The following is a 432,611-nucleotide window of genomic DNA, read 5'->3' as shown; positions in this document are numbered from 1 at the left end:
GCAGGGGAGAAGAACGGGAGCCCGCTGCACCCCGCCGAAAAACCCTATTTCGTCCCGTACATGCGGTCGCCGGCATCGCCGAGGCCCGGCAGGATATAGCCGTGCTCGTTCAGATGGCTGTCGATCGCGGCCGTCACCACCGGCACGTCGGGATGGGCGGCACGGAAGCGTTCCACGCCTTCGGGCGCGGCGAGCAGGCAGACGAAGCGGATGTCCTTCGCCCCGCGCTCTTTCAGGCGCTGGATCGCCGCGATCGCCGAATTTGCCGTCGCCAGCATCGGATCGACGGCGATGACGACACGCTCGTGCAGATCTTCCGGCGCCTTGAAGTAATATTCCACCGGCTGCAGCGTCTCCGGATCGCGGTAGAGCCCGACATGGGCGACGCGGGCCGCCGGCACCAGATCGAGCATGCCTTCCAGGAGGCCGTTGCCGGCGCGCAGGATGGAGGCGAAGACGAGCTTCTTGCCGGCCAGGGTCGGCGCCTCCATCGTGGCGAGCGGCGTCTCGATGGTCGTCGTCGTCAATTCCAGGTCGCGCGTCGCCTCATAGGTCAAAAGTGCTGCAATCTCGCGCAACAGGCGGCGGAAACTCGCCGTGGACGTGGCCTTGTCGCGCATGATCGTCAGCTTGTGCTGCACCATCGGATGATCGACGACGGTCACATCCCGTCTCGTTGAAGCGTCCACGCCCCTCTCCTTCTCGTCTCTTGTTCGTCGGCGGCTTCTGTCTCACCCTGGGTGAAATGGGTCACGGCATCGAGGTCAACCCGCCGCCTTGAACCGAAAGGCGATATTCACCGGCGAAATCGCCTCAGATCATGCTCGCACCCGCGGCAAGAGGCGGCAGGGCAAGATGCGCCGACAATGTCTGGCCGACATCGGCATAGGTCGAAAGCTCGCCCGCCGGACGCCCTTCGATGCCCGGACCGAAGGCCAGAACCGGCACGGTTTCACGTGTGTGGTCGGTGCCCACCCAGGTCGGGTCGTTGCCGTGATCGGCCGTCAGGATGACGAGGTCGCCCGGCTTCAACAGCGCAAAGAGCTCCGGCAGGCGGCGATCGAAGGCTTCGAGCGCCGCCGCATAGCCGGCCGGATCGCGGCGATGGCCGAAAATCTGGTCGAAATCGATGAAGTTGGTGACGATGAGGTCGCCGTCCTTCGCCGCCCGCGCCGCCTCCAGCGTCTTGTCGAACTGGCTCTCGTTCTCCGGCGCCTTCAGCGTCTGCGTCACGCCGTGACCTGCAAAAATGTCGGAGATTTTGCCGATCGCCCAGACGTCGCGCCCCGCCTCCTTCGCCTCGTCCAAAAGCGTGCGCGCCGGCGGCGGCACGGAAAAATCCCGCCGGTTGCCGGTGCGCGCGAAACTCTCCGCGCTGTCGCCCGTAAAGGGGCGCGCGATCACCCGGCCGATGCGGTACGGGTCGCAGAGCTTTCTCGCGATCCGACAGGTCTCATAAAGGCGTTCGAGCCCGAAAGCCTCCTCATGCGCGGCGATCTGAAAGACGCTGTCGGCCGAGGTGTAGCAGATCGGCTTGCCGGTCTTCACATGCTCCTCGCCGAGTTCGGCGATGATCGCCGTCCCCGACGCATGCGTGTTGCCGAGAATGCCCGGCAGTCCCGCTTCGGCGATCAGCGCTTCGGTCAGCTCGGCCGGAAAGGCCGGCTCTTCGGCCGGAAAATAACCCCAGGCCTCGCGCAACGGGCAGCCGGCGAGCTCCCAATGGCCGGTCGTCGTGTCCTTGCCGCGCGAGCGTTCGCGGGCAAAGCCCCAGATCGCCTCCGGTGCCTCGACACGCTCCAGCCCCGCCGGATAGGCGCCCGACGCCGCCTCCGCGGCCCGCCCGAGCCCGAGCCGGTTCATGTTCGGGATGGTGAGCGGTCCTTGCCGCAGCCCGGCGCGTTCGGCCTCGCCTTTGGCGCAGCGCTCGGCGATATGGCCGAGCGTGTTCGCGCCCTCGTCGCCGAATTCCGCCGCGTCCTTCGCCCCGCCGATGCCGACGGAATCCATCACCAGGAAGAAACCGCGCGCCATCATTGCAGCCTTTCGACAATCAGTGGATTGGCCGAAACGGGTGTCTCGGCGATGTGATAGGCCCGCCGGATCGCATGCGCGGCATCGGCGAACGCCTCCTCGTCGCGGGCATGGACGAGCGCCAGGGGATGCTCCGGGCCCACCTCGTCGCCGATCGCGGCAAGCTGCGTCACACCGACGGCATGATCGATCGTATCTTCCGCCCGGCGCCGGCCGCCACCGAGTGTCACCACGGCGACGCCGATCGCGCGTGTGTCGATCGCCTCGACATAGCCCGTACTGGCGGAGCCGACCGTGCGCGCAAACGGCGCTTTCGGCAGATGGCCTTCCGGGTTTTCGACGAAATCCGCGGGTCCGCCGAGCGCGCTCACCATCTTCTGGAAGCGCTCCGCCGCCTCGCCGTTCGCAAGCGCCGTCCGCGCCATCTCTTCGCCCGCCTCGGCGGAAGACGCGAGCGCGCCCAGCCTCAGCATCTCGCCGACGAGCGCGATGGTGACCTTTTCGAGCCGCCGATCGCGATGCCGGCCGGTCAGGAAATCGACGGCATTCTGCACCTCGACCGCATTGCCGGCGGCCGAAGCGAGCGGCTCGTTCATGTCGGTGATGAGCGCCGCCGCCGGAAGGCCCGCCCCCTTCGCGACCGTCACCAGGCTTTCGGCGAGACGATGCGCATCGGCCGGATCGGCCATGAAGGCGCCGGTGCCCGTCTTCACGTCGAGGACGAGGCCGGAAAGCCCGGCCGCGAGCTTCTTCGACAGGATCGACGCCGTGATCAGCGGCACCGATTCCACCGTCGCCGTCACGTCGCGGATGCCATAAAAACGCTTGTCGGCCGGGGCGAGATCGCCGGTCTGGCCGATGATGGCGCAGCCCGCCTCCGCCACCACCTTGCGGAAGGTGGCAAGATCCGGCTGCGTCTTATAACCCGGAATGGAACCGAGCTTGTCGAGCGTGCCGCCGGTATGGCCGAGCCCGCGCCCGGAAATCATCGGCACCAGCCCGCCGCAGGCCGCCACGATCGGGGCCAGCATCAACGAGACATTGTCGCCGATACCGCCGGTCGAATGCTTGTCGAGGATGGGCGCGTCCGCCTCCGGCCAGGTCAGAACGTCGCCGGAGCGCGTCATCGCCTGCGTCAGCGCCACGATCTCCGCCTCGTCCATGCCGCGGAAGAAAACGGCCATGGCAAGCGCCGCCACCTGTCCTTCGGTGACGCTGCCGTCCGTCAGCCCCTGCACGAAAAACGTGATCTCGTCGGCGCTCAGCGCCGTGCCGTCGCGCTTGTTGCGGATGATTTCCTGCGGCAGAAAACTCATCTCGCCCCCTCCCCGGAGAAATGCCGCATCAAAATCGCCTCCAGCTTCTCTCCCCCGAGCGGTGCCACGGTCTTCGTCTCCTCGTGCGAAAGCTCACGCCCGGTCATGCCGGCCGCATAATTGGTGATGACGGAAAAGGCCGCGACGCGAAGCCCGAGAAAGCGCGCCAGGATGACCTCCGGCACGGTCGACATGCCGATCGCATCGGCACCCAGAATGCGGGCGGCGCGGATTTCCGCCGGCGTTTCGAAGGACGGCCCGCTCACCCACATATAGACGCCCTCGGCGATCTCGCGCCGCGCCTCTTCGGCCGCGACCCGGAAATCGCCGATCAGCACCCGGTCATAGGCCTCCGTCATGCCGACGAAGCGCGCGTCGGAGGCCTCGCAGATCAAGGGATTGGCGCCGAGAAGGCTGATATGGTCGGTGATCTGCATCAGCGAGCCCGGCGGCATGTCCTCGCGCAGGCTGCCGGCGGCATTGGTCAAAATCAGCGTTTCGACGCCGAGAGCTTTGAGCGTCTCGAGCGCCGGGCGCATCACGTCGGCGCGGCCATGCTCATAAAAATGCGAGCGCCCGGCCATGAGCGCCACCGGCGTGCGCCCCAAAATCCCGAGCACCAGCTCACCGGCATGACCGGAGACGGAGGGCCGCGGAAAGCCGTCGAGCTCCGCATAGGGGATCGCCACGGCGTCCTGGAGCTTGCCCGTCAGGCCCGACAGGCCGGAGCCCAGAACGATCGCCGCCTTCGGCGCCATTCCGGCGCGGTCGGCGATGGTCTTTGCGGTTGTCTCGGCTCTCATCATTCCTCGTCCAGATCGAAAGCGAGCGGCAGGAGCGTGCCGAGCGACGCATAGGCGACGGGGCCCGTCGCATCGCAGAGATGCACGAGCGTCTCTTCGGTGCCGAATTCGCGCAGCCGCTGGCGGCAGCCGCCGCAGGGCGTGATGCGTGGCATCTTGGCGGCGAGAATGGCGATTTCGGCAATCTCCCGTTCGCCGGCCGCGACCATCGCCGCGATCGCCGAGGTCTCCGCGCACCAGCCTTCCGGAAAACTCGCATTCTCCACATTGGCGCCGACGAAAATCTTGCCGTTTGCGGTGCGCAGCGCCGCTCCGACGGGAAAATCCGAATAGGGGGCATGCGCGTTCAGCATCGCCTTCCGCGCCGCCTCGAAAAGATCGCGCGCCATTCTAGCGCTCCTTCACGTAAGGGATGCCGCCGGCCTTCGGCGGCACTGCGCGGCCGATGAAGCCTGCGAGCAGGATGACGGTCAAGATATACGGGAGCGCCTGCATGAACTGCACCGGCACCTCGCCGATCACCGGCACGTTGGCGCCCTGCAGGCGGATCGACACGGCATCGAGAAACCCAAAGAGGAAACAGGCGCCCATGGCCGGCCAGGGGCGCCATTTTGCGAAGATTAAGGCGGCGAGCGCGATATAGCCCTTGCCGGCCGACATGTTGACGATGAAGCCCGCCGATTGCGCGATCGCGAGATAGGCACCGGCGATTCCCGTCAGAATGCCGCAGATGATGACGGCCCGGTAGCGCAGGAAGGGGACGGAGACGCCCGCCGTATCGACCGCCGCCGGGTTCTGCCCGACGGCGCGCAGCCTCAGGCCGAAACGGGTGCGAAACAGCACCCACCAGGTGAGCGGCACCATCAGGAAGGCGACATAGACGATGAGATTGTGCCCGGAAATGAGCTCGTAATAGATCTCGCCCACGACGGGCACGTCCCGCAGCGCCTCTGCCCCCGGCAGGGTGATCGCGCCGAAGCGCGCATCGCCACCGAGCTGCGGCGTGCGCCCGCCCTGCGAAAACCAGGCCTGACCGAGAAGCGCCGTCATGCCGGCCGCGAGAAAGTTGATCGCGACGCCCGAGACGATCTGATTGCCGCGCTGGGTGATGGAGGCAAAACCATGCACCAGCGCCAGCACGATGGAGGCCGCGATTGCGGCGAGAAGCCCGAGCCAGGCGGAGCCCGTCCAATAGGCGGCGGCCGCCGCAAAGAAGGCGCCGGCCAGCATCTTGCCTTCCAGGCCGATGTCGAAAATGCCGGAACGTTCCGAATAAAGCCCGGCGAGACAGGCGAGAAGCAGCGGCGTTGCGAGCCGCACCGAAGAATCCAGGATGAGGACGATCGTGGTCAGATCCATCTTCGTCTCCCTCCGGCTCGCACTCTCCCCCGCCTCACGACCTCTCCTCCTCGGCCACGACGCGCTCGCGTTGGCTCGTCGACATCAGCGCAAACGCCCGCCCGATCCCTGGCCGGAACATGTGTTCGAGCGCGCCGGCAAAGAGAATGACGAGCGCCTGGATGACGACGATCATGTCGCGCGAGATCGTCGGCATGTCGAAGGCGAGCTCCGCGCCGCCCTGATAGAGCATGCCGAAGAGAAATGCCGCGAGCACCACGCCGACGGGATGCGCGCGGCCCATCAGAGCGACCGCGATGCCGACGAAGCCCGCGCCCTGAACGAAATCGATCTGCAGCCGCTGCTGGTCGCCCATCACCGGGTTCAAAGCCATCAGCCCGGCGAGCCCGCCGGAGACGAGCATCGTGACGATGGTGATCTTCACCGTCGAAATGCCGGCATAGACGGCAGCCGTCGGATTGAGGCCCGTGGCGCGGATCTCGTAGCCGATCTTCGTGCGCCAGATGAAATAATAGACGAAGACGCAGGCCGCGAGCGCGACGAAGATCGAGATATTGGCAGGGGCCGCCCCCATATCCGCGCCGAAGAGATGGAAGAGCCCACCGAGTTCCGGCAGCGTGCCACCCGCCTCGAAGGTGCGCGTTTCCGGCTGCATGGAGCCGACCGGCGACAGATGGTCGACGAGGAGCCAGACCATCAGCGAAGAGGCGATGAAGTTGAACATGATCGTCGTGATGACGATGTGGCTGCCGCGCTTTGCCTGCAGATAGGCCGGAATGAGCGCCCAGGCGGCGCCGAAGAGCGCGGCCAGGACCGTCGCGACCGGCAGTGTCACCCACCAAGGCACATAGCGGTCGAGCGCCAAGGCCGCGACGGCGACGCCGAGGCCGCCCAGATAGGCCTGGCCCTCGCCGCCGATATTGAAAAGGCCGGCATGGAAGGCGACGGCCACCGCGAGCCCCGTGAAGATGAAGTTCGTCGTATAAAAGAGCGTGAAGCCGACGCCCTCGCCGAAGCCGAGTGCCCCCCAGATCAGGATTTTTACCGCTTCCAGCGGGTTCTCGCCGATGAAGAGCACGACGAGGCCGGCGACCAGGAACGCCACGACGACATTGACGAGCGGGATGACGCCGACCTCGACCCATGTCGGCAGCTTTTCGAACGGCGCGCTCATGCTTTTGGCTCCGCTGCGCTCGCGCGGCCCATTTCGCCCTCCGCTTGAGCTTCCTCAGCGCTCTCCCCTTCACCCTCCTCCGGCGTCACGCCGGCCATCATCAGGCCGAGCTCGCCTTCCGAGGCCTGGGGCCCGCGCTCGCCGACGATCTTGCCGGCGAACATGACGAGGATGCGGTCCGACAGCGCGCGGATCTCGTCCAGCTCCACGGAGACGAGGAGGATCGCCTTGCCCGCATCGCGCATTGCCACGAGCTGGTGGTGGATGAACTCGATCGCGCCGATATCGACGCCTCTGGTCGGCTGGCCGACGAGGAGCACGTCCGGGTCGCGCTCCATCTCGCGGGCGAGCACGATCTTCTGCTGGTTGCCGCCGGAAAAATTCGCCGTCTTCAGCCGCGGGTCGGGCGGGCGGATGTCGTATTGCTGCATTTTTTCGCGCGCTTCCGCCTCGATCGCGCTCCGATCGAGAAAGGCACCGCGCCCATAGGCCTTGTCGCGGTGATAGCCCAAAATGGCGTTCTCGTTTTCCTCAAAGCCCATGACGAGGCCCATGCGGTGGCGATCCTCCGGCACATGCGCGAGTTTCGAACGCCGCCGCATCGCGGGATCGGCGCGACGGGCGAGATCCTCGCCATCTGAAAGCCGGATTTCGCCCGAGGTCGCGGGACGGATGCCCGACAGCGCCTCCAGAAGCTCCGACTGGCCGTTGCCCGAGACGCCGGCAATGCCGACGATTTCGCCGGCGCGCACCTCAAACGACACGTCCGACACCCGCGCCACGCCGTTGCCGTCGACGACGGAAAGGTTTTTCACCGTCAACAGCGGTGCCCCTGGCGCCGCCTCGCCCTTTTCCACGCGCAAGAGCACATGCCGGCCGACCATCAGCTCGGCGAGCTGTTCCGGCGTCGTCTCGGCGGTCGCAAGCGTCGCCACGATCTCGCCTCGGCGCATGATCGAGACATTGTCGGTGATCGCCATGATCTCGCGGAGCTTGTGGGTGATCAAAATCACCGTCTTTCCCTGGCTCTTCAGCTGGCGAAGGATGCGGAAGAGATGATCGGCCTCCGACGGCGTCAGAACACCCGTCGGCTCGTCGAGAATGAGCGTATCGGCGCCGCGAAACAGCGCCTTCAGGATCTCCACGCGCTGCTGCAGCCCGACCGGCAGATCGCCGACGACGGCGTCGGGATCGACCTGCAGTTCGTATTCGCGTTCGAGACGTTTCAATTCCGCGCGCGCCCGGCTCACGCCCGCCTTCAGAAGCGTACCGCCCTCCGCCCCGAGGATGACGTTTTCCAGAACCGTGAAATTGTCGACGAGCATGAAATGCTGATGCACCATGCCGATGCCGGCCTTGATGGCATCGTCCGGCGAGGTGATTTTTCGCTTCTCGCCGCGCACGAAAATGTCGCCGGAATCGGCCTCGTAGAACCCGTAGAGGATCGACATCAGCGTCGATTTGCCGGCCCCGTTCTCACCGACGATGCCGTGGATCGTGCCTTCCTCGACGACGAGGTCGATGTTGCGGTTGGCCTGGACCGCACCAAAACTCTTGCTGATGCCGGAAAGCGCGATCGCCGCGGGCGCCTGCATGTCGAGCTCGCCCGGCATCCGGCCCGGCACCTCATCACCGGACATCATCGGCCCCCGCCCCCAGATGCGTTGTGGGCCGTCTCATGGGCTGCCGGATTTCTGCCCTCGAGATCTCCGCCCGGGCAAGCCCTGGCTGCGTGGGTTCTTGCCACCAGGGTCGCCCCCGCGCGAACTCTCGTTGCCCGAACCTTGCCGGCCCGAACCCCCGTTGCACGGACCCTGCCGGCCCGCACCTTGCTCATCCGAACCGATGCGGCCTCATACCCGCCTTTCGGCCGGGCGGCCTTTGCTTGCCGATCGTCTGTGTCGGGTCGGTCCGTTGTCAAATTCATGCAAGGCAAAACGCGTGGCAGGCCGGAACATGGCCGGATGGGACGGCTTTCCGCCATCCTGGCACGCCCGGCCGCCGCTTGCACGCCGAAATCATCCTTCGCAAGCGCCCGAATCCCGGCTTTTTTGCCTGCCGCGGCGTCAGGTTTTTCGGCTGCCGCTACGTCAGGTTTTCGAGCACCACGGTCGATCTCCAAGCACGAGGCCACAGCAGACCTCCAAGCACAGGAGCCAGCGATGGGGTGTTCTTCCCCCGCCCCTGTGTGCCTGAGGGGAGAAAGTGGCGTCGAAGGCGTTCGATGAGGGTGACACCTCGATGCACTCAGGCGCCAGCGATGGGGCCTTCTTCTCCCCGCCCCTGTTCCTTGGGGGGAGAAGGTGGCGCCGAAGGCGCCGGATGAGGGGTGATCTCTCAATTCGCCTCAGAGGCCGCAGCAGCCGCCACCCCTCACCGCCCGCTGCGCGGGCACCTCTCCCCAGCGGGCGAGGAAAGGTGCTCGTGGTATCGGCGGGAGATCCGCGACCGAGCGAGATCGACGAAACCCCTACCGCATCGCCTGCCGCGGCTCCCGTTCCGTTCCCAAAATCAGCGCATAAAACCCGCCGGAGCGCGCGGTGGGGGCGACCGCGCCGGCGAAGCCGATCTCGGTCACATAAGGGTTGCGCAAATTCTTCTCGTGCCCCGGCGAGGCGACCCAGCCCTGGAATGCGGCGGCCTCGCTCTTGTAGCCACCACCGAGGTTTTCCGCGATCGCGCCCCAATCATAGCCGACGGCCGCCACCCGCTTCGGCAGTTTCCCGGCGACGGTATGGCTGATGTCGTTTTCCCGCGCCATCGCCAGCGCCTGGCGCTCGGCCACCACGTTCAGCCGCGGCGACACGGTGACCGGCCCGAGCCCGTGGCGCGCCCGATACTCCGTCACCATCGCCCGCATCGCCGCCTCGTCGACCGGCACATTGCGCGCCTCGAATTTTTCGGATGGCCCGGCACAGGCGGCGAGGAGAAGCGTGACAACGAGAATGAAGCTGCGCATTGGAAAACCTAGATATTCATTTATGTCCGAAGCTCAGGAGAGCGTCATCAGCTTCTTTGATTTGATCTCGTAGACGGATCGTCTCCTCCTGCGCGACGTCGTCAAATCGAAGAATCGCTGACGAAACTTCGGAGGCAAGTCCGTCCAACTCCTGCTCAGCGACATCCGCCCGATTTATGAGGTCATTCCATTCCTCATCGGAAAAACAATGATCTGGCCCGCTCTGATCCTCGCTTGCGGGAATATGAATAGCGCCCATTGTGTCAGCCAATCTTCTTAGCGCCTCTATAACCTCATCAATGGCCGCCTCCACTAGGGCTGGGTCGCGGTTGTCGGTCCTGTATGACTCAAGCTCGACGATGAGTCGTCGTGTTAGCTTCTCCTGATCAAAGGCCCAATGAGGATTTATCTCCTTATTATATTGGCGCGTCCATCCAATACCCGTTTTGACTTCATCGCTAAAGGATGTCAGCTTTTTCGACTCTCGCCTCCAGCGCGCCCTGAGGGTAGACTGACGCTCATCTAGAAACTCCCTGTGCATCAACGTAGTCTGCAATGACATACGGTCTAGCTGCCGCCACACCGGTCGCGCTGTAACATAAGCAGCAAACAAAGCGACCAAACCAGCCAGAAGCGCCTGATATTCATGTATTATCCATACACCCTCCTCAATAAAATTTCGGATATTCACTTTCTTAATGCTCCCTAATCAATTTTTCCAATTCTATTCTGACAGATACACTTTATAAAAATATTGCTTTGCGCCCCGAACCTTGGTCTGGGGCGCATCATCTCGTACCATCGCGCTCCGCACTCACTTCATCGCCGGGCAAGAATTGTCCGACATGTAATCATGCACCTTGATCTTGCCCGAGGTGATCTCTTTTGAGGCTTCTTCCACCTTGGTCTTCATCTCGTCGGTGATGAGGTCCTTGTTGGAGTCATCGAGCGCCCAGGCGACGCCGTTTTCGGCGAGGCCGAGATTCTGCACGCCGCCCCATTCGTCCATCGAGACGCCGTTTTGAACGTCCTCGAACGCCTGATAGACGGCGTTGTCGACGCGCTTCACCATCGAGGTCAGAACCGAGCCCGGATGCAGCATGTTCTGGTTGGAATCGACGCCAATGCCGAGCTTGCCGGCGTCAGCGGCCGCCTGCAGCACGCCGATGCCGGTGCCGCCGGCGGCGTGATAGACGACGTCGGCGCCGCGGTCGAACTGGCTCTTGGCAAGTTCGCCGCCCTTCACCGGATCGTTCCAGGCCGCGCCCGTCGTGCCGGTCATGTTGGCGTAGATCTCGATATCGGGGTTCACGGCTTTGGCGCCTTCGACATAGCCGCATTCGAACTTGCGGATGAGCGGAATATCCATGCCGCCGATGAAGCCGATCTTGCCGGTTTTCGAGGCCATCGCGGCCAGCATGCCGACGAGATAGGAGCCCTCATGCTCCTTGAAGACGATGGAGCGCACATTCGGTTCGTCGACGACGGCATCGATGATGGCGAATTTCGTCTCGGGATATTCCTCCGCCACCTTCTCGATCGCCTGGGCCTGCGAGAAGCCGATGCCGATGACCGGGTCGAAGCCGCGCTGGGCGAAGCGGCGAAGCGCCTGCTCGCGCTGCGAATCGTTCTGCAATTCGAAGTCGCGGTAGTCAGTCCCGGTCTCTTCCTTGAAGCGCTCCGCGCCGATATGCGCCGCCTCGTTGAAGCTCTTGTCGAATTTGCCGCCGAGATCATAGACGATCGCCGGCTTGAAATCCTGCGCCAGCGCCTGGCCGGCCGATATCGCCATGGCGCATGCTGCAAAAGCGCCGGTCGCGAACCGTATGAGACCCATTCCGTTCTCCCTTGAAGTCTTCGCTGGCGGCTTTGCCGCCCAGGTTGCCATGGGCCTCAGATTGACATGGGCTCATGTGCGTTGCACCTCCTTTATCAGGCTCATCCAGGTTCGATATGGCGTCTTCCCACAAGATCGAAACACTCGCCTTTCCCGTCCTTCTCGGTGATATCGGCGGCACCAATGCCCGCTTTGCGCTTCTTCCCGGCAGGGACGAGGAGGTGCTCCACTTCGCGCCGGTCCGGACGGGCGACTTTCCCAACATCGAAAGCGCTGTCCGTGCGGCGGTCCTCGCCCAGACCGACATCCGGCCGCGTTCGGCGCTCTTTGCGCTCGCCGGACCAATCGACGGCGACGAGGTCGATCTCACCAATGCCGAATGGATTATCCGCCCACGCGACGTGATGGCAGCGACCGGCATCGAAGACGTCGCGCTTCTCAACGATTTCGAGGCGCAGGCGCTGGCGATCTCCGCGCTCGACGATCCCGGCATGACGACCGAGGCGATCGGGCCGGAGCTCGCGCCGCAAGAGAATTGCCGCGTCGTTCTCGGCCCCGGCACCGGGCTCGGCGTCGCCGGCCTCGTCTATGCCTCCGGCCTGTGGACGCCGGTGCCGGGCGAAGGCGGGCATGTGGCGCTCGGGCCGGATGCCGACGACGAATTCCCGATCTGGCCGCATATCGAAAAGGAGGGCGGGCGCATCTCCGCCGAGGCGCTTTTGGCCGGGCGCGGCATTCCGCGCCTCTACCGGGCCGTGGCCGCCGCACGCGGGCTTGCCGCAAGCCTTTCAACACCGGCGGAGGTGACGAATGCGGCACTTGGCGGTCAGGATCCGCTCGCGCTTGCCACCATGACGCTCTATTGCCGCCTCCTCGGGCGCGTCGCGGGCGACCTTGCCCTCGTCTTCATGGCGACGGGCGGCGTCTTCATCGCCGGCGGCATCGCCCCGCGCATCGCGCTTCTCCTCAAAGAGGGCGAATTCCGCCACGCCTTCGAAGCAAAATATCCGCATGAAAACCTGATGCGCCAGATCCCGACGCGCCTCGTCACGGCCGAGCAGCCGGCACTCACCGGCCTTGCTGCCTTCGCACGCGCGCCTGAAAACTTCTCCGTGCCGCTCGACCGCCGCCGCTGGCGTTAAATCGGCTCAGCCCTTGCGCCGTTTCGCGCCGGTCGAGGGGGCGGCCGTCGCCGGGTCTTCCGGCCAGTCGTGTTTCAGATAGCGGCCGCGCATCTCCGCGCGCACGTCGCGCCACGAGCCGCGCCAGAAGCCGGGGAGATCCTGTGTCACCTGCATCGGCCGCCCGGCCGGGGATAGAAGCTCGAAGGTGAGCGGCAGGCGCCCGTCCAGAATCCTCGGATGTACATCGAGCGAAAAAAGATTCTGCGGGGTGATCGCGACCGTCGGCGTCTCTCCCGAATAATCGATCGCGACCTCGCGGCCGGATGGCGCGACGAACGTCGCCGGCGCCTTGCGATCGAGCTCTTTGAGCAGAGACCACGGAATCAGCGGTTGAGTCACCTCTTTCACCGAGTCTCGGCTGATTCCGCCGAGCGAGAGACTTGTCCCCGCCAAAGGCAGGAGCCATTCCTCGGCGCGTTCGGCCAGGGCTTCGTCGGAGAGGTCGGGCCAGGCGTCGCCTTCGTGCCGACGCAAAAAGGCAATGCGATCAAACATTTGCCGGGTTTCGTCGGGCCAGGGCAGCGCCTCCAGCCCACGCTTCAGCGCTGCCTCGGCGAGAAGCGCCGCGGCTTTCTCCGGATCAAATGATTTCAAAGGCTTAGCGGAAATCACGAGCGCCCCAAGCCGGCGCACACGCCGCGCATTGATGCGATCCGCCGCCGAATCATAAGAAAACTCATCGTCTTCTGAAATCTCGAAAACCGCCTCGATCTCGCCCCGGGTCAGCGGTGCGGCGAGCAGAATGCGCGCATCGGCGCCGCTGCCCTGGACCTCGGCGATCGCCAAAAACTCTTCTGCTGCACGGGGATCGTCCTCGTCGACATAGGCGCCGCGGCCGTTCGCCATCAAAAAGCGGCCGCCCGGCCCGCGCGATTTTGCGATCCTTTCCGGCCAGGCGGCGGCGAGATGAAGCCCCGCCGAGGTCGCCCCCTCTCGCGGCTTTCGCCCGACCGTCTCCTCCGCCAGCCGCGCCCACCGCGTCGCCGCCTCCCGCGCCTTCGCCCCCCGCCCCCCGCGCGCGCCGCGGACGATCGAGAGGCGGTGATGAAGGTCCGTCGAGCGCCCGCCAAGCCCTTGTTCTGACACGAGAACCGCGATCTCTGCGGCTTCCCGCGCCGCGCCGTTTTCGGCCGCCGCAAGGATCATATGGGCAAGCCGCGGGGCGAGCGGGAATGCCGCCAGTGCCTTTCCATGTTCGGAAATCAGGCCTGAGCGGTCGACCGCGCCGAGGCGGGAAAGGAGCTCCATCGCCTCCGAAAAGGCGGCCTTTGGCGGCGGATCGAGCCAGGCGAGCGCATCAGGCTCGCGCACCCCCCAGGAGAGAAGCGACAGCACGAAGGCGGAGAGCTCCGCCTCCAGGATTTCCGGTCGGTCGAAGGGCATGAGCCCGGCATTCTGCGGCTCGTCCCAGAGCCGCAAGCAAAGGCCCGGCTCCGTGCGCCCCGCCCGGCCACGCCGCTGATCGGCGGCCGCGCGCGACGCCCGCACCGTCTCGAGCCGCGTGAGGCCGGAGCCCGGGTCATAGCGCGGGCGCCGTGACAGCCCGCTGTCGACGACGATGCGCACGCCCTCGATCGTCAGCGACGTCTCGGCGATCGCGCTCGCCAGCACTACCTTGCGCCGCCCGGCAGGTGCGCAACGCACCGCTCTGTCCTGGTCTTTCAGGTCGAGTGCGCCGTAAAGCGGTGCAATCTCGACATTTTTCCCAACTTTGCCGGAAAGCCGGTCGGCAAGACGCAGGATTTCCCCCTGGCCGGGCAGAAAAGCGAGGACACTCCCCTCCTCCTCGCGCAGAGCCTGCAGGATTGCGGCTTCCACGCCGTCTTCGGTCCGCCTTTGCGGAGCCTGGCCGAGGTAGCGGGTCTCAACGGGAAAGAGCCGACCGGCGCTCTCAACCACCGGCGCATCATCGAAGAGCGCGGAAAAGCGCGCTCCGTCGACCGTCGCCGACATGGCGCAGAGCTTCACATCCGGGCGCAGCGCAGAGCGGGCATCGAGGGCCAGCGCCACACCGAGATCGGCATCGATCGAGCGCTCATGCACCTCGTCGAAGAGAATGGCGCCGATCCCCTCAAGGCCCGGATCATCAAGGATCATGCGCACGAAGACGCCGCCGGTGACGAGCTCGATGCGGGTTGCGCGGGAGATGCGACTTTCCATGCGCACGCGGTAGCCAACCGTCTCACCCACCTCTTCGCCGAGCATTTGTGCCATGCGAGAGGCGGCCGCACGCGCCGCAAGCCGGCGCGGTTCGACGACGATGATCCGGCCGCCCTCTGCCAGACCTTCCTCAAGCAGCGCAAGCGGTACGCGCGTCGTCTTGCCGGCGCCGGTCGGTGCGATGAGGACGGCAGCACCCGGCGCGCGCAAGGCTTCAAACAGCGCAGGAAGCGCCTCCTCGACCGGCAGACGCGAGGCGTTCATTCTCGGCTCGCTCCACCAAGCTCGATAACCGGCCCCCCGGCTGCCGCAGCGTCCTGGTGGTCATGCGTCACCAAAAGAACCGGGAGATTGCGCTTGCCGGCCTCGTCGAAGACGAGACGGCGCATCTGATCGCGAAGCGCCACATCGAGCTTCGAAAACGGCTCGTCGAGGAGAAGCGCGCGAGGGCGCGACAGGAGGGTGCGAAGAAGCGCGATGCGCGCTCTCTGGCCACCGGAGAGTGTCGCCGGGTCGCGGCCTTCCATGCCCTCAAGTCCGACCTCGGCAAGGGCTCCCGACACGGTTTCCTGACGCGCCTCACGAGAGGAGCCGGGCCGTAGGCCAAAGAGAAGATTGCCGGCCACTGACAGATGCGGGAAAAGCAGAGGATCCTGGAAGAGAAGGCCCATCTGGCGCGCTTCGGCCGGCCGGTCAGTCACGTCTTCGCCAGCCAAAAGCACGCGCCCCTCGACCGCAAAAATCGGATCGAGAAAACCGGCAGCAAACGCGAGAAGCGTCGATTTACCGGAGCCCGAAGGCCCCATCACGGTCAGGACCTCACCCGGTCGGATCGTCTTGTCGACGGACAGAAGGAGCCGGCCCGCGAGGCTGATCCTCACCTGCGAAAGGGTCAGGGCATCGGTTGCTTCGGGAGGTGAGATCATCCGCCCGCACGCATGGCCGCGCGGCGGCGAAAAAGCAAGGCGGGAACCAAGGCTGCAAGTCCGAAGCCAAGGAAGGGGAGAAAGGCTTGAACGAGCGCGGTCGCAGCCGTAATGCGCCGATCACCACCCGAGGACAGGGCCACAGCCTCGGTCGTCACCGTTGGCCAGCGCCCGGCACCGATCAGGAGCGTCGGCAGATAAAGCGAGATCGAAACGGCGAAACCAAGCGCCGTCGCGGTTGCGATCGCACGAGACAGCATCGGCAGCCGGATCTTCCAGAAGACGGCGTCCGCACTGCGCCCGAGACTCCGCGCGATCAAAGCGTAACGCGGATCGAGCGCATGCCAGGGCTGCGAGAGGGAAAGAAGCACATACGGGAAGACAAAGACGAGATGCGCGAGGATGACGGCCAAAAGCCAGCCGTCGAGGCGCAGCGACACGAGAAGCATGTCGAGGCCGAAGAGAAAGGCGATCTGCGGCACGAGAAGCGGCAGATAAAGCGCGACCAGCATCCGCGTGGTCGTCGTTCCGCCGGTGCGGGTCTCATATTCCAGCGCACCGAGAGCAAGGACGACGGCCAGTGCGGAGGAGAGCCCGGCAATCAAAAGAGCGTTGTCGAGAGGCCCGCCCAGCGTCGCCCCCACGCTGCGCCAGGTGTCGAAGGTCAGCGCATCCGGCCAAATGTCAGGGAAAGCCCAAAATCCAGCGATTGACCAAAGCGCCAGCGTGGCAAGACCGGCGAGAACGAGACCGCCGGCAAGGCTCATCGTCGCTCCCGCCAGATGGCGGACAAAACCGTCGCGGCGAAAGCGGTGACCCGACGCCATCAGCTTCGCTCCGACCCTGGCGACGAGCCATTCGAGAGCGAGCCACACGCAAATGGCAAAAAAGGCGAGCGCAAACTGAGCCAACGCGCCGGCAGCGGCGAGGCTCCGCAACGACAGGTCGGGATCCGACTGCCATTGCAGGATGCGCACGGCGAGTGGGGCCGGCGTCGTCGGCCCGAGAATCAAAGCAACATCGACGACGGAACAGGCGTAGGCGATGATGGCGAATATCGGCAGACGGAGCTGCGCGTAGAGCGCCGGCAGAACGGAAAAAAGGAAGGCCGCGACGCGCCCATAGCCGAGCGCTCGCGCCATTTTGAGGCGCGGCTCCGCCTCGACCTGAGGAAGGGCTGCGAGGGCCATCAGGAAGAGGAAGGGGATCTCTTTCACGACAAGGCCCGCCGTCATCGCAAGCCCAGTCGGATCATGCACGATCAGCCAGTCGGGTGGCCGCTCGAAACCGCTGGCCCAGGGCGACAACGCCCGCATCAGAAGGCCGGACGGTGCCATCAGGAAGGCAAGTCCGAAGGCCGCCGCCGCATGCGGGACAGAAAGGAGCGGCGCAATGAGGCGCCGAAAGACGCGAAAGACCCGCGTCCCATGCCAGGCGGCAACGAAGCCCATCACCACCAGAAAGGCGAGAATCGTCGTGCACAAACCCGCGCACAGGCTGAGGGCGAGGGAGACGCCAATGCCAGGCGCCCCGAGAAGCGCGATGAAGGACTTAAGCGAAAAATCCTCAAGCCCGAGAACAGGGAGATAGCCGAATGCCGGCAGCGCCGCACCGAGGAGGCCGGAGATCACCGGCAGCACCAGGAGCGCGAGGATCACAATTGGAAAGGCGACCAGCCGCGATTGCGGCCGCTCCAGTTTTTTTGGGGCTGATATTATTGGCCAGCTCCGTAGCGCCGCGCCCATTCTGTCTCCAGCCGCTCCATCCAGCTTGCATGCGGTTCGGGCAGGGCCTTGCCCAGTTCCTCCGGAGGCAAGGTCGCAACGCCAAGGTCGAGCGCGTCAAAGCGAGCGCGATCCGCCTTCGGCAGGCCAGCGACATCGAGCACCGTCGGATCGCCCCAGACATTCGGGTCCTGCTTGCGGGCCTGCGCCTCCGGCGACATGAGGAAATTCGCAACAACCATGGCGCCCGCCTTGGCATTGGCATTGAACGGGATCGCCAGGAAATGCGAATTGGCGATCGATCCCGCCTCCGGCACATAGCTTCTCACCGTGTCCGGCAATTCGTGGGCCGCAATGGCGCTCGAGGCATCTGCCGGATTGAAGGCAAAGGTGATGTCGACCTCGTTGTCGGCCAGAAGTCGGCGCAACGTCCCGTAGTTCTGCGGGAAGGCGCGTCCCTGCCGCCACAGAAGCGGATGGAGATCGTCGAGGAATGTGAAGAGCGGCTTTGTCTGACGGGCGAAGATCTCGTCATCGGCCGGCTGCATCAGAACTTGCGGATCGGGAGCGAGTTCGTAGAGCGCCTGTTTCAGAAAAGTGGAACCGAGAAAGTCGGGCGGCTGCGGATAGGTGAAGCGACCGGGATTGGCCCTCGCCCATTCCACGAGAGCCGGCATGGATTTCGGCGGATTTTCCAGGCGCGCCGTATCGTAGAAGAAGACAAGCTTCGCCATGCCCCATGGCGCTTCGAGCCCGTCGGTCGGCACGGTGAAATCGGTCTTGACCGTGGGCTTTCCCTCCTCATCCACGAAGCGGTAGTTCGGCAGCTTCGTCGCCCAGGGGCGGCCGAGAAGGAGACCTGCCTCTTTCAGAGAGACAAAGTTCTCACCATTGATCCAGACGAGATCGACGGCGCCATTCTCGTCGCGCCCAGCCGCCTTCTCCGCAACGATCTTGGAAACGACGTTCGCTGTGTCGGCAACCTTCACTTGCTTCAGCGTCACGCCGAAGCGCTCTTTAACCTCGCCGGCCGCCCAGGCGATGTAAGAATTGATGCGGGCCTCGCCGCCCCAGGCATGGAAATAGACGGTTTCGCCCTTCGCCTCGGCAACGACCGCGTCCCAGTTCTCCGGGGCGGGGGTCTCGGCGTGGGCCGTCGCGGCAAAGAGCAGCGCAAAGGCGGCGGCAAGAATTCTCAACATGGGCGTTCCATCTTTCTCCCGTGTCATCGCCTGCGGGTAGGGCTGAGCTGCACCTTGAGAGCGCGGCCGGAACGTAACGGGCAATGCAAAAAACGGTGAGCCAGGCTCACTGCCCGATCGCAATCCCTTCGCGGCGCGGATCGGCACCGCCGGAGAGCCCGTCTTCGCCAATGGCGATCGCATGGAGACCGGAATTGAGGTCGCGCGTCTCGACCTCGTAGCCGAGAGCTTCAAGTCCCTCCCGCAGATCCTCCGCGGACGTGCCCGCCTCCAGATCAAAAGTGCCGAAGCGATTGACGACATGCGGCAGGGCGGTGGCCTCCTGCACGTCCAGACCCCAGTCGAGAATGCCGATCAGAGCTTCGGCGACATAGCCGATGATGCGGCTACCGCCCGGTGAGCCGATCGCCAACACGGGTGCGCCATCACGAAAGACGATGGTCGGCGCCATCGACGACCGAGGCCGCTTTCCCGGCTCCACCCGGTTTGCCACCGGACGCCCGTCCTCCTGGCTTTTGAAGGAAAAATCCGTGAGTTCGTTGTTCAGGAGAAAGCCGCGCACCATGAGGCGCGAGCCGAAGCCATTCTCGATCGTCGTCGTCATGGAGACGACATTGCCGTCGCTGTCCACAATGACGAAATGGCTTGTGGACGGAAACTCGATCGCCTGATCGTCGGCGAAATTGAAGGCGTGATCCCATTGCGGCTCGCCGGGCTCGGCCGTCTTAAGACGCACCTCGCCTTCCAGCAGCTTCGCCCGTTCCTTCAGATAGGCTGGATCGAGAAGCCCCTTGATCGGCGCCGGCACGAAATCCGTATCGGCGAGATAGCGGCCGCGATCGGCGAAAGCGAGACGAGAGGCATCGCCAATCAGGCGCCAGGCGGCAACGCTTTCCGGCCCGAGGGCGACCAGATCGTACGGTGCCAGCAGGCCCAGGATCTGACCGACCGTTACGCCGCCGGAAGACGGCGGGCCCATGCCGCAAATATCGTAAACGCGATAGGCAACGCAGACCGGATCACGCGCTTTCACCTCGTAATTCTTGAGATCCTGCAGCCGCATGACACCGGGATTGGCGTCGAAGCGATGGATGGCGGCGACAATGTCTTCCGCCACAGGACCCTCATAGAAGGCGTCGGCGCCCTTCTCTGCGAGAAGTCTGAGCGTTGCGGCATAAGCCTCGTTCTTGAGACGGCCGTCGCCGGAGAGGGCCGCCTTGAGATCGTCGAGGAAATAGGCTTTCGCAGTCTCCTGACGGGCAAGGCTGTCGGTTTCTTCAGCAACGAGGCCGGCAAGGCGCGGTGAAACCGGAAAGCCGTCTTCGGCATGCCGGATCGCGGGCTGAAACAGGTCCGGCCACGAAAGCTTGCCCCAACGTTTATGCGCCTCTTCCAGCAGCCTGGGTGTGCCGGGTACGCCGACGGAACGCCCGCCGATGACCGCATCGAAGAATTCAAGCGGCTCGCCTTGATCGTCCAGGAAGAGTTCCGGCGTCGCGGCGGACGGCGCCGTTTCGCGGCCGTCGAGGGTTACAAGCTTCTTCGCAGCGGCATCCCAGTAAAGCAGGAAGGCACCGCCGCCGAGACCGGAAGATTGCGGCTCGACGAGGCCAAGCACGAGCTGCACCGCCACCATCGCGTCGATGGCACTGCCGCCCCTTTTTAGGATCTCAGCGCCGGCTTCTGCCGCGAGCGGGTTGGCTGCCGCCACCATCCAGTCGGCCGCGTGAACAGGAGCGGTCGCGGGTTCCGCCACCGGCGTCGCAAGCTCCGGCTGAATGCGATCCGAGACGTCCTGCGCCCCGGCGGCAGATGGCACGGTCAGACAGACACAGGCGACGAGTCCTACACGGGCGAGCCCGCGCAGGGTCGAGAACGGGGCAAGCATGGCGGGCCTAGAGATGCTGGCCACCGTCGATGTTGATCTCAGCCCCGATGACGTAGGAGGCGGCCTGCGAGCAGAGGAAATGCACGACTTCCGCCACTTCCTTCGGATCGCCGATGCGGCGCATGGGCACGTCGCGCTCCACCACCTCGTCGGTGCCCGGAGACAGGATCGAGGTCATGATCTCGCCCGGCGCGACGGCATTGACGCGGATACCGGAGGCGGCGAGCTCATGGGCGAGTTCACGGGTCAGCGCCGAAAGCGCAGCCTTCGAGGTCGCATAAGCGGCGCCAGCGAAGGGATGGATGCGGAAGCCGGCGATCGAAGTGATGTTGACGACAGCGCCATTGGCACGCCGCAACGGTTCGCGCAGCCCCTGCACCAGCACGGCCGGAGCGATGAAATTGACCATATGGACGTCGCGCCAGATTTCGAGCGGCGTCTCCGCGGCTCCAAGCCGGCCGCCTTCGGTGTTCTTGGGCGAGATGCCGGCATTGTTGACGAGCGCCGTCAGCCCCTTCTCTCCGACGCGTTCGCGCAGCTGGTCGATCGCGTACTGGATCGACTTCGGATCGGAGAGATCGACCTCAATGTGGCGGACATAGCCTTCCGCCCAAGGACAGACGCGCGAGAACGGCGTGCGGGAGAGGGTGTAGACCTCCCAGTTCTCGTCATAGAACTTGCGCACGATGGCGTGGCCGATGCCACGACTTGCGCCCGTGACGGCCACGATCGGGCGCAAGCCCTGATCGGCGGCAAGCGCGGTATGATCCACCGGGCATACGGCCGGGGCGTCCGCCGAGGGTTCGGCGGGCGCATCGTGAGCATGGGCCGGACAGCCTTCCGGAGGACGTGTCTCCGTGGGCGCGGCGTGTGCGGGGCACTCGCCCGGCTTGTCGATCGTCCTGTCGTCCATCACGGCCTCTCCTTCCGGGGGCCGTATGGCCCCCTCAGGCGAGCGTCGTTTCCACCGCCCGCCGGAATTTCTCAGCAAATTCGCCGACATGATCTTGCTCGATCACGAGCGGCGGCGAAACAGCAATAATGTCGCCCAAGGCACGGACCATCAAGCCTTCCTTCCAGCAGGTCTTGAAGATCGCCTGGCCCCGCTTGCCGGGTTTTTCACCCGGACGGAACTCCACCGCGCCGATGAAGCCGTAATGGCGGATATCGACGACTTCCGGCAGGTCGCGGAGGTTGAAGAGCGCATCGCCCAGAGCATCGCCAACCGGACCCGAGGCGCGGGTCAGAAGATTTTCGCGCTCATAAACATCGAGGCATGCGATCGAGGCCGCGCACGCCAGAGGATGCGCCGAATATGTGTAGCCATGCAGGAGCTCGACACCGCCTTCGGGGCCGCGCGCCATGATCTCGTCATGGACGAAGTCTGCGACGGCGACCGCGCCCATCGGGACCGTGGCGGCCGTCAGACCTTTTGCCATCGTCGTGATGTCGGGCTTCACGTCGAATTCCTGCGAGGCGAAGGGCGAACCGAGGCGGCCGAACCCTGTGATGACCTCGTCGAGGATGAGAAGGACGCCGGTCTGATCGCAGATCTCGCGCAGCCGCTTCAGATACCCCTTCGGCGGCAGATAGACACCGCCAGCGCCGATCACCGGCTCGACAACAACGGCGGCGACTGTGGAAGCGTCGTGGAAAGCGATCAGCTCGGCCAGCTCTTCAGCAAGCTCCACGCCGTGCTCGGGCAGGCCGCGGGTGAAAGCGTTTTTCTCCGGCAGATGCGTGTGGCGCAGATGATCGGCCGGCAGCCAGGAACCGAAGGCCGTACGGTTGGCGGTGATGCCGCCGGCGGAAAGACCGCCGAAGCCCACACCATGATAGCCTTTCTGGCGACCGATGATTTTCTTGCGGCCGCTCTGCCCGCGCGCATGGTGATAAGCATAAGCGACCTTGATCGCCGTATCGCAGGATTCAGAGCCGGAATTGGTGAAGAGGATATGGCCGAGACCATCCGGCAGGATCGCGGAGAGGCGGTCGGCGAGTTCGAAGGAGATCGTGTGGCCAAAGCCGAAACTCGGCGCGTAATCGAGGACCGGGAATTGCTCGGCAATGGCCTGGCCGATTTCCTTGCGTCCGTGGCCGAGATGCGAACACCACAGGGCGCCGCTCATGTCGAGGACGGGGCGGTCATCGGGCGTGTAGTAATACATGCCCTCGGCGCGCGCGATCAGACGCGGATCGGTCCGGAAATCGCGGTTAGGGGTGAAGGGAAGCCAATGGTGCTCGAGGCTGATTGGCCGATTGCGGGAGAAGTAGGTCGGTTGCTCGTTCATATACTATGGGTGCACCCGGCCCCAATCGGCGTCAACTCATCTTGTGAGCATGAGCCGCGACAGAATCTTGCAGAGCTCCCGCGTCCAAAAAAGCCGCCATCGCCCGCGCCCGGACCGCGTTCTTTGCCCCCTGTCGTGCATTCGCCTCCACGCCTATGATCATGTGCAGATGACACAACCAAGATCCGTCGTCCCGCGGGAAGGAAAATGAACAACGGTCTCATCGCCGTCCTGGCCGCGATTCTTTATATTGGTACGCTTTTCGCAATCGCCTCCTACGGGGATCGGCGCGTACAGCGGACCGGAGCGAGCGCGCGTCCGAACCTCTTCGCGCTCGCCCTTTCCGTCTATTGCACGTCATGGACGTTCTTCGGTTCGGTCGGCCTTGCCTCGCATTCCGGCCTCGGCTTTCTGCCGATCTATATCGGCCCGATCCTGATGTTCACCTTCGGCTTTCCGATCTTGCGGCGGATCGTGGCTCTGTCGAAGGAAGAGCGCATCACTTCCGTCGCCGACTTTCTGGGGGCCCGCTACGGCAAGAGCCAGGCGGTCGCCGTCGTCGCCACACTCATTTCCGTCATCGGGGTCATTCCCTACGTGGCACTGCAGTTGAAGGCGATCTCGTCGTCGATCTCGACCATGGTCCCGGAGCTCGGCGCCGATGCGGCTGAAGCGCTTCCCCTTCTGGGCGACACGGCCTTTATCATCGCCGTGGTGCTGGCGATCTTCGCCATCCTTTTCGGCACGCGCCACGCTGACGCGACGGAGCACCAGCACGGAATGATGCTGGCCGTGGCCTGGGAGGCGGTGGTCAAGCTCATCGCCTTTCTGATTGCCGGCATCTTCGTCGTCTTCTTTCTGTTCGGAGGACCATCTGAGCTTTACGCGCTCGCAGTCGAAAGCCGCGAGGTCCAGACAATGGTCTCGAACGGCCTCGTCGGCGGCGAATGGGTGGCGATGACGGCGATCGCCTTCACCGCGGCAATCCTGCTGCCGCGGCAATTCCACATCACCGTCGTGGAAAACAATTCCCTCGCCGAGCTTGAGCGAGCACGCTGGCTGTTTCCGGCCTATCTCGTCGCCATCAACATCTTCGTCGTCCCGATCGCGATCGCAGGTCTGATCGCTTTCGGCTCGTCCGTCGATGCCGATCTTTTCGTCCTGGAATTGCCGCATCGGGCGGATTTCCCGATCGTCGCGCTAATCGTCTTTCTCGGCGGTCTTTCCGCCGCAACGGCCATGGTCATCGTCGGCTGCGTGGCGCTTGCCATCATGGTCTCCAACGAGATCGTGCTTCCCGCCTATCTGAAGCGGCAGCAGACGCGCCAGCGTGATGACATGTCCCGCTTCATCCTGAGCGTGCGCCGCATCGCCATCACCGTCATCTTGTTGTGCAGCTACGCATATTACCGCGCGGCCGGCACGGCAGCGCTTGCCTCGATCGGCCTCCTCGCTTTCGCAGCCGTGGCACAGCTCGCGCCCGCCTTCTTCGGCGGACTTCTGTCACGCCGGATCACGGCCCGTGGCGCCATTGCCGGCATGACGTCGGGGCTCGCCATCTGGACCTATACGCTGCTCCTGCCAACTTTCGTCAAGGCGGGACTCATCGGTGAGGGATTTCTCAATCCAGGGCCATTCGGCATTGCATGGCTCCGGCCGCAGGCGATGTTCGGTCTCCACCTCGATCCCCTCTCGCACGGCGTCTTCTGGAGCATCAGCGTCAATTGCGCCTTGATGATCCTCGTTTCTCTGGCGCGCGCGCCGGAAGCGATCGAACGCCTGCAGGCGAAGATCTTCGTCCCCTCCGAGATGGGGCCGACACCGGCACTCAAGCCATTGCGCACGCATGTCACCTACGGCGACCTGAAGGAGACGGTCGCGAGATATCTCGGCCAGGAGCGTACATCGCGTTCATTCGCCAATATGGAACAGGCGACTGGCCGCTCGACCGACCTCAGCGAGCCGGTCGACCACCAGGCGGTTCGCTTTGCCGAGCAGCTTCTCGGATCCGCCATCGGCGCGGCCTCCTCCCGCCTCGTCATGTCGCTGCTTCTGAAGCGCAGCGATCCTTCGACACGCGAAGCCCACCAGCTCCTCGACGACGCTACGGAAGCGCTCCATTACAATCGCGACCTCCTGCAAAGCGTGCTCGACCATATGCGTCAGGGCATCGCCGTCTTCGACCGGGATCTGGCGCTCATCGCCTGGAACCGGCCTTTCCGTCAGATCATGCATCTGCCGATCGAGTTCGGTCAGGTCGGCGTCTCGCTCCGCGATGTTCTGCGCCATACCGCACGCATCGGCTTCCTCGGCGAGGGAGATCCGGACCGGCTCGCCGATCAGCGCATGCATGCGCTCGTCTCACGGCTGCAACCCTTCGTATCACGCCACCCAGCCACCGATAGCGTCATCCGCATCGAAACCCGCCGCATGTCCGATGGCGGCATTGCGCTCACCTTCTCCGATGTGACCGAAGAGGTGGAGAGCAAACGGGCGCTCGAAATGGCGAAATCCAATCTCGAGCGACGGGTGGAAGAACGCACCGCCGAGCTCACCCGCATCAACGAAGCTCTGAAGAAAGCGAGTGCGGCCGCGCAGGAAGCCAATATCTCCAAGACACGCTTCATTGCAGCAGCCGGCCACGACATTCTGCAGCCGCTCAATGCGGCGCGGCTTTACGCGACCGCGCTTTCAGACCGCACGAAAGATCTCCCGGCCGCCCCTCTTGTGCGCGACCTAGAAGCCTCGCTCGATTCCGTGGAGGAGATTTTCCGAGCAGTCCTCGATCTTTCGCGTCTCGACACCGGTGCGATCACGCCAGAGCTCAGACCCTTCAATCTGCGCAAATTGTTCGATCAGATCCGTGTCGAGTTCGAGCCCATGGCGCGCGAGAAAGGCCTTGAGTTCCGGATTTTGCCGACATCCTTGTCGGTGACGAGCGATCCGTCGCTGCTTGGACGTCTCTTGCGGAACCTCGTCTCCAACGCCATCAAATACTGCGCCTCCGGCCGGGTGGTCGTCGGCTGCCGGCGCAAGAACGCCATGGTCTCCATCGAGATCCTCGATACGGGCATCGGTATTCCCTTGTCCGATCAGGAAGTGATCTATCAGGAATTTCGGCGTCTCGATGCCGGCGCCAAGGTGGCTCACGGTCTCGGTCTCGGGCTTTCGATCGTGCAGCGGCTCGCACGGGTTTTGGGAGCTGAGGTGCGTCTGCAATCCGCCGTTGGAAAGGGAACGCATTTTTCCGTCACGGTGCCTCTGGCGATCGCCGTGCCGAAGGAAACGAGCGAAGGCGCTCCTCCCGCACCGCCACCGGGCTCGGTTTCCGGACTTACCGTGCTTTGCATCGACAATGACGAAAAGATCCTCTCCGGCATGGCGGCGCTCCTCGCCGGCTGGGGCTCGACCCCGCTGACGGCCAGCAATATGCGGGAGGGCATGGCGCTGTTGCACCAAGAGCGCACACTGCCCGATCTTATCCTCATCGACTATCATCTCGACGAGAGCGACGGGCTCAGCGTCGTCACGGACATGCGCTGGAAACTGAGCCGGACCGTGCCGGCGATCCTGATCACCGCAGACCGTTCTGAAGAAGTGCGGCAGGCCGCGATGAAGGCCGGCGTCAGGATCCTCAACAAGCCTCTGAAGCCCGCGGCACTGCGCGCCTTGATGGCGCAATGCAAACCCGCATCCGTGGCGGCAGAATAACGGCTTCTATTCTTCGATCGCGCCACGCCATTCGCCGGCTTCGATGCGGCCGGCAGCGAGCACCGCCTTGGTGCGGTTCTCCACACCGAGCTTTTGCAGGATCGCGGAGACATGCGCCTTGACGGTCGCCTCCGAGACGCCAAGCTCGTAAGCGATTTGTTTGTTGAGAAGTCCCTCGCCCAGCATCATCAAAACGCGGACCTGTTGCGGGGTGAGGCTGCGCAGACGCTCCAGAAGCTCGGCCGTTTCGCGATCGCTTTCGGCCCCGATGAGATCGTCCGGGATCCAGTGCTCGCCACGCAGGACCGTACGGATGGCTTCGGAAATCGTCTCCAGAGAAGCCGACTTGGAGATGAAGCCCGAGGCGCCGAGGCCGATCGCATTGCGAACCGTCGCCGGGTCATCCATCGCGGAAATGATGCAGATCGGCGCCGCCGGATACTGACCGCGCAGATACATGAGACCCGAGAAGCCGCGCGCGCCGGGCATCTTCAGATCGAAGAGCACGATGTCGGCTTCACCTATGCGATCGAGAGCTGCGGCGACTTCATCGAGAGTACCCGCCTCAATAATCTCAACATCGGCAAAAGCGGATTGGATCGCGCTCCGCAGAGCATTGCGGAACAACGGGTGATCGTCTGCAATCACAAAAACAGGACTATCGCTCAAACCGTCACCTAATTGGGGGACAGGGGCGCAGGGCGCCGTTTGGCCGGGACGAATGCCGTAAAAGCATTGCACAGAACCTTTTCATACCCTGTTATCGCACATGGTGAAGGACAAAAAGGGACATGGGAGATGCGCCGAATCTGGCTATCCTTCTCTTTCCGCAGACGGATCGGGTTCGCGCTGCAACGTTTCCAGCGTAGGATCAACAATCTCAGACATGCGTGGAATGCGAGAGAACCCGCGGGTTCGGCGGGCATTGGAGCCTCGTGAAGTGTCGAGAAAGGCGCGTATCGAAGCATGAGTAACCTCCCTTATTCGATCGATACTGACTTCTTCACGGCTTATGCCCGCACCATCTGGGGCTTCTTTGTCGCAGTTCTGGTGGGATCGATTCTCCTGCTTATGGCGCTCGATACACTCGGCCTGCCGCAAGCGGTGATCGGGATGGGCTGTCTGGCAGGATCGCTCATCGCCTTTGTCGGCATCGGGCTTGCTTCCGGCAGCACGCAGGCCAAGGGCTTCTTTCTCGCCGGCGGCAGCGTGCCGGCGGGCTACAATGGCATGGCAGCGGCCGCTGCCTATCTCTCGAGCGCATGGTTCCTGCTTCTCGGTGCGGCCTTCAGCTCCTGGGGCGCGGCCGCTTGGGCGATCGTCGCCGGAGCGCTCATCGGCCTTGCAGCGGGCGGCCATTACCTCGCCGCCCCCATGCGCCAGAGCGGCGCCACCAGCACGGCGGATTTTCTGGCGCGACGGCTTGCCAGCCCATCGGTTCGCCTTGCCGCCTCCCTCATCGTCATTGCCACGGGCTTCATGCTGCTTGCCGTGATCTTCAACACCGGCGGCCGCATCACAGAAAACCTCCTCGGCCTTCCCTTCGGATGGGGTGTCGGCACGATGGCCGCGATCGTCGCTCTGATGCTCATTCTCGGCGGCATGCGCAGCACGACATGGACGCAGACAGCACAATTCATCGTGATGTTCGCCGCCTTCCTCCTGCCGGTAACGATCGCGGCCGCCGACCGGTACGGCTGGCCGTTGCCGCAGCTCGCCTTGAGAGATGCGGCCTCTGCCGTGCGCACGATCGCGAGCGCGGATCCCCGGGCAATGCCGGAAGCTGCCAGCCTGTCCCTCTTCGGACATTTCCGGCCGGCCGATCTTGTCGGGCTGCTGGCATTTACGGCCTTGTGCAGCGTGGCTCTGCCGCATGTTCTTGAACGCTACCTGACGGCGCCTTCCGCCGCGAGCGCCAGGCGTAGTTCACGCTGGCTTCTCCTCTTCACTGGCCTGTTTCTGGTCACGACCCCGACCTATGCCGCACTCAGTCTGCTAGAGCTGCTGCGCGACGTGGTCGGCATGCCGCTGCAATCCTTGCCGGACTGGGTCTTTTCGCATGGTCAGGCGGGGAGCCTTGCGCTGTGCGGAGCGCCAGCCGTCTCGCCCGAAGCGATCAGAGCGGCGTGCGGCGCACGCGTCGACACGATCGGTCTTTCTCTCTCCGACATCAGGCTCGCCAGCGAGACGATGGTCATCAGCTTCGCGGAGCGTGAAGGGCTCTCTTTCGCTTTTTCGAGCCTTATCTTCGTGGGCGCCGTGGCCGCCGCATTGTCGAGCGCCAGTGGGTTGTTGATGACGATCGTCGGCACGGGCAGCCATGATATCCAGCACCGGCTTTTGATGCCCGATATGCCGATGGGCAAGCGGCTTCTGGCGGCGCGTCTGACGATGCTGTGCGCGATCGCGCTTGCCGCGATGTGGGCTCTCGAGCCGGACCGCGCGGTGATCGATCTCGGTTTCCTGGCGCTCGGCCTCCTCGCCGCGGGGCTGATGCCGGTCCTCATCGCGACGGCGCGCGCGCACCATGTGCGACCCTTGCCGGCGCTGCTCTCTATGCTCGCCGGGACGGCCACGCTTCTGACCCTGTTCATGCTGCAGCGATTCGGTTTCGACCTTAGTGCAGCAAGCGGTGACGAATGGCAGCCTCAGGCTTTTGCAGCTTTGGGCGAGGCCGGCATTCCTCTCGTCGCCTCGACCTTCATCGCCATCGCGGCATCGACGGCAACCCTCATTTTGGCCTCCGTGCTCATTCCCACCACAGCGTTGGCGGCACGGCGGGGCAGGCAACTCAAAGCACAAATCACGCAACCGGAGGAGCTCTTGAGGGCGGCTGCCGAGCGGATGCCTCAGCTGCCGAAATAAACGAGCTTCAGGCTGCGCCTGTGCGGGCGCGCGCGATGCTCGACAAGATAAACGCCCTGCCAGGTGCCGAGAGCGAAGCGCCCGTCCTCAACCGGTACGGTCAAGGAGACATCGGTCAGCATGGTGCGGATATGGGCGGGCATGTCGTCCGGTCCCTCCGTATCATGTACCCAGCCCGCGTTTTGCGGTGCCAGGCGGTCGAGAGCCGTCAGAAGGTCGGTCTGCACGGAAGGGTCCGCATTTTCCTGGATTGTGAGCGAAGCCGAGGTATGCCGCACGAAGATGCAGAGAAGTCCGCTCCGAGCTCCCGTCTCGCGCAGCCATTCCTGCAGCTCGTCCGTGATGTCGATGAAACTTTCACCGCGCGTCGGCAAGGAGAGGCCGCTCTGCACAAGCCGCGCGGCCGTCGTCTCGATCGTTTCGTCGAAGCTCACATCGCGTGCGCGTGATCTCAGCATAGCGTTCAGTCGTGCTCCCCGTGGCCCGCGTCAAAGCCTGTCGTCGTTGAAATCGCGTTTCAGATCTTCCACCATTCCGAAAAAACGGCGCATGACCTGATCGCCGAGGCTGAAAAAGCGATCGAGCTTCTCCTGCTCCTCAGACGTCATGCTCTCGTTGTCGCGCTCGGAGGCAGGGGGAGATGACGGTCTCGCGGTGAGGCTCTCAAGCTTCCCCTCGAGCCGATCGAGGCGTTGCGACAAAGCCTCGATCTCCTCCTGATAGGCGAGCCGCTCATCCGCGACGAGGCGGCAGACGGCGCCCTCGCCCATGGCTTCGCAGCGTGAGACCTCGCCCGTTTTCGTGTCGAGGCGCAACGCCCCCTTCTCGATCGGCACGAAGATATAGCGCTCGGTGGTCGGCCGGTCGACGACACCATTGGACGTGCGCGGCGGTTCGGCCGCACTTGCCGGCACCAAGGCCGAGAGGCCGGCGCCCATCAAGAAGACGACGGCAAGCGAAAGAGAACGCATGGCTCTGTCCTTTTTGATGTGCACAAATGCGCAGCGGCGACGGCACCGCTTTCGGCGGGGCGCAGCTTCGTTATCATGGCGGCTGCAATGCAGCATCTCATTTACAAGATAGCGCCAAAGCCCCTGTGGCGCGAGGCCGAGGCGGCCGGCGTTTTTCACGGAGCCCCTGTCGACCGCACCGACGGCTTCATCCATTTCTCCAGCGCCGAGCAGGTCGGTGAAACGGCGGCGAAGCATTTTGCCGGGCAGAGCGATTTGCTGATCGTCGCCGTTGATGCGGAACGGCTCGGGCCGTCGCTCACATGGGAGCCGTCGCGCGGCGGGTCTCTCTTCCCACACCTTTATGCACCCCTACCGCTTTCATCGGTGTTGTGGGTGAAAGACCTGCCCCTTGGCGAGGATGGCCGGCACCGTCTGCCGGAGGAGATCCGGGCGGAGGGCAACGCGTGAACCTAGATCAAATGGCAGCCGGGCTTATGCGGCTCCTGCCGCCGGAGCGCGCCCATGCACTCGCCTTCGCGATGCTCAAACGCTTCGGACGGACCAGCCGCGGGCGAGACGCGCACGGCAAGCTCGCCGTCAATCTTTTCGGTCTCTCCTTCGCCAATCCGGTCGGTCTTGCCGCGGGCTTCGACAAAAACGCGGAGGCCATCGACGGACTTCTCAATCTCGGCTTCGGATCGATCGAGGTCGGCACCGTCACGCCGCGCCCGCAAAGCGGCAATCCGCGCCCACGACTCTTCAGGTTGACTTCCGACCGCGCCATCATCAACCGCATGGGCTTCAACAATGACGGTCACGAGGCCGTCGCCCGGCGCCTCGAAGAGCGGCGCGGCCGCGGCGGGCTCGTCGGCGTCAATATCGGCGCCAATCGCGACCAGGAAGATCCGGCGGCCGATTACGTTGCGGGCATCCGCCGCTTCGCGCAGCTTGCGAGCTGGCTCACGATCAACATTTCCTCCCCCAATACACCGGGTCTGCGCGGCCTACAGGAGGCGGGCACCTTCGACCGACTGCTCGGCCGCTGTCTGGAGGCGCGCGAGGCTGTGCCGTCGCCCCGGCGCGTCCCGCTTCTCGTCAAGATTGCGCCAGATCTCACGGAAAAACAGCTCGCCTCGCTCATCGAGACAAGTGTCGATATGGGCGTCAGCGGGCTCATCATCTCCAACACCACCATTGCGCGCCCACCTCTCAAGGCGAAGCGACTGGCGGAAGAAAAAGGCGGCCTGTCGGGCCTCCCGCTTTTCAATCCGTCGACGGCCATGCTGGCCCGCGCCCGCCAGCTCGCCGGGCCAAAGCTGCCGCTGATCGGCGTCGGCGGCATCCATGACGCACATTCCGCCTGGGCGAAGCTGGTGGCGGGCGCCGATCTCGTTCAGGTTTATACGGGTTTCATCTTCGAAGGGCCGCGCTTCGCCGAGCGCATCAAATCCGGCCTTTCGAAAGAGCTCGCCAAGCGGAACTTCGACGCCATCAGCGATGCGCGCGGCATCGAGATGGCCCGTTGGGCGGCTGCCTGGCCACCGCAGGACTAGCTTTCAGAGCTGCGACCTCTGCAGGACCTCAGATCGCGGCGCTCTCCATGCCTTGCCGCTTGACGGGGAGCCGCCATGCGAGCGTCAGACCACGCAGCCCGAGGAAGACGAGCAGCGCGGCCCACAGGCCATGATTGCCGAAAGGTGGAACGAGCACAAAACAAAGAACGAAAAAGCTGGCGAGCGAGGCGAGCATCATATTGCGCATCTCCTTCGACCAGGTGGCCCCGATGAAGACGCCGTCCATCTGGAACGCGAGCACGCCGGCAAGCGGGGTGAGGCAGGCCCAGGGAAGGTAAAGCCGGGCCGCTTCGCGCACGTCCTGCGACGTCGTCATAATGTCGACGAGCGTCCTTCCGGCAAAAAAGTAGATCCCTGCAAGCGACAGCGCGAGCACGAAACCCCAGACGACCGTCAGACGCACGGCGCGGTCGAAGGCAGGTGGAAAGCGTGCCCCCACGGCCCGCCCGACGAGCTGTTCAGCTGCGTTCGCAAAGCCGTCGAGAAAATACCCGGCGACCAGGAAAAAATGCATCAGGACGGAATTGGCCGCGAGCGTGACCGCGCCGAGCGCTGCCCCCTGGCGGGTGAAAAAGGCAAAGGCGAAGAGCACAGAGAACGAGCGAATCATGATGTCGCGGTTGACGACGATGAGCCGCGCAAAGCCGGTCTTGTCGAAGATTCGTGTGAGGGACGGTCTCCGAGCACCGCTCACATGCGGGATAAGGACGGGCACGAAGGCGAAAAACGCCACCATCTCGGCAATGACCGAGGCTGCTGCGACACCGGTAATTCCCCAACCAAAATCCAGCACGAAGAGAAGCGACAGAACGATGTTGGTGAGCGTCAGAACTGTTTGCAGCGCCAGCACCAGTAAGGAGCGGCCTATGCCCAGAGCCCAACCGACCAAGGCGTAGTTCGCCAGCATGAAGGGCGCGGCCCAAATGCGCACCAAAAGATAATTGGAGGTCGCATCAGCGACCTCTGGTCCAACATCCATCGCCACGATGCCGAGACGTGTGACAGGCACCTGAAAAAGGATGATGACGAGGCCGGCAACGAGCGCGATCAGAAGCGCGCGCACGAGGATCGCCTGCTCCTCCTTGCGATCGCCCGCACCAAATGCCTGGGCGACGAGCCCCGTCGTGCCGGAGCGCAGAAAATTGAGCGTCGTGAAGATGACGTCAAGGATGATGGCGCCGACCGCAATGCCGCCAATGAGCGCCGCATCCCCGAGCTGACCGATCACGGCCGTATCCACCAACCCTGCGAGCGGCACCGAAAGATAGGCGAACGTCATCGGCACGGCGATGCCGAGGACCAGCCGATTGTTGACCAAGAAAGGCTTCGGCGCGGCGCCCATCTCCGGCTTTGTCGGGGTGCCTGCTTGTTCAGGCGATGGGACGGGGCTCGTTTCGCTCATCATCTAAGCCATACAGCAATCGGTCGGCCGCGAAACCACTACAGAAGTTCATAATATGTTCCAAGCGCCCTTCCTTATCGGCGACACGACCGCTGGCGTCAGTCCCGACGGCCGCCCATCACGGAAAACAAGCGCATGATGAGGAAGATCGGCACGACAATGAGGGCGCCAAAAAGGAAGTAGCCGAAGGCGTCAGAGAAGACGGCAAAACCCATGTGGTAGACGCGCATGACGAAGCGTTCGGCCCAATAATAGATGTCGAACGGATGCACGTTGAGCACCGACAACACCAGGCCGACGATCACCGACAGGACGATGAGACGAAGAAGAACCCGAAAAGGGGAATCGCCCAAAAAGCGTGTCATCCGGCCCGCCATTCTCGCGTCTCCTTTAGTGCGATCGGCTGAGAGCTAGGGTTTCGGAGACCGAATGGCAAGCCGATACATCGAGCCACCAAACATCGATTATACCTGCTGCGGCAGCAATTTTTCCAGGTCATCGAGGCGATCCGCCTCCGCTGCAGGCTTGTCCCATCTGATCCGGCTGATGCGTGGAAAGCGCATGGCGACCCCGGATTTGTGGCGAGTTGAACGAGCCAGCCCTTCAAAGGCCACCTCAAGAACGAGACCGGCGTCAGGCCCAGCCCGCACGGCCCGCACGGGGCCGAAACGATCGACCGTATTGTTGCGCACGAACCGGTCGAGCTCCTTCAGCTCCTCGTCCGTGAAGCCGAAATAGGCCTTGCCAACCGGGACAAGTTCTCCATCCTCGGCTTTCTCCGCGGTCCAGACGCCAAAGGTGTAATCGGAATAAAACGAGGAGCGGCGGCCGTGGCCGCGCTGGGCATACATGAGCACGGCATCGACCAGGAAGGGGTCACGCTTCCATTTGAACCAAGGGCCTTTCGGTCGCCCGGCCACATAGGCGGTGTCCCAGCGCTTCAGCATCAGGCCTTCGGCGATTTCATCGAGGCGGCCCTCGGCGGGCGGGTTGGCCCGAAGATGCGCAAGCTCGTCCCAATCGCCGAAGTCGACGAGGGGAGAAATATCGATGCGCGGCGAGGACAAACGAGCGATGAAATCCTCAAGCCGCCGCCGTCGTTCGGCGAAGGAAAGCGGGCGAAGATCTTCATCCCCGTCTTGAAGGAGATCGTAAGCCCGGATGAAGGCGGGATAATCCTTGAGCATCTTCGCCGTCACGCGCTTGCGGTTGAGGCGCTGCTGCAAATCCGAAAAGGGTGCGATGGCCATTCCCCCTTCCCCTTCGCGCGCCACCAGGAGCTCGCCGTCGATCGCGCCGTCGAATTCCATTTGCTCCAAAACGTCGGGAAATGCGCCGGAGATGTCATCGCCGGTGCGGGAATAAAGTCGGCGTTCTCCACCTGAAGCCGCTGCCTGGATGCGAATCCCGTCCCATTTCCACTCGGCCGCATAATCTGTCGGATCGAGCTTCGAGAAATCCTCATCCTGGATGGCACTCGCCAGCATGACCGGTCGGAAGGGCGCCTTCTGCTTCGATTGCGGCCTCTCTCCGTGCCCTTCCAGAAAGGCGAAGAGATCGACGTAGGGCGGCTTCAGGCCATGCCACATCTCCTCGATCTCGGTTGCCGGGCAGTCACCGAATTCCGCCAGGGCCTGGCGCGCGAGGCGGGCCGTCACGCCAATCCTGAGCCCGCCGGTGATGAGCTTCAAAAGCGCGTAACGCCCGCTCGGATCGAGTTCGTCGAGCCAGCCAGCGACGAGCTTCGGCCCTTCGAGACGAGATGCGACCCTGAGCCGCTCCACCACCTCGGCGAGATGCAACGCCGCGCCGACATCGTTTTCACCCGGCCAGATCAGCGAGACGGTCTCAGCCAGGTCGCCGACATAATCATAGGAAAGCGCAAAAAGGACGGGATCGACCCGCTCCTCCACCAGAGCGCGCACCATCGCCGGCTTGACCGAGACGATGTCGAGATCTCCGGTGATTGCCGCGATGGCGTAACCGCGGTCAGGATCTTTCACCTGGCGCAGATAATCGACCAGAAGCCTGATCTTGCCGTTGCGCTGCGGCGTCAGAGTGAGACGATCGAGGAGGGCGGCAAAGGCCTGCATGCCGTGAATATAGGCATCCAAGTGACGGTGACGAGCAAACCGCTGCGTCTTCGGGCCACGAAACGCCATTGTTGCAGCGCAATATTTGTGGGTTGTCGCAAGGCCTGCGACAGCTCGGCGCAGTAGCACGACTGTGCCGACACATCAGGCACTTGATGGACAATTGTGCTATGCAAAAACAATCGCGCTGCATTGCGAGAGAACGGGTTGGCAGGCGCTCAAAGCCACAGCATTTTAGGGGCGTTCGTCAGCTGCCGTTGCCGTCCCGATATGGCTCGGCTCCGTCTCCGGAAGGATCGCATCATGGCCCATGCCGCACACGGCTCTTTCAGCTTCGCCGGCCGGCTCCACGTGCCCGCTCGGTTTCGCCGCGCGTTGAATTGGATCATTTGGGCGCGCGAGGCGGAAGCCATCCGCCGCATCGAGCAGGAATCCGGTTTTCTCATCGGCCCGTCGCAGCTTCGCGAGATGAAGCGCCATCACCTCGCGCACCGGCCGCTTTGACGGCTTGCCTGGCTGAAGTCGCATGACGGCATACATCCGCAAGCTCTGGCCGTATGAGGCCGCGCTCTTCTCGGAGCATCTCTGCCGTCTCGGCCCCGAGGCGCGGCGTATGCGCTTTGCTGGCCCCGTCAACGACGCGCGCATCCAGAATTATGTTCGTGAAGCCTGGGATCTGGACACCACGATCCTCGGCTATTTCGTCAACGGCGTCATCCGCGGCTCGGCGGAACTGCACCCGCTCACCAAAGAATGGACGGGCAAAGCCGAGGCCGCCTTCGCCATCGAAGAGGCCTGGCAGGGGCGAGGCGTCGGTCGGGCGCTTCTTGCGCGCACTTTCACGCTCGCCCGCAATCGCGGCTTTCGCCAGCTGCATCTCTTCTGCCTGCAAGAGAACCGGCGCATGCTGAAGCTTGCGCGCGAGCTCGGCGCCCGTCTCACCTATGACGAAGGCGAGGTCGACGCGTTGCTTGAACCGCCGCTTGCCAATCCGTTCTCCTGGTACGGTGAAGCGCTCGACGATGCGGAAAGCGCGTTCCAGGCGACCTTGAGCCTGTTGCAGCCGAAGCCTGCCGGCGTGGCCGCCTGAGCCTCAATCGGGTTCGTCCTCGTAGCCTGCAAGATGCAGCGGGCGGGCAGCAACGCCGTTGAGCTCGCACCAGCGCAACAGCGCGTCGTCGCGGCCATGCGTGATCCACACTTCGCCGGGCGCAATTTCTCCAATCGTCTGCAAGAGCTCTCCCCAATCGCAATGGTCGGAAATGACGAGCGGCAGTTCCACCCCGCGCTGTCGGGCTCGCTGACGGATTATCATCCAGCCTGACGCGAAACAGGCGAGTGGATCGGGAAAGCGGCGCGCCCAGCGATCGGAAAACGCCGAGGGCGGGCAGACGACGATGGCACCGGCGAACTCGCCCTTGCGCGCATTGTCCACGGTTGCCGACGCGAGCGGACCGAGGTCGACCCCCTCCTCGCGATAGAGATCGCACAGCCCCTTCAAAGCACCGTGAATATAGATCGTGCGGTCGTATCCGGCCTCACGAAGCAGGCCGATGACGCGCTGCGCCTTGCCGAGCGCATAGGCGCCGACGAGATGCGTGCGCTCGGGGAAAATCTGCGTCGAGTGAATGAGCTTGGCGATCTCGCCGCGGTCGTCCGGATGGCAGAAGACCGGCAGAGCAAAGGTCGCCTCGGTGATGAAGACATCGCAGGCGACCGGCTCGAAGGCGGCACAGGTCGGATCCTTGCGGCGTTTGTAATCGCCCGAGGCGACGATGCGGAAGCCGTCCTTTTCCACCGCGATCTGCGCCGATCCGAGCACATGGCCGGCCGGATGAAAGCTGACGGAGGCGCCATTGATGGCGAGCGTTTCGCCAAGCTTCGCGTCCTGAGTGGAGGCCGCGAAGTCCGGCCCATATCGGGCGGCCATGATCTTCAACGTCTGCGACGTCGCCATCACGGCGCCGTGGCCGGCACGCGCATGGTCGGCATGGCCATGGGTGATGAGTGCGCGTGGCACCGGGCGCGTCGGATCAATGTAGAAATCGCCTGGCGGGCAATAAAGGCCTTTCGGCGTCGTGCACAGAAGTTCGGTCGGGCGCATCGTCCCGAGATAGTGGCACGGGCGGGCTTTTCCATGTCGCCGTTGCATGTCAACGGAACGCCCATGTCACCGGCACGCCGCGGCGGAGCTTTCGGGCCTTGCCTCTAAATCTCGCCGAGCCGCAGCCAGCGGTCGTCCTCGGGCCGCCGCACCTCCCAGATACGCCAGCCGTTGAGATTGACCTTCTTGCCGTCGCGGGTGCGCACATGCGCGATGAGCGCGGCGGAGGGAGAATTGTAGCTCGTGCCGTTCACGACCCAGTGGCCGTCGACGATGAGACCTTCCACCGTCTGGCCGGCATAGGCAGCTCTCAAGGTCGTCCCGTTCGGCAAAAACACCTCGTGACCGTGACGGCCGATCTTCGACCAGCCGCCCTCCTTGGCACCGCCGCCCTTGGCGCGGCGCGCACGTTCGCCGAGGCTTTCTTCCGCAGCCGCACCCCCTCCTCTGCGGCCGTCGAGGCCGAGCAGGCGACGGAGGATGGCGTTCTGCGTCTCCTCAAAATCTTCCCGTGCACCTTCGATCCGCTTGTGCACGTCCATGTCGACAGCAATCGTGGCGAGGTTCTCCTCGTCCTTCTTCTTGCTGCCCTTCTTCTTCTTGGCCATGCCTCCCCCCGGCAGCCGCATCTTGGCATTGTGAAACTTTTCGACGCCGCGGGGGACGCGACGCAACGTCAGGTCCGCTCGACTTGGCCGCAACCAAGCCTAAACTCATCGTCATGACGGCACCCGCTGCGATCCCCATTGGCGAAAACGGGCTCCTGCCGGAGCGTTTCCAGCAATGGTTCGCCGACCGGGGCTGGGCACCGCGCCCCCATCAGCTCAAGCTCATCGCCCAAGCTCGGGCGGGATCCTCGTCGCTTTTGATCGCTCCGACCGGCGCTGGCAAGACGCTCGCGGGCTTTCTGCCCTCACTCATCGAGCTTTCGCAAGCGCACGACAGGCGCAATTCATCACATTTCATCGGTCCGCACACCCTTTATGTCTCGCCTTTGAAGGCGCTCGCCGTCGACATCGAGCGCAATCTCGGCATGCCCGTCGCCGAGATGGGGCTACCCGTGACGGTCGAGACGCGCACCGGCGACACACCCACCCACAAGCGACAGCGGCAGAAACTCAGCCCTCCCGACATCCTTCTGACGACGCCGGAGCAGGTCGCGCTTTTGATCGCCTCACGCGATGCGGAGCGCTTCTTCGCACGCCTGTCGACGGTCGTCTTCGACGAATTACACTCTTTGACCCCATCAAAGCGCGGCGACCTTTTGGCGCTCGGGCTTGCACGGCTGCGCAGGCTCGCACCGGGCCTCAGAACGATCGGCCTCTCCGCCACCGTCGCCTTTCCCGACGATTTGCGTGCCTGGCTCGTCGAACAGCAATCCGAAGCGCGCCGAAATCTCGCCGAGATGGTCGTGGTCGGCGAAGGCGCGCCTCCGGAGATTTCGATCCTGCATTCTGACGCGCGCATCCCCTGGTCGGGACACACGGCGCGCTATGCGCTGCCTGAGGTTCTGGAGGCGATCCAAAGCCACCGCATGACGCTCGTCTTCGTCAACACGCGCTGGCAGGCGGAGATGCTGTTCTCCGAGCTCTGGCGCATCAACGAGGAGGCACTTCCAATCGCGCTGCATCACGGCTCGCTCGACCGCGGTCAACGCCGCAAGGTGGAGGCGGCGATGGCAGCAGGCTCTCTGCGTGCGGTCGTTGCCACCTCAACGCTCGATCTCGGCATCGATTGGGGCGATGTCGATCTCGTCATTCATGTCGGCGCGCCGAAAGGCGCGAGCCGTCTTGCCCAACGGATCGGCCGCGCCAACCACCGGATGGACGAGCCTTCGCGCGGTCTCCTCGTGCCGTCGAACCGCTTTGAGGTCATGGAATGCCAGGCGGCGCTCGAAGCCAATGAAGCCGGCATTCAGGATACACCGCCGCTCAGACCCGGCGCGCTCGACGTCTTATGCCAGCATATTCTCGGCATGGCCGTCGCCGCCCCGTTCGACCTTGAAAGCCTCTATGAGGAGGTTCGCTCAGCCGAAAGCTATCGTGGCCTCAGCTACGAGGACTTCGAACAGGCGGTCGATTTCGTCGCGACCGGCGGCTATGCGCTTCGAAGCTACGAGCGCTACGCCAAGATCCGCCGCCGCAAGGACGGACTGTGGGCGCTTTCACATCCGAAGCTCGCCCAGCAATACCGTCTCAATCTCGGCACCATCGTCGAAGCGCCGATGCTCAATGTGCGCCTCGCCTCCCGACGTGGCGGGAAGGACGGCCGCCCCGGCACCGTGCTGCGCGGGGGACGCGTCCTTGGCAAGATCGAAGAGTATTTTCTGGAACAGCTCGTTCCAGGCGACACGTTTCAGTTCGCCGGCCAGGTCCTCGCCTTCGTCGGCATTCACGAAAACGAGGCGCTCGTCACACGGGCCGAGGCCAACGACCCGGCGATCCCTTCCTATGCCGGCGGCAAATTCCCTTTGAGCACCTATCTCGCCGCCGGCGTGCGGGCGATGCTCGCCGATCCCGCCCATTGGGAGAAGCTGCCGGGGCAGGTGCGCGACTGGCTCGCCATCCAGCGCGAGGTCTCGGTGCTGCCGTCGAAAGACGCGCTTCTCGTGGAGACCTTTCCGCGCGAGACGAAATTCTACATGGTCGCCTATCCCTTCGAAGGGCGGCTCGCGCATCAGACGCTCGGCATGCTGTTGACGCGCCGGCTGGAGCGGGCGCGCGCTCGCCCGCTCGGCTTCGTCGCCAACGATTATGCGCTCGCGGTGTGGGGGCTGCGCGACATGGGCGCCCTCTTTGCCGCCGGCAAACCTTCGCTCGCAGGGCTCTTCGATGAAGACATGCTGGGCGACGATCTGGAGGAGTGGCTGGCAGAGAGTTATCTCCTCAAACGCAGCTTCCGCAATTGCGCCATCATCGCCGGGCTGATCGAGCGTCGGCATCCCGGCGAAGAGAAGAGCGGGCGACAGGTGACGATTTCCACCGACCTCATCTATGACGTGCTGCGCAGCCACGAGCCCGACCATATTCTTCTCAAGGCCACGCGTGCGGATGCCGCGACCGGGCTTCTCGACATTCGCCGGCTCGGCGAAATGCTGTCGCGCATCCAGGGGCGAATCGTGCATCAAAGGCTGGCGCATGTCTCACCGCTTGCCATCCCGGCCATGCTGGAAATCGGCCGGGAGCCGGTCTTCGGCGAGGCGCAGGAGGATCTTCTGGTCGAAGCCTCCGAGGAGCTGATGCGCGAGGCTATGGGCAGCGAGGCAGATTTTGGCGCTGGCGGAGACTTCTTACAGAGACGAGATCTTGCCTGAGACGCATATCGCGCTCTCGGGGCGAGAGCTGGTGCTCGATGTTTCCGGGGCGCTCTGGGACCCGGCCTCACGCATGCTGGTCGTCGCCGACCTGCATCTGGAAAAGGCGTCGTCCTTCGGTCGCAGGCGCACATTCCTGCCGCCATATGACAGCGCCGCTACCCTTGCCGCCCTTCACAACCTGATCCTGCGGCGCAAGCCAAAAACCGTCATCTGCCTCGGCGACAGTTTTCACGATGGCGGCGGGCCCGAGCGCCTCGCCGAGATCGACCGCGGCAAGATCGCAGCGCTGCAGACGGGACGCGACTGGATCTGGCTCGCCGGAAACCATGATCCGGCCCCTCCCCCCGGCCTTGGCGGCGAGTGTCTCGCGGAGCTTTCGATCAATGGCCTCACCTTCCGACACGAGCCGGAAGACGCGATGGCCCATGGGGAGATCGCTGGACATCTTCACCCATGCGGAAAAATTGCCCGGCGCGGACGCAGTGTGCGCCGGCGCGCGTTCGTCACAGACGGCACGCGGCTCATCCTGCCCTCGTTCGGCGCCCTAACCGGCGGGCTCAACGTCCTCGACCGCGCCTTTGCCGGCCTCTTCGCCAGGCGCGGTTTCATCGCCTTCCTGGTCGGAGCCGACCGGCTCTATCCCGTCGCGCCGGCGTCTCTCAGGCCAGATTGAGCAGGCTTTCTCGCTAGCCTCGGCAACCCTCAGCCCGAAGCACCGAGACACAGCTGCGACGATGCGTTCCGGGTCCGCCGGACCACGATAATGAACTTCATTCACATTCGCGTGTTCAGCACCCCGATTCAGGATCACAAGAGGATCAGGGGACAACTTATGAGACGCTTTTTCCCGCACGGCATACTCGGCTGGTTCGGTCCGATCGTGTCGACTGGCATCGCATTCGTCGTCGTTGCGGGCATCGTCGTCGTCACCGGAATGTACAACATCGCGGCGTCGATCCCCCATCCGCCCGGCTGGGCGCAGCTTCTGCATTTCAGCTTCGAACGCTCCGTCGCCCAGCATGCGAGCGAGCTTTCCCGACCTGACGATTTCGATACCGAATGGCGCGTCGTTCAGGGCGCCGGCCATTACGGTCACGCTTGCGCCGGCTGCCATGGAGCGCCGGGGCTCGGGCAGAACGTCATGGCGCTGCAGGAGCGGCCGCAGCCGCAATATCTGCCGGAGGTGGTCGGCGAATTTTCCGATAAAGAGCTCGCCTGGATCGTCCTTCACGGCGCGAAATACACCGGCATGCCCTCTTGGACCGACACCGATCGAGAGGATGAAGCGTGGTCCGTCGCGGCGTTCCTGCGGCGGCTGCCGGAGATGGATTACAAAACCTACCGCAAGCTCGCCTACGGCACGGAAGGCGAGATCACGAACCTGAGCCTTCCGGCGAAGTTCACCCAGTTTGAACCGACGCCCGAAAGCTCCAAGACAAAGATCCCCGATCCGAATACCCATCGCACAAGCGTACCCGCGACGGGCTTCACCGAGTTCGCCATGAACAACACGCTGATGTCGATGTGTGGACGCTGCCATGGCGCCGACGGGCTCGGACGAGGCATCGGAGCATTTCCCAATCTGACGCTGCAAAACCCAGAATATCTGCGCCGGACACTCGAAGCCTTTGCGCACGGTGACCGCCACAGCGGCTTCATGCGTTCCGTCGCCACCCAGCTCAGCGACAATCAGATCATGGCGCTTTCAGCCTATTATTCCCTGCTGCCGGAAACCCGCTCGCCAGGCTCCGAGGCGCTCGATGCGGCACTTATCGACGAAGGCCGATCGATCGCAGAGAACGGCGTGCCGGAACGCAACGTGCCCGCCTGTCTGTCGTGCCACGAGCAGACGAAGTTCACCTCGCGCCTGTTCCCGCACCTCAATGGCCAATACGTCAATTATATCGAAAGCCAGCTGAAGCTCTTCGCGAAAGGTGCGCGCGGCTACGCCGGGGATTACGGGCCGATGGACGAGCTCGCTCATCAGCTGGAGCCTGACGAGATGAAAGCCGTCGCCGCCTATTTCAACGCCCAGAAACCGACAAGGCCGGCCAATGCCCCCGGCTCGTCAAAGGATGCGGAAAGCGGACAAAGCGAGGCTGGTGCAGCTGCCGCGGGCGCCGAGACACCGGCGACGGCCGCACCGAATGGCGCGGCCAAGCCACGGCCTGAAACAAGCGTCGACGAGACGGATACGAGTGAGGCGGCGGGTTCACCCGCCTCAGACTCCCCTCCGGCCGCAGGGAACGCGGCGATAGAGGGGACAGCGGACGATAGCAGCGCTGCGTCCACTGAGAGAGGCGCAAACCCCGCTGTGCCCGTGCCGGCCCCGACCAGCAGCGAGGCGGATGAGGAAGAGGCTCCTGCGTCGGCCACACCTGCCGAATAGGGCCCGACAAGGCCAAGACGGTGGAGCGGCGCAAGATGCCTCGTCGCTCTCGCCGTTGCCGGCCCTTTCCCACCATCTGATATGGCTCCGGACCAGCCTTATACGGCTTCAAGGATACTCAGTTGCGGCGGAAGATGATGCCGGCCATCCAGCCCGTAAAGACGGCCACCATGACGGCGAAAAGACCGTAGAGCAGCGGCTGGTCCGTCGAAAAACGCGCGATACGGTCTGAAAAGCCGCTCTTCTCGACGAGCAGGCTTTGCACTTCCGCCGCCACCAGCTCTTCGTTGCGAAAGAGGAAGACGGAGACGTGGTAGGTGCCGACGGGGATCGCCGACGGCAAATGGAAGGTGGTGCGAAAGACATTGGGGGCAAGGAAGGTGACCGCATCGCCGCGCTTGACGAAGAGCTCCTTCTGTTTCTTCAGCTCCACCAGCGCTTTTGCGAAGGCCTCGTCCTGCGGGGTGTAACTTGCGTCGCGCGAGAAGCCGAGATCGGCGAAATCCAGCTTGTAGCGCGCCAAGAGCTGCTGGCTCGCAGCATCGTTCAAGTTCTCGCTCATATGGATGACGTAGAAACTCGGGACATTGTAGAATTCCCGAGAGGCCGTGTTGATCCAGATCCCGGCGACCTGACCCTTGCGTCGCACGACAAGCGGCATCTGCGGGCCCGCCACGACGATCGCCACCTCATAATCGCGCTCGCCGGAGGCCGATTTCGCGCCTTCCACCGCACCGAAGACGGTGATGTTGGAGCCTGTGAAGTTGGAGGTGATCTCGACGGCATCATCGGACAGGGTGGAGACGAGCTTCTCCGCCGAAGCCGGGCCGCAAACGAGGAGACCGGAAAAAAGGGCGAGAGCGAGCAGGAACCGCATCAGCCGATCCCCTGCAGAAGGGCGATCGAATAGAGGCTCGCAGGCGGCAGGAACAGGTTCAACAGGAAGCGGAGTGCCACCGCGAGCACCAGAAGCGCCAGGAAAAGACGCAGCTGGTCGCCGCGCATGGCCTGACCGATCTGAGCCCCGAACTGTGCACCGACGACACCGCCGACGATCAAGAGACAGGCCAGCATCAAATCGACGGCGCCGTTCTCCAACGAATGCAGCACCGTGGCGAGTGCCATCGTGAAGAGGATGTAGCCGAGAGAGGTGCCGATGACGACGTTGCTCGGCACACGCAGAAGGTAAATCAGCGCCGGCACCATGATGAAGCCGCCACCAATGCCGAGGACGGTGCCGAGAAAGCCGATCGACAGGCCAAGCAGGATCACCGGGATGACGCTCACATAGAGTTTGGAGCGGCGGAAGCGGACCTTGAACGGCAGGCCGAGCAGCCAGTTGTGATGGCGGCCACGGCGCAGATTGGGTGGACGGCCGCGCCGCGCGCGCAGAAAGGAGCGCAGCGCCTCGCGCAGCATGAGGCCGCCGATCAGCCCCAGAAAGGTGACATAGGACAGCGAGATAATGACATCGAGCTGACCCAGCGAGCGCAACATGGTGAAGACCCGCACGCCGAGCCATGAGCCGGTGACGCCGCCGACAATGAGAAACATCGTCATCTGCGGGTCGATCATCCGCCGACGCCAATAGGAGATCGCAGCCGACGTGGACGAGGCGACGATCTGAGGCGTCACGGTCGCCACGGCGACGGCGGGGCTGATGCCGGAAAAGATCAAAAGCGGCGTCAGCAGAAAGCCGCCGCCAACGCCGAACATGCCCGAAATGAAGCCGACCGCCGCTCCCATTCCGAGATAGACGAAGATGTTGACCGTCAGTTCAGCGATCGGGAGATAGAGCTGCACGCAGGACGGTCCTGTCGCTATCGGCGAAATTCGCTCGGTCTAGGCCGATCTCTTCAACACCGCCGCTTCACGAAGCGCAAGACGGTGGTTCAGATATCTTTTTCATCAAGCGCCTTAATGACGCCGGTATCGATTTTGCCGGTCACGGAAAGGCCGTTATCCTTTTGGAACGACGCAATTGCCTGGCGCGTCTTCTTGCCGAAGATGCCGTCGGCCGGTCCCGGATCGTAGCCCTTTTGGGCGAGAAGACCCTGGGTGTGCTTCACGAGGTCGGGGCCGCTGAGGCTCACGCTCTCGCTGGCTTGTCCGCCCCATCCGCTTTCGGGTGCGAAGACCATGTTGGCCTGCGGGTCGATCGGCAGGGCCTTGAAAGTCTCGGCGGCCTTCTTCGCCTCCGGCAGGAGATCTTGCGGCAGTGCACTGGCGATTTCCTGCTGTCGCTTTTTCGCCTGCTGGTCGCCCGAGCGGGCTGCCACGGCAAACCATTTGTAGGCGGCCACAAGGTCCTGTTTGACGCCGAGGCCCCGCGCAAAAAGAACTGCGATATTGAACTGGCTGTCGCGCACACCCCGCTCGGCGGCGCGCTCGAAGAGATCGGCCGCTTTTTCCAGATCCGGCGCGCCGTCCGCCCCCTCGGCGTAAAGAACGGCGAGATTGTGCATGGCTTTCACATTGCCGGCATCGGCCGCCTTGCCATACCAGCCGAGTGCCTTGTCGATGTCCTTGGGAACACCCCGTCCCTTCTCGTAAATCGAGCCGAGCCGATATTGCGCCGGGGCCAGCCCACCGCGGGCGGCGCGCTCATACCAGGAGACCGCGGTCGCCTGATCGCTCGTCACGCCGCGGCCTTCGGCATAACGGACGGCGACTTCGAACTGGGCCTCCGTCACGCCGGTCTCTGCAGCGCGCCGTAGTTTTTCGGAGCCAATCGACGCCGGCAGAGAGCCTGACGGATGTGAGATGGCCGGCTCTTGTGCCGTCGGCGCAAGCGTCCTGATGGGCTGGGATGGCGGCGGAGTAATCGAGGCCGTCTGCGACAGGGCTCCATCGTCGGCGAAGATTTCGTTCTCGTCAGGCTCCGCCGGGGCGGAGGACGCAGCGGCTTCCGGCATCTGACCGAGCGCCGTCTCGTGTTCGGCCTCAGGCTTCGGCAAGCTGGCGCGTGCGGGCGGCGTCAGCTCCTGGGCACTCAAGCCCGGCAGCGCGGAGAGACGGGTCGAAAAGGCTGTCTCCCGGTCGGGCCGTGGAAGGGGCGCGGCATTGCCGGATTCCATCACCGCGCCGCCCGACGCGGGGCTCGGCTGGATGATCGAGCTGCCATCGCCCGGAGCTTCGGTCTCCTTCGGAGCGGGCGCCGGTGTCTCGACCGCCGGGCGCGAATTCGCGGTCCGGGCCTCCTCGCCTCGCACCTTGACGAATTGCACCGCCGCGAACGCGACGGCGAGCGCGACAGCACCCGCCACGAGAAGACGGCGCCGGGCCTTGAAGAAATCGAGGATCTGCGACCCGCCTCGTCCCTTGGCGCGGCCAGCATCGCTTTCGGCGGCGGCAGCTTCCGCAGCGGCGGCACGGGCGGCGCGACGCGCGGCGCTCAGGAAGTCGCTCGAGGAGGTCTCTCTGTTGCGGCTTTGAGCCCTGAAATCCTCGTAAGCCGCAGCCAGCGCCTGCTCTGAACCGCTCGTCTCAGACGGCGGGTTCTTACGGGCCGCTGAAATGTAATGGCTTGCCGAACTCGGCGCATCCGCGAGGTCGGAATGCAAGGGACCGCCGCCTGGCTCCAAGAGGGAGTCGAGCGACACCTCCTCTTCCTGGCGGGGCACGAAGGATTCCGCCCTGCCGCCTGTCGCCCGCTTCAGCAATTGCGTGGCGGAGAGACGGCTCAGGAGGCCCGGGGCGGTGCTTTCTTCCACCCGCTTTTCCGGCTCCGGCGCGGGAGGCCGCGGCGACCATTGCACGGGACCCGCGCGGCCCGCGGGACCAGGCTTCGGGCCAGACGGCGCGGTCGATGAGGGAGACTTCCCAGACGGCCTGTCGTCATCGCCGGAAGGGGTGGCGCGCGGTGCCGGCGTTCTCGAACCGCCATTGTCGTCGCCTGAGAACGGCAGGTCGCGCTCGAGGAAAGCCATACGCTTGACGACGGCTTCCAGCGTTTCGTGCACCGCGTCGAGCGAGCTTCGCGTGCGTTCCTCGCTCGCCTCGGCGACGGATTTCAGTTCGCCGAGATCATGCTGGAGCGCGCTGGCAAGACGCGCCAGCGCTTCCGACCCTTCGGCAGTATCGACGCCGGCCGCATGCCAGGTTTCCGCGTCGTGGTGCAGCTCCTGACGATCCAGGCGTTCGCGGATATCCGCGAGCGCGTCTTCAAGGCGCGTCAGCACCTTCGATTCCGCTGCGGGGCGATCGAGCATCGCTGAGATGCGGCCGATCTGGGCTTCCAGCTCGCGGTTGAAGCGCGCCGGCTCCTCGGGCAGCCGGTCGAGACGCTCTTTGATTTCGCGGATGGCCGGCTGCAGCACGCGAACGCCAGCATCGGCGGTCGGCGGGCTGTTGCGGATATCGGCCCTGAGCTCGGCGATTTCCGAGCGGAGATCGACGATATCGTTCAAAAGACTGCTGTCGCTATCCGGCAGCTTTTGATCAAGGCCTTGTATGCGGGCCTCGAGCGCCGCAAAGCGCTCACCGATCGGGGCGCTGGTAACGGCGTCTTCCATGCGGGCGACGAGACCGGAAAGCTGATCGACATCGACCCGCTCATCGGCGAAGCGCGCATCGATTTCCGACAGGCGATCAAGGACGGGCTTGAGCGAGAAGCGTTCTTCGCTCTCGGTCAGAAAACCCGAAATTTCAGCCGCAAGACGGTCGAGACGCTGGGTGATTTCCTCGATATCGGACGAGTCGACACTGCGTTCATCGAGGCTCGTAGCGATGCGGCTCAGCTTGTCGTCAAGCGCGGTCAGCATCGAACGTGTGTCGGGCACGGCCTGAATACGCGCGGAAAGTTCGGAGAGAGGCCCCTCTATCGCTCCGAGATCGGAGCGGCTCTCACTGAGACCTTCAACACGCTCAGCCAGACGGTCGAGCTGCGCAGCAAGATCGTCGATGGCGCCGATTCGGCTGTCGCGGATCTCATCCATCGCGGCTGCGAGCGTGTCGAGTCGGCTTTCGATACGGGCGAAACTCTCGTGTTCGTCACCGCGATCGTGAGGTTGAGACATCGCATCGATGCGGCCAGCGAGTTCGCCGAGCCGGGCTTCGATCGCATCAAAGGCTTTGCCCTGCGGAAGCGCGGCAAGACCGATGCGGATGGCGGCGATTTCCTCCGCAAGCCCCTGCGGCTGGGCGACCGAGGCGACGCTGCGATGCAGCGCCTGAAGGCGCAGATCGACATCGCCCATGCGCTCCTGCAACGAGGCGAGCGCGCCGCGCGAGGGACGCACCTCGTCTTCCAGCGCATGCTGGAGCTTCTCGATCTGGCGCAGAACCTCGGCGTTCTTATCGGCCTGGACCGGCTTCTTCTCGCGGTCATCGGCGGGTTCGGCGCGCGAAGTCTCTGCTGGTGCCTCGCTCTTCGGCCGACGATTGGCGAGATCGCGGGCGAAATCAGCAAGTCCGCCAGCGAATGCGCGGCGCGGTTCGGCGGGCTTCTCCACTGGCTTTTCTGAAGGCGTGGACTTGCGAGCCGATGGTGCCTGGATGCTCGGCTCGGCAGGTGTCGCCCGACGCTCCGGTGCAGGCGCCTCTTCGAAGGCGGCTTTGCGCTTGCCAGCAGCGTCGGCGGCGCCGCCCCGGGAGAGCTCCTCCAGGTGCCTTTCAAAAGCGTCGAGACGCTTCAAGAGGTCATCGGCGGCATCCGATGTCTTGTCTGAGGATGGCGGGGTCGTCGTTGACGGCTCGTCGAACGTGCCGGGAGCCGGAGGGGCGATAGGCGCACGCCGGCTACGGGCCTGCGAGGTGCGGTCGGCCTCGCCGCGCTCTGCCTCTTCTATGCGTTTGGCCAGAGCTTCGACGGCCGCCTGCAGGTGTTCGGTGCTGATGTCGCCCTCGCCGGCATCTCCGGCAAGGCGCTCAGCTTCCGAATCGGCGTAGGCCGGCTCGTGAATGATGCGGCCTTCCGCATCGAAGCGCGCATTCAACAGAGCCCGCAGATCGGTTCCCTCCTGACCCGGGGCGGGCGGCGGCGATCCTGCTCTGCCTCTCCATGATGTGCGGGCTTTCATTGCGTCTCCTCGGACCAGAAGAGAAAAACTCGACCGTTCGCACGCCGACAGGTCGAAGCACTCTGATGGTTGGAAAAAGGTTAACGGCGCTCATGGTAAACATGACGTTAACTCTGCCATGTTTTGGACGATTTCTCATGTTGAGCAGCCGGGAAAGCAGCCTGACAAGGAACCGGGGCGGCAGACGCCCCGTTCACGTTTCATCGAAGCCCGTAGGCTGGACCTATAGGCTCATGATTGACGTGCGCTATTGTTCGGTCGAGAGACTGCGACCTCAATCAAAGTGAACGTACTCACGCCCGACCGGCGGAAAGCTGGCGCTTACGGCGGGTGCAGAAAGTGGACGTGAATGACTTACAGCATCGGTGAATTGTCGCGCGAATTCGGCGTGACGCTTCGAACCCTACGATTTTACGAAGACAAGGGCCTTCTCAACCCGCGTCGCGAGGGATTGAACCGCATCTATTCCCGGCGCGACCGGGCACGGCTGAAGCTCGTCCTGATGGGCAAGAAGGTCGGCTTCTCGCTGGTGGAAATCAAAGAAATCCTCGATCTCTACGACCTGAAGGACGGCGAAGTTCTGCAGATGCAGGTGGCTCTCGACAAGTTCGAGGGACAGGTTGCCATCCTGAAGCGGCAGAAAGAAGAGATCGAGCACGCGATCGACGAATTGTCTCAAACGATGGATTCAGTACGCCAGATCCTGACGCAGAAGCAGGACGAGCAGAAGCAGGCCGGAGAGGCCGCGTAAGTCTTAGAAGACGTTGCGTCATGCAAAGAAACCCGCACATTTCCGCGGGGCCAGGGGTGTGTCGGCGCTTGTCACTGACGAATTCAGACGATAATGGAAGGTCGACCTAGCTGACGTTTACGTAAGGGTAAGCTCTCCTATGCCGACCTATTCCGCTCCTGTTCGCGATACGCTTTTCGTCCTCAATGACGTGCTTGGAATTGGCCGTCTTTCGAACCTTCCCGGATTCGCCGATGCCAGCGGTGAAGTCATGGAAGCGGTTCTGGAAGAGGGTGGCAAATTCTGTCGCGAAGTGCTCGCACCCCTCAATCAGGTGGGCGACCGCGAAGGCTGCACCCGTCACGACGACGGCCGCGTCACGACGCCTTCCGGCTTCAAGGATGCCTACCGCCTTTATGCCGATGGCGGCTGGGTGGGACTGGCGGCAGATCCCGATTATGGCGGCCAGGGCCTGCCTTTCGTCATCGCCACGGCCGTCGGGGAATTTCAGGCCTCGGCCAATATGGCGTGGTCGATGTATCCGGGCCTTGCCCAGGGCGCCATCGCCGCCCTTTCCGCGCATGGCAGCGACAGCCAGAAGAGCGAGTATCTGCCGCGTCTGATCGCTGGCGAATGGCTTGCCACGATGAACCTGACGGAGCCACATTGCGGCACCGATCTCGGCCTCATCCGCACCAAGGCCGTGCCGCAGGACGACGGCAGCTACCGCTTGAGCGGCCAGAAGATCTTCATCTCCGGCGGTGAGCATGATCTCACGCCCAACATCGTGCACCTCGTTCTGGCGCGCATCGAAGGTGCCCCCGCCGGCGTCAAAGGCCTCTCGCTCTTCCTGGTGCCGAAGCGCCTGCCGGATGCGGACGGCGCACCCGGCGAGGCGAACGGCGTCACCTGCGGTGCAATCGAAGAAAAGATGGGCATTCACGGCAATGCCACCTGCGTCATGAATTATGACGCGGCCAAGGGCTGGCTGGTCGGCGAAGCCCATAAGGGCCTCAAAGCGATGTTCACGATGATGAACGAGGCGCGGCTCGGCGTCGGCCTGCAGGGACTGGCGCAGTCGGAAATCGCCTATCAGAATGCCGTCACCTATGCGCGCGACCGGCGCCAAGGGCGCGCCCTGTCGAAGAAGAACGGAGCCGCCGGCGAGCCCGCGTCGGCCGCCGACCCGATCATCGTGCATCCTGACATCCGCCGGATCCTGATGTCGGTGCGCGCCTTCAACGAGGCGGCGCGCGCCCTCATGCTCGACACCTCGCTCAAGTCCGATATCGCCACCCGCAGTCCCGATCCCGCCGCCCGGCAGGCGGCGGAAGATTGGCTCGCGCTCGTCACGCCGGTCATCAAGGGCGTCTTTACCGATCGCGGCTTTGAAAACGCCGTCGCCGCGCAGCAGGTCTATGGCGGCCATGGCTATATCGCGGAATGGGGCATGGAGCAGTTCGTGCGCGATGCGCGCATCGCCATGATCTACGAAGGTGCCAACGGCATCCAGGCGCTCGATCTCGTCGGGCGCAAGCTGCCCGCCGACAATGGGCGCGCCATCACAGCATTCCTGACCGAGATTGCGACCTTCCTCGCCGAGAACGCGGAGGACGCCACTCTTGCACCGCTCGTCCCTGCCCTGAAGGAGGGGCTCGACCACCTGCAAAAGGCGACGATGTGGCTCGCCAAGAACGGCATGCAGGACCCGGACAATGCGGGCGCCGGCTCCACCGATTACATGCACCTCTTCGGTCTTGTCGCGCTCGGCTATATGTGGGCGAAAATGGCGCAAGCGGCCGGCAGAGCGCTCGCCGCAGGCGCGACGGAGGATCAGAGCTTCTACGAAAACAAGCTTCTCTTCGCCCGCTATTACATGGAACGGGCGATGCCGGAGACCGGAACACGCCTCAGACGGATCGCCACGGGCGCCGAGACGACGATGGCGCTGCCGGCTGAAGCTTTTTGAGCTTTGGAGGCAGGAACTATGCAGCACACGCCTCAAGCTCTTCCTGCCTATTTAGGGAAAAACATTGCCCTAGTCTCAAGCGCACTTATACTAATAGGGACATCATCTTCGGTAATATTTCTGTACGGATACCTTATTCCATTTGACGCCAACTTAATTTGGCTCATATCGCCGTCTGACATAGCAAAACTTTCCCTAGTTGGCATTTCAGGAGTCGCGTCTCTTGGTGTTTTTTTAATGCTATCTATGTACTTATTGCACGAATTACACTTTTCTCCGAATAGGAGAAAAAGATATATCATCATAAGCGCCCCCATTTTATCTATTATTGTCCTGTTTATTTATTTTTCCCCGAAAACTAATATAGAAATATTTCTTTACGTTTTCAGCTGCATTGTGATTATATTGTTATTTTTGTTTATTTTTTCTATACATAAAGTCATATCATCTATAGAAAATTTATTATCGTTACTCCCCTCTGGCGATAACCTCTCTACTTATAGATACGATTTTGCGTTTAACATCATTATGTCAATATTTGCGTATATCGTCACGCTGATGTCATCTGGAGTTTATTTTGGAGTCAATAAGATATATTTATCTGACCTATCTATAAACATTATGTCTGAGGGAGTTCAGTATAATAATTATGGAATAATACTATTCACCAGCGATAGAATAATTATTTACAACAACAAAAACATCGTCGCGCTTCCGTCAGAGAGGATTCAGGTCGTAACGACACCTGGACACCTGTTTGTAGAAAAGAATCGCGACGCACCACAATGAGAGGAAAGTTCTCGCATGTCTGAAGCTTATATCTTTGACCATGTGCGCACGCCGCGCGGCCGCGGCAAGAAGGACGGAGCGCTGCACACCGTGCCAACGGTGCGGCTTGCGGCAACCGCACTTGAGGCCGTGCGCGAGCGCAATGGCCTCGACACGAGCCTCGTCGACGATGTGATCCTCGGCTGCGTCGATCCGGTCGGCGAAGCGGGCGGCAATATCGGGCGCGCCGCGGTTTTCGCCGCCGATTACCACCAGTCGGTTCCCGGCATGCAGATCAATCGCTTCTGTGCGTCCGGTCTCGACGCGGTCAACATGGCGGCGGGCCAGGTCGTCACCGGTCACCATGATCTCGTTGTCGCCGGCGGCGTGGAATCGATGTCACGTGTCGGGCTCGGCGCCTCCGGCGGCGCCTGGGCCGTCGATCCGCAGGTCGCCGTGCCCGCCTATTTCATGCCGCAAGGCGTCTCTGCCGACCTCATCGCGACCAAATACGGCTTCACCCGCGACGATTGCGATGCCTATGCGGTGGAAAGCCAGAAGCGCGCCCATGCCGCCTGGGAAGAAGGCCGTTTCAAGCGCTCGATCGCACCGGTCAAAGACCCGACCGGCCTGCCGCTGCTCGAACGCGACGAGCATCCGAGGCCTGAAACGGATATGCAGTCTCTCGGCTCCCTCAAACCGTCCTTTGCGGGCGTCGGGGAGATGGGCGGCTTCGATGCCGTCGCCATCCAGGCCCATCCGGAGGTCGAAAAGCTCCGCCACGTGCACCACGCCGGCAATTCCTCCGGCATCGTCGATGGCGCGGCCGCCGTCCTCATCGGCAATGAACAGGGCGGCAAGGCCGCCGGTCTCAAGCCGCGCGCAAAAATTCGCGCCTTCGCCAATATCGGTTCAGAACCCGCTTTGATGCTGACCGGGCCGGTCGATGTGACCGAAAAGCTCCTGAAGCGCTCCGGCATGCAGTTTTCCGACATCGATCTCGTGGAGATCAACGAAGCCTTCGCCTCCGTCGTGCTGCGCTACATCCAGGCCTTCGATCTCGATCCGCAAACGGTCAACGTCAATGGCGGAGCGATCGCCATGGGCCACCCGCTCGGCGCGACGGGTGCGATGATCCTCGGGACGGTACTCGACGAATTGGAGCGGCGCGATCTCAACACCGCCCTCGTCACGCTTTGCATCGGAGCCGGCATGGGCACCGCGACGATCATCGAAAGGGTCTGAGCCATGCCGAAAATCGACATCGATCAGATCCCCGATGTCAATTCCACCGGCTATCCGGCACCCTACGACACGCTGGTGGCCGGCCGCTTCCGCAAGCGCCTCGGCAATGCCGGCGGTCTCGACCAATTCGGCGTCAATCTCTGCCGTCTTCAAGCCGGCGCCGCCTCGTCCCAGCGCCACTGGCACACGGGGGAAGACGAATTCGTCTTCATCATCGAGGGTGAAGTGGTGCTCGTCGAAGACGGCGGAGAGACGATCCTGAAGGCGGGAGACGCCGCCACTTTCAAGGCGGGTGTTGCGAACGGCCATCATCTCATCAACCGCAGCGACAGAGACGCGCTCTTGCTGGAAGTCGGAACACGCTCCGGGGCCGACATCGTGACCTATCCCGACATCGATTTGCACTCCGTCACCGGCGAAGGTGCGCCCGGCTACACGCATAAGGACGGCACGCCTTACGAGCGCGCCTGAGCCTGGGGAGAAACAAACAATGACCTACGAGAATTTCACCTGCGAAACGGGTGACGACGGGATCGCTCTCGTCACCTGGAACATGCCGAACCGTTCCATGAACGTCTTCACGGAGACGGTGATGGAGGAGCTCGCCGCAATCGTGGACTGGGCGGTGGCCGAAGACGCTGTGAAGGGCGTCGTCATCACCTCGGCGAAAAAGGATTTCACCGGCGGCGCCGATATCAACATGCTCTCCGACCTGCTCGGCACGTTCGAAGCCAAGAAGGCGGAGAACCCGCAGGCGGCGACGGCCGAGCTGCTTGAGCGCGCCTCGCGCATGTCTCGCCTCTATCGCCGGATCGAGACCTGCGGCAAGCCGTTCGTCGCAGCCATTGCCGGCACCTGCATGGGCGGGGGGACCGAGTTGATGCTCGCCTGCCATGGCCGCGTCGTTGCTGAAAACGCCAAGATCGGGCTGCCGGAAGTCAAGATCGGTATCTTTCCGGGCGCCGGCGGCACGCAGCGCGTGATGCGCATGGCAGATACCGTCGCGGGCCTGCAATTTCTTCTGCGCGGCAACACCCTCAAGGCCGAGGCCGCCAGATCGATGGGTCTCGTCGAAAAGGTTGCGCCTGAAAACGAGCTCGTCGAGGCCGCCAAGGCCATGCTGAGCGCGGGCGTGTCGCCTGTGAAACCTTGGGATCAGGAAGGTTACAAGCCGCGTGGCGCGACCGCCGTTTGGACGCCGGGCGGCTTCCAGTTCTGGCCTGCCGCAAACGGCCTCTACCGCAAAGAAACCCAGAACAATTACCCTGGCGCCCGGGCGATCATGCAGGCCGTCTTCGAGGGCGTGCAACTGCCGATGGACCTCGCGCTTCAGGTCGAGAGCCGCTACTTCGCGAAGACGCTGCAGACCAAGGAAGCGCAGGCGATGATGCGCTCGCTCTTCGTCTCGCTGCAGGCGCTCAACAAGGGGGCCCGCCGTCCGGCCGACGTGCCGGCAAGCGAGCTGAAGCGCGTCGGCGTTCTCGGCGCCGGCTTCATGGGGGCGGGCATCGCCTATGTCACGGCGCGCGCCGGCATGGGGGTCGTCCTCATCGATCGCGACCAGGAGACGGCGGAGAAGGGAAAGCTGCATTGCGCCGGCCTTCTCGAAAAGGAAGTGGCGCGCGGGCGCATGAGCGAAGAAGCCGCTGCTGGCATTCTTGACCGCATCGTCGCAACGCCCGATTACGCCGCGCTCGCCGATACCAATCTCGTCATCGAGGCCGTCTTCGAAGACCGCAAGGTCAAGGCCGAGGTGACGGAGAAGGTGAAGGCGCATCTGCCGGAAGGCGCTGTCTTCGCCTCCAACACCTCGACGCTGCCGATCACCTCGCTTGCCAGGAACTGGCGCTCGGAAGAGGAGTTCGTCGGCATCCACTTCTTCTCCCCCGTCGACAAGATGCAGCTCGTCGAGGTGATCCTCGGCGAGAAAACCGGCGACAAGGCGCTCGCCGTCGCCCTCGATTATGTGCGGGCGATCCGCAAGACGCCGATCGTGGTCAACGATTCGCGCGGCTTCTACGCCAATCGCTGCGTCACCGCCTATCTCCTCGAAGGCCATCTCATGCTTCTGGAAGGCGTGCCGCCGGCGATGGTGGAAAACGCCGGCAAGATGGCAGGCATGCCCGTCGGGCCGTTGTCACTCACCGACGAGGTCGGCGTCGATCTCGCCTGGAAGATCGTCAAGGCGACGGAGGCCGATCTCGGCGAAGGCGCCGTCTCGGCCGAGCAGAAGCGCCTCTTGTCGGAGATGGTGGAAAGCCGCGAACGCTTCGGCCGCAAGAACGGCAAGGGCTTCTATGATTACGCCGGCAAGGACAAGCACCTGTGGCCGGGGCTTTCCGAGATCGTGACACCGAAATCGGCGGACGGCTTCGATTTCGCGGAGTTGAAGGAACGCCTTCTCGTCACGCAGGCGCTCGAAGCGGCCCGTACCGTCGAAGAAGGCGTGATCGAGGATCCGCGCGAGGCCGATCTCGGCTCGATCCTCGGCTTCGGCTTTGCACCCTTCACCGGCGGAACGCTCTCTTATATCGACTTCATGGGTCTCAAGGAGTTCGTCGCGAAGGCGGAGAGGCTCGCCGAGAGATACGGGCCACGCTTCAAACCGAACGCGCTTTTGAAAGAGATGGCGGAGAAGGGCGAGACGTTTTACGGCCGCTTCGGCAGGACGGACGAGCGCGAAAGGGCGGCCTAGGGTCGATGTCTAGCTGATGTATGTTTGGGGTAGACTTCTGAAGTTGGGGCTTTCGGGAACGAAGGCCCCTCTTCCCGTTCCGTTCGGTGTCTCGGAATTGTCGTTTCTCACCTGGCCGTGGGATTGCGACACCAATCTCCATATCACCAACGGTCGCTATCTGATGCTGGCCGATATCGGCCGCTTCGATCTCTTCCGCCGCTTTGGCCTGTGGGACGAGGCGATGAAACGCGGCTGGGCGCCGATGCTCGGCGGCGTCAACATCGTCTTTCGGCGCGAAATCCGTATGTGGCAGCGCTTTCAGCTCACCTCGCGCATCGTCACCTGGGAGGGAACGAGCGTCGTCGGCGAGCACCGTTTCGTGCTCGGCGAAAAGGGTGAGGGGCGGGTTGCCGCCCAGGCACTGACCTGGGGCGGCATCTATGACCGCAAGGGCAAACGCTTCGTACCGCCGGAGGAAATGTTCCAAATCCTCGGGATTACGGCCGAGCCGCCGGAGCCCGACGAGAACGTCGCCGCCTTCCTGGCCGCGCAGCGCACCCTGCGAGAGCGTGTCAAGGCTGGGTGAAAACGCTTTGCCAGCCGGAAGAAAGCCCGAGACACAAGAAAAACCCTCGTGCCGGCCGCCGGCACAGTTGTGCTTCTGCCCGATTAAGGACTATATTCCTTAATCACGCGCAGGGCGGGAGCGCCCCACGATCATGGTCTGGACACACGCCACCGTTTGGGGCGCCATCGATGCGCTCGCCAGCCGCCACGGTCTCACTGTGTCTGGGCTGGCGCGCAAGGCCGGCCTCGACCCGACGGCCTTCAACCGTTCCAAGAGATGCAGTGCCGATGGGCGGCCTCGCTGGCCCTCGACAGAATCTATCGCCAAAATTCTGACGGCGACCGGAGCCTCGCTCGAGGAATTCGTCGGCCTCGTAGAGACGCGCACGCGCTATGGCGGCCGGGCCGCTGACGTACGCTTGCCGGCCCCGGCGCAGGTGCCGCTTCTCGGCCTTGCCCAGGCCGGTGCGGGAGGCTTCTTCGACGATGGTGGTTTTCCCGTCGGCCAGGGCTGGGACGAGATCGACCTGCCGGTGGCCGACAGCGAAGGCTCTTATGCGCTCGAGGTCAGCGGCGATTCCATGCTGCCGCTTTACCGCAACGGCGATGTCATCATCGTCTCCCCGACCTCGCAATTGCGGCCGGGGGACCGGGTCGTGGTGAAGACGACGGAGGGCGAGGTGATGGCCAAGACCCTGCAACGGCAGACGACGGACGCCGTCGAATTGCATTCGCTCAATCCGGAGCACCCCGACCGGGTGGTGCCGCTGACCGAGATCGAGTGGATCGCACGCATCATCTGGGCGAGCCAATAAAATTCGGCCGCCCCAGATGCGCGCCCTGACCCTCGTTAGCCTTCTTCTCGTCGTCGGGCTCGTTTTCGGGCTTTTTGCGCTTCCCTCGCCTGCCCCCGACGAGGGCACCGAGGGATCACCAGCCGCACCGCAAGCGGCACCGCCGCCGGCGCTCCCCCAAGAGGTCGAGCCCGCGACGCGCAATGTCACTCCGCGCGGCATGACACTTGGTCCCAAGGTGAGCGGGCCGCTTCTGCGCGTGGAGCCGCCGGAGCCTGTACGCACCCGCGAAGACGAGCCGGAGGAGCAGGGGGAGCAGAAGACCGCGCCGACGGAAAGAACCGAGCGTCTCTTCCGCCCCGTCGTTGCCGGCCTCGGCAAGATCGAAAGCGGCGAACACAGCGTCAGGCTCGCGGGGATCGAGCCGCTTGCGCCCGATGCGAGCTGCGGCGAGCCGGTCTGGCCGTGCGGCATGATGGGACGCTCGGCGCTGCGGCGCCTCATCCGGGCGCGCGCCATCGACTGCACGATCCCGGCTGGCGCGGAGACGCTGCCGGAGGCGACGTTATGCCGGCTCGGCGATATCGATCTCGGCGAATGGCTGGTGAGCCAAGGCTGGGCGAAGGCCACCGCGGCCCGCTATCAAGACGCGGAAAAGGCGGCGAAACGCGACAAGCGGGGCCAGTGGAGCACGCAAAGACCAGGCTTCACACCCGACGCGGAGAAGACTGCGCCATTCTCCTCCGACCTCCCCTCAAGCTCACCTCTTTGACCGGGCGTCGGCCCGACAGGCGCGCCTCAGACGCGAAAATGCTTGGAGAGCTTGAGTGCCTGGCCCTGGTAATTTGAACCGAGCCCAGCGCCATAAAGCGCCTTGGGCAGCGCCGCCATGCGCTCATAGACGAGACGACCAACCGTCTGCCCGTGTTCCAGGATGAACGGCACCTCCCGGCTCCTCACTTCCAGCACTGCCCGGCTGCCGCGGCCGCCCGCCGTATCGTCGCCGAAGCCCGGATCGAAAAAGCCCGCGTAATGCACACGGAATTCGCCGACGAGCGGATCGAAAGGCACCATCTCCGCCGCCGTCTCCGCGGGCACATGCACGGCTTCGCGCGAGGCAAGAATATAGAACTGATCGGGATCGAGGATCAGGCCCGCTTTGTCGCTCGGCCGCAAGGGCTCCCAGAAATCGGCAACCTCATAGGCGTCCGGACGGTCGACATCGATGACGCCGGTGTGTCGCTTGCCGCGATAGCCGATGAGGCCATCCTCGCCGCCGGCGAGATCGACGGAGAGAATGAGGCCTTCGAAAAAGCGCGGGTCGCTCGACACGAAGGACGTCGTCTGCAGCGTGCCAAGCTCTTCGTCAGAAAGGCGCGCATGGCCGCGGCGGAAGCGGATCTGTGCCAAACGCGAGCCGGTGCGGACGAGAACCGGGAAGGTGCGCGGCGAGATCTCCAGATAAAGCGGTCCGCGGTAGCCCGCCGGGATCTGGTCGAACGCGTCGCCATTGTCGGCGATCACCCGCGTGAAGACGTCGAGCCGGCCGGTCGAGCTTTTCGGATTGGCGCTTGCGGCGACCTCTTGCGGCAAGGCCAGGGATTCCAGCAGCGGCACGATATAGACGCAGCCGGTTTCAAGTACGGCGCCGCCGGTGATGTCGAAGGCGTGCAGCTTGAAGCGGTCGAGTTTTTTCTCCACCGCGCAATCGCGCCCGGGCAGGAAACTCGCGCGCACACGATAGGCCGTCTCGCCGAGGCGGAGATCAAGGCTCGCCGGCTGCACCTGTCGAGCATCGGGGGGCGTGGCGAGATCGATTTCGCCTGCCGCGATCATCGCTTCGATCGCGCTGTCGGGCAAAATGCCGTCGCTGTTTTCTTTTGCGTTCATGCCCCTCGGTTAGCCGAAGCCAAGGGCCACGCCAAGTCGGCAGTTTCCGCCCCCGCTTCACTGTGGTTGCGCCTTTTGCCGCCGTCTGACGCATTCCAGCATCGCAGTCTTTCCTCAAGTGCAGCATTGACGCCGACCAAGTCGAAGAGTAATCGGCCCGAGGACTTCGTGGTGATTTGGCCGGCCGGCTTGCAGCCACGTAAAACAACTCGCTAAAAGGTCGGGGCGCATTCGACCCGGTCTGGCGGCGGCCCGGCCGGGTTTTCGTTTGCTTGAAGGCAGGAATGCGCTGTGACAGACAAAAAGTCTCTTCGCCCCGCCACGCAGCTCGTGCATGGCGGCACTACAAGATCTCAGTTTTCTGAAACCTCCGAGGCACTCTTCCTCACGCAGGGTTTCGTTTATCCGAGCGCGGAAGCCGCCGAAGCGCGCTTCAACGGCGACGATCCGGGTTACGTCTATTCGCGCTACGCGAATCCGACGGTTGCGATGTTCGAGGAGCGCATGGCGCTTCTGGAGGGCGCGGAAGCGGCGAAGGCAACGGCCTCCGGCATGGCCGCGGTCACGGCGGCACTCCTCGCCGACATCGAAGCCGGCGATCATGTGGTCGCCTCGCGCGCGCTTTTCGGCTCCTGTCTTTACATCGTGTCGCAGCTTCTGCCGCGTTTCGGCGTCACCTCAACACTCGTCGACGGCTCCAACCTCGATGAATGGCGGGCCGCGGTCACGCCCAAGACCAAGGCGCTGTTCCTCGAAAGCCCGGCCAATCCGACGATGGAGCTCGTCGATATCGCCGCCGTTGCGGAAATCGCCCGCAGCGTCGGTGCCCGTCTCGTCGTCGACAATGTCTTCGCGACGCCGATCTTCCAGAAGCCGCTCGAACTCGGCGCCCATACCGTCGTCTATTCCGCCACCAAGCATATCGACGGCCAGGGCCGCTGCCTGGGCGGCGTGGTTCTGTCGAATGCCGAATGGGTGGAGGAAAAGCTCCTGCCCTTCGTCAAGCATACCGGCCCGGCGCTCAGCCCGTTCAACGCCTGGGTGCTTCTGAAATCGCTCGAAACGCTGGAACTGCGTGTGCGGCGCCAGGCGGAAACTGCGGCAAAGCTCGCCGAGATCATCGGCGCGCATGCAGCCGTCGCCCGCGTTCTTTATCCCGGCCACCCGGACCATCCGCAGGCCGAGCTTGCCCGACGGCAGATGAGTGGCGGCGGCACGATGATCGCCATCGACATGAAGGGAGGCAAGGACGCGGCCTTCCGGCTCGCCAACGCACTGCAGATCGTCAGCCTCTCCAACAATCTCGGCGATGCCAAGAGCCTCATCACCCACCCGGCGACGACGACGCACCAGAACGTCGCGGAAGAGGTACGGCGCGAGCTCGGGATCACCGAGGGCATGCTGCGCTTTTCCGTCGGGCTCGAAGATCCCGAAGACCTCGCAGAAGATGTGGCCCAGGCGCTCGACGCAGCGCTCTGAACGGCTCTCGCATCAGAAGGTGCGCCAACCGAGCAGAATGCGTGAGGTCGTCGTCACGGCGCAAAGCGACGCAAACAGGTAGGCGAGAGGCGAAAAAAACGCAGGAAACAGGCAGAAGGCGAGGAAGAAGATCACCGTCTCCGCGCCTTCCATGAGCCCGGTCGTGAAATAAAGCGACTTCACGCCGCGCTGGTCGGTCGTGATTTTCTTCTTTTCCGCCATGACGGCGAAGGCGAGAAAGCTCGCGCCGTTGACGTAAAAGGCGAGAAGCAGGATCGCGGCCGCAAGTGCGTTGGCGTCCGGATCGGCGAGCGCGAAGGCGGCGGGGACGAGGCCGTAAAAGGCAAAATCGAGCGTGATGTCGAGAAAGCCGCCGCGATCGCTGAGCGCAGTCGCACGTGCCACGGCGCCGTCGAGCCCGTCGGCAAGGCGGCCCAAGAGAATGAGAACGAAGGCGAGTGCATAGGCCTCGACGACGATTGCACCAGCTGAGAGCAGGGCGAGACCGAACCCTGCCAACGTCACCTGATCGGCGGTGACACCGCGGCCGGCGAGCATCCGGCCGAGAGAGTTCAACCCGGGTTCAATCTGCGTGCGGATAAGCCCGTCGAGCATCTCCCGCCTCCTCGCGGTCTTGTTCGCTGACGCTCGCTCCTCTAGCGGTCCTGTCAGCAAGACACTATGAACGATTGCAAACGACCTCGTGATTGGCGCGCCGTCTTGCCGAGACTTTTCCTCTTTCTCGCGATCCTCTTCACCGCCGCGGCCGGCGCGGCGAAGGCCGAAGATCCGGTGATCCCCAATTTCTGGGATCCGCGATCCCGCATCGAACGGCCCAATATGGATGCGGTCGGCGCGATCCGCTTTCTCGTCACGGACGATTTCGCGCCGTTCTCGTTTCGCGACCGGCACGGAGACCTAGTCGGCTTCGACATCGATCTGATCCGGGCCATGTGCGAGGCGCTCGATGTCCAATGCGCGGTGCAATCGCGCCCTTATGAGACACTGGAGACAGCGCTTCGGGACAAGGAGGGCGATGCCATCATGGCGGGGCTTTCGCCAGACCCGGAAGGCGAGGATCCGCTTCTCGCCACCCGCCCCTATCTCAAGATACCGGCACGCTTCGTGACGCTGAAGGAGACGGAGTTCGAACCCGACAGCGACAGTGACGGCTTCGTCGGCGTCGTCTGCCACAGCGCGCATCAAGCCTTTCTGGAAGATTATTTCCCGACGGCGCGTGTCGCCTGCTACCAAAACCCGGCCGCCGCTCTGCAGTCCTTGCAGGAAAAGCGCCTGACCGCCGTCTTTGGGGATGCGCTCAGTCTCGCCTTCTGGCTGCACGGCGCGGGATCAAAAGATTGCTGCCGCTTCGCGGGCGGGCCTTATCTCAACGATGCCTATTTCGGCGACGGGCTGCAGATCGCCGTGCGGCCACAAGAGCACGAGCTCAAGAGCGCCCTCGATTACGCCCTGCGCGAGACCTATCGCAACGGCACCTATGCCGAACTCTATCTGCGTTATTTTCCCGTCGGTCTGTTCTGAGCCGGTGCCTCAGGCGCCGCGCCGGAAGGGATAGAGAAGCGACCAGAGGAAGCGCGCCGGCGCGCCATCCTGGTGCGGCTTGAGGCCCAGACGCATGCCAACCTGCCCGGCCTCTGGATCCTGCGTATAGACGCGGAAGAGCCGGTCCCAGACGGAAAAGTTGAAGCCGTAATTGCTGTCGGTTTCACGCCGCTCCACCGAATGGTGGATGCGGTGCATGTCCGGCGTCACGATCAGGAAGCGCAGCGCCCGGTCGACGCGGTCTGGCAGGCGGACGTTCGAATGATTGAACATCGCCGCGCCATTCAGAACGATCTCGAAAAGAAGAACCGACAGGACCGGCGCGCCTATGAGAACGACGAAGGCCGCCTTCAGGCACATGGAGACGAGGATCTCGATCGGATGAAAACGCAGCGCCGTCGTCACGTCGACATCGACGTCGGCGTGGTGCACGCGGTGGACGCGCCACAGGATCGGGATCTTGTGAAAGGCGACATGCTCCGCCCAGACGGTGAAATCGAGCAGAATGAACGCAATGACGCCGGCAAAAATCGGATCGAGGCCGAGCGTTCTAAACAGCCCAAAACCCTGCGCTTCGGCAAAGATGGCGGCGCCGACCGCCGCCATCGGAAAGATCACCCGGAGCACCGCGACATCGACGAGGAGGACCGCAAGGTTCGTCGCCCAGCGCCGGCTTTTGAGCGGATGCGCTTTACGACGCGGATAAGCGAGCTCAAATGCCGCCATCGCGCCGAAAATACCGAAGAAGGCGAAAAGCCGAATGCCGGCTTCGGAAAAGAGAAATCCGAAACTCATCACGCCTCGTCCGATGGCCCTGGCCGCTTCGCGGCCTTAAACGCGACGGTAGCGGGCCGTCGCCGAACGCTCCAGGGCCGCCGCCGTCAATTTGTCGATAGCGAGCCGGTCGCGCAGCAGGCTGAGAAAGCGCAACTCCTCCTGCGGCAAATCGAGATCGGCCACCGCCACTTCGACCACCATGGCGTAAAGCGTGTCGTAGAGCTTCTCAGGCACCGCGTCTTCAAGCAGCGACAGCATGTTTTCGAGCCCGTCCGCCCCGGCGAGGATTTCGGCCGCGGTGCGCGACACATCCGGTAGGCGGTCGCTGTCGAAGCCTGAAAAGACCGGCAGAGAGCGCGTCAGATTGCCGATCGTCATGAGTTCGGGATCGGCCATATGACCGTCCACGGCCGAGACCGTGACCATGGCGTAGACGAGGGCATCCTGGGTGGAAACCGTTTGCGGCATTCTGGGCTCCTTGGCCGGCTGATACTGCCGCGTAGCTATGTTCGCCCACGCCCCTTCGCAAGCTGGCCTGCGCCTCGACGCCACGCTTTCCTTGCGCTAGAGCTGCGCTCCCAGATTGCGGCACCGGCTCATGACGACCCGGCATCGGCCGCAATCGCTCAACCACCAGGATCGAAAATGTCTGCCCAATCTCTGCCCGAAGAATGGCTCGCCGCCGCCCAAGTCTCGAAGGCCTGGCCTTTCGAGGAAGCGCGCAAGCTGATCGATCGGCTGGAGAAACGTGGCGGAGACAAACGCGAAATCCTGTTTGAGACCGGCTACGGCCCCTCCGGCCTGCCGCATATCGGCACCTTTGGTGAGGTGGCGCGCACGACGATGGTGCGCCACGCCTTTCGCGTTCTGACCAAGGACAGCGTGCCGACCAGGCTTTTGTGCTTCTCCGACGACATGGACGGGCTCCGAAAGGTGCCGGAGAACGTGCCGAACCGGGAGATGATGCAGGCACATCTCGGCAAGCCGCTGACGGAGGTGCCCGACCCGTTCTCCAACGAGTACGACAGCTTCGGACGGGCGAACAATGCGCGGCTGCGCGCCTTTCTCGACAAGTTCGGATTCGAGTACGAATTCGCCTCGGCGACGGATTATTACAAGAGCGGCCGCTTCGACGAGACGCTCCTCAAGATGCTCGCCGTCTACGAAAAAGTGCGAGCGATCATCCTACCGACGCTCGGCGAGGAACGGCGCGCCACCTATTCGCCCTTCCTGCCGATCTGCCCGCGGACCGGCATCGTCCTGCAGGTGCCGACGATCGCGCGCGACCCTGAGGCCGGCACCATCACCTATCTCGATCCGGAGACGGACGAAGAGGTGACGGTCGGCGTCACCGGCGGCCAGGTGAAGTGCCAGTGGAAGGCCGACTGGGCGCTCCGCTGGACGGCGCTCGGCGTCGACTACGAGATGGCCGGCAAGGACCTCATCGATTCCGTCCGCCTCTCCTCGCAGATCTGCCGCGCGCTCGGCGGCAATCCGCCCGAGGGCTTCAATTACGAGCTCTTCCTCGACGAGAACGGCGAAAAAATCTCAAAGTCGCGCGGCAATGGGCTCACCATCGACGAGTGGCTCGCCTATGCCTCGCCGGAGAGCCTCGCGCTCTACATGTTCCAGAAGCCGCGCTCAGCGAAGCGGCTTTATTTCGACGTCATCCCGCGGGCGGTCGATGAATATTTCTCGCATCTTGCCGCTTATGACACGCAGGCGCCGGAGCAGAAGATCGTCAATCCGGTCTGGCACATCCATTCTGGAAAGCCGCCCGAAGTCGAGATGCCGGTTTCGTTCGCCATGCTCCTCAACCTCGTCTCGGCGTCGAATTCCGAAGATGCCCGTGTTCTCTGGGGCTTCATCTCCCGCTATGCCCCGGGGGCGAGCGCGGAAAGCCATCCGGCACTTAACGAACTCGTCGGCTACGCGATCCGCTACTACAACGATTTCGTCAAACCGACGAAGAGCTTCCGCGCACCGACGGATACCGAGAAGGCCGCTCTGGCCGATCTCGACCAGCGTCTTGCTGCCCTGCCGGATAATGCCAGCGGCGAGGAGATCCAGAACGAGGTTTATGCCGTCGGCAAGGCGCACGATTTCGGCAATCTCCGCGACTGGTTCCAGGCGCTCTACCAGGTGCTTCTCGGTCAGGACCAGGGACCGCGCTTCGGCTCCTTCGTGGCGCTTTACGGCATCGGCGAGACACGGGCGCTGATTGCAAAGGCGCTCGAAGGCAAACTCGCCGCATAAGCGGCTGGCCGGCGCGCGGCCTCTGGTCGTCTCGACCATAGCGGCGTACCGTGCCTCTTCAGAGAAAATGCGGCGGCCCTTCCGATCCCGCTTGACGGGAGGGCCGGCCGCGGCCAATTTGCGACCCGGCCGCGGGCGTAGTTCAGTGGTAGAACGTCAGCTTCCCAAGCTGAATGTCGTCGGTTCGATCCCGATCGCCCGCTCCAATCCTCCTCTCGCTTCCTGAGATCTCCGGACGCCTCACGGCTTGTTGAGGCCCGCGCCTTTGCGGGCCGGGGCGGTGACGCCAGATAGAGGTGATGGACGATCTCAGAACACCCTCCTTGAGCCGGCGCGCGCTTCTCTCCGGCGGCGCGGCACTCGCTCTCGCCTCCGCCCTGCCGGTCACGCCTTCACAGGCGCAGGTGGCTGAGCCCGTTAAGCGAAAAATCCCCTCCAGCGGCGAGATGATCCCGGCTGTTGGCCTTGGCACCTGGATCACCTTCAATGTCGGCAACGATCCGGTGCTTCTCGACCGCAGCGCGCAGGTGATGGAGGCCTTCTTCGACAGCGGCGGACGGGTGATCGATTCCTCGCCGATGTACGGCTCCTCGCAGGACACGCTCGGCTATGGCTTGTCGAAGCTCGGCCGACCGGAGGGACTTCTTGCGGCCGACAAGGTGTGGACATCCTCGGCGGAAGACGGCCCGGAGCAGATCGAACGATCGCGACGCAAATGGAACGTACCGCGCTTTTCGCTCATGCAGGTGCACAATCTGCGCGCCTGGGAGGCGCATCTGCCGATGCTTTTCGACAAGAAAGACCGCGGCGAGATCGACTATGTCGGCATCACCACGTCGGAAGGCCGGCGCCACGATCTCTTCGAGGAGGTGATGGCGAACCAGCCGCTCGACTTCGTGCAGATCAGCTACAACGTGCTCGACCGGGAGGTGGAGGAACGCATCCTGCCCTTGGCGCGCGAGCGCGGCATCGCTGTCATCGTCAACCGGCCGTTCCGCCAGGGTTCTCTGACACGCCGGCTCGAAGGCAGGCCATTGCCGGATTTCGCCGCGGAGATCGGCGCCTCGAGCTGGGCGCAGTTCATCCTGAAATTCATCCTCTCGCATCCGGCCGTCACCGTTGCAATCCCGGCGACGACCGTGCCGGAGCATGCGCGCGAGAACATGGCCGCCGCCTCCGGTCCTCTGCCCGAGCCTGAACTGCGCACAAGGATGTCGGCCCATGTGCGGGACATCCTGTGAGCACATGGTGGAGCTACCGGCCCGCCGATTTCCTGCTCTTTTCCGAAGAGGTTTATTGGCGGCTGTTTGAGCTGCAGAATGCGGCTTTGTGGCCCGCGCAGATCGTGGCGCTCGCCGGCGGCACCCTCATCCTCGTCCTGGCGCTTCGGCAACGCCCATGGTCCGGCCCGATCGCCGGCGTCCTGCTCGCCGCCGCGTGGGTCTCCGTCACCGCCTTGTTCCTCTGGCAACGCTATCAGCCGATCAACTGGGCGGCTCTCTATGCGATCCCGCCGTTCCTGGCCGAGGCGGCGATCCTTCTCTTCGCTTTCGCACGACGAGAGAGCGCTTTCGCAGGGTCACGCGGCCTCAGATCCGCGCTCGGAGCAGGCCTCTTCGTCTATGCGCTCGCGCTGCACCCTCTCCTGCCGCTTGCGACCGGCCGGCCCCTCGGCCAGGGCGAGATCTTTGCACTCGCCCCGGATCCAACCGCAATTGCCACGCTCGGCATTCTCCTTCTGGCGAGACGGCGCCCATTGATCTCCCTCGCCCTGCCGGTGCCGCTCGTGTGGTGTCTCGCGAGCTGGGCCACGCTTCAGACGATCGGCACTTTTGAAGCCTGGATCCCGTTTGCCGCCGCGCTTATCGCCATAATCGGCGCCTTTTTGTCGGAGCGGCGCCGCAAGCGCTGACTTTATCGCAAAGGCCGCTTGCAGACGAAAAAGGCGCGGTCCAGGACGCCGCGCCTTCCTGTTGTCGCTTTCGCTGTGTTCAGCCGGCACTCACTTTCGGCTCGCGATCCCAGACGCGCAGCTTGCCGAGGCTCTTCACGAAAGTCTTGGCCTCGCCGGCGTCGGAAAGAGTGACGCAGCCCGCATCCATGTCGGAGGCAATTCCCGCCTTCTCGAACAGCATCTTCGCCGCCTGCGAATAACCGATGAACTTGCAATGCACGAACGCGTCGGAGACGAAATCCTTCGCCGGCGGCAACTTGGCAAGCGCGGCGACCGCATCCTCGGACGTCAGGATCGCCACCGCGTCGTAAAGGACGGAAGGGCCGCCATCGATCTTCTCATCGGCCTCGATCCAGGTCCCGTCGGAGGCTTCGACGCCGCCCACCATCGGCGCCACGAATTCGATCATCGCACCCTCGGCCTCGACAGCCGCTTTCAGGGCTTTCACGAGATCGATGTCGACGCCGTCGGTAACGAGAACGCCGAGCTTGCGGCCGGCAAAGCTCTCCGGACCGTTCAAAACGATTGAGAGCTTGGGCGAAGCCTTGAGCTCCATCTTCGTCGGCATGGCCGCTTCGATCGGCTCCGGCATCTTCTTGAGACGCAGCCCGTCCGCTACCTTTTTCGCCAGTTCCTCATCGACATTCCTCAGATGAGCGACGATGCGGGCGCGGATTTCAGGCGTCTCCACCTTGGAAAGCTCGAACGTGAAGGCGGAGACGATGTGGCCTTTTTCCACATCGGTCTGCGACAGGTAAAATTGCCGGGCCTGGCTGTAATGGTCCGCAAAGGTTTCGGAGCGCACGCGGCCCTTCTCGCCCTCGACGGCCTCCGGATGTGAGGCAAAGCCCGTCTTCGGGTCCTCGGGCGGCCCGCCTTCCTCTCCGCTCCAGGAATTCGGCTCGTAGTTCGCCCGCCCCACCGGATTGTGGAACGCCATGTGGCCGTCCTGCTGGAAGTGATGGAAGGGGCAGCGCGGGGCGTTCACCGGCAGATGCGTGAAATTGGTGGAGCCGAGGCGCGACAGCTGCGTGTCGAGATAAGAGAAGTTGCGCCCCTGCAGGAGTGGGTCATTGGTGAAGTCGATGCCCGGCACGAGATTGCCGGTATGGAAAGCAACCTGCTCGGTCTCGGCGAAGAAATTGTCGACGCAACGGTTCAAGACCATGCGCCCGACCGGCTTCACCGGCACCTCTTCTTCCGGGATGATCTTCGTCGCATCGAGGACGTCGAAATCGAACTTCTCGGCGAAATCCTCGTCGAAGAGCTGCAGGCCGAGCTCCCATTCGGGGTAATCGCCCATCTTGATCGCATCCCACAGGTCGCGGCGATGGAAGTCCGGGTCGGCGCCGTTCAGCTTCAACGCCTCGTTCCAGACGACCGATTGCATGCCCTGCTTCGGCTTCCAGTGGAACTTGACGAAGGTCGATTTGCCCTCGGCGTTGACGAAACGGAAGGTGTGGACACCGAAACCTTCCATGAAACGGAAGGAGCGCGGGATCGTGCGATCCGACATGATCCACAGGGCCATGTTGATCGACTCCGGCGTCAGAGAAATGAAGTCCCAGAAATTGTCGTGCGCCGTCTGCGCCTGCGGGAAGCCGCGATCCGGCTCCTGCTTGGCGGAATGGATGAGGTCGGGAAACTTGATGGCGTCCTGGATGAAGAAGACCGGGATGTTGTTGCCGACGATGTCCCAGTTGCCTTCCTTCGTGTAGAATTTCACAGCGAAACCGCGCACGTCGCGGGCGAGATCGGCCGAGCCTTTGTTGCCGGCCACCGTGGAGAAGCGGACGAAGACATCCGTCTTCTCGCCCGGGCGCTGAAAGAGATCGGCCGCAGTGATATCTGACAGGCTCTCGTAGGTCTCGAAATAGCCATGCGCTCCGAAGCCTCTGGCATGCACGACGCGCTCCGGGATCCGCTCATGATCGAAATGGAAGATCTTCTCACGGAAGTGCTGATCTTCCAGAAGCGTCGGCCCGCGGCGCCCGGCTTTCAGTGAATTCTGATCGTCGGAGACGGGCGCACCCTGCGCCGTGGTCAGCGACGTTCTCTTGCCATTCGCGACCTGATGCACCTCGCCACCCGTGCCGCGCAGCACCTTCTGGTCGGCGAAGTCGACGGGTTTCATATCCTGCTCAGATCTTGCCATGAGACTGTCTCCTCGACGCGGGGCGCGGGATGGCCGATCGGCCATCCGGGGGCGCAACACGAGGCAGAGGCGAGCCGTTCCCTTCGAACAGCGGAGACTTTATTTAGCTGCGAAAGCGAAGCGGCAGGTCAGGCGGCGAGGTGTTCGCCGCCCGCCATATGTCTCATGTTCAGGTGCTCCCGATCAGGAGCCGACTGTTCAGGCTGCGGCAGCTCGGCCGTCAAGCGTCTCCGCCAGAACCCGCAGCCAATTGCGCACATGCGCGAAGACCAGGAACTCATTGTGGACGCGCTGCTGCGCGCTCAGGCCAAAGGCGTCGCGATGCTCCTGGTCGAGCAAGAGCTCGGTCAGCGTGCGGGCGATGTCGTCGGTGTCGTGGGCGTCCTTCACGAGGCGGCCATCGAGATCCGGCCGGATTTGCTGACGCAGGCCTGCGGCAGGCGATCCGACGATTGCCGCGCGCTTCCACATCGCTTCCGTCACCGTCAGGCCAAAACCCTCCCGAACCGAATTCTGCACGACGATATCGGAGCAGCGCTGCAGCGCGTTGACGATCAACGCGTTGTTCTTGGGCGAGGTCATCGGCAGGGAGATGACCGCGATCGCCTCCTGCAGGTCGGCATCGAGCGAGAGATAGGTGTCCATCACCTCTTGCAGCGCCTCCAGACCTTCCGGATCGTCGGTCACCGATTCCGGATCGGGACCGGCGAGCACCAGGCGCGCCAGTTCGAGCGGTCGGCGCTCCTCCTCGCTCAGCGTGTTCGCCTTCAAGGCTTGTTTCATTTTCACAAAACCCTGCATCAACGGCAGCCAGCCCTTGAGACGGTCCCATCGCGACACCTGCGTCACAATGGGACGGAAGAGAAGGCCGAGGTCTTCAGGCTCGGTCGCCGGAGCCCATTCTCCGTTCCTCTGCAGCCTTTGGGCACGCTCCTCGAAAGGCGGCGTCAGCGTCGGGCCAGTCGCCGTGATCAGACCGCCATTGGCAAGAATGCCGGCAAGCTTGTGCACCGGAAGATCCCGGTTCTTGTTGCTCAAAGGATCGATGGAGGGGTGGATGATGCTGGCCCGCCCGGCGAGGCAGTGCGGGATATATTCCGGCGCGGTGAAAACGGTGTGGTCGTATTTCACCGCCCATTGCTCGAGAAACTCCCAGGCCGCGATGGTTTCCGGCGTCTCCTCGTCGAGGCCGATATGACAGCGCCAGATCGCGGTAAGATCCATGCGCTCGCGCAGAAGCGCGCCGGCTGCAAGCGGCTGCGGATCGTGGATGACGAGAACGTCGTTCGGCTTCACAAATTCGGCGAGACGGGCCGCAACCGAATGGCTCACCTTCTCGTAAAGCGCCTGGGCGCCGTTGCCGAGGTCGGGGTCTCCCGCTCCATGGATGAGATTGTGGATCTGCTTGGTCAGACGGAAAAACTCATCCTCGTCGCTTTCCATGACAAGCCAGTTGGCGTCGACGCCGAGCTCGCGCAGCATGGTGATCAACGGCGGCAAAAGCTCCGCAACGCCGCCCCCATGGGCCGTCGAATTGACCATCCACACACGCCGTCCCTGCAATTTCGGCAGGAGCATTTCAGCTTCGTCGCGGAGGTCGCGCACATCGTTGCTGAGATGCGCGATGCGCTCGTAGTCCCTCAGCGAGGCGTGATGGTTGGAATCGATGAGTTGTGCCATGCTTGTTCTCAAATCCTCATGGGTTCAAAGCCGCAGATGCAAAACCTATGCCGGAGGCTCGATCGGTGAAGATCACACTTTGGCGGGGTGACTAACAAAAGTGCCAGGCGGAGCCTGCGAGCCGAATTTCGTTGACGAACGTCACAGTCGAACGACAGAAACCGTCAAAGAATGCTGGCCGCAGACAAAGCGGCCCTCTGGAGGAACGGAAGCTCAGCTTCCAGGGTGGACGGCTTTTCTAACCATAAGCCGCCTAAGGCTCAACCGGAGGCGAAAAGACCGCTCCACAGAACTTGCGCCTCAAGGCCCGGCTCCTTCGCATCAAGAAGCCGCAGGCGAAGGACGGCTGGAGGTCGCACAGCCTGTCGTTCCGCAAATCGCAGGCCCGGGCCGCCGGGGTCCAAACCATGCCCTTTTGCGCCACAACGCTCTGAACCGTGAAGTGCGGAGCCACCTCGCCGCGCCACTTTGGGCATCGGGCTTCATCCCGCGCGTCTTGGACAACCCGTGGGCCGTCTTCTCCCACAGAAACGGGCGGCGCAGCAGCTGGAAGAACGCCTGCCAGGAGGCAAGCGACATCGCCATCCAATAAAAGGGCAGAAGCGCAATCATCGGCACGAGGTCGGTCCGTCCGATCGATCGCAGGCCGCGGAAGGCCATGGTCGCCGAGGACAGGACGAGCACTGTCACATTGAGGAAATTCGCTGCAAAAAGGCTCCAGGAGAGCAGTCCGTCCGGCTCCGGCATGCCGCGAAAGGCCAACGCCGCAAGAAACCCGACAAGGCAGGCAGGCGCGTAGGCCAGCAGTCCGGCAACCCCCATCCCCAGGATGGCCAGAACCGCCAGGCGGTCCCTCGCAGTCAGACCTGGCGCAGACCCCTGCACCGGCCACATGGCGACGAGGAGAGACTGCATCCAGCCTTTCACCCAACGACGGCGCTGCCCCATCCATTGCGAACGCGAAACCGGCGCTTCCTCGAAGGTGCGCGAGGCGATCGTGATACTGCGATAATGGTAGCGGGCGAGCCTGATTCCGAGGTCGGCATCCTCGGTGACGTTGAAGGGATCCCAGGCGCCGATCCTCTTCAGGACGGCGAGCGGAAAATGATTGGATGTGCCGCCGAGCGGGAGCGGCATGCGCCAATGCGCGAGGGCCGGCAGGAAGACGTCGAAATTGGCCGCATATTCGAGCGCAAACAGCTTCGAGATGACGTTCTCGGTATTGTCGATGGTAAGCCGCGCCTGCACGCAACCGAGCGTCCGATCCTCCGCAAAGGCTGCCGCCGCCTTACGAAGCTGGTCAGGTTCAGGGCGATCCTCCGCATCGTAGACGACCACGAGGCGCCCCGTGGCGAAGGGCAGGCCGTAGACGAGAGCCTTCGGCTTTGTGCGCGGCTCCTGCGGTGGAACGGCGACGATCTGGTAACGCGGATGGCGCGCATGACGCCTCGCGGCGGCAAGCGTTTCTTCGTCATCGGCCTCGATCAACAGGAGGCATTGCAGCTTCGAGGAGGGATAATCGATGCAATCGAGATGGGAAATGAGGTCGGGTACGACCCCGGCCTCGCGGTAGAGCGGCACAAGGATCGTGTAACTCGGCAAATCCGCATCGCTCAAAGGCCGGGCAGGCCTTTCCGTCGTCTGCAGGAAGGCAATGGCCGATTTGAGAAGCATGGAAAGGAAGAAGAAGGCGCTCAGGAGGATCGCAACGATGCGGCCGAAAGGCAGGGGTGAAACGAGGATCAGAGCGATCAAGGTGAGCGGCGCAGCGCCGATTGCGAGCCGCCCTTTGCGCGAGCTGCAGAGAAGCGCCGAGAGTTGCGGCTTTGCGCGCGCCAGCCGGTGCGCGGCGCAATAGGCGAGGCCGGCATCGTTGCGCGCCAAAAGACACGCCTGGATCGTCGCCGGATCGGCGATGGCAAAGCGGCCTTTGACCTCCGGCCGCTGCATCAGAAGGCGCTGCAATTCCTCGACCCGGGCCGGCCCCTCCGGTGCGAGCACGAGCACGCGTGCGGCGCCCTTTTCAACGAGCATTCGCCTGGACCTGGCGATGGTTTCCGCAGCCGGCGGCAGGGCCTCAGGCAGGAGTGTCACCGGATCGCCCTCGGCGATGAAAGGCAGACCGAGATGCTCGGCAAGAAGCCGCCAGTAGAGGGCGCGCGAAAAGCCCGGCAGGGCCATCAATTCCTGACTGGCCGAGGTTCCCCGCTGTCTTGCGAGCTGTGCCGCAAGAGCGAGCATTCTCGGCGTGAGACCGCGCTCGGCGAGGAAAGCGATATCGGCCGGCAGAGCCGCTCTGCTCGCGCGCTGCAAATCGGCAGGAGATGGAAGCAGCGAGGAAGCGCGCGGCGAGCGAGAGACCGCCGGCAACACCCGTCTCGGCGGAACGGACACAGGCTGACGCGACCCGCCACCTGTGCGGCGGATACCCGGATTTTCCCCTTGCAAGCTCGCCCCCCTTCAAGCCCGCCAGAGACACAACTTTAGCACGAGGTTTACGGTAAACAAATTCTTAACGGCGTCCGCCACAGAGACGCAAAGAGCTTGCGCTGTGTGACCGCGTCACGCAAAAAGCGCCGCAGAGAATCGGATTGACCATGTACCGCGCCACCACCCGCAACATCACCGTCTCCGTCGCGCCGGAGTTTCTGGAAAAAGAATCCAATCGCGAGGCGGGGCGGTTCTTCTGGGCCTACACGATCGAAATCACCAATGAAGGCCAGGAGCGGGTGCAGCTTTTGCGGCGGCACTGGCAGATCACCGATGCTCTCGGGCGCACGGAAGAGGTTCATGGGCCGGGCGTCGTGGGCGAGCAGCCCGAAATCCCGCCGGGCGAGACTTTTCGCTATACGAGCGGTTGTCCGCTCAGCACGCCTTCAGGGATCATGGTGGGCAGCTACGACATGGTGAGCGAGACAGGCTCCGGCTTCTCGGTCGAAATCCCGGCTTTCTCGCTCGACTTGCCGGGACAAAAAGCGCTCCTTCATTAAGAACGAGCGCGCTGTCTCAAGACCTCGCGAAAGCCGAGACGCGCCGCCCCGCAGCAAAGCGGAAGAGGCGCGAGATATCCCCGCCAATACCGATCAGCGCCGGCACGAGGAAAAGCACGAGCCCGGTCGCAAAGCCCAGGCCGAACACCATGGTGATCGCCATGGGCAGCAGGAACTGTGCCTGCAGGCTCGTCTCCGTCAAAAGCGGCGCAAGCCCGGCGATGGTCGTCAGCGAGGTGAGAAGCACCGCGCGAAGGCGGTCCGTGCTCGCTCCGATCGCGGCCTCGGCCAGGTCGTCCCCATCCCGTAAGCGCTCCTCGAGCCGGTCCACGAGGATGATGGAATCGTTGACGAGGATGCCCGCCAGTCCAAGCAGACCGAAGAGCGACAGGATGGTGAGGTCGAAACCCATGAACAAATGGCCGAGCGTTGCGCCGACGAAGCCGAAGGGAATGATGAGCATCACCGCGATCGGTCGCAGATAGGAGGCGAACACCCAGGCGAGCAGGATGTAGATGACGGCGAGAGCGATCACCGCACCGAGCTTCAGGTCGGCGAAGGCGTCCTCACGCTCCTCCGCGCGTCCGGAAAAGCCCGTGTCGAGTCCATAGCGCGCGGCGATGCGGTCGATTGCGCCGGTCTGGCGCAGAGAGGCGAGAACCGCACCCGGATTGGTAACGGCGAGGTCGACATCGGCGGTAACCGCGACGCTCGATTTGCCATCGACACGCTGGATTGAGGCAAAGCCCTGTCGCTCGCTCAAGGTCGCGACTTCCTCAAGAGGCACGTAAAAGCCTGCCGGCGTGCGCAATTGCAGAGCGCGCAAGGCGGCCGTGCCCTCCCCGTCCAACTTGCGCTTGACCCGGATCGTCACCTCTTCGTCGCCATCGGCGAAGCGGCGTGGAACGGCGCCTTCCAGCCCATTGCGCACCTGGCGGCCGACGTCTTCGTTGGTCAGGCCGAGAGCAGCGCCCCGCGGCGTCAGGCGGATGACGAGTTCGGGCTTGCCGTAGGGCAGGTCGTCGGCCACGCCGGAAACGCCCGGAAAGCCTGAGAGAACCTCTGCCGCCTCCTCGGCGGCTTTCTTCAGATCGGCCGCATTGCCGCCGCGGAAGCGGATATCGACGTCGCGCCCCGGCGGCCCGCCGCGCATCTCGTAAACGGCAAAGCGCTTGATGCCGGCAAGGTCCGGCGCTTTTTCCTGCCAGGCGCGCACGATCGTCGGCGTGCGCACATCGCGCTCCTCGGAGGTGACGAGCTGCACCCGGAATTCGGCGAGATTGTCGCCTTCTGAGCGCCCCGCCGAACCGATGGTGGTGAAGGCGGCGACGATCAGCGGCTTGTCCGGAGAGAGTTCGTCGCTTGCCTGCCAGAGAGCGGATTCGAGCTTTCTGACCGTCTCCTCGACCTCTTCGCGCGGCGTGCCCGGATTGAATTCCACGCGGCCGCGGATCGTCTCCGCCTCCGGGGACGGAAAGAACACGAAGGCGACACGCCCTCCCTGCAGAAGGCCGATCGTGAAGATGAAGCTTGCAACCGCGAGCGCCACCGTCAGGTAGCGCCAATGATAAGTGAAGCGGACGAGCCGCAAGAACGGTCCGCTGCGCACCCATTCGAAGCCGTTGTCGAGGCCACGGCGCAGCGCTGTGCGGCGGCGTGTGCTGCGTTCGCGGCGATGCGAGAACATCGCAACCAGAGCCTCGATGAGCGCGCCGGCGGCCATGGCGAAGGCGACGGTGAGAAGAAGCTGCAAGGAGGACGGGCGCTCGGAAAACCAGTCACCGAGGGCGGAAAGCCAGGACAGTCCCAGAAGCTCGCCCGCGCCCGGCCGCAGCGCCAGGATGACGGTCGCCGCGACCGACAGCGAGGCAAACACCCAGCGCCACATCGACCAGCCGTAATGACGCACCCGCGTCAGCGAATGGGCGAGATGGCCGGGCAGAACCAGAAAGCACTCGATAAGGCTTGCGAGGATCACCGCGATGACGACGAGCGGCAAGGTCTGAATGAACTGGCCGATGCCGCCGCGCACGAGGAAGAGTGGCGCAAAGGCTGCGACCGTCGTCAGGCTCGCCGCGAAGACCGGCGTCATCATATGGCCAGCCCCGCGGATGGCCGCCGTCAGCCCGTCATCGCCCCTCGACGAACGTGTGGCAGTGTGCTCCCCCACGACGATCGCATCATCGACGATGACGCCCAGCATCATGATCAGCCCAAAGAGCGACATCATGTTGAGCGTCTGCCCGGTCACGTACATCACGCCGAGCGTCGTCATCATGGCGATGGGGATGCCGGCAGCGACCCAGAAGGCGATGCTGCCGTTCAAAAAGACGAACAGGATGATGATGACGAGGATAAGGCCCTGGAGGCCGTTGCGGACCAGAAGCATGATCCTGTCGGCCACCTGATCGGCATTCACGTCGTATTTCAGGATCTCGACATCTGGCGGCAATGTCGGCCGCACACGCTCCAGATAATCGTTCATCAGCCGCGCGCTGGCGAGCGTGTCGGCGCTGGCGGAGCGTTCGACGTAGAGCTCGATCGCTCGCTGTCCGCGCGCCAAACCTTCTTTGTCGTCCGGGTCGAAGCGCTCGTTGACGTCGGCGAAATCGCCGACGCGGATCCTCTCGCCCGAAGCGAAGCCCTTGACCTCGATCTCCTTGATCGCAGCCGGGTCTTTGGCATCGGAGAGCGCACGCACCTGACGCGACATGGAGGCGTCGAGTTCGCCCGACGGCAGGTCGCGACTGTTGCCGGCGATCGCCGTCGAGACGTCGCCGATGGTCAGGCCGAGCCGACGCAATTCCGCTTCTTCGGCGGTCACCACCAATTCGCGATCGCGAAAACCCGTATAGGTGACGGAATCGATACCGGCATCGATCAGCCCGTCATGGATTCGCTTGGCGATCGCGCGCAGCGCCGTCTCCGAATAAGGGCCGGTGACCGCCAATCTCGCGACGGCTTCGCGCCATTGTCTGAAGGAGACTTCCGGCTCTTCCGCATCCTCGGGCAGGTTGGTGATCGCTGCCACCGCCGCCTCGACATCCGACAAGGCCTTCTGCATGTCGGCGCCGTCTTCGAATTCGAGCGAGATCGTGGCGCTCCCCTCGCGGGCATAGGAACGCATCTCGTCGACGCCGTCGAGGAAGCGCACATCCGGCTCGATCACCTCCAGAATATTGGATTCCACGTCCTCCGCGCTCGCCCCCGGCCAGGAGACGGAAATGGAGATCGTGTCGGTTTCGAGCGAGGGAAAGAACTGCGTGTTGATCTTGAGAAGGGCGAAGATCCCAAACAGGATCATCAGCACCATCAAGAGGTTCGCGGCATTGGCGTGACGCGCAAAAAGCTCCACGATCGGGATGGCATCACGCCGCGGGCTCGACGAGGAAACGGGCGGCACCGCACTCACGAGCCGTGCCCCATCGACACCGCTGGAGAGATGCGCTTGTTCTCGCCGGGCTTCGCCACCTTGATGCCTTCGCGGGCATCGGCGATCTGCGTCGTCATCACCGTCTCGCCCTCCGACAGGCCGGAGGTGACGATGACGTCGGCCCCATCATAGGCGGCAACATCGACGGGGCGACGTTGAAGACGCCCATCCTCGACGACGAAGACGGCATTGCCGCCGTAAAGCGCGGTCTCCGGCAGCCGCACGGCGTTCTGCCACGTTCTGTCGGGCACGGAGACTTCGACGAAGGCGCCTGGGCGGAGATCGACTTCCGGCCCGTCTTTGACGTTGGCGAAAAGCTCCACGCCGCCACGGTCGGCCACGACCTCCGCACCGATGCGATCGATCGTGCCCTTATAGACGAGAGGCTTGCCGCCGACCGTCCAGGTGATGTCGACCTCGCGTCCGATGACACCTTCGGAATCCGAGAGAAGACGGCCGAACTGGCGATCGCTCACCACGAAACGGGCTTCCACGGAGCCTTCGCGGTAGAGCTCCACGAGAAGATCGCTGGCACTCACCTTGCGGCCAAGGCCGGCCGCTTCGCTCATGACCACGCCATCGAAGGGAGCTTTCAGGACCGTATCGGCGAGATTTCGCTCCGCCTCCTCGACGCGCCAGCGCAGCCGATCGTTCACCGCGCGCTGCTGCTCCAGCCGCGCACGGGCAACCTCAAGATTGCTCTGCCGTTCTTCGAGGGCCTGAGCACGCTGGCTCAAGATCAGCTGCCGCTCATCGAGGGATTGCTGTGTTCCGGTCCCGCGCGCACGCAATTGCTGGGCTCGTTCGAGATCCGTGCGGGCGAGATCCAACTGCTCTTTGGCGCGCGACACCGCAACCTCTTCGGCGCGCACGCTCGCCTGCCGTTCGGTGAGCGTCGCTTCCGCCTCACGAAAATTGGCCCGCGCTTCGGTAAGTGCGCCCCGATAGGGGAAATCATCGAGCGTGACGAGCGTGTCGCCCGCCTTCACGCGTCGCCCCACTTCCACATCGTCGGAGACGGATACGATCTCGCCGGCGACGAGAGCACGCAGCTCGACCGTCTTGCCCGCGATGGTCGTGCCAAAGACAGAAAAATCCGGCTGATGACTGCCGAACGCGACCGTCTGCGTTTCGACCGTGTAGACCTGCTCGCTCGGCGGGCGCTTCGGCCCTTCGGGCGCCGTGGCTGCCATGTAGCGCATGCCAGCGACCGCGGCAGCAAGCACCACGAAAACGAGCACGGTCTGAACGAGCCCACGCCAGAGAGGATGCGCGGTGTTGTGCCGCGTCTTTGAAGATTGCGAGCTCTTCTCCTCAGCCGGCCGGGCGGCGGGCTGCAGTTCGCCTTCTCCTGCGCCTTGTTTCGGCGCAGGAGGATCGACCAGCAGGAGCGGCGTCTTGGCCTTGTCGGTCAGAGCAACATCCTTTGCGATTCAACGGCATCAGATAGCCCGAAACCTTAGAGGTTCCAGGTGAACACCAGCTGAATGGTAAGGCATGCGGCGACTTGGCCGACAACTTAACGATCGGTCAGGCTTTGCCGGAATTCAGCTCTTCGGGCGTGAATCGATACTCTTTGCCGCAGAACTCGCAGCGGACCTCTACTGCGCCTTCGACTGCCGCCTCTTCCAGCTCATCGGCGGGAAGCTGCTCCAACACCTGCTCGATGCGTTCGCGCGAACAGGTGCAATGATCGCGCAGAACAGTCGGCTCGAAGACGCGCACGCCACGTTCATGGAAGAGGCGCACGAGAAGACGTTCGGCCGGAACGGCCGGGTCGATAAGTTCGAGATCCTCCACCGTATCGACGAGCGCCACGGCTTCCAGCCAGGCGTCGTCCTCGAGCGGCAGATCGGCCATATCGGCATCGTCCGGCGTATCGCCCGGATGGAGATCGCGGACTTTGATGCGCTCGCTCGATTCCGGCAAGAACTGCGCGATCAACCCGCCTGCGCGCCAGGCCTGCTGGGCCTCGCCGGCGCTGCCGCGATCGACGATTTCGGCGACGGCCAGGCGCACGCGCGTCGGGATCTGCTCCGACTGACGGAAATAGGAATGCGCCGCGTCTTCCAGGCCCTCGTTCTCCAACGGGACATAACCCTGGTAGCGACGCCCGGTCTTGCCCTGCTCGATCGTCATGGCGAGCGTGCCGCGGCCGAGGAGATCACCGCTCGCAGCGCGGCCGGAAACCGTCACCGCCTCCACGCGCTCGCGGTTGCACGTGGCCGTGGCGCGGATCTCGCCCGGGGTGCGGATATCGACGACGAGCATCGAGACCGGACCATCCGTTTCCGTTTGCAGGATGAAACGGCCCGTATCCTTCAAAGAGGTGGCAAGCAGCGAGGCGAGCGCCACGGCCTCGCCGAGAAGAACCTTGACGGGTCTCGGCAGATCGTGGCGCGCGAGAATGGCATCGATCGCCGGTCCGAGCGTGACGACGCGGCCACGCACGTCCAGCGGATCGACTTGAAAGGGCAGAGCGCGGTCGTCCGCGCGGGATTCAGTCTGTGTGACAGTCGTCTTGTTCACGAAGGCTCCGAAAGACACCAGGAAAGGATCGCCTTTTGCGCATGCAAGCGGTTTTCCGCTTCATCGAAGACGACCGATTGGGGGCCGTCGATCACGCTGGCAGTCACCTCCTCGCCGCGATGTGCGGGCAGGCAATGCATAAATATGGCGTCTTTCTTCGCATATTCCATCATGCGGTCGTTCACCTGGTATGGCTTCAAGAGATTGTGACGCCGCCCCCCTTCGTCGTCGCCCATCGAAACCCAGGTGTCGGTGATCAGGCAGTCGGCCTCGGCTGCGGCCTCTTCCGGCGCATCGAGAAAACGCACCTTCGCGCCATGCTCCTGCGCCCAGTCGCGGATCGCCTGGTCGGGGCCGAGCTCGGCCGGACTTGCGACATCGAGGCTAAAGCCGAAGCGCTCGGCCGCATGGACCCACGAATTCATGACGTTGTTGGCATCGCCCAGCCAGGCGAATTTGCGGCCTTCGAGGGCGCCCCTGTGCTCTTCGAAGGTCATCAGGTCGGCCATCAGCTGGCACGGATGCGAGCGGCGGGTCAGCCCATTGATAACGGGAACCGTGGCATGCTCGGCAAGGGCTGCGACCATGTCATGGTCGAGTGTGCGGATCATGATCGCATCGACATAACGCGACAGCACCTTGGCGGTATCGCTCACGCTCTCGCCGCGGCCAAGCTGCATCTCCTTGCCGGACAGGAGCATGGCGTCGCCGCCGAGCTGGCGCATGGCGACGTCGAAGGAAATGCGGGTGCGCGTCGAGGGCTGCTCGAAGATCATCGCAAGGATGCGGCCTTCGAGCGGCCGCTCGGCCACGGGACCGGAGCGGCGGGCAGCCTTCAGCTGCTTGCCGTCGTCAAGGATCAGCCGCAGCGTGTCGGACGGAATGTCGGCAAGGTCGAGGAAGTGACGCAGGCTCATGTTTTATTCTCCCTACGCGGCAGCGGACTTGTCGGCGGCGCGCAGCGCAGCTTCGATACGGTTCACGCCTTCATCCATCTCCGCCTCCGAGATGATCAGCGCCGGCAGGACACGCACCACATTGTGGCCCGCACCCACGGTGAGGACGCCATGTTTGCGCAGGCGGGCAACCATTTCCGCAGGTGCGCCCGCACAGACGAGACCCAGCATCAGCCCCTCGCCGCGCACATCTTTCAGCTGATCGGGATAGGCATCAACGAGGCGCGCAAGCTTCTGTTTTAGGAGGAGCCCCTTGCGGGAAACCTCCGTCAGGAAGCCATCTTGGAAAACGAGATCGAGAACCGCATTGCCGACGGCCATGGCGAGAGGGTTGCCGCCATAGGTGGAGCCATGCGAGCCGACGGCCATCGCTTCCGACGCCTCGCGTGTCGCCAGGCAGGCGCCGAGCGGGAAGCCGCCGCCGATCGCCTTGGCGATTGCCATCACGTCCGGCGTCACGCCGGCCCATTCATGCGCAAAGAGGCGGCCCGTCCGGCCCATGCCGCACTGGATCTCGTCCAGCACCATCAACAGGCCGTGCTCGTCGCAAAGCTCACGGATGAAGCGCAGAAATTCGTGCGGTACCGGGCGGATGCCACCCTCGCCCTGGATCGGCTCGATGAGAATGCCGGCTGTTTCCGGGCCGATCGCCGCTTTCAGTGCGTCACGGTCGGCAAAGGCGACCTGGTCGAAACCTTCGACGTTGGGCGCGAAACCTTCCAGATATTTCGCCTGACCGCCAGCGGCGATCGTGGCGAGCGTGCGGCCATGGAAGGCGCCCTCGAAGGTGATGATGCGGTTCTTCTGCGGCTGGCCCTTGGCGTGGTGGTAGCGCCTCACCGTCTTGATGGCACATTCCATCGCCTCGCCGCCGGAATTCGTAAAGAAGACGCGATCGGCAAAACTCGCCTCGCAGAGACGACGACCGAGTTCCACCTGCCCCGGAATCTCGAAAATGTTGGAGACGTGCCAGAGCTTTTCCGCCTGCCGCTTCAGAGCCTCGACCAGATAGGGATGCGCATGACCGAATGCGTTGACGGCGATGCCGCCCATCAGGTCGAGATATCGCTCTCCCGACGTCGTCTCCAGCCAGACACCCTCGCCGCGCTCGAAGGCGAGCTCAGCGCGGGCATAGGTCGCATACAAAGGAGAAGACAGAGGAGAGGCGGCCGACATGGGCGTGGTCCGATCCGATATGTGAGATTTTGTTGTTGAAATGCGAAAAGCCGCCCTACGGCGGCTGCGCTTCGTTTATCATGAGGCCGGCGAACCGCGCAATGCGCGGCTTTTGAGCATGCCTGTGTGGCATTGCGGACTCACTTTTGCCGTATCCAGGGGAAAAACATCAAATCGCCGGCGGGACTCTTGTCGAAGAGTCGACCGATCGGGTAGTTTCTAAATCGTTAAACACGACATCTCGTGTGGCGGACCGGATCCCCTACCAGTTATTGCGTTGGCGCAGGTTTTTTGCCCCTGCGACGCAGACGGATTCCGCCAATGACACAAACGCGGCAGCAAGGAGCCAAGACGCCCATGTCCTGGACCGATGAACGAGTCGATCTTCTCAAAAAGCTCTGGCAGGAAGGCCTCAGCGCCAGTCAGATTGCCGGAGAGCTCGGCGGCGTCACGCGCAATGCCGTCATCGGCAAGATTCACAGGCTCGGGCTTTCCGGACGCGGCCAGCCGACATCCACGATCAAGCGGGCGCGTCGACCGCGCAATTCCGCTCCCGTCCGGCAACAGCACCGGACCGTGACCGTCGGCGCCACGGCCCTTCAGGCCGAGGTAGAGGTAGAAATGGAAGTCGAGCAGGAAACGGAACTGCAGCCCGTGCACGCTCTCGTCATGCCGATCTCACGGCGCCTGACGATCGAGAAATTGACCGAGCGCACCTGCAAATGGCCGATCGGCGACCCGGGCGACGAGGATTTCCATTTCTGCGGGTGCGATTCCCTGGAGAGCTCGCCCTATTGCGAATACCATGCGGGCGTTGCCTATCAGACATCCGATCCGCGGCGGCGCATGAAGCGGGCCGCGAACGGCTGAGTTCAGCTTTCTCCCGAAGACTGGCGTAACAGACTGCGGAGCTTCGGCTCCGCTTTCTTTTTATGCGAATGTTTCAGGAAGATCGCGGGATCAGCGCAGCCGGCCCGTCTGCGATCAAACAGCCGTCGCTGGCGTCTGCGCCTCATCCGCCACGGCGCGATCCGCCGGCGCATCAGCAGCCGGCAGGCGCACGGTGAAGGTCGCACCAGCGCCCTGCTCGCTGTCGATATCGAGGCGGCCACGATGGCGCGTCAGGATATGCTTGACGATGGCCAGGCCGAGGCCTGTTCCCTGCTTCTCGCGGCTTGAGGCGACATCGACCCGGTAGAACCTCTCCGTGAGACGCGGCAGATGCTCCGGCGCAATCCCCGGCCCCCAGTCGCGCACGCTTGCCAGCACGACCGCTCCACCGTCCAGGTTCTGCCGCGCCAATCTCACGTCGAGACGTTTGCCGGCGCCTCCATATTTGAGGCCGTTCTCGGCCAGGTTCTCCAACACCTGATGGAGCTCGTCGGCATCACCCAGGACGAAGACAGGCTCGTCCGGAACATCGAGCGTCACCTCCACCTCCAGATGCTCGGCAAGCGGACGCAGACCGTCGACGACGCGGCGTGCGATCTGTGCAAGATCGATGTGCTCGCGCGGTTGTTGATGCACCCGCATCTCAAGCCGCGACAGGGAGAGAAGATCATCGAGAAGCCGGCGCATGCGCTCCGCCTGTTCGCGCATGATGGCCAGAAAGCGGTCCTGAGCTTGGGGATCGCTGCGGGCAGGCCCCTGGAGCGTGTCGATGAAGCCCGAGAGGGACGCAAGCGGCGTGCGCAGCTCGTGGCTCGCATTGGCGACGAAATCGGCGCGCATTCTGGCCGTCGCCAGGCGCTCGGTGACATCCTCAAAAAGCAGGAGAATGAAAGGCGCCGCGGCAGCGGCATGCAGCACCGGCTGAACAGTTACCACATAGACGGTCTCCGCCCCGCTGCGCTCGCGATACTCGAACCTGCTCGTCACCATACCCTGGGCTGCGGCCAGCGCATCTCGAAGACGCGGCGTGCGAATGCTCATGGAAAGCGGGTCGCCGGGACGAGCCTGCGGGAACGCAGCGGTTGCTGCCTCGTTGGAGAAGCGCGTGATACCGCGCTGATCGAGCAGGAAAGCGGGATGCGGCAGCGATGAGACGACGGCCTTCATCCCCGTGTCGGGCCACAGGATGCGGCTGTGGGCGGCCGCAGACGAAAACCGCTCAGAGCGCATGCGAGCAGGGGCTGCGGCCGTGACGACGAGGACGAAAACAAATCCCAGAACGGACCACAGGACCGGCACGGAGAAATTGACGGTCACGAAGGCCAGCACAAGCGCCGTCGCCAGAAGCGGCAAACGCGCCGCGGCGAGGCGCGCAAGCGGGCGGGCAGGATTCACCGACAGGTTGTTTTCCGTGTTCGTCTCCTCAATCACTTTTGCCGCTCTCGTAAAGCCATTCAGCGTTCTGTAGACTCGCTGCGTGACAAGTCTGAGTCAGAGAATCAACCTGCACATGAACAATCAGGACTTTTCCACCTTCGACCTCGATGCCCCCGAACTGCCGGCCTGGGTGCATGAGAACGCGCTGACCTCTGGTAACTTTCCTTATTCCAAGAAGCTCAAGCGCACAAAGTACGAAAACGAACTGCGCGATCTGCAGCGCGAGCTCGTGCAGGTTCTTGCCTGGGCCCAAAACGAGAACCAGCGCATCGTGCTGTTGTTCGAAGGGCGCGACGCGGCCGGCAAAGGCGGCTCGATCAAGGTCGTGCGGGAAAATCTCAACCCCCGTCACGCCCGCATCGTGGCGCTCGCCAGGCCGACGGAGCGCGAGCACGGGCAATGGTATTTCCAGCGCTATGTGGAAGAGCTTCCGAGCAATGGCGAAATGGTACTCTTCGACCGCTCCTGGTACAATCGTGGCGTCGTCGAACCCGTGATGGGCTTTTGCAGCGAGACCGAGGCCGCCGTGTTCCTGCGGGAGGCGCCGGATTTCGAGCGCATGCTGGTGCGCGACGGCGTGCACCTCTTCAAGTTCTGGCTCAATATCGGTCGCGAGATGCAGCTGAAGCGGTTCCACGACCGCCGGCACGACCCGCTGAAATCCTGGAAGATCTCGCCGGTCGACAAGGAAGCGATCAAACGCTGGCCGGCCTTCTCTGCCGCCCGCGACCGGATGCTTGCCGCGACGCATTCGCAGGAAGCCCCATGGTACGTGGTGCGCGCCAACGACAAGAGGCGTGCGCGACTCAATCTCATCCGCACCGTTCTTCTCTCGCTGCCCTATGACGGGAAAAATCGCGAGCGCATCGGTGAGCTGGACGAGGCGATCGTCTCACAGGGACCGGAATTTCTGAGCGAGGTCGAAGCGTCGCCAACGGGCTGAGCCGAAAAACGGCGGGCTGAGCCGGAAAGCAACGGGCTCAGGCGGCGTTCAAGGTCGCATCCATAGAGGGCCCGCCACGGCGCCTTGAAAGCGCCTCGTGGTAGAGGGCCTCATTCTCCTCTGCCATGCCGGAGAGGGAAAAGCGCTCGCGCACGAAGGCCCGCCTTGCGGCCGCCTCCTCGACAAGACGCTGAGGGTTTTCAAGCGCGGCTGTGAGCGCGGAGGCGAGCGCTCTCTCGTTACCGGGCTCGATCAGACGATCCTCCTCGCCTGAGAAAATTTCCGGAATACCGCCGACGCGCGTGGCGATCATCGGCGTGCCGGCGGCGGCGGCCTCCAACACCACGTAGGGCAGCGATTCCGCCAAAGACGGCACGACGATCATGCGCGCCTGCGCCAAAGCCTGGCGGGCAGGCATCGGGGCATGGAAGCGCACATCGAGATCCTTTTCCGCAGCAAAGGCCCGATAGCTTTCGATGTGCTCGCTGTTGCCTCCACCAACCACGCAAAGGCTCAGTCTGGCACCTTCTGCCTTGAGGATCTCAAGCGCCCGCAACAGCACGCCGACGCCCTTTAACGGGCGCAATTCTCCGAGGAACAGAAAGTCCGCAGGATTGTCGGCCTTCGCGACCGGCTCGAATTCTCCCGGCCGCAGCCCATTGTAGATGACATGCGCGGGGCAACGCGGCTCCCCCACTTTCTCGCGGTAGGTTTCCGCCTCGAAAGCGGAAACGTGGATAAGGGAGTCCGTTAGCCGCTCCAAAGACCGCTCCACGCCGAAATAGAGACGACCCCCCAGCGTGTGGCGGTCGTAGTTCAGGCTGCCGCCATGGAGCGTATAGAATGTCGCGACCACACGGCCGGAACGGCGCTCGCTCGCCGCGGTCAGGCGGCTAAAAACCCCACCCTTGGCGCCGTGACCATGGATGACGTCCGGGGCAATCGAATCCGCGTGGGCGCGCACGCGCAGAAATGCGCCAAGATCGACCGGCCGGATCGGGCGGCACATCGGCGTGCGCTTCAGACCGAGGGCAAGTCGGGTCTCCAGAACGGCCAGAAGGCCTGCTTCGAACGCCCCTCCCGTGGTGGAATCGCAGATCATGCCAACGTGGTGGCCGCGGTCGGCCTGCATTTCGATCAGGTCGCAGACATGGCGAAAAACGCCGCCGACCGGCGCACGCAGCACATGCAAAATCTTCAGGGGTTCGCCCGCACTCTGCATTTCTTCCTCCCGGCCCAAGCAAGCATTATCGGGGACCAGGGATAAGAGGTCGTTAATATCTGAGGCAGAGGGCTTGCTTCGGTCCAGCAGGCATCTCTACCTGTGCTGATGGAACGATTCGCGTACGTATCACCTCGACCACGAGGTTTTCGCATGATTCACCGCAGCCTGGCCTGCGGCGCCGTCAAGGCCGTGCTGGGGCTCGGAGCCAATCTCGGCGATCCGGCGGACACTTTTCGCAAGGCCGCGAAGGCCATCGCCAATGTGGACGGGGTCACCGTGACCGCCGCCGCTCCGCTTTATGTGAGCCGGCCATGGGGAAAGACCGACCAGCCCGATTTCACCAATTCGGCGCTTCTGATCGAAACGCAGCTGAGCCCACGGCGCCTGCTCGCGGCTCTTCTCGAGGTTGAGAAGGAGCTTGGCCGCATTCGTGCCGAACCTTGGGGGCCCCGCGTCATCGATATCGACATTCTGGTCTACGGCGAAGAGCTCCTCGCCGAGCCAGAGCTGTCGATCCCGCATCCGCACCTGACGGAACGAAGCTTCGCCCTCAAGCCGCTTGTCGATCTTTGGCCGACGGCGAAGATCGGCGAGCGTCCGGCAAGCGAGATTCTCGCGCGGCTCGATCTGTCGGACCTCACGCCGGCAGGCGCCGGCAACTGGCATCGCGAGCCCCTGCGGCGGAATTGATGCGGCACGACTGATGCGGCGCACCTGACCGGCCCCCGCGCCTGTCGCGCTTCAGCTGCGCGAAACAAAGGCTGCACGAAAAAAGGGCCGCACGAAAAAGGCCTCCCCCTCGGATGAGGGAGAGGCCGATCAAACTCAGCTGCGCCTCGGAGATTAGAGCCCGAGACCGCCGATGCAGACGTATTTGATCTCCAAATAATCGTCGATGCCGTATTTGGAGCCTTCACGGCCGAGGCCGGATTCCTTGACGCCACCGAAGGGAGCGACCTCCGTCGTGATGACGCCCTCGTTGACGCCGACGAGGCCATAATCGAGCCCTTCTGAGACGCGGAACGCACGGCCGAGATCCTGCGTGTAGAAATAGCAGGCGAGACCGTATTCCGTGTCATTGGCAAGCGCGACCGCCTCTTCCTCCGTCTCGAATTTGAAGAGCGGCGAAACCGGACCGAAGATCTCTTCCTTCGAGAAGCGCATGTCGGGCTTCGCATCGGCGATCACGGTCGGCTCGAAGAACGTCCCGCCGAGTTCGTGGCGCTTGCCGCCGGCAATGACCTTGCCGCCCTTGTCGACGGCATCGCCGATCAGCTCTTCGACCTTGGCGACCGCATTGTCGTCAATGAGCGGGCCCTGCTGCGTCCCCTCTTCGAGGCCGGAGCCGACTTTCAGGCCCTTGGCGGCTTCGGCGAACTTTTCGGCGAAACGGTCGTAAATTCCGGCCTGGACGTAGAAGCGGTTCGTGCAGACGCAGGTCTGGCCGGAATTCCTGAATTTCGCGGCAATGCCACCAGCGACCGCGCGGTCGATATCGGCATCATCGAAAACCAGGAACGGCGCGTTGCCGCCGAGCTCCATCGAAACCTTTTTCACGGTGTCGGCCGACTGGCGGATCAGAACCTTGCCGACATCGGTGGAGCCGGTGAAGGTGACTTTTCGAACCTTCGGGCTTTCCATGAGCGCCGCACCGATATCCTTGGCGGAGCCGGTGACGACGTTGACCACGCCTTTCGGAATGCCGACCTCTTCGCAGAGCGCACCCCAGGCAAGGCCCGAATAAGGCGTCTGCGTCGCCGGCTTGACGACGGCGGTGCAGCCTGCCGCGATCGCCGGACCGATCTTGCGCGACAGCATCGAGGACGGGAAGTTCCAAGGTGTGATGGCGCCGATGACGCCGACGGGCTGCTTCGTCACCATGATGCGGCGGTCTTTCCACGGAGACGGAATGAGATCCCCGTAGACGCGGCGCGCCTCTTCGGCGAACCACAGGACATAGGCCGCACTCATGCCGACCTCGCCTCGCGATTCCGTCAAAGGTTTGCCCTGCTCCAGAGTGAGGAGCTCGGCAAGCGCATCCTGACTGTCCATGATGGCGTCGTGCAGGGCGCGCAACAGCTTGGCGCGCTCGTCGGCGCTCGTCTTCTTGAAGCTCTCAAAGGCCTCAGCAGCGGCCTCGATGGCGCGCTCGGTCTCGGCCTTGCCGCATTTCGGGATGGTTCCGATCGTCTCGCCGGTCGCCGGATTGGTGACGTCGATCGTCTCGCCGGAATCGGCTCCAACCCATTCGCCGCCGATCAGATTAGCTTCACGTTTCCAGTAATGCGTCTTCTGCAGCATGCCTCACTCCCATTCCTGTCATTCGATGCCGGCGATCGTCCGAACCGCGGCGATCACCGCGTCATCCATTTCAATTCCCTTCTTTTCCGCCTCCGCCCGGAGCGCCTGGCGCCGCGCACCCGGCACACGGGCGGGAGGATCGGCCTCGATCATCGCTGCCAGGTCGCCGAAGCGGCCGATGGCGTCGGCGCCGAAGGCCGTGGGATCCATGGCGATGATGAGCTGACCGGTGTTCGGAGGGCCACCCTCGGCGTCGAAGAAGGAACTCGCCTCGCTCGCATAACTGGCGCCGTTGAGACCGGCGGCAAGCATTTCCACCATAAGAGCAAGCGCCGTCCCCTTGGCCCCGCCGAGCGGCGCCATCGTGCCGGCAAGCGCCTCGACCGGATCGGTGGTCGGCCTGCCCGCTTCGTCGAAGGCCCAGCCCTCCGGGATTTCCTCGCCCCTTTGCTTGGCCGCCATCACCTTGCCGCGGGCCACCTGCGACAGCGACAAGTCGACGACCACCGGAGCGGCATCCTTGCGGGGGGCCGCAAAAGCGATCGGATTGGTGCCGTAAAGACGGCTGCGCCCGCCCCAGGGGGCCATGGCGCCCGGCGCGTTGGCGAACATGAGAGCCACGAGCCCCGCTTCGGCGAAGGCTTCGACCGTCACGCCCATGGCGCCGCAATGGCTGGAGCGCTTGATCCCTGCCATCGCCACCCCCTGGAGGCGCGCAATGGGCGGCAGTTCGGCGAGAGCCAGATCGAGTGCTGGATAGGCGAAGCCGTGCGCCGCATCGACGGAGAGCGTGGCCGGTCGGACGACTTCGGCCGTCGGCACCGCAAAGCCGTCGATCTTGCTGGCGCGCGCTTGCGCGGAATAGGCCTCGACGCGGCGAAGGCCGTGGCTCGTCTGGCCGCAGGCTTCGGCGGCGACGAGCGCGCGGGCGACGGAGGCGGCGTTTTCCGGGCTGACCCGCGAGGCGGTCAAGGCGGCCTCCACGAGATGCCGCAATTCTCCAAGTCGCATATGGGTCACTTGCGGCCCTCGAGGTGATTGATGACCGCATCGGCGATGACCCGCCCGACGCGCAGGTTCGATTCTGCGGTGAGGCCCGCGATATGCGGCGTCAAAACCACATTCGGCAGATCCGCAAAGAGGGCCCCCGCTTCGGCCGTCAACGGCTCGACCTCAAAGACGTCGAGCGCGGCACCGCCCAGCCGACCCTCCTGCAGGGCCGCGACAAGCGCCGTCTCATCGACGATGCCGCCACGTGCGGCGTTGATCAGGATCGCGCCGGGCTTCATGCGGGCGAGCGCAGCCGCATCGATCAGATAGCGCGTCTCGTCCGTCAGCGGGACATGCAGGCTGACGACCTCGGCTTCGGCAAGAAGCGTCGGCAGGTCGGTGCGCGGCGCCTCGTTCCACGCCGCGTCGGAGGCTGGGATATGCGGGTCGGTGGCGATGACGTCGAGGCCGAGCGCCTCGGCACGACGCGCCGTTTCACGGCCACTCGCGCCGAAACCAACCAGACCGATCACCTTGCCGCTCGCTTCGCGACCGTGCATCAGCTCTCCACGCGGCCATTGCCCGGCGGCGACGGCAGGCGTGGAGAGATAGGCGCCGCGCAGAAGCAGAAGCGCAGTCGAGATCACATATTCGGCAACGGACAGAGCGTTCGCGGCAGCGGCCGGATAAACGGCGATGCCGCGCCGGGCGCAGCATTGCGTATCGATGTTGTCGACGCCGACGCCGAGCCTGCCGACGCATTCGAGCGCATCGGCCCCCTCGATCAGATCCGCCCGCACCTCGGTGCGGTTTCGGACGATCAATGCTCGCGCTTCTGTGAGCGCCGCCTTCAGTGCATCGGGCTTTTCGGCAAGATCGGGGGCGTAAAGAGTGGAGAAGCGAGCGGACAGGCGCGCAACGGCTGCCTCATCCATAAACTCGGAAATGACGATGTCGGACATTTTTCCTGAAACGACCGGGCCTTCGGGAGGAAACGGCAAGCCCATGGCAGAGGCGAGCGGCGGTGATAGTCACCACCGCCGCAGGGATAGATGACGAAGCGGCACCTTGTCCACGAATCTTGTCGAGAGGGCCGCTTCGCCGGGCATGCGCAGGCCTCGCGGCGCACCGAGAAAGGGGAGGCGCAAGGCGGCGTTCGCGGGGCTTCTCGGTTTGCCAAGCCGTTCAGATTGCAAAAGGACATGCCCGCGTGAGCGTCAAACCTTGCGGCGGTCGATTTCCTCTTTGACCTTGATCAAGGACGCCTTCGACGAAAGCACTAGAAATACCCAAATGGTTCCTGATCTCGTCCGCAAATACGCGGCGCCTGTGCCGCGTTACACCAGTTATCCGACGGCGCCCCACTTCAACGAAGAAGTGGACGGCAAGGTCGCGAAAGCCTGGCTGAAAGAGCTCAAGCCCAATACCAGGGCCTCGCTCTACTTCCACATCCCGTTCTGCGATACGCTGTGCTGGTTCTGCGGCTGCACCACCAGGCACGTGCTGCGCTACGATCCGGTGCTGCCGTATCTCAAGACGCTGAAGGACGAGCTGAAGCTCGTGGCCGAGCTTGCGCCGGACATCAACGTCGAGGGCGTGCATTGGGGCGGCGGCTCGCCGACCTTGCTGAAGCCGGACGACATCATCGAGCTCGCCTCGGCGATCCGCGAGGCCTTCCCGTCCGCGGCAGATGCGGAATTCGCGATCGAGATCGATCCTCGGGAATTCGACGATGCGCGTGTGGAAGCGCTCGCAAAAGCCGGCTTCACCCGCGCCTCGATCGGCGTGCAGGACTTCGACACGAAGGTGCAGGCCTCCATCAACCGTATGCAGAGCTTCGAGGAGACGGAATCGGCCGTCAATCGACTGCGTGCCGCCGGCATCCGCTCCATCAACGTCGATCTCGTCTACGGCCTGCCGTATCAGAGCCGGGACAAGCTCGTACACACGGTCGAACAGATCCTGACCCTCCGGCCGGACCGCGTGGCTCTCTTCGGCTACGCGCATGTGCCATCGGTCATCCCACGCCAGAAGATGATCCCGACGGACGAGCTGCCTGACGTTCTGGAGCGCTTTGCGCAGGCCAATCGTGCAGCGACGCTCTTCACCGGCGCCGGGTATCAGCGCATCGGCTTCGACCATTTCGCCGTGCCGGAAGATTCTCTTGCCGTGGCGGCTTGGGAAGGTCGTCTCCACCGCAATTTCCAGGGCTATACGACGGACGAGGCCGACGCCCTCATCGGTTTCGGCGCATCGTCCATCAGCAAGCTCCCGCAGGGCTATCTGCAGAACGAGAAGACGACCCGTCGCTACGCGGCCGAGATCGAAAAGGGTGAGCTTGCGACCGTTCGTGGTTTCGAGCTTTCTCAGGCCGACAGGGTTCGGGCCTTCGTGATCGAGCGGCTGTTGTGCGACTTCGCCTTCTCGGCCGGGACCTTGAAAGCGCATTTCGGTGCGCTGGCCGATCCCGTCATCAACGATGCGCGCTATTTCGCGGAATCGGACCCCGACGGGCTCTTCTCACGCGTCGGCGATCGCTTCGTCGTCACCGATCGGGGCAGGCCCTTCGTGCGCAGCGTTGCTGCTTCTTTCGACGCTTATCTCGGGACGCGTGCGGCCACGCATTCGACTGCCGTTTAGAGCCGACCTGGCACGGGCAGAGCCGCCGATGGCGGCTCCTGTTCCGGTGCCGTCGCCGGCAGTCGCGGCCGCTCGGGGGCGTGTTTCGGGGTGAGCGTCGAAAGAGCCTCATCCATCAGCCATAGATACGATGCGGGGTGCGATTCGAGCCGGCCGCATGATGGATGGTCTGAGTGAGCCGGACCAGATCGCAAAACCTGGGCGTCGCAAAGCAATCACGCGCCCGCATGACACAACTCAGCGCGAGCGGCATGCCCTCGTGAGAGCGGCGATCAGCGTGACATCGATATGATAGCCGGCGAGACGTCGGCGACGGTCAGCTAAAGCTCTGCGACCTCATCGGCCTCGTCAGGATCCTCGACGTCGTCGTCCATATCGGCGACAGGTGTCGGCACAGCCTTTTTCGCCTTCGACTTCTTCTTTGACGCTTTGACCTCATCGACCTCAGGGGGCGTGCCGGCGGCCTTGAGTGCGGCACTCTTTGTCGCTCGCGTCTTTGCGGTCTTTCGAGCACCTTTTTTGGGCGCGTTTTCCGCCGCGTCTTTCGCCAATCCGGCGTCGTCGGCCTCTTTGGCGAGGCGCTGAGCCCGCAGCCGCTCGGTCTTCTGGCGCGCTGCGTTCAGTTCGGCGTCGATCACAGCTTTCGCTGCGGCAGTGGTCGCATCGGCCTTGTCGCGGCGCAGCTTGACGCTGTCACCTTTGCCTTGTGTTTTTGTAGACATCGGCATCACCCTTGATTTGTGGGCGGCGTGGACTCGGCATCGTCGGCGTCAGATGGATTCGCGCCAGACGAGGAGAGTTCCGCCCCGGCCTCGTCGATGATGCGTTCGATGCGTGCGAGTTGGTCGTCGGTAAGCATGGTATGGGTTCCACGCTGATCGAGCCGCGCCTTCTGGCTTTCGAGAAATTCTCGCTGTGGGACGCTGACATTGTCGCTTGAAAGCGCATGCGCCATCCGAGCCTTGAGCTCGGCCACGTCCTTCACGCTCCTCGCCATAGCGTTCCCCTTTGCGGGCTTCCCCTGCGTCGACGGCTTCGTCGGCGTTCCCATTTTAGATTATCGCTTGGGCCTGAAGGAGCTGCCCTGTGTCGCACCCTCAGCGAGCGGGCGGAGCAGCATCATATGGCGGGTCGACAAGACGACATCCGGCAGCGTACCGGGTGCACCGAGTCTGACTTCTTTGGTAGCGAGAAAGTCGGTCTTCTCGAGCACCAGCCGCATCTCCTCGACAGATGCGATATCGTGCTCGATGAGGAGCTTGTCGCCGCTCGACATCGTGACTTCGAAGCGCGCCACAGATTATTTCTTCTGGCCGAGCTTGAGAGGCGTCCCACCGGAGCCCGAGGAGCCGAGCTCTGCCGTCTCCATATATTTCGGGGTGTGCTTGGCGCCCTTGTCTTTGTTCTTCGGCTTCTTGGCTTCCTTAGAACCGCGCACCTGCCCTTTTGCCATGAAATTCATCCTCTCCGAACCGGGTTGCACATCGTGCGCCGTTCAGGCTTTGAGCGGGAGCGGCAGACGCGGAAAGCCGGCCTTGGTTCGAAAGGACCGTCTCCGGGCCTGAGACATGCGCCATTAAAGGCGCGACAACTGACTTTCCTGGACGACGCGCTGCTGCGAACTCACCGTGCTTTGCACGCGGTACTGGCAATCGCCATGTTCCTCGGGCAGCAGAGCCAGGATTTTGTAGACGCCGGCGACACCCGGGCCGACGGTCTTCTGCGACAGGCGGACCGTCTGGCCCACCTTGAATGAATGGCTTGTCATATTCCCTCCGCCGTACGGCATGGGAAGAGAAGGCGCAGGGCGAGCCTGCGCCTTCTGAAAAATCAGGCGTGCTGCAGGTTCGTTGCAGCTTCCTTGCCGGAGCGGCGATCCGCCTCAACGTCGAAGGAGACGCGCTGGCCTTCAACGAGGCCGCGCATGCCGGCACGCTCGAGAGCCGTGGCATGGACGAACACGTCCTTGCCGCCGTCCTCCGGCTGGATGAAGCCATAACCCTTCTGGGAATTGTAGAATTTTACGGTACCAACCGCCATGGAATGTTCCTTTCGCAGAACGCGTATGGGTACACGCGACGCGATATGCGCACGTGTGTGAAAGTCGAGTTTTGGAGGAAGTCTGAACCCGCGCCCGGCGAAACGGGACTTAACGGCCAAAATGTCCGGCCAAAGATCGATGGTTGTTCTTGTAGACTGCAATTGCGGCATTAACAAGAAAAACTCCGCGCCAAACCCGACAAGCTCCGGAACTCTCGAAAATGCCGGTTGTTGGTAAGTGAGACTGCATGCCCACGGCACCGTCGCCAGCAGGCCTTGCAGCACGATCGCATGTTTCAAGAGGAGGCCCCATGGCCCGTCTCATCGCCGCCGGCGCAGCCACCGCCCTGATCGCCCTCACCGCTGCGGCCCCGGCCGCAGCCCAGGAGCGCTTCCCCGCCTGCCAGTCGCAGCAGAGCCTGCAACAGATCATCGGCAGCAACGGGGAATTGATGCCGTCCGACTGCCGCAATCTCACCATCACGCGCCTCAAGAGCGACAGCGGTTCGCTCTGTCTCATCGACTTTTCCAATGCCGGAGGCGGCGTCGTGCAGGCCTTACGCGATGCGGCGATGCCGGAGAAATGGTGGGTGCGCTGCGATCAGCTCAGCGATACGGGAGGCTGATCGATGTTCTTCGACAACTGGGGCGACCTCTTTCGGATCCTTATCATCGGCATCCTGGCCTATGGCGGGCTCGTCCTCCTGCTGCGAGCGACCGGCAAGCGCACGCTGTCGAAGATGAACGCCTTCGATTTCATCGTCACGGTGGCTCTTGGCTCGATACTGGCGACCGTGCTTCTGTCGAGCGAGGTTTCGTTGAGCGAAGGTCTGTTCGCCTTCGCCCTCCTGTGCCTTCTGCAATATGCTGTGGCTTACGCCTCGGTGCGCTCGGCGGGTTTCCAATCGCTTGTCAAAGCGGACCCAGCACTCCTGTTTTTTCGCGGCCGCTTCGTCCAGCCCATGCTCAAGAAAGAGCGGGTCACCGAGGAAGAGGTCTACGCGGCGATGCGGGCTGCGGGGATGGCCGACATCGACGCCGTCGCCGCCGTGGTTCTGGAAACGGACGGTTCGATCAGCGTCGTTCCGGCAGCAAACGAGCCCGAGGGCGAACCGGCCAAGGCTTCCACGCTGCGGCATGTTCAAGGCCGGCAGGGAGCTCGCGCCGAGGCAGGTCTGTCAGCCTGAGCGACCGGTCCGTTCCGGACATGCATCATCGAAGCGGCGACGGGCCTCCTCGACATGCACCTGGTTTTGCCGCGCCCATGCCGCCAATGCCGTCACCGGCACGAGGAGATCGCGGCCGAGCTCGGTGAGCTCATATTCGACCTTCGGCGGCACGGTCCCATAATCACGGCGCAGCACGAAACCATCGCGCTCCAAAGCCCGCAAAGTGGCCGTCAGCATTTTCTGGGAGATGCCGCCGATCTCGCGCTTCAACTCTCCAAAGCGCAGGGGCGCGTCGCCCAGCAAGGTGATGACGAGCACCGACCATTTGTCGCCGATGCGCGACAGGATCTCGCTCACAGGCCTGCAGTCGGACGGGAGGTGACAGATCTGCGGTTTCAAAAAAGTGCCTTCTTGTGGCCCCCGGCGGGGCTGCCCTATCTGACGGTCACCAATGGTAACCAGGAAAGGCCTTATGCGAAAGATAGCAGTTCTCGTAGGCAGCCTACGGCGCGCCTCCATCAACCGGACCCTCGCTCATGCGCTTGAGAAGCTCGGCAAGGATGAGTTCACCTTCATCTATCCGGACCTCAACCTGCCGCTTTACAACGACGACCTGTGGGAGAATCCGCCGGCTTCCGTGCTGGCACTGAAGCGCGATCTTGCCGACGCCGACGGCATTATCTTCGCCACGCCGGAATTCAACCGGTCGATCCCGGCTGTCCTCAAGAATGCCATCGACTGGGGGTCCCGCCCCTACGGCGAAAGCTCTTGGACCGGCAAGCCGATCTCCGTCATCGGCGCGTCTCCCGGCCGGATCGGAACCGCCGCCGCACAAGTCGGTCTGCGCAGCGTCCTCGTCACCCAGAACGCCTTTGTCATGGGCCAGCCGGAGGTTTACCTCGCCTTCCCGGAAGGGCTGATCGACGGGGATCTCACCGTCACCGACGAGACCACCCGCAACTTCCTCAAGGAGTATCTTACCCGCTTCGGCGAGTGGATCGACAAAATGCCGAAGCTCGACAAGTAGCTTCCGGTTCAAGCGTCAGAGTTCGCCTCAGACCTTTGTCTGAGGCGCATGGACCTTTTCCATTCAAGGACGGGACGCCCGTCCTTGTCTCTCGTCAGCATACGTCCCCAAGACGTCCCGAGCGAGCCGAGACCCGTGCGTTCCGAAGGCGGGCACAAACGCGCGGGCGACGGATGGCGGAAACCGCATTCAGACGTTATCTCGTGATGCGCGGCCGGCGGCTACCCGTTCCGTTTGGCGGCGCGTGGCCAGGGGGCATTTCACATGTCGGTCGGCAGAGCGTCAGAGGCGGTCTTCGTGCTCGACCGGGCTGCCGTTGCTGCGGTGATCCTCGGCGTCACCGCCTTTTCGGTCTCCCAGGGCCTCACCTATCCCCTCATTTCGCTTATCATGGCCCATCAGGGCGTGACCGATAGCGTCATCGGGCTCAATGCCGGCGTCTTCAGCCTCGGCCTTGCCGTCTCCACCCTCGCCATCGGGCCTTTGACGGCAAGGCTCGCCGGCGACAAGATCATCATCGTGGGCCTTGCCGGCTGCTCCCTCTGCCTTTTCGTCTTCGGCATCACGGATTCGCTGGCCGTCTGGTTCCTCGCCCGCTTCGTGCTCGGGATCTGCGTCAATCTCGTCTTCATGCTGAGCGAAGCCTGGCTCAATGCCGCCTGCCCGGATCATCTGAGAGGGCGGATTTCGGGACTTTACGGCGCCGGCATGTGCGCGGGATTTGCCGCCGGCCCCCTCGCCATTCCGTTTTTCGGCAGCGACAGCAGCTTTCCCTTCGCCATCCTCGCCGTCTATCTCGCCATCGTCGCGTTCGCGACCGCCGTTCTGAGCCGGCGCGCGCGCACACGGCCACAACCTTCGCCCCCCGGCGCGCTGGTCACATTCGTACGTTCCGCCCCGGCGCTCGTCATCATGGTGTTTGCTTTCGGCTTTGCCGATATCGCCGCGATCTCCGTCATGCCGGTCTATTTCGTGAAGACGGGACATTCGGAAGCCTTTGCGGCGATCGCGGTGACCATGGTCGCGCTGCCGACCGCGCTCGCGCAGCCCGTCGTCGGCCTGCTCCTCGACCGCCTGCCCCGCCACGGGGTCGCGATCGCCTGCGGCCTCGTTGCCGGCGCCACCTTCATCATCATTCCCTTTCTGGAATCGGAGCCCGCGATCCTCGCCGTCTTTGCCCTGATGGGGGCCGCGGAATTCGCCCTTTACACCTGCGCGCTCACGCTTCTCGGAGCGCGCTATACGGGCGGCCTTCTTGTCGCCGGCAGTGCCGTCTTCGGCCTCTCCTACGCGATCGGCAGCGCGGGAGGGTCCACCGCCACGGCCTCGGCAATGGACATTTTCTCGCCGGCCGGGGCACCGATCACCGCGGGGCTCGTTCTGTTCGTCCTCGTCGCCCTGATGTTGCGCTTGCAATCCGCCCGATGAACCGTTCGCCTTCTGGTGCATTCACGCAAGAGACGCCGGATCAACCGGCCGCAACCAAGGCAAGCCGCGTTTCATGCACCCGTTTCGCATCCATGTCGTCTTCAACGCCAATTCCGGGACAGCGGCCGGATTGACGCCGGCCTCGCTCGGCGAGCGTTTCGCTGCCGCCGGTTTCGATGCCACCATCGACAGCGATACGGACCGCCCGCTGCAGGAACGCGCCCAAGAGGCCGCATCTTCACAGGCCGATATTGTCGTCGCCGCCGGGGGTGACGGCACCGTCACGGCCGTCGCCTCGGCACTTCGAGGACGCGACAAGACCCTTGCCATCCTGCCGCTCGGCACCGCCAATCTTCTTGCCCGCGACCTTGCCGTACCTCTCGACGCCGAGGAGGCGATCGCAACGCTACGCGACATGCAGCCGAGAACGATCGATATCGGCGAGGTGAACGGGCGGGTGTTTCTGCACAAGGTCGTCATCGGCTTCGCACCTGCCGTGGCAGCCGGCCGCGAGCATCTGCGCGACAGTCCGGGTTTTGGAACGCGGCTCAGCTTCCTACGCTTCTTCTGGCGCCGCCTCACCCACCCCCAGGACCTGCGCGTCACGTTACAGAGGGACGGCGCCGACAACACGGAAACCTTGCGTGTCCGCTCAATCGCCGTTGCCAACAATGCCTACGACGAAGAGCTTGGCCGCTTCTTTTCCCGCCGCAGGCTCGATCGGGGGCTTCTAACGATCTACGCACTGCGCCATCTCGGCCTCCTCGATCTTCTCCGGCTCGTGACCGGCATGGCGGTCGGGCGCTGGCGCGATGACGAGGCGCTCATCATCCATGAGGCGCATGAGGTGCGGCTGTCGACGCAGCGTCGGCTGGTGCAGGCGATGATCGACGGGGAGGTCGAAAAAATCCGCCCGCCTCTCGACTTTCGCATTCACCCCCAGGCCCTCACCGTACTCGCCCCGGTCGCGCAGCCGGGCGAGACGGCAGAAGATTGTGCGATTGCCTCAGCACCTTTTCAGGAGCGGGCGTCGGCATGAGAATCGCACATCTATCCGATCTCCATTTCGGGCATCATGACCCTCGGCTGGCCACCTCTCTCCAGGAAGATCTCCTCGCCTCGCAGCCCGATCTCGTCGTGGTCAGCGGCGACTTCACCCAGCGCGGAGAGGCCGACGAGTTCGCCGAAGCCGGCGCCTTTCTCGACGCCTTGCCGATGCCGACCTTCTGCGTTCCGGGAAATCACGACGTGCCGGCCGTCAATCTCATCGACCGCTTCCTGACGCCCTACCGGCTCTACAAGAAACACATATCCCGTGATCTGGAGCCGTTCGTGGAGATGGACGGCGTTGCCATTGCCGGCCTCAAGACTTCGCGGCGCATGCGCCTCGGCCTCAATTGGGCGCACGGCTCTTTGAGCCATGACCAGCTCGATGCGCTTGGCTCCCGCTTCGAGGCTGCCGACCCCTCCGCCCTGCGTGTCGTGGTCGCCCACCATCCGCTGCTTCTGCCCGATCCACCGATCGACATGCGGCGGGTGAAGCGGGCCGACCTCGCGCTTGAGACCTTCGCAGAACTCGGCGTGCGGCTCGTGCTCTCAGGTCATTTCCATATGGCCTATGTCCGCAAGCATGGCGGCCCCGCGGAGGAAAAAGAGGGCGAGCCGATCGGCGGACGCGAGGCCGCACATGCGCCTATCCTGGTGGCCCAGGCCGCGACCTCGATCTCGACACGGTTGCGCGGTGAGCCGAACGCTTACAATTCCATCACCATCGAAGACGGATCGATCGATATCGCGGTTAGAGCTTGGGACGGCGAAACCTGGCACCAAAGGCCCGCCGATATCTTGCACAAAGACACTCCTGAGGCAGAATCGGAGATGCCGGAAGCGAAGCAGCTTCAATCCGCAGCGATCCGCTGAAGGATCGCGCCAACAAGGTTTGTGCGCCCGTCGTCGTGGTCAGCAACGGCGATGACCTCGTCGTCGGCATGGGCGCGGACCAGATCTTCGACGCGCGCATCGATTCTCAGCGCCTCTTCACCGCTCTCAAGCCGGCCGAAGGTCTCGTACTCCGCCTGCGGGCGGGCAATCAGAACGTCGAGGCGGCGGACGCTCTTGTGGCACCAGATGCAAAGCTCGTGGAAGGCCGTGGGATAATGGGGCGCAGCATAGACGCTCGCCAAAAGCACGCATCCATCGACCACAATCACATCGACCTTGCCGAGAAGCTCTTCGACGGGGGCCCATTGCTCGCCGAGAATGGTGATCTTGTTGGCGATCGCATGCGGTCGGCCTTCCCAGATGCGCCTCTTGGTCACCTCGGCCACGAGCTCGCAGGCGATATGACGCCGCTTCAGGTCGGAGAAGAGCCCCGCGGCGAATGTCGATTTGCCGACGCCCGGACCTCCCAGGATATTGACCACGAGGGTTTCGCGCGAAGCGGAGGCGTTCATTGCTCGACCTTTCACGACGGAGCGCTTCGTTCAATCAAGAGCCGACGCAACGCCATATGCGGCCGCCCCGGATTGCAGCGCAGAGGCAGGATGCGAGGCTCGAATGCTGAGATGGACGGCCTGCAAAACTCTGTCGCTTTGACCTGATCTCGGCGCATCCGATAGCCGATGGCGACTCCTGGCGCATCCCCCTGGCGACAGAGATCGGCCCATTGATCGGTCTATTGAAACGCACTGACCACGGGCGTTGGCCGGATCACGCATGAAAGGCGCGACTTTCGAGCGCGGCCCCCCTGGGATGGCATAAAGATGCATATGCGCGAGCCCCTAAAGATTGTAGGACCGTCATGCGATCATTACGAATGCTAGACACGTCTGCGTTGCTGAACAATAATCCTGACGTCTGCGGGATCCGAGCGGGTCGGTGAGCGGGCGGCGGAAGCGACCAGTCCGGCAAGGGGAAAAGCAGTGCCCGGAATGAATGAAACGAAGGTGAGGGACGAGGAATTCCGCGTTCCGCGCCCGGCGGCAACTTTGCGCCACAGCGTCACGGAAAGCATCCGTCAGGCCATTGCAGCCGGGCGGTTTCGCCCGGGCGAGCGCATGCCGGAGCGCGATTTGTGCGAGATGACCGGCGTCAGCCGAACGCTCGTGCGCGAAGCCCTCCGCCAGCTCGAATCGGAAGGCCTCATCGAGGTGATCGCCCATAAGGGACCGGTGGTCTCACGGATCACAGCGGCGCAGGCGATCGGCGTTTATCAGGTGCGCGAAGTGCTGGAAGGCCTGGCCGCCGAGCTCTTTGCCGAGCATGCGACGGATAACGACCGCGAGGCGCTGAAAGCCGCATTCGAGGAGGTCAAGAAGGCCGATATCGCCGCGACACGCATCGCGCTGAAGAACAAGTTCTACGATTGTCTGGTCACAGGCACCGGCAACGAAGCCTTGGGCAAGACGCTCTATATGCTCAACGCGCGCACCATGCTGTTGCGGGCGCAATCGCTGCAGGCCCCCAATCGCTGGCAGCAGAGTCTGAGCGAGCTGCAGAGCCTCCTCGACGCGCTCGACCGCCGCGACGCTGCTGGAGCGAAGGCGATCGCCACGGACCATGTGCGGCGTGCCGCGGCAGCGGCCATGCATACGTTTTCCATGGATACGCGCGACAAGAAGCGGCGCGCCTGAAGGCCCGCTTTTCGCGCCAGACAAGGCCCACCCGACCCTCCTCTTCGGCACCGCCTGCGACCCGCGGCTTCATGTTCTGCGTGCCTCAATCAGGACACGCAGGACGCGCGATCAACCACTAATAATATTGTATTACGGTATTAAGATCGATAAGGTGCCTCTGCTTGCGGGTTCCTGCGACGGCGTCGGATGAGGCCGCTGCAGGCAAAATCCTGCCATCGCAACGAATAATCGGCAGGCTGTCGAGCCGCCAATCGTGGAGGAATATCTTGAGCGACAAAATCGGCTTCATCGGTCTTGGAAATATGGGCGTCCCGATGGCCGGGCGCCTGTTGGACGCCGGCAACCCGCTCGTCGTTTATGATGCACGCGAAAGTGCAATCGCACCCTTCGTGGAGCGCGGCGCCAAGGCGGCAAATTCGGCGGCCGATCTCGCCTCTCAGGTCGACACTGTCTTCCTGTCGCTTCCGACACCGCCGATCGTGGAGGCCGTCGCCTTCGGCGATAACGGGCTCGCGGAAGGAAGCCAGGTAAAGCGGATCGTGGATCTGTCCACGACGGGTCCGCAAATGGCGGAAACGCTGGCGAAGAAGATGCAGGACAAGGGTGTGACCTGGCTCGATTCCCCGGTGAGCGGCGGCGTCGGCGGCGCCAAAGCCGGCACCCTCGCCGTCATGTTCTCCGGGCCGAAAGGCGACTACGACAACCTCCTGCCGCAGCTCAAGGCGATCGGCAAGCCGTTCTATGTGAGCGACAAGCCGGGCCTCGCCCAGACAATGAAGCTCGTCAACAATCTCTTGTCGGCGGCCGCCATGGCGCTGAGCTCCGAAGCCGTGGCGATGGGCGCCAAGGCCGGGCTGTCGCCGGATGTGATGATCGACGTCATCAATGCCGGCAGCGGTCGCAACACCGCGACGATGCAGAAATTCCCCCAGTCGATCCTGCCGGGCACCTTCGATTACGGCTTCTCCTCCGGGCTCATGTTCAAGGACGTCAAGCTCTTCAACGAGGTCGCCAAGTCGATGGGCCTCAGCCTGCCCGGCTGCGAAACGGTCTTTGACATCTGGCAGGAGGCCGTCGACAAGCTCGGCGCGGATTCCGATTTCACCAAGGTGGTGACGCTGACGGAGAAAGCCGCAGGCGTCAGCCTGCGCAGCGACGGCGCCGCCGGCTGAATTCCGGGAAGGCGCGGCGGCCGCACAAAGCAGCGTAGCGCTTCTCTATCTGCATAAAGTACAGATCTGCGACGGCAGCACGCGCGGAAAGCGCGGGCTGTCGCCTGCAAAATTGTTCTGAAATATTCTGATCATACAATCATATTGACTTGGCCTAAGGCCTATGATCAGCTCACTTCAGCTTCCGCCACTGAACGAGCGGGAAAAGTGATCACCAGGGAGGACACGATGAAAACTACCATTCTCACAGCTCTCGCAATGAGCCTTCTGGCCAGCACGGCCATGGCTCAATCGGAGTGCCAGTCCGGCGAAACGCTCATCAAATACAGCCATGTGAGCGCCCCGACCGGCAATCCGAAGGGCGAGATGGCCACCGCGCTCGCCAAGCGCGTCAACGAAGAGATGGACGGGCAGCTTTGCATCCAGGTCTATCCGAGCTCGCAGCTCTACAATGACGATGAAGTCATGGAAGCGCTGGCGATCGGCGACATCCAGCTCGCCTCTCCGGACATCGGCAAGCTCGGCGCCTATACGGCCAAACTCGACGTCTTCAACCTGCCGTTCCTGTTTGAGGACACCGACGCGGTTTCGCGCTTCACCCATAGCGAGACCGGCGACGAACTCCTGAAGTCCATGACGGACAACGGCTTCGTCGGCCTCGCCTATGTCTATAACGGTCTGCGTGCCTTTTCGGCGAACCGGCCCCTGATCGAGCCGTCCGACCTCAACGGGCTCAAGATCCGCGCGACCACCTCGGACGTGTCGATCGCCATGATCAAGGCCCTCGGTGCCAACCCGCAGCCCCTCGCCTGGAGCGAGGCCTTCGGCGCCTTGCAGACCGGCGTCGTCGACGGGCAGGAAAACACCTGGTCGAACATCTACACCGGCAAGCTCTACGAGGTGCAGGACGGGGTTACGGAGACCAACCACCAGTTCCTCACCTACATTCTCGTCACCTCGGAAGACTTCCTCGGCAGCCTGGATGACGAGGTGCGCGACAAGTTCCTCGGTATCGTCGGCGAGGTCAGCGACGAGTACAACGAGAAGGCCACGGCCATCAACGAAGAGAGCAAAAAGCGCATCCAGGAAGCGGGCGTCACCGTCCGCACGCTCTCTCCTGAACAGCGGCAGAAATGGGTCGATGCCGTGAAACCCGTCTGGGAAGAGTTTGAAGACGGGATCGGCAAGGATGTGATCGAGGCCGCAGTCGCGTCCAACAAGTCCTGAACGCAGGCTCTGCCGGGCCCACAAGCGCGGTGACGGCTGACATGCCGTCGCCGAACACGCCCCCCGTGCGCCCGGCCGGACCGCTCGCCATTGAGTTTCCCTTCGCCGCTTTCGGCGAAGGGCCGCGAGGATCCAACCCCTGAAGGATGGAAGATGAGCAGTTTCGGCCGACGCGTCGACCGCTTCGAGCGCAGCGTCATCGCGATCTTGATGGCCGCGATGACGATCACCTCCTTTACCCAGGTCATCGCCCGCTATGTGTTCAATACGGGCTGGCTCGGAGCGCTCGATTTCGCGCGCATCCTGTTCGCCTGGCTCATTCTCTTCGGCATGGCGTACGGCGCGAAGATCGGCTCGCATCTGGCGGTCGACACGCTGGTCCGCGCCTTGCCCAGGCACCTCTTCAAGGCGTTCGCGATCTTCGGCGCACTTTGCGGCATCGTCTACGCCGCAATCTTCTTCTGGGCCGACTGGCTTCAATTCGTCGGCATCGACGCCAAGGGCGGCGCCTTTCCTTACTGGCTGCGCACCTTTGAAACCGGCATCGGCCTCACCGAGATCCGCTATCCGGAATGGGCGCAGGAGATGTTCGACCTGCCCGCCCGGGTACATCGCTGGATCGCCTATCTCATCCTGCCCCTCGGCCTCTTCCTGTTCGGCTTCCGCTGCCTGCAGGCGCTGATCGAGATCGTCCAGGGCAAGCGGGAGATGATCACCACCGCCATCGAGACGACCGAGCTCATGGATCAGCATTCCGATCCCGACCACGAGAGCTACGCCGCCGCGCAGGAGCACGCCTCAGAGGCGCCGCACTGGTACGACGACAACAACTCCACAGACCGGAGGTAAATGATGGTCTCCGGCTTCCTTTTCATCACGGTTCTTGCGCTTCTCTTCGCCGGCGTCCCTGTCGCGCTCGCGCTCGGCCTGTCGAGCGTTCTGACGATCGTTCTCTTCTCCGGCGATTCCATGTCGTCGGTGGCGCTCAAGCTCTTTACGGCCTCGCAGAGCTACACGCTGCTCGCCATCCCGTTCTTCATTCTCGCCTCGTCCTTCATGTCGACCGGTGGCGTGGCGCGCCGCATCATCCGCTTCGCGGTCTCCGCCGTCGGCCATCTCCGCGGCGGCCTCGCGATCGCCTCGGTGATGTCGTGCATGCTGTTTGCCGCGCTTTCCGGCTCTTCGCCCGCGACCGTGGTTGCGATCGGCTCGATCGCCATCGCGAGCATGCGCGAGGTCGGCTACTCGAAGGAATTCGCCGCAGGCATCATCTGCAATGCCGGCACTCTCGGCATTCTCATTCCGCCGTCGATCGTCATGGTGGTCTACTGCGCCGCCACAGACGTTTCCGTCAGCCGCATGTTTCTCGCCGGCATCCTGCCGGGCACCGTTGCCGGGCTGATGCTGATGGTCGGGGTCTATCTCAATGCGCGCTTCCGCGGCATGCCGAAACTGCTGTTCGCGGGCTTTACGGCCGTACGCGACGCCTTTCTCGACGCGTCCTGGGGCCTCTTCCTCGTCATCGTCATCCTCGGCGGCATCTATGGCGGCATCTTCACGCCGACCGAGGCCGCGGCCGTCGCGGCGGTCTATTCCTTCCTCGTCGCAATCTTCATCTATCGCGATATGGGGCCGCTTCGCGGCGTGCCGTGGCGCCAGGACGGGGAATCGATCATCGGCGCCGTGCAGCGCAACGCCCTCCTCACGGTCACGCGCTTCGTGCCCGCCTGCTTCCATCGCGACACCGAGCATGTGCTGGTGGAGGCCGGCAAGGCGACGATCATGCTCATGTTCATCGTCGTCAACGCGATGCTCTTCGCCCATGTGCTGACGGTGGAACGGGTGCCGCAGACGATCACCGAATGGATGATCGGAGCCGGGTTCAACTGGTTCACCTTCCTGCTGGCGCTCAACATCCTGCTGCTCATCGGCGGCCAGTTCATGGAGCCCTCGGGCCTCCTCCTGATCGTCGTGCCGGTGGTGTTCCCGGTGGCGATGGAGCTCGGCGTCGATCCGATCCATCTCGGCATCATGATCGTCGTCAACATGGAGATCGGGCTGATCAGCCCGCCGATCGGCCTCAATCTCTTCGTCACGGCGAGCGTCGCCAAAATGAGCGTCGTGCAGGTAACGAAGGCTGCGGCCCCCTTCATCGGCATCATGCTCATCTTCCTCGTGATCGCGACCTACGTGCCGGGGCTTTCGACCATTCTGCCGTACTCGCTGATGGGCCCGGAGCCGAAGAGCTTCACGCATGGCCTCAAATGAGGCGTGCCGCCCCACCGCTCAACGAACGACCCGCCAAGGCGGGAGACCAGGCCGGACGAAACGGCCGACATCAAGGAGAGGAGAAATATGGAGATCAGACGTCTTGGAACTCTGCCGACCCGCAAGGCACCGGCAAAATCCTTCACGGGCAATGTCTGGCAGGACCCGATCATCGAAGCGCCTGAGCCGGCGCTTTTGAAGTCGAACGTGGTCATGTTCGAGCCGGGGTCCCGCACCGCCTGGCACACGCATCCGATGGGGCAGACGCTTTACGTCACCGCGGGCACCGGCCGCATCCAGAAATGGGACGGGCCGATCCAGGAGATCCGGGCCGGCGACGTCATCTGGATCCCACCCGGCGAGAAGCATTGGCATGGTGCGGGTCCCAACACGATGATGACCCACATCTCCATGCAGGAAGGCCATGACGGCGTTGTCGTCGAATGGCTGGAGCACGTCACCGACGAGCAATACGGCGCGTAAGGGAAAGCGGCGCGGCTCAGAAGAGTTCGCGCCGCCTTCTTATGCGCGAGGCTCCGACCTGGCGAGCCGGAGGCCCTGCCCCAGCCCGCCTTCGATGACAAGGATACCGAAATGGCTGAATTTCCCGACCCGGATTGGATGGCCGCCTTTGCCGACAGGGTCGCCTCAGACCGAGAGCTTGCCATCATCGGCGGCAAGTTCGACGTCGATATGGGCATCACCTTTGGCGAGCGCCGCTACGTCTTGCGGGTGCGCCAGGGCAAGATAGAGAAAATACTGCCGGCCCCCGGCTTCGACGTCCCTACGCAATTTGAGATCCGCGCCCCGATGGAGCTGTGGCAGCGCTTTTTGAGCGAGACGCCGCCGCCGCTCTACCACGACATCTTCGCCATGATCATGCGCGTGCCGGAATTCGTTCTCGAAGGCGACACACTCGTGGCGATGCAGAACGCGCGTGCCCTGCACCGCATGATGGGCTTGATGCAGAAGGTGGGGAAAGAGCATGCCTGAATTCGAACCGATCGTCGGCCGCTACCTCAATGTCGCGATCCAAGGCCGCAACCACCGCATCTATGTGGAAGAAGCCGGTGAGGGCATCCCCCTCCTCTGCCTGCATACCGCCGGAGCCGACAGCCGTCAGTTCCGGCATCTTCTCAACGACGAAGAGGTGACGCGGCGTTTTCGGGTCGTTTGCTTCGACATGCCCCGGCATGGCCGCTCCGACCCGCCGGACGAATGGTGGCTTGAATCCTACGAACTCAAGACGGAAGAGTATCTCGCGACCATCGAAGCCGTATGGAAGGGCCTCAAGCTCGACCGTCCCGTGGTCATGGGCTGCTCCATGGGCGGAGCCATCGTGCTCAGGGTCGCAAGCGACTTCCAGGACGAGATCCGTGGCATCATCGGGCTCGAAAGCGCCGCGCACGCGCCCGGCCGCTACAACGAATTCCTGCTGCATCCGGCCGTGCATGGCGGCGAACTCGTCGCCACCTACACGTTCGGCCTCAACGCGCCGCAAAGCCCCGACGAGGGCAAGCGCGACAATTGGTGGTACTACGCGCAGTCCGGCCCCGGCGTCTATCGCGGCGACGTCATGTTCTACAGCTTCGATTTCGATGCCCGCGAACATGTGAAGACGATCGACACCGCCAAGTGCAAGGTGAGCCTTCTCACCGGCAGCTACGATTATTCGTGCACGCCGGCGATGACGGAGAAAGTGGCCGCCGCCATTCCCGGCTGCCGCTACACCGAGATGGAAGGCATGGGCCACTTCCCGATGATCGAGAACTATGCCCTCTTCCGTCAGTATCTTCTGCCGGAACTTGAGGTGATGGAGGCCGGCTGACCGCCCTCACCCCGCCAAACGCGGTCACCCACGCACAGGAACCGGCCCGCGCCCCACCGAACAACAAGAGCGCGGCCGGTCGGAAGGGAGGAAAGATGACACCTGAACCTTATGAGGTCTACGCGGTCCGCTATGCGCACAATCCGGCCGCGACCGCCGCGCACAATTTCGTCGGCGGCGATCCGCATGACGTGCCGATGCCGCTCGACTATTTCGTCTGGGCGATCAAGGGCAACGGCCGCACCTTCATCGTCGATACCGGCTTCGATCAGGCGATGGCGGAAAAGCGCAAGCGGCAGTTCCTGCGCTCGCCCGGCGAGGGCCTGAAGACGATCGGCATCGATCCGGACGGGATCGAAGACGTCATCATCTCGCATATGCACTACGACCATTGCGGCAATTACGATCTCTTCCCGAATGCGCGCTACCACCTGCAGGACGCAGAGATGGCGTATTCGACCGGCCGCTGCATGTGCCACGGCGCGCTCAAGCTCCCCTTAGAGGAAGAGGATGTGGTGGCGATGGTGCGCAAGGTCTTTGCCGGCCGCGTCAAGTTCCACGACGGGGCCTCGGAGATCGCGCCCGGCATCAGCGTCCATCATGTCGGCGGCCATTCCAAAGGGCTGCAGGTGGTCCGGGTCTGGACGCGGCGCGGCTGGCTCGTCGTCGCCTCCGATGCCAGCCATTTCTACGCCAATATGAACGAGGGCCGCGCCTTTCCGGTGCTGCACAGCCTCGCCGAGACGCTCGAGGGCTATGACCGGCTGTGGGAGCTCGCGAGCGATCGCTCGAACGTCATTCCAGGGCACGACCCGATCATTCTCGACCGCTATCCGGCGCCGAGCTCGGGCCTTGAAGGCGTCGTCGTGCGCCTCGACGCCGATCCGAAAGAGCCGGCAGGGTAAGAGATCCTCCCCTCTTCCCGAACGGCAAACGGGCGCCCGCGGGCGCCCGTTTTTTGTCGGATTACGGTTAGCCCGTTCAGAGCCCGAGATAGGCCTCACGCACCTTCGGATCGTCGTGCAGCGCCTTGGCGGATTCGGCCAGAACGATCTCGCCCGATTCCAGCACATAGCCGCGCGAGGCGACCGAGAGGGCGAGCGAGGTGTTCTGCTCCACGAGCAGGATCGAGGTCCCCGCTTCGTGGATCTTGACGAGGGCATCGTGAACTTCGTCGACGACGATCGGCGCGAGACCATGGCTCGGCTCGTCGAGGATGAGAAGGCGCAGATTGAGCATCATGGCGCGGCCGAGGACGACCATCTGCTGCTCGCCGCCCGACAGCGTTCCGGCCCATTGCCGCCGCCGCTCCTTGAGGCGCGGAAAGAGTGTGAAGGCCTTTTCCAGGCGCTCCTTGTAAACGGGGTCCTGGCGCAGCGTGTAAGCTCCGAGCAGGAGGTTTTCCTCCACCGTCATGTCCGGAAAGACATGACGCCCCTCGGGCACATGGGCGATGCCGAGCTTCGGGATCTCATGCGCTTTCAGCGACATCAGATCCGTGCCGTCGAAGGTGATGCGCCCGCGCGACTTCGGCACGAGCCGCGAAATGGTGCGCAGAAGCGTGCTCTTGCCAGCCGTATTGGCACCGATGACGCAGACGAACTCGCCGGCATGCACGTCGAGGCTGACGCCGTGCAGAACATCTGAACCGTCATATCCCGCATGCACATCTTCGATCGACAGGAGAGTGGGTGTCGTGTCGCTCATTTTGCCGACCTCATTCATATTCCTGTCCGAGATAGGCCCGCACGACCTCCGGATGTCTCGCAATTTCTTCGGGTGAGCCTTCGGCGATCTTCTTGCCGAAGTTCAAAACGACGATGCGCTCGCACAGCGTCATGATGGCGTGCATGTGATGCTCGACGACGACGACGGCGAGACCGTCGCGGCTCAAGGAACGGATGAGATCCATGATCTCCTCCATCTCCACGCGGTTGAGCGCCGCCATCACCTCGTCGAGGAGAAGCCCCTTCGGCTTCGTCGCCAGAGCGCGCGCCACTTCCACCCGGGCACGTTCGGGAAAGGAAAGGTCGGCCGCCTTCTTGCCGGCGATGTCGGCAAGGCCCACCCGTGCGAGGCAGGTTTTTGCGAGCTCGCGCGCATCATGGACATTGGCCCGAAGAAGGCCGCCAATCAGGACATTGTCGAGCACCGTCGCCTCCATGAAGAGGGCGACATTCTGAAAGGTCTTCGTGAGACCGCGCGCAGCCACCTTGTGCGGCTTCAGACCGGTGATGTCCTCACCTTCGAGCCGGACCATGCCGTCCGTCGGCTTGTGGAGACCGACGAGCGTGCTGAAGAGCGTCGATTTTCCGGCGCCGTTTGGACCGATCAGACCGACGATCTCGCCGGGAGCGACATCGAAGGACACGCTGTCGAGGGCCGCCAGGCCCCCGAAATGCTTGCTGATGCCATCGACTTCGAGGATCGCCTGTCTCATGACGACTTCCTCCTGCGAAGGCGAGAGACGCCGTTGGTGATCAGAGCGAGGATGCCGCGGGGTTCGATCAGGATGATGGCGATCAGCATCACGCCGAAAGCGAGCTGCGACAGGCCGGCGCCGCGCGAGGAGAGGAGCACATTCGCCATTTCCTCCATCGGCACGATCAGGAAGGCGCCGATGATCGGCCCCACCACCGTTCCGGCACCGCCCAGAATGGCGATGATCGCCGCACGCACCGAGATCGGGATGATGCCGAACACCGCCTCCGGATCGAAGAAATAGGTGAACTGGGCATAGAGGGTGCCGAGGGTCGCCGTGAGCGCGGCGGAAATGACGGCCGCCGTGATCTTCACCTGCGTGGTGTTGACGCCGACCACTTCGGCGGCCTCAGGATTCTCCTTCAAGGCGCGCAGCCGGTAGCCGAGGCTGCTGTGGCGCACCCAAAGGAAGACGCCTGAGATGACGACGAGCGCGCCCAGCATGATGTAGTAATAGGGCATCGTGCTTTTGAACTGCAGAAGCCAGAAGCTGTCTGGAGAGAACGGCACGGAAAGACCGACAGGCCCGCCCGTCACCGATGTCCAGGAGCCCGCAATCACGCGCAGCACTTCGCTGAAGGCGAGTGTCGCAAGGGCGAAATAATGCCCACGCAGCTTCATCGTCGGGAAGCTCAGGAGATAGGCTGCAACCGCGGCGATCGCCGCGCCCGCCAGCATGCCGATCCACGGCGACAGGCCGAAATTGATCAGAAGGATCGTCGAGGTGTAGGCCCCGAGCCCGAAGAAGGCGGCGTGGCCGAGCGAGATCTGATTGGCGAGACCGCCAACGATGTTCCAGGCCTGACCGAGCGCCGCAAAGAGAAGGGCGAGCGTCAGGACGCGGATCGCATAACCGGTCGGATCGAGAAACGTCGGGACAATGGCGGCGGCCACGAGGACCACCGCACCGGCAATCCACCACTTCATCGTGCCGCTCCAATAAGTCCAGTCGGCCGCACCGCCAACACCGTCAGGAAGACGATGAACAGGACGAGGTTTTGCAGCTGGATCGGGAAGAACAGGGTGGAGACGGACTGGATCACGCCAACGGCGAAACCACCGACGACCGCACCCGCCACGCTGCCGAGCCCCCCGAGCACCACGACCGTGAACATGAGCACGACGAACTGGTGGCCGACGGTTGGATGCACGGTGAAGTAAGGCAGGATCACCGCGCCCCCAAAGGCCGTCATGCCGACGCCGAGGCCGAAGGCGATCTGGCGCATGCGATCGGCGTTGATGCCCATCAGGTTCGCCGCCATCGGATCCTGGGCGGTCGCACGCATCGCCCGCCCGTACCAGGTCTTGTTGGTGAAGAGCCAGAGAGCCGCCGCCGACAGAAGCGCCATCAGGAAGGCCGCGAGATAGGGAACACCGATGAACAGGGGCCCAAGCCGCAAGGTCGAGGTCTGATAGCTCGTCGTCACCGAATGGAAATCAGAGCCGAAGACGATCAGCGTCAGGTTCTCAATGACGATGAGCAGGCCGACCGTGACGAAGATCTGCGCCACCGGCGGGGCGTTCAGAACCCGTTGGATGAGCGTCATCTGGACGACGACACCGAGCCCGAAGATCACCACGAAGGATAGAAACGAGCCGATCAGAGGATCGAGCCCGAGAAACTTCCAGGCGAAATACGCGACGAACATGCCAAGGGTCAGAAACTCCGCCTGCGCGAAGTTGACGATGCCCATGACGCCGAAGACCAGGGTCAGCCCGATGGAGATGACGGCGTAAACGCCGCCGATCATCAGCCCATCGAGCACGGCTTGGATGAAGGCCATGCAGCTCTCTAGCGAAATGTTGAACGTTTGCGGTGGCGCCGGCTATTTGCCGGCCCACACAGCCTCTTTCGTGGCGACATCGTCCGGCCAGACCGTCACCAGATCCTCACCACGCCATTGCACGATGATCGGCTTGGCGAGGGTGTTGAGACCGGTTTCGTCGAAATCGACCCCACCGCCCGGGATGATGCCGGCCCATCCGCCTTCGAAGCGATTGTTGCGCAAGGCCTCGCGGAGCGCATCGGAATCGGTGTCGCCCGAGATCTCGAGGGCCTTCGCAAGCACGTCGAGGCAGACGGCGTGCTCGATCGCTTCATGCACCATGAAGTAGCCAAAGCGCTCCTTGAACGGGTCCGTCAGTTCGGGGGCGAGATCGTAATTGCTCGGCGCCACCGAGAAGACGTTTTCGGCATATTCGCCGAGTGCCGCCCGGAAGTCCGGGATGACATAGCCGCCGGCCCCGCCGATCACCGGCATGTCGATGCCCTGCTGGCGCATCGTGCGGATGATCTGCACACCGTCATTCAGATAGGAACAGGGGAAGACCGCGTCGGCATTCGTGCCGCGCAGCTGGTTGATCAGCGGCGTGACGTCGGTGATGCCGAGAGGATAAGCCTCATCCATCACCACCTCGATGCCGAGCTCGGCCGCGGTTTCGCGGAGGCCGCCGGCCTGCGACGTACCGAAGGCCGTGTCCTCATACATGATGGCGATCGACTTCAACGGCTTGCCGGCCTTTTCGGCCACCCCCGCCGGACCGCGCAACTGCGCCGCGCCCATCGTCGTCGCCTTGGAGATCACCTGGAAGACGTTCTTGAAGCCGCGGCCCGTGATCATGTCGGAGAACGACATGGTGAGAAGCGGCACGTCGCGCCGCTCCGTCGCTTCCGACAGTGCGAGCGACAGCGACGAGGCATAGGCGCCGAGGATCGCCACGACATTCTGCTGCGCGATCAAACGCTGACCGACGGTCGCCGCATTGGTCGGTGTCGACGTCGAATCCGCGATGATGAGATTGATCTTCGCGCCGCCGAGAGCCTTGATGCCGCCATTGTCGTTGATCTGGTCGGCAGCGAGCTGGATGCCGTTGCGCGAATTGACGCCGAACTGCGCATTGGCGCCCGACAGCGGCACCACCACGCCGACATTGACGTCGGAACCCTGGGCACGGGCGACCTTCGAAAGATAGGGCGTCGCGAGCGTCGCCGCGCCTGCGGCGAGGAAATGCCGCCGGTTGAGAGCCAAACGCGAAAGCCCCTTCGGCGTGCTGGCCGGGCTCTTGGTCTCGCCCTTCTTCGAAACGGAGTTCTCCTGCGATGCCGACCTTGCGTCGGCAAAGTCGGTCGGTCCCTTGCCTTTCCGGTGCATATTTTCCTCCCACTCTATGATTGTCTTATTGAATGAAGTGTTGCGGCATCAAACGCGCTCGTCAAGTGAAAACTGCTCATACAATCATACGTGGACGTCGAGATCGGTTTCTGCCAATTTCGCCCCAACGATCACACGACATGGGAGGTCAGGATGCAGCGCTACGGGCATTTCATCGGTGGGAGCTTTGTCGATCCCGCCGAAGGCGAATGGTTTGAGACGAAGAACCCCTATACGGGTGACGCCTGGGCGGAGATCGCTCGCGGGACGAAATCCGACATTGAAAAGGCCGTTGCCGCGGCCGAGGCCGGCTTCGAGGAATGGAGCGCGTTGACCCCGTCCGCACGCGGCAAAGCGCTTTGCCGCCTCGCCGAGCACATCGAGGCGGATGCGGAGCGGCTGGCGGAAATCGAGGTCCGCGACAACGGCAAGCTCTATGCGGAGATGTTCTCGCAGACGAAATATCTCGCCGAATGGTACCGCTATTACGGCGGGCTCGCCGACAAGATCGAAGGCGCCGTCATCCCGACCGACAAGGGCGGGATTTTCAATTTCACCCGCTACGAGCCGCTCGGTGTCGTCGGCATGATCACGCCGTGGAACTCACCGCTCCTGCTGCTCGCGTGGAAGCTCGCGGCCTCACTTGCCGCTGGCAATGCGGCGGTGATCAAGCCGTCGGAATTCACCTCCGCCTCGACGCTCGAATTCATGACGCTCTTTGAAAAGGCCGGTTTCCCGGCAGGCGTCGTCAACACGGTCACGGGCTTTGGCCTTGAAGCGGGCGCGCCGCTCGTGGAGCATCCGCGCGTCTCGAAAATCGCCTTCACCGGGTCCGATATCGGTGGGCAGAAGGTCTATGAGACGGCCGCGAAACAGATCAAACACGTCTCGCTCGAACTCGGCGGCAAATCGCCCAACGTCGTTTTCGAGGATGCGGAGATCGACGCCGCGGTGATGGGGGCAATTTCCGGTATTTTCGCTGCCACGGGCCAGACCTGCATCGCCGGTTCGAGGCTTCTTTTGCAGCGCTCGATCCACGATCGCTTCGTGGAGCGGCTCCTTGAGGTGGCCCGCGAGGCGAAGATCGGCGACCCGATGCTGGCAGACACCAATGTCGGCCCGGTCACGACCCCCGCGCAATATCGCAAGGTGCTGGACTATATCGAAATCGCCCGAGCCGAAGGGGCAAAATGCGTCCTTGGCGGCAAACCGGTCGAGGGTCAGCCGGGCGGGCAGTTCGTCGAGCCGACGGTCTTCACCGGCGTCAGCAACGAGATGCGCATCGCCCAGGAGGAGGTGTTCGGCCCGGTTCTCGCCGTCATCCCGTTCGAGGATGAAGAGGACGCAGTGCGGATTGCCAATGCCGTCGATTTCGGCCTCGCAGCCGGCGTGTGGACGAAGGATATGGGCCGGGCCCTGCGCATGTCGGAGCGGTTGCGCGCCGGCACCGTCTGGGTCAACACCTATCGTGCCATCAGCTACACCTCGCCCTTCGGCGGCTTCAAACGCAGCGGTATCGGCCGCGAAAGCGGCCTCGAAGCCATCAAGGAATATCTCCAGGTGAAGTCGGTGTGGATCGCGACCGAAACCGCCGTCGCCAATCCCTTCATCATCCGCTGAGGTCCGAAAATCGGCCGTTTGAATGCGGATCGATTTTCCGCGATTGACCCCATCAGTTATGATTGTATGATCATCATAATAAGAAAATGGACGCAGGCGCTCCGTGCGAGCGCCTGCGTCACCTCAAGGGGAGGAAAGATGGACCGTTCGGCGGCAGCCGCGCTGAAAGATGCGCAGCCCGGCTCGAGCCCGCGCGGCAGTGCCGCAAAGGCGCGAACCTTTCGGCCCGCGCAAGCCGGCGGAGCTGGCCGGCCGCATCCCTCCCACACATTAAAACCTGCCTTCACCCGCGGCTTGTGACGTCGCGGACGCTGAGGCGGGCTCACCACAGCCAAATCTGAAGAGAGCTCAGGAAAGAAGGGACCTTAAAGATGGATCAGAAGATGTTCGAGAAGGGGCTCGCCAAGCGCAAGGGAACGCTCGGTGCGGAATATGTGGAGCGCAACCTCGCCGCGGCCGACGAGTTCAGCCTGCCCTTTCAGGAGGCCATGACCGCCTGGTGCTGGGGCTTTGGCTGGGGCGATGAGGCCATCCCGCCGAAAACCCGCAGCCTCATGAATCTCGCCATGCTTGGCGCCCTCGGCCGCTGGCACGAATGGGAAACGCATTGCCGTGGCGCCCTGACGAACGGCGTCTCCAAGGAAGAGATCCGCGCCGCCGTCCATGTCGTGGCGATCTATGCCGGCGTGCCGTGCGGGGTGGAGTGCTTCCGCATCGCCCGCCGCGTCCTGGAAGAAGCCGGCGAACTCTAAGCCCAACATTGCGGGCCGCACCTGCCGTCATTGCGGGCCGAACCTGCCGTCAACAATCGGGTCGGGCGCGCCCACACCCGCCGCTACAAGCGTCCCAGACGACGATCAACGAGGCGATCCGTGACAGGGGCCGCCTCGTTTCGCGTTTTGTGGAGGTGTCAGCCCACGATCGGCGGGTCGAGGCGCGCAAAACCCTCCTGCCGGCGATAGGGGAAATGCGGATAGGGCGCGGTCACGGCGCTCGCCTCGTCCAGCGTCGCGATCTGCTCCCCCGTCAGGCTCCAGCCGACGGCACCGAGATTCTGACGAAGCTGTTCTTCGTTGCGTGCCCCGATGATCACAGAGGAAACGGTCGGGCGCTGCAGCAGCCAGTTGAGCGCGATCTGTGGCACCGTTCGGCCGGTCTCCTCGGCAATGGCGTCGAGGGCATCGACGACACGGTAGAGGTGTTCCTCCTCGACCGGCGGTCCGAAGCTGGCGGTTTCATGCAGGCGGCTTCCCTCCGGCAGCGGCGCTCCACGGCGGACCTTGCCGGTGAGCCGGCCCCAGCCGAGCGGGCTCCAGACCATCGCCCCGAGCCCCTGATCGAGGCCCAGCGGCATCAGATCCCATTCGTAATCGCGCCCGACAAGGGAGTAATACACCTGGTTGGCGACATAGCGGGGCCAGCCATGGCGGTCGGCGACGGCGAGCGATTTCATGATCTGCCAGCCGGCGAAGTTGGAGACGCCGACATAGCGGACTTTGCCGGCGCGAACGAGCGTATCGAGCGTCGACAGGACTTCCTCGACCGGGGTGCCGGCATCGAAGGCGTGAAGCTGCAGGAGATCGAGATAATCGGTCTTCAAGCGCTGTAGCGCATCCTCCACGGCCCGGATCAGCCGGAAGCGCGAGGATCCCGCATCATTTGGCCCCTCGCCCATGGGAAGGCCGGTCTTCGTCGAGATCAGCACCGCATCGCGCCGGCCCTTCAGCGCCTCGCCGAGCACGGTTTCCGACGCACCGTCGGAATAGACATCGGCCGTATCGAACAGGTTGACGCCCGCCTCCAGGCAGATGTCCACGAGGCGCCGGGCTTCGGTCGCGTCCGAGGTGCCCCAATTGCCGAAGAGTGGGCCGGTGCCGCCGAAGGTGCCTGCGCCGAAGCTGAGAACCGGCACCTTGAGGCCGGATTTGCCGAGGGGTCGATAATCCATGCGATTGATCCTTATTGAACGGAATTGCAGGAAGGCGTCAGAGCCGTGCTCTTGCTCGCCCTGACGGCGGTCAGCGCCGCAGCAATGGCGAGAAGAGGAAACAGCGCGGCCGTCATCGGCACCAGGCCAAGACCCGGGCCGTGTTCGATGACCATGCCGCCCGCCCAGGCGCCGATGGCGTTGCCGAGATTGAAGGCCCCGATATTGAAGCTCGAGGCGAGGCTCTGGCCGGCGCCTTCGGCCTTCGACAGCACCCACATCTGCAAGGGCGCGACCGTGGCAAAACCCGCCGCACCGAGGAGACCGGTGAAGACGATCGCCGCAATCCGGCTGTCGAGGGCGAAGGTCATCGCCGCCAGAACGACAGCAAGGGCCGCCAGCGTGGCAATCATGGCGCGGACCAGGTTGCTGTCGGCCAGCCGGCCGCCGAACAGGTTGCCGACGACCAGACCGCCGCCGAAGACCAACAGGATCGGCGAAACCGCGGCCTCATGGAAATCACCGATCTGCGTCAAGAGCGGCGCGATATAGGTGAAGACGGCGAAGACGCCGGCATAGCCGAGAACGGTCGTCAGCAGACCGAGCAGCACGGGACGGCGGGCGATGGCACGCAGATCGGAGCGCCAGTTGGAGATTTCCGGTCGCGCTCGGTCCTGCGGCACCAGGGCCGCAAGCACGACAAGCGCGACCAGACCCACAAGCGTCACCGCCCAGAAGGTCGCGCGCCAGCCATAATGCTGGCCGAGCCAGGTGCCGAAAGGGACACCGAGGACGGTTGCGACGGTCAGCCCCGTGAACATGATCGAAATGGCGGAAGCGCGCTTCTCCTCGGCCACCAGCCCGGTCGCGACCACGGCACCGACGCCGAAGAACGTGCCGTGCGTCAGCGCGGTCAATACGCGCGCGGCCATCAGCCATGCATAAGTCGGGGCGAGCGCGCAGGCGGCGTTGCCGAGAACGAAAATGACCATCAACCCGACGAGCACATGCTTGCGCGGCCAGCGCCCGGAAAGCGCAGTCAGGACCGGCGCGCCGATGGTCACGCCGAGGGCGTAGCCGGATATCAAGAGACCGCTGGTCGCAATCGTGACATCGAGCTCTCGGCCAATCTCCAGCAGAAGGCCCATGATGACGAATTCTGTGACGCCGATGCCGAAGGCTCCGACCGTCAGGGCGTGGAGGGCCAGCGGCATGACGCGATCTCCATCTTCATCCGCAACGATTTCCCGCAAGGTAGAGATTCACGGGTGGATGAAATAGGATGCGCCCCGGAACATAACTTGTGAGATGATTTCATCATGGGACGGCTGGACGTCAATCGGTCCGGGGAGATGGAGGTGTTCGTCCGCGTGGTCGAGCAAGGCGGCTTCTCGCCCGCTGCGCGCGCCGCAAGGATGACCCCTTCGGCGGTGAGCAAGCTCATGAGCCGCCTGGAAACCCGGCTCGGCACGAGATTGCTCAACCGCTCGACGCGACAGCTCCAGCTCACGCCGGAAGGCTGTGCTTTCTACGAACGAGCGACGCGCATCCTCGCCGACCTGGAGGATGCCGAAAGGGTGGCCGGTCTCGGCGAGCAGGCGGTCGGCCGGGTGCGCGTCAATACCAGCGCCTCCTACGCCAGTCACATCCTCGCGCCGCTCCTGCCGGCGTTCCTTCACCACTATCCGGGGGTGACGCTCGACATCGTCCAGACCGATGCGGTCATCGATCTGCTGGCCGAGCGCACCGATGTCGCAATCCGGGCCGGACCGATGAAAAGCTCCAGCCTGGTCGCGCGCAAGCTCGGCGAGACGCCGCTCACCATCGTCGCCGCACCCTCCTATCTGGAACGCTGCGGAGAGCCGCATTCGATCGCCGATCTCGACGCGCACACTTGCATCGACTTCGGCTATGCGCGCGCCGTCGATGGATGGTCATTGCGGGAGAACGGCAAAACCGTCGTGGTGCCGGCGACGGGCCGCGTGCAGGCCAGCGACGGCGAGGGCCTGCGCCGGCTCGCGCTGGCGGGCGTCGGCCTCGCGCGCCTCGCCGCATTCACCGTGCGCGAAGATATAAGCGCCGGCCGCCTCGTGCCGGTCCTCACCCATCTCGATGCGGGCGAGAAGGAAGCCTTCCACGCAGTCTATCTCGGCCAGGGCGGCCCGCTGCCATCGCGCGTGCGGGGGCTGCTCGACTTCCTGGCGGAACACGGCAGGGTGACATGAGTGGCGGCGACAAAGTCGCGAGATGGCCGTCACACGCAATGTCTGCGCGTTGCGGCAGACGGGAGCAAGGCACGCCGTGGCGATTTATGCCGGCGTGCCGTGCGGGGTGGAATGCTTCCGCATCGCCCGCCGCGTTCTGGAAGAAGCCGGCGAACTCTGAGAAGTCGCGGCCCGATCCTCGCTTTGAAATGGGAGGATCGGGCGCGCTTGCGGGCCTTTGACGCGAGCGATCGGGCAAGGGCCATTTTTGTCTCAGACCGGCTGGCTCGTCGGCCGGAACAAAATCTCATTCACATCGACTTCGGCCGGCTGGCTGACCGCAAAGGCGACCATGCGGGCGAAAGACAGCGCCGGAACCGCAATTTCGGCCACGTGCTCACGGACACCCTTGGCGATGTCCTCTTCGCTGATATGGTCGAGAAGCTCGGTCGCGACCGCCCCCGGCGAGATCACCGTCGTGCGGATGTCATAGGGCTTCACCTCTTGCCGCAGCCCCTCCGAAATTGCGCGCACAGCGTATTTCGTGCCGCAATAGACGGCCGCGCCGGGCGCAACCTTGTGTCCATAGACAGATGACACGTTGATGATGTGCCCGCTCTTCTGCCGCTTCATGTGAGGGAGCGCGGCAGCAATCCCGTAGAGCACGCCTTTCACATTGACGTCGACCATACGGTCCCATTCGTCGATCTTCAGACGTTCAAGCGGTGCCAGCGGCATCAAACCGGCATTGTTCAACATGACGTCGATACGGCCGAACGTCTCGACAGCCTTGTCGACGAGCGCCGCCACCTGATCGCGGCGGGTGACATCCGTGGTCACGGCGAGAGCCTTGTGGCCTTGATCCGTCAGTTCCTTGGCAATTGCGTCGATGCGCTCCGCTCGGCGCGCGCCGAGAACCACCGTCGCACCCTGCTCGGCGAGATGCCGCGCCGTCGCTTCGCCGAGACCGCTGCTGGCGCCGGTGATGACGATGACCTTGCCCTTGATGTTGTCACTCATTGGAAAACTCCTTGTTTGTTGGATCCACAGCCGAGGCGCGGAACGCTCTGACCACCTTCCGAACGCCACAGCTTCGGCGATGGAGCAGCCGGCGGTTCTCGCCTGCTCATTTGCGGTATTCCTCGTCCGTTACATGCTCCAGCCAATCGACCGGAGAGCCATTCAGCTTCTCCTGGATGGCGATATGCGTCATGGCGGTCGTGGGCGTCGCGCCATGCCAATGCTTCTCGCCGGGCTCAAACCAGACGACATCGCCCGGTCGGATCTCCTCAATCGGCCCACCCTGGCGCTGAACCCATCCGCAGCCCGCGGTGACGATCAGCGTCTGGCCCAAAGGATGCGTGTGCCAGGCCGTTCGCGCCCCAGCCTCGAAGGTGACACTCGCTCCGGCGACCCGCGCCGGGTCGGGCGGGCTCATAAGAGGATCGATGCGAACCGCGCCGGTGAAATAGTCTTCCGGCCCAGGGGCAGAGGGCTGGGAGCCGCTGCGTTTGATATCCATTCTGGCCTCCTTCTCGTCTGAGAATGCGTGGGCGCCTCCATCGGCGCCTTGGCCCCAGATATAATCACTCCCATTTGTCCAATTAGGCCATATTATCTGAACACACTTATTAGCCGGCCTAATCTATGCCCTCCGAAAACCTCAACGATCTCGCTGCCTTTCTGGCCGTTGCCCGGGCACGCAGCTTCACCAAGGCGGCGGCGAATCTCGGCGTCTCGCAATCTGCTCTCAGTCAGACGATCCGCAATCTGGAAAGCCGGCTCGGGCTGCGCCTGCTCTCGCGCACCACGCGCAGCGTGCAGACGACGGAAGCCGGCGAGCGCCTGGAGCTCGTGCTCGGACCACGTCTCGACGAGATCGACGCGGAATTGGCGGCCTTGAGCGAATTGCGCGAGAAACCTGCCGGCACGATCCGCATCACCGCCGATGAACATGCCGCAACGATGGTGCTGTGGCCGGCGCTTGAACGCTTCCTGCCGGACTATCCCGACATCAAGGTGGAGATCGTCATCGATTTCGGCCTGACCGACATCGTCGCCGAGCGCTACGATGCCGGGGTGCGCAGCATCGAAATGGTGGCGAAGGACATGATCGCCGTTCCCATCGGTCCCGACATGCGGATGGCCGTTGTGGCAAGCCCCAGCTATTTCGAGGCGAGGCCCCACCCGCAAACGCCACAGGATCTCACCGCGCACAATTGCATCAATCTGCGGCTGCCGACCCATGGCGGGCTTTACGCCTGGGAGTTTGAAAAGAACGGGCGGGAGCTGCGTGTGCGCGTCGACGGACAGCTTGTCTTCAACAGCGTCGCAATGCTCCTGAAGGCCGCGCTCGCAGGGCTCGGACTGGCCTATGTGCCCGAGGCGGAGGCCCGGCCGCATCTCGACGCCGGGCGCCTCGTCCGCGTGCTTACGGATTGGTGCGAGCCGTTCTCGGGATACCATCTCTACTACCCGAGCCGGCGCCAGCAATCTCCCGCCTTCGCCCTTCTCGTCGACGCGCTGCGCTACAAAAAGAGGTGAACGCCGCTGGCACAACAAAAAGCCTGCACGAGGCTCCACGTGCGCAGTCGCGCCTGGGGGGGACGAAATACGCGCACCGGGCGAAAGCAGAGCTATGTCTGCGCCATAGGCCTACTTCATGCCGAAGCCGATGACCCGGCGACGTGGATCCCGCTGAGGTGGATCACGGGGAAGCGGATCACTCGGCCGCCTTGGTGACCGCCCCCTGGTAAGGCTGCGCCGTCCATTGATAGCCGCTGCCGTTCTGCGTCAGATGGCCAAGGCCCGGAAAGCTGACATGCTCGGCGGCGATCAGTTCGTGCGTCTCAGCCAGCTCGGCAAGCGTGCGTTGGCGCGTCGCGCGAGCCTGCGCCGGATCGGCGTCGAAATCCGCCGTGACGTCGGGGTGTGAAAACTGCACTTCGGCGGCGTGGATGATGTCTCCCACCACCAGAACATGCTGCCCCTGGCTGGCGATCCGGTAAAAGCTGTGTCCCGGTGTGTGGCCCGGCGCAGGAATGGCGGTGATTTCGGGAAACAGCGCCGTCTCGCCGGTGAAGAAATGCAGCCTGCCGGCTGCCTCGTAAGGCGCCAAAGCCGCGCGCCCCTCGGCGAACATCTTCTTGTGGCTTTCGCCCGCCCGCGCGCGCTCGTCATCGCTCATCCAATAGTCATATTCGGCTTGCGAAAGGTAGATATCGGCATTGGGGAAGACGCGCTCGCCCGCGACCGTCAGGCCCCCGAATGATCGCCATGAACATGGGTGAGCAGAACGGCGTCGATCGTTTCGGCGGGATAGCCGGCCTGTTGGAGAACCGTGGGCAGGCGTCCGCAGCACGCACCGAACAATGCGCCGGCGCCCGCATCGATCAATATCCGCCTCGAGCCCGTATCGATCAGAAACGCGTTGATCGACGTGTCGCGTCGCGTCGTCTCGCCCACCTTCTCGAAGGTCGCCTGGATTTCCTCCGGCGACATCCCCTTCAGGATTTCATCCCAAGGTATTGCCGCGGTGCCATCGGACAGGACGGTGATGGTCAGCTCGCCCAGTTTGAACCTGTAATAGCCCGGCGCCTGCTGCTGTGCCGGGGACGTGACGGCAATCTCCACGTCGGATCCGGCGCTTTGCGGCGCGGCCACGGCCGAAGACAGAGAGCCAGCGGCCGCAAGAGCGAGGCCGGTGACGATCGATAGAAAGCGCATCGAAATTGCTCCAAGAGTGGATTGAAGCACGGCATCTAAGAAGGTACACCTGAATCTGGAAGTACCTACCTATTGGTAAGTGTTAAAATGTCTGATTTTCGAAATCTCGAATGCGACGTCATGAACCCGGATTGTCCGGCACGTGCAGTGCTTTCCCTGCTTGCAGAGAAATGGTCGCTGTTGACGTTGCATGCGCTGAGCGAAGGGACGATGCGAACGAGCGCCTTACGGCGCAGGATCGGCGGCATCTCCGAAAAGATGCTGATCCAGACCCTCAAACGGCTCGAAGGTGCGGGTCTGGTGACCCGATTCGCCTACCCTGAGGTGCCTCCGCGCGTCGAATACTCGCTGACCGAACGGGGAAGATCACTCAGCCCTCTTATCATCGCTTTCGACGAATGGATCGAAGACCATTCCTTGGAAATGGTCTGACAGGGGACATGGCCCGACAGCCTCGCGCGCCCGCCGACATGCGCTCGTTTTCGGAAAGCCTGCATCGCCTGCCTGGCGCAAACGAAGAAAACCCAGCAAGCGGGCTCAAGAGCCACTCGACAGAACGCGAGAGCGAAAATTCTGATTTTGAGGGGAAATGGCGCACCGGAGAGGATTCGAACCCCTGACCCCCAGATTCGTAGTCTGGTGCTCTATCCAGCTGAGCTACCGGTGCTTGCCGCTATCGTCGCAGGCCCATCGGCTGCGGCGCGGAGCGACACACCTAATCGCTCAGAAGACGGATTGCAAGCACCTCTCGCCGCCTCTTTCACGGCTTTTATGCTTTGCGGCGATCGCGCATATCAGCCAGCCGCGCCGGACGGTCGGGGATCTCGATCTGGAAGATGGTTCCGGCCCCAGCCCGCTCCAAAAGCTCTATTTCTCCGCCATGGGCAGCTACGATCTCCTGCGCTATCGCAAGACCAAGTCCGACACCGCCCGGCCGCGTGGAGCCCTGGAAGGGTTTGAAAAGCGCCTCGCGCGCCCGCTTCGGAAGACCCGGCCCCGTGTCACAAACACGCAGGTGCGCAACCGCGCCCGTGCGTTCCCCTTCGACCCAAAGGCGGCGGATGACGGATGCGTTTTCATCCGAGACGAGCGCCTCCTGCGCATTGCGGCAGAGGTTGAGCATAACGCGGAAGAACTGGTCAGGATCGGCGTCGATCTCCAGGTCGCCCGGGACTCTGTTTTCGAAAACGACGGTACCGTCCGGCGTCAGGCTCAGGATTTCCGCCACCTCCTCCACCAGCCTCCGGGCGGAGACGAGCCGGCGCACGGGCTCCGCCTCTTCGGCGCGGCCATAGGCGAGAACCGAGCGGGTGTAGCCGATCGCCCGATCGATCGTGCCCACAAGCTTCGGCGCGATGCGGCGCACGAGCGGGTCCTGCGCCTCGCCGAGATGGTCTGAGAAGAGCTGGGCGGAGGCCAGGATGTTTCTCAGGTCGTGATTGATCTTGGAGACCGCGAGACCGAGATTGGCGAGATGCCGGCGCTGATGCAACATGTCGCGCAAGGCCGCCTGCATTTCGGCGAAACGCTCCTCCGCCCGGCCGATCTCGTCATGGCGGCCGGTCGGCGTGACCTCGCAGCGCACATCCTCCGGATCGGCGGAAAAGTCCTGCATGCTGGCGGCGAGTTTCTGGATGGGCCGAACGATCATCCGCCTCAACGCCAGATAGACGAAGGAGGCGGTGATGACGGAAATCGCCATGGAGAGAAGCAGGATATTGCGTGAGTACCGCAGCATGGCCTGGCGCAGACCATCCTCGCGCAACACGATCTCGAACATCGCCATGCCGGCCGGAGGTTCGCCCGAAACGCGGATGAGCCGGTCCCCGCCCCCCGAAAAGAGCGTGCCGAAGGCCGCCGCGATCGCCTCGGCAGGACCCAGTTCGCGCAGATCCTGATGGACTGCCACTTCTTCCGGCATGTTGCCGGCCGCGATCAGGATATGCTGGCCGTTCTCCATCATCGCGATCGCTTCCATGCCGATCGCCTGCAAGAGACGCTTCTGCAGATCTTCCGGGAAAGGAGTGGCACCGGGGCTTGAGGCCGCAAGGGCCGCGATCGACGCCGCCTCGAGCTTCTCGTCGAGCCACATATTGCGGAAATTGGCGATGGAAGGCACGTAGATCAGCACTTCCGCGACCATGACGAAGGTGATCGTCAGCACGAGAAGCTTGCCCGACAGCCCTCGAACCGGCCACAGCTCGGCAAGCCGCGACTTTCTCGTCATGTTCTCCGGGGGCTTTTCCTCAAGCGCCACCAAGCACTCCTCAGACGTCTCGCGATCCTCGCGCGCGCCACATCACAAAAGGCCGCATTCACGCCTGCCTTTCAGCCGAAGCGGCGCAGAAAACGTGCGAGCGCCTTCGCCTTATTCGGGACCGGGAGATAGAAGCTCGTCGCCGCGCGCTTTCCCACCTCCGAAACAGTCGGATAAGGCAGGAGCATGCCCATCATATCGCGCACATTGAGACGTTTCGAGAGCGCCAGCGCATAGGGGGCAATCATCTCGCCCGCATTGCGGGCCACAATGTCGACCCCGAGAAGGCGACCCTGCCGCGTCGTGACGAGGCGGATCAGCCCCTCCGTTTGCCGTTCCGCCCGGGCGCGATCGTTCTCAGCGACGGGCCAGCGCAAAACCCGCACATGGCCATGGCGCCGCTCCGCCTCCTCAAGCGTCAAGCCGGCATGAGCGAGTTCCGGATCGGTGTAGGTGACCCAAGGCAGAAGGTCGCGCTGCGGCCGCGCGCCGATCCGAAACAGCAGCGGACGCAGCAAGAGCCCTGCCTCATAGCCGGCCCAATGGGTGAAATTCGGTCCGCCCGTCACGTCGCCGACGGCATAGACGCGACGGTTGCGGGTGCGCAGGTTCGCGCCCACCTTGATGCCGGGGTCGTCGAAATCGATCCCTGCCTTGTCGAGATCGAGCCTGCCGACATTCGGCCGCCGACCCGTTGCGACCAGGATCTGCGTCCCATCGACGGCTTCTTCGGCGCCGTCCGGCTTTTTTACATGAACGCGCACGCCGTATCGTCCGCGCCGGGCCACGCGCGAAATCTCCGTCTCTTCATGGATGGTGACGCCTTCGGCGACGAGACGGCGGCGAACGTGATCGGAAAGTTCCGGATCATCGTGAGAAAGGAGGCGGCCCCTCTCCAGGAGGCTGACCTCCGAGCCGAGGCGGCGAAACGCCTGCGCCATCTCCATACCCACCGGTCCGCCACCGATGACGATGAGATGGGTCGGCAGCTTCGTCAGATCGAAGAGGGTTTCGTTGGTGAGATAATCGAGACCGTCGAGCCCTTCGATGTCGGGCACCTGCGGCGACGAGCCTGTGGCGATGACGAAGCGACGTGCGCTGATGCGTGTCTCGCCGGCAATAATTGTGCGCCGATCCAGGAAAGACGCCCTTTCGCGAATGACGCGCACGCCGAGACCGGTGAAACGCTCCTGCGAATCGTTGGGGGCGATCGCCGCGATGACAGAGCGAATATGAGCGTGAACGGCCGCGAAATCGACGTCGGGGGCCCCAGCATTGACGCCGAAAGCCGGCGCCTCGCGCAGATGTGCCACGTGCCGCGCCGCCGCAATCAGGGCCTTCGAAGGAACGCAGCCATAGTTCAGGCAATCGCCGCCCATCCTGCCGTTCTCGACCAGAACTGTCGGAACGTCGAAAGCCGATGCGGCCGCCGCGAGCGTCAGGCCGGCGGAGCCCGCGCCGATCACGCAAATGTCGGTCTTGATCTCTTCTGTCACGTCAAACGGTCACGTCTTTTTGCCGACATTTCGGGCCCTCCAGCGCTTCAACATGATGGGAAGAAGAGCGGCAAGGGCAAGGACGACAAGCCCGAGAAGAAGCTGCGTCGAAACGACCGGCCCTTCTTCGTCGAGAGCCGTGCCCACACCCTCGCCGAAATAGGAATACGCGAAGGTGCCCGGAAGAATGCCGAGGAAGGTCGCAAGCGCATAGGCGCCGAGGCGCATGTCGAAAAGCGCCGGGGCGAGATTGATCACCCAGAACGGAAAGATCGGCGCGAGGCGCAAAAACAGAAGATAATGAAAGGCGTCTTCCTGGAAGCCTGCCCGCAGGCGTTTCAGGCGCGGGCCGGCACGGCGGGCGAGGACCGTGCCGAAGGAGGTGCGGGCAATGAGAAAGATGATGCAAGCGCCGATCGTGGCGCCCACGGCCGACAGGGCGCCACCCAGCGCCCAACCAAAGAGCAATCCCCCCGAGATCGTGACGATGCTCGCCCCCGGAAAGGAGACGGCGACGAGGGTGATATAGACAATGACATAGAGAAGCCCGGCAAGCGCGAGCCGATCGTCAACGAAGCCTTTGAGGGCTTCGCTCTCTTCTTGAAGAGCATTGAGAGAGAGAAACTCCTGAAAGCCCCCCGCATAGAGCAGGAGGAGAAGGAGCACGACAATCCCGACCGGAAGGAAACGCAGCCATAGCGCCCGCGGCGCTTCGCTGGAGGGATGCTCTTCTATGCCGTCCCCCATCGGGCCTTCGGTTTCGCCCCGCCCATCCGCTCTTCGTTCCCTGACTTTTGTCCCGACATTATTCTCGGCCATTCGCCTGCGATCCTTCGGCGCTGCCTCGCCACATGTTCCTCAGCCGCTCGATGCGATATTTGATGTCGCGCGCGAGAATGCCCTCTCAGCCCCAGGTAAGGCGTTCATGCCGGGAGACGGTGAGCTTCACTCGGAATTGAACATCACGCGATCATTCTCTTATGCGCACATGACCTTTGGAACGCGCGTTGACTTCGGCCAGGCATTGCCACTATATCGCGCACGCGAAAAGCACCGTGCCGCAATGGCGCACGGTCCGAATTCCGAACATCGAAGCAGCATTTCGGTCATAGGTGCCGGCTGACTTCCGTTCACCAGCTTGAGGGCTGCCGCAGGCGGCAGAACGATTATGAAACGGACTTTTCAACCGAGCCGCCTCGTGCGCAAGCGTCGCCATGGCTTCCGTGCTCGCATGGCCACCAAGAACGGCCGCAAGGTTCTCGCCCGCAGACGTGCGAAGGGACGCAAGCGCCTGTCTGCGTAAGCTTCGGCGCCATGCAGCGCCTCAAAAAACGAAGGGACTTCCTGGCAGCTCGCAAGGGCTTTCGCCGGGCGGGTCCCTATTTCGTTCTGGAAAGCCGTGATCGCGGCGATTCAGATGAGGGGCGCATCGGCTTTACGGTTTCCAAACGCGTGGCCCGCCAGGCGGTGGTGCGCAACCGTATCCGCAGGCGCCTGAAAGAGGCGGTAAGGGAGGCTGTCAGCGAACGACAGCAGACCGGGCGCGACCTCGTCGTCATCGCACGCTTGCCGGCACTTCGAGCCGATTTCGCCGATTTGGTCGGCGCACTCTCCACGGCGCTCACCGCTTCGAGCGAGACGGCTCACAACGATCATTCGAGCCGTTCGCGCAGAAAGCGCCGCGGCCCCCATAAAATTCCGCCCGAGCGCGGAGGACGGGACGCTGATGGACAACAACCGTAACGTCATTATCGCCATCGCCCTGTCGCTGGCGATCCTGCTCGGCTGGCAGTATTTCGTCGCCGGACCGCGCATCGAAGCGCAGCGCCAGCAACAGCAGGAAGAGGTGCAGAAGGCGACGGACCAGGAAACGTCTGTTGCCGGCACACCAGGCGCGACCGCGCCCGCAGGTGCCCCCGCGGGTGCCGATGCCCCGGCTGGCGCGGCGCCGCAAATTCCGCCTTCCGCGAGCGAGACGGCGCCTGCAACGGGCGGCACGGCCGAGCCCGCCGCCGATACGCCCCGGCTTGCCGTCGATACACCGGCACTTCAAGGCTCCATCAGCCTCGTCGGCGGACGCATCGACGAACTCGATCTGAAGCGCTACCACGCGACGCCCGATCCGAAGAGCCCGATGATCGAGCTTTTCTCGCCGATCGGCAGTGCCGACCCCTATTATGCCGATTTCGGCTGGGTGGCCTCTGCGGGCGGGCCGGCGGTTCCGGACGCCAATACGGTCTGGGAGGCCGACGCGGATACGCTGACACCGGAAAAGCCCGTCACCCTTACCTGGGACAACGGCCAGGGTCTCGTCTTCAAGCGCCAGATCGCCGTCGACGACAATTACATGTTCACGGTGTCGCAAAGCGTGGAGAATTCCTCCGGCGCGCCCGTAACGCTTTATCCTTATGGCCTGATCAGCCGGCACGGTACGCCGGGCGGTCGCAGCTTCTACATCCTGCATGAAGGCCCGATCGGCGTCTTCGGCGACGAAGGCCTCAAGGAAGTCAAATACAAGGATCTCGAGGACGAGTCCGTCACGCCCGCAAAGACGAATGACGGCTGGCTCGGCATCACCGACAAATACTGGGCGTCCGCCCTCATTCCGCGCGGCAAATCACCGTTCCAGGGCCGCTTCCTGCGGACCGAAGACGGAGCTGTGCCGACCTATCAGGCGGATTTTCTGGGCGATGCCGTCACCGTCGAGCCCGGCGCATCGGCCAATCACGAGACGCTGCTTTTCGCCGGCGCCAAGGTCGTCACGCTCCTGAAGCAGTACGAGCAGAGCTTCGACATCGACCGGCTCGACCTCCTGATCGACTGGGGCTGGTTCTATTTCCTGACGAAGCCGATGTTCTTCGTCATCGACTTCCTGTTCCGCTTCCTCGGCAATTTCGGCCTGGCGATCCTCGCCGTCACGGTCATCGTCAAAGCCATCTTCTTCCCGCTGGCGAACAAGTCGTACGCCTCGATGTCGAAGATGAAGAAGATGCAGCCGCAGATCAAAAAGCTGCAAGAGCGCTACAAAGACGACAAGCCGGCGATGCAGAAGGAGATGATGGAGCTCTACAGGCGGGAGAAGATCAATCCGCTTGCCGGCTGCTGGCCGGTGCTCATTCAGATCCCGGTGTTCTTCTCGCTCTACAAGGTGCTCTTCGTCACCATCGAAATGCGGCATGCGCCGTTCTTCGGCTGGATCAAAGACCTTTCGGCGCCCGATCCGACGAACATCTTCAACCTGTTCGGGCTGCTGCCGTTCGAGGCGAGCTTCCTGCATCTCGGCGTGTGGCCGCTCATCATGGGTCTCACGATGTTCGTGCAGATGCGCATGAACCCGCAGCCGCCCGACAAGACACAGGCGATGATCTTCAACTGGATGCCCTTGATCTTCATGTTCATGCTGGCGTCGTTCCCGGCCGGCCTCGTCATCTACTGGGCCTGGAACAACTTCCTGTCGGTGCTGCAGCAGGGCATCATCATGCGGCGCAACGGCGTGAAAATCGAGCTGTGGGACAATATGAAGGGCCTCTTCGGCCGCAAGTCCGACACGCCCGCCGAATAGGCGAAAGCGGCCGGCAAGGTGCCGGCCGCTCCCCGAACAGGTGAGATCAAGCCATGCCGCATGAGCCGCCTGAGGGCCAAAGTGACAGCGAGCGGAGCAGCCGGCAGGCCAATCCCTGGGGTTCTCCCTGGCGTTATGTCGCCTCCGCGCCCAACCTCGCGGCGCTTCCTCCAGAAGGCCCCGTCGAGATCGCCTTCGCCGGCCGCTCGAATGTCGGCAAGTCGAGCCTGATCAATGCGCTGACGCGCCAGAAGGACCTCGCCCGCACCTCCAAGACGCCGGGGCGCACGCAGGCGCTCAATTTCTTCGTCCCGGACCGTCCCGGCGACAGCGGCGAGGAGCCTCTCATCGCCCTCGTCGACATGCCCGGCTACGGCTTTGCCAAGGCGCCGAAGGACAAGGTCGAAGACTGGACGAAGCTCATCCACGACTACCTGAAGGGCCGGGCGACGCTCCGGCGCGTCTTTCTTCTCGTCGACGCTCGCCACGGGCTCAAAGCGGCCGACCTCACCGTGATGAAGGAACTCGATACGGCGGCCGTCACCTACCAGATCGTTCTGACGAAGGCCGACAAGCCGAAACCCGGCGAGCTCAAGCGCCTGATCGAGGCGACCGCCGAAGCGATCCGCAAGCGCCCCGCCGCTTTTCCGGAGATTCTGGCCACGTCGAGCTTCAAGGATAGCGGCCTTGAATCCGTCCGCACGGCCGCCGCCGCGCTCATTGATTGGCAAGGCGAGCGAGACTTGCTAGACACCGCGCCCTGAAGCGCCGGTTGCCGACGCCCTCCAGATCCTCTTCCTCGGCCACGCGTTATAGACGCCTTCCGGCCCTTGATCTTCGGAGCCATCGATGAGCGAAGCCACCAAGAGCGAAGCATACGATCAGGCGAGACTTCTTTCCGAGGCCCTGCCCTATATGCAGCGCTACGAGGGGCGGACGGTGGTCGTCAAATATGGCGGCCATGCCATGGGCGATCAGCATCTCGCCACGGCCTTCGCCCGCGATATCGCTCTCTTGAAGCAATCCGGGGTCAACCCGATCGTCGTCCATGGCGGCGGACCGCAAATCGGCGGCATGCTGGAAAAGATGGGCATCGTCTCGGAATTCAAAGGCGGCCTGCGGGTGACCGACCGCAAAACCGTCGAAGTGGTCGAGATGGTGCTGGCCGGGTCGATCAACAAAGAGATCGTCGCGCTCATCAACGCGCAGGGCGAATGGGCGATCGGGCTTTGCGGCAAGGACGGCAATATGGTCTTTGCCGAAAAGCTGAAGCGCACGGTCGTCGACCCCGATTCCAATATCGAGAAGGTGGTCGATCTCGGCTTCGTCGGTGAGCCGGTGGAGGTCGACCGGACACTGCTCGACCTTCTTGCGCGTTCTGAGATGATCCCGGTCATCGCGCCGGTGGCGCCCGGCCGCGACGGCGAGACCTACAACATCAACGCCGACACCTTTGCCGGCGCCATCGCCGGCGCGCTCGAGGCCAAGCGCCTCCTCTTCCTCACCGACGTCTCCGGCGTGCTCGACAAATCGGGAAAGCTGATCGACGAGCTCACCGTCGCCGAAGCGCGTGCCCTCATCGCCGACGGCACCATCAGCGGCGGCATGATCCCGAAGGTGGAAACCTGCATCGAGGCGGTGGAAAGGGGCGTCGAAAGCGTCGTGATCGTCGACGGCAAGGCGCCGCATTCGGTGCTCCTGGAGCTCTTCACAGTGCACGGCGCCGGAACGCGCATCCGCCCCGACGGAGCCCCGGAACGCACCGCCTGAGAGCGCGGAGGGCGGGCGCAGGGGACAAATAGAGCGACGGGAGAGACTGCCGCCCCGCGCCTGCGGCCGCATGCGATCACGCATATCGCAGACATCTCAGCCTCACCAAAGCAAGTCGTGCACATGTTTACGAAATCGCGTAAGCAGACCACATGAACGCACTTGCAGCAGAAGACATCGCACCCCACGCCCGTGAAGATCTCAGCGTCTTTGCGGAGGTGGAGGCATGGATATTCGACCTCGACAACACCCTCTATCCGCGTGATTCGAACCTGTTCGCACAGATCGACGAGCGCATCCGCAGCTATGTCGGCAATCTCTTGAATGTCGACGAGGCCGAAGCCCACCGCATTCAGAAAGAATTTTACGAGCGGCATGGCACATCGCTGCGCGGGCTGATGCTGGAGCACGACGTCGACGTCGACAGCTTTCTGGAATTCGTGCACGACATCGACCGCTCGGCGCTCGCCCCGGCCCCGGAACTCGCCGCCGCGATCGCCCGCCTGCCCGGCCGCAAATTCATCTTCACCAACGGCTCACGCGCGCATGCGGAGCAGACGGCGAGGCAACTCGGCCTCTCCGATCATTTCGAAGACATCTTCGACATCGTCGCCGCCGACCTCCTGCCGAAACCGCGCGAAGAGACCTATCGGCGCTTCATCGAGCGTTTCGATATCACCCCCGCCAGGGCGGCCATGTTCGAAGACCTGTCGCGCAACCTCGTCGTGCCGAAAGACTTCGGCATGCGCACCGTCCTCGTCGTGCCGTCTGGCACGCGCGAAGTCTTCCACGCCGAATGGGAGATGGAGGGTCATGACGGGGCGGAGCATGTCGATTTCGTCACCGACAACCTCGCGGCCTTCGTCTCGGAGATCGTCACGGCGCGCGGCGTTTAGCGGCCGCGCCTCCTGTCTTCCGCCTCGGACAAAGCGCCCCATCGCGCAAGTCGTGCGCTCCCCTTGCAGGCGCGGCGCAAAATCGTCATATAGGCGCCGGGAGGCTGGCGACGGGCGCGTCCTTCGCCAATCGGGTCAGGTCCGGAAGGAAGCAGCCCCAACGAATTCGACGCGGGTCGTCGTCCAGTCTCCTTCTTCCAATCAGGCCGCCACGCAAGGCGGCCTTTTCGTTGGCGCGGCATCAAAGGGAACATCGTTTGGAGCGCTTATTGCGTTCGGCATTCAACCCAAGCCGATCATGCTCTAAAAGAAGCCGATGAGCGCTGCGCCCGGCTACCAGGTTCTCGCCCGCAAATACCGCCCCTCCGGCTTCGATGATCTGATCGGCCAGGAGGCGATGGTGCGTACCCTGAAAAACGCTTTCAGGGCCGGGCGCATCCCGCATGCCTGGATGCTGACGGGTGTCAGAGGCATCGGCAAAACCACGACGGCGCGGATTCTCGCCCGCGGGCTCAACTACCAGCCCAAAGAGGGCGACGGCGCCCCGACGGTGGAGTTTTCCGAAGAGGGCGTGCATTGCCGCGCCATCATGGAAGGGCGCCATCCGGACGTCATGGAGATGGATGCGGCCTCCCATACCGGCATCGACGACATCCGCGACATCATCGATTCGGCACGCTACGCACCCACCTCGGCGCGTTACAAAGTCTACATCATCGACGAGGTCCACATGCTGTCGAAGGCGGCCTTCAACGGCCTCCTGAAGACGCTCGAAGAGCCGCCGCCGCATGTGAAGTTCATCTTTGCAACGACCGAAATTCGCAAAGTGCCGGTGACGGTGCTGTCACGCTGCCAGCGTTTCGACCTGAAGCGCGTCGATGCCGCGGAACTCATCACGCATCTCAATTCCATCGCCGGCAAGGAAGGCTTCGAGGTCGAGGCCGAGGCGCTCCGGATGGTGGCACGCGCAGCCGAAGGTTCTGTGCGCGATGCGCTTTCCATCCTCGACCAGGCGGTCGCCCATGGCGCCGGCCGGGTCGGCGCCGAGACGGTGCACGACATGCTGGGGCTGGCGGATCGTGCCCGCATTGTCGACCTTTTCGAAGAGGTGATGAAAGGCGACACTGCCTCGGCGCTCGCCGAATTGCGACTGCAGCACGAGCGCGGCGCCGACCCCGTCACCGTCCTCACCGATCTTGCGGAATTCTGCCATTACGTGACCGTCTCCAAGCTCGCGCCGGGGACGGCGCCTTCGAGCGCCATTTCCGAGACGGAGCGGGTGCGCGGGGAAGCGCTCGCGGGAACACTCTCGGTCTCGATCCTCTCGCGCGCCTGGCAAATCCTCCTGAAAGGCATCCAGGAAGCACAGCTTGCGGCCCATCCCGAACAGGCCGCCGACATGGTGATCGTGCGCCTCTGCCATGCCGCCAATCTGCCGACCCCGGAAGAGGCGCTCAAAGCGCTCGCCGACGAGCAGGACAGATCCGGCAGTGGCGCGGGGCGCCCCGATGGCGGCGGCGCCGCACCACCTCCCCCGCCGCAGGCGCGGCTCGTGCAGTCGGGCAATGGCGGGACGCGAACCCACCCGGAGCCACGTCACCAGCCGGCCGCGGCACCCCGTGCGGCGCAAAGCCAGGCCGGGCCGCGGCTGCAGAGTTTCGCTGACATCGTTGCCGAAGGCCGCGCCCGGCGCGATATCCGCCTCGTCAACGCGCTCGAACGCTTCGTGCGGCCGGTCAAGGTCGAAGACGGGCGGGTGGAGATCGCGCTCGACGAGGGCGCCCTTGCGGATCTGCCGCAACGGCTTTCGGCTGCCCTTTCAGAATGGACCAGCCAGCGCTGGGTCGTCATCGTCAGCCAGACAAGCGGCGCGCAAACTCTGCGCGAGGTGAAGCAGGCTGAAGATGCACGGCTGATGGCAGAGGCGGAAGCCGATCCGATCGTGCAGAAGGTTCTGGAACGCTTTCCGGGTGCAGAGATCGTCGCCGTACGCTCGCGCCCCGAAGACGACGACACTGATGACGACGAGGCGGGTGAGACGCCCGACCCATCAAGAGAGGATGACTGACACCATGCGCGATCTCATGGGCATGATGAAGCAAGCCAAAGAGCTTCAGGGAAAGATGCAGGAGCTGCAGGAGGAGGTGGCCGCGATGGAGGTCGCCGGCTCTTCCGGCGGCGGGCTCGTCTCCGTCGTGGTCGACGGCAAGGGCACGCTCAAATCCATCAAGATCGACCCCTCGCTCATGAAAGAGGAGGAGACGGAGATCCTGGAAGACCTCGTCGTCGCTGCCGTGGCCGACGCCCGCGGCAAGGCCGACCAGGCGACGCAGGAGAAAATGTCGGAGCTCACCTCCGGTCTGCCTCTGCCCCCGGGCATGAAGCTGCCGTTCTAGGATTCCGCGCGAGACATCATGGCCGCTTCCACTGTCGGGCCCGAGATCGAGAAACTGATCCAGGCCCTCTCGCGCCTGCCGGGGCTCGGGCCGCGTTCGGCCCGGCGCGCCGCGCTTGCGCTCATCAAAAAGAAAGAGACGCTGCTCGTGCCGCTCGCCAATGCGGCACGCGAGGCGGCGGAGGCCGCCAAGGTCTGCTCCGTTTGCGGCAATATCGACAGCCGTGACCCCTGTTCGGTCTGTTCCGATCCCTCGCGCGATCCTTCCACCATCGTGGTGGTGGAAGACGTCGGCGACCTTTGGGCGCTGGAACGCGCCGCCGCCACCAAGGCGCGCTACCATGTGCTCGGTGGCGTGCTCGCCCCGCTCGACGGGATCGGCCCGGACGATCTTGCCATCGACAGCCTTCTCGGCCGTGCGGCAGCGCCGGAAGTCACGGAGATCATCCTCGCCGTCAACGCCACGGTCGAGGGCCAGACGACGGCGCATTACCTCACCGACGGGCTCGCCTCCTGTCACGTCAAGGTGACGCGGCTCGCCCATGGCGTGCCGGTCGGCGGCGAGCTCGATTATCTCGACGACGGCACGCTCGCAGCCGCCATGCGGGCAAGGACGGCGTTTTAACCCCCTTTCCGGAAACCTCCTGCAGGAGCCACCATGACGCCTCCGTCCTCACGCACGCGTATCGCCGTCCTTTTCGGCGGCCGGTCGGCGGAACACGATGTTTCGATCATGTCGGCGACCAACGTCATGCGGGCACTCGCCCCCGAGACTTACGATCTCGTACCGATCTTCATTACGCGTGACGGACGCTGGCTTGAAAGCCGTTTCGAAGACGGCTGCCCGACGACACCCGAGACGGGGACAGAACTCGCCCTTCTTTCTGGCGGCAAAGGCCGCATGCTTGCGCTTTCGCCCGAAGGACAGGCGCGGGAGATCGCTCCGATCGATATCCTCTTTCCGGTCCTCCACGGCCTCTTCGGCGAAGACGGTTCCGTCCAGGGTCTCGCCGAGACAGCGGGCGTCGCCTTCGTCGGCTGTGGCATCCTGGGCTCAGCGACCGCCATCGACAAAGACATCGCCAAGCGTCTCCTCACGCAGGCCGAGCTGCCCGTCGCGCGTGCGGTCACGATCGCATTGGGTGAGGCGCCCTCCTTCGCCGAGATCGAAGGCGCGCTCGGCCTTCCTCTCTTCCTCAAGCCGGCGCGGCAGGGCTCGTCGGTCGGGGTGAGCAAAGTGACGAGCGAAGCAGGCTTTGCCGCGGCACTTGCGGAAGGCTTTCGCCACGACACGAGGCTTCTCGCCGAGGAATTCATCGCCGGCCGCGAGATCGAATGCGCCGTCCTTGAAGACCCGAAAGGCGCGCTTTTCGTCTCGCGTCCGGGCGAGATCGTGCCCGCGGAACGCCACGGCTTCTACAGCTATGACGCCAAATATATCGACGAGACCGGTGCGGCGTTGAAGGTCCCAGCGGATTTGCCGCCGCATCTCGAAGCCGAAATCCGCACCCTTGCCCAACAGGCGTTCCGGGCGCTCGGCTGCGACGGCATGGCCCGGGTCGACTTCTTCGTGACCGCGGAGGGTCGCATTCTCGTCAACGAGCTCAATACCATCCCGGGCTTCACAGATATCAGCATGTATTCCAAGGCAATGGCGGCAAGCGGCGTCGGCTACGCTGCGGTCATCGACCGGCTTGTGGAACACGGCCTCGCACGGGCCGCAGGCTGAAGAGCAGGGCGAGATTGAACCAGCCGATTCTATTGCTTATTAGCTCTGCTTGCGTTCAGAGGTGAGAACGGCCTTCTCACGCACCTGAAGTGCCTATGGCGCATCAGGTCAGTAGCCCGAAAGAGCGAAGAGATCCGGAATTTGGCGTCCGGCGATCGCAAACACGAGCCCCGCTTCGGCGGGGCTTTTATTTTGTGCGCGTGACAAAGCCTTTCCGCAGCCGGCGGTCGAGCTTGTTTCGGTCGATCGGATAAAAGGAACGGACGAGATAGCGGCCTCTTGCGTCCCGCTGCAGCCTGATCGCGATCAGCACGATCAGGTTGTTGTCTTCGACCTCGCCGATCAATTCGAAACCACTTTCGCGGTGATGTGGCGACTGTCCGATATAGTCGGGGCTTCGCACAATTTCGGAGAGAAATGGCAGACAGGCGGGGAAGGTTTCGATGCCGACGGAACGCATGCTGCTGTGCCGGAATGCTCAAATAGACGGGGCCGGACGGCAACACCAGGTTCGCCCTGCTGAGGGCACCAAGAGGCAGCCTCCCGAGAGTGAGGGGACGGAAACGTGGCTCATTGTCCGTTCGCTTTGCCGACAACCGCTCTGCCCTACCCCTCGCCGCCGGCCGCGACCTTTTCCTCCTCCGCTTCCTCGCCGAAGCCCAAGCCCTCGATCCGGGCACCGCGCTTTTGCAGTTTGTCGTTCGAAATCAGGATCTGTTCGATGTCGCGGCTCGTCTGGCCGAAATGCGTGGCGAGTTTCCTGACACGCTCGTCGAGGCGTCCGAGATCCTCCATCAAGGACATCACCTCTTCCTGGATGACATGCGCCTGCTCGCGCAGCCGCGCATCGCGCAGGACGGCCTGCATCACCTGGATCGACAGCATCAGAAGCGATGGCGAGACGATGACGACGCGCGCCCGGTAGGCGCGCTGCACGACCTCTTCGAAGCGTTCATGGATCTCAGCGAAGACCGTCTCGGAGGGCACGAACATGAAGGCCGTGTCCTGCGTCTCGCCGGGAGTGAGATACCGCTCCTGAATGTCGCGGATATGCTTCAGGAGATCCGTGCGGAACTGCGCCTGGGCCGCCTTCTTCGTCTCCGCCGTCTCCGCATCCTTGAGGGCATTGTAGCCTTCAAGCGGGAACTTGGCGTCGACGACGAGCGGCGGCACGCCGTTCGGCATGAAGACGAGGCAATCCGGCCGCGCGCCGGATTTCAGCGTCGCCTGGAACTGGTAGGCGCCCTTCGGCAGGCCGTCGGCGACGATCGCTTCCATGCGCGCCTGACCGAAGGCGCCGCGCGTCTGCTTGTTGCCGAGGATGTTCGACAGGGTCGTCACCTGACCGGCAAGCTCGGTGATATTCCTCTGCGCCCGGTCGAGCACGGCAAGCCGCTCATGCAGCTGGCGCAGATTTTCGCCGGTGTTCTGCGCAGCCTCGCCGACGGAGCGGTTGAGACGGTGGCCGATCCCATCGAGACGTTCCGAGAGATGCCGGTTGAGCTCCGACTGGCGGCTGCCGAAAATCTCCGCCATGGACTGCATGCGTCCCGACATTTCCGCCTGGGTCTTCAGGAGCGCCGAGAGCTCGCCGCGCATCTCCGCCGCCTGCGCGCTCGCCTCGGCAGCCAGACGACGGTTCTTCGCGCCGGCCCGCAGAGCGAGGATGAGCACGACGAGAAGCACGAGCCCACCGAAGCCGGCCGCCGACAGCACAAGCGGATCGGCGTCGGAAAGTCGGCCAAGCGCATCGGCAAAGACGGGCGACCATGAGTCCATTTCATGAACATAGCTGATTCGCCGCGTACACTCGGCCGTCACGCAACATTGACCGCAGGCCCCGGAAACCCTAAGTCGCGAGGGCCATGGCCAAACTCGACATCGTCACACTTCCCGATCCCGTCCTGCGCAAGCTCAGCGACCCCGTCGAGGGTATGAGCGAGCCGATCCAGAAGCTTCTCGACGACATGCTGGAGACGATGTACGAGGCGCCCGGCATCGGCCTTGCCGCCATCCAGGTCGGCGTGCCGAAGCGGATCATCACCATCGATGTCAGCCGCGAAGAGGACAAGCGCGAGCCTCTGTTTCTCGTCAATCCGCAGATCGTGTGGCGCTCCGACGATCCGAACGTGCACGAGGAAGGCTGTCTGTCGATCCCGGAGTATTTCGCCGATGTGGAACGCCCCGCCCGGGTGAAGGTGACGTATCGCGACTATGAGGGCAAGGAACAGGAGCTCGAAGCCGACGGTCTTCTCGCCACCTGCATCCAGCATGAGGTCGACCATCTGAACGGCGTCCTCTTTATCGATTATCTCTCGAAGCTGAAGCGCGACATGGTCATCCGCCGTTTCACCAAGGCGGCGCGCGAGAAAGAGCGCAGCGCCAGTTCGGCCATGTAGCCGTCCCCGGAAGGGGCAAAGGGACAGGCGATGACACTCAAAGTGATCTTCATGGGCACGCCGGATTTCGCCGTGCCGACCTTCCTCGAACTCGTCGGCCAGGGCCACGAGATCGCAGCCGTCTACACGCAACCGCCGCGCCCGGCCGGCCGCGGGATGGCGGAGCGAAAAAGCCCGGTGCATCTTCATGCCGAGCGCTTCGGCATTCCGGTGCGCACGCCGAAGAGCCTCAAGAACGAAGAGGCGCAGGCGGAATTTGCGGCACTTCAGGCCGACGTCGCCGTCGTCGTCGCCTATGGGCTCATTCTGCCGAAGCCGATCCTGGACGCACCGAGTGAAGGCTGTCTCAATCTCCACGGCTCGCTCCTGCCGCGCTGGCGCGGGGCGGCCCCGATCCAGCGCGCCGTCATGGCGGGCGATCCCGAAACTGGCGTCATGGTCATGCGCATGGACGAAGGTCTCGATACCGGCCCGGTCTGCCTTGCCGAAAAGACGCCGATCGGTCCCGACGAGACGACCGGGCAGCTGCACGACCGGCTCGCGCGTCTTGGCGCCGATTTGATGGTGCGGGCACTCGGCGCGTTGGAACGGGGGGCGCTGACGGCCACCCCTCAGGCCGAAGACGGCGTCACCTACGCCTCCAAGATCGACAAGAGTGAAGCGAAGATCGACTGGTCGCAGCCCGCCGGTGAGGTGCACAACCTCATCCGCGGCCTCTCGCCCTTCCCCGGCGCCTGGTTTGAGATCGACGCGGGCGGCAAGCGCGAACGCGTGAAAGTGCTGCGCTCGGAAAAAACCGAAGGCTCGGGCCAACCGGGTGAGCTTCTCGACAGAATGACGATCGCCTGCGGCGAAGGGGCCATCCGTCTCGTCGAGGTGCAGCGTGCTGGCAAGCAGGCGATGGAGGCCGAGGCGGCACTGCGTGGCCTGCCGGCCGATTTCCGCATCCTCGTCGCGTGAGACAGCACGCCCTGGCGCCCTTCGGCAGAGCCTCGTTATGCCCCGCTACCGCCTCCTGATCGAATATGACGGCGGCCCTTTCGTCGGCTGGCAACGGCAGACGACGGGCCCTTCCGTGCAGGCGGCGATCGAAGATGCGATCTTTGCCTTCACGGGCGAAGAGATCCGGATCCGGGGCGCCGGCCGCACCGATACGGGCGTGCATGCGCTCGGCCAGGTGGCGCATTGCGACCTGCAAAAAGACTGGCCGGACGACACGGTGCGTGACGCCCTCAACGCGCATCTGCGACCCGCGCCGGTCGCGATCCTCGCGGCAAGGCAAGTACCTGACGATTTGGATGCGCGGTTCTCGGCGGAAAAGCGGCATTATCTCTACCGCATCGTCAACCGGCGCCCGCCACTCGCTTTGGAGCGTGGCCGGGCGTGGCAGGTGCCGGTGCCGCTTGATGCCGATGCCATGCACGAGGCGGCGCAGACGCTCGTCGGGCGGCATGATTTCACCACCTTCCGGGCGGCCGAATGCCAGGCGAAGAGCCCGGTCAAAACCCTCGACCGGATCAGCGTGCGGCGCGAGCTCGATATGGTCGTGATCGAGACCTCCGCGCGCTCTTTCCTGCACAGCCAGGTGCGTTCCTTCGTCGGCACGCTGAAACTCGTCGGCGAGGGCAAATGGCGGGCGCGCGACGTCGCCGAGGCACTCGCCGCATGCGACCGCCGCCGCTGCGGACCCCTGGCACCGCCCGACGGGCTTTATCTGGCGAAGGTCGATTATCCAGAAGAGGACGCCTGAGCGACGCCGGCTACATCACCCCGACGAAAATGCGGTCGAGGCTCACCTCGATCAAAATCCCGATCAAGAGCTGCAGCAGAACGACGGGCACGGCCATCATCACCGGCACGGCGAGAGCGGTGCGGACCACCAGATAGGAAAAGCGCAAGGCGACCACGAAGAGCGCCAGCAGAAGGAAAGAGAGGACCGGAAGCGGCACGAAGCCGGTCGCGTGGAGCGCATGCGGCAACGCGAACATGCCGGCGATCACCACCGCGCTCCAATTGCGCGCCACGATGAAGGGCACATAATGCGTGGCAACCCCGAGCGGGCGGGCAACGAGCGCGAAGAAAATCGGAAATGCGACCCAATCGAGGGCGAGGCCGAAGAGCCGCAGGGAGACGAAGCTGCCGGCCAGAACCGTCACGGCGTGATCGGTCGCCGTCAGCGCAATCCTCTCCGATGAAATCGCAACGAGCGTGAACGGGATGATGAGGATCACCGCACCGAACGAGCGCCAGAACCCCTCCAATGTCAGATCGAGTTCCTGCAGCCCTTCGGCACGGCCGTTCATCACCTTCCATGCGCCGGTGACTTGTTGGATGCAGTAAGAGAAGATCATTTCGTGCGGGCGAAGATGCTGTCCAGGAAGGCTTCGTAGATGCGCGTCAGCTCTTCGAGATCGGCGGCCGGCACCCTCTCATCGGTCTGATGCATGGTGGCGCCGACGAGACCGAGCTCCACGACCGGGCAATAATCCTTGATGAAGCGCGCATCCGATGTTCCGCCGCCTGTCGACAGGCGCGGACGTGAGCCGACGATGGCGGAAACCGCCCCGCTCAAACTGCCGATCAGCGCCTCGTCCCGGGCGAGAAAGGAATCGCTCGGCGGCTGCCCCTCTTCCAGGCTCCATTGGATCTCGCCTTTGGCCGCCTCACTCAGCCGTCTCTCGATCTCGGCGCGCAGGCTCGTCCGCGTCCAGCAATCGTTGAAGCGGCTGTTGAAGCGCGCCCGCGCCTCTCCGGGAATGACGTTCCAGGCGCTGTTGCCGGTCGCGACATCGACGACCTCGAGCGTCGAAGGCTCGAAATGGGCGCTGCCTTCATCGAGAGGCGTCGCCGTCAGCCCCTCGAGCAGCGTCATCAAGCGCATCACCGCATTCTCGGCGAGATGCGGATAGGCGGCGTGGCCCTGCCGCCCGTGCGCCACAATGGTCGCCGAAAAGCTGCCGCGCCGGCCGATCTTGACCTGATCGCCAACCCAGTCTGCAGATGTCGGCTCGCCGACGAGCGCGCCGGAGAAATCGAACCCTCGGCCTTTCGCCCAGTCGAGAAGCTTGGCCGTGCCGTTGATGCCGGGCCCTTCTTCATCGCCCGTGATGAGGAACGAAAAACGGCCGGAAAAACCGCTGCGGCGCGCCTTGAAGCGCGAGAAGGCGGCGACCATCGCCGCGATTGCGCCCTTCATATCGACGGCGCCGCGCCCGTAGACGAGGTTCTCGTCGAGCGCTCCGGAAAACGGCGGATGCCGCCAGGCGGCTTCCTCTCCGGGTGGCACCACATCGACATGACCGGCGAAGGTGAGATGGTAATCGCCTTCACCGATGACGGCGAAGAGGTTCTCCACGTCCGGTGTACCGACCTCGGAGAAGACGGGCCGATCGACAGCGAAACCGAGCGGCTTCAGCGCCGCCTCGAGGACGTCGAGCGCCGGCGCCGCTTCGGGCGTCACCGAAGATGCGCGGATCAAATCGCGGGCGAGCTGGACGGGGTCGATCACAGTCACGGGATGAGACGCGTTTCCGGGGGCGGGCCCCAGCTGTTCGCGCCCTGGTCTCCCTCCAGGAGGCCGAGATCGACGATGGCCCAGATCGGTCCGATGACCGGGATCAGAATGATGAGCGCCCACCAGCCGGAGCGGCCGCGATCGTGAAAACGTTTCACGTGACAGGCGATGCCGGCCAAAAACAGAAAGACGGAAATCAGAAAGGCGATCAGCCCGTCATTGCCGAAAAGCAGCGTCGCGATGAGAGAAATGATGAAGAGGCCGATGACCCCGATCCACCAATCCTTGCGCGCGATGCGCCCTTCGAAGCTCGTATAGAGATATTTCCAGTCCATCCTCGGCCTCCCTCACCTCGGCGGCAGGTTCGGCGCCTCGCCAAACCGGTTCTTTCCGCCGGTGCCCCGCACGACACCGAAGGCGATGGTAGCGAAAATCGACAGAACGGGAACGAGTAGGATCGCCGCAAAGGCGCCCGTCGCGTTGAAATCGTGCAGCCGCTTCACGCCGATGGCGATGGAGCAGACCATTCCGACAATGAGAGCGAAGCTGGCGAGCGTCGGATTGTGGAAGGTCACATCCCCTGTCTGCGGGTGGACATCCGGCTGCAGCAGGAAGGCCAGCACCGCCACCACGCCGAAATTGGCGAGCCAGTAGACCTCGCGGCCAATGCGGCCATCAAAGCGGAAAAAAACCCAAAGCAGGCTGCGCGCCATCTTGCCTCCAAATGCTGGCGGGACGCGTCAGCTGCGCAAGAGCTCGTTGATCGAAGTCTTGGCGCGGGTGCGCTCGTCGACACGCTTGACGATGACGGCGCAATAAAGCTGCGGCCCCCAGTTTTCACCCGGCAGGTTCTTGCTGGGCATCGTGCCCGGCACGACCACAGAATATGGGGGCACTTCGCCGATAAACACCTCACCGGTGTTGCGATCGACGATTTTTGTCGAGGCGCCGAGATAGACCCCCATCGACAAGACCGAGCCCTGGCGCACGATCACACCTTCGGCGACTTCGGCACGCGCACCGATGAAGCAATCATCCTCGATGACGACCGGCCCGGCCTGCAAGGGCTCCAGCACACCGCCGATGCCCGCACCGCCCGAAAGATGCACGTTCTTGCCGATCTGCGCGCAGGAACCGACTGTCGCCCAGGTGTCGATCATCGCCCCCTCGCCGACATAGGCGCCGAGATTGACGAAGGACGGCATCAAAACCGCGCCCGGCGCGATGAAGGCGGAGCGGCGCACCACGCAATGCGGCACGGCTCGAAATCCTGCGCTCTCGAAATCCGAAGCGCCCCAGCCGGCAAACTTCGACGGCACCTTGTCCCACCACACGGCTCCGCCCGGACCGCCCTCGATCACCGACATCGGCGTCAGGCGGAAAGAAAGCAGCACCGCCTTCTTCAGCCATTGATTGACGTGCCAGTTGCCATCAGGTCCCGGCGCGGCCACACGCTCTTCACCGCTATCGAGAAGGTCGAGCGCCGCATCGACGGCATCGCGCACGGGTCCTTGCGTCTCCGGGCTGAGCTCGCCGCGCTTTTCGAAGGCCTCGTCGATGGTCGCCGCGAGTTCGGTGTGATCGGCCATTTTCGTCGTCTTCCCCTGCCGGTGAGTTTCTGCCGGTCTTGCCCATATAAATCCTGCGGTGGCGTAAGCCGGGGCGGGCGCCGCGTCAATTGCCACAGATCCTCCCTTCGCGCCGGCCCTGGCAGGTGTTAGAGCCTCACACAGGCTCTAGGTCACGAGGTCATGTCCGGCTTTTCTCTTCATCCCCGGCTCGCCGCCGATACGTTTCCGCTCACCGAATTCCCTCTCTGCCATGTTCGGTTGATGAACGACGCCACCTATCCATGGCTCATCCTGGTGCCGGCGCGGCCGGAGCTCGCCGAGATCATCGATCTCGATGTCGCGCAGCAAAGCGTTCTGATCAGTGAGATCGACGCGGCGGCGCGGTCCCTCCGGCAGGTGACTGGCTGCGACAAGCTCAATGTCGCCGCCCTCGGCAACGAGGTCCGCCAGCTTCACATCCACGTCATCGCCCGTTTCGTGGGCGACCCCGCCTGGCCGAAGCCCGTCTGGGGCGCGGTCCCTGCAAGGCCTTATGAAATCAAGGCGAAAGACACACTCATCCGCCTCCTGGAAGACGCTTTTGCCGCCGCTTCGGCCTGAACTCGTCATGTCCTCAAGCTTCCTAGATCGCCCTTTCCTCGAGGCGAGCGCCGCAAACGGCTTCGCGGGAAACAATTTCGACCGGCAGAGCGAGCATCGCGCGGAACATGCAGTCGAGATCGCGCTCGGTTCACCCGATGCGCGGATCCACCTCTTTTGCGAAGACCGTGCTCTCGTGAAGATCTCTCCGGAGCCGCAAGCCGCCTTTTCGGTGAACGAGGCCGAGGCCATCGGCTTCAATCCCGCCACCCTCATTCTTCTCGGATTTCTCGGCGCAGAGCCGCGGCTTGCCGCCATGGCGATCCCGCAGGCAGAGTGGCAGGAGCCGCTGCAGGCAATCGATCTTCGCTCCCTCGCGGTCCAGGGCCTTCTGTCGGCGGAAGATCTCGGCGGGCTCGCGCAGGCGCGGTCACTGCTTGCCTGGCATCAGAACCATCGTTTCTGCGCGAGATGCGGGAGCGAGACGGAGATGCGGGCAGGCGGCGTGAAGCGGCACTGCCCGTCCTGTGAGAGAGAGCATTTTCCGCGCACCGATCCGGTCGTCATCATGCTCGTCATCGACCCGGCGCAGAACCATGACGCCTGCCTTCTCGGCCGCCAGTATCGCTTTCAGCCCGGTATGTATTCCGCGCTTGCCGGGTTTCTGGAACCGGGGGAGACGATCGAAGCGGCGGTCAGGCGCGAGATCGCCGAGGAGGCGGGGATCCGGACGGAGCGTGTGCGCTACCATTCCAGCCAGCCCTGGCCTTTCGTCTCCTCGCTGATGATCGGCTGCCATGCGGAGGCTGCGTCCAACGACATCACCCGCGACGAGAGCGAGCTTGAGGATTGCCGCTGGTTCGCCCGCGACGAGGTGCGCCGCATGCTGGCCGGCACGCATCCGGACGGTTTGACGGCGCCGCCCGAAATGGCGATCGCGCACCGCCTCATTGCTGATTGGGCCGATTGGGCGGAGGCGAAATAACGAGCGCCGAGCGGCTCTCGCCTTTCCTCCTCCCGGTCCCTTAAGCCCGGCGCGAAGGCCGGAGCGCGCGGTTGGCTTCCGGCTCGGCCTGATGGGCGCGAAACGGATCGGCCGGATAGACGCCGACCACCCGGAACTCGGCGGAGAAGAATTGCAGCTCTTCGAGAGCAAGCGCCACCATCGGATCGTCCGGGTGGCCCTCGACATCGGCATAGAACTGCGTGGCGAAGAAGGTGCCGCCGAGCTGATAGCTCTCCAGCTTCGTCATGTTCACGCCGTTGGTCGCAAAGCCGCCCAGCGCCTTGTAGAGCGCGGCCGGAACGTTGCGGACGCGGAAGATGAAGGTGGTGACGGCCGGCCCCGCCTCGATCGCCGGCTGCTGCGGCTCGCGCGACAGGATGATGAAGCGTGTGGTGTTGTGCGCCTCATCCTCGATATCCTCGGCCAGAATGTCGAGGCCGTAGACTTCGGCTGCAAGCCGTGTCGCGATCGCCGCGCGGCTCTTGTCGCCGAGGTCCGCCACCTGATGGGCTGAACCCGCTGTGTCGGCAGCCACTTCCGCCCTCAACCCATTGGCGCGCAGGAATTTGCGGCACTGGCCGAGCGCCATGACATGGCTTTGCACTGTCTTCACATCCTCAAGGCGCGCACCTTTGAGGCCGAGAAGCTGGTGGCGGATCGGCAGGAAATATTCGCCGATGATGGAGAGCGTTGAGGACGGCAGGAGATGGTGGATATCCGCGACGCGGCCAGCGACGGAATTCTCGATCGGGATCATGCCGAGATCGGCCTCCCCCGTCTCGATCGCCTGAAAGCAATCCTCGAAGGTCGCGAGCGGCACCGCTTCGGCCGCCGGAAACACATCCTGGCAGGCGATGTGGGAGTTGGCGCCGGGCTCTCCCTGGAAGACGACGCGTCTCGCCTCGGCCATGTTCATTCCGCTTCTCCTGCAAGGATGGCGCGTGCGCGCTCCAGATCCGCCATCGTGTCGACGCCGAGCGGGACGGTTTCGACGATCATGGCGTCGATACGCATGCCGTTTTCGAGTGCCCGCAGCTGCTCAAGCTTTTCGCGACGCTCCAAAATGCCGGGCGGCAATGCGACGAAACGTTGCAGAGCGGCGCGCCGATAGACATAAAGTCCGATGTGATGAAACAGCGGTCCCTCCCCATACGGCGCCGTCGCGCGGGTGAAATAAAGCGCCCGCAGCCGGTCTGGCGCGACCGGCGTGCCGACGACTTTGACGACGTTGGGGTTCGTCCGCTCCCCTTCCTCCGAAATCTCCGCGGTGAGCGTGGTGATCGCCACCTCCGGATCTTCAAGGGGGCGGAGAGCCGCGGCGAGCGTGGCGGGATCGAAGGTCGGCAGATCGCCCTGCATATTGACGACGACATCGTGCCGGCCTTCCGGATCGAATGTCGCGAGCGCTTCGGCGATGCGGTCGGAGCCCGAAGGATGGTCGGCCCGCGTCATGATGGCGATCGCGCCGGCCGCTTCGGCGGCCTCGCCGATGCGCTTCTCGTCGGTCGCCACGACGACCGGACCAAGCCCGGCCTCGCGGCCGCGGTCTACGACATGGGCGATCATCGGACGGCCGGCGATATCGGCGAGCGGTTTTTCAGGCAGCCGCGTGGCGGCAAGCCGTGCCGGGATAACGATGAGCGGATTCATCGAAAATTCATCGAGATACATTGGAAAGGAACTTCGGCGGCGGGCTTATACGCCTGCGATGGAACCGTCAAACCGAGAGCTTCAGCGCTCTCAACCTTGCCTCCCGGGTGTGGTGCGCCCTATTTGCAGCCCGGCCAATAAAGCGGAGTAGAGATTTCAATGCATTCGCCCGCCTGGAACACCTACGCAATGGCGATCCTGGGGACGCTGCTGGTCGCCTTCGGCCTGTCTGTTCTCGGAGATATGCTGTTTGAATCGCCCGAGCTGGACGAGCCCGGCTACGTCATCGCAACTGCCGAAGAGGACAGCGGCAGCGACGCCGCCGCCGAGCCCGCGGGCCCGGAACCTCTGCCGGTTCGCCTTGCCAATGCCGACACGGATGCCGGACAGCGCACCGCCAAGCAATGCGTGGCTTGCCACAACTTCCAGAAGGGCGAAGGCAACAAGATCGGTCCGCTGCTCTGGAACGTCGTCGGACGTCCCGTCGCGTCGGAGGAAGGCTTCAGCTACACCGACGCCATGCAGGAATTCGCCAAGACCGAAGGCGAATGGACGTTTGAGCATCTCGACAATTACCTGACCGACCCGAAGGGTGTGGTGCCGGGAACGGCGATGAATTTCGCCGGCATCAAGGACGACCAGGACCGCGCCAACGTCATCGCGTATCTGCACACGCTTTCCGACGATCCTCTGCCTTTGCCCGAGCCGGAAGCCGCGCCGGCCGAAGGCGGCGATGAAGCCGCCGCGTCTGAAGGCGAAGCTGGAGGAGCGCAGGCCGAGGCAACGCCGGAAGAGACGCCGGCGCCTGCGACCGCAACAGGTGGCGGGACGGCAGCTCCCGAAGGCGAAGTGACGGAAGAAACCGCCCAATCGGCAACCGAACAGGGCGCGTCGGACGTGCCGGGCGGCGATGCCGGCCAAGAGCAGGCTCAAGGTGAGCAGGCCCAGGGTGAGCAATCAGGCCAGCAGGCAGCACCGCAGCCGGAGAACGCGCAACAGGCACCCGACCAGGCACAGCCGGCAAGCCCCGCAACGCCCGGGCCTTCGACGGCTCAGGGCCTCGCTTCGGGAACCACCGACGCCCAGCAGCCGCCGACGGGCAACCAGCCGGCCGCCGCAACGGCGGAAGGCGCGCAGACGGCCAAGGGCGCCGGCGAACAGGCCGCCGAGACCTCGCGCCATCAGGAAAGCCGCGATCTCGATGAGAACGCCGCTCAGCAGCAGGGGCAGGCGCAGCAACAGGCTCAGAACCAGCAGCCGGCCGAGGGTCAGCAGCAGGCCCAGGCGCCTGCCGGGAATCAGGAGCCGCCGAGCCCGACGGTCGCCATGATCGCCGATGCCTCGCCGGAGGCTGGCGAGAAGGTCGCCGCGCAGTGCCGCGCCTGCCATACCTTCGACAAGGGCGGCGCCAACCGGATCGGCCCGAACCTCTGGGAGATCGTCAACCGTCAGGCCGCGACGCATGAAGGCTTCAAGTACACCGATGCGATGAAGAAGCATGCGCAAGAGATCGGGACGTGGACCTACAACCACCTCGACACCTACCTCGCCGATCCGCGCGGCGTGGTGCCGGGAACGAAGATGATCTTCGCCGGCGTGAAGAAGGACGAGGACCGCGCAGCGCTTCTCGCCTATCTGCGCACGCTCTCGGACAATCCAGCGCCGTTGCCCGGGCAATGAGCCCTTGCAGCCGGACAAAATGACCCTGTTGACGCCGCGGCTTTGCCGCGGCGTTCTTTTGTCTGACGAAACAACGGGTTAAATTTTCGTCAGGTCGCGTCTCAGCGGGTGAAACGCGATCCTTCGGCGTTTATCATGATGTTTCGACACAGCGAGAACCGGCCTCTTTCATGACAGCACGCTTCCTCCAGCTTCCCCTCGTCTGCCTGCTCGCGTTCGGCGGCTTTGTGAACGCCCAGGCGCAGGATGCGGACCAGCCGCGCGACGAGAAGACCTGGCGCCATGCGACGTCGCTCATCCATGAGCCGAAATACGGGCCGGATTTCGCCCATTACGATTACGTCAATGTCGATGCGCCGAAGGGCGGTACGCTCAACCAGGTGGCGGTCGGCACCTTCGACAGCCTCAATCCCTTCATCATCCGCGGCACCGTCGCGGCGGGTCTCGGTCTCATCGTCAATGCGCGCGGCGGCATCGGCTACGACAGCCTGATGGAGCCGTCCGAGGAAGAACCGAGCACCAGCTACGCCCTCATCGCCGAGGCGATGAGCTATCCGGACGATTATTCCTCGGCGACCTTCCGGCTCAATCCAAAGGCGCGCTGGCATGACGGCGAGCCGATCACGGCCGAAGACGTGGTCTGGTCCTTCAATACACTCAAAGAGATCAACCCGCAGTACAATCAGTACTACCACAACGTCGTCAAAGCCGAGATCACTGGCGAGCGCGAGGTCACCTTCACCTTCGACCAGAAAGGCAATCGCGAGCTCCCCAACATCATGGGCGATCTCGTCATTGTGCCGAAGCATTGGTGGACGGGCACTGACAAGAACGGCAAGAAACGCGATATCACGCAGCCGACCTTGGAGCCGCCGCTCTCCTCGGGACCCTACCGGATCAAATCCTTCATCCCCGGCCGCAGCGTGGTGTGGGAGCGCGTGCCGGATTATTGGGGTAAAGACCATCCGCTGCGGGTCGGCCGCTACAATTTCGATGAGATCCGCTACGAGTATTTCCGCGATGCCAATGCGGTCTGGGAAGCTTTCACCAAGGGCGGCATCTACGACTTCCGAGCGGAAAACCGCGCCCAGCGCTGGGCTCAGGGCTACGATTTTCCCGCCGCGCAGCGCGGCTATGTCAAGAAGGAAGAGTTTCAGACGACATCGGGCGAGCCGATGCAGGCCTATGTACTCAATACCCGCCGCGACAAGTTCTCCGACCGGCGCGTGCGCCACGCCCTGACGCTCGCCTTCGATTTCGAAAGCCTCAACAAAAACCTCTTCTTCAACCTCTACACCCGCACCGACAGTTATTTCGAAGGCACAGAGCTCGAAGAGACCGGGCTGCCGGAAGGCAAGGAGCTCGAATACCTGGAAAAGGTGCGCGACAAGGTTCCGCCCGAGGTCTTCACCGAAGAGTTCAAACTTCCCGTCTTCGACAGCCGCGAGGCAATGCGCGACCATCTGCGCGAGGCAGTTAAGCTGCTGCGTGAGGCCGGCTGGGAGCAGCGCGATGGCGGTCTCTTCAACAAGGAGACGGGCGAGCGCTTCACCATCCAGTTTCTCGGCAACGATCCGAACGACGAGAAGATATTGTCGCCTTACGCCAACACGCTGCGCCGGCTCGGCATCGACACGTCGATCCGCATCGTCGATGCGGCCCAATACCAGGCGCTGACCGACGATTTCGATTACGACGTCATCGTGGGGTCGTTTCCCCAGTCGCAATCACCCGGCAACGAACAACGCGAGTTCTGGGGCTCCTATGCCGCCGATCAGCGCGGCAGCCGCAATGCGGCCGGGATCAAGAACGAGGCGGTCGACGAGCTCGTCAACGACATCATCTACGCGCCAGATCGCAAGAGCCTCGTCGCGGCGACCCGCGCCCTCGACCGCGTGCTCCTGTGGAACTACTACATGGTGCCGCAGTGGAATCTGCCGAAAATCTGGCTTGCCTACTGGAACAAGTTCGGCATCCCGGACAAGCAGCCCTCTTACGCGGGCGTCGACGTCTACTCCTGGTGGATCGACCCTGAAAAAGAAAAGAAATTGAGGATGGCAGAGTGATTTCGTTCACCCGCCGCGGCGCTCTTCTGGGTGCTGCATCGCTTGCAATCGCGCCGAAGCTGATCGGAACGCCAGAGCTCATTGGATCGGCCCATGCCGCGACGCCCGCTGGCCCCCGACACGGAATGTCGCTCTTCGGCGACCTCAAATACGGCGCCGATTTTGCGCATCTGGACTATGTCAATCCCGATGCACCACGCGGCGGGCGGCTCGTCATGGTGCCGAGCCAAGCCTACTACAATCAGAGCTTCCTCACCTTCAACACGCTCTCATCGTTCGTCATCCGCGGCGACGCGCCGCCACTGATGGAATTCACCTTCGACAGCCTTATGAAATGGGCCTCCGACGAACCGGACGCCTGTTACGGGCTCGTGGCGGAAAGCGTCGAGGTCTCCGACGACGGTCTCACTCTGCATTTCCGTCTTCGTCCGGAAGCCCGTTTCAACGATGGCACGCCGCTCGTCGCCGACGACGTCGTCTATTCGATGAATATCCTGAAGGAGAAGGGCCATCCGGACCTGCTTCTGCCGTTGAAGGAAATGGTGTCCGTCGAGGCGGACGGCGAGCACGATGTCGTCGTCACACTGTCGGGCAAGCATTCTCCCGAACTGAAGCTCGTCATCGCGCAGCTGCCGATCTTCTCGCGCGCCTGGTACCAAGGCCGCGAATTCGATGCGTCGACACTCGACGCGCCTCTCGGTTCCGGCCCCTATGAGGTGGGAGAGCTGCAGCAGGGCCGCTTTATCGAGTATCGGCGGGTGGAAGATTACTGGGCCAAGGATCTCCCCATCAATCGCGGCTTTCATAATTTCGACGTGATGCGGCTCGAATTTTTCCGCGACCGACAGGCAGGATTCGAGGCCTTCAAGAAGGGCGCCGTGACCTTCCGTGAGGAGTTCTCCTCCAAGAGCTGGGCGACCGAGTACGACTTTCCGGCCGTCGTGAGCGGCAAGGTGGCGACGGAATTGATGCCCGACGAAAGGCTTCCCGACTTCCAGGCCTGGTATTTCAACACCCGCCGCGGGAAATTCGCCGACCCGGCCACGCGCCAGGCGATCGGCCTCGCCTTCGATTTCGAATGGCTCAACACCAACCTCTTCTACGATTCCTATCGCCGCACGGCGTCGTGGTTTGAAAAATCCGTCTATGCCGCCGAAGACGAGCCTTCGGAGGCGGAACTTGCGCTCCTTGAACCTTTCCGGGACGAATTGCCGGAGGAGGCCTTCGGGCCCGCGGTGGTGCCGCCGACCTCGGATGGTTCAGGCGTCGATCGCGACAATCTCCGCAAGGCGGACGAGCTTCTCCGGCAGGCCGGCTGGAGCCGCAACGGCGGCCAGCTCATCAACAATCAGGGCGACGTCCTCTCGGTCGAATTCCTTATCCAGAACGACCCGGTGTCTGAACGCGTTCTCGGCAAATTCGTCGATTCGCTCCGCCGGCTTGGCATCGACGCCTCGATCCGCCCGGTCGATTCGGCGCAGTACCAGGCCCGCGCTTCGGAGTTCAATTTCGACGTTCTCGGACTGCGCTTGCGCTCTACCGCCACACCCCTGGAATCGCTGCGCGCATCCTACGGCAGCGCCTCAGCGGATCTGCCCGGTTCGCGCAATTATGCGGGCATTCACCTCAAGGCGGTCGACGCCCTCATCGATCAGGCGCTCGCCGCCAACGACCGCGACACCCACCGTAACATCCTGCGGGCGCTCGACCGGATCTTGCGCGCCCATTATTTTGTCGTGCCGCAATGGTACCAGGATGCGCATCGCGTGGCGCGCTGGGACATGTTCTCTCGCCCCGAGACAAAGCCGGACTACAATTTTCCTTTCGAGACCACCTGGTGGTACGACGAGGAGAAGGCCAAGCGAATCGGCATGGCCGGCTGAGCTGAGACCGACGAGCCGACGGAGACGGATTGGCAGCCTATATCCTGAGACGCCTCTTGCTGATGATCCCGACCATCCTCGGGATCATGGCGATCAGCTTCGTCGTCGTGCAGTTTGCGCCGGGCGGGCCCGTGGAACGGGTGATCGCGCAGATCCAGGGCACCGACGTCTCGGCGACGGCACGCATCGGTGGTTCGAGCGGCGGCGACTTCTCCGCCGCCGGCAACACCAATCAAAGCGGCTCGGATGCCGCCATCACCTCGAAATACCGCGGCGCCCAGGGGCTCGACCCGGAATTCATCCGCCAGCTCGAAAAGCAATTCGGTTTCGACAAACCACCCCTCACCCGCTTCGGGCTGATGCTGTGGAACTATGCCCGCTTCGATTTCGGAGAGAGCTATTTCCGCGACATCTCCGTCATCGACCTCATCAAGGAAAAGCTGCCCGTCTCCATCTCTCTCGGCCTTTGGATGACGCTTTTGTCGTACGCCATTTCCATCCCGCTCGGGATCCGCAAGGCCGTAAGCGACGGCTCGGTGTTCGATGTGTGGACTTCGGCCGTCGTCATCATCGCCTATGCGGTGCCAGGCTTCCTCTTCGCGATTTTTCTGATCGTGTTCTTCGCCGGCGGCTCCTTCTTCGACTGGTTCCCGCTGCGCGGCCTCTGGTCTGAGCAATATGCCCGCATGGGCTTCTGGGAATGGATCACCGATCCGGACGCGCTCGTCGACTATTTCTGGCACCTGGCGCTGCCGCTCATTTCGATGGCGCTTGCAGCCTTCGCCACGACGACGCTCCTCACCAAGAATTCTTTCCTCGACGAGATCCGCAAGCAATATGTGGTGACGGCACGGGCGAAAGGCCTGACGGAACGCCAGGTGCTCTATGGCCATGTCTTCCGCAACGCCATGCTCATCGTTATTTCGGGCTTTCCGGCGGCCTTCGTGTCGGCCTTTTTTGCTGGCTCGCTCCTGATCGAGACGATCTTCTCGCTCGACGGGCTTGGACTCCTCTCCTTCGAGAGCGTCATCAACCGCGATTATCCGGTCGTCTTCGCCACGCTCTATATCTTTTCGCTGATGGGCCTCATCGTGCAGCTCGTCTCCGACCTCACCTACACCTGGATCGATCCTCGGATCGATTTTGAGAGCCGGGAGGTCTGAGCGATGGAGGTCGAGACCGATCCGAAGAAGAAGACGGAGGGGCCGACGACGCCCGCCCCGCCGCATGCACCGGATCCCGGCACGCCCGAAGCGCCCGCGCCCCTGCCGGGGCAAGAGGCAGCGCTCGGCCGCCGGCTCTTCACCATGTCGCCGATCAACAAGCGGCGCTGGGAGAATTTCAAGAAGAACCGCCGTGGCTTCTGGTCCTTGTGGCTCTTCCTTCTCCTCTTCGGCCTGTCGCTGATCGCCGAAGTGCTCGTCAACGACAAGCCGATCGTGCTCTCCTACAAGGGCGAGCTCTATTACCCGATCCTCGTCGATTATCCGGAAGAGACCTTTGGCGGCTTCCTGGCGACGACGGATTACCGGGACCCGTTCATCTCCGACGAGATCAACGCCAATGGCTGGATGATCTGGCCGCCGATTCATTATTCCTATCGCACCGTCAATCGCGATTTCCCGACGGAAGAGCTGCGCGAGGCACTGGGTCGGCCGATCGGCTTTCCGGCGCCTCCGACCTGGCGGATCGCGGGCTCCGTCTGTCCGGGCGACACGGAGCAGCTTGAACGGTTCTGCGACAAGTCGAACTGGAACTGGCTCGGCACCGACGACCAGGGCCGCGATGTCGTCGCCCGCCTCGTCTACGGCTTCCGCATATCCGTGCTCTTTGGGCTCGTGCTCACCGTATTTTCATCGATCGTCGGCGTCGCGGCCGGTGCCGTGCAGGGCTATTTCGGCGGCCGCGTCGATCTCTTCTTCCAGCGCTTTATCGAGATCTGGACGGCGATCCCGGCGCTTTATCTCCTCCTCATCATATCCTCGATCCTGCCGCCGGGATTCTGGGTGCTCCTCGGCATCCTCCTGCTCTTTTCCTGGGTGGCGCTCGTCGGCGTGGTCAGGGCGGAGTTCCTCAGGGCGCGCAATTTCGAATATGTGAAGGCGGCGCGGGCGCTCGGAGTGTCGAACCTGACGATCATGTTCCGGCACCTCCTGCCGAATGCCATGGTGGCGACCTTGACCTTCATGCCGTTCATCCTGAACGGCTCGATCACGACGCTCACCTCGCTCGACTTCCTGGGCTTCGGCATGCCGCCCGGTTCGCCATCGCTCGGCGAACTCCTCGCTCAGGGCAAGGCTAATCTGCAGGCGCCCTGGCTCGGCATTACCGGCTTCATCGTCATCTCGCTGATGCTCTCGCTCTTGATTTTCATCGGCGAGGCGGTGCGCGACGCCTTCGACCCGCGCAAGACTTTTGCCTGAGTCTACGCAAAGGTATATATTTGACTTTCTCTACCCGGAGAGCGGCTATGGGACTGAACATCAAGAGCGACGAGGTTCACCGCCTGGCGCGCCAGCTTGCCCAGCGCACCGGCACGACGATGACCAAGGCGATCGAAGCGGCGCTGCGTGAAAAGATGGTGGCGCTTGATCGCGAGCAGGATGTGCAAGCGACGGTGTCACGCGTGATGACAATCGTGCGCGACCTCGGACCGCCTCCCGCGGGCGCGACGAGCGACCATTCCGACCTCTACGATGCCGAAGGGCTTCCCCATTGATCGTCGATGCCTCCGCGCTGCTAGCAATCCTCTTCGGCGAGCCGGAAGCGGAAGATTTCTCGATCGCCATCGGATCCGCATCCGCCAGGGCCATTTCAGCCGTCAACTACGTCGAGGCGGGAATAAGGGCGGACCGGACCGGCAGTACACGGCATGCCGGCGCGCTCGACGAGATCGTCGACGCCTTTCGGCTCGAGATTGCCAGCGTGACATCCGAACAGGGCATCCTCGCCCGTCAAGCTTACGGATTCTTCGGCAAGGGCCGCCACCCCGCCGGTCTCAATCTTGGCGATTGCTTCGCCTATGCTCTGGCCAAGACCCGCGCAGAACCCCTTCTCTTCAAGGGCAACGATTTCATCCACACAGACATCGAGCCCGCGCTTTGACGACACCCCGCCTCCTTTCGGTCCGTGATCTCTCGGTGGACTTCACGCAGGGCGGGCGCACGACGCATGCGGTGCGCCATGTCTCTTTCGACATTGCGGAGAAGGAGACCGTGGCGCTCGTGGGTGAATCGGGCTCCGGCAAATCGGTGACGGCGCTTTCCGTCTTGCGGCTTCTCACCTATCCGCCGGCGAGCCATCCCTCCGGTGAGATCTTCTTCCGCGACCGCGAACTTCTGAAAGCCGGCGATCGCACCCTTCGGGAGGTGCGCGGCAACAAGATCTCCATGGTCTTCCAGGAGCCGATGTCGTCGCTCAACCCGCTGCACACGGTGGAGCGGCAGGTCGGCGAGGTGCTCGACGTGCACCGCGGTATGAGCGGCAAGGCGGCGCGGGAAAGGGTTCTGGAGCTTCTCCACCAGGTCGGCATCCGCGAGCCGGAAAGCCGTCTCAGATCCTATCCGCATCAGCTCTCAGGCGGCCAGCGCCAGCGCGTGATGATCGCCATGGCGCTCGCCAACGAGCCCGATCTCCTGATCGCCGACGAGCCGACGACGGCGCTCGACGTCACCGTGCAGGCGCAGATCCTGGAGCTTCTCGCCCGCCTGAAGCACGAGCAGAACATGGCGCTCCTCTTCATCACCCACGATCTCGGCATCGTGCGCAAGGTGGCGGACCGGGTCTGCGTCATGACGGATGGCGAGATCGTCGAGCGCGGGCCGACGGAAGAGATTTTCACCAACCCGCAGCACAGCTATACGCGCCATCTTCTCGCCGCCGAACCCAAGGGCTCCGCGCCCGCCACCGATCGTGACGCACCGTTCGTCATGGAAGCCGACGACCTCAAGGTCTGGTTTCCGATCAAGCGCGGCTTCCTGCGTCGCACCGTCGGCCATATCAAGGCCGTCGACGGCATCGACGTCAAAGTGCGCGAAGGCGAGACGCTCGGCGTCGTCGGCGAATCGGGTTCCGGCAAGACGACGCTCGGGCTCGCCCTTCTCAGGCTGATTTCCTCCAACGGCCGCATCGCTTTTCTCGGGCGCGACATCCAGGCGGCACGGTTCAAGGACACGCGTGCACTTCGCGCCGATATGCAAATCGTCTTCCAGGATCCTTATGGCTCGCTGTCGCCGCGCATGATCATTCGCGACATCGTCGGCGAAGGTCTCGCCGTGCACGAACCCGATCTAAAGGCATCGGAGCGCGATCGCCGCGTCGTCAAAGCGCTCGCCGAAGTGGGCATCGATCCGGAGACGCGGTTTCGCTATCCGCATGAATTCTCCGGCGGCCAGCGCCAGCGCATCGCGATTGCCCGCGCCATGGTGCTGGAGCCGAAATTCGTCATGCTCGACGAGCCGACCTCGGCTCTCGACATGAGCGTGCAGGCACAGGTCGTCGACCTCCTGCGCGATCTGCAGAAGCGCCACGACCTCACCTATCTCTTCATCTCGCACGACCTCAAAGTGGTGCGCGCGCTCGCCAACGAAATCATCGTCATGCGCGACGGCAAGGTGGTGGAAGCCGGACCTGCCGCGCAGATCTTCGACCATCCGCAGACCGATTACACAAAAGCGCTGATGGCCGCCGCCTTCGATCTGGAAGTCGCCTACCGGGGAGCCATCAGCACGTGACCACTCTTCTTCTTTCCCTCGCCGATTGGGACCCCCGTCGCTGGCTTGAAAACCTGAAGGCCGCACTTCCCGAAGACGAGGTCGTCGCCACGACGCCAGAGGGCGGCTTTGCCGGCGATCCCGCAACTTTGGAGCGGGTGGAGTATCTTCTTACCTGGAAGCCCCGCCCCGAGCTTTTCGACAGCCTGCCCAATCTCAAGGCCATTCTGTCAGTCGGCGCGGGTGTCGATCATCTCGTCGATCTGCCCAACCTTCCGGATGTGCCGATCGCACGCATCGTCGATCCCGACCTCACCACGCGGATGACAGAATATGTGGTCTGGCAGGTGCTGCATCACGTGCGCCTCGGGCCCGATTATGCCGCGCTGCAGAAGGAAAAGCGCTGGCGACCGCTCGCCCAGCCGCCGGCCGGCAAGGTGACGGTCGGAATCATGGGGCTCGGCGTGCTCGGCACGGCGTCGGCGAAGATGCTCATGCAGCTTGGCTTCCGCGTGGTCGGATGGAGCCGACGTCCGAAGATCGTCGCGGGCGTCACCGCCTTTGCCGGCGAGGGTGAGCGCGATGCCTTTCTGGCGGGAACCGATATCCTCGTCTGCCTCCTGCCCGACACGCCACAGACGCGCGGGATCATCGACGGAGGGCTCATCTCAAGACTGCACAAGGATGGCCCGCTCGGCGGCCCGGTCCTCATCAATGCCGGGCGCGGACAGTCTCAAAACGAGGCGGATATTCTGTCAGCCTTGCGCGATGGCACGCTGCGCGGCGCGAGCCTCGACGTTTTCCGCACGGAGCCCCTGCCAGCCGACAGCCCGATGTGGAGCGCGCCCAATCTCGTGATCACGCCGCATATGGCCTCGATCTCCGATCCGCATGGCTTGTCGCCGCTGATCGCGCGACAGGTGCGCCGCGGCAAAGCCGGCAAGCCGCTTCAGTATGTGGTGGATCGGGACGCCGGATACTGAGGCACGACCGGCGTGAAGGCCATATTGGCGGCGACGATGGTGTTTTCGTCGGTGTGCTCGAGCATCTGAAATCCCATCACCTCCAAGGCACGCTCGACCTTGTCCCAGGCACCGGCGCGTCCATGCGCCGGGTTCATGTCGATGGCGAGAAGCCGCGTCCGCTTCAGGGTGCGCATGGCTCCGGCAAGAATTTCAGGCTCCACGCCTTCCGCATCGATTTTCATAAAGTCGATCGCAGGCAAGGCCGCGACAGCGGGCAGAGCATCGAGCGGCCAGGCTTCGACGGAGGCGAAGGCGCGCTTCTGCTCCGGGCGGCGGATGAGCGAACTCGACGCGCCATCTGGGGCGAGATGCAGTTTCAGAGCTTCGCGCCCTTTCCACATCGCACAGGAGACGAGGCGGACATTGTCGAGCCCCCTGACGTTTTGCGCGAGGCAGGCATAAGCGCGCGGATCCGGCTCGATCGCGATGACCGTCGCACCCGCATCGGCACACAGGATCGTCAACTCACCGACATTGGCACCGATATCGATGACGACATCGCTTTCGCGCGGGAAGTACAGCGTGCCGACAGCATATTTTTCGCCCGTCAGATGCAGCCGCGCCCCGATGCCGCTGCGATAGCGGGGGACGCGGTTGAGGCTTGGCAAAGCGAGGCGGCGCAGGCCGTCATCAATAATAACGCGTTCGGCATCAGGTATGATTTCGACGGGCCGTCCGCGGCCGTGCCGATGAGCCTGGAAGCTCAAATGCCACTGGTAGTACCGGCGCAGCAACGTCTGCGGGCACACCGAAAGAATCGCATTGCCGAATTGCCGAGCAGGCAGATGCATGGAGGAATACGCCACGGAAGTCGCCAATTCTTTGCCGACGAAGGGACACGTTTGATGGCGTCATTGCAAGCGTCGAATTGCGGTGATCTTGAGACCTTTGGCGGCAAAACGCGATCGTGCCGCAACCAGCGGCTCGCTCGCTGAACACATGTGGAAAGCGTTGGCGTGGAGAAGGGTTTCGCCGTCGCGCATAAGACCGACATGGCCCTCCCAGAAGATGAGATCGCCGCGGCGAAGCGGCGGCAGATCATCGCCAATTTCGAGCGCCTCGCCGATCTCGGCCGCCTGCATATCGGCATCTCTCGGCGCTTTCCTGCCGGCCATGTGTAGCGCGATCTGGACGAGGCCCGAGCAGTCAATGCCGACATCCGTTTTGCCGCCCCAGAGATAGGGGACTCCGAGAAAACTCTCTGCCACGGCAGTCCAGTCAGGCTCGCGGGGGGCCTCCACGGGCGACAGATGCTGCATGACGACGGCGCCGGCCGGTTCGACGAGGCCGTATCGGGCGTTCTTGTCCTGCGCCTCCCCCGTCACCGCCACTTCGGCGCCGAGAGGCAACGTCATGAGCGGCGGCAGTTTGATATCGGGGCCCGGAAACAGAAAGGTGCTTCGCGCGGCAACGCGATGGGTGGGTACCGTCACCTCTGCCCGCAGAGACGCGGTCGGCAGCCAGCCGACATAGCCGTCGCCTTCGAGCTGGCCCCAGGCCCAGCCCTCGCCGGTCTCTTCGAAGACGCGGACGATTTCGCCGCAAAGCGCTTGTGTCTCGAGCGCGCCCATCGGGTTCGGCTCGCGTCTCACCGGCGCCGTTCCATCGACCACCTGATAGAGACTGCCCTCGACGAAACGCGGCGCCTCCACGCGTCCCTTGAGACGCACATCCGCGAGATCGCGGCGGAAGGCGTTGCGGCGTGGATCGAGCTTCGTCATCGTGTCACATCCTCGGTCTTGGCAACGACGAGGTCCGCGAAGCGCTCCAGAAAGAGCGCGCCGTCTACCGTTCGCTGCACCAGAACATTGCGCATGTCTTTGGGATCGCGCTTGCGCGTCAGGAGCCCGTGCCGCCCGAGCGTGTCGAGCGCGCGCGTGATGACGGCCTTGGTGACGCCCAGTTTCGCGGCAAGCCCGCGGACCGTATGCGGCGGCGCCTCCAGATAGACGATCAAGAGGACCGTCATCTGGCGCGCCGTCAGATCCGGCTCTTCGGCACGCACCAGCGACAGCGTCACCTCGTGCCACAGACGCAGAGCCTGGCTCGACCGCAGGATCGTCATGAGAGGCCGAATTCGGGCACGTCAGCCCCGGCCGTAACGCTCGGCACAATAGGCGAAGAGCGCCCGGATCCCCTGCGCCTCGCCACCCTTGGGACCGAGCGCCCGCGCTTTCGGTGCCCAGCCGAAAATGTCGAAGTGCAGATAGGACGGGCTTTCGGTCACGAAACGCGACAGAAACAGCGCGGCCGTGGTCGCCCCGGCGAAGCTGTTGCTCGAAATATGGTTCACATCGGCGATTTCGGAGGAGAGCCACGCATCGTAGGGCTTCCACAAGGGCAGCCGCCAGACGGGATCGTGCTCGGCCTTGGAGGCAGCCTGAACGCCCTCCACGACGGCCTCGTCGTCGGTGAAGAAGGGAGCGATATCGGGTCCGACGGCGACACGCGCAGCGCCTGTCAGGGTCGCCATCGAGACGATGAGCTCCGGCTTTTCCTCGTCGGCCAAAGCCAGGGCATCGGCCAGAACCAGCCGTCCCTCCGCATCGGTGTTGCCGATCTCGACCGTCAGGCCCTTACGGCTCGGGAAGACATCGCCAGGGCGGAAGGCGCGACCGGAAATGGAGTTCTCGACGGCCGGGATGAGAACGCGCAAGCGTACCTTGAGACCGGCGAGCATGATCATTCGAGCAAGCCCCAAGACATTAGCCGCTCCGCCCATGTCCTTCTTCATCAGAAGCATCGAGGACGGCGGCTTGATGTCGAGGCCGCCGGTGTCGAATACGACGCCCTTGCCGACGAGCGTCAGCTTGGGATCGGCCTCGTCACCCCATTTCATATCGATCAGGCATGGCGCGCGGTCGCTGCCATGACCGACGGCATGAATGAGCGGATAGTTGCGCGCCAGTTCCTCGCCTTCGGTCAGCGTAAAATCGGCGCCCGTCTCTTCAGCCAGTTGCCGCGCCGCCGATGCAAGCTCAGACGGGCCGAAATCGTTCGCCGGCGTGTTGATGAGATCACGCGTGAGGCTGACGCTCTCCGCCGTCTGCCGCAGCGCTTCGATATCGAAATCATCCGGCAGCACGAGGCGCGGCCGTTCCATGTCCGCGTCGCCGTGATAGCGGGTGAAGCGGTAGCCGCCGAGCGCGAAGCCGAGGGCGGCGAGACGCAATTCGCCCAGCGCACCTTCGAGACGGTAATGTCCCTCCGGAAGCTTTTGCGCGAGCTTGCCGGTGAGAAACGGATTTCTCGCAAGGCCACCACGCCCGGCTCCGAAGAGCACGCGTTCGAGCCCCCCATCCACTCCCGGGAGGAGCGCGATGTCGCCGCTATGGGCGCAAAAGCCGCTGACATCCGCGAACTTGCGGTGTTGATCGCTGAGACCGGCGAGGGCTGCGTCGAGCCCCGCTTCCTCGATGACCGTGACGGGCGTCACGCCCATTTCGGCGCCGACTTCGCCGGCCCTGACGAAAACTGGATGATTGCTCAAGATATCCTCCGATCGGCCCACCCCTAGGCGCGAGCGTCAGCCATTGCAACGAGGACGATCCTTCAAGACGCACGACCTGCCGCATTTAGCGTTAACGAATGCTTAGCCAGTGAGGCCTACATCTTGGCGCATAACGTGCCAGAACGGGACAGCCTCCATGCGGATGCGGCCAAGTCAGAAATCAGGTGCGGCGCTTCTTCGAACCGCTGCCATTCTTTCGCTCGTGGCCTTTGCGGCGGGCTGTCAGAGCCGGCAGGCCGACGCGCCACGCACCACGGGTTCGATCGGCGCGACACAAACGCTCGAGGTTTCAAATCTCAGCCATGACCAGGCGTTGCGCGCCGTCCAGGCCTGGGGGGCGCGGTACAGCAACGACGAAAAGGACAGAGCCGCGGCACTCAATTATGCGGCGGCGCTGCGGGCCGCCGGCCAGCCGTCTCAGGCCGTGGCCGTTTTGCGCAAAGCCATCATCTTCCATCCGAAAGACCGGCAGGTGCTCGCCGCTTTCGGCAAGGCGCTTGCCGAGAACGGCGAATTCCAGGAAGCGCTGGCGACAGTGCAGCGGGCTCAGCATCGCGACAACCCAGATTGGCGCCTGCTTGCGACCGAAGGGGGTATTCTCGATTCCGTCGGCCAGAACGAACAGGCCCGTCAGGCCTACCGCCAGGCGCTCGTGCTCGCCCCCGGCGAACCGCAGATCCTCAACAATCTCGGCATGTCCTACACGCTGACCGGCGAGCTCGACGAGGCCGAGAAAGTGCTCAGGCAGGCGGTCGCCAATCCGAGCGCCTCGGCGAAGGTGCGTCAGAACCTGGCGCTCGTCCTTGGGCTTCAAGGAAACTTCCGTGAGGCCGAGGCGGTCGCCTCGCAAGATCTCTCACCCGAAGAGGCGAAGGCGAACATCGCCTATCTCCGGGCGATGCTCGCCCAGAAAGACACCTGGAAGGACATCAAGCAGGCGGGCTGAGGCGTGTTCCGGTACGCCGGCAATCCTGGATTTGCGGCCCTCCCGCATGGATCCAGCATCACACCGACCGGCCGCACCACGGCATCAATTCATCGACATGACTTGAATCGCCGCCGGCGTGATGATGACGGCGAACAGCACCGGCAGAAAGAACAGGATCATCGGAACGGTGAGTTTCGGCGGCAACGAAGCCGCCTTCTTTTCCGCCTCTGCCATGCGCATGTCTCGGTTTTCCTGAGCCAGAACGCGCAGCGAATGGCCGAGCGGCGTGCCATATTTTTCCGCCTGAACGAGGCTCGTTACGACTGCACGCACACCTTCCACACCGGTGCGCTTGCCGAGGTTCTCGTAGGCCTTGCGCCGATCCTGGAGATAGGAGAGCTCCGCCGTCGTCAGCGACAGCTCCTCCGCCAGTTCCACCGATTGATGGCCGATCTCCTCCGACACCTTTCGGAAGGCCGATTCGATGCCCATGCCCGATTCGACGCAGATGAGCAGGAGGTCGAGCGCGTCCGGCCAGGCCTGCTTGATGGCCGTCTGGCGCTTCGTCGTCCGGTTCTTCACGTAGAGCCCGGGCAGGTAATAGCCGAGATAGGCCGCGGCCACGACGATCACGAGCTTGATCATCGGCGGCTGGTCGATCGGATCGAGACCGAAGAGATAAAGCCCCGAAGCGATGAACATGCCGAGCGGCGCGAGAAGGCGAGCCGCGAGGAAGAAGAGAACCGGGTTCTGGCCGCGCAGGCCGGCCATTCTAAGCTTGTTGACGATATCCCCGTCTTCCGCCTGTTTCAAAAGGTTGAAACGGTCGACGAAGTTTTTGACCCAGCGCGTGGGCTCGGGCTTCAGTGTCGCCTGCTTCTTGGCGGCCTCCATCTTAGCCCGCTCGCGCGCGCGGATGCGCTCGCGTTCGCTCGACACCTGCTTCATGCGCGCGGAGAGATTGTCGCCGGCAAGGTAGGGCCAGGCCAGAACGACGATCGCCGAGAACACCGACAGCGCCGAGGCAAGGGCGATGAAAAGATCGGCGTTTTGCTGAATAAGGTCCATGGCTGCGCGCTAGAAATCGAAGTTGATCATTTTGCGCATCACGAGGATGCCCATCAGCATCCACATGGCAGACGCGGCAAGCACAATATGTCCGAGCGTCGTGGTAAATAGAAGAGAGATATAATCCGGGCTCGTCAGATAGACGATAGACCCTACAATGACCGGCAGACTGCCGATGATCATCGCCGAGGATTTCGCCTCAGAACTCATCGCCTTGATCTTTCCGGCCATCTTCTTGCGCTCGCGCAGGACCTTGGAGAGGTTCGACAGCGCCTCGGAGAGACTGCCGCCGGTGCGTGATTGGATGGCAATGACGATGGCGAAGAAATTCGCTTCCTGCAGGGGGATGCGCTCGGGCAGCTTGGAGACCGCCTCATCGAGCGGCATGCCGAGTGTCTGATCCTCGATGATCTCGCGGAATTCGGTGGAGACAGGCGGCGAGGCTTCTGCGGCGATAATCTTCATGCAATCGACCAAGGGCAGACCCGCCTTGACGCCGCGCACCACCACGTCGAGCGCGTTCGGAAATTCGGCCGTGAACTGCTTGAAGCGGCGCTTGCGCAGGAAATTTACATAGGCATAGGGCAGAAGAATGCCGAGGCCGACGCCGAAACCCACCGCCGGCACCAGGGGCAGGATGCCCGCAAGAACCAGGAGCAGGATCGCCAGAAGCGAGGTGACGGCACAAATCAGTGTGAAAGTCCTGGCCGACCAGGAAAGGCCGGCCTGGCGCATGCGCAACACCAGGGTCGGCTTACGGCTGCGCTTCGATTTCTGCTGTTCTTCGATCTCCCGCAGCGTCTCTTCCACACTCCGGCGCCGGCGGCCCTCTTCGCCACCTTTGCGCTCTGTGTTGAGCGGGCGAGCGGTGACCCCTTCGACGCGCTTCTGACTGCGCGAGCCGCCTCCGAGCGCCGACGAAAAGAGCGCGAAGATCACGCCCCCGACCGACAGGATTATGAGGCCGACGAGGGCGAGCTTGATCATCTCGGGCGTCAGCACGGCCGGCCCCTCTCAAGACACCGCCGATCATGGGCCCGAGCCTGTCTCATGCGCGCATCGGCTCGTCTGCCTCGGCAGCATCGAGAGCGGCGGCAAGGCGCTGTTCTTCGTTGAAATAACGCGCCCTATCCCAGAAGGCGGGGCGGCCGATGCCGGTCGAGCGATGGCGGCCGAGGACACGACCGCCGGGATCCTCGCCGAGGATGTCGTAGACGAAGAGATCCTGCGTGATGATGACGTCGCCTTCCATCCCCAGCACCTCGGTGATGTGGGTGATGCGGCGGGAGCCGTCGCGCAGACGAGCCGCCTGGACGATGACGTCGATCGACGAGACCATCATTTCGCGGATGGTGCGCGAGGGCAGCGCATAGCCGCCCATGGTGATCATCGATTCAATACGGCTCAGGGCCTCACGCGGGGAGTTGGCATGCAGGGTGCCCATGGAGCCGTCATGGCCCGTGTTCATGGCCTGCAGGAGGTCGAAGGCTTCCGGTCCGCGCACCTCGCCGACGATGATGCGTTCCGGGCGCATACGCAGACAGTTCTTGACGAGATCACGCATCGTCACCTCGCCCTCGCCTTCGAGGTTCGGGGGGCGGGTCTCGAGACGCACGACATGCGGCTGCTGCAATTGCAGTTCGGCCGCGTCCTCGCAGGTGACGATACGCTCGTCGTGATCGATATAGCGGGTCAGGCAGTTCAACAGCGTGGTCTTGCCCGAACCGGTGCCGCCGGACACCAGCACGTTGCAGCGAACCCGACCGATGATCTGCAGAATGGTCGCGCCTTCCGGCGTGATCGTGCCGAAGCGGACAAGCTGATCGAGGGTGAGCTTGTCCTTCTTGAACTTTCGGATGGTGAGGGCGGGCCCGTCGATCGACAAAGGCGGGGCGATGACGTTGACGCGCGATCCATCGGGCAGGCGCGCGTCGCAGATCGGGCTCGATTCGTCGACCCGGCGGCCGACCTGGCTGACGATGCGCTGGCAGATATTCAGAAGCTGCGCGTTGTCGCGGAAACGGATGTCTGTCTCCTCGACCTTGCCCAGAACTTCGATGAAGACCTGCTCGAAACCGTTGACCATGATGTCGGCGATGTCGTCGCGCGCCAGCAGCGGCTCGAGCGGCCCATAGCCGAGAACATCGTTGCAGATATCTTCAAGCAGCTCCTCCTGCTCAGAGATCGACATCACCAGGTTCTTCACCGTGATGATGTCGTTGACGATATCGCGGATTTCCTCGCGCGCCTGCTCGGCATCCATCTTGGCGAGCTGCGACAGGTCGATCGTGTCGATCAGCGCGCCGAAGATCTGCGTCTTGACGCGGTAATATTCTTCCGACTTGCGCGGCCGCGCAGCGATCTTCGCGGATTTCGCCGGCGCAGGCGGCGGTGTCAGGCTGGGAGCGGCCGGAGCCGCCGCCCTCACCGCACTCTCCGATACGGCTGGTTTCTTCTGCGCCTCGGCCGCGGGCTTCGGTCGTTGCGCCTGTTCCAGCTCGGTGACGCTGCGCTTGCCGAACATACACTCTTCCTTGGTTTAGGCGGCCCGCTTCGATTTGGGCTTCGACTTCAGCTTTTCGAGCAAAGGCCCCAAGAGGAGGCTCGTTTTGCGTCCGTGCTTGGTCTCCTTACGGCCGGTGACAACCTGCGCCAGGTCGGTGAATATCTCATTGATATTGGATTTCGCAGACGCTTCGGCGATCATCTGGCCGTTGTTGGCGGCCGTGCCAAAGAGAAGCGGATCGAAGGGGATCACGGCGCTCGTCGGCAATTGCAGCGCCGCGGCAAAATCATCTGCCTTGATTTCCGGCTGACGCGGCACGCCGACTTTGTTCAGGACGAGCCGTGGAGGCGCGTCGTTGGGCCTCGCCTGCTTGAGGAAATCGACGAGGTTTTTGGTGTTGCGCAGATTGGCGAGATCGGGCGTCGCGGTGATGACAATTTGGTCGGCCTCCAGCAGCGTCTTGCGCGCCCAGGCGGTCCAAAGGTGCGGCAGGTCGAGCACGACCGTCGGCACGTTCGACTGCACGAGGTCGAGGACGTGATCGAAGGCTTCCTCGTCGAAATCATAGGTCTTATCGAGCGTCGCGGGGGCAGCGAGCAAACTCAGATGCTCCTGGCACTTGGTCAGAAGGCGGTCGAGAAGTACCTCGTCGAGACGGTCGGAGCCGAAGACGGCCTCCGCCATGCCTTGCGGCGGATCCTCGTTAAAATCGAGGCCTGCTGTCCCGAATGCGAGGTCGAGATCGGCAAGGATAACGTCGGAAGCGAAGACGGACGCCATCGTCGAGGCAAGATTGTGAGCGATCGTCGAAGACCCCACGCCGCCTTTGGCACCGATGAAGGCGAAGACCTGTCCGAGCTTCGCGCTCCCTTCGTCGCCATAAATATCGGCGATCGCGCGGATCACGGCCATGACGTCGATCGGCGCGACGAGATATTCGCTGACGCCGCGCCTGATCAGTTCACGATAGGTCGCCACATCGTTGGAATGGCCGATAACGAGAACCTTCGTGCCGGCGTCGCAGACTTCCGCCAGCTCATCGAGGCGCGCCAGAAGATCTTCCTTCTCCAGGCGGCTTTCGACCACGATCAGATTGGGTGTCGGCGCGGAGCGATAGAACTCGCAGGCTGCGCCAAGACCGCCGGTATGCACCTTGCAATGCGCGCGCGCCATGCGCCGGTCGGAGCAGGCCATATCGAACGTCGCGGCCACTTCCGGCGTGTCGCAAAAGGCCTGGATGGTGACGCGCGGAACCGGCTTGATATCGGCCTTCTCCGTCGTCTCCGGCTCGGACACGTCCTCCGCAAAGGGGTCGTCGAAATCATTGCTGCTCATCGGGCCATCACTCTCCCAAGTCGCTGCTGATCAGGGTTACACCGGACTTGGTTTCGGAACCCGAAGCATAGTCCTGAAGAACCTTCGCGCGCCGTGTCGCGTTCGCCGGAGACATCTGGCGCGGCTGTAGCAGATCAGCAGGATTGGCCACCATAGCGGCGAGATTGTGCTGCGAAGCACAGCCGAAGTTGTAGTATTCGCGATTGTCCGTCGTGGCGGTCACGTCGTCCGGCCAGACACCGCATTTCGGTGTCACCGCCTTGACCTTCAAATAGGACAGACGCACGGGGGCCGCGCGGCTCGCATTGCTGCGATAGGGTGCAACGCGCACGAGTTCCGGCTCAACCCCCGCCTCCAAGACGGCTGCTCGGATGGCGCGCGAGGCCGCCGCGGCGGCGATGTCATTGCCGGAGCCGCTCGGCACCTGAACGGTCACGGAACCGATGCCTGTGTCACGGTAGCCGAGAGCGTAATCGTAAATCGCATCCTTGATCTCAGGCGACAGATGCCCGCCGCGCATCCCGATCGGGATGTCAAGCGTTTCAGCCTCTTCCGAAACCATAATGGGATGTCTCAGGCGATAATCCTGCCGCTCGAGTCCGGCTTGGTTAATATTTTGTGACTGGCAACCGCCCAGGAGCCAGGCAGAGAGGACGAGCGCGAACGCTGCTTTCGCTCCGCCCTTCCGGCGATGACATGCGTAGGATTGCATGAAGTCGTTCCCCTTATCCGATCAGTCGAACGAAAATCCGACCTGACCGGCGTAAACACCCGTCGGGCGGTCTCCCTGGGCGCCATAGCGCTTGACCAGACTGCCGAGAAAATAGGCCTCGGCATCATTGGCCATCGCCATATTGTCGTCGGGGCGGGCGAGTTTCTGTGGCGAAACCGGTTTGACGACGTAGGGCGTGATGATGACGACGAGCTCCGTTTGGGAGCGCAGGAAATCCTTGGAGGAAAACAGCGCCCCGAGAATCGGCAAGTGCTGCAGTCCCGGCAGACCGGAAACTGCACGGCGGGTTTCGTCCTGGATGAGGCCTGCAATGGCGAAAGCGCCGCCAGAGGGGAGTTCAACCGTCGTCTCGGCTCGGCGCACCGTAATCCCGGGAATGGTAATGCCGGCGGCCGTCGAAAAGGAGCCTTCGGTCGCGAGGTCGCTCACTTCGGTGCGCACTTTGAGGCTGATGCGGCCACCGTCGAGAACGACGGGCGTGAAAGCAAGATTGACGCCGAACTGCTTGAACGCCACCGAAATATTGCCGTCTTCGTCGACCGCAACCGGCACCGGAAATTCGCCGCCCACCAGAAAGTTCGCGGTCTCGCCGGAGACAGCCGTCAGGTTGGGCTCCGCGAGGTTGCGCAACATGCTCGCCTCTTCAAGGGCCTTGATGCTCGCCGAGAGCCTGTTGCCGTTGTTGTTCCAGGCGAAGCCACCCGAGGCGGGATCGGTGTTGGTGTTGATTGGAAAATTGAACGGCGAAAGGCTGCTCACCCCACTGACCGCACCATTGCTGATGGCGCCGAAGCCGAGATTGCCATCCTGCAGAACGGCCTGAGTGTTGATGCCGAGCTGTTTGACAATCTCGCGATTCACCTCCGCAATCGTAACGCGGAGATTGACCTGCTCCTGACCGGTGATCTTGAGAAGGTTGATGATGCCGGGGCCATCGTCGGAAGAGCCCCCGTTGCCGCCCGTATTGATGGTGATGGACCCGGCGCTCATGCCGCCGCCACTCGACGACTGGATCAGGCTTCTGGCGATCTGTTCGGCCTTCTGAGATGCGCTGGACGACGGGACATAGCCCGTCAGAACGATGGAGCCATTGATCACTTCGGCATTGATCTGGGCGTCGGGAATGGCCGTGCGAAGAAGCCGATTCAGCGGCGTCAGATCCGTTTCGACATAAAGATCGAGGCTGGCGATCTGCCGTCCGGCCGCATCGAAGAGAAAGACATTCGCCTGGCCGGTTTTGACGCCGATCAGATAAAGCCTGGTGGAGGTGCGCAACACCGCATCTGCGATCTCCGGGTTCGAGACGAGGACGTCACCCGCCGCGCGGGGAAGCTCCACGACCATGGATTTGTTGACGCCGAGACGCAGGGGCTGATTCTGTGCGGCACCGGTCGCGCTCAGCGTGACGGTGCGAGGAAAATCGGAGGCGGCCTTGCTAATTCCGGCCAATGGCAAGGAAAGCGCAACGAAAGTCAGCACCGCCAGCGCCCATATGCGCGCATGCCCAACCATCTTCACTCTCCTTCTGGGGATGCGACAGGCGTTCATTGGGTCTTCACCAGCTGCTCATCGCCGAAGCGGATCACCTTGACCGTGCTCGAGCGGTTGCGGTCGACGGCCGTATCCGTGCTGTCGGCGTCCGCCATGCTCCGAAGGGCGAGCGACAAGGTTCCGCTGCCTTCCGCCGCCGTCACGACTTCGGCTTCGCGCGGGCTCACTTCCAGCGTCGCCGTCTTGCCGATGACGACCGGCTCGCCCTCACGCTCCTGCACGGTCTGATCGATGGCCAGAACGCGAATGTTTCTCAGGATCGTGCGGGTGACCTGACTGCGGGATTCACCGCCTTCGTCGGAGGACGTCAGAAGAATATCGACGCGGTCATTGGGAAGGACGAAACCGCCGGCCGCGCTTTCGGCCGACACGCGAACGGCAACGGCGCGCTGACCTTCCGGCAGGATCGCCGACATGAAGCCCGAATCTGCGGTGGCGAGCTTGCCATCGCGGATCGGTTCTCCGTTCAAAAACTGGTTGCGCACGACGACGCCAGAGAGCTTTTCGATCGCATTCGGTCGCGCCGTCTTCTCGATGAAGGCCGAATTGATGCTGTCTTCGGGCCAGGGCTGCCAACGCATGTTCGAGCCGCTGAGCGTGGCGCCCTGCAGGAGATCGGCGGAGGCGACCAGGATGTCGCGCGTCGCGTCCTGTGGAGCCGGCGTGGGAGCGGGTTCGTTCGAGGGCCCAGTGTCGAGGTTGAGCGCCAGATAGGCGGCGGCACCTCCGGCAAGGAGGGCAACGACCAGGACGATCAATCGGATTGGGGCCATCGCGTGGAGAACCTCGGCTGACGCAATTTACGCCTAAGGGCGCTCAAGCCGGAGTTTCATCGGGAATGGTCAAGGTATGGTTAATGCGCCCGGCCATCTGTCCCTTTCCGGGACCCAACCAAAGATTGCACCTCCCTAGATCAAGCCTGACTCAGAAATTGAATTGGCCTTGATGATCATGTGAGCCGAGGGAGCCAGTCGGTCTGATGAAATAGAATCAAGGCTGCGGCAGCAAAAGCCACGCCATAGGGCACGCCGCTCTCTCCATCGCGGAACCGGCTGAGACAGTCAGGCCAATAATTGGGGAAGGGGATGCGGCCCATTCGCAGTTGCAGCACGACGAGGGTCAGCACGCCTCCCAGAACGGAGGCCAGGGCAAAATACGGGAGGACATCGGCCCAGCCGAACCACAAGGCGGCTACACTGGCAAGCTTGGCATCACCGCCACCAATCCATCCGGCAGCAAAAAACGCGAAGGTCGCGCAAAAGGTGGCGAGCCCGACAGCGAGGCTCAGCGCCATCTCATGCAGCGTAAAGCCGGCAAGCGGCGCAGCAATCAGCCACAAAATGAGGAGGAGTAGGACCAGGACGTTACGGATTTTGAACGTCAAAAGGTCCATGATCCCCGCATAGGTCATCAGCAGCGGGAAGAGAAACAGAACGCCGTATTTCAGGAGAGAGATTGCGGACACGCCATTCTCCCGGAGGTCATAGGCCCGACAATTCCTGATCGCTACGGTGCCAAAAAGAGAAACGGAGGGCGATAGCCCTCCGTTGCATTTACGCCCGATGCGAAGGCTAAATCTCGCTTTTAGCCCTCAGCTCGCGCCAAGCCCGCTCGCCACCGAGCTGAACGTGCTCGTCAGGTTGGTGCCCAGTGTCGTCAGTACGGCGATGATCACGACCGAAACCAGCGCGGCGATCAGGCCATATTCGATAGCGGTCGCACCGGACTCGTCTTTCACGAAGCGGTTCACAAGCTTCTTCATCTCTCTGCTCCTTCTGTCGTCACCCCGAACGCCCGCCGTTGCGGTCTTTGGTGCCCGGGAACTAGGGACAATGCCTAGCAACAATTGTTTGCGGCAATCTTAATTCAATCGTCCAGAGAGCCAGCGCGATGCTGCACAACGAACCTTGCGCGAAGCATGCGCCGAGATCTCCTCAAGATACGGAATTGGGCTAGGCCCGCCAAACTTTCAGAATTTTATATCGATAAATCATGCACTTACGAGACCTAATGTTTTCCAAACAAATTTGAACAACCCGGCGCGCGACGCGGAACAGCGAGGAGCCTTTGCACGAAGTTATTTGCACTTCGTTCACCCTTCTTACGTAGTGTGCTGATGAATTTGGTAAGGACGATCTCATGCAAGGCGTGCGCACCAGGACGAATCGAGCCGCTGCCGCTCGCATCCTGGCAGGGCTGCTGCCCCTTCTCCTTCTCGTCGCCACGAGCCTTCCCGCGCGTGCAGATACGATCGCGCTCACCATCGATTTCGCCAAGGTGATGAAGCTCGACAAACCGGTGTCAACAATCGTGATCGGCAATCCGGGAATCGCGGATGCGACGGTGGAGGATGAACAAACCCTCGTCCTCACGGGCAAGGCGGCCGGCACGACCAACTTGATCGCACTCGATCAAGATGGACACGAAGTCGCGAACGCGACATTACAGGTGGTGTCGAACGACCGGCAGCTCACGACCATCTTCTACGGCTCGGAACGCCAGACCCTGTCCTGCTCCCCGATTTGCGAGAAGGTGATCTCGGTCGGCGACGCGGCGACGAATTTCGAGCAGGCGAGCAGCCAGATCCAGCAGCGCCAGAGTTTCGCCCGCGGACGGTGAGGCTCGCCTCCCCTGCCTCGGGTCCCGAGGCGCGCGACGGAACGAGCTCTCGCGGTGGGCGCTCAAGGCCCGCGAAGCAATCGTCTCGGCCGCCCGCTGTATCCTTGACGCGATCGCTTCGCCCACGCCTTGCGCAGCAGCCCTCGTGCGGTTGCAACGATCGGGCCTAGTGGCGAAAGCTCCCAGAACGACCTCGAAGGACGTATAATGCTGAAGGAATTCCGTGAGTTCGCCCTCAAAGGCAATGTCCTCGATATGGCGGTGGGCATCATCATCGGCGCGGCCTTCGGGGCGATCGTGTCGTCTCTCGTCGATGACATTCTGATGCCGCCGATCGGCCTTCTTCTGGGCGGCGTGGATTTCTCCCAGTTCTTCCTCGTGCTGAAGGGTGACGGCACCTTCAACACCATCACGCAGGCGAAGCAGGCCGGCGCCGTCACGTGGAACATCGGTCTTTTCATCAATGCCCTCGTCAAATTCCTGATCGTCGCTTTTGCCGTCTTCCTGTTGGTCAAGGTCGTGAACCGGCTGATGCGCAAGCGTGAGGAAAAGCCGGCGGCGGCTCCCGAAGTGCCGGAAGACATCCGGCTGCTTCGCGAAATCCGCGATGCGCTGCAGGCGCGCACTCCCGCAGCGAAAGACAGGCATCCCACCATTTGAGCTCATCAAGGCGCTAGACGGGCTCGGTGAACGGGCGCTACAAATTGCGCATGAGCGCCCTTCCCTCCGATCTCTCCGAACCCGGAACGCAACTTCTTTCCACGCTCCGCCAGGAGGCGCTTGCCGCGCCTGATTCCGGCATCGTGGAGGTGATGAATTACGGCCGTGAAAGGCCGGGTATGATCCCGCTGTGGGCTGGAGAAGGCGACCTTCCGACACCGGATTTCATCTGCGAGGCAGCAGCGCGCTCGCTCGCCGCTGGCGAGACCTTCTATACGTGGCAGCGCGGCATCCCGCCTCTGCGGGAGGCGCTCGCGCGTTACCATCAGCGGCTTTACGGGCGAGATTTTTCAGCCGAGCGTTTCTTCGTGACGGGCTCCGGAATGCAGGCGATCCAGATCGCGATTGCAGCGGTTGCCGGGACCGGTGACGAGGTGGTGATCCCGACACCCGCGTGGCCGAATTGCGCGGCGGCCACCGGCCTTGCCGGTGCGACGGCCGTGCATGTGCCGATGCATTTCACCGACAATGCCGGCTGGCGTCTCGATATCGACGAGCTTCTTGCCGCCACGAACGAGAAGACGAAAGCGATCTTCCTCAATTCGCCGTCGAACCCGACCGGCTGGACCGCAACGCGGGAGGAATTGCAGGCGATTCTCGATTTCGCCCGCAGGCGCAAGCTCTGGATCATCGCCGACGAAGTCTATAACCGCTTCTTCTTCGCGGGTGATCGCGCGCCGTCTTTCTACGACATCGCACGGGACGACGACCCGATTCTTTTCGTCAACACGTTCTCGAAGAACTGGGCGATGACGGGGTGGCGCGTCGGCTGGATTGGGGCACCACCCGCGCTCGGCCGGGTGCTTGAGAACCTCATCCAATATTCGACTTCCGGTGTCGCCGTGTTCATGCAGCGCGCGGCGACCGTTGCCGTGGAAGAAGGCGAACCCTTCATTGTCGAGCAGGTGGAGCGCGCCCGCCAAAGCCGAAAGGTGATCTGCGAGGCGCTGCAAACCTCGCCGCGCACACGCTTCACCTGGCCCGACGGCGCCTTCTATCTCTTCTTCTCGATCAAAGGCGAAGAGGAGACGGGAAAGCTCGGTTTGCGTCTCGTTGACGAGGCAAATGTCGGCGTGGCGCCGGGCACAGCCTTCGGAGCGGCGGGCGAGGCTTTCATGCGGCTTTGCTTTGCGCGCAAGCCTGAGGACATGGCCGAAGCCGGGCGGCGGCTCGCAAGCTGGCTCGCGAGGTGAGTGGCGAGGCCGGCGGCTTTGTCCTTCCTTCTCGCGAAACCCTCGTTCGGGTCGCGGCCACGCTTGCCCTTTCGACGGCAGGTGGAGCTCTGTTTGCGCTGATCGGCCTACCCGCCGCGTGGATTTCCGGTGGCATGCTCTTCGTCGCCGCGTCCAGTCTCGGCGGCTTCCATACGGAGATCCCGAGCGGACTGCGCAATATCGTCTTCCTAGTACTCGGCGTGATTTCCGGAACGGGGGTGACGCCGGCAACGCTCAACGAAGTGTCGAGCTGGCCGGTCAGCTTTTTCGCCCTTGCGATCACTGTGATCCTGGTCACCGTCGGAAGCTACCTTCTCCTGGTGCGCATGTTCCGATGGGACCGCCACAGCGCACTTTTTGCAGCTCTGCCCGGGGCGCTCTCCTTCGTGCTGGCAGCTGCCGAGATGACCTCTGCCGATCTTCGACGCGTCGCCATCGCGCAGAGCCTTCGGCTCATCATCCTGCTCGAGGCGCTGCCGCTTGCCGCCTTCCTGGCTGGCGTTCATCCGAGTGCGGTTAGCGCCCGCGGCGTCGCCTCCGTCGATTGGGGCGAGCTTTTTCTGCTCTTCGCCGCCGGGGCCGTTTGCGGATTTCTTCTCTACAAGCTGCGCATTCCGGGCGGGCAGATGCTCGGCGGCCTCCTCGCGGCGGCCGTGCTTTGCGTCTCCGGCGTGGTCGAGACGACGATCCCGGCTTTCATCTTGATCCCGAGCCTTGTCGGCATCGGCGCCATCGCCGGCTGCAGGCTGAGACCCGAAGACCGACCGCTTTTGCCGAAGATCTTGGCGGCCGCAGGCGCTTCCTTCGCTATCGCCGTCGTCGTTTCCGCGATCGGCGCGGCGATCACGAGCATGATCCTCGACATTTCGCTGCTGCAGACCTTCATGGCCTTTGCGCCGGGCGCGCTCGAGGCGCTGACCATCCTCGCCTTCACCATGAATGTGGACCCGGCCTATGTCGCCGCCCATCACGTGGTGCGGTTCGCAGCCCTTGCGCTCGCAGTGCCTCTTCTTGCGCGCTGGCTGATGCGGCAGCAGGGGCACGCCGCCCCCGATCCCGAAGAACCCTGGGAACGCGGACGCAGCGAACGCGGGAAGAAGAAGTAGCCGCCGCGGAACCTCGGCGTACCGATCCGAAAAGAGGCGTGGCTTTAAGCCTGCAGCCATCCCAAACGAAAACGCGGGCCTCTCGGCCCGCGTTCTGATGCGACGTCTGGCGTCGCGCTATCTGTTGCAGTTGGAGGCCGCAGCCGGCCGCGGCACTCAGCCGCCCGAAGCCGCGAAGATCTGGGCGCGCGCCGGCGCCGTGTCTACCATGTCGGGTCGACTGAGCGGCAAATCGAGAGCCAGCCACGTCTCCACCAAGGCTTCGGCCAGTTGATCGATGAGCTGATCGTCGTGCATCGGGGTCGGCGTGATGCGGAGGCGCTCAGTCCCGCGCGGCACGGTCGGATAATTGATCGGCTGAATGTAGATGCGGTGCTTTTCCATCAGCCGGTCGCTCGCCGCCTTGCAGGCTTCCGGCTCGCCGACGAGAACGGGAACGATGTGCGTCTCGCTCGGCATGACCGGCAGGCCGGCCCTGCGCAGCACGTCCTTGGTGCGCGCAGCCTGGCGCTGCTGTCTGGCGCGTTCTTCCTGCGACGTCTTGAGATGGCGGATCGAGGCGCAGGCGGCCGCAGCGATCGCCGGCGGCAGAGCCGTCGTGAAGATGAAGCCCGGCGCGTAGGAGCGGACCGCATCCATGATCGCGGCAGGTCCGGTGACGTAACCGCCGAGCGTGCCGAAAGCCTTCGCCAGCGTGCCTTCGATGATATCGATACGGTCCATGACGCCGTCGCGCTCGCAAATGCCCGCGCCGCGTTCGCCGTACATGCCCACGGCATGCACTTCGTCGATATAGGTGAGCGCGCCATATTCGTCGGCGAGATCGGCGATCTTCTCGATCGGCGCGACGTCACCATCCATCGAATATACCGATTCAAAGACGATCAGCTTGGCGCGATCCTTGCCGGCAGCCTTCAGGAGCTCTTCCAGATGCGCAAGATCGTTGTGGCGCCAGATCTGTTTCTGCGTGCCAGCGTGCTTGACGCCTTCGATCATCGAGGCGTGATTGAGCTGGTCGGACAGGATGAGGCAGTCCGGCAGAAGCCGGGCGATCGTCGAGATCGCCGCCTCGTTGGAGACGAAGCCCGAGGTGAAGACGAGCGCCGATTCCTTGTGATGCAGATCGCAGAGCTCATTTTCGAGCTCGACCAGCGGCCGATTGGTGCCGGAAATGTTTCGCGTGCCACCAGCGCCTGCGCCCATCGTCAGTGCCGCATTGCGCATGGCCTCAACGACCTTGGGATGGTGCCCCATCGCCAGGTAATCGTTCGAACACCAGATGGCGACTTCCTCCGCCTGGCCGTCGCGTCGCCAGATGGCCCGCGGGAACCGCCCGACTTGCCGCTCCAGATCGGCGAAGACGCGGTAACGCCGCTCGTTGCGCAAGGCCGCGATGGCGGCTTCGAAATGAGAATGATAATCGAACATAGCGTTCCCCGGTCGATGCCGCTCGAACAATAATCAGCCCGAACCGTGCTTGGCTAGCGGCGCTTCGCCGCGTAACCGTCAAGCAGGCCTGACACTGACGATACGTCCATCAGATTGACATACCCGTGATCTGGATCAAAGAGCGGGCACTTTCCTGCGGCGAGTGGCCGCTTTTTTTGGCCACTCGCCTTTTTTAGCGGCAGCCCTAGAGCACACTCAGCGTCTGACGCAGAATGTCAACCATCTCATCGACATGGCTTTTTTCGGCAATCAGAGCGGGCGCGACGATCGCGGTATCGCCCGTGAACTTCACGTGCAGACCCTTCCAGAAAAGTTCTTTCTGCAGCCTGTTGCCGCGCACACCCGGCTTTCCGTCTTCCGGCCAGGCTTCCACGCCCGCCATCATTCCATAGCCACGGATGTCGCGAACGGCGGGAATGTCCTTCAGCGAGTAGATGGCGTCGAGGAAGTAGCCCGACAGATCGGCCGCCCGGTCAAACAACCCTTCGCGCTCGTAGATGTCGAGCGTCGCCAGCCCCGCGGCGCACGCCACCGGATGGGCGGAATAGGTGTAGCCGTGGAAGAACTCGATGGCGTTCTCTGGTGCGGAATTGGTGATCGTCTCATAGATCTCGTCACGTGCAGCGACGGCGCCCATTGGAATGGTGCCGTTGGTGATCGCTTTCGCCATCGTCATGATGTCGGGGGTGACGCCAAAGGCCTGAGCGGCAAAAGGCGCGCCGAGGCGGCCGAAACCGGTGATCACTTCGTCGAAGACCAGCAGAATGCCGTTCGCATCGCAGATCTCGCGCAGACGTTCCAGATAGCCCTTCGGCGGCACGAGCGTGCCGGTGGAACCTGCGACCGGCTCCACGAAAACCGCCGCGATGGTCGAAGCGCCGTACATGTCACAGAAGCGCTGCAGGTCGTCGGCGAGCTCGGCGCCTGTTTCCGCCTGTCCCCGCACGAAGGTGTTTTCAGAATCCCAGGTATGGCGCATCGCCACCACATTCGGGATCACGCCCGGAAAAGCCTCGCGGTTCTTCATCAGGCCCGAGAGCGACACACCGCCGATATTGACGCCGTGATAGGCCCGCTCGCGCGACACGAAGCGCAGACGCTGCCCCTCCCCGCGGGCACGGTGATAGGCCATGACGATCTTCAGTGCCGTATCGATCGCCTCCGAACCGGAATTCACGAAGAAGATGTGATTGAACGGTTCAGGAAGGATCTGCGAGAGCTTGGCGGACAGGGCGAAAGAGCCCGGATGGCCGAGCTGAAAATGCGGCGAGTAATCGTTCTGCAGCATCTGAGCGTGAACCGCCTCGATGATCTCCTTGCGGCCATGGCCCGCCGCCACGTTGAACAGCGCCGACGACCCGTCGATGATTTTGCCGCCCTTGTGGTCCCACAGATACATGCCCTCGCTCTTCACAACGAGGCGCGGCTCGGCCTTGAAATCGCGGCTTGCCGTAAACGGCAGCCAATGGCTCTCCAGCGAATTGGTGGCGAATTTCTGCAAAGGCTCGGCCAGCATGTTCATCGAGGCACCTCCAAGATTTGGCAACCGCCGGACACGGATGTTCATGACCGGCCCACGACTCCGTTCAGCGGACCATCGAGCTGAACGCTGTCTCAGATGCTTGTCATGGCGATTTGTCGAGAGATTGTCCATCGCGGCGATTTTCGTTCGATATGCCCCGCATAAACTTCGCTCTTTCGCTCAAAGCGTGAGCAACGCTCTTCGCTCTTCTACGTTTTGCGACAGTCACGAGGGCGGACCGCGGACAGCCCCCATCCCCCGCCCCTATCCAGGAGACCTCACCCATGGACATCGTCCTCATCCAGCCGGCGGTCGCTCTCATCGCCGGCATTCTCATCCTCGTCTTTCCGCAGATCCTGAATTACGTGATCGCCTTCTATCTGATCATCGTGGGACTCGTTGGGCTTTTCCCCCAGCTCGCCGGATGAGCCGAGCGATCGGGCAGCTGTCAGGACCGGCCGGGTCCCAAAGGGGCATCGCCACCACACAATCCAAGTGCGGCCCCCTCGACCCGAAGATCGCGATCGCCTAAGAGCTTCCCTCCAGCGTCTTTCTTTGCCAGGGCGCCTCGGCGCGCCCTGAAGCAAGGCTGGCGTGCGCTTGCACGCGCGGCCTACCTATCCTAGAGGCCTGTGGACTTTTCAGCTGAGGTATAGCCATGCGGGGGATCATTCTGGCGGGCGGCAGCGGCACGCGGCTTTATCCGCTCACCATTTCCGTCTCCAAGCAATTGCTGCCGATCTATGACAAGCCGATGATCTATTACCCGCTCGGCGTGCTCATGCTGGCGGGCATTCGCGACATCCTGATCATCACCACACCGCGCGATCTGCCGATGTTCCAGGAATGCCTGGGCGACGGCAGCGCTTTCGGCGTGTCCTTGTCTTATGCCGAACAGGCGCATCCGAACGGCCTTGCCGAAGCCTTCATCATCGGGCGCAATTTCGTCGGCAACGACCCTGCCGCCCTCATCCTCGGCGACAACATCTTTTATGGCGCCGGCCTTTCGGGCCTTCTCAAGAACGCGGCCAGCAAGGACACGGGCGCCACCGTCTTCGCCTATCACGTCGACGATCCGGAGCGGTACGGCGTCGTCTCCTTCGATCGCGAAACCGGCATGGCGCAGTCGATCGAGGAAAAGCCCACAAAGCCGAAATCTTCCTGGGCGGTGACCGGGCTTTATTTCTACGACAACGACGTCGTCGACATCGCAGCCGACGTGAAGCCATCCGCCCGTGGCGAACTCGAAATCACGGACGTCAACCGTGCCTATCTCGAACGTGGCGACCTTGAAGTCTCGCGGCTTGGACGCGGCTATGCCTGGCTCGACACCGGCACACATGACAGCCTCCACGAAGCCGCCGCTTTCGTGCGCACCATCGAACACCGGCAGGGAACCATGGTGATGTGCCCGGAAGAGATCGCCTTCGAGCTCGGCTATCTCGATGCGGCGGCCGTCACCGCCCGCGCCGAGAAGCTCGGCAAAACCCATTACGCGCAATATTTGATGCGCCGCATTCAGGAGCGCAGCCAATGATCGAGGTCAGGCCTCTCGGCCTCGAAGGCGTCGTCGAAATCGTCCCGAAAAAGTTCGGCGACGATCGCGGCTTCTTTTCCGAGACCTACAATGCCGACCGCTTCGCGGAAGCGGGTATCCCGCTCACCTTCGTGCAGGACAACCATTCCTATTCCAAGGCGGTCGGGGTTCTGCGCGGGCTGCATTATCAACTGCCGCCGCGGGCGCAAGACAAGCTGGTGCGCGTCACGCGCGGGCGCATCCTCGATGTCGCCGTCGACATCCGACGTTCTTCGCCGACCTTCCGGCAATGGGTCAGCCTCGAAGTCTCCGCTGCGAAATGGAACCAGATCCTGATCCCGGCCGGCTTCGCGCATGGATTTCTGACGCTCGAGCCGGATACGGAGGTCCTCTACAAGGTGACCGACGTCTATTCGCCCGAGCACGACCGCTCGCTGCGCTTCGACGATCCGGAGATCGGCGTCGACTGGCCGCTATCTGGCGATGCGCTCACGCTGTCGGCGAAGGATCAGGGAGCGCCCTTCCTCGCCGAAGCGGATATCTTCGATTAATCGGGCCGGAGGCCAAGAGATGAGAATACTCGTGACGGGCGGGGCGGGCTTTATCGGCTCTGCGGTCTGCCGCCATCTCGTGCAGGAGGGCGTGGAGCGCGTCGTCAACGTCGACAAGCTCACCTATGCCGGCAACCGGCAGTCTCTGCGCGCGATCGAGAATGCGCCCAACCACGTCTTCGTTCAGGCCGATATCTGCGACGACACGGCGCTCCTCGACGTCATGAAGGCGGAGCGCATCGACTCCGTCATGCATCTCGCCGCCGAAAGCCATGTCGACCGTTCCATCGACGGCCCGGCAGCCTTCGTGGAAACCAATGTCGTCGGCACCTTCCGGCTTCTCAACGCGACGCTCGCCTATTGGCGCGAGCTTTCGTCAGAGGCACAGGAAAAATTCCGTTTCCATCACGTCTCGACCGACGAGGTCTTCGGCGACCTGCCTTTCGACAGCGGCATCTTCACCGAGGAGACGCCCTACGCGCCCTCTTCGCCCTATTCGGCCTCGAAGGCGGCGTCCGACCATTTCGTGCGCGCCTGGCACGAAACCTACGGCCTGCCGGTCGTCCTCTCCAACTGTTCCAACAATTACGGGCCCTACCACTTCCCGGAAAAGCTCATCCCGCTTGTCATCCTGAACGCGCTCGACGAGAAAGAGCTGCCGGTCTACGGCCAGGGCGCCAATGTGCGCGACTGGCTCTACGTGGAGGACCATGCGCGGGCGCTCGCCCTCGTCGTCGGCAAGGGCGAGATCGGCGAGAGCTACAATATCGGCGGACGCGCGGAACGCACCAACCTGTCGGTCGTCGAGACGATCTGCGATCTCCTCGATGAGCGGCGGCCGCGCGACGGCAACAAGAGCTACCGCGACCTCATCACATTCGTCACCGACCGTCCGGGTCACGACCGGCGCTATGCGATCGATCCCTCAAAGATCGAGCGCGATCTCGGCTGGCGCGCCCAAGAGAGTTTCGAGACGGGTATCGCCCGCACCATCGACTGGTATCTCGAAAACGAATGGTGGTGGGGCCCGCTCCGCGCCGAGCGCTACAAGGGCGAACGTCTCGGCCATGCCCATCAGAAAGCGAAGGCCGGATGAGGATCGTCGTCACCGGCAAGGAGGGGCAGGTCGCACGCGCCCTGATCGCAGCGGGCACCCGATCTGATGCGACCGAAATCATCGCCGTCGGCCGCCCCGAGCTCGATCTGGCGCGGCCTGAGACGATCGCGCCGGCAATCGCCGCCGCTCGGCCGGATGTCGTCGTCTCCGCCGCCGCCTATACCGCGGTCGACCAGGCCGAGGACGAGCCGGACCAGGCCTTTCTCATCAACGAGAAAGGTGCAGGCGAAGTGGCGCGAGCCGCACGCGAGCTCGGTGTTCCGATCATCCATCTGTCGACGGATTACGTCTTTTCGGGCGAGGGCGCCGAGCCCTATGACGAGGCGATAGCGACGGGCCCGAAGGGCGTCTACGGCGCCAGCAAGCTTGCCGGCGAACAGGCGGTTGCCGCCGCCAATGCCAACCATCTCATCCTGCGTGTCGCCTGGGTCTACAGCCCCTACGGCAAGAACTTCGTCAAGACGATGCTCCGGCTTGCCGAAGGCCGCGATCAGCTTTCCGTCGTCGACGACCAGATCGGCAATCCGACCTCGGCCGAGGACATCGCCGACGCCGTTCTTGCAATCGCCCGGCACTGGCAGAAGGCCGGGGCCGCCCGCCCGAACGGGCTTTATCATTTTGCCGGCAGCGGCGAGACGAGCTGGTGCGGGTTCGCGCGAGAAATCTTCCGTGTGAGCGGAACGCTCTCCGGCCCAACGGCGGAGGTTGCGGCGATCACGACGGCGGAGTTTCCGACAAAGGCGGCGCGGCCCAAGAACTCCCGGCTCGACTGCCGCCGTTTCGCCACGGATTTCGGCCATGCGGCACCGCCCTGGCAGGAAAGCGTCGCCCGCGTGGTGAACACCCTCTTGCGCGACCGAGATGGCTCGCCGAACTGAGAGACGAGCAAGCGCCCCGGCATGAGACCGGACCGGCGCAAGATGATCAAAGCGAGGAACCGAAAAAGTGCGCGCTGTTGACCTTCGACAGGATTGTGCGGCGTGCGAATATGTGAACGTTTCGGGCGCTGACGGCGTCTACACTGCGACCTCCGACGACCCGCAGATCCGCTTTCGGCCGGTCCGTCCGTTCGAGCCCGGCTGGTATCATTGCGCCTTTGAAATCTCGGGCAATTCCGTCGTCACACCGCAGATCGTCATCGACACGGGCAAGGGTTTTCTCGCCACTTATCGGGTGAGCCTCAAAAGCGACCGGCGGCGAAACCGCTTCTCAGCCGATTTCTATCTGCCCGAGCCGGCGAACGAGCTTTGCCTCTACCCCGCGGACGGCGCCGGCAAATTCGAAATCGGCCGCCTCCGCATCAAGCGCCGCAACCGGGCGGAAACGCTTCTCTTCTTTGCCAGCCACGCACTCCAGATCCTCTGGCGAGATCCGATGCGCCTTGTGCGCCGGTTTCGGCAATACTGGCATTATCTGCGCCGCCCGCATTTCGTGGGCGTGCGCACACCGTCGCGGCTGAGCCCCGGTGGCGGCAGCTATCCCGATTGGATCAAGCGCTACGATTACCAGCCGGAGCGCGATCGCAAGAGGCTCGAGACGCAGATCAAGGCGCTCGAAAGGCGCCCCGTCATCAGCGTTTTGATGCCGGTCTACAACCCTCCGGCCGATCTTCTCGATGCCGCCATCCGCTCCGTCGTGGAACAGGTCTATCCGGATTGGGAATTGTGCATCGCCGACGATGCCTCGTCGGATCCGGAGATCGGTAGCCGCCTCGAGGCATGGGCGGAGCACGATACCCGCATCAAGGTCGTTCGACGAGAGATCAACGGGCACATCTCGGCCGCCACCAATTCCGCTTTGGCCGTCGCAATGGGCGACTGGATCGCCCTCCTCGACCATGACGATGTCCTGCGGGAAAACGCGCTCGGCGAAGTCGCCGTCGAAATCGGGCGCCATCCGGACGCTGAGATCGTCTATTCCGACGAGGACAAACTCGGCTCGGACGGGCTACGCTACGAGCCCTATTTCAAGCCGGACTATTCGCGCGAGCTTCTACGCTCACAGAATTATTTCAACCATCTGACCGTGCATCGGGCGGAAAATATCCGTCGCGTCGGCGGATGGCGCGTGGGTTTCGAGGGCAGTCAGGATTACGACCTCAATCTGCGCATCGCCGAGATCGTCGCTCCCGCGAAAATCCGGCACATCCCCAAAGTGCTTTATCACTGGCGCGCGGTGGAGGGCTCAACGGCCATGGCCGGCGGGGAGAAGAACTATGCCTATCTTGCCGGCCAGCGCGCCCTTGAGGATCATGTCACACGCACCGGACTGCCGGCGAAGGTCGAGCCGGCGCCGGGCGTGCCCTTCTACCGGCTGAAGCTCTCAGTGCCGGAGCCCCGCCCTCTCGTCAGCCTCATCATCCCGACGCGCGATCACGCAAAACTTCTGCGTGGCTGCATCGAATCGATCCTCACCAAGACCACTTACGACGCTTACGAGATCCTCATCGTCGACAACGGCTCCGTCGAACCTGAGACGCATCGCTATTTCGAGGAGCTGCGCGCAGATCCGAAAATCCGCGTCATCTCCTACGACAAGCCGTTCAACTACGCGGCAATCAACAATTTCGCCGCCGCCCAAGCGAACGGCGCCATTTTAGGCCTCGTCAACAACGACATCGAAGTAATCTCGCCCGATTGGCTCACGGAAATGGTGTCCTGGGCGGTTCAGCCGGATATCGGCTGCGTCGGCGCCAAACTCTACTATGCCGACGATACGATCCAGCATGCCGGCGTGATCCTCGGCATTGGCGGCGTTGCCGGCCATTCCCACAAATATTTCCCGCGCGAGGAGCCCGGCTATTTCGGGCGGCTCAAGATCCTGCAGAACGTTTCGGCGGTGACGGCGGCCTGCCTTATCGTGCGCAAGGAAGTCTATGAGGCTGTGGGCGGCCTCGACGAAGAGCATCTCGCCGTCGCCTTCAACGATGTCGATTTCTGCCTTGCCGTCCAAAAGCTCGGCTTTGCGAACGTCTTCACGCCCTATGCGGAGATGTACCACCTAGAAAGCATTTCGCGCGGACATGAGGACAATTCCGAGAAACAGGCCCGATTTTTCGAAGAATCGCTCTACATGCAGAAAAAATGGCAACGCCTGTTGGCGCGCGACCCCTTCTATTCTCCCAATTTGAGCCGGGAGCACGAAGATTTCTCACTTCGCAGTTGATTGAGCCGATGCGCAAGCTCCAGGACCTGAAGAACGCTCTTCCGCTCTCACGCAGCATCGTGACGAGCAGGAAAAGTAAGAATATCGACAAGATTTTCTTCCTGCATATTCCGAAAACGGCAGGTTCGGCCTTCAACCTCGCCTTCCAAAAAGCCGTCCCCGACGGACGGCATTTCGAGCACATGGAGAGCCAGCGAGAACTCTTCTATTCCGTCGTCAGCGACGGCCAACCTTTCTACGCGTCCGGACATTTCCCCTTTTCGAGAGTGCGCGACCTCGTGATGCGGCCCGACGTCTTCACCATCACGATCTTCCGCGAGCCGCTCAAGCAGCTCCTCTCGCATCTCAAATGGGTGAAGGCCTATGGACGGCCCGATGGTGAGGCCCGCCGTCGTCTCATTCCGGAAAACATCGCCGAACTGTCGCTCGCCCTTTGGGAGACGGATCTCAACGACGTCGCCAGGCTCGAACCGATCCTTGCCTCGCCGACCGCCATCTCCCTCTTCGACAACACGCAGACCCGCTACATGACCCGCTCCATCGGCGGACGCATCGGTGAGGAGCAGGGCCGCTTTTCGATGGGACATCTGAAACATTTCGACTTCTTCTTCGCCCTCGACGACATGGCGACGGCACACAAAAAGCTGACCAGGAAGATCCCCGGGCTCGGGTCAATTCCGCGCACCAACGAGGCGATGCTGTCGGAGACAATCGATCTGCAGGAAGGCGAAGTCCGGGATTTTTATGAGACCTTCGTACGTTTCGACCGGCAGCTTTACGACAATGCCCGGCGCCGCTCACGGCGTCGCTTTCTCGGCCTGGCCGAGGATGAAGCGCAGAATGTATGAGGCCTGAGGGCTTGAACGAAGTTCGCGCAAAAACGCATTCTAGGCGGGCGGCGTCGGCAGGGCGTGTTTCAAAAGGTTCTCACCCGCTGGCAGCATCCTTCAAACACGGGGGCGCGCCGAGAGGCTCCGGCGCGTCGATCCCGGCAAGATCAGGAGCCACGATTGCGATCGCTCGAAGACTATCTCCGGCAACCGAAGCTCGCGCGCTTTCCCTTCCTTTTCATCGTCACCTATGGCCGCTCGGGCTCGACCTTGCTGCAGGGATTGCTGAACGCGCTGCCGGGCTATCACATCCGTGGCGAGAACAACGCGGCCCTCGTCCCACTCTTCCGCACGCAAAGACGATTGCGGCACACGCGCTCTGAGTGGGGAAACGACGCGACCACGCCGGGGACCCCGTGGTATGGCGCCGAGCTCATCGAGCCCGACATGTTCGTGGCCGGTTGCGCGGATGCTTTCTTTCGCTCCGTTCTGAGACCTTCGGTCGGCGCAAGATGCTGCGGTTTCAAGGAAATTCGCTACGATAGAAGGACGCTGAGCGACGGGGACTTCGTGCCCTATCTCCGGTTTCTCCGGCGAGCTTTCCCCGGTGCCGCCTTCATTTTCAATTTCCGCAATGTCGAGGATACGCTGAAGAGCGGCTGGTGGCCGGATTACGAGCCAGGCGATGCGGAGCGGGCGATCTCGGTCATGCGAACGCGCATGGAAGATTATGCCCGGGACCACCCCGAACATTCTTTCTCCTTCGACTATGACACCGTCTGCCGCGATCATTCCTACTTCGCCGAATTGTGCGCCTTCCTCGGCGAGGAGTACGACCCAGAGATGGTCGAGCGGGTCATGAGCACCAGCCACAGTATCGGCGGGTCACGGTGACAGGCTTTCCCGCCTGGGACTCCTAAGATCGCGCTCGAAAGCGCGTCTTACCCCTGCCCCAGTCACGAAGCGGTCGCATTTGCGACCTTTCTTCGGGCCGTCTCATCAGGAAAGGAACGCCCATGTGCGCGTGGCATGGCCATCTCTCCGTCGCCTCATCAAGCCGTGCGATGCCCGCTTTGACCGCAGTGGGGCGGCTTCGCGCTCCGGCGCTCGCACTCGTCCTTCTTGCGCCGCTCACGGCATCGGCGGCCGCCTTCGAACTCGAACTGCCTCTCGCCTGCACGCCTGGGACCGATTGCTTCATCCAGCATTACGTCGACCGCGACGGCACCTCGGGTGCGCATGATTATCATTGCGGCAGCCTCACTTATGATGGCCATAAGGGAACGGATTTTCGCATTCCGACGCTTGAGGCGATGCGCGAGGGGGTCAACGTGCTGGCAGCGGCCCCCGGCAAAGTGCTGCGCGTGCGCGACAAGATGGATGATGTGTCCGTGCGCCGCATCGGGGTGGAGAACGTCAAAGGCTCCGAATGCGGCAATGGCCTCGTCATCGATCACGGCGACGGCTGGCAGACGCAGTATTGCCATATGCGCCTTGGCAGCATCGTGGTGCGGCCGGGCGAGCAGGTGGAAGCGGGCGCCGTTCTCGGCCAGGTGGGCCTGTCGGGACAGACAGAATTTCCGCATGTGCATCTTCAGCTGACGAAGGACGGGACGATCGTCGACCCGTTCAGCTACCAGCCGGATGTTGCCGCCATGGAAGGTGAGGCGGCCTGCAAGAACGAAATCGCCGGCACCTCGCTTTGGGCCAAGGACCTCCGGGCGAACCTCGCCTATACGGCCGGCAGCATCCTCAATGTCGGCTTCAGCGACCGCGCAGACCTCAAGATGGTCGATATCGAAGGCGGCATGCTGCACGATCCCGACACGAGCGCGCCCGTGCTTGTCGCCTATGGCCGCGCCATCGGCCTTCTGAAAGACGACATCCAGCACATGCGCATTACCGCGCCTGGAGGGCAGGTTCTGGTCGATCAGGCCGTCGACCCGCTCGAAGCCAACAAGGCCCAGGTCTTCGTCTTCGCCGGTCGCAAACGGCCGTCTCAGGGTTGGCCGGCCGGGCGCTACGAAGCCGTCTATAGTGTCGAGCGGGACGGGGAAACGATCCTTGAGAAACCCTTCTCGGCAACGCTCGAATAGGGTTCTCAAAAAGAGGTCCCAGATGACAGTGCATCTGGGACCTACGGAGTCGGTCTCTATCTGGAGATGCCCCAGTATGACCGGATGCAGCCGGTTATGCCAGAGACAGTCTGCGTCTTTTGCAGACACGCGTCTGCAAAAAGCCAGTCAAATACGACACGCTGACATGGGTTGCACAGAAAAATGCACCCTGGGAAGACGTTCGGGGCGGCTTCGGCGACTGGTTGCCGCGGCGGGCGAGTGCGGATAAGCCGACCACCGACGCTTATTCTGCAGCGTGAGGACAAGGAGCGAGAGATGCAGCCGGCCACGAGCCCGGAAATCGTCGAATGCCGGGGTGTCCGCCTCGACCTGTCGCATCCCCTTTTCACCGAAAAGCTGCGGCGGGCCGTCGAGCGCGGCTGGTATGAAGGCGCGGAGGCGCGGGCGAGCGAAATCATGGTGAGGCCGGGCGATCGCGTGGTCGAATTCGGCGGCGGCTGCGGCTTCATCTCGAGCTTCATGGCCCTTACCCATGCCGACATCACGATCGAGTGTGTGGAGGCCAATCCGGAGCTTCTCGCCCTCATCGAACACCATCACCGCCTGAACGGCGTGACCTGCGCGACCCTCCACCACGAGCTCGCCGCACGCGAGGACGGCACGGCGGACTTTTACGTGACCAGGGATTTCTGGGCCTCGTCGACACGGCCGGGAGCGGAGGCGCGTCGGGTGGAGGTCCCAGCACGTGCCATCTCCAAGCGTCTCGATGAGTGGGACCCGCAGGTCGTCGTCATGGATGTGGAAGGCGCCGAGCTTGAGCTTCTCGCAGACCCGTTGCCGTACAAGCTGCGCGCGCTCGTCCTTGAACTTCACCCGGACATTTATGGTCTTCCGGGCGTCAAAGCCGTCATGGACGGGCTGTCGAAACAAGGCTTCGCTTACGTACCGGAAGCCAGCGAGCATGCCGTCACCGCCTGGGCACGGGTCGACGCTCTTGCCTAGCTTGAGACGAGCGGCTTTCTGGCGCCTTTCCATCCTGCGTGTTGACAGCGCAGCCGCGCCCCCGCATTGCCTTCGTGCAGGGTTCGAAAACCCCGTTGCCGGCACGACGCCTGGCTTGCCAAGCACCTTTTCGGATTTTCCCGCCTCATGAAAATACTCTTCCTGCACAACAATTTTCCTGGCCAGTATCGACGTCTCATCAACTTCTTAAAGGATGACCCACTGGTCGAGGACATGATCGCGGTTACGCTGGAGACGAACCAGCAGAAGTTTCCTCTGAAAAAGGTCCTGTACAAACCGCATCGCCCGGTGACAAAGGGCATTCATCCTGCGGTCGTTTCTTTCGAGTCTGCCGTCATCAATGCGCAGAACGTGTTTCAGAAACTCGTCAGCGTGAAGCAATCGGGTTGGAAGCCCGATATCATCTGCGGCCATTCCGGCTGGGGTCCGACGATGTTCCTGCGCGAACTGTGGCCCGACACACGCATGCTCACCTATTACGAGTGGTGGTACAATTCGACGGGCGCTGATACCGACTTCCTGCGCCGCGAACCCGCCCCCTATGACGAGCGCGTGCGCATGCAGATGAAGAATGCGCCTTTCCTTGCCGATCTCTCGATCATGGATTGGGGGATTTGTCCGACGCGGTTTCAGCACAGCCAGTTTCCGGCCATGTTCCGCGACAAGATCGAGCTTCTGCACGACGGCGTCGATACGGATTTCATGTGTCCGGACCGCTCCGACACGCTCACGATCGGCGACAAGACGTTTCGGGCGGGAGACGAGATCGTCACCTATGCCACACGAGGCATGGAGCCCTACCGCGGCTTTCCGCAGTTCATGGAGGCGGTCGCCAAGCTGCAAAAGCGGCGCCCCAACATGCAGACGATCGTCGTCGGCAGAGACCGCGTCGCCTACGGCTCCAAACGCTCCGACGGCAAGACCTACAAGGAACATGCCCTGGAAACGCTCGATCTCGATCTGAGCCGCATCCACTTTCTCGATCTGGTGCCGTTGGAGAAGCTGCGTACGGTCTTCCGCATCTCCTCCGTGCACGTCTATCTCACCGTGCCCTTCGTGCTGTCATGGTCGATGATCGAGGCGATGAGCACCGGCGTCCTGCTGCTTGGTTCGGACACCGACCCCATCCGGGAGATGATCGAGGACGGCAAGAACGGCCTCCTCGTCGACTTCTTCGATTCCGACAAGATCGCCGCTCGGATGGAGGAGGCGCTCGCCGGGCAGCAGAAATTCGTGCCGTTGCGCGCGGCCGCACGTCGCACGGTCCTGGAGCGCTATGCCATGAAGCATCTTCTGCCCTGTCACCGGCAGCTCATGGTCGATGTCGCCTCTGGCGCCAAGACCTGTCGCTGAGCCGGTCGTCCTTTCGATTTGGCGCGACCTGTGCCATCCATCCGAGCCACACAGCCGCATCATGCCGGCCTGGCATTTCGTATTGCCCTGGGAGCGCGTTCGTGAACGCCACACTCAAGCGGACTTTGAAACGCTATCTGCTGCCCTTCACGGGATCGATGCGGCTCCTCAGGGCGCATCCGATCCTGATGAACGGGCAATGGTACCTTGAGAACAATCCGGATGTGGCGCGCGCCGAGATCGACCCGATCGAGCATTTTCATCGCATCGGCTGGAAAGAGGGGCGCAATCCGTCGGAGCATTTCGACGTCACCTATTATTTGACTGCCTACCCCGACATTCGGGCCGCGGAGATCAACCCTCTCATCCATTACCTTCAGGTCGGCTGCACCGAAGGCCGCAACCCCTCGCCCACCTTCGACGCCGCCGCCTATCTGCGCGACCACCCCGACCTCTCGCAAAAGAAGCTCACGGCCTACGAGCAGTTTCTCGTCGCCACCGGCCGTGCAGACGTCGAACGCGAGCCGATGACGATCCCGCGCGGCGCTTATGACGAGATTTCGGAAAGCGGGCTTCTGCACGAGACCTGGTATCGCGGGAAATATCCCGACGTCGTCGCCGTGCCCGATCCGCTTCGACATTACATCGACTGGGGCATCCGCGAAGGCCGCAGCCCAAATCCATATTTCGACCCGACCTGGTACACGAAGGAGCACCGCTACGCGCTGCGCGGCCTGCCTCCGATCCTGCACTATCTGCGCCATGGCTGGCAGAATGGCTGCGACCCGTCGGTGGCTTTCAGTCTCACGCATTACGGCGACCTCACCGGCTGGTCGCCACGCGATGGGGAGCCGATCGCGCGCTTCATGAAGGAGGGGCTGCCGCAGGCGCCCGCGCTCAGGCCGGTCGATCCCGCAAAGCCGGGCCATCGCATCAATCTCGGGCGGCGGGACGCGCATTGCTGCAAGGGAAGCTTTCTGCGTTACCCGCTGGATCACCGGCCCGCCGAGACCGCCGATGCGCATGGCAGTTTCATACCGAACCGTCTCGTCCTGCATTGGGTGATCCCGGATTTCGGCACCGGCGGCGGCGGCCATATGACCATCTTCCGGATGGTGCGTGCCCTCGGTCTGCGCGGTCACCGCCAGACGGTCTGGATCCATAACCGCGATCCGAAAGAGCCGCTCGACGGGACCTACGACGACGTCGTGCGCCATTATCAGACGATCGACGCGGACATCCGCCTCATCGACGAGGAGGGTTTCGTCGATGCTCAAGGCGATGCCGTCATCGCGACCGACTGGGCGTCGGTGTGGCCGGCCCGTTCGATGCAGCAGGTGAAGCGCTGCTTCTACTTCGTGCAGGATTACGAGCCGTTCTTCTTTGCCCGCGGCGCCGAAGCGCTTTTGGCGGAAACCACCTATCGAAGTGACGTCGATTGCCTGTGCGCGAGCCCGTGGCTGTCGCAAACGCTTGAGGAGAATTTCGGCCGCTGGACGCGCCATTTCCACCTCGCGGCCGATCGCGATGTTTATTATCCGGCAAGCCCGCGCTCGACGCCGGCCGCCAACGCGGACGCGCTTCCGCGGATCGCGCTTTACGCCCGCCGCTTCACCGCCAGGCGCGCTGTCGATCTCGGCCTTCTGGCGCTCGAGGTGCTGGCGCGGCGCGGACACGAATTCATCGTCGATTTCTTCGGTTCCGAAGAGCCGATCGAGACAGCGCCCTTCCCTTTCGTGCAGCATGGGACGCTGCCGCCGCAGGAGCTCAGCCGGCTCTACCGTTCCGCCACGATCGGCGTCGTCTTCTCGGCGACGAACTACTCGCTCGTTCCGCAGGAAATGATGGCCTGCGGCCTGCCGGTGGTCGAGCTCGATGTGGAAAGCACCAAGGCGATCTATCCCGAGGGCGTGGTGTCGCGCGCGGGCGCCAATCCCGACGCTCTCGCCGATGCCATCGAAGCGCTGCTCTTCGATAGCGAGCACCGCGCCACACAGGCGCGCAAGGCCCTCAACTGGGTCTCCCAGTTCAGCTGGGAACGCGCTGCCGACGTCATCGAAAAAGGCATCGTCGACCGGCTTCAGGAACTCGGGCACGCCCGGCTTGCGCCGGCAGTCCCGCGGGCCACACCGAAAGCCTCCGTCGTCATCCCGACCCTCAACGGCGGGCCGCTCCTCCTCGACGTCATCGAGCGGGTGAAGGCGCAGAAGCTGCACGAGCCGTTCGAGATCCTCGTCATCGACAGTGGCTCGAGCGACGGCACGATGGAGCGCATCGAGGCGGACGATTCGGTCATGCTGCACCGCATCGACAAATCGGAGTTCGGCCATGGCCGCACGCGCAATCTCGGCGTCGAGCTGACGAGCGGCGATTACATCGCCTTTCTCACCCAGGATGCGCTGCCGACGAACGAAGGCTGGCTCGCCAATCTCGTGATGATGCTCGACCATTATCCGGATGCCGCCGGCGCCTTCGGTCACCATCTCGCCTGGGAAGCCGCGACCGCCTTTACCAAGCGCGACATCGACCAGCATTTCCGGCAATTCTTCGAGATGCCGCTCGCCGTCTCCAAGGATCTCGATCCCGCACGCTACGCGGCGGGCGACATCCAATGGCGGCAGCAGCTGCATTATTACAGCGACAACAATTCCTGCCTGCGGCGTTCCGTTTGGGAGAAAATCCCTTATCGCGACGTTCCCTTCGGCGAAGACCAGCTCTACGCCGAGGACATCGTCGCGGCCGGCTACCAGAAAGTCTTCGCACCGAATGCCGTCGTCTATCATTCGCATGATTACGACGAAGCGGAGACCGAAGAGCGTTCGATGATCGAGGCGCGGTTCTTCTACGAGCATTTCGGCTACGTCCTCATGGAAGATGCCGCCACTCTCGAGAAGACGCTCGCCGCCCTCAATGCCGCCGACACCGCCTGGGGACGCACCCACGGGATCGCCGACGAGGAGATCGCGTATCGGCACAAGCTCAACAAAGCCCGTCTGAAAGGCTATCTCGCCGGGGGCCCAGAGGCTCAGGGCCATCTCGAGCGGTGGCGCAGAAAGAAGGTCGCCTGACGTGCCGGACCCGACCGCCTTTTCCAGCGGGATTTTCGTCGATCCCGACAGCGCCCAGCAGATCTTCGGAGCGTCGAGCCAGGTGTTCGTCTCCGAAAGCCTTGCCGAACGTCTCGGAGACCTGTCGCATCTTCCGACTTCCGTCACGCTGTTTGATCAGGATGGCCGGCTCAGATCCTCGGAATCGCATCCGGGCGCGGCCGCCCATGTCCTCATCGACGCCATCCCGCACGGCGTCTTCCTGATTGCCTGCGGCGACGGCGAACAGGAAATCGCGGCAAAGCTCGTCGGTTTCTTCAAGCGGCACGACGCGCGGCCCGTCCCCTCTCTTGCCGTCATCGACGCGACCGAGACCGATGCGGCGCTCTTACACTTCACCCATGCGCTCTTGCCGGCGATGAGCCATCGCCTCGCCATCCAGGAAGAGGTCCTCGGCCGGCGCGAGAGCGAGCTTGCCGAGATGCGCCAGCACGCCGAGTGGCAACAGCTGCAGCTTCGCCTCGGCCGCGAGATGGTCGAGGCGCTCGGCTATTCCACCCGCATGCTCGCCTATGAGGTGCCGGACGGCGATCACACGATCGGCCCTGGCGGCGACGTGGAGGCGACCTCGCTCGTCCAACGCCTGCCGGTCGATCTCGCGGGCATCAACGCCGTCAGTCTTTATGTCGTCACGCCCATGAAGACCTCCGGCCAGATCATCGTCACGCTCGGCCCCCCCGATCTGCGGCAGAGCCTCGCCCGGGCGGAGATTGCCGCTACGGATTTGAAGGCCGGCTGGAACGATATCGTTCTGGAAAAGGCCGTCGGTCCGATCCACGGCGATGGCGTCCTCACCGTCTCCTTCCTCCGAGACGCAAAGGTTGCCGCACCGCTCCTGTCGCTCACGGACGAGACGACCGACCGTTTCGGGCTGATCGATCCCGACGGCGCGGGTTCGCTCGCGCTCAAGGTCTGGAAGGGCCTTTCGCCCGAAGCGTTTCCGGCAGCGAACCGTGCGGCTTTGCGGATCTCCCGTGCCCCGCTCGATACGGCAGGGCTCTCTCGTCGGCTGCATTATATCTTCGGCGCCGCCGAAGAGGCGATCCTTCGGCAAACGAGCAAGGGCGGCCCGCTTTCGGCAACCGACAGCAATGGTCAGATCGGCCTGCGCACCCTTCCTGGAAAGATCGGCGGCTTCCGGCTCGCGAATGCGATCAAGCCCGGCACGCTCACCGTCTCCGTCGATCTCGCGCGCGCCGCCGACGATGTGGATGAAGAGATCGAAACCGCCATCCTTGCAATCCCGAGCCAGGATCTCCTTCTGCGCGATGCGGACGAGCTGCGTCAGGTCGTCGAAGCGATTTTCGCGCAGGATGCCGGCACGACAGCGAACCTGCCGGCCTCGCTCACCCGACGCCTGCCGAAGGCGACGCGCACGACATTGCGGCTGACATTCGCGGGACCGACCGAGCGGCCGATGGACGTCGTCCTGGCGCTCCGCAATTCCTCAGGCGTCGAGATCGCATTGAGCGCATCGCATATGGAGGTCGAAAAGATCGAGGCGCTGCGGAGCGAACTCGAACCGCCCTTTGCCCGGCGCATCCCCTTCGCGGAACTGAAAAGCCGGATGAGCTACATGTTCGGCGACAGCGAAGGTCGCCGCGCATCCGAAGGCCTCGGGTTTTCGGTTTTCGAGATCTCCGACGTCGAAAACTTCATGCAAACGCATCCTTTGCCCGACGGGCTTTCGGGGGCGCGCGGTGTCGGCATCCTGCCCGAGGGGCTAGTTCGTGTCGGCGCGCGGGTGATGACGAGCCACCGTCTGGGACCCGATGCGGAATACGGGTTGTTCCTTATCGAGCGCGGTGCGGGCGAGGAAGACCCCGCCGCCTTCGCCAGGGCGATGGAGCGCTTCGTCGAAGACGGCGACACCGCCCGGCCCGATTTCGTCATCGCATCCGCGAAGGTGAACACGAAGCCCAATGAGCGGCACGATTTTGCCATCGAGCTTCAGACGCCGCTCGCACAGCCTGCCGACCTTCTATGCACCATCCGCAGTCTTTCCGGACATATCAGCTTTGCCTGGTGCCGCTGGTATGGGCTCGATCTCACGGTCGCCGGCAAGGGCGCGCATCGCCTTGAGCTCACCGGCGGCAAGGCAAAGCCTCGTTCGGAGAAGTGATGCGGGGCCCGCTCCTCACCGGCAATGACGGGCCGTCCGGCTTTCGGCGGATCGGCGTCGTCGTGCCGGTCTACGGCCATTCGCGCTTTGCCGTCGAAGCGGTGAAAAGCGCCTGCGAGCAGATGCTTGCGACACCCCATGTGGTGGCCGTCGTCGACGACGGCTGTCCGAACCCGGAAACCCAGCATGCGCTGACGGCCTGTCGGGCGCGCTACCCGGGGCGGGTGATCAGCCTGCGCCAGAGAAATGGCGGCCTGTCGGCGGCCCGCAACACCGGCGTGCGCACGCTTCTTGGGCTCTTTCCGGATACCGACGCGATCTTCTTTCTCGATGCCGATAACAGGCTGGAGAATTACGCACTTGCCGCCTATGCGGCCGCCCTCGGCGCGGAGGACGGCGCCGGCTGGGCCTTTCCGGACGTGCACGCTTTCGGCCTGACGCCGATGGTCGACGGCGTCGACGTGCGCGAAACCACGCTCGCCGATTCCGCGCTCCGGCATCGTCGCGGCAATATCAGCGAGGCGGGCAGTCTGGTGCGGTCTGACGTTTTTCGCGCCGGCGTCTTCTACGACGAGACGATGAAATTCGGCCTCGAAGACTGGGATTTCTGGCTGTCGGCCCGCGAAGCCGGCTTTCACGGCGTGCGTGTCACCGATCCGGGCTTTCTCTATCGCGTGCGTCCGGAAAGCATGGTCGCGCAGTCGCGCCGCCAGACGGACGAGATCATGGCGGGGATGCAGCGCAAGCATTCCGATCTCTTCGCCCGCTCGGCGATCCTTGCCGACGAGCACGAGGAAGCGCCCTGTTTCCTGATGGCCGACCTTGAGACCGGCGAGATCCGGGCGACATCGGACCCGCTTTTGCCCGGCCGCACATTGAAGTTGCGGGAAGCGGCGACCCTCTTCGAAAAGCATCTCTCCGGTATTCACGAGCACGACGTTCCGCCGATTCTCGTTGCCCATCACGGGCGCGCCGCGGCCGACATGGAATGGCCGCAGCATCTGCGCAGCCTCTTCTTCGAAGCACTGGCAGAGCCCCTTTCCGGCCCGCACATCCTTTCCATTCGTGCCGCCGATCACGCGAGCCGCTTCGTCGGCGACACGCGGCGCGCGCGCAAGGACATCGAAGCCGCCGAGGCTCTCATCGCCCTCATCCCGCTCAACGAATTGTCGCGGCTTGCCTTCGAGAGACCGAAGCGGCCGGGTCTTGCCCTCCTGCGCGACGTGACGCGCGTCGAGCATTGGAGCCTTCCGACGCTCGAGCAGGTGCCGCCGTTTCAGGGCCATGTCGGGCACAAGCGGCGGATTGCGCGGCTTTCGGCCCTTCTGAGGCCATTCACACGCGTTTCGCAGGCGCGTCCCCTCCACCATGCGAGCCGGTTCTATCGCGGCCCGATCGTGAAGGATGTGCGCGAGTTGATGGCCGACGATCTCTGCGGCTACGCCCCCTTCAAGCCGTTCCCCTTCATCGCGAGAGGCCGGGAGCGCTGCCTCGTCGCCGTCGCCCCGGCGAGCTTAGCCGATGAGGCTCTGCAAGACGCATTCGGCCGCTTCTGCGAGCGCCTGTCGCGGGCGGGCCTGCGCCTGTCGCTCGCGCTCGACGGACAGACGGCAAACCCGGCCTTCGCGCGCGCCGCACGGGCGGCCGATTTCGAAAACATCCTTCTCGATCCGGTGCCTGCGCCGCCGCCGTCGGATTTCGGCTTCATGGGAAGCGACATCCCGGTCCAAGACCCTTCCAAGCATGCGCGCCTGATGGCGCTGGCGCGCGGCCATGACGCCCTCATCACTTTCGGCATCACGGATTTCCTGCCCTTTGCCGGCGAGGCCAAGGGCGACAAGATCTTCACCATCCTCGCCCTCGACGACATCCTAGTCGAACGCGATACCGTCCGGGGCCGGGATCCCGTCACCGTCGCGGCCGCCTATGAACACGCCCATCATGTGATCGCCGCCGGGGTGAAGGCGCGCAAGGCGCTCGCCAATTGCGGCGTGCCGTCGAGCCGCCTCGTGCCCACGGAAGCGCTCGCCTTCACGATCAAGAGCCGGCTCGCCCGTTGATGCGCCGGCCGTCCCATTCGCTGAACCCGCGGAGACCCCTATGACCGCCAGGCCCGACTTCGAGAAATTCATCGTCATCGTCACCTATGGCCGCTCGGGCTCCACGCTTTTGCAGACGGCCCTGCAGACGATCCGCGGAGCGATGATCCGGGGGGAAAACAACAACCTTCTCTATCCGCTCTTCCGGGCGTGGAAGCGGGCGCACAACACACGCTACAATCAGGGACAGGCGGCGATCCCGGCGCACGGACCGTGGTACGGCGCCGACGAGATCGTACCGCGCCGCTTCGGCGAGGAACTCGCCGGCCTCTTCGTGCGCGAGATCCTGAAGCCCACACCGCAGACGCGTGTCCTCGGTTTCAAGGAAATCCGCTTCCACGATGCGGAGCCCGGCGAGATGCCGGAATTTCTCGATTTCATCCGCGAGTTCTTCCCGCCCTGCCGACTCGTCTTCAACACGCGGCGCGCCGCCGATGTCGCGCGCTCCTCGTGGTGGAAAGATGTGGAAACCGAAAAAGTGATGGAGATGGTGGAGGATCTCGACCGGCAATACGCGGATTACGTCGCCGCGCATTCCGATACGAGCTTCCTCGTGCGCTACGACGATTACGTCAAAGACCGGGCGAGCCTGCGCGCCCTTTTCGACTTCCTCGGCGAAGCCTATGACGAGGCGGCGGTCGAGGCGGCCTTCGGCCACCGTCTGCCGCATTGAGGCACGAGCCGAAAAGCCACCCCTGATGCGCGAACTTCTTCTGCATATCGGCCACCCGAAGACCGGCTCGTCGACGCTCCAGGCGTTTCTCGCCCGGAATGCGGAGGAGCTTGCGCGCCGCGGTCTCTTTATCGCCGGCGGGGATCTCGGCTTCGATCCGCACAACAAGGTTTCCGGCAATCCGCTGCATTATTTCCGCGCCAATGCCGGGATCGCGCCCGAGGCTTTTGCGGACCATTTGCGCGCCAGGATGGCGGCGATTACGGCGCCCGACGCCCGCTTCGTTCTTTCCACCGAGATCCTTTTCAATCCCGGCCATGCGGCGCTCTTCGTCCCGCTTCTCGGCGAGATGTCGGTGCGCGTCGCCTATTACATCCGCCGGCAGGATCGCGTGCTTCTCGCCGCGTGGCGGCAATGGGGGCTGAAGCGCGGGCTGTCTCTGCCGGAATTCATCGCCTATCGGATGAACTCCGGGCTTCCCGATTATGAAACGACGATCGCCGAATGGAGCGAGATCGCGGGAGAAGGCGCGCTCCACCTGCGCTTTCTCGATCCGCGATTTCTGACGCGCGGCGATCTCTTCGCCGATTTCGCGGAGTTTCTCAAAACGCCGGCCGAGGGCCTCGCCCCGGTCGCCAATGAGAATGTCAGCCCGGACGCACGGCTGCTGCGCTTTCTCTCCCGCCATTCCGGCCTCTTCGAGAGCCTCGACGATGACCGGCCGATGGACGTCCTTGCGATGGGCCGCTCCGGCGGCGGCACGGAAAAGCTGAAGCTGCCGAAAAACCTCTTCGATCTCGTGCGCCGCCGCTACGAAGTGCGCAACCAGGAGATCCTCGCCCGCTTCATGCCGGACAGGACGGGGCTCGCCGTCATCGACGAGGCGGATGCGCCGATCGAGGAGACGCAAGCGTCCGCCGGAGCCGAGGCGCGCGACGCCGAACATGTGACGGCCCGGCTCGTCGATCTCGTCTCCCGCCAGGAGCGGACGTTGCAGGCCTTGCGGACACGCATCGAAAAGCTGGAGGCCGAGCGGGCAAAGGATCCGGACGGCAGCACACGTGGCTGAGGATGCCGCAGCCATCTTGCGCGGCCTTGCCGGGCGCGAGGTCGCGCCGGCACGCGGCCCGGATCTCTGGACGCGGCCCGACGCGTGGCATCCGCTCTCGCCGCGGCTGCGGGCCAAGGCCGTTGCGGGCGCTGCACCGCTCGGCGATGAGGGGCCGCGGCTTCCCCTCGGCGCGCCGCCCGAATCGGAGATCGAGCGCGAACCGCTTCAGGCGCGGCCGCGCTATGTGGTTGCGGGAAAGAACGTCCTCCTCGCCGGCCAGCGGGCGCTGATCGATCCGGGAGATCCGGACATCGCCGAGAGCGGCGCGGCAGAGCCTGTCCTCGTCAACGACGTTCTGCTTCTCCCCGCGCCCTTCTTCGATCATGCTCGCCCGCTGTCCGCTTTCCCGCACGAATTCCGCATGACGCACGGGGTGAGCCGCGCCGGCGAAAGGCTCGGCATCGCGGCCGACGCCCATCTTGCGCCGCCGATCGACACGCCGGTGGTCGCGCTCGGCTCGACCGAATCGCGCAATTACGGCTCCTGGCTCTTCCGCATCCTGCCAAAACTCCTGCTCCTCGATGAGATCCCCGAAGCGGCGGGGCGCGCGCTCCTCGTGCCGATGGAGGCGGAGTGGATGCGCGAGATCGTGGCGGCCGCGGCACCCGGACGGGACGTCATCGCGCAGGACGTGACGGCGGTCACAACCCTTGCCGATGGCCTCGCCCCTTCGCTCGCCGCCCCCGGCAACGTGTTTCCGTCCGAGCTGCGCCGGGCTCTCACCGCCTTCGCCGCGCGGCTGGCCGGCCCTGCATCCTCGCCGCGCGGCGCGGGGCGCCGGCTTTATATCTCGCGCCGAAGCTGGTCGAAGACGGCACCGCGGCGCATTCTTATGAACGAGGACGAGATCGTCACCCGCCTCGGCACCCTCGGCTTTGAAGAGATCCGGCCCGAGACCCTGCCGCTCGGCGCCCGCATCGCAGCCTTTCAGGAAGCCGAGATCGTCATCGGCCCGTCGGGCTCCGGCCTCTTCAACTGCGTCTTCTGCCGACCGGGCACGACGATCCTGGAGCTCGAGCCGCATGGCGGCTTCCGTCCCATGCATCAGAGCCTTTATCGCAGCCTCGGTCTCGCCCATGGCTTCCTGCGCGGTGAGATCGTGTCGCCGGGCCCGGCACCGGCCCACCCGAACTGGCGGATCGAGGTGGAAGCGGTCTTAAGAATCGCCGAGGCGTGCGCGCCGCGCTGAAAATGCCGCCGACAAGGCACCCGAAACGGCGGAAAAGCCGCCTGCGCCGGCCGCTTGACATGATGCAGACGGGCAACACTTCCGTGCCAACGCACCGACGAGATCTTGAGCCGCAGGCCGGCCTCAGGGATGGCTCACCGGAAGGCCGCACGGGCCGCCGCCCTTCGGGAGAGGGGCGCGCCGCGGTGCCGCCAGGCCATCGCTCCACAGGCTCTCAAGAGCCAGATCGCCGGATCGACAGGCCCTGCGACGCCCCGCCGCCTTGCATCAGCGACAGACCGGCGAAAGACGTGTCGCATCTGCCACACGCCGAGAACGGCGCTCCACACGTTTGTTTTCCAAGGACTTAGGGGAGCTCAGAGATGTCATTCGCGCGTCGAGCGACACCAACGGCGGCGAATGGGCGAAGGAAACCGTGGCGTACCACAACAGCTCTGCAAAGGCTGGCACAAAACCTGCCGCGCCGCACGAGAGGCGCCCGCAGACAGGCAAAGGCGCCGCCATTTTTTTCAGGTACTCTTAAGTTTCTTTAAAAGAAGCTTTCCCCAGCTGGCGTTTTCACTTAAGCCCTTTCTACGACGCGACAATTGCATTTTAGCAACCCCCGCGGAAATTTATCCGCCGCGGCTTTCGCAGGTTGACACCGATAGGGGCCTCCGCAATAAGCTGCGGTCCGCGTTACCCTCCGCCGCGGCGCAAACATGGCGTGGGGATGGGGATACAACACACGCGCGTGTTTTGAAGCTCTACTGGAGAAACACATGGCTGAAATTTTCGGAACGAACAGCGATGACACCCTGGTGGGTGGCGCTGCTGCGGATTCAATCTACGCAATGGCCGGCGACGACGTCGTGAGCGACGGCGGCGAGCACGACCTGGTCTTCCTGGGTGCCGGCAACGACGTCATGACGATGGCCCCCGATGGCCTTGGCGACACGGTCTTGGGCGGCGACGGCAACGACACCGTCGACCTGAACGCCGAATCGATCGCCTTTGGCGTGTCCGGCGAAGTCAATGAAATCTACCTCGGTGCCGGCGCGGATTCTGTCGGCGGTGCTGGCGTCGGCAACATGGTCAACATCATCGGCGGCGGTGACGGCGACGATACGATCGAGACGGGCGGCGGTGCCGACACGCTCTTCGGCGGTGCCGGTGCTGACTCCATCGATTCCGGTGCGGGCAACGACGTCGTCTTCCTGGCTGACGGCAACGACGCATTCGTGGCCGGCTCGGGCGATAACCTGGTGTACGGCGGCGAAGGCGTCGACGTTCTTGCCGGCGGCACGGGCGCTGATTCTCTCTTCGGCGGTGCCGGCGACGACATCATCACGGGTAGCGCCACGACGGACCTGATCGGCGGCGGTGCTGGCGATGATTCGATCACGGTGGCTGGCGACGAAGTCGTTTACGGCGGTGCCGGCAACGACGTCGTGACCGCTGGCGGTGCAGCCAACGAGATCTACGGCGGCGCCGGCATCGATTCGGTAGCTGCTGACGGCAACGACACCGTCTTCGGTGGTGGCGACGCTGACTCGATCACCGCCACGGGCGGCGGCAACGAGATCTATGCCGGCGACGGTAGCGACCTCATCACCGGCGGCGCGACGGGCGGCGACGTGCTCGGCGGCGGCGCTGGTGCCGATACGATCACAGTCAATGGTGCAGACTCTGTCTACGGCGGTGAAGGCGACGACTTCATCGACGGGTCGGCCGGTACCGGCGGCGCGTTCCTCTTCGGTGGTGCGGGTGCCGACACGATTGAGGTGGCCGACCTTGACGAAGTGACCGGCGGTGCCGGCGACGACGTCCTCGACTTCACGGGTCTGGACGATGGCGACACAGTGACCATCACCGACTTCGACGACGACGGCAACGACGTGATCGGTCTTGAGACCGGTGACACGGTGAACTTCACCTTCGACACGACCACCCAGCCGGGTGACGTGCTTGTCACATACACTGATGGTACCGACACGGTCACGATCGTCTTCGAAGACACCGACGCGTCTCAGATCTCGTCGGACGACTTCATCGTCATCTAATCGTTCCCCAGGAGCGAGAGAAAGGGGCGCTTCGGCGCCCCTTTTTTTGTCAGCCGTTTCCAATTGCGACCCACGTCGGCGCCCGTTCCAGAACGCACCGCAAAAATGTCTTCGCCTTTCTACACGCGCGACCATCTTGCCGACGTCATCGCGCGCCACGGCTTCGAAGTCGGTGAATTCACCTACGGCCGCCCCGCCATCCGCTGGTGGGGCGAGAAAGCCAGCCTGATCATCGGGCGATATACGTCGATCGCAGACGGCGTGACGATCTTTCTTGGCGGCAATCACAGAACCGACTGGGTGACGACCTACCCGTTTTCAGCGCTTGCGAAGAGATGGCCTGAAGCCCGGGGTATCGTCGGCCATCCCGCGACCAAAGGCGACGTCGTCATCGGCAACGATGTCTGGATCGGCGGCCAGGCCGTCATTCTCTCCGGCGTCACCATCGGTGATGGTGCGGTCATCGCGGCACGTGCCGTGGTGACGCGAAATGTCGAACCCTATTCAATCGTCGGCGGCAATCCGGCCCGACCGCTCGCCGAACGGTTTTCGCGCGAGCAGAAACAGAAGCTTCTCACAATCCGCTGGTGGGACTGGCCGGAAGACAAGCTCCGGCGCTTCATCCCCGCCCTTCTCTCACCGGATATCGATACGTTTATCCGCGAGGCCGAAGCGGAAGGCGACTAAGCCTTAGCAGGCGCAGCTTTCGCGTTCTTCGCCGCCATCGCCAGCTTCAAGCGGTTCGTCACGGCCCCGCCCAGGAAGGCGAACGTGCGGCGCACGGCGCTCGTCGCCTCCGGGTCGTGGCGCGCAGCACACAGCGCGGCGATCGCCTCGTTCCGCGGCTCGCCTTTGACGAGCACGCCGAGGCCAAAGCCATGCAAGAACTCGAACGCATGCGCCCCCTCGGCGATCTCCGCCCAATAGCGGTGCACGCCGAAATCGCCCCTGCGGACATTGGTGTCGTGAAAGAGGATGACGCCCCCCTCCTTCACCTTCGGCAGCCAGGTCTTGTGGTCGTGCGCGACGGCCTCATAGGTGTGAAGCCCGTCGATATGCAGAAGATCGATGGCGCCGTCGTCGAAATGGGCGAGCGCCTCGTCGAAACGGGCCCGGATCAGGGTCGCGAAGCTGCCGTAGCGATCCTCGTTGTAGCGCGCCAGCTCGTTGTAGATGTTGTCGCCGTAATAGCCGGCGTGCTGGTCGCCCTGCCAGGTGTCGACGGCATGGCAGGCGGTTGCCGTGCCGAGCTGCTTGATCGCCTGATTGAAGGCGCAGAACGAAATGCCGGTATGTGTACCGAGTTCGACGAGGCGCTCCGGGCGCAGCTTGTCGATGAGCCAGAAGGCGAAGGGCGTGTGCTCCAGCCAGCCTGAGGCTCCGATCCGCTCAGGCACCTGAAAGACGACCGGCGAATAAAGCCAGGAAAGATCTTCGGTCATAACGTCGTCCACCCTCTAGGCCGGCTCGGTTTGTGGCTCGCCCCAGGCCGGCTCATCGCTCAGGCGCGCGACGCGCTCGGCCTCGAGCGCTTCGTGATTTAGCAACAGGCCTGCGTACCATGCGGCCTCTCCGCTCGCGTGGTCAGTGCGCATGCGCCGTGACGCAACTTCGTCATAGGCCGCCCGGGCGATTTTTCCGCGCCGCTCGCGATCGTCGATCAGGGCCCGCAGATGCTCGCGGAGCTGTTTCGCCGATTTGTAGAGAAGCCCCGTCTCGCCATGGCGGACGACATCGCCATAAATCACCGGGCTCGCGACGACGGCGACGGAATAAGCACCGCACTCGATGAACTTCAGGTCGCTCTTGCAGCGGTTGAAGAGATTGTCTTCGAGCGGCAGCCAGGCGATATCCGCCTTCGACAGGAGCGCCTTGTATTCCCTGAACGGCAGGACCGGCTGGTAATGCTTGTCCTCCGCCTTCACCGCCTCGAAAAACGCACGGTCGAAGACGACGTCGACGCGAAGCCTGTCCGGTCCATAGCGGGAGACGACCTCGTTGACGGCATCGATATAGGGGGCCCAATCCTCTTTGCGGTTGAGCGCGGCAAAGAGAAGCCTGACCGGCCCCTGCCGGGACTCGACGGGCCGAAACGGCGGCAGAGCCTCGATCTGGTTGGGCGAGACGAAGACGTTCGGATTCCACTCGCGGATGATCTTGGCGAGCGTTTCCGTCGAGGTTCTGACGGCATGCGCGGAGCGGAAGGTGAGGTGGCCGTTTTCCGCGATCGCCGGCCAGCGCATCGGATTGTCGTCGAACTCCACCACGAGGAGCTTGTGGGTTTCGAGAATCTGTCTGTAGACGGGAAGCGATTCCTCGCGCGTCAGGATCGGCCGCTGCCAGACGAAGACATCGCGCGTCCCCTGGCTCGGGCGCCTGGGCGTGGGGCCGAGATCGTCGATCATGAACTCGGGCAGCGTGCCAAGCGCTGCAAGCGGCGCCTGCATACGGACGATTGCCATCGCATCGGGCTTTGAAGCGAGCGTCTTGCCGGTGAAGCGGATGATCCTGTCCGGCACTCGGCGCGGGCGCGTCTGGGCGGTGAAATGCGACGCCGCGAGCCGCCGGAGCGCGGTCTCGCCATCGACCTTCAGCGCGGCGCAGAGCGGCCGCACGGCCTTTGCCGTCTCTTCGCCGAGCCCTGGTCCCGCCTGGATCGCGACGATGCGTGCAAGCGGTGCGCCGGCGCGTTTCGCCATCTCCTGCAGCTCTTCGGGATCAAAACCGGCTCTGGCGCCATCGTTCTTGCCGGCGAGGAAGGCCTGCAACCGCGGCCAGAAAAACCGGTTGGGCACGAGCAGCGCGCAGACACCCCCGTCGCGCACGCGCGGCGCCAGCGCCTTCAGCGCGGCTTCCGCCTCATCGGGCGTGTCGGCGGCAAGTGTGGCGGCATCATAGGGGCCCGTCTCACAGCTGGAAGCATCGCCCGGCATGTCCGCAGCGGGCGTGGCGCTGTCCGCGCGGTCGATCTCGATTTTTGGGTTGCGGGCCCGCAGCAGCGCCTCGAGCCCCGGCACGGGCCGCCCGGCGAGGAGGACGCGGCGCGCCGTGATCGGCAGCTGCGCCGCAAGCCTGTCGGCCAGCATGCCCGGCGTCTCGCTCTCGCCCATTCTCTCCCCCCGGCCCCGCTCCGGTCGCCCGTCTTCAGGCTTCTTCTCGTGTCTGCGCGCGGCTCAGCCGACGAAGGCCTTGTCGCGCATGTCCTGATAGGGCTCGATCAGATATTCCAGGAAGGTCTTGTTTTCGAGCTCGAAATACACCTGCCCCACATTACCCGGCATGACCTTGCCGTACTCTTTCAGGCTCTCCGGGTCGACGGAGGCACGCACCTTGTAAAAATAGCGGCCGGTCTTTTCGTCCTGCTCGCTGTCCGGCGAAATGTAGCTCACCTCGCCGTCCAGAATCTGGATCGCCTTGGAGCGCTCGCGCGAGGGGAAGCGGATCGAGACGTGCTGACCCTGGCGCACGGAATCGATGTAATGAGGGTCGACCATCGCCTCGATGCTCATCGGCACGCCTTCCGGCAGGATCTCGAAGATCGGATCACCCGGCTTGATCACCTGGTCCTGCGTGTTGACGGCGACATTCACGATCGTGCCGGAAACCGGCGCACGCACTTCCGAACGCTTCGTCACATCCGAAAAATAGCGGATATTCGAGGAGAGCTCGAAGATGTTGGAGCGCAGATCCGTGATCTGCTGGGCGACTTCGTTGGCCCGCTGCGACAGGGCCCGGTTCAGCTGTTCCTGCGTCTCGTTGATGGTGGAGCGCTTGTCGTCCATCTGAATGAGCGTCTGGCGGACATTATCCTGGTCGGACGCGAGCTGGCGGTTGAGAGCGAAATTGCGATCGCGCGTCGTCAGGCCTTTGTCCAGAAGGTCGCTCGAAACGCGCACCTCTTCCTGCGTCGCCTCGACGCGCTCGCGCCGCTCCGTCAGCATCTCTTTCAGATTGTCGAGAAGCTGCTGATTGTTGTCGATGCGCTGGTTGAGGATCGTTTTCAGCGACGTCATCTCCGCCGTCTTGGCTTCGAATTCCTCGCGCTGCGAACTCGCCGTGTCGGCGAGCTCCGGCTCTTCGGCGATGCGCCGCTCCAGATCCGGCGGCAGGACGATCTCGTCGTCGCCCCGCTGCTCGGCGAGATAGCGGGCAAGCTTCACCCGGGCGACGTCGCGCTGCATCTGCGCGGTCGCAAGCTTCGCCTCCGCGCTCGTCACGTCGATGCGAGCCAGAAGATCGCCGGCCTTCACCTGCTCGCCTTCCTTCACCAGCACCTCGTTGACGATGCCGCCTTCCAGATGCTCCACGATGCGGTTCTTGCCCTGGGCCACCAGGCGGCCATCGGCCATGAAGGCGCCGTCGATCGGGGCGGAGACGGCCCAATAGGTGCCAAGCCCGACGAAGCAGAACATGGCGATGATGGCGAGCCGGTAGGCGCGCGTCAGCTTCAACGGCACTTCGTGGTGCCAGGCATGGTAGAAGGGCTCGTCGTCCTTGCGGGGCTTGCGGGCCGTTGGGGCCGGCTTGCCATACATGCCGATCGCCTGCAATTCCTTCACGATGCGGACCCTCCCGCGCCGGCCGCGACCTGGCCGTCCGTCTTGTCGTTCGCCTCCTCGGCGCCTTTCGGCTGCTGGATCTGGCGCACGGGCCGCCGTTCCACGCTCGCCGGCTTCACCACCTTGGGCAGAACTTCCTGGCGCGGCCCGTAATTCTCGATCGTGCCGTTCTTCATCAAGAGCACGCGGTCGACGACCTGCAGCAGCACCGGGCGCTGCGTCACGAGGATGATGGTGGCCCCACGCGCCTTGGCGCGGCTCACCGCGCCCAAGAGGATGTGGTCACCCTCCTGGTCGAGATTGGAATTGGGCTCGTCGAGGAAGATGAGCCGCGGATTGCGGTAAAGCGCGCGGGCGAGCGCAATCAGCTGCTTCTGGCCGCCCGACGGCTGCATCCCGCCCGTGCCAATGCGCGTGTCGTAACCGCGCGGGAAGCGCAGGATCATCTCGTGGATGCCCGCCTGCTGCGCCGCCTCGACGATATCGGTGTCCGACGCGTCGGGATCGAAACGGGCGATGTTCTCGCCGATCGTACCGGGGAAGAAATCAACCGCTTGCGGCACGTAGCCCATATATTCGCCGAGCTGGATGCGGTTCCAGTTGCGCATGTCGGCACCGTCCAGGCGCACATGGCCGGCATTCGGCATCAGACCGCCGGCAAGCAGGCGCAGAAGGGTCGATTTACCGGCGCCGCTCGGTCCGATGATGCCGATGGTCTCGCCGGCTTCGATGCCAAAGGAGATGCGCTTGATGATCGCCTCGTCGGAGCCGCGCACGCCGAAGACGAGCTTCTCGACCATGAAATTGCCTTTGGGCTCCGGCAGGGCCGTCCTTTCCGGCTCGACATAAAAGCCGATCAGCGCATCGCGGACGCGGTTATGAGCGGACCAGGCGTTCGTCAGCGCGCTCCACGAGCCGACGAGACCGTCGAGCGGCGCGAGGGCCCGGCCCCCGAGCATCATGCAGGCGAAGACGACCACCGCCGCGACATCGCCCTCGAGCGCCAGAAAGGCGCCGACACCGAGGATCGAGGCCTGCAGGCTGAAGCGCATGAAGCGGGAAAAGCCGCCGAAGAGCGCACCGACCGTCTGCAGGTTGACGAAAGCGGTGAGGCCGCGCGCATTGAGGCTGCCCCAGCGCGCGATCGCCGTCTTCTGCAGGCCGAGGACGCGCACCGTTTCGGATTGTTCGATATGCGATTGCAGGATCCGGTTGGCGCCGCGCTGGGCGTCGTTCTGCACTTCGATGCCACGCTTCATGGCGCGCTGCTGGAGGATGGCGACGACGACCATCACCACCATGCCGCAAGTGATCAAAATCCCGAGCGCAATGTCGACCATGAAGAGGACGGCGACGAAGATCGGGATGAACGGAGCCTCGGCCACCGCGGCCAGCGCGCGCGAGCCGATGAAAGTCTTCACCTGCCGCACATCCTGCATGAGCTCCATGCCGGAGGATGCATCGCGGCTGCCATCCAGGAAATGCGCGTAAACGACTGGCCCTGCGAGCATGGCTTCGTATCGCGCGGCCGCCCGCGCCAGGACCGCCATGCGCAAGGCCTCGAAAATGCCGTAGGTCGCAAAAGCGATGAAGGCGAGGATCGAAAGCGCAATCAGCGTTTCCTCGCTGCGGCTCGGCAGCACCCGCTGAAACACCTGCATCATGTAAAACGGCAGCGCCAGCATCAGAACGGAGGTGATCCCGCTCATGATGAACACGCCAATGAAGGCGCGGCGGACACTGGAGGTCGCGTGGTCAAGTTCTGTCATTGCGCTGCCGAACACCCGTTGCGGAAGCCGTCAGCGGCTTTCCGCAAGATGGAAAGGAGACTCCCGAAACCAAACCCGCGTCCCGGGTCGTTCCTGGCCGCCGGAAAGCGGCCACCGTCGCATGCCAGACCGCTTCTATTCAAACCCATGCCTGCAATAGCATCTGGGATAGATTATCAGCTAGCACATGCTAACGAAGTCTCACAAGCACAGCGTTTCGGACGATATTGCGGCGAAACGATGAGAGATTCGTGCCACACGCTGCCGACCTCAGTGAAGAGGATCGTCTCGCCTGGACAAGATCGTCACGCAACTCGTATAGGCGCCCCCATGATCCACCTCGACAGCCACCCAACTGCCGAGCTCTCGACGCCTTACGACGTGTTCGAGGGATGGGTTGCACATTCCTCCGGGGGACCCCTTGATCTCAGACTTGCCGGCGTGCCACTTGCGGTCAGCAAGGTGGTGCGCCCCGATCTCGGGCAAGGCGGGATCGGCTTTCGGGCCTATGTCGATCTCACGCGGCTCGACGCGAAAGCTCTGAACGCGCCATTGCCCCTCATTGCGGAAGTGGATGGCAATCCGGCCGGCGCGCTTGAGGTCACGATCGCGCCCGATCTTGCCGACACCGTCGCAGCGGCGCGTTCTGCCAAACTTCGCAAGCGGGACTGGCTCGTCGACCATCTGCGGCACTGGCAGAGCCGTGAAGCCGGGGTGGAGAAAGACGAAGCGCTTGTCTTTCCGCAGGCTGGCTTTTCCACGCCGCTTCCACCCTCCGGCGCCGTCAATATGCTCGATCCCGCTTATGGCTTCTCCGGAAAGCTTGCTGACAAGGCCGACGGGGTTTCCGACCATCCCTATCCGAGCCTTCTCGAAACCCAGCTTGCCGCGGCGCGGCACGAAAACTTCATGGCGCTCGATTTCGGCGCTGGCTTCAAGCGGATCGAGCGGCCCGACGTGATCTACATGGAGATCTTCGACTATCCGTCGACGGACCTCCTTACCGTCGGCCAGGCTCTTCCCTTCGCGGACAACACCTTCGACATGGTGCTGACGCTCGCCGTGCTCGAGCATGTCGATGATCCCTTCACTTGCGCAAAGGAAATCGTGCGTGTGCTGAAGCCGGGCGGATTGCTGTTTTCCGGCATCCCCTTCATGCAGCCCGAACACGGCTATCCGGACCATTATTTCAACATGACGCGCTCAGGTCATCGCCGGCTCTACGGAGCGGAAATCGAGGTCATAGAGCACATCGTCGACGACCACCAGCACCCGTTCCGCTCGCTGCAATGGATCTTGCGCTCCTATATGCAGGGGCTGCCGGAGGACGCGCGCCCGGAATTTGCCGAGATGAGTGTGCGCGACATTCTGACGAGCCGCTACTGGAAGGCGCGCCAGCAGCCTTTCGTCAAAGATTTGAGCGAGACGGCCCAGTTCGAACTCGCCTCGGCCACGACCTTGATCGGCCGCAAGCGCGGCTGACATGTTCGACCGCCTGCGGACCGCCCGCGACGAGAGCCAGCCTTGGCCAGGTCCCGCCCCCGTTCCCGCGCATATCCCGGCGCTCGACGGTCTGCGGGGCGTGGCGGCAGTCATCGTCATGCTCTCGCATGTGGCGAACGCCACGGGCATCGCGCAGGACTATTTTCAGCGCGGCGGCGGTCAGATCGGTGTCATGATCTTCTTTGCGCTGTCGGGCTTTCTGATGGCGCATATCTATTTCGAAACGCCGCCACGGCCGTCTGCGCTCTACAAATATCTTGTGGCCCGCGTCGCCCGTGTCGTGCCGCTTTTCCTCGCCGTGGTCTTTCTCTCCTACGCGGTGACGCGGTGGAAGAGTGGCGAATATCCCTTTGTCTATTCCATCGACGGCGCCGATCTCATCGACCACCTGCTTCTGCGACGTGGCGAAAACGTGCTTTGGACGATCCCGGTCGAGCTCCGCTTCTACGCGCTCTTCCCGCTCTTCTGGATCCTCTATCGCGTCTCGGGCAATCTCGCCCTCGTCGCCTGCCTGGCGATCGCGCTCGCCTATTATCTCCTGCCGCCCTTCTCCATGCCGGTCATGCATCTCGGGCATTACTTCGTCATCGGCATGGCCACGAAGCTTTTGTCCCAACGCATCCATTTCGCTCCGAAGCTCAACGATGCGGGCTTCCTCGGCTCCGCCGCTATGATCGCATTCCTCTTTCCGATGCCGTTCATCTGGCTGTTCGGACATACCCCACGCATGTGGTGGGAGCCGCAGATCGCTGTAGCCGTCTTCTTCCTCCTCTTCTTCACCCTGCGCAGCGATCTCGCCGCAGGTCTTCTCGGCACGCTCTGGCTGCGCAAACTCGGCGACATCTCTTATTCGCTCTACCTCACGCACATGCTGGCGATCGGCAATCTGCGCTACATCCTCGAACCGCAGACCCATCCCGTCCTTTTCGCGGTTTCGGCCATCACACTTGCCATCCTCCAATCCTTCGTGATCTTCACCGTCTTCGAGAGACCAGCGCGCCGTCTCATCCGACACCTTGCAGGACCGAGGCGCCGGCCTGCCATGCGCTCCGCGCCGAGCGCGCCGCGGAAGGGTTGACAGAGCGCGCGACGACGATGATGCCTTGGCCGCGACCGACCAAAGCCGCCCGTCGATCCCTTGATGCCTCAAAATCACCCTATTGCGCCGGACATGAGCCTCGTCGATTTTCAACCCAGGGTCAGCCGGCTTGCCAGTTCTGCCAGACGCTCCGCACTCCTTCGCATCGCGACGCTGCATCGACGCCTCGGGAGACGTCGCGAAGGTGACGTCTGTGAGGCAGGGGCGTGCCGCCTTCCGGCATCGCGGTTCGGCGCGATGAGCGCCATCTCAAAGCGGCACGGCACACGAATGCGAGCAGCGCCGGATTTTCACCAAAGCGGGGCGGCGTAGACGATGTCCTTGTCGCGAATTGAACCGGATGCGCCGCGGACCGCCGTCCTCCTGTCGGTCTACAACGGTGAGCGTTTCCTGCTGCCGCAAATCCAATCCCTGAAAAACCAGACCGTCACGCCCATCGACCTTTGGATCTCGGACGATGGTTCCTCCGATGGCTCCGACAAAATCCTGACGGAGACGGAACGGCAATGGGACAAGGGAGCCTGCCGTCGCCTGGCGGGGCCACGGAATGGCTTCGCGGCAAACTTCCGAGCGCTTCTCGCCAATCCCGATATCGAGGCCGATTACGTCGCCTTCTGCGACCAGGACGACCTGTGGGACGAGGACAAGCTCGCCGCTGCGCTCGCCTGGCTCGCGGGCGAGAACCCGAACACGCCGGCGCTCTACTGCACCCGCACGCGCCTCATCGCCGAGGACGGCAGTCTCCTTGGCTATTCACCGCTGTTCCCGCGCACACCGAGCTTCCAGAACGCCATCCTGCAGAGCATCGCAGGCGGCAACACCATGGTCATGAACAGGGCCGCCCACGAGCTGATGCGGGAAGCGTCCCGCCGCAGCGACTTCGTGAGCCACGATTGGTGGTGCTATATGATGGTGACGGGAGCCGGCGGACGGGTGCATTACTCGCCCGAAGCGCGCATCGGCTACCGTCAGCACGGCTGCAATCTCGTCGGCGCCAACTCCTCCTGGCCCGCCCGTCTGCGCCGGATCACCTTCCTCACCAAGGGCGGCTTTCAGGGATGGAACGCGCATAATCTCGCCGGTCTTCGGGCCTGCTGGGATCTCTTGACACCGGATGCGCGAAACGTCATCGAACGCATCGAACAAGCGCGCTCCGGCCCGTTGCCTCGACGGCTTTCCGCGCTTTGGAAATCCGGCGCTTATCGACAGACCGTCTACGGAGATATCGGCCTTTATGTCGGCTGCATCATCAATCGCCTATGACGCTGCCATCCTGTCGCGCCGACGCGCGCCCGAGGTCGCCCCGGCGCAGGGGCGTGCTCAGGCACTTCCGGCGGCACGGCGTTGCGTGAGGCAACGGCAATGCTGAAATGGCTGTGGGCCGCATTTGCGGATCTGCGCGAAGGGATCGCCTTCCGCCGCGCCTGGATGGCGCTCGCGGGCGAGGACATCACCGATCAGCACCGGCGCACGGCGCTCGGTCCGATCTGGCTTCTCATCAACTACCTCGCCTTCGTGGGCACGTTCATCGCCATCTTCGGGTATGCGCGCGGCGCCGGCTTTTCGGCCTATGTCGCGCTCGGCTTCTTCGTCTGGATGTATCTGTCGGAAGTGATCAACCAGAGCATCTCGCTCTTCGTGCGTGAGGAGAACTTCATCAAGGGCACGCGCCTGCCCCTCTCCGTCTACGTGTTCCGACTGACCATGCAGTCGCTCATTCGCGCCGGCTACGCCCTCATCGGCCTTCTCGGCCTGCTCTTCATTCTCGGAACGCCGATCACGGTGGCCTGGATATGGTCGCTTATCGGCATTCTTCTGATCATCGCGATCACCCCGGCCGCGATCACGGTCCTTGCCGTGGCCGGGGCCTTCTTCCCCGACCTGCAGTTCGTCGTCGGCAACATCATCCGGCTCGGTCTCTTTCTCACGCCGATCTTCTGGTATCCGGCCGAGGGCGCCATCCGCGGGCATTTCTATTTCTGGAACCCGTTCACCTATTTCCTCGAAATCGTGCGCGTTCCGATCACGGACGGCATCTTGCCGCTGCATGCCTTCTATGTCTGCGGCCTGATCGGCGCCGTTTCGTGGCTCCTGGCTCTCTGGAGCCTCGGCCGTTTCCGTCGGCAGATCATCTTCGTCCTGTGATGCCCTCCATTCATCTCGACAATGTCAGCCTCGTCTACCGCGTCCGGCACAAGCTGAGCTTTCGCCCAACGGACCGCAGGCTGAGCCCGCCCGGCGGCGTCATCGGCGGCCGCGGAACGAAACGCTTCGTCACCGCGCTCGATGGCGTCAGCCTCGATCTCAAGGCCGGCGACCGGCTCGGCCTTGCCGGTCCAAACGGAGCGGGCAAGACGACGCTGCTCAAGGTCATCTACGGCGTCTATGAGCCGAGCGGCGGCGTCGTAAAGATCGACGGGCGCGTCGATGCCCTCTTCAACATCACGCTCGGCTTTCGCGGCGAGGCGACCGGCCGGCGCAATGTCGAACTCCGCGGCCTCATCAACGGCTGGAGCAAGGAAGAGATCGCCGAGCGCATGCCCGAGATCATCGAGTTCAGCGAGCTCGGCGAATTCATCGACATGCCGCTGAAAGCCTACAGCCAGGGCATGGCGGCGCGCCTCGCCTTTTCGGTCGCGACGAGCTTCGAACCCGAAATCCTGGTCATGGACGAGTGGATCGGCGCCGGCGACAAGAGCTTTCAGGACAAGGCGGCGAGCCGCATGAACGCGCTTGCCGAAAAGGCCGGCATCATGATCCTCGCCAGCCACAATCCGACGCTCCTGAAGCGCACCTGCAACAAGATCCTGACGCTTGAAAAGGGAAAGATCAAATCCCTGGAGCCGACGGCGTCGACGGAGTGAAACGCGTTCTCCGGTCGTCCCGCAAAGCGCCCCTCCGGCGAATGGTGTAGCCGCGGCACTTTTTTGGAACTCTCACCAGGGTGACGAAATCCCCAGGCGAGGCCGGTCACGGCGATGCCGGCCTCGGGCCGCAATGACATCACTGTCTCGGATCCATTGGCTCCGGCCGACCGCTCCGTGAGGGCGCGCATGAGGATCATCGCTCAGGAGGAGTGAGACGTATCCTCAGCCGGGCGGATTCCCACCCGGTAGACATAGACGAGATGCCCTCCGGCCCAGCCCGTCACCAACAAGCCGACAGCCATGACCAATGTCAGCGTCAGCCCCCAGGGCAGAACGCCTGCCGCCGGATCAGCTGCGCGCATGTTCCAATTGAAAATCGCCAAGACCAAAGCCGCGGAATTTCCACCGGCGTGAAGCCATCCGACGCGGTTCTGCGCTGCCCTGATGCTCATCAGGTCGATGGCGCCGATCAAGGCTGCGGCGAGGCCGCCCAAAATACCGACGATGAGAAGCGTCACCGACGCCCGCGCCCAAAACGCATCTCCTGTTCCCAGGAAAACGAGATCGGAAACTACCAGCAGAAGAAATGCACCGATCGGAATCGGCACAAGCATGGGATGGACTGGATGGCCTTTGATGGCGGCGAAACTGCCCTTGGCAGCACGCGAGCCGGCGGGGAGGTCTGGACGGGTGTTTTCTGGCACGAAATTGCTCTTGCTGTAAGTGTTCGGTGCAGCTTCGAACACTGCGCAAATTTTCGGGTTCCCAGTTCAGCACGTCTCACCCCCCAGAAAATCTTTATCCGGCGTGATATTCTGGAAGTAGAAACGTATCTTTCGTGAGGATCTCACAGACACCAAGATTACCCTGCAGGCATTGTCCTCAGGCAATCGGACCGAGACACGCGGACGGTGAGTCGATGCGGAACACGAAAGAGCCCTTGATGCGGAGGGGTCTGCCAGTCCGCTTCTGAAAAGAGGACGTGTAGAAGGGCAAAGGGCGCGTCACTCCGCCGGTTCGATGACCGTCTGCCAATGGCGATGAAGGGCCGCGACGTCGCCGCTCGTCAGGATCGGCATGGCGTCCTTCAACGCCTCGTCGTCCCAATCCCACCAGCGGAGTTGGAGGAGCTGTGCGATGGCGGCGTCGTCAAATCGCTTGCGGATCACCTTGGCCGGGTTGCCGCCCACGATGGCGTAAGGTTCGACGTCCTTCGTGACCAACGCCCTGGTTCCGATGACAGCACCATCTCCGACCGTGACGCCCGGCATGATGATCGCCTCGGATCCGATCCACACATCGTTGCCGATCACCGTATCGCCGGCCGGCTGATACCCATTCTCGGATCCTTCGAAAGCGGGAACCTCGGGCATCCAATAGAACGGGAACGTGCTGATCCAATCGTTTCTGTGGCCCTGGTTGCCGGCCATGATGAAGGCCGCGCCCGAACCGATCGAACAGAACGAGCCGATGATGAGCCTGTCCACGCCTTCGTCCGGCAAGAGGAAGCGAGCGCATTCATCGAAGCCGTGGCCGTGATAATAGCCGGAATAATAGCTGTAGCGACCGACTTGGATGTTCGGGTTGGTGACGAGACGATCAAGAGTAATGCCCCTGAAGGGGCTTTCAAAGACATTTGCCATAGCAAGTACCGTGCGTTCGCAAGCCGCATATGCGGCAACGCTTCACCCGGAAATCTGCGGGCGAAGGTGAGCAAGCGATCTCCGGGATCACTTGCCAAACGCTTCTGACGTCAGAGACGCGGAAGCGGTATGCGGGTGGTACAGTCTGCGAACTTCATATCGTCGCCATGCGGCGCAAATCGGCGCACGAAAATGGCGGAGGGAGAGGGATTCGAACCCTCGAGACGGTTGCCCGCCTACACGCGTTCCAGGCGTGCGCCTTCGACCACTCGGCCATCCCTCCGGCGAGGCTCCCCTTTAGCGATGCCGCGCCCTGAGGGCAAGGCGGAGAGCACGAATTCGTCGCTGTTGCGGTCAGCGTCGTTTCGGCCTTCTGCGACGGGCGCCCAATCTTGCGATCGGGAGCGGCCGCGGCGGTCCCGCCAAGCCGTCCGGTCGGTGACCGGGCACCCAGACGAGGCCTGATGCGAAACGTCGAAGACCGAGCGTCGACGAAAAGCCGGAGCGCGATTGCACGCGAGCCGGCGCGGCCCTACCTAATGAGCCAGGAATGAAACCTCAAGTGCTGCGCAAGGCCAGATGATCCGCTTTCTTCTTCGTTTCCTGGCCATCTGGCTCGCTGCCGCAGGCCTCGTCATGGCCGTCATCGACGCGGCGAAATCGATTGCCGAATCACGCCTCGTTCTCACGCCCTTTGCCGAGACCTGGGCGAATTGGGCGGCCGCGAGCCTCGATGCCGCACATCATGCCGTTGCCGACAAGGTGCCGTGGCTCTGGGCGTTTCTCGAGAAGGTGGTGCTGACGGCACCGACCTTCGCCGTCTTGCTCGTCGTGGCCGCGCTCCTCTTCTGGCTCGGCCGGCCGCGGCGGCGTTTCACCTTCGCGCATGAGCGCGACCTTTAAACGGGGTGGTCTCCAGTCCCCGCCGAATTCACACAACGCGACCTCCAGAAAAGGATCCCCCCATGTTCCCCTTCGACCGGCTCGCCAAGAAGACCGATCTCCCGAAGCCCGAAGAGGCGTTGCCCGGCCGCACCGAGGCTTTGCCCACGGCCGAGACGCATTTCGTCAATGGCCGGGCTCTGAAAGGGCCCTACCCGGAGGGTCTCAAGACGGCGATCTTCGGTCTCGGCTGCTTCTGGGGGGCGGAGCGCGTCTTCTGGCAGGCAGACGGCGTCTATGTGACTGCGGTCGGCTATGCGGGCGGCGCCACGCCGAACCCGACCTACCGGGAAGTCTGCACCGGCCGCACCGGCCACAATGAGGTGGTGCTCGTCGTCTACGACCCGAATGTCATCAGCTACTCGAAGCTCCTCGCCCGCTTCTTCGAGGCGCATGATCCGACCCAGGGCATGCGCCAGGGCAACGATGTCGGCACGCAATACCGCTCAGGCATCTACGTCTTCGACGAGGAGCAGAGGCAAAAGGCCGAAACGGCCAAGGCGGCCTATGCAAAGGTTCTGCAAGAGAAAGGCTTCGGGCCGATCACGACGGAGATCGTCGATGCGCCCACCTTCTATTTCGCCGAGGATTACCACCAACAATATCTGGCGAAAAACCCTGGAGGCTATTGCGGCCTCGGCGGCACCGGCCTCTCCTGCCCCTCCGTGCCGGAGAATGCGGCCGCCTGATCAGACGAGATTGCGAATTCCGCCGTTCTGAGAACGGCGGAGCTCCTGCGTGTCCCCTCGTCGGAAGAGCTTCAGCGGATCACGGCCGGCCGCGCCTGCGGCAGGGTATGCGGCATCGACGGCGCACCGGGCGCTCCGACATCAGGACGAAGCGCAACGGCCTTGGCCGCCACGTCGGCCGGAACGTCGTCGCCATAGGCAGCAAGTGCCGTGATCGCGCCAGACTTGTCGCCCGCAGCCAGCACCTGGCGGCAGGCGTTGGGCAAATCGTCGAGCGTCGTTTCGCGCTTCTTCGCCGGCTTCTTGCTGGGCTTGGCCTGGCGATAGGGTTCCTTCGAGTACCACCAGGCGAGCGGTGCGCCGCAGCCGTCGTCCTTGCCCGTCGCGCGCTGCGGCTCGCAACCGGGCGAGCCTTCCGGGCAAAAGAGGCGCACATGGATGTGCTCGTTATGGCCCCAATAGGGACGCACCTTGGCAAGCCATGAGCGATCGCCCGTCGCCGTCTCGCAGAGCGTCTTCTTGATGCCGGGCGCCACGAAGATGCGCTGGACATCGGGATAGGACGCAGCGCGTTTGATGAGCCTTGCATGCGCGCCCGTCCAGCGTCGCGGATCGACCTCGTGCGGCCCGACTTCCACGACGGGAATCGCCGACATCGTCTCGCGTTCCTTCGCCGAGAGACGGCGCTGCGGCATTGGCTGCAGCCAGATGTCGATGTCGAGACCGACCTGATGCGAGGCATGACCTGACACCATCGGGCCACCGCGCGGCTGCGACATGTCACCGAGGAGAAGCCCCGGCCAGCCGTCCTTGGTGGCGGCCTCGCGCCCCAGCCACTCGATGAAATGAATGAGATTCGGATGGCCCCAGATGCGATTGCGCGACAGGCGCATCGCCTGCCAATAGGGGCCGTCGATGGTGATCGCCTCGCCTCCCGCCAGACATCCTTTGGAATAAAACCCGACCGCCGCGGCGCGCCCTTCGGAGGGAAGCTTGGCGGCCCCGAAATAGCGCTTGGCCGGAATCTGGTCCGCCAGACCCGCGGCCGGCCAGCCCGCCAGGAACAAGGCGCTGAAGGCAAAAACCAGTCTTGGGACGAATCGTAGCATTGTCCAATGCTATCATGCCGATGCCCTGATCCGAAGTCGGCGCCTTACTCTCCTTTAACGCTTTAGAAGCTATCTTTGGCTTGCGTTTGCGCGGCATTAAGGGGAAGCGTCGAAATGAGCGAGTTCACCGCCTGCGAGGGCCTCGGCGTCGCCGTGCTTCTGCCGTGCCGCAATCAGGCGGCCACCATCGAGAACGTGGTGCGCGGCTTCCGTGAAGCCTTGCCCGATGCACGCATCTATGTCTTCGACGAGAATTCCTCCGACGACACCGCCCGTCAGGCGCGAAAGGCCGGCGCACGCGTTCTGCGCGGTCCAAGCCATGCACCGAACCATGCGCCGAACCAGGCGGTGTGGCGCATGTTCGCCGACATCGACGCCGACATTTACCTCCTTGCCGCAGGCGACGGGTCCTGCGATCCGACCGATGCGAGTTCGCTGATCAATGCCCTTTTGACGGAACGCGTCGATATGGTGGTCGGCACCTCGGCGACCCTCGGCGGTTGCGACGCCGACGATCTGCGCCACGGCGCCGGCAGTGTCTTTGACCTCTACCGGCGCTTCTTCGGTACAGGCCTATCGGCGCGCACCTCCATCTACCGTGCTCTCAGCCGCCGCTTCGTCAAAAGCTTCCCCCCGGTCTCCGAAGGGCTTTCCCCGCAGACCGAATTGTCGCTGCATGCCAGCGAACTCATGGTGCCGGTCGCGAGACTGTCGCTCGATGGCGGTCAGAACACGAGTGAGCGCAAGCCGGCAGAGAATGTGCGGCACGCAATGGGCGAAGTCGCCACCTTCCTGCGTGTCATGCAGGTCGCACGACCGCTCCCCCTCTTCGGTGTCGCGGGCCTTCTTCTCGGCCTCTTCGGGTTCCTCGCCGCGCTTCCGGCGCTCTTCGATGGAGATTCTGTGCAGGCGGGCGCAGTTCTTTCGGCGAGCGCCTTCGTGCTTGCCGGGATTTCCCTCTCCTGCGGGCTCATTCTGGAGAGCCTGCGCCGGTCGCGGCTCGAGCAGAAGCGCATCTTGTTTCTGAGCGTGCCGGCACTCCCCATTCAGTAGCCGGGTCCGCCTTTCCGCCGTCGCCGCGGGTTATTGGCAGATGCGGTAGCCGTTGCTCCGCGCCTTCAGATCGAAATGGAAATGCGTGGCATGGGCGGCGTTGGCTCCGGGTCCAAGGACCGTGGTGAAATATTTGCAGGCGCCTTCGCGGATCCGCTTCTGAAAGCGGCTCGCGGCTGCATCCGCATCCTCCCGCTCCTTCACGGAAACTGGCGAACGGCTCTTGAAGGTGATGGCGCTGACGTCGATTGCATTGGCGAGCGCGTGCTCTGAGATCTTCGCGCCCGGGCGATTGTAGCGCGTGCGGCACACATAACCGGAGGCCTGGATCACGCCGCGCAATTCAGCGCCGTCGAGAAGTTCTTTGGCTGCTGGCTTCACCACCTCCTTCAGCCAGGTGGCGAGGGCCTCCGTCGCCGCGCAATTGAGCGTGACGGGAGGCGAGATGGCGACGCCAGGCGCAAGTTCCTCGACCTCGATCGGATGAGCGATCTCGCAAGCGCCGCCATCGGTGATCGCCGGCTCCTCGTCGAACTCCACACCGAGAGCTCTGAGGCGCCAGACACATTGACGAAATTCCTCAGCGGCAGCCGCCTTGGCCGCCTCGTCCTCTTCCGGCACCTTCGAGGCCTCTTCGCTGGACTCATCCTCCGGCGCCGCAGGGTGTTCATCAGGGCCTTCAGACGGCGTCTCCGAGGGGGGCTGAGCAATCAGCGGCTCCACCGGCTTCGGCGCATCTTCCGGGCGGGCCTCCGGGAGGGAGGGCGCGTCGCTTCCAGCAGCCTCGCCCGCAGGTTTTTCCGACGTCTCATCCGCAGGCGCCTCATCTTCGCCGTCGGTGGCTGGTTCAGCCTGGGAGGCGTCCTCGTCCTTCGGTGGCTGGTCTGCCTGCGTGTCGTCTGGAGATGGCGGCGCAGGTCCATCCTCGTTTTCGGGCTCGGGCGCGTCTTCCGTCGCCGGCGACGCAGATCCCTCGTCCGCCCTCTCCGCCTCACCCTGTGGTCGGATATCCGGGACGGGCGGGGCCGCGCCCACGTCCTCGCCCGAGCCTTCGGGCCGCGGCTTCGGGGCCGCGGGGGCGCCGTCCGGCTTGCCCGCTGAAAAAGGTGAAGCGGACGGCTGAGCCGCTGCGGCAGTCCCTTCCGCATCCGCCGCCTCCGCCGGGCGTGGCTGAGGCTTCAGCGGCGGCGTTTGGGCCCCCGCTGTGCCGACGCTTAGCGCCAGCATCAGCGCGAAACCCCAGACCGGAAGATGGCTAGTCAAGAAATTCCACCTTCGTGCCCGGCTTCACCATATGGGCGAGCTCGGTGGCGTCCCAGTTCGTCAGACGCACGCAGCCATGCGAAAAGGTCTTGTCGATCGCCTCGGGCGCGGGCGTGCCGTGAATGCCATAAGTCGGCTTCGACAGATCGATCCAGACCGACCCAACCGGCCCGTTGGGACCCGGCGGGATCGTCAAGACATCGCGATTGTCGCCCTGCTGGAAGTTGACGTCCGGCCGATACGTGTAGGTCGGGTCCAAGGCGACACCTTCCACCTCGACCGTGCCGCTTGGCGAGGGCGTATCGGAACTGCCGATGGTGGCGGGATAGACGACGAGGAGCCGGCCCGCGGCGTCGTAGCCACGCAACGCCGCAAGCCCCTTATCGGCTTCGATCCGCACCACCTTGCCTTTGACATCGCCACCCGGCGCAGCAACGGCAATGGTCGTGCCCGCGACAGAGAAATTGGCCTCCGGGTTGAGCGCCTTCAGAAAATCCTCATCCATATGGAAACGCTCGGCGAGCATTTCGGACGGACTCGTGAAGGAGAGCCGTTCCATCGCGGCCTTCTCGCGGTAGTCGGACGGAATCGAAGGCGCGAAGGGACCCGCCACATCCTCTTGCGTGATGCGATATTGGGTGATGACGGGCGTCGTGTCGTTTTGCGCGATCTCGGCCCAGAGCGTCGCTGACAGCTGCCCGTCCGGAACCTCTTCGCGCGACAATTGAAAATTCTGCACGGCCTTTTGGACGTTGTCGCCCCAATAGCCGTCGATCACCCCCGGCGAAATTCCAGCCCGGTCGAGAAGCACCTGCAGCTTCACGATGAACGGATCGCGATGCTTGGAGACGAAGACATGATCGTCGGCGAAGTTCGCGGCATTGATCGTGTCAGGCGTGACCACGGGGGCCGCCATCTCCTGCTCGCCGAGCGGAACCGCTTGGAGCGGCTCTGTCGTGGTGCCGGCCGGCGCGTCGCCCAAAGCCGGGTCATTCGCGGAAGGCTGGGATGGGGCCGGCGACGGGCTCTGGGGCGACTGGACGGGAGGCGGCTCGACGCCTGGGGGCGGAGCCACAGACGGCGGAGCAGGCTCGACGATGACCGGCGGCGCGGACGGCGCGGGAACTCCCGGCGGAGGTGGGGCTGCAGGAGGGGGAGGTGCCGGCTCGCCGGGCGCCGGGGCCGGCCCGAGGAGCACAGATCCCGGTGAAACGCCGGGGGGCGCTTCAAGCACCTCCTGCGACACGGCCGGCGAGATGAGAAAGGAAACAGCGGCGACACCGAGAGAGACCCGGAGGGCAAAGCTGCAGGCAAAGCGGATGGACATCAAAAAAGATCGGAAAATTCTTGTTTCAGTTGAAGGACAAACGCCGATCCTCCGGAAACGCTCCCATGCGGCTGCCTTTGCGGCTCTGATGGTCGCGCCACCGTTTGCAGCCGGTGGTCGAGACCAGAAACCGATGGCAGGCCACCAAACACCGCACAGACCGGCGGAACAAGGCGTCAACACGGCGGTTAATTCCGACAGGTGCAACGACACCTGAACCTACCGGAGAATTTCCACCATGCTGAAATGGGCCCTTATCTTTGCCGTGATCGCGGTCATCGCCGGCGCACTCGGCTTCAGCGGGATCGCTGCGGGCGCTGCGACGATCGCGCGCTTCCTGTTCTTCATCTTCCTGGTCGTCGCCGTCATCTTCTTCGTCCTGATGCTTCTGGGCGTCGGCGCCGTGGCAGTTTAAGGACGGGTTTCTGCGCGGGCCGTGCCTGGCGCGGCCTGCAGAGCGATCCGATATGACGAAGGGCCCTGCCGCGGCAGGGCCCTTTTGTTGCCGGCGTCGATGGTCGGCAGGCAGCGGGCGGCAGACGGCGCCTAGCCGCCGATGATGTCGCCGCCGTTCGGGTGCAGCACCTGACCGGTCATGTAGGAAGAATCGGCGCAGGCGAGGAAGAGCACAGCCGGCGCCACCTCGTTCGGCTGCCCGGCGCGGCCCATGGGCTGGTTGGCGCCGAAATTCGCCACCTTGTCGGGCGGAAAGCTCGCCGGGATGAGCGGCGTCCAGATCGGCCCCGGCGCCACGCCGTTGACCCGAATGCCCTTGTCGGCGAGGTTTTTCGACAAGGAGCGGGTGAGCGCCAGGATCGCCCCCTTGGTCGAGGCATAATCCATCAGAACTGGCTGTCCGCGATAGGCGGTGATCGACGTCAGATTGATGATTGCATCGCCCTTCTTCAGATGCGGCAGAGCCGCCTGCGTGATGAAGAAGATGCCAAAAATGTTCGTGCGGAAGGTGCGCGTCAGCTGGGCTTCGGATATCTCTTCAAGCTCTTCCGCCATATGCTGCTCGCCCGCGTCGTTGACGAGAATGTCGAGCCCGCCAAATTTCGACACCGTTTTCGCAACCACATCCTCACAGAAGCTCTTGTCGCCGATATCACCGCGGAAGGCGATCGCCTCACTCCCCTCCTCTTCGATCATCCGGCGCGTCTTTTCGGCGTCTTCGTCCTCGTCGCGATAAAGGAAGGCGATTTTGGCGCCCTCGCGCGCAAAGAGGATCGAGGTTGCCCGCCCGATGCCCGAATCGCCGCCGGTGATGAGCGCGACCTTGTCCTTGAGCCGTCCGGAGCCCGGATAACGGGGCATGTAATCCGGCTCAGGCGTCATCTTGTGCTCATCGCCCGGTTGATGTTCCTGTGCCTGCGGCGGACGCTCAGTGTCGTGCCTGTCGTTCATGGCTTTCTCCCTCGTTCTCGAGGGGGAAGAGAAGCGAGCGGGTGCGGTTCCGCAGGTGAGGCGGGAACAGCTGAGACGGCTAGTTTCCGGCTCGTCGGGCATGCGAACTTCGGCTAGCCTTAAGGGCTCTGTCACAAAGCGCTAGGACCCGATGCTCCTTGATCCGCTGACCCTCGCGCTTTTCGCGGGTGCCCTCCTCGTCAATGCGGGTACGCCGGGCCCCAGCGTCACGGCCCTCGTTTCGCGTGTTCTGACCCGTGGATGGCGCGATGCCTTGCCTTTTGCAGCCGCGATGTGGATCGGAGAGGTGCTGTGGCTTGCGGCGGCCGTCTTCGGCCTCGCAACGCTCGCGGCGAGCTTCTTCTGGGCCTTCGCCGTCGTGAAATTCGCGGGCGCGGCCTATCTCGTCTATCTCGCTTTCAAAATGTGGAATGCGCCGACGCGTCCGGAAGCGGATGACACCGCGATGTCGCCGCGCGGCTCGGCTCTCAAGATGTTCCTTGCGGGCTTTGCGGTGACGATGGGCAATCCGAAGATCATGGTCTTCTATCTCGCCCTCTTGCCCAACCTTCTCGATCTCGAAAGCCTGAGCCTCGTCGGCTGGGGCGAGCTGTCGCTCACCCTTCTCCTCGTCCTCGCTGCGATCGACCTCAGCTATATCGCGCTTGCGGGCCAGGCACGGCGTTTCCTGCAGAAGCCCGCAGCCGCGCGTGTCATCAACCGGATCAGTGCCCTCTTCCTCGGCGGTGCGGCCGCGACCAGATCGACCGTCGAGTTGGCCTATTCGTCGCCCATCTTCAGCGCGGCGATGAAGGCCTCCTGCGGGATCTCCACCTTGCCGAACTGGCGCATCTTCTTCTTGCCCTCTTTCTGCTTGTCCAAAAGCTTGCGCTTTCTGGTCGCGTCGCCGCCATAGCATTTGGCGGTCACGTCCTTCCTGAGGGCTGCGATCGTCTCGCGCGCAATGACCTTGCCGCCGACGGCCGCCTGGACCGGGATCTTGAAGAGGTGCCGGGGGATCAGATCCTTCAGCTTTTCGCAGAGCGCCCGGCCGCGCCGATCGGCCTGGCTGCGGTGCACCAGCATCGAGAGCGCATCCACCGGCTCGGCATTGACCAGGATCTGCATCTTCACGAGATCGCCCGGCTCGTAGCCGGTGATGTGATAATCGAAGCTCGCATAGCCCTTGGAGATCGATTTCAGCCGGTCGTAAAAATCGAAGACGACCTCGTTCAAGGGCAGATCGTATTCCAGCATGGCCCGTTGGCCGACATAGGTGAGCCCTTGCTGGATGCCGCGGCGGTCCTGGCAGAGTTTCAGCACCCCGCCCAGATATTCGTCCGGCGTCAGGATGGTGGCGCGGATCCACGGCTCCTTGATTTCCTCGATCCTGACCGGATCGGGCATATCGGCCGGGTTGTGAAGCTCGATCTCTTCGCCGTCCGTCAGGCGGATTTGATAGACGACGGAGGGCGCCGTCGCGATCAGATCGAGATCGAATTCGCGCGCCAGACGCTCCTGGATGATTTCCAGATGCAGAAGCCCCAGAAAGCCGCAGCGGAAGCCGAAACCGAGCGCGGCCGAGGTTTCCATCTCATAGGAAAACGACGCGTCGTTGAGGCGGAGCTTGCCCATCGCCGCGCGCAGATCCTCAAAGTCGTTGGCATCGACCGGAAAGAGACCGCAGAAGACGACGGGCACGGCCGGCCGGAAGCCCGGCAGCGCCTTTTCGGTCGGCCGCTTGTCCTCGGTGATCGTATCGCCGACGCGGGTGTCGGCCACGTCCTTGATGGAGGCTGTCAGAAAGCCGATCTCGCCCGGCGGAAGTTCTGCGGTCTCCACCATCTTCGGCGTGAACATGCCGACCTGGTTGACCTCATAGCGCGCGCCGGTGCCCATCATGCGCACCGTCTGGCCCTTCTTCAGCGTGCCGTCGATGACGCGTACCAGCACGACGACGCCGAGATAAGGATCGTACCAGGAATCGACGAGGAGCGCCTTCAACGGCGCATCGAGCAGGCCTTTCGGCGCCGGCAGGCGGTGCACGATCGCCTCCAGCACGTCCTCGATGCCGAGCCCGGTCTTCGCGGAGATCATCACCGCATCCGAGGCATCGAGGCCGATCACATCTTCGATCTGCTCCTTGACCCGCTCCGGCTCCGCCGCCGGCAGATCGATCTTGTTCAAGACCGGAACGATCTCGTGATTGACCTCGATCGCCTGATAGACATTGGCGAGCGTCTGCGCCTCGACCCCTTGCGAGGCATCGACGACGAGGAGCGATCCTTCGCAGGCATAGAGCGAACGGTTCACCTCGTAGGCGAAATCGACATGGCCGGGCGTATCGATCAGGTTGAGGTGATATTCCTCGCCGTTCTTCGCCGTGTAGCGCAGATGCACCGTCTGCGCCTTGATGGTGATGCCGCGCTCGCGCTCGATATCCATGGAATCGAGGAGCTGCTCCTTCATCTCCCGGTCCGGCAAGGTGCCGGTCATCTGGATCAGACGGTCGGCAAGCGTCGACTTGCCGTGGTCGATATGCGCGACGATCGCGAAATTGCGGATGTGGGAAAGATCAGCCATGGAGCGCGCATGTAGCATGGCCGCAGGCCGGCGCAAGCACGGATGATGCGGCGTGACCCTCCTGCCGCAGAAATTGCGCGGCGCGGACAGCGTCTTTCGTCGCAGGAAGGGCTGGGAGCGCCCGGTTTAACCGCGGATTCAAGCCTCACTGCGTAGTCTTTCCGGCGATGCCGCAATTCACCATCCTCAACGACCGCCGCTTCTGGCTCTTCTTCGCCTTTTTGGTGAGCCAGTTCGGCTATCCGATTGGTGCGTTCAACGACTGGTGGACCCAAACCGGGGTCTTCGGCAACAACAACCATCCGGGCGGTGGGGACTTCATCAACTTCTGGATCGCCTCTCGCGCGGCCTTGGAAGGGCACGCGAGCGCGCTGTTCGACCCACAAAGCTACTCGGCGCTGCTGACGGATCAGTTTGGAACGGATTACGGCTATCGCTGGCTTTATCCACCCCATTTTCTTCTTCTAATTCTGCCGCTAGGGCTTTTCCCGTACGGCCTTGCATTCGCACTTTTCATGGGCGCGACACTTCTCCTCTACCTCGCGATTGCACGACGGCTATGGGGAGGATGGGGAATCGTCGGTTGGCTACTCATAGCGCCCGTCACGGCACTTGGGTTGCTCAACGGGCAGACCTGCTTCCTCGTTGGCGCGCTCTTCATTGGCGGTGTCTATCTGTGGGACGAGCGCCCAATCCTCGCCGGCATCTTCCTCGGGCTTCTCACAGTCAAACCCCAGTTCGGGGTGCTCATTCCGTTCGTGCTCCTGATCGAGCGTCGCTGGTGGGTGATCGGGACCGCCATGGCCACCGCGGGATGCTTGATCGGCGCCTCTGTGATCGTTTTCGGCGTGGAACCCTGGAGGGAATTCTTCATCAGCCCTCTCAGCGCAAGCAACGATGTGCTTCTCGCCGATCGTACCGACTTGATGGGGATTCACCTGGCCCCCTTCGGGGCGTCACGCTTCCTTGGCTTCACACCGACCACTGCCGCCATTGTCCAGCTGGGTTGCTGCCTGTTCTCTGCGGTCGCTCTCAGCGCCACGCACCTTCTGCAGGCTCGGCCCGACACGAAGGCGGCGATGCTCATCGCAGCGACCTACCTCTTCATCCCATATGTGCTCTTCTATGATCTGGCCGCCCCGACCTTTACGGCCTTATCGCTGTATTTCGGGCGTCAGCGACAGAATGTTCCGGGCGTAGCCTTTTCCATCCTCTTGGTCGGGGTGGGCACCCTTTCATTCATTAATGGGGCAACCACGCTCATCGGTATTCCGCTCGGTCCGGTGGTCTTCGCAATTCTATGTGCTGCACTGCTTAGGCGCGCTTACCAGGAAGGCTGCGAGGCCGCGCAACCCCTGCCCAGGGTGCCACTCCCCCGGGGACGCGCCGTTGCGTGAACCTATGCCCCGATTCACAATCCTCAACGATCGCCGCTTCTGGCTATTTTTTGCTTTTGCGCTGACGCTGTTGGGTTTTCCCCGCGGCATTCTGCTCGATTGGATCTATCGCACGGGCTCGCTTGCCGACCTCAATCACCCAGGCGGAGCAGACTTCGTCACCTTCTGGGTGGCCGCCAAGGGGGCCCTCTCCGGCCATGCCGGAAATCTCTACGATCCGTCGTTCTTTTCGCGAGCCATGGTCGATCAATTCGGGGAGGATTTCGACATGCGGTGGCTCTATCCGCCGCATTTCCTTCTCTTGATATTTCCGCTTGGCGCTTTGCCCTACTCGCTCGCCTACACGGCCTTTCAAGCGATCGGCCTCGTCGCTTTCGCCTCACTTGGGATATTGGCCCCACGACGGTGCGAAATGTCTTTGTGGCTGGTCTTCGCACCGACATCCATCCTGTGCCTGCTCGTAGGGCAAACCGCACTTCTGGTCGGCGCGCTATTTATCGGTGCGATCTTCCTTTGGGGTCGCAAGCCAGTCCTGGCTGGCGTTTTCCTCGGTGTTTTGACGATCAAACCACAGTTTGGTGTCCTCATCCCTCTCGTGCTTCTTATAGAGCGGCGATGGCTTGTGATCGCGAGCGCCACGATGACGACCTGCGCATTGGTAGCTTTGTCGGGTCTAATCTTCGGTTTTGGTTCGTGGCGAGACTTCATCTTGAATATCACGGGTCCGCAAGGCGACGTACTCCGGGCCAATGCAAAGACATTTCTCGAAATCCAGATGAGCGTTTACGGCGGAATGCGTCTTGCGGGCTTTGAGCCGTATACCGCCATGCTCACGCAGATCGCGGTTGGCTCGGCAGCAATAATTGCCCTGATCTCCACTCTGCGCTCATCGGCCAGGCGGTACACCAAGCTCGCAATGCTGGTCACGTCGACGTATCTGTGCGTTCCCTACATATTGTTTTACGATCTTGCGGCACCGACCTTCATCGCGATCTGGCTCTATCTCGGCCATGGCCTTGAGAAGCGGGCGGGCTTTGCTCTCTCCATCCTCCTCGTGCTCGTGGCGACCCTGTCTTTCGTCAACGGTGTGACGGTCGCGATGGGCTTCAGCGCCGGGCCGTGGGTGTTTGCCGCACTTGCCACGGCGCTCTTTTTCCGCGCCCGCGAGGAAAGTGCCCACGTCCCAGAACATCAGCGCAGTCACCAACCGGACGAGACGACGCCACGAGCCGGCGACCGGGCGGTCCTCGCCAATGGAAGCGCGGCGTCATGACGTTGCACCACTCGCAGCCACATGCGGGAACTCTCAGGCCGGAGCAGGCGAGCATGCAATTCACCATCCTGAACGATCGCCGGTTTTGGCTGCTCTTTGCGTTCGGGATCACGCTGCTCGGCTTTCCCTATGGCATCCTGACCGACTGGGTCACCCGCAGCGGCGACGTCTATTCGACGAACCATCCGGGCGGCGGCGATTTCGTCGTCTTCTATGTCGCCTCGGAGATGATCCTGCAGGGGCACATTCGCGACCTCTACGACCCAGCCAAATTCTCGCAGACGATCATCGATCGTTACGGCAGCGACTACGAAATGCGCTGGCTCTACCCGCCGCATTTCCTGTTCTTCATCGCACCGATCGCCAAGTTGCCTTATCTCGCGGCCTGGGCGGGCTTCATGGCAGCGAGCTTCGCCTTTCTGGCCGCAATCGGCCGCAGTGTCTGGGGAAAGCGCGACATCGTCTTCTGGCTTCTCGTCGCCCCGTCGACATTTCTCGGTGTGCTTCTCGGCCAAATGAGTTTTCTTGTCAGCGGCCTTCTGATCGGCTCCATTTTTCTGTGGGATCGGAAGCCCATCCTCGCCGGCATTCTCCTCGGGCTTCTCACCATCAAGCCACAATACGGCGTCCTGATCCCGCTTGTTCTCCTTTTGGAACGGCGGTGGCGCGTCATCGGCGTCGCTTCGGCAACAGCCCTTGTCACGATCGGCCTGTCCCTTCTCGTCTTCGGCACCGCCCCCTGGCACGCCTTCCTGTTCGGCATGGACGGGGCCAATTCCGACATCTTGACGACGGCGAGCAAAAAATTCCTCGGGCTGCAAATGAGCGTCTTCGGCTCGTCGCGCCTCCTCGGGGCCGATCTTGCGACGGCAGCTTGGCTGCAAGGGTTGAGCGCGCTCTTTGCCGTCGTGGCACTCGTCGCCACGACGCTGTCGGGCGCGCGACGTGACACGAAGATCGCCATGCTCGTCACCGCAACCTATCTCGTCTCGCCCTATGTGCTTTTCTACGATCTCGTCGCCCCGACCTTCGTGGCGCTGTGGCTTTATTTCGGCAAAGGGCGTGAGGAGGCACCCGGCATTCTCTTCTCTGCCCTCCTCATCTTCGTCTCCTGCCTCTCCTTCGTGAACGGCGCCACCGTGGCGATCGGATTCGGCTGCGGGCCCATCGCCTTCTTCGCCCTGGCGGTCGCGCTTCTCCTGCGCGCGCGGGCGGAAACCGGGCGCGATGGCCGGGCGCATCGGGGGCCCCTCACAAAAAGCCCGGGTGACGAGGCAAAAGTCATATGAGGCGGGAATGAAAGCCGCGACGCCAAGCGACCCGGCATGTGCAGCCGAAGAGGGCTCCCGCTTCACGCTCCTCAACGATCGGCGTTTCTGGCTCGCTTTCGCCTTCCTCGTGACCTTTCTCGGCTTTCCGCGCGGCATGTTGACGGGGTGGATTACCCGCACGGGCGAGGTCTATTCCACAACACATCCAGGCGGCGGTGACTTCGTCGTCTTCTGGGTCGCCTCTCGCATGCTTCTCGAGGGCCATCTCTCCGGCCTCTTCGATCCAGGCCAGTTTTCGCGCTACATCATCGACCTTTACGGCTCCGATTTCGGAGTTCGCTGGCTTTATCCGCCGCATTTTCTCTTCTTTCTCGCGCCACTCGGGCTCTTTCCCTACCTCGTCGCCTATGGCCTCTTCATGGGCGGCAGCCTCGCAGCGTTTCTCTTCGTGGCGGCGCGTGTGTGGGGGGACAGGAGCATCGCCCTCTGGCTTTTGATTGCGCCCGTCACGGCGCTCGGAATTCTCATCGGCCAGACCTGCTTCATCGTCGGTGCGCTTTTTGTCGGCGCCATCTATCTCTGGGATGAAAGGCCAATCCTCGCCGGAATTCTCCTCGGCCTCCTGACCGTCAAACCGCAGTTCGGCGTTCTCATCCCGCTCGTGCTTCTCTTGGAGCGCCGCTTCCTCGTCATCGCGGTGGCCAGCACTACGGCGACGGCACTCATCAGCGCCTCGATTCTCGCCTTCGGAATCGAGCCGTGGCGAGCCTTCCTCTTCGGTCTGCAGGATCCGACGGGCGCGATCCTACTGAGCGAGCGCGACGCCTTCCTGAGCGTGCAGATGACCGTCTACGGTGCTGCGCGATATTTCGGCCTCGATTTCGCAGCGGCCGCCGGCCTGCAAGGGATGAGCGCGCTCTTTGCGGTCTGCTCCCTCATCTACGTGACATTGTCGAGCGCCCCGCGCGGCGCCAAAGCAGCCATGCTCGTGACGGCCACCTATCTGACGCTCCCCTACGTGCTTTACTACGACCTCGCAGCCCCGACCTTCGTGGCGCTCTGGCTCTATTTCGGCCACGGCCGAAGCGCGCGGCCAGGGGTCGCCGTCTCGGCCCTCCTGGTGGGGTTAGCCTCGATCTCCTTCATCAACGGCGCCGCCACCACTTTGTGGCACGTCAATGTGGCGCCGGTCCCTTTTCTAGCACTCGCAATTTTACTCACTTGGAGCGTTCGACGCGAAACGTCCCCAGGCTTTGGCCGATGTGAGAATACGCGGCCCTGAAATCGAAACGCATGGTCGCGAGAGCACGGGTTGCTTTGAGGCAAAAGAAAAGCGGCCCCGCAAGCGGGGCCGCTCGAATTGTTCAGCGCTATGGCGATCAGAACTTGTAGGTGATACCGGCGCCGATCAGCCAGGGATCAAGATCGGCGTCGCCGCTCACATAGGTGCCGTCCGGCAGGCTGCCGTCCCAGTCGGCCGACAGGAACAGCTTCTTCACATCGAGGTTCATGCCCCAATGTTCGTTGAACATATAATCGGCACCGACCTGCAGCGCGAGGCCGAAGCTGTTGTCGATGTCGAAGGCGGCGAGATCGTCGTTCTCGGTGCCGTAGAAGAAGGTGTAGTTCACGCCAGCGCCGACATAGGGCTTGAAGGCACCGAAGTTCGTGAAGTGATACTGCAGCGTCAGGGTCGGCGGCAGGATCCAGGTGTCGCCCGCGTCGAGACCGCTGATCGGTCCGTCACCTTCAACCTCGGCATACGTCGTGCCGAGAATGAGTTCGGCCGCGATATTCGGCGTGAAGAAGTAGGTGATGTCGAGTTCGGGCGTGACCGAATTCGAATAGGACAGATCAGACCCCGGGATCTGGTCGACCGAGCCCGAATCATGCGGGACGACGGCCAATGCGCGCAGACGAATCTGCCACGGGCTCCAGGCGACGGGCGCCGGCGCAGCGGTGGGCTCGTAGGTTTGGCTCGGCAGATCCGCGGCCCCAGCCACGCCTGCGATGGAGAGGAACGCGGCCGCCAGTGCAGCCCGTCCCAGAATCTTCGTCCCGCGCATTCTCGTCCCCTGCGTTCGAAATAACAGGATCCTGATATGCGGGCCGCGCAGCCCCGTCCATTTGACACAGGTCAAAAAGCAGGCGTTCACCTGCAACATATTCGAATCGTTGCAATTCCAACACAGCGGCGGGGACGGGGCACAGAGGGTGCCCGTCGTTAGCGACGCAGGATGATCCAGACGGCGTGGATGATGCCCGGCACATAGCCGAAAATCGTCAGAAGAATGTTCAACCAGAAATGCAGACCGAGTCCAACCTGAAGAAACACGCCGAGTGGCGGCAGGATGATCGCCAGAAGAATGCGGACGATGTCGCCACTCGTTGCTGTCGAGCGGTCGACCGGATGACCGTGGTGGCGGTCGGCTTCATAAGACATAGAATTCTCCTTGTTCGCTGCCGCCTCAACTCTTGACACGGTGAAGTGTTCCGCATCCGCGCCGCAAGATCGCGCGAGGATTGCAACGAAAGCACGCTAAGCTCGTCATCACCCCGACGAACGACGAACAGCCGGTGAATTCCATGACCGACAACGATCCCCGCCTCATGCCTTTGAACGGAAAGACCCCACAGGAGGGTCAGTTCGTGCTCTATTGGATGGACCGGGCGCAGCGTGTGCGCCTCAACCACGCGCTCTCTTTCGCTGCCGGGCAGGCGAACCGGCACGAATGCCCGCTCCTTGTCGTCATGCGCCTCGGGGGCGAGGAGCCGTCGATCACCCGCCGCCAGGCGAAGTTCATGGCAGAAGGCATTCAGGAACTCGCGGACGAACTTTCCCACATGGGGGCCGGATTTGTCGTTCTGGCGGAGGCAGACGACAAGGTCTTTTGCGGGCTTCTCGAGCGTGCGGTCATTGCCGTCACCGATGTCGGCCATCTCCGCCATCACCGTCAGCGCCGCACCTGGCTCGGCGACAACGCCCCCTGTCAGGCGATTGCCGTCGAAACCGATCTCGTCGTGCCGGTCGGTGCAGCGTCCGACAAGGCCGAGTACGCCGCGCGCACCATCCGCCCGAAGATCAATCGGCAGCTTGAGCGTTTTCTCGTCGATCAGACAGATGAACGGCCGCAAAAGAGCTTTTCCGGCATTGCGCTTCCGGCGGGCCTTGCCCCTCACGATTGGGAAGAGCTCGCCGCAGTCTGCGGTGAGCGCGGGCCAGAGCCGGTCGACTGGATCAGGGGCGGTCACAGCGAGGCAAAGCGGCGCCTTGCAAGTTTTCTCGCCAACGATCTTCCCCGCTACGATGGCGAGCGCAGCGATCCCACGAAATGCCGCGTCTCGCATCTCTCGCCCTATCTGCGCTTTGGCCAGATCTCGCCCATCGAGATCGCGCTCAAGGCTCGGGCCGCGAAGGCGGAGGCCGCCGGATTTCTGGAAGAGCTCATCGTACGCCGGGAGCTCGCCGCCAATTGGTGCCATTACCGCGACGATTACGATCGCTACGAAGCCCTGCCCGACTGGGCGCGCGCCACACTTGAACGCCATTCGGACGACAAGCGCGATCCCGGCTATACGGCCGCCGAGATCGAGACGGGCGACACCTCAGACGAGGCCTTCAATGCCGCGATGCGGGAGATGAAGACGTCCGGCTATCTGCACAATCATCTCAGAATGTACTGGGCGAAACAGATCCTGCGCTGGGCCTCCAGCCCGCAATATGCGCTTGAAACCATCATCGCCTTGAACAACCGGTACTTTCTCGACGGCGGCGATCCGAACTCTTTCGCCAACAATCTCTGGGCGTTTGGCCTCCACGACCGGCCTTTCCAGGAGAACGCCGTCTACGGAACCGTGCGCCCGATGACGCAAAGCGGCCTACGCCGCAAATTCGATGTCGATGGGTATGTGAAGAACGCGCCCTGAGTTCCGGCTGTCTCTCGGCCCCGTCGTGCGCCATGGCCGGGCCTCGTGTTCATCTTTTGTTTGCAGACGCGGTGGCGCTTGCTATCTTTGCCTCATGCCGCGCATCGCCATCCGCACCGTTCTCGTCGAGACCGACAGCCAGCCCACACTCATCGACGGCCGTCAGTCGGCGGCGGCGCTTGCCATCCGCCGCGGCACGTGTCGTCGGCTTCGAGCTGAAGGCTATGCGCTTTTGCCGGAAGTCTCGCTTTCGAGCGGACGTCGCGCCGATCTCGTGGCACTTGGCAGCAAGGGCGAAATCGTCATCGTAGAAATCAAGTCGTCGCTCGCCGATTTCATGGCTGATCACAAATGGCGTGACTACTTTGGCTATTGCGACCGGTTTTATTTCGCGACGTCCGCGGATGTTCCGCTCGACGTTTTTCCTCAAGACGCCGGCCTCATCCTCGCCGATTCCTTCGGCGCCGAAATCCTACGCGACAGCGACGAGACGCGCCTCGCGGGCGCCCGGCGCAAGGAAATGCTGGTGCGGATCGCACGTGCAGGCGCCAACCGCCTGCACGATCTGGAGGATCCGGATGGCACCCGCGAGTGATCGAGCGCGTTCATTCAGGCCAGATGTGTTCCCAAAGGCCAGAGTCGCGGCCAGGGACGGACGGCTCAGCGCGGGGCGCGCTTTGCGAGAATGCGCTGCAGAGTGCGACGGTGCATGTTGAGGCGGCGTGCCGTCTCCGAGACATTGCGATCGCAGAGCTCGTAGACGCGCTGGATATGCTCCCAGCGGACGCGGTCGGCGGACATCGGGTTTTCCGGCGGATCCGCACGATCTTCCGGATTGCGGACGAGCGAGGCAAAGATGTCGTCGGCATCGGCCGGCTTCGACAGATAGTCGATCGCCCCCATCTTCACCGCCGTCACCGCGGTCGCGATATTGCCGTAACCGGTCAGGATCACGGCGCGGGCGTCCGGCCGCTTCTCGCGCAACAGCTCGATCACATCGAGGCCGTTGCCATCCTCCAGACGCATGTCGACAACCGCAAAGGCTGGCGGCTTGCTCGCCACCTGCTGCTTGGCGTCACGCACGCAGTCGGCGGTAACGATATCAAAGCCACGCTTTTCCATGGCACGCGCAAGACGCTGCAAGAAGGCGCGGTCGTCATCCACGATCAGCAGGGAGGAATCGGCAAGGCCGAGTTCCGAAACGGTTTCACTGTTCATCCCAGAAACGCCTGATTTAACTCGTTGCTCCACTATCTGTGCTAATGCCTCAGCACAGGGTTTGCAAACCCGATCGTCAAATTGATGTTACACCTCATAGTGTAAATCTGACCCGTCATCGCTCGCCAATGCCGGCGACTGGCGGCGCCAGCCGATCGTGACAATCGCGCCCGTCTCCGGGGCCGGCCGGTTTTTAAGCGACAGTCTGGCACCGCTCCTCTCAAGGAGCGTCTTGGCAATAAAAAAGCCGAGACCCAGTCCGCCTCCGGAATTGTCCCGTTCCGTAGGGCTCGTCTTGAAGCGGGTCGAGACGTAGGGCTCTCCCAGACGCTCGATCATCTCCGGCGCGAAGCCCGGACCGTCGTCGGAAATGGCGATGAGAACGAAGCGTTCGTCCCAGCTCGCGGAGACGCGAACCTCGCTCTTGGCAAAATCGAGAGCGTTTTCCAGAATGTTGCCAAGACCATAGAGAATACCAGGGTTGCGATGGAAGATGGGCTCCGGGCCCTTCCCATCGCTGTCCACCGTCAGCTTGATGCCGAAATCGCGATGCGGTGCCGTCGCCTCTTCGAGAAGGCGCGGCAGAGCGAGACGTCCAAGATGCTCCTCCGGCTCTGAGGAGAGTGAAGTGAGCTTGGACAGGATCTCGCGACAGCGCGCAGTTTGCGTAGCCAGGAGCTTCAGATCCTCCGAAGAGGGGTCTTCGGCATCGACCTCGCTCAGCATCTCCTTGACCACCAGAGTGATCGTCCCGAGCGGCGTGCCGAGCTCGTGGGCCGCGGCGGCCGCGAGCCCATCGAGCGCGGACAGATGCTGCTCGCGCTGCATGACGAGTTCCGTGGCCGCGAGCGCGTCGGCAAGCTGGCGCGCCTCCTCGGCGACGCGGAAGGCGAAGAAGCCCATAAAAACGAGTGAGCAGACGACCGCGGCCCACATGCCGACGACGTAGAGAAGCGGCAGGTCGAGGCGCGGGCCGGACCAGGGAAGCGGCTCGTGGAAAAACACGAGATAAGTCGCACTAATGAAAGCCAGACCGCCCAAGAACAAGGTCTTGTCCGGAGGCATCGTCGTCGCCGAGACGAGCGCCGGAAAAATGATCAAGAAGGCGAAGGGATTTTCCATCCCTCCCGTCAAATACAAGAGCCCGGCAAGCTGTACGATGTCATAGGTGAGAAGTACCGTCGCCCAGTTTGGATGCAGGCGCCGCGTTGCCGGAAACGTCAGCCTGAGACCGATATTGACCCAGGCGGACAGAGCGATCAGCGCAAAGCAGGCGCCGAAGGGGACCGGAAATCCAAGGCCAAAACCGATCAGCACCACAGCGGCGGTTTGTCCGGCGATGGCAAGCCATCGCAGACGCGTCAGGGTGCTCAACCTGAGACGGCGGCTCGAAAAAGCCCGCTCCATTCCAACTTCGCGGGTCAGTTTGCTCGATGGGTCGCTGAAGGGCATGCGTCCTCTTAGCGAAACTGCACACGATTGGAATATGCAGCAGGCTAAATTTCGCCATTTTCGCGCTCTCCAGCAGCGTTACCGCGCCAAAAAGCGTTACTGCCGCGCAAAGACTTCGTTGGCGCGAAAATATCTATCTCGGTTTTCTGCTTATTTGAGCGGTCGGATCGGTTTTCTCACGGACCGTTTCCTGAAGCAGGCCTTTCTCTCACGCGGTGCGTCGCGACCGAGACGGCTTTGAGTTTTGGTGGAACCGGCGAGGATGGTCTTGCGCCCCAGGCATGCTATAGGCGGCGCGACAGAACGGGAGAGGCCAGTGACACAGCTGAGAACCGTCGTGGCGGGTGCCAGCGGGCGCATGGGACGCGCTCTTGTCGCCGCCGTTGCCGCACATGACGATTTGCGCCTCGTCGGCGCGCTGGAGCGGGAAGGCTCCGAGGCAATCGGCCAGGACGCCGGACTGGTAGCCGGCATCAAGGAGACGGGCATCGCCATTTCCGACGATCCGCTTTCCGTCCTCGCGCAGTCTGACGTGCTGATCGATTTCACCGGCCGCTCAGCCAGCCTCGCCTTGAGCGAGCTCGCAGCCCAGGCGCGCATCGTCCATGTCATCGGCTCGACGGGCTTTCAGCCGGAGGACGAGCAGATCTTCCGCGCCGCCTCCCGCCATTGCCGCATCGTCAAATCCGGCAATATGAGCCTCGGCGTCAATCTCGTGGCCGGGCTCGTGCGCCGGGCTGCGGCGGCTCTCGGGCCGGAGTTCGATATCGAGATCGTCGAAATGCATCATCGCCACAAGGTCGATGCGCCGTCCGGCACGGCACTTCTCCTCGGCGAGGCTGCGGCGGAGGGGCGCGACGTCGATCTCGACACGGTCGCCGTGCGCGGGCGCGACGGAGAGACCGGTGAGCGGCCTGACGGCGCCATCGGCTTTGCAAGTCTCAGGGGCGGCTCGGTCGTCGGCGATCATATGGTGGTGCTCGCCGGCGAGGGCGAACGCATCGAGATCGGCCACCGCGCCGAGACCCGCCTCATCTTCACCCGCGGGGCGCTGCGTGCCGCCTTGTGGGCCTTCGACAAGAAGCCCGGCCTCTACGACATGGCCGACGTTCTCGGGCTGCACTGAAACCATTTGCCTAATTGAGGGAGACAATATGGATCGCCTTCTCGTTCTCGTCCGCCACGGACAGTCGGAATGGAATCTCAAGAACCTCTTCACCGGCTGGAAAGACCCCGGCCTCACGGAGAAGGGAATCGAAGAAGCCCGCAAGGGCGGCCGGCTTCTCAAGGAAGCGGGCCTCAGCTTCGACCTCACCTATACGAGCGCGCTGACGCGGGCCCAGAAGACGCTCGATCTCATCCTGGGAGAGCTCGGCGTGCCGCTTACCGGCGAAGGCTCTCTGCCGCGCCAGCAGGATCTCGCTCTCAACGAGCGCGATTACGGCGATCTCTCCGGCCTCAACAAGGACGATGCGCGTCAGAAATGGGGTGAGGAGCAGGTGCATATCTGGCGCCGCTCTTACGACATCGCCCCTCCGGGAGGTGAAAGCCTGAAGGACACTGGCGCCCGCGTCTGGCCGTATTACATGACCCACATCCTGCCCGACGTGATGAACGGCAAGCGGGTCCTGGTTTCGGCTCACGGCAATTCGCTGCGGGCGCTCATCATGGTGCTCGACCGACTGTCGCCGGACGCCGTCACCAAACTCGAGCTCGCCACTGGCGTGCCGCTCGTCTACCGGCTCAACGCCGATACCACCGTCGCCGAAAAGGTCATCTTGCAGTGACCGATGCCCCGTCGATCGATCCGGCGCTCAAGCTCGGTTCGCGGGCCCATCTGCCGGACGATCTCCTCGCCCTCCTGCGGAAATATCCGCGGGAGGTGTGGCCGGAGCACGAGAATCTGGGCGAGCTCGCAAAATTCTGGCTCGGCCGCCACGACATGTTCCGCGAGCTCTGTGCCATCCTCGCCAAATCGGCAGAGGATCTCCGGGAGGGACGTATCGACCCGGCCGAATTCCGCGGCTTCTTCGCCCCGCGCATGCGTTTCTTTCTGCACCAGCTGAACGGGCATCACCAAATCGAGGACCACGCCTATTTCCCCGCCTTCATGGCGGCGGAGGCGAGCCTCACCCGTGGCTTCGAAATCCTGGAAAACGACCACGAGATCATTCATCGCGATCTCGTCCGGATGGGCGAAGCGGGACAGGCGCTCGTTGAAAGTCTGAGCCGGGACCGGGACGCGCAAATGCGCAGCGCCGAAACCATGAGCGGCGAACTGACCGGTTTTTTAACCGGCCTTCACCGACATCTCGCCGACGAGGAGGACATCATCGTCCCCCTCATCCTCGATCGCACGGAAGAAAAGCTCGGCGTGAAGTAGACCCGCCCCATATCTTCTGGCGATCGCCATGGCTATGGTGACGCTACGACTGTTCCCGCGCTTTTTGATCCGGCCACTCAGTTGCGGATGCGCTTGATGAGTGACCGAACTAAAAAGAAGCGCTGCGGGGCTGGTTGCGAGCCGCACATGCGGGGCCGGCGCCGCGCATGTAATGCTTTTCGGGCCGGTAGGCGGTGGAAAAGAAAGCGCGGGTGCTGTCACCCAGGCGGCGAACCCATTTTCTGAACAGCAGCATGGTCTTAACTCTCCCGTCCGACCGGACCTCAAGCGCGGGCGGAGCCTTTCGATATGGCTCAAGCGATAGCGCCGAATATCTGAACAGAAGATGACCTGGGGCTTGCGCCCGATGAATTCTTACCAATTCGATTAAACTGTTGTGCCGCGGCAACAGGTAGCAACGCCGCCAGGCGCCGTCCGAGCGACGGATACTGGCGGCGAATACTAGCGGGGGTCTTGGCGGCTATGCGCCACCCATTCAGCCCGCCTCGCCGATGTCCTCCAGCTCCTGGAGAACACCCTGCGGCAGATCGAGCTCGGCGGCTGCCAGGTTCTGCTCGAGATGATCGAGCGAGGAGGTGCCCGGAATGAGCAGGATATTGGGCGAACGCTGCAGGAGCCAGGCGAGAGCGACCTGCATCGGCGTTGCGCCGAGGCGTTCGGCCACCGCGCTCAGGGACGAGGATTGCAGCGGCGTGAACCCGCCGAGCGGGAAGAACGGCACATAGGGAATGCCGTCCTTCGCCAGTTCATCGATCAGTTTGTCATCGGAACGGTGAGCGAGATTGTAGAGGTTCTGCACACAGACGATCTCCGCGATCTTGCGTGCCTCCGCGACCTGCGTCGGCGTGGCGTTGCTCAGTCCGATGTGACGGACGAGCCCCTCTTCCTGCATCTTTGCAAGAACCGTGAGCGCCGGCTCCACCGATCCTTCGGCCGGTCCCTCGGCAAACATCAGCCGGAGATTGACGACCTCGAGTCGTTCCAGCCCGAGATGTTCAAGGTTGTCGTGGACGGCCTGGCGCAGCTCCTCAGGCGAGAAGGCCGGCAGCCAATTGCCCTTGTCGTCGCGGCGCGCACCAATCTTCGTGACGATGACGAGATCTTCGGGATAGGGGTGAAGCGCCTCGCGGAGGATCTCATTCGTGACATGCGGTCCGTAAAAATCGCTGGTGTCGATGTGGTCGACCCCCGCCTCCACCGCCCGACGCAGCACCGCAATCGCGGCATCGCGGTCCTTGGGCGGGCCGAAAACGCCGGGTCCAGCAAGCTGCATGGCGCCGTAACCGAGACGTTTGACCGTATGGCTGCCAAGCTTGAATGTGCCGGCCTTGTCGATATTGGGCATGAAACGAAATCCTCTCCGCAAGCGCATGTCGCGAGACATAGAGCCGTGGGCGACAAAGTGCAGTGCGGAAAGTGGCGATCTTAGCCGTTCGCCGGTGCGATTTGGCTCAGGCGTTGCCGATCAGAATACCCGCGGCAAAGACGAGAGAACCACCCAAGATCACCTGCAGGGCGGCGCGCCAGAAGGGCGTGTCCATCCAGCGCTGCTGAATCCAGGCGATCACCCACAATTCCGCAATCACGATCACAAAGGCGATGGTCGTGGCCGTCCAGAAATGCGGAATGAGGTAGGGGAGCGCATGGCCGAGCCCGCCGATCGCCGTCATCACACCCGAAGAAATGCCCCGCTTCAGCGGAGATCCCCGGCCGGTCAACGCGCCGTCGTCGCTCGCCGCCTCGGTAAAGCCCATAGAGATGCCGGCGCCGATCGCAGCGGCAAGACCGACGAGAAAGGTCTGCGAGGTGTCGTGCGTGGCAAAAGCGGCGGCAAAGATCGGCGCGAGTGTCGACACCGAGCCGTCCATCAGCCCGGCAAGGCCCGGCTGCACATAGGTCAGGAGAAAGCGGCGATGGGCCGCCCGGTCTTCTTCCGAGCGCGCCTCGGCCGGCAGATATTCCGCCTCCAACCGCTCTGCGGTGGCGATGTGGTGGCCTTCGGCGACGGCAAGATCTCCGAGGAGCTTGCGGGTTTCCGCATGGGCCGTGCGCGCAGCCGCCTTCTGGTAGAAATTGCGCGCTTCCTCTTCCATCGCAGCCGCTTCGCTGCGGATCCGGTCGAGGCTCAAATTGGCGACGAGCCAGACCGGGCGCCTGCGCATGAAGCCCGCCACATGCTCGCGGCGGATGAGGGGGATCGTGTCCCCAAACGCAGCCCGGAAATGATCGATGAGCAGGCGCCGGTGGCCGTCCTCTTCCTTGCTCATCGCAGCAAACATCGCCGCCGTCTGCGGAAATTCGTCTTTCAGACGCTCCGCATACGTGCTGTAGATCTGGCTGTCCTCCTCCTCGGCAGAGATGGCGAGGGCCAGTATCTCCTTCTCTCCCAGCTCGGAGAAGCGAAGGCGGCGCTGCATGTTGATCAGCATGGGGATCCTTTCGTCCGCTCCATGGCGCGCAATCGTCGCATGCGCAAGGGCGCCAGTCGCCGCAAGTTCAAGAGCCACTTGACCAAGCCGGTCCGGATACTTCTTCTTGGCAGGGCATGACGCAGCAAGCTGATACCTTTCTGGAGCGCACGGGGCACGTCCTCGCAGGCTGGCTGCGCACCGAAACGCGCGACTATGAACCGTACGCGGCTTTCGATGCGACGGCGTTGCGCAAAGTCCTGAAGCCCGGCGACATCATCCTCGTCGAGGGGCGGGAGTATATTTCCCAGGTCATAAAATACCTGACGACTTCGACCTGGTCGCATTCAGCCCTTTATGTCGGCGATATTCCCGGCAAAAAGGAAGCGGACGGCGAACCGCACTGCCTCATCGAGGTCGATGTCGGCGAAGGCTGCATCTCCCTGCCCCTGTCGCGGTACGACACCTACAACATTCGCATCTGCCGGCCGGTCGGGCTCTCATCTGCCGATCGCGAGGAGGTGACGCGTTTCATGATCTCGAAGATCGGCCTCTCCTACGACATGAAGAACATCTTCGACCTGTTGCGCTATTTCTTTCCCCTGCCGCTGCCGGCGAGATGGCGTCGCCGGGCGATCGCCTTCGGATCGGGCGATCCGACGCGCGCAATCTGTTCCTCGCTGATCGCAGAGGCCTATCAGCGCGTGCATTATCCCATCCTGCCGATCATCCGCACGGAAGAGAGGCGCCGCTGGGGCATGGGCGCGAGGCGGCGCGAGATTTATTTCATCCGCCATCATTCGCTGTTCGCGCCACGCGATTTCGATCTCTCCCCCTATTTCGCCATCGTCAAGCCGACACTCGAAAGAGGCTTCAAATACAAGAAACTCATCTGGGGCGAGGGCGACCCGCCTCCGCAGGAACAAGAGGTGGTGACGGCGACGGAGAAGGCCGTCGAAGAGGCCACGGCGCAGGGCTAGAGCGCGTCATCCCGTGACGACAGCATTCTGCCATAGCGCCATCATCCCTTTCAGGACGCGAGTTTCTGGCGCTGCATGCGGCGGCGATTGACGGATGATGGAATCCCCATCGCTTCGCGGTATTTGGCAACGGTGCGGCGAGCGATGACGATGCCCTCGTCTTTGAGGATTGCCACGATCTGGTCGTCGGAGAGGACGCGATCGCCCTCGCCCGCGACGAGGACGCGAATGCGCTGGCGCACCGCCTCGGCAGAATGGGAATCGCCGCCATCCGTCGCAGCAAGCGCGACGGAGAAGAAGGCCTTGAGCGGAAAGATGCCGCGCGGCGTCGCCATCGCCTTGTTGGCCACGGCGCGGCTCACCGTCGATTCGTGCATGCCGATCTCGTCGGCCACCATGCGCAACGTCAAAGGCTTCAGATAGGCCGCGCCGTCATGCAGAAAACGATCCTGCCAGCGTACGATTTCTGCCGATACGGCGAGCAGCGTGCGGGCGCGCTGATCGAGGCTCTTTTCGAGCCAGGTCGCCTTCTGCAGGCATTCGGAGAGAAACTTTTCCGTCGCCTGGTCGCGGCGGCGACTTTTGACTTCCGTATGGTAGCGGCGATCGATGAGAAGCCGCGGCAGAACCGCATCGTTGAGGTCGATCAGCCAGGCGCCCTCCGTCCCCGGCCTGACGACGATGTCCGGCACCAGAAGCGCCACGGGATCGCTCAGATAGCGCAGGCCCGGTTTCGGATCGAGCGCCCTCACCTCGGCGATCATCTCGATCATGTCTTCCATATCGACGCCGCAGGCGTTGCACAAAGCGGCTCTGTTGCCTGAGGCGAGAAGCTCCAGATTGTCGATGAGCGCGGCCATGGCCGGGTCGCAACGATCGAATTCGGCCAACTGGATCTTCAGGCATTCCTTGAGCGAACGGGCGAAGACGCCGGCCGGCTCGAATCCCTGGCAGCGGGATAGAACGCGCAGCACATCTTCCAAGGCCACGTCGAGGTTCGCCGCGAGCATCTCCGGCTCGGCGCGCAGATATCCCGCTTCGTCGATCTCTCCCAGAAGCGTAAGCGCGATCATGCGCTCCGTGGCGTCGAAGAAGGCTGCATCAATCTGCTGCTCAAGAACCGCAAGAAGCGTGGGCGTGGATGCCGCGTAGCTGTCTTCGTCGGGGAATTCGGAGGCGTCGCCTCGGCCGGAGCGGCCGAAATCGCTCGACCCGGAAAGACTGCGATCATCGTCCGGGTAAAGATCTTCGCGGGCGACGTCGGCATCGCTGACGGACGCAGCGGCCGTCTCTGCAGTGAGCTCGCCGCCCGCATTCTCCGTGGCGGACGCCTCTTGCGTTTCCCCAGCGCCGCCGGTTGTGCCATCTCCCGCATCGGCGCTCCCCTCACCGCTCTCGTCGCGCGCAAGCAGCGGGTTTTCCTCGATCTCGCGGTCGATGAAGTCTTCGAGCTCCGGCGCCGACATCTGCAGGAGCCGGATCGCCTGCATGAGCTGCGGCGTGATGACCAGTGACTGCGACTGCCTGAGCTGAAGTCTCGCCGACATGTTCATCGTTGACGCCCCACGCCTTGGGGCCAGACGCCAACACCCTGCCGATGACCTTCAAATGACCTTCAGAGGAGGCAGCTGGCCCGTTCCTTGCAGGGAAAGCTTAACCGGCTTTTGGAGCGTGTCAAAGCCGGAAGTGCTCGCCCAGGTAAACGCGTCGCACCTCTGGATTGGCCACGATCGCTTCGGGGCTTCCTTCCGTCAAAACCTCGCCGGAGTGGATGATATAGGCGCGGTCGATGAGCCCTAGCGTCTCCCTCACATTGTGGTCGGTGATGAGGACGCCGATGCCGCGCGAGGTGAGATGGCGCACCAGCGACTGAATGTCGCCGACCGCGATCGGATCGATGCCGGCAAAGGGTTCATCGAGCAGCATGAAGGCCGGACGGCTCGCCAGCGCGCGCGCAATCTCGCAGCGTCGGCGCTCGCCGCCGGAGAGCGCGATCGAAGGCGATTTTCGCAGATGCCCGATATGGAATTCTTCGAGCAGCGAATCGAGCTCCTGCCGCCGCTTCTTGCGGTTGGGCTCCACCAGTTCGAGGATGGCGAGGATATTGTCTTCCACGCTGAGGCCACGGAAGATCGACGCCTCCTGCGGCAGATAGCCGATGCCCAGACGTGCGCGCCGATACATCGGCAGGCGCGTCACATCGTGGCCCTCGAGTTCGATGCGGCCGCCTTCGGCCCGGATCAGGCCGGTGATCATATAAAAGACCGTCGTCTTGCCGGCACCGTTCGGCCCGAGGAGGCCGACGGCTTCTCCCTGGCGCACGGCAAGAGACACGTCCTTCACGACCGTGCGGCCCTTGAAGGAGCGCATGAGCCCACTCGCAACGAGCCAGCCGCTGCGATCAACGGCTTCGGCGCCTCCGGTTTCCTCGCCGGCCATGCCGGTGTCGCTGCCCAAATCGTCTGCTTCTGCGGGGGAGACAGCCTCGTCGTCAGGGCGAGAGGAATTGCGCGACAGGCCAAAGAGACCTCGTCGCGAGCCCCCCTCAGCCTCGGTTTCGGCGGGGGCGCCATTCGCGGCGCGGCGCATCAGCATTGCTCCGTTACTGTCCGCTTTGACCGGACGAACCCGGTGCGAGGATTGTCTGCACGCGCCCGCCCTGCATCTGCGCCTGCTTGGTCTTCAAATTGACGACGAGCTTTTCTCCGCGCAGCACGTTGTCGTCCTCCGTCAGGACGACATTGCCGTAGAGGGTGACAATATCGGTCGCCATTTCAAAGTCCGCCCGGTCGCCCGTTGCGGTGCGATTTTCGGAGGTGACGAGAACGCCACCTTCCGCTTCGATCCGGGTGATGGACGAGCCCGGCGTTGCAGAGGCGTTCGACGCGGCGTTGCCGCTGCTTCCGCCACTCTCCCCTTTGTTGCCCCCATTACCCGCGTTGGCGCCGCCACTGAGACTCTCGCTCGGATTGCCAGAGTAATGGACCGTCAGTTTGGCCGTCTCCAGCACGGTTTCGGCCTGACGCACTTTCACATTGCCGGTGTAGATCGCGACCTTGTCGTTGTCGCGTACCTCCAGACGATCAGCCTCCACCAAAATCGGATCGTTGGAGCTCGAGGAGAAACCGGAAAATGTTTCTCCGAAATCCTGCGCCTGCGCCGTCGCCGCCAAAGGCAGGACACACAACGCGGCGAGAAGCGTCATAAGCCGCAAAGACATCAGCAAAGACCTCAATTGGCAGCCGCCGCTTGGCCACGTTTCGGCGGCATGATGCGCGTGCGCACATCACCTTGGATAATGACGCGCTGACCGCCGTCGGTGGCGTCGATCGAATTCCCGGTGGTTTCACTGTCGTGATAGGTGATCGAGACGGGGTTGTCGGATTTGAGGGTGCCGCTCTTCGTGTCGATCTGCGCACCAGTTAGCTTCATACCGTAACCGTCGGCGGAATCGACGACGATGTTGCCGCCCATCTGAAGATCGCCCTTGGCATTGTCGAAATCCGCCGTGACGGCGTCGATTGCCACCGGTCCGCGGCCGGGCGAATTGATGTGCGCGGTGATGTTTTCCAGCGTCACGGCGTCGGGCGAGGCGAATTTCTGGATGGCACGATCGGCTTCCAGACGGAATTCGCGATCGTTGCGATCGAAGCCTGTGAGCTTCGGATTGTCCATGATGATGGCGTTCTTGGCGATCGTCGTCTTGGCGATCGAGAGGTCGAACTGCTCGTCGCTTGAAAACTGCCCGACCAGCGCAAGGACTGCGATGCCTGCAACACCGCCAACCGGCAGAAGGACGCGCAGAAACCGTACGAAGGCCGAATGACGCTTCGCCTTGCGGAAAGCCTTGTCACGCGCAGAAGGCCGGGCACGCCCGAAAATCTGCGGCTGCGTTGTCGCGGTTGCTGTCGCAGCTGCCATCAATTCACCTTCTGGTGTCGGGGTCGCCACACTTCATGCCGTCCAACATGGTGATTTATGGGCGGACGCCAACCTTTAGGCATGCGCGAAGATATCCGAATCCTCCCAGCCGAGCAAATCGAGCTCGGCGCGCACGGGCACGAAGCGGAAGCAGGCTTCGGCGAGTTCCAGCCGGTGCTCGCGGGTCAGTCTTTCGACGAGAACCTCGCGCATGGCGTGGAGATGGAGGACGTCGGCGGCCGCATATTGTAGCTGCGCTTCACTCAGCGTGTCGGCCCCCCAATCGGAGCTCTGCTGCTGCTTCGACAATTCGAGCCCGAGGAGCTCGCGCGCCAAATCCTTGAGACCATGGCGGTCGGTGTAAGTGCGCACGAGTTTGGAAGCGATCTTCGTGCACCAGATCGGGGTCGTGATCACGCCGAAGGCGTAGCGCAAGGCCGCCACATCGAAGCGGGCATAATGAAAGATCTTGGTGCGCTCCTGATCGGCCATCAGTGCCGTCAGATTTGGCGCCTCGTCCTGCCCTTGCGCGATACGCACCACATCGGCGGTGCCGTCACCCGGCGAAAGCTGCACGACACAGAGCCGGTCGCGGCCTGGCCGCAGCCCCATCGTCTCGGTGTCGATCGCGACGAATTCGCCGTAATTGGAAAGATCCGGCAGATCGCCTTCGTGAAAGCGGATGGTCATGTCTTAGCCTCTTCGTTGGCAAAGCTCCTGACATGATCTGCGGCCCCCGACAATGGGTGACGGGTGCATCGCCCGCCCAAGCGGCGCCCAGAACGCACGCCCCAAATAGCCCACTCCCTCTGCTCCACTCTCCGTTGCCGTTCCGCTGGCATCATGGTCCCGGCGGATTTTTCCCGCGCCTTGATGCTTTTCAGCGCGGCTCCTGCCATCGTCATTGCAGACGATCTGAAATCAGCGAGGCCGGCCGGTGCAGGAAGCCGATTGCAGGAAGAAGCGGCTCACAGCCACAGCCCTCTCCTGCACCACCGACTCTTGCTCTTGCCTTCCGCCCCTTCCAACAACCCTTGATAGGCACCGTGCATGACTTCGACCGAATGGAAAACGCGCCAAGGCTCCTGCCGCTGCGGCAGGTTGCGCTTCGAAATCACGTCACCCCCGCTCGTCACGGCAGCGTGCCATTGCAAGGGATGCCAGCGGATGAGTGCGAGCGCTTTTTCCTTGAGCGTGGCGGTGCCCCGAGGCGGATTCCGACTTCTCTCTGGCGAGCCGGTCATCGGCGGCGCGCAGGAAATGGAAGGGCTCATGCATTCGTTCTGCGGTCACTGCATGAGCTGGGTATTCACACGCTTTCCCGACATGATGGGTGACGTCGTCAATGTGCGCAGCACGATGCTTGAGGATACGGCCGGCCTGGAACCGTTTATCGAAACCTGCACGGCCGAAAAGCTCGACTGGGTCACAACGCCGGCAAAGCACAGCTTCGCCCATTTCCCGTCGCCCGAGGAGTTTCCGGCGCTGATCGAGGAGTTCAGCAGGCGCTGAGCATCTCTCCCACCGATCGCAAAAACGTCCGTTTGAAAAAGCCTCAGCCGCGGGCCTTGGCAAACGCCTCCAGCAGCGCCTTTTCGTCCATCACGCCCGGATAAAGCGTCGTCTCAGCGACGAAGGCCGGAGTACCGGGAAAGCCAAAAGCTTCGGCCTGATGCGAATTGCGCATGATGAGTGCGTCGATCTCGCCTTTGCGGTCACGATAAGCACTGCGGAGCGCATCCACATCGAGCCCGGCTTTCTCAAGCGTCGTCTCGACCGCCTGGCGGGAGAGCGCTCCCTTCGTGTTCAAAAGCGCTTCCTGGGCATGCGCGTATCCGCCGCTCGGCACGGCCGCGAGAACGAGATGCGACGCGTAGACGGAGGCCTCGCCGAAGATCGGCCAGTCCTTCATGACGAGACGCACCTTGCCGTCCTTCTCGACCGCCCGCATCACCTCGTCATGGCTGCCTTTGCAGGCAGGGCATTGGTAGTCGAAATACTCGACCAGGGTCACATCGCCATCTGAATTGCCACGCACCGGGGCGGTCGGATCGGAGAGAACCTCCTCGACGGTCAGCCCCGTCTGCGCCCGCGCGAAGCCCGGAAGCATGGCAAAGCTGGCCGCGCCCGCGGCCAGCGTCATGAAATGGCGGCGGTCCAGCATGTCAGCTCAGCCCTCCGGTCGAAGCGGCGCCCGTCAGAGGTCCGGCAGCCATCGGGCCATCCGGCACCGTGCCCTGACCGGATTGCGAACGATTCAGCACCACGACGCGCGACCCCGGGGGGACGCGGCTGGCGAGATCGATGATGTCCTGGTTGAACAGCCGGATACAGCCGGAGGAAACGGCCTTGCCGATCGACCAGGGCTCGTTCGTCCCGTGAATGCGGTAGAGCGTGTCGCGACCGTTCTTGTAAAGGTAAAGCGCCCGCGCCCCGAGCGGATTGGAAATGCCGCCGTCGAGACCGTCGGCAACCTTGCCGTATCTCTCAGGTTCGCGCTTGATCATCGCCTGTGTCGGCGTCCAGCGCGGCCATTCCGCCTTGCGGGCGATTTTCGCGTTGCCGGCAAATTCCATTCCCGAACGGGCCACACCGACACCGTAGCGCATGGCTTTGCCGTTCTCCATCACGAGATAGAGGAAGCGCTCGTAAGGATCGACGACGATGGTGCCGGCCGGATAAGGTGAATTGTAATTAACGATCTGGCGCAGATAGCGCGGGTCGACTTTCGACACGTCAATGGCCGGGACGTTCCAGCCATCATCCTGCACCGGCCCATACATGCGAACATAACTCTGATCGACACGCGGCCCCTCAGGCTGAACGGGGCGCGTCGTCGTGCAAGCGGCCAACGCCAAAGCAAGCGCAGCAGCGGCCGGAAGCCGCACGGCCACCCCGCGGCTTTTCTCAAACATCCAGTGCGGCAATTCTTTCTCCTTCTTACGCCTTCGGCCGGCAGGGCCCCGCTTTCAAAAAACGGAGCAGGCCGTGGTGGCCGGCGGGCCGCGCGCCCCGCGCGGATGGCCATCGTTTCAAGGCGAAGATGTGACCAAACCGGCATTTGTCGAGAGAGATCACATTCTTATCACCGCAAGTAAGAGCGAGCGAGGCGGGTGTGCAACACTACCCGCCCCTTCATCGGCTCATTCAGCGCCCGGCGACGCGACCTTCGGTCCGTGCCAGATGGCTCGTCTGATGTTCAGCCTTCATGTCGAGGGCCCGACGCAGGGCGATCGCGATCGCACTTTCGATCGGGAGCCAGGCGAGCGCATAGGCCCAGACGCCCAGCGCATAGGTCCAGCCGATCGGTGCAACGAAGATGCCGTAGACGGCCACCAGCGTTCCGAGAATCTGCGTCGCCTCCGTCGTCAGGAACAGCCTGAGGCTCGGAAACGGCCTCGACCAGAACCAGCGCTGGTTGCGCGTGACGTAGAGTGTCAGGTGGCCGGCGACGAGAAGCTTCAGGAAGATCACCGTCTGGATGACCTCGCGCGGCAGATGCATGACGGTGTCGACGTACCAGAAGAGCAGGAAGGTTTCGGCCACACCCAGAAGACCGAGGCAGCTCGCGATCGTGAGGACACGCGGCATGTTCCAGCGCGCCGGCTTTTCGGCGACATTGGCGTTGTCGTAGGCGATCATCATGATCGGGAAGTCGTTGAGGACCGCCAGAAGCACGATCATGACGGCCGTCACCGGATAAAAATCGAAGATCAGGATCGACAGGCTCATGAACACAAGAACCCGGATCGTCTCGGCGATGCGGAAGGTGGCGTAGCTCGTCATACGTTCGAAGATGCGCCGGGCCTCCTCGATCGCCGAGGCGATAACGCCGAGACCGGAGCTCGTCAGCACGACATCGGCGGCGGCACGCGCCGCATCCGTCGCCCCGCTCACCGCGATGCCGGCGTCGGCCTGTTTCAAGGCCGGGGCATCGTTCACGCCATCGCCCGTCATCGCCACGATATGACCGCGATCCTGCAAGGCGCGCACGATCTTGAACTTGTGCTCGGGCAAGACGCGCGCGACGCCGTCGGCCTGTTCGATGCGCTCGCTGACCTCGCCATCACGGCCATCGGCGAAGACGGTGTCGGCGGAGCGAATGTTGCGGCGGAGCCCGAGTTTGCCCGCAATCTGGCGGGCGATCGCCTCGTGGTCGCCGGTGATCATCTTGACGGCAAGGCCCATCCGCCCGGTCTCGGCAATGGTCGCGGCCGCATCCTCACGCGGCGGATCGAAAATCGAGACGAGACCGAGGAACTGCCAGGCATCGCCCTCTCGGCGCGCCACGCCGAGGGCGCGGTAGCCCTCTTCAGCGAGGCGGGCGACCTCCGCCTCGATGCGCGCCCGGCTCTCCGCAGGTGGTGCGGCGAGATCGAGGATGACCTGGGGCGCGCCTTTGGAGAAGGCGACTTTTCGATCGCCTAAGGTCGTCTCCACCATGGTGCGCTTCGACACCGGATCGAAGGGCGTGAAATCACCGGTCACATAGCCCGCATCGGCAGGCGCGCCTTCGGCGGCAAGCACCGCCTTGTCGATCGGATCGGGGTCGTTGGCGTTGCTTGCGAGCTGCGCGGCAAGGACGACGTCGGCCACCTCCACCCCCTGTTCGGGGAGGATGTCGGCGACGGTGAGCGCGTTCATCGTCAAGGTGCCGGTCTTGTCGACGCACAGGACATCGACGCCGGCCAATTCCTCGATCGCGACGAGGCGCGAGACAATCGCCTTCATACAGGCGAGCTTTTCCGCACCGACCGCCATCGTCACCGACAGGACCGTCGGCAGAGCGACCGGGATCGCCGCCACCGTCAGAATGAGCGAGAATTGCACGGTTTCCCAGAAGGGCGTGCCGCGGAATACGGCCACGAGCACGATGATGGCAACGAGGGCGAGCGTCGTCATAATGAGGAAATTGCCGATAGAAAGCACGGCGCGCTGAAAGTGCGAGCGCGTCTCGGCGGAGGCGACGAGCTGCGCCGTCTTGCCGAAATAAGTGTTCATGCCGGTCGCGGTCACGACGCCGGTCATCTCACCGAGTTTCACCACGGAGCCGGAATAGGCGGTGTCGCCTGCGGCCTTGTCGACGGGCAGGGATTCGCCCGTCAGGGCCGCCTCGTCGGCGCTCAGATAATCGCCGGCGACGAGCCGGATATCGGCGGGGGTGACATTGCCGATGCGCAAAAGCACGACATCGCCCGGCACCAGATCCTTAGCGGGCAGCGTCTGCCAGGTGCCGTCACGCAAGACGCGGGCGGTGAGTGCCAGGCTTTCCTTCAAAAGCTCGATAGCGTTGCCGGCCTTGCGCTCCTGCCAGAAATCCACGGCCGCGTTGACGAGAAGCATGGTGACGATGATGGCGAAATCGGCCCAGTCACCGAGCGCTGCGGAGAGGATCGCCGCCGCCTCGATCATCCACGGGATCGGTGCCCAGAAATAGCGCATCAGACGCTGGAGAGGGCTCGTTTTCTCTTCGCTGATGGCGTTTTCGCCGAACTTTGCCAGCCGCTCCTGGGCCGTCTCGCTCGTCAGGCCGGTTTTGAGATCGGTCTCCGGCAGGGGCGCCTCAGCCGGCGTCACACCCCTCGGCAGTTCTTGAGGGGGCTGTTCTTGAGGGGGCTGTGGGGCCGTTTTATCGTTCATATCTTCGATCCTCCGCCAGATCACGACCAGGGGAACAGCGCTGCGCGCCCCGCCGTATCCGCGTCATCTCCTGTGATGAAGGATCCTCCTTACGTCTCACTGCACCGACCCCGCCGAAGGTGAGTTCGGCGATCGCCGGCGGTGCGGCTTATGCTGCCGCAGCGTCACCAACGCCTCAGAAAAGGCGATCTTGTGAAGACAGGATTAAGTTCGAGAAAGATTTGGCCGAAAGGGCGCCGCCTCCGCGCGGAGAGCAGGTTGGTGGCCGAGCTTCGCCCCCCTCACCAGACCGGCGGCGTGGTGACCCAAAGGATGCGCGTCCTCGCCTCTGCGAGGTTGCGGAAGCGGTGCGGCAGTCGGCTTTCGAAGGCGAAGGCATCGCCCTCCTTCAAACGGTAGACACTGCCGTCGACGAAGAGCTCCAGGCGGCCTTCAAGCACGACGCCCGTCTCTTCGCCATCGTGGCTGTAGGCTTCCTCGCCCGAGCCGCCGCCAGGCTCCAGAACGATCTCCATCATCTGGAGCGTGCCTTCTTCGTTCGTCGTCAGGAAGGATTTGATCATGCCCTTGGCGCCGAAATCCACCTGCCGGCGCTCGGCCGCACGGACGATGCGCCGGGCTTCGAGTTCGGACTTCGCCTCCATGTCGCCGAAGAGCGTGAAGACCGGCATGTCGAGCACGTTGCAAATCGCCCTCAGCGCCCGCACGGAAGGCGAAGAAATGCCCCGCTCGATCTGACTCAAGAGACCGACCGAGATGCCGGCGCCGTCGGCGACCTGCTTCAGCGAAAGACCGCGGCCGCGGCGGGCTTCGCGGACCGCCGAGCCGAGCGAACGGTCCTCTTCCCCCGGCTCGTTGTCGAGTTCCTGGACGGCCAGGGCTTCGCGCGGGTTCGAACCCATCATCCGTGCGCTCTCTTTTTCATCACCATGAACACAATATGGGATTTCTGCTTTCTGGGAAACCGTTCGGCGGCGGGCTTCGCCATTCCAACTCCTCTAAGCCAAGGAACACGCGGACCCCTGCCACAAAATCATTCAATTCGCGGGTTTGCGCGTTTATCGGATTTCATGATAATGAACGTATGCGCGTTTTCCTGACGCGTCCGATCGCCAAGCCTCGCTCAATTGCGGCGCTTTTATCGATCACAGCGGAAGAAATAAATGGGGAATTTCATGGATATGAAACACGTCGCCTCGCTCGCCTTCGGTCTCGCGATGGCGTTTGCAGCCCCTGCCTATGCCGAATCCGTCAATGTCGGCGTCACCACGACAGGCGTTCCCTTCACCTTCGTCGACACGGCCAGCCAAGAGCCGACGGGCGCGATGGTCGATCTCGCCAAGGCCATCACGGCGGATATCGGCGACGAGGCCGAGTTCAAGGTGGTGGCGTTTTCCGCACTGATCCCCGCACTTTCCAGCGGCAAGATCGACCTCATCTCGGCCGGCATGTTCGCCACCGACGAGCGCAAGAAGGTGGTCGACTTCTCCACCCCCGTCTATTCCTACGGCGACGCCATGTTCGTCGCGGCGGACGATGCGACGAACTACACGCTCGATGATCTGAAGGGGGAGACGGTCGGCGCGCAGATCGGCACGACCTTTGCCGACAAGCTTCAGGCTCTCGGCACCTTCGGCGAGGTGAAGCTCTACGATTCCATCGCCGACATCATGCGCGACGTGAAGCTCGGGCGCATCAAGGCGGGCTTCGGCGACAAGCCGATCGTCGCCTATCAGGTCTCCCAAAAGCCGGAGCTCGGCGTGCGCCTCGTGGAGGGCTACGAGCCCATGCAGAAGGGCGATGTCGCTGTGGCCGTCTCCAAGGAAAATTCCGCCCTTCTCGAGAAGGTCAATGGAGCGATCGCAAAGCTGAAGGAGAGCGGCGAGCTCGACAAGATCTTCGCCAAATACGGCCTGTGAGAGAGGCTCTCGAACGTCGCGGTATGATGATCCTTCTCATGCGTGAGGCAGCCTTCGGGCCGCCTCACCGGCGAGGTCTCGCATGAGCGACTTCTTCGTCAGTGCGCAAACCTACCTGCCCATCCTCCTCAAAGGCATGTGGCTGACGATTTCCGTCACGCTCCTGTCGCTGGCGCTTGCCACAGCGCTCGGGCTGGTCTGGGCGTTGTTTCGCACGTCGGGCCTCCGCTGGCTTTCCATCTCGACACGCATCGTGGTGGAATTCGTGCGCGGCATCCCGATCCTGGTCGTCCTCTTCTACATCTATTTCGTGATGCCGGAATTCGGCCTCGACCTCACCGCTTTCCAGGCGGGCGTGGCGGGCCTCGCACTCACCTATTCCTGCTATATCGGCGAGACGTTCCGGGCGGGTATCGAGGCCGTCGACCGGGGCCAGGTGGAGGCCGCCAAATCGATCGGCATGAAGACGCCCTTGATGATGCGGCGGGTGGTGCTGCCGCAGGCTTTCAGGATCGTGGTGCCGCCCTATGCCAACAACATGGTGATGCTTCTGAAGGATTCCTCGCAGGTGTCGGTAATTTCGGTCGCCGAACTCACCATGCAGGGCAAGATGCTCGCCTCCTCCACCTTCGACAACATGACCGTCTTCACGCTCGTCGCACTTCTCTATCTGTGCCTGACGGTCCCGCTCAATTTCGCCATGCGCTATGTCGAGGTGAAGATGGGACCGGCGCGATGATCAAGCTCGAAAACGTCCATAAGAGCTTCGGCGATCATGAAGTCCTGAAGGGCGTCGACGCGGAGATCGATAAGGGGCAGGTCGTGTGCCTGATCGGCCCGTCGGGTTCCGGCAAATCGACACTTTTGCGCTGCATCAACGGGCTCGAAACCTACCAGACCGGCCGGATCAGCATCGACGATGAGACCGTCGACGTCACCGCGCCTTCGATCCACGATCTGCGCACGCGCGTCTCCATGGTCTTCCAGCGCTTCAATCTCTTCCCGCACAGGACGGCGATCGAGAACGTCATGGAAGGGCCGCGCTACGTCCTGAAGCAGGACAGGGCGGCGGTGCGGGAGAAGGCGGAGCGGCTTTTGACGCGGGTCGGGCTCGCCGACAAGCTCAACGCCTATCCCGCTGCCCTTTCCGGCGGCCAGCAACAGCGCGTGGCGATTGCCCGGGCGCTCGCCATGGAGCCGGAGGCGATCCTCTTCGACGAGCCGACCTCGGCGCTCGATCCCGAAATGGTCGGAGAAGTCCTGCAGGTGATGCGGGCGCTGGCGGAAGAGCACATGACCATGCTCGTCGTCACACACGAGATCCTGTTTGCGCGCGAAGTCGCAGATCGCGTGCTTTTCCTGGACGGTGGCCGCATCGTCGAGGAAGGTGCGGCCGACGAGGTGCTGCGGCAGCCGAAGAACGAACGCACCCAGGATTTTCTACGCCGCGTCACCCATCCGGTTTGATCATCGAACCTTCGGAGACTGCCATGTCAGAACATGTCGCTTCTCTTTGGGCCGCCACCGCCACTCCGGCGCCGGACACACCGCCGCTCATCGGCGAGGTCAGTGCGGATGTCGCCGTCATCGGCGCGGGTTTCACGGGCCTTTCCACCGCGCTCAGGCTCGCCGAAGGCGGCGCCAAGGTCGTCGTCATCGACGCATACGAGCCGGGCTTCGGCGCGAGCGGGCGCAATGGCGGGCAGGTGATCCCCGGCCTCAAATACGATCCCGATACACTCGACAAACTCTACGGCGAGGCCACGACGGAGTTTGCCGGACGCACGGCGGACACGACGTTCGCGCTCATCGCCAAACACGGCATCGCCTGCGACGCCGCCCAGCACGGCTGGATCCAGGCCTCGCTCAAAGAGAGCCACCTGCCGCTTCTGCGCACCCGCATGGAAGAGTGGCAGCGACGTGGGGCACCGGTCGACATGCTCGACGCAGCGGGCATGGCGGAAAAGACCGGCAGTGAGCGTTTCGCAGGCGGCTGGATCGATCGCCGCGCCGGGCGCCTGCACCCACTCAATTACGCCCGCGGGCTTGCCAAAGCGGCGATCGCGGCCGGCGTGCGCGTGTGCGGCGACAGCGAGGCGCGTTCGCTCACACGCACAGAGAGCGGCTGGATGATCGCGGTCGGCTCAAGGGGCAAGCTCCGCGCCAATGAGGTGGTCGTGGCGACCAACGGCTATACCGGCAGCCTGTGGCCCAAGCTGAAGGCGACGGTGGTGCCGGCCACCAGCATCCAGATCGCCACCAGACCGCTTCCCGAGGACCTTCTCGCCAAGATCCTGCCGGAGCGCAGCGTCGTCTCAGACAGCCGGCGCATCGCCAATTATTTCCGCATCGGCCCGGAGAACCGCTTCATGATCGGCGGGCGCGGCCCCTTCGGCGCCCCGGAAGTGCCAGGCCATTACCGCCGGCTGATTGCGGCCATGCACACGCACTATCCTCAGACGCGGGAGCTCGCGATCGACTATTTCTGGGCCGGCCGCGTGGCGATGACGCGCGATCACCTTCCGCATGTGCATCAGCCGGCGCCCAATCTCACCATGGCACTCGGCTACAACGGCCGCGGCGTCGGGCTTGCGACCTCGCTCGGACAGGCGATCGGCGCGCATCTTCTCGACCGCTCAGCACCCCTGCCGCTGAAGCTCACCGACATCACGCCTTTGCCGGCGCACGGCCTGCACCCGATCTACGCCACGGCAATGATCAACTATTACCGGCTGAGAGATTTTTTCGAGAAGTAGGGATGACAAGCACACGGGCATCATGCTCAGCTTAGCCCCGCAGGAGTGCTTTAGCTGTGATGTGGCTCGCAATTCTGACGCATATTGCCAACCGAGATAATTCGACTAGCACCTCTCTCGAAATATATAATATCTCTATATATTATAGATTAACGATATTTTTTACCGTCAACAAATACAAAAGGCGCAGATCGATGTGGATAGCTTTAGCGGCTGCTATCACCGCCTTAGCAACGATCGCAGTACCCGCGGCTACGTTTTTTCTTACCAAAAGGGCGGAACGCGATGCCATTTGGCGAGCGAAGAAACTAGATTACTATGAGGCTTTTCTACAAGCAGCGAGCGATATCGTTGGAGCTGATTCGCCCGAATCAGCTCAGATGCGCTTCGCAACCGCCGTGAATAACCTCCACTTGGTTGGAACTCTTGGCGTCATCAAAGCTCTGCATGACTTCACAGATGAAATAGCGGCCTCTAATCCTAACAAACGTCAGGAGAGACATGACGCACTGTGGACGCGCCTTGTTTGGGAAATACGATCCGACTTAGACGATCCACCGACACGCGATCCCGCGTCTTTCGCGCGTCTCTGGGCATCTGGGAAGGGGAGGAATGTTTGAGGATCTTCGGGATTAGGCTGGCCCGACCAATTTTACGGGACTTCAGCTCTTTCCCGGCTTCGATAGAGGATCGAAACAAAAAGCCCCACTACTGCGATAAGCAGCGGGACTAATTGTGGTGCCCAGGAGAGGACTCGAACCTCCACGCCTTGCGGCACACGGACCTGAACCGTGCGCGTCTACCAATTCCGCCACCTGGGCTCGGGAGCGGGCACCCCCTTAAGCCCTGGCGAGGGGTGAAGTCAATCGGAAGTGTCGCTTGATGACGGACTTTCCGTCGCGCGCGGCTTATCGGCAATCTGAAGGGCCGGCGGGGACCCGGACGGGGCCGGCAAAGCGGGGTCTGCAGCCTGGCGGCTCTTCACCCTTTGCACCAGCCGTCCCTTGCGCCGCTCGCGGATCCTGACCCGCTTGATGCGGCGCGGATCGGCCTCCAGGATCTCGATCTCGAAACCGTCGAGCGCATTGACGATCTCGCCCCGGACCGGGATGCGACCAAGCAGCGTATAGATGAGCCCGCCCACGGTCTCGACCTCCTCGCCGAGCTCGCCCATCTGGAAGGCGGGGCCGATCACGTCGGCCAGCTCGTCGAGTTCGGCACGGGCATCGGCGACGAAGACGCCTTCCGCCACTTTGGCGATATCGGCATCTTCCTCGTCGTCGTGCTCGTCTTCGATTTCGCCGACAATGGTTTCCACGAGATCCTCGAGCGAAACGAGACCGTCGGTGCCGCCATATTCGTCGATGACGAGCGCCATCTGGGTGCGCCCCGCCTGCATCCGCTCCAGGAGCATGCGCGCGGGCATGGAAGGCGGCACGAAGAGGATGGGGCGGATAATGCCGGACGAGCGCAGCGGCTGGCTGAGATCGACGGGCGAGAAATCTAAAGAGGCAGAGAAACGGAAGCGGCGTTCCGTCTCCTCCTCGGCCGCCGCCATGCTTTCAGGCTGCTCCAGATCCTTGCGCGCATGCTCCAGCATCCAGCCCACGACGTCTTTCAGATGGACCATGCCCATCGGATCATCGAGCGTTTCGCGATAGACGGGCAGGCGCGAGTGCCCGGCCTCCTTGAAGGCCATCAGGACTGTCGCGAGCGGCACGTCATGGTCGACCGCGTCGATATCGGCACGCGGCACCATGACATCGTCGACACGCATATCCCCGAGCTTGAGGACGGCGCGCAGCATGGCGCGCTCTTCCGGCGCAAAGGCTTCTCCGTCGACTTCGTCGGCGGCGAGCACATGCTCGATTTCGGAGCGCGCGGAGCCGTTCGACTTGCCGCCGATCAGGACCTTGAAAGTCGCGCGCAGGCGATCTCCCACACTTTCGGGCGTAGATTCATCGTAAGAAAGTCCCGCAGGACTTCGAGATCGGTCGTCGTTCATGATCCTGGGACCGGAAAGGCAGCATCGGCCTGACGATAGGGATCGGCAATGCCGAGCCGGGCCAGCGCGTCCTTCTCCAGCGTTTCCATCTCCTCTGCTTCACTGTCTATTTGGTGATCATGGCCCAGCAGATGCAAGCAGCCATGCACAAGTAAATGGGCGAAATGGTCGAGAAAAGCTTTCTTCTGCTCTTCGGCTTCACGCTCGATCGTCTCAAAAGCGAAGACGATGTCGCCCAAAAGGGGTCCCGGCGGCTGCGGATAGGACAAGACGTTCGTCGGCTTGTCCTTGCCGCGCCAGTCACGATTGAGGCGCGCGATCGTCGCATCGTCGGTCAGGACGATGCTGAGTTCCACAGGCTCAAGGACACCTTGCGGAGGCGTCCAGCCGGCCACGGCAAGGGCCGCGCCAACGGCCTTGTCCATCAGCGGGTCGAGCTCGGTCTGCGGAGGCCAAGCCTCCGTCTCGCGAATCACGTCGATCGCAACGGGAGACATATGTCCTCAGAGCTCGCCCTTGGAGACGGCACGACTTTGCTTGTCATAGGCGTCGACGATGCGCTGCACGAGGGCGTGGCGCACCACGTCCTCCGCGCCGAAGCGCACGATCTCGATGCCTTCCACGCCGTTCAGGATGCGCGTCGCTTCCATGAGGCCGGAAATGTCGCCTTCCCTGAGATCGATCTGCGTCGGGTCGCCCGTCACCACCATTTTCGACCCCTCGCCGAGACGGGTCAAAAACATCTTCATCTGCATGGCGGTGGTGTTCTGCGCCTCGTCGAGAATGACGACGGCATGGGAGAGCGTGCGCCCGCGCATGAAGGCGAGCGGCGCGATCTCGATCGTGCCGGAAGCGAGAAGCCGCTCCACCTTGTCGGCGGCCATCATGTCATAGAGGGCGTCGTAAAGCGGCCTGAGATAGGGATCGACCTTCTCGCGCATGTCGCCCGGCAGAAAGCCGAGCCTCTCGCCGGCTTCGACCGCGGGGCGCGATAAGATGATGCGTTCGATGTCGCCGCGCTCCAGAAGGGCGGCGGCGAAGGCGACCGCGAGATAGGTCTTGCCGGTGCCGGCCGGACCGATGCCGAAGATGAGCTCGCAACGGTCCATCGCCCGAATATACGTGTCCTGGCGCGGCGTGCGGGCGGTGACGGAGCGCTTGCGCGTGCCGATTTGGGCAAGCTGCACGCGTGAGCCCGTCTCCAGGCTTGGCAGCGACCATTGCGCGCCCGGCGTATCGGCCATGCGGATCGCACCCTCCACGTCGCCCTGCAGCACGTCGTGACCTTCCAGGAGACGCTGATAGAGCGTGTTGAGGATGGCGCGCGCCTGGCGCAGCTCGTCCGGCTCGCCGATGAGGCGCACGACATTGCCGCGGGCGACGGCTTCGACGCCGATCCGCCGCTCGATCAGGGCAAGGTTCTGGTCGTATTCGCCGAAAAGAGCACTCGCCAGACGGTTGTCGTCGAAGACGAGTTCGATCTCTTCCGAAGTCGCGGATCTTTCCCGCTTCGGCCGCGGACGCGACACTGCCATCAGGCGGAAAGCCTTTCCAATGGGGGGCTCATCAGGCTGGCGAAAAGAGAGTTGGCGCCGATCTCATCCACCTTCACGGATACGATCTCGCCGATCAGATGCGCCGGCGCATCGACATGCACGGCCTGCAGGAAGGGCGAGCGGCCGACGAGCTGGCCTGGGCGCCTGCCGGGTTTTTCCAGGAGCACATCGATCACCCTGCCCCGCATGGCCGCATTGAAGCGCGTCTGCTGCTCGCTCAAAAGCGCCTGAAGGCGCTGCAGACGTTCCGACTTCACGGCTTCGTCCAGCTGCTCACGCTCGGCCGCCGGCGTGCCGGGACGCGGCGAATATTTGAAGGAATAGGCCGAGGCGTAGCCGACGCGGGCGACGAGATCCATCGTGGCGGCGAAATCGTCCTCGCTCTCGCCCGGAAAGCCGACGATGAAATCGCCCGACAGAGCAAGATCGGGGCGCGCCTCACGCAGGCGATCGACGAGACGGAAATATTCGTCACGCCCATGACGGCGGTTCATGGCGGCAAGGATCTTGTCGGAGCCCGACTGCACGGGAAGATGCAGATACGGCATCAGCTTGTCGCAGTCGCGGTGGGCGGCGATCAGATCGTCGGCCATGTCGCGCGGATGCGAGGTCGTGTAGCGGATGCGCTCCAGCCCCTCGATCTCCGCCAGCTCAAGCACGAGACGGGCAAGCGACCAGTCGGACCCGTCCTCGGCCTCACCGTGATAGGCGTTGACGTTCTGGCCGAGAAGCATGATCTCGCGCACGCCGGAGCCGACGAGACGCCGCGCTTCGGCGAGGATCTTGGCGACCGGACGGGAGAATTCGCCGCCGCGCGTATAAGGCACGACGCAGAAGGTGCAGAACTTGTCACAGCCTTCCTGCACCGTGAGGAACGCCGTCGGATTGAGCGCGAGCCCGGGACGTGCGCGGGCGCGCGAGGGAATATGGTCGAATTTGTCTTCCGCCGGGAATTCGGTCTCCACCGCCGCGCCGCCTTCACGGGCGCGCGCAAGCGCGGCGCCGAGACGATGATAGCTCTGCGGGCCGACGACGACATCGACGATCGGCGCGCGGCGGATGATCTCCTCACCTTCGGCCTGCGCCACACAGCCGGCGATGGCGATCTCCACGCGCCGGCCTTCCTCCTTCGCCGCCTCTTTCAAGGGGCGCAGGCGACCGACCTCGGAATAGACCTTCTCGGCGGCCTTTTCGCGGATATGGCAGGTGTTCAGGACAATAAGATCGGCGTCTTCCGCCGTCTCGACAGCATCATAGCCGTCACGTGCCAGCACGTCCGTCATACGATCGGAATCGTAGACGTTCATCTGACATCCGTACGTCTTGATGAAAACTTTGCGTCTCGCCGTGTTCATGAAAAACGGCGCGTGCTCCTCGCCAAGCGCATCATATACCAGCTTTAACCGAATTGAGCCGCGCTCGCTAGGCCCTTTCAGGCTCAGGTTCAAGCGATATTTCTTCGACCATGCGCATCACTTTTTGGGGATCGCGGCCGGCATTGAGCTCGGCCACCACCTCTTTGACGAGCGCACCCGCCGCACGCGTCACACGCTTGCGGTCGCCGTCGCGGGTGATCGTCACGGGCGGCAGGAAGACGACATGCACATCGACGGCCCCCTGTGACATCAAGCGGCTCAGATGCGGCAGGAGACCCATACCGCCATACCAGGCGACCCACGGCCGGTGCTGACGACCGAACGGCATGCCGAGCATGCGGGTATAGGCTATCGCCACCGGCTGCAGCGTGACGGGCCGACCGTCCGAAAAACTGCGCTGGGCGGCACCGACGATGGCGGAGCGAAAGGCGAGCACCTTGTTGCCATCGGACGAGGTACCTTCCGGGAAAAGCACCATGACATCGCCGGCGACGAGACGCCCCGCGATCTCATCGGCCGCCTTGCCGGTCTGATGGCGCCTATCCCGGTCGATGAAGACGGAGCGCTGCAATTTGGCGAAGAGACCGAAAAGCGGCCAGTCGGCCACCTCCTTCTTGGCGATGAACGAGACCGGGGCGATCGCGCTCAAGACCGGGATATCGAGCCAGGAGATGTGATTGGCGAGGAGAAGCAGCGGGCGTTCGCCGGCGATCTTCCCATGCACGAAAAGGTGGATATCGAAGAGGCGCAGAACGAAGCGGTGCCAGTACAGCGGCACGATCTTCGGCCAACGGCCACCGAGCCAGAGGCCCAGCGCCTGCGCCGGAATGGCAAAAGGCAGAGACAGGAGGAACAGAAAGGCCGCCGCGGCAAGCCGGAGATGTGCAAACATCCGAGCCCTACCCTGCGATCGGCGCCGTCACGGCGCGCACCAGGCGTAACGAGAGACCGCCACAACGGCAGGCATTCGCCTGATGCGGGCAACGCGGCGTGTCGTGCATGGGTTTGTCTCCGGAGCTGCGGCTAGAGGAGATCCCGGCGCATGACAAGCGCCGGCAGGCGGGTCTGATCATCGCGGGCATAATAGGCCGGCCTTTTGCCGACCTCCTCGAAGCCGAGCTTCCGGTAGAGCGAGACGGCCGCCGCGTTGCCGGCCTCCACCTCGAGATGCAGCGTCGCCACCCGCTCGTGGTAGAGCCGCCGCATCGTCTCTTCGACGAGCCTCTGGGCGATGCCGCGCCGCCGATAGGCGTTCAGGACGGCAAGCGTCAGAACCTCCGAATCGTCCGCTGCCTGACGATAAAGGATGAAGCCGGCCGGCGCCCGACGCGTCACGCGGCCGGTATGGAACGCCACCAGCGCCTTCACGCCATTCTGAGACAGGAAAGACGCGAAGTCGCCATCGGTCCAGGCGTGGCGGAAGGCGTCGGCGTGGATGCGGGCGAGAATCGGGCTGTCCTCTGACGTCGCCTCGCGCAGGGTGATCTCGATACGGGGTATCATGATGTCTTAAGGCGCCGTCTCAGGGATTTGTCCGTCTGCGGTTTGGCGTCGGGAGGACGCAGATAAAGCGGTGCGGGCGGGCTCACCGCATGCCCTGAAAGGGCAAGACGGGCGACCATGGCGATGTCGGCGGAGGGACGCGCATCGGCGACGATCGCGGGAAGACCGTCGGCTGCGAGCATCCCCGCAATACCATTGGCGCCCGCGCCACAAACCACGAGCCCCTCGAACGCATAGGGCGCAAGAAAGGCGGCCGCCTCGTCCTGCACTTCCCGTTGCGAGGCGATGATCTCCTCTCGAGAGGAAATCTCTTCCATGCGCAGGAAGACGTTGCCGCGGCCGGCATCAAGGATCGCTGCGACGAGACCTGCCGCACGATGCGCGGCCTCGCCGTGGCGCACGCCCTCGCACAGCGCCTCGAGGACATCGACGCCGAGGGCAGGGATTTGGAGTGCGAGCGCAAGCCCGCGCGCGGCCGCAACGCCGATGCGGATGCCGGTGAAGGAGCCCGGGCCGAGCGTGGTCGCAACCGCCGTCAGATCGGAATAATCGACGGAAGCGTCAGCCAGGCATTCCTCGATCAAGGGGAAAAGCCGCTCGGCATGACCGCGGCCGATCTCCACCTCGCGGCGGGCATGACAATTGATCTGGCCGTCTTGGAGGGTTGCGAGCGCGACGGCGCAAAAAGGTCCGGCAGTGTCGAGGGCGAGAAGCATCACCCCCGCTCTACTCACGGGGGCAATCGCTGTCGAGATGAAGAAAGCGAAGGGCTGACCCGATCAGACCGGGCGCACCTCCTGAACGTCCGGCACGAAATGACGCAAAAGGTTCTCGATGCCGTGCTTCAACGTCGCCGTCGACGACGGGCAGCCGGCGCAGGCGCCGCGCATGTTGAGAAACACGACGCCGTTCTTGAAGCCTTTGAAGGTGATGTCGCCGCCGTCATTGGCCACGGCCGGACGAACCCGCGTTTCGATCAATTCCTTGATCATGCCAACCGTCTCACTGTCGGCATTGTCGAAGAATTCGTCGCCGTCCTCTTCCTCATGTGCATCGGCGAGCACCGGCTCGCCGGAGAGGTAATGCTCCATGATGGCGCCGAGGACGGCCGGCTTCATGTGCTGCCATTCCGCATCGTCCTTGGTGACGGTGATGAAATCCTGGCCGAGAAAGACCCCGGCAACGCCGTCGACGGCGAAGATCCGTTCTGCCAAGGGCGAGGATGCGGCTTCTTCCGCTGTGCGGAAATCGCGCGTATCGGCCGGCAGCACGTCCCGCCCGGGCAGGAACTTCAGCGTTGCTGGGTTGGGCGTTTCTTCGGTCTGGATGAACATCGAAACCTCATCGCACGCGACAAATTGCGCGCTTTCACATCGTGGACGGGAGATGGACCCGGCGCCTCGCTTCGTCAAGGGCGGCGCGACCGGCGCCATCTTCCGGCAAACCTCTGATCCACCTGCCGAAGCGCCAGCCCGTCAGGCAACGACGGCGAGAACGAAGCCGTCCCAACCCTTGGCGCCGACGGTCTGGATCGCCGTCGCCGAGAGCCGCGGCTCATCACCGATCATCTCCAGGAAGCGGCGCGTGCCGACGACACCCGGCTCGGAGGATTGCGGGTCTCTCACCTTCCCGTCCCGCACGACATTGTCGCCGAGGATGACGGTGCCGGACCGCGAAAGCTTCAGCGCCCATTCCAGATAGGCCGGGTTGTTCGGCTTATCCGCGTCGATGAAGATGAAATCGAAGGGGCCTTCTCCCTCCTCGACGAGGCCAGGCAGGGTCTCGAGCGCGGGGGCGACACGGATCTCGACCTTCTCCGCCAGCCCTGCCCGGGTGATGTTGGCGCGCGCCACCGCCGCATGCTCTTCCGCCGCTTCGAGGCTTACGAGACGGCCATCGTCCGGAAGGGCGCGGGCCAGCCAGATGGTCGAATAGCCGCCGAGCGTGCCGATCTCCAAAATGCGTTTCGCTCCCGCCATGCGGGCGAGAAGGTGAAGGAGTTTGCCCTGGGCCGGGGAGACATCGATCGCCGGGAGGCCGGCCGCCTCGTTGGCTGCGAGCGCCGCCTGAAGCGCGTCATCGGACCCTACGACGGTCGCTTCGAGATAGCTGTCGACCGCCTGCCATTCCTTTGTCGTCATCGTCGTCTCCCGCTCGGCCCTCAGACTATGCTGGCGGGCTGTCCCGAGGTCCAGCCTGAGCGAGACCTGCGGGCGGCTTCAATCCTTCGTGAGGAGCCCCGATTCCCAGCCGAGCATGGCGCGCTTGCGGGTGATGCCCCAATGGTAGCCGGTGAGCGCGCCCTTTGCCCCGACGACGCGATGACAGGGCACAACGAAAGAAATCGGATTGCGGCCAACAGCGGCACCGACGGCACGGGCCGCCTTCGGCCGTTCGAGCTTTTTCGCCAAAGCGCCGTAGCTCGTCGCCGCGCCCACGGGAATTTTGAGGAGGTTTTCCCAGACGCGCACCTCGAAGTCGGAGCCGATGAAGACGACGCGCAGAGGCTCCTCGGCTCGCCAGGCCGAGGGTTCGAAGACGCGCTCGGCATAGCGCGCCGTCGCGTCCGGGGCATGGCGATAGCGGGCCTGCGGAAACCGCCCCGTCATTTCGGCAAGTGTCGCCTCTTCCTCGCCCGGATCGGCGAATGCGAGGCCGGCGAGGCCGTAATCCGTCACCAAAAGCAGAGCCTTGCCGAAGGGCGAGGCGTGGAACCCATAGGCGATCTCCAGCCCCTCGCCACGGCTCTTATATGCACCCGGCGTCATGGCATGGTGGGTGACGAAGAGATCGTGCAGGCGCCCAGGACCCGAAAGGCCGAGCTCGTAGCTCGTGTCGAGAAGATTGGCGGATTGATCGAGAAGCCGCTTGGCGTGATCGAGGGTGACCGCCTGCAGAAACCCCTTCGGCGACAGGCCGCACCAGCGCGTGAACAGCTTGTGCAGGCGCGTCGGGCTCATGCCGACCTCGGCGGCGATCTCCTCGAGTTCCGGCTGGTCCCGGTAATTCCGGCTGAGATAGGCGATCACCGCGCAGACGATTGCGTAGTCGGTCTCGGGGTTCGTCGGGTCGCGGTTCGTCATGGAAGAAGCAAGGGGGCTGTGCATGGTCATAGCGGTCCTCCAGGCTGTACGATGACCGCGCTTCGACGCCGCTGCCACCCGTTTCTTGCGCACCGGGCGGTGGACTAGCCCGCCTCCACCATGGTTTCGGCGAAGGCAGGCGGACGTCTGACAGCATGGAGCGCGTCGCGCAGCGCATCGGCAAGGCTCGCCCGGTCGTCGGGATTGAGGAATTCACCGATTGTCACATTCTCGCCCCGGCTGACGAGGTGAAGGCGCACCACGCCTTCGTCTTCGAGCTCGCGCACCTCCAGCCGGCTCCAATAGGGATCGAGCCTCAACTCGCGCGCCCGCCCGTTCGGGGCGACCTTGCGGATGAGGAGATCTCTGCGGCTCACGGTCACGTCCTCGAAGGCCCGGCCGGAGCGGTAACTGAGCGCGAAGGCGCACCACAGGATCAGGAAGTCGAGGCCGAAAAAGGCGCCGATCGGCCAGGCTCCGAGACGCCAGAACAACAGGCTGGACAGAAAACAGGTCGCGCCGAAGACCGCCATGACCGCAACGAAGCCCCGCGGGCCCAGCGAACGGTGCGGCGTCAACGTGGCCGAAAAGATCTCCGCGTCGCCGGACGTGGCGACAGGCGCGTTGCTCTCATTCATTTGGAATGATTATAGGGAGAAGATGGGCAAAAACACGAGTGTCAAAAGGAAGAAAGCGGCGCCCGCCGCCTCCCTCCTCTCCAAAGACGAGATCGTCACCTTGTTCTCGCGGCTGAAGGCGGAGCGGCCGGAGCCGACGAGCGAGCTCGTGCACACCGACCCCTACACGCTGCTCGTCGCTGTGGTTTTGTCGGCGCAGGCGACGGATGCCGGCGTCAACAAGGCGACCAAAGAGCTCTTCCGCGTCGCCCCGACACCGGACAAGATGGTGGCGCTCGGCGAGGAGGCCGTGCGCGAGCACATCAAGACGATCGGGCTTTACCGCAACAAGGCGAAGAACGTCGTGGCGCTGTCGCAGCAGCTCATCGACGAATATCAGGGCGAAGTGCCGCCGAGCCGGGAAGCCCTGGAAAAGCTGCCGGGCGTCGGGCGCAAGACCGCCAATGTCGTCATGAACGTCGCCTTCGGCGAAAAGACCATCGCCGTCGACACGCATATTTTTCGGGTGTCCAACCGGACGGGGCTCGCGCCCGGCAAGGATCCGCTCGCCGTGGAGCTGATGCTCGAAAAAGTCGTGCCCGACGATTTCAAGCTCCACGCCCATCACTGGCTGATCCTGCACGGGCGCTATGTCTGCGTGGCGCGCAAACCGAAATGCCCCGATTGCGTCATCGCCGATCTCTGCCGTTACGGGGCGAAGACGGAGCCGGCCGGATTGGTGCTGGACAAGGGATAAGCGGTCCGATGTGACCGCGCGGCTCTTTCCTTCGTTTCTGAAAGGGGGAAGGCCGGCACCTGTCACCCACCCCCCGACGAAAAAGCAGCCAATGAAAAAGGCGGCCCGAAGGCCGCCTTTCCCGGAGAATATGGTCGAAGCCTGTGTTGGCGTCGATCCTGTCTCTTACTCACCGAGACCTTCGAAAAGCGGCGTCGACAGATAGCGCTCGGCGAAGGAGGGGATGATTACGACGATGTTCTTGCCCGCAAATTCCGGCCGCTGACCGAGCTTCACGGCAGCCGACAGGGCCGCGCCTGAGGAAATGCCTACCGGCACGCCTTCAAGCTGCGCCACGAGGCGGGCATATTCGAAGGACTCGTCATTGGTCGCCGGAATGATCTCGTCATAGATCGAGGTGTCGAGCACCTTCGGGGCAAAACCTGCGCCGATGCCCTGGATTTTGTGCGGGCCGGGAGTGCCGCCGGCCAGAACCGGGCTGTCGGCCGGCTCGACCGCAACAATGCGGATATCGGGCTTGCGCTCCTTCAGCACCTGGCCGGTGCCGGTGATGGTGCCGCCCGTGCCGATACCAGCCACGAGGGCATCGATCGCGCCGCCCGTATCGTTCCAGATCTCCTCGGCCGTCGTCTTGCGGTGGATCTCCGGATTGGCCGGATTGTCGAACTGTTGCGGCATGACGGAATTCGGCGTCTGCTCGAGAAGCTCCTCCGCCTTGGCGATGGCGCCCTTCATGCCCTTCGGGCCTTCGGTAAGGACGAGCTCGGCGCCCAAGAGCGCCACCATCTTGCGACGCTCGATCGACATCGTCTCGGGCATAACGAGGATCAGCTTGTAGCCCTTGGCGGCCGCTGCGAAGGCGAGCGCGATGCCGGTGTTGCCGGATGTCGGCTCAATCAGTGTCGTCTCGCCGGGCTTTGCCTTGCCCTCGCGCTCCAGCGCATCCAGCATGGCCACGCCGATGCGATCCTTCACCGAGGCGATCGGGTTGAAGAATTCGAGCTTCGCCAGAAGATTGGCCTGAACGCCCTTCTCCTTGGCGAGCTTGTCGAGGCGTACGATGGGCGTGTCGCCGATCGTCTCAGTAATCGAATTGTAGATGCGACCACGACCCGGCTTGCGGGCAGTGACGTCGCGCTGAAGCGCCTGATCGTTCATGGCGTCCTCCATCGAAAATTTCGGAAATCTCTAGGCCAACAACCTAGGCCCCGCCGCTGTTCCCGGCGAGGTGCAGCTCCGCAATTCGGACCGCTGCAAAAGAACGCCATTTCAGAAACACACCCGCGGGGAGCACCAGATTCCATTTCGGCAAAGCACACATGCGTACTGAAGTTTCAGGGCGCCGGCGTCCCGCGACGATGCCTTATCGGCGGCGGCGCTCGATCATGTCGGTGGCAAGCGCCGTCGCCACGCCGAAGATGATATGCATGCCGAAGCGCTTGCCGGCCTGACCCTCGGGAGCGCGAAAGCGGCCATGGGCGATGCCGACCGCACGGCCGAGGCCCGCCGAGGTCACGACATGCAGGAGCGCACCGAAACCCGCCCCGAGAAGCGCCGGTGAGACCGTCGGAAAGCGCTCACGCACAACCGAATAGGCCTGACCGAAGCCCGCGGCGGCGAGGAGATGGTTGCCCTGGGCCGATGCCCAGACACGCGCATCGTGCCGGCGCGAGAGGGCCTGCGAGGGCCGATCGAAAAGCGCCTCCTCCTCTTCAGGAAGCGCGATGTCGGCCAATCCGCTTTGACGGCCGGCCGCGATCACGGCGGTCACGATTGCGCCGCCGATGAGGCCGCCCAACATGGCATTGATGGTGCTGGTCAAGGGCTGCTCCTTTTCTTCCGCCTCATGGTTGTCGATACCAACTGCCGGGCGGCCCAAAAGGATGCACGAGGGGCTTCCGGGCAAGAAAGGCCGGGCTCCCAGCGTCGTGTTTCCTCCCGGGTGAGGCGTGGCGGGTCAGCAGCCGAACACTGCAAAGCCATGCGCCGGCACCACGGCGACACGGTCCGTGCCGTCACCTTCGAGGGTCGCCTCGCCCGCAAGCAGCTCACGCGCGGTCGGGACTGGCAGGCGGGCGGGCGCCTCCTGCAGATTGAGGGCGACGAGAATCTTCTCTCCCTCCGCGGCGCTCTCATAAACGAGGGCCTCGTTTTCGAGGTGGTGCACCGTGACCCGCGCGCCGTGCAGCCAGGCATGGCGCCGGCGAAGGCCGATCAGCGCCTGATGCAAGCGGAAGATCGGCGCCCCGAGCTTCGACAGCTCAGCAGGACCGTCGGGAAACGCCGGGCGGATCGCATCATCGCCGCCGATCCGATCTTCTTTGATGCCGCGGAAGGCCTGTTCGTCGCCATAATAGACGAAGGGCGTGCCAGGCAGGGTGAAAAGGAGCACCACGGCATGCGGCAGATGACGCTCGTCGGTCAGCTTGGAGGCGATGCGTGTCACGTCGTGATTGCCGAGGAAGGTGACGGGCACGAAATCGTCCAAGAGCGCATCATTGCGCTCCAAGGCCCAGGCCAGCTCGAAGAAATTGCGGTCGTTGAGGGCGCTCCATAAGGCCTTCCACAATTCGTACTGGGTGAGCGAATCAAAGCCCGATTCCCGGACGATGGCCGGGTAGTCGCCGTGAATGACCTCGCCGAAGATGAAAGCGTTCGGGTGCTTTTGACGAAGTCCGGGCAGGATCTTTGCCCAGAACGCCGGCGGCACCGCATAGGCCGCATCCAGGCGCCAGCCATCGGCGCCGCGCGCCAGCCAATGATCCATGACCGAGGCGACGTATTCTGCCACCGCCGGCTCGTCGTGATTGAGTGAGACGAGCTGATCGTGGCCTTCGAAATTCTCGTATTGCGGTTCGCGCCCCGGCTGCCAGTCCTGCGGCCATGTCAGGCGAAACCAGGCTGCCTTGTCGCTTTGCGGACCGTGCTCAATCACATCGCGGAAGAACGGGTGGTCACGGCCGACATGGTTGAACACGCCGTCGAGAATGATCTTGAGGCCGCGGGCATGAGCCTCGTGGACCAGGCGATCGAAGTCGTCCTCGTCGCCGAGGCGGCGGTCGACGGCAAAATAATCGAGCGTGTCGTAGCCGTGCGTGGCCGACTGAAAAATCGGCCCCAGCGCAAGTGCCGACGCGCCGAGCTCCACGGCATAGTCGAGGTAGGTCTCGAGCCGCGGAAGGCGGTGCGCCACCGGCGCCGCGCGATCATTCTCCGCCTCTGCGCCCGCAAAACCCAGCGGATAAACATGCCAGGCAATGGCGTGTCTCACCCAATCGACCATGCGTCGCCCCCTTTTCGCTTCAGCCTGTCGTCGTGCCACCGCAAAGAGCGCGGTCCCGAGATTTGACCACCCCTCCGCGGTCGAAAGAACCCGCACGCGACCCAAGAAAGTGGCCAAAGAAAAAGGCCGGCTCGCTCGGAGCCGGCCTTCCAGAATTCTTGGATGCGGCAACGCGGCCGCATCCCGGTGGGCTGTCGCTTACTCGGCCGCGGCGCGAGCCTGGTCCAGCCAATCGTTCCACTCTTCCTGGTGGCCCTTGATCCAGGCATCAGCGTGACGCTCGATGTCTTCCTCGGAATCCTGGCCGTCGCGCATCAGAAGGTTCTCAGCGGAAATGTCGTTCGCCGAGATCTCCATGACAGAGAAGAGCTTCGCAGCCGCCGGGTTGGCTTCCGCAAATTCGCGGTTGGCAGCGATCTTCTGCTCGTTGGCCTGGAAGCCGTAGTTGGAGCCGTCCGGCAGCGAGGTGTCGACGTCCTTGCGCTCACCCGGAAGCGAGGAGAACGGCACGTTCAGCCAGACCACGTCCTTGCCCGGAACGAGCACGCCAGACACCCAGTAAGGCGTCCAGGTGTAATAGAGGACCGGCTCGCCCTGCTTGTAGCGGGTGATCGTGTCGGCGATGATCGCGGAATAGGAGCCCTGGTTGTGGGTGACCGTGTCGCGCAGGTCGAACGCGTCGAGCTGATGCTCGATCACCTTCTCGCAGCCCCAGCCCGGGGTGCAGCCGGTGAGGTCGGCCTTGCCGTCGCCGTCATGGTCGAAGATCTTGGCGATCTCCGGATCCTTGAGCTGGCCGAGATTGGTGATGTTGTGCTCTTCGGCCGTCTTCTTGTCGATCAGATAACCCTGCAGCGCACCCGGCGAGAAAACGCCTTCGCGGTAGATCTTATCCTTGCCGCCGGCTTCCTCGAAGAAATCCTTGTGCAGCGGATCCCAGCTGTCGGCCATGAAGGTGCCGTCGCCATTGGCGAGCGCCACATAGGCCGTCGCATATTCCAGCTCCTTGATCGGCTGGACATCGTAGCCCAGCTCTTCAAGCGCCTTGTTGACGAGAACGGTCTGGAACGTCTCCTCCGCGATGGAGGATTTGAGCGGAATCACTTCCACGCCTTCGCCCGGCTTGTCCTGGGCAAGCGCAGAGCCCGCTGCGAGTGCGGCCGTGAGGCCGGCAGCAGCCGCAAGCCCGCGCAAGGCTTTCGGTGTCATCGGGTAGTTCATGATGTGATCTCCCTTCGGGGTTTTCATCGTGGCCGCGGGACGGCCGTTCTGCAGGTCCGGCTGGGTGCCGCCGGGCCTACGCTTCTTTGGGGTCGGTCTTCGCATCCCGCGACGCGGCAGAGCCACGTCCGGTGAGGCGGCGCACCAATCCAACAGGACCGGTTTCGTACCATGCGACATTGCCGCGGTCCCGCTTGGTGATACCGAGCGACTGTGTCATCCGATCGATGATGATTGCCAAAAGCACGATGCCGATGCCGCCGACGGTGGCAAGGCCCATGTCGAGCCGGCCGATGCCGCGCAGAACCATCTGACCGAGGCCGCCGACCGCGATCATCGACGCGATCACCACCATCGACAGCGCCAACATCAGCGTCTGGTTCACGCCGGCCATGATCGTCGGCATGGCGATCGGCAGCTGCACCTTGTAGAGGAGCTGCCGCTTCGATGAGCCGAAGCTCTTCGCCGCCTCGATCAGATCGCCCGGAACCTGGCGGATGCCGAGATTGGTGAGGCGGATCAGAGGCGGCAGCGCGAAGATGATCGTCACGATGACGCCAGGCACGTTGCCGATACCGAAAAGCATCACGATCGGCACGAGATACACGAAGGCTGGCGTCGTCTGCATGGCATCGAGGATCGGACGGATGATCTGAGCAGCGCGATCGTTGCGCGCCAGGAAGATGCCAGTCGGCAACCCGATCAGAATGCAGAAGAAGACGGATGTGAAGACCAGCGCCAGCGTCACCATGCTCTGATCCCAGGCGCCGATCGCGCCAATGAAGGTCAGAGCGATCACCGCGCCGATACCGAGCCGTGGTCCTGCCGCCTGCCAGGCGAGCAGACCGAGGAGGACGATCATAATGACCGCCGGCACGCCGAGAAGCGCGCTTTGAATGGCCGACAGCACCCAGTCGATCGGCAGGCGAACGGCCTGGAAGATCGGGCGGAAATTGGCGACCACCCAGTCGAGGAGGTGCTCAACCCAGTCTTCGATCGGAATGATCGCCCGATCGAACGGATGCATGATATCGAAATGGTGCTGCGGCGGGGGGGCCGCCTGGCTCAACCAATCCGGGGTCGAAGAGCCCGCCCCGGCTGGAACGCCGGCATCGGTGCCGCCGCTCGCGCCCCAGGGATTGGCCGCACCGGTGGCCGCATCGGCGCCCCCGGAGGCGGCTCCGTCTGGTGTCTGTGCAACAGCGTCGGCGCCGGAAGAGGCCGCGCTGTCAGCACCGCTTTGGGCCGACGAGGCCCATGGATTGCTGGTCTCAGGCATCTTGCGCGGTCTCCCTGTCCAAGGCTTGCAGAAGCAGCGCCTTTGAGACGACGCCGAGATAGCGCCCTTCGTCGTCGACCACCGGCAGGCCGCAGGGCGCGGCCGCAACGGCGCCGATGATCTCTCCGATCCGCGTATCCGCCTTCAAAGGCTCGATATCGGGGAGGAAGGCATTCCGCAGTTCGGGCTTTCCCGATTTCACCTGCTCTTCGAGCGAGGCCGCGGAAACGACACCGTGGAAGTGCTTGCGGCGATCGAGGACATAGGCGTAGTCGCGGTCGGCCTTGCCGATACGCTGCAGAATGCTGCGGATCTGGCCGTCGCGCTCCACCGTCGTCACCTGTTCCCGCACGGCCACGTCGCCGGCGGTGAGGACGTTCGACACGTTCACGCCGCGGAAGAAGGAGGCGACGTAATCATCGGCCGGATTGTTCAAGATCTCATCAGGTGTACCAACCTGCACGACGCGGCCGCCTTCCATGATGGCGATGCGATCACCGATGCGCATGGCCTCGTCGAGATCGTGAGAGATGAAGATGACTGTGCGCTTCTGCTCTTCCTGCAAAGTCACCAGCTCATCCTGCATCTCGGTGCGGATCAATGGATCAAGGGCAGAAAACGCCTCATCCATCAGAAGGATGGACGGATCGACAGCAAGCGCGCGCGCCAGACCGACGCGCTGCTGCATGCCGCCAGAGAGTTCGTTGGGGTAGCTGTCGCCGCGGGCCTCGAGCCCGACCTGGGCGAGCGCGGCGCGGGCTCTTTCCTCACGCTGGGCCAGTGGCACGCCGGCGAGCTCCAGCCCGAAGGCGGCGTTCTGCACCACAGTGAGATGTGGCAGCAGTGCGAAGGATTGGAACACCATGCTGATGTGCTTGCGACGGAAATGCATGAGCTCCTTGTCGGACATAGCCGCAATGTCGGAGCCCTTGACGATGATCTCGCCAGCGGATGGATCGATCAGCCGGTTCAACATGCGCACGAGCGTCGATTTGCCGGAGCCGGAAAGCCCCATCACGACAAAGATTTCGCCCTCGTGAACCGTAAAACTGGCGTCGCAGACGCCGACCGTCATCCCCGTCTTCTCGTAAATCCCGTCTTTATCGAGCCCCTCGCGGTAGAGGGAGATCGCCTTTGCGGGGTCGTCGCCGAAAACCTTAAAAAGATTTTTGACAACAAGCGTCTCGCTTTCGCTCAAGTCGCTTGGTCCTTTGCGATTTCAACTAAAAGAGGATTGGGTAGCAGGACAGGTATGGCCGAGGGGCTAGCGAGTCAACAGTTAGCTGCCATCTTTCCGCCTCAATGGAGCCAAGATCGGCGGCTTCCCGGGGCTGTGCGCCGCCTCGAAGAGTGGCGCACAAATTGCGCATCCGGGAACAATTTTCGTCTCGTGAAACGAGTGCGCGCGGTCTTTTGAATCGATGCGGCGAGGTCAGCCCGTCGAGCCGAAACCGCCCTCACCCCGCTCGCTAAGGCCCGAAAACTCTGCCACTTCCTGCAAACGCGGGGTCAGGACCGGCACGAAAAGCATCTGCGCGATGCGCTCTCCGGGCTCGATCAGAATTGCCTTCCCCGAGGCGTTGCGGTTCCAGGCGCTGATCATGATCGGACCGTGATAGTCCGCGTCGATCAGCCCCACACCATTGCCGAGAACAAGGCCCCGTTTATGCCCGGCCCCGGAGCGCGGCAGGATCAGAGCCGCAATGTGGGGATTGGCAATCGAAAGAGCGAAGCCCGCCGGAATGAGCACCGCGGGCGCTCCTGCATCGAGTGCGAGAGGCGCTTCGAGGCACGCCCTGAGATCGACGCCGGCCGCCATTGCGGAATGCGCGAGCGGCAGGCCCCAATCCCGGAGACGTTCATCCAGGATCTTGATTTCAACGCGGGGCGACGCATCGACGCTCATCAGCATTCTTCCTCATCACAGCCGGACATGGCTCATCAAATCCGGACAGGGCTCACCGAGGCCGGACAGGACGCCGGCGCGTCTGGCGGTAGGCGCTCTTCGCAGACAGGTCCGGTTGCACGGCGTTGCAGGAAGGGTCCCGCGGGTCAAGGGAGCAGACGCCGGACATCACATTTGCAATTTTCTGAATGTGATCCATGTGGTGGGCGTCAGAAACAAGAGAGGATACGATGCGCCATTCCGCAAAGCCCGCCGTCACCGCTTTTTTCGATAAGCGAACCTTTTCCGTGCAGTATGTCGTGGCAGATCCCGCAACGAAACGCTGTGCGATCATCGACCCGGTGCTCGATTACGATGAAAAATCCGGGGCAACCGCCACCTTCAACGCCGACCAGATCCTCGCTTTTATCGAACGGGAAGGCCTCGTCGCGGAATGGATCCTCGACACGCATCCACATGCCGACCATCTCTCGGCCGCCCATTACCTGCAGGAAACGACCAGCGCTCCCCGCGCCATCGGTGCGCACGTCACCGACGTGCAGAAGCTCTGGAAGGACCTCTACAATTGGCCGGATTTTCCGGCTGACGGGAGGCAGTGGGATCGGCTCTTCGCCGACGGCGACGATTTCCGCATCGGCGAGATCGAAGGCCGCGTCATGTTCTCGCCGGGCCACACGCTTGCCTCTGTCACCTACGTGATCGGCGATGCGGCCTTTGTCCACGATACGCTGTTCCAGCCGGATTTCGGCACGGCGCGGGCGGATTTTCCGGGCGCCGATGCCGCGACGCTTTGGACCTCGATCCAAGAGATCCTGAAGCTTCCCGAGGGGACGCGCCTCTTCACCGGCCACGATTACATGCCGGACGGGCGCGAGCCGCAATGGGAATCGACAGTCGGCGAACAGAAGGCGAAGAACAAGCATCTGCAGCAGGCGCAGACGCAGGCCACCTATGTGGAACTGCGCAACAAACGCGACAAAAGCCTGCCGATGCCGAAGCTGATCCTGCACGCGCTGCAGATCAATATGAACGGCGGGCGCCTGCCGGAGCCGGAGGCAAATGGCCGGCGCTATCTCAAGATTCCACTCAATACGCTCGAAGGCGCGGCCTGGGATTAGAGCTTCAGGCCGCGCTTTCCTCCTCACAAAAAGGCGTCACCACTCAGGTGATGACGTCGGGCTCGGTGCGGCCGGTGTGCTTTTCGATGCCGGCCACCTCGCCTGCCGCCGCGATGATCTCGGCGAGCGCCTGCTGCGGTTCCTGAGTGTGATCGCCGCCCGCCGGCTCGAAGCGCTCCAGGTAGACACGCAAGGTCGCACCCTCCGTGCCGGTGCCCGACAGCCGGAAGACGGCGCGGCCGCCGCCCTCGAAGAGGATGCGAAGCCCCTGATGCTCGGCGAGGGAGCCATCGATCGGGTCATGATAGGCGAATTCGTCGGCGCCTTCGATGGTGAGGGAGCCGGCTGTCTCACCCTTGAGAGAGCCGAGGCGCGCCGTCAGCTCCGACATCAGCGTTTCCGCACGCTCCGTCTCGATCGCCTCATAATCGTGGCGCGTATAGTAATTGCGCCCGAAGCGCGCCCAATGCTCGCGCACGATCTCGGGAATCGACTGACGGCGGACGGCGAGGATGTTGAGCCACAGAAGCACCGCCCACAGCCCGTCCTTCTCGCGCACATGGTCGGAACCGGCCCCAGCACTTTCCTCGCCGCACATGGTGATTTTTCCGGCGTCGAGAAGGTTGCCGAAGAATTTCCAGCCGGTCGGCGTCTCGTAGAGGGAAATGCCGAGCTCTTCGGCCACGCGGTCGAGGGCGCGGCTCGTCGGCATGGAGCGCGCAACGCCGGCAAGGCCACGCTTGTAGCCGGGCGCGAGATGCGCATTGGCGGCAAGGACCGCTATGGAATCGGACGGCGAGACCGGCAGGCCGGGGCCGAGAACGAGATTGCGGTCGCCGTCGCCATCGGAGGCCGCGCCCATATCGGGCGCCTCCGGCGCGGCCATGAGGTCGAAAAGCGCCTTGGCGTGGACGGGGTTCGGATCGGGGTGCAGGCCACCGAAATCCGGCAGCGGCTCGCCGTTGCGCACCGTTCCCACAGCCGCCCCCAGACGACCTTCCAGGATCGCCTTCGCATAGGGGCCGGTCGCGGCATGCATCGCATCGTAGGCGAGGCGGAAGCCGGAGGCGAAGAGACCCGAGATCGCATCGAAATCGAAGAGCTCTTCCATGAGGGCGGCATAATCCGTGACCGGATCGATCACTTCGATCACGAGGCCGTCATGCTCGACCGTCGCCACTTTGGAGAGGTCGATCTCGTCGAGATCGGCAATCTTGTAAGAGGAAAGCGTCTGCGTCACCTTATAGATCGCGGAGGTGACGTTTTCGGGGGCCGGCCCGCCATTGGCGAGATTGTATTTGAGACCGAAATCGCCGTGCTCGCCACCGGGATTGTGGCTGGCGGAGAAGATGAAGCCGCCCGTCGCCTGGCGCTTGCGAATGACGCAGGAAGCGGCCGGGGTCGACAGAAGCCCGTTCTGGCCGATGATGAGATGCTTCGCGCCCGCGGCGGCAAGCATCCGCACGAGCGTCTTGATCGCCTGACGATTGCCGAAGCGGCCGTCGCCGCCGATCACCATCGTGGCGCCTTCGACACCGCCGATGCCTTCGATGATCGCAGCGATGTAGTTTTCGAGATAGCCGGGCTCCAAAAAGGCCGCGGTCTTCTTCCTGAGGCCCGACGTGCCGGGCTTCTGTCCGGCGATCGGCTTTGTCGACACGGTCTCAATGTTCACCTTGTCTCTCCCATCTTCTTCTGGCGCGCGTCTTTGAGCATGCGCCGGTAGAGGTTTCTGTAGAGCCGGGCCGAGGCGGACCAGCCGAAATCGGATTGCATCGCGGCGCGCCGGGCAACACGCCAGGCCTTTCGGTCGGCCCACAGATCGAAGGCACGGTCGAGCGTATGGCGCAGCCCTTCAGGGGTTACCGGCGCGAATTGAAAGCCGGTCGCCGTTCCCGCCTGCACCGCAGCGGCATTGGCATCGATGATCGTGTCGGCGAGCCCGCCGGTGCGCGCAACGATCGGCAAAGTGCCGTAGCGCAGGCCGTAGAGCTGGGTCAGGCCGCAGGGCTCGTAGCGCGAGGGGATGACGATCGCATCCGCGCCCGCCTGCAGGAGATGCGACAGCGGTTCATTGTAGCCGATGACGGTCGCGACGCGGCCCGGATTGTTGAACGCCGCCTCGCGGAAGCCCGCTTCCAGATGCGCCTCACCGCTGCCCAGAACGGCAAGCTGCCCGCCCCGCCATAAGAGCTGGGGCAGATTTTCTAAAAGAAGGTCCATGCCCTTTTGCTGAGTCAGGCGACTGACGACGCAAAGGAGCGGCGCGTTCGGATCATTTTCAAGGCCGAGACGCTCCTGCAGCGCCTCCTTGTTGCGCGCCTTGCCCGCCGACTTCTCGGCCGAATAGGGCGCCGCGATCAACGGATCGTTCGCCGGATCCCAGACGCCGGCGTCGATGCCGTTCAAGATCCCGCACATATCCGCCTGGCGGTGGCGGATGAGGCCGTCGAGGCCCCAGCCAAATTCGGGACTTTCGAGCTCGCGCGCATAGGTCGGGCTCACCGTCGAGACCTTGCTCGACATGGCAATGCCTGCCTTCAGGAAGGAGATCTGGCCCCAGAATTCGGTCAGGTCGCGGTGGTAATAGCGCCCCGGCAGACCGAGGCGCGTGATCTCGGCCGCGGGAAAGACGCCCTGGAAGGCGATGTTGTGAATGGTGAAGAGGGTCGGCAGATCGATCTCATCCGCAGAGAGATAGGCCGGCACGAGGCCGGCCTGCCAATCGTGGATATGCAGAAGCTGCGGTCGCCATCGACCGACGCCGCGGGCCGCGATATCGGCGGCGACGCGCGACAAGGCCGCAAAGCGCAGATGATTGTCCGGCCAGTCGTGCCCATTTGGCCCGACATAGGGATTGCCGACGCGGGCAAAAAAGGCCGGCACGTCGAGCGCCCAGACCTTGAGCCCCTCTTCCGTCGTCGCGGCGAGAAGGCGGCCGTCCTGGCCGAGAACCTTCCCGCCCGGCAAGGGAAGCGCTTCCGCTTCTTTGAGCCTTTCGCAAACTTCCGGGTAAGCCGGCAGCAGAACGCGGGCATCGACACCTTCGCCGGCAAGCGCGAGCGGCAAGGCGCCGATGACATCGGCGAGCCCCCCGGTCTTGACCAGCGGATAGCATTCGGAGGCGACGAAAAGGACTTTGTTCACGGCGACAACTATGCCTCGGAATCGAGGCGGTCGAGCATCCGCTGCGTGATCAGACATATGCCACTTTCCGTGCGGCGGAAGCGGCGCGCATCTTCTTCCGGGTCTTCGCCGACGACGAGGCCGCGCGGAATGACGACACCGCGGTCGACGACGACGTTGGTGAGGCGAGCATGCCGGTTGATCGTGGTGTGCGGCAGAACCACAGTGCGGCAAAGCTCGCTGTAGGAATGGGCGTGAACGCCGGTGAACAGGAGCGATTTGTCGATGCGCGCACCCGACAGGATGCAGCCGCCGGAAACCAGCGAACTCACGGCCGAGCCGCGGCGCCCCTCTTCGTCATGCACGAACTTCGCCGGCGGCGTGACCTCGCTGTAAGTCCAGATCGGCCAGTTGTGATCGTAAAGGTCGAGGCCGGGGACGAAATCCGTGAGATCGATATTGGCTTCCCAGAAGGCATCGATGGTGCCGACGTCGCGCCAATAGGGTTCGGGCTCCGCGCCCGACATGACGCAGGATTCGGCGAATCGATGCGCCACCGCGCCGCCTTCCTTGACGATCCGGGGAATGATGTCGCGGCCGAAATCGTGACTTGAGTCCGGATCGTCGGCGTCGCGGCGCAAATGCTCGAACAACACCTTCGTGTGGAAAACGTAGATGCCCATGGAGGCGAGCGCGAGGTCCGGGTTGTCGGGCATGGCGGGAGGATCGGACGGCTTTTCGACGAAATCCACGATGCGGTTGCCGGCGTCGACATGCATGACGCCGAAGCCCGTCGCTTCCATGCGCGGCACGGCGATGCAACCGACGGTAACCTCAGCACCGCTGTCGACATGCTGCGCCAGCATGATCTCATAATCCATCTTGTAGACGTGATCGCCCGCAAGAATGATGATCAGTTCCGGCCCATAGTCTTCGACGATATCGATATTCTGCGTCACCGCATCGGCGGTGCCGACATACCATTTGTCTTCCGCCACACGCTGTGAGGCGGGCAAGAGATCAAAGGTCTCGTTGCGCTCGGGCCGAAAGAAATTCCAGCCCCGGTTGAGATGCCGGATAAGGCTGTGGGCCTTGTATTGAGTCGCAACCGCGATGCGCTTGATGCCGGAATTCAAGGCATTCGACAGCGCGAAATCGATGATTCGACTCTTACCGCCGAAATAGACGGCGGGCTTCGCTCGATTGTCCGTCAGCTCCATCAGACGGCTGCCCCGGCCCCCCGCCAGGACAAAAGCCATCGTGCGCCGGGCCAAGCGGCCGCCCAGCGCATCCGGATCGATTCTGCTCATTGAAAATCTCCCCCGCCGAACCATCCCCCGCCGGCGCGCGGGCACACCATGGGCCGAACGCAAGCGAGGCTCAAGGGCGAGACCGCGTTCTGCGTGAACGTCTTACGGCTGCACATCGGGTTCCCGCCAGGACATCACCGCATCACGGCTGCGGCCTTTCTTCGCGGAGCGCTTCGATGGTGCGCCGATAGAGTTCACTGGCGCGCAATTCGTCGAGATCGAGGCGAAGACGCCGACGCCAATTCGGGTGTTCGTCCATGGTCCCCGGCACGTTCGGCTGGTCGCGCGCTCCGGCGAGATCGTCGAGGGAGACGGCAAGAAGGCGTGAGGGGCTTCGCGCCAAAAGCCTGGAGATTTGCACGGCGGCCTCGCCTGCGGAACCTTCCGCATCGTCGGCGTCGATCTCGCCAAGCCCGTTCTCGGCAAGAAGCCGCGCCACCGCCCGACGGTCGCCCGCCCGCTGCTGCCTTTCATTGTCCGCCTGATCCGGGCGCAGGAGATCCAGCCCCAGGCGCACGTCGATGTCATGCCCGGTCCACCAGCCACGGAGGCTCGGCGTATCGTGGGTGGTGACACAGGCAAGCGCAGCCGGCGGATATTCCTGCGGTCCCCGGAAACGGCTCTCCGCGCGCTCGAACAGGAATACCTTGTAGGCATGGAGCGCCGTATCGCGCATCACTTCGCGGAAACCGTCCGGCACCACGCCCAGATCCTCACCGATGACAAGGCTCTCATAAGCCTGCGAAACTTCGGCGAGAACGGCGAGCATCGCCTTCAGCGGATAGCGCATATAGGCGCCCTTCGCAGGGCCTAGTCCCTGCGGGATCCAGAACTGACGGTAGAGCCCCATCGCATGGTCGATGCGGATCGCGCCAGCATGGCACATCATGCTGTCGAGCAGCGCCCGGAAGGGTTCGAGATCGTCGTCCAGGAGCCCGGCGGGCGAGAGCGGCGCCAGCCCCCAATCCTGGCCATTGGCGTTGAAATAGTCCGGCGGCGCTCCGACCGTGATGCCGTTCACAGTGGTGCGGGTGTCGGTCCAGGTGGCCGAGCCGTCGGGGGCGACACCCACGGCGAGATCGAGGTAAAGCCCGATCCGCATCCCCGCGCGCCGCGCCCGCCGCTGCGCCTCGGCCAGCTGCGCGTCGGCGGTGAATTGCAGCCACATCTGAAAGAGCACGGCATCGCTGTTTTCTTCCGCGTAGCCGCGAGAGGCAGCACTCTCCGGGCTGTGAAACTCGTCACTCCAGACATGCCAGCCGCCAGGCGTCGGTGAGGCGAGCCCCCCGAGCGACAGGGCCTCGAACAAGGCATGGTCGTAGAGCGCCTGGCCTCCACGCTCGCGAAACCGCGCGAAATCCTGATCGACCAGGATCCGCTCGCGCTCGCGGTTGAAGATCCGCCACAACGCTGAGAGCTTGTGGCGCGTCACGCCCGGATAATCGACGAGCGTCGCGGCACGCGCCTCATTAAGCCAGCTTTGCGGCGGTCGGTCCTCCTGCGTGAAGCCCGGCACGTCGTCGACTGCGATATAGAGCGGGTTCAAAAAGCGCCGGCTCGAAGGATAAAACGGGCTCACCCGCTCCGGCAGAGCCAGAAAGAGAGCATGCAGCGGATTGACGCCCAAAAAGTCGGCGCCATCGGCAGCGAGCATTTCGGCAAGCCGTGCGAGATCCTCAAAATCGCCCATGCCCCAGTTGCGAGCCGTGCGCAGCCCATAAAGCTGGCAGGCGACGCCCCAGCAGCGACCGTCTTCGAGAAAGCCGGGCACGAAGCAGGTCTTTTCCGGCGCCTCGAGCCCCCCGAGAGCCGGCCGCAGGCTTGGCCGTTCGCCGGTTTCCGCGGCGTCGATACCAAGCGCGGTCAGGATCGCCTCTTTGGTGTCGTCGCCCGCGAAGACTTCTTCACCGGACAGTGCCCAATAGCGTGTCTCGATCCCGAGGGCGTCGGCCAGCCTGTCGAGAGTGTCACTCATTCCTTCGCCCTTTCGCCGAGGTCAGCCCCGGTCTCTTTGGTCAGCCCTCAAGAAGAATCATCGAGCGCGCCGTCATCGTCACCTCCGCGCCAGGTGCAAATTCCGCGCCGCCAACTTCGCCGTGAACCGTTTCAAGCCGCCTCTGCCACATCTCGACGCCCTTGGCCTCCGGCAGCCGGAAGCTCAAATCGTTCGGCGCCGCGTTTATGATAATCAACACGCAGCTCGTGCCTTCGTCGCACAGCATCAGGCCGATGCATTTGCGCAAACCATCCTGCCAATCCTCCGCAGACATGAAGCCGCCCTCGGGCTTCAGCCACTGCACGTTGGGGATGTCGCGGCCGGGAACCTCCTCGCCGTGCAGAAAGCGGGTCTGGCGCAGCAGCGGATGGGCCTTGCGGAAGGCGATCGCGGCCGCGGTGAAATCCCGCAAGGCAAGATCGCGTTCGGGCAGCTCGGCCCATTTCATCCAGCTCGTTTCATTGTCCTGGCAATAGGCGTTGTTGTTGCCGTTCTGCGTACGCCCCTGCTCGTCGCCCATGACGATCATCGGCGTTCCCTGGGACAGGAGAAGCGTCAGAAGGAAGTTGCGGCGCTGCTGATCGCGCAGCTGCAGGACGGCGGGATCATCCGTCGGACCTTCGACGCCGCAATTCCAGCTGCGGTTGTCGTCGTGCCCGTCGCGGCTGTCCTCGCCGTTCTCCTCGTTGTGCTTGTCGTTGTAGGAGACGAGGTCGTTCAGCGTGAAACCGTCATGCGCGGTGATCAGGTTGATGCTCGCCCACGGCTTGCGGCCACGATGTTCGAAGAGGTCGGCAAAGCCGAGAAGACTGCGTGCGAGATCGGGCAGCATGCCGTCGTCGCCCTTCCAGAAGGACCGCACCACATCGCGGTAGGCGCCGTTCCATTCCGTCCAGCCTGGAGGAAAATTGCCGAGCTGATAGCCGCCCGGCCCGATATCCCAGGGCTCTGCGATCAGCTTGGTGCGCGACAGGACCGGATCCTGGCGGATGGCATCGAAGAAGGCCGCATCGTTGTGGAAAGTGTCACGGTCGCGCCCGAGCGCCGTCGCGAGATCGAAGCGGAAGCCATCGACATGGCATTCCTCAACCCAATAGCGCAACGAGTCCGTCACCATCTGCAGAACACGCGGATGGCGCAGATTGAGCGTGTTGCCGGTGCCAGTCGTGTCGAAATAATAGCGAGGATCGTCGCCCAGAATGTAATAGCTGGCATTGTCGATGCCGCGGAACGACAAGGTCGGGCCGAGCCGGTTGCCTTCGGCGGTGTGGTTGTAGACCACATCGAGGATCACCTCGATATTCGCCTCGTGCAGCTTGCGCACCATGGTCTTGAATTCATGGATGCTGGCGCCTGGCGAGATGAAGCGGGGTGCCGGGGCGAAGAAGGCCGCAGTGTTATAGCCCCAATAGTTCGACAGGCCTTTGCGCACCAGGAATTCGTCATCGAAGAAGGCCTGAACAGGCATCAGCTCGATCGCGGTGACGCCGAGCTTGACCAGGTGATCGATGACGTCGGGATCGGTGAGCCCCGCAAACGTGCCGCGCACCGGTCCCGGAATCTCCGGATGCAGGGCCGTCATGCCGCCGACATGGGCTTCATAGATGATGGTGTCGGACCAGGGCGTCTTCGGCGCCACGTCCGCGCCCCAGGTCACAGCCGGGTCGATGACCACGCATTTCGGCATCGAACGCGCCGAATCACGCCGATCGAAGGAAAGATCCTCCCGCGACGAGGACACACGATAGCCGAAACAGGCTTCATGCCAGCGCAACTCGCCATAGAGCGCCTTGGCGTAGGGGTCGATCAGAAGCTTGTGCGGATTGAAGCGATGGCCGGCCTTCGGCTCGTACGGCCCGTAGACTCGGTAGCCGTAAAGCTGGCCCGGACGAAGGTCCGGAAAATAGCCGTGCCAGACCTCATGCGTGTGTTCGGGCAGAGGGATACGTTCGAGCTCGCGTCGTCCTTGCCGGTCAAACAGGCACAGCTCGACCTTTTCGGCATGCGCCGAAAAGAGGGCAAAATTGACGCCAGAGCCGTCCCAGGTCGCCCCCAATGGATGGGGCGTACCGGGCCTCACGCGAAGCCGCGACATGCATTGATCCTTCTAAAAAGAAAGTCGAAATAGGTTTCAGGGCTGGTATCTCAAGACGATCACGCCGAGCGGCGGCAGGGTGAGAGCGGCCGACGCCGGCTGACCATGCCACCCGACATCCTCGGCGCGCACTTCGCCGTCATTGCCGACATTGGAGCCGCCATAGACGCCTGCATCGGTGTTGAGGCATTCCTCCCAACGTCCCTGGAAGGGCAGGCCGACCCGATAGCCATGCCGCACGACCGGCGTGAAATTGCAGATGACGGCAACGACATCCTCGCCGCGCTCGCCGCGCCGCAGATAGGAAAAGACGCTCTGATCGGCATCGGAGGCGTCGATCCACTGGAAACCGGCAGGCTCGCAATCGCGCTGATGGAGTGCGGGCAGATCGCGATAAAGATGGTTGAGGTCGCGCACGAGCCGCTGCATGCCCGCGTGTCCCTCGCCGCCGAGGAGATGCCAGTCGAGCGACTGATCGTGGTTCCACTCCCGCTCCTGGGCAAATTCGCAGCCCATGAAAATCAGCTTCTTGCCGGGATGTGTCCACATGAAGCCGAAATAGGCTCTGAGGTTGGCGAAGCGCTGCCATTCATCGCCCGGCATTTTGCCGAGGAGCGAGCCCTTGCCGTGCACCACTTCATCGTGGCTGATCGGCAGAACGAAGTTTTCCGAGAACGCATAGAGCAGGCCGAACGTCATCTGATGGTGATGGTAACGGCGATGCACCGGGTCGTTGTGGATGTAGGCGAGCGTGTCGTGCATCCAGCCCATGTTCCACTTGTAGCCGAAGCCGAGGCCACCCGTTTCGACAGGTCGCGACACACCCGGCCAGGCGGTCGATTCCTCGGCAAACGTCGTCGCCCCCTCGAAGCCCCCGAAGACATTGGTGTTGGTGTCGCGCAGGAACGAGATGGCTTCGAGATTCTCGCGGCCACCATGGACATTCGGGACCCAGTCGCCCGGCTCGCGGCTGTAATCGAGGTAAAGCATGGAGGCCACGGCATCGACGCGCAGCCCGTCGATGTGGAACTCATCCATCCAGTAAAGAGCGTTCGCCTCCAAGAAGTTGCGCACCTCCCGTCGACCGAAATTGTAGATGAGTGTGTTCCAGTCGCGATGAAAACCCTGGCGCGGATCGGCATGCTCGTAAAGTGCGGTGCCGTCGAAACGGGCGAGACCGTGCTCGTCCGTCGGGAAATGCGCCGGCACCCAGTCGATGATGAGGCCGATGCCTTCTGCGTGGCAACGCTCCACGAAGCGACCGAACGCCTCCGGCGAGCCGAAGCGCGAGGTCGGGGCATAGAGCCCGATCGGCTGATAGCCCCACGAGCCGGAGAAGGGATGTTCGGAAACAGGCAAAAGCTCGATATGCGTGAAGCCCATATCCTTCACATAGGGGATGAGCTGATCGGCAAGCTCATCGTAATCGAGATAGGCGTTGCCGTCGCCGCGGCGCCACGAGCCGAGATGCACCTCGTAAATCGAGATCGGCTGGGCGCGGTCGTTGCGCGCGCGCCGGGTCTGCATCCAGTGCTCGTCGTGCCATTGGCGATCGGGAAGACCTGTGACACGGGACGCTGTCGAGGGGGGCACTTCCTGAGAGAAGGCGAAGGGATCGGATTTCAGCGGCAGGAGCCGCCCTTCGTGCGAGAGGATTTCGTACTTATAGTATTCGCCCGGCCCGATACCCGGCAGGAAGATTTCCCAGACGCCGCTTTCAACGCGTTTGCGCATGACGTGGCGGCGCCCGTCCCATTCGTTGAAGCTGCCGACGACAGACACACGCTGCGCGTTCGGCGCCCACACGGCAAAGGTCGTGCCCTGAACGCCATCGATCGTGGTCGGATGCGCGCCCATCTTCTCGTAGAGGCGGCGATGGTTCCCCTCCGAAAAGAGGTGCAGATCAAGCTCGCCGAGGATCGGCGGAAAACGATAAGGATCGTCGACGGTCCAGGATTGATCGCCGGCATAGAAGCGGATGCGATAGGCGAGACCCGGATCCTGCCCTTCGAGCAGGGCCGCAAAGAAGCCCGCCTCGAGGCGCTCCATTTGGGCCAGAACCTCGTCGCCCCCCATGCTGAGGATTTCGGCCCTCTCAGCGCCGGGATGAAACGTGCGGATGCTCAGGCCGGCAGAGGCCCGATGCGGACCGAGAAGCGAAAACGGGTCGCCATGGCGCCCTTCGATCAGCGCAGCGATCGCAGAGCGGTCGATCTCCGGAAAGGAGATCAGGATCTCTTTGCGCCAGGTGTTCATAGCTTTGCCTCAGTGGTGATCAGGTTAAGAACGCCGCGCAGCGGAATGTCGATCCAATCGGGGCGATTTGCCGCCTCATAGAGGATCTCGTAAAAGCCCTTCTGCAGGAGGAAGAGCCGCAAGAGGCGCTCTGCCGCCGCCTCGTCGTTCGGAAGTGTCGGCACGCCTTCCATCCGGGCGAAGTAGCTCGCGCGGAAATCAGCAACAGCCTTGTCGCGCCATTGCTGGGCGCGTTCGCGGATCGCCTCGGGCACCTCCATATGCCGTGCCAGGAACTGGCGTTCGGCTGCGGCTGCGGCATAGTCGAAGGAGCGCAGCATGCCGGCGACGTCCCGCAGGGGCGAGGACTTCGCGCGCCGTTCCGCGAGCGAGCGTTGCGGCTCACCTTCGAAGTCGATGATGACGATATCGGCCTGGGAAACGAGGACCTGGCCCAGATGATAATCGCCGTGGATGCGCGACTTGCCACCCGACGGGGGGCTTGACGCGAGGTCTTCCAGCTCGCCCTGAAGCGCCCCGCGCCGTTCGGCGAGGTCGGCCGCCATCTCGCGCGTTTCGGCAGGCAGCGTCGCCGCCATCGCCTCGAGCCGCTCGATCGCCTGATCGGCGAGGCTTGCGACATCGACGGCCATCGCGCCCACATCTTCCTGCTCCAAGGGCTCCACCTTGAAAGCCGGCAGATCGGTTTCGGCGGCAAGCGCCACATGCATTTCGGCCGTGCGCAGCCCCATATTCATGGGCAGGTCGAGCGGGTGCCCGAAGGGAATCGGGGCTGCCGCCGGGGCGGTCTCCGCGGCGGCCACGGCGTTGAGCGCCGTCGCCTCCAGATCGCGGTCGAGCGCATCGACGAGAACGGCCCAGCCGTCGCCCTGATTGCGCACAAAGGAGAAGACCGCGGCAAGCGCCGCCGGCTCACCGTCGTTCGAACGGTATTCGACCGTTCCAAGGAGCTGCGGCGTGTTGTCGAAGCCGGCGACATCGGTGAGGAAACGCGCGACTTCGACCTCGGGCTGATCGCCCTCGCGCAGCCGGCGATAGACCTTCAGGAGCGCGCGGTCGCCGATGATGACGGAGACGTTCGACTGCTCGACGCCAAGCGGCCGGACATCCGTCTCCTCGGCTGCTTCTGCAAGATCGGCCTGGCCGGCAAAGACGAGTTCGCCGTCCTTGGCGGCGACCGGCTCACCAGCCGCCATCGCCTTCAACAGGGCTCTCGCGAAATCCTCGTCAAAGGCCGCATCGACAAGTGCGCCGACGCGCGGGCCCCGTCTGATCTTGGCCAGCGTGTAAGAGAGTTTCGGCGCTCCGAAATGCAGGTTCTCTTCGCCCCACAGCGCAGAGAGCGGCAGGAAGTAACGCTGCGTCTCCTCGTTGCGAAGCGTCACGTCGACGGTCGCAATGGCGGTGCGCCCCTCCGCCACGCTCGTCAGAGGCGACAGCGAAACCCCGTCGATGGTGCCGCCCTTGCCGGCGAACCAGCGCTGGCGCTGCAGGAATTCAGGCAGCGCCTGGGCTTCGAGCTGGCGGCCGTCGCGACCGGAGAGCGCGGCACTCAAATCGGCGCGTGTGGTAACGGTGATGAATTCGGGCATGACGTCGGGTGCGGGCGTGTGCCATTGCGGCACGTCCGTCTCCTCGGTGAGAAGAAACCAGAAGAAACCGTAACCGGGCAGCGTCAGCATGTAGGGCAATTCACCGATCGCCGGGAAAGCAGAATGGCCGGAAAGCTCTACCGGAACCCGGTGACGGAAACGCGACAGGTCGAGCTCGACGGCCTGGGCGGAGCGAGAAAGATTGGCGACGCAGAGAATGTCTTCGTCTTCATAACTGCGGATATAGGCGAGGATCTTCCGGTTCCCCGGATAGAGGAACGTCATCTCGCCACGGCCGAAGACCTTGTGCTGTTTGCGCACGGTCACCATGCGCCGCATCCAGTTCAGAAGCGATGACGGGTCGGATTGCTGCGCCTCGACATTGATCGCTTCATAGCCGTGGATCGGGTCCTGCACCGGCGGCAGATAAAGCTGCTGCGGATTGGCGCGCGAAAAACCGCCATTGCGGTCGCCCGACCATTGCATGGGGGTGCGCACGCCGTCGCGGTCGCCCAGGAAGTAATTGTCGCCCATGCCGATCTCGTCGCCGTAATAGAGAACGGGCGTGCCCGGCATCGACAGCAAGAGCGCATTCATCAATTCGATCTTGCGGCGATCGTTCTGCATGAGCGGCGCCAGACGGCGGCGGATGCCGAGATTGATGCGCGCCTTCTGATCAGACGCATAGGTGCGCCACAGATAGTCGCGCTCCGTATCCGTGACCATTTCGAGCGTCAGCTCGTCGTGGTTGCGCAGGAAAATCGCCCATTGGCAGGGATCCGGAATTTCCGGCGTCTGACGGATGATATCGGTGATCGGATGGCGGTCCTCCTGCGCCAGCGCCATGTACATGCGCGGCATCAAGGGGAAGTGGAACGCCATGTGGCATTCGTCGCCCTCGCCGAAATAGGGACGCGTATCCTCCGGCCATTGATTGGCTTCGGCGAGCAGCATCCGGTCGGAGTAATTCTCGTCGAGATCGCTGCGGATCTGTTTCAGGACGACATGCGTCTCCGGCAGGTTCTCGTTGTTGGTGCCGTCGCGCTCCACGAGATAGGGAATGGCATCAAGCCGGAGCCCGTCGACCCCCATATCGAGCCAGAAGCGCATCACCGACAGCACTTCCTTCATCACCCGCGGATTGTCGAAGTTGAGATCCGGCTGGTGGGAATAGAAGCGATGCCAGAAGAATCCTTCCGCGACGGGATCCCAGGTCCAGTTGGAGGTCTCCGTGTCGAGGAAGATGATCCGCGTGCCCTGGTATTTCTGATCGGTGTCGCTCCAGACGTAGTAATTGCGCGCCGCCGATCCGGGCTTCGCGTTGCGCGCCCGCTGGAACCAGGGATGCTGGTCGGAGGTGTGGTTGATGACGAGCTCGGTGATCACCCGAATGCCGCGCTGATGGGCCTCCGACACGAAGCGGCGGAAATCGCGCATCGTGCCGTAAGACGGATTGATCGCGCGGTAGTCCGCGATGTCGTAGCCGTCGTCGCGCAAGGGCGAGGGATAGAACGGCAGGAGCCAGATCGCGGTGACACCCAAGCTCTCGATGTAATCGAGGCGTTCGAGAAGACCGCCAAAGTCACCCACGCCATCCCCGTTCGAATCGAGGAACGCTTTGACGTGCAGCTGATAGACGATCGCGTCCTTGTACCATTCGGTGTCGGAGCGATCGATCACTCCGTCGATGCGATGATGGGGGCGCTCGGAACGATTGGATTTTTGCATGTTTTCTGTCGGACCTGCGTTCACGTGAGCCGCTCTTGAGGCGAAATCAGGCGCCAGGCCGCATAGGTGCGCTCGGACGGGTTGAGCCAGACATGTTGCATCTTGCCCTGCCAGGTGAAGCGCCGGTCGAGGACCAGATCCTCGGCCATGATCGGCGCATCGTCAGACAGCCCAAACTCCCAAAGCGGCACCTCGAAATGCGCGCCCTGCGCGTTCAAGGGGTCGAGGTTGACGGCAAACAGCAGGAAGCTCGACAGATCGTCGGTGTATTTGCCGTAGTAGAGAATGTTGTCGTTGTAGGCGTTGTAGAACGACAGATTGCTGAATTGCTGCAGCGCCGGATGAGCCCTGCGCCAGGCATTGAGGCGGCGCACGTCATCCTTGATGTGGCCGGGCCTGTCCCAATCCCAGGCACGGATCTCGTATTTCTCCGAATCGAGATACTCTTCCTTCCCAGGCATCGCCGCGGCCTCGCAAAGCTCATAGCCTGAGTAGATGCCGTAATTCGTGCCAAGCGTCGCCGCCAGGAAGAGACGCACCTGGAAGCCGGCGCGCCCGCTGTTCTGCAGATAGAACGGGTTGATGTCCGGCGTATTGGTGAAGAAGTTCACCCGCATGTAATGACGGCATTCCCCGGTGGTGAGCTCCGTCAGGTATTCCGTCAGCTCGGCCTTGTTGTTGCGCCAGGTGAAATAAGAATACGATTGGGTGAACCCGACCTTGGCGAGACGCTTCATCATCTTCGGTCGCGTGAAGGCTTCCGCCAGGAAGATCGTGTCGGGGTGGCGTCGGCGCACTTCGGCGATCATCCACTCCCAGAATGGCAGGGGCTTGGTGTGCGGATTGTCGACACGGAAGATTTTGACGCCGTGCTCGACCCAGAACAGCACGGTATCGCGTAATTCGTGCCAGAGCCCCGGGATGGCATCGCGGTAGAAATGGACGTTGACGATGTCCTCGTATTTCTTCGGCGGGTTTTCGGCGAACCTAATGGTGCCGTCGGGACGCCAATCAAACCATTCCGGATGCTCCTTGATCCAGGGATGGTCGGGCGAACACTGGATGGCGAAATCGAGCGCGATCTCCAGCCCGTGCTCCGCGGCCGCCTTCACCAGGCGGTCGAAATCCTCAAACGTGCCGAGCTCGGGATGGATGGCCTTGTGACCGCCCTCCTCCGAGCCGATGGCATAGGGACTGCCGGGATCGTCGGCACGCGCCGTCAGCGAATTGTTGCGCCCCTTGCGGTTCGTCTTGCCGATGGGATGGATGGGCGGGAAATAAAGCACGTCGAAGCCGAGATCGCGCACGTACGGGAGCTGCGCGATGACATCGTCGAAGGTGCCATGGCGGGCAGGATCCCCGGACTGGGAGCGCGGCATCAACTCGTACCAGCTTGAGAAGGCGGCGCGCTTGCGGTCGACGAAGAGATCGAGGAGCCGCAGGTAATACGACAGGTTGCTCCGCGGTCCGCCGGCCGTCATCAGACCAAGAAGATCCTCGCCCATGAGCACGGAAAACTGCTGCGCCGGATCGGCAAGGCGGGCGATATCTTCGGTGACGCGCTGCAGCCTTGCCCGCCTTTCGGGATCGAGCCGGTCGCTTTCAGACAGCGCCTTCTTCAGAATATGCAGCCCCTCCTTGAGTTCAGAGGTCACATCCTGACCGGCATTCTTCTTTTTTGACACGTCGGAACGCCAGCTGCGAAAGAGATCGCGCCAGGCAATCACGGTATATTCGTAGGTCGTGTTCTCGACGGGTACGAAGGAGGCGCGCCAGCGATCGTTCTCATAGAGGCGCATCGGCGTTTCAGACCACGTCTTGTCACCCTTTCGGCGCGTCAGAAGCGCTGCGTCGATGAGGTCGTGGCCATCGGAAAAGATATCTGCCTCCACGACCACGACTTCCCCGATGGCGGCTTTGGCGGGAAAGCGGCCGCCGTCGATCTCGGGCGTCACCGCCTCGATGGCGATGCGGTTGTCGGCGAGGGCGTGCAGCAGGCGATCGGCGGGTTTGAGAGCCTGTTCCATGATCCTGTCGGCTTGGACGTTTCCATAGGGCGCCACCGACGGAAGGCCGCCGGCGATACAATTCGAGCTAGGTCAGGCCGGAGCGAGGTCCAGCCTGTTGTCTAGGCTAACGAGGGAGTCGGTGGAGAGTTGCAAGCGTTTTGCCTGCAACTCTCCTCAACTGCCGGCGAGCGTCAGAAGCGTCGCATTTCCGCCCGAAGCGGTGGTGTCGATCGACACGACGCGCTCGGTGGCGAAAGCCGCCACGCCGTCCGCGAGAGACAGAAGCGGCAGCCGCGCGCCCTGGCGTTCGGCCAGGGCGATGCGCAACGTTCTCGCCTGCGTGCCACCGCCCTCATACGCGACGAGGCCGAGCCCTTGAAGGCCAGCAGCAAGCGCCACGGGCTCACCCTCCACCACGACGACGAGACCGGCCGGGGCGCCGACACGTTCCAGAGCCGTCTTGAAGGCCACCACGGCGGCATCGACGAGACCGGCCGGCACGACCGCGCGATTGCCCGCCGCGAGTGCGGTCACGATCTGCGCCAGAAGCGCCCCCGACCGTGCTCCATCCTCATCGGCCGGGTTTTCATCGGGCAGGGGCGCGCCCAGACAAAGCGCCAGCCCGCGGCCATGCAGAGACAGGCGATTGGCCTCGCCCGTCGGGCCCGGCAACGCCACGACGCCGGCAATCTCGGGCCGCGCTGCCTCAATCACCTCATGCGCGACTTGTCGGGCAGGTTCCGGCAATTCACCGGCGGCGCTCGCCAGGACCATGATCCGGGCGGAGTTCGCCTCCCACTCGCTCATATCCGGCAGGGTCGCGAGATCGGCGGGAGCCAGGGCGGCGACCTGCGGCCGCTCTTCGTCGCCCCGAAGCGGAGCGGCGGTCACCTCGACCGGCCGTGTGAAGCGGGCAAGATAATGCGGGCCACCGGCCTTCGGACCAGTACCGGATAGCCCTTCGCCACCGAAGGGCTGCACGCCGACGACCGCACCGATCTGGTTGCGGTTCACATAGATGTTGCCGACATGGGCATGGTCGCAAATGCGCTCCACCCGCTGGTCGATGCGCGAATGGATGCCGAGCGTCAGACCGTAGCCCGACGCGTTGATGGCCGCCACGACCGCGTCGATCTCCTTCGCCTTGAAGGTGATGACGTGAAGGACCGGCCCGAAGATCTCGCGCTCGAGTTCGTCGAAGTGATCGAGGCGAAGCGCGACGGGCGCAACGAAATTGCCCTCACCCGGCATTTTCTCGTGGGTGAAGAGGAGCCGACCTTCGCTTGTTAACTTTGCCACATGGGTTTCGATCGTCTGCCGGGCTTCTTCATCGATCACAGGGCCAACATCGGTCGCGGGATCCCACGGATCGCCAATGACGAGCTCTTCGGTCGCCCCCTTCAGCATCTTCAAGAGCGTCGGCGCGACGTCCTCCTGCACGAAGAGAGCACGAAGCGCCGAACAGCGCTGTCCGGCCGATTGGAAGGCCGATTGCACGATATCGCGGACCGCATGCTCCGGGAGCGCAGTCGAATCGACGATCATCGCATTGAGGCCGCCGGTCTCCGCGATGAGCGGCGCGCGCACGGGACCCGCTTTCGCCAAAGCCCGGTCGATCAAGATCGCGGTGTCCGTCGAGCCGGTGAAGCAGACGCCCCCGACCCTCGGATCGGAGGTGAGCGCGGCACCCACCACAGAGCCCTCTCCCGGCACGAGATTGAGCACGCCTTTCGGCACGCCCGCCTCGTGCAGAAGCGCCACGGCCTTTGCCGCCGTCAGAGGCGATTGCTCAGCGGGTTTCGCGACGACGGCATTGCCGGCCACAAGCGCGGCCGAAAGCTGACCGGTGAAAATCGCCAGAGGGAAGTTCCACGGCGAGATGCAGACGAAAACCCCGCGGCCGTGCCGCCTTGCACCGCCTTCGGAGAAGAGCCGGCGCGCCTCGTTTGCGTAAAAGCGCAGGAAATCTGCGGCTTCACGCACTTCCAACACACCGTCGAGACGCGTCTTGCCGGCTTCGCGGGTGGCAAGCGCGATGAGTTCGGCCGCGTTCTCCTCATAAAGCGTCGCGGCGCGCTCCAAAATCTGGGCGCGCGCATCCGCCCCGATCCCCTGCCAGGCCGCCACCGCATCGGCGGCGACGCCAAGGGCGTGTCTGGCGGTTTCCGCATCCGCATCCACGACGACGCCGACCTTTTCGGCCGGGTGCGCCGGGTTGAAGACATCTCGCGCGCTACCATGGCTTTCCTCGCCACCGATCACGGGAGCTGCACGCCATTCCGCCGCCTCGAAAGGCCTCATGGCTTCGGACAGCGCCTCCAGATCGAGCGGATTGTTGAGATTCCAGCCTTTGGAGTTCTTGCGCTCCGGCTCATAGATGTCGGGCGGCAGCGGGATCAGCGGATGGGCGACGGGCTTTGCCTGCTCGACCAGCGAGATCGGGTCTTCGACCAGCTTTTCCGCCGGCACGTCCTCGTCGAGAAGCTGATGGACGAAGGAGGAATTGGCGCCGTTTTCGAGCAACCGGCGGACGAGATAGGCAAGCAGATCCTTGTGGATGCCAACGGGCGCATAGATGCGGCAGGGACGGCCCGTCTCTTTCCTTAGCCGTTCGTGCAGCGCCTCGCCCATGCCGTGCAGACGCTGGAATTCGAAGTGCGCGTCGGGCGGCGCGATTTCCAGAATGGCGCAGGCCGTATGGGCGTTGTGCGTGGCAAACTGGGGGAAGATACGGTCGCAGTGCGCGAGCAGAAAACTCGCACCAGCGAGATAGGAGACATCGGTCGATGGCTTGCGGGTGAAGACCGGATAGGCGGCAAGACCGAGGATCTGCGCCTGTTTGATCTCGTAATCCCAATAGGCGCCTTTGACGAGGCGCACGGCGAAGCGGCGGTCGAGACGCTCCGCCAGATCCACGATCCAATGAAGGACCGGCAGAGAGGCTTTCGAGAACGCCTGGACGACGAAACCGAAGCCGTCCCAATCGGCGAATTCGGACTCCGACAGTGCCCGTTCCATCACCTGAAGCGAGAGATCGAGACGGTCGGCCTCTTCCGCATCGACGGTGAGACCGATGCCGGCGGCCTTCGCCTGGCACATCAGCTGGACGAGCGTCGGTACCAGCTCGGCCAGAACCCGCTCCTTCTGCACCGTCTCATAGCGCGGATGGAGCGCCGAGAGTTTCACCGAGATCGACGGATTGTCCGTGACACGCTCGGCCTTGGCGGCCTTGCCGATGGCGCTGATCGCGTTCGAATAGGAGCGAAAATAGGCCTCGGCATCCTCGTGCGTTCGCGCCGCCTCGCCCAGCATATCGTAGGAATAGCGATAGCCTTTGGCGCGCATCGGCTCGGCGCGGCGCAGGGCCTCCTCGATGTTGCGCCCAAGCACGAATTGCGCGCCCAACACCTTCATCGACTGTGCAACGGCGGCGCGCACGACGGGCTCGCCGACGCGCTGCACCATGCGACGCATCGTATGGATGAGGTGCGCCTCGGTCTGCTCGTCCTGCCCTTCCGATCCGTAAAGGCGGCCGGTCAGCATCAGGCCCCAGGACGAGGCATTCAACAAAAGCGATTCACTTTGCCCGCGATGGCTGCCCCAATCGGCACCGCCGATCTTGTCGCGGATAAGGGCATCGAGCGTATGCGCATCCGGCACCCGGAGATAAGCCTCGGCGAGGCACATCAGAGCCACGCCTTCGTCGGTGGAGAGACCATATTCGGAGAGAAAGCGTTCCATCAGATGCGGCGCCGGATCGGCCCGCAGGGCCGACACCATCCCCGCAGCCTTGGCGCCGGCGCGCTTTCGTGCCGCTTCGTCGAGATTTATCGCGGCGAGACGGCTTCTGACCACCGCCTCCTCGTCTTCATAGGGCGCGCGACGGATGGCAATACGAGAATCAGTGGCCATGGAGGCTCCGGAAGGCAGAATGGGTAAGGGTCGGTGACCTTCCGCAATGCTGCCCGCAAATAGGACTTCTTTTCAACTCACCGAAATACCAAGTCGGGCATGATCACCCGCGAAATCGCGGCAGCCGAGACTTCACTGACGAGAAGAGGCCGGCTGCGCGATCCTGCCCTGTCCCGGCGCGCATAACGGCGCCAGGACGGTCCGGCGGGATGTTCAGCGGTTGTTGAATTGCGGCGAGCGCTTTTCCGTGAAGGCGAGCATGCCTTCTTTCTGGTCTTCGGTTGCAAACAGGGCCTGGAAGATCCGACGTTCGAAGCGAATGCCCTCAGCCATCGTCGTCTCATAGGCGCGATTGACGCTTTCCTTCGCCATCATGACGGCGGGAAGAGAGAAGGACGCAATCTTCTGAGCGGCCTTCACCGCTTCTTCCAAAACGTCCCCGACGGGCACGACACGGGAGACGAGGCCGGCGCGCTCCGCTTCGTCAGCCTCCATGAGACGCCCGGTCAGGCACATATCCATTGCTTTCGCCTTGCCGACGAAGCGGGTGAGACGCTGGGTTCCGCCGGAGCCCGGAATGACGCCGAGGCTGATTTCCGGCTGGCCGAACTTCGCCGTCTCCGCCGCGATGATGAAATCGCACATCATCGCAAGCTCACAGCCCCCGCCGAGCGCATAGCCGGCGACAGCCGCGACCAACGGCTTTCGTCGCTGACCGACCTTGTCCCATTCGGAGATGAAATCGTCACGATAGGCGGTGACGAAATCGAGCTCCCTCATTTCATTGATGTCGGCACCCGCGGCGAAGGCTTTCTCCGAGCCGGTGATGACGATCGCACCGATCTTGTCGTCGGCCTCGAATTCGTCGAGTGCTGAATTGAGTTCAGCGACGAGACCGGCCGACAAAGCATTAAGCGCATTCGGGCGGTTCAAAGTGATGAGCCCGGCGCGTCCGCGGCGCTCCACCAGAATATAATCGTAGGCCATGCCCCCTCCTGACTGACGTTTCCCTGGCGATAGCCGTAAAGCGGTTGCACAAAACCGGCAAGGCAACCTTGGCCTTACCTCTGACAGACAGGGCAAAAGAACGTCGACCGGCCCGACTGCACGATACGGGAAACCACGCCCGAACAAGTGGGCCGCGGGCACGGGAAATCTTCCCGGTCATAGACGGCAAAGCTCTCCTGGAAGCGGCCGACGGAGCCGTCGGCCTGGACGTAATCGCGCAAAGAGGAGCCGCCCGCGGCGACCGCATCGGCGATGACGGCGCGCACCGCCTCCACCAGCCGTGTCAGACGCGCGCTCGGCTCCCCATCTTGGCGCACCAAGGTTCCGGTCGCGCGCCGGGGCGAAAGCCGCGCACGCCAAAGCGCTTCGCAAACATAGATGTTGCCGAGCCCGGCGATGACGCGCTGATCCATCAACACCGCCTTCAAGGGCGCCTTGCGGCCGGCGAACTTCGTCGCGAGCAGCGCGGCGGAGAGAGCGTTGCCGGTCGGCTCCAGGCCGAGATGGGCGAAAAGCGGATGCTCCTCAAGATGGCCCGCTTCGCCGAGGGCCATGAAGCCGAAGCGGCGGGCGTCGTTGAAGACGAGATCGAGATCGCCATCCAAATGGAACACGACGTGATCGTGGATGGTCTTCTTTTTGTTGTCGAAATAGCGCCCTTCGGCCGGCGTCAGATTGAGGGATCCCTCAAAACGGAAGGACCCTGTCATGCCGAGATGCATGATGAGAATCGGGCCACCGGCCTCGATGTCGGTTTCCACCAGAAGATATTTCGCGCGGCGGCCGACATGGTCGATGCGGCGGCCTTCGAGCGCGACGGCGAAGCCCGGCGGGAGAGGAAACCGCAGATCCGGACGCCGCAACTCGACTTTCTCGATCGAGCGACCCTCCAGGACCGGCGCCAGTCCGCGCCTGATCGTCTCCACCTCCGGCAATTCCGGCATCGCCACTTATCCTTCATCTTTCCGCGTCACGCCGCATGGCGTGTCGCCAACGCTTTCGTTATGGTCCGCGACAACCGCGCCGCAACACCGGCGCCTCCGGATTTGTCCAGAGGATCAGCTATGAGTGAAAAGACCCAGTTCGGCTACCAAGAGGTGCCGATGGAGGAAAAGCAGGGGCGTGTCGACGACGTCTTCCATTCGGTCGCCCGGCGCTATGACATCATGAACGACCTGATGTCGGGCGGTCTGCATCGGCTTTGGAAGAACGCCATGGTCTCCTGGCTCGCGCCGCCCCATTCGGGACGACCCTACCGGGTGCTCGACATGGCGGGCGGCACCGGCGACATCGCCTTTCGCATCTCCGACCGCTCCCGCGGTCACGCCGAGATCACGGTTGCCGACATCAACGGCTCGATGCTGGAAGTCTGCCGCGAGCGGGCGGAGAAGCACGGCTACACCAATCTTTCTTATGCGGAAGCGAACGCCGAGGAACTGCCCTTCGAGGACAAGAGCTTCGACGCCTATACGATCGCCTTCGGCATCCGCAACGTGCCGCGCCTCGACAGGGCGCTGTCGGAGGCCTACCGCGTCCTGAAACCGGGCGGGCGCTTTCTCTGTCTGGAGTTCACGCCGGTTTCCACGCCGGTGATCGCTCAACTCTACGAGGCCTATTCCTTCCGCGTCATTCCGATGATCGGGCAGGTCGTCACCGGCGACCGCGAATCCTACCAGTATCTGGTGGAATCGATCCGCGTCTTCCCGAACAAGGAGCGCTTCGCCGGCATGATCTCCGACGCCGGCTTTGAGCGCGTCAGCTATCGTGACTATACAACCGGCGTCGTCGCCCTGCATTCGGGCTGGAAGCTCTAACGCGATAAAGTTCTAAGGTCGCACAGCGTGCTCAATCTCATCCGCCTCACACAGGCGGGCTTTCATATCGTCCGCGCCGGCGCGCTCGGCTTCGTCGATGTCGACGAGGTGCCGCCGGTCGCGGCCCGTTTTGTACGTTTCGCGCGGCTTTTCGAGCCACGCGGGCTCTCGGATACCGAACGCGGCCGGCGCCTTTCGGCCCGGCTTCACCGGCTCGGTCCCTCTTATGTGAAGCTTGGACAGTTCCTGGCGACGCGGCCGGATATCGTCGGCAACGATGCCGCCGAAGCCCTGTCGGGCCTCAAGGATGAGATGCCTCCCTTCCCGACGGAAGAGGCAAAGGCGATCATCGAGATCAATCTCGGCCGCAAAGTGGAGGAGATTTTCACCTCCTTCTCAGAGCCCGTGGCGGCCGCCTCCATCGCCCAGGTCCACCACGCCACACGCTTCGTCGACGGCGAAGAGCGGGAGGTCGCCGTCAAGGTGCTGCGCCCGCATGTGCGGGGCGGCTTCCAGCGCGATCTGGAGACGTTTTATGCGGGGGCACGCTTCCTGGAGCGACTGTCGGCGGAAGGCAAACGGCTGAAGCCGGTCGCCGTCGTGCAATCGCTCGAGCGCACCGTGCTCCTGGAAATGGATCTCAGGCTCGAGGCTGCGGCCTATTCGGAGCTGTCGGAAAACATCATCGGGGAAACGGAATTCCGCGTACCGGCCGTCGATTGGGCCCATACCGGCCGCGACGTCCTGACGATGGAATGGATCGACGGCATCAAGCTCCGGAATACGGCGGGCATCATCGAGGCCGGAATCGATCGCCAGAACCTCGCCCGCATCGTCGTGCAGTCGTTCCTGCGCCATGCCTTGCGCGACGGGTTCTTCCACGCCGACATGCACGAGGGCAATCTCTTCGTCGACCGGGAAGGACGTCTCGTCGCCGTCGATCTCGGAATTATGGGGCGCATCGGGCCAAAGGAGCGGCGCTTCCTCGCCGAGGTCCTCTACGGCTTCATCAAGCGCGACTATCTCAAGATCGCCAAGCTGCATATCGAGATCGGCTATGTGCCGCCGATCCATTCGGCGGAAGATTTTGCCCAGGCGTTGCGCGCGATCGGCGAGCCGATCCACGGCCAGCGCGCGAGTGAAATCTCTATGGCGCGGCTTCTCGGTCTCCTCTTCGAGGTGACGGCGCTCTTCAACATGCAGACGCGGCCGGAGCTCATCCTCTTGCAGAAGACCATGGTCGTGGTGGAAGGCGTCGCCCGGCGTCTCGATCCAGATTTCGACATGTGGGCCGCCGCCGATCCCGTCGTCACGGAGTGGATCTCTCGCCATCTCGGCCCCGTCGGGCGTCTTGAGGAAGCAGCCGATTCCTTGCGCGAGATCGGCAAGTTCGTCGAGCACCTGCCGGACACTTTGACCCGCGTGGAATCGGCCGTCGACCGTCTCGCGGCGTTCTCCGCCGGCGGCATCAAGCTCGACGATCAGACGGTCGACCGGCTCGCCGATGCCGGCACCAAGGAGCTTTTCTGGACGCGTTGGGCGGTGCGGCTCGGCGGGCTCGCGCTCGTCGTCATGGCGGCCGCCTCTCTGTGGCGCTAAGACGGCCTGAGCAAGCGGCCTTTTCGAGGGAGCGGCAGGGCATGACGAAGCTCAAAGACAAGCGCATCCTGCTCGTCATCGGCGGCGGGATTGCCGCCTACAAATGCCTGGAGCTCATCCGCCTCTTGAAGAAGGCGGGGGCCTCGGTCAGCACCGTAATGACCAAGGCGGCGCAGGAATTCGTCACGCCGCTCGCCGTCGGCGCCTTGAGCCATGAACCGGTCTTCAGCGAACTCTTCGACCGTCAGGCGGAGGAAGATATCGGTCATATCCGCCTGTCGCGGCAGGCGGATCTCATCGTCGTGGCGCCGGCGACAGCCGACCGGCTGGCGCGGCTTGCCACGGGCCTTGCCGACGATCTCGCAGGCGCGGTGCTACTTGCAAGCGACAAGCCCGTGCTTCTCGCCCCTGCCATGAATCCGAGGATGTGGGCGCATCCGGCCACACGGCGCAACGTCGCGCAGCTTCACAGTGACGGATACGGCTTCATCGGCCCGGAAGCCGGGGAAATGGCGGAAAGACACGAGAGCGGCGAAGGCCGGATGAGCGAGCCTCAGGCGATCTTTTCGGAGATCGAACGGCGCCTCGGCGGCGAGGCCGGAACGTCTGCGGCCGATGCCCGGCCGCTCTCGGGCCGGCGCGTGCTCGTGACCTCGGGCCCAACGCATGAGCCGATCGATCCGGTGCGCTATCTCGCCAACAGGTCTTCCGGGCGGCAGGGGCACGCCATCGCGGCCGCCTTTGCCAGAGCCGGTGCGCATGTGACGCTCGTTTCCGGGCCGGTCACGATCCCGGCGCCTGCGGGCGTGGACCTCGTGGCGGTGGAAACCGCCCGGGAGATGCTTGCGGCGGTCGAAGCCGCACTTCCCGTCGACATCGCAGTTCTTGCCGCGGCCGTCGCTGATTGGCGCACGGCGGAAGAAGCGGACCGCAAGCTGAAGAAGACGCAATCGGGCGCTCCGGCCCTCACCTTGGTGGAGAACCCGGATATCCTGGCCACGCTCTCCCGGCACGAGAGGCGTCCGCGCCTCGTCGTCGGCTTCGCTGCGGAGACCAACGACGTCGTTGCCCATGCCCGCGCCAAACTTCAGCGCAAGGGCTGCGACTTCATTCTCGCCAACGATGTTTCGCCCGCCACCGGCATCATGGGCGGCACGGAAAACGCCGTGCAGCTCATCGGGCCCGCGAGCCACGAAGAATGGCCGCGGATGAGCAAGGAGACCGTGGCGGAGCGGCTCGTTGCACGGCTCGGCGCGGAGCTTTCCAACAGAATATGATGCGCCACGGCCGCGCCGATCGCGGCCGGGCTTTCACATCTCGTCGGCTACTCGCCGCCTCTATTGATCTCTTCCGCCGAAGGCGTCTCGACGTTCCAGATCTCGCGGGCGTAGTCGCGAATGGCACGGTCTGCGGAGAACCAGCCGACCCGCGCCGTGTTCAAGATCGTACGCCGCGTCCAGTCTTCCGTGTCCATGAACGCCCGATCGACCTTGCGCTGCTCCTCGAGATAGGCGGCGAAATCCGCCGTGACGAAGAAATAATCGTCATAGGAGAGCCGATCGACAATGGCCCGGAAGCGGTTCGGATCTTCCGGCGAGAAAACGCCTGAGCCGATCGCATCGAGAACCGTCTTGAGGGTCTCGTTGCCTTCGATGACGGCGCGCGAATCGTAGCCGGAGATGCGATAATTGGCGACGTCCTCCGCCGTCAGGCCGAAGATATGGATGTTTTCGCGCCCGACCCGATCGCAGATCTCGACATTCGCGCCGTCGAGCGTGCCAATCGTCAAGGCCCCATTGAGAGCCAGCTTCATGTTGCCGGTGCCGGAGGCCTCCATACCTGCCGTCGAGATCTGCTCGGAGAGGTCGGCGGCGGGGATGATGCGCTCGGCGGTCGAGACGTTGTAGTTCGGCAGGAAGACGATCTTCAGGCGGTCGCCGACGACGGGGTCGCTGTTGACGGCCCGTGCGACGTCGTTGATCAGCTTGATGATCAGCTTCGCCATCTCGTAGCCGGGCGCGGCCTTGCCGCCGAAGATCTTGACGCGCGGCGTCCAGTCGGCCGCCGGATCGTTGCGGATGGCAAAATACTGCGCCACCGCCTCCATGATGTTGAGAAGCTGGCGCTTGTATTCGTGCATGCGCTTGATCTGCACGTCGAACATGGCATCCGGCGAGACATGGATGCCGACGCGGCTCTGGATCTCCGCCACCAGACGGCATTTGTTCTCGCGCTTGGCGGCCCGGAAGCGTTCGCGGAAAGCGGCATCTTCCGCATAGGGCGCCACCGCTTCGATGGCCTCCAGATCGCCGATCCAGTCCTCTCCGATGGTCTCGATCAGGAGATCGCTCAACGGCTTGTTGCAGGAATGCAGCCAGCGGCGCGGCGTGACACCGTTGGTGACACCGAGGATGCGGCTCGGATAAAGCGAATCGAGATCGTGGAAGACCGTCTGCTTCATCAGATCCGCATGCAGAGCCGAAACACCGTTGACGCGGTGGCTGCCGACGAAAGCGAGATGCCCCATCCGCACGCCGTGGCCGTTGTTGTGGTCGACGATGCGCACGCGTTCCAGATCGAGCGTGCGCTTGGCAGCGGCCGCTGTTCGCAGATGCTGCTCGTCGATCCAGCGAATGATGTCGAGGTGGCGCGGCAGGACGGAGCCGAAAAGCTGCAGCGACCAGCGCTCCAGAGCTTCCGGCATCAAGGTGTGGTTGGTGTAGGAGAGCGTGTTGCGGGTGATCTGGAAGGCGACGTCCATCGACAGGCCGTGCGCATCCACGAGAAGGCGCATGAGCTCGGCAACCGCGATCGCGGGATGGGTGTCGTTGAGCTGGATCGCCACCTTCTCCGGAAGCTTCGTGATGTCGTCATGCGAGGACAGGTAGCGACGCAGAAGGTCCTGCAGCGATGCGGAGGTGAAGAAGAATTCCTGGCGCAGGCGGAGGTTCTTGCCTTCCTCGGTGGTGTCGTCCGGGTAAAGGATGCGCGAGACCGTCTCCGCGCGCACCGCCGCCTCCATCGCGGAGAGATATTCGCCGCGGTTGAAGCGATCGAGATCGACGCGCTTGGCGGGCTTGCCGGCCCAGAGCCTGAGCGTGTTGACGTGGCGCCCGCGCCAGCCGGCGATCGGCGTGTCGTAGGCCGCGGCCAGCATGACCTCTGCCGGATGCCAGACTGCCTTGCCTTCCGGCGTGGTGATGACCTCGCCGCCGAAGGGAATGTTGTAGACGACTTCGGGGCGCTCGAATTCCCAATTGTGGCCGGTGACCAGCCAGTCCTCCGGCTCTTCCGCCTGCCAGCCGTCGCGAACCGACTGACGGAAGAGACCGTTCTCGTAGCGGATGCCATAGCCGTGGGCCGGGATGCCCAGGGTCGACATGGAATCGAGGAAACAGGCGGCGAGGCGCCCAAGACCGCCATTGCCCAAGGCTGCGTCGGGTTCTGAGCGCAGGATCTCGTCGTAATCGGCGCCAAGCTCCGTCAGCGCTTCGCGCACCGGCGCCTCGAGCCCGAGATTGATGATCGTGTCTTTGAGCAGACGGCCGATCAGAAATTCCATCGACAGATAATAGACCCGCTTCTGGTCCTGCTCGTAGGCACGGCGGGTGGAGGCCATCCAGTGATCAACCAGCTGATCGCGTACCGCCAGAATGAGCGCTGCGCTCCAATCCTGCCGGACCGAATGCTCCGGATCCTTGCCGACTGCATATTTCAGCTTCTCGATGATGAGCCTTTTCACATCTTCCGCATCCTCGATGCGGCGCGAAAGAGTGACGGCTGTCGCTGCATTCATGATCGCGCTCCTCGCGATTGTCGCCCGGCGCGTCTGCGCTTCGAGGCAAGTTGTCACCCACACAACGGGCCGTGACAGCTGACCGGCCGGGCGGGTTCAATGACGTTTGTGTTCGTGGCGTTGCAATCTTCGGGCAAAACCACCCTATGATTGCTTGCCTACAGGAATCGGCCGGTCCTTGCCTGCCTCAATTTCCTGCAGCACGTGACTGAATTGCGCGCGCAACTTGCTCTTTTCGACCTTCCCCATGGCGTTTCGGGGCAGGTCTTCCACGAAAATAAGGGTCTTCGGTTGCTTAAAGCTTGCGAGTTTCTGGGCAAGGGCGGCGCTCAGCTTTTCCGCTTCGGGCGCTTCTCCCGGCGCGGGAACGACGAGCGCGATCACCGCCTCCCCGAAATCGGGATGCGGAACCCCGATCACCGCTGATTCCAGGACGCCGGCGCAGGCATCGAGGACAATTTCGATCTCCTTCGGATAGATGTTCAAACCGCCGGAGATGATCAGGTCCTTGGCGCGCCCGACGATGTGAACATAGCCGGCTTCGTCGATCAGGCCGAGATCTCCGGTGCGAAACCACCCATCATGGAATTCCTCCGCCGTCTTCTCCGGCATGCGCCAATAGCCTTTGAAGACGTTCGGTCCTTTCACCTCGATGACGCCGATCTCGCTCATCTTCTTCGGCGAACCCGTTTCCGGATCAACGATGCGAAGATCGACGCCTGGCAAGGGCAGGCCGACCGTTCCAGGTCGGCGGTCGCCCTCATAAGGGTTCGACGTGTTCATGCTCGTTTCCGTCATACCGTAGCGTTCCAAGACGGCATGGCCGGTCCGTTCGAGAAAGGCAGCATGGGTTGCAGGCAGGAGAGGTGCGGAACCGGAAATGAAAAGTCGTACTTCCTGCACCAGTTTGTGCACAAGGCGCGGATCGTCAAGAAGACGGGTGTAAAAAGTCGGCACCCCCATCATCACCGTGGCTTGCGGCAGGGCCTCGATCACCAGGTCGAGATCGAAGCGGGGCAGGAAAATCATCGACGCCCCGGCGGCAAGAACGACATTGCACGCCGTGAAAAGACCGTGAGTGTGGAAGACCGGCAGCGCGTGGAGAAGGACGTCATCTTCCGAAAACTGCCAAAGGTCCGTCAAGGTGAGGGCGTTGGAGACGAGGTTGTCGTGGCTCAGCATCGCGCCCTTGGAACGGCCGGTCGTGCCGGAGGTGTAGAGGATCGCAGCGAGGTCGTCGTCGGCCCGCGCCACCGTCTTGAATTGATCGCCGGCCGAAACACCGAGGCGATCGAGACTGCCCGAGGCTTTTTCGCGCTTCTTGCGCACACCGAGCGTCTCAAGCCGTGCCCCGGCTTCTTCCGCGACCGGTGACAGGATCTCCGCTTTAGCGGGATCGCAGACGAAGAGCGCCGGCTCGGCATCTTTCAGAAAATACGCGACCTCGGCCGGCGTATAGGCGGTGTTGAGAGGCAGGAAGACGGCCCCGGCGCGAACGGTCCCGAGATAGAGAAGCACCGCCTCAATGCTCTTTTCGACCTGCACGGCGACTCGATCGCCGGGCTTCACCCCCAGTTTGACGAGCGCATTGGCAAAGCGGGCGGAGCCGTTCTCCACGTCGGCATAGGTCAGCCTTCGCCCGTCCGTCAGGCGCGCAAATGGCGCGGCTTTGGTCGCGGCGGGAAAAAGGGCGGCGAGACGGGTATAGAGATTGCGATCCATGACCGCCATTCAGGCAGCTCACACGTTTTTGAACAAGAGGTGGCGCGGCCGCAGGCACAAAGACCTTCAATCGCCCGTGATCGCCTCAGCAAGAAGACGCTTGCCGTCCTTCACGTCGCGCGCAAAATCGCGCCAGCTCGATTCCACTGCGACGGCCAGCCATTGGTCGAGCGCGGAGCGCGGCATCTCTTCCACCTCAGCGCCCGCCTTCCGGTACATCTGCACCAGTCGATCGTCCTGCGCACGGGATTCCCGCGCAGCCCAGGCCGTGACTTTTTCGCCCGCCGCTTTGAGGGCGGCGCGTTCGTCCTCACTCAAGGCTTCCCAGCTCGGGCGCGCGATGACGATCGGCTCGTAGCTGAACCAGAGAGCGTCGCTGCCTGGCGCCGTCAGACATTTGGCGGCACGCGCCAGTTCGGGGTCGGCAAGGACCGAGGACGAGGCAAGCGCGCCATCGATGACCCCGCCCGCAAGGGCTGCAGCGAGACGCGCACGCGGCGCCCGCACCACCGATGCTCCGGATTTCGTCAGGACGGTACGCAGAGGCTCGCCCTCGGCATGCAGGGTCTTGCCGCTCGTCGATGGCGGCCCTTCAAGACAGGCCCCGGAAGAGACGAAACCGCCGGCAAGCCAGGCATCGGCGAGAACGATCATGCCGGCATTGTCGAGATGGGTCTTGAGGTCGGCCATGAAGGCCGACCGGGCAAGGGCGTCCGCATCGGCATGCCGGCGCGCCAGACCGGGCATCGACGCCGCCCCGAAAATTGGATCAGAAGAGGTGGCCGCAGCGAGCGGCAGAGCCGCGACGTCGACGCGGCCGGTTGCGAGCCGGTCCCAGAGAGCCTCGGGCTCGAAGGCCTCCGGCTTTCCGTCCCCTGCCTCGCCCCTCGCCAGGCGCCTCAAGACGAGATCGGCCTTCTCGTCCTGGAGCGCACGTTCGAGCTCGTCGATCATCGCACCGGAAAAGCTCTCCGCCCCGCCCGCCGTCACCTGGCCGGTGCGCAGCATGGCTGCCGCGGCCGGGAATTCGGAGGCGAGGAGGCCAGCGAGGCTCAAAACCGCGACGAGAGCGCAACGGAGAGGTGTGGTGCGGACAGGCGCCGTGCAAACAGAGGAAATGGGCGAACGGGCTTTTTGAAAAAGCATCGAGGCTCCAGGCAGGCTTCCGTCGGCCGCCTTGCACCTTTTGGGGCTCTGGCGCTGAAATCGGCCGGCGATGGCTACGAAAACGCACCGTCCGCGGGGAATTGGACGATTGAAGGGCGGGGCGCGGAAAGCCCGGCTTGATTTCGTGCCGCTTAGGCCGTCATCTCGCGAACGCACCGGCAAGCGATTCGAGTTGCACATGAATAGGCTCGCTCAGGCGATCATTCTTTCATGGGGGTGGCGCCGACGGGGCATCGCTTTTTCGGCCGGAGCGGTTTCAGCCCTCGCACAAGCGCCCTTCTTTCTCTTCCCGCTCCTGTGGCTGACGCTGCCGGTTCTAGTCCTTCTTGTCGACGGCGCCGTGTCGTCGCGGTTTTCCGGACGCACCGGCCGGTTGATGGCCGCTTTCGGGGCCGGATGGTGGTTTGGCTTCGGCTATTTTCTCGCCGGCCTCTGGTGGGTCGGATCGGCCTTTCTCGTCGAGGCTGACCAGTTCGGTTGGCTGATGCCCTTCGCCGTCGTGCTTCTGCCTGCGGGCCTTGCAATCCTCTGGGGCCTCGGGGTCGTGGCGGCGCGGCTCATCTGGTCGAGCAGCAGCTGGCGGATCTTCGCGCTCGCTTTTGGGCTCGGCAGCGCCGAATGGCTGCGCGGCCATCTCTTCACCGGTTTCCCTTGGAACGCCCTCGGTTATGCCCTGACGGCCGGCGAAGTGATGATGCAGTCGGCTTCGCTTGCCAACATCTATGCCTTGAGTTTTCTCGCCGTCGTCGTCTTCGCTGCGCCCGTCACGCTCCTGACGGCCGAACGACGCAAATACGTGGCGCCACTGCTCTCGGTGGCTGTGGTTCTGGCACTGGCGGGCTACGGGCTTGTGCGCCTCGGCTCTGCCTCCGATGCGACCGTCCCAGGCATCAATCTGCGCATCGTCCAACCAGCCGTCGACCAGGCCCAGAAATGGCTGCCCGAGAACCGAAACCGCGTCTTTCAGGATTATCTGACGCTGAGCGCCGAGCCGGGAGGCCATCCTCTCGACGGGCAGACGCTGGTGGTCTGGCCGGAAACTGCCCTGCCCTTCATCCTGACGGATGAGCCCGCAGCCCTTGCCGCCATCGGCAGGCTGCTGCCGCAGGGCGCACATCTCGCCACCGGCGCCGCGCGGCTTGAAAACGAAGCGGACGGAAGCCGCCGGGTTTTCAACTCGATCTACCTTGTCGACAGCGACGGAACGATCGTTGGATTGTATGATAAGGTGCATTTAGTACCGTTTGGAGAGTACCTTCCGCTGCAGGATTTGCTCGATCGCATCGGGCTTCGGCAGCTGTCTCTACTTGGTGGCGGCTTCTCGTCTGGCACCCGACGACGGACCCTCGCTCTGCCGTCGACGCCGCCTTTCGTCCCCCTGATTTGTTACGAAATTATCTTTCCTGGTGAGATTCTCGCCGAGGACGGGGATCGCCCGGGTTTCTTTTTGAACGTCACCAACGACGCCTGGTTCGGGAACACCCCAGGGCCCTATCAGCATCTTCATCAGGCTCGCGTGCGTGCCGTGGAAGAGGGCGTACCAGTCGTGAGAGCCGCCAATACCGGCATTTCGGCGATCATCGACGCCTATGGCCGCGTTCGGGTGAGCGCAGCACTCGGCACCAAGACGTTCATCACCGGCGGTCTCCCTGAACCTGCTGAAATCCCCCTGGCCGCACGCTGGGGTGGCATATTAACGTTAGTTCACTTGTTAATCTGTTTTTCCGCCGGATTTTTGGCTCTCAGCCGAGAAAACGCGCGCGTACCATTGACTCCTAGGTCCACCCGGCAGAAACGGTGACCTAAGGTTACGAAGTGATCGGACGCCACGAACCGACCCAATCGCGGGCATGATCAGCCCGAGAAAAATTGGCCGTAGCGTGTAAGGAAAAACATGAACGATAAGCGGAAGCCGAAGTCGCCGGACGAGATCGACGCTCATATCGGCAGGCAGGTCCGGATGCGCCGCAAGATGGCCGGCCTGTCTCAAGAGAAGCTTGGCGAACAGCTCGGCGTCACGTTCCAGCAGATACAGAAGTACGAAAAAGGTGCAAACCGTATCGCTGCGAGCCGCCTCTTCCAGATCGCAGAAGTTCTCGGAAGTCCTCTGTCTTATTTCCTCCCCGACAACACAGGAAATGGCGGCGAGGAAGGTTTCGCGGAGCGTCAGACTGCTTTCGTGATGGACTTCGTCTCAACGGCCGAGGGCGTAGAACTTAACCGTTCTTTCACCCACATCAAAAGCAGCAAGGTTCGCCGCCGCCTGATCGAGCTGGTTTCTGAAATCGCTCGCGACCAAAGCGACGAGCCGAGCCAGCAATAGCTGACGGACGCCGCCACAACCGGCGATCTGCGTCCCAGCTTCTACGGTCTTTCCGTCGAAAGCAGCGTCGAGGTCGCTCACAACCTCTGAGCGGCCGCCCGGCCGATGCGATGAAGCTTTGCGCCGTGACGACGCAGCCATCCGCGCGCCTCTTCGTAGTCGGGATAGGCTTCGCCAACGAGGCGCCAGAAGCGCGGTGAATGGTTCATTTCCCGCAGATGGGCGACTTCGTGGGCTGCGACATATTGCAGCACGCGCGGCGGCGCCAGGACGAGGCGCCAGGAAAACGACAGCGTTCCGGTCGATGAACAGGAGCCCCAGCGGCTCCTGGTGTCGCGCACGGCGATGCGCCGGTGCCGCACGCCCAGCGCCGTGCAATAGCCGGCGACGGCCTCGTCGAGATCGCGGCGCGCCTGGCGCTTCAGCCAATCGGAAAGTCGCCTCTCCAGGTGGCGTGGATCGCCCGGAACGATGACGACGCGTCCTTCATCCGTGTCCGCCACCCGCACGAGCCCGCGAGATGGGCCCGTCTTGATGAGGCATTGTTCTCCCCGCAGCGAAAAGTACGCTCCCGGCGCAAACGGGGTGCCGCCTTCATGGGCTTGCATCCGTTTGGCGAGCCAGTCGCGGTGGCCGGCCAGAAAGCGCTCGCCCGCCGAGAGCGGCACGGAGGCCGGAAGCGTCAAAAGCGGTTCGCCTGTCGCAGCGTCGAGCCGCAGGATCATACGCCGGGCCCGGCTGGAACGGCGCACCTTTACGGCAAGCTCGCTTTCCTGAAAGGCAAGACGGCAGGTTTCGGGGGTTTTGCGGCGGGAGAATCGCATAGCGCGCACTATGCCTCGTCTACGGCCGTCGCCAAAGGCGTTGCTCGTTTCGCCACGCATCTCGGCCAAGCCGGCGGTCTCAGCGCTCAAGATCATCTTCGACCGCCCAAAACGACAAACGGGGCCCTGCGGGCCCCGCTGTCTTCGCAATCCGTTCCTGGACTTTAGAACGCGCCCTGCGTTCCGTCGTCCGTGCGCCGGCGGTACTCGGCCATGAAGCGATCGAACTCTTCCTTGTCCTTCGCCCGCCGCAATTCCTTCACGAAGGTCTCAAATTCGCTGCGCATGCCTTCGACCTTACGGCGCTCTTCCTCGATCCGCTCCAACTCACGGGCACGGTACTCGTCGAAAGCGATATTGCCGGTGTCGCCGACACTGAATCCGGCCTGGCGCGTGATGCCGCCGAACTGGCTGCGGAATTGATTGCGCATGTCCTGTCCGAACCGGACCAATTCCTGGCCCCAGATCATCCAGGCCAGCATGGCAAGGCCGAGCGGCCAGAACAGAGCAAAACCGATCACCATCAGAAGAATGTTCAGCGGTGACCAGCGGCCCCGAGTCGAACAGGCCCGATTGGCAGTAACAGTTTGGTTCATCGAACTCCCCTCAAGCAGTGGATGAACTGGAGATGGGGAGCGCAAAATCGGGATTCAAGAAAAACCGGAGGCCGTTCGCCCCAAAGAGCTCTCGAGCTCTCGCGACGGCGATCGCGGCACTTCGACCGCTCAGTGCGTCGACGGCGAGGTTCCGGCCAACGGAAAACGTCCGATCAGTGCCGCGTCTCGACGCTCATGCCCATCATGCGCCGCGCCTGTGCGACCCAGCTCTCGAGCGCTTCGCCCGCGTGAGGCGACATCTCCCCTTGCAAGGCTTCGATCGCCTCGCTGGTCATCTCGGCGAGCTGGCTCACCTGGAAGATGCCGAATTCGTTGAGGCTGTCGGCTGCGGCCGGTCCGAGACCGACAATTTCGTTCAGATCCGTCGCGACCGCCGGGAGGTTGTCGACGGCAAGCGCCGAGAAGCCCATCGCATCGGCAAAACGCGCATGATAATCCTCGCGCGGGTTGCTGCGCACGGCCTCCGCCGCCCCGTTCAAGGGCTTGGCGTCCTCCCGCGCGAAGCGGCGGATGAAATCTGCGATGACGGGCACGATCTCCTTGCGGAACCGGGTGCCATTGAAGACGCCGTAATGGCCGACCTTCGGCTGCAGGTGGTGGTGCTTCATCTCCTCGGGCAGGCTGGAGCACAGGGACTGCGCCGCTTCCGTCTGGCCCACACCGGAAATGTCGTCGCGCTCACCTTCCACCGTCAGAAGCGCCGTCTTTTTGATGAGCTCCGGGCGAACGAGGCGGCCGCGATGGCGCATCTCTCCGCGCGGGAGATCGTGGCGGATGAAGACGGTCTCCACCGTCTGCAGATAAAACTCCGCCGTCAAATCCATCACGGCGAGATATTCGTCATAGAAGTCGCGGTGCTTCTCGGCGCTGTCGCCGTCGCCGTCGACGAGGTGCTGGAAGAACTCGTGATGGGCGCTCACATGCCGGTCGAGATTCATGCTCATGAAGCCCGAGAGCTGCAGGAAGCCCGGATAGACCGCCCGCATGAAGCCCGGATGCGGGAAAGGCACGTTCATGATGACGTGGCGCCGGAACCAGTCGACGCTCTTGCCGTCGGCAAACATGTTGACCGCAGTCGGATTGCGCCGCGTGTCGATCGGCCCGCCCATCAGCGTCATGGAGGCGGCCTGACAGGGATCGTCGTCTTCCGCCATCACGGCGGCTGCGGCAAGGACCGGGACGGACGGCTGGCAAACTGCCATGACATGCGTTCCGGAGCCCAGATGATGCAGCATCTCGACGATGTAATCGACGAAATCGTCGAGATCGAAATGCCCCTTGGACAAGGGCACCATGCGCGCATCGGTCCAATCTGTGATGAAGACCTCATGGAAGGGCAGCATCGCTTCCACCGTTCCACGAAGCAGAGTGGCGTAATGGCCGGACATCGGCGCGACGATCAGAAGTTTCGGATCGCGCGGGCGGTCAGGCGGCAGGTCGCGCTTGAAATGAAGGAGATCGCAGAAGGGCTTCGACCACACCACGCGCTCTTCGATGGCAACGGTCTTGCCGTCGACCTCGACATCTTTCAGGCCGAACTCCGGCTTGCCGTAGCGCCGCGTCGTGCGCTCAAACAACTCCGCCGCAGCCGCGACCGAACGGCCGAACGGGGTCTCCGCAAACGGGTTGAATGGATTCTGGAAGGCGAGCCGCGTCACATCGGCCATGGCCCGCCACGGCGCAAGCACGGCGTGATTGAGCTCGTAGAACTGATAGATGCCCACGTTTCCCGCCCTTTCGTTCGCCATGACGCCGGCATCTGGGGTATTGCGGCGTCGCAGCATAGTCTTCTGCATCGCAGAATAGGCCGTTTAGTTTCAAAGGCAACTGCGGCACGCCAAAAGTCTTCGGGCGCGATGCTTGCGCGGACCTGTTATTCGCCAAGCTGAAGCAACGCACCCGACCGGCGGCCTGAGCGCAAAAACGCTGCAAAAGCAACGGATGCCGCAGTCAAATAAACAAGATTGAGGCCGCCGGCCCACAACATCTCGCGAACGTCGAAACGATTCTCCAAAACGAGAGCCCGCATGCCCTCGAAAACATGCGTCGGTGGAAGCGCGAGCGAAATCGGCTGCAGCCAGGCGGGCAGAACCGTCACGGGGTAGTACACACAGGCGAGCGGAAGCAGGAGGAACGAGACGCTCCAGACGAAACTCTCCGCGCCGAGCCCGTTGCGCAGAACGATGCCGCAGGCGAACAGCCCAACCGCCCAGCTGGTTATGATCAGATTGGCGAAAAAGGCGGCGAGCGCCAGACCCATCCCCAGGAGGTTGAAGCCGAAAAAGACGATCGCCATCACCGTCACCGGCACCAGCCCGATCAGGAGCCTGATGATGCTCATCACTCCGAGGGCGGCCAGAAGCTCGTACATCCTGAGCGGCGTCATCATCAGATTGCCGAGGTTGCGGGACCACATCTCCTCCAGGAAGGAGACCGAAAAGCCGATCTGACCGCGCAACAGGATGTCCCACAAAAGAACCGAGCCGATGAGGGCGCCGCCGGCGAGTGCGGTGACGGACGTCTTTTCCGCGAGATAGGCCTGCAAAAATCCCCACATCAACAACTCGACGGTCGGCCAGTAGACGATGTCGAGGAGCCTCGGCCAGGAATCTTTGAGAAGATACCAGTAGCGCAGAACGAGTGCGAAGATGCGGTTGAGGGAGGCAGAGAGCATCGTGTCGTCCTTGAGGGTTCCGGCGGCGAAGAGGCTCGCAAAGAGGCTGGGCGAAGCGGCCGCCCGGCAATCGTAGACCCGCCGCCGCAGCGCGAAAAGCCGGCAAAAAGCCGGAGAAAAACGCCGCTGACCGGGCCCCGACCCATCACGTCGCCCCTTTCCGCGCGCCGCCCCCTCCCTTCGGCGACCATCATTGCCTAAGGTCCTCGCCGACAAATTCAGCGAAGAGGAAGCCTCATGGTCTATGGCATCATCGGCGTCGGAGCGATCGCTGAGGCGATCGTGGAAGGCTTGTGCAGCGTCGACGTGGGCGCACCCGCAATCGTGCTGTCGCCGCGCAATGCCGAGATTGCCGCCGATCTCGAGCAAAGATACGCAAGCGTCACCGTCGCGGAGGACAATCAGGCCGTCATCGATCGCTCATCGGTCGTGATCCTTGCCGTCAGGCCTCAGGACGCGGCGGTGGCGCTCAAGGATCTCGTCTTTCCCAAAGAGCGCCCGGTCATCAGCCTGTTGGCTCGCACACCGCTTGCGCAGCTTTCTTCGCTCGTCGCGCCGGCCACAAAGATCGCGAGAGCCATCCCGCTGCCGCCCGTGCGCACACGCTCAGGCATCACGCCCGTCTTCCCGGCCGGAGGGGAAGCCAAAACCCTGTTCGATCGGCTCGGCAGCGCCGTCGAGCTGCCGAGCGAGGAAAGCTTTGAGGCTTTTGCCACGGCTTCTGCGACGGTCGCGGCGCATTTTGCCTATCTCGACACCATCGCCGGATGGCTCACGGCTCAGAACGTGCCTCAGAAGGCCGCGTCACAGTATATGGCGGCGGTCTTCGCCGGTGTGGCGGGCTCGCTCCACGAGGACAAGCCGGATTTTGAGCGCCTCGCCAAGGATCACGCGACGCCTGGGGGCATCAACGAAGCGTTTCTCACCGCCCTCACCTCGGCCGGTGTCTTCGACAAGGTGAAGGACGGTCTCGAGACGCTCGCCGCGAAGACTTCGCTTTCCTAGAGGTCTCAGACCGCCTCAGGCCGCCTCGCCCTGCCTGCGGCCGCGGGCGACATCGAGGAAGACATCTTCCATGGTCTCGCGGCCATAGCGCGAGATAAGCTCGGACGGGGCCCCCTGATCGACGATCACGCCGCCCTTCATCATGACGACGTCATCGCAGAGACGCTCCACCTCGGGCATGTTGTGCGAGGCGAGAAGAATGGTGGCGCCGCGTTCCCGGCGATAGCGCTCCAGATGGGTGCGCACCCAATCGGCGGTGTCGGGATCGAGCGAAGCGGTCGGCTCGTCGAGGAGGAGGACCTCGGGCCGATTGATCAGGGATTTTGCGAGCGCCACGCGGGTTTTCTGTCCGGCGGAAAGCTTGCCCGACGGGCGGTCGAGAAAATCCCGAAGCGCCAGCTCGCCGGCGAGCTCGTCGATGCGCTCCTTGAGGTCGGCAACACCGTAGAGCCGCCCGAAGACCTTGAGGTTCTGCCGCACGGTGAGCCGCATCGGCATTTCCACATAGGGACTTTCGAAATTGATCCGGTGGAGAACCTGATAGCGCTGGTGCGCCATGTCGGCACCCAGGATGCGGGCTTCCCCCGAGCTCGGCGTGATCAAACCCATCAGCATGGCGATCGTCGTCGTCTTGCCGGCGCCGTTGCCGCCGAGGAGGCCGGTGACGGAGGCGGCGGGCACCGAGAAGCTGATGCCGTCGACGGCGCTGACCGGGCCGTAGCGCTTGGCGAGGCGCGTCACCGCAATCGGACTGACACCCAGCTGTTGCATCCTCGTGGTCCTCACGCAGAGCTTCGCCGGCGTCGGGCGCAAATCTTGCGGCCCCCGGTCGAACGGCCTTGAAAACGTCTCCTGAGATTACGGAGAGACGGCTGGCACTTCCAGCCTCAGTCGCGCGGCTCGCGGGTCACATCCTCGCCGAAACCGCCTTCGACGAGAGCAGCAAGCGCCTCAAGTGCGGCATCCGCATCCGGCCCGACGGCGGCGATATCGATGAAACAGCCGGGGGCTGCGGCGAGCGTCATCAAACCCATGATGGAGGTGCCGCCGACGCTTTGACCGTCCTTGATCACCACCACCTCTGCATCGAAACAGCTTGCGAGCTTCACGAACTTCGCCGAAGCACGTGCGTGAAGGCCCCGCTTGTTGCAGATGGTGAGGCGTCGCAAAGGCAGGCTCTCCAGAGCGATCGTGGTCATTTGGCGGACAAGATCCGGCTGGCGACGTTGATGTATTTCCTCCCGGCATCCTGAGCCGCGACTGTCGCCTCGTCGAGCTCCGCATCGCCACGGATGCTCGCAAGCTTGATCAGCATCGGCAGGTTGACGCCGGCCACGACCTCGATGCGGCCAGGTTCCATCACCGAAATCGCAAGGTTCGAAGGGGTGCCACCGAACATATCGGTCAACAGGATCACGCCATCGCCGGCGTCGACCTCCTGCACCGCCTGAACGATGTCCTGGCGCCGATCCTCCATATCGTCGTCGGGGCCGATGGAGATCGTCGCGCAGCCCTGCTGAGGCCCCACCACATGTTCCAAAGCAGCGCGAAATTCAGAAGCGAGCTGGCCGTGGGTGACGAGGACTAATCCGATCATACGGGGTTTGCCGATCCATTGTGCAAGGGTTGTCATCTTGGCCACAAAAATGCGTCACCTTGCAAGTCCCTCGCTGGGCTGAAGGGCTGCGGCAAGCGCTGTTCGCACGAGCAGCAGCGTCGCAGGGCTCCGTGCCGGAGCCGGTTGGCGCGGCAGGCCTATCCCGGCGATCTCCGTCATGAGCTCCTCGGCATCCGGCAAGCGTTCGAGAGCCGCCTCCGGGATGAGATCGACGACGAGGCGAATCACCGCTGCCTGTTCATGAGGCAGCGGTACTAGCCCGCGGCCCCGCAGCTCTATCAACCCCTCGGTCGCTGCGGGCGGGGTGGCGACGAGGCGGCCATGGCAGGCCGTCAAATCGCAGTAATCATCGGCAACGAGGCGTCCACCTTCCGCAAGGATCGACCAGGCGAGCATAGATTTGCCGCTTCCCGACGCGCCGCGAATGAGAATGCCAGCCCCTTGCCAGACAACACAGCTTGCGTGCAGCCGCAGCGACATGGCCCCCTCAATCGGCTGCGGGCAGAACGACCGTGAAGCGCGCACCCGCCACGGAGCCGTCCCGGTTGCGCCTGTTTTCCGCAGTGATCGTGCCGCGGTGCGCGACCACGATCTGCCGCGAAATCGCGAGACCGAGACCAGAATTGTTGCCGAACGCCTCTTTCTCCGGGCGGTCGGTGTAAAAACGCTCGAAAATGCGCTCGAAATTGTCTTCCGGGATGCCGCGGCCGTCATCATCGACCACGACCACGATCCGCCCGGGCAAGCGCTCGGCCACGACCCGCACCACGCCCTCGTCGGGGGAGAAGGACAGTGCGTTGTCGATCAGATTGTTGAACACCTGACCAAGGCGGCTGTCATGGCCGAGGACGTAGAAGGCGTCCTTGCCGAACTTTCCGGACTTGAGGCTGAGGGTGAGCTGGCTCGGATCGGTCGTGCGCACCTCGCGCGCGACACTCACCACCGCCTCGAGAAGGCGGGCGATATCCACCGGCTCCGTGTCCTCGCGCGCCAGTTCGGCATCGAGCCGGGAGGCATCGGAGATGTCGCTGATCAGGCGATCGAGGCGGCGCACATCGTGCTTGATGACATCGAGAAGCCGCTCGCGGTTCTCCTCGCTGCGCGCGATCGGCAGGGTCTCGACGGCACTTCGGAGCGAGGTCAGCGGGTTCTTCAGTTCATGCGCGACATCGGCGGCAAAGCGTTCGATCGCGTCCATACGGCTGTAGAGCGCGTTGGTCATGTCGCGCAGCGAACGCGCCAGATGGCCGATCTCGTCCTTGCGCTCGCCGAAATCGGGGATCTGCATGCGCGAGCGCACGCCGCGCCCGACCCGTTCCGCAGCCTGAGAGAGGCGGCTGATGGGGCCCGCGATCGTACTCGCCAGCAGGATCGACAACAGGACGGTCGAACTGGCAGCGACCAGGAAGACGCGGAAGATGCCCATGCGTTCGGCATGGACGATCGCATCGATGTCGCCCGATTCCGTCGACAAAAGCAGCGCGCCGAGGACCGCACGGAAGCGCTGCACGGGCACCGCGACCGAGACGATCAGGCCGCCGTCTTCTCCGACGCGCACGACGGACCCCGCCTGGCCTGAAAGGGCGTTGACCACTTCGGGATAGGCCCGGCCGTCGCCGGCACCGACCTCGTGATATTTCGGCAGATCGCCGCGCCGCAGCCAGAGGCGGAGCTTGTCCCAGGACTTTTCCCACCACGACCTGGTTTCTTCCGGGGCCGGCAGATCGAAGCGCAGGATCTGACCGCGCGTGTAAAGCCCCTTGGAATCGACGATCAGGTTGCCTTCCTGATCGTAGAGACGGCCGCGAATGCGCGTCGGCGTCATCAGCCGCTTCAACAGGGGAGCGACGCGTTCCGGGTTGATCGGAAAATCGGCCGAGGTCTCGCCGACATCGAAAGATGAGACGCTTTCGCCCGCCTGCAATTCCAGGAGCTTGTCGGGATCGATGGTGATCGCGTCGGTTTCGACGGTCGCCTGCGCGGCGATCGCCGCGGCAATGATCTCCCCCTGCGTTCTCAGGCTTTCGACGCGGGCATCGATCAGGCCGGCGCGAAACTGGTTGAGGTAGAGAACCGCAAGGACGAGCGCGATGAGGCCGGCGAGGTTGAGGGTGACGATGCGGCGGCTGACGCTCGAAAAGCTCGCCTGGGCAAGAATCGACAGGCCTCTGGCGAACGGCAAGACCAGGAGCCGCCGCCAACGCCGACGCGCCCGCAGCGCTTCATTTTGCCGCAGGGTCTCTTCGCGCCTGTGCGTCTCGCCTGGATGCGTCTCAGCCACCATGGGCTAAAGCGCTCTCATGTCTCGCGGAAGCGATATCCGACACCGTAGAGGGTCTCGATCATGTTGAATTCGTCATCGACCGCCTTGAACTTCTTGCGGAGCCGCTTGATGTGGCTGTCGATGGTGCGGTCATCCACATAGACCTGATCGTCATAGGCCGCATCCATCAGCGCATTGCGGCTTTTGACCACGCCCGGCCGCTGAGCCAGCGCAAAAAGAATCAGGAATTCGGTGACGGTCAGGGTCACATTCTCGTTATTCCACGTGCAGGTGTGGCGCTCCTGATCCATGACAAGGGCGCCGCGCTCCAATGTCTTCGAGCTGTCGCCGGTGCGTGCAGGGCCCATTTCCTTCGGCTGGGCACGGCGCAGGACGGCGCGCACCCGTTCAACCAGAAGACGCTGCGAGAACGGTTTCTTGATGAAATCGTCGGCGCCCATCTTGAGGCCGAAGAGCTCGTCGATCTCTTCGTCCTTCGAGGTCAGAAAGATCACCGGGAGGTCGGTCTTCTGTCGCAGTTTGCGCAGGAGCTCCATGCCGTCCATGCGCGGCATCTTGATATCGAGGATGGCAAGGTCCGGCGGAGCCTGCGTCAGCCCATCGAGCGCGGAGGCGCCGTCGTTGAATGTGGTGACGCGATAGCCTTCCGATTCCAGCGTCATCGCCACGGAAGTCAGGATGTTGCGATCGTCATCCACGAGTGCGATGGTCGCCATGGGGTGATGCTCCTACCGGTGGTTTGCGGCGCCAAAGACTGCGCCTGCGCCGCTCTTGTGACAGAATGCGAACGAATTGTGGCAGGTTGCACAAAAAATGCCGTTGCGGAACATGAGAAATCTGTAAGGTTCCGTAACTTAAAAGATGCCTGCCGTCGCAGGGACACAACTGCGAATTAGGGATCAGAGTTGCAAATGTCGCTCTTGCGACTGCGCATAGCACCCGTCTATGCAGAAACAGGGGTAGCCGGCTCCGGGGGGATGTCCGGCTCAAAAACATATAGGAGTGAATGGTGGAGGAGAGTGGCAAGCGCAACCCCGCATGCGGGGTCGAAGCTGTTGGGCTTGATAGGGTCAAAAGGGTTTTCTGGAATCTTCCGCAGGCGGAGCTTGCCGAGCACGCCATCCGGCGCGGCGAAGCCCGCTTTTCTTCAGACGGCGCGGTCGTCGCCACGACCGGCAAGCACACCGGTCGGTCGCCGAAAGACAAGTTCATCGTTCGCGACGAGAAGACGGAAAACACCATCTGGTGGGGCGGCAATGGCGCCATGGAGCCGGAGGCTTTCGAGCGTCTGCGCGAGGACTTTCTCGCCCATGCCGACGGGATGACGCTCTATGCGCAGGACATGTGCGGCGGCGCCGATCCGGTGCATCGCCTCAATGTTCGCGTCTACACCGAGCTCGCCTGGCATTCGCTTTTCATTCAAAACCTTCTGCGCGTACCGGACGCGGAGACCCGCGCCTCCTTCCTGCCGGAGTTCACGGTCATCGATCTGCCAAGCTTCAAGGCCGATCCCGAGCGGCATGGCTGCCGCACCGAAACCGTTATCGCGGTCAACTTCTCGAAGAAACTCATCCTCATCGGCGGGTCCGCCTATGCCGGCGAGATCAAGAAGTCGGTCTTCACGCTTCTCAACTATCTCCTGCCGGAGAAGGGCGTGATGCCGATGCATTGCTCGGCCAACGAGGCGGACAATGGCGACGTCGCCATCTTCTTCGGCCTGTCGGGCACCGGCAAGACGACCCTGTCGGCCGATCCTGAGCGCACGCTCATCGGCGACGACGAGCATGGCTGGAGCGAGAACGGCGTCTTCAATTTCGAAGGCGGCTGCTATGCGAAGACGATCCGGCTTTCCGCAGATCAGGAGCCGGAGATCTACGCAGCGTCCACCCGCTTTGGCACGGTCCTGGAAAACGTCGTCCTCGACGAGGACACCCGCAAACCCGACTTCGACGACGGATCGCTGACGGAAAACACGCGCTCGGCCTATCCGCTCGACTATATCGCCAATGCGAGCGAGACGGGCATGGGCGGCCAGCCCAACCACATCGTCATGCTGACCTGCGACGCGTTCGGCGTTCTGCCGCCGATCTCCAAGCTCTCGGCCGAGCAGGCGATGGTGCACTTCCTGTCCGGCTATACCGCCAAGGTGGCGGGCACCGAACGTGGCGTGACGGAGCCGGAGGCGACCTTCTCGACCTGCTTCGGCGCGCCCTTCATGCCGCGCCTTCCCGCCGTCTATGGCGACCTTCTGCGCGAGCACATCAACAAGCACGCCGTGACCTGCTGGCTGGTCAACACCGGCTGGAGCGGTGGTCCTTACGGCATCGGCAAGCGTATGCCGCTGAAGCTGACGCGGCGGCTTCTGGAAGCCGCGCTCGAGGGCACGCTGGAGAAGGCGCCGATGGAGAAGGAGCCTGTCTTCGGCCTCGAGATCCCGACCGAGCTCGAAGGCGTCGATGGCAAGGTTCTGCATCCGCGAGAGACCTGGAGCGACAAGGCCGCCTACGACCGTCAGGCCGAGAAGCTGCTGGAAATGTTCTCCGAAAACTTCAAGCAGTTCGCCGGCGACGTCGATGCAGAGGTTCTGGCCGCCGCCCCGCGTCTGAAAGACGCCGCCGAATAGGCGACGCTGTCATCTTTGTTGTCACGGCCGGCGTATCGTAACGGTGCGCCGGCCGTTTTGTATCCGGCTTCGGGACCCGTCCAGTTTATCCCTGTGCCGGGTCATCGTTTCGGTCTCACCTGCGGCTTAGCGAGGCTTCATGGGCAAAGAGCAGGCAAAGGGCGCCGTCGCCTGCGGCCATCGTGAGACGGCGGCCGCCGCTGTCGCCATTCTGTGCGAAGGCGGCAATGCCGTGGACGCCTGCATCGGGGCGCTGCTGACCGCCTGCGTCACCGAACCCATCCTTGCCGCGCCGGGTGGCGGCGGCTTTCTCATGGCCTATGACGGCGCGCAGCCACATCTCTTCGACTTCTTTTGCGACGCGCCCCTCGCTTTGCCGCCCGACGGAGACATCGATTTTTTCGAGATCCATGCCGATTTTGGTGAAACCACCCAGTCCTTCCATATCGGCGCCGGTGCGGCGGCAACGCCCGGTTTTCTTGCCGGGATCGCGGCCGCCTCAGAAAAGCTCGGCCGCCTGCCGCTTAATGATCTCGTGGAGCCCGCGATCGCAGTCGCCCGCAAAGGCGTGACGATCGAGCCATTGCAGGCGCGCATGTTCGAGATCGTCGAACCGATCATCACGGCGGATAAAGACGTGCGCCGGCTTTTTGCCCCCTCGGGGCGCCTTTTGCGGGCCGGCGACGTCTTCCGCAACGAGGCGCTCGGCGAGGCCTTCCAGGAAGTCGGAGCCGGGCGCCTTGCCACGCTCGAGGCGGCGATGATCGAGCAGTGCACCACGCATGGAGGCCTGCTCGAAACCTCGGATTTCCGCCGCTATCAGGTGCAGGAGCGCGATCCGCTTGCGCTTGCCCTCGGCGAAACCACGCTTTTCCTCAATCCGCCCCCATCACTCGGAGGCAGTCTTTCGGCGATCGCGCTCCAGGCGCTCGTCCGGCAGGCCCGGAGCGACGCGCCCGCCAGGCTGACAGCTCTCAGGGAGATGGAGAAAGCGCGTCTTTCCGGAAATTTCGACGCGCTTCTTGCAGATCGGGACGACGATGGTTCGACAAGCCGCGTCGTCAGCCGCGGCACGACGCATGTGAGCGTCGTCGACCGCGCCGGCATGGCAGCCGCTGCGACCGTCTCCAACGGCGAGGGCAACGGCCGGATGGTGCCGGGAATGGGCTTCATGCTCAACAATATGCTGGGCGAGGAGGATCTCAATCCGAAGGGCTTCCACGCCTGCGAGGCGGGCATGCGCCTTGCCTCCATGATGGCGCCGACGCTGGCGCTCGGCCCGGATGGCGAGATCACCGCCTTCGGCACGGGAGGATCCTCGCGCATCCGCACGGCAATCTTCAACGTCGCTGCCAACCTCTTTCTGGAACATGCGGATGCGGACACGGCCGTGTCGGCGCCGCGCCTGCATTTCGAGAACGGGCAGCTCGACGTGGAGGCGGCCGGCGAGCGCGCCGATCTCGCACGGCTCAGAGACATCGAGCCGGAGCTCAGGGCCTGGCGCGAGCGCTCGCTTTATTTCGGCGGCGTGCATGTCGCCGAAAATGACGGAAAAGGCCGCTTTTCCGGTGCCGGCGACGCACGTCGCGGCGGCGTCTTCGCCCGCGCCTGAGGCGCTAGATTTTTCGGAAGGTCAGATAGGCGGGCCGGCGCCCTTCCCGCAACGCCTTCGCCTCGTAGCGCGTGCCGGGCCAGCCGGGATAGGGCTCGCGCCAGTCCGCCACCGTCTCGGCCGGCCATGCGAAGCCGCCATGGCGCAGGACGCGGATCATCGTCCAATCGACGTAAGAAGGGATGTCGCTTGCAAAGCGAAAAACCCCGCCCGGGCGCAGCACACGATAAATGCGCGCAAGGTTTTCGGCATTGACGAAGCGGCGCTTCCAATGCCGCCGCTTCGGCCAGGGGTCGGGATAGAAAAGATCGACGCGCGACAGGCTTTGTGGTGGCAACCAATCGAGAAGGTTGGCCGCATCGCCGTCATAAAGGCGGATGTTCGCCAGCTCTTCGCCTTCGATCGCGGCGACGGCCTTCGCCATGCCGTTCACGAAAGGCTCGACACCGAAAAAGCCTGAGGACGGCGTCTTGCGGGCTTCGTGGATCAGATGCTCGCCCCCGCCGAAGCCGATCTCCAGACGCAGATCCTCGACGCCAGCCGCAAAAAGCCCTGACAGATTGTCGGGTGCCGGCTCGCTCAGACCGAGGGCGAGCTGCGGCAAAAGGCGCTCCATGAGCGCCTCACGATGGGCGGTAAGCCTCTTTCCCTTGCGGCGGCCGTGAAGCGAGCTTGTGGTCGGCCGGTCCGCGGCCGACCCATTCTCAGAGCGCGTCGCGGATGCTGTCGGCGAGATCGGTCTTTTCCCAGGAGAAGCCGCCATCTGCCTCCGGCGCCCGGCCGAAATGACCATAGGCCGCCGTGCGGGCGTAGATGGGGCGGTTGAGCTGCAGGTGCTGGCGGATACCGCGTGGCGAGAGATCCATCACCTTGTTGATCGCATGTTCAATGTCGGAGGCACGCACATTCTTCGCCGTCTCGTGCGTATCGACATAGATCGACAAGGGCTTGGCGACGCCGATCGCATAGGAGACCTGGATCGTGCAGCGCTCGGCGAGATCGGCCGCAACGATGTTCTTGGCGAGGTAACGCGCCGCATAAGCCGCTGAGCGATCGACCTTGGTCGGATCCTTGCCGGAAAAGGCACCGCCGCCATGGGGGGCCGCACCGCCATAGGTGTCGACGATGATCTTGCGTCCGGTCAGGCCGCAATCGCCGTCCGGGCCGCCCACCTCGAATTTGCCCGTCGGATTGACGTGCCAGGTGGTCTCGTCGTTGATCCAGCCTTCCGGCAGCGCCTCGTAAACGAAGGGCTCGACGATCTTGCGCACGTCCGCGGAGGTCAGGCCTTTGGCATGCTGCGTCGACACTACGATGGAATGCACGCCGACCGGCACGCCGTTTTCATAGCGCACCGTCACCTGCGATTTGGAATCCGGCATCAACTCCGGCGCACGGCCGGCGTGACGCGCTTCCGCCATCAGGTGGAGGATCTTGTGCGCATAAAGGATCGGCGCCGGCATGAGCTCCGGCGTCTCGCGGCAGGCGAAGCCGAACATGATGCCCTGGTCGCCAGCACCTTCTTCCTTCGCCTCGCCCGCATCGACGCCCTGGGCGATGTCGGGAGATTGTTCATGAAGGAGCACGTCGACCTGACAATTCTGCCAGTGGAAGCCTTCCTGGTGGTAGCCGATGTCGCGGATCGCCTCACGGGCGCATTGCTCGACGACGGCTGCATCGACCTCGGGCGAGCCGCGCACTTCACCGGCAATCAAGACGCGGTTGGTCGTCGCCAGCGTCTCGCAGGCCACGCGAGCTTCGGGGAACTTTGCCAGATGGGCATCGACCACGCAGTCCGAAATACGGTCGCACACCTTGTCGGGATGGCCCTCGGACACCGACTCGCTGGTAAACAGGAAATGTTCTCGGGGCACGCACACGCCTCCTTTTAATATGGGAGAGCTACCCGAAGGCTGATCCGCACGGGCAGGAAGGTCGTTCGGTGGGTCTTGCCCGGGAGGAAGGTCGCCGTCAAGGTCGCTTTGCATGCGCGAGGCGCGCCTGTTGTCGCGATGACATAAATCCTTCTAATTGCCGAAGATACGGCCGAAGAATCCGCCAATGCCTCCCTGGCCGCCATTGCCGCGCTGCGGCCGCGACGGACCGGTCTGTGTGCGGTCGCTGTCGCGGTTGAGAATCCAGTCACGATATTGCGCATCGCCGCCGGATCCCGCGGCCGAAGGCTGTCCCGCCCCCGGATTTTGAGCAATCGCAGGGCTATAAAGCCCCTCGCCGGGCAAGGCCTCAACGGCAACGCCGCGATGCGCCGCTTTCATGAAATCCTCCCAGATCATCGACGGCACATTACCGCCCGAAGCCTTCTTGGTCGGCGAATTGTCGTCGTTGCCGACCCAGACGCCCGCCGTCAGATTGGCCGTGTAGCCAACGAACCAGGCATCGCGCCAATCCTGGCTGGTGCCGGTTTTGCCGCCGGCGGGCCAGCCGGGGATCTGGGCCTTGCGTCCGGTCCCGATCTCGATCGTCGCCTTCATCATCTCGTTCATCATCGCAACGGTGTGCAGATCCACGACACGTCCAAGCCCCGGGCTAGAACGCTGGAAGAGCGTTTTTCCGTCATCGGTGACGACACGTTCGATCGCGTGCGGGAGGACGGCGAAACCGCCATTGGCAAGAGGCGCATAAGCACCCGTCAGCTCCAACAGGCTCACTTCCGACGTTCCGAGAGCGATCGTGGCATTGGCCTTGAGGTCAGAACTGATGCCCATCCGGTGGGCCGTCGCGACGACATTCTGGGGTCCGACTTCGGCGGCAAGCTGCGCAGCGACCGTATTCAGCGAGCGGGCGAGCGCCGTCTTCAGCGTCACCGGCCCTTCGTATTTGTTGGAATAATTGTGCGGCTCCCAATTGCCGATCCGCACCGGCTTGTCGACGCGCACCGTCTCCGGCCTGAGACCCTGTTCGAGCGCTGTCAGATAGACGAACGGTTTGAAGGAGGAGCCGGGCTGGCGCTTCGCCTGAACCGCGCGATTGAACTGGCTCTTGTCGTAGGAACGTCCTCCGACCATGGCACGGATCGCACCGGTGCCATCGAGCGCCACCAGAGCCCCCTGATGCACGCCATATTTGTCGCCGTTCGCCTTCAGGCCTTCGACAAGCGCCGACTCTGCCTCGCGCTCCAGCGACAGATCGATGGTGGTGTAGACCGTGACGTCCTCATCGATCGCACCGACATAGGAAGGGAGTCGATCCATGACGAAATCGGCGACGTAGTTTTCCGCGTGAACGCGATGGCGCGAGGCGATGCGCGGCGGGTTCTCCTTGGCGTGCTTCGCCTGCGCGGCGGTGACAAAGCCTTCGCGCACCATCGCATCGAGGACGAGGCGGGCGCGCGCCTCGGCCGCGTCGAAATTGCGGTCCGGCTGATAATGCGACGGCGCCTTGACGAGACCAGCCAGCATCGCGGCTTCCGCCAGATTGAGATTGCTTGAATCCTTGGCGAAGAAGCGATGGGCCGCCGCATCGACACCATAGGCGCCCCCGCCGAAATAGACCCGGTTCAGATACATCTCCAGGATTTCGCCCTTGGAGTATTTGTGCTCCAGCCAGAGCGCCAGAAGCATTTCCTGGATCTTTCGCCGGATCGAGCGTTCGGGCGTCAGGAACATGTTCTTGGCAAGCTGCTGGGTGAGCGTCGAGCCGCCCTGCACGACACCGCCGGAGACGAGATTGCGCACGACCGCGCGGGAAAGACCGATCGGATCGACGCCGAAATGCTGGCGGAAGCGATGGTCCTCGATCGCGATGACCGCTTCGGGCACATAATCGGGAAGTTCGGAAAGCCTGACCGCCTGGCCGCCGGTGTCGCCACGATTACCGATGAGGGCGCCGTCGACAGCGAGGATGCGAACATTGGGCGGCCGCTCAGGCACCCGCCATTCCGACGTCGGCGGCATCTGGACGCCGTACCAGGCGATGATGCCGACGACGGCGATCAAGCCCCACACGGCCAGAACCGACCCCCAGTAGAGCGTCCGCCTCAGAAATCCGCCGCCGGATCCGCGCGCCTTTCTTCTGCGGGGCGCGGAGGAACGGCTTTTTGCCGTCTTGGCTTTCGGTTTGCGCTGCGACGTCCCACCGGCCGGCCGGTCGCGCGCCTCCACGCGGATGCCGCCGCTCTCGCCGAGCCGCGGCTCGACGCGCTGCTTTGCCTTCCGCCCCGCCATCAGATGTCCTGCACTGCCATAAGGATCCGGTGTAACGCTAAAAGCGGCAATTTAAGGCCGGGTTAACCACGACCTTAAGGCTCTCATCACGCTGCAAGATCGGCCACGACGGCATCGAGGACGACGAGACCGGCAGGCGTCGCGCGCAGACGTCCGTCCGGTTCGAGCTGCATCATGCCGTGCTCCACGAGGTCGTGGATCCGGCTTTCCTGCAGCGGGCGGCCGGCAAGCGCCTGATAACGCGCAAGATCGATGCCCTCGACGAGACGCAGACCCATAACGAGGAGCTCGTCCGCCTCCTCCTCCAGGCTCAGAAGACGGTCTTCGATCAGGCCGTTGCCCGCTTCTTCGACCCGGCTGCGCCATGTCTCCGGATGCGCCTCCGCCACGGTTGCAAAACGCCCGCCCTCACCGCGCACGCGGCCATGGGCGCCGGGACCGACGCCGACCCATTCGCCATAGCGCCAATAGGTGAGGTTATGACGGCTTTCCGCCCCAGGCCGCGCATGGTTGGAGATTTCATAGGCCGGCAGGCCGGCGGCAATCATCATCTCCTGCGTCAGCTCGTAGAAATCGGCCGAGGCGTCAGGATCGGGCAACGTGAGCTTGCCGGCCTGATGGAGGGCCGCAAACGGCGTGCCCGGCTCGATCGTCAGCTGATAAAGAGACAGATGATCGGCCGCAAAGCCGATGGCCTCGCCGAGCTCGCGCCGCCAATCGTCAAGCGACTGGTTCGAGCGCGCATAAATGAGGTCGAAGGAGAGGCGTGGAAAGATCTCGCGGGCGAGTTCGACAGCTGCAAGCGCCTCGGCGCGGTTGTGCAGCCGGCCGAGCGCCTTCAGCGACGCATCGTCGAGAGCCTGCACGCCGAGCGAGACCCGGTTCACCCCCTCTTTGCGATAGCCGCGGAAGCGTTCCGCCTCGACACTCGAAGGATTGGCCTCGAGGGTGATTTCGGCGTTTTCCGCAACCGGCCAGTTCGCGGCGACCGCCTCTAAAAGAGCGGCGACCGTCGCCGGCTCCATCAAGGACGGTGTGCCGCCACCGAAGAAGATGCTCGTCACCCGCCGCCCGCGCGTGCGTTCGGCAAAAAAGCCGAGCTCGCGGCGGAAAGCCGAAACGAAGGCCGCCTGGTCCACTTTCTGGTGCCGCACATGCGAGTTGAAGTCGCAATACGGGCATTTGGCCGCGCAGAAGGGCCAATGCAGATAGATGCCGAATTCCGTCTCCGCGGCCGGGATCATGCAGCATCAGCCTCCGTTGAGACCGAGACAGGCGACGGCGAACGCTTCGAACGCACGCGCCCGATGCGAAAGCGGATTGCGTTCACCGGGCTTCCAGCCGTGTTTTTCTTCCGCACTCATCTCGCCGAAGGTGCGCTCATGGCCCTCCGGCTGAAACATCGGATCGTAACCGAAGCCATGTTCGCCACGCGGCGGCCACACCAGCGTGCCCTCCACTTTTCCTTCAAAGCTCTCCACAACTCCGTCGGGCAAGGCGAGCGCCAGGACGCAGACGAAGGCTCCGCCGCGGGCCTCGGGCGTCACCGCCCCCTGCATCTGAAGCTTCTCCTCGATGTTGCGCATCGCCTGGGCAAAGTCCTTGTCCGGCCCTGCCCAGCGGGCAGAATAGATGCCGGGATCGCCATTCAGCGCATCGACCGTGAGGCCGGAATCATCGGCAAGTGCGGGAAGGCCCGCGGCGTCGCAGGCGGTGCGTGCCTTCAAAATCGCGTTCTCAGCGAAGGTCGAGCCGGTTTCCTCCGGCTCGATCAGACCGAGATCGGCCGCGGAATGAACCGTGAAGCCGAACGGGTCGAGGAGTGCCCGGATCTCGGCCACCTTGCCGGGATTGTGGCTCGCAACGACGAGAGGTCCGGGCTCCAAGGCCAGTTTCACCATCACTCGACTGCCATCTTCTGCAAATCGACGAGACGGCCGATGCCTTTGCGCGCCAGGCCCATGAGGGCGATAAGCTCTTCCTCGCTGAAGGGCTTGCCCTCCGCCGTCGCCTGCACTTCGACGAGATTGCCGCTGCCGGTGATGACGAAGTTCGCATCCGTTTCCGCGTCGGAATCTTCCGCATAATCGAGATCGAGCACCGGCTCGCTGCGATAGATGCCGCAAGAGATCGCCGCCACATGGTCGGTGAGAACCGGAGCCTTGACGATGTCGCGGGCGCGCATCCATTCGAGCGCGTCGTGCAGCGCCACCCAGGCACCGGTGATCGCCGCGGTGCGCGTTCCGCCATCGGCCTGGATGACGTCGCAATCGACGGTGATCTGGCGCTCGCCGAGAGCCTTCAGATCGACGACCGCGCGCAATGAGCGGCCGATCAGGCGCTGGATTTCCATGGTGCGGCCGCCCTGCTTGCCCTGGCTCGCCTCGCGGCGCATGCGATCGCCGGTCGAGCGCGGCAGCATACCATATTCGGCCGTCACCCAGCCGCGGCCACCGCCGCGCAGCCACGGCGGCACCTGCTCGGCGACACTTGCCAGACACATCACCTGCGTGTCGCCGAAGCGAACGAGGCACGATCCTTCCGCATATTTCGAAACCCGGCGCTCAAGCGAGACGGCGCGCATCTCCTCGGCGGCCCGTCGCGATGGGCGCATGAAATCCTCCTTCAAGAATGTGGGCCCTGTTACGCATTCCATCCGCCGACGGCAAGGCGAGTGCCTTGCGTGATGCCCTCGGCGAAGCAATATGAGGCATCAAAGGTGCCCCGGCACCGGGGAACGTCCCATGATGAAATCGGAAATGCTGACAGCTTTGGACGACCGTTCGCGGGAGATCTTTCGACGCATCGTCGAGAGTTACCTGGAACGCGGCGAGCCGGTCGGCTCGCGCAACATCAGCCGCCTTCTGTCGACGGCCTTGTCGCCGGCGTCCGTGCGCAATGTCATGTCGGACCTGGAATCCATGGGCCTCGTCTTTGCGCCGCATACGAGCGCCGGACGCATGCCCACGGAAATGGGCCTCAGGTTCTTCATCGATTCGTTTCTGGAGGTCGGCGGTCTCAGCGACAACGAGCGGCAGGCGATCGAAAAACAGGTGCGCACCGGCGACGGCGAAAAGAGCGTCGAATCGCTGCTGACGGAGGCGAGCCAGACCCTGTCGGGCCTGTCGGAAGGCGCCGGCGTGGTGGTTGCCGCCAAACAGGACCTGCGGCTCAAACACATTGAATTCGTGCGCATCGAGCAGGACCGGGCGCTCGTCGTGCTCGTGGCCGATGACGGCACGGTGGAAAACCGCGTCGTCAACGTGCCGCGCGGCCTGCCGACCTCGGCCCTGACGGAAGCCTCCAACTATCTCAACGCCCATATCCGCGGGCGCACGCTGGCGGAAGCGCGCGCCGAGCTCGAGCGCAAGCGCGAAGAGCGCCGACAGGCCATCGACGCCCTGTCGGAGACGATTATTTCGGAGGGGCTGGCGCAATGGTCGGGCCCGGCACAGGAGCCGGCCACCCTCATCGTGCGCGGCCGATCCAAGCTTCTGACCGATCTCAGGGCGATCGAGGATCTGGAGCGCATCCGCATCCTCTTCGACGACCTTGAGACCAAGACGGACATCATCCAGCTCCTCAACCTGACGGAAGAAGGCGAAGGAGTGCGCATTTTTATCGGCTCGGAGAACAAATTGTTTTCGCTCTCCGGCTCGTCGCTCGTCGTGGCGCCTTTTCGCGACAGCGGAGAACGCGTCGTGGGGGTGCTCGGCGTGATCGGTCCGACCCGGCTGAACTATGCTCGCGTCATTCCCGTGGTCGATTACACGGCGCAACTGATGACGCAGCTCATTCGCCGCTGAGAATGTGTGATTAGACATAGGTTGCGGGCCGGCGGGTTGATTTTCCCCGTGTGAGCCCTGATATGCCGCTCGACTTGAGATCACCTACGAGAGATCGAAGCTTCGCGATGGATACCGAAAAGCGTAACACCGAAACCAACGAAGCGCCGAGACAGGACAACGAGCCGCCGCTTGGCGCTGGCGCCGAATATGCAGCGGGCGCAGCAGAGGCCGCAGAGGCAGATGCCGCCGCGCAGGCTGCCGAGGACGCCGCCGCACAAGAGAGTGTGGAAGAGCTGATAGCCCGGCTGGAGGCGGAGAAATCCGACCTCACGGACCGGCTTTTGCGGGCTGCCGCCGAGGCGGAGAATCTTCGCCGGCGCGCCGCCCGCGACGTGCAGGACGCGCGTCGCTATTCCATGACCAAATTCGCGACCGACATGCTGCAGGTCGGCGACAATCTGCGCCGTGCGCTGGGTGCCGTCGACGAAAAGGCCTGGGGCACGGAAGATCCGGAGCTGAAGGCCCTGCTCGAAGGCGTGCAGATGACGGCGCGCGAACTCGACCGTATTCTGGAGCGCCATGAGGTCGTGATAATTCCGGCAATGGGCGAACGGTTCGATCCGCATCGCCATCAGGCGATGTTCGAGGTCCCGGATCCGAGCGTGCCGGCCGGCACCATCGTGCAGGTGGCCCAGGAGGGTTATATGATCGGCGACCGAGTTTTGCGTGCGGCCCTCGTCGGCGTCGCCAAAGGCGGACCGACCCCGGACAAGGCCGCCAATCAGGCGCCGAAGCCAGAGGCACAATAAGCGCCATTCCCACCGGATTTGACCAATGCGCCTCCTCGCAAGAGGGGGCGTTTTTTCTTTGTGCAGCGTCAGGCGGAGCGACCCGCGCTCGGCAGTGTTGCCGGCCGAAAGGCCTGCACAAATCCTTGCCCGACACGCTGAAGGCTTGACCCGCCGCCGGCTTTCCTGCCTTTCGGGAGGCGGAGGCGACATGGACGATCAAGCAGCACTTTTTTCTATCATCAAGGAACGCTCCTTCCGCCAGGGCGGCGAGTTCACGCTCGTCTCGGGGCGAAAGAGTACGATCTACTTCAACCTGAAACCGACGATGCTCGATCCGGAAGGCGCACGCCTCATCGGCGCGGCCGTCGCGGCAAAAGCGCACGAATTGAAGCTCGTCTATGTCGGCGGCCTCGCCATGGGTGCCGTGCCGCTCGTCTCGGCGACGGCGGCGATGAGCGCAGTTGCCGGCACGCCGGTGAAGGCGATCTTCGTGCGCAAGGAAGCGAAGGGCCACGGCACGCAGAGCCAGATCGAAGGGCTCGCAGAAGGCGAGAGCCTCACAGGCCAGTCTCTTCTCGTCGTCGAGGACGTCACCACCACAGGCGGATCGGCCATGCAGGCGATTTCGATCCTGCGTGAGGCCGGCGCCGAGGTGGAGCACGTGTTGACGCTCGTCGATCGGCAGGAAGGGGCGGAAGAGGCTTTCCGTCAGGCCGGCATCACGCTCCACGCTCTCTTCCGCAAGAGCGATTTCGGCAAGGATCTGGCATAGGCCCCTACGAGGGCGAACCTATTAGCTCTTCGTCACCCGCCGCAGCGTCAGATTGATCCGCCCGCCTTTCGGCAAAAGCGTCGAGGTGCCGGCGATGATCCGGTCGACACCGTGGAAGGCGAGACGCGCCTCGCCGCCCAGGACCAGTGCGTCCCCGGATTTCAGGCGCAACGAACGGGTCGGATCCTTGCGGCTGTGGCCACCGATGCGGAACACGGCCTCGTCACCGAGCGACAGCGAGACGACGGGCGCTGCAAGATCCTCTTCGTCGCGGTCCTGATGCAGGCCCATGCGCGTTCCCGACGCATAGAAATTGACGAGGCAGGCTTCCGGCGGCCTCGAATAGCCGCCGAGTTCCGCCCAGGCATCCAGAAGAACCTGTGGGATCGGAGGCCATGGCCGGCCCGTTTCGGGATGCGTCGGCTGGTAGCGATAGCCGGCGCGGTCGGACACCCAGCCGAGCGTGCCGCAATTCGTCATGCGCACCGAGAAGGGCTTGCCGGAGCGCGGCATGACAGGCGTGTAGAAAGGTGCCTCTTTCAGGAGCGCACGAAGATCTTCGACGAGCTGCTCCTGCGCGCCCGGTCGAGGAAGCCTGGCGCCAATTTGAAACCCTCAAGAGCCGTCATGCCGAATCTTTCAATCCAGACCTTCAGTGTTTTCAAACGCTTGCCAGCGAGCATGAGACCGCGTGGCAGCGGTGCCATCAATATCTCGGTCGGCCGCTCGGCTTGTGCAACCTCAGGGCCCTTCTTACTTGCGGCTCCGAAACCCCCTTCTTATATGACCGTCAACGCGCGGCGGAGAGCCAGCGCGAAAGGTTTTTCGAACGTCAGACCATGGGGGCTGGTGAAGGCGTTTTGCCTCGTGCGGATGCCAGAAGGGGTCCGGCCGGCCTGCCGACAAAGGAGTGATTGAACATGGCGAAAGTCATCGGCATTGACCTCGGCACGACGAATTCGTGCATCGCCGTCATGGACGGCAAGAATCCCAAAGTCATTGAGAATTCCGAGGGCGCGCGCACCACGCCGTCCATGGTGGCTTTCACGGAGGAAGACGAGCGCCTCGTTGGCCAGCCGGCAAAGCGCCAGGCCGTCACCAACCCGCAGCGCACGGTCTTTGCCGTCAAGCGCCTGATCGGCCGGCGTTTCGACGACCCGACCGTTGCCAAGGATCAGAAGCTCGTTCCCTACAAGATCGTGCGCGCCGACAATGGCGATGCATGGGTCGAAGCGAACAGCGAGAAATATTCGCCGTCGCAGATCTCGGCCATGATCCTGCAGAAGATGCGCGAAACGGCGGAAAGCTATCTCGGCGAGAAGGTCGAAAAGGCCGTCATCACCGTTCCGGCCTACTTCAACGACGCGCAGCGCCAGGCGACCAAGGACGCCGGCAAGATCGCGGGTCTGGAAGTTCTGCGCATCATCAACGAGCCGACGGCGGCTGCCCTCGCCTACGGCCTCGACAAGAACGACGGCAAGACCATCGCCGTCTATGACCTCGGCGGCGGCACCTTCGATATCTCGGTGCTGGAAATCGGCGACGGCGTGTTTGAGGTGAAGTCGACGAACGGCGACACCTTCCTCGGCGGCGAGGATTTCGACATGCGCCTCGTCGATTATCTCGCCGACGAGTTCAAGAAAGAGCAGGGCATCGACCTCAGGAACGACCCCCTCGCATTGCAGCGCCTCAAGGAAGCCGCGGAGAAGGCCAAGATCGAGCTTTCTTCTTCGCAGCAGACCGAGGTGAACCTGCCTTACATCACCGCCGATTCGTCGGGCCCGAAGCATCTCACGATGAAACTCTCGCGCGCCAAGTTCGAGAGCCTGGTGGATGACCTCGTGCAGCGCACGGTCGACCCGGTGAAGGCGGCGCTCAAGGACGCCGGCATCGCGGCCGGCGACATCGACGAGGTGGTTCTCGTCGGTGGCATGACGCGCATGCCGAAGGTCCAGGAAGTGGTGAAGAACCTCTTCGGCAAGGAGCCGCACAAGGGCGTCAATCCGGACGAGGTCGTCGCCATGGGTGCGGCCATTCAGGCCGGCGTGCTGCAGGGCGAGGTGAAGGACGTTCTGCTTCTGGACGTGACGCCTCTGTCGCTCGGCATCGAGACGCTCGGCGGCGTGTTCACGCGCCTCATCGACCGCAACACCACGATCCCGACCAAGAAGAGCCAGGTCTTCTCCACGGCCGAAGACAACCAGAACGCCGTGACGATCCGGGTCTTCCAGGGCGAGCGCGAGATGGCTGCCGACAACAAGATCCTCGGCCAGTTCAATCTCGAGGGCATTCCGCCCGCACCGCGCGGCATGCCGCAGATCGAGGTCACTTTCGACATCGACGCCAACGGCATCGTCAATGTCTCGGCGCACGACAAGGGCACCGGCAAAGAGCAGAAAATCACCATTCAGGCTTCGGGCGGTCTTTCCGACGAGGACATCGACAAGATGGTGAAGGAAGCCGAAGCCAATGCCGACGCCGACAAGAAGCGGCGCGAGGTGGTGGAAGCCAAGAACCAGGCCGAAGCCCTCATCCACGGCACCGAGAAGTCGCTGTCTGAGCATGGCGACAAGGTCGACGGCGAAACCAAGCAGGCGATCGAAACCGCGCTTGCCGAGTTGAAGGAAGCCGCCAAGGGCGACGACAAGGCCGACATCGAGGCGAAGTCGCAGGCCCTGGCGATGGCCTCCATGAAACTCGGCGAGGCCGTCTACAAGGCGCAGGAAGAATCCGGTGCCGAAGGCGGTGCGGAAGCCGCCGGCGAGGCCAGCGGCAACAAGGACGAGGATGTGGTCGACGCGGATTTCGAGGAAATCCAGGACGACGACCAGAAAAAGTCCGCGTAACGCCAATGATCGAGAGCCCGAGGCATCGCCTCGGGCTCGTCATTTTTGCCCGGTCCATGGCCATTGCTGCAATCTCCGCCGCGACTTCTCCCTTCCGCTGCACCTTTCGCGTGGATGACGGAGAAAATCGCGCGGGAACGCCGCAGGGAAAGCGTCTTTGCTTTTCGTCGGCTTGGCGGGCATCACGACTTGCAGTGGTAAATAAAAGCAATCGGCGCAACCTGCGCCCGTCTCGCATTGCAGCCGTCCGGCGCGCCCGCTACACGCAGGGAAAACGCAGCCGCGGCAAACTCGCTTTGCGGCCGGTGGGGGTTGTGCCTTTCGCATCAATCAAGAGGAGCGCCTGAGCCGTGGCCAAGCGCGACTATTACGAAGTTCTGGGCGTCGGTCGAGAGGCCGACGAGAAGGCTCTCAAATCAGCCTTTCGCAAAATGGCCATGCAATACCATCCGGATCGCAATCCGGGTGATGAAGAGGCCGAGCACCGCTTCAAAGAAATCGGCGAAGCCTACGAGGTGCTGCGCGACCCGCAAAAGCGCGCTGCCTACGATCGCTTCGGCCATCAGGCCTTCGAGAACGGCGGCTTCGGCCGCGGTGGCGGCGCCGGTGCCGGGGCTGCAGGCTTCGGCTCCTTCTCCGACATTTTCGACGATATTTTCGGAGAGTTCATGGCCGGCGGGCGCCGCTCCGGCGGACGCGAGCGCGGCTCGGATCTCCGATACAATCTCGAAGTCACGCTCGAAGAGGCGTTCAACGGCAAGACGGTGGAGATCGAAGTTCCGACCTCCGTCACCTGTGACATCTGCTCGGGTTCCGGCGCGAAGCCCGGCTCTTCGCCGACCACCTGCCCGACCTGCCGCGGCGCCGGGCGCATCCGCGCCACGCAGGGTTTCTTCCAGATTCAGCAGACCTGCCCGACCTGCCATGGCCGCGGCACCGTCATTTCCGATCCGTGCAGCAAATGCTCGGGCTCCGGGCGGCTTTCGGAACGGCGGACCCTCTCCGTCAACATTCCAGCCGGCATCGAAGACGGCACGCGCATCCGGCTTGCCGGCGAAGGCGAGGCGGGCCTCAGAGGCGGACCGGCGGGCGACCTCTATATTTTCCTGTCGATCAAGCCGCACGAATTCTTCCAGCGCGACGGAGCCGACATTTTCTGCCGCGTGCCGGTGTCCTTCACCACGGCGGCGCTCGGCGGTCAGTTCGAAGTGCCGACGGTCGAAGGCGGGCGCACGCGCGTGCGGGTGCCTGAGGGGACCCAGACCGGCAAGCAGTTCCGCCTCAAGGGCAAGGGCATGCCGATCCTGCGCTCGCGCAATTTCGGCGACATGTATGTGCAGATCGTCGTCGAAACGCCACAGAACCTGTCGCGGCGCCAACGCGAGATCCTCGAGGAATTCGAAAAGGCGCAGTCGGAAGACAACAATCCTGAATCCACGGGTTTCTTCGCCCGGGTGAAGGATTTTCTGGAATCCCTCGGCGACACATAAGTTTCATGGAAATGCCTGAAATGGGGGAAGCGGCGCATTACTTTATGTGTGCCGTGACAAGAGCATGAAAGGTCGAAAAATGGTCCAAACGGGGACGCCTTTAGCGGAACGGATCGAAGACGAATTCCGCTTCTTCAAGACTTGGGCCCAACGCCCTTTGAAAATGGGGGCGGTGTCGCCGTCCAGTCGCGCCTTCGCCCGCATGATGATCAAGCACGGCCGGCCCGATCCGGAAGGCTGGACATTGGAACTCGGGCCCGGCACCGGCGTCATCACCGAGGAGCTGATCCGCTCCGGCATTCCGCAGGAACGCCTCGTCTGCGTGGAGTTCGAGCAGCATTTCTATGAGCTGCTGAAGAAGCGCTTCCCGAGGGTCAATCTCATCCGCGGCGACGCTTTCGACCTTCAGAACACGCTCGGCGAATTTGCCGATACCGAGTTTTCGGCCGTGCTCTCCGGTGTGCCCGTGCTCCTCATTCCCGAAGAGAAACGGCGCCGGTTTATCGAAGACTGCCTGTCGCGCGTCCGCCCGGGCGGAAATCTGACCCAGCTTTCTTATTCCTTCACATCGCCGCAGAAGTCCGTTCCCGGCTCCTTCACGGTGGAGAAGTCGCCGTGGGTGGCTTTCAACCTGCCTCCCGGGCGGGTCTGGATCTTCGAAAAAGAGGCGGCCTGATGGCCATTCGGGTGCTGGTGCTGCCGGGCTCGCTGAGCTCCGGTTCGCTCAACACCCGGCTTGCCGCCGTCGCCACCAAGACGCTCGCTCTTCGCGGTGCAGAGGTGACGCGGGTGTCGCTCGGCGATTACCCTTTGCCGTTCTACGAGGGCGATGTCGACTTGCGGGGCGGTGTCCCGGAGAAAGCCCGCGCCCTCGCCCGGCAATTCCGGGCTCACGATGCCGTCCTGATTGTTAGCCCGGAAGACAATGCCGGCATCCCGGCCCTCTTGAAAAATGCCATTGATTGGATGGGCCGGGAGGACGTGAAGCCCTTCCGCGACCGCGTGTTCGCACTCGCATCCGCGTCGAGCGATCGGTTCGGCGGTCTTTGCGGCCTTCTCGCTCTGCGGCAGGTGCTCGAGGCAAGCGCGCTCGGCGCGCTCGTGATCCCCGAGCATTTTCTTTTGCCGGAGGCCGAAAACGCCTTCGACGAGCGTGAGGAGCTGAAGGACCGCACGGCATCGCGACGTCTCGACGGCGTCCTTCAGGCGTTGATGCAGCGTGCGGCTGCGCTCAAGCTCGCCCGTGAAAGCTGAACTGGGCTTCGCCCGATGCAACGCTCGCCAAGTTTCACCGAACCGGCGCGCATATTGAAACCGCGCGACAAAAGCCTCGGACTTCCTGCCGTTTTCGTATCGGTGCAGGGTCCGCCAGCTTTTGCGAGACAGCCCCGCGCAGGTTCCCTATCGTCAACTGGCGCTCGACAGAGGCAGAGCCCGCGACTTGCTGGCCTCTGCCCACCATGGTAACCGCGCGCCAAGCAACTGATCTTCCACAAGCCGAGAACCGAATGTCCCAGAACGAAGATTTCATCGTCAAAGATCTTTCGCTGGCCGATTGGGGCCGCAAAGAAATCGAAATCGCCGAGACCGAAATGCCGGGCCTCATGGCGCTTCGGGAGGAGTTCGGCGAATCGAAGCCCCTCAAGGGCGCGCGCATCGCCGGCTCGCTGCATATGACGATCCAGACGGCCGTCCTCATCGAGACGCTGGTCGCTCTCGGCGCGGAAGTGCGCTGGGCCTCGTGCAACATCTATTCGACCCAGGACCATGCGGCCGCCGCCATCGCCGCTGCCGGCATCCCGGTCTATGCGATCAAGGGTGAGACGCTTCCCGAATACTGGGATTACGCCGACCGCATCTTCGAGTGGCCGAACGGCGAAACCGCCAACATGATCCTCGACGACGGCGGCGACGCGACGCTTCTCGTTCTCCTCGGCGCGCGCGCCAAGGACGACCCGTCCCTCATCTCCGATCCTCAGAACGAAGAGGAAGAGGCGCTCTATGCCGTAATCAAGCGCCGGCTGGAGAAGGATCCTGATTGGTTCGTGAAGGTGCGGAGCGCCATCCGCGGCGTTTCGGAAGAGACCACGACGGGCGTCATGCGCCTCTACGACCTGCAGCGGAAGGGCCTCCTTCCCTTCCCGGCCTTCAACGTCAACGACAGCGTCACGAAGTCGAAGTTCGACAACAAATACGGCTGCCGCGAATCGCTCGTCGACGGCATCCGTCGCGCCACCGACGTGATGATGGCCGGCAAGGTCGCTCTCGTCTGCGGTTACGGCGATGTCGGCAAGGGCTCGGCGCAGTCGCTCAGGGGCGCCGGCGCCCGGGTGAAAGTCACGGAAGTCGACCCGATCTGCGCCCTGCAGGCGGCGATGGACGGCTTTGAGGTCGTCACGCTCGAAGAGGCGGCCCCGGAGGCCGACATCTTCGTCACCGCCACGGGCAACAAGGACGTCATCACGCTCGACCATATGCGCGCCATGAAGGACATGGCGATCGTCGGCAATATCGGTCACTTCGACAACGAGATTCAGGTCAGCGCACTGCGCAACCTGACATGGACCAATATCAAGCCGCAGGTCGACATGGTTCAGTTCCCGGACGGCAAGCGGATGATCCTCTTGTCGCAGGGGCGTCTCCTCAATCTCGGCAACGCCACCGGCCATCCGAGCTTCGTCATGTCCGCCTCGTTCACCAACCAGGTGCTGGCGCAAATCGAACTGTGGACGAAGTCGGAAAAGTACGAGAACCAGGTCTACGTGCTGCCCAAGCATCTGGACGAAAAGGTTGCGTCTCTGCACCTCAAGAAGCTCAACATCACGCTGACCAAACTGCGGCCGGATCAGGCGGACTATATCGGCGTCTCGCCGGAAGGGCCGTTCAAGGCCGACCATTACCGCTACTGATTCGTTTCAGCGAAGCGCTTCATCGGGCCGGCCGCTCCCCAGCGGCCGGCCCGAATGTTTATTAACTCGCGGTAACCTTTCCGACTTTCGGCGAAGCGGGTAAGGTACGATTCGGGTGTGAATGCCGGGGCGGTCACCCGGTATCAAGCAGACGTGGCGGAGACGATATTGAACCGGCAGGCCCGGCACAGAGCGATTCGAGCTTCGGGCAGGCTCATCCCCGGCGTCGCGACCGCCGCCCTCTTCGCCTTTTCCGCCGACAGTGCGTTCGCCCATCCGCTTTTCGGAGAAGGGACGGGTTTTTCCCAGATCCTCTGGCTCGCCATTACCGCGGGCTTCGCCGGCGCGGCCACGATTGCGTTGTCGCTCTTGTTGCGGCGCGACCGCGACAACGGCCTCGCCGCAGCACAACAGCAGATCGCCCGGCTCAAGCAGGCGCTCGATCGCTCCGAAGCGCTCCTTGCCAGTGACGACCAGAAGACTCTGTGCTGGAGCCGTCCCGACGCCGCGGCGGACGTACATGGGACGTTGCCGAGCCATGTCGGCGCGCCGACCTCCGGCGAGCTCTTCCTCGATTTCTTCTCCTGGCTCGAACCGCGCAGTGCCGAAGAGCTGCAATGGGCCCTCGACCAGCTCTGGGAGACGGGAGAAGCCTTCCATCTCTCGCTGCGCACGCAGACCGATTGCTTCCTGGAGGCGAACGGGCGCACCAGCGGCCCCCGCGTCATTTTGCGCCTGCGCGAGCTGACCGGCGAACGCCGCTCGTTCGCGGAATTGAAAGAGCAGGCCGGCGTCGTCATCGCCGAGATGACGGCGCTGCGCAGCCTCGCCGAGGCACTGCCCTTCCCGCTGTGGCGCCGCAATCAGCACGGGCGGCTCAGCTGGGTGAATTCCGCCTATGTTCAGGCCGTGGGCGCACCCGATCTCACCATGGTGACGACGCGCGGCACGGAATTGCTGGAGCCAGCAACGCGCGGCGCCGTGCGCGAGGCGCATCGCGACGGGGCCCACTACCGTGCGGTGGCCCCGGTCGAGATTGCCGGTGCCGAAAAGCAGATGGAGATCTTCGACATCAAGGTCGAGAACGGCACGATCGGCCTTGCCATCGACGTTACGGAAGTCGAGACCGCGCGCCAGGAGCTCAAGCAGAACATCGAGGTCAACTCCCGCCTCCTCGACCAGCTTTCAACGGCGATTGCCGTCTTCGACGGCGAGGCGCGGCTGCAATTTGCCAATGCCGCCTTCCGGGCTCTGTGGGATCTGCCGGCGCGCTTTCTCGCGACCGGCACCGAAGAGGGCGTCCTTCTCGACCAGATTCGGGCCGAGCGGCGCCTGCCGGAACAGGCGAATTACCGCGAATGGCGGCGCCAGCATCTTGAACATTACGCTGATCCGCAGCCGCGCGAGGAGATGTGGCACCTGCCGGACCGGCGCTCCTTCCGCATGATCGCCACGCCCAACCAGCAGGGCGGCTTCACCTATATCTACGAGAACGTCACCGAGCGCCTGTCCCTGGAAAGCCGGGTCAACACCCTGTCGCGCATGCAGGGCGAGACGCTCGACCACTTGACCGAGGCCGTCGGTGTCTTCGGCTCGGACGGAAGGCTCAGGCTCTACAATCCCGTGCTCGCCGAGATGTGGCAGCTGTCACCGGACTTCCTCAAGGAAGAGCCGCATATCTCAACCCTCATCGGGCATTGGATGCTGTTCTTCCCCGAACAGGGCGCCTGGACGAACATCTCCAACGCCATCACGCGGATGGAGGCGGCTGAGAGCCTCGCGGGGCGGATGGAGCGGCGAAACGGCTCCATCATCGAATATTCCACCGTGCCGCTGCCGCAGGGCATGACGCTCTTGACCTTCGCCGACGTGACGGAGAAGGCCGAGGCGCATCGCTTCCTGGAAGAGCGCAACCGGCTGCTTGAGGAAACGGATCGGCTCAAATCCGATTTCATCCAGCACGTATCCTACGAGCTGCGCTCGCCCCTCACCTCCATCATCGGCTTTGCGCAGATCCTGGCCGCCGGCGCGGCGGGCGAACTCAACGCCCAGCAGCGCGAATATATGGACCACATCGCGCAATCCTCAGATTCGCTCCTCGTCCTCATCAACAACATCCTCGATCTCGCCACCGTCGATGCCGGCATCATGGAGCTCGAGATCGACAAGGTGGACATCAGCGAAGTCGTGCACGGCGCCGTCGTCGGCGTGCGCGACCGCATCGAGGAGAAGGACATCGACCTGTTCATCCAGGCCGACGAGACGCTTGGGAATTTTCGCGCCGACGCGTCGCGCGTGCGCCAGATCCTCTACAACCTCCTCTCCAACGCCATCAATTTCTCGCCGTCGGGAAGCCGCGTGGAAATCCGCGCGCAGCGCCAGGACGGTTCGGTCGTCTTCGTCGTGCGCGACCAGGGCCCGGGCATTCCGCCGGAGATCCGCGACGACGTCTTCGAACCCTTCGAAGGCACGGCGCCTGAAGGCGGCCGGCGCGGCGCTGGCCTCGGCCTGTCGATCGTCAAGCGCCTCGTCGAGCTGCATCAAGGCGACATCGCCATCGATTCCGAACCCGGTGAAGGCACCACGAGCTGGGTGCGGCTCCCTGCCGATATCAGCAAGGCTCAAGAAGCCGCCGAATGACCGACGTGGGCGCGATCGAGCCGAAAGAGGCGGAAACGGCGCCGAGCTTCAGGCCGCACCTTGCCGACGAGGAGGCGACGAACCGGCTGGCGGAAGATTTCGCGGCCGCCGCAAGACCTGGCGATCGCATCCTCCTGTCGGGCGATCTCGGCAGCGGCAAGACGAGTTTCGCGCGCGCCTTCATTCGCAGCCTCGCGGGCGATCCCACCTTCGAAGTGCCGAGCCCCACCTTCCCGCTGCGCATCGATTATCCCTTCGCACGCTTTCCGGTCGTGCATGCCGATCTTTACCGGCTGGGTGACCCCGACGAGGCGGAGGAGATCGGGCTTTTCGACCTTGCAGACGACACCGTGCTTCTCGCCGAATGGCCGGAGCTCGGCGACCTCGCTTGGCCGGACGCCGCCAATCTCACGTTTGAGCTCGCGGCCGAAGGGCGCGACGTTGTGGTCGTCGCCGGTGGCGACTGGGGCGAGCGGCTGACACGCAGCTTCGCGATCCGCCGATTTCTCGATCGCTCGGGACGGGCCGGCGCCACACGCAATCCAATCCTCGGTGATGCCTCCGGGCGCAGCTACGAGCGCATCGTCGACGGAGCCGAGGCGATATTGATGAATGCGCCCGCCCGGCCCGAGGGACCGGCGGTCTGGCAGGGCAAGAGTTACGACGCGGTGGCGCATCGCGCGCGCGATCTCTCGGCCTTCCTCAATGTCGGCTCGCTCCTTGCCGAGCGCGGCGTGCGGGTGCCGCAGGTCCTGGCGCAGGATGTGAGCGACGGGCTGCTTCTGGTGGAAGATTTCGGCAGCGAGCCGATCATCACGGCCGACCGCCGGCCGATCATCGAACGCTACGAAGCCGCGGTCGATCTTCTCCTGCGCCTGCATCTTTGCGAGGTCTCAGCGGATGCCTCGGCATCTCACAGTATCCGCGCACCCGATTTGCCGCCCTACGACGCCGAGGCGCTTCTCATCGAGACGGCCCTCTTCACCGAGCATTTCGCCGGGCGCGAGGCGGGACCGGAGATGAGCGACGCGGCGCGCGATGAGTTTCTGGCGCTCTGGCGCGCGCTTTTCGACAGGCTTGCCGGCCGTGAGCGGGTGATCGTGCTGCGCGATTATCATTCGCCGAACATCATCTGGCTCGAAGGGGCCGACGAGACCGACCGGGTGGGTGTCATCGACTTCCAGGACGCGCTTTTGGGCGATCCCGCCTATGATGTCGCATCGCTCGCACAGGATCTGCGCGTCGACATCGACGAGGCGGAGGAAGAAGCACTCGTCGCGCGCTATATCAGAGGCCGCCGCGCCGCCGATCCCGCCTTCGACGAGGCGCCCTTCCGCGATGCCTGCGCCATTCTCGGCGCACAACGCGCTACGAAAGTGCTCGGGGCCTTCGCGCGGCTTGCACACGAGGGCAAGCCGGCCTATCGCAGCCATATCCCGCGCATCCGCGCGCGGCTCCGTCGCAGCCTCGAGAGGCCGGTTCTGTCGGAGCTTCGCCGATGCTATGACCCCTATCTCTGATCGTTTCGGAGTTGCCGCACTTGGCCGTTCTCTCCACCGCCATGGTGTTGTCCGCTGGCTATGGCCGGCGTATGCGCCCGCTTTCCACCACCACGCCCAAACCTCTGATCGAGGTCGCGGGCAAAGCTCTCATCGACCATTGCCTTGACGGCCTCGCGGCTGCCGGCATCGAGAAGGCCGTCGTCAACGTCCATTACATGGCGGACCTCGTCGAGGCGCATCTCGGACGCCGGCGCGCGCCCAAGACCATCGTCTCCGACGAGCGCGCGAAGCTCCTCGATACGGGCGGCGGCTGCCTCAAGGCTCTGCCACTTCTGGGCGAGGGTCCGTTTCTTCTGCGCAATTGCGATTCCTTCTGGCTCGAAGGCGTGCGGCCCAATCTCGATTGGCTGATCAGCGGCTGGAACGACGAGGAGATGGACGGGCTTCTCCTTCTCGCCTCGACCGTCGCCTCGGCCGGCTATTCGGGCACCGGCGATTTCATGCTCGGCAAGGACGGGCGCCTGACGCGGCGGGCCGAGCGCACCGTGGCGCCGTTCGCCTATGCGGGTGCTGCGATCCTGTCGCCCCGTCTCTTCCGCGACCCGCCGGGAGAGGTTTTCTCTCTCAACGCGCTTTTCGATCGCGCCCTCGAAGAAGGCCGGCTTTTCGGCGTGCAGCTCGACGGTCTGTGGATCAACGTGGAAAACCCGGACGCCGTCAAAGCCGCCGAAATGGCCATTCTGGAGAGCGCCGCCTGAAGCGATGACGACGAGCACCGGCACGCAGGACCATCCCAACGTTTTCACACTGCCTGCCGGTGTCGCCTTTCTCGATGAGCTGGTGGAGGCGCTCTATGACGGGCGTCTTCCGGGCGTGGGAGGCTTCGACGACCCACTGGCACTCGCCGACCTCACGCTTTATCTGCCGACGCGACGCGCCGCCCGCGCCATCCGCGGCAGCTTCCTCGCCCGCAGCCGTGCCGGCATCATCCTGCCGCAGATCCGCACGCTCGGCGATCTCGACGAAGACGAACCGCTCAGCGCGCTCGACGGGCTTGATGCGGAGGATCTGTCCCGCCCGGTGATGGCGCCGCTTTCGCGGCAATTGATTTTGACGCGGCTCGTGCTCGGCTGGTCGGGCGCGATCGCGCGGCAGAAGGCGGGTCTTGGCGACGAGCCGTCCCTCATCCCGGCATCGCCCGCCGATGCCGCACGCCTCGCCGCTTCACTCGCAACCCTTCTCGACGATGTCGGCCTTGCGCCGGAGCGCTGGCAGGCACTCGGCCAGCTCGCACCCGACGACCTCGCCCGCTACTGGCAGATCACACAGGAATTCCTGACGATCGTCTCAGACGCCTGGCCTTCGATCTTGAGCGAGCGCGGCCTCGCCGATCCGGGTGCGCAGCACGACCTCCTTCTGCGGGCAGAGGCGCGCCGTCTCGCCGAGCGGGGAACGAAAGGCCCGGTGATTGCCGCCGGCTCCACCGGCTCGGTGCCGGCAACGGCGGAGCTCCTGGCCGTCATTGCCCGCCTGCCGAACGGCGCCGTGGTGCTGCCGGGTCTCGATCAGGAGCTCGACGCCGCCGGATGGGAGGCGATCGGCGATGCGCGCAACGACCCTGCCGATGCCGGTCATCCGCAGTTCGGGCTGAAGAAGCTGCTTGAAAGCCTCGGCTGCGCGCGTGACGCGGTGATCTCGCTCGCATCCGCCCCCGCCGGCCTCGGCCGGCGCATGCGCTTTGTCTCCGACGCGCTCAGACCGGCCGCCACCACGGATATCTGGGCAGAAACGGTGCCCTCACCGGAGGCTCTCGCTGACGCACTCGACAACGTCGCGCTGATCGAGGCCGCCGAAGAGCGCGAGGAAGCGTTGGCCGCCGCGCTCGTTCTGCGCCGGGCCGTCGAAGACGGGCAGACCGCCGCCCTCATCACACCCGACAGGGCGCTCGCCCGCCGCGTCTCCGCCATGCTGGAACGCTGGCAGATCCGCGTCGACGATTCCGGCGGCATGCCGCTGTCTCTGACCCCGCCCGGCATCCTGGCGCGGCTCGTCGCAGAGGTGGCCTGGCGCGGTGCGGCCGCGATCCCGCTTCTCGCGCTCCTCAAACATCCGCTCGCGCGCTTCGGCTGGCCGGCAGGACGCGTGCGGCACGCCGCCCGTGTCCTGGAACGCGCCGTGCTGCGCGGCCCCGTCCTTGCCGAAGGGCTGGAGCCGCTTCAACGCGCCTTCCAGAAACGCCGTGCCGAGTGGCTGGCGAAGGAGGCACGGAGCGCAGCCCTCAACGGGCTCGAAGAGCGCGATTGGGACGAAGCAGAGGCGCTGCTTGCCGAGCTTCTGACTGCGCTTCAGCCCATGCTGGAGGTGCCGCGAGAGGCTCCCCTTTCAACTCTCCTCGAGGCGCATGTGGCGGCGCTCTCAGCCATCGGACGCGACGAGGAGAGCGGCCCTGGCGAGCTCTGGCAGGACGACGCGGGCGAGGCCATGGCCGCGCGCCTCGACGCGCTGACAGAGGCCGCACCCGAGGGTCCGGAGCTTTTTCACGGCGATTATCCGGCGCTGTTCGAGGCGCTGATTGGCGATGTTCGGGTGCGCCGGCGCGGCGGCAACGATCCGCGCGTGCACATCTGGGGCGCGCTCGAAGCCCGTTTGCAGAATGTGGACGTCGCCATTCTCGGCGGCCTCAACGAAGGTGTCTGGCCGCGCCCCTCACAGAGCGATCCGTTCCTGTCGCGGCTGATGGCGGCTTCGATCGGTCTCGATCCACCCGAACGCCGGCTCGGCCTCTCGGCTCATGATTTCTATCAGGCGCTCGGACATCCGCAGCTCTATCTCAGCCGCGCATTGCGGCAGGGGGCGGAACCGATGGTGCCGTCGCGCTGGCTGCAGCGGCTGACCGCCCGCGCCGGCGAGAGAGCAACACACGCATTGCGGGCACGCGGCGACGAGATCCTGGGCATGACCCGCCTTCTCGACCGGCCGGAGACGAATATTTCCCTTGCCGCGCCAGAGCCGCGACCGCCGCTCACCGCCCGCCCGAAACGGCTTTCCGTCACGCGCATCGAAACGCTCATCCGCGATCCTTATGCGATCTACGCGCAATATGTGCTGGGCCTCAACGCCTTCGAGGAGATCGCCTCGCCAGCCGGCGCGGCCGAGCGCGGTATGCTGATCCACGATATTTTGGAGAATTTCATCAAAGAGCGCCCCGCCGGCCCTTATGACGAGGCGGCAAAGGCGCACCTTGCAGAGGTGGGTCGTGAGGCTTTCGCGGCCTACGAGGATTGGCCGGAAGTGGCGGCACTGTGGTGGCCGCGCTTTCAACGCATCGCCGACTGGTTCCTCGCCCAGGAGCGCGGCCGCACGGAGGTCCAGAAACGTCATGTGGAAGCGACGGGCGACTGGGCCCTCAGCGCGGAATTCCGCCTGACGGGCCGGGCCGACCGCATCGATCTTCTGAATGACGGGCGGCTTGCCATCATCGATTACAAGACCGGCACGCCGCCGAGTGCCAAAGCCGTCCTGTCGATCAGCCCGCAATTGCCGCTGGAGGCTCTGATGGCGCGGCGCGGCGCCTTCAAAGACACGCCGTCCGGCGAAACCGCCGAACTCCTCTATTACCATCTCTCCGGCCGTGGCGAAGGCGGGCAGGTGCACGCGCGCGGCTTCCGCAAGCCGACGAAAAGCGAGCCGGGCGTCAGCCTGGAGGAATGCCTGCGGGCGACGGAAGACAAACTCATCGCGCTCATCGCGCATTTTGCGCAGGCCGAGACGCCCTACCTTTCCAACCGCGTGCCGCGCTCGGACCGGGAATTCGGCAGCGATTACGATCATCTTGCCCGCATCGGTGAATGGTCGCTCGGCGAGGGCGAGGAATGAAACGCCCGGCAAGCCCCACCGAACGCCAGCAATGGCAAGCCTCCGATCCCGCCGCCTCGGCCTGGGTCGCCGCCAATGCCGGTTCCGGCAAGACGCATGTCCTCACCCAGCGCGTCGTCCGGCTGCTGCTCGCCGGGGCCGATCCCGCTGCCATCGTCTGCCTCACCTACACCAAGGCCGCGGCGGCGGAGATGTCGGGCCGCGTGTTCAAGATGCTCGGCGAATGGGCGACGCTTCCGGACGCGGAGCTGACGGAGGCGATCGCAAAAAGTCAGGGCGAGACGCCGCGACCTGAAACGCTGACGCGGGCACGCCGGCTCTTTGCGCAGGCGCTGGAGACACCGGGCGGCCTCAACATTCAGACGATCCACGCCTTTTGCGAGCGGATCCTGCACCAATTCCCCTTCGAGGCGAACGTGCCGGGGCATTTCGAGGTGCTGGACGAAACGGCCGCCGAGGGGCTGCTCCTCGAAGCGCGGCAGGCCGTCCTGCGCGCCGCCAAATCGAACGGTTCTCGTCTCGGCACCGCCTTCACCCGGCTTGCGACACTGCGATCCGATCAGGACATCGAGGCGGCCCTTGCGGCGCTCGTGGCCGAACGCGACCGGCTGGAGCGATGGATCGCGTGGGCGGCGACAAACACCCACCCCCCCTCCGAGGACATCGACGATGCGATTGCCGACCTCCGGCGCCGGCTGGGGCTTGAAGCGGACGAGAGCGAAGAAGCTCTGTGCGCAGAGATCTGCCGCGCCTCGGGGTGGGCATCGGGAGATTGTCGAAGCCTGTGCGACGCCCTTTCGGCAGAGGCGGCGAACCGCACCGACGAGGGGGCACGGACCGCTCTTGAGGCGATCCTCGCCCATGAGGGCGGACCGCTTGAGGCTGATTTCCGCGCAGCCTTCTTCCTGACGGCAAAGCCGGAAGGCTGGTCCGCCCGCAGCGAGAGCCGGCGTTTCTCGGCCGCCTTCCGCCGCAACCGGAAAGACCTCGACGACCTCTTTTCGGCCGAAGCCGCCCGCCTTCAGCCCTTGCGCGAACGTCTTTCGCTGGCGCGCACGGCGGAAGCGACGGAAGCGCTTCTCCTCATCGGAGGCGCCATCCTGCAGCGTTACCGCATCCTGAAGCAGCGGCGCGGCTTCCTCGATTTCTCCGACCTCATCCTGCGCACCCGCAATCTCCTGCAGCGGCCGGACGTGGCGGCCTGGGTGCAATACAAGCTCGATGCCGGCATCAGCCATCTTCTCGTCGACGAGGCGCAGGACACCTCTCCCGACGCCTGGGCGATCGTCGAGCGGCTGGCGGAAGAATTTTTCGCTGGCGAGAGCGCGGAACGCCGGCCACGGACGCTTTTTGCCGTCGGCGACGACAAGCAGTCGATCTACGGTTTCCAGGGCGCCGAGCCGCGGCTTCTCGCCGAACTCGGCCGCAAGTTCAAAACCCGCGCCGAGGCCACCGCGCAGGAGTTTCGCGCCCTCTCGCTCGGCGTCTCCTTCCGCTCCACGCAGGCCGTGCTCGACGCGGTCGACACAGTCTTCGACGGGCCGCTCTCTGAACGGGTGACCCGTCTCGGCTATCAGCGGCACCAGGCCTATCGGCAGAATGTGCCCGGACGCGTCGAAATCTGGCCGCGCATCATCCGGCCGAAGGGTGAAATGCCGGAGGATTGGTGGCAGCCCTTCGACGCGCCGGCGGAATCTGAGCGGAAGCTCGCAGAAGAGATTGCCGACGAGGTCGCGCGCCTGCTTCACCGCGAGGCACGGCTACCCTCCGGCAAGGCGATCTCCGCCGGCGAAATCATGATCCTGACGCGCAAGCGCGGCAGTTTCGCCCGCGCCATGGTGCGGGCGCTCAAAGCCCGCAACCTGCCGACGGCCGGCGCCGACCGGATCGCGCTCGCCGACCACATCATCGTGCAGGACCTTCTGGCGCTCGCCGATGTCGTTCTCCTGCCGGAAGATGATCTGCAGCTTGCGGCCCTTCTGAAATCGCCGCTCTTCGGTTTCGACGACGACGATCTGCTGGCGCTTGCGATCGGCCGCGGTAGAGAGAGCCTGTTCTCGCGGCTTCGGGCGAGCGAGGACCCCCGCTACAGCCAGGCGGCGGAGCGCCTGCGGCATTGGATGGCGATGGCCGACCAGATGCCGCCCTTCGCCTTCTATACGCGCCTCGTCGAGGCCGAGGGGGCGCGCAAGGCCTTCCGGGCGCGCATGGGGAGCGAGGCGGACGACGTGCTCGACCTTTTCCTCTCGGCCACGCTCAGCCTGGAGCGCGTCTCCCCGCCCGGCCTGCAGGCTCTGGCGGCCGCACTTCGTGAAGGCGGCGGCGACATCAAGCGCGAGCTTTCGGAGACAACCGATGCCGTCCGCGTGATGACCGTGCATGGGGCGAAAGGGCTCGAGGCCGACATCGTCTTCCTCGCCGATACCGGCGGCCAGATTGCGGCACCCCAACACCGCGACGCACTCGCCTTCATCGGCGACGACGACGATCCCGCCTTCATCTGGCGCCAAAGCAAAGAAGACGCGACGCCACAGCAGCGCGAGGTGGAGGCGAAGGAGGCGGAGGCCGCACGCGACGAATATTTCCGCCTTCTCTATGTGGCGATGACGCGGGCCCGCGACGTTCTCTATGTCACGGGTATCAGGGGCGATCGCACACCCAAGGATGGCTGGTACGCGGCGATCCGGAATGCGCTCGCGTCAGAGAACGATGAAAACGCGGAAGACGGTTCCGACAACGAGCTCGCCGAGCGCCTGCACTTCTTTGGGCTGGAACCGGGCGACGGCCCGCCGCCCGCACCCGAAGAGAGGGTGGAGACACCTTCGGTTACTCCTCGCGTCCTACCGGAATGGGCAGAGCGCCCGGCCGCGCCGGCACCGCGTCCGCCGCAGCCGCTTCGCCCCTCCAGTGCCCTCGCTGAAGAAGACCCGCCCGACAGCGCGCCAGCGCCAGTCATTGCGGGGCGGAGCGCGGCGATGCGCGCCGCAGCCGGCCGCGGGCGGGCGCTCCACCGGCTTTTGCAGTTCATGCCCGACTGGCCTGCCGATGAAAGGCAGCGGCGCGGGGAGCTGCTTCTCGCGCGGGACTGGCCGGAGGCCGCGCCCACAGATGTTGCGGCCGCGCTGTCGGAGGCTGCAGGCGTCCTCGCGCATCCCGACCTTGCCGGGTTCTTCGCACAGGGGAGCCGCGGGGAGGTGTCGCTCGTGGGCGAGATCGCGACCTCACGCGGGACGTTCGCCGTCGGCGGGCGCGTCGACCGCCTGGCGGTGACGGAGAGCACCGTCCTTCTCGCCGATTACAAGACGAGCCTGTCGCCTCCCGCCTCGCTTGCTGCAGTCGACGAAGGAATGGTCCGCCAGCTTGCTCTTTACGCGCGTCTTCTCGGGCCCCTTTACCCCGGGCGAAAGGTCCAGGCCGCGCTCGTTTTCACCGCCGGTCCGCGCATTTTTCCGGTGTCCGCCGAGCGCCTCGCCGAAGCGCTCGCACCTCTCGACATCGCGCATGGCAGTCCATCTTCCGGCACGCCGCTCGCTTGACCGACCCCAAGGCCCTCCCTACGTTCCTCGTGAAATCTCAGGAGAATCTTTATGACCACCGAAACCGTGAGCGACGGCACATTCGAGGCCGACGTGCTCAAGTCCGAGACACCCGTCATCGTCGATTTCTGGGCGGAATGGTGTGGTCCCTGCAAAATGATCGCGCCGCATCTGGAAGAGATCGCGGGCGAAATGCAGGGCAAGGTGAAGATCGCCAAGCTCAATGTCGACGACAATCAGCAGACCGCGATCAAGTACGGCGTACGCTCCATCCCGACGCTGATCATGTTCAAGGGCGGCGAGCCCGTCGACATGAAGGTCGGCGCGAGCGCCAAGAGCGATCTGCAGAAGTGGATTGCCGGCGCCGCCTGAGCCGCCGCCTTTTCTGCTGCGTCTCCGTCCGATCGGCGGCGCGAGTTTTTCACGGCCCTTTGCCTAAACCGGCAGAGGGCCGTTTTCTTTGAGCACCTGACCGGCGAGATAAAGCGAACCGCAGATGAGAATGCGCGGCGGTTCCGTCGCCATGTCGCCGATCGCCTGCAAAGCGGTCCGCACGTCAGGGGCAGAGCGCGCCGGCAGCCCGACCTCGTTGGCACGCGCGGCAAGCTCGCGCGGATCGAAGCCCGCATGTCCCTCGATGGGGACCGTGAAGACATATTGGGTGAGACTGTCGAAGGCGGAGAAGAAGCCGTGCGGGTCCTTCGTCGTCAGCATGCCGGTGATGAGGAAGAGCGGCTTCGGCGCACGGTCGAAGAGCGAGGCCATTTCCGCTGAAACGACCGAGCCGGCGGACGGATTGTGCCCGCCGTCGAGCCAGACCTCGCTCCCGGGAGGAGAGGAAGCGACCAGCGGGCCCTCGGAAAGACGCTGAAGCCGCGCCGGCCATTGTGCCTCGCGCAGGCCCTGGCCGATCGCCTCGGCGCTGATGTCGACCCCGATGGCGCGGAGGGCTGCAACCGCCGTTCCCGCATTGTCGATCTGATGCTGACCGAGAAGCCGCGGCAAAGGCAGATCCAGCAATCCGTCTTCGTCCTGATAGACGAGGCGGGCGTTTTCGCCGTGGGCGGCCCATTCCTGATTGTGCCGAAATGGAACGGCATGCGCCGCTTCCGCCTCCAGCCCCAGAAGCGCCATCACATGCTCGTCCTGGCGGCCAATGACGGCGGGGGCGCCAGCCTTCAGAATGCCCGCCTTCTCCATGGCGATCTCGGCGATTTCGGTGCCCAAGAACTCCGCATGGTCGAGGCTGATCGACGTGACGACGGAGGCAAGCGGCCTGGCGATCACATTGGTCGCGTCAAAGCGGCCGCCGAGCCCGACCTCGATCAGGGCGAAATCGGCAGGCCGTTCGGCAAAGAGCTTGAAGGCGATGGCCGTGGTGATCTCGAAGAAGGTGATCGGCTCGCCCGCATTCGCCTCGCGCACGGCCTCGATCGCATCCATGAGCGTTGTATCATCGACCAGCTGGCCGCCCCCCGCCGCGCCGAGCCTGATGCGCTCGTTGAAGCGCACGAGATGCGGCGAGGTGTAGACATGCGCCGTCTTGCCGGACGCCTCCAGCATCGCGCGCAGAAACGCGACCACGGAGCCTTTGCCGTTGGTGCCGGCAACATGGATGACCGGGGGCAAGCGCTCCTGCGGGTTGCCGAGACGCTCAAGCAGCCGGGCGATGCGTTCAAGCGAGAGATCGATACGCTTCGGATGCAGCGCCAGAAGCGCTTCAAGTCTCTCTTCGAGTGAGGCCATCTATCAGGCCGGCTGCGGCCCGGATGCGGCAGCCGGCTCTTCTGCCGGCTTCTCGGCCACCGCTGCCAACTGCGCCTCTTCGGCAAGCGTATCTTCGTCGATCGTCGGCTCGGGCGGAGGTTCGGGCAGCTTCATCAGGAGGCGGCAGAGACGCGCCACCGTGGGGCGCAGATCCTGACGCGGGACGACCATGTCGATCATGCCGTGCTCGAGAAGATAATCGGAGCGCTGGAAACCCTCGGGAAGCTTTTCTCGAATCGTCTGTTCGATGACGCGCGGACCCGCGAAACCGATGAGGGCACCGGGTTCAGCGATATGGATGTCGCCCAGCATGCCGTAGGATGCGGTCACGCCACCCGTCGTCGGATTGGTGAGAATGACGATGTAGGGCAGTCCGGCTTCCTTCAGTCGATCGACCGCGACCGTCGTGCGCGGCAATTGCATCAGCGAGAGGATACCTTCCTGCATGCGCGCCCCGCCCGACGCGGTGACGAGCACGAAGGGCACGCCACGTTCATACGCCGCTTCGGCGCCGGCAATCAGAGCTTCCGCCGCGGCCATGCCGAGCGAGCCGCCCATGAATTCGAAATCCTGCACGGCGACGATGAGCGATACGCCCTCCACCTTGCCTTCGGCAACGAGGATCGCGTCTTTCAGGCCGGTCTTCGCCTTCGCGGCCTTCAGCCGGTCCGAATAGCGCCGTTCGTCACGGAAGCGCAGGGGATCGGTGACCGGCTCAGGGAACTCGATTTCCTGCCATTGCGCAAAATCGAGAAACAGACGCAGCCTGGTGCGCGCATCGATGCGCTGATGATAGCCGGAGCCCGGAAAGACGAACTGGTTCGCCTCCAGATCCTTGTAGAAGACCATGGTGCCAGTCTCCGGGCATTTGACCCAGAGATTGTCCGGCACTTCGCGTTTGGTCCAAAGACCGCGGATCTTCGGGCGGACGACGTTGGAAATCCAGTTCAACGGTGTCTCCTATTCGGCGGCCATCTGGCGCGCGAAACGCACGCCTTCGGCCAGCTCCTGCACCAGCGCCTCGACGGCGGCAACTGTGCCGTCGGTCGCGTGGCCTTCTTCATCCAGACTTCCGGCGACCGCCTGCACGATCGCGGAGCCGACGACGACCCCATCGGCTGTGCGGCCGATGGCGGCTGCCTGTTCGCGCGTTCTGACGCCGAAACCAACGGCGACCGGCAGATCGGTATGCGCCTTGATGCGCTCCACCGCCGCCGCCACGTCGCTCGTCTTGGGGGCGGAGGAACCGGTGATGCCGTTGATCGAGACGTAATAGACGAAGCCGGAGGTGTTTTGCAAAACCGCCGGCAGGCGTCTGTCATCCGTCGTGGGCGTGGCAAGCCGGATAAAATTGAGCCCGCCCTTCAGGGCCGGGATGCACAATTCGTCATCCTCTTCCGGCGGAAGATCGACGACAATGAGCCCGTCGACGCCGGCTGCGCAGGCATCGGCGACGAACTTCTCCGGCCCGTATTGGTAGACCGGGTTGAAATACCCCATCAATACGATCGGCGTATCGGCGTCGGTTGCGCGGAAATCGCGCACGAGGGCGAGCGTCTTCTTCAGGGTCTGGCCGGCATGGAGCGCGCGAAGGCCCGCCGCCTGGATCGCAGGCCCATCGGCCATTGGATCGGAAAAGGGCATGCCGAGCTCGATGATGTCGGCACCGGCCTTGGGCAAAGCGGCGAGAATGCGCGCGCTCGTTTCAAGGTCGGGATCGCCGGCGGTCACGAAGGTGACGAGGGCCGGCCGCAATTCCTGAGCGACGGCCGCAAAGCGGCGCGCGATCCGGCCGCCGGAAGACATCTCAGCTGACATGGTCTCTCACTTCGAAGGTCACGGCGAAAGCGAAGAAGCCGTCGCGGTCGATATGCTCGCGTGCGACTTCCGCATCGAAGGCGATGCGCGGGTTTTCGTCGTCGGGAATGTTACGGAGAAAGACGAGATTCTCGCTGTTGCGAATGCCTTCAGCCTCCTCGCGATGGTCGCCGGCACGGACGGCGACGTAATGATCGCGGTTTTGCAGCGAACGGTAGATCTCAAAATAGGTCATCGTCCCCCCTTCAGATCTCCATATCGAGATGCTCGGCCACAGCGAAGATGTCCTTGTCGCCGCGCCCGCTCATATTCATGACGATGATCTGGTCACGGTCCATCTGCGGCGCAAGCTTCAGCACATGGGCCAGGGCATGGGCCGGTTCGAGCGCGGGGATGATGCCTTCAAGGCGTGTGCACAGCTGGAAGGCGTCGAGCGCCTCGCGGTCGGTCGCCGAGACATAGGTGACGCGCCCCGTCTCCTTGAGCCAGGCGTGCTCCGGCCCGATGCCCGGATAATCGAGGCCGGCGGAGATCGAGTGGCCTTCGAGGATCTGGCCGTCCTCGTTCTGCAGAAGATAGGTGCGATTGCCATGCAGAACGCCAGGCCAGCCGCCGTTCAGAGAGGCGGCATGACCGTTCTCCACATCGAGCCCATGACCGCCGGCTTCGACGCCGTAGATCTGAACGGCCGGGTCGTCGAGGAAGGGATGGAAAAGCCCGATCGCGTTCGAGCCGCCACCGAGACAGGCGACGAGCGCATCCGGGAGCCGGCCTTCCAGGTCCTGAAGCTGGTCCTTCGTCTCATTGCCGATCACCGCCTGAAAATCCCGCACGAGCTCGGGATAGGGGTGCGGGCCCGCGGCCGTGCCGATGATGTAATAAGTGTCCTCGACATTGGTGACCCAGTCGCGGAGCGCCTCGTTCATGGCGTCCTTCAGGGTGCCCGCGCCGGCGGTGACGGGCTTCACCTCGGCGCCGAGAAGGCGCATGCGGAAGACGTTCGGCTTCTGCCGTTCCGTATCGGTCTTGCCCATATAGATCGTGCAGGGAAGCCCGAAGCGCGCCGCCACCGTCGCAGAGGCGACGCCATGCTGGCCGGCACCGGTTTCGGCGATGATGCGCGTCTTGCCCATGCGGCGGGCAAGCAGGATCTGGCCGAGGCAATTGTTGATCTTGTGCGAGCCCGTATGGTTGAGCTCCTCGCGCTTGAAATAGACCTTGGCGCCCCGGCCGGCGCCCGCTTGTTCGCGCAGATGTTCGGTCAGCCGCTCGGCATAATAAAGCGGGCTCGGCCGGCCGGAATAATGCTTGGCGAGATGCGCAAGCTCGGCCTTGAATTCCGGATCGGCCTTGGCGCTCTCATAGGCCTCTTCGAGCTCGAGGATATTCGGCATCAAGGTTTCGGCGACGAACCGGCCGCCGAAAATGCCGAAATGACCACGCTCGTCCGGGCCGGTGCGGTAGGAATTGGGCTTCATTGCTGGCTCAGCCATCAGGGCAATACCTTCACAGTCAAACGTTGCTCAGGCCGCGGCGACCGGGGCGGCTTTCGCCGCGGGCCTTGCATCTTTCGCGTCTCCGCGGCGCGCATCATGGGCGCGCACGGCCGCGACGAAACGCGCAATTTCGGCCGGATCCTTCTCGCCCGGCGCCCGCTCGACACCGGAGGACACATCGACGGCCGACGCTCTCGTCGCCGCCAAAGCGGCGCCAATGTTGTCGCCATTGAGGCCGCCCGACAAAAACCACGGCATTCCGGGCGTAAAATCTTCCAGGAGCCGCCAATCGAAGGAGGCGCCGTTGCCGCCCGGCCTCGTCGCACCTTTCGGCGGGCGCGCATCGAGGAGCAGGCGCTCGACATGGCCGGCGTAAAGGGACGCCCTGTCGAGATCCGCGCGCTCGCCGATACCGAGCGCCTTGAGCGCGCGCAGACCGAAACGTGAGCGGATTTCCGTCGCGCGCTCCGGCGTTTCCGAACCATGCAGCTGGATGAAATCGGGCTTCAGATCGCGCGCGATCTCTTCGATGAGATCGTCTTGCGCATCAACGGTCAGCGCGACGATACCCACACGGCCTCGGGCGGGCGCAGCGAGCTCTGCCGCGCGCGCAACCGACAGCGATCGCGGGCTCTTCGCGAAGAAGACGAAGCCGATCCAATCGGCGCCGGCAGCAAGCGCCGCGTCGATGTCTTCAGGCTTCGTCAAACCGCAGATTTTGACCTCTGTCTTCATCGCCTTCCAGTCGCACGAATCCCAAGTCTTGTCCAACATCGGCAGGGTTTGAAGGCCAGGGTTCGGGACCCCTCATCCCCCTTTGCCGGAGGCCTGTTCGGCGGCCATCGCCTCCACCGCGGCAACGAGCCGCGCGAGATCCTGCGGCCGCGACAGACGGTGGTCGCCATCACGCGCCAGCGTCAGGATCGCATCGTCATAGCAGAGGCGGTCGAGGAGCGCCTCGGCATGACGCCAGGGGACATCCGTATCGCGCATCCCCTGCAGGATATGCACCGGACATCCGATCTCGATCGGCTCGGCGGCGAACAGATGCTTTTCGCCATCCTCGATCAGCTCTCGCGTCAAGATATAGGGTTCGTCGGCATAACCGGAAGGCTGTTCGATGAAGCCCTTCTCGGCCATCTGCGCCCGCTCCGCCTCGCCGAAATGATCACTCATCAAGGCCTTGGTCATGTCCACGGCGGGGGCGATCAGCACCATGCCGTGAAGCCGGTCCGTTTCGCCGCGTTCGGCCAGCGCCTTCGCCAGAAGAAGGGCGATCCAACCGCCCATGGAAGAGCCCACGACGATCTGCGGGCCTTCGGTGAAGGCCTCGAAAACGGCGAGTGCCTCTTCGAGCCAGCGCGAGATGGTGCCGTCGCGAAAGGCGCCTCCCGATTCGCCGTGCCCGGAATAATCGAAGCGGGTGGCCGCGTGGCCGTGCTGCGCCGCCCAGGCGTCGAGCGCCTCGGCCTTGGAGCCGCGCATGTCGGACCTGAAACCGCCGAGCCAGAAGACGCCGGGCGCGCGAGCGCCCGAACTGCGGCCATTGCGCCGCAAAACGGCGATCCGGCGCTTTTCTTCGTCCTCCCCGACGGCGAGGCTTTGCAAGTCGGTCTCCGTCATTCTAAGTCTCGCTCCTCGCAGCTCGGCTGTGGACTATGGCGCAGGAGGTGCGCCGAGCCCGTGCCGGCGTCAACCCGTCCACAGCCTCTTTCGTTCATGCCCAAAACCATCCTGCAGGTCATCCCCCAGCTCGAAACCGGCGGCGCAGAGCGCACCGCGGTCGACATGGCCGCCGCCGTCGTCGAGACCGGCGGGCGAGCCCTCGTCGCCAGCGAAGGCGGACGCATGGAAGAAGAGCTGCAGGCGAAGGGCGGGGAAGTGGTGCGGCTGCCGGTCGCCTCGAAGAACCCTTTCGTGATGGCCGCCAATGCCCGCCGCCTCGCCGCGCTGATCCGCAGGGAGAAGGTCGACCTCGTCCACGCCCGCAGCCGCGCCCCCGCCTGGTCGGCGCTTCTCGCCTGCCGCATGACCGGCGTGCCGTTCGTCACCACCTATCACGGCATCTACAATCAGAACGGCGCCGTCAAAGGCCTCTACAATTCCGTGATGGCGCGCGGGACGGAGGTCATCGCCAATTCCGATTTCACCGCCCGCATCATCATGCAGCGCCACGGCACGCCGCGGGAGCGCATTCGCACGATTTACCGAGGCACCGATCTTGCCCGCTTCGACCCGGCGGCCGTGCCGGAGGCGCGCATCGCGGCGTTGCGCCGGACCTGGGACTTGCCCGCGGACCGGCCGGTCATCCTCAACGTCGCGCGTATCACGCAATGGAAGGGCCAGCCGACCCTGATCGAGGCGGCGGCGCGGCTTGCAAAAAGCAAGGATTTTCTGCTGGTTCTGGCCGGCGACGCGCAAGGCCGAGAGGCCTATCTCGCAGGGCTGCGCCGGCAGGTTTCGGAGGCGGGGCTTAGCGAACGCGTGCGCATTCCCGGTCATTGCGACGACGTGCCGGCAGCGCTTGCGCTCGCCTCGGTCGCGGTCGTCGCCTCCGTCGAGGCGGAAGCCTTCGGGCGCTTCGCGGTGGAGGCTCAGGCCATGGGCGTCCCCGCCATCGTCACCGATCTCGGCCCATCGCGGGAGACGGTGCTCGCGCCGCCGGAGGCGGGAGAGGCGGAGAGAACCGGCTGGCGCGTGCCGGCGGGCGATGCCACGGCACTTGCTGCCGCCCTTGACCACGCGCTTTCCCTTACCCATCTGGAGATCGACGATCTGGCACGACGCGCCAGATCCCACGCGTCGCGTTTTTCCCTCGATGCGATGACCCGGGAGACGCTGGCGCTTTACGAAGAAGTTCTGTCGAGAGGCGCAAAAACCTAGGACAGATTCCGGCGGGTTGGCCCTGCGACCTTGTTTCGATGAGGTTTTTCTCGGCCCTGCGTTCCGATTTACGTCTCGAAATGCTATTGTGCCTGCCCAGCGCGGCTTGCGAGCCCGCTCCAAGCCTGCAAGACAGCAATTATCTAAGGAGAGCTGACCATTCGCAGACCCCATCGTGCGCCACCTCCGGTGAAGGAGGGGCCCCGCGTCAACGACGAGATCCGGCTTCCCGAGATCCAGTTGATCGATCATGAAGGCACTAATCACGGCGTCATTTCCACGGACGAGGCCAAGGCCATCGCCGCGGAAGCGGGGCTTGATCTCGTCGAGATCTCGCCCAATCAGCGACCGCCCGTCTGCAAGATTCTGGACTACGGCAAGTTCAAATACATCTCGCAGAAGAAAGCCTCTGAGGCGCGCAAGAAGCAGAAGACCGTCGACGTCAAAGAAGTGAAGATGCGGCCGAACATCGACACGCACGATTACGAAGTGAAAATGCGCAATGCGCGCCGCTTCGTCGAGGACGGCGACAAGGTCAAAGTGACGATGCGCTTCCGTGGGCGCGAAATGGCGCACCAGGAACTCGGGCTGCAAGTCCTCAACCAGGTTCGTGACGAGCTGGAAGACCTTTCCAGGGTGGAACATGCCCCCAAGATGGAAGGTCGCCAGATGATCATGATCCTCGGCCCTGATCCGCGGAAGATCGCCGCTCTGCAGAAGGCGCAGAAGGAAGCCGAGAAGGCTCGCAAGCGCGAGGAACGCCTCGCCGCGCAGCGGGACGGCAACGCATCGGATGACGCCGAAGAGCCTGAGATGGAGGCCGAAGATCCCGAGCTCGACGCCGATGAGGCGAACGAGACGGAGTCGGAGGACGATACCGATCGGCAGACGGCTCAGGCGGCAGCCGAGGCATAACCGAAAGACCCGGCCCTACGCCCCCGCAAGGCCATCTTGCCTGCGTGCGGCGGTCGGGCAGCTTCTTTCGAGCGAGAACCGGGGTTATGGCGGCGTGCGGCATGTCTGTTGCCGGGCCGCCGCATCATCGGCTTGCGGCGGCTGACGGCTCGGCGGAGCCGCAGTGATCCTCTCGTGACAATCGGCAGGGGCGGCGCCCTTGCCTTTAATTTTGCGCTTATCTATAAGCGCGCCTGCCGGATCGCCCGGCTATCTGCCTTCGGGCGGATTGGGCATGCCGTGGCGATCCAGAAAGCTCATACATGAGCCGATCAGGGATGGGCTCCGCATCCGGCGGGGCCTCTTCCTTATGGAAAGGAGAGCAAAATGCCCAAGATGAAAACGAAAGCGGGCGCTAAAAAGCGCTTCAAATTTACCGCCTCCGGCAAGATCAAAGTGGGCGCGGCCGGCAAGCGCCACGGCATGATCAAGCGCACGACGAAATTCATCCGCAGCGCGCGGGGCACGATGGTGCTCAGCGACCAGGATACGAAGATCGTCAAAAAATACATGCCCTACCAGCGTTAAGGAGAGCGGATCATGGCACGTGTGAAACGCGGCGTGACGGCTCACGCCAGGCACAAAAAGGTCATCAAGCAGGCGAAGGGCTATTATGGCCGTCGGAAGTCGACCTTCCGCGCCGCCAAGCAGGCGGTGGAAAAGGCCAACCAGTACGCCTATCGCGATCGGCGCGCGAAGAAGCGCAATTTCCGCGCTTTGTGGATCCAGCGCATCAATGCCGCTGCGCGCCTCAACGGTCTCACCTATGGTCGCCTGATCGACGGGCTCACCAAGGCGGGCATCGAAGTCGACCGCAAAGTCCTGTCCGATATCGCCATCCATGAGCCGGAAGCGTTCACGGCACTCGCCAACAAGGCGAAGGATGCGCTCGCTTATCTCAAGGACCATACGCCGAACGAGTTCGAGGCCGCCGTCCGCTGACGCCGGTTCAAGCATTCGATATCCAAGGGCGGCCACGGGCCGCCCTTTTTCGTTGCGGCGGTTTCCGAACGGCCCACGCTTGCGTCAGAAAAGCGAGAGGTCTTTTCTCCGGCGCGCGATGACGCTAGAGCGGTTCCCACCATGACCGAAGACAACGATCTCGTCGCGCTGGAGCGCGATATCCTCGAGCGCATCGACACAGCAGAGAACGAGGCGGCGCTGGAAGACGCGCGCATCGCCTCGCTCGGCAAGAAAGGTGTCGTCTCGGAACGCCTCAAAGGGCTCGGCAAGATGACGCCGGAGGAGCGCCAGGTTGCAGGCCCCGCCCTCAACGGCCTCAAGGCGCGCATCACCGAGAAGATCGAGGCGCGGCGCAGCGTTCTGAAAGAGAAGGCGCTGACAGAACGGCTGAAGAGCGAGACGATCGACGTCACGCTGCCGGCACGTCCCGAACAGCGCGGCACCATCCACCCGACCACACAGGTCTGGCAGGAAGTGATCGCCATCTTCGCCGATATGGGTTTCTCGGTCGCCGAGGGGCCGCACATTGAGAGCGACTGGTACAATTTTGGCGCGCTCAACATTCCGCCGGAGCATCCGGCCCGGCAGGAGATGGACACCTTCTATCTGAAGCCGAAGGAAGACGGATCGCGCATGGTGCTGCGCACGCACACCTCGCCCGTGCAGATCCGCACGATGGAAAACGAGACGCCGCCGATCCGCATCATTGCGCCGGGGCGCACTTTTCGCTCCGATTCCGATCGCACGCACACGCCGATGTTCCATCAGATCGAGGGTCTCGTCATCGACGAGACGACCCATATGGGTCACCTCAAGGGCACGCTGGAGGCCTTTTGCAAGGCGTTCTTCGAGGTGGACGACGTGAAGATGCGCTTCCGCCCGTCGCACTTTCCGTTCACCGAGCCCTCCATGGAGGTCGATATCGGCTGCCATTGGGAAGGCGGGGAGCTGAAAATCGGCGAGGGCGACGATTGGCTGGAGATTCTGGGTTCCGGCATGGTCCACCCGAACGTCATCCGTGCCGGCGGTCTCGATCCGGAAAAATATCAGGGCTTCGCCTTTGGCGTGGGGCTCGACCGGCTCGCCATGCTGAAATACGGCATTCCGGATCTGCGCGCCTTCTTCGAGGCGGATCTCAGATGGCTCCGGCATTATGGCTTTGCCGCGCTCGACATGCCTAGCGTTGCCGAGGGCTTGAGTTGAAGCACCAGGGGGTGCGGCTTCTCCCCCTCTTCTGCCTGATCCTCAGCCTTACAGCCTGCCAGACTGCGCCGGCTCCCTCATCGGCGACCGAGGACGCCGTCACTGTGGGCAATTGGACCGTTCGCACCGGTGCGGCGGTTCGTGTCGACGCTGTCTATTCGAAGTGATCCAATAAAACTCCTCCTCTGGTCGCGTCGCAAGCTTCGCACAACCTGCCGATGTGCATTTTTCCCGCGCAGTCCGCCCTTCCCCCGGCGGAGAGCGATGGGAAATCACATTATGGAAACAGAATCCGCGCTGCGTGAGCGGCTCTCCTTTCTCAACATCGGACAAGAGGAGCGCGATCAGCTGCACGCGATGTGGCCGCTGATCGAACCGGCCCTGCCGGGAATCATTCACCGGTTCTACGACCATGTCGGCAAGGTCCCGCATCTCAAGGAGATGATGGGCAACAAGCAGGACCGGCTCGTCGGTCTCCAGGCCGGGCATTGGGGGCACCTCTTTTCGGGTGCCTTCGACGATGCCTATTTCGCCTCCATTCGGCGCATCGGCCTCATTCATCATAAAATCGGGCTCGAGCCACGCTGGTATATCGGCGGTTACGCCTTCGTTCTCAACGAACTCGTCCGCCATATCACGTCGCTGGGCCGGGTCGGTCGCCGCACCCGCAACCACTGGCTGACCACGATGAACAAGGCGGTGATGCTCGACATGGACATCGCCATCTCCGTCTATGAAGAGGTCCTCATCGAGGAGCGCCAGCGCCGCGGGGCTGCGCTCGCCGAGGCGATCACGGCCTTCTCGGTAGCCGTGGAAGAAAGCCTCTCGGTGTCGCGCCAGGCCAATCTCGACCTGTCGACAAGTGCGGAAACCCTTGACGGTACGACCGGATCGGCGAGCGCGCTTGCGACACAGGTGGTGGCCGCGGCCGAACAGACGGCCTCGAACATGCAGGCAGGCGCGGCGGCCGCCGAACAGCTCGCCGCCTCCGTCCGCGAAATCGCCGAACATGCCGGACGCTCGGCGAAAATCGTCTCAAGTGCGGTTGTCGGCACCAAGACGACGAGACAATCGGTCTCTGGGCTCGCCGGGCATGCGCGCCAGATCGGCGCCGTCGTCGATCTCATCAACCAGATCGCGTCGCAAACCAATCTCCTGGCGCTGAACGCCACAATCGAAGCCGCCCGTGCCGGCGAGGCCGGCAAAGGCTTTGCTGTCGTCGCCCAGGAGGTGAAAGCGCTCGCCGGGCAGACCGCCAAGGCGACCACGGAGATCGTCGGGCTCGTCACTGCCATCCAGTCCGCGACGCAGGAGACGGAAGATTCCATCGGCGACATCAGCCGCATCATCGAGGAAGTGAGCGAGACGGCCACGGCGATCTCGGCCGCAGTCGAAGAGCAGAACGCGGCCACCGCTGATATCGCCAACAACGTGAATCAGACCGCGGACAATGCGCGCTCGGTGGTGGAGAGCATGGAGATCCTCAATTCCTCCACGACGAACGCCGCCAATGTCGCCCATCGGGTCAAGATGGCGAAGGACACCCTCGACAGGGAGCTCGGCCGGCTGCAGGGCGACATCTCAAAGTTTCTGGAGACGGCGCAGGCCGCCTGAGCCCAGCAGCCCAGGGCGGCGGAGTTCGGCCGCCCTCGCGATCCGGGGGCTGCTGCGGTGAGCCGAAACCCACACGCATGCGCGCACTGCGGGACGGGCGCTCCTCTCGCGGCACGAGAAAAACCGGCGCCGCCTCCATGCGACGCCGGTTTTCATGATGACAGAGAGGCTCTCCCCGGCACGGATCGCGCCTTCCCGAACCCTGCCGACAAGCGTTTCTCGGTCGCGCTTCGTTGCTGTCGCGACACCTCGCCTGCCTGCCGACCTTGCCTGGTGCGGCAGAGGCGTCTAGGGATCGGCAACGATCGCGACGAAGACGAACATGAAATTCACTCTCTCCTGGCTCAAATCCTTCCTCGACACCGACGCTTCGGCAGAGGAGATCGCCGACAAGCTCACCATGATCGGTCTCGAGCTTGAAAGCCTCACCAATCCGGCCGATGCGCTGAAGCCCTTCGTCATCGCGAAGGTGCTCGAAGCCAAGCAGCATCCGAACGCCGACAGGCTGCGCGTCTGTCAGGTCGATCCAGGAACGGGCGAGGCCATTCAGGTGGTCTGCGGGGCACCCAATGCCCGCACCGGAATGATCGGCGTTTTCGCGCCCGTAGGCTCTTACGTTCCAGGCACGGGCATCGAGCTCAAGGCCGGCAATCTGCGCGGCCAGGCCTCAAACGGCATGCTGGTCTCGGAACGCGAATTGATGCTCTCCGACGATCATGAGGGCATCATCGACCTTCCCGACGACGCACCGGTGGGCACGCCCTATGCGACCTGGGCGGGGCTGGACGACCCCGTCATCGATATCGGCGTCACACCGAACCGGCCCGATGCTCTCGGCGTCTACGGCATCGCCCGCGATCTTGCCGCGGCCGGGATGGGCACGCTGAAGCCGCTCGATGCCGCACCGGTCGAGGGAGCCTTCAAGAGCCCGATCGGCGTCGAACTCCGTTTTGAGGACGGCGATACGAGCCCCTGCCCGCATTTCGTCGGCCGCTATATCCGCGGCGTCAAGAACGGTCCCTCTCCCGCCTGGATGCAAAAGCGGCTGCGGGCGATCGGGCTTCGGCCGATCTCGGCGCTTGTCGACGTCACCAATTACATGACCATCGCCTATGGCCGGCCGCTGCACGTCTTCGATGCCGCGAAGGTCAAAGGCACGATCCATGCGCGCCTGGCAAAACCCGGCGAGACCATCGAGGCACTCGACGGGCGCACCTATACGCTCGACGACACGATGACGGTGATTGCCGACGACGCAGGACCTGAAGGACTTGCCGGCGTCATGGGCGGCGAGGTGTCCGGCGTCAGCGAGACGACGACGGACGTGTTTCTGGAATCGGCCTATTTCGATCCGATCCGCACCGCCTCCACCGGACGCAAGCTCAACCTTCTTTCCGATGCCCGTTACCGCTTCGAGCGTGGCATCGACCCGGCTTTCACCGAGCCAGGTGCGGAGATCGCCACCCGGCTCATCCTCGACATGTGCGGGGGCGAAGCCTCCGAGATCGTCATCGCCGGCGAAGCGCCGCTTCGAAACGCCAATGCGCGCCTGCGCATGAACCGCGTGACGACGCTCGCGGGCGTCGAGATCGCACCACGGACCCAGGTCGATATTCTGGAAAGCCTCGGCTTCGCCGTTGCCGGGACCGACGAAGAGATCGTCGCAGCGATCCCCTCATGGCGTCCGGACGTCAATGGCGAGGCGGATCTCGTGGAAGAGATCGTGCGCATCCATGGGCTCGAGAAGATCGCTCACGTTATGCTGCCGCGCACTGAGGCTGTCACGAAGCCGAAGCTTTCCGTGCAGCAGCGGCGCCGGTTCAAGGCGGCCCGCGCGCTTGCCTCGCGCGGCTTCAACGAGGCCGTGACCTGGTCCTTCCTGCCGTCCGATCAGGCGCGTCTCTTCGGCGGCGGCGAAGACCTCCTCGCCCTCGATAATCCGATTTCGACGGAGCTGTCCGATATGCGGCCGTCGCTGCTTGCCGGACTGATCGCTGCCGCTTCTAGGAACGCCGATCGTGGCACGGAAACGCAAGCGCTTTGCGAAGTGGGACAGGTCTATCCAGGCGACCGCCCGGAGGATGAACGCCTCCACGCCACGGGCATCCGCCTCGGCGTCACCGGACCGCGCAGCGCGCTTCAGGCGCCGCGGGGCGTCGATCTCTTCGACGCCAAGGCGGACGTGCTCGCAGCTCTCGAACTTCTCGGCGCACCGGTCGACAAGGTGCAGGTGCAGGCCGAAGGGCCCGACTGGTATCATCCGGGGCGTGTCGGCACGGTCACTCTCGGCCCGAAGAACAAACTCGCGACCTTCGGTGAACTTCATCCCCATATCCTGGAGGCTTTCGATGTCTCGGGACCGCTCGTCGGCTTTGAGATCGACATCGACGCCATTCCGGTGCCGAAATCGCAGCGTGCCGCACGCGCGGCATTGAAGATTTCCGGCTACCAGGCTGTCCGGCGCGACTTCGCCTTCGTCATCGAAGATAATGTTCCCGCAGAAAAGCTCGTGCGTGCGGCCAAGGGCGCAGAAAAGAGCCTGATTAGCCAGGTCAACGTCTTCGACGTCTTCAGAGGCGCGGCAATCGGCGAAGGCTACAAGTCGATCGCCATCGAAGTGACACTGACGCCCGAAGACCGCACATTGACGGAAGCAGAGATCGAGGCAGTCTCCAGCCGAGTCGTTCAGGCCGTGGAGAAGGCAACCGGCGGTCAGCTGCGGCGTTGAACCCAACAAGATCTTCCACAGCTTGTGGTAAAGCTGTGGAAATCGTCTGATTCCCGATGAAGAACGTCCGATATCTCAGGATGTTGGCGGATGTTTTTGTTTTGTCCTTCCCGGAGGGAAGGTTGAAGATCAAAGCAAGAACAAGACCGTCAAACGATCTCGTCCATCACCTCGTCTGAGAGGTTTTCCGGAACGATCGTGACCGGAATCGGGAATGCGGCACCGCCTTTTTGCGCAATCGAGGAGACGAGCGGGCCAGGCCCTTCCGAGCCGCCGGAGGCGGCAAGCACGAGAATGGCGATATCCTCGTCTTCTTCGATGAGCTTGCGGATCTCGTCGGCGCGCTTGCCTTCGCGGATGACGAGCTCGGGCTCGATCCGCGACATGTCGGCCATGCGCGAGGCGAAGCGCCCAAGAATATTCTCCGCCTCTTCCATGGCTTCAGCGCGCATCACTTCTTCGACGCCCAGCCAATGCTGGAAATCACCAGGCTCGATGACGAAGAGCATGGTGACGGCGCCGTTGGTGCGCTCCGCACGCTTTGCGGCATAGCGCATCGCGCGCACGCATTCCGGCGTGTCGTCGATCACCACCAGGAATTTTCGCTTGTGGCCCTCTGCCCGGGCGCGTCTCGGCCGCATCATGCACTCATGCTGCCATTGGCGGGAGCTGTCAGCAAGCGTGGCGTCGCCGTCATGCGGCAGACCCGCTCTTGGCTTGCGGCCGCAAGAGACCGACCACGTCCTTCACCTCATCCATGATCGGATCGGCGATGGCCCGCGCCCGGTCGGCGCCACGGGCGAGCAGCGCGTCGATCTCGGCCGGATCGGCGAGCAGGCGCCGCATCTCGTCGGCGATCGGCGCGAGGCGAGCAACCGCAAGATCGGCGAGCGCCGGCTTGAAGGCGGCAAAGCCCTGTCCGCCATATTCGGCGAGCACGGCCTCCTTGCTGGTGCCGGCGAGCGCGGCATAGATCCCGACGAGATTTTCGGCGCCGGCGCGATCCTTGAGACCCTCGATCTCAGCGGGAAGCGGCTCCGGATCGGTGCGCGCCTTGCGCACCTTCTGGGAGATCGCATCGGCGTCGTCGGTCATGTTGATGCGCGAATAATCGGACGGGTCCGACTTCGACATCTTCTTGGTGCCATCGCGCAGGCTCATGACGCGCGTCGCGGGTCCCGTGATGAACGGCTCCGGCAGCGGGAAAAACTCCTCTGCGAAGCCGTGAGCGGCGATCGATTCGGCGAAGTCGTTGTTGAACTTCTGCGCAATGTTGCGGGCGAGTTCCAGATGCTGCTTCTGATCCTCGCCGACCGGCACATGCGTGGCCCGGTAGACGAGAATGTCGGCGGCCATCAGGTTGGGATAGACGAAGAGGCCCGTGGAGACGTTCTCGCGGTCCTTGCCCGCCTTCTCCTTGAACTGCGTCATGCGGTTGAGCCAGCCCATGCGGGCAACGCAGTTGAACACCCAGGCAAGCTCGGCGTGAGCCGCCACGGCCGATTGATTGAAGATGATCGAGCGCTCGGGATCGACGCCGCCGGCGATATAGGCGGCGGTCAATTCGCGAATGTTGGAGCGCAGCTCCTTCGGATCCTGCCACAGGGTGATGGCGTGGAGATCGACGACGCAATAGATGCAATCGTGCGTCTCCTGCATCTTCACCCAGTTCACCATGGCTCCGAGATAATTGCCGAGATGCAGCGAATGGGTCGGTTGCATGCCGGAAAAGACACGGTGTGGATGGCTTGTCATGGGGATTGTCCGAAGGAAACGGTGGGAATTTCGGATGCCGTTATCGCCGCTCGATCACCACCACGCAAGGCCGCTTCACGCAGCCCTGCGCCGCATGAGACCGGCGAGCGCACGCAGATCCGCCGCCCCGATCAGATGCGCCACGGCGAAGTAGACGGCGGCGGCAACGCCGCATAAGCCGAGCAGCAGACCAAAACGCACGAGGAAGGGTTCGCCCGGCGCCATCAGCGGCGCGAGCCAGAGTGCGCCGGCGTAGAGCACGCCGCCCAGAACGGCCGACGCTGCGACAATGCGTGGCGTCCGGCGCAGAACGACACTGTCGACGGTCCAATGGCCCCGACGGCGCAACGTCAGTATGAGCAGCGTGATGTTGGTCCAGCCGGAAACCGCCTCGGCGGTCGCGATCCCCGCCTCGGCAAAAATCGGAAAAAGCGTCAGAGCGAGCGCCACGTTGATCGAAACGGCGATGGCGGAGAACATCATCGGCGTCTTGGTGTCCTCGCGGGCGAAATAGCCGGGCGTGAACACCTTCACGAGGACGAAGGCCGGCAGGCCGAAACCGAAGACGCGCAGGGCTGCGGCCGTCGCCTCTCGCGTCTCCACGGAAAAGGCGCCGCGCTCGAAAAGCACACTCACCAGCGTTTCTGGGATGGCGATCAGCGCGGCGGCCGCGGGCAGCGTCAGGAAGAAGGCGAATTCGAGCGCCCGGTTCTGCACATGCGTCGCCTCGCGAAAATGCTCTGCCTTCAAGGTGCGCGACAGTTCCGGCAGGAGGACGACGCCGATTGCGATGCCCACCACACCCAGCGGCAGCTGATAGAGCCTGTCGGCATATTGCAGGATCGAAATGGCGCCCGCCTTGGTGGAGGCGATGATCTGGCCGATGAAGAGATTGATCTGCGTGATGCCGCCGGCGGCGGCGGCAGGTGCAGCAAGCCAGAGAAGCCGCTTCACGCTCGGTGTCAGCCTGGGCCGCTTCAGGCGCATATGAAAGCCGATGCGCCGCGCCGCCCAGGCGACCAGGAGGAGCTGCAGCACACCCGCCACCAGCACCGACCAGGATAGGATGCGGCCGACCTCGGGGCCGCTCATATCCTTTAAGAAGGTGACGGCAAGAGCGGCGATCGTGGTGACGTTCAGCAGGACGGGGGCGAGTGCGGGAATGAAAAACGTGCGGTGGGCGTTCAAGACGCCCGTCACCATCGCCGTCAGCGACATCAAGACGAGATAGGGAAACATCACCCTGAAGAGCTCGATCGTCAGGGTGAACTTGGCCGGATCCTCGCGGAAGCCCGGCGCCAGAATGGTGACGATGAGCGGGGTGGCCACCATCACGAGGGCGGTGAGTGCGAGAAGCACGAACATGAGCGCCGCCAGCACATCCTCGGCGAACAGGCGGGCTCGATCCTCCCCGTCGCCTTCGAGCGTGCGCGAATAAAGCGGCACGAAAGCCGCGTTGAAGGCGCCTTCTGCAAAAAGCCTGCGAAACAGGTTCGGAAATCGGAAGGCGGCGTAGAAGGCATCCGCCACCGGCCCGGCGCCGAGAGCCGCGGCGATCAACATTTCGCGGACGAAACCGAGAACCCGGCTGGCGAGCGTGGCGCCGCCGACGGAGACGAATTTTTTGACGAGGCTCACGGGCGGCGGCTCATTCTGCAAAAAAGCGCGGAGGGGAGAAGAGAAGCAAGGCGGCCGCCCTCAAGAGGCGGCCAAAGCCGCCGCATCCACGGCAGCGCCTTCGATGATGGCAACGAGTTCGCGCCGGATGCGCTTCTGGCGCGCCTGCGCCGTGATTTTCTGGCCGAGAAGATCGGTCACGTAGAACGTATCGACCGCGCGTTCGCCGAAGGTGGCGATATGGGCGGAGGCGATGTCGAGACTGAGATCGGCGATCACCCGCGTCAGATCGTAGAGAAGCCCGATGCGATCGAGACAGGCGATCTCGATCACCGTGAACCGATCAGAGAGAGAATTGTCGATCTTGACGTCCGGCTCGATGGTGAAGGCATCCTGCTTGGCCGGACCTTCACGCCGCTTGGCGAGCATGTCGGGCAGATGCACATGCCCGGCCAGCGCTTGTTCAATCAGGGCTGCGACCCGCTCGGCGCGCCGCCTCTCATCCGCATCCGCCTCGAAAGCGCGGGAGACGACGATGGTATCGAGTGCGCGACCGTCCGTGGTGGTGAAGATTTGCGCATCGACGATGTTCGCCCCCGTCGCCGAGCACGCCCCGGCCATCAAAGCGAGCAGCCGCGGATGGTCGGGCGTCAGGATGGAAATCTCGGTGACAGCCTCGAAATCGCGCACCGTCACCTCATGGGCGAAAGGCCGGTTGCCGTCGCCCGTGCGACGGATGAACTCGGCGTGCCGGACCTGGTCTTCCAGGGCCGTGCGCAGCCAGTAGGCCGGGTAATGCAGTTCGAGCAGGCGTTCGCGCTCCTCCTGCGGCCAGTCTGAAAGCTTGGCGGAGAGCTCGGCGCGGGCGCGGGCGATGCGCTCGTTGCGGGCGATCTTGGAATGGCCGCCGGTCAGGATCAGCTCGGTCTCGTTGTAGAGCGTGCGCAGAAGCTGGCCTTTCCAGCCGTTCCAGACACCCGGTCCAACGGCCCGAATATCGCAGACGGTGACGATCAGGAGCAGCTTCAAGCGCTCCGTCGTCTGCACCACCTTGGCGAAGTCCATGATGGTGCGCCGATCGGCAAGATCGCGCGACTGCGCCGTGATCGACATCGTGAGGTGCTGCTCCACGAGCCAGGCGACGGTTTCCGTCTGGTGGGCGGTGAGACCGAGCCGAGGGCCGACCTTTCGGGCAATGCGGGCCCCGGCGATGGAATGATCTTCCACCCGTCCCTTGGCGATGTCGTGCAGAAGCAGCGCCACGTAGAGCACCGTCTTGTCTGCGATCTCCGGCAGGAAATCGGTGCACAGCGGCAAATCTTCGGTGAGGCGACCGCTTTCCAAAGCGGCGAGCGTTCCGATCGTGCGGATCAGATGCTCATCCACCGTGAAGTGGTGATACATGTTGAACTGCATCATCGCGACGATGCGGCCGAACTCCGGCAGGAACTTCCCGAGCACCCCGGTCTCGTTCATCTGCCGCAGAATGACCTCCGTATTCTCTCCCGAACAGAGGATCGAAAGGAACAGACGGTTCGCTTCCGGATCGTTCTGCAAATCCGGCCCGATCAGGCGCAGCGACTTCGTGATGAGGCGCACCGTATCGGGGTGAAAGGCGTGGCTGCCTTCCGCAGCATAATGAAAAACGCGGATGAGATTGACCGGATCGCGGGTGAAGACGGCTTCGTCACGCTCGCGCAGCCGGTTGTTCTCGACGTAGAAGTCGCCGAGAAAAGCGGCCTCCTGCCGCCGCACTTTGAACGTCCGCAGGAGACGGTTGAGGCGCGCCTCCTTCTTCTGCTGGCGCTCTTCAAGGGCTGCGCAGACGATGCGCGTCAGGTCCCCCACGTCTTTCGCCACGAGAAAATAATGCTTCATGAAGCGTTCGACGGCTTTGAGCCCGGGGTGTCGGGTGTAGCCGAGCCTTCGGGCGAGCTCCGGCTGGAGATCGAAGGAGAGGCGTTCCTCCGCCCGACCGGTGATGAAATGCAGATGACAGCGCACCGCCCAGAGGAAGTCGTCGCATTTGCGGAAGAGACGGTTTTCGGCGCGGCTCAAGAGGCCAGCTTCGACGAGCGCCTCGCCACCGGCATGCGTCTGATAGACGTATTTGCCGATCCAATAGAGCGTCTGCAGATCGCGCTGGCCGCCCTTGCCCTCTTTGACATGCGGCTCGACCAGATAGCGTGATGTGCCTATGCGCGCGTGCCGGGAATCGCGCTCTGCGAGCTTGGAAGCGATGAATTCCGGCGCCGTGCCTGCCACCACCTCCTTGTTGAAGCGCTCCTGTAGATCCTTGAACAGGCTGTCTTCGCCGCAGAGGAAGCGCGCCTCCAGAAGCGCCGTGCGCACGGTCATATCCTGCCTGGCCATTCGGATCGATTCCGTCACCGTGCGGGTTCCGTGACCCACTTTGAGGCCGAGATCCCACAGCATGTAGAGAACGAATTCCGTCACGCTCTCCGACCAGGCGGTGGATTTATAAGGAAACAGAAACAGCAGATCAATGTCGGAGCCGGGCGCAAGCGTGCCGCGGCCGTAGCCGCCGACGGCGGCAACCGTGAGCCGCTCGGCGGAAGAAGGATTGCTCGCCGGATAAACGAGGCCGCCGAAATCGACGAGAGCCACGATCATGGCGTCGAAGAAGGTCGAAAGCCTCTGTGCGGCCCTAACCCCCTTGCCGTCCTCCTCCAGATCCTCGCGCACTTTGGCGCGCGCCTCGCCGAGGGCGGCTTTGAGCCCGGCAAGAAGCTGCGCCCGAGCATCAGACCGCGCCGGATCGCCTTCCGCAAGAGGCGCACGAAACACCTCTGCCAATCGCTCGGGATCGATCGGCAAATCCGCGTAGCGGGAAAAATCGAGATCTATCGCAGAACGGAGTTCGGTCTCAGTCACGCTCATGTCTTTGCCGATCGACGCAGGCGTTTCAGTTCAAACAATTGGTCGAGAGCCTGCCTTGGGCTGAGCTCGTCAGGGTCGAGCCCGTCAATATAAGCCAACAACTTCGTGGTTTCTTCATCGATCTCGACGCGCGCCGGCCTTGCGGCGAAGAGCGGCAGGTCGTTCAACAACTCCGCCGGGCTGGACTTGCGGTCGGCCGCCTCGAGCCTGTCGAGGATGACACGAGCCCGGGCGATGACCGGCGAGGGCAGGCCGGCGAGTTTTGCGACCTGGATGCCGTAGGAACGATCGGCCGCGCCGGCGACGACCTCATGCAGGAACACCACATCGCCCTTCCATTCCTTCACCCGCATCGTGGCGTTGTCGAGGCGGGGAAGCTTGCCGGAGAGCGCGGTGAGTTCGTGATAATGGGTGGCAAAGAGCGTCCGGCAGCGATTCTGCTCGTGCAGATGTTCAACCGCCGCCCAGGCGATGGACAGGCCGTCGAATGTCGCCGTGCCGCGCCCGATCTCGTCGAGAATGACGAGGGCTCCGGGGCCCGCCTGATTGAGGATCGCCGCCGTCTCGATCATCTCCACCATGAAGGTGGAGCGGCCGCGGGCGAGATCGTCGGCAGCCCCGACGCGCGAAAAAAGCCCGTCCACCACGCCGATATGCGCGGCCTTTGCCGGCACATAGGCGCCAGTCTGGGCGAGGATCGCAATGAGGGCATTCTGGCGAAGAAAGGTCGACTTGCCCGCCATATTCGGGCCGGTGACGAGCCAGATGCGGCCCGTCTCGTCGTCGGCGTTGCCCAGGTGGCAGGAATTGCCGACGAAGCTATCGCCCGAGCGGCGGAGCGCCTGTTCCACCACGGGATGGCGCCCCTCCTCAACAATGAAGGCGCGGCTGGCATCGATATGGGGGCGAACGCAGTTTTCCGCTGCCGCAAACTCGGCGAAGCCTGCGGCGACATCGAGAGCCGCCAGAGCCTCGGCCGTCCGGCGGATATCACCGGCAAGCGCTCCGGCCGCCTGCGCGAGATCGGCGAAGATCTGCAACTCGATCGCCAGCGCCCGGTCGGCGGCGGAGGAGATCTCCCGCTCCAGCTCTCCGAGCCGCGGCGTCGTGAAGCGCATCGCATTGGCGAGCGTCTGGCGGTGGATGAAGCCCGATTCCTCCTTTTGCAGAGGTGCGGCCTGGGCGGCGCTCGCCTCGACGAAATAGCCGAGCACGTTGTTGTGGCGGATCTTGAGGCCGCGCACGCCTGTCGCGTCGCTGTATTCCTTCTGCAGCGAGGCAATGATGCGGCGGCTTTCGTCGCGGAGAAGCCGCAGTTCGTCGAGGTCGGACGAGAAGCCTGCCCGCACGAAACCGCCGTCCCGCTTGAGGAGCGGCAGTTCCACGGCAAGGGCTGAGTCGACCGACTGACTGAATTCGCGCGGCGCCTGAGAGAGAAGTCCGGCGATCTCCTTAAGCTCTGATTCTAAAGGCAAATCGAGCTCGAATAAGAGATCCGCCAAAGACAGAGCGACCCGCAGGCCGGAGGAGAGTGCGGCAAGATCGCGAGGACCGCCGCGGTCCAGGGTCAGGCGCGTGAGGGCGCGCAGAATATCAGGTGCCTCACTGAGAACGCGCCGCAGTCTGGTTCTGAGCGCGTCTTCCTCGAGAAGCGTCGCGACGCTGTCGAGACGAAGATTGACTGCGGCCGGATCCGTCAACGGGCTCGCCAGACGCTGCGCGAGAAGGCGGGAGCCTGCGGGCGTCACCGTGCGGTCGATCGCCTCGATCAGCGACCCTTTCTTCTCACCATGCAGCGTGCGGAAGAGCTCGAGATTGGCCCGGGTGGCCGCATCGATGCGCATCGCCGCGCCGTCATGCTCGCGGCGGAGCGGCGCGATCGGCGGACGCGCCGCGATCTGAGTCTTTTCGACATAAGCGAGAATGGCCGCGGCGGCCGCCGTCTCGGCACGCGAGAAATCGCCGAGCCCATCGAGCGAGGCGACGCCGAAATAGGTCGTGATGCGTGCGCCGGCGGTCCCGGGCTCGAAAAAGGAGGCTGGCAGCGGCGACAAAGTGGCCCCGACGAGGGCGACGGCCGAGGAGAGCGCCCGATCGCTCGCCAGTCTGTCGACGACGAGGACTTCGCTCGGCTCGAGCCGCGCAAGACAGCGCTCCAGCCCGCCCGCCGGCACGGTCGTGACGCAGAACTCGCCGGTCGAAATGTCGATCCAGGCAAGCGCATGGGCCGGGGCCTCCCCGTCGGAGGCCGGGATCCGGCTGACGGCCGCCAGAAAGTTGTTGCGCCTGGCGTCGAGCAACGTCTCTTCGGTGAGCGTACCGGGCGTGACAAGGCGCGTCACCTCGCGTCGAACGACGGATTTGGAGCCGCGGCGCCGGGCTTCCGCGGGATCTTCCGTCTGTTCGCAGACGGCCACACGAAATCCGGAGGCGATCAGCTTCTGCAGATAATCGTCAGCCGCGTGCACCGGCACGCCGGCCATTGGAATATCCTCTCCCAGATGCTTGCCGCGCTTCGTCAGCGCGATGCCGAGGCAGCGCGACGCCTTCTCGGCGTCGTCGAAAAAGAGCTCGTAGAAATCGCCCATGCGATAGAACAGGAGGCAATCGGGATTGGCCGCCTTGATCTCGATATATTGCTCCATCATCGGCGTCAGCTTGGGCGCACCGGCCTCCTTGGAAGCAGGCTCGGCAGGACGGGGCACCGGGGACGACGCCGGAGCGGTTTTTGTAGCGGAAGCGGTCGGCATGCGCGAAGCTTAACGACAGCGCCGCGCCGATGCCACATCGACCGGGCGGAAGGCCCCAAGATTCCCAAGCCGCGACGCTTGCGGATTGACGAATATGTAGCGGCCAGAAATGCATTGGAGCGCTTGCGGCGGTGTCTGGCTGCTGCTACCTCGCCCGGAAGGAGTACCGGATGGACACTGAGGATCTTATCGAGCGCCGCCGTTTGCGGCGTCGCGCCAGTTTCTGGCGGGTCGTCGCCTTCGTCGTGGCGATCGCCGCGGTGGCGTTTTTCGTGCGGCAATCCGGTGTCGTCGGCGGGTCCAGCGACCAGATCGCACGCATCTCGGTGGAGGGCTTCATCCCGACGCGCCCCGACGCGGTGGATCTCCTGGAGCGGGCGGCCGACACAGACAGCGTGAAAGCCATTATCCTGCGCATCGATTCACCCGGCGGCGCGGCCTCCGGGGGCGAAGCGCTCTACAAGGCCGTGCGCGATGCGGCGCAAAAGAAGCCGGTGGTCGCAACGATCGAGGGTCTCGGAGCCTCTGCCGCCTATATGACGGCAATCGGCGCGGATCATATCGTGGCGCGCGAGACAGCTCTGACCGGCTCGATCGGGGTGATCCTGCAATTCGCGACGGTCGAAAACCTTCTCGACAAGCTCGGCGTCAATTACGTCGAGGTGAAGAGCAGCCCGCTCAAAGGCGAACCGACACCGTTCGAAGAGCCGAGCCCGGAAGCGCTCGCCATGGTGCAGTCGGTCATCGACAGCTCGTATGACTGGTTCGTTGGCCTCGTGGCGGAGCGTCGCAATCTTCAGCCCGATGTCGCGCGCCGGTTGTCCGACGGCAGCATCTTCACCGGACGCCAGGCGGTCGAAAACGGCCTGATCGATGCCGTCGGGGGCGAAGACGAAGCCAAAGCGTGGCTTTCGGCAGAGCGCAACGTCTCTGCCGACCTGCCACTCAACGACTGGGAGAAGGATGAGGGGACGTTCTCCGGTCTCACCTCCGCCGGGGCGGCGGTGGTGATGAAGGCGCTCGGTCTCGAGGACCAGTTTCAGGCGCTTTTGGGAACTCTGCCGCAGCGTCTCGCTGTTGACGGGCTCGTATCCGTTTGGCAGGGTAATTCTTCAATAAGATCAGGTCGCTAGGGGGCCGGCGGTGATCAAGTCAGAACTCGTACAGAAGCTCGCGGACAAAAATCCGCATCTCTATCAACGGGATGTGGAAGCAATCGTGAACGCCATTTTGGAAGAAATCGTCGAGGCGCTGTGCCGCGGCGACCGTGTCGAACTCAGGGGTTTCGGCGCGTTTTCGGTGAAGAACCGGCCTGCTCGCACCGGCCGCAACCCCCGCACGGGGGAAGCCGTTTCCGTATCGGAGAAATACGTGCCATTCTTCAAGACCGGTAAGGAAATGCGGATCAGGCTCAACGGCGGAGACGAATAAGGCGATGCAACAGCTCGCTTGGCTCATCAAGTGGATCATCCTTCTTCCGATCCTGGTGGTGATCGCGCTTCTCGCCGTCGCCAACGATCAGACGGTGGCGCTCAGGCTCAACCCGTTCGACGCCGACGATCCCGTTCTCAGGGTCGAGCTGGCCTTGTATCAGGTGGCGTTCGCGGCCTTTGCCCTCGGCGCCATCTGCGGCGGCATCGTCATGTGGAACGGGCAGCGCAAGTATCGCCGACAGGCCCGCGAAAAGCGGCATGAAGCGGCGGCGCTTCGGGCTCGCGCCGACAAATCGGAACGGCAGGCACATCAAAATGCCGGCCTTCTGGCAGGGCCGGCGCCGCGCGCCTGACGGCGGATCTTGTGATGCGCGTCATTCCCGCAGCGGATATCGCGGATGTCCTCACCTTCCCGGAGCTCATCGAAACGCTGAGAAGCGCCTTTCGGCAAGGGGTGGTGACACCGGTCCGCCACCATCATTCGATCCAGTTTCCCGATCAGGCGGAAGCGACGCTGCTTCTCATGCCGTCGTGGAACGACTTCGACCAGCAGGGTCATTCCGAGCGCGGCTATGTCGGCGTCAAGATCGTCACGGTCTTTCCCGACAATGCGAGCCGCGGCAAGGCGGCCGTCGCCGGGGTCTATCTCCTCTTTTCCGGCAAGAGCGGCGAGCCGCTCGCCGTCATCGACGGGTCTGCGCTGACGGTCTGGCGCACGGCGGCAGCTTCCGCGCTCGCCGCCTCCTATCTCGCCAGGCCGGATGCCAAGCGCCTGTTGATGGTGGGGGCCGGAGCGCTTGCCCCCTACCTCATCGAAGCGCATGCGGCCGTGCGCCCGATCGAGGAAGTGCTGATCTGGAACCGGCGCCCTGAAAAAGCGGAGCGGCTTGCCGAAAGGCTGCGCCCACGGCGCTACCGTCCGCATTTCACCGAAGATCTGGAAGGCGCCGTGCGCGGCGCCGACATTGTCTCCTGCGCGACCTTGTCGAACCATCCGATCGTCAAGGGCGAATGGCTCAAGCCCGGCGCCCATCTCGACCTCGTCGGTGGCTTCCGCCCGGAGATGCGCGAAACCGACGACGACGCCATCCGCCGTGCCCGCGTCTTCGTCGACACGCGCGAGGGGGCGATGAAGGAAGCGGGCGACATCGCGCAGCCGCTCGAAAGCGGCGTCTTGACAGCAGACGATATCACCGCGGACCTCTTCGAGCTCACACGCGGCGAGAAGGCCGGCCGCCGCTTCTACGACCAGATCACGCTGTTCAAATCGGTCGGAACGGCACTCGAAGATCTGGCCGCTGCGATCCTGGTGTTTTCGCGCGCCTGACCCCGCGTCTCGGCGAAGTCTTCTCGGGGCGCTTGAAACGGCGGCGGTAAAATCGTATATCGGCGACAACAATTCTCGAATACCGTCGAGAGTGGGTCCTCCGGGTCCCGCTCTTTTTTATTGCCGCCACTTGGCTAAAGCCGTTGCTGCAAGGCGGGTTTCCGCATCTTCGGGAGGAAGATGACCGACACAGATATGCACACTCCGTCGAGCGAGCGATTGATCCGCGAGACCGGACTGGAAGCACGTATCGCGCACATCGCCGAGCCCGTGGTATCGGGTCTCGGCTACGAACTCGTGCGCGTCAAAGTGCTGGGCCAGAACGGCATGACCGTGCAGATCATGGCCGAGCGTCCGGATGGGACGATGGGCGTCGACGATTGCGAAGCCATCAGCCGCGACCTGTCGCCGGCGCTCGATGTCGACGATCCGGTCGGACGGCCTTACAATCTTGAAGTGTCCTCTCCTGGCATCGACCGCCCGTTGACGCGGGTGAAGGACTTCGAATTGTGGGCCGGCCACGAAGCGAAGATCGAAATGGCGGTCTTGCAGAACGGCCGCAAGCGCTTCCGCGGCATCCTGCTCGGCGTGCGCGAGGGCACCACGGGCATGCGGGTGACCAGCGAAGGCGGCAGCGAAGACGTGTGGCTGCCGCTTAGCGAGGTCGCCGATGGCAAGCTCATCTTGACCGACAAGCTGATCGCGGCGACCCAGGCGGACCGCCAGAGCGACTGAACGACGAACGAGGGTCAGGGATTTCGGTCCCGATCGCTTCAGGCCCGCAAGGGCAAGGATAACAGGCCCGGTGGGCCGGGAAACGGAGCTGTCCAATGGCAGTGAGTGCAAACAGGCTCGAACTTCTGCAGATCGCCGACGCGGTGGCGCGGGAGAAGAGCATCGACCGCCAGATCGTCATCTCCGCCATGGAAGACGCGATCCAGAAGGCGGCGAAATCGCGCTATGGCGCGGAGACGGATGTGCGCGCCGAGATCGATCCGAAAACCGGCGACATCCGCCTGCAGCGTCTTCTGGAAGTGGTCGAGAGGCCCGAAGATTTCGCCACGCAGATTGCGCTTGAAGATGCGCGCGGCCGCAACCCCGCAGCGCAGGTGGGCGACTTCATCTCCGAACCTCTGCCGCCGCTCGATTACGGCCGCGTCGCCGCGCAATCGGCCAAGCAGGTCATCATGCAGAAGGTGCGCGACGCCGAGCGCGACCGGCAGTACGAAGATTACAAGGACCGCATCGGCGAAATCGTCAACGGCACGGTCAAGCGCGTCGAATACGGCAATGTCGTTGTCGATCTCGGCCGTGGCGAAGCGATCATCCGTCGCGACGAGCTGATCCCGCGCGAAAACTTCCGTTACGGCGACCGCGTCCGCGCCTATGTCTACGATGTGAGGCGCGAGCAGCGTGGGCCGCAGATCTTCCTGTCGCGCACGCATCCGCAATTCATGGCGAAGCTCTTCACCATGGAAGTGCCGGAAATCTACGACGGCATCATCGAGATCCGGTCCGTGGCCCGCGATCCGGGCTCGCGGGCGAAGATCGCTGTCATCTCCAACGATTCATCCATCGATCCGGTCGGCGCCTGCGTCGGCATGCGCGGTTCGCGCGTGCAGGCCGTGGTCGGCGAATTGCAGGGCGAGCGCATCGACATCATCCCCTGGTCGCCCGATGCGGCGACCTTCATCGTCAATGCCTTGCAGCCGGCGGAAGTCTCCAAGGTGGTGCTCGACGAAGATGCGGAACGCATCGAGGTCGTGGTGCCGGAAGACCAGCTGTCGCTCGCCATCGGCCGCCGCGGCCAGAATGTGCGGCTCGCCTCGCAGCTCACCGGATGGGATATCGATATCCTGACGGAAGACGAGGAATCCGAGCGCCGGCAGAAGGAATTCCAGGAGCGTACCGAGCTCTTCCAGAATGCCCTCGACGTCGACGAAATGGTCGCGCAGCTCCTCGCCTCGGAAGGCTTTGCCGACGTGGAAGAGATCGCCTTCGTGGAAATCGACGAACTCGCCACCATCGAGGGCTTCGACGAGGACACCGCCGAAGAGCTGCAGATGCGCGCCCGCGAATACCTGGAGGCTCTCGAAGCCGAACAGGACGAGGAGCGCAAGAAGCTCGGCGTCGCCGACGAGCTCAAGGAAATCACCGGTGTGACGACGGCCATGCTCGTCGCCTTCGGCAAGAACGACGTGAAGAGCGTCGAAGATCTCGCCTATTGCGCCGTCGACGATCTCGTCGGCTGGACCGAACGCAAGGACGGCGAGACGAAGCGCTTCGCCGGCATCCTCGACGACTTCTCGCTGTCGCGCGAAGAGGCGGAGGAAATGGTCATGGGCGCCAGGCTTCATGCCGGCATCATCACCGAAGCCGATCTCGCTCAGCCTGAACAGGAGAGCGACGAGGCCGAGGAGGAGGAGACGGCATCAGCGTGATCGAGGCGGCTCCAGCTCTTGCAGAAAAGCACTCCGGCCCCAAAATAGGGAGGAGGCGAATGTGTGCCGTCTCCCGGCAGGTGCTGCCGGAGGACAGGCTGATACGCTTCGTCACATCTCCCGAAGGCGACGTCGTCGCCGATCTCAAAGCACGCCTCCCCGGGCGCGGCATGTGGCTTGAAGGGCGGCGACCCATCATCGAGGAAGCCCGCCGGAAGCATGTTTTCGACCGTGCTTTGAAGACCAAGGCAAAGGTCGCTGACGATCTCGGTGATCAGATCGCCGCACTTTTGAAGAGCCAACTTCTCGGCCGCCTCGGACTTGCGGCAAGAGCGCGGCAGGTGGTGTGCGGCTTTGCCAAGGTCGAAGCGGCCCTGCGTTCCGGAGAGGCAATCTGCCTCGTCCATGCTGTCGAAGCAGCTGATGACGGACGCAACAAGCTGGCGGGTGCCGCGCGGCAAGGTCTGGCCTCGACCGGCACAGACGAGCCCCTTCTCGTCGCCCATTTGACGACCGCCGAATTGGGTTTGGCATTGGGGCGGCCACATGTGATACATGCTGCCGTGCTGGATGGCGCGGCGGGACGAAGTTTTCATGACGCGGCGCTGCGCAATCTCCGCTTCGACAACGAGATCTGTCAGCAGCCGCCAGAGCGCGAACACGATATTGACGTCGCCGACCGGCGATGAATGGGAATAGGCATGAGCGAGACGACAAGCAAAGGCGACAAAACGCTTCGCGTAGGAGGCCGTAAAACGCTGTCCTTGAGGCGTGACACAGATACGGTGCGCCAAAGCTTCTCCGGCGGACGATCGAAAGCAGTCGTGGTGGAGAAGAAGCGTCGCCGCCACGGGGGCGGCGATCGTCCCGATGCGCCCGAAACACCGATCCAGACCACGACACGACCGACGCAGGCCGCCAAGGCTCCGCCGCCACCGCCCACGCCACCCGTGCGCGAACAGCAGCAGCGTGGCCGCACCGGCCTCGTGTTGAAATCCTTGACCGAGGACGAGCGTGACGCCCGCGCCCAGGCGCTGGCCGATGCCCGCGTCCGCGAAGCGGAAGAACGCCGTCAGGCCGAGATCGAGGCTGCGCGACGGGCCGAGGAAGAAAAGCGCCTCGCCCAGGAGCGCGAAGAAGCCGCACGCCGTCAGGCCGAAGAAGACAAGCGCCGCGCCGCGGAAACGGAAGCGCGCCGTCGCAGCGAAGAGGCCGCCGGCAAGCACGCGGCCACACCGGACGCAGGGGAACAAGCCTCAGCGCCGGCGGCCGCGACGTCTGCGCCTGCCGCAACGGCCAAGGCCGCAAAGGCAGCTCCGGCTGCCGCCGGCGGAGCCGCGGGCAATGCCGACGAGGCGCCCAAGGAAATCCGTGCCGTGCAGAGGCCGAAGCGTCCCGAGGTCGCCAAGCCCGCCAAGAAGACGACGGGTGGCGGTGATCGCCGCCGTGGGCGCCTCACCGTGACGAACGCCCTCGAAGATGGCGACCGCGAACGTTCGCTCGCTTCGATCCGGCGCAAGCGCGAGAAGGAGAAGCGTCAGCAATCCGGCTTCTCGCCGTCGAACGAGAAGATCGCGCGCGACGTGACCATCCCGGAGGCGATTTCCGTGCAGGATCTCGCCAACCGCATGGCCGAACGTGCCGTCGACGTGATTCGGCTTCTGATGAAGTCCGGTACGATGGTGAAGATCACCGACATTCTCGATGCCGACACCGCGCAAATCGTGGCCGAAGAAATGGGTCACAATGTGCGCCGCGTGGCCGCATCCGACGTGGAAGAAGGTCTGTTCGACGTGCCGGACGACACGGAAGATCTGCTGCCGCGGCCGCCGGTCGTGACCATCATGGGCCATGTCGACCACGGCAAGACCTCGCTCCTCGACGCGATCCGCGAAACCAAGGTCGTCGCCGGCGAAGCGGGTGGCATCACCCAGCATATCGGCGCCTATCAGGTGGAGAAGAACGGTCAGAAGATCACCTTCATCGACACGCCTGGCCACGCCGCCTTTACCGCAATGCGTGCCCGCGGTGCGCAGGCGACGGACATCGTTGTCCTGGTGGTGGCGGCCGATGACGGCGTCATGCCGCAGACGGTGGAAGCCATCAATCATGCGCGCGCCGCCGGCGTGCCGATGATCGTGGCGATCAACAAGATCGATAAGCCCGATTCCGATCCGATGCGCGTGAAGACCGATCTTCTGCAGCATTCGGTGGTGACGGAATCGATGTCTGGCGACACGCTCGAGGTCGAGGTTTCGGCCACCAAGCGGATGAATCTCGACGGACTTCTGGAAGCCATTCTGCTGCAGTCGGAGCTTCTCGACCTGAAGGCCAATCCGAACCGCAGCGCGGAGGGCATCGTCGTCGAGGCGCAGCTCGATCGTGGCCGCGGTCCTGTGGCAACCGTGCTCGTGCAGCGCGGCACGCTGCATTCGGGCGATATCATCGTGGCCGGTTCCGAATGGGGTCGTGTGCGCGCGCTCATCGACGACACCGGAGCCCAGGTGAAAGAGGCCGGACCGTCTCGGGCCGTCGAGGTGCTCGGCTTCCAGGGAACGCCTGAAGCCGGCGACCGCGTCGCGGTCGTCGACAACGAAGGCCGTGCCCGCGAGATCTCCGAATATCGTCAGCGCGTGCGCCGCGAAAAGGCGGTCGCCCGTCAGACGGGACAGCGGGGATCGCTGGAGCAGATGATGAACCAGCTGCAGGTGGAAGGCACCAAGACCTTCCCGCTGGTCATCAAGGGCGACGTGCAGGGTTCGGTCGAAGCCATCATCGGCGCTCTCGACAAGATCTCCACGGACGAAGTCGCGGCAGACATCGTGCATTCGGGCGTCGGTGGCATCACCGAATCCGACATCACGCTGGCAGCGGCCTCCAATGCGGCGGTCCTCGGCTTCAACGTGCGTGCCAACAAGCAGGCCCGCGAAGCGGCAGCCCGCGATGGCGTCGAAATCCGCTACTACAACATCATCTACGACCTCACCGATGACGTGAAGGCGGCGATGTCGGGCATGCTTTCGCCCGAACGGCGCGAAACCTTCATCGGCAATGCCGAGATCCTGGAGGTGTTCAACATCACCAAGGTCGGCAAGGTCGCCGGTTGCCGCGTCACCGAAGGCAAGGTGGAGCGTGGAGCGGGTGTGCGCCTCATCCGCGACAACGTGGTGGTGCACGAAGGTCGGCTTTCGACGCTCAAGCGCTTCAAGGACGAAGTCCGCGAAGTGCCTGGCGGCCAGGAATGCGGCATGGCCTTCGAAAAGTACGAGGATATGCGCGTCGGCGACATCATCGAGTGCTACCGCGTGGAAGAAGTGGCCCGCACGCTTTAAGCGTCGGCCCTTCGCCGGGGTCTCCAGAGCTTCGCCTCCGGCATCGCCGGGGGCGTTGACGCTCACTTGGCTCGACCCCGGTTCTATAGTTGTCGGAACGCGCGAGCCCTGCTGCCGCCGATCCACTCATCAACGCCGTTGCCTTGAAGACCATGTCCCGTTTCGAAAGTTCTCGTTCCGCCGGCCCCTCGCAGCGTCAGCTGCGGGTGGGCGAGCTCGTCCGCCATGCGCTTGCCGAAGTCCTGCAGCGCGGCGAAAGCAACGACCCGGCCCTCGATGGCGTCATTGTCACGATCGCCGAAGTCAGAATGTCGGCGGATCTCAAACATGCGACCGCTCTCATTCATCCCCTCGGAATCGAGGATGGCGACGGCGTCGTTGCGGCGCTCAACCGCAATGCGCGTTTCCTGCGCGGGCGGATCACGCCTGCGCTGCGCCAGATGCGCGCCATGCCGGATCTCAAATTCCGTCTCGACACGCGCTTTGAGGACGATGCGCGCATCGACGAATTGCTGCGCTCGCCGGAAGTACAGAAAGATCTCCACGACGACGATGAAGAGGAAGGCCGCTAGACATGTCCCGTCGGCGCAACAAAGGCCGCGACGTTGACGGCTGGCTCGTCCTCGACAAACCCGTCGGCATGACCTCCACGGAGGCCGTCGCCAAAGTGAAACGTGCTTTCGACGCGAAGAAGGCCGGCCATGCGGGGACCCTCGATCCCCTGGCCTCCGGGTGTCTGCCGATCGCCCTCGGCGAGGCGACGAAAACCGTCGCCTTCGTCATGGATGGACGCAAGGTCTACGAATTCACCGTGCGCTGGGGCGAGAAGACGGAAACCGACGATCGCGAAGGGCCGGTCGTGGAGCGCTCCGACGTTCGGCCGAGCGAAGACGACATCCGTGCCCTCATTCCCGATTTCACCGGCACTCTGTCGCAAGTGCCGCCGCGCTATTCGGCCGTCAAGATTGCGGGTGAACGCGCCTATGATCTCGCCCGCGACGGGGAGACGGTCGAGCTCGAGCCGCGCGAGATCGTCGTGCATCGGCTGGATCTCGTCGATCGTCCCGATGCCGATCACGCTATCTTTCATGCCGAATGCGGCAAGGGCACCTATGTCAGGGCATTGGCGCGCGACATGGCCGAAGAGCTCGGCACGGTCGCGCATGTCTCCGCCCTTCGCCGGCTCGTCGTCGGGCCATTCGGTGAAGACGACATGGTGCCCTATTCGGAGCTCGAGGCAAATGCAGAGACGCCGGGCGCCTTGTTGCGACCGGTCGAAGCGGGGCTCACCGATCTTCCCTCGATCCGGATCGACAATCAGGCCGCGATGCGGCTCAGGAACGGCCAGGCGGCTTTCCTGCGCGGTGCGGACGCCCCGATCGGCGGCAGCGCCTATACGGTTTCGGAAGGTCGCCTTGTCGCGCTCGTCGATATTGCCGGCGGCGAAATGAATCCTCGGCGCGTTTTCAAGCTTTAACGCGCCGTAGTACCCGCGGCAGCGGCTTAAAGCTGGAAAATTGCCGCATTCTCGCTTATATGGGCGCTGGCGCCGCCTGCCCTTCGGGTCGCTGGGCGGCGTTTCTTATAAGGCCTTGGCTGGACGACATCCCGGCTGATGGCATCACCACGAAAGGATACGAGATGTCGATCACACCCGATCGCAAGCAGGAACTGATCAACGAATACGCCACGAAGTCGGGCGATACCGGCTCTCCGGAAGTGCAGGTCGCGATCCTCTCCGAGCGCATCGCCAACCTGACGGAGCATTTCAAATCGCACGCCAAGGACAACCATTCCCGGCGCGGCCTCTTGAAGCTCGTCTCGCAGAGGCGTCGGCTCCTTGATTACCTGAAGCGCAAAGACGCGGAGCGTTATCAGGCGCTCATTTCCCGTCTCGGGCTGCGCCGCTAGGCGCCTAATACAGGCAGCGGACGGCAAAGGCCGCCGCTGCCTTTTGACGTTCAAGGCTGGAACGGCCATGGCAGGATCGCCGGATGGTCTCGCTGCCGGGACCGGAGCGGAGACTTTCCCGCCATCTTGCGCATGGTCCTTCTCGCCTCCATACGAAAGGCAGAACACCCATGTTCGATCACCAGACAGTTGAAATCGATTGGGCCGGGCGTCCGCTCCGGCTCGAGACGGGCAAGGTCGCCCGTCAGGCGGACGGCGCCGTCGTCGCCACTTACGGCGAGACCACCGTCCTCGCCACCGTCGTCTCCGAGAAGGAGCCGAAGCCGGGCTTCGACTTCTTTCCGCTGACCGTCAACTACCAGGAAAAATACTACGCGGCAGGCCGGATTCCGGGCGGCTTCTTCAAGCGTGAGGGACGTCCGACCGAAAAAGAGACGCTGACCTCGCGCCTCATCGACCGGCCGATCCGTCCGCTTTTCGCACCGGGTTACAAGAACGACACCCAGGTGATTGCGACCGTTTTGTCGCATGATCTTGAGAACGATCCCGATATCGTCGCGATGGTTGCGGCTTCCGCGGCCCTCACCCTTTCTGGCGTTCCCTTCATGGGCCCGATCGGCGGTGCGCGCGTCGGCTACATCAACGGCAGCTACGTTCTCAACCCGACCGTGGACGAGGTGAAGGAATCGCGCCTCGATCTCGTCGTCGCCGGCACCGGCGATGCCGTCCTGATGGTGGAATCGGAGGCCGACGAGCTTCCCGAGGACGTCATGCTCGGCGCGGTGATGTTCGGTCACAAGGGCTTTCAGCCCGTCATCGACGCCATCATCAAGCTTGCGGAGCGTTCCGCCAAGGCGCCACGCGCCCATGAGGTCGAAGACCGGAGCGCCCTTCTCGCCCAGGTCCGCGATATCGTCGCGGAGGATCTGAAGTCGGCCTATCTCATCGCCGACAAGGCCGAGCGCAAGGGCGCGGTTGACACCGCCAAGGCGAAGGCCGTCGAGGCGCTGACGGACGAAACCAACCCGGACGCCCCGTCGAAGCAGGTCGTCGGCGACATCTTCAAGAAGCTGGAAAGCGAGATCGTCCGCGGTCGCATTCTCGACGAAGGTGCGCGCATCGACGGTCGTGACCTGAAGACGGTCCGTCCGATCGTGGCCGAAGTCGGCATCCTGCCGCGTACGCATGGCTCGGCCCTCTTCACCCGCGGCGAGACGCAGGCCCTCGTGGTCGCCACCCTCGGCACCGGCGAAGACGAGCAGATGATCGACAGCCTCGAAGGCACCTACAAGGAAGCCTTCATGCTGCACTACAACTTCCCGCCGTTCTCGGTCGGCGAAACGGGCCGTATCGGCTCACCAGGCCGCCGCGAAATCGGCCACGGCAAGCTCGCCTGGCGCGCCATCCACCCGATGCTGCCGCCGGTGCACGAGTTCCCGTACACGTTCCGCGTCGTCTCCGAGATCACGGAATCGAACGGTTCGTCGTCGATGGCAACCGTCTGCGGCACCTCGCTTGCTCTGATGGATGCCGGTGTGCCCCTGAAGAACCCGGTCGCGGGCATCGCCATGGGCCTCATCAAGGAAGACGAGAAGTTCGCCGTTCTCACCGACATTCTCGGCGACGAGGATCATCTCGGCGACATGGACTTCAAGGTCGCCGGCACGACCAGCGGCGTCACCTCCTTGCAGATGGACATCAAGATCCAGGGCATTACCGAAGAGATCATGCAGATCGCGCTCGACCAGGCGAAAGACGGCCGCATGCACATCCTCGGCGAGATGTCGAAGGCGCTGACGCAGGCCCGTCCGGAGCTCGGCGAATATGCGCCGCGCATCGAGACACTGAAGATCCCGGTCGACAAAATCCGCGAAGTCATCGGCTCCGGCGGCAAGGTCATCCGCGAGATCGTCGAGAAGACGGGTGCCAAGGTCGACATTTCCGACGACGGAACGGTCAAGGTGGCCTCGCCGAACGGGGAATCGATCCGCGCGGCCATCAAGTGGATCCGCTCCATCACGGACGATCCGGAAGTGGGCGCGATCTATCGCGGCACCGTGGTGAAGACCGTCGATTTCGGCGCCTTCGTGAACTTCTTCGGCTCCAAGGACGGGCTGGTGCACATTTCCCAGCTCAACAACGGCCGCCCCGCCAAGGTGACCGATGTCGTCAAGGAAGGCGACGAGGTCTATGTGAAGCTCATGGGCTTCGACGAGCGCGGCAAGGTGCGCCTGTCCATGAAGGTCGTGGACCAGGAGACCGGCGAGCCGATCGAGCCGGAAGCCGCGTAAGCGAACTGGCCGACAAGAACAGGAAAGGGCGCCCGCGAGGCGCCCTTTTTTTTGGGGACTTTGACTTTCTGAGGCGGGTTTTGCCGGCCCCCCTCGCGGCGGGTCCGATATCCTCAGCCGTTCGCAACGAGCCGGATATTGCGCCCGCCCCCATGTGTCGGGCCAGGCGGCGGAGTGGCCGAGCCATCGCCGCTACCGTCTGCCGCCGTTTTCGCGGCGGAACTGAGCGCGGCGGTCGCCAGCGCCTCTTGTCCAATCACCTCTTCAACGGTGACCGGCTCGCCGTAGAAATAGCCCTGAGCGAGATTGCAACCGCTTTCGCGCAGCAGGTCGCGATGCGCCTCGTTTTCCACGCCCTCGCCGACGACCGCCATGCCGAGCGACTGGCCGAGGCGGCATACCGCCGACACGACGGCGCGAGCCTTTTGCGGATCGGAGATGCGCGACAGAAACGTTCGGTCGAGCTTGATCTTGTCGAAGGGATAGCGAGACAAGAGGCCGAGGCTCGAGGTTCCGACACCGAAATTGTCGAGGACGAGGGAGACCCCGGCTTCGCGCAGCCGTTCAAGCCGCGAAAAGGCCGCCTCTTCTCCGCGTCCGAGGATGCTTTCGTTGACCTCGATTTCGATGCGATCTGGGGGAATGTCAGAGTTCGCCAAGGCTTCGGCGATGTAGGTCTCCGTGCCGTCGCGCTGCAACTGCGCGGCCGACAGATTGACCGCCACCCGAACGTCAGCCGGCAGGGCACGGCAATCGCGGGCGACCTGACGGATCACCCATTCCCCCATCGGAATGATCAGGCCCGTCTCCTCGGCAACCGACAGGAACATCGATGTCGGGACGAGATTCTGATTGGTGAGCTTCCAGCGCAGAAGCGCTTCATAGCAGACGACCTCACCGCTCTTCAGATCGTATTGCGGCTGATAGAGGAGCGTGAAGAGGTCGTTCTGGATGGCATAGCGCAGGCCATCTTCCAGAGTCTCGCGCGAGCGCTGGTCCTCTGCCATTTTCGGATCGAAGAAGCGCCAGGTCTGTCGTCCCCCCGCCTTGGCCCGGTAGAGAGCAAAATCGGCATTTCGGATCAGTGTTTTGGCGGTGTCGCCGTTGTCCGGCCCGACGGTGATGCCGATCGAGCAACCGATGGTGATCTCGTGGCCTTCGATCCGAAACGGCTGCTCGATCAGCCGGATCATGCGATCGGCGAGCGCGGGCAGAGCATGGTTGTCGTGGACGACAGGGACGATGACCGCGAATTCGTCCCCCGAGAGACGGCAGAGCAGATCTTCGTCGCGCAGCGAGTTCTTCAAGCGCTCCGCCGTCGCGCGCAAGAGATTGTCGCCGACGGGATGGCCGAGCGTGTCGTTGATGCTCTTGAAGCCGTCGAGATCAAGGATCAGGAGGCCGATCTTGTGGGTCTTTTCGGAGGCTCTTCCAAGCATTTCTCCGAGGCTTTGTTCGAACTTCTTCCGGTTGCCGAGCCCGGTCAGCTCGTCGTGCATCGCAATGTAGACGAGATCCTGTTTTTCACGCTGCATTTGCTGCGTGCGATAGGTGTAGCCCGCCATGAAGGAGAAAAACGTCACAACGGCGATGCCGGTCAGATAGACGAGTTGCCGGTTGAACGTCGTCAGGAGCTGGGAGGCCTCAAACGTTTGGTCGAAACGAACGGCGACCTGGCGTCCCTCGGGAGTGACCGGGAAAACGACCCAGGTCGCAAATTTCGGCGAAAGGAACAGGGATTCGTCGACGGCGTGAACCGAACGCTGGTTTCCGAGCTGGCCCCCCTTCGTCTCCAGGATCGGCCGAAGCTCTTTTTCGGACCGGCCTTTGTCGCCGACCACCGTCACGACGCCCGTCTGCGGATCGTCGACGGCCAGGGTATCGATGGCGAAGGAGCGCAGAAGCGGCGCATTGAGTGCTTCGGAGCGCCCATCGAGGAGGCCGTCCAGGCCGCTTCGACCGTGGCGGGCGCTCTCGTACCAGGCGGTGGCGACGAGCGTGGCCTCGTTCTTCAGAACCGAGCGGATCTGGTAATGGCCGACAAGGAAAATGCCGACGACCACACCGACGGCGATGAGGACCGCAAGAAGCGGAGAGACGAGCCTCTTGCCGATCAGACGCATCCTTACTCCCCATCGCTGCGATGGCCATGCCATCCGATCGTCGGGAAGCTAGGTCACCGCGCTTAGAGAAGCGTAAATGGAGGCCGGGAGAGGTTGTGGGAAACGGGGATATCGGCGCGGTTAAATGGCAAGCCGACTAAGCCTCGAGGTCCGAAAGCGGCCTATTCGGAGGCCGCTTCCTCGTCGATGATATCTTCTTCCCGCTTCAGCATCTCCAGCCGCGGCATGGAGACGGTGCTGTAACCGGAATCGACGAAATGGATCTCGCCCGTGACCGCCGCCGAAAGATCGCTCAACAGATAAAGGCCGGCACCGCCGACATCCGAGATCGTCACGGCCCGGCGCAGCGGCGAATTTGCCCGCTGATAGTTGAACATGAGCCGCGCATCGGAGACGCCCGAACCGGCAAGCGTCCGCACCGGGCCCGCCGAAATCGCGTTCACGCGAATGCCAGCCGTGCCGAAATCGCTCGCCAGATAGCGCACAGAGGCCTCGAGCCCGGCCTTGGCGACACCCATCACGTTGTAATTCGGCATGACACGGGTCGAGCCCGCATAGGTCAGGGTGAGCGCGGAAGCGCCCGGCGACATCAACGGCGCCGCCCGGCGCATGATGTCGGTGAAGGAGAAACACGAGATCACCATCGTGCGCACGAAATTCTCGCGCGATGTATCGACGAAACGGCCCTTCAGCTCGGCGCGGTTCGAGAACGCGATGGCGTGGACGAGGAAGTCGAGCTGTCCCCAATCGTCGGCGATCTGTGCGAACACGGCGTCCATGGAGGCGTCGTCCTCGACGTCACAAGGATAGACGCGGGTCGAACCAACGCTTTCGGCCAGCGGCTTCACGCGTCGGCCAAACTGTTCGCCCTGATAGGTGAAAGCAAGCTCGCCGCCATGTTCGGCAACCGCCTTGGCGATGCCCCAGGCAATCGAATGATCATTGGCGACACCCATGACGAGGCCGCGCTTGCCTTCCATCAGGCCTTTCACTTGAGACATCAGGAACCGAGCCGTTGAAACACCAAAGTGGCATTGGTGCCGCCAAAGCCGAAGGAATTCGACAAGGCTGTGTTGATCTCCACGCCGTCGCGCCGCTCGCGCAGAATCGGCATGTCGGCGAAGGCGGGGTCCATCTCCTCGATGTGAGCGCTCTCGCAGATGAAACCGTTTTGCATCATGAGAAGCGTGTAGATCGATTCCTGAACACCCGTGGCGCCTTGCGAATGGCCGGTGAGCGACTTCGTCGCCGCAATCGGCGGGCATGCATCGCCTGAGCCGAACACCTCGCGGATCGCCTCGATCTCCTTGAGGTCACCGACCGGCGTCGAGGTCGCGTGTGGATTGATGTAGTCGATTTTCTCGCCGACGTTCTGCAGCGCCATGCGCATGCAGCGGATCGCCCCCTCGCCGCTCGGCGCGACCATATCGACACCATCGGAGGTGGCGCCATAGCCGACAATCTCGGCATAGATCTTGGCGCCCCGCGCCTTGGCGTGCTCCAGCTCCTCGAGCACGAGGACGCCCGCCCCGGCGCTGATGACGAACCCGTCGCGGTTCTTGTCGTAAGCCCGCGAGGCAATGGCTGGACGATCGTTGTACTTCGTGGACAGCGCGCCCATGCCGTCAAACAGTACCGACAGGGTCCAATCGAGCTCCTCGCAGCCGCCGGCGAACATCACATCCTGCTTGCCGTACTGAATCTGCTCGCAGGCATTGCCGATGCAATGGTTGGACGTAGCGCAGGCCGAGGAGATCGAATAATTGACGCCCTTGATCTTGAACCAGGTCGCAAGCGTCGCCGAAGCGGTCGACGACATGGCTTTCGGCACGGCGAAGGGGCCGACCTTTCGCGAGGAACCAGCCTCACGGGTCTTGTCGGCCGCCTCGATGATGGCACGGGTCGACGGCCCGCCGGAACCCATGATGATGCCGGTGCGCTCGTTGGAGATGTCGTCCTTCTCGAGGCCCGAATCTGCGATCGCCTGTTCCATCGCGACGTGGTTCCAGGCCGTGCCGCCGCCGTGGAAACGCATGGCGCGCCGATCCACGACCGTGCTGGCATCGAGCGTCGGCGCGCCGTGCACCTGACTGCGCAGGCCATGCTCGGCATAAGACGGCGCGAACACGATCCCCGAGCGCGCTTCCCGCAGGCTGGTGAGAACCTCCTGCGTATTGTTGCCGATCGAGGATACGATCCCCATACCGGTGACGACGACCCGTCGCATCACCTTCTCCCTTTGATAGTCCGGTCCTGGCGCGCCTTACGCGGTGGCGACAGCCTGATTCGCTGTAAACAGCCCGACCTTCAGATCTTTTGCGCGGTAAATGACTTCTCCGTCGGCCTTCAGCCAGCCATCGGCGATGCCGAGCGTGAGTTTGGAGCGCAGGATGCGCTTCAGCTCTATTCCGTACTCCAGTCGTTTGACGGTCGGAAGAACCATACCGGAGAATTTCACTTCTCCGACGGAGAGCGCGCGGCCCTTGCCCGGGGCACCGAGCCAGCCGAGGAAGAAGCCGAGAAGCTGCCACAGGGCATCGAGACCCAGGCAGCCTGGCATCACCGGATCGCCATGGAAATGGCAGGGAAAGAACCAGAGGTCGGGACGGACCTCCATCTCGGCACGGATCCGCCCCTTGCCATATTCGCCACCTTCGTCAGCAATCTCCGAAATACGGTCGAACATCAGCATCGGCGGCAGCGGCAATTGCGCATTGCCCTCCCCGAAAAGCTCTCCCCGCCCGCAGGCAAGAAGGTCCTCATACTCGAAATGGCTGCGCCGCTCATTCATTGCATTGGTCTTTCTGTGAGGCGGGTCATTTGGGTTCCTTAACGACAACTCGCTACCTAACATACCGCGCCGCGTAGCGAAACCGAGCCGCGCGGCAACAGCGACACAGCGTCAGAGTTGTCAGAACGATACAAATTCGCATATAGGGCTAAAGGCAGCGTCCTATAAACTCTTTGACTGCCGAGAGCGAGCTGAGATGACGGCTATACACAACCACAATTCGCCTGAGCAGCTGACCCGTTGGCTGCGTCGTGCCGGTCTGCGGCCGACGAGACAGCGTGTGGCCCTGGCCGGCTTGCTGTTCAAGAAGGGTGATCGGCATATTTCCGCAGAGCTTCTGCACGAGGAAGCGCAACTGATGCGGGTACCGGTCTCGCTTGCGACGATCTACAACACCCTGCATCAGTTCACCGAAGCCGGGCTGCTGCGAGAAGTCGCAGTCGATGGGGCGCGGACCTATTTCGACACGAACGTCTCCGACCACCACCATTTCTTCGTCGAGGGGGACAATTCCCTTATCGATATCGATGGTCCGGTGAGCCTGACGCAGGTTCCCGAGCCCCCAGAAGGCATGGAAATCACCGCCGTCGAGGTCGTGGTGCGGGTGCGACGCCGGACAGACGCCTGAGACGAAAGCCAGGTTGCAGTTCCTCAGTCGTAGCGGCCTAAGAGAGCTTTGCGCCGGACGGAGTTGCAGCCTCTCGCCCCATCGGGCGTTTCCCAGACAATTGCTTGCAGCGAAGGGCCGGCGGCGCCTTCGCTAAACGGCGATCGGTCGTCAAATGGGAGGAGCTTCGATGGCCAATGTCAGGCTGAGCGGCGTCGATAAGGCCTTCGGCAAGGTCAAAGTGCTCGAGGGCATCAACCTCGACATCGAGGATGGGGAATTTGTCGTCTTCGTCGGCCCATCCGGTTGCGGCAAATCCACGCTTTTGCGCGTGATCGCCGGGCTTGAAGACATCACGCGCGGCACGCTCGAGATCGGCGGGGAGACTGTCAACGACCGCACTCCGAAAGAGCGCGGTATCGCCATGGTGTTCCAATCCTACGCGCTCTATCCGCATATGAGCGTTTACGACAACATGGCCTTCGGGCTCCGCCTCGACAAAGGGGCCGGGCGCGATGCGGTGGACAAGCGGGTTCGCGAGGCGGCGCGCATTCTCCAGATCGAGCCCTATCTCGACCGGCTGCCGAAGGAGCTTTCCGGGGGCCAGCGCCAGCGCGTGGCGATCGGGCGCGCGATCACCCGGGACCCGGCGGTCTTTCTCTTCGACGAGCCCTTGTCGAACCTCGATGCGGCGCTGCGCGTGCAGACGCGCATCGAGATCGCCCGTTTGCACGAGAAGATGCCCGACACGACCATGATCTACGTGACCCACGACCAGGTGGAGGCGATGACGCTCGCCGACCGCATCGTCGTGTTGAACAAAGGCCAGGTCGAGCAGGTCGGCACGCCGTTGGAGCTCTACCACCGGCCAGACAATTTGTTCGTGGCGAAGTTCATCGGCTCGCCCGCTATGAACATTCTAGCTGCCACCTTCAGCACCACGCAGGATGGGCTGCGGGTCGCGCCTGAAGGCGGCAGAGACTTCACTCTCCCACGCCCCGAGGGGATCGCCATTTCACAAGGCCCTGGCCATCTCGGTGTCCGCCCGGAAAGCCTCCGCCTCGCGGAAGCCGGCGAGCACACACTGATCGAAGGCGAGGTGACGCTGGTGGAGCTTCTGGGCGAGGTCACGCTCGTCTACGTCGATATCGGCCGCCAAGACGATCCCGTGGTGGCGAAACTTGCAGGCGAAGTGGCGGTCGAGCGCGGCAAAAGCGTGCGTCTTGCTGCCAATGCCGAAGATTTGCAGCTCTTCGACGCAAACGGCCGGGCCCTTCGATACGAAGGACTGCAGAAAGCCGCCTGACCGGCCGTTTTTCGCGGACGAGCCACACGGGCGATCCCGCTCGGGCGAGGACGCATGGCGCCGCTCTCTTCTGCGGATGATCGCGGGAAGAGGTTCGAGCGCCCCTTTGCGACATCACTCGGCCTTTGGTTGCCGCGGCTTTTCCGCGGCTGCGCGCCTCATGCGGCCGCGGCAAGCAGAGACGCGCTCTGGCGGTAGCTCAAGGCCTCCGCCACATGGATGCGGCGCACCTTTTCCTCCTGGTCGAGGTCGGCGAGTGTGCGCGCGACCTTGAGGACGCGGTGGTAGCCGCGCGCCGATAAGCCCATCGCTTCCGCGGCATCGCGAATGAGACGGGCACCGGCCTCGTCTGGAGCTGCGACATCTTCCACCACGCGACTGCCGGCGCGCGCATTGATGCGCAGGCCCGGCAGGCCGCGGGACATATAGCGCTCCGCCTGCATCGCACGCGCCGTCGCCACACGCTCGCGCACGGCCGCACTAGGCTCCGCCTCGGCGGGTCCGATCAGATCGATGGCAGAGAGTGCAGGCACCTCGATCCTGAGATCGATGCGGTCGATCAAAGGCCCGGAGAGCCGGGCCTGATAGTCGGCGGCGCAACGGGCGCCGCGCCGGCAGGTGTGCCCGGGCTCGCCCGCCATGCCGCAGCGACACGGGTTCATCGCCGCAATCAACTGAAATTCAGCCGGGTAGGTGACCCGGTGATTGGCGCGCGCGATGACGGCCTCGCCGGTCTCCAGCGGCTGGCGCAGCGAATCGAGCACGGCCGGCGTGAATTCCGGCAATTCATCGAGGAAGAGCACGCCGTGATGGGCAAGCGACACCTCGCCCGGACGCGCATTGATGCCGCCGCCGACCATCGCCGCCATGGAGGCCGAATGGTGCGGTGCCCGATAGGGTCGCTGGCTCGACAGCCGCCCGCCGGCAAGTGTCCCGGCGATTGAGGAGATCATCGACACGTCGAGGAGCTCGCGCGGCGCAAGCGGCGGCAGGATCGAAGGCAGCCGGCTCGCCAGCATCGATTTGCCGGCCCCCGGAGGGCCGATCATCAGCATGTTGTGGCCACCGGCTGCGGCAATCTCCAACGCCCGTTTGGCGCTCTCCTGGCCGCGGATCTCTGAGAGATCGGGAAGGGCCTCGCTCGCGGCGCGAAGTGCGGGCTTGGGCTGAGACAGGACCTGACTGCCGGCGATGTGATTGGCAAGCGCAATCAGGCTCTTCGGCGCCAGAATGGCGAGTTCTTCACCGGCCCACGCAGCCTCCCCTCCGCAGGTGGCGGGGCAGATGAGCCCCTTCTTCAGCGCATTGGCGCTGATGGCGGCCGGCAGCACACCCGCCACCGCTTCGATGCGACCGTCGAGGCCGAGTTCCCCAAGCACCACGTGATCGCCGACGGCATCGGCCGGAATGGCGCCCATTGCCGCCATCAGGGCGAGCGCAATCGGCAGATCGTAATGGCTGCCTTCTTTCGGAAGGTCTGCCGGGGCGAGATTGACGGTGATGCGCTTGGCCGGAAGCGCGAGACCCGACGCATGAATCGCCGCCTGCACACGTTCCCGGCTTTCCGCCACCGCCTTGTCGGGCAAGCCGACAATGTTGAAGAGCGTGCGCCCCGGCGCGATCAGCACCTGGACATCGACGGGGATCGCCTCGACCCCGCGAAAAGCCACTGTCGTAACGCGAGAAACCATGATCCCCACCCCCGTTCTGATTGCAGAATGACTCAGCTTTCAGACGTTGACAAGAACGAAAAAGGAACGCGGCTCAGGAGGCGCACCTGTTGCGCAAGAGAAACAATATGAAACGCATCAGTCACTTCTTTGCGTTTCCAACCCAGCCGCCCTTGTCACGCCCATCTCTGGGGACTTTATGAAAAACACATGACATTCGCGGCGGATCGACGCTGCGCGTGCGAACAGGCGGCCGGGGCACATGGTCTGCGATTCGATTGAAAAGAGGCGCGCTTCGGAGCGCCTAAGGGCGTTTTTTGCGCCGGTTTGGGCGTTCGTCGCCGGACCGGAAACGATGCGCGCGCAAGCGGACCGGCGGTCCGAGGCGGGCACCGTCAATCTCAGCCAGGCGATCCCGTTTGCGCGCGGAGGCCGACGGCTCTGCTTTGTCGATCCCTCGCGCAAAGATCGCGGGATCAAGGTGCGGCGACCGGATTACACGCTCGCCGACCAGCGCCGGTCAAAGGCTGCATGGAAGCGTCTGCGACCGCTCGTGCGCTTCGACGACAACCGCCAGGACGAGCACATTTTGCGCCGCCTCGGTCAGGTCCGCGGCGAGGCAGCCTTCGCGCATGTGGCGCGGCAGTTCGGCTTCGTGCCGACGACCCTCGGGATGGGGCTCTCGGTGGAGCTCATTCGCGATGGCGACGGCGAGATCTCACGCACGCTCGAAAGCTATCTGACGATCCACGGCTATTCGCCGGAATGTCAGGCGGCCGTCGAGACGTTTTGCGACCATCTCGTCACGTATCGCGTGCCGACGCGAAAAATCATGTTGTGCAATGTTCTCGTCCAGGAAGACGTCGACGGGCAAATCCGCCGGCTCGTCCTCATCGACGATTTCGGCACGACCAATTATTATCCCTTCTTTCTGCGTACCGACGCCTCGCAAGAGCGCAAGGTGTTGCGCAAGGTCGACGATTTCGTCGCCCGCATTCACGGCTTTGTCGCCGGCGAGGTGATGCCGTCGGCCGTCTCGCTTCTCGTCTAAGCCAGACTTGAGGGCGGGGGTTCTGCCCCCGTCAGCCCGCGCAGCGCTGTTCGATCGCGTCCCACACCATCGCAGCCGCATCGATATCCGAAAAACGCTGCAGCTCGCGGATGCCTGTGGGCGAGGTGACGTTGATCTCCGTCATCACGTCGCCGATCACGTCGATGCCGACGAGGATGAAGCCGCGCGCCTTGAGTTCCGGGCCGATGCGGGCACAGATTTCCCGGTCGCGATCGGTGAGTTCGGCGGCGACGGCCTTGCCGCCGACATGCATGTTGGAGCGCGCATCACCCACCGCCGGGATCCGGTTGATCGCACCGGCGGGCTCGCCGTCGACGATGATGATGCGTTTGTCGCCCTTGCGGATCTCAGGCAGATAGCGCTGCACGACGAAGGGCTCGCGGAAGGTCGTCTCAAAAAGTTCGATCAGCGAGGACAGGTTTTCGTCCCCCTCGCTGATGCGGAAAACCGCGGCACCGCCATTGCCGTAGAGCGGCTTCAGGATGATGTCGCGGTGCTTTTCGCGGAAGGCGCGGATCGCCGCGATGTCGCGGGAGATCAGCGTCTCCGGCATCAGATCGGAAAATTCGGTGACGAAGAGTTTTTCCGGCGCGTTGCGCACATGGGCCGGATCGTTGACGACGAGGGTCTTCGGATGAACCCGCTCCAAGAGATGCGTCGCCGAGATATAGGCCATGTCGAAGGGCGGATCCTGGCGCATTAGGACGACATTGAAATCTTCGAGCCCGAGCTGCTGTTCCACCTCATCGAGCTCGTAATGGCGGCCGACTTCGTCGGCGACGCTCACCGCCCGCATGCGGGCAAAGACGCGGCCGGCTTCCATCGAAAGGTGCCGCGGCTCGTAATAGAAAAGGCTGTGGCCGCGCTTTTGCGCCTCCAGCATCAGCGCGAAGGTCGTATCGCCGCGAATATCGATCTGAGCGATCGGATCCATCTGCACTGCGACTGAAAGGGCCATTGGTCTCTCCGTTCTTATAGCTTCTGCGTTAGCCGCGCTTCATTCCCGATGCAATCAAGTGGCCCGATGCAATCGAGTGGCCGGAGGCAATCAATTGGGAGGGCGAAAGGCGTCCGCAAGATGCCGGGGCAAACGAAAAGGGGAAACGAGAACGAGATCGAAGCGCTGCGTGAACTCCATGGCGGCGGGATGCCGCGAGGTCCAAACGCTTGCGGCGGCGCCGATGCGCCTTTCGCTGCGTGGGGTGAGCGCCCAGTCTGCCGCCTCTCTTTCACCGCGAAGCTTCACCTCGACGAAGGCGACGGTGCGGCCGCGACGGGCAATGAGATCGATCTCGCCAAGTGGCGTCCGGTAGCGGCGTGCGAGGATCCTATACCCCTTCATCATGAGGAAGAGCGCCGCCGCCATCTCGGCCATATGGCCCTGTCGGTAGGCCCGGCGTCGCTTGTCGCTCATTCAGTGCCCCCTGTCTCTCACTCCTTGCCGAGCGACAGCGCACGCTGATAGAGCGCACGCCGCGGCAGGCCGGTTTCCTCCGCAACCTCGCGGGCGGCATCCTTGACCCCCATCGTGCCGAGACGCTCGGCGAGCATGCGGTCGAGATCGGCCTCATCGAAGCCTTCACCCGCCTCCCTGGGGGCTGGGGGCCCAATCACGACGACAATCTCACCTTTGTCCTGTTCGCCCGCCGCGTCGGCAAGATCGGCGAGCGAACCACGAAGGAACGTCTCGTGCAGCTTCGTCATCTCCCGGCACAGACAGACGGGCCGATCTCCGAGGATCTCTTTTGCGTCGCGGGCGAAAGCCTGGAGCCGATGCGGCGCTTCCAGAAGAACGAGGGCGAAGGGAAGATCGGCGAGCCGCCGAAGCGCGTCGCGCCGGGCTTTCTCCTTCGCCGGCAGAAACCCCAGAAAGAGCGTCGCCTCGGCCGAAATCCCGGCAACGCTCAGGGCCGCGGTGAGGCTCGAGGCCCCCGGGATCGGATGGACGGCAACACCATCGGCGACCGCACGCGCGACGAGCCGCGTGCCGGGATCGGAGACGACCGGCGTGCCGGCATCCGTGACGAGCGCCACGGCCTCGCCCTCCGCCATCAGCTTCACGAGGCGCTCGTCGACATCGGGATGGGAATGTTCGTGATAGGCGGTGAGGCGGCTGGTGATGCCGTAGCGCGACAGGAGTTTGCGGGTGACCCGGGTGTCTTCAGCCGCGATCACATCGGCCGCGGCCAGAACCTCCAGCGCACGGATGGTGATGTCGCCGAGATGGCCGATCGGCGTTGCCGTGACATAGAGGCCCGGCTCGAGATGCGGCGCCGTCAGTTCGTGGCCCCGCATGACGAAAATTCTATCTCTGTCTCCGGCCATTCTCTGCGGCTGCCCTTGAGACGGCGCCACGCGCCGCTTATGACAAATGCCTAGGATCCAAAAGGGTGCCTGGCAACCATTCCGGGCGGGAGAGACGACGTGTTCAGGCGAAATTTTTCGATGCCGAATGGCCTTTTCGGCTGGTTCGCGACAGCGCTCGTTTTCCTGTTTCTGGCAGGGTGCACCTCGATGTCGGGGAATGGCGGCGGCAATCTGCCGGTCGATCAGGGACCTGCCGCACCCACCGGAGAGGTCATCGGCAGCGGCACCACGCGGGTCGCCATGCTTTTGCCGCTGACGGCGACGGGCAATGCCGGCAATGCCGCACGGGCCTTCCGCAATTCCGCCGAGATGGCGATGAGCGACTTCCCCAACGTGCCGATCTCCCTCATCGTCTATGACACAGGCGGCACGCCGGCAGGCGCGCAGGCGGCCGCCGAAAAGGCCGTCTCGGAAGGAACCAAGATCGTTCTCGGACCGCTTTTCGCCTCATCGGTCAGCGCCGCAGCACCCGTGGCGCGCCGCGCCAATGCGCCGATGGTGGCTTTCTCGTCCGACACCGCGGTTGCCGGCCCGGGCGTTTATCTCCTGAGCTTCCTGCCGGGCTCGGATGCTGAACGCATCGTCTCCTATGCAGCGAGAGAAGGGCGGGAATCCTTCGCCGCGCTCCTGCCCAACAACGCCTATGGCACCGTCGTCGACGCGGCCTTCCGCCAGGCGGTCGCCAATGCGGGCGGACGGGTCGTCGCGATCGAGCATTACGACCTCAACGACACCGACATCCGGGCGAAGACGGCCGATATTGCGGCCATTTCCTCGCGCATCGATGCGCTTTTCATTCCGGACGCCGGCCAGGCGCCAGCCCTCATCTCGCAGGCGCTCGGCTCCGCCGGCAGCAATATCAAGCTTCTCGGCAGCGGCCAGTGGAACGATCCGGCCGTCCTCAACAATGGCGCGCTCGCCGGCGGCTGGTTCCCGGCGCCGACGCGGCGCACCTTCGACGGGTTCGCCGCACGCTACCGGGCGGCCTATGGCTCGGAGCCGCCGCGCAACGCGACGCTTGCCTACGACGCCACGGTTCTGGCGGCCGGGCTGGTGCGGCAGAATCCCAACGACGCCTTCTCTGCCAGCCTTCTCACCAATGCGAACGGTTTCAACGGTGTCGATGGCGTCTTCCGGCTCAAATCGGACGGCACCAATCAGCGCCAGCTCGCCGTCTACGAGGTCACCGGCTCGGGCGCGCGTCTGATCGACGAAGCCCCCCGTTCCTTCTCCGGCGCCGGCGGTTTCTGATAGCCGAAGATTGCGGCATGCGGCCCGCCGGGCTTGGCGGAGCGGCCCTTTGGCCGCAATGCCTGCAATTTTAACTGTCTTTTAGAATATGTCGCGACGCCGCGGAGCAAGCTTCGCATAGTAGACGGGGTTTCTTCCGAAAGAAGGATCGCGCCATGGATGCGGCCGGCACAGCGACCACCTCAGCACGAACGCGCGTCGCATGGGTCGATGTCGCCAAGGGGTTTTGCATCATCATGGTGGTGATGATGCATTCGACGCTGGGGGTGGAGAAGGCGGTCGGCGCCAACGGCTGGATGAATTACGTCGTCGAATTCGCCCGCCCCTTCCGGATGCCCGACTTCTTCATGATTGCAGGGCTTTTTCTGTCCGCCCGCATCACCGCGCCCTTGCGCCTCTATGTCGACCGCAAGATCCTGCATTTCGCCTATTTTTACGTGCTCTGGCTCACCATCCAGTTCGTTCTGAAGGCGCCCGAATTCGCCTCGGATTATGGCTGGGACGGCGCTTTGCTGTTCTACCTGAAGAGCTTCGTAGAGCCTTTCGGCACGCTCTGGTTCATCTACCATCTGGCGATCTTTTTTGCTGTGACGCGCCTCGTTCATGGCCGCGTGCCGGCTTGGCTCGTCTGGCTGGTGGCGGCCGGGCTTGAAATCGCGCATATCGACACCGGCTCGATGCTGATCGACGAATTCGCCTCTCGCTTCGTCTATTTCTACACGGGCTTCATCCTGGCGGATGCGATCTTCCGTTTTGCAGACCGTGCCGACCGACATCTCCTTTTCGGTGTCGGCTATCTCGCGGCCTGGGGCGTCCTCAACGCGGCCTGCGTTTTCGGCGGCATCTCGAAGCTTCCCGTCGTTTCGCTCGGCCTTGGTTTTGCGGGGGCGGTCGCAGTCTGCACCTTCTCCGTCTTGCTGGCGAAGACGCTCGTCTCGCGTCCTCTCACCTATCTCGGCGCCAATTCGATTGTCGTCTATCTCGCCTTCTTCCTGCCGATGGTGGTGACCCGCACCGTCCTTTTGAAGCTCGGCCTCATCACCGATATCGGCACGATCTCGCTTCTCGTCACCGCGGCGGGCGTCATCGGCCCGGTCATCTTGTATGAATTCACCCGCCGCACCGGCTGGGGCACATTCCTCTTCGTACGGCCCGCCTGGGCCCGGATCGACCAGCCCTGGCGCAGCAAACCCGGGCAGAAGGCGGCGATCGCCCCGGCGGAGTAAATCTCCTCTTCGCAGGGGATGCCGCCTGGGCCGGATCGGTTCTGCTTGAAATCGGAGGCGCGGCAGTCAAATCTCCGCGCCATGAGCTCCTCCGAAAAATCCGCCTCCGGCGCCGGCATGACATCCGGCGATCATCTCGTCCTCGTCGACGGCTCGGCCTTCATCTTCCGCGCCTTCCATGCCCTGCCGCCGTTGACGCGCAAATCCGACGGCCTGCCCGTCGGCGCCGTCTCCGGCTTCTGCAACATGATCTGGAAGCTCCTGCAGGAAGGGCCGACGCCGGAAAAGGGCGACGAACCCACGCATTTCGCCGTCATCTTCGATTATTCGGCGAAGACGTTCCGCAACGAGATCTACCCCGAGTACAAGGCGCATCGGCCCGAACCGCCGGAGGATCTCGTTCCGCAGTTCAGCCTGATCCGCGACGCCACGCGCGCCTTCAACCTCGCCTGTGTCGAACAGCAGGGATGGGAGGCGGACGACCTCATCGCCACCTATGCGAAGCTCGCCTGTGAGGCCGGGGCGCGCACGACCATCATCTCCTCCGACAAGGATCTGATGCAGCTGATCGGGCCCACCGTCATCATGTTCGACACGATGCGCGACCAGCTGATCGATGCCGAATTCGTCATGCAGAAATTCGGCGTCTTCCCAGACAAGATGATCGATCTGCAGGCGCTGACCGGCGATCCGACCGACAATGTGCCGGGGGTGCCGGGCATCGGGCCGAAGACCGCCGCACAGCTCCTGCACGATTACGGGGATCTCGAAACACTTCTCTCCCGCGCATCGGAGATCAAGCAGAACAAGCGCCGCGAGAACCTCATCGAATTTGCCGAGCAGGCGCGCATCTCCAGAAAGCTCGTCGAACTTTCCACGAGCGTGCCACTCGAGGTGCCGCTCGGCGATCTCGCCGTGGAAAGCCTCGATGCGGCGAAAGCGATCGGCTTCTGCAAGGCGATGGAGTTCAACACGCTGACGCGCCGCATCGCCGAAAAGATGGAGGCCGATGCGGCGGCGATCTCAGCGCCGACACTCGAGATCGCGGGGTGGGGCGCAGGGCCCGCCGCGCACGGCCCCGACCTTGCCGAGACGAAGGGGGACGGCACGGGCAGTGTTGCAGCGCCTGTCGACGGCGCCTTCGCCGACGAACGCGGCTTCCTGGCGGCCCCCGCCGATCTTGCGCGCCAGCGCGCCGAGACGGCGACTGAACCGAAGATCGATCCAGGCTCTTACGAATGCGTGCGCACGATCGAGGCGCTTGAGGCCTGGATCGAACGTGCCTACGCGGCGGGGCGTCTTGCCTTCGATACGGAGACGACGAGCCTCAATCCTTTGCAGGCGACACTGTGCGGCGTCTCGCTCGCCGTCGCGCCAGGTGAGGCGTGTTACGTGCCTCTCGGACACCGCCGCCCCGATGCGGCCCCCCATTCCGACCTGTTTGGCGGGGGTGCGGAGACGGAAAAGGCTCGTGAAGCCGCAGCGGAAGGCGGTGTGGACGGCGGTGCCGACTCACTCTCTTTTTCCGATTCAAGCGATAGTGACTATACGCAGATCGGGGAAGCCAGGGCTCTCGAACTCCTGAAGCCGCTCCTGGAAGATCCGACGATCCTCAAGATCGGCCAGAACCTCAAATACGACTGGCTGCTCCTCAAAGCCCGCGGCATCGAGATCGCGAGTTACGACGACACGATGCTGATTTCCTACGCGCTCGATGCCGGTTTCGGCCAGCAGCACGGCATGGATATTCTGTCGGAACGCCATCTCGGCCACAAGCCGATCGCCTATAAGGACGTCTGCGGCACGGGTCGCGACAAGGTCACCTTCGACTTCGCGCCGATCGACCGCGCCACCTCTTATGCCGCCGAGGACGCCGACGTCACACTGCGGCTTTGGCTGGTCTTGAAGCCGCGCCTTGCTGCCGAAGGGCTCGCCAATGTCTACGAGCGGCTGGAACGGCCGCTTCTGCCGGTACTCGCCCGCATGGAAGAGCGCGGCATCAAGGTCGATCGCGACATCCTCTCGCGCCTTTCCGGACGCTTTGCCCAGAAAGCGGCAGGGCTCGAAGCGGAGATCGTCGACATGGCGGGCGAGAGCTTCAACATCGGCTCGCCAAAGCAGCTCGGGGAGGTTCTCTTCGGCAAGCTCGGCCTGCCGGGTGGCCGCAAGACCAAGGGCGGGCAATGGTCGACGGACGTCAAGGTGCTGGAGGATCTCGCGGCCGAGGGCCATCCCCTGCCGATGAAGATCGTCGCCTGGCGCCAGCTCACCAAGCTCAAAGGCACCTATACCGACGCCATCCCCTCCTATCTCGACACACGCGGGCGCGTGCACACGTCTTATTCCCTCGCCTCCACGACGACGGGCCGGCTCTCCTCCTCAGAGCCGAACCTGCAGAACATTCCTGTCCGAACCGAGGAGGGACGCGAAATCCGCACCGCCTTCGTGGCGGAGGAAGGCACCCGGCTCGTCTCGGCCGATTATTCGCAGATCGAACTTCGGATTCTCGCCCATATCGCGGAAATCCCGGCGCTTCGCCGCGCCTTCGAGGACGGGCTCGACATTCATGCGATGACGGCCTCGGAGATGTTTGCAACGCCGATCGAAGGCATGGACCCGATGATCCGCCGCCGCGCCAAGGCGATCAATTTCGGCATCATCTACGGCATTTCGGCCTTCGGCCTCGCCGCCCAGCTCGGCATCGGCCGCGAGGAGGCGGGCGACTACATCAAGACCTATTTCAAGCGCTTCCCGGGCATCCGCGATTATATGGAGGAGACGAAGGAGAAAGCGCGCGACAAGGGCTATGTCGAGACGCTCTTCGGGCGCCGCGCACATTTCCCGAACATCAAGCACTCCAACCATTCGATCAGGTCAGGGGCGGAACGCGCGGCGATCAACGCGCCGATCCAGGGATCGGCGGCCGATATCATCCGCCGCGCCATGATCCGCATGGAAGATGCCCTCGCCGAGGCCAAGCTTTCCGCGCGCATGCTCCTGCAGGTGCATGACGAACTGATTTTCGAAGTGCCGGAGGAAGAGGTGGAGGCGAGCCTTCCCGTCATCCGCGAGGTGATGGAAAAGGCGGCCGAGCCGGCCGTGGCGCTCAGAGTCCCGCTGCAAGTCGATGCGCGGGCTGCCGACAATTGGGAAGCGGCGCATTAGGCAGCCGAGCTAGTGCCCGCATCGTCAGCGAACCGGACAGGCGCCAACATGGCGCAGCGTTAGTCTGACATGCGCGCGCCCGGCCTCACCTCATCGGCGAGACCGGGCGCGGTGCAATCCTGCGGCCGGCATGCGTCGACCGCAATCGACAACGAAGCTTCCGTTACGCGGCGGTGCCGCCGGCACCGTTCGCAGGACCGGCCGGGGCCAGATCCAGGACTGCGCCCGATGCCTTCGGCTCGATCGGCTGCAGCTGCTTGCGTTCCTCGTCGGTCCAGGTGGCGATATGGATCACCGCCGCCGGCTCGCCGGGCTGGTTCGGATCGTTCACCGGTTCCAGGACGAGAAGGCCGGTGTTGTCGACGTAAAACGTATGGTCGCCGAAGTTCTGCTTCAGCGGCTCCATAGCCGGGTTGTCTTCCGGAATGGGTTCGGCACCCACGGTCTCACGGACCGCGGCAATCTGGTTGTCGCTGAGTTTCAAGCATAGCCCCCAAAGTTCGGGGTTCGGACCCGACGCCACCGAACGTCTGCGGGTCCATCTGTTGGGCGAATAGGCGGCGCCATTCCTCGCAGGTAGGCGCCCCACCTGGCTCCGCAAGGGGCGGAAAGCGCGCCCGACGCGTTTTTATGCAGCCATTTCGTGTATTTTTGCAGTTTGACGTTGTTCCAGAGGCTTCACATTGTGGGGAACAGCGAGAGGAGGCTCGGGTTTCGCCCATGAGCCAATTCCGAGGAGATAACGATGGCCGCATCGAAATCGGCGCGCATCAAGACGCTCCTGGAGCGTCACGGCACCACCTATTGCGACGAACTTGGCATCCCGATCGCCAAGAATACGCCCTCCCCCCTGTTTCGATGGCTGACCGCCTCGATCCTGTTTTCCGCGCGCATCAGCGCCGACAACGCCTTACGTGCGGCAAAAGCGTTGGCGGACGCCGGCTACACCACGCCCGACAAAATGGCCGCCGCGAGCTGGCAGGACCGCGTCGACGTCCTCACCTCGCATGGCTATGCCCGCTATGACGAGAGCACGTCGCGGATGCTCGGTGAGACCTCGGAGCTCCTTCTCGACAAATATCGTGGCGATCTCAGGAAATTGCGCGACGCGGCCGACGAGGAGCCGGCCCGGGAACGCAAGCTCCTGAAAGAGTTCAAGGGTCTTGGCGATGTCGGCGTCGACATCTTCTTCCGCGAGGTACAGCCGGCCTGGGACGAACTTTTCCCGTTCGCCGATAAGAAGGCGCTCGCCGCCGCCAAAAAGCTCGACCTGGGCGAGGACGCCGAGGAGCTCGCAAAACAGGTGTCCCACAAGGATTTTCCGCGCCTTGTCGCGGCGCTCGTCCGAGCCGATCTTGCGCGCGACCTCAATGAGATAGCCTGAGGCGCAGGCGGCGGCAGGTACGCCAGCCGGCGTTCAGGCGGGAGCGAGCAGCCCGCCGGGTCTGCGCTCAGCTTTTTGGATACGCTTGTGCACATGCACCATGAAGGCGGTGGCGAAAAGCGGCGCCAGGAGATTGACGAGAGGAACGGCGGTGAAGCCCGCGATCACGAGGCCCGCCAGAAAAATACGGCCGGAATGCCGGAGCCTGAGGATCTTCGCCACGCGCCGATCGTGAAAACGCCGCGCCGCGAGATCGAAATATTCCCGGCCGAGAAGATAGCCGTTGGCGACAAAGAAGATGACGACACCGAAGCCGACGAAGAGGACGAGAGGCAAGGCGACGAGATTGACGCCGACGACCACGAGCGTGAACTGCAACGTGGTGAGAATGCCCTCCATCAAGGGGAGCGCCCTTCCCACCGGCTCGCTCGGGTAATGGTTCTTCTCAACCACCTCAGCGATCTCGTCGAGGAAAATGCCGGCGAAAAGCGAGGTTGCCGGAGCCGCCAGGAAGGCAAGCCCGACGACGAGACCGATGCCGGAGACGATCGTCAGACCGGTTTCGAGCCAGGGATAGGGCAGCGCCAGAAAGTGCACGACGAGCCCTTCGAGAACGAGCCACAAGACCAGCAAGAGCCCGAGCGTCAGACCGACCGACTTCCACAACACGTTGCGGAACGGCGGCGAGAGGATTTCTTCCAGAGAGCGTTGGGCGTCGTCGAACATGGCCGCGAAGAGATAGGAAAAGCGCGACGGCCGGGCAAGCGGCGAGATTTGCAAAGCACCGCACGATCGGCTACCGCGCAAAAACCTTTTGGAGGGGAGCGAATGGCCGAACGAAAATACGATGTCCTGGCGATCGGCAATGCCATCGTCGATGTGCTGGCACAGGCGGACGATGCTTTTCTCGTCAGCGAAAAACTCGTCAAAGGCTCCATGCATCTGATCGAGGCCGATCGCGCCGAGACGCTTTACGACACGATGGGTCCGGGCCAGCTCATCTCCGGCGGCTGCGCCGGCAATACGGCGGCAGGTGTCGCCTCTCTGGGCGGTGCCGCAGCCTTCATCGGCAAGGTGGCGGACGACGAGCTCGGCCATTTCTACCGCCACGACATGCAATCGGTCGGTATCGCCTTCCCCGCGAAGCCGCTGGCGGAAGGAGCGCCGACGGCGCGCTGCCTCATTCTGATCACGCCGGATTCAGAGCGCACCATGAGCACCTATCTCGGTGCCTGCCAGGAGCTCACCGCGGCAGACATCGACAAGGCGACGGTGGAAGCTGCGGAAATCACCTATCTCGAAGGCTATCTCTGGGATCCGCCGAAAGCCAAGGAAGCGTTCCGCACAGCCTCCGAGATCGCCCATGGCGCCGGCCGCAAGGTGGCGCTCACCTTGTCGGATTCCTTCTGCGTCGACCGCTTCCGGTCGGAATTCCTGGAGCTGATGCGCAGCGGTGTCGTCGACGTCGTCTTCGCCAACAACCATGAGGTTCTGGCTCTCTACGAGACGAGCGACCTTGCGACCGGCATCGAATCGCTCGCGGCGGATGTCGGCCTTGCCGCCGTCACGCTCGGCGCGGAAGGCTCGCTCGTGGTGCGTGGAGGCGAACGCATCAACGTCCCGGCACCCGAGGTCGAGACGATCCTCGACAAGACCGGCGCCGGCGACCTCTTTGCCTCCGGCTTCCTCTTCGGTCTTGCCCGCAACGCGCCGCTCGGCCGCTGCGCTGAGCTCGGCTCGCTCGCCGCGGGCGAGATCATTTCTCATCTCGGCGCGAGACCTCAGGCCTCGCTTCGGAGCCTCGCGGAACAAGAGCGTTTGTTGGCAGGGCTCCCAGCCTGAGCCTGCAAAGCTGATAAACGCTTTTATGCTCAGATATTTAGAATATCAGTCAATCGACTGACTAAAAAAGCGGGGCGCGATCTGATGTCGTGCCCCGCTCGTATTGCAACCCGAAGCTTCGTCCGGCCGGCCGGTGCGAAGCTCAGGACAAAAGCCTAGAGAATGAAGCGGCTGAGATCGGCGTTTCGCGCCAGATCGCCGACATGCTCCTCGACATAAGCAGCATCAATCGTGACCGTCTCGCCATGGCGATCGGGCGCCGTAAACGAGATCTCGTCGAGGATCCGCTCCATCACGGTCTGAAGCCGCCTTGCGCCGATATTCTCCACGCTGGAGTTGATCTCCACACCGAGCCGCGCGATCGCGTCGATGGCGTCATCGGTGAATTCCAGCGTCACGCCTTCGGTCGAAAGAAGCGCCACATACTGCTTCACGAGGCTTGCTTCCGTCTCCGTGAGGATGCGGCGGAAATCTTCCTCCGTCAGCGCCCTGAGCTCCACGCGGATCGGCAGGCGGCCCTGCAGCTCCGGCAGAAGGTCCGACGGTTTCGAAACGTGGAAAGCGCCTGAGGCCACGAAGAGGATGTGGTCCGTCTTCACCGGCCCGTGCTTGGTCGCAACCGTCGTGCCTTCGACGAGCGGCAAGAGATCGCGCTGCACGCCCTCGCGGGAGACATCGCCGCCGGCGCGCCCATCGCGAGCGCAGATCTTGTCGATCTCATCGAGAAAGACGATGCCGTCGTCCTCCACCGCGCGGATGGCCTCCTGCACGATCTGGTCGTCGTCGAGGAGATTGTCGGATTCCTCGGCGATCAAGAGATCGTAGGAATCCTTGACGAGCGTCTTGCGCGTCTTGGTTCGGCCCTGGCCGAAGGCTTTGCCCAGCATCTCGCCGACATTCATGACGCCAACGGAAGCACCCGGCATGCCCGGCACCTCGAAGGCGCCCATCGGATTGGAGACGTCGCGCACCTCGATCTCGATCTCCTTGTCATCGAGGAGACCTTCGCGCAGCTTGTGGCGGAAGCTGTCACGGGTCGTCGGGCTCGCATGCTGGCCGACGAGCGCGTCGAGAACCCGCTCTTCCGCCTGCAGATGCGCCTTTGCCTGCACTTCCTTGCGCTTCATCTCGCGCACCATGGCGATGCCGGCCTCGACGAGATCGCGGATGATCTGTTCGACGTCGCGGCCGACATAGCCGACCTCGGTGAATTTCGTCGCTTCCACCTTGATGAAAGGCGCATTGACGAGCTTTGCGAGGCGGCGCGAAATCTCGGTCTTGCCGACACCCGTCGGGCCGATCATCAGGATGTTCTTCGGCAGAACCTCTTCACGCAGCGGGCCTTCCAGCTGCTGGCGGCGCCAGCGGTTGCGAAGGGCGATGGCGACGGCGCGCTTCGCCTCCTTCTGGCCGATGATGTAGCGGTCGAGCTCCGAAACGGTCTCGCGGGGGGAAAAGGTTGTCATGAGGCGGACTCCGCCGTGAGGCTTTCGACGATGATGTTGTGATTGGTGTAAACGCAGATCTCGGCTGCGATCTGCATGGCGCGGCGGGCAATGTCCTCCGCGTCGAGATCGAAATCGCCGAGCGCCCGAGCGGCGGCGAGAGCGTAATTGCCCCCGGAACCGATGGCGGCCACACCTTCCTGCGGCTCCAGAACGTCGCCGGTGCCGGTCAGAACCAGCGTCGTCTGCTTGTCGGCGACAATCATCATCGCTTCCAGGCGCCGCAAATAGCGGTCGGTGCGCCAGTCTTTGGCGAGCTCCACGCAGGCGCGCATGAGCTGGCCCGGATATTGTTCAAGCTTGGCTTCAAGCCGCTCCAGAAGCGTGAAGGCGTCCGCGGTCGCACCGGCAAAACCGGCGATCACATCGCCTTTGGCGAGCGGGCGGACCTTGCGGGCATTGGCCTTCATCACGGTCTGTCCCATGGTCACCTGGCCGTCGCCTGCGATCACGACTTTGTCGCCCTTGCGGACGGTCACGATGGTCGTGCCGTGCCAGGGGGCGGCGGGATCGAATTCTGTCACTGATTGCTCCTTGTCAGCGGATGCGGGTGAGCCGTGGAGGCCTCGACCGGCACCCCCTCTTTTCGTGCAGGTTGGCCCCTATTTAGGCATGCGCGGCCGGCCTGCAAACGCGCTGCGGCATGTCGGGTGCGTACAGCGCATTTGCAATGGTCCCGCCCGCTGGTAAGACGGGCGGCGAAGGAGAGCCATGATGCGCAAGGCCGAGCTGAGCCGCGACACCAGCGAAACCAAGATCAGCCTCGCCATCAATGTCGATGGCGGCGGCCGCTACGATGTCGAGACGGGCATCGGATTCTTCGATCACATGCTGGAGCAGCTCTCGCGCCACTCCCTGATCGATCTGACGCTGAAGGCCGATGGGGATCTCCACATCGACCAGCATCACACGGTCGAAGATGTCGGCATCGCGCTCGGCCAGGCGCTCGACCGCGCCCTCGGCGATCGCCGCGGCATCACCCGCTACGCCTCGCTCGATCTCGCCATGGACGAAACGCTGACACGTGCGGCCGTCGACGTGTCGGGCCGGCCCTATCTCGTCTGGCGCGTCGGCTTTGCGCGCCACAAAGTGGGCGATTTCGACACGGAGCTCTTCAAGGAGTTCTTCCAGGCGTTTGCCCAGAACGCCCGCATCACGCTCCACATCGAGAATCTCTACGGCGAGAACGCCCACCATGTCGCCGAGACCTGCTTCAAGGCGGTGGCACGTGTGCTGCGACAGGCGCTTGCGCTCGATCCGCGCATTGCCGACGAGATTCCCTCCACCAAGGGCACGCTGACGGCTTGAGCATGTTTTCCAGGACGACCCATTACACGGTGCATCTGCCGCCCGAAAAAGAGGGCGTCGATGAGGCCCTGCGCGCCGTCTTCATCAAGGACGGGATGAACTGGCCGGCGCTTTTCATCCCGTTTCTGTGGCTACTCTACCGGCGCATGTGGCTGCCGCTCCTGCTCTACCTCGTAGCAAGCGGGGCCGTTGCGGCACTCGGCTTCCGCTTCGGGGAAGCGGCAGCGCAATGGTGCGGCCTTCTCTTTGCGATCCTCTTCGCGCTCGAAGCCAACAATCTCCGCCGCTGGTCCCTGTCGCGCCGCGGCTGGCGGGAGGCTGGGGCGGCCTGTGGCCGTTCTGAGGACGAGGCCGCGATCCGCTTCTTCGGCGGGCGGGAAGACGAATTCGCCGCGCCGGCGCCGACCACCGCCTCGCGGCCCGTCGTTCCCGAAGTTGCGCCGGCCCGCCCGCGCGGGCGTCCATGGTCGGCCGCCGGCGATCGCGACACGCCGGAGGTCATGGGGCTCTTTCCGGAGAGGGGCGGATGAGCGTTGCGATTATCGATTACGGTTCGGGCAATCTGCGCTCGGCCGCCAAGGCGTTTCAGCGGTCTGCGCGCGAAAGCGGCTATGCCGGTGAGGTCGCCGTCACCTCCGACCCGGAGGTCGTGCGGCGCGCCGACCACATTGTTCTGCCGGGCGTCGGCGCTTTTGCCGATTGCCGCCGCGGGCTCGACGGCGTTCCTGGAATGGTGGCGGCGCTCGAAGAGGCCGTCATGAAGGTCGGCCGTCCTTTTCTCGGCATATGCGTCGGCTGCCAGCTGATGGCGACACGAGGGCTTGAGAAGGAAACAACGGCGGGCTTTGGCTGGATTCCGGGCGACGTGGTCGAGATCAGCCCGAAAGATCCAGAACTCAAGATCCCGCATATGGGCTGGAACGAGCTCGTCGGGCGCCATTCCCATCCGCTTCTCGCCGGCATCGACGAGGCACTCGATGCCTATTTCGTCCATTCCTACCACGTCGTCGCGGCCGTTCCCGAACATGTGCTGGCGACGGCCGATTACGGTGGGCCGGTCACGGCGATGATCGGTCGCGACAACATCGCCGGCACGCAGTTTCACCCCGAAAAGAGCCAGGCGCTCGGCCTGGCGCTGATCGCCAATTTCCTCAACTGGCGCCCGTGAGGCCGCAATGATCCTGTTTCCCGCGATCGATCTGAAGAGCGGCGAATGCGTGCGCCTGAAGCGTGGCGAGATGGGCGAGGCGACGACCTACAACGCCGATCCTGCGGCGCAGGCACGCGCCTTCGCCGATATGGGTTTCACCTGGCTGCACATGGTCGATCTCGACGGGGCCTTCGCCGGCGAAAGCCGCAACGGTGCGGCGGTCGAAGCGGTGCTGGCAGCCGCCGGCGACCGTCTCAAGGTGGAGCTCGGCGGCGGCATCCGTTCCATGGCGCAGATCGAGGCCTGGCTCGAAAAGGGTGTGACGCGAGTGATTCTGGGCACGGCAGCCTTGCGCGATCCGGACCTGGTGAAGGACGCGGCGGGGCAATTTCCAGGGCGCATCGCCGTCGGCATCGATGCGCGCGACGGAAAAGTTGCGGTGGAAGGCTGGGCGGAAACCTCTGACATGGAGGCGCAGGACCTCGCCAAGAGCTTCGAAGACGCCGGGGTCGCGGCCATCATCTATACCGACATCGAACGCGACGGGGTTCTCGCCGGGATCAATTGGGAGGCGACGATCGCGCTTGCGGAGCATGTCTCGATCCCGGTCATCGCCTCCGGCGGTCTCGCCTCGATGGCCGATATCGTGCGCCTCACCATGCCCGATGCTGCGAGCCTCGAAGGCGCCATTACCGGCCGGGCACTGTACGATGGCCGCATCGATCCTGACGCTGCACTTCAACTGCTCAACGCGCTCTGAGACGTAGCCTTTCATTCACCACGCCATAGCGGGCAATTCGATTAATTACACCCTGCGCGTATGACATTTTCGCCTGCGCAATGTAAGGTTGCCAGAATGTCGTCCGGTCGTGGTTTCCTGTCTGGTTTCGTGCTCCTGATCCTGCCCGTCGTGGCGGTTGCCGCGGCGATCTGGGTCGGGTCGGATACGATCGAACGCGGCTTGCAGCTGAACGCCGCCAATATGACGTCAGCCTGGGCAGAGTATATGACCACCAGCATCGCTGATCTGGAGGAGATCGCGGCTGGGGCAGAACCGTCTCCGGAAACGCTGGCGACCCTCAACAAGATGCGAGAGTCGGCCGAGGTCTTTCGCTTCAAACTGTTCGGGCCGAACGGCAAGCTCCGCATGATCCTGGACGATCACGAGCTCTCAGCCGCGGACAAGGCATCTTTGGCGCAGCACAATCCCGAAGCCGCGGCGGCGGCTGAGGGAGGCGCGATACGGATCGAAGTCGCGCATGGCACGCCGCCCGAGCGTCCCGCCTATTATTCGGAAGCTTATGTGCCTCTGCGCGAGGACGGCAAAACCATCGCCGTCGCCGAGATCTACGTCGACCAGACGGACGAATTCGAGGCCATTCAGGCGACCGTCGCCCGCAGCGCGATCCTTCTGTCCATCATCATTCTGATTGCCTCAGGCGTTCCGGTCTTCGGCTTCGTCCAGCGCTACAACGCCAAGCGCCGGGCCGATGCGCGGGCAGCATACGCGGCTGAGCATGACGGCCTGACGGGCCTTCTCAATCGCAGCGGTTTCATTGCCCGAAAGCGTGAGCTTCTTGCCAAGCCGAAGCCCGTCGTGGTCGTCTCGCTCGGGATCGATCGCTTCGGCGCCGTCAACACCGCTTTCGGACCGGAGCGAAGCGATTACATTCTCTTGGAAGCGGCGGAGAGGCTGAAAAGCCTGGCCGAGCCCGAAGCGATCGTCGGCCGCGTCAGCGGTACGGAATTCGCCTTCGCCATGAACGTCAACGATTTGAAGGAGGGCGCGCGCCTTGCCGAGCGCGCCCTGAAACTCATCCGTCGGGGATTCGTGGCCGATGGCCATGTCATCAATCTCACGGGGAGCGCAGGGCTCACCCTTGCCGAGAAGGGCGAGCATCCCGGCAGCCCCTTGTCGCGCGCCAATGTCGCCATGTGCCGTTCACGGGCGAAGGGCGGCGACCGGCTCACGATCTTCGATCGGCGCATGGGCGCGGAACTCGAAGCGGGACGGGATCTGGAAACCGTGCTGCGGGCCGCCGTGGAGCACGAGCGTTTCGAACTCTATTATCAGCCGATCTTCACGGCAAAAGACCACGCGCTCACCGGGTTCGAAGCCCTGCTGCGCATGCCGAACGGGGAAGGCGGTTTCGTCTCGCCGGCACGGTTCATCCCGCTTGCCGAGCAACTGGGTGTCATCCACCGCATCGGCCGTCTGGCGCTCAACCGGGCCTGCGAGGCGGCAAAGACCTGGCCCGAGGGATACAAAGTCGCAGTGAACCTTTCGCCGGTGCAGTTCGATGCCCGCAACATCGTGGAGATCGTGCGTCAGGCCCTCGCCAAGAGCGAACTTCCCCCCGAAAAGCTCGAGCTGGAGATTACCGAAGGCGTTTTGTTGATCGATTCTCTCGACGCCGTGCAGCAACTGAGCCAGCTCCGCGACCTCGGCGTGAAACTGGCGCTCGACGATTTCGGCACGGGTTTTTCTTCCCTCGCTTATCTCTGGAAGCTTCCGGTCGATAAGGTGAAGATCGATCAGTCCTTCCTGCGCGCAATGGAGTCGCAAGACGATGGAGCGGCGGCGATCATCCGCTCCATCGTCGTCCTCGGCCATTCGCTCGGGCTGGTCGTGACGGCGGAAGGCGTGGAGACGTCTGAACAGCTCGATTTTCTCGAAGAGATCGGCTGCGATTTCTTGCAGGGCTACCATCTCGGTCGGCCGGCATCGGCGGAAGCCGCGGCGAGCCTTGCCCGCAAAGATGCGGAGGAACGCGGCGGCCAAAATGCCGATCGAGCCCGCGAGCACGGCGCCCCGGTTTCCTGACTGTGGTTTCCTGACAGCGCCACGTATGAGGCGACGATGAGCCCCCAAGGGCCCGGATCGTCGTCTTCTTCAAAAAATCCATCCGCGATGGCTTGTTGTAACGCACCTTATGCCGCCGCTATAAGGGCCGCCGTTGCGCATCCGCGCTGAAGCTGAAGAGCCTTCGGAGCACTCCTTGCTCAAAGCCCGTGTCATCCCGTGTCTCGACGTCAAGGACGGCCGCGTCGTCAAAGGCGTCAATTTTGTAGATCTCATCGACGCCGGAGATCCGGTGGAAGCCGCAAAGGCTTACGACGCGGCCGGTGCCGACGAACTTTGCTTCCTCGACATCACCGCCAGCCACGAGGAGCGTGACACGCTCCTCGACGTTGTCGCCAAAACGGCGGAGCAATGCTTCATGCCGGTCACCGTGGGCGGCGGCGTGCGGACCGTTGACGATGTCCGCCAGCTTCTCCTTGCGGGCGCCGACAAGGTTTCCGTCAACACCGCCGCCGTCAACGATCCGAGCTTCGTCGGCCGGGCCGCCGACAAGTTCGGCGATCAATGCATCGTCGTCGCCATCGACGCCAAGACGGTGGCTCCAGGCCGGTGGGAGATCTTCACCCATGGCGGCCGCAAGCCAACCGGCATCGACGCCATCGAATTTGCCCGCGAAGTCGTGTCTCTGGGCGCAGGCGAGATCCTTCTCACCTCCATGGACCGCGATGGAACGAAGACGGGCTTCGACCTCGCCCTGACGCGGGCGGTCGCCGATGCGGTCCGCGTTCCGGTCATTGCCTCCGGCGGTGTCGGGACGCTCGATCACCTGGTGGAAGGCATCCGCGACGGTCATGCAACGGCGGTGCTCGCGGCCTCCATCTTCCATTTTGGCACCTATAGCATCGCTGAAGCCAAGGCCCATATGGCGCGCGCGGGCATTCCCGTGCGCTCGTTTCCGCAGGAGAAAGCCCGGATGGGCCCGTCATGACCGATTTCACGCTGGAAAAGCTCGCCGCCACGATCGGCGCGCGCGCCGCCTCGGGCGACGACAATTCCTATACTGCAAGGCTTCTCGGCAAGGGCGTCGCAAAATGCGCCCAGAAGCTCGGCGAAGAAGCCGTCGAAGCCGCGATCGCGGCTGTGGAGCGCGACAACCAGGCGCTCACCAAAGAGGCGGCCGACGTTCTCTATCATCTCCTCGTCCTCCTGCACGCCGCAGGTGTCTCCTTCGACGAGGTCAAGGCCGAGCTTCAGAGCCGCACCGGGCAGAGCGGTCTCGATGAGAAGCGCTCGCGCGGCCCCACCGCCGACTGGAAGAGCTGATGGATCAAGTGTCGCCGCGCTCGCTCTCGCCCTATCGGTATTTCAGCGTCGAGGAGTGGTCGAAGCTGCGCGCCGACACGCCGATGACCTTGTCGGCGGAAGAGGTCCATGCGCTCAAGTCGATGAACGACCCGATCTCGATCAGCGAGGCGGAGGCGATCTATCTTCCTTTGTCGCGGCTTCTGTCCTTCCACGTGGAAGCCAAGGACAAGCTTTATGCCGTGCGCTCGAAATTCCTCGGCGCAAAAGAAGGCAAGATGCCGTTCATCATCGGCATCGCCGGCTCCGTGGCCGTCGGCAAATCGACCACCGCCCGCATCCTCAAGGAGCTGATGGCACGCTGGCCGGGCCATCCGCGCGTCTCCCTCGTCACGACCGACGGCTTTCTCTATCCGAACGCGGTTCTGGCAAAGCAGGACATGATGGAGCGCAAGGGATTTCCCGAGAGCTACGACGTCACGACGCTTCTGCGCTTTCTCTCCGACATCAAGGCCGGCAAGCGTGAGGTCACAGCCCCGGTCTACTCCCACCTCACCTACGATATCGTGCCGGGCGAGACTTTGACCGTCGATCAGCCGGACATTCTGATCCTCGAAGGCCTCAACGTCCTGCAGACGCGGGACCTGCCGCGGGACGGAAAGGAAGTCCCCTTCGTCTCCGACTTCTTCAACTTTTCCATCTATATCGACGCAGACGACGACGTCATCCGGCGCTGGTATATCGACCGCTTCATGAGCCTCAAGGGAACGCGGTTTACCGATCCGAGATCGTATTTTCACCGCTACGCCAATATCAAAGACGACGAAGCGCGCCGCGTCGCCGAGGGTCTCTGGGAGCGCATCAACCTCGTCAATCTCGACGAGAACATCCGCCCGACGCGACCGCGGGCCGATCTCATCATCGGCAAGGCGGGCGACCATTCGGTGAATGAAGTGGCGCTGAGGAAATTGTGACAATGCCCGACACCCAGAATTCTGCCGCAGGCCGCGACATTCGCCCGCGCAATGCGCGCGATCGGCTGATCGTCGGTCTCGACCTTCCCGACCTTGCGGCTGCCCGTGCCATGGTGGAGACGCTCGGCGATACGGTGACGTTCTACAAGATCGGCATGGAGTTGGTCTTTGCGGGCGGTCTCAGCCTGATCGAGCCGCTTCGGGCGGAGGGAAAGCGCGTCTTTCTCGATATGAAGCTTCTCGATATCGACAATACCGTCGCCGGAGGCATCGCCAATCTTGCCCGGCTCGGGGCAACGCTCACCACCGTTCATGCCTACCCGAAGGCGATGCGCGCGGCCGCCGCGGCGCGCGCTGACGCCAATCTCGGGCTTCTTGCCGTCACCGTTCTCACCTCCATGGATGACGCCGATCTCGACGAGGCGGGTTATGCGGAAAGTGCCGCCGAGCTCGTCCGCCGCCGCGCCGCGCAGGCCAGAGCCAGCGGCATCGATGGCATCGTCTGCTCGCCGCTCGAGGCGGAGGCGATGCGCGCGCTTCTCGGTCCCGACATGCTGATCGTGACCCCCGGCGTGCGCCCGACATCCGCAACGAGCGACGACCAGAAACGCGTGATGACGCCGGCCGACGCCTTGCGGGCCGGCGCCGATTACCTCGTCGTTGCAAGACCGGTGGTCAAGGCCGCCGATCCGAAAGCCTCAGCCCAGGCGATTGTGGACGAAATCGAAGCGAATTGCTGAAGGAGGGAAGAATGCCGAAGGGCTATTGGATCGCCCGCGTCGATGTGCGCGACCCCGAGCGCTACAAGGATTATGTCGCCGGCGCTGCCCCCGCCTTTGCCCGTTTCAAGGGCAAGTTTCTCGTCCGCGGCGGACCGATGCATTCACTGGAAGGAAATTCGCGCGCTCGCAACGTGGTCATCGAATTTGCCTCCGTCGACGATGCGCTCGCCTGCTACCATTCGCCCGAATACCAGGCCGCGCGCGAGCACCGGGTGGCGGTGGCGGATGCGGAGCTCGTGATCGTGGAAGGCTATTCGGGGCCGCAGCCTGGCGCGTCCTGATCCGATGCCGGAGACGCCCCTCCCCGACGGTGCGCCCCAATCGGCGGAAACGGATCTCAGTGCGGAGGAAATCGCGCGCTACGCGCGCCATATCGTCCTGCCCGAGGTCGGAGGCCCCGGCCAGAAACGCTTCAAGCGCACGCGCGTCCTCATCGTCGGAGCCGGGGGGCTCGGCTCACCCGTCGCCCTTTATCTTGCGGCCGCCGGGATCGGCCGGCTCGGCCTCGTCGATGACGACGTCGTTTCGCTCTCCAATCTGCAGCGGCAGATCATCCATGCGAGCGCCGATCTCGGCATGGCAAAGGTGGAGAGCGCGCAAAGAGCGCTTTCCCGGATCAATCCGCATGTCGCCGTAGACACGCACAGGGCACGGCTGACGCAGGAGAACGCGCCCGATCTCGTCGCCGGCTACGACATTGTCGTCGATGGCTCCGACAATTCCGCCACGCGGTTCCTTCTTCCGGACATCTGCGCGGCAGCCCAAAAACCGCTGGTGACAGGCGCTGTCGGCCGCTTCGACGGCTCGGTGACGACGCTTTTGCCCTTCAAGGACGACAATCCGCGTTACCGCGATCTCTTTCCGAAGCCGCCGCCTGAGGGGCTCTTACCGAGCTGTGCGGAGGCGGGAATTCTGGGTGCGCTCACCGGTGTCATCGGGTCGATCCAGGCCCTCGAGGTCATGAAACTCGCGGCAGGCTTCGGCGAGCCTCTGATCGGGCGGCTTCTCCTCTACGACGCCCTTTCCCAACGCTTCGAGACGATCACCTACAAGCGCCGCAAGCGCTGAGCCTCATTGAGCCGGAGCGGCATCGGCCCGCGAAGATCAGACCGAAAGCGGCAGAACGCGGTCCGGCGGCTTGTGCCCGTCCATCCAGGTGCGGATGTTGATGATCACCTTCTCGCCCATCTCGATGCGGCCCTCGATCGTCGCCGAGCCCATATGCGGCAGAAGCACCGCCTTGCCTTCCTGGGCGAGCTTGATGAGCTTCGGATCGATTGCAGGCTCGCCTTCGAAGACGTCGAGGCCGGCGCCGGCAAGCGAGTTTGCCTCCAGGCATTCGATCAAGGCCGCCTCGTCGATGACCTCGCCGCGCGCGGTGTTCACCAGATAGGCATCCGGGCGCATCAGCTTCAGGCGCCGGCGGGAAAGAAGGTGGAAGGTGGCCGGGGTGTGCGGACAATTGACGGAGATGATGTCCATGCGCGCCAGCATCTGGTCGAGCGAATCCCAATAGGTCGCTTCCAGCTCTTCCTCGGTCTTCGGATCGACGGGCCGGCGGTTGTGGTAGTGGATCGACAGGCCGAAGGCCTGGGCGCGGCGCGCAACAGCCGTTCCGATCCGCCCCATGCCGACAATGCCGAGCCGTTTTCCCCAGATGCGGTGGCCGAGCATCCAGGTCGGCGACCAGCCGGGCCATGGCAGGCCTTCCGGCAGGATCTGGGCTCCCTCCGCCAGCCGCCGCGGGACGGCGAGAATGAGCGCCATGGTCATATCGGCGGTGTCGCCCGTCAAAACGTTCGGCGTGTTGGTAACGGTGATGCCGCGCTCATAGGCGGCCCCGATATCGATGTTGTCGATGCCGTTGCCGAAATTGGCGATGAGCTTCAAGTTCGGTCCGGATTGGGAAAGCGCTGCGGCGTCCAACCGATCGGTGACCGTCGGCACGAGTACGTCCGCGGTGCGCAACGCCTCCACCAGCTCCGCCTGCGACAGCGGTCGGTCATCCAGATTGAGGTCAGCGCGAAACAGCTCTCGCATGCGCGTCTCCACCGGATCGGGGAGTTTGCGCGTTACGATGACGTGCGGTTTCGCCTTGGTCATGCACCACCTCTCCTCGGCGGCCCCCGCGGGAGCGACCGGCTGCCTTTAACATCTCTCTAGCAAAGGGCTGCTCAAAAACAAGGAACGAAGCGGCGCTTGGCCTCGCGGCGGAATGGCGCTAACACCTCCCGGTGTGATTTTCCGACCGCAGATGATGCGCCCTCTCCTCTTCCTTCGTTCTCGTCTCAGCCTTCTTCTTGTCTTGGCCCTGCTCGCCGTGGCTTGGCCGGGCGAGCCTGGATGGGCGCAGGCCCCCAAAGTGGGCCCGAGCGGCTATCCATTACCACGCTTCGTCAGCTTGAAATCAAATGCCGTCAACGTCCGCAAGGGGCCGGGCAAAAACTACGGTATTGCCTGGCGATTCGTGCGGGCCGGTTTGCCGGTCGAGATCATCCAGGAATTCGAAACCTGGCGGAAGGTGCGTGATTCGGACGGCGCGGAAGGTTGGATCCACCAGAGCCTCCTGTCTGGACGGCGCACGGCGATTGTGGCGCCTTGGGCCAAGGGTGAGCGCTTCAATGCCCATGCGGACGCAAACGAAACGGCCCGGGTGACGGCGATTCTCGAATCGGGCGTTGTGACCGACGTGGTGCGCTGCCGCGAGAGTTGGTGCGACGTGCGCGGCGACAATTACGAAGGCTGGGTGGAGCAGAATTCGCTCTGGGGCGTCTATCCCAACGAAAACGTCTCCGACGGCTGATCACACAGCCATCCGCGACATCAGCGGGAACGCTTCCGTTCACCCTTTTACACCTCCGGCCGTCAGGCCCGAGACGATCTTGCGCTGGAAAATCAGCACGAGAACGATGAGCGGCACCGTCACGACGACGGAGGCCGCCATGATCGTACCCCAGGGAATCTCCTGCTCGGACGCCCCCGACAGAAGCGCGATCGCGACAGGCACGGTGCGCGTGTCGTTGCTCGAGACAAAGGTGAGCGCGAAGAGAAACTCGTTCCAGGCGGCAATGAAGGCGAGAAGCCCTGTCGTCACCAGCGCCGGCCACATTAGTGGCAGGAACACCTTCATGACGATGGTCATCGGCTTTGCGCCGTCAACGATCGCCGCCTCTTCGATTTCCATCGGCAGATCCCGCATGAAGGTCGTCAGCACCCAGACCGTGAAGGGCAGGGTGAAGATCATATAGGCGAGGATCAGTGAGAAGAGCGAATTGTAGAGGCCGAAGAGGCGCACCAGTTCGAAGAGTCCGGCGAGCACCGCGATCTGGGGAAACATCGAGACGGCGAGAATCGTCAAAAGCAGGATGCTGCGGCCACGAAACTCGATTCGCGACAGGGCGTAAGCCGCCGTGACCGCCAGAAAGAGCGAGATCGCCACCACCACGAAGGCGACGATAACGGAATTCAAGATGTTGAGCGGGAAGACACCGTTGACGAGCACGTCGCGATAATTGGCGAGCGAAAAATCCGTCGGCAGATAGTCGACGCGAAAGAGCGCCGTACCCGATTTGAAGCTCGTCAGAATGGCGTAATAGAACGGGAAGACCGAGAAGAGCACGATCAGGACGACGAGGGCATAGAAGGCCGCACGCTTGACGAGGACCGGCATCTCAGCGCCCTCCCCCGAGATTGAGCCGCGCCGCCTTGATGTAGACGAGCGTGATCGCCGCGATCACCAGGAAGAGGAGCGTCGAGGCCGCCGAACCGTAGGCGAACTGATCGAACTGAAAGAGGTTTTCCTGCGCGAAGACCGACATCGTCTTCGTCTCGGTGTTGTTGGGGGTTAGCACGTAGATGAGGTCGAAGACGCGAAGGGCATCGAGCGCCCGGAAGATGACGGCCACGAGGATCGCCGGGCGGATGAGCGGCAGCGTCACCTTGAAGAACACCTTGACCGGATGGACGCCGTCGATCTTCGCCGCTTCGTAGACGTCGGAGGGCACCATCTGCAGCCCGGCGAGGATGAGAAGCGCCATGAACGGCGTCGTCTTCCACACATCGACGATGATGACGGCCCACATCGCCGTCTCCGGCGAGGCGGTCCAGGCGATCGGATGCGAGAGGATGCCGACCGACATCAACATGTCGTTCAGGATGCCGAACTGGTCGTTCATCATCCAGGCCCACATCTTGGCCGAGACGATCGTCGGGATCGCCCAGGGGATGAGGACGGCGGCACGCACAAAGCCGCGGCCGCGAAACGGCACGTTGAGGACGAGCGCCACGATGAGACCGAAGACGGTTTCGATCGAGACGGAGACAAGGGTGTAATAGACGGTGTTCCACACCGCATTCCACCATTGAGCGTCGAAGAAGAGGCCGAACCATTCCCCGGTCCCGTCGCCATAATCGACATATTCGAAATAGTTGCGCAGGCCGACGAATCGGGCGGCGTCGAGATCGGCCAAACTGGCATCGGTGAAGGAGAACCAGATCGTCTGCAGAAGCGGCCAGCCGGCGACGAAAGCGAGGACGGCGAGCATCGGCGTGAGAAAGAGCCAGGCGGAGGCGAGCCGCTGCCTGGAAAGCGCGGAGCGCGCCGCGGGCTGTTCTTCAGTCCGCATCGCCTCGTCGGTCGGCGGGGCGCCCAGGGTCGCGTTCGTCATCGCCAGCCGTCCCGCTTCAGCCGGCGCAGCCGGTGTTCCAGCGTCTGAAGGTTGGTTTCCGCCGATGCCGCGCCTGCAAGCGTCTCGTTGACGGCCGTCCAGAACTCCTTCGACACTTCGTTGTACTGCCGCTTCGTGGGGGCGGAGGGCCGCGGCACCGCCTTTTCGACGACATCTGCCCATTCGGCGATGATCGGCTGGCGTTCGGCGATGTCCGGATCTTCATAGAGGGCCGGGATCGTCGGCAGCCGCGCGTAGGTGAGCGCCCGCTCCTTCTGCGCCCGGCGCGACGACAGGAAGCGGACGAGCTCGATCGCTTCTTTCTTGTGCCTGGAATATTTCGACACGGCGAGGTTCCAGCCGCCGAGACAGGGAGCCGATCGACTGCCAGGCTCGGCCGGCAGCGTCGTCACCTCAAACTTGCCTTTGACCGGAGAATCCTCGCCGTTCGACAGCGCATAGGCGTAAGGCCAGTTGCGCATGAAGACGGCATTGCCGGTCTGCCAGACGCCGCGGGCCTCCTCCTCCTTGTAGGCGAGCACACCTGCAGGGGCGATCTCCCTCACCCAGCCATGCGCCCGCTCCAGCGCCCGGGCGGCCGCCTCGTTGTTGATCGTGATCTCGCCCTCAGGCGATACGATCTGCCCGCCACCGCTCGAGGCGACCCATTCCAGCCCGTTGCAGGTGAGGCCTTCATAGGGGGCGCCCTGAAAGACAAAGCCGTAGATCTGACGGTTGCCGGCGGCGCGTTCCTGATCCTGGATCTCTTTGGCGGTTTCGGTCAGCTCCTCCCACGTCGTGGGCGGTTTCCTGCCGTATTTTTCCAGGAGGTCCTTGCGGTAAAAGAGCGCCGGCGCATCCGTATACATCGGGAATGCGACGAGCCGCCCCTCGACGGTCTGTGATTCGATCACGGAGGGGAAATGGTCGCCGATCACGTCGGCCATGGCCTCGCGCAGGTCGACGAATTGATTGGCAAGCTGCGGCGCCCAGATGACGTCGACACGGTAGATGTCGATATCGTCGGTGCCGGCCGCGAGCCACAAACGATATTGCCCGAACTGGTCGCTCGTCGAAGCCGGCATCTCGACGATGTCGACCTGGTGGCCGGTTTCCGCCTCGAATTCCACAAGCTGCGTGCGCAATTCCTGAATATCGGCACCGACCGAGCCGGAGACGATCGAAAGCTCGGCGGCAGAAACCTCGCCGGTGCCAAGAGCCATTGTCGCAGCAACGGCCATCGCCGCGCGGCCAAACCGCATGTTCCCCTCCCATCCGGCCGGTATTTCCCGGCTCTTTCCTGTCTTGCGTTGCGATCTCAACGATCATCCGCAGCGCTGGTTGCGGGAAAGTCTAGCCGGTCACGGCGGCATATTGGGAGTCCTTTGCGGGAGGGTTGGCCGCGATCTTGTCGATTCTGTGCTTTTCTTCTTTCTTTGCATTGCGCGAAAGCTGGCCGCGACCAATCGACCGTGATCGTGCCTCCACTCCTCTCAAGCCTGGCCACGTCACTCCAATGTCATGTTTTTCTTATGGAATATGGCAACTCTGGTCGATGTCGGCGCGATCGTTTAAGGAGAGCGCATGAGATCGAGATTCCCCAGGGGCAGGGAGGCCATGCAGGGACGGCATCATCTCTCTCCACGACGACTGGTGCGGCGTTTTGCGCCCGGTCTCGGGAGGGCTCGGGGCAGCGGTTTCGTGCGCCCATTCGCAAAACCGGGTCGCGCGCCTTGGCGGGCAGCCCGCCATGTCGGAACCCTCGGACGGCTCGGAGATCTCGAGGCGCGGCTTGCCCGCTCTCCTTCGGAGATCCGCCGCTCGCAAGGGCTGCGCTATCACGTCTTCTACGAAGAGATGGCAGCCATAGCCGACGAGGAAACCTATCAGCGGCGGCGCGACGCCGATCCTTACGACCTCATCTGCGATCATCTTCTGGTGCTCGATCACGCCGTCCCGCGGCGACCGTTCCTGCGCTCGAAGCCCGAGATCGTCGGGACCTACCGGCTGCTGCGGCAGGAGATCGCCGAGATCAACGGCGGCTTCTACTCGGCCGGCGAATACGATGTCGGATCACTCGTCGCGCGTTATCCGCATCTGCGCTTTCTGGAGCTCGGTCGCTCCTGCGTGCTGAAACCCTACCGCGACAAGCGGACGGTTGAGCTCCTCTGGCACGGCATCTGGAGCTACGTGCTGATGCACGGCATGGACGTGATGATCGGTTGTGCCAGCATTCCGGGCACCGATCCCGACAAGCTCGCTTTGCCTTTGAGCTTCCTGCATCACAACGCGCTGGCGCCGGAAGAATGGCGGGTGCGGGCGGTCGAGGAGCGTTACGTCGAGATGAACCGCATGGCTGCGGATGAGATCGACGCCAAGGCGGCGCTGCGCCAGCTTCCGCCGCTGATCAAAGGGTATCTCCGCCTCGGCGGCTATATCGGTGAAGGTGCCGTCGTCGACTATCAGTTCGGCACAACGGATATCCTGATCATCCTGCCGGTCAGCGCGCTCAACCCGCGCTATGTGGACCATTTCGGCAATGACGCGAGCCGGTTCGCGGCGCCTGCTCCGCCGTCCGGGCGGCGGCGGTTCGTGCCGCTGCGGCGCAACCTGACGTAAAGCGCCCCCTCGCCTCCGTGATGGCGTGAGGCGTGCTCATAAGCGACGACGAGCTCGCGGAACGCGGGCTCTGCGAGCCATCGCGGCACCATCGTTTTTAACACCCCCTCGCCCTCCGAACGGCCTTTGCCGGTGATGACGAGGACCAGGACATGGCCGCGCGCCTGCGCGCCCCCCAGAAATGCCAGGAGGCGATCATGGGCGCGTTGCTGGGTCATGCCGTGCAGGTCGATGCGCGCATCCGGCTCAGCACGGCCGCGCAAGAGGCGGCGCTTCAGCCGGGGCTCAAGCGCTGCGGCGGCGTGCGGTTCGGTGCGGGGTTTCGGTTCGGGAGAGGTTATGGCGTCGACGGGGGGTGGCGCCGGGCTCCGCTTTCCGGACGTGAGGGCGGCAGCACTCGTCTGGGGGACCACGTCGCCGTCCGGCATCGTGCCTCCGGCAGCGAGCTCGTCGCTGAGGGACCGGCTCTTCAGGGGCCGTACGGTCCGGCGAACCTTATCCCAAAGCGCCTTGTCCTCGGGCGAAAGCTGTTTGCGGGCCATCTCAGACCATCGCTTTCGGGAGAAGGAGACGCAGGACGCCGCGATCTCGGATCTCGCCGGCGGCCTTCCCGGCGTCCTCGCCTGAACCTGCAAAGATATCGGCCCGTCCTGCGCCCTTGATCGCCGAGCCCACATCCTGCGCGACCATCAGGCGGCAGAACGGGCGGGCCCCGAAGCCTGGAAGCGGGGGCGCTGAGACAAACACCGGCAGATGGAGGGCGGCAAAGCGCGGATCGACGGCGAGGCTGCGCCCGGCGCTGAGCGGGACGCCTGCCGCCCCCAGAGGGCCCTCGTCGGAAGCGAGATCGACGATCTCTTCGAAAAAAATAAACGAGCGGTTCTCGGCCATCAGGCGGCGTCCGGCCTCGCGATGCGCCTTGAGCCAATGCTCGAGGCCGGCTTTTCCGGCAGCGTCCCTGGCAAGATAGCCGCGCTCGGCGGCGAGGCGGCCGATCGACGTGTAGGCGTGTCCCGATTTTCCGGCAAAGCCGATGCGCATATGCCGGCCATCACCAAGAGAGAGGCGTGCGGAGCCCTGAACATGGATGAAAAAGAGATCGACGGGGTCCGCCACATAGGCCAGTTCCAGACCGCGGCCCGCCAAGGCGCCGGCTTCGATCGCCGAGCGATCGGGGCAAAGGGGAGGCCGGTCCGTGATCTCGGTTTGGACGGCCTCGTCGGGGGGCCGATAGATCGGCACGCCGAACGCGTCGGAAGGCTCGCGCCGGGCTTCGATTACGGGTTCGTAATAACCAGTGAGGAGGCCCTTGGTGGCGGAGGGCGCCAGCGCGAAAAACGTCTCGAAGAAGCTGCGAGCTTCGGCGGATGACGGGTCGGCCTGCACACGCAACGCACCCTCCGCGGCCGCCTTCAGACCCGGAAGCATGTCCGGCGAGGATGTTTCCTCAGCGCCGAGCCGTTCCGCCGATTTGCGGAAGGCCCGAAAGGCGGCGCGATGATCGTCCTCAGCCCAGCCTGGGAGGGATTTGAGAGACAGCTGACGACACTCGTCCGCGTCGGAGGCGGACGAGGTCAGCGTTGCGATGGACGAGGTCGGGGCGTCTCCAGCCACCGGCGGTGCTCAGCTGGAGCCGGTTGCGACCAGCTCCCAGTTGGGATCGCGGCTCGTCGTGGCACGGGCGAAGGTCCAGACCTCATCGGGCTTCTGGACGGTGTTGGGATCGCCCTCGATCACTCGACCCTCATTGTCGTAGGTGACGGAGACGATCTCGGATTTGAAGCGGACGGAAACACGCGCGACCTTGTCTTCCAGCTCTGCTTCGGTGAGCTTGGCGCTCTCGAAGCCGACGAAGCTCGTCTCCAGCCTCTCACCGCGCTGCTCCCGCTCGCTCATGGCGGTGGCGAAGCTCTCGTAAACGTCGGCGGAGAGAAGGGACCGCAAGGTGGTGCGGTCGCCCGCAGCGAAGGCCTGCACGACCATCTCGTAGGCGGATTTTGCACCTTCCAGGAAGGAATCGGGCTCGAAGGCGGGATCCGCGCGGCTAATCGCCACAAGCCCGTCATAAAGCGGCGTATCGGGCTTGGCATGGCGCTTCAGAGCGCTCCAATCGGGAGTGCTCGGCATTTCCCGCTCGGGCACCTGACCGGGACGCGGCAGGGTCACGACGTTCTCGGCCGTATGACGGGCTGCGACAGGCGGTTTGCGGCCGTTCTCATAGGGCGAGGGTTCGCTGCCGGTGCGACGGCCCAGAACGCTGCCGAGGCGCATAAAAATGACGACCGCGATCACCAGGAAGATCAGAGAATAAATGTCGAAAAAGCCGCTCATGCCGATATCGTGCACGCTCCCTACGGGCGTTCGCTTTCTTTCCCGGCAATGTAAGCACGATCCTGGCCGAGTCCAGCAGGTCACAGGAAAGTCTTTAAAAAACCGGCCGAGACACCATATCGCAGGATCAGGATTGAACCCATGCCAATTTTCCTTCTCCTCCTCCTCATCCCGCTGATCGAGGTCGGCACGTTCGTCGTGGTCGGTCAGTATATCGGCCTCGCCCCGACGCTGCTTTTGACGCTGTTGACGGCGATCCTCGGCACAGCGCTTTTGCGCCATCAGGGTCTGAGGACCATTTTGCGCATCCGCAGTGACCTCGAATCCGGGCGCATGCCGGCGCGCAGTCTCGCCGATGGTGCGCTGATCGCCGTGGCCGGGGTGATGCTTTTGACGCCGGGCTTCGTCACCGACACGCTCGGATTTCTGCTTTTCGTTCCGGCGGTGCGCGATCGGATCTGGCAGTTCATCCTGTCGCGGGTCGATCTTCGTGTGGTCGGCGCGCAGAGTTATCAGTCCGCCAATTATCAGTCGACACGGCGCGGGCCCAACGGGGAGACGGTGGTCGACCTGGATGAGGGCGAATTCGAGGTCCACGAGATCGATCCGGATCAGAACCGCCGGCGCTGAAGGTCGGGAGCTATCGGCACCGGCCGGCTTGACCGGAAAGGGCGCACTGGCCCGGAAAGGCGCCTGACCGGGCCATCATGGGCGGTGCGCGGTTGTGGCTCACCGCCCCGCATGCTAGGCGCGGGCAACCATTCCCAATGACAGCTTTGGAAAGACGATATGGTCAATAATGCCAGCAATGGCGGCGAGCAGGCCGCCGGCACGGATGCGAAGAGCCAGGCAGCGGCGCAGGGGCCGGGAATTCATGTGCTTGGCCAGTACATCAAAGACCTTTCTTTCGAAAATCCCAGCGCACCGAACTCGTTGAGGCCCGCAAGCGCCAATCCGTCGCTCGACGTCAACGTCAACGTGAACGCGCGTCCAATCGCCGAGGGTCAGTTCGAAGTCGAGCTGAAGCTTGATGCGAAGGCAAGCCGGGGCGACGAGACGCTCTTCGTCACCGAAGTCGTCTATGCGGGCCTTTTCCAGATCCGCAACGTTCCGCAGGAGCATCTCCATCCGATCATCCTGATCGAATGCCCGCGTCTGCTCTTCCCCTTCGCGCGCCAGATTCTCGCCGATGCGACCCGTCAGGGCGGTTTCCCGCCGTTGATGATCGATCCGGTGGATTTCGCCGCGCTTTATCGCCAGCGGGCTGCGCAGGCTCAGGCGGACGCGCCGACCACGGCCTGAGGCTTCTGAGAGACGCGCTCGTCTTCGTCCTTCCAGGCGTTGAGCCAGAGCGCGTCCTCACCCATTTCAGCTTCCACAAAGGCCCGGTGCTGAGCGCGCAT

386 protein-coding genes, 4 tRNA genes, 1 other RNA gene, 3 pseudogenes and 1 riboswitch (1 of these 395 only partly in view) are annotated in these 432,611 nt (G+C 63.6%); of the genes and pseudogenes, 191 read left to right on the top strand and 203 right to left on the bottom strand.

Annotation, left to right across the window (positions count from 1 at the left end):
- Nucleotides 1–44: 44 nt before the first annotated feature.
- The 11 genes from upp to NYQ83_RS17560 form a co-directional block, all read right to left on the bottom strand.
- Nucleotides 45–689 carry a uracil phosphoribosyltransferase gene (upp, locus tag NYQ83_RS17610; protein WP_261216161.1) on the bottom strand — a complete coding sequence of 215 codons (645 nt, stop codon included), beginning with the start codon at nucleotides 687–689 and terminating at the stop codon, nucleotides 45–47.
- A gap of 124 nt (nucleotides 690–813) precedes the next feature.
- Nucleotides 814–2,034: a phosphopentomutase gene (locus tag NYQ83_RS17605; protein WP_261216246.1), complete on the bottom strand. Its 1,221-nt coding sequence runs from the start codon at nucleotides 2,032–2,034 to the stop codon at nucleotides 814–816.
- Nucleotides 2,034–3,350: a thymidine phosphorylase gene (gene deoA, locus NYQ83_RS17600; protein WP_261216160.1), complete on the bottom strand. Its 1,317-nt coding sequence runs from the start codon at nucleotides 3,348–3,350 to the stop codon at nucleotides 2,034–2,036. Before deoA ends, NYQ83_RS17605 begins: the two co-directional genes overlap by 1 nt.
- Nucleotides 3,347–4,153 carry a purine-nucleoside phosphorylase gene (locus NYQ83_RS17595; protein ID WP_128292144.1) on the bottom strand — a complete coding sequence of 269 codons (807 nt, stop codon included), beginning with the start codon at nucleotides 4,151–4,153 and terminating at the stop codon, nucleotides 3,347–3,349. The genes deoA and NYQ83_RS17595 overlap by 4 nt, the downstream gene beginning before the upstream one ends.
- Nucleotides 4,153–4,542 (bottom strand): cytidine deaminase, encoded by a 390-nt coding sequence (gene cdd / locus NYQ83_RS17590; protein ID WP_128292143.1) that lies wholly within the window; start codon nucleotides 4,540–4,542, stop codon nucleotides 4,153–4,155. Before cdd ends, NYQ83_RS17595 begins: the two co-directional genes overlap by 1 nt.
- 1 nt (nucleotide 4,543) lies before the next feature.
- Nucleotides 4,544–5,512, bottom strand: a complete 969-nt coding sequence (locus NYQ83_RS17585) for an ABC transporter permease (protein WP_128292142.1) — start codon at nucleotides 5,510–5,512, stop codon at nucleotides 4,544–4,546.
- Nucleotides 5,513–5,546: 34 nt separating this feature from the next.
- Nucleotides 5,547–6,686, bottom strand: coding sequence for an ABC transporter permease (locus tag NYQ83_RS17580; protein WP_128292141.1), 1,140 nt, complete (start codon nucleotides 6,684–6,686; stop codon nucleotides 5,547–5,549).
- On the bottom strand, nucleotides 6,683–8,326 hold the full coding sequence (locus NYQ83_RS17575) for an ABC transporter ATP-binding protein (protein WP_314733318.1): 1,644 nt from the start codon (nucleotides 8,324–8,326) through the stop codon (nucleotides 6,683–6,685). Before NYQ83_RS17575 ends, NYQ83_RS17580 begins: the two co-directional genes overlap by 4 nt.
- An 830-nt stretch (nucleotides 8,327–9,156) precedes the next feature.
- Complete coding sequence (locus NYQ83_RS17570; protein WP_261216159.1) at nucleotides 9,157–9,645, bottom strand: CAP domain-containing protein; 489 nt, start codon at nucleotides 9,643–9,645, stop codon at nucleotides 9,157–9,159.
- 16 nt (nucleotides 9,646–9,661) lie between these two features.
- The gene (locus NYQ83_RS17565; protein ID WP_261216158.1) at nucleotides 9,662–10,336 is read right to left on the bottom strand and encodes a hypothetical protein; all 675 of its coding nucleotides are present in this window, start codon (nucleotides 10,334–10,336) and stop codon (nucleotides 9,662–9,664) included.
- Between the two features lie 123 nt (nucleotides 10,337–10,459).
- The gene (locus tag NYQ83_RS17560) at nucleotides 10,460–11,482 is read right to left on the bottom strand and encodes a BMP family protein (protein WP_409977020.1); all 1,023 of its coding nucleotides are present in this window, start codon (nucleotides 11,480–11,482) and stop codon (nucleotides 10,460–10,462) included.
- 116 nt (nucleotides 11,483–11,598) lie between these two features.
- Here NYQ83_RS17560 and glk point away from each other — a divergent pair, with 116 nt between their 5' ends.
- Nucleotides 11,599–12,624 (top strand): glucokinase, encoded by a 1,026-nt coding sequence (gene glk / locus NYQ83_RS17555; RefSeq protein WP_261216157.1) that lies wholly within the window; start codon nucleotides 11,599–11,601, stop codon nucleotides 12,622–12,624.
- 6 nt (nucleotides 12,625–12,630) lie between these two features.
- On the opposite strand, the gene hrpB is transcribed toward glk, so the two are convergent.
- The 7 genes from hrpB to NYQ83_RS17520 form a co-directional block, all read right to left on the bottom strand.
- Nucleotides 12,631–15,090 (bottom strand): ATP-dependent helicase HrpB, encoded by a 2,460-nt coding sequence (gene hrpB, locus NYQ83_RS17550; RefSeq protein WP_261216156.1) that lies wholly within the window; start codon nucleotides 15,088–15,090, stop codon nucleotides 12,631–12,633.
- A complete protein-coding gene (locus tag NYQ83_RS17545; protein ID WP_261216155.1) occupies nucleotides 15,087–15,752 on the bottom strand; it encodes an ATP-binding cassette domain-containing protein in 666 nt (221 codons plus the stop codon). Before NYQ83_RS17545 ends, hrpB begins: the two co-directional genes overlap by 4 nt.
- Complete coding sequence (locus NYQ83_RS17540) at nucleotides 15,749–17,497, bottom strand: ABC transporter permease (RefSeq protein WP_261216154.1); 1,749 nt, start codon at nucleotides 17,495–17,497, stop codon at nucleotides 15,749–15,751. The genes NYQ83_RS17545 and NYQ83_RS17540 overlap by 4 nt, the downstream gene beginning before the upstream one ends.
- Complete coding sequence (locus NYQ83_RS17535; protein WP_261216153.1) at nucleotides 17,467–18,678, bottom strand: ABC transporter substrate-binding protein; 1,212 nt, start codon at nucleotides 18,676–18,678, stop codon at nucleotides 17,467–17,469. The genes NYQ83_RS17540 and NYQ83_RS17535 overlap by 31 nt, the downstream gene beginning before the upstream one ends.
- A 106-nt stretch (nucleotides 18,679–18,784) precedes the next feature.
- Nucleotides 18,785–20,566, bottom strand: coding sequence for a gamma-glutamyltransferase (ggt, locus tag NYQ83_RS17530; RefSeq protein WP_261216240.1), 1,782 nt, complete (start codon nucleotides 20,564–20,566; stop codon nucleotides 18,785–18,787).
- A gap of 7 nt (nucleotides 20,567–20,573) precedes the next feature.
- On the bottom strand, nucleotides 20,574–21,479 hold the full coding sequence (locus NYQ83_RS17525; RefSeq protein ID WP_128292131.1) for an SDR family NAD(P)-dependent oxidoreductase: 906 nt from the start codon (nucleotides 21,477–21,479) through the stop codon (nucleotides 20,574–20,576).
- A 34-nt stretch (nucleotides 21,480–21,513) separates the two neighbouring features.
- Nucleotides 21,514–22,857 carry an aminotransferase class III-fold pyridoxal phosphate-dependent enzyme gene (locus tag NYQ83_RS17520; RefSeq protein ID WP_261216152.1) on the bottom strand — a complete coding sequence of 448 codons (1,344 nt, stop codon included), beginning with the start codon at nucleotides 22,855–22,857 and terminating at the stop codon, nucleotides 21,514–21,516.
- Nucleotides 22,858–23,064: 207 nt separating this feature from the next.
- Here NYQ83_RS17520 and NYQ83_RS17515 point away from each other — a divergent pair, with 207 nt between their 5' ends.
- Nucleotides 23,065–26,568, top strand: a complete 3,504-nt coding sequence (locus NYQ83_RS17515; RefSeq protein WP_261216151.1) for a PAS domain-containing hybrid sensor histidine kinase/response regulator — start codon at nucleotides 23,065–23,067, stop codon at nucleotides 26,566–26,568.
- A gap of 6 nt (nucleotides 26,569–26,574) precedes the next feature.
- On the opposite strand, the gene NYQ83_RS17510 is transcribed toward NYQ83_RS17515, so the two are convergent.
- Nucleotides 26,575–27,237 carry a response regulator transcription factor gene (locus NYQ83_RS17510; RefSeq protein WP_255701435.1) on the bottom strand — a complete coding sequence of 221 codons (663 nt, stop codon included), beginning with the start codon at nucleotides 27,235–27,237 and terminating at the stop codon, nucleotides 26,575–26,577.
- Between the two features lie 297 nt (nucleotides 27,238–27,534).
- On the opposite strand from NYQ83_RS17510, the gene NYQ83_RS17505 reads away from it, so the two are divergent.
- On the top strand, nucleotides 27,535–29,433 hold the full coding sequence (locus NYQ83_RS17505; protein ID WP_261216149.1) for a sodium:solute symporter family transporter: 1,899 nt from the start codon (nucleotides 27,535–27,537) through the stop codon (nucleotides 29,431–29,433).
- Here NYQ83_RS17505 and NYQ83_RS17500 read toward each other — a convergent pair.
- Complete coding sequence (locus tag NYQ83_RS17500) at nucleotides 29,418–29,891, bottom strand: secondary thiamine-phosphate synthase enzyme YjbQ (protein WP_261216148.1); 474 nt, start codon at nucleotides 29,889–29,891, stop codon at nucleotides 29,418–29,420. The genes NYQ83_RS17505 and NYQ83_RS17500 overlap by 16 nt on opposite strands.
- Nucleotides 29,892–29,921: 30 nt before the next feature.
- The gene (locus tag NYQ83_RS17495) at nucleotides 29,922–30,404 is read right to left on the bottom strand and encodes a hypothetical protein (RefSeq protein WP_261216146.1); all 483 of its coding nucleotides are present in this window, start codon (nucleotides 30,402–30,404) and stop codon (nucleotides 29,922–29,924) included.
- Nucleotides 30,405–30,491: 87 nt separating this feature from the next.
- On the opposite strand from NYQ83_RS17495, the gene NYQ83_RS17490 reads away from it, so the two are divergent.
- The gene (locus tag NYQ83_RS17490) at nucleotides 30,492–30,854 is read left to right on the top strand and encodes a DUF952 domain-containing protein (protein WP_261216144.1); all 363 of its coding nucleotides are present in this window, start codon (nucleotides 30,492–30,494) and stop codon (nucleotides 30,852–30,854) included.
- Nucleotides 30,851–31,939 (top strand): quinone-dependent dihydroorotate dehydrogenase, encoded by a 1,089-nt coding sequence (locus NYQ83_RS17485; RefSeq protein WP_261216142.1) that lies wholly within the window; start codon nucleotides 30,851–30,853, stop codon nucleotides 31,937–31,939. Before NYQ83_RS17490 ends, NYQ83_RS17485 begins: the two co-directional genes overlap by 4 nt.
- Before the next feature lie 28 nt (nucleotides 31,940–31,967).
- On the opposite strand, the gene NYQ83_RS17480 is transcribed toward NYQ83_RS17485, so the two are convergent.
- The 3 genes from NYQ83_RS17480 to NYQ83_RS17470 form a co-directional block, all read right to left on the bottom strand.
- A complete protein-coding gene (locus NYQ83_RS17480; protein WP_314733316.1) occupies nucleotides 31,968–33,278 on the bottom strand; it encodes an MATE family efflux transporter in 1,311 nt (436 codons plus the stop codon).
- Nucleotides 33,279–33,460: 182 nt separating this feature from the next.
- Nucleotides 33,461–33,727, bottom strand: coding sequence for a DUF6460 domain-containing protein (locus NYQ83_RS17475; RefSeq protein ID WP_261216139.1), 267 nt, complete (start codon nucleotides 33,725–33,727; stop codon nucleotides 33,461–33,463).
- Nucleotides 33,728–33,826: 99 nt separating this feature from the next.
- Nucleotides 33,827–35,455: a cisplatin damage response ATP-dependent DNA ligase gene (locus tag NYQ83_RS17470; protein WP_261216239.1), complete on the bottom strand. Its 1,629-nt coding sequence runs from the start codon at nucleotides 35,453–35,455 to the stop codon at nucleotides 33,827–33,829.
- Nucleotides 35,456–35,758: 303 nt separating this feature from the next.
- Here NYQ83_RS17470 and NYQ83_RS17465 point away from each other — a divergent pair, with 303 nt between their 5' ends.
- The gene (locus NYQ83_RS17465; RefSeq protein WP_092808924.1) at nucleotides 35,759–35,959 is read left to right on the top strand and encodes a hypothetical protein; all 201 of its coding nucleotides are present in this window, start codon (nucleotides 35,759–35,761) and stop codon (nucleotides 35,957–35,959) included.
- A gap of 22 nt (nucleotides 35,960–35,981) precedes the next feature.
- Entirely contained in the window at nucleotides 35,982–36,545 is a 564-nt protein-coding gene (locus NYQ83_RS17460) for a GNAT family N-acetyltransferase (protein ID WP_128292122.1), read from the top strand.
- Between the two features lie 3 nt (nucleotides 36,546–36,548).
- Here the strand turns inward: NYQ83_RS17460 and NYQ83_RS17455 are convergent, their stop codons facing one another.
- Nucleotides 36,549–37,559 (bottom strand): ligase-associated DNA damage response exonuclease, encoded by a 1,011-nt coding sequence (locus NYQ83_RS17455; protein WP_261216238.1) that lies wholly within the window; start codon nucleotides 37,557–37,559, stop codon nucleotides 36,549–36,551.
- Nucleotides 37,560–37,663: 104 nt separating this feature from the next.
- Nucleotides 37,664–38,167 (bottom strand): hypothetical protein, encoded by a 504-nt coding sequence (locus tag NYQ83_RS17450; RefSeq protein ID WP_128292121.1) that lies wholly within the window; start codon nucleotides 38,165–38,167, stop codon nucleotides 37,664–37,666.
- Nucleotides 38,168–38,280: 113 nt separating this feature from the next.
- Between NYQ83_RS17450 and NYQ83_RS17445 the strand changes: the two genes are divergently transcribed.
- From NYQ83_RS17445 to NYQ83_RS17435, 3 genes are all read left to right on the top strand, one after another.
- Nucleotides 38,281–40,872, top strand: a complete 2,592-nt coding sequence (locus NYQ83_RS17445) for a ligase-associated DNA damage response DEXH box helicase (RefSeq protein WP_261216137.1) — start codon at nucleotides 38,281–38,283, stop codon at nucleotides 40,870–40,872.
- A complete protein-coding gene (pdeM, locus tag NYQ83_RS17440; RefSeq protein ID WP_409977026.1) occupies nucleotides 40,862–41,548 on the top strand; it encodes a ligase-associated DNA damage response endonuclease PdeM in 687 nt (228 codons plus the stop codon). Before NYQ83_RS17445 ends, pdeM begins: the two co-directional genes overlap by 11 nt.
- 159 nt (nucleotides 41,549–41,707) lie before the next feature.
- Nucleotides 41,708–43,264, top strand: coding sequence for a c-type cytochrome (locus tag NYQ83_RS17435; RefSeq protein ID WP_261216135.1), 1,557 nt, complete (start codon nucleotides 41,708–41,710; stop codon nucleotides 43,262–43,264).
- A 118-nt stretch (nucleotides 43,265–43,382) separates the two neighbouring features.
- On the opposite strand, the gene NYQ83_RS17430 is transcribed toward NYQ83_RS17435, so the two are convergent.
- The 3 genes from NYQ83_RS17430 to NYQ83_RS17420 all read right to left on the bottom strand — a co-directional run bounded on the left by NYQ83_RS17430 (nucleotide 43,383) and on the right by NYQ83_RS17420 (nucleotide 49,284).
- Nucleotides 43,383–44,141 (bottom strand): TIGR02186 family protein, encoded by a 759-nt coding sequence (locus NYQ83_RS17430; RefSeq protein WP_261216134.1) that lies wholly within the window; start codon nucleotides 44,139–44,141, stop codon nucleotides 43,383–43,385.
- Complete coding sequence (locus NYQ83_RS17425) at nucleotides 44,141–45,067, bottom strand: sulfite exporter TauE/SafE family protein (RefSeq protein WP_234629730.1); 927 nt, start codon at nucleotides 45,065–45,067, stop codon at nucleotides 44,141–44,143. The genes NYQ83_RS17430 and NYQ83_RS17425 overlap by 1 nt, the downstream gene beginning before the upstream one ends.
- Nucleotides 45,068–45,156: 89 nt before the next feature.
- Entirely contained in the window at nucleotides 45,157–49,284 is a 4,128-nt protein-coding gene (locus tag NYQ83_RS17420; protein WP_261216133.1) for a peptidoglycan-binding protein, read from the bottom strand.
- 349 nt (nucleotides 49,285–49,633) lie between these two features.
- Here NYQ83_RS17420 and NYQ83_RS17415 point away from each other — a divergent pair, with 349 nt between their 5' ends.
- The 8 genes from NYQ83_RS17415 to NYQ83_RS17380 all read left to right on the top strand — a co-directional run bounded on the left by NYQ83_RS17415 (nucleotide 49,634) and on the right by NYQ83_RS17380 (nucleotide 58,806).
- A complete protein-coding gene (locus NYQ83_RS17415) occupies nucleotides 49,634–50,035 on the top strand; it encodes a MerR family transcriptional regulator (protein ID WP_128292115.1) in 402 nt (133 codons plus the stop codon).
- A 139-nt stretch (nucleotides 50,036–50,174) separates the two neighbouring features.
- Nucleotides 50,175–51,983 carry an acyl-CoA dehydrogenase C-terminal domain-containing protein gene (locus NYQ83_RS17410; RefSeq protein WP_261216132.1) on the top strand — a complete coding sequence of 603 codons (1,809 nt, stop codon included), beginning with the start codon at nucleotides 50,175–50,177 and terminating at the stop codon, nucleotides 51,981–51,983.
- Between the two features lie 804 nt (nucleotides 51,984–52,787).
- A complete protein-coding gene (locus NYQ83_RS17405) occupies nucleotides 52,788–53,996 on the top strand; it encodes an acetyl-CoA C-acetyltransferase (protein ID WP_261216130.1) in 1,209 nt (402 codons plus the stop codon).
- A gap of 3 nt (nucleotides 53,997–53,999) precedes the next feature.
- Nucleotides 54,000–54,467, top strand: coding sequence for a cupin domain-containing protein (locus NYQ83_RS17400; protein WP_261216129.1), 468 nt, complete (start codon nucleotides 54,000–54,002; stop codon nucleotides 54,465–54,467).
- A gap of 19 nt (nucleotides 54,468–54,486) precedes the next feature.
- On the top strand, nucleotides 54,487–56,691 hold the full coding sequence (locus NYQ83_RS17395) for a 3-hydroxyacyl-CoA dehydrogenase NAD-binding domain-containing protein (RefSeq protein WP_261216127.1): 2,205 nt from the start codon (nucleotides 54,487–54,489) through the stop codon (nucleotides 56,689–56,691).
- 97 nt (nucleotides 56,692–56,788) lie between these two features.
- A complete protein-coding gene (locus tag NYQ83_RS17390) occupies nucleotides 56,789–57,259 on the top strand; it encodes a thioesterase family protein (RefSeq protein WP_261216125.1) in 471 nt (156 codons plus the stop codon).
- Between the two features lie 133 nt (nucleotides 57,260–57,392).
- Nucleotides 57,393–58,055, top strand: a complete 663-nt coding sequence (locus NYQ83_RS17385) for a helix-turn-helix transcriptional regulator (protein WP_261216124.1) — start codon at nucleotides 57,393–57,395, stop codon at nucleotides 58,053–58,055.
- Nucleotides 58,056–58,071: 16 nt separating this feature from the next.
- Nucleotides 58,072–58,806: a thermonuclease family protein gene (locus NYQ83_RS17380; RefSeq protein ID WP_261216123.1), complete on the top strand. Its 735-nt coding sequence runs from the start codon at nucleotides 58,072–58,074 to the stop codon at nucleotides 58,804–58,806.
- A 26-nt stretch (nucleotides 58,807–58,832) separates the two neighbouring features.
- Here NYQ83_RS17380 and NYQ83_RS17375 read toward each other — a convergent pair whose 3' ends face one another.
- On the bottom strand, nucleotides 58,833–59,924 hold the full coding sequence (locus NYQ83_RS17375; protein ID WP_261216122.1) for a 2'-deoxycytidine 5'-triphosphate deaminase: 1,092 nt from the start codon (nucleotides 59,922–59,924) through the stop codon (nucleotides 58,833–58,835).
- Nucleotides 59,925–60,082: 158 nt separating this feature from the next.
- Nucleotides 60,083–60,160, top strand: a riboswitch (SAM riboswitch).
- A 55-nt stretch (nucleotides 60,161–60,215) separates the two neighbouring features.
- On the opposite strand from NYQ83_RS17375, the gene NYQ83_RS17370 reads away from it, so the two are divergent.
- On the top strand, nucleotides 60,216–61,403 hold the full coding sequence (locus NYQ83_RS17370) for an O-succinylhomoserine sulfhydrylase (protein WP_261216121.1): 1,188 nt from the start codon (nucleotides 60,216–60,218) through the stop codon (nucleotides 61,401–61,403).
- 12 nt (nucleotides 61,404–61,415) lie between these two features.
- On the opposite strand, the gene NYQ83_RS17365 is transcribed toward NYQ83_RS17370, so the two are convergent.
- Complete coding sequence (locus NYQ83_RS17365; RefSeq protein WP_261216120.1) at nucleotides 61,416–62,018, bottom strand: CDP-alcohol phosphatidyltransferase family protein; 603 nt, start codon at nucleotides 62,016–62,018, stop codon at nucleotides 61,416–61,418.
- A gap of 105 nt (nucleotides 62,019–62,123) precedes the next feature.
- Between NYQ83_RS17365 and NYQ83_RS17360 the strand changes: the two genes are divergently transcribed.
- On the top strand, nucleotides 62,124–62,945 hold the full coding sequence (locus NYQ83_RS17360) for a transporter substrate-binding domain-containing protein (protein WP_261216119.1): 822 nt from the start codon (nucleotides 62,124–62,126) through the stop codon (nucleotides 62,943–62,945).
- Between the two features lie 9 nt (nucleotides 62,946–62,954).
- On the opposite strand, the gene NYQ83_RS17355 is transcribed toward NYQ83_RS17360, so the two are convergent.
- Both NYQ83_RS17355 and NYQ83_RS17350 read right to left on the bottom strand, forming a co-directional pair.
- Nucleotides 62,955–63,764 carry a sterol desaturase family protein gene (locus NYQ83_RS17355; RefSeq protein WP_409977019.1) on the bottom strand — a complete coding sequence of 270 codons (810 nt, stop codon included), beginning with the start codon at nucleotides 63,762–63,764 and terminating at the stop codon, nucleotides 62,955–62,957.
- A gap of 33 nt (nucleotides 63,765–63,797) precedes the next feature.
- Nucleotides 63,798–64,211, bottom strand: a complete 414-nt coding sequence (locus NYQ83_RS17350; protein WP_234629745.1) for a tellurite resistance TerB family protein — start codon at nucleotides 64,209–64,211, stop codon at nucleotides 63,798–63,800.
- 177 nt (nucleotides 64,212–64,388) lie between these two features.
- On the opposite strand from NYQ83_RS17350, the gene NYQ83_RS17345 reads away from it, so the two are divergent.
- From NYQ83_RS17345 to NYQ83_RS17330, 4 genes are all read left to right on the top strand, one after another.
- Nucleotides 64,389–65,999, top strand: coding sequence for a lysine--tRNA ligase (locus tag NYQ83_RS17345; protein WP_261216117.1), 1,611 nt, complete (start codon nucleotides 64,389–64,391; stop codon nucleotides 65,997–65,999).
- Nucleotides 66,000–66,130: 131 nt separating this feature from the next.
- Nucleotides 66,131–66,205 (top strand) — tRNA-Gly (locus tag NYQ83_RS17340).
- A gap of 93 nt (nucleotides 66,206–66,298) precedes the next feature.
- Nucleotides 66,299–67,240 (top strand): aldo/keto reductase, encoded by a 942-nt coding sequence (locus tag NYQ83_RS17335; RefSeq protein WP_261216116.1) that lies wholly within the window; start codon nucleotides 66,299–66,301, stop codon nucleotides 67,238–67,240.
- On the top strand, nucleotides 67,237–67,911 hold the full coding sequence (locus tag NYQ83_RS17330; RefSeq protein WP_261216114.1) for a DUF6064 family protein: 675 nt from the start codon (nucleotides 67,237–67,239) through the stop codon (nucleotides 67,909–67,911). Before NYQ83_RS17335 ends, NYQ83_RS17330 begins: the two co-directional genes overlap by 4 nt.
- Nucleotides 67,912–67,990: 79 nt before the next feature.
- On the opposite strand, the gene NYQ83_RS17325 is transcribed toward NYQ83_RS17330, so the two are convergent.
- The 3 genes from NYQ83_RS17325 to NYQ83_RS17315 all read right to left on the bottom strand — a co-directional run bounded on the left by NYQ83_RS17325 (nucleotide 67,991) and on the right by NYQ83_RS17315 (nucleotide 74,158).
- Nucleotides 67,991–70,108 (bottom strand): catalase, encoded by a 2,118-nt coding sequence (locus NYQ83_RS17325; RefSeq protein ID WP_261216112.1) that lies wholly within the window; start codon nucleotides 70,106–70,108, stop codon nucleotides 67,991–67,993.
- A 198-nt stretch (nucleotides 70,109–70,306) separates the two neighbouring features.
- Entirely contained in the window at nucleotides 70,307–71,788 is a 1,482-nt protein-coding gene (locus NYQ83_RS17320) for a glycosyltransferase (RefSeq protein WP_261216111.1), read from the bottom strand.
- Nucleotides 71,789–72,109: 321 nt separating this feature from the next.
- Nucleotides 72,110–74,158, bottom strand: a complete 2,049-nt coding sequence (locus tag NYQ83_RS17315) for a glycosyltransferase (protein ID WP_261216110.1) — start codon at nucleotides 74,156–74,158, stop codon at nucleotides 72,110–72,112.
- 227 nt (nucleotides 74,159–74,385) lie between these two features.
- Here NYQ83_RS17315 and apaG point away from each other — a divergent pair, with 227 nt between their 5' ends.
- Nucleotides 74,386–74,778, top strand: coding sequence for a Co2+/Mg2+ efflux protein ApaG (apaG, locus tag NYQ83_RS17310; RefSeq protein ID WP_128293230.1), 393 nt, complete (start codon nucleotides 74,386–74,388; stop codon nucleotides 74,776–74,778).
- A 16-nt stretch (nucleotides 74,779–74,794) separates the two neighbouring features.
- On the opposite strand, the gene NYQ83_RS17305 is transcribed toward apaG, so the two are convergent.
- The 5 genes from NYQ83_RS17305 to NYQ83_RS17285 form a co-directional block, all read right to left on the bottom strand.
- Nucleotides 74,795–78,190, bottom strand: a complete 3,396-nt coding sequence (locus tag NYQ83_RS17305; RefSeq protein ID WP_261216108.1) for an efflux RND transporter permease subunit — start codon at nucleotides 78,188–78,190, stop codon at nucleotides 74,795–74,797.
- Nucleotides 78,187–79,404, bottom strand: a complete 1,218-nt coding sequence (locus NYQ83_RS17300) for an efflux RND transporter periplasmic adaptor subunit (RefSeq protein WP_261216106.1) — start codon at nucleotides 79,402–79,404, stop codon at nucleotides 78,187–78,189. The genes NYQ83_RS17305 and NYQ83_RS17300 overlap by 4 nt, the downstream gene beginning before the upstream one ends.
- A 337-nt stretch (nucleotides 79,405–79,741) precedes the next feature.
- Entirely contained in the window at nucleotides 79,742–80,740 is a 999-nt protein-coding gene (locus NYQ83_RS17295) for an Hsp33 family molecular chaperone (RefSeq protein WP_261216104.1), read from the bottom strand.
- Complete coding sequence (argF, locus tag NYQ83_RS17290) at nucleotides 80,737–81,657, bottom strand: ornithine carbamoyltransferase (protein WP_128292094.1); 921 nt, start codon at nucleotides 81,655–81,657, stop codon at nucleotides 80,737–80,739. The genes NYQ83_RS17295 and argF overlap by 4 nt, the downstream gene beginning before the upstream one ends.
- A 12-nt stretch (nucleotides 81,658–81,669) precedes the next feature.
- A complete protein-coding gene (locus NYQ83_RS17285; RefSeq protein WP_261216102.1) occupies nucleotides 81,670–82,872 on the bottom strand; it encodes an aspartate aminotransferase family protein in 1,203 nt (400 codons plus the stop codon).
- Nucleotides 82,873–83,229: 357 nt separating this feature from the next.
- Here NYQ83_RS17285 and NYQ83_RS17280 point away from each other — a divergent pair, with 357 nt between their 5' ends.
- On the top strand, nucleotides 83,230–83,742 hold the full coding sequence (locus NYQ83_RS17280) for a GcrA family cell cycle regulator (protein ID WP_128292092.1): 513 nt from the start codon (nucleotides 83,230–83,232) through the stop codon (nucleotides 83,740–83,742).
- Between the two features lie 114 nt (nucleotides 83,743–83,856).
- On the opposite strand, the gene NYQ83_RS17275 is transcribed toward NYQ83_RS17280, so the two are convergent.
- Nucleotides 83,857–85,194 carry an ATP-binding protein gene (locus NYQ83_RS17275; protein WP_261216101.1) on the bottom strand — a complete coding sequence of 446 codons (1,338 nt, stop codon included), beginning with the start codon at nucleotides 85,192–85,194 and terminating at the stop codon, nucleotides 83,857–83,859.
- 79 nt (nucleotides 85,195–85,273) lie between these two features.
- Between NYQ83_RS17275 and ppk2 the strand changes: the two genes are divergently transcribed.
- Nucleotides 85,274–86,143: a polyphosphate kinase 2 gene (ppk2, locus tag NYQ83_RS17270; RefSeq protein ID WP_261216100.1), complete on the top strand. Its 870-nt coding sequence runs from the start codon at nucleotides 85,274–85,276 to the stop codon at nucleotides 86,141–86,143.
- 37 nt (nucleotides 86,144–86,180) lie between these two features.
- Here the strand turns inward: ppk2 and NYQ83_RS17265 are convergent, their stop codons facing one another.
- Nucleotides 86,181–87,365 (bottom strand): glycosyltransferase family 4 protein, encoded by a 1,185-nt coding sequence (locus NYQ83_RS17265; protein ID WP_261216099.1) that lies wholly within the window; start codon nucleotides 87,363–87,365, stop codon nucleotides 86,181–86,183.
- 153 nt (nucleotides 87,366–87,518) lie between these two features.
- Between NYQ83_RS17265 and folK the strand changes: the two genes are divergently transcribed.
- The gene (folK, locus tag NYQ83_RS17260) at nucleotides 87,519–88,058 is read left to right on the top strand and encodes a 2-amino-4-hydroxy-6-hydroxymethyldihydropteridine diphosphokinase (protein WP_261216098.1); all 540 of its coding nucleotides are present in this window, start codon (nucleotides 87,519–87,521) and stop codon (nucleotides 88,056–88,058) included.
- A gap of 153 nt (nucleotides 88,059–88,211) precedes the next feature.
- On the opposite strand, the gene NYQ83_RS17255 is transcribed toward folK, so the two are convergent.
- The 3 genes from NYQ83_RS17255 to NYQ83_RS17245 are packed head-to-tail and all read right to left on the bottom strand — an operon-like array spanning nucleotide 88,212 to nucleotide 91,621.
- Nucleotides 88,212–89,669, bottom strand: coding sequence for an NAD-dependent succinate-semialdehyde dehydrogenase (locus NYQ83_RS17255; protein ID WP_261216097.1), 1,458 nt, complete (start codon nucleotides 89,667–89,669; stop codon nucleotides 88,212–88,214).
- Between the two features lie 18 nt (nucleotides 89,670–89,687).
- Nucleotides 89,688–90,680: an Ldh family oxidoreductase gene (locus NYQ83_RS17250; protein ID WP_261216096.1), complete on the bottom strand. Its 993-nt coding sequence runs from the start codon at nucleotides 90,678–90,680 to the stop codon at nucleotides 89,688–89,690.
- Nucleotides 90,681–90,685: 5 nt separating this feature from the next.
- Entirely contained in the window at nucleotides 90,686–91,621 is a 936-nt protein-coding gene (locus NYQ83_RS17245) for a hydroxyacid dehydrogenase (protein WP_261216094.1), read from the bottom strand.
- 331 nt (nucleotides 91,622–91,952) lie between these two features.
- On the opposite strand from NYQ83_RS17245, the gene hemN reads away from it, so the two are divergent.
- Nucleotides 91,953–93,299, top strand: a complete 1,347-nt coding sequence (hemN, locus tag NYQ83_RS17240) for an oxygen-independent coproporphyrinogen III oxidase (RefSeq protein WP_128292085.1) — start codon at nucleotides 91,953–91,955, stop codon at nucleotides 93,297–93,299.
- A 320-nt stretch (nucleotides 93,300–93,619) separates the two neighbouring features.
- Here the strand turns inward: hemN and NYQ83_RS17235 are convergent, their stop codons facing one another.
- The 6 genes from NYQ83_RS17235 to NYQ83_RS17210 form a co-directional block, all read right to left on the bottom strand.
- On the bottom strand, nucleotides 93,620–94,021 hold the full coding sequence (locus tag NYQ83_RS17235; protein ID WP_261216090.1) for a hypothetical protein: 402 nt from the start codon (nucleotides 94,019–94,021) through the stop codon (nucleotides 93,620–93,622).
- 5 nt (nucleotides 94,022–94,026) lie between these two features.
- Nucleotides 94,027–94,275 (bottom strand): hypothetical protein, encoded by a 249-nt coding sequence (locus tag NYQ83_RS17230; RefSeq protein WP_128292083.1) that lies wholly within the window; start codon nucleotides 94,273–94,275, stop codon nucleotides 94,027–94,029.
- An 81-nt stretch (nucleotides 94,276–94,356) separates the two neighbouring features.
- Nucleotides 94,357–94,596 (bottom strand): hypothetical protein, encoded by a 240-nt coding sequence (locus NYQ83_RS17225; RefSeq protein ID WP_092808879.1) that lies wholly within the window; start codon nucleotides 94,594–94,596, stop codon nucleotides 94,357–94,359.
- A 3-nt stretch (nucleotides 94,597–94,599) separates the two neighbouring features.
- Nucleotides 94,600–94,752 carry a hypothetical protein gene (locus tag NYQ83_RS17220; protein WP_164879594.1) on the bottom strand — a complete coding sequence of 51 codons (153 nt, stop codon included), beginning with the start codon at nucleotides 94,750–94,752 and terminating at the stop codon, nucleotides 94,600–94,602.
- Between the two features lie 123 nt (nucleotides 94,753–94,875).
- On the bottom strand, nucleotides 94,876–95,067 hold the full coding sequence (locus tag NYQ83_RS17215; RefSeq protein ID WP_128292082.1) for a hypothetical protein: 192 nt from the start codon (nucleotides 95,065–95,067) through the stop codon (nucleotides 94,876–94,878).
- 62 nt (nucleotides 95,068–95,129) lie between these two features.
- Nucleotides 95,130–95,339: a cold-shock protein gene (locus NYQ83_RS17210; protein WP_092808877.1), complete on the bottom strand. Its 210-nt coding sequence runs from the start codon at nucleotides 95,337–95,339 to the stop codon at nucleotides 95,130–95,132.
- Between the two features lie 311 nt (nucleotides 95,340–95,650).
- Between NYQ83_RS17210 and NYQ83_RS17205 the strand changes: the two genes are divergently transcribed.
- Together NYQ83_RS17205 and NYQ83_RS17200 are read left to right on the top strand one after the other, a co-directional pair.
- The gene (locus NYQ83_RS17205) at nucleotides 95,651–95,965 is read left to right on the top strand and encodes a hypothetical protein (protein WP_128292081.1); all 315 of its coding nucleotides are present in this window, start codon (nucleotides 95,651–95,653) and stop codon (nucleotides 95,963–95,965) included.
- Nucleotides 95,966–95,968: 3 nt separating this feature from the next.
- Nucleotides 95,969–96,526, top strand: a complete 558-nt coding sequence (locus NYQ83_RS17200) for a DUF421 domain-containing protein (protein WP_261216086.1) — start codon at nucleotides 95,969–95,971, stop codon at nucleotides 96,524–96,526.
- On the opposite strand, the gene NYQ83_RS17195 is transcribed toward NYQ83_RS17200, so the two are convergent.
- Nucleotides 96,518–96,907, bottom strand: coding sequence for a winged helix-turn-helix transcriptional regulator (locus tag NYQ83_RS17195; protein WP_261216084.1), 390 nt, complete (start codon nucleotides 96,905–96,907; stop codon nucleotides 96,518–96,520). The two genes, NYQ83_RS17200 and NYQ83_RS17195, sit on opposite strands and share 9 nt — an antisense overlap.
- Nucleotides 96,908–96,980: 73 nt before the next feature.
- Between NYQ83_RS17195 and NYQ83_RS17190 the strand changes: the two genes are divergently transcribed.
- The 4 genes from NYQ83_RS17190 (at nucleotide 96,981) to NYQ83_RS17175 (ending at nucleotide 100,883) form a co-directional block, all read left to right on the top strand.
- On the top strand, nucleotides 96,981–97,535 hold the full coding sequence (locus NYQ83_RS17190; protein ID WP_128292078.1) for an NADPH-dependent FMN reductase: 555 nt from the start codon (nucleotides 96,981–96,983) through the stop codon (nucleotides 97,533–97,535).
- 264 nt (nucleotides 97,536–97,799) lie between these two features.
- Nucleotides 97,800–98,963 carry an MFS transporter gene (locus tag NYQ83_RS17185; RefSeq protein ID WP_261216083.1) on the top strand — a complete coding sequence of 388 codons (1,164 nt, stop codon included), beginning with the start codon at nucleotides 97,800–97,802 and terminating at the stop codon, nucleotides 98,961–98,963.
- Between the two features lie 73 nt (nucleotides 98,964–99,036).
- The gene (locus tag NYQ83_RS17180) at nucleotides 99,037–100,002 is read left to right on the top strand and encodes a diacylglycerol/lipid kinase family protein (protein WP_261216081.1); all 966 of its coding nucleotides are present in this window, start codon (nucleotides 99,037–99,039) and stop codon (nucleotides 100,000–100,002) included.
- Entirely contained in the window at nucleotides 99,999–100,883 is an 885-nt protein-coding gene (locus tag NYQ83_RS17175) for a metallophosphoesterase family protein (RefSeq protein WP_261216079.1), read from the top strand. The genes NYQ83_RS17180 and NYQ83_RS17175 overlap by 4 nt, the downstream gene beginning before the upstream one ends.
- On the opposite strand, the gene NYQ83_RS17170 is transcribed toward NYQ83_RS17175, so the two are convergent.
- Nucleotides 100,862–101,416 (bottom strand): ATP-binding protein, encoded by a 555-nt coding sequence (locus NYQ83_RS17170; protein WP_261216077.1) that lies wholly within the window; start codon nucleotides 101,414–101,416, stop codon nucleotides 100,862–100,864. The two genes, NYQ83_RS17175 and NYQ83_RS17170, sit on opposite strands and share 22 nt — an antisense overlap.
- 477 nt (nucleotides 101,417–101,893) lie before the next feature.
- Between NYQ83_RS17170 and NYQ83_RS17165 the strand changes: the two genes are divergently transcribed.
- The 9 genes from NYQ83_RS17165 to NYQ83_RS17125 all read left to right on the top strand — a co-directional run bounded on the left by NYQ83_RS17165 (nucleotide 101,894) and on the right by NYQ83_RS17125 (nucleotide 109,998).
- Complete coding sequence (locus tag NYQ83_RS17165) at nucleotides 101,894–102,595, top strand: GntR family transcriptional regulator (RefSeq protein WP_261216076.1); 702 nt, start codon at nucleotides 101,894–101,896, stop codon at nucleotides 102,593–102,595.
- Nucleotides 102,596–102,861: 266 nt separating this feature from the next.
- The gene (locus NYQ83_RS17160) at nucleotides 102,862–103,770 is read left to right on the top strand and encodes an NAD(P)-dependent oxidoreductase (protein WP_261216237.1); all 909 of its coding nucleotides are present in this window, start codon (nucleotides 102,862–102,864) and stop codon (nucleotides 103,768–103,770) included.
- A 228-nt stretch (nucleotides 103,771–103,998) separates the two neighbouring features.
- A complete protein-coding gene (locus NYQ83_RS17155) occupies nucleotides 103,999–104,997 on the top strand; it encodes a DctP family TRAP transporter solute-binding subunit (protein WP_261216075.1) in 999 nt (332 codons plus the stop codon).
- Between the two features lie 153 nt (nucleotides 104,998–105,150).
- On the top strand, nucleotides 105,151–105,846 hold the full coding sequence (locus tag NYQ83_RS17150; RefSeq protein WP_261216074.1) for a TRAP transporter small permease: 696 nt from the start codon (nucleotides 105,151–105,153) through the stop codon (nucleotides 105,844–105,846).
- Between the two features lie 3 nt (nucleotides 105,847–105,849).
- Entirely contained in the window at nucleotides 105,850–107,265 is a 1,416-nt protein-coding gene (locus tag NYQ83_RS17145; RefSeq protein ID WP_261216073.1) for a TRAP transporter large permease, read from the top strand.
- 87 nt (nucleotides 107,266–107,352) lie between these two features.
- Entirely contained in the window at nucleotides 107,353–107,748 is a 396-nt protein-coding gene (locus NYQ83_RS17140) for a cupin domain-containing protein (RefSeq protein WP_092808865.1), read from the top strand.
- Nucleotides 107,749–107,859: 111 nt separating this feature from the next.
- Nucleotides 107,860–108,258, top strand: coding sequence for a hypothetical protein (locus NYQ83_RS17135; RefSeq protein WP_128292069.1), 399 nt, complete (start codon nucleotides 107,860–107,862; stop codon nucleotides 108,256–108,258).
- Nucleotides 108,251–109,093 carry an alpha/beta fold hydrolase gene (locus tag NYQ83_RS17130; RefSeq protein ID WP_261216070.1) on the top strand — a complete coding sequence of 281 codons (843 nt, stop codon included), beginning with the start codon at nucleotides 108,251–108,253 and terminating at the stop codon, nucleotides 109,091–109,093. The genes NYQ83_RS17135 and NYQ83_RS17130 overlap by 8 nt, the downstream gene beginning before the upstream one ends.
- Before the next feature lie 95 nt (nucleotides 109,094–109,188).
- A complete protein-coding gene (locus NYQ83_RS17125; protein ID WP_261216069.1) occupies nucleotides 109,189–109,998 on the top strand; it encodes an N-acyl homoserine lactonase family protein in 810 nt (269 codons plus the stop codon).
- 76 nt (nucleotides 109,999–110,074) lie between these two features.
- Here the strand turns inward: NYQ83_RS17125 and NYQ83_RS17120 are convergent, their stop codons facing one another.
- Genes NYQ83_RS17120 through NYQ83_RS17100 form a run of 5 tightly spaced genes read right to left on the bottom strand, consistent with a single transcriptional unit; the run spans nucleotide 110,075 to nucleotide 114,726 of the window.
- Nucleotides 110,075–110,800: an ABC transporter ATP-binding protein gene (locus tag NYQ83_RS17120; RefSeq protein ID WP_128292066.1), complete on the bottom strand. Its 726-nt coding sequence runs from the start codon at nucleotides 110,798–110,800 to the stop codon at nucleotides 110,075–110,077.
- 10 nt (nucleotides 110,801–110,810) lie between these two features.
- A complete protein-coding gene (locus NYQ83_RS17115) occupies nucleotides 110,811–111,533 on the bottom strand; it encodes an ABC transporter ATP-binding protein (protein WP_261216066.1) in 723 nt (240 codons plus the stop codon).
- Nucleotides 111,530–112,501: a branched-chain amino acid ABC transporter permease gene (locus NYQ83_RS17110; RefSeq protein WP_128292064.1), complete on the bottom strand. Its 972-nt coding sequence runs from the start codon at nucleotides 112,499–112,501 to the stop codon at nucleotides 111,530–111,532. The genes NYQ83_RS17115 and NYQ83_RS17110 overlap by 4 nt, the downstream gene beginning before the upstream one ends.
- Nucleotides 112,498–113,358 carry a branched-chain amino acid ABC transporter permease gene (locus NYQ83_RS17105; RefSeq protein ID WP_128292063.1) on the bottom strand — a complete coding sequence of 287 codons (861 nt, stop codon included), beginning with the start codon at nucleotides 113,356–113,358 and terminating at the stop codon, nucleotides 112,498–112,500. Before NYQ83_RS17105 ends, NYQ83_RS17110 begins: the two co-directional genes overlap by 4 nt.
- Nucleotides 113,359–113,400: 42 nt before the next feature.
- Entirely contained in the window at nucleotides 113,401–114,726 is a 1,326-nt protein-coding gene (locus NYQ83_RS17100; RefSeq protein WP_261216064.1) for an ABC transporter substrate-binding protein, read from the bottom strand.
- A gap of 153 nt (nucleotides 114,727–114,879) precedes the next feature.
- Between NYQ83_RS17100 and NYQ83_RS17095 the strand changes: the two genes are divergently transcribed.
- Both NYQ83_RS17095 and NYQ83_RS17090 read left to right on the top strand, forming a co-directional pair.
- A complete protein-coding gene (locus NYQ83_RS17095; RefSeq protein ID WP_261216063.1) occupies nucleotides 114,880–116,346 on the top strand; it encodes an aldehyde dehydrogenase in 1,467 nt (488 codons plus the stop codon).
- Between the two features lie 371 nt (nucleotides 116,347–116,717).
- On the top strand, nucleotides 116,718–117,098 hold the full coding sequence (locus NYQ83_RS17090) for a carboxymuconolactone decarboxylase family protein (RefSeq protein ID WP_128292060.1): 381 nt from the start codon (nucleotides 116,718–116,720) through the stop codon (nucleotides 117,096–117,098).
- 158 nt (nucleotides 117,099–117,256) lie between these two features.
- Here the strand turns inward: NYQ83_RS17090 and NYQ83_RS17085 are convergent, their stop codons facing one another.
- Both NYQ83_RS17085 and NYQ83_RS17080 read right to left on the bottom strand, forming a co-directional pair.
- The gene (locus NYQ83_RS17085; RefSeq protein ID WP_261216062.1) at nucleotides 117,257–118,294 is read right to left on the bottom strand and encodes an aldo/keto reductase; all 1,038 of its coding nucleotides are present in this window, start codon (nucleotides 118,292–118,294) and stop codon (nucleotides 117,257–117,259) included.
- Between the two features lie 11 nt (nucleotides 118,295–118,305).
- Complete coding sequence (locus NYQ83_RS17080; RefSeq protein WP_261216061.1) at nucleotides 118,306–119,487, bottom strand: MFS transporter; 1,182 nt, start codon at nucleotides 119,485–119,487, stop codon at nucleotides 118,306–118,308.
- A 105-nt stretch (nucleotides 119,488–119,592) separates the two neighbouring features.
- On the opposite strand from NYQ83_RS17080, the gene NYQ83_RS17075 reads away from it, so the two are divergent.
- Both NYQ83_RS17075 and NYQ83_RS17070 read left to right on the top strand, forming a co-directional pair.
- Complete coding sequence (locus tag NYQ83_RS17075) at nucleotides 119,593–120,498, top strand: LysR family transcriptional regulator (protein WP_261216060.1); 906 nt, start codon at nucleotides 119,593–119,595, stop codon at nucleotides 120,496–120,498.
- A 22-nt stretch (nucleotides 120,499–120,520) separates the two neighbouring features.
- Complete coding sequence (locus NYQ83_RS17070; RefSeq protein ID WP_205649881.1) at nucleotides 120,521–120,658, top strand: hypothetical protein; 138 nt, start codon at nucleotides 120,521–120,523, stop codon at nucleotides 120,656–120,658.
- A 92-nt stretch (nucleotides 120,659–120,750) separates the two neighbouring features.
- Here NYQ83_RS17070 and NYQ83_RS17065 read toward each other — a convergent pair whose 3' ends face one another.
- On the bottom strand, nucleotides 120,751–121,497 hold the full coding sequence (locus NYQ83_RS17065) for an SDR family oxidoreductase (protein ID WP_261216059.1): 747 nt from the start codon (nucleotides 121,495–121,497) through the stop codon (nucleotides 120,751–120,753).
- A 106-nt stretch (nucleotides 121,498–121,603) separates the two neighbouring features.
- Nucleotides 121,604–121,999 (bottom strand): cupin domain-containing protein, encoded by a 396-nt coding sequence (locus NYQ83_RS17060; RefSeq protein ID WP_261216058.1) that lies wholly within the window; start codon nucleotides 121,997–121,999, stop codon nucleotides 121,604–121,606.
- 125 nt (nucleotides 122,000–122,124) lie between these two features.
- On the opposite strand from NYQ83_RS17060, the gene NYQ83_RS17055 reads away from it, so the two are divergent.
- Nucleotides 122,125–123,021 (top strand): LysR family transcriptional regulator, encoded by an 897-nt coding sequence (locus tag NYQ83_RS17055; RefSeq protein ID WP_261216056.1) that lies wholly within the window; start codon nucleotides 122,125–122,127, stop codon nucleotides 123,019–123,021.
- A 178-nt stretch (nucleotides 123,022–123,199) separates the two neighbouring features.
- Here the strand turns inward: NYQ83_RS17055 and NYQ83_RS17050 are convergent, their stop codons facing one another.
- A complete protein-coding gene (locus tag NYQ83_RS17050; RefSeq protein WP_261216054.1) occupies nucleotides 123,200–123,664 on the bottom strand; it encodes an MBL fold metallo-hydrolase in 465 nt (154 codons plus the stop codon).
- Between the two features lie 68 nt (nucleotides 123,665–123,732).
- On the bottom strand, nucleotides 123,733–124,203 hold the full coding sequence (locus NYQ83_RS17045) for an MBL fold metallo-hydrolase (RefSeq protein ID WP_261216052.1): 471 nt from the start codon (nucleotides 124,201–124,203) through the stop codon (nucleotides 123,733–123,735).
- An 87-nt stretch (nucleotides 124,204–124,290) separates the two neighbouring features.
- Between NYQ83_RS17045 and NYQ83_RS17040 the strand changes: the two genes are divergently transcribed.
- Nucleotides 124,291–124,635, top strand: a complete 345-nt coding sequence (locus NYQ83_RS17040) for a winged helix-turn-helix transcriptional regulator (RefSeq protein WP_128292052.1) — start codon at nucleotides 124,291–124,293, stop codon at nucleotides 124,633–124,635.
- Nucleotides 124,636–124,793: 158 nt separating this feature from the next.
- Here NYQ83_RS17040 and NYQ83_RS17035 read toward each other — a convergent pair.
- From NYQ83_RS17035 to NYQ83_RS17020, 4 genes are all read right to left on the bottom strand, one after another.
- Nucleotides 124,794–124,870 (bottom strand) — tRNA-Arg (locus tag NYQ83_RS17035).
- A gap of 102 nt (nucleotides 124,871–124,972) precedes the next feature.
- Complete coding sequence (locus tag NYQ83_RS17030; protein WP_261216050.1) at nucleotides 124,973–126,430, bottom strand: sensor histidine kinase; 1,458 nt, start codon at nucleotides 126,428–126,430, stop codon at nucleotides 124,973–124,975.
- Nucleotides 126,431–126,531: 101 nt separating this feature from the next.
- The gene (locus tag NYQ83_RS17025; protein WP_261216049.1) at nucleotides 126,532–127,956 is read right to left on the bottom strand and encodes a dihydrolipoyl dehydrogenase family protein; all 1,425 of its coding nucleotides are present in this window, start codon (nucleotides 127,954–127,956) and stop codon (nucleotides 126,532–126,534) included.
- A gap of 9 nt (nucleotides 127,957–127,965) precedes the next feature.
- A complete protein-coding gene (locus NYQ83_RS17020; RefSeq protein ID WP_261216048.1) occupies nucleotides 127,966–128,775 on the bottom strand; it encodes a TVP38/TMEM64 family protein in 810 nt (269 codons plus the stop codon).
- 349 nt (nucleotides 128,776–129,124) lie between these two features.
- Here NYQ83_RS17020 and rpmH point away from each other — a divergent pair, with 349 nt between their 5' ends.
- The 11 genes from rpmH to NYQ83_RS16965 all read left to right on the top strand — a co-directional run bounded on the left by rpmH (nucleotide 129,125) and on the right by NYQ83_RS16965 (nucleotide 138,308).
- Entirely contained in the window at nucleotides 129,125–129,259 is a 135-nt protein-coding gene (gene rpmH / locus NYQ83_RS17015; RefSeq protein WP_092811498.1) for a 50S ribosomal protein L34, read from the top strand.
- A gap of 11 nt (nucleotides 129,260–129,270) precedes the next feature.
- Nucleotides 129,271–129,699, top strand: a complete 429-nt coding sequence (gene rnpA / locus NYQ83_RS17010) for a ribonuclease P protein component (protein ID WP_261216047.1) — start codon at nucleotides 129,271–129,273, stop codon at nucleotides 129,697–129,699.
- The gene (gene yidC, locus NYQ83_RS17005; protein WP_261216046.1) at nucleotides 129,683–131,518 is read left to right on the top strand and encodes a membrane protein insertase YidC; all 1,836 of its coding nucleotides are present in this window, start codon (nucleotides 129,683–129,685) and stop codon (nucleotides 131,516–131,518) included. The genes rnpA and yidC overlap by 17 nt, the downstream gene beginning before the upstream one ends.
- A gap of 53 nt (nucleotides 131,519–131,571) precedes the next feature.
- A complete protein-coding gene (yihA, locus tag NYQ83_RS17000; RefSeq protein WP_261216045.1) occupies nucleotides 131,572–132,282 on the top strand; it encodes a ribosome biogenesis GTP-binding protein YihA/YsxC in 711 nt (236 codons plus the stop codon).
- Between the two features lie 85 nt (nucleotides 132,283–132,367).
- Nucleotides 132,368–133,288 (top strand): acetylglutamate kinase, encoded by a 921-nt coding sequence (argB, locus tag NYQ83_RS16995; protein ID WP_128291983.1) that lies wholly within the window; start codon nucleotides 132,368–132,370, stop codon nucleotides 133,286–133,288.
- A gap of 152 nt (nucleotides 133,289–133,440) precedes the next feature.
- Nucleotides 133,441–134,184, top strand: a complete 744-nt coding sequence (locus NYQ83_RS16990; RefSeq protein ID WP_261216044.1) for a pyrimidine 5'-nucleotidase — start codon at nucleotides 133,441–133,443, stop codon at nucleotides 134,182–134,184.
- A 99-nt stretch (nucleotides 134,185–134,283) separates the two neighbouring features.
- An RNA gene (ffs, locus tag NYQ83_RS16985) (signal recognition particle sRNA small type) lies at nucleotides 134,284–134,379 on the top strand.
- 121 nt (nucleotides 134,380–134,500) lie between these two features.
- Nucleotides 134,501–136,252 carry a DNA polymerase III subunit gamma/tau gene (locus NYQ83_RS16980; protein ID WP_261216042.1) on the top strand — a complete coding sequence of 584 codons (1,752 nt, stop codon included), beginning with the start codon at nucleotides 134,501–134,503 and terminating at the stop codon, nucleotides 136,250–136,252.
- A 4-nt stretch (nucleotides 136,253–136,256) separates the two neighbouring features.
- Nucleotides 136,257–136,580, top strand: coding sequence for a YbaB/EbfC family nucleoid-associated protein (locus NYQ83_RS16975; RefSeq protein WP_128293219.1), 324 nt, complete (start codon nucleotides 136,257–136,259; stop codon nucleotides 136,578–136,580).
- Between the two features lie 18 nt (nucleotides 136,581–136,598).
- Nucleotides 136,599–137,204 (top strand): recombination mediator RecR, encoded by a 606-nt coding sequence (gene recR / locus NYQ83_RS16970; protein WP_261216041.1) that lies wholly within the window; start codon nucleotides 136,599–136,601, stop codon nucleotides 137,202–137,204.
- Between the two features lie 33 nt (nucleotides 137,205–137,237).
- Nucleotides 137,238–138,308 carry a D-alanine--D-alanine ligase family protein gene (locus NYQ83_RS16965; protein WP_261216039.1) on the top strand — a complete coding sequence of 357 codons (1,071 nt, stop codon included), beginning with the start codon at nucleotides 137,238–137,240 and terminating at the stop codon, nucleotides 138,306–138,308.
- Nucleotides 138,309–138,495: 187 nt separating this feature from the next.
- On the opposite strand, the gene NYQ83_RS16960 is transcribed toward NYQ83_RS16965, so the two are convergent.
- Nucleotides 138,496–138,768, bottom strand: coding sequence for a PBECR2 nuclease fold domain-containing protein (locus NYQ83_RS16960; RefSeq protein WP_261216037.1), 273 nt, complete (start codon nucleotides 138,766–138,768; stop codon nucleotides 138,496–138,498).
- 146 nt (nucleotides 138,769–138,914) lie between these two features.
- Complete coding sequence (locus NYQ83_RS16955) at nucleotides 138,915–140,087, bottom strand: DNA recombination protein RmuC (protein WP_261216035.1); 1,173 nt, start codon at nucleotides 140,085–140,087, stop codon at nucleotides 138,915–138,917.
- Between the two features lie 86 nt (nucleotides 140,088–140,173).
- Between NYQ83_RS16955 and def the strand changes: the two genes are divergently transcribed.
- The 3 genes from def to truA are packed head-to-tail and all read left to right on the top strand — an operon-like array spanning nucleotide 140,174 to nucleotide 142,457.
- The gene (def, locus tag NYQ83_RS16950) at nucleotides 140,174–140,707 is read left to right on the top strand and encodes a peptide deformylase (protein WP_261216034.1); all 534 of its coding nucleotides are present in this window, start codon (nucleotides 140,174–140,176) and stop codon (nucleotides 140,705–140,707) included.
- Between the two features lie 30 nt (nucleotides 140,708–140,737).
- Nucleotides 140,738–141,667: a methionyl-tRNA formyltransferase gene (gene fmt, locus NYQ83_RS16945; RefSeq protein WP_261216032.1), complete on the top strand. Its 930-nt coding sequence runs from the start codon at nucleotides 140,738–140,740 to the stop codon at nucleotides 141,665–141,667.
- A gap of 37 nt (nucleotides 141,668–141,704) precedes the next feature.
- A complete protein-coding gene (truA, locus tag NYQ83_RS16940) occupies nucleotides 141,705–142,457 on the top strand; it encodes a tRNA pseudouridine(38-40) synthase TruA (RefSeq protein ID WP_261216030.1) in 753 nt (250 codons plus the stop codon).
- A 10-nt stretch (nucleotides 142,458–142,467) separates the two neighbouring features.
- Here truA and NYQ83_RS16935 read toward each other — a convergent pair whose 3' ends face one another.
- From NYQ83_RS16935 to dapD, 5 genes are read right to left on the bottom strand one after another with little or no spacing between them, the layout of a single operon-like run.
- Complete coding sequence (locus NYQ83_RS16935) at nucleotides 142,468–143,010, bottom strand: hypothetical protein (RefSeq protein WP_261216028.1); 543 nt, start codon at nucleotides 143,008–143,010, stop codon at nucleotides 142,468–142,470.
- 44 nt (nucleotides 143,011–143,054) lie between these two features.
- Nucleotides 143,055–144,221: a succinyl-diaminopimelate desuccinylase gene (gene dapE / locus NYQ83_RS16930; RefSeq protein ID WP_261216026.1), complete on the bottom strand. Its 1,167-nt coding sequence runs from the start codon at nucleotides 144,219–144,221 to the stop codon at nucleotides 143,055–143,057.
- Nucleotides 144,218–144,556, bottom strand: coding sequence for a DUF805 domain-containing protein (locus tag NYQ83_RS16925; RefSeq protein WP_128291971.1), 339 nt, complete (start codon nucleotides 144,554–144,556; stop codon nucleotides 144,218–144,220). Before NYQ83_RS16925 ends, dapE begins: the two co-directional genes overlap by 4 nt.
- Before the next feature lie 12 nt (nucleotides 144,557–144,568).
- Entirely contained in the window at nucleotides 144,569–144,934 is a 366-nt protein-coding gene (locus NYQ83_RS16920; protein WP_128291970.1) for a DUF805 domain-containing protein, read from the bottom strand.
- A 27-nt stretch (nucleotides 144,935–144,961) separates the two neighbouring features.
- Nucleotides 144,962–145,810 carry a 2,3,4,5-tetrahydropyridine-2,6-dicarboxylate N-succinyltransferase gene (dapD, locus tag NYQ83_RS16915; protein ID WP_261216023.1) on the bottom strand — a complete coding sequence of 283 codons (849 nt, stop codon included), beginning with the start codon at nucleotides 145,808–145,810 and terminating at the stop codon, nucleotides 144,962–144,964.
- 162 nt (nucleotides 145,811–145,972) lie between these two features.
- On the opposite strand from dapD, the gene NYQ83_RS16910 reads away from it, so the two are divergent.
- Nucleotides 145,973–146,392: an HIT domain-containing protein gene (locus NYQ83_RS16910; protein WP_261216022.1), complete on the top strand. Its 420-nt coding sequence runs from the start codon at nucleotides 145,973–145,975 to the stop codon at nucleotides 146,390–146,392.
- A gap of 7 nt (nucleotides 146,393–146,399) precedes the next feature.
- Entirely contained in the window at nucleotides 146,400–147,356 is a 957-nt protein-coding gene (gene nudC / locus NYQ83_RS16905; RefSeq protein ID WP_261216020.1) for an NAD(+) diphosphatase, read from the top strand.
- Between the two features lie 40 nt (nucleotides 147,357–147,396).
- Here nudC and NYQ83_RS16900 read toward each other — a convergent pair whose 3' ends face one another.
- Nucleotides 147,397–148,287 (bottom strand): prephenate dehydratase, encoded by an 891-nt coding sequence (locus NYQ83_RS16900; protein ID WP_261216235.1) that lies wholly within the window; start codon nucleotides 148,285–148,287, stop codon nucleotides 147,397–147,399.
- A 2-nt stretch (nucleotides 148,288–148,289) separates the two neighbouring features.
- Nucleotides 148,290–149,027, bottom strand: coding sequence for a 3-deoxy-manno-octulosonate cytidylyltransferase (locus tag NYQ83_RS16895; protein ID WP_261216018.1), 738 nt, complete (start codon nucleotides 149,025–149,027; stop codon nucleotides 148,290–148,292).
- Nucleotides 149,028–149,186: 159 nt separating this feature from the next.
- On the opposite strand from NYQ83_RS16895, the gene NYQ83_RS16890 reads away from it, so the two are divergent.
- From NYQ83_RS16890 to NYQ83_RS16850, 9 genes are all read left to right on the top strand, one after another.
- Nucleotides 149,187–150,707, top strand: coding sequence for a c-type cytochrome (locus tag NYQ83_RS16890; RefSeq protein WP_261216017.1), 1,521 nt, complete (start codon nucleotides 149,187–149,189; stop codon nucleotides 150,705–150,707).
- Nucleotides 150,708–150,877: 170 nt separating this feature from the next.
- On the top strand, nucleotides 150,878–152,773 hold the full coding sequence (locus NYQ83_RS16885) for an extracellular solute-binding protein (protein WP_261216016.1): 1,896 nt from the start codon (nucleotides 150,878–150,880) through the stop codon (nucleotides 152,771–152,773).
- Nucleotides 152,770–154,656 carry an extracellular solute-binding protein gene (locus NYQ83_RS16880; protein WP_261216015.1) on the top strand — a complete coding sequence of 629 codons (1,887 nt, stop codon included), beginning with the start codon at nucleotides 152,770–152,772 and terminating at the stop codon, nucleotides 154,654–154,656. Before NYQ83_RS16885 ends, NYQ83_RS16880 begins: the two co-directional genes overlap by 4 nt.
- 29 nt (nucleotides 154,657–154,685) lie before the next feature.
- Nucleotides 154,686–155,819 carry a microcin C ABC transporter permease YejB gene (locus NYQ83_RS16875; RefSeq protein ID WP_261216014.1) on the top strand — a complete coding sequence of 378 codons (1,134 nt, stop codon included), beginning with the start codon at nucleotides 154,686–154,688 and terminating at the stop codon, nucleotides 155,817–155,819.
- A gap of 144 nt (nucleotides 155,820–155,963) precedes the next feature.
- A complete protein-coding gene (locus NYQ83_RS16870; RefSeq protein ID WP_128293208.1) occupies nucleotides 155,964–157,079 on the top strand; it encodes an ABC transporter permease in 1,116 nt (371 codons plus the stop codon).
- 47 nt (nucleotides 157,080–157,126) lie between these two features.
- Entirely contained in the window at nucleotides 157,127–157,375 is a 249-nt protein-coding gene (locus tag NYQ83_RS16865; RefSeq protein WP_261216013.1) for a type II toxin-antitoxin system VapB family antitoxin, read from the top strand.
- On the top strand, nucleotides 157,372–157,761 hold the full coding sequence (locus NYQ83_RS16860; RefSeq protein ID WP_261216012.1) for a type II toxin-antitoxin system VapC family toxin: 390 nt from the start codon (nucleotides 157,372–157,374) through the stop codon (nucleotides 157,759–157,761). Before NYQ83_RS16865 ends, NYQ83_RS16860 begins: the two co-directional genes overlap by 4 nt.
- On the top strand, nucleotides 157,758–159,389 hold the full coding sequence (locus tag NYQ83_RS16855) for an ABC transporter ATP-binding protein (RefSeq protein WP_261216011.1): 1,632 nt from the start codon (nucleotides 157,758–157,760) through the stop codon (nucleotides 159,387–159,389). Before NYQ83_RS16860 ends, NYQ83_RS16855 begins: the two co-directional genes overlap by 4 nt.
- On the top strand, nucleotides 159,386–160,351 hold the full coding sequence (locus NYQ83_RS16850; protein WP_261216010.1) for a 2-hydroxyacid dehydrogenase: 966 nt from the start codon (nucleotides 159,386–159,388) through the stop codon (nucleotides 160,349–160,351). Before NYQ83_RS16855 ends, NYQ83_RS16850 begins: the two co-directional genes overlap by 4 nt.
- Here the strand turns inward: NYQ83_RS16850 and NYQ83_RS16845 are convergent.
- Genes NYQ83_RS16845 through NYQ83_RS16830 form a run of 4 tightly spaced genes read right to left on the bottom strand, consistent with a single transcriptional unit; the run spans nucleotide 160,318 to nucleotide 163,835 of the window.
- The gene (locus tag NYQ83_RS16845; RefSeq protein WP_261216009.1) at nucleotides 160,318–161,199 is read right to left on the bottom strand and encodes an FkbM family methyltransferase; all 882 of its coding nucleotides are present in this window, start codon (nucleotides 161,197–161,199) and stop codon (nucleotides 160,318–160,320) included. The two genes, NYQ83_RS16850 and NYQ83_RS16845, sit on opposite strands and share 34 nt — an antisense overlap.
- A 45-nt stretch (nucleotides 161,200–161,244) precedes the next feature.
- A complete protein-coding gene (locus NYQ83_RS16840) occupies nucleotides 161,245–162,114 on the bottom strand; it encodes an NlpC/P60 family protein (RefSeq protein WP_261216007.1) in 870 nt (289 codons plus the stop codon).
- Entirely contained in the window at nucleotides 162,111–162,458 is a 348-nt protein-coding gene (locus NYQ83_RS16835; RefSeq protein WP_128291956.1) for a MarR family transcriptional regulator, read from the bottom strand. The genes NYQ83_RS16840 and NYQ83_RS16835 overlap by 4 nt, the downstream gene beginning before the upstream one ends.
- 21 nt (nucleotides 162,459–162,479) lie before the next feature.
- Complete coding sequence (locus tag NYQ83_RS16830) at nucleotides 162,480–163,835, bottom strand: leucyl aminopeptidase family protein (protein ID WP_261216234.1); 1,356 nt, start codon at nucleotides 163,833–163,835, stop codon at nucleotides 162,480–162,482.
- 205 nt (nucleotides 163,836–164,040) lie between these two features.
- Here NYQ83_RS16830 and NYQ83_RS16825 point away from each other — a divergent pair, with 205 nt between their 5' ends.
- Nucleotides 164,041–164,850: a tetratricopeptide repeat protein gene (locus NYQ83_RS16825; RefSeq protein WP_261216005.1), complete on the top strand. Its 810-nt coding sequence runs from the start codon at nucleotides 164,041–164,043 to the stop codon at nucleotides 164,848–164,850.
- 84 nt (nucleotides 164,851–164,934) lie between these two features.
- Here NYQ83_RS16825 and NYQ83_RS16820 read toward each other — a convergent pair whose 3' ends face one another.
- The 9 genes from NYQ83_RS16820 to NYQ83_RS16780 form a co-directional block, all read right to left on the bottom strand.
- Nucleotides 164,935–165,900, bottom strand: coding sequence for a type II secretion system F family protein (locus tag NYQ83_RS16820; RefSeq protein WP_261216003.1), 966 nt, complete (start codon nucleotides 165,898–165,900; stop codon nucleotides 164,935–164,937).
- A 9-nt stretch (nucleotides 165,901–165,909) separates the two neighbouring features.
- Nucleotides 165,910–166,902, bottom strand: coding sequence for a type II secretion system F family protein (locus NYQ83_RS16815; protein WP_261216001.1), 993 nt, complete (start codon nucleotides 166,900–166,902; stop codon nucleotides 165,910–165,912).
- A gap of 46 nt (nucleotides 166,903–166,948) precedes the next feature.
- Nucleotides 166,949–168,424, bottom strand: coding sequence for a CpaF family protein (locus NYQ83_RS16810; RefSeq protein WP_261215999.1), 1,476 nt, complete (start codon nucleotides 168,422–168,424; stop codon nucleotides 166,949–166,951).
- A gap of 15 nt (nucleotides 168,425–168,439) precedes the next feature.
- Nucleotides 168,440–169,741 (bottom strand): AAA family ATPase, encoded by a 1,302-nt coding sequence (locus tag NYQ83_RS16805; protein ID WP_261215997.1) that lies wholly within the window; start codon nucleotides 169,739–169,741, stop codon nucleotides 168,440–168,442.
- A 7-nt stretch (nucleotides 169,742–169,748) separates the two neighbouring features.
- Entirely contained in the window at nucleotides 169,749–170,453 is a 705-nt protein-coding gene (locus NYQ83_RS16800) for a CpaD family pilus assembly protein (RefSeq protein WP_261215995.1), read from the bottom strand.
- Between the two features lie 21 nt (nucleotides 170,454–170,474).
- Entirely contained in the window at nucleotides 170,475–171,986 is a 1,512-nt protein-coding gene (locus NYQ83_RS16795; RefSeq protein WP_261215993.1) for a type II and III secretion system protein family protein, read from the bottom strand.
- A 32-nt stretch (nucleotides 171,987–172,018) separates the two neighbouring features.
- Complete coding sequence (gene cpaB, locus NYQ83_RS16790; RefSeq protein WP_261215991.1) at nucleotides 172,019–172,798, bottom strand: Flp pilus assembly protein CpaB; 780 nt, start codon at nucleotides 172,796–172,798, stop codon at nucleotides 172,019–172,021.
- 176 nt (nucleotides 172,799–172,974) lie between these two features.
- The gene (locus tag NYQ83_RS16785; RefSeq protein WP_261215989.1) at nucleotides 172,975–173,490 is read right to left on the bottom strand and encodes a prepilin peptidase; all 516 of its coding nucleotides are present in this window, start codon (nucleotides 173,488–173,490) and stop codon (nucleotides 172,975–172,977) included.
- A gap of 126 nt (nucleotides 173,491–173,616) precedes the next feature.
- Nucleotides 173,617–173,787 carry a Flp family type IVb pilin gene (locus NYQ83_RS16780; RefSeq protein WP_261215988.1) on the bottom strand — a complete coding sequence of 57 codons (171 nt, stop codon included), beginning with the start codon at nucleotides 173,785–173,787 and terminating at the stop codon, nucleotides 173,617–173,619.
- Between the two features lie 377 nt (nucleotides 173,788–174,164).
- Here NYQ83_RS16780 and NYQ83_RS16775 point away from each other — a divergent pair, with 377 nt between their 5' ends.
- The 4 genes from NYQ83_RS16775 (at nucleotide 174,165) to NYQ83_RS16760 (ending at nucleotide 177,684) form a co-directional block, all read left to right on the top strand.
- Complete coding sequence (locus NYQ83_RS16775) at nucleotides 174,165–174,644, top strand: pilus assembly protein N-terminal domain-containing protein (protein WP_261215986.1); 480 nt, start codon at nucleotides 174,165–174,167, stop codon at nucleotides 174,642–174,644.
- A gap of 207 nt (nucleotides 174,645–174,851) precedes the next feature.
- Nucleotides 174,852–175,304, top strand: coding sequence for a large conductance mechanosensitive channel protein MscL (mscL, locus tag NYQ83_RS16770; RefSeq protein WP_261215985.1), 453 nt, complete (start codon nucleotides 174,852–174,854; stop codon nucleotides 175,302–175,304).
- A gap of 50 nt (nucleotides 175,305–175,354) precedes the next feature.
- Entirely contained in the window at nucleotides 175,355–176,557 is a 1,203-nt protein-coding gene (locus NYQ83_RS16765) for a pyridoxal phosphate-dependent aminotransferase (protein WP_261215984.1), read from the top strand.
- Nucleotides 176,554–177,684: an AbrB family transcriptional regulator gene (locus NYQ83_RS16760; protein WP_261215983.1), complete on the top strand. Its 1,131-nt coding sequence runs from the start codon at nucleotides 176,554–176,556 to the stop codon at nucleotides 177,682–177,684. Before NYQ83_RS16765 ends, NYQ83_RS16760 begins: the two co-directional genes overlap by 4 nt.
- Before the next feature lie 156 nt (nucleotides 177,685–177,840).
- On the opposite strand, the gene hemA is transcribed toward NYQ83_RS16760, so the two are convergent.
- Both hemA and NYQ83_RS16750 read right to left on the bottom strand, forming a co-directional pair.
- On the bottom strand, nucleotides 177,841–179,112 hold the full coding sequence (gene hemA / locus NYQ83_RS16755; RefSeq protein ID WP_128291942.1) for a 5-aminolevulinate synthase: 1,272 nt from the start codon (nucleotides 179,110–179,112) through the stop codon (nucleotides 177,841–177,843).
- 205 nt (nucleotides 179,113–179,317) lie between these two features.
- Nucleotides 179,318–180,655: an aspartate aminotransferase family protein gene (locus NYQ83_RS16750; RefSeq protein WP_261215982.1), complete on the bottom strand. Its 1,338-nt coding sequence runs from the start codon at nucleotides 180,653–180,655 to the stop codon at nucleotides 179,318–179,320.
- Nucleotides 180,656–180,939: 284 nt separating this feature from the next.
- Between NYQ83_RS16750 and NYQ83_RS16745 the strand changes: the two genes are divergently transcribed.
- The 19 genes from NYQ83_RS16745 to NYQ83_RS17800 all read left to right on the top strand — a co-directional run bounded on the left by NYQ83_RS16745 (nucleotide 180,940) and on the right by NYQ83_RS17800 (nucleotide 205,339).
- On the top strand, nucleotides 180,940–181,083 hold the full coding sequence (locus NYQ83_RS16745) for a DUF3096 domain-containing protein (RefSeq protein WP_128291940.1): 144 nt from the start codon (nucleotides 180,940–180,942) through the stop codon (nucleotides 181,081–181,083).
- Between the two features lie 230 nt (nucleotides 181,084–181,313).
- The gene (gene rfbA / locus NYQ83_RS16740) at nucleotides 181,314–182,192 is read left to right on the top strand and encodes a glucose-1-phosphate thymidylyltransferase RfbA (protein WP_128291939.1); all 879 of its coding nucleotides are present in this window, start codon (nucleotides 181,314–181,316) and stop codon (nucleotides 182,190–182,192) included.
- Nucleotides 182,189–182,743 (top strand): dTDP-4-dehydrorhamnose 3,5-epimerase, encoded by a 555-nt coding sequence (gene rfbC, locus NYQ83_RS16735; RefSeq protein WP_261215980.1) that lies wholly within the window; start codon nucleotides 182,189–182,191, stop codon nucleotides 182,741–182,743. Before rfbA ends, rfbC begins: the two co-directional genes overlap by 4 nt.
- 19 nt (nucleotides 182,744–182,762) lie before the next feature.
- The gene (rfbB, locus tag NYQ83_RS16730) at nucleotides 182,763–183,839 is read left to right on the top strand and encodes a dTDP-glucose 4,6-dehydratase (protein WP_234629848.1); all 1,077 of its coding nucleotides are present in this window, start codon (nucleotides 182,763–182,765) and stop codon (nucleotides 183,837–183,839) included.
- Nucleotides 183,836–184,738, top strand: coding sequence for a dTDP-4-dehydrorhamnose reductase (gene rfbD / locus NYQ83_RS16725; RefSeq protein WP_261215978.1), 903 nt, complete (start codon nucleotides 183,836–183,838; stop codon nucleotides 184,736–184,738). Before rfbB ends, rfbD begins: the two co-directional genes overlap by 4 nt.
- 67 nt (nucleotides 184,739–184,805) lie before the next feature.
- Nucleotides 184,806–187,025 (top strand): glycosyltransferase family 2 protein, encoded by a 2,220-nt coding sequence (locus NYQ83_RS16720; protein ID WP_261215977.1) that lies wholly within the window; start codon nucleotides 184,806–184,808, stop codon nucleotides 187,023–187,025.
- Between the two features lie 8 nt (nucleotides 187,026–187,033).
- The gene (locus NYQ83_RS16715; protein ID WP_261215976.1) at nucleotides 187,034–187,873 is read left to right on the top strand and encodes a hypothetical protein; all 840 of its coding nucleotides are present in this window, start codon (nucleotides 187,034–187,036) and stop codon (nucleotides 187,871–187,873) included.
- A 162-nt stretch (nucleotides 187,874–188,035) separates the two neighbouring features.
- Nucleotides 188,036–188,749, top strand: coding sequence for a sulfotransferase (locus NYQ83_RS16710; RefSeq protein WP_261215975.1), 714 nt, complete (start codon nucleotides 188,036–188,038; stop codon nucleotides 188,747–188,749).
- 122 nt (nucleotides 188,750–188,871) lie between these two features.
- Nucleotides 188,872–189,951: a M23 family metallopeptidase gene (locus NYQ83_RS16705; protein WP_261215973.1), complete on the top strand. Its 1,080-nt coding sequence runs from the start codon at nucleotides 188,872–188,874 to the stop codon at nucleotides 189,949–189,951.
- A 297-nt stretch (nucleotides 189,952–190,248) separates the two neighbouring features.
- Entirely contained in the window at nucleotides 190,249–190,935 is a 687-nt protein-coding gene (locus NYQ83_RS16700; RefSeq protein WP_261215972.1) for an FkbM family methyltransferase, read from the top strand.
- 147 nt (nucleotides 190,936–191,082) lie between these two features.
- Entirely contained in the window at nucleotides 191,083–192,309 is a 1,227-nt protein-coding gene (locus NYQ83_RS16695; protein ID WP_261215971.1) for a glycosyltransferase, read from the top strand.
- Between the two features lie 101 nt (nucleotides 192,310–192,410).
- On the top strand, nucleotides 192,411–195,377 hold the full coding sequence (locus NYQ83_RS16690) for a glycosyltransferase (RefSeq protein ID WP_261215970.1): 2,967 nt from the start codon (nucleotides 192,411–192,413) through the stop codon (nucleotides 195,375–195,377).
- 1 nt (nucleotide 195,378) lies between these two features.
- The gene (locus NYQ83_RS16685; protein WP_261215968.1) at nucleotides 195,379–197,538 is read left to right on the top strand and encodes a DUF6212 domain-containing protein; all 2,160 of its coding nucleotides are present in this window, start codon (nucleotides 195,379–195,381) and stop codon (nucleotides 197,536–197,538) included.
- Nucleotides 197,538–199,598, top strand: a complete 2,061-nt coding sequence (locus NYQ83_RS16680; protein WP_261215967.1) for a glycosyltransferase family A protein — start codon at nucleotides 197,538–197,540, stop codon at nucleotides 199,596–199,598. Before NYQ83_RS16685 ends, NYQ83_RS16680 begins: the two co-directional genes overlap by 1 nt.
- Nucleotides 199,599–199,638: 40 nt before the next feature.
- On the top strand, nucleotides 199,639–200,310 hold the full coding sequence (locus NYQ83_RS16675) for a sulfotransferase (RefSeq protein WP_261215964.1): 672 nt from the start codon (nucleotides 199,639–199,641) through the stop codon (nucleotides 200,308–200,310).
- 25 nt (nucleotides 200,311–200,335) lie between these two features.
- Nucleotides 200,336–201,379 carry a hypothetical protein gene (locus NYQ83_RS16670; protein ID WP_261215961.1) on the top strand — a complete coding sequence of 348 codons (1,044 nt, stop codon included), beginning with the start codon at nucleotides 200,336–200,338 and terminating at the stop codon, nucleotides 201,377–201,379.
- The gene (locus NYQ83_RS16665) at nucleotides 201,372–202,610 is read left to right on the top strand and encodes a glycosyltransferase family 61 protein (RefSeq protein WP_261215958.1); all 1,239 of its coding nucleotides are present in this window, start codon (nucleotides 201,372–201,374) and stop codon (nucleotides 202,608–202,610) included. The genes NYQ83_RS16670 and NYQ83_RS16665 overlap by 8 nt, the downstream gene beginning before the upstream one ends.
- Nucleotides 202,611–203,371: 761 nt before the next feature.
- Nucleotides 203,372–204,652, top strand: coding sequence for a calcium-binding protein (locus NYQ83_RS16660; protein WP_261215957.1), 1,281 nt, complete (start codon nucleotides 203,372–203,374; stop codon nucleotides 204,650–204,652).
- 105 nt (nucleotides 204,653–204,757) lie between these two features.
- Nucleotides 204,758–205,339: a CatB-related O-acetyltransferase gene (locus NYQ83_RS17800; RefSeq protein WP_314733315.1), complete on the top strand. Its 582-nt coding sequence runs from the start codon at nucleotides 204,758–204,760 to the stop codon at nucleotides 205,337–205,339.
- Here the strand turns inward: NYQ83_RS17800 and NYQ83_RS16650 are convergent.
- The 4 genes from NYQ83_RS16650 to NYQ83_RS16635 form a co-directional block, all read right to left on the bottom strand.
- On the bottom strand, nucleotides 205,336–206,094 hold the full coding sequence (locus NYQ83_RS16650; RefSeq protein ID WP_261215955.1) for a class I SAM-dependent methyltransferase: 759 nt from the start codon (nucleotides 206,092–206,094) through the stop codon (nucleotides 205,336–205,338). The genes NYQ83_RS17800 and NYQ83_RS16650 overlap by 4 nt on opposite strands.
- Nucleotides 206,095–206,109: 15 nt before the next feature.
- Nucleotides 206,110–207,762 (bottom strand): glycosyltransferase, encoded by a 1,653-nt coding sequence (locus NYQ83_RS16645; RefSeq protein ID WP_261215953.1) that lies wholly within the window; start codon nucleotides 207,760–207,762, stop codon nucleotides 206,110–206,112.
- A gap of 63 nt (nucleotides 207,763–207,825) precedes the next feature.
- Complete coding sequence (locus NYQ83_RS16640; RefSeq protein WP_261215952.1) at nucleotides 207,826–209,211, bottom strand: HlyD family type I secretion periplasmic adaptor subunit; 1,386 nt, start codon at nucleotides 209,209–209,211, stop codon at nucleotides 207,826–207,828.
- Nucleotides 209,208–210,980: a type I secretion system permease/ATPase gene (locus tag NYQ83_RS16635; RefSeq protein WP_261215951.1), complete on the bottom strand. Its 1,773-nt coding sequence runs from the start codon at nucleotides 210,978–210,980 to the stop codon at nucleotides 209,208–209,210. Before NYQ83_RS16635 ends, NYQ83_RS16640 begins: the two co-directional genes overlap by 4 nt.
- Nucleotides 210,981–211,310: 330 nt before the next feature.
- Between NYQ83_RS16635 and NYQ83_RS16630 the strand changes: the two genes are divergently transcribed.
- The 5 genes from NYQ83_RS16630 to NYQ83_RS16610 all read left to right on the top strand — a co-directional run bounded on the left by NYQ83_RS16630 (nucleotide 211,311) and on the right by NYQ83_RS16610 (nucleotide 216,446).
- Nucleotides 211,311–212,462, top strand: a complete 1,152-nt coding sequence (locus NYQ83_RS16630; protein ID WP_261215950.1) for a class I SAM-dependent methyltransferase — start codon at nucleotides 211,311–211,313, stop codon at nucleotides 212,460–212,462.
- Between the two features lies 1 nt (nucleotide 212,463).
- Nucleotides 212,464–213,561: an acyltransferase family protein gene (locus tag NYQ83_RS16625; RefSeq protein ID WP_261215949.1), complete on the top strand. Its 1,098-nt coding sequence runs from the start codon at nucleotides 212,464–212,466 to the stop codon at nucleotides 213,559–213,561.
- Between the two features lie 342 nt (nucleotides 213,562–213,903).
- Nucleotides 213,904–214,845 carry a glycosyltransferase gene (locus NYQ83_RS16620; RefSeq protein ID WP_261215948.1) on the top strand — a complete coding sequence of 314 codons (942 nt, stop codon included), beginning with the start codon at nucleotides 213,904–213,906 and terminating at the stop codon, nucleotides 214,843–214,845.
- 99 nt (nucleotides 214,846–214,944) lie between these two features.
- Nucleotides 214,945–215,727, top strand: a complete 783-nt coding sequence (locus tag NYQ83_RS16615; protein WP_261215947.1) for an ABC transporter permease — start codon at nucleotides 214,945–214,947, stop codon at nucleotides 215,725–215,727.
- The gene (locus NYQ83_RS16610) at nucleotides 215,727–216,446 is read left to right on the top strand and encodes an ABC transporter ATP-binding protein (protein ID WP_261216233.1); all 720 of its coding nucleotides are present in this window, start codon (nucleotides 215,727–215,729) and stop codon (nucleotides 216,444–216,446) included. The genes NYQ83_RS16615 and NYQ83_RS16610 overlap by 1 nt, the downstream gene beginning before the upstream one ends.
- 203 nt (nucleotides 216,447–216,649) lie before the next feature.
- On the opposite strand, the gene NYQ83_RS16605 is transcribed toward NYQ83_RS16610, so the two are convergent.
- The 3 genes from NYQ83_RS16605 to NYQ83_RS16595 all read right to left on the bottom strand — a co-directional run bounded on the left by NYQ83_RS16605 (nucleotide 216,650) and on the right by NYQ83_RS16595 (nucleotide 218,375).
- Complete coding sequence (locus tag NYQ83_RS16605) at nucleotides 216,650–217,195, bottom strand: DUF2231 domain-containing protein (RefSeq protein WP_261215946.1); 546 nt, start codon at nucleotides 217,193–217,195, stop codon at nucleotides 216,650–216,652.
- A gap of 258 nt (nucleotides 217,196–217,453) precedes the next feature.
- The gene (catB, locus tag NYQ83_RS16600; protein WP_261215944.1) at nucleotides 217,454–218,092 is read right to left on the bottom strand and encodes a type B chloramphenicol O-acetyltransferase; all 639 of its coding nucleotides are present in this window, start codon (nucleotides 218,090–218,092) and stop codon (nucleotides 217,454–217,456) included.
- Nucleotides 218,093–218,285: 193 nt separating this feature from the next.
- A tRNA-Ser gene (locus NYQ83_RS16595) sits at nucleotides 218,286–218,375 on the bottom strand.
- Nucleotides 218,376–218,671: 296 nt separating this feature from the next.
- Here NYQ83_RS16595 and NYQ83_RS16590 point away from each other — a divergent pair.
- Entirely contained in the window at nucleotides 218,672–218,995 is a 324-nt protein-coding gene (locus NYQ83_RS16590; protein WP_128291915.1) for a hypothetical protein, read from the top strand.
- A 62-nt stretch (nucleotides 218,996–219,057) separates the two neighbouring features.
- Entirely contained in the window at nucleotides 219,058–219,723 is a 666-nt protein-coding gene (msrA, locus tag NYQ83_RS16585; RefSeq protein ID WP_261215942.1) for a peptide-methionine (S)-S-oxide reductase MsrA, read from the top strand.
- Nucleotides 219,724–219,794: 71 nt separating this feature from the next.
- Here the strand turns inward: msrA and mepA are convergent, their stop codons facing one another.
- Nucleotides 219,795–220,832: a penicillin-insensitive murein endopeptidase gene (mepA, locus tag NYQ83_RS16580; protein WP_261215940.1), complete on the bottom strand. Its 1,038-nt coding sequence runs from the start codon at nucleotides 220,830–220,832 to the stop codon at nucleotides 219,795–219,797.
- A 114-nt stretch (nucleotides 220,833–220,946) separates the two neighbouring features.
- Here mepA and NYQ83_RS16575 point away from each other — a divergent pair, with 114 nt between their 5' ends.
- Nucleotides 220,947–221,885, top strand: coding sequence for a glycosyltransferase family 2 protein (locus NYQ83_RS16575; protein WP_261215938.1), 939 nt, complete (start codon nucleotides 220,947–220,949; stop codon nucleotides 221,883–221,885).
- Nucleotides 221,886–221,915: 30 nt separating this feature from the next.
- Here NYQ83_RS16575 and NYQ83_RS16570 read toward each other — a convergent pair whose 3' ends face one another.
- Together NYQ83_RS16570 and NYQ83_RS16565 are read right to left on the bottom strand one after the other, a co-directional pair.
- Entirely contained in the window at nucleotides 221,916–223,148 is a 1,233-nt protein-coding gene (locus NYQ83_RS16570; protein WP_261215936.1) for an extensin family protein, read from the bottom strand.
- Complete coding sequence (locus NYQ83_RS16565; protein ID WP_261215934.1) at nucleotides 223,141–224,130, bottom strand: L,D-transpeptidase; 990 nt, start codon at nucleotides 224,128–224,130, stop codon at nucleotides 223,141–223,143. The genes NYQ83_RS16570 and NYQ83_RS16565 overlap by 8 nt, the downstream gene beginning before the upstream one ends.
- A gap of 337 nt (nucleotides 224,131–224,467) precedes the next feature.
- Between NYQ83_RS16565 and NYQ83_RS16560 the strand changes: the two genes are divergently transcribed.
- Together NYQ83_RS16560 and NYQ83_RS16555 are read left to right on the top strand one after the other, a co-directional pair.
- Entirely contained in the window at nucleotides 224,468–224,692 is a 225-nt protein-coding gene (locus tag NYQ83_RS16560) for a hypothetical protein (protein WP_261215932.1), read from the top strand.
- Between the two features lie 21 nt (nucleotides 224,693–224,713).
- The gene (locus NYQ83_RS16555) at nucleotides 224,714–224,890 is read left to right on the top strand and encodes a DUF1328 domain-containing protein (protein ID WP_128291908.1); all 177 of its coding nucleotides are present in this window, start codon (nucleotides 224,714–224,716) and stop codon (nucleotides 224,888–224,890) included.
- A gap of 131 nt (nucleotides 224,891–225,021) precedes the next feature.
- On the opposite strand, the gene NYQ83_RS16550 is transcribed toward NYQ83_RS16555, so the two are convergent.
- Complete coding sequence (locus NYQ83_RS16550; protein ID WP_261215930.1) at nucleotides 225,022–225,882, bottom strand: SDR family oxidoreductase; 861 nt, start codon at nucleotides 225,880–225,882, stop codon at nucleotides 225,022–225,024.
- A gap of 151 nt (nucleotides 225,883–226,033) precedes the next feature.
- On the opposite strand from NYQ83_RS16550, the pseudogene NYQ83_RS16545 reads away from it, so the two are divergent.
- Nucleotides 226,034–226,624: pseudogene (locus NYQ83_RS16545) on the top strand (LysE family translocator); the annotation flags it as partial.
- Nucleotides 226,625–226,662: 38 nt separating this feature from the next.
- Here the strand turns inward: NYQ83_RS16545 and lepA are convergent.
- The gene (gene lepA, locus NYQ83_RS16540) at nucleotides 226,663–228,483 is read right to left on the bottom strand and encodes a translation elongation factor 4 (RefSeq protein WP_261215928.1); all 1,821 of its coding nucleotides are present in this window, start codon (nucleotides 228,481–228,483) and stop codon (nucleotides 226,663–226,665) included.
- Nucleotides 228,484–228,632: 149 nt separating this feature from the next.
- Between lepA and NYQ83_RS16535 the strand changes: the two genes are divergently transcribed.
- Genes NYQ83_RS16535 through NYQ83_RS16520 form a run of 4 tightly spaced genes read left to right on the top strand, consistent with a single transcriptional unit; the run spans nucleotide 228,633 to nucleotide 233,688 of the window.
- Complete coding sequence (locus NYQ83_RS16535) at nucleotides 228,633–229,862, top strand: glycosyltransferase family 87 protein (protein ID WP_261215926.1); 1,230 nt, start codon at nucleotides 228,633–228,635, stop codon at nucleotides 229,860–229,862.
- A 4-nt stretch (nucleotides 229,863–229,866) separates the two neighbouring features.
- Entirely contained in the window at nucleotides 229,867–231,135 is a 1,269-nt protein-coding gene (locus NYQ83_RS16530; protein WP_261215924.1) for a glycosyltransferase family 87 protein, read from the top strand.
- Between the two features lie 53 nt (nucleotides 231,136–231,188).
- On the top strand, nucleotides 231,189–232,424 hold the full coding sequence (locus NYQ83_RS16525; RefSeq protein WP_261215922.1) for a glycosyltransferase family 87 protein: 1,236 nt from the start codon (nucleotides 231,189–231,191) through the stop codon (nucleotides 232,422–232,424).
- 7 nt (nucleotides 232,425–232,431) lie between these two features.
- Nucleotides 232,432–233,688, top strand: coding sequence for a glycosyltransferase family 87 protein (locus NYQ83_RS16520; RefSeq protein ID WP_261215921.1), 1,257 nt, complete (start codon nucleotides 232,432–232,434; stop codon nucleotides 233,686–233,688).
- A gap of 97 nt (nucleotides 233,689–233,785) precedes the next feature.
- Here the strand turns inward: NYQ83_RS16520 and NYQ83_RS16515 are convergent, their stop codons facing one another.
- Both NYQ83_RS16515 and NYQ83_RS16510 read right to left on the bottom strand, forming a co-directional pair.
- Nucleotides 233,786–234,472: an OmpW/AlkL family protein gene (locus NYQ83_RS16515; RefSeq protein ID WP_261215920.1), complete on the bottom strand. Its 687-nt coding sequence runs from the start codon at nucleotides 234,470–234,472 to the stop codon at nucleotides 233,786–233,788.
- 158 nt (nucleotides 234,473–234,630) lie between these two features.
- Complete coding sequence (locus NYQ83_RS16510) at nucleotides 234,631–234,849, bottom strand: YqaE/Pmp3 family membrane protein (RefSeq protein WP_128291899.1); 219 nt, start codon at nucleotides 234,847–234,849, stop codon at nucleotides 234,631–234,633.
- Nucleotides 234,850–234,929: 80 nt separating this feature from the next.
- Here NYQ83_RS16510 and NYQ83_RS16505 point away from each other — a divergent pair, with 80 nt between their 5' ends.
- Nucleotides 234,930–236,333 (top strand): deoxyribodipyrimidine photo-lyase, encoded by a 1,404-nt coding sequence (locus tag NYQ83_RS16505; RefSeq protein ID WP_261215919.1) that lies wholly within the window; start codon nucleotides 234,930–234,932, stop codon nucleotides 236,331–236,333.
- A gap of 94 nt (nucleotides 236,334–236,427) precedes the next feature.
- Nucleotides 236,428–236,928, top strand: a complete 501-nt coding sequence (locus tag NYQ83_RS16500) for an MmcB family DNA repair protein (protein ID WP_261215918.1) — start codon at nucleotides 236,428–236,430, stop codon at nucleotides 236,926–236,928.
- A gap of 65 nt (nucleotides 236,929–236,993) precedes the next feature.
- Here NYQ83_RS16500 and NYQ83_RS16495 read toward each other — a convergent pair whose 3' ends face one another.
- Both NYQ83_RS16495 and NYQ83_RS16490 read right to left on the bottom strand, forming a co-directional pair.
- The gene (locus tag NYQ83_RS16495; protein WP_092811690.1) at nucleotides 236,994–237,551 is read right to left on the bottom strand and encodes an ActR/PrrA/RegA family redox response regulator transcription factor; all 558 of its coding nucleotides are present in this window, start codon (nucleotides 237,549–237,551) and stop codon (nucleotides 236,994–236,996) included.
- An 87-nt stretch (nucleotides 237,552–237,638) separates the two neighbouring features.
- Nucleotides 237,639–238,958, bottom strand: a complete 1,320-nt coding sequence (locus tag NYQ83_RS16490) for an ActS/PrrB/RegB family redox-sensitive histidine kinase (RefSeq protein ID WP_261216231.1) — start codon at nucleotides 238,956–238,958, stop codon at nucleotides 237,639–237,641.
- A 370-nt stretch (nucleotides 238,959–239,328) separates the two neighbouring features.
- Here NYQ83_RS16490 and dapB point away from each other — a divergent pair, with 370 nt between their 5' ends.
- Genes dapB through NYQ83_RS16475 form a run of 3 tightly spaced genes read left to right on the top strand, consistent with a single transcriptional unit; the run spans nucleotide 239,329 to nucleotide 241,386 of the window.
- On the top strand, nucleotides 239,329–240,129 hold the full coding sequence (gene dapB / locus NYQ83_RS16485) for a 4-hydroxy-tetrahydrodipicolinate reductase (protein WP_261216229.1): 801 nt from the start codon (nucleotides 239,329–239,331) through the stop codon (nucleotides 240,127–240,129).
- A 28-nt stretch (nucleotides 240,130–240,157) separates the two neighbouring features.
- The gene (locus NYQ83_RS16480; RefSeq protein WP_128291896.1) at nucleotides 240,158–240,790 is read left to right on the top strand and encodes a 2,3-bisphosphoglycerate-dependent phosphoglycerate mutase; all 633 of its coding nucleotides are present in this window, start codon (nucleotides 240,158–240,160) and stop codon (nucleotides 240,788–240,790) included.
- Nucleotides 240,787–241,386 (top strand): hemerythrin domain-containing protein, encoded by a 600-nt coding sequence (locus NYQ83_RS16475; RefSeq protein WP_261215915.1) that lies wholly within the window; start codon nucleotides 240,787–240,789, stop codon nucleotides 241,384–241,386. Before NYQ83_RS16480 ends, NYQ83_RS16475 begins: the two co-directional genes overlap by 4 nt.
- A gap of 496 nt (nucleotides 241,387–241,882) precedes the next feature.
- On the opposite strand, the gene NYQ83_RS16470 is transcribed toward NYQ83_RS16475, so the two are convergent.
- Both NYQ83_RS16470 and mbfA read right to left on the bottom strand, forming a co-directional pair.
- A complete protein-coding gene (locus NYQ83_RS16470; RefSeq protein ID WP_261215913.1) occupies nucleotides 241,883–242,752 on the bottom strand; it encodes an aldo/keto reductase family oxidoreductase in 870 nt (289 codons plus the stop codon).
- A 106-nt stretch (nucleotides 242,753–242,858) separates the two neighbouring features.
- The gene (mbfA, locus tag NYQ83_RS16465) at nucleotides 242,859–243,836 is read right to left on the bottom strand and encodes an iron exporter MbfA (protein WP_261215911.1); all 978 of its coding nucleotides are present in this window, start codon (nucleotides 243,834–243,836) and stop codon (nucleotides 242,859–242,861) included.
- A 116-nt stretch (nucleotides 243,837–243,952) separates the two neighbouring features.
- Between mbfA and NYQ83_RS16460 the strand changes: the two genes are divergently transcribed.
- Entirely contained in the window at nucleotides 243,953–244,795 is an 843-nt protein-coding gene (locus NYQ83_RS16460) for a lipo-like protein (RefSeq protein WP_261215908.1), read from the top strand.
- A gap of 50 nt (nucleotides 244,796–244,845) precedes the next feature.
- Here NYQ83_RS16460 and rpoN read toward each other — a convergent pair whose 3' ends face one another.
- From rpoN to NYQ83_RS17795, 6 genes are all read right to left on the bottom strand, one after another.
- Nucleotides 244,846–246,348 (bottom strand): RNA polymerase factor sigma-54, encoded by a 1,503-nt coding sequence (rpoN, locus tag NYQ83_RS16455; protein WP_261215906.1) that lies wholly within the window; start codon nucleotides 246,346–246,348, stop codon nucleotides 244,846–244,848.
- A gap of 121 nt (nucleotides 246,349–246,469) precedes the next feature.
- Nucleotides 246,470–247,234 carry an LPS export ABC transporter ATP-binding protein gene (lptB, locus tag NYQ83_RS16450; protein ID WP_261216228.1) on the bottom strand — a complete coding sequence of 255 codons (765 nt, stop codon included), beginning with the start codon at nucleotides 247,232–247,234 and terminating at the stop codon, nucleotides 246,470–246,472.
- A 163-nt stretch (nucleotides 247,235–247,397) separates the two neighbouring features.
- On the bottom strand, nucleotides 247,398–248,015 hold the full coding sequence (locus NYQ83_RS16445) for an LptA/OstA family protein (RefSeq protein ID WP_261215903.1): 618 nt from the start codon (nucleotides 248,013–248,015) through the stop codon (nucleotides 247,398–247,400).
- Nucleotides 248,016–248,026: 11 nt separating this feature from the next.
- Complete coding sequence (lptC, locus tag NYQ83_RS16440; protein WP_128291890.1) at nucleotides 248,027–248,716, bottom strand: LPS export ABC transporter periplasmic protein LptC; 690 nt, start codon at nucleotides 248,714–248,716, stop codon at nucleotides 248,027–248,029.
- Between the two features lie 75 nt (nucleotides 248,717–248,791).
- Complete coding sequence (locus NYQ83_RS16435) at nucleotides 248,792–249,406, bottom strand: ribonuclease D (protein WP_128291889.1); 615 nt, start codon at nucleotides 249,404–249,406, stop codon at nucleotides 248,792–248,794.
- Nucleotides 249,407–249,684: 278 nt separating this feature from the next.
- Entirely contained in the window at nucleotides 249,685–249,990 is a 306-nt protein-coding gene (locus NYQ83_RS17795; protein WP_314733319.1) for a hypothetical protein, read from the bottom strand.
- Between NYQ83_RS17795 and NYQ83_RS16430 the strand changes: the two genes are divergently transcribed.
- Nucleotides 249,884–250,228, top strand: coding sequence for a GFA family protein (locus NYQ83_RS16430; protein WP_314733314.1), 345 nt, complete (start codon nucleotides 249,884–249,886; stop codon nucleotides 250,226–250,228). The genes NYQ83_RS17795 and NYQ83_RS16430 overlap by 107 nt on opposite strands.
- A 43-nt stretch (nucleotides 250,229–250,271) precedes the next feature.
- On the opposite strand, the gene NYQ83_RS16425 is transcribed toward NYQ83_RS16430, so the two are convergent.
- From NYQ83_RS16425 to NYQ83_RS16410, 4 genes are all read right to left on the bottom strand, one after another.
- Nucleotides 250,272–250,880 (bottom strand): DsbA family protein, encoded by a 609-nt coding sequence (locus tag NYQ83_RS16425; RefSeq protein ID WP_261215900.1) that lies wholly within the window; start codon nucleotides 250,878–250,880, stop codon nucleotides 250,272–250,274.
- 1 nt (nucleotide 250,881) lies between these two features.
- Complete coding sequence (locus tag NYQ83_RS16420) at nucleotides 250,882–251,631, bottom strand: L,D-transpeptidase (RefSeq protein ID WP_261216227.1); 750 nt, start codon at nucleotides 251,629–251,631, stop codon at nucleotides 250,882–250,884.
- A gap of 232 nt (nucleotides 251,632–251,863) precedes the next feature.
- Nucleotides 251,864–254,356, bottom strand: a complete 2,493-nt coding sequence (locus NYQ83_RS16415; protein WP_261215899.1) for a plasma-membrane proton-efflux P-type ATPase — start codon at nucleotides 254,354–254,356, stop codon at nucleotides 251,864–251,866.
- Between the two features lie 281 nt (nucleotides 254,357–254,637).
- Nucleotides 254,638–255,261: a cupin domain-containing protein gene (locus NYQ83_RS16410; RefSeq protein ID WP_261215898.1), complete on the bottom strand. Its 624-nt coding sequence runs from the start codon at nucleotides 255,259–255,261 to the stop codon at nucleotides 254,638–254,640.
- 270 nt (nucleotides 255,262–255,531) lie between these two features.
- Here NYQ83_RS16410 and NYQ83_RS16405 point away from each other — a divergent pair, with 270 nt between their 5' ends.
- The 4 genes from NYQ83_RS16405 (at nucleotide 255,532) to NYQ83_RS16390 (ending at nucleotide 259,031) form a co-directional block, all read left to right on the top strand.
- A complete protein-coding gene (locus NYQ83_RS16405; RefSeq protein ID WP_314733313.1) occupies nucleotides 255,532–256,275 on the top strand; it encodes an ABC transporter substrate-binding protein in 744 nt (247 codons plus the stop codon).
- A gap of 82 nt (nucleotides 256,276–256,357) precedes the next feature.
- Complete coding sequence (locus tag NYQ83_RS16400; protein WP_128290322.1) at nucleotides 256,358–257,014, top strand: amino acid ABC transporter permease; 657 nt, start codon at nucleotides 256,358–256,360, stop codon at nucleotides 257,012–257,014.
- Nucleotides 257,011–257,742: an amino acid ABC transporter ATP-binding protein gene (locus NYQ83_RS16395; RefSeq protein ID WP_261215897.1), complete on the top strand. Its 732-nt coding sequence runs from the start codon at nucleotides 257,011–257,013 to the stop codon at nucleotides 257,740–257,742. Before NYQ83_RS16400 ends, NYQ83_RS16395 begins: the two co-directional genes overlap by 4 nt.
- A gap of 23 nt (nucleotides 257,743–257,765) precedes the next feature.
- Nucleotides 257,766–259,031, top strand: coding sequence for an NAD(P)/FAD-dependent oxidoreductase (locus NYQ83_RS16390; RefSeq protein WP_261215896.1), 1,266 nt, complete (start codon nucleotides 257,766–257,768; stop codon nucleotides 259,029–259,031).
- A 736-nt stretch (nucleotides 259,032–259,767) separates the two neighbouring features.
- Here NYQ83_RS16390 and NYQ83_RS16385 read toward each other — a convergent pair.
- From NYQ83_RS16385 to NYQ83_RS16330, 12 genes are all read right to left on the bottom strand, one after another.
- A tRNA-Leu gene (locus NYQ83_RS16385) sits at nucleotides 259,768–259,852 on the bottom strand.
- A gap of 41 nt (nucleotides 259,853–259,893) precedes the next feature.
- Nucleotides 259,894–260,973, bottom strand: a complete 1,080-nt coding sequence (locus NYQ83_RS16380) for a hemolysin family protein (protein ID WP_261215895.1) — start codon at nucleotides 260,971–260,973, stop codon at nucleotides 259,894–259,896.
- A 59-nt stretch (nucleotides 260,974–261,032) separates the two neighbouring features.
- Nucleotides 261,033–261,533 carry an rRNA maturation RNase YbeY gene (gene ybeY, locus NYQ83_RS16375; protein WP_261215893.1) on the bottom strand — a complete coding sequence of 167 codons (501 nt, stop codon included), beginning with the start codon at nucleotides 261,531–261,533 and terminating at the stop codon, nucleotides 261,033–261,035.
- 6 nt (nucleotides 261,534–261,539) lie between these two features.
- On the bottom strand, nucleotides 261,540–262,571 hold the full coding sequence (locus tag NYQ83_RS16370) for a PhoH family protein (protein WP_128290327.1): 1,032 nt from the start codon (nucleotides 262,569–262,571) through the stop codon (nucleotides 261,540–261,542).
- On the bottom strand, nucleotides 262,571–263,947 hold the full coding sequence (gene miaB / locus NYQ83_RS16365) for a tRNA (N6-isopentenyl adenosine(37)-C2)-methylthiotransferase MiaB (RefSeq protein WP_261215891.1): 1,377 nt from the start codon (nucleotides 263,945–263,947) through the stop codon (nucleotides 262,571–262,573). Before miaB ends, NYQ83_RS16370 begins: the two co-directional genes overlap by 1 nt.
- A gap of 67 nt (nucleotides 263,948–264,014) precedes the next feature.
- Nucleotides 264,015–264,860 (bottom strand): lysophospholipid acyltransferase family protein, encoded by an 846-nt coding sequence (locus tag NYQ83_RS16360; RefSeq protein WP_261215890.1) that lies wholly within the window; start codon nucleotides 264,858–264,860, stop codon nucleotides 264,015–264,017.
- A 131-nt stretch (nucleotides 264,861–264,991) separates the two neighbouring features.
- Nucleotides 264,992–265,471 carry a GNAT family N-acetyltransferase gene (locus tag NYQ83_RS16355; protein WP_261215889.1) on the bottom strand — a complete coding sequence of 160 codons (480 nt, stop codon included), beginning with the start codon at nucleotides 265,469–265,471 and terminating at the stop codon, nucleotides 264,992–264,994.
- A complete protein-coding gene (gene tsaB, locus NYQ83_RS16350) occupies nucleotides 265,468–266,205 on the bottom strand; it encodes a tRNA (adenosine(37)-N6)-threonylcarbamoyltransferase complex dimerization subunit type 1 TsaB (protein WP_261215888.1) in 738 nt (245 codons plus the stop codon). The genes NYQ83_RS16355 and tsaB overlap by 4 nt, the downstream gene beginning before the upstream one ends.
- A 45-nt stretch (nucleotides 266,206–266,250) precedes the next feature.
- Nucleotides 266,251–266,805: a NifU family protein gene (locus tag NYQ83_RS16345; protein WP_128290332.1), complete on the bottom strand. Its 555-nt coding sequence runs from the start codon at nucleotides 266,803–266,805 to the stop codon at nucleotides 266,251–266,253.
- Between the two features lie 141 nt (nucleotides 266,806–266,946).
- Nucleotides 266,947–267,612, bottom strand: a complete 666-nt coding sequence (locus NYQ83_RS16340; protein WP_261215887.1) for an O-methyltransferase — start codon at nucleotides 267,610–267,612, stop codon at nucleotides 266,947–266,949.
- Between the two features lie 78 nt (nucleotides 267,613–267,690).
- Complete coding sequence (locus NYQ83_RS16335; RefSeq protein ID WP_261216225.1) at nucleotides 267,691–268,578, bottom strand: bifunctional helix-turn-helix domain-containing protein/methylated-DNA--[protein]-cysteine S-methyltransferase; 888 nt, start codon at nucleotides 268,576–268,578, stop codon at nucleotides 267,691–267,693.
- An 80-nt stretch (nucleotides 268,579–268,658) separates the two neighbouring features.
- Nucleotides 268,659–269,192, bottom strand: a complete 534-nt coding sequence (locus NYQ83_RS16330; RefSeq protein ID WP_261215886.1) for a DUF2244 domain-containing protein — start codon at nucleotides 269,190–269,192, stop codon at nucleotides 268,659–268,661.
- Nucleotides 269,193–269,214: 22 nt separating this feature from the next.
- Here NYQ83_RS16330 and nth point away from each other — a divergent pair, with 22 nt between their 5' ends.
- Entirely contained in the window at nucleotides 269,215–269,928 is a 714-nt protein-coding gene (gene nth, locus NYQ83_RS16325) for an endonuclease III (protein ID WP_261215884.1), read from the top strand.
- Nucleotides 269,929–270,093: 165 nt separating this feature from the next.
- Here nth and cysK read toward each other — a convergent pair whose 3' ends face one another.
- From cysK to dut, 7 genes are all read right to left on the bottom strand, one after another.
- Nucleotides 270,094–271,086 (bottom strand): cysteine synthase A, encoded by a 993-nt coding sequence (gene cysK / locus NYQ83_RS16320; RefSeq protein WP_261215882.1) that lies wholly within the window; start codon nucleotides 271,084–271,086, stop codon nucleotides 270,094–270,096.
- A 205-nt stretch (nucleotides 271,087–271,291) separates the two neighbouring features.
- Nucleotides 271,292–271,750: a hypothetical protein gene (locus NYQ83_RS16315; protein WP_128290338.1), complete on the bottom strand. Its 459-nt coding sequence runs from the start codon at nucleotides 271,748–271,750 to the stop codon at nucleotides 271,292–271,294.
- A gap of 135 nt (nucleotides 271,751–271,885) precedes the next feature.
- Nucleotides 271,886–273,211 (bottom strand): alpha-amylase family glycosyl hydrolase, encoded by a 1,326-nt coding sequence (locus NYQ83_RS16310; protein ID WP_261215880.1) that lies wholly within the window; start codon nucleotides 273,209–273,211, stop codon nucleotides 271,886–271,888.
- 198 nt (nucleotides 273,212–273,409) lie between these two features.
- Nucleotides 273,410–274,432 carry a glycine betaine/L-proline ABC transporter substrate-binding protein ProX gene (gene proX / locus NYQ83_RS16305; protein ID WP_261215878.1) on the bottom strand — a complete coding sequence of 341 codons (1,023 nt, stop codon included), beginning with the start codon at nucleotides 274,430–274,432 and terminating at the stop codon, nucleotides 273,410–273,412.
- Nucleotides 274,433–274,508: 76 nt separating this feature from the next.
- A complete protein-coding gene (gene proW / locus NYQ83_RS16300; RefSeq protein WP_261215876.1) occupies nucleotides 274,509–275,711 on the bottom strand; it encodes a glycine betaine/L-proline ABC transporter permease ProW in 1,203 nt (400 codons plus the stop codon).
- Complete coding sequence (proV, locus tag NYQ83_RS16295; protein ID WP_261215874.1) at nucleotides 275,704–276,909, bottom strand: glycine betaine/L-proline ABC transporter ATP-binding protein ProV; 1,206 nt, start codon at nucleotides 276,907–276,909, stop codon at nucleotides 275,704–275,706. The genes proW and proV overlap by 8 nt, the downstream gene beginning before the upstream one ends.
- Before the next feature lie 234 nt (nucleotides 276,910–277,143).
- Nucleotides 277,144–277,617 (bottom strand): dUTP diphosphatase, encoded by a 474-nt coding sequence (gene dut, locus NYQ83_RS16290; protein ID WP_261215872.1) that lies wholly within the window; start codon nucleotides 277,615–277,617, stop codon nucleotides 277,144–277,146.
- Between the two features lie 230 nt (nucleotides 277,618–277,847).
- On the opposite strand from dut, the gene NYQ83_RS16285 reads away from it, so the two are divergent.
- Nucleotides 277,848–278,735: an MBL fold metallo-hydrolase gene (locus tag NYQ83_RS16285; RefSeq protein WP_261215870.1), complete on the top strand. Its 888-nt coding sequence runs from the start codon at nucleotides 277,848–277,850 to the stop codon at nucleotides 278,733–278,735.
- A gap of 43 nt (nucleotides 278,736–278,778) precedes the next feature.
- Here the strand turns inward: NYQ83_RS16285 and NYQ83_RS16280 are convergent, their stop codons facing one another.
- The 11 genes from NYQ83_RS16280 to mutM all read right to left on the bottom strand — a co-directional run bounded on the left by NYQ83_RS16280 (nucleotide 278,779) and on the right by mutM (nucleotide 300,711).
- Nucleotides 278,779–280,410 carry an alpha-D-glucose phosphate-specific phosphoglucomutase gene (locus NYQ83_RS16280; protein ID WP_261215869.1) on the bottom strand — a complete coding sequence of 544 codons (1,632 nt, stop codon included), beginning with the start codon at nucleotides 280,408–280,410 and terminating at the stop codon, nucleotides 278,779–278,781.
- Nucleotides 280,407–281,882, bottom strand: coding sequence for a glycogen synthase GlgA (glgA, locus tag NYQ83_RS16275; protein WP_261215868.1), 1,476 nt, complete (start codon nucleotides 281,880–281,882; stop codon nucleotides 280,407–280,409). Before glgA ends, NYQ83_RS16280 begins: the two co-directional genes overlap by 4 nt.
- A gap of 8 nt (nucleotides 281,883–281,890) precedes the next feature.
- Nucleotides 281,891–283,171: a glucose-1-phosphate adenylyltransferase gene (gene glgC / locus NYQ83_RS16270; protein WP_128290347.1), complete on the bottom strand. Its 1,281-nt coding sequence runs from the start codon at nucleotides 283,169–283,171 to the stop codon at nucleotides 281,891–281,893.
- Nucleotides 283,172–283,313: 142 nt separating this feature from the next.
- Nucleotides 283,314–285,146 carry a 4-alpha-glucanotransferase gene (gene malQ, locus NYQ83_RS16265; protein ID WP_261215867.1) on the bottom strand — a complete coding sequence of 611 codons (1,833 nt, stop codon included), beginning with the start codon at nucleotides 285,144–285,146 and terminating at the stop codon, nucleotides 283,314–283,316.
- Nucleotides 285,147–285,186: 40 nt separating this feature from the next.
- Complete coding sequence (gene glgX / locus NYQ83_RS16260) at nucleotides 285,187–287,262, bottom strand: glycogen debranching protein GlgX (protein WP_261215866.1); 2,076 nt, start codon at nucleotides 287,260–287,262, stop codon at nucleotides 285,187–285,189.
- A 36-nt stretch (nucleotides 287,263–287,298) separates the two neighbouring features.
- A complete protein-coding gene (gene glgB, locus NYQ83_RS16255; RefSeq protein ID WP_261215865.1) occupies nucleotides 287,299–289,518 on the bottom strand; it encodes a 1,4-alpha-glucan branching protein GlgB in 2,220 nt (739 codons plus the stop codon).
- On the bottom strand, nucleotides 289,515–292,790 hold the full coding sequence (gene treS / locus NYQ83_RS16250; RefSeq protein WP_261216224.1) for a maltose alpha-D-glucosyltransferase: 3,276 nt from the start codon (nucleotides 292,788–292,790) through the stop codon (nucleotides 289,515–289,517). The genes glgB and treS overlap by 4 nt, the downstream gene beginning before the upstream one ends.
- A 68-nt stretch (nucleotides 292,791–292,858) precedes the next feature.
- On the bottom strand, nucleotides 292,859–294,865 hold the full coding sequence (locus NYQ83_RS16245; RefSeq protein WP_261215864.1) for an alpha-1,4-glucan--maltose-1-phosphate maltosyltransferase: 2,007 nt from the start codon (nucleotides 294,863–294,865) through the stop codon (nucleotides 292,859–292,861).
- 156 nt (nucleotides 294,866–295,021) lie between these two features.
- Complete coding sequence (gene putA / locus NYQ83_RS16240) at nucleotides 295,022–298,759, bottom strand: bifunctional proline dehydrogenase/L-glutamate gamma-semialdehyde dehydrogenase PutA (protein ID WP_261215863.1); 3,738 nt, start codon at nucleotides 298,757–298,759, stop codon at nucleotides 295,022–295,024.
- A gap of 213 nt (nucleotides 298,760–298,972) precedes the next feature.
- Nucleotides 298,973–299,746, bottom strand: a complete 774-nt coding sequence (locus NYQ83_RS16235) for an enoyl-CoA hydratase (RefSeq protein WP_128290354.1) — start codon at nucleotides 299,744–299,746, stop codon at nucleotides 298,973–298,975.
- A 74-nt stretch (nucleotides 299,747–299,820) separates the two neighbouring features.
- Nucleotides 299,821–300,711 (bottom strand): bifunctional DNA-formamidopyrimidine glycosylase/DNA-(apurinic or apyrimidinic site) lyase, encoded by an 891-nt coding sequence (gene mutM / locus NYQ83_RS16230; RefSeq protein ID WP_261215860.1) that lies wholly within the window; start codon nucleotides 300,709–300,711, stop codon nucleotides 299,821–299,823.
- Between the two features lie 120 nt (nucleotides 300,712–300,831).
- On the opposite strand from mutM, the gene ubiE reads away from it, so the two are divergent.
- The 3 genes from ubiE to coaBC are packed head-to-tail and all read left to right on the top strand — an operon-like array spanning nucleotide 300,832 to nucleotide 304,457.
- Nucleotides 300,832–301,581 (top strand): bifunctional demethylmenaquinone methyltransferase/2-methoxy-6-polyprenyl-1,4-benzoquinol methylase UbiE, encoded by a 750-nt coding sequence (ubiE, locus tag NYQ83_RS16225; RefSeq protein ID WP_261215859.1) that lies wholly within the window; start codon nucleotides 300,832–300,834, stop codon nucleotides 301,579–301,581.
- 27 nt (nucleotides 301,582–301,608) lie between these two features.
- Nucleotides 301,609–303,180 carry a 2-polyprenylphenol 6-hydroxylase gene (gene ubiB / locus NYQ83_RS16220; protein WP_261215856.1) on the top strand — a complete coding sequence of 524 codons (1,572 nt, stop codon included), beginning with the start codon at nucleotides 301,609–301,611 and terminating at the stop codon, nucleotides 303,178–303,180.
- 41 nt (nucleotides 303,181–303,221) lie between these two features.
- Entirely contained in the window at nucleotides 303,222–304,457 is a 1,236-nt protein-coding gene (coaBC, locus tag NYQ83_RS16215; RefSeq protein WP_261215854.1) for a bifunctional phosphopantothenoylcysteine decarboxylase/phosphopantothenate--cysteine ligase CoaBC, read from the top strand.
- Between the two features lie 47 nt (nucleotides 304,458–304,504).
- On the opposite strand, the gene NYQ83_RS16210 is transcribed toward coaBC, so the two are convergent.
- The 3 genes from NYQ83_RS16210 to dctP form a co-directional block, all read right to left on the bottom strand.
- Nucleotides 304,505–306,976: a glycogen/starch/alpha-glucan phosphorylase gene (locus NYQ83_RS16210; protein ID WP_261215852.1), complete on the bottom strand. Its 2,472-nt coding sequence runs from the start codon at nucleotides 306,974–306,976 to the stop codon at nucleotides 304,505–304,507.
- A 144-nt stretch (nucleotides 306,977–307,120) separates the two neighbouring features.
- Nucleotides 307,121–308,698, bottom strand: a complete 1,578-nt coding sequence (locus tag NYQ83_RS16205; RefSeq protein ID WP_261216223.1) for a malonate--CoA ligase — start codon at nucleotides 308,696–308,698, stop codon at nucleotides 307,121–307,123.
- A 66-nt stretch (nucleotides 308,699–308,764) separates the two neighbouring features.
- A complete protein-coding gene (gene dctP, locus NYQ83_RS16200) occupies nucleotides 308,765–309,844 on the bottom strand; it encodes a TRAP transporter substrate-binding protein DctP (protein WP_261215851.1) in 1,080 nt (359 codons plus the stop codon).
- A gap of 199 nt (nucleotides 309,845–310,043) precedes the next feature.
- Between dctP and lnt the strand changes: the two genes are divergently transcribed.
- Nucleotides 310,044–311,666 (top strand): apolipoprotein N-acyltransferase, encoded by a 1,623-nt coding sequence (lnt, locus tag NYQ83_RS16195; RefSeq protein WP_261215850.1) that lies wholly within the window; start codon nucleotides 310,044–310,046, stop codon nucleotides 311,664–311,666.
- Between the two features lie 93 nt (nucleotides 311,667–311,759).
- Nucleotides 311,760–312,188, top strand: coding sequence for a helix-turn-helix domain-containing protein (locus NYQ83_RS16190; RefSeq protein WP_128290362.1), 429 nt, complete (start codon nucleotides 311,760–311,762; stop codon nucleotides 312,186–312,188).
- A gap of 77 nt (nucleotides 312,189–312,265) precedes the next feature.
- On the opposite strand, the gene NYQ83_RS16185 is transcribed toward NYQ83_RS16190, so the two are convergent.
- From NYQ83_RS16185 to NYQ83_RS16170, 4 genes are all read right to left on the bottom strand, one after another.
- Nucleotides 312,266–313,012 (bottom strand): M48 family metallopeptidase, encoded by a 747-nt coding sequence (locus NYQ83_RS16185; protein ID WP_261215847.1) that lies wholly within the window; start codon nucleotides 313,010–313,012, stop codon nucleotides 312,266–312,268.
- Nucleotides 313,013–313,176: 164 nt separating this feature from the next.
- Nucleotides 313,177–313,608 carry a DUF2852 domain-containing protein gene (locus tag NYQ83_RS16180; protein ID WP_261215846.1) on the bottom strand — a complete coding sequence of 144 codons (432 nt, stop codon included), beginning with the start codon at nucleotides 313,606–313,608 and terminating at the stop codon, nucleotides 313,177–313,179.
- A 173-nt stretch (nucleotides 313,609–313,781) separates the two neighbouring features.
- Nucleotides 313,782–315,413 carry a polyhydroxyalkanoate depolymerase gene (phaZ, locus tag NYQ83_RS16175; protein ID WP_409977018.1) on the bottom strand — a complete coding sequence of 544 codons (1,632 nt, stop codon included), beginning with the start codon at nucleotides 315,411–315,413 and terminating at the stop codon, nucleotides 313,782–313,784.
- Nucleotides 315,414–315,502: 89 nt separating this feature from the next.
- The gene (locus NYQ83_RS16170; protein ID WP_261215845.1) at nucleotides 315,503–316,303 is read right to left on the bottom strand and encodes an ABC transporter permease; all 801 of its coding nucleotides are present in this window, start codon (nucleotides 316,301–316,303) and stop codon (nucleotides 315,503–315,505) included.
- A gap of 237 nt (nucleotides 316,304–316,540) precedes the next feature.
- Between NYQ83_RS16170 and NYQ83_RS16165 the strand changes: the two genes are divergently transcribed.
- Nucleotides 316,541–317,308 (top strand): NAD(P)-binding domain-containing protein, encoded by a 768-nt coding sequence (locus NYQ83_RS16165; protein ID WP_261215844.1) that lies wholly within the window; start codon nucleotides 316,541–316,543, stop codon nucleotides 317,306–317,308.
- 15 nt (nucleotides 317,309–317,323) lie between these two features.
- Here the strand turns inward: NYQ83_RS16165 and NYQ83_RS16160 are convergent, their stop codons facing one another.
- The 6 genes from NYQ83_RS16160 to NYQ83_RS16135 all read right to left on the bottom strand — a co-directional run bounded on the left by NYQ83_RS16160 (nucleotide 317,324) and on the right by NYQ83_RS16135 (nucleotide 321,926).
- Nucleotides 317,324–318,079, bottom strand: a complete 756-nt coding sequence (locus NYQ83_RS16160) for an ABC transporter ATP-binding protein (protein WP_128290367.1) — start codon at nucleotides 318,077–318,079, stop codon at nucleotides 317,324–317,326.
- Between the two features lie 116 nt (nucleotides 318,080–318,195).
- Nucleotides 318,196–318,507, bottom strand: coding sequence for an HPr family phosphocarrier protein (locus tag NYQ83_RS16155; RefSeq protein ID WP_128290368.1), 312 nt, complete (start codon nucleotides 318,505–318,507; stop codon nucleotides 318,196–318,198).
- Nucleotides 318,504–318,905: a PTS sugar transporter subunit IIA gene (locus tag NYQ83_RS16150; RefSeq protein WP_092811793.1), complete on the bottom strand. Its 402-nt coding sequence runs from the start codon at nucleotides 318,903–318,905 to the stop codon at nucleotides 318,504–318,506. The genes NYQ83_RS16155 and NYQ83_RS16150 overlap by 4 nt, the downstream gene beginning before the upstream one ends.
- A 54-nt stretch (nucleotides 318,906–318,959) precedes the next feature.
- Nucleotides 318,960–319,406, bottom strand: a complete 447-nt coding sequence (locus NYQ83_RS16145) for an HPr kinase/phosphorylase (protein ID WP_261215843.1) — start codon at nucleotides 319,404–319,406, stop codon at nucleotides 318,960–318,962.
- 7 nt (nucleotides 319,407–319,413) lie between these two features.
- Entirely contained in the window at nucleotides 319,414–321,210 is a 1,797-nt protein-coding gene (locus tag NYQ83_RS16140; protein ID WP_261215842.1) for a sensor histidine kinase, read from the bottom strand.
- Nucleotides 321,211–321,224: 14 nt separating this feature from the next.
- Complete coding sequence (locus NYQ83_RS16135) at nucleotides 321,225–321,926, bottom strand: response regulator transcription factor (RefSeq protein ID WP_092811799.1); 702 nt, start codon at nucleotides 321,924–321,926, stop codon at nucleotides 321,225–321,227.
- Nucleotides 321,927–322,219: 293 nt separating this feature from the next.
- Between NYQ83_RS16135 and NYQ83_RS16130 the strand changes: the two genes are divergently transcribed.
- Entirely contained in the window at nucleotides 322,220–323,833 is a 1,614-nt protein-coding gene (locus NYQ83_RS16130) for a phosphoenolpyruvate carboxykinase (RefSeq protein WP_261216220.1), read from the top strand.
- A gap of 139 nt (nucleotides 323,834–323,972) precedes the next feature.
- A complete protein-coding gene (locus NYQ83_RS16125) occupies nucleotides 323,973–325,445 on the top strand; it encodes a gamma-glutamyltransferase family protein (protein ID WP_261215840.1) in 1,473 nt (490 codons plus the stop codon).
- A gap of 4 nt (nucleotides 325,446–325,449) precedes the next feature.
- Here the strand turns inward: NYQ83_RS16125 and NYQ83_RS16120 are convergent, their stop codons facing one another.
- The 6 genes from NYQ83_RS16120 to rph form a co-directional block, all read right to left on the bottom strand.
- Complete coding sequence (locus NYQ83_RS16120; protein ID WP_409977017.1) at nucleotides 325,450–326,061, bottom strand: tRNA (guanine(46)-N(7))-methyltransferase TrmB; 612 nt, start codon at nucleotides 326,059–326,061, stop codon at nucleotides 325,450–325,452.
- A gap of 88 nt (nucleotides 326,062–326,149) precedes the next feature.
- A complete protein-coding gene (metK, locus tag NYQ83_RS16115; protein ID WP_261215838.1) occupies nucleotides 326,150–327,319 on the bottom strand; it encodes a methionine adenosyltransferase in 1,170 nt (389 codons plus the stop codon).
- A gap of 153 nt (nucleotides 327,320–327,472) precedes the next feature.
- Entirely contained in the window at nucleotides 327,473–329,629 is a 2,157-nt protein-coding gene (locus tag NYQ83_RS16110; protein ID WP_261215836.1) for a transglycosylase domain-containing protein, read from the bottom strand.
- An 86-nt stretch (nucleotides 329,630–329,715) separates the two neighbouring features.
- On the bottom strand, nucleotides 329,716–330,873 hold the full coding sequence (hemW, locus tag NYQ83_RS16105; RefSeq protein ID WP_261215835.1) for a radical SAM family heme chaperone HemW: 1,158 nt from the start codon (nucleotides 330,871–330,873) through the stop codon (nucleotides 329,716–329,718).
- A gap of 6 nt (nucleotides 330,874–330,879) precedes the next feature.
- On the bottom strand, nucleotides 330,880–331,530 hold the full coding sequence (gene rdgB, locus NYQ83_RS16100) for an RdgB/HAM1 family non-canonical purine NTP pyrophosphatase (protein ID WP_128290377.1): 651 nt from the start codon (nucleotides 331,528–331,530) through the stop codon (nucleotides 330,880–330,882).
- Complete coding sequence (gene rph, locus NYQ83_RS16095; protein WP_128290378.1) at nucleotides 331,530–332,243, bottom strand: ribonuclease PH; 714 nt, start codon at nucleotides 332,241–332,243, stop codon at nucleotides 331,530–331,532. The genes rdgB and rph overlap by 1 nt, the downstream gene beginning before the upstream one ends.
- A gap of 130 nt (nucleotides 332,244–332,373) precedes the next feature.
- On the opposite strand from rph, the gene hrcA reads away from it, so the two are divergent.
- The 3 genes from hrcA to pyrE all read left to right on the top strand — a co-directional run bounded on the left by hrcA (nucleotide 332,374) and on the right by pyrE (nucleotide 334,980).
- Nucleotides 332,374–333,435 (top strand): heat-inducible transcriptional repressor HrcA, encoded by a 1,062-nt coding sequence (hrcA, locus tag NYQ83_RS16090; RefSeq protein ID WP_128290379.1) that lies wholly within the window; start codon nucleotides 332,374–332,376, stop codon nucleotides 333,433–333,435.
- 107 nt (nucleotides 333,436–333,542) lie between these two features.
- Nucleotides 333,543–334,226, top strand: coding sequence for a nucleotide exchange factor GrpE (gene grpE / locus NYQ83_RS16085; RefSeq protein ID WP_128290380.1), 684 nt, complete (start codon nucleotides 333,543–333,545; stop codon nucleotides 334,224–334,226).
- 190 nt (nucleotides 334,227–334,416) lie between these two features.
- Nucleotides 334,417–334,980, top strand: a complete 564-nt coding sequence (gene pyrE / locus NYQ83_RS16080; RefSeq protein WP_261215834.1) for an orotate phosphoribosyltransferase — start codon at nucleotides 334,417–334,419, stop codon at nucleotides 334,978–334,980.
- A gap of 21 nt (nucleotides 334,981–335,001) precedes the next feature.
- On the opposite strand, the pseudogene NYQ83_RS16075 reads toward pyrE, so the two are convergent.
- Nucleotides 335,002–335,609 (bottom strand): annotated as a pseudogene (locus NYQ83_RS16075) (alpha-ketoglutarate-dependent dioxygenase AlkB family protein).
- A 291-nt stretch (nucleotides 335,610–335,900) separates the two neighbouring features.
- On the opposite strand from NYQ83_RS16075, the gene dnaK reads away from it, so the two are divergent.
- The 11 genes from dnaK (at nucleotide 335,901) to trxA (ending at nucleotide 354,151) form a co-directional block, all read left to right on the top strand.
- Complete coding sequence (dnaK, locus tag NYQ83_RS16070) at nucleotides 335,901–337,826, top strand: molecular chaperone DnaK (RefSeq protein ID WP_128290383.1); 1,926 nt, start codon at nucleotides 335,901–335,903, stop codon at nucleotides 337,824–337,826.
- Nucleotides 337,827–338,176: 350 nt separating this feature from the next.
- Entirely contained in the window at nucleotides 338,177–339,316 is a 1,140-nt protein-coding gene (gene dnaJ, locus NYQ83_RS16065) for a molecular chaperone DnaJ (RefSeq protein WP_234629956.1), read from the top strand.
- A gap of 172 nt (nucleotides 339,317–339,488) precedes the next feature.
- The gene (locus NYQ83_RS16060) at nucleotides 339,489–339,992 is read left to right on the top strand and encodes a class I SAM-dependent methyltransferase (protein WP_164879497.1); all 504 of its coding nucleotides are present in this window, start codon (nucleotides 339,489–339,491) and stop codon (nucleotides 339,990–339,992) included.
- Nucleotides 339,992–340,570 carry an NADPH-dependent FMN reductase gene (locus NYQ83_RS16055; protein ID WP_261215832.1) on the top strand — a complete coding sequence of 193 codons (579 nt, stop codon included), beginning with the start codon at nucleotides 339,992–339,994 and terminating at the stop codon, nucleotides 340,568–340,570. Before NYQ83_RS16060 ends, NYQ83_RS16055 begins: the two co-directional genes overlap by 1 nt.
- A gap of 254 nt (nucleotides 340,571–340,824) precedes the next feature.
- A complete protein-coding gene (gene ahcY, locus NYQ83_RS16050) occupies nucleotides 340,825–342,225 on the top strand; it encodes an adenosylhomocysteinase (protein ID WP_261215830.1) in 1,401 nt (466 codons plus the stop codon).
- 168 nt (nucleotides 342,226–342,393) lie between these two features.
- Complete coding sequence (locus NYQ83_RS16045) at nucleotides 342,394–344,865, top strand: ATP-binding protein (protein WP_261215829.1); 2,472 nt, start codon at nucleotides 342,394–342,396, stop codon at nucleotides 344,863–344,865.
- Nucleotides 344,862–346,385: a tRNA (adenosine(37)-N6)-threonylcarbamoyltransferase complex ATPase subunit type 1 TsaE gene (gene tsaE, locus NYQ83_RS16040; protein WP_261215827.1), complete on the top strand. Its 1,524-nt coding sequence runs from the start codon at nucleotides 344,862–344,864 to the stop codon at nucleotides 346,383–346,385. The genes NYQ83_RS16045 and tsaE overlap by 4 nt, the downstream gene beginning before the upstream one ends.
- Nucleotides 346,386–346,426: 41 nt before the next feature.
- Nucleotides 346,427–347,125, top strand: a complete 699-nt coding sequence (locus NYQ83_RS16035) for a nucleotidyltransferase family protein (protein ID WP_261216216.1) — start codon at nucleotides 346,427–346,429, stop codon at nucleotides 347,123–347,125.
- Between the two features lie 4 nt (nucleotides 347,126–347,129).
- Nucleotides 347,130–350,243 (top strand): double-strand break repair protein AddB, encoded by a 3,114-nt coding sequence (gene addB, locus NYQ83_RS16030; RefSeq protein WP_261215826.1) that lies wholly within the window; start codon nucleotides 347,130–347,132, stop codon nucleotides 350,241–350,243.
- Nucleotides 350,240–353,779 (top strand): double-strand break repair helicase AddA, encoded by a 3,540-nt coding sequence (gene addA, locus NYQ83_RS16025; protein ID WP_261215824.1) that lies wholly within the window; start codon nucleotides 350,240–350,242, stop codon nucleotides 353,777–353,779. The genes addB and addA overlap by 4 nt, the downstream gene beginning before the upstream one ends.
- Nucleotides 353,780–353,830: 51 nt before the next feature.
- Nucleotides 353,831–354,151, top strand: coding sequence for a thioredoxin (trxA, locus tag NYQ83_RS16020; RefSeq protein ID WP_128290393.1), 321 nt, complete (start codon nucleotides 353,831–353,833; stop codon nucleotides 354,149–354,151).
- Between the two features lie 63 nt (nucleotides 354,152–354,214).
- Here trxA and NYQ83_RS16015 read toward each other — a convergent pair whose 3' ends face one another.
- From NYQ83_RS16015 to NYQ83_RS15985, 7 genes are all read right to left on the bottom strand, one after another.
- A complete protein-coding gene (locus NYQ83_RS16015) occupies nucleotides 354,215–355,525 on the bottom strand; it encodes a bifunctional folylpolyglutamate synthase/dihydrofolate synthase (RefSeq protein ID WP_261215822.1) in 1,311 nt (436 codons plus the stop codon).
- A 3-nt stretch (nucleotides 355,526–355,528) separates the two neighbouring features.
- A complete protein-coding gene (gene accD / locus NYQ83_RS16010; protein WP_261215820.1) occupies nucleotides 355,529–356,497 on the bottom strand; it encodes an acetyl-CoA carboxylase, carboxyltransferase subunit beta in 969 nt (322 codons plus the stop codon).
- Between the two features lie 9 nt (nucleotides 356,498–356,506).
- Nucleotides 356,507–357,364, bottom strand: a complete 858-nt coding sequence (trpA, locus tag NYQ83_RS16005) for a tryptophan synthase subunit alpha (RefSeq protein WP_261215818.1) — start codon at nucleotides 357,362–357,364, stop codon at nucleotides 356,507–356,509.
- Nucleotides 357,354–357,599 carry a hypothetical protein gene (locus NYQ83_RS16000; protein WP_234629967.1) on the bottom strand — a complete coding sequence of 82 codons (246 nt, stop codon included), beginning with the start codon at nucleotides 357,597–357,599 and terminating at the stop codon, nucleotides 357,354–357,356. The genes trpA and NYQ83_RS16000 overlap by 11 nt, the downstream gene beginning before the upstream one ends.
- A gap of 10 nt (nucleotides 357,600–357,609) precedes the next feature.
- Nucleotides 357,610–358,857, bottom strand: a complete 1,248-nt coding sequence (gene trpB / locus NYQ83_RS15995) for a tryptophan synthase subunit beta (RefSeq protein WP_234629968.1) — start codon at nucleotides 358,855–358,857, stop codon at nucleotides 357,610–357,612.
- A gap of 30 nt (nucleotides 358,858–358,887) precedes the next feature.
- Entirely contained in the window at nucleotides 358,888–359,595 is a 708-nt protein-coding gene (locus tag NYQ83_RS15990; protein ID WP_261215816.1) for a phosphoribosylanthranilate isomerase, read from the bottom strand.
- Between the two features lie 72 nt (nucleotides 359,596–359,667).
- Entirely contained in the window at nucleotides 359,668–360,483 is an 816-nt protein-coding gene (locus tag NYQ83_RS15985; RefSeq protein ID WP_261215814.1) for an alpha/beta hydrolase, read from the bottom strand.
- A gap of 96 nt (nucleotides 360,484–360,579) precedes the next feature.
- Between NYQ83_RS15985 and NYQ83_RS15980 the strand changes: the two genes are divergently transcribed.
- The 7 genes and pseudogenes from NYQ83_RS15980 (at nucleotide 360,580) to pheT (ending at nucleotide 369,205) form a co-directional block, all read left to right on the top strand.
- Entirely contained in the window at nucleotides 360,580–361,743 is a 1,164-nt protein-coding gene (locus NYQ83_RS15980) for a glycosyltransferase family 4 protein (RefSeq protein ID WP_261215813.1), read from the top strand.
- A gap of 159 nt (nucleotides 361,744–361,902) precedes the next feature.
- Nucleotides 361,903–362,433 (top strand): annotated as a pseudogene (gene infC / locus NYQ83_RS15975) (translation initiation factor IF-3); the annotation flags it as partial.
- A 591-nt stretch (nucleotides 362,434–363,024) separates the two neighbouring features.
- Nucleotides 363,025–363,225, top strand: coding sequence for a 50S ribosomal protein L35 (gene rpmI / locus NYQ83_RS15970; RefSeq protein WP_128290402.1), 201 nt, complete (start codon nucleotides 363,025–363,027; stop codon nucleotides 363,223–363,225).
- A 12-nt stretch (nucleotides 363,226–363,237) separates the two neighbouring features.
- A complete protein-coding gene (gene rplT, locus NYQ83_RS15965; RefSeq protein WP_234629973.1) occupies nucleotides 363,238–363,639 on the top strand; it encodes a 50S ribosomal protein L20 in 402 nt (133 codons plus the stop codon).
- A 141-nt stretch (nucleotides 363,640–363,780) separates the two neighbouring features.
- The gene (pheS, locus tag NYQ83_RS15960) at nucleotides 363,781–364,863 is read left to right on the top strand and encodes a phenylalanine--tRNA ligase subunit alpha (protein ID WP_261215810.1); all 1,083 of its coding nucleotides are present in this window, start codon (nucleotides 363,781–363,783) and stop codon (nucleotides 364,861–364,863) included.
- A gap of 279 nt (nucleotides 364,864–365,142) precedes the next feature.
- Nucleotides 365,143–366,477: a globin-coupled sensor protein gene (locus NYQ83_RS15955; protein ID WP_128290405.1), complete on the top strand. Its 1,335-nt coding sequence runs from the start codon at nucleotides 365,143–365,145 to the stop codon at nucleotides 366,475–366,477.
- A 322-nt stretch (nucleotides 366,478–366,799) separates the two neighbouring features.
- On the top strand, nucleotides 366,800–369,205 hold the full coding sequence (gene pheT, locus NYQ83_RS15950; protein WP_261215808.1) for a phenylalanine--tRNA ligase subunit beta: 2,406 nt from the start codon (nucleotides 366,800–366,802) through the stop codon (nucleotides 369,203–369,205).
- A 149-nt stretch (nucleotides 369,206–369,354) separates the two neighbouring features.
- Here pheT and NYQ83_RS15945 read toward each other — a convergent pair whose 3' ends face one another.
- The 5 genes from NYQ83_RS15945 to mutS all read right to left on the bottom strand — a co-directional run bounded on the left by NYQ83_RS15945 (nucleotide 369,355) and on the right by mutS (nucleotide 378,228).
- Entirely contained in the window at nucleotides 369,355–369,849 is a 495-nt protein-coding gene (locus NYQ83_RS15945; protein WP_261215807.1) for a universal stress protein, read from the bottom strand.
- A 49-nt stretch (nucleotides 369,850–369,898) separates the two neighbouring features.
- Nucleotides 369,899–370,960, bottom strand: a complete 1,062-nt coding sequence (gene trpS / locus NYQ83_RS15940) for a tryptophan--tRNA ligase (protein ID WP_261215806.1) — start codon at nucleotides 370,958–370,960, stop codon at nucleotides 369,899–369,901.
- A 75-nt stretch (nucleotides 370,961–371,035) separates the two neighbouring features.
- Complete coding sequence (murJ, locus tag NYQ83_RS15935; RefSeq protein WP_261215805.1) at nucleotides 371,036–372,598, bottom strand: murein biosynthesis integral membrane protein MurJ; 1,563 nt, start codon at nucleotides 372,596–372,598, stop codon at nucleotides 371,036–371,038.
- A 60-nt stretch (nucleotides 372,599–372,658) separates the two neighbouring features.
- Nucleotides 372,659–375,478, bottom strand: coding sequence for a [protein-PII] uridylyltransferase (locus NYQ83_RS15930; protein WP_261215804.1), 2,820 nt, complete (start codon nucleotides 375,476–375,478; stop codon nucleotides 372,659–372,661).
- Nucleotides 375,475–378,228, bottom strand: coding sequence for a DNA mismatch repair protein MutS (gene mutS / locus NYQ83_RS15925; protein WP_409977016.1), 2,754 nt, complete (start codon nucleotides 378,226–378,228; stop codon nucleotides 375,475–375,477). The genes NYQ83_RS15930 and mutS overlap by 4 nt, the downstream gene beginning before the upstream one ends.
- Nucleotides 378,229–378,398: 170 nt before the next feature.
- Between mutS and sppA the strand changes: the two genes are divergently transcribed.
- From sppA to pnp, 12 genes are all read left to right on the top strand, one after another.
- On the top strand, nucleotides 378,399–379,361 hold the full coding sequence (gene sppA / locus NYQ83_RS15920; protein ID WP_261215803.1) for a signal peptide peptidase SppA: 963 nt from the start codon (nucleotides 378,399–378,401) through the stop codon (nucleotides 379,359–379,361).
- A 10-nt stretch (nucleotides 379,362–379,371) separates the two neighbouring features.
- Nucleotides 379,372–379,659 carry an integration host factor subunit beta gene (gene ihfB, locus NYQ83_RS15915; RefSeq protein WP_128290412.1) on the top strand — a complete coding sequence of 96 codons (288 nt, stop codon included), beginning with the start codon at nucleotides 379,372–379,374 and terminating at the stop codon, nucleotides 379,657–379,659.
- 4 nt (nucleotides 379,660–379,663) lie between these two features.
- On the top strand, nucleotides 379,664–380,014 hold the full coding sequence (locus NYQ83_RS15910; protein WP_128290413.1) for a lipopolysaccharide assembly protein LapA domain-containing protein: 351 nt from the start codon (nucleotides 379,664–379,666) through the stop codon (nucleotides 380,012–380,014).
- Nucleotides 380,015–380,028: 14 nt separating this feature from the next.
- Entirely contained in the window at nucleotides 380,029–380,988 is a 960-nt protein-coding gene (locus NYQ83_RS15905) for an ornithine cyclodeaminase family protein (RefSeq protein WP_261215799.1), read from the top strand.
- 180 nt (nucleotides 380,989–381,168) lie between these two features.
- Nucleotides 381,169–381,723 carry a ribosome maturation factor RimP gene (rimP, locus tag NYQ83_RS15900; protein ID WP_128290415.1) on the top strand — a complete coding sequence of 185 codons (555 nt, stop codon included), beginning with the start codon at nucleotides 381,169–381,171 and terminating at the stop codon, nucleotides 381,721–381,723.
- Nucleotides 381,724–381,818: 95 nt separating this feature from the next.
- Complete coding sequence (nusA, locus tag NYQ83_RS15895) at nucleotides 381,819–383,429, top strand: transcription termination factor NusA (protein WP_261215797.1); 1,611 nt, start codon at nucleotides 381,819–381,821, stop codon at nucleotides 383,427–383,429.
- Between the two features lie 59 nt (nucleotides 383,430–383,488).
- A complete protein-coding gene (locus NYQ83_RS17850) occupies nucleotides 383,489–384,118 on the top strand; it encodes an RNA-binding protein (RefSeq protein ID WP_409977015.1) in 630 nt (209 codons plus the stop codon).
- A 12-nt stretch (nucleotides 384,119–384,130) separates the two neighbouring features.
- Nucleotides 384,131–386,761 carry a translation initiation factor IF-2 gene (infB, locus tag NYQ83_RS15885; protein WP_261215795.1) on the top strand — a complete coding sequence of 877 codons (2,631 nt, stop codon included), beginning with the start codon at nucleotides 384,131–384,133 and terminating at the stop codon, nucleotides 386,759–386,761.
- Nucleotides 386,762–386,913: 152 nt separating this feature from the next.
- Complete coding sequence (gene rbfA, locus NYQ83_RS15880) at nucleotides 386,914–387,333, top strand: 30S ribosome-binding factor RbfA (RefSeq protein ID WP_261215793.1); 420 nt, start codon at nucleotides 386,914–386,916, stop codon at nucleotides 387,331–387,333.
- Nucleotides 387,334–387,335: 2 nt separating this feature from the next.
- Nucleotides 387,336–388,238 carry a tRNA pseudouridine(55) synthase TruB gene (truB, locus tag NYQ83_RS15875; RefSeq protein WP_261215792.1) on the top strand — a complete coding sequence of 301 codons (903 nt, stop codon included), beginning with the start codon at nucleotides 387,336–387,338 and terminating at the stop codon, nucleotides 388,236–388,238.
- Between the two features lie 164 nt (nucleotides 388,239–388,402).
- A complete protein-coding gene (gene rpsO / locus NYQ83_RS15870) occupies nucleotides 388,403–388,672 on the top strand; it encodes a 30S ribosomal protein S15 (RefSeq protein WP_092812128.1) in 270 nt (89 codons plus the stop codon).
- 170 nt (nucleotides 388,673–388,842) lie between these two features.
- Nucleotides 388,843–390,963 carry a polyribonucleotide nucleotidyltransferase gene (gene pnp / locus NYQ83_RS15865; protein WP_261215789.1) on the top strand — a complete coding sequence of 707 codons (2,121 nt, stop codon included), beginning with the start codon at nucleotides 388,843–388,845 and terminating at the stop codon, nucleotides 390,961–390,963.
- A gap of 113 nt (nucleotides 390,964–391,076) precedes the next feature.
- On the opposite strand, the gene NYQ83_RS15860 is transcribed toward pnp, so the two are convergent.
- The 4 genes from NYQ83_RS15860 to fabA form a co-directional block, all read right to left on the bottom strand.
- Nucleotides 391,077–393,086: a putative bifunctional diguanylate cyclase/phosphodiesterase gene (locus tag NYQ83_RS15860; RefSeq protein ID WP_261215786.1), complete on the bottom strand. Its 2,010-nt coding sequence runs from the start codon at nucleotides 393,084–393,086 to the stop codon at nucleotides 391,077–391,079.
- Nucleotides 393,087–393,247: 161 nt separating this feature from the next.
- Nucleotides 393,248–394,078, bottom strand: a complete 831-nt coding sequence (fabI, locus tag NYQ83_RS15855) for an enoyl-ACP reductase FabI (RefSeq protein ID WP_314733317.1) — start codon at nucleotides 394,076–394,078, stop codon at nucleotides 393,248–393,250.
- 8 nt (nucleotides 394,079–394,086) lie between these two features.
- On the bottom strand, nucleotides 394,087–395,313 hold the full coding sequence (gene fabB / locus NYQ83_RS15850) for a beta-ketoacyl-ACP synthase I (RefSeq protein WP_128290423.1): 1,227 nt from the start codon (nucleotides 395,311–395,313) through the stop codon (nucleotides 394,087–394,089).
- Nucleotides 395,314–395,349: 36 nt separating this feature from the next.
- A complete protein-coding gene (gene fabA / locus NYQ83_RS15845; protein WP_128290424.1) occupies nucleotides 395,350–395,877 on the bottom strand; it encodes a 3-hydroxyacyl-[acyl-carrier-protein] dehydratase FabA in 528 nt (175 codons plus the stop codon).
- A gap of 196 nt (nucleotides 395,878–396,073) precedes the next feature.
- Here fabA and irrA point away from each other — a divergent pair, with 196 nt between their 5' ends.
- Nucleotides 396,074–396,505, top strand: a complete 432-nt coding sequence (gene irrA, locus NYQ83_RS15840; protein WP_128290425.1) for an iron response transcriptional regulator IrrA — start codon at nucleotides 396,074–396,076, stop codon at nucleotides 396,503–396,505.
- Between the two features lie 169 nt (nucleotides 396,506–396,674).
- Nucleotides 396,675–397,790 carry an ABC transporter ATP-binding protein gene (locus NYQ83_RS15835; protein WP_261215781.1) on the top strand — a complete coding sequence of 372 codons (1,116 nt, stop codon included), beginning with the start codon at nucleotides 396,675–396,677 and terminating at the stop codon, nucleotides 397,788–397,790.
- A gap of 158 nt (nucleotides 397,791–397,948) precedes the next feature.
- Here NYQ83_RS15835 and NYQ83_RS15830 read toward each other — a convergent pair whose 3' ends face one another.
- The gene (locus tag NYQ83_RS15830) at nucleotides 397,949–399,481 is read right to left on the bottom strand and encodes a YifB family Mg chelatase-like AAA ATPase (RefSeq protein WP_261215780.1); all 1,533 of its coding nucleotides are present in this window, start codon (nucleotides 399,479–399,481) and stop codon (nucleotides 397,949–397,951) included.
- 334 nt (nucleotides 399,482–399,815) lie between these two features.
- On the opposite strand from NYQ83_RS15830, the gene NYQ83_RS15825 reads away from it, so the two are divergent.
- On the top strand, nucleotides 399,816–400,511 hold the full coding sequence (locus NYQ83_RS15825; protein ID WP_261215779.1) for a PhoP regulatory network YrbL family protein: 696 nt from the start codon (nucleotides 399,816–399,818) through the stop codon (nucleotides 400,509–400,511).
- 31 nt (nucleotides 400,512–400,542) lie between these two features.
- Here NYQ83_RS15825 and gshB read toward each other — a convergent pair whose 3' ends face one another.
- From gshB to rsmI, 3 genes are all read right to left on the bottom strand, one after another.
- Nucleotides 400,543–401,490, bottom strand: coding sequence for a glutathione synthase (gshB, locus tag NYQ83_RS15820; protein WP_261215778.1), 948 nt, complete (start codon nucleotides 401,488–401,490; stop codon nucleotides 400,543–400,545).
- 90 nt (nucleotides 401,491–401,580) lie between these two features.
- Nucleotides 401,581–401,946: a YraN family protein gene (locus NYQ83_RS15815; protein WP_092811916.1), complete on the bottom strand. Its 366-nt coding sequence runs from the start codon at nucleotides 401,944–401,946 to the stop codon at nucleotides 401,581–401,583.
- Nucleotides 401,947–401,963: 17 nt separating this feature from the next.
- The gene (rsmI, locus tag NYQ83_RS15810) at nucleotides 401,964–402,827 is read right to left on the bottom strand and encodes a 16S rRNA (cytidine(1402)-2'-O)-methyltransferase (RefSeq protein WP_261215777.1); all 864 of its coding nucleotides are present in this window, start codon (nucleotides 402,825–402,827) and stop codon (nucleotides 401,964–401,966) included.
- 129 nt (nucleotides 402,828–402,956) lie between these two features.
- On the opposite strand from rsmI, the gene NYQ83_RS15805 reads away from it, so the two are divergent.
- The 3 genes from NYQ83_RS15805 (at nucleotide 402,957) to polA (ending at nucleotide 408,541) form a co-directional block, all read left to right on the top strand.
- Nucleotides 402,957–404,150 carry a penicillin-binding protein activator gene (locus NYQ83_RS15805; RefSeq protein ID WP_261215776.1) on the top strand — a complete coding sequence of 398 codons (1,194 nt, stop codon included), beginning with the start codon at nucleotides 402,957–402,959 and terminating at the stop codon, nucleotides 404,148–404,150.
- A 155-nt stretch (nucleotides 404,151–404,305) separates the two neighbouring features.
- Nucleotides 404,306–405,376 (top strand): acyltransferase family protein, encoded by a 1,071-nt coding sequence (locus tag NYQ83_RS15800; protein ID WP_128290433.1) that lies wholly within the window; start codon nucleotides 404,306–404,308, stop codon nucleotides 405,374–405,376.
- A gap of 117 nt (nucleotides 405,377–405,493) precedes the next feature.
- Complete coding sequence (polA, locus tag NYQ83_RS15795; RefSeq protein ID WP_261216212.1) at nucleotides 405,494–408,541, top strand: DNA polymerase I; 3,048 nt, start codon at nucleotides 405,494–405,496, stop codon at nucleotides 408,539–408,541.
- 163 nt (nucleotides 408,542–408,704) lie between these two features.
- Here polA and NYQ83_RS15790 read toward each other — a convergent pair whose 3' ends face one another.
- On the bottom strand, nucleotides 408,705–409,025 hold the full coding sequence (locus tag NYQ83_RS15790; RefSeq protein WP_092811922.1) for a hypothetical protein: 321 nt from the start codon (nucleotides 409,023–409,025) through the stop codon (nucleotides 408,705–408,707).
- Between the two features lie 261 nt (nucleotides 409,026–409,286).
- Here NYQ83_RS15790 and NYQ83_RS15785 point away from each other — a divergent pair, with 261 nt between their 5' ends.
- A complete protein-coding gene (locus NYQ83_RS15785; RefSeq protein ID WP_128290434.1) occupies nucleotides 409,287–409,925 on the top strand; it encodes a hypothetical protein in 639 nt (212 codons plus the stop codon).
- Between the two features lie 33 nt (nucleotides 409,926–409,958).
- On the opposite strand, the gene NYQ83_RS15780 is transcribed toward NYQ83_RS15785, so the two are convergent.
- Entirely contained in the window at nucleotides 409,959–410,705 is a 747-nt protein-coding gene (locus tag NYQ83_RS15780) for a sulfate transporter family protein (RefSeq protein ID WP_261215773.1), read from the bottom strand.
- A gap of 48 nt (nucleotides 410,706–410,753) precedes the next feature.
- Between NYQ83_RS15780 and NYQ83_RS15775 the strand changes: the two genes are divergently transcribed.
- A complete protein-coding gene (locus NYQ83_RS15775) occupies nucleotides 410,754–411,767 on the top strand; it encodes an adenosine kinase (RefSeq protein WP_261215771.1) in 1,014 nt (337 codons plus the stop codon).
- Between the two features lie 155 nt (nucleotides 411,768–411,922).
- On the opposite strand, the gene hslU is transcribed toward NYQ83_RS15775, so the two are convergent.
- Complete coding sequence (gene hslU, locus NYQ83_RS15770; protein WP_128290437.1) at nucleotides 411,923–413,233, bottom strand: ATP-dependent protease ATPase subunit HslU; 1,311 nt, start codon at nucleotides 413,231–413,233, stop codon at nucleotides 411,923–411,925.
- Entirely contained in the window at nucleotides 413,230–413,796 is a 567-nt protein-coding gene (gene hslV / locus NYQ83_RS15765; RefSeq protein ID WP_261215769.1) for an ATP-dependent protease subunit HslV, read from the bottom strand. The genes hslU and hslV overlap by 4 nt, the downstream gene beginning before the upstream one ends.
- A gap of 190 nt (nucleotides 413,797–413,986) precedes the next feature.
- On the opposite strand from hslV, the gene hisB reads away from it, so the two are divergent.
- The 11 genes from hisB to NYQ83_RS15710 all read left to right on the top strand — a co-directional run bounded on the left by hisB (nucleotide 413,987) and on the right by NYQ83_RS15710 (nucleotide 422,659).
- On the top strand, nucleotides 413,987–414,580 hold the full coding sequence (gene hisB / locus NYQ83_RS15760) for an imidazoleglycerol-phosphate dehydratase HisB (protein WP_234630008.1): 594 nt from the start codon (nucleotides 413,987–413,989) through the stop codon (nucleotides 414,578–414,580).
- 2 nt (nucleotides 414,581–414,582) lie between these two features.
- Nucleotides 414,583–415,110 carry a DUF2628 domain-containing protein gene (locus NYQ83_RS15755; RefSeq protein ID WP_261215765.1) on the top strand — a complete coding sequence of 176 codons (528 nt, stop codon included), beginning with the start codon at nucleotides 414,583–414,585 and terminating at the stop codon, nucleotides 415,108–415,110.
- Nucleotides 415,107–415,748 carry an imidazole glycerol phosphate synthase subunit HisH gene (gene hisH, locus NYQ83_RS15750; RefSeq protein ID WP_261215764.1) on the top strand — a complete coding sequence of 214 codons (642 nt, stop codon included), beginning with the start codon at nucleotides 415,107–415,109 and terminating at the stop codon, nucleotides 415,746–415,748. Before NYQ83_RS15755 ends, hisH begins: the two co-directional genes overlap by 4 nt.
- 7 nt (nucleotides 415,749–415,755) lie before the next feature.
- Complete coding sequence (gene hisA, locus NYQ83_RS15745; protein WP_261215762.1) at nucleotides 415,756–416,490, top strand: 1-(5-phosphoribosyl)-5-[(5-phosphoribosylamino)methylideneamino]imidazole-4-carboxamide isomerase; 735 nt, start codon at nucleotides 415,756–415,758, stop codon at nucleotides 416,488–416,490.
- A 96-nt stretch (nucleotides 416,491–416,586) separates the two neighbouring features.
- On the top strand, nucleotides 416,587–418,554 hold the full coding sequence (locus tag NYQ83_RS15740; RefSeq protein WP_261215761.1) for a putative bifunctional diguanylate cyclase/phosphodiesterase: 1,968 nt from the start codon (nucleotides 416,587–416,589) through the stop codon (nucleotides 418,552–418,554).
- A 175-nt stretch (nucleotides 418,555–418,729) separates the two neighbouring features.
- Entirely contained in the window at nucleotides 418,730–419,521 is a 792-nt protein-coding gene (gene hisF, locus NYQ83_RS15735; protein ID WP_261215760.1) for an imidazole glycerol phosphate synthase subunit HisF, read from the top strand.
- Nucleotides 419,518–419,856, top strand: coding sequence for a phosphoribosyl-ATP diphosphatase (locus NYQ83_RS15730; RefSeq protein ID WP_261215759.1), 339 nt, complete (start codon nucleotides 419,518–419,520; stop codon nucleotides 419,854–419,856). Before hisF ends, NYQ83_RS15730 begins: the two co-directional genes overlap by 4 nt.
- Complete coding sequence (coaA, locus tag NYQ83_RS15725) at nucleotides 419,844–420,809, top strand: type I pantothenate kinase (RefSeq protein WP_128290446.1); 966 nt, start codon at nucleotides 419,844–419,846, stop codon at nucleotides 420,807–420,809. The genes NYQ83_RS15730 and coaA overlap by 13 nt, the downstream gene beginning before the upstream one ends.
- Nucleotides 420,810–420,811: 2 nt before the next feature.
- Nucleotides 420,812–421,549 carry an orotidine-5'-phosphate decarboxylase gene (pyrF, locus tag NYQ83_RS15720; protein ID WP_261215758.1) on the top strand — a complete coding sequence of 246 codons (738 nt, stop codon included), beginning with the start codon at nucleotides 420,812–420,814 and terminating at the stop codon, nucleotides 421,547–421,549.
- Nucleotides 421,550–421,560: 11 nt separating this feature from the next.
- Entirely contained in the window at nucleotides 421,561–421,872 is a 312-nt protein-coding gene (locus tag NYQ83_RS15715) for a DUF1330 domain-containing protein (RefSeq protein ID WP_128290448.1), read from the top strand.
- 4 nt (nucleotides 421,873–421,876) lie between these two features.
- Nucleotides 421,877–422,659 carry a molybdopterin-synthase adenylyltransferase MoeB gene (locus NYQ83_RS15710; RefSeq protein ID WP_261215757.1) on the top strand — a complete coding sequence of 261 codons (783 nt, stop codon included), beginning with the start codon at nucleotides 421,877–421,879 and terminating at the stop codon, nucleotides 422,657–422,659.
- 36 nt (nucleotides 422,660–422,695) lie between these two features.
- Here NYQ83_RS15710 and NYQ83_RS15705 read toward each other — a convergent pair whose 3' ends face one another.
- Nucleotides 422,696–423,694, bottom strand: a complete 999-nt coding sequence (locus NYQ83_RS15705) for a 2-hydroxyacid dehydrogenase (RefSeq protein ID WP_261215756.1) — start codon at nucleotides 423,692–423,694, stop codon at nucleotides 422,696–422,698.
- A gap of 202 nt (nucleotides 423,695–423,896) precedes the next feature.
- Between NYQ83_RS15705 and NYQ83_RS15700 the strand changes: the two genes are divergently transcribed.
- Complete coding sequence (locus NYQ83_RS15700; protein WP_261215754.1) at nucleotides 423,897–424,394, top strand: SH3 domain-containing protein; 498 nt, start codon at nucleotides 423,897–423,899, stop codon at nucleotides 424,392–424,394.
- A 39-nt stretch (nucleotides 424,395–424,433) separates the two neighbouring features.
- Here the strand turns inward: NYQ83_RS15700 and NYQ83_RS15695 are convergent, their stop codons facing one another.
- From NYQ83_RS15695 to NYQ83_RS15685, 3 genes are read right to left on the bottom strand one after another with little or no spacing between them, the layout of a single operon-like run.
- Nucleotides 424,434–425,261 carry a carbohydrate ABC transporter permease gene (locus NYQ83_RS15695; protein ID WP_261215753.1) on the bottom strand — a complete coding sequence of 276 codons (828 nt, stop codon included), beginning with the start codon at nucleotides 425,259–425,261 and terminating at the stop codon, nucleotides 424,434–424,436.
- Between the two features lies 1 nt (nucleotide 425,262).
- A complete protein-coding gene (locus tag NYQ83_RS15690) occupies nucleotides 425,263–426,258 on the bottom strand; it encodes a carbohydrate ABC transporter permease (RefSeq protein WP_128290452.1) in 996 nt (331 codons plus the stop codon).
- Complete coding sequence (locus NYQ83_RS15685; protein WP_409977014.1) at nucleotides 426,255–427,520, bottom strand: ABC transporter substrate-binding protein; 1,266 nt, start codon at nucleotides 427,518–427,520, stop codon at nucleotides 426,255–426,257. The genes NYQ83_RS15690 and NYQ83_RS15685 overlap by 4 nt, the downstream gene beginning before the upstream one ends.
- Before the next feature lie 355 nt (nucleotides 427,521–427,875).
- Between NYQ83_RS15685 and NYQ83_RS15680 the strand changes: the two genes are divergently transcribed.
- Complete coding sequence (locus tag NYQ83_RS15680) at nucleotides 427,876–428,877, top strand: GNAT family N-acetyltransferase (protein ID WP_409977013.1); 1,002 nt, start codon at nucleotides 427,876–427,878, stop codon at nucleotides 428,875–428,877.
- Here NYQ83_RS15680 and NYQ83_RS15675 read toward each other — a convergent pair.
- Genes NYQ83_RS15675 through NYQ83_RS15665 form a run of 3 tightly spaced genes read right to left on the bottom strand, consistent with a single transcriptional unit; the run spans nucleotide 428,778 to nucleotide 431,208 of the window.
- Nucleotides 428,778–429,419, bottom strand: a complete 642-nt coding sequence (locus NYQ83_RS15675; RefSeq protein ID WP_261215750.1) for a Smr/MutS family protein — start codon at nucleotides 429,417–429,419, stop codon at nucleotides 428,778–428,780. The genes NYQ83_RS15680 and NYQ83_RS15675 overlap by 100 nt on opposite strands.
- A gap of 1 nt (nucleotide 429,420) precedes the next feature.
- A complete protein-coding gene (locus NYQ83_RS15670) occupies nucleotides 429,421–430,491 on the bottom strand; it encodes a murein transglycosylase A (RefSeq protein WP_261215749.1) in 1,071 nt (356 codons plus the stop codon).
- A gap of 9 nt (nucleotides 430,492–430,500) precedes the next feature.
- The gene (locus tag NYQ83_RS15665; RefSeq protein ID WP_128290456.1) at nucleotides 430,501–431,208 is read right to left on the bottom strand and encodes a Tim44/TimA family putative adaptor protein; all 708 of its coding nucleotides are present in this window, start codon (nucleotides 431,206–431,208) and stop codon (nucleotides 430,501–430,503) included.
- A 141-nt stretch (nucleotides 431,209–431,349) separates the two neighbouring features.
- Between NYQ83_RS15665 and NYQ83_RS15660 the strand changes: the two genes are divergently transcribed.
- Together NYQ83_RS15660 and secB are read left to right on the top strand one after the other, a co-directional pair.
- Entirely contained in the window at nucleotides 431,350–431,838 is a 489-nt protein-coding gene (locus NYQ83_RS15660) for an FxsA family protein (RefSeq protein WP_128290457.1), read from the top strand.
- 159 nt (nucleotides 431,839–431,997) lie between these two features.
- A complete protein-coding gene (secB, locus tag NYQ83_RS15655) occupies nucleotides 431,998–432,510 on the top strand; it encodes a protein-export chaperone SecB (protein ID WP_128290458.1) in 513 nt (170 codons plus the stop codon).
- Here the strand turns inward: secB and dnaQ are convergent.
- Nucleotides 432,483–432,611 carry the final stretch of a DNA polymerase III subunit epsilon gene (dnaQ, locus tag NYQ83_RS15650; RefSeq protein WP_261215748.1) on the bottom strand. The gene runs 618 nt beyond the window's last position, so only the last 129 of its 747 coding nucleotides appear in the window; its start codon lies beyond the right edge, outside the window; the stop codon is at nucleotides 432,483–432,485. The genes secB and dnaQ overlap by 28 nt on opposite strands.

Source organism: Afifella sp. JA880 (assembly GCF_025379905.1).
Classification (GTDB): domain Bacteria; phylum Pseudomonadota; class Alphaproteobacteria; order Rhizobiales; family Afifellaceae; genus Afifella; species Afifella aestuarii.
Note: the sequence above shows the minus strand (reverse complement) of the source record. Positions and strands in the feature narration are given on the sequence as shown.

Excerpts from the sequence above, each read along its gene's own strand:
- NYQ83_RS17605 (WP_261216246.1), bottom strand. The coding sequence starts at position 2,034 with ATGGCGCGCGGTTTCTTCCTGGTGATGGATTCCGTCGGCATCGGCGGG.
- deoA (WP_261216160.1), bottom strand. The coding sequence starts at position 3,350 with ATGAGTTTTCTGCCGCAGGAAATCATCCGCAACAAGCGCGACGGCACG.
- NYQ83_RS17595 (WP_128292144.1), bottom strand. The coding sequence starts at position 4,153 with ATGAGAGCCGAGACAACCGCAAAGACCATCGCCGACCGCGCCGGAATG.
- cdd (WP_128292143.1), bottom strand. The coding sequence starts at position 4,542 with ATGGCGCGCGATCTTTTCGAGGCGGCGCGGAAGGCGATGCTGAACGCG.
- NYQ83_RS17585 (WP_128292142.1), bottom strand. The coding sequence starts at position 5,512 with ATGGATCTGACCACGATCGTCCTCATCCTGGATTCTTCGGTGCGGCTC.
- NYQ83_RS17580 (WP_128292141.1), bottom strand. The coding sequence starts at position 6,686 with ATGAGCGCGCCGTTCGAAAAGCTGCCGACATGGGTCGAGGTCGGCGTC.
- NYQ83_RS17575 (WP_314733318.1), bottom strand. The coding sequence starts at position 8,326 with ATGTCCGGTGATGAGGTGCCGGGCCGGATGCCGGGCGAGCTCGACATG.
- NYQ83_RS17570 (WP_261216159.1), bottom strand. The coding sequence starts at position 9,645 with ATGCGCAGCTTCATTCTCGTTGTCACGCTTCTCCTCGCCGCCTGTGCC.
- NYQ83_RS17560 (WP_409977020.1), bottom strand. The coding sequence starts at position 11,482 with ATGGGTCTCATACGGTTCGCGACCGGCGCTTTTGCAGCATGCGCCATG.
- glk (WP_261216157.1), top strand. The coding sequence starts at position 11,599 with ATGGCGTCTTCCCACAAGATCGAAACACTCGCCTTTCCCGTCCTTCTC.
- hrpB (WP_261216156.1), bottom strand. The coding sequence starts at position 15,090 with ATGAACGCCTCGCGTCTGCCGGTCGAGGAGGCGCTTCCTGCGCTGTTT.
- NYQ83_RS17545 (WP_261216155.1), bottom strand. The coding sequence starts at position 15,752 with ATGATCTCACCTCCCGAAGCAACCGATGCCCTGACCCTTTCGCAGGTG.
- NYQ83_RS17540 (WP_261216154.1), bottom strand. The coding sequence starts at position 17,497 with ATGGGCGCGGCGCTACGGAGCTGGCCAATAATATCAGCCCCAAAAAAA.
- NYQ83_RS17535 (WP_261216153.1), bottom strand. The coding sequence starts at position 18,678 with ATGTTGAGAATTCTTGCCGCCGCCTTTGCGCTGCTCTTTGCCGCGACG.
- ggt (WP_261216240.1), bottom strand. The coding sequence starts at position 20,566 with ATGCTTGCCCCGTTCTCGACCCTGCGCGGGCTCGCCCGTGTAGGACTC.
- NYQ83_RS17525 (WP_128292131.1), bottom strand. The coding sequence starts at position 21,479 with ATGGACGACAGGACGATCGACAAGCCGGGCGAGTGCCCCGCACACGCC.
- NYQ83_RS17520 (WP_261216152.1), bottom strand. The coding sequence starts at position 22,857 with ATGAACGAGCAACCGACCTACTTCTCCCGCAATCGGCCAATCAGCCTC.
- NYQ83_RS17515 (WP_261216151.1), top strand. The coding sequence starts at position 23,065 with ATGAACAACGGTCTCATCGCCGTCCTGGCCGCGATTCTTTATATTGGT.
- NYQ83_RS17505 (WP_261216149.1), top strand. The coding sequence starts at position 27,535 with ATGAGTAACCTCCCTTATTCGATCGATACTGACTTCTTCACGGCTTAT.
- NYQ83_RS17500 (WP_261216148.1), bottom strand. The coding sequence starts at position 29,891 with ATGCTGAGATCACGCGCACGCGATGTGAGCTTCGACGAAACGATCGAG.
- NYQ83_RS17495 (WP_261216146.1), bottom strand. The coding sequence starts at position 30,404 with ATGCGTTCTCTTTCGCTTGCCGTCGTCTTCTTGATGGGCGCCGGCCTC.
- NYQ83_RS17490 (WP_261216144.1), top strand. The coding sequence starts at position 30,492 with ATGCAGCATCTCATTTACAAGATAGCGCCAAAGCCCCTGTGGCGCGAG.
- NYQ83_RS17475 (WP_261216139.1), bottom strand. The coding sequence starts at position 33,727 with ATGACACGCTTTTTGGGCGATTCCCCTTTTCGGGTTCTTCTTCGTCTC.
- NYQ83_RS17470 (WP_261216239.1), bottom strand. The coding sequence starts at position 35,455 with ATGCAGGCCTTTGCCGCCCTCCTCGATCGTCTCACTCTGACGCCGCAG.
- NYQ83_RS17465 (WP_092808924.1), top strand. The coding sequence starts at position 35,759 with ATGGCCCATGCCGCACACGGCTCTTTCAGCTTCGCCGGCCGGCTCCAC.
- NYQ83_RS17460 (WP_128292122.1), top strand. The coding sequence starts at position 35,982 with ATGACGGCATACATCCGCAAGCTCTGGCCGTATGAGGCCGCGCTCTTC.
- NYQ83_RS17455 (WP_261216238.1), bottom strand. The coding sequence starts at position 37,559 with ATGCGCCCGACCGAACTTCTGTGCACGACGCCGAAAGGCCTTTATTGC.
- NYQ83_RS17450 (WP_128292121.1), bottom strand. The coding sequence starts at position 38,167 with ATGGCCAAGAAGAAGAAGGGCAGCAAGAAGAAGGACGAGGAGAACCTC.
- NYQ83_RS17445 (WP_261216137.1), top strand. The coding sequence starts at position 38,281 with ATGACGGCACCCGCTGCGATCCCCATTGGCGAAAACGGGCTCCTGCCG.
- NYQ83_RS17435 (WP_261216135.1), top strand. The coding sequence starts at position 41,708 with ATGAGACGCTTTTTCCCGCACGGCATACTCGGCTGGTTCGGTCCGATC.
- NYQ83_RS17430 (WP_261216134.1), bottom strand. The coding sequence starts at position 44,141 with ATGCGGTTCCTGCTCGCTCTCGCCCTTTTTTCCGGTCTCCTCGTTTGC.
- NYQ83_RS17420 (WP_261216133.1), bottom strand. The coding sequence starts at position 49,284 with ATGAAAGCCCGCACATCATGGAGAGGCAGAGCAGGATCGCCGCCGCCC.
- NYQ83_RS17415 (WP_128292115.1), top strand. The coding sequence starts at position 49,634 with ATGACTTACAGCATCGGTGAATTGTCGCGCGAATTCGGCGTGACGCTT.
- NYQ83_RS17410 (WP_261216132.1), top strand. The coding sequence starts at position 50,175 with ATGCCGACCTATTCCGCTCCTGTTCGCGATACGCTTTTCGTCCTCAAT.
- NYQ83_RS17405 (WP_261216130.1), top strand. The coding sequence starts at position 52,788 with ATGTCTGAAGCTTATATCTTTGACCATGTGCGCACGCCGCGCGGCCGC.
- NYQ83_RS17400 (WP_261216129.1), top strand. The coding sequence starts at position 54,000 with ATGCCGAAAATCGACATCGATCAGATCCCCGATGTCAATTCCACCGGC.
- NYQ83_RS17395 (WP_261216127.1), top strand. The coding sequence starts at position 54,487 with ATGACCTACGAGAATTTCACCTGCGAAACGGGTGACGACGGGATCGCT.
- NYQ83_RS17385 (WP_261216124.1), top strand. The coding sequence starts at position 57,393 with ATGGTCTGGACACACGCCACCGTTTGGGGCGCCATCGATGCGCTCGCC.
- NYQ83_RS17380 (WP_261216123.1), top strand. The coding sequence starts at position 58,072 with ATGCGCGCCCTGACCCTCGTTAGCCTTCTTCTCGTCGTCGGGCTCGTT.
- NYQ83_RS17375 (WP_261216122.1), bottom strand. The coding sequence starts at position 59,924 with ATGAACGCAAAAGAAAACAGCGACGGCATTTTGCCCGACAGCGCGATC.
- NYQ83_RS17365 (WP_261216120.1), bottom strand. The coding sequence starts at position 62,018 with ATGCTCGACGGGCTTATCCGCACGCAGATTGAACCCGGGTTGAACTCT.
- NYQ83_RS17350 (WP_234629745.1), bottom strand. The coding sequence starts at position 64,211 with ATGCCGCAAACGGTTTCCACCCAGGATGCCCTCGTCTACGCCATGGTC.
- NYQ83_RS17345 (WP_261216117.1), top strand. The coding sequence starts at position 64,389 with ATGTCTGCCCAATCTCTGCCCGAAGAATGGCTCGCCGCCGCCCAAGTC.
- NYQ83_RS17335 (WP_261216116.1), top strand. The coding sequence starts at position 66,299 with ATGGACGATCTCAGAACACCCTCCTTGAGCCGGCGCGCGCTTCTCTCC.
- NYQ83_RS17325 (WP_261216112.1), bottom strand. The coding sequence starts at position 70,108 with ATGGCAAGATCTGAGCAGGATATGAAACCCGTCGACTTCGCCGACCAG.
- NYQ83_RS17320 (WP_261216111.1), bottom strand. The coding sequence starts at position 71,788 with ATGGCACAACTCATCGATTCCAACCATCACGCCTCGCTGAGGGACTAC.
- apaG (WP_128293230.1), top strand. The coding sequence starts at position 74,386 with ATGTACCGCGCCACCACCCGCAACATCACCGTCTCCGTCGCGCCGGAG.
- NYQ83_RS17300 (WP_261216106.1), bottom strand. The coding sequence starts at position 79,404 with ATGGCAGCCACGGCGCCCGAAGGGCCGAAGCGCCCGCCGAGCGAGCAG.
- argF (WP_128292094.1), bottom strand. The coding sequence starts at position 81,657 with ATGAGCCTGCGTCACTTCCTCGACCTTGCCGACATTCCGTCCGACACG.
- NYQ83_RS17285 (WP_261216102.1), bottom strand. The coding sequence starts at position 82,872 with ATGTCGGCCGCCTCTCCTCTGTCTTCTCCTTTGTATGCGACCTATGCC.
- NYQ83_RS17280 (WP_128292092.1), top strand. The coding sequence starts at position 83,230 with ATGTCCTGGACCGATGAACGAGTCGATCTTCTCAAAAAGCTCTGGCAG.
- ppk2 (WP_261216100.1), top strand. The coding sequence starts at position 85,274 with ATGAACAATCAGGACTTTTCCACCTTCGACCTCGATGCCCCCGAACTG.
- NYQ83_RS17265 (WP_261216099.1), bottom strand. The coding sequence starts at position 87,365 with ATGCAGAGTGCGGGCGAACCCCTGAAGATTTTGCATGTGCTGCGTGCG.
- folK (WP_261216098.1), top strand. The coding sequence starts at position 87,519 with ATGATTCACCGCAGCCTGGCCTGCGGCGCCGTCAAGGCCGTGCTGGGG.
- NYQ83_RS17255 (WP_261216097.1), bottom strand. The coding sequence starts at position 89,669 with ATGCTGCAGAAGACGCATTACTGGAAACGTGAAGCTAATCTGATCGGC.
- NYQ83_RS17250 (WP_261216096.1), bottom strand. The coding sequence starts at position 90,680 with ATGCGACTTGGAGAATTGCGGCATCTCGTGGAGGCCGCCTTGACCGCC.
- NYQ83_RS17245 (WP_261216094.1), bottom strand. The coding sequence starts at position 91,621 with ATGTCCGACATCGTCATTTCCGAGTTTATGGATGAGGCAGCCGTTGCG.
- hemN (WP_128292085.1), top strand. The coding sequence starts at position 91,953 with ATGGTTCCTGATCTCGTCCGCAAATACGCGGCGCCTGTGCCGCGTTAC.
- NYQ83_RS17235 (WP_261216090.1), bottom strand. The coding sequence starts at position 94,021 with ATGTCTACAAAAACACAAGGCAAAGGTGACAGCGTCAAGCTGCGCCGC.
- NYQ83_RS17220 (WP_164879594.1), bottom strand. The coding sequence starts at position 94,752 with ATGGCAAAAGGGCAGGTGCGCGGTTCTAAGGAAGCCAAGAAGCCGAAG.
- NYQ83_RS17215 (WP_128292082.1), bottom strand. The coding sequence starts at position 95,067 with ATGACAAGCCATTCATTCAAGGTGGGCCAGACGGTCCGCCTGTCGCAG.
- NYQ83_RS17210 (WP_092808877.1), bottom strand. The coding sequence starts at position 95,339 with ATGGCGGTTGGTACCGTAAAATTCTACAATTCCCAGAAGGGTTATGGC.
- NYQ83_RS17205 (WP_128292081.1), top strand. The coding sequence starts at position 95,651 with ATGGCCCGTCTCATCGCCGCCGGCGCAGCCACCGCCCTGATCGCCCTC.
- NYQ83_RS17200 (WP_261216086.1), top strand. The coding sequence starts at position 95,969 with ATGTTCTTCGACAACTGGGGCGACCTCTTTCGGATCCTTATCATCGGC.
- NYQ83_RS17190 (WP_128292078.1), top strand. The coding sequence starts at position 96,981 with ATGCGAAAGATAGCAGTTCTCGTAGGCAGCCTACGGCGCGCCTCCATC.
- NYQ83_RS17185 (WP_261216083.1), top strand. The coding sequence starts at position 97,800 with ATGTCGGTCGGCAGAGCGTCAGAGGCGGTCTTCGTGCTCGACCGGGCT.
- NYQ83_RS17180 (WP_261216081.1), top strand. The coding sequence starts at position 99,037 with ATGCACCCGTTTCGCATCCATGTCGTCTTCAACGCCAATTCCGGGACA.
- NYQ83_RS17175 (WP_261216079.1), top strand. The coding sequence starts at position 99,999 with ATGAGAATCGCACATCTATCCGATCTCCATTTCGGGCATCATGACCCT.
- NYQ83_RS17170 (WP_261216077.1), bottom strand. The coding sequence starts at position 101,416 with ATGAACGCCTCCGCTTCGCGCGAAACCCTCGTGGTCAATATCCTGGGA.
- NYQ83_RS17165 (WP_261216076.1), top strand. The coding sequence starts at position 101,894 with ATGAATGAAACGAAGGTGAGGGACGAGGAATTCCGCGTTCCGCGCCCG.
- NYQ83_RS17155 (WP_261216075.1), top strand. The coding sequence starts at position 103,999 with ATGAAAACTACCATTCTCACAGCTCTCGCAATGAGCCTTCTGGCCAGC.
- NYQ83_RS17150 (WP_261216074.1), top strand. The coding sequence starts at position 105,151 with ATGAGCAGTTTCGGCCGACGCGTCGACCGCTTCGAGCGCAGCGTCATC.
- NYQ83_RS17145 (WP_261216073.1), top strand. The coding sequence starts at position 105,850 with ATGGTCTCCGGCTTCCTTTTCATCACGGTTCTTGCGCTTCTCTTCGCC.
- NYQ83_RS17140 (WP_092808865.1), top strand. The coding sequence starts at position 107,353 with ATGGAGATCAGACGTCTTGGAACTCTGCCGACCCGCAAGGCACCGGCA.
- NYQ83_RS17135 (WP_128292069.1), top strand. The coding sequence starts at position 107,860 with ATGGCTGAATTTCCCGACCCGGATTGGATGGCCGCCTTTGCCGACAGG.
- NYQ83_RS17130 (WP_261216070.1), top strand. The coding sequence starts at position 108,251 with ATGCCTGAATTCGAACCGATCGTCGGCCGCTACCTCAATGTCGCGATC.
- NYQ83_RS17125 (WP_261216069.1), top strand. The coding sequence starts at position 109,189 with ATGACACCTGAACCTTATGAGGTCTACGCGGTCCGCTATGCGCACAAT.
- NYQ83_RS17120 (WP_128292066.1), bottom strand. The coding sequence starts at position 110,800 with ATGAGCGACACGACACCCACTCTCCTGTCGATCGAAGATGTGCATGCG.
- NYQ83_RS17115 (WP_261216066.1), bottom strand. The coding sequence starts at position 111,533 with ATGAGACAGGCGATCCTCGAAGTCGATGGCATCAGCAAGCATTTCGGG.
- NYQ83_RS17110 (WP_128292064.1), bottom strand. The coding sequence starts at position 112,501 with ATGAAGTGGTGGATTGCCGGTGCGGTGGTCCTCGTGGCCGCCGCCATT.
- NYQ83_RS17105 (WP_128292063.1), bottom strand. The coding sequence starts at position 113,358 with ATGGCCTTCATCCAAGCCGTGCTCGATGGGCTGATGATCGGCGGCGTT.
- NYQ83_RS17100 (WP_261216064.1), bottom strand. The coding sequence starts at position 114,726 with ATGCACCGGAAAGGCAAGGGACCGACCGACTTTGCCGACGCAAGGTCG.
- NYQ83_RS17095 (WP_261216063.1), top strand. The coding sequence starts at position 114,880 with ATGCAGCGCTACGGGCATTTCATCGGTGGGAGCTTTGTCGATCCCGCC.
- NYQ83_RS17090 (WP_128292060.1), top strand. The coding sequence starts at position 116,718 with ATGGATCAGAAGATGTTCGAGAAGGGGCTCGCCAAGCGCAAGGGAACG.
- NYQ83_RS17085 (WP_261216062.1), bottom strand. The coding sequence starts at position 118,294 with ATGGATTATCGACCCCTCGGCAAATCCGGCCTCAAGGTGCCGGTTCTC.
- NYQ83_RS17080 (WP_261216061.1), bottom strand. The coding sequence starts at position 119,487 with ATGCCGCTGGCCCTCCACGCCCTGACGGTCGGAGCCTTCGGCATCGGC.
- NYQ83_RS17075 (WP_261216060.1), top strand. The coding sequence starts at position 119,593 with ATGGGACGGCTGGACGTCAATCGGTCCGGGGAGATGGAGGTGTTCGTC.
- NYQ83_RS17070 (WP_205649881.1), top strand. The coding sequence starts at position 120,521 with ATGGCCGTCACACGCAATGTCTGCGCGTTGCGGCAGACGGGAGCAAGG.
- NYQ83_RS17065 (WP_261216059.1), bottom strand. The coding sequence starts at position 121,497 with ATGAGTGACAACATCAAGGGCAAGGTCATCGTCATCACCGGCGCCAGC.
- NYQ83_RS17060 (WP_261216058.1), bottom strand. The coding sequence starts at position 121,999 with ATGGATATCAAACGCAGCGGCTCCCAGCCCTCTGCCCCTGGGCCGGAA.
- NYQ83_RS17055 (WP_261216056.1), top strand. The coding sequence starts at position 122,125 with ATGCCCTCCGAAAACCTCAACGATCTCGCTGCCTTTCTGGCCGTTGCC.
- NYQ83_RS17050 (WP_261216054.1), bottom strand. The coding sequence starts at position 123,664 with ATGAGCGATGACGAGCGCGCGCGGGCGGGCGAAAGCCACAAGAAGATG.
- NYQ83_RS17045 (WP_261216052.1), bottom strand. The coding sequence starts at position 124,203 with ATGCGCTTTCTATCGATCGTCACCGGCCTCGCTCTTGCGGCCGCTGGC.
- NYQ83_RS17040 (WP_128292052.1), top strand. The coding sequence starts at position 124,291 with ATGTCTGATTTTCGAAATCTCGAATGCGACGTCATGAACCCGGATTGT.
- NYQ83_RS17030 (WP_261216050.1), bottom strand. The coding sequence starts at position 126,430 with ATGACGAGAAAGTCGCGGCTTGCCGAGCTGTGGCCGGTTCGAGGGCTG.
- NYQ83_RS17020 (WP_261216048.1), bottom strand. The coding sequence starts at position 128,775 with ATGGCCGAGAATAATGTCGGGACAAAAGTCAGGGAACGAAGAGCGGAT.
- rpmH (WP_092811498.1), top strand. The coding sequence starts at position 129,125 with ATGAAACGGACTTTTCAACCGAGCCGCCTCGTGCGCAAGCGTCGCCAT.
- rnpA (WP_261216047.1), top strand. The coding sequence starts at position 129,271 with ATGCAGCGCCTCAAAAAACGAAGGGACTTCCTGGCAGCTCGCAAGGGC.
- yidC (WP_261216046.1), top strand. The coding sequence starts at position 129,683 with ATGGACAACAACCGTAACGTCATTATCGCCATCGCCCTGTCGCTGGCG.
- yihA (WP_261216045.1), top strand. The coding sequence starts at position 131,572 with ATGCCGCATGAGCCGCCTGAGGGCCAAAGTGACAGCGAGCGGAGCAGC.
- argB (WP_128291983.1), top strand. The coding sequence starts at position 132,368 with ATGAGCGAAGCCACCAAGAGCGAAGCATACGATCAGGCGAGACTTCTT.
- NYQ83_RS16990 (WP_261216044.1), top strand. The coding sequence starts at position 133,441 with ATGAACGCACTTGCAGCAGAAGACATCGCACCCCACGCCCGTGAAGAT.
- NYQ83_RS16980 (WP_261216042.1), top strand. The coding sequence starts at position 134,501 with ATGAGCGCTGCGCCCGGCTACCAGGTTCTCGCCCGCAAATACCGCCCC.
- NYQ83_RS16975 (WP_128293219.1), top strand. The coding sequence starts at position 136,257 with ATGCGCGATCTCATGGGCATGATGAAGCAAGCCAAAGAGCTTCAGGGA.
- recR (WP_261216041.1), top strand. The coding sequence starts at position 136,599 with ATGGCCGCTTCCACTGTCGGGCCCGAGATCGAGAAACTGATCCAGGCC.
- NYQ83_RS16965 (WP_261216039.1), top strand. The coding sequence starts at position 137,238 with ATGACGCCTCCGTCCTCACGCACGCGTATCGCCGTCCTTTTCGGCGGC.
- NYQ83_RS16960 (WP_261216037.1), bottom strand. The coding sequence starts at position 138,768 with ATGCGTTCCGTCGGCATCGAAACCTTCCCCGCCTGTCTGCCATTTCTC.
- NYQ83_RS16955 (WP_261216035.1), bottom strand. The coding sequence starts at position 140,087 with ATGGACTCATGGTCGCCCGTCTTTGCCGATGCGCTTGGCCGACTTTCC.
- def (WP_261216034.1), top strand. The coding sequence starts at position 140,174 with ATGGCCAAACTCGACATCGTCACACTTCCCGATCCCGTCCTGCGCAAG.
- fmt (WP_261216032.1), top strand. The coding sequence starts at position 140,738 with ATGACACTCAAAGTGATCTTCATGGGCACGCCGGATTTCGCCGTGCCG.
- truA (WP_261216030.1), top strand. The coding sequence starts at position 141,705 with ATGCCCCGCTACCGCCTCCTGATCGAATATGACGGCGGCCCTTTCGTC.
- NYQ83_RS16935 (WP_261216028.1), bottom strand. The coding sequence starts at position 143,010 with ATGAACGGCCGTGCCGAAGGGCTGCAGGAACTCGATCTGACATTGGAG.
- NYQ83_RS16925 (WP_128291971.1), bottom strand. The coding sequence starts at position 144,556 with ATGGACTGGAAATATCTCTATACGAGCTTCGAAGGGCGCATCGCGCGC.
- NYQ83_RS16920 (WP_128291970.1), bottom strand. The coding sequence starts at position 144,934 with ATGGCGCGCAGCCTGCTTTGGGTTTTTTTCCGCTTTGATGGCCGCATT.
- dapD (WP_261216023.1), bottom strand. The coding sequence starts at position 145,810 with ATGGCCGATCACACCGAACTCGCGGCGACCATCGACGAGGCCTTCGAA.
- NYQ83_RS16910 (WP_261216022.1), top strand. The coding sequence starts at position 145,973 with ATGTCCGGCTTTTCTCTTCATCCCCGGCTCGCCGCCGATACGTTTCCG.
- nudC (WP_261216020.1), top strand. The coding sequence starts at position 146,400 with ATGTCCTCAAGCTTCCTAGATCGCCCTTTCCTCGAGGCGAGCGCCGCA.
- NYQ83_RS16900 (WP_261216235.1), bottom strand. The coding sequence starts at position 148,287 with ATGGCCGAGGCGAGACGCGTCGTCTTCCAGGGAGAGCCCGGCGCCAAC.
- NYQ83_RS16895 (WP_261216018.1), bottom strand. The coding sequence starts at position 149,027 with ATGAATCCGCTCATCGTTATCCCGGCACGGCTTGCCGCCACGCGGCTG.
- NYQ83_RS16890 (WP_261216017.1), top strand. The coding sequence starts at position 149,187 with ATGCATTCGCCCGCCTGGAACACCTACGCAATGGCGATCCTGGGGACG.
- NYQ83_RS16885 (WP_261216016.1), top strand. The coding sequence starts at position 150,878 with ATGACAGCACGCTTCCTCCAGCTTCCCCTCGTCTGCCTGCTCGCGTTC.
- NYQ83_RS16870 (WP_128293208.1), top strand. The coding sequence starts at position 155,964 with ATGTCGCCGATCAACAAGCGGCGCTGGGAGAATTTCAAGAAGAACCGC.
- NYQ83_RS16865 (WP_261216013.1), top strand. The coding sequence starts at position 157,127 with ATGGGACTGAACATCAAGAGCGACGAGGTTCACCGCCTGGCGCGCCAG.
- NYQ83_RS16840 (WP_261216007.1), bottom strand. The coding sequence starts at position 162,114 with ATGACGAAGCTCGATCCACGCCGCAACGCCTTCCGCCGCGATCTCGCG.
- NYQ83_RS16835 (WP_128291956.1), bottom strand. The coding sequence starts at position 162,458 with ATGACGATCCTGCGGTCGAGCCAGGCTCTGCGTCTGTGGCACGAGGTG.
- NYQ83_RS16830 (WP_261216234.1), bottom strand. The coding sequence starts at position 163,835 with ATGGGCGTGACGCCCGTCACGGTCATCGAGGAAGCGGGGCTCGACGCA.
- NYQ83_RS16825 (WP_261216005.1), top strand. The coding sequence starts at position 164,041 with ATGCGGATGCGGCCAAGTCAGAAATCAGGTGCGGCGCTTCTTCGAACC.
- NYQ83_RS16820 (WP_261216003.1), bottom strand. The coding sequence starts at position 165,900 with ATGGACCTTATTCAGCAAAACGCCGATCTTTTCATCGCCCTTGCCTCG.
- NYQ83_RS16810 (WP_261215999.1), bottom strand. The coding sequence starts at position 168,424 with ATGTTCGGCAAGCGCAGCGTCACCGAGCTGGAACAGGCGCAACGACCG.
- NYQ83_RS16805 (WP_261215997.1), bottom strand. The coding sequence starts at position 169,741 with ATGAGCAGCAATGATTTCGACGACCCCTTTGCGGAGGACGTGTCCGAG.
- NYQ83_RS16800 (WP_261215995.1), bottom strand. The coding sequence starts at position 170,453 with ATGCAATCCTACGCATGTCATCGCCGGAAGGGCGGAGCGAAAGCAGCG.
- NYQ83_RS16795 (WP_261215993.1), bottom strand. The coding sequence starts at position 171,986 with ATGGTTGGGCATGCGCGCATATGGGCGCTGGCGGTGCTGACTTTCGTT.
- cpaB (WP_261215991.1), bottom strand. The coding sequence starts at position 172,798 with ATGGCCCCAATCCGATTGATCGTCCTGGTCGTTGCCCTCCTTGCCGGA.
- NYQ83_RS16780 (WP_261215988.1), bottom strand. The coding sequence starts at position 173,787 with ATGAAGAAGCTTGTGAACCGCTTCGTGAAAGACGAGTCCGGTGCGACC.
- NYQ83_RS16775 (WP_261215986.1), top strand. The coding sequence starts at position 174,165 with ATGCAAGGCGTGCGCACCAGGACGAATCGAGCCGCTGCCGCTCGCATC.
- mscL (WP_261215985.1), top strand. The coding sequence starts at position 174,852 with ATGCTGAAGGAATTCCGTGAGTTCGCCCTCAAAGGCAATGTCCTCGAT.
- NYQ83_RS16765 (WP_261215984.1), top strand. The coding sequence starts at position 175,355 with ATGAGCGCCCTTCCCTCCGATCTCTCCGAACCCGGAACGCAACTTCTT.
- hemA (WP_128291942.1), bottom strand. The coding sequence starts at position 179,112 with ATGTTCGATTATCATTCTCATTTCGAAGCCGCCATCGCGGCCTTGCGC.
- NYQ83_RS16750 (WP_261215982.1), bottom strand. The coding sequence starts at position 180,655 with ATGAACATGCTGGCCGAGCCTTTGCAGAAATTCGCCACCAATTCGCTG.
- NYQ83_RS16745 (WP_128291940.1), top strand. The coding sequence starts at position 180,940 with ATGGACATCGTCCTCATCCAGCCGGCGGTCGCTCTCATCGCCGGCATT.
- rfbA (WP_128291939.1), top strand. The coding sequence starts at position 181,314 with ATGCGGGGGATCATTCTGGCGGGCGGCAGCGGCACGCGGCTTTATCCG.
- rfbC (WP_261215980.1), top strand. The coding sequence starts at position 182,189 with ATGATCGAGGTCAGGCCTCTCGGCCTCGAAGGCGTCGTCGAAATCGTC.
- rfbB (WP_234629848.1), top strand. The coding sequence starts at position 182,763 with ATGAGAATACTCGTGACGGGCGGGGCGGGCTTTATCGGCTCTGCGGTC.
- rfbD (WP_261215978.1), top strand. The coding sequence starts at position 183,836 with ATGAGGATCGTCGTCACCGGCAAGGAGGGGCAGGTCGCACGCGCCCTG.
- NYQ83_RS16715 (WP_261215976.1), top strand. The coding sequence starts at position 187,034 with ATGCGCAAGCTCCAGGACCTGAAGAACGCTCTTCCGCTCTCACGCAGC.
- NYQ83_RS16705 (WP_261215973.1), top strand. The coding sequence starts at position 188,872 with ATGTGCGCGTGGCATGGCCATCTCTCCGTCGCCTCATCAAGCCGTGCG.
- NYQ83_RS16700 (WP_261215972.1), top strand. The coding sequence starts at position 190,249 with ATGCAGCCGGCCACGAGCCCGGAAATCGTCGAATGCCGGGGTGTCCGC.
- NYQ83_RS16695 (WP_261215971.1), top strand. The coding sequence starts at position 191,083 with ATGAAAATACTCTTCCTGCACAACAATTTTCCTGGCCAGTATCGACGT.
- NYQ83_RS16680 (WP_261215967.1), top strand. The coding sequence starts at position 197,538 with ATGCGGGGCCCGCTCCTCACCGGCAATGACGGGCCGTCCGGCTTTCGG.
- NYQ83_RS16675 (WP_261215964.1), top strand. The coding sequence starts at position 199,639 with ATGACCGCCAGGCCCGACTTCGAGAAATTCATCGTCATCGTCACCTAT.
- NYQ83_RS16670 (WP_261215961.1), top strand. The coding sequence starts at position 200,336 with ATGCGCGAACTTCTTCTGCATATCGGCCACCCGAAGACCGGCTCGTCG.
- NYQ83_RS16660 (WP_261215957.1), top strand. The coding sequence starts at position 203,372 with ATGGCTGAAATTTTCGGAACGAACAGCGATGACACCCTGGTGGGTGGC.
- NYQ83_RS17800 (WP_314733315.1), top strand. The coding sequence starts at position 204,758 with ATGTCTTCGCCTTTCTACACGCGCGACCATCTTGCCGACGTCATCGCG.
- NYQ83_RS16650 (WP_261215955.1), bottom strand. The coding sequence starts at position 206,094 with ATGACCGAAGATCTTTCCTGGCTTTATTCGCCGGTCGTCTTTCAGGTG.
- NYQ83_RS16645 (WP_261215953.1), bottom strand. The coding sequence starts at position 207,762 with ATGGGCGAGAGCGAGACGCCGGGCATGCTGGCCGACAGGCTTGCGGCG.
- NYQ83_RS16635 (WP_261215951.1), bottom strand. The coding sequence starts at position 210,980 with ATGACAGAACTTGACCACGCGACCTCCAGTGTCCGCCGCGCCTTCATT.
- NYQ83_RS16630 (WP_261215950.1), top strand. The coding sequence starts at position 211,311 with ATGATCCACCTCGACAGCCACCCAACTGCCGAGCTCTCGACGCCTTAC.
- NYQ83_RS16625 (WP_261215949.1), top strand. The coding sequence starts at position 212,464 with ATGTTCGACCGCCTGCGGACCGCCCGCGACGAGAGCCAGCCTTGGCCA.
- NYQ83_RS16615 (WP_261215947.1), top strand. The coding sequence starts at position 214,945 with ATGCTGAAATGGCTGTGGGCCGCATTTGCGGATCTGCGCGAAGGGATC.
- NYQ83_RS16610 (WP_261216233.1), top strand. The coding sequence starts at position 215,727 with ATGCCCTCCATTCATCTCGACAATGTCAGCCTCGTCTACCGCGTCCGG.
- catB (WP_261215944.1), bottom strand. The coding sequence starts at position 218,092 with ATGGCAAATGTCTTTGAAAGCCCCTTCAGGGGCATTACTCTTGATCGT.
- NYQ83_RS16590 (WP_128291915.1), top strand. The coding sequence starts at position 218,672 with ATGATCCGCTTTCTTCTTCGTTTCCTGGCCATCTGGCTCGCTGCCGCA.
- msrA (WP_261215942.1), top strand. The coding sequence starts at position 219,058 with ATGTTCCCCTTCGACCGGCTCGCCAAGAAGACCGATCTCCCGAAGCCC.
- mepA (WP_261215940.1), bottom strand. The coding sequence starts at position 220,832 with ATGCTACGATTCGTCCCAAGACTGGTTTTTGCCTTCAGCGCCTTGTTC.
- NYQ83_RS16575 (WP_261215938.1), top strand. The coding sequence starts at position 220,947 with ATGAGCGAGTTCACCGCCTGCGAGGGCCTCGGCGTCGCCGTGCTTCTG.
- NYQ83_RS16560 (WP_261215932.1), top strand. The coding sequence starts at position 224,468 with ATGGACATCAAAAAAGATCGGAAAATTCTTGTTTCAGTTGAAGGACAA.
- NYQ83_RS16555 (WP_128291908.1), top strand. The coding sequence starts at position 224,714 with ATGCTGAAATGGGCCCTTATCTTTGCCGTGATCGCGGTCATCGCCGGC.
- NYQ83_RS16550 (WP_261215930.1), bottom strand. The coding sequence starts at position 225,882 with ATGAACGACAGGCACGACACTGAGCGTCCGCCGCAGGCACAGGAACAT.
- lepA (WP_261215928.1), bottom strand. The coding sequence starts at position 228,483 with ATGCTACATGCGCGCTCCATGGCTGATCTTTCCCACATCCGCAATTTC.
- NYQ83_RS16535 (WP_261215926.1), top strand. The coding sequence starts at position 228,633 with ATGCCGCAATTCACCATCCTCAACGACCGCCGCTTCTGGCTCTTCTTC.
- NYQ83_RS16530 (WP_261215924.1), top strand. The coding sequence starts at position 229,867 with ATGCCCCGATTCACAATCCTCAACGATCGCCGCTTCTGGCTATTTTTT.
- NYQ83_RS16525 (WP_261215922.1), top strand. The coding sequence starts at position 231,189 with ATGCAATTCACCATCCTGAACGATCGCCGGTTTTGGCTGCTCTTTGCG.
- NYQ83_RS16520 (WP_261215921.1), top strand. The coding sequence starts at position 232,432 with ATGAAAGCCGCGACGCCAAGCGACCCGGCATGTGCAGCCGAAGAGGGC.
- NYQ83_RS16515 (WP_261215920.1), bottom strand. The coding sequence starts at position 234,472 with ATGCGCGGGACGAAGATTCTGGGACGGGCTGCACTGGCGGCCGCGTTC.
- NYQ83_RS16510 (WP_128291899.1), bottom strand. The coding sequence starts at position 234,849 with ATGTCTTATGAAGCCGACCGCCACCACGGTCATCCGGTCGACCGCTCG.
- NYQ83_RS16500 (WP_261215918.1), top strand. The coding sequence starts at position 236,428 with ATGCCGCGCATCGCCATCCGCACCGTTCTCGTCGAGACCGACAGCCAG.
- NYQ83_RS16495 (WP_092811690.1), bottom strand. The coding sequence starts at position 237,551 with ATGAACAGTGAAACCGTTTCGGAACTCGGCCTTGCCGATTCCTCCCTG.
- NYQ83_RS16490 (WP_261216231.1), bottom strand. The coding sequence starts at position 238,958 with ATGGAGCGGGCTTTTTCGAGCCGCCGTCTCAGGTTGAGCACCCTGACG.
- NYQ83_RS16480 (WP_128291896.1), top strand. The coding sequence starts at position 240,158 with ATGGATCGCCTTCTCGTTCTCGTCCGCCACGGACAGTCGGAATGGAAT.
- NYQ83_RS16470 (WP_261215913.1), bottom strand. The coding sequence starts at position 242,752 with ATGCCCAATATCGACAAGGCCGGCACATTCAAGCTTGGCAGCCATACG.
- mbfA (WP_261215911.1), bottom strand. The coding sequence starts at position 243,836 with ATGCTGATCAACATGCAGCGCCGCCTTCGCTTCTCCGAGCTGGGAGAG.
- NYQ83_RS16460 (WP_261215908.1), top strand. The coding sequence starts at position 243,953 with ATGACGCAGCAAGCTGATACCTTTCTGGAGCGCACGGGGCACGTCCTC.
- rpoN (WP_261215906.1), bottom strand. The coding sequence starts at position 246,348 with ATGAACATGTCGGCGAGACTTCAGCTCAGGCAGTCGCAGTCACTGGTC.
- lptB (WP_261216228.1), bottom strand. The coding sequence starts at position 247,234 with ATGGCCGGCGAGGAAACCGGAGGCGCCGAAGCCGTTGATCGCAGCGGC.
- NYQ83_RS16445 (WP_261215903.1), bottom strand. The coding sequence starts at position 248,015 with ATGTCTTTGCGGCTTATGACGCTTCTCGCCGCGTTGTGTGTCCTGCCT.
- lptC (WP_128291890.1), bottom strand. The coding sequence starts at position 248,716 with ATGGCAGCTGCGACAGCAACCGCGACAACGCAGCCGCAGATTTTCGGG.
- NYQ83_RS16435 (WP_128291889.1), bottom strand. The coding sequence starts at position 249,406 with ATGACCATCCGCTTTCACGAAGGCGATCTGCCGGATCTTTCCAATTAC.
- NYQ83_RS16430 (WP_314733314.1), top strand. The coding sequence starts at position 249,884 with ATGAGTGCGAGCGCTTTTTCCTTGAGCGTGGCGGTGCCCCGAGGCGGA.
- NYQ83_RS17795 (WP_314733319.1), bottom strand. The coding sequence starts at position 249,990 with ATGAGCCCTTCCATTTCCTGCGCGCCGCCGATGACCGGCTCGCCAGAG.
- NYQ83_RS16425 (WP_261215900.1), bottom strand. The coding sequence starts at position 250,880 with ATGCTGGACCGCCGCCATTTCATGACGCTGGCCGCGGGCGCGGCCAGC.
- NYQ83_RS16420 (WP_261216227.1), bottom strand. The coding sequence starts at position 251,631 with ATGTTTGAGAAAAGCCGCGGGGTGGCCGTGCGGCTTCCGGCCGCTGCT.
- NYQ83_RS16415 (WP_261215899.1), bottom strand. The coding sequence starts at position 254,356 with ATGAACGATAAAACGGCCCCACAGCCCCCTCAAGAACAGCCCCCTCAA.
- NYQ83_RS16410 (WP_261215898.1), bottom strand. The coding sequence starts at position 255,261 with ATGATGGGTTCGAACCCGCGCGAAGCCCTGGCCGTCCAGGAACTCGAC.
- NYQ83_RS16405 (WP_314733313.1), top strand. The coding sequence starts at position 255,532 with ATGGATATGAAACACGTCGCCTCGCTCGCCTTCGGTCTCGCGATGGCG.
- NYQ83_RS16400 (WP_128290322.1), top strand. The coding sequence starts at position 256,358 with ATGAGCGACTTCTTCGTCAGTGCGCAAACCTACCTGCCCATCCTCCTC.
- NYQ83_RS16395 (WP_261215897.1), top strand. The coding sequence starts at position 257,011 with ATGATCAAGCTCGAAAACGTCCATAAGAGCTTCGGCGATCATGAAGTC.
- NYQ83_RS16390 (WP_261215896.1), top strand. The coding sequence starts at position 257,766 with ATGTCAGAACATGTCGCTTCTCTTTGGGCCGCCACCGCCACTCCGGCG.
- ybeY (WP_261215893.1), bottom strand. The coding sequence starts at position 261,533 with ATGTCTCCCGTTGCGATCGACGTGATTCGCGAGACGGAGGCTTGGCCT.
- NYQ83_RS16370 (WP_128290327.1), bottom strand. The coding sequence starts at position 262,571 with ATGGCAGTGTCGCGTCCGCGGCCGAAGCGGGAAAGATCCGCGACTTCG.
- miaB (WP_261215891.1), bottom strand. The coding sequence starts at position 263,947 with ATGAACACGGCGAGACGCAAAGTTTTCATCAAGACGTACGGATGTCAG.
- NYQ83_RS16360 (WP_261215890.1), bottom strand. The coding sequence starts at position 264,860 with ATGTTTGCACATCTCCGGCTTGCCGCGGCGGCCTTTCTGTTCCTCCTG.
- NYQ83_RS16355 (WP_261215889.1), bottom strand. The coding sequence starts at position 265,471 with ATGATACCCCGTATCGAGATCACCCTGCGCGAGGCGACGTCAGAGGAC.
- NYQ83_RS16345 (WP_128290332.1), bottom strand. The coding sequence starts at position 266,805 with ATGTTCATCCAGACCGAAGAAACGCCCAACCCAGCAACGCTGAAGTTC.
- NYQ83_RS16340 (WP_261215887.1), bottom strand. The coding sequence starts at position 267,612 with ATGACGACAAAGGAATGGCAGGCGGTCGACAGCTATCTCGAAGCGACC.
- NYQ83_RS16335 (WP_261216225.1), bottom strand. The coding sequence starts at position 268,578 with ATGCACAGCCCCCTTGCTTCTTCCATGACGAACCGCGACCCGACGAAC.
- NYQ83_RS16330 (WP_261215886.1), bottom strand. The coding sequence starts at position 269,192 with ATGAATGAGAGCAACGCGCCTGTCGCCACGTCCGGCGACGCGGAGATC.
- nth (WP_261215884.1), top strand. The coding sequence starts at position 269,215 with ATGGGCAAAAACACGAGTGTCAAAAGGAAGAAAGCGGCGCCCGCCGCC.
- cysK (WP_261215882.1), bottom strand. The coding sequence starts at position 271,086 with ATGAACGATCAGGCGCTTCAGCGCGACGTCACTGCCCGCAAGCCGGGT.
- NYQ83_RS16310 (WP_261215880.1), bottom strand. The coding sequence starts at position 273,211 with ATGGTCGATTGGGTGAGACACGCCATTGCCTGGCATGTTTATCCGCTG.
- proX (WP_261215878.1), bottom strand. The coding sequence starts at position 274,432 with ATGAACTACCCGATGACACCGAAAGCCTTGCGCGGGCTTGCGGCTGCT.
- proW (WP_261215876.1), bottom strand. The coding sequence starts at position 275,711 with ATGCCTGAGACCAGCAATCCATGGGCCTCGTCGGCCCAAAGCGGTGCT.
- dut (WP_261215872.1), bottom strand. The coding sequence starts at position 277,617 with ATGAGCGTCGATGCGTCGCCCCGCGTTGAAATCAAGATCCTGGATGAA.
- NYQ83_RS16285 (WP_261215870.1), top strand. The coding sequence starts at position 277,848 with ATGCGCCATTCCGCAAAGCCCGCCGTCACCGCTTTTTTCGATAAGCGA.
- glgC (WP_128290347.1), bottom strand. The coding sequence starts at position 283,171 with ATGAGCAGAATCGATCCGGATGCGCTGGGCGGCCGCTTGGCCCGGCGC.
- malQ (WP_261215867.1), bottom strand. The coding sequence starts at position 285,146 with ATGAGTGACACTCTCGACAGGCTGGCCGACGCCCTCGGGATCGAGACA.
- glgX (WP_261215866.1), bottom strand. The coding sequence starts at position 287,262 with ATGTCGCGGCTTCGCGTGAGGCCCGGTACGCCCCATCCATTGGGGGCG.
- glgB (WP_261215865.1), bottom strand. The coding sequence starts at position 289,518 with ATGAACACCTGGCGCAAAGAGATCCTGATCTCCTTTCCGGAGATCGAC.
- NYQ83_RS16245 (WP_261215864.1), bottom strand. The coding sequence starts at position 294,865 with ATGGAACAGGCTCTCAAACCCGCCGATCGCCTGCTGCACGCCCTCGCC.
- putA (WP_261215863.1), bottom strand. The coding sequence starts at position 298,759 with ATGGCCACTGATTCTCGTATTGCCATCCGTCGCGCGCCCTATGAAGAC.
- NYQ83_RS16235 (WP_128290354.1), bottom strand. The coding sequence starts at position 299,746 with ATGGCCTACGATTATATTCTGGTGGAGCGCCGCGGACGCGCCGGGCTC.
- mutM (WP_261215860.1), bottom strand. The coding sequence starts at position 300,711 with ATGCCGGAATTGCCGGAGGTGGAGACGATCAGGCGCGGACTGGCGCCG.
- ubiE (WP_261215859.1), top strand. The coding sequence starts at position 300,832 with ATGAGTGAAAAGACCCAGTTCGGCTACCAAGAGGTGCCGATGGAGGAA.
- coaBC (WP_261215854.1), top strand. The coding sequence starts at position 303,222 with ATGACGAAGCTCAAAGACAAGCGCATCCTGCTCGTCATCGGCGGCGGG.
- NYQ83_RS16210 (WP_261215852.1), bottom strand. The coding sequence starts at position 306,976 with ATGAATGCAGCGACAGCCGTCACTCTTTCGCGCCGCATCGAGGATGCG.
- NYQ83_RS16205 (WP_261216223.1), bottom strand. The coding sequence starts at position 308,698 with ATGGATCGCAATCTCTATACCCGTCTCGCCGCCCTTTTTCCCGCCGCG.
- dctP (WP_261215851.1), bottom strand. The coding sequence starts at position 309,844 with ATGCTTTTTCAAAAAGCCCGTTCGCCCATTTCCTCTGTTTGCACGGCG.
- lnt (WP_261215850.1), top strand. The coding sequence starts at position 310,044 with ATGAATAGGCTCGCTCAGGCGATCATTCTTTCATGGGGGTGGCGCCGA.
- NYQ83_RS16190 (WP_128290362.1), top strand. The coding sequence starts at position 311,760 with ATGAACGATAAGCGGAAGCCGAAGTCGCCGGACGAGATCGACGCTCAT.
- NYQ83_RS16185 (WP_261215847.1), bottom strand. The coding sequence starts at position 313,012 with ATGCGATTCTCCCGCCGCAAAACCCCCGAAACCTGCCGTCTTGCCTTT.
- NYQ83_RS16180 (WP_261215846.1), bottom strand. The coding sequence starts at position 313,608 with ATGAACCAAACTGTTACTGCCAATCGGGCCTGTTCGACTCGGGGCCGC.
- phaZ (WP_409977018.1), bottom strand. The coding sequence starts at position 315,413 with ATGCTGCGACGCCGCAATACCCCAGATGCCGGCGTCATGGCGAACGAA.
- NYQ83_RS16170 (WP_261215845.1), bottom strand. The coding sequence starts at position 316,303 with ATGCTCTCTGCCTCCCTCAACCGCATCTTCGCACTCGTTCTGCGCTAC.
- NYQ83_RS16165 (WP_261215844.1), top strand. The coding sequence starts at position 316,541 with ATGGTCTATGGCATCATCGGCGTCGGAGCGATCGCTGAGGCGATCGTG.
- NYQ83_RS16160 (WP_128290367.1), bottom strand. The coding sequence starts at position 318,079 with ATGCAACAGCTGGGTGTCAGTCCGATTGCGGTGACGCGCCTCGCCAAG.
- NYQ83_RS16155 (WP_128290368.1), bottom strand. The coding sequence starts at position 318,507 with ATGACCACGATCGCTCTGGAGAGCCTGCCTTTGCGACGCCTCACCATC.
- NYQ83_RS16150 (WP_092811793.1), bottom strand. The coding sequence starts at position 318,905 with ATGATCGGATTAGTCCTCGTCACCCACGGCCAGCTCGCTTCTGAATTT.
- NYQ83_RS16145 (WP_261215843.1), bottom strand. The coding sequence starts at position 319,406 with ATGTCGCTGCGGCTGCACGCAAGCTGTGTTGTCTGGCAAGGGGCTGGC.
- NYQ83_RS16140 (WP_261215842.1), bottom strand. The coding sequence starts at position 321,210 with ATGGTGGCTGAGACGCATCCAGGCGAGACGCACAGGCGCGAAGAGACC.
- NYQ83_RS16135 (WP_092811799.1), bottom strand. The coding sequence starts at position 321,926 with ATGGCGACCATCGCACTCGTGGATGACGATCGCAACATCCTGACTTCC.
- NYQ83_RS16125 (WP_261215840.1), top strand. The coding sequence starts at position 323,973 with ATGGGCAAAGAGCAGGCAAAGGGCGCCGTCGCCTGCGGCCATCGTGAG.
- NYQ83_RS16120 (WP_409977017.1), bottom strand. The coding sequence starts at position 326,061 with ATGGAGCGCCTTTTGCCGCAGCTCGCCCTCGGTCTGAGCGAGCCGGCA.
- NYQ83_RS16110 (WP_261215836.1), bottom strand. The coding sequence starts at position 329,629 with ATGGCGGGGCGGAAGGCAAAGCAGCGCGTCGAGCCGCGGCTCGGCGAG.
- hemW (WP_261215835.1), bottom strand. The coding sequence starts at position 330,873 with ATGATCCCGGCCGCGGAGACGGAATTCGGCATCTATCTGCATTGGCCC.
- rdgB (WP_128290377.1), bottom strand. The coding sequence starts at position 331,530 with ATGGTGAAACTGGCCTTGGAGCCCGGACCTCTCGTCGTTGCGAGCCAC.
- rph (WP_128290378.1), bottom strand. The coding sequence starts at position 332,243 with ATGCGCCCATCGCGACGGGCCGCCGAGGAGATGCGCGCCGTCTCGCTT.
- hrcA (WP_128290379.1), top strand. The coding sequence starts at position 332,374 with ATGATGAAATCGGAAATGCTGACAGCTTTGGACGACCGTTCGCGGGAG.
- grpE (WP_128290380.1), top strand. The coding sequence starts at position 333,543 with ATGGATACCGAAAAGCGTAACACCGAAACCAACGAAGCGCCGAGACAG.
- pyrE (WP_261215834.1), top strand. The coding sequence starts at position 334,417 with ATGGACGATCAAGCAGCACTTTTTTCTATCATCAAGGAACGCTCCTTC.
- dnaK (WP_128290383.1), top strand. The coding sequence starts at position 335,901 with ATGGCGAAAGTCATCGGCATTGACCTCGGCACGACGAATTCGTGCATC.
- NYQ83_RS16055 (WP_261215832.1), top strand. The coding sequence starts at position 339,992 with ATGGCCATTCGGGTGCTGGTGCTGCCGGGCTCGCTGAGCTCCGGTTCG.
- ahcY (WP_261215830.1), top strand. The coding sequence starts at position 340,825 with ATGTCCCAGAACGAAGATTTCATCGTCAAAGATCTTTCGCTGGCCGAT.
- tsaE (WP_261215827.1), top strand. The coding sequence starts at position 344,862 with ATGACCGACGTGGGCGCGATCGAGCCGAAAGAGGCGGAAACGGCGCCG.
- NYQ83_RS16035 (WP_261216216.1), top strand. The coding sequence starts at position 346,427 with ATGGTGTTGTCCGCTGGCTATGGCCGGCGTATGCGCCCGCTTTCCACC.
- addB (WP_261215826.1), top strand. The coding sequence starts at position 347,130 with ATGACGACGAGCACCGGCACGCAGGACCATCCCAACGTTTTCACACTG.
- addA (WP_261215824.1), top strand. The coding sequence starts at position 350,240 with ATGAAACGCCCGGCAAGCCCCACCGAACGCCAGCAATGGCAAGCCTCC.
- trxA (WP_128290393.1), top strand. The coding sequence starts at position 353,831 with ATGACCACCGAAACCGTGAGCGACGGCACATTCGAGGCCGACGTGCTC.
- NYQ83_RS16015 (WP_261215822.1), bottom strand. The coding sequence starts at position 355,525 with ATGGCCTCACTCGAAGAGAGACTTGAAGCGCTTCTGGCGCTGCATCCG.
- trpA (WP_261215818.1), bottom strand. The coding sequence starts at position 357,364 with ATGTCAGCTGAGATGTCTTCCGGCGGCCGGATCGCGCGCCGCTTTGCG.
- NYQ83_RS16000 (WP_234629967.1), bottom strand. The coding sequence starts at position 357,599 with ATGACCTATTTTGAGATCTACCGTTCGCTGCAAAACCGCGATCATTAC.
- trpB (WP_234629968.1), bottom strand. The coding sequence starts at position 358,857 with ATGGCTGAGCCAGCAATGAAGCCCAATTCCTACCGCACCGGCCCGGAC.
- NYQ83_RS15990 (WP_261215816.1), bottom strand. The coding sequence starts at position 359,595 with ATGAAGACAGAGGTCAAAATCTGCGGTTTGACGAAGCCTGAAGACATC.
- NYQ83_RS15985 (WP_261215814.1), bottom strand. The coding sequence starts at position 360,483 with ATGACGGAGACCGACTTGCAAAGCCTCGCCGTCGGGGAGGACGAAGAA.
- NYQ83_RS15980 (WP_261215813.1), top strand. The coding sequence starts at position 360,580 with ATGCCCAAAACCATCCTGCAGGTCATCCCCCAGCTCGAAACCGGCGGC.
- rpmI (WP_128290402.1), top strand. The coding sequence starts at position 363,025 with ATGCCCAAGATGAAAACGAAAGCGGGCGCTAAAAAGCGCTTCAAATTT.
- rplT (WP_234629973.1), top strand. The coding sequence starts at position 363,238 with ATGGCACGTGTGAAACGCGGCGTGACGGCTCACGCCAGGCACAAAAAG.
- pheS (WP_261215810.1), top strand. The coding sequence starts at position 363,781 with ATGACCGAAGACAACGATCTCGTCGCGCTGGAGCGCGATATCCTCGAG.
- NYQ83_RS15955 (WP_128290405.1), top strand. The coding sequence starts at position 365,143 with ATGGAAACAGAATCCGCGCTGCGTGAGCGGCTCTCCTTTCTCAACATC.
- pheT (WP_261215808.1), top strand. The coding sequence starts at position 366,800 with ATGAAATTCACTCTCTCCTGGCTCAAATCCTTCCTCGACACCGACGCT.
- NYQ83_RS15945 (WP_261215807.1), bottom strand. The coding sequence starts at position 369,849 with ATGATGCGGCCGAGACGCGCCCGGGCAGAGGGCCACAAGCGAAAATTC.
- trpS (WP_261215806.1), bottom strand. The coding sequence starts at position 370,960 with ATGACAAGCCATCCACACCGTGTCTTTTCCGGCATGCAACCGACCCAT.
- NYQ83_RS15930 (WP_261215804.1), bottom strand. The coding sequence starts at position 375,478 with ATGAGCGTGACTGAGACCGAACTCCGTTCTGCGATAGATCTCGATTTT.
- mutS (WP_409977016.1), bottom strand. The coding sequence starts at position 378,228 with ATGCCGACCGCTTCCGCTACAAAAACCGCTCCGGCGTCGTCCCCGGTG.
- sppA (WP_261215803.1), top strand. The coding sequence starts at position 378,399 with ATGGACACTGAGGATCTTATCGAGCGCCGCCGTTTGCGGCGTCGCGCC.
- NYQ83_RS15910 (WP_128290413.1), top strand. The coding sequence starts at position 379,664 with ATGCAACAGCTCGCTTGGCTCATCAAGTGGATCATCCTTCTTCCGATC.
- NYQ83_RS15905 (WP_261215799.1), top strand. The coding sequence starts at position 380,029 with ATGCGCGTCATTCCCGCAGCGGATATCGCGGATGTCCTCACCTTCCCG.
- rimP (WP_128290415.1), top strand. The coding sequence starts at position 381,169 with ATGACCGACACAGATATGCACACTCCGTCGAGCGAGCGATTGATCCGC.
- nusA (WP_261215797.1), top strand. The coding sequence starts at position 381,819 with ATGGCAGTGAGTGCAAACAGGCTCGAACTTCTGCAGATCGCCGACGCG.
- NYQ83_RS17850 (WP_409977015.1), top strand. The coding sequence starts at position 383,489 with ATGTGTGCCGTCTCCCGGCAGGTGCTGCCGGAGGACAGGCTGATACGC.
- infB (WP_261215795.1), top strand. The coding sequence starts at position 384,131 with ATGAGCGAGACGACAAGCAAAGGCGACAAAACGCTTCGCGTAGGAGGC.
- rbfA (WP_261215793.1), top strand. The coding sequence starts at position 386,914 with ATGTCCCGTTTCGAAAGTTCTCGTTCCGCCGGCCCCTCGCAGCGTCAG.
- truB (WP_261215792.1), top strand. The coding sequence starts at position 387,336 with ATGTCCCGTCGGCGCAACAAAGGCCGCGACGTTGACGGCTGGCTCGTC.
- rpsO (WP_092812128.1), top strand. The coding sequence starts at position 388,403 with ATGTCGATCACACCCGATCGCAAGCAGGAACTGATCAACGAATACGCC.
- pnp (WP_261215789.1), top strand. The coding sequence starts at position 388,843 with ATGTTCGATCACCAGACAGTTGAAATCGATTGGGCCGGGCGTCCGCTC.
- NYQ83_RS15860 (WP_261215786.1), bottom strand. The coding sequence starts at position 393,086 with ATGCGTCTGATCGGCAAGAGGCTCGTCTCTCCGCTTCTTGCGGTCCTC.
- fabB (WP_128290423.1), bottom strand. The coding sequence starts at position 395,313 with ATGCGACGGGTCGTCGTCACCGGTATGGGGATCGTATCCTCGATCGGC.
- fabA (WP_128290424.1), bottom strand. The coding sequence starts at position 395,877 with ATGAATGAGCGGCGCAGCCATTTCGAGTATGAGGACCTTCTTGCCTGC.
- irrA (WP_128290425.1), top strand. The coding sequence starts at position 396,074 with ATGACGGCTATACACAACCACAATTCGCCTGAGCAGCTGACCCGTTGG.
- NYQ83_RS15835 (WP_261215781.1), top strand. The coding sequence starts at position 396,675 with ATGGCCAATGTCAGGCTGAGCGGCGTCGATAAGGCCTTCGGCAAGGTC.
- NYQ83_RS15830 (WP_261215780.1), bottom strand. The coding sequence starts at position 399,481 with ATGGTTTCTCGCGTTACGACAGTGGCTTTTCGCGGGGTCGAGGCGATC.
- NYQ83_RS15825 (WP_261215779.1), top strand. The coding sequence starts at position 399,816 with ATGCGCGCGCAAGCGGACCGGCGGTCCGAGGCGGGCACCGTCAATCTC.
- gshB (WP_261215778.1), bottom strand. The coding sequence starts at position 401,490 with ATGGCCCTTTCAGTCGCAGTGCAGATGGATCCGATCGCTCAGATCGAT.
- NYQ83_RS15815 (WP_092811916.1), bottom strand. The coding sequence starts at position 401,946 with ATGAGCGACAAGCGACGCCGGGCCTACCGACAGGGCCATATGGCCGAG.
- rsmI (WP_261215777.1), bottom strand. The coding sequence starts at position 402,827 with ATGCGGGGCCACGAACTGACGGCGCCGCATCTCGAGCCGGGCCTCTAT.
- NYQ83_RS15800 (WP_128290433.1), top strand. The coding sequence starts at position 404,306 with ATGGATGCGGCCGGCACAGCGACCACCTCAGCACGAACGCGCGTCGCA.
- polA (WP_261216212.1), top strand. The coding sequence starts at position 405,494 with ATGACATCCGGCGATCATCTCGTCCTCGTCGACGGCTCGGCCTTCATC.
- NYQ83_RS15785 (WP_128290434.1), top strand. The coding sequence starts at position 409,287 with ATGGCCGCATCGAAATCGGCGCGCATCAAGACGCTCCTGGAGCGTCAC.
- NYQ83_RS15775 (WP_261215771.1), top strand. The coding sequence starts at position 410,754 with ATGGCCGAACGAAAATACGATGTCCTGGCGATCGGCAATGCCATCGTC.
- hslU (WP_128290437.1), bottom strand. The coding sequence starts at position 413,233 with ATGACAACCTTTTCCCCCCGCGAGACCGTTTCGGAGCTCGACCGCTAC.
- hisB (WP_234630008.1), top strand. The coding sequence starts at position 413,987 with ATGCGCAAGGCCGAGCTGAGCCGCGACACCAGCGAAACCAAGATCAGC.
- NYQ83_RS15755 (WP_261215765.1), top strand. The coding sequence starts at position 414,583 with ATGTTTTCCAGGACGACCCATTACACGGTGCATCTGCCGCCCGAAAAA.
- hisH (WP_261215764.1), top strand. The coding sequence starts at position 415,107 with ATGAGCGTTGCGATTATCGATTACGGTTCGGGCAATCTGCGCTCGGCC.
- hisA (WP_261215762.1), top strand. The coding sequence starts at position 415,756 with ATGATCCTGTTTCCCGCGATCGATCTGAAGAGCGGCGAATGCGTGCGC.
- NYQ83_RS15740 (WP_261215761.1), top strand. The coding sequence starts at position 416,587 with ATGTCGTCCGGTCGTGGTTTCCTGTCTGGTTTCGTGCTCCTGATCCTG.
- NYQ83_RS15730 (WP_261215759.1), top strand. The coding sequence starts at position 419,518 with ATGACCGATTTCACGCTGGAAAAGCTCGCCGCCACGATCGGCGCGCGC.
- pyrF (WP_261215758.1), top strand. The coding sequence starts at position 420,812 with ATGCCCGACACCCAGAATTCTGCCGCAGGCCGCGACATTCGCCCGCGC.
- NYQ83_RS15715 (WP_128290448.1), top strand. The coding sequence starts at position 421,561 with ATGCCGAAGGGCTATTGGATCGCCCGCGTCGATGTGCGCGACCCCGAG.
- NYQ83_RS15710 (WP_261215757.1), top strand. The coding sequence starts at position 421,877 with ATGCCGGAGACGCCCCTCCCCGACGGTGCGCCCCAATCGGCGGAAACG.
- NYQ83_RS15705 (WP_261215756.1), bottom strand. The coding sequence starts at position 423,694 with ATGACCAAGGCGAAACCGCACGTCATCGTAACGCGCAAACTCCCCGAT.
- NYQ83_RS15695 (WP_261215753.1), bottom strand. The coding sequence starts at position 425,261 with ATGCCGGTCCTCGTCAAGCGTGCGGCCTTCTATGCCCTCGTCGTCCTG.
- NYQ83_RS15690 (WP_128290452.1), bottom strand. The coding sequence starts at position 426,258 with ATGACGAACGCGACCCTGGGCGCCCCGCCGACCGACGAGGCGATGCGG.
- NYQ83_RS15685 (WP_409977014.1), bottom strand. The coding sequence starts at position 427,520 with ATGCGGTTTGGCCGCGCGGCGATGGCCGTTGCTGCGACAATGGCTCTT.
- NYQ83_RS15680 (WP_409977013.1), top strand. The coding sequence starts at position 427,876 with ATGCAGGGACGGCATCATCTCTCTCCACGACGACTGGTGCGGCGTTTT.
- NYQ83_RS15675 (WP_261215750.1), bottom strand. The coding sequence starts at position 429,419 with ATGGCCCGCAAACAGCTTTCGCCCGAGGACAAGGCGCTTTGGGATAAG.
- NYQ83_RS15665 (WP_128290456.1), bottom strand. The coding sequence starts at position 431,208 with ATGAGCGGCTTTTTCGACATTTATTCTCTGATCTTCCTGGTGATCGCG.
- NYQ83_RS15660 (WP_128290457.1), top strand. The coding sequence starts at position 431,350 with ATGCCAATTTTCCTTCTCCTCCTCCTCATCCCGCTGATCGAGGTCGGC.
- secB (WP_128290458.1), top strand. The coding sequence starts at position 431,998 with ATGGTCAATAATGCCAGCAATGGCGGCGAGCAGGCCGCCGGCACGGAT.